The 461,373-nt window shown below is 53.3% G+C and carries 338 protein-coding genes, 5 tRNA genes, 1 other RNA gene and 8 pseudogenes (2 of these 352 running past the window's edge); 163 read left to right on the plus strand and 189 right to left on the minus strand.

From position 1 onward, the window contains the following. The 5 genes from J4864_RS07775 to J4864_RS07795 all read right to left on the minus strand — a co-directional run. A protein-coding gene (locus J4864_RS07775; protein WP_211815202.1) for an RsmE family RNA methyltransferase crosses the window boundary here: on the minus strand, positions 1 to 142 show its start. 638 nt of this gene lie to the left of the window's left edge; the window shows 142 of its 780 coding nt (coding positions 1–142); it begins with the start codon at positions 140 to 142; its stop codon lies beyond the left edge, outside the window. Positions 143 to 188: 46 nt separating this feature from the next. Continuing rightward, complete coding sequence (locus J4864_RS07780) at positions 189 to 737, minus strand: bifunctional nuclease family protein (RefSeq protein ID WP_007366661.1); 549 nt, start codon at positions 735 to 737, stop codon at positions 189 to 191. A gap of 49 nt (positions 738 to 786) precedes the next feature. Next, the gene (locus J4864_RS07785) at positions 787 to 2,049 is read right to left on the minus strand and encodes an MFS transporter (RefSeq protein ID WP_007366662.1); all 1,263 of its coding nucleotides are present in this window, start codon (positions 2,047 to 2,049) and stop codon (positions 787 to 789) included. Positions 2,050 to 2,123: 74 nt separating this feature from the next. Then, positions 2,124 to 2,720, minus strand: coding sequence for a DUF3256 family protein (locus J4864_RS07790; protein ID WP_211815203.1), 597 nt, complete (start codon positions 2,718 to 2,720; stop codon positions 2,124 to 2,126). Between the two features lie 13 nt (positions 2,721 to 2,733). Further along, positions 2,734 to 3,186 carry a hypothetical protein gene (locus J4864_RS07795; RefSeq protein ID WP_007366664.1) on the minus strand — a complete coding sequence of 151 codons (453 nt, stop codon included), beginning with the start codon at positions 3,184 to 3,186 and terminating at the stop codon, positions 2,734 to 2,736. A 221-nt stretch (positions 3,187 to 3,407) separates the two neighbouring features. Between J4864_RS07795 and J4864_RS07800 the strand changes: the two genes are divergently transcribed. Next, the gene (locus J4864_RS07800; protein WP_040554338.1) at positions 3,408 to 3,917 is read left to right on the plus strand and encodes a hypothetical protein; all 510 of its coding nucleotides are present in this window, start codon (positions 3,408 to 3,410) and stop codon (positions 3,915 to 3,917) included. 430 nt (positions 3,918 to 4,347) lie between these two features. On the opposite strand, the gene htpG is transcribed toward J4864_RS07800, so the two are convergent. Further along, positions 4,348 to 6,402 carry a molecular chaperone HtpG gene (htpG, locus tag J4864_RS07805; RefSeq protein ID WP_211815204.1) on the minus strand — a complete coding sequence of 685 codons (2,055 nt, stop codon included), beginning with the start codon at positions 6,400 to 6,402 and terminating at the stop codon, positions 4,348 to 4,350. Positions 6,403 to 7,362: 960 nt separating this feature from the next. On the opposite strand from htpG, the gene J4864_RS07810 reads away from it, so the two are divergent. Beyond that, positions 7,363 to 8,181 (plus strand): hypothetical protein, encoded by an 819-nt coding sequence (locus tag J4864_RS07810; protein WP_211815205.1) that lies wholly within the window; start codon positions 7,363 to 7,365, stop codon positions 8,179 to 8,181. Positions 8,182 to 9,074: 893 nt separating this feature from the next. Here J4864_RS07810 and J4864_RS07815 read toward each other — a convergent pair. Continuing rightward, positions 9,075 to 9,689, minus strand: coding sequence for a DNA alkylation repair protein (locus J4864_RS07815; protein WP_211815206.1), 615 nt, complete (start codon positions 9,687 to 9,689; stop codon positions 9,075 to 9,077). Positions 9,690 to 10,025: 336 nt separating this feature from the next. Beyond that, positions 10,026 to 11,477: an aminoacyl-histidine dipeptidase gene (locus J4864_RS07820; RefSeq protein ID WP_211815207.1), complete on the minus strand. Its 1,452-nt coding sequence runs from the start codon at positions 11,475 to 11,477 to the stop codon at positions 10,026 to 10,028. Between the two features lie 78 nt (positions 11,478 to 11,555). Between J4864_RS07820 and J4864_RS07825 the strand changes: the two genes are divergently transcribed. The 6 genes from J4864_RS07825 (at position 11,556) to J4864_RS07850 (ending at position 15,013) form a co-directional block, all read left to right on the plus strand. Beyond that, positions 11,556 to 11,750, plus strand: a complete 195-nt coding sequence (locus J4864_RS07825; protein WP_007366671.1) for a hypothetical protein — start codon at positions 11,556 to 11,558, stop codon at positions 11,748 to 11,750. A 36-nt stretch (positions 11,751 to 11,786) separates the two neighbouring features. After that, positions 11,787 to 12,389 (plus strand): OmpH/Skp family outer membrane protein, encoded by a 603-nt coding sequence (locus J4864_RS07830; protein ID WP_007366672.1) that lies wholly within the window; start codon positions 11,787 to 11,789, stop codon positions 12,387 to 12,389. Positions 12,390 to 12,750: 361 nt separating this feature from the next. Further along, positions 12,751 to 12,838: transfer RNA gene (locus J4864_RS07835), tRNA-Ser, on the plus strand. A 29-nt stretch (positions 12,839 to 12,867) separates the two neighbouring features. After that, positions 12,868 to 12,939 (plus strand) — tRNA-Glu (locus J4864_RS07840). A gap of 31 nt (positions 12,940 to 12,970) precedes the next feature. Next, positions 12,971 to 13,042 (plus strand) — tRNA-Glu (locus tag J4864_RS07845). Between the two features lie 198 nt (positions 13,043 to 13,240). After that, positions 13,241 to 15,013, plus strand: coding sequence for a M6 family metalloprotease domain-containing protein (locus J4864_RS07850; protein WP_211815208.1), 1,773 nt, complete (start codon positions 13,241 to 13,243; stop codon positions 15,011 to 15,013). Positions 15,014 to 15,504: 491 nt separating this feature from the next. On the opposite strand, the gene J4864_RS07855 is transcribed toward J4864_RS07850, so the two are convergent. The 5 genes from J4864_RS07855 to J4864_RS07875 form a co-directional block, all read right to left on the minus strand. Further along, a complete protein-coding gene (locus J4864_RS07855; RefSeq protein WP_211815209.1) occupies positions 15,505 to 17,652 on the minus strand; it encodes a peptidylprolyl isomerase in 2,148 nt (715 codons plus the stop codon). A 101-nt stretch (positions 17,653 to 17,753) separates the two neighbouring features. Continuing rightward, positions 17,754 to 19,019: a hemolysin family protein gene (locus J4864_RS07860; RefSeq protein WP_211815210.1), complete on the minus strand. Its 1,266-nt coding sequence runs from the start codon at positions 19,017 to 19,019 to the stop codon at positions 17,754 to 17,756. 4 nt (positions 19,020 to 19,023) lie between these two features. Then, complete coding sequence (locus J4864_RS07865) at positions 19,024 to 19,674, minus strand: LPS export ABC transporter periplasmic protein LptC (protein ID WP_211815211.1); 651 nt, start codon at positions 19,672 to 19,674, stop codon at positions 19,024 to 19,026. Position 19,675: 1 nt separating this feature from the next. After that, positions 19,676 to 20,983 carry a BamG family beta-barrel-assembly machinery protein gene (locus J4864_RS07870; RefSeq protein WP_211815212.1) on the minus strand — a complete coding sequence of 436 codons (1,308 nt, stop codon included), beginning with the start codon at positions 20,981 to 20,983 and terminating at the stop codon, positions 19,676 to 19,678. 363 nt (positions 20,984 to 21,346) lie between these two features. Further along, entirely contained in the window at positions 21,347 to 21,505 is a 159-nt protein-coding gene (locus J4864_RS07875) for a hypothetical protein (RefSeq protein ID WP_211815434.1), read from the minus strand. A gap of 1,162 nt (positions 21,506 to 22,667) precedes the next feature. Here J4864_RS07875 and J4864_RS07880 point away from each other — a divergent pair. The 3 genes from J4864_RS07880 to J4864_RS07890 all read left to right on the plus strand — a co-directional run bounded on the left by J4864_RS07880 (position 22,668) and on the right by J4864_RS07890 (position 26,754). After that, entirely contained in the window at positions 22,668 to 23,252 is a 585-nt protein-coding gene (locus J4864_RS07880) for an FG-GAP repeat protein (protein ID WP_246479509.1), read from the plus strand. A gap of 69 nt (positions 23,253 to 23,321) precedes the next feature. Then, positions 23,322 to 25,787: a DUF3160 domain-containing protein gene (locus J4864_RS07885; RefSeq protein ID WP_211815213.1), complete on the plus strand. Its 2,466-nt coding sequence runs from the start codon at positions 23,322 to 23,324 to the stop codon at positions 25,785 to 25,787. Next, the gene (locus tag J4864_RS07890; protein ID WP_211815214.1) at positions 25,753 to 26,754 is read left to right on the plus strand and encodes a CapA family protein; all 1,002 of its coding nucleotides are present in this window, start codon (positions 25,753 to 25,755) and stop codon (positions 26,752 to 26,754) included. Before J4864_RS07885 ends, J4864_RS07890 begins: the two co-directional genes overlap by 35 nt. A gap of 208 nt (positions 26,755 to 26,962) precedes the next feature. Here J4864_RS07890 and J4864_RS07895 read toward each other — a convergent pair whose 3' ends face one another. The 8 genes from J4864_RS07895 to J4864_RS07930 all read right to left on the minus strand — a co-directional run bounded on the left by J4864_RS07895 (position 26,963) and on the right by J4864_RS07930 (position 41,658). After that, positions 26,963 to 27,973: a 4-hydroxy-3-methylbut-2-enyl diphosphate reductase gene (locus tag J4864_RS07895; protein ID WP_211815215.1), complete on the minus strand. Its 1,011-nt coding sequence runs from the start codon at positions 27,971 to 27,973 to the stop codon at positions 26,963 to 26,965. Positions 27,974 to 28,119: 146 nt separating this feature from the next. After that, positions 28,120 to 33,666 (minus strand): alpha-2-macroglobulin family protein, encoded by a 5,547-nt coding sequence (locus J4864_RS07900; protein ID WP_211815216.1) that lies wholly within the window; start codon positions 33,664 to 33,666, stop codon positions 28,120 to 28,122. A gap of 229 nt (positions 33,667 to 33,895) precedes the next feature. After that, complete coding sequence (locus J4864_RS07905; RefSeq protein ID WP_211815217.1) at positions 33,896 to 35,287, minus strand: 5-methylcytosine restriction system specificity protein McrC; 1,392 nt, start codon at positions 35,285 to 35,287, stop codon at positions 33,896 to 33,898. Further along, complete coding sequence (locus J4864_RS07910; protein ID WP_211815218.1) at positions 35,280 to 36,848, minus strand: McrB family protein; 1,569 nt, start codon at positions 36,846 to 36,848, stop codon at positions 35,280 to 35,282. Before J4864_RS07910 ends, J4864_RS07905 begins: the two co-directional genes overlap by 8 nt. A gap of 1,068 nt (positions 36,849 to 37,916) precedes the next feature. After that, positions 37,917 to 38,534, minus strand: a complete 618-nt coding sequence (locus J4864_RS07915; RefSeq protein WP_211815219.1) for a radical SAM protein — start codon at positions 38,532 to 38,534, stop codon at positions 37,917 to 37,919. Beyond that, positions 38,519 to 39,214 (minus strand): membrane receptor RagA, encoded by a 696-nt coding sequence (locus tag J4864_RS07920; RefSeq protein ID WP_246479511.1) that lies wholly within the window; start codon positions 39,212 to 39,214, stop codon positions 38,519 to 38,521. The genes J4864_RS07915 and J4864_RS07920 overlap by 16 nt, the downstream gene beginning before the upstream one ends. 21 nt (positions 39,215 to 39,235) lie before the next feature. After that, positions 39,236 to 39,928, minus strand: coding sequence for a carboxypeptidase-like regulatory domain-containing protein (locus J4864_RS07925; protein WP_211815220.1), 693 nt, complete (start codon positions 39,926 to 39,928; stop codon positions 39,236 to 39,238). Positions 39,929 to 40,191: 263 nt separating this feature from the next. After that, positions 40,192 to 41,658, minus strand: a complete 1,467-nt coding sequence (locus J4864_RS07930; protein ID WP_211815221.1) for an SLC13 family permease — start codon at positions 41,656 to 41,658, stop codon at positions 40,192 to 40,194. A 123-nt stretch (positions 41,659 to 41,781) separates the two neighbouring features. Between J4864_RS07930 and J4864_RS07935 the strand changes: the two genes are divergently transcribed. Beyond that, on the plus strand, positions 41,782 to 42,903 hold the full coding sequence (locus J4864_RS07935; protein WP_211815222.1) for an ABC transporter substrate-binding protein: 1,122 nt from the start codon (positions 41,782 to 41,784) through the stop codon (positions 42,901 to 42,903). Positions 42,904 to 42,938: 35 nt separating this feature from the next. Beyond that, a complete protein-coding gene (locus J4864_RS07940; RefSeq protein ID WP_211815223.1) occupies positions 42,939 to 43,949 on the plus strand; it encodes an iron chelate uptake ABC transporter family permease subunit in 1,011 nt (336 codons plus the stop codon). 147 nt (positions 43,950 to 44,096) lie between these two features. Here the strand turns inward: J4864_RS07940 and J4864_RS07945 are convergent, their stop codons facing one another. Together J4864_RS07945 and J4864_RS07950 are read right to left on the minus strand one after the other, a co-directional pair. Then, the gene (locus tag J4864_RS07945) at positions 44,097 to 44,876 is read right to left on the minus strand and encodes a porin family protein (protein ID WP_211815224.1); all 780 of its coding nucleotides are present in this window, start codon (positions 44,874 to 44,876) and stop codon (positions 44,097 to 44,099) included. 60 nt (positions 44,877 to 44,936) lie between these two features. Continuing rightward, positions 44,937 to 46,055, minus strand: a complete 1,119-nt coding sequence (locus J4864_RS07950) for a PCMD domain-containing protein (RefSeq protein ID WP_211815225.1) — start codon at positions 46,053 to 46,055, stop codon at positions 44,937 to 44,939. A 263-nt stretch (positions 46,056 to 46,318) separates the two neighbouring features. Between J4864_RS07950 and J4864_RS07955 the strand changes: the two genes are divergently transcribed. Further along, the gene (locus tag J4864_RS07955) at positions 46,319 to 47,026 is read left to right on the plus strand and encodes an SDR family NAD(P)-dependent oxidoreductase (protein ID WP_211815226.1); all 708 of its coding nucleotides are present in this window, start codon (positions 46,319 to 46,321) and stop codon (positions 47,024 to 47,026) included. An 806-nt stretch (positions 47,027 to 47,832) separates the two neighbouring features. On the opposite strand, the gene tamL is transcribed toward J4864_RS07955, so the two are convergent. The 7 genes from tamL to J4864_RS07990 all read right to left on the minus strand — a co-directional run bounded on the left by tamL (position 47,833) and on the right by J4864_RS07990 (position 60,830). Further along, a complete protein-coding gene (gene tamL, locus J4864_RS07960) occupies positions 47,833 to 50,259 on the minus strand; it encodes a translocation and assembly module lipoprotein TamL (protein WP_211815227.1) in 2,427 nt (808 codons plus the stop codon). Beyond that, positions 50,243 to 55,387, minus strand: a complete 5,145-nt coding sequence (locus J4864_RS07965) for a translocation/assembly module TamB domain-containing protein (protein ID WP_211815228.1) — start codon at positions 55,385 to 55,387, stop codon at positions 50,243 to 50,245. The genes tamL and J4864_RS07965 overlap by 17 nt, the downstream gene beginning before the upstream one ends. 279 nt (positions 55,388 to 55,666) lie before the next feature. Next, the gene (locus J4864_RS07970; protein ID WP_211815229.1) at positions 55,667 to 56,353 is read right to left on the minus strand and encodes a sigma-70 family RNA polymerase sigma factor; all 687 of its coding nucleotides are present in this window, start codon (positions 56,351 to 56,353) and stop codon (positions 55,667 to 55,669) included. A gap of 38 nt (positions 56,354 to 56,391) precedes the next feature. Further along, positions 56,392 to 57,033, minus strand: coding sequence for a DedA family protein (locus J4864_RS07975; protein ID WP_007366712.1), 642 nt, complete (start codon positions 57,031 to 57,033; stop codon positions 56,392 to 56,394). A gap of 37 nt (positions 57,034 to 57,070) precedes the next feature. After that, entirely contained in the window at positions 57,071 to 58,276 is a 1,206-nt protein-coding gene (locus J4864_RS07980; RefSeq protein WP_007366713.1) for a tetratricopeptide repeat protein, read from the minus strand. Positions 58,277 to 58,288: 12 nt separating this feature from the next. Continuing rightward, the gene (locus J4864_RS07985) at positions 58,289 to 60,007 is read right to left on the minus strand and encodes a glutamine--tRNA ligase/YqeY domain fusion protein (protein ID WP_211815230.1); all 1,719 of its coding nucleotides are present in this window, start codon (positions 60,005 to 60,007) and stop codon (positions 58,289 to 58,291) included. Between the two features lie 571 nt (positions 60,008 to 60,578). Continuing rightward, positions 60,579 to 60,830, minus strand: coding sequence for a hypothetical protein (locus J4864_RS07990; RefSeq protein WP_211815231.1), 252 nt, complete (start codon positions 60,828 to 60,830; stop codon positions 60,579 to 60,581). 130 nt (positions 60,831 to 60,960) lie between these two features. Here J4864_RS07990 and J4864_RS07995 point away from each other — a divergent pair, with 130 nt between their 5' ends. Further along, the gene (locus J4864_RS07995; RefSeq protein WP_007366717.1) at positions 60,961 to 62,223 is read left to right on the plus strand and encodes an Nramp family divalent metal transporter; all 1,263 of its coding nucleotides are present in this window, start codon (positions 60,961 to 60,963) and stop codon (positions 62,221 to 62,223) included. Between the two features lie 327 nt (positions 62,224 to 62,550). On the opposite strand, the gene mltG is transcribed toward J4864_RS07995, so the two are convergent. After that, positions 62,551 to 63,585, minus strand: coding sequence for an endolytic transglycosylase MltG (gene mltG / locus J4864_RS08000; protein WP_211815232.1), 1,035 nt, complete (start codon positions 63,583 to 63,585; stop codon positions 62,551 to 62,553). 160 nt (positions 63,586 to 63,745) lie between these two features. Here mltG and J4864_RS08005 point away from each other — a divergent pair, with 160 nt between their 5' ends. After that, on the plus strand, positions 63,746 to 64,414 hold the full coding sequence (locus J4864_RS08005) for an HAD family hydrolase (RefSeq protein ID WP_211815233.1): 669 nt from the start codon (positions 63,746 to 63,748) through the stop codon (positions 64,412 to 64,414). Positions 64,415 to 64,533: 119 nt separating this feature from the next. Here the strand turns inward: J4864_RS08005 and J4864_RS08010 are convergent, their stop codons facing one another. From J4864_RS08010 to J4864_RS08025, 4 genes are all read right to left on the minus strand, one after another. Further along, positions 64,534 to 65,286, minus strand: a complete 753-nt coding sequence (locus tag J4864_RS08010; RefSeq protein WP_007366720.1) for a shikimate dehydrogenase family protein — start codon at positions 65,284 to 65,286, stop codon at positions 64,534 to 64,536. Between the two features lie 98 nt (positions 65,287 to 65,384). Continuing rightward, positions 65,385 to 66,119 carry a bifunctional demethylmenaquinone methyltransferase/2-methoxy-6-polyprenyl-1,4-benzoquinol methylase UbiE gene (ubiE, locus tag J4864_RS08015; protein ID WP_211815234.1) on the minus strand — a complete coding sequence of 245 codons (735 nt, stop codon included), beginning with the start codon at positions 66,117 to 66,119 and terminating at the stop codon, positions 65,385 to 65,387. A 252-nt stretch (positions 66,120 to 66,371) separates the two neighbouring features. After that, positions 66,372 to 67,322: a phosphoribosylaminoimidazolesuccinocarboxamide synthase gene (locus J4864_RS08020; RefSeq protein ID WP_007366722.1), complete on the minus strand. Its 951-nt coding sequence runs from the start codon at positions 67,320 to 67,322 to the stop codon at positions 66,372 to 66,374. Positions 67,323 to 67,344: 22 nt separating this feature from the next. After that, positions 67,345 to 68,292, minus strand: coding sequence for a PhoH family protein (locus J4864_RS08025; RefSeq protein WP_211815391.1), 948 nt, complete (start codon positions 68,290 to 68,292; stop codon positions 67,345 to 67,347). 789 nt (positions 68,293 to 69,081) lie between these two features. On the opposite strand from J4864_RS08025, the gene queC reads away from it, so the two are divergent. Then, positions 69,082 to 69,738 (plus strand): 7-cyano-7-deazaguanine synthase QueC, encoded by a 657-nt coding sequence (gene queC, locus J4864_RS08030; protein WP_211815235.1) that lies wholly within the window; start codon positions 69,082 to 69,084, stop codon positions 69,736 to 69,738. 505 nt (positions 69,739 to 70,243) lie between these two features. Here queC and J4864_RS08035 read toward each other — a convergent pair. The 6 genes from J4864_RS08035 to J4864_RS08060 all read right to left on the minus strand — a co-directional run bounded on the left by J4864_RS08035 (position 70,244) and on the right by J4864_RS08060 (position 76,563). Continuing rightward, the gene (locus J4864_RS08035; RefSeq protein WP_211815236.1) at positions 70,244 to 72,664 is read right to left on the minus strand and encodes a bifunctional dihydroorotate dehydrogenase B NAD binding subunit/NADPH-dependent glutamate synthase; all 2,421 of its coding nucleotides are present in this window, start codon (positions 72,662 to 72,664) and stop codon (positions 70,244 to 70,246) included. 271 nt (positions 72,665 to 72,935) lie between these two features. Beyond that, a complete protein-coding gene (serS, locus tag J4864_RS08040) occupies positions 72,936 to 74,225 on the minus strand; it encodes a serine--tRNA ligase (protein WP_211815237.1) in 1,290 nt (429 codons plus the stop codon). Positions 74,226 to 74,322: 97 nt separating this feature from the next. Beyond that, on the minus strand, positions 74,323 to 74,973 hold the full coding sequence (locus tag J4864_RS08045; RefSeq protein ID WP_211815238.1) for a tetratricopeptide repeat protein: 651 nt from the start codon (positions 74,971 to 74,973) through the stop codon (positions 74,323 to 74,325). 5 nt (positions 74,974 to 74,978) lie between these two features. Further along, positions 74,979 to 75,539 (minus strand): peptide deformylase, encoded by a 561-nt coding sequence (gene def, locus J4864_RS08050; protein ID WP_211815239.1) that lies wholly within the window; start codon positions 75,537 to 75,539, stop codon positions 74,979 to 74,981. Between the two features lie 106 nt (positions 75,540 to 75,645). Continuing rightward, the gene (gene ruvX, locus J4864_RS08055; protein ID WP_211815240.1) at positions 75,646 to 76,065 is read right to left on the minus strand and encodes a Holliday junction resolvase RuvX; all 420 of its coding nucleotides are present in this window, start codon (positions 76,063 to 76,065) and stop codon (positions 75,646 to 75,648) included. After that, a complete protein-coding gene (locus tag J4864_RS08060) occupies positions 76,066 to 76,563 on the minus strand; it encodes an SPOR domain-containing protein (RefSeq protein WP_211815241.1) in 498 nt (165 codons plus the stop codon). A gap of 229 nt (positions 76,564 to 76,792) precedes the next feature. On the opposite strand from J4864_RS08060, the gene J4864_RS08065 reads away from it, so the two are divergent. Genes J4864_RS08065 through J4864_RS08075 form a run of 3 tightly spaced genes read left to right on the plus strand, consistent with a single transcriptional unit; the run spans position 76,793 to position 77,687 of the window. Then, positions 76,793 to 77,008, plus strand: a complete 216-nt coding sequence (locus J4864_RS08065; RefSeq protein ID WP_007366734.1) for a YtxH domain-containing protein — start codon at positions 76,793 to 76,795, stop codon at positions 77,006 to 77,008. A gap of 9 nt (positions 77,009 to 77,017) precedes the next feature. Beyond that, a complete protein-coding gene (locus tag J4864_RS08070) occupies positions 77,018 to 77,371 on the plus strand; it encodes a phage holin family protein (protein WP_007366735.1) in 354 nt (117 codons plus the stop codon). A 4-nt stretch (positions 77,372 to 77,375) separates the two neighbouring features. Next, positions 77,376 to 77,687: a hypothetical protein gene (locus J4864_RS08075; RefSeq protein ID WP_211815242.1), complete on the plus strand. Its 312-nt coding sequence runs from the start codon at positions 77,376 to 77,378 to the stop codon at positions 77,685 to 77,687. Positions 77,688 to 78,269: 582 nt separating this feature from the next. On the opposite strand, the gene J4864_RS11975 is transcribed toward J4864_RS08075, so the two are convergent. Further along, complete coding sequence (locus J4864_RS11975; protein WP_211815392.1) at positions 78,270 to 78,332, minus strand: hypothetical protein; 63 nt, start codon at positions 78,330 to 78,332, stop codon at positions 78,270 to 78,272. 24 nt (positions 78,333 to 78,356) lie between these two features. Between J4864_RS11975 and J4864_RS08085 the strand changes: the two genes are divergently transcribed. Together J4864_RS08085 and J4864_RS08090 are read left to right on the plus strand one after the other, a co-directional pair. Next, positions 78,357 to 78,509 (plus strand): hypothetical protein, encoded by a 153-nt coding sequence (locus J4864_RS08085; RefSeq protein WP_211815243.1) that lies wholly within the window; start codon positions 78,357 to 78,359, stop codon positions 78,507 to 78,509. Positions 78,510 to 78,948: 439 nt separating this feature from the next. Further along, the gene (locus tag J4864_RS08090) at positions 78,949 to 79,110 is read left to right on the plus strand and encodes a hypothetical protein (RefSeq protein WP_211815244.1); all 162 of its coding nucleotides are present in this window, start codon (positions 78,949 to 78,951) and stop codon (positions 79,108 to 79,110) included. A gap of 766 nt (positions 79,111 to 79,876) precedes the next feature. Here J4864_RS08090 and tsaA read toward each other — a convergent pair. Further along, a complete protein-coding gene (tsaA, locus tag J4864_RS08095) occupies positions 79,877 to 80,539 on the minus strand; it encodes a tRNA (N6-threonylcarbamoyladenosine(37)-N6)-methyltransferase TrmO (RefSeq protein ID WP_211815245.1) in 663 nt (220 codons plus the stop codon). A gap of 86 nt (positions 80,540 to 80,625) precedes the next feature. On the opposite strand from tsaA, the gene J4864_RS08100 reads away from it, so the two are divergent. Then, complete coding sequence (locus J4864_RS08100; protein WP_211815246.1) at positions 80,626 to 82,614, plus strand: OPT family oligopeptide transporter; 1,989 nt, start codon at positions 80,626 to 80,628, stop codon at positions 82,612 to 82,614. Between the two features lie 109 nt (positions 82,615 to 82,723). Here J4864_RS08100 and J4864_RS08105 read toward each other — a convergent pair whose 3' ends face one another. Continuing rightward, positions 82,724 to 84,085, minus strand: coding sequence for a TrpB-like pyridoxal phosphate-dependent enzyme (locus tag J4864_RS08105; protein ID WP_211815247.1), 1,362 nt, complete (start codon positions 84,083 to 84,085; stop codon positions 82,724 to 82,726). Positions 84,086 to 84,271: 186 nt separating this feature from the next. Here J4864_RS08105 and J4864_RS08110 point away from each other — a divergent pair, with 186 nt between their 5' ends. After that, complete coding sequence (locus J4864_RS08110) at positions 84,272 to 85,699, plus strand: sodium:solute symporter (RefSeq protein ID WP_211815248.1); 1,428 nt, start codon at positions 84,272 to 84,274, stop codon at positions 85,697 to 85,699. A 42-nt stretch (positions 85,700 to 85,741) separates the two neighbouring features. Here the strand turns inward: J4864_RS08110 and coaW are convergent, their stop codons facing one another. Continuing rightward, entirely contained in the window at positions 85,742 to 86,572 is an 831-nt protein-coding gene (gene coaW, locus J4864_RS08115; protein ID WP_211815249.1) for a type II pantothenate kinase, read from the minus strand. Between the two features lie 272 nt (positions 86,573 to 86,844). Between coaW and J4864_RS08120 the strand changes: the two genes are divergently transcribed. The 7 genes from J4864_RS08120 to nadC all read left to right on the plus strand — a co-directional run bounded on the left by J4864_RS08120 (position 86,845) and on the right by nadC (position 96,194). Beyond that, positions 86,845 to 87,123 (plus strand): HU family DNA-binding protein, encoded by a 279-nt coding sequence (locus J4864_RS08120; RefSeq protein WP_007366744.1) that lies wholly within the window; start codon positions 86,845 to 86,847, stop codon positions 87,121 to 87,123. Between the two features lie 318 nt (positions 87,124 to 87,441). After that, the gene (locus J4864_RS08125) at positions 87,442 to 89,013 is read left to right on the plus strand and encodes an Rne/Rng family ribonuclease (protein WP_211815250.1); all 1,572 of its coding nucleotides are present in this window, start codon (positions 87,442 to 87,444) and stop codon (positions 89,011 to 89,013) included. 1,083 nt (positions 89,014 to 90,096) lie between these two features. After that, entirely contained in the window at positions 90,097 to 91,653 is a 1,557-nt protein-coding gene (locus J4864_RS08130; RefSeq protein ID WP_211815251.1) for a sensor histidine kinase, read from the plus strand. Positions 91,654 to 91,686: 33 nt separating this feature from the next. Continuing rightward, positions 91,687 to 92,394: a response regulator transcription factor RprY gene (rprY, locus tag J4864_RS08135; RefSeq protein ID WP_211815252.1), complete on the plus strand. Its 708-nt coding sequence runs from the start codon at positions 91,687 to 91,689 to the stop codon at positions 92,392 to 92,394. 191 nt (positions 92,395 to 92,585) lie between these two features. Further along, positions 92,586 to 94,178: an L-aspartate oxidase gene (gene nadB, locus J4864_RS08140; RefSeq protein WP_211815253.1), complete on the plus strand. Its 1,593-nt coding sequence runs from the start codon at positions 92,586 to 92,588 to the stop codon at positions 94,176 to 94,178. A gap of 137 nt (positions 94,179 to 94,315) precedes the next feature. After that, complete coding sequence (gene nadA, locus J4864_RS08145) at positions 94,316 to 95,308, plus strand: quinolinate synthase NadA (RefSeq protein WP_211815254.1); 993 nt, start codon at positions 94,316 to 94,318, stop codon at positions 95,306 to 95,308. 19 nt (positions 95,309 to 95,327) lie between these two features. After that, entirely contained in the window at positions 95,328 to 96,194 is an 867-nt protein-coding gene (gene nadC, locus J4864_RS08150) for a carboxylating nicotinate-nucleotide diphosphorylase (protein ID WP_211815255.1), read from the plus strand. Between the two features lie 344 nt (positions 96,195 to 96,538). On the opposite strand, the gene J4864_RS08155 is transcribed toward nadC, so the two are convergent. Then, the gene (locus J4864_RS08155) at positions 96,539 to 96,778 is read right to left on the minus strand and encodes a hypothetical protein (RefSeq protein WP_211815256.1); all 240 of its coding nucleotides are present in this window, start codon (positions 96,776 to 96,778) and stop codon (positions 96,539 to 96,541) included. A gap of 135 nt (positions 96,779 to 96,913) precedes the next feature. On the opposite strand from J4864_RS08155, the gene rpsF reads away from it, so the two are divergent. The 4 genes from rpsF to J4864_RS08175 all read left to right on the plus strand — a co-directional run bounded on the left by rpsF (position 96,914) and on the right by J4864_RS08175 (position 99,253). Next, positions 96,914 to 97,258: a 30S ribosomal protein S6 gene (rpsF, locus tag J4864_RS08160; protein ID WP_007366757.1), complete on the plus strand. Its 345-nt coding sequence runs from the start codon at positions 96,914 to 96,916 to the stop codon at positions 97,256 to 97,258. Between the two features lie 2 nt (positions 97,259 to 97,260). Further along, positions 97,261 to 97,530: a 30S ribosomal protein S18 gene (gene rpsR, locus J4864_RS08165; protein WP_007366758.1), complete on the plus strand. Its 270-nt coding sequence runs from the start codon at positions 97,261 to 97,263 to the stop codon at positions 97,528 to 97,530. A 15-nt stretch (positions 97,531 to 97,545) separates the two neighbouring features. Continuing rightward, a complete protein-coding gene (gene rplI, locus J4864_RS08170) occupies positions 97,546 to 98,091 on the plus strand; it encodes a 50S ribosomal protein L9 (protein WP_211815257.1) in 546 nt (181 codons plus the stop codon). 88 nt (positions 98,092 to 98,179) lie between these two features. Then, positions 98,180 to 99,253, plus strand: a complete 1,074-nt coding sequence (locus tag J4864_RS08175; protein ID WP_211815258.1) for an AAA family ATPase — start codon at positions 98,180 to 98,182, stop codon at positions 99,251 to 99,253. 114 nt (positions 99,254 to 99,367) lie between these two features. On the opposite strand, the gene J4864_RS08180 is transcribed toward J4864_RS08175, so the two are convergent. Next, positions 99,368 to 100,915 carry a Gfo/Idh/MocA family protein gene (locus tag J4864_RS08180; protein WP_211815259.1) on the minus strand — a complete coding sequence of 516 codons (1,548 nt, stop codon included), beginning with the start codon at positions 100,913 to 100,915 and terminating at the stop codon, positions 99,368 to 99,370. 1,204 nt (positions 100,916 to 102,119) lie between these two features. Between J4864_RS08180 and J4864_RS08185 the strand changes: the two genes are divergently transcribed. The 5 genes from J4864_RS08185 to J4864_RS08205 all read left to right on the plus strand — a co-directional run bounded on the left by J4864_RS08185 (position 102,120) and on the right by J4864_RS08205 (position 111,530). Continuing rightward, the gene (locus J4864_RS08185; RefSeq protein ID WP_211815260.1) at positions 102,120 to 103,397 is read left to right on the plus strand and encodes a DUF3078 domain-containing protein; all 1,278 of its coding nucleotides are present in this window, start codon (positions 102,120 to 102,122) and stop codon (positions 103,395 to 103,397) included. A 177-nt stretch (positions 103,398 to 103,574) separates the two neighbouring features. After that, positions 103,575 to 104,822 (plus strand): GTPase HflX, encoded by a 1,248-nt coding sequence (gene hflX, locus J4864_RS08190; protein ID WP_211815261.1) that lies wholly within the window; start codon positions 103,575 to 103,577, stop codon positions 104,820 to 104,822. A 63-nt stretch (positions 104,823 to 104,885) separates the two neighbouring features. Next, a complete protein-coding gene (locus J4864_RS08195) occupies positions 104,886 to 106,739 on the plus strand; it encodes a DUF4954 family protein (RefSeq protein ID WP_211815262.1) in 1,854 nt (617 codons plus the stop codon). Between the two features lie 37 nt (positions 106,740 to 106,776). Further along, positions 106,777 to 109,707, plus strand: coding sequence for a M16 family metallopeptidase (locus tag J4864_RS08200; protein WP_211815263.1), 2,931 nt, complete (start codon positions 106,777 to 106,779; stop codon positions 109,705 to 109,707). 176 nt (positions 109,708 to 109,883) lie between these two features. Further along, positions 109,884 to 111,530: a fumarate hydratase gene (locus J4864_RS08205; protein ID WP_211815264.1), complete on the plus strand. Its 1,647-nt coding sequence runs from the start codon at positions 109,884 to 109,886 to the stop codon at positions 111,528 to 111,530. Between the two features lie 890 nt (positions 111,531 to 112,420). Here the strand turns inward: J4864_RS08205 and pgeF are convergent. The 4 genes from pgeF to hpt form a co-directional block, all read right to left on the minus strand. Further along, positions 112,421 to 113,230 (minus strand): peptidoglycan editing factor PgeF, encoded by an 810-nt coding sequence (gene pgeF / locus J4864_RS08210; protein WP_211815265.1) that lies wholly within the window; start codon positions 113,228 to 113,230, stop codon positions 112,421 to 112,423. Further along, positions 113,223 to 114,395 (minus strand): GTPase ObgE, encoded by a 1,173-nt coding sequence (obgE, locus tag J4864_RS08215; RefSeq protein ID WP_211815266.1) that lies wholly within the window; start codon positions 114,393 to 114,395, stop codon positions 113,223 to 113,225. Before obgE ends, pgeF begins: the two co-directional genes overlap by 8 nt. A 162-nt stretch (positions 114,396 to 114,557) precedes the next feature. Continuing rightward, positions 114,558 to 115,130, minus strand: coding sequence for an adenylate kinase (locus J4864_RS08220; protein ID WP_211815267.1), 573 nt, complete (start codon positions 115,128 to 115,130; stop codon positions 114,558 to 114,560). Continuing rightward, complete coding sequence (gene hpt / locus J4864_RS08225; protein WP_007366781.1) at positions 115,130 to 115,669, minus strand: hypoxanthine phosphoribosyltransferase; 540 nt, start codon at positions 115,667 to 115,669, stop codon at positions 115,130 to 115,132. Before hpt ends, J4864_RS08220 begins: the two co-directional genes overlap by 1 nt. A 92-nt stretch (positions 115,670 to 115,761) precedes the next feature. On the opposite strand from hpt, the gene J4864_RS08230 reads away from it, so the two are divergent. Next, on the plus strand, positions 115,762 to 117,279 hold the full coding sequence (locus J4864_RS08230) for an NAD(P)H-hydrate dehydratase (RefSeq protein WP_211815268.1): 1,518 nt from the start codon (positions 115,762 to 115,764) through the stop codon (positions 117,277 to 117,279). Positions 117,280 to 117,821: 542 nt separating this feature from the next. Here J4864_RS08230 and J4864_RS08235 read toward each other — a convergent pair. Then, complete coding sequence (locus tag J4864_RS08235; RefSeq protein WP_004351503.1) at positions 117,822 to 118,838, minus strand: class II fructose-bisphosphate aldolase; 1,017 nt, start codon at positions 118,836 to 118,838, stop codon at positions 117,822 to 117,824. Between the two features lie 1,157 nt (positions 118,839 to 119,995). Between J4864_RS08235 and J4864_RS08240 the strand changes: the two genes are divergently transcribed. Further along, a complete protein-coding gene (locus J4864_RS08240; protein WP_211815269.1) occupies positions 119,996 to 120,817 on the plus strand; it encodes a Cof-type HAD-IIB family hydrolase in 822 nt (273 codons plus the stop codon). A 98-nt stretch (positions 120,818 to 120,915) separates the two neighbouring features. On the opposite strand, the gene J4864_RS08245 is transcribed toward J4864_RS08240, so the two are convergent. The 15 genes from J4864_RS08245 to J4864_RS08315 form a co-directional block, all read right to left on the minus strand. Further along, positions 120,916 to 122,721, minus strand: a complete 1,806-nt coding sequence (locus J4864_RS08245; RefSeq protein ID WP_211815270.1) for a MutS-related protein — start codon at positions 122,719 to 122,721, stop codon at positions 120,916 to 120,918. Positions 122,722 to 122,751: 30 nt separating this feature from the next. After that, a complete protein-coding gene (locus tag J4864_RS08250) occupies positions 122,752 to 124,074 on the minus strand; it encodes a thioredoxin domain-containing protein (RefSeq protein WP_211815271.1) in 1,323 nt (440 codons plus the stop codon). Between the two features lie 31 nt (positions 124,075 to 124,105). After that, positions 124,106 to 124,780, minus strand: coding sequence for a T9SS C-terminal target domain-containing protein (locus tag J4864_RS08255; protein ID WP_211815272.1), 675 nt, complete (start codon positions 124,778 to 124,780; stop codon positions 124,106 to 124,108). A gap of 43 nt (positions 124,781 to 124,823) precedes the next feature. Then, the gene (locus tag J4864_RS08260; RefSeq protein WP_211815273.1) at positions 124,824 to 125,612 is read right to left on the minus strand and encodes an Omp28 family outer membrane lipoprotein; all 789 of its coding nucleotides are present in this window, start codon (positions 125,610 to 125,612) and stop codon (positions 124,824 to 124,826) included. A 5-nt stretch (positions 125,613 to 125,617) separates the two neighbouring features. Continuing rightward, entirely contained in the window at positions 125,618 to 127,249 is a 1,632-nt protein-coding gene (locus tag J4864_RS08265; protein WP_211815274.1) for a DUF6029 family protein, read from the minus strand. Beyond that, positions 127,246 to 127,746 (minus strand): TlpA family protein disulfide reductase, encoded by a 501-nt coding sequence (locus J4864_RS08270; RefSeq protein ID WP_211815275.1) that lies wholly within the window; start codon positions 127,744 to 127,746, stop codon positions 127,246 to 127,248. The genes J4864_RS08265 and J4864_RS08270 overlap by 4 nt, the downstream gene beginning before the upstream one ends. Before the next feature lie 561 nt (positions 127,747 to 128,307). Continuing rightward, a complete protein-coding gene (locus J4864_RS08275) occupies positions 128,308 to 128,913 on the minus strand; it encodes a hypothetical protein (RefSeq protein WP_211815276.1) in 606 nt (201 codons plus the stop codon). 3 nt (positions 128,914 to 128,916) lie between these two features. Continuing rightward, positions 128,917 to 129,333 carry a protein-export chaperone SecB gene (locus J4864_RS08280; RefSeq protein ID WP_211815277.1) on the minus strand — a complete coding sequence of 139 codons (417 nt, stop codon included), beginning with the start codon at positions 129,331 to 129,333 and terminating at the stop codon, positions 128,917 to 128,919. Positions 129,334 to 129,336: 3 nt separating this feature from the next. Next, a complete protein-coding gene (locus J4864_RS08285) occupies positions 129,337 to 129,594 on the minus strand; it encodes a hypothetical protein (RefSeq protein ID WP_004353059.1) in 258 nt (85 codons plus the stop codon). Positions 129,595 to 129,863: 269 nt separating this feature from the next. Beyond that, positions 129,864 to 130,736, minus strand: coding sequence for a hypothetical protein (locus J4864_RS08290; protein WP_007366792.1), 873 nt, complete (start codon positions 130,734 to 130,736; stop codon positions 129,864 to 129,866). A 17-nt stretch (positions 130,737 to 130,753) separates the two neighbouring features. Next, positions 130,754 to 132,733 carry a TonB-dependent receptor plug domain-containing protein gene (locus J4864_RS08295; protein WP_211815278.1) on the minus strand — a complete coding sequence of 660 codons (1,980 nt, stop codon included), beginning with the start codon at positions 132,731 to 132,733 and terminating at the stop codon, positions 130,754 to 130,756. A 73-nt stretch (positions 132,734 to 132,806) separates the two neighbouring features. Next, positions 132,807 to 133,598: an HmuY family protein gene (locus J4864_RS08300; RefSeq protein ID WP_211815279.1), complete on the minus strand. Its 792-nt coding sequence runs from the start codon at positions 133,596 to 133,598 to the stop codon at positions 132,807 to 132,809. Between the two features lie 18 nt (positions 133,599 to 133,616). Further along, a complete protein-coding gene (locus tag J4864_RS08305; protein ID WP_211815280.1) occupies positions 133,617 to 134,210 on the minus strand; it encodes a calycin-like domain-containing protein in 594 nt (197 codons plus the stop codon). Beyond that, positions 134,207 to 134,689, minus strand: a complete 483-nt coding sequence (locus J4864_RS08310; protein ID WP_211815281.1) for a T9SS type A sorting domain-containing protein — start codon at positions 134,687 to 134,689, stop codon at positions 134,207 to 134,209. The genes J4864_RS08305 and J4864_RS08310 overlap by 4 nt, the downstream gene beginning before the upstream one ends. 445 nt (positions 134,690 to 135,134) lie before the next feature. Further along, complete coding sequence (locus tag J4864_RS08315) at positions 135,135 to 135,323, minus strand: PG1828 family lipoprotein (RefSeq protein ID WP_211815282.1); 189 nt, start codon at positions 135,321 to 135,323, stop codon at positions 135,135 to 135,137. A gap of 341 nt (positions 135,324 to 135,664) precedes the next feature. Between J4864_RS08315 and mtaB the strand changes: the two genes are divergently transcribed. The 4 genes from mtaB to J4864_RS08335 all read left to right on the plus strand — a co-directional run bounded on the left by mtaB (position 135,665) and on the right by J4864_RS08335 (position 139,501). Further along, positions 135,665 to 137,017: a tRNA (N(6)-L-threonylcarbamoyladenosine(37)-C(2))-methylthiotransferase MtaB gene (gene mtaB, locus J4864_RS08320; RefSeq protein ID WP_211815283.1), complete on the plus strand. Its 1,353-nt coding sequence runs from the start codon at positions 135,665 to 135,667 to the stop codon at positions 137,015 to 137,017. Next, on the plus strand, positions 137,014 to 138,054 hold the full coding sequence (locus J4864_RS08325) for a glycosyltransferase family 2 protein (RefSeq protein WP_211815284.1): 1,041 nt from the start codon (positions 137,014 to 137,016) through the stop codon (positions 138,052 to 138,054). Before mtaB ends, J4864_RS08325 begins: the two co-directional genes overlap by 4 nt. A 108-nt stretch (positions 138,055 to 138,162) precedes the next feature. Further along, on the plus strand, positions 138,163 to 138,975 hold the full coding sequence (locus J4864_RS08330) for a gliding motility protein GldB-related protein (RefSeq protein WP_211815285.1): 813 nt from the start codon (positions 138,163 to 138,165) through the stop codon (positions 138,973 to 138,975). A gap of 199 nt (positions 138,976 to 139,174) precedes the next feature. Further along, entirely contained in the window at positions 139,175 to 139,501 is a 327-nt protein-coding gene (locus J4864_RS08335; RefSeq protein WP_211815286.1) for a hypothetical protein, read from the plus strand. 30 nt (positions 139,502 to 139,531) lie between these two features. Here J4864_RS08335 and J4864_RS08340 read toward each other — a convergent pair whose 3' ends face one another. The 7 genes from J4864_RS08340 to J4864_RS08370 form a co-directional block, all read right to left on the minus strand. Then, positions 139,532 to 140,455, minus strand: coding sequence for a DNA/RNA non-specific endonuclease (locus J4864_RS08340; protein WP_211815287.1), 924 nt, complete (start codon positions 140,453 to 140,455; stop codon positions 139,532 to 139,534). A gap of 66 nt (positions 140,456 to 140,521) precedes the next feature. Next, a complete protein-coding gene (locus tag J4864_RS08345) occupies positions 140,522 to 141,505 on the minus strand; it encodes an ISAon1 family transposase (RefSeq protein ID WP_449579655.1) in 984 nt (327 codons plus the stop codon). Between the two features lies 1 nt (position 141,506). Further along, on the minus strand, positions 141,507 to 141,851 hold the full coding sequence (locus J4864_RS08350; RefSeq protein ID WP_211813866.1) for an ISAon1 family transposase N-terminal region protein: 345 nt from the start codon (positions 141,849 to 141,851) through the stop codon (positions 141,507 to 141,509). A 178-nt stretch (positions 141,852 to 142,029) separates the two neighbouring features. After that, positions 142,030 to 142,281, minus strand: a complete 252-nt coding sequence (locus tag J4864_RS08355; protein ID WP_007366805.1) for a type B 50S ribosomal protein L31 — start codon at positions 142,279 to 142,281, stop codon at positions 142,030 to 142,032. Positions 142,282 to 142,411: 130 nt separating this feature from the next. Beyond that, complete coding sequence (locus J4864_RS08360) at positions 142,412 to 143,755, minus strand: choice-of-anchor J domain-containing protein (protein WP_211815288.1); 1,344 nt, start codon at positions 143,753 to 143,755, stop codon at positions 142,412 to 142,414. 23 nt (positions 143,756 to 143,778) lie between these two features. Then, complete coding sequence (locus tag J4864_RS08365) at positions 143,779 to 145,014, minus strand: DUF5689 domain-containing protein (protein WP_211815289.1); 1,236 nt, start codon at positions 145,012 to 145,014, stop codon at positions 143,779 to 143,781. A gap of 21 nt (positions 145,015 to 145,035) precedes the next feature. Next, positions 145,036 to 147,609, minus strand: coding sequence for a porin family protein (locus J4864_RS08370; RefSeq protein WP_211815290.1), 2,574 nt, complete (start codon positions 147,607 to 147,609; stop codon positions 145,036 to 145,038). 290 nt (positions 147,610 to 147,899) lie between these two features. On the opposite strand from J4864_RS08370, the gene J4864_RS08375 reads away from it, so the two are divergent. The 9 genes from J4864_RS08375 to J4864_RS08415 all read left to right on the plus strand — a co-directional run bounded on the left by J4864_RS08375 (position 147,900) and on the right by J4864_RS08415 (position 158,551). Then, positions 147,900 to 148,943 carry an endonuclease/exonuclease/phosphatase family protein gene (locus tag J4864_RS08375; protein WP_211815291.1) on the plus strand — a complete coding sequence of 348 codons (1,044 nt, stop codon included), beginning with the start codon at positions 147,900 to 147,902 and terminating at the stop codon, positions 148,941 to 148,943. A gap of 282 nt (positions 148,944 to 149,225) precedes the next feature. Then, complete coding sequence (locus J4864_RS08380) at positions 149,226 to 149,810, plus strand: uracil-DNA glycosylase family protein (RefSeq protein ID WP_211815292.1); 585 nt, start codon at positions 149,226 to 149,228, stop codon at positions 149,808 to 149,810. A 35-nt stretch (positions 149,811 to 149,845) separates the two neighbouring features. Beyond that, positions 149,846 to 150,472 carry a uridine kinase gene (gene udk, locus J4864_RS08385; protein ID WP_007366811.1) on the plus strand — a complete coding sequence of 209 codons (627 nt, stop codon included), beginning with the start codon at positions 149,846 to 149,848 and terminating at the stop codon, positions 150,470 to 150,472. A gap of 607 nt (positions 150,473 to 151,079) precedes the next feature. After that, complete coding sequence (gene gcvT / locus J4864_RS08390; protein ID WP_211815293.1) at positions 151,080 to 152,165, plus strand: glycine cleavage system aminomethyltransferase GcvT; 1,086 nt, start codon at positions 151,080 to 151,082, stop codon at positions 152,163 to 152,165. Between the two features lie 112 nt (positions 152,166 to 152,277). Next, the gene (gene gcvH, locus J4864_RS08395; RefSeq protein ID WP_007366813.1) at positions 152,278 to 152,658 is read left to right on the plus strand and encodes a glycine cleavage system protein GcvH; all 381 of its coding nucleotides are present in this window, start codon (positions 152,278 to 152,280) and stop codon (positions 152,656 to 152,658) included. Between the two features lie 229 nt (positions 152,659 to 152,887). Continuing rightward, entirely contained in the window at positions 152,888 to 154,198 is a 1,311-nt protein-coding gene (gcvPA, locus tag J4864_RS08400) for an aminomethyl-transferring glycine dehydrogenase subunit GcvPA (protein ID WP_211815393.1), read from the plus strand. A gap of 25 nt (positions 154,199 to 154,223) precedes the next feature. Next, positions 154,224 to 155,714, plus strand: a complete 1,491-nt coding sequence (gene gcvPB, locus J4864_RS08405) for an aminomethyl-transferring glycine dehydrogenase subunit GcvPB (protein WP_211815294.1) — start codon at positions 154,224 to 154,226, stop codon at positions 155,712 to 155,714. A gap of 60 nt (positions 155,715 to 155,774) precedes the next feature. After that, positions 155,775 to 157,139, plus strand: a complete 1,365-nt coding sequence (lpdA, locus tag J4864_RS08410; RefSeq protein WP_211815295.1) for a dihydrolipoyl dehydrogenase — start codon at positions 155,775 to 155,777, stop codon at positions 157,137 to 157,139. An 806-nt stretch (positions 157,140 to 157,945) separates the two neighbouring features. Beyond that, positions 157,946 to 158,551 (plus strand): riboflavin synthase, encoded by a 606-nt coding sequence (locus J4864_RS08415; RefSeq protein WP_211815296.1) that lies wholly within the window; start codon positions 157,946 to 157,948, stop codon positions 158,549 to 158,551. A 128-nt stretch (positions 158,552 to 158,679) separates the two neighbouring features. Here J4864_RS08415 and J4864_RS08420 read toward each other — a convergent pair whose 3' ends face one another. The 5 genes from J4864_RS08420 to J4864_RS08440 all read right to left on the minus strand — a co-directional run bounded on the left by J4864_RS08420 (position 158,680) and on the right by J4864_RS08440 (position 166,652). Then, positions 158,680 to 159,390: a LytR/AlgR family response regulator transcription factor gene (locus J4864_RS08420; RefSeq protein ID WP_007366818.1), complete on the minus strand. Its 711-nt coding sequence runs from the start codon at positions 159,388 to 159,390 to the stop codon at positions 158,680 to 158,682. Beyond that, a complete protein-coding gene (locus J4864_RS08425) occupies positions 159,365 to 160,438 on the minus strand; it encodes a sensor histidine kinase (protein ID WP_211815297.1) in 1,074 nt (357 codons plus the stop codon). The genes J4864_RS08420 and J4864_RS08425 overlap by 26 nt, the downstream gene beginning before the upstream one ends. A 1,199-nt stretch (positions 160,439 to 161,637) precedes the next feature. Beyond that, positions 161,638 to 164,697, minus strand: a complete 3,060-nt coding sequence (locus tag J4864_RS08430; protein ID WP_211815298.1) for a glycoside hydrolase family 2 TIM barrel-domain containing protein — start codon at positions 164,695 to 164,697, stop codon at positions 161,638 to 161,640. Positions 164,698 to 164,769: 72 nt separating this feature from the next. Then, positions 164,770 to 165,747 carry a FecR family protein gene (locus J4864_RS08435; RefSeq protein ID WP_211815394.1) on the minus strand — a complete coding sequence of 326 codons (978 nt, stop codon included), beginning with the start codon at positions 165,745 to 165,747 and terminating at the stop codon, positions 164,770 to 164,772. A 380-nt stretch (positions 165,748 to 166,127) separates the two neighbouring features. Then, positions 166,128 to 166,652 (minus strand): RNA polymerase sigma-70 factor, encoded by a 525-nt coding sequence (locus J4864_RS08440; protein ID WP_007366825.1) that lies wholly within the window; start codon positions 166,650 to 166,652, stop codon positions 166,128 to 166,130. A 253-nt stretch (positions 166,653 to 166,905) separates the two neighbouring features. On the opposite strand from J4864_RS08440, the gene J4864_RS08445 reads away from it, so the two are divergent. From J4864_RS08445 to J4864_RS08455, 3 genes are all read left to right on the plus strand, one after another. Continuing rightward, positions 166,906 to 170,241, plus strand: a complete 3,336-nt coding sequence (locus J4864_RS08445) for a SusC/RagA family TonB-linked outer membrane protein (RefSeq protein ID WP_211815299.1) — start codon at positions 166,906 to 166,908, stop codon at positions 170,239 to 170,241. 3 nt (positions 170,242 to 170,244) lie between these two features. Continuing rightward, positions 170,245 to 171,777, plus strand: a complete 1,533-nt coding sequence (locus J4864_RS08450; RefSeq protein ID WP_211815300.1) for a RagB/SusD family nutrient uptake outer membrane protein — start codon at positions 170,245 to 170,247, stop codon at positions 171,775 to 171,777. Between the two features lie 1,086 nt (positions 171,778 to 172,863). Beyond that, the gene (locus J4864_RS08455) at positions 172,864 to 175,164 is read left to right on the plus strand and encodes a toll/interleukin-1 receptor domain-containing protein (protein WP_211815301.1); all 2,301 of its coding nucleotides are present in this window, start codon (positions 172,864 to 172,866) and stop codon (positions 175,162 to 175,164) included. Between the two features lie 507 nt (positions 175,165 to 175,671). Here the strand turns inward: J4864_RS08455 and J4864_RS08460 are convergent. Both J4864_RS08460 and rfbC read right to left on the minus strand, forming a co-directional pair. Further along, positions 175,672 to 176,466, minus strand: a complete 795-nt coding sequence (locus J4864_RS08460) for a DUF4738 domain-containing protein (protein WP_211815302.1) — start codon at positions 176,464 to 176,466, stop codon at positions 175,672 to 175,674. Between the two features lie 79 nt (positions 176,467 to 176,545). Next, positions 176,546 to 177,100, minus strand: a complete 555-nt coding sequence (rfbC, locus tag J4864_RS08465) for a dTDP-4-dehydrorhamnose 3,5-epimerase (RefSeq protein ID WP_211815303.1) — start codon at positions 177,098 to 177,100, stop codon at positions 176,546 to 176,548. Positions 177,101 to 177,334: 234 nt separating this feature from the next. On the opposite strand from rfbC, the gene J4864_RS08470 reads away from it, so the two are divergent. Both J4864_RS08470 and J4864_RS08475 read left to right on the plus strand, forming a co-directional pair. Next, entirely contained in the window at positions 177,335 to 178,333 is a 999-nt protein-coding gene (locus J4864_RS08470; RefSeq protein WP_449579662.1) for an HU domain-containing protein, read from the plus strand. A gap of 183 nt (positions 178,334 to 178,516) precedes the next feature. Continuing rightward, positions 178,517 to 179,050 carry an FHA domain-containing protein gene (locus tag J4864_RS08475; protein ID WP_211815305.1) on the plus strand — a complete coding sequence of 178 codons (534 nt, stop codon included), beginning with the start codon at positions 178,517 to 178,519 and terminating at the stop codon, positions 179,048 to 179,050. Positions 179,051 to 179,410: 360 nt separating this feature from the next. Here the strand turns inward: J4864_RS08475 and J4864_RS08480 are convergent. The 3 genes and pseudogenes from J4864_RS08480 to J4864_RS08490 form a co-directional block, all read right to left on the minus strand. Then, positions 179,411 to 180,759 (minus strand): annotated as a pseudogene (locus tag J4864_RS08480) (alanine/glycine:cation symporter family protein). A gap of 822 nt (positions 180,760 to 181,581) precedes the next feature. Beyond that, positions 181,582 to 181,908 (minus strand): hypothetical protein, encoded by a 327-nt coding sequence (locus J4864_RS08485; protein WP_007366837.1) that lies wholly within the window; start codon positions 181,906 to 181,908, stop codon positions 181,582 to 181,584. 105 nt (positions 181,909 to 182,013) lie between these two features. Then, a complete protein-coding gene (locus tag J4864_RS08490; RefSeq protein ID WP_211815306.1) occupies positions 182,014 to 183,303 on the minus strand; it encodes a coproporphyrinogen-III oxidase family protein in 1,290 nt (429 codons plus the stop codon). A gap of 207 nt (positions 183,304 to 183,510) precedes the next feature. On the opposite strand from J4864_RS08490, the gene J4864_RS08495 reads away from it, so the two are divergent. Continuing rightward, positions 183,511 to 185,673 carry an elongation factor G2 gene (locus tag J4864_RS08495; RefSeq protein WP_007366840.1) on the plus strand — a complete coding sequence of 721 codons (2,163 nt, stop codon included), beginning with the start codon at positions 183,511 to 183,513 and terminating at the stop codon, positions 185,671 to 185,673. Positions 185,674 to 186,472: 799 nt separating this feature from the next. On the opposite strand, the gene J4864_RS08500 is transcribed toward J4864_RS08495, so the two are convergent. From J4864_RS08500 to J4864_RS08530, 7 genes are all read right to left on the minus strand, one after another. Then, complete coding sequence (locus tag J4864_RS08500; RefSeq protein WP_007366842.1) at positions 186,473 to 187,021, minus strand: glutathione peroxidase; 549 nt, start codon at positions 187,019 to 187,021, stop codon at positions 186,473 to 186,475. A 201-nt stretch (positions 187,022 to 187,222) separates the two neighbouring features. Further along, positions 187,223 to 187,369 carry a hypothetical protein gene (locus J4864_RS08505; protein ID WP_169309939.1) on the minus strand — a complete coding sequence of 49 codons (147 nt, stop codon included), beginning with the start codon at positions 187,367 to 187,369 and terminating at the stop codon, positions 187,223 to 187,225. A gap of 18 nt (positions 187,370 to 187,387) precedes the next feature. After that, positions 187,388 to 188,278 carry an RluA family pseudouridine synthase gene (locus J4864_RS08510; RefSeq protein ID WP_211815307.1) on the minus strand — a complete coding sequence of 297 codons (891 nt, stop codon included), beginning with the start codon at positions 188,276 to 188,278 and terminating at the stop codon, positions 187,388 to 187,390. A 340-nt stretch (positions 188,279 to 188,618) separates the two neighbouring features. Continuing rightward, entirely contained in the window at positions 188,619 to 189,296 is a 678-nt protein-coding gene (locus J4864_RS08515) for an NUDIX hydrolase (protein WP_007366846.1), read from the minus strand. A 180-nt stretch (positions 189,297 to 189,476) separates the two neighbouring features. After that, positions 189,477 to 190,637, minus strand: coding sequence for a galactokinase (galK, locus tag J4864_RS08520; protein ID WP_211815308.1), 1,161 nt, complete (start codon positions 190,635 to 190,637; stop codon positions 189,477 to 189,479). A gap of 89 nt (positions 190,638 to 190,726) precedes the next feature. Beyond that, positions 190,727 to 192,010: an MFS transporter gene (locus J4864_RS08525; protein WP_007366848.1), complete on the minus strand. Its 1,284-nt coding sequence runs from the start codon at positions 192,008 to 192,010 to the stop codon at positions 190,727 to 190,729. A 35-nt stretch (positions 192,011 to 192,045) separates the two neighbouring features. After that, the gene (locus tag J4864_RS08530; protein WP_211815309.1) at positions 192,046 to 193,137 is read right to left on the minus strand and encodes an aldose epimerase family protein; all 1,092 of its coding nucleotides are present in this window, start codon (positions 193,135 to 193,137) and stop codon (positions 192,046 to 192,048) included. 665 nt (positions 193,138 to 193,802) lie between these two features. Between J4864_RS08530 and J4864_RS08535 the strand changes: the two genes are divergently transcribed. Further along, on the plus strand, positions 193,803 to 194,339 hold the full coding sequence (locus J4864_RS08535; protein WP_211815310.1) for a hypothetical protein: 537 nt from the start codon (positions 193,803 to 193,805) through the stop codon (positions 194,337 to 194,339). Here J4864_RS08535 and J4864_RS08540 read toward each other — a convergent pair. Then, positions 194,336 to 194,695, minus strand: a complete 360-nt coding sequence (locus tag J4864_RS08540; RefSeq protein WP_211815311.1) for a hypothetical protein — start codon at positions 194,693 to 194,695, stop codon at positions 194,336 to 194,338. The two genes, J4864_RS08535 and J4864_RS08540, sit on opposite strands and share 4 nt — an antisense overlap. Positions 194,696 to 195,431: 736 nt before the next feature. On the opposite strand from J4864_RS08540, the gene J4864_RS08545 reads away from it, so the two are divergent. From J4864_RS08545 to J4864_RS08610, 15 genes are all read left to right on the plus strand, one after another. Then, entirely contained in the window at positions 195,432 to 196,154 is a 723-nt protein-coding gene (locus tag J4864_RS08545) for a porin family protein (protein WP_211815395.1), read from the plus strand. 70 nt (positions 196,155 to 196,224) lie between these two features. After that, positions 196,225 to 197,361: a porin family protein gene (locus J4864_RS11980; RefSeq protein WP_211815396.1), complete on the plus strand. Its 1,137-nt coding sequence runs from the start codon at positions 196,225 to 196,227 to the stop codon at positions 197,359 to 197,361. Positions 197,362 to 197,396: 35 nt separating this feature from the next. Beyond that, positions 197,397 to 198,956, plus strand: coding sequence for a T9SS type A sorting domain-containing protein (locus tag J4864_RS08555; RefSeq protein WP_211815312.1), 1,560 nt, complete (start codon positions 197,397 to 197,399; stop codon positions 198,954 to 198,956). Positions 198,957 to 199,040: 84 nt separating this feature from the next. After that, positions 199,041 to 208,277 carry a SpvB/TcaC N-terminal domain-containing protein gene (locus tag J4864_RS08560; protein WP_211815313.1) on the plus strand — a complete coding sequence of 3,079 codons (9,237 nt, stop codon included), beginning with the start codon at positions 199,041 to 199,043 and terminating at the stop codon, positions 208,275 to 208,277. Beyond that, complete coding sequence (locus J4864_RS08565; protein ID WP_211815314.1) at positions 208,274 to 208,876, plus strand: hypothetical protein; 603 nt, start codon at positions 208,274 to 208,276, stop codon at positions 208,874 to 208,876. The genes J4864_RS08560 and J4864_RS08565 overlap by 4 nt, the downstream gene beginning before the upstream one ends. Positions 208,877 to 209,978: 1,102 nt before the next feature. After that, entirely contained in the window at positions 209,979 to 212,363 is a 2,385-nt protein-coding gene (locus J4864_RS08570; protein WP_449579664.1) for an RHS repeat-associated core domain-containing protein, read from the plus strand. Next, entirely contained in the window at positions 212,332 to 213,009 is a 678-nt protein-coding gene (locus tag J4864_RS08575; RefSeq protein WP_021671509.1) for a hypothetical protein, read from the plus strand. Before J4864_RS08570 ends, J4864_RS08575 begins: the two co-directional genes overlap by 32 nt. Positions 213,010 to 213,400: 391 nt before the next feature. Beyond that, on the plus strand, positions 213,401 to 215,266 hold the full coding sequence (locus J4864_RS11985; RefSeq protein WP_394371027.1) for a Tle-like phospholipase domain-containing protein: 1,866 nt from the start codon (positions 213,401 to 213,403) through the stop codon (positions 215,264 to 215,266). Then, positions 215,263 to 215,847: a hypothetical protein gene (locus J4864_RS08585; protein ID WP_246479515.1), complete on the plus strand. Its 585-nt coding sequence runs from the start codon at positions 215,263 to 215,265 to the stop codon at positions 215,845 to 215,847. Before J4864_RS11985 ends, J4864_RS08585 begins: the two co-directional genes overlap by 4 nt. Before the next feature lie 920 nt (positions 215,848 to 216,767). Then, positions 216,768 to 219,131 (plus strand): RHS repeat-associated core domain-containing protein, encoded by a 2,364-nt coding sequence (locus J4864_RS08590; protein ID WP_211815398.1) that lies wholly within the window; start codon positions 216,768 to 216,770, stop codon positions 219,129 to 219,131. Beyond that, complete coding sequence (locus J4864_RS08595) at positions 219,118 to 219,483, plus strand: hypothetical protein (protein ID WP_007367268.1); 366 nt, start codon at positions 219,118 to 219,120, stop codon at positions 219,481 to 219,483. Before J4864_RS08590 ends, J4864_RS08595 begins: the two co-directional genes overlap by 14 nt. An 83-nt stretch (positions 219,484 to 219,566) precedes the next feature. Next, a complete protein-coding gene (locus J4864_RS11815; RefSeq protein WP_246479516.1) occupies positions 219,567 to 220,109 on the plus strand; it encodes an FG-GAP repeat domain-containing protein in 543 nt (180 codons plus the stop codon). 353 nt (positions 220,110 to 220,462) lie between these two features. Beyond that, on the plus strand, positions 220,463 to 223,981 hold the full coding sequence (locus tag J4864_RS08600) for an RHS repeat-associated core domain-containing protein (RefSeq protein ID WP_246479532.1): 3,519 nt from the start codon (positions 220,463 to 220,465) through the stop codon (positions 223,979 to 223,981). 4 nt (positions 223,982 to 223,985) lie between these two features. Beyond that, positions 223,986 to 224,441, plus strand: a complete 456-nt coding sequence (locus J4864_RS08605) for a DKNYY domain-containing protein (RefSeq protein ID WP_211815315.1) — start codon at positions 223,986 to 223,988, stop codon at positions 224,439 to 224,441. Between the two features lie 502 nt (positions 224,442 to 224,943). Next, the gene (locus tag J4864_RS08610; RefSeq protein WP_211815316.1) at positions 224,944 to 225,666 is read left to right on the plus strand and encodes a hypothetical protein; all 723 of its coding nucleotides are present in this window, start codon (positions 224,944 to 224,946) and stop codon (positions 225,664 to 225,666) included. Positions 225,667 to 226,055: 389 nt separating this feature from the next. On the opposite strand, the gene J4864_RS11820 is transcribed toward J4864_RS08610, so the two are convergent. Beyond that, positions 226,056 to 226,343, minus strand: coding sequence for a hypothetical protein (locus J4864_RS11820; RefSeq protein WP_246479517.1), 288 nt, complete (start codon positions 226,341 to 226,343; stop codon positions 226,056 to 226,058). Here J4864_RS11820 and J4864_RS11825 point away from each other — a divergent pair. The 8 genes and pseudogenes from J4864_RS11825 to J4864_RS08650 all read left to right on the plus strand — a co-directional run bounded on the left by J4864_RS11825 (position 226,338) and on the right by J4864_RS08650 (position 237,396). Continuing rightward, positions 226,338 to 228,296 carry an RHS repeat-associated core domain-containing protein gene (locus tag J4864_RS11825; protein WP_246479518.1) on the plus strand — a complete coding sequence of 653 codons (1,959 nt, stop codon included), beginning with the start codon at positions 226,338 to 226,340 and terminating at the stop codon, positions 228,294 to 228,296. The two genes, J4864_RS11820 and J4864_RS11825, sit on opposite strands and share 6 nt — an antisense overlap. After that, complete coding sequence (locus J4864_RS08620) at positions 228,293 to 228,670, plus strand: hypothetical protein (protein ID WP_036876651.1); 378 nt, start codon at positions 228,293 to 228,295, stop codon at positions 228,668 to 228,670. The genes J4864_RS11825 and J4864_RS08620 overlap by 4 nt, the downstream gene beginning before the upstream one ends. 38 nt (positions 228,671 to 228,708) lie before the next feature. Beyond that, positions 228,709 to 231,177 (plus strand): annotated as a pseudogene (locus J4864_RS08625) (RHS repeat-associated core domain-containing protein); the annotation flags it as partial. 655 nt (positions 231,178 to 231,832) lie between these two features. Continuing rightward, positions 231,833 to 232,279 carry a hypothetical protein gene (locus tag J4864_RS08630; RefSeq protein WP_211815317.1) on the plus strand — a complete coding sequence of 149 codons (447 nt, stop codon included), beginning with the start codon at positions 231,833 to 231,835 and terminating at the stop codon, positions 232,277 to 232,279. A 57-nt stretch (positions 232,280 to 232,336) separates the two neighbouring features. Then, complete coding sequence (locus tag J4864_RS08635) at positions 232,337 to 234,313, plus strand: RHS repeat domain-containing protein (protein ID WP_246479519.1); 1,977 nt, start codon at positions 232,337 to 232,339, stop codon at positions 234,311 to 234,313. Beyond that, positions 234,310 to 234,633, plus strand: coding sequence for a hypothetical protein (locus J4864_RS08640; RefSeq protein WP_211815318.1), 324 nt, complete (start codon positions 234,310 to 234,312; stop codon positions 234,631 to 234,633). Before J4864_RS08635 ends, J4864_RS08640 begins: the two co-directional genes overlap by 4 nt. Positions 234,634 to 235,345: 712 nt before the next feature. Further along, entirely contained in the window at positions 235,346 to 236,971 is a 1,626-nt protein-coding gene (locus J4864_RS08645; protein WP_211815400.1) for an RHS repeat domain-containing protein, read from the plus strand. Next, positions 236,968 to 237,396 (plus strand): hypothetical protein, encoded by a 429-nt coding sequence (locus tag J4864_RS08650; protein ID WP_211815319.1) that lies wholly within the window; start codon positions 236,968 to 236,970, stop codon positions 237,394 to 237,396. Before J4864_RS08645 ends, J4864_RS08650 begins: the two co-directional genes overlap by 4 nt. Before the next feature lie 46 nt (positions 237,397 to 237,442). Here the strand turns inward: J4864_RS08650 and J4864_RS08655 are convergent, their stop codons facing one another. Together J4864_RS08655 and J4864_RS08660 are read right to left on the minus strand one after the other, a co-directional pair. After that, entirely contained in the window at positions 237,443 to 238,123 is a 681-nt protein-coding gene (locus J4864_RS08655; RefSeq protein WP_317194577.1) for an IS630 family transposase, read from the minus strand. Next, a complete protein-coding gene (locus J4864_RS08660) occupies positions 238,039 to 238,482 on the minus strand; it encodes a helix-turn-helix domain-containing protein (RefSeq protein WP_246479520.1) in 444 nt (147 codons plus the stop codon). Before J4864_RS08660 ends, J4864_RS08655 begins: the two co-directional genes overlap by 85 nt. A gap of 27 nt (positions 238,483 to 238,509) precedes the next feature. Between J4864_RS08660 and J4864_RS08665 the strand changes: the two genes are divergently transcribed. Continuing rightward, positions 238,510 to 238,902, plus strand: coding sequence for a transposase (locus J4864_RS08665; protein WP_246479521.1), 393 nt, complete (start codon positions 238,510 to 238,512; stop codon positions 238,900 to 238,902). Between the two features lie 20 nt (positions 238,903 to 238,922). On the opposite strand, the gene J4864_RS08670 is transcribed toward J4864_RS08665, so the two are convergent. From J4864_RS08670 to J4864_RS11935, 7 genes and pseudogenes are all read right to left on the minus strand, one after another. Continuing rightward, positions 238,923 to 239,381: a hypothetical protein gene (locus tag J4864_RS08670; protein WP_211815320.1), complete on the minus strand. Its 459-nt coding sequence runs from the start codon at positions 239,379 to 239,381 to the stop codon at positions 238,923 to 238,925. Further along, a pseudogene (locus J4864_RS11830) lies at positions 239,378 to 241,240 on the minus strand (RHS repeat-associated core domain-containing protein); the annotation flags it as partial. The gene J4864_RS08670 and the pseudogene J4864_RS11830, both read right to left, overlap by 4 nt. A 111-nt stretch (positions 241,241 to 241,351) precedes the next feature. Beyond that, positions 241,352 to 241,873 carry a hypothetical protein gene (locus J4864_RS08680; RefSeq protein WP_211815321.1) on the minus strand — a complete coding sequence of 174 codons (522 nt, stop codon included), beginning with the start codon at positions 241,871 to 241,873 and terminating at the stop codon, positions 241,352 to 241,354. Beyond that, positions 241,870 to 243,863: pseudogene (locus J4864_RS11835) on the minus strand (RHS repeat-associated core domain-containing protein). The gene J4864_RS08680 and the pseudogene J4864_RS11835 overlap by 4 nt, the downstream one beginning before the upstream one ends. A gap of 397 nt (positions 243,864 to 244,260) precedes the next feature. Next, positions 244,261 to 244,662 carry a hypothetical protein gene (locus tag J4864_RS08695; RefSeq protein ID WP_021671695.1) on the minus strand — a complete coding sequence of 134 codons (402 nt, stop codon included), beginning with the start codon at positions 244,660 to 244,662 and terminating at the stop codon, positions 244,261 to 244,263. Further along, entirely contained in the window at positions 244,649 to 246,442 is a 1,794-nt protein-coding gene (locus tag J4864_RS11840; RefSeq protein WP_246479535.1) for an RHS repeat domain-containing protein, read from the minus strand. Before J4864_RS11840 ends, J4864_RS08695 begins: the two co-directional genes overlap by 14 nt. Positions 246,443 to 247,540: 1,098 nt before the next feature. Further along, positions 247,541 to 248,085: pseudogene (locus J4864_RS11935) on the minus strand (IS1380 family transposase); the annotation flags it as partial. A 156-nt stretch (positions 248,086 to 248,241) separates the two neighbouring features. Here J4864_RS11935 and J4864_RS08715 point away from each other — a divergent pair. Next, positions 248,242 to 250,176: a DUF262 domain-containing protein gene (locus tag J4864_RS08715; RefSeq protein WP_211815324.1), complete on the plus strand. Its 1,935-nt coding sequence runs from the start codon at positions 248,242 to 248,244 to the stop codon at positions 250,174 to 250,176. Position 250,177: 1 nt separating this feature from the next. Beyond that, the gene (locus tag J4864_RS08720; RefSeq protein ID WP_211815325.1) at positions 250,178 to 252,841 is read left to right on the plus strand and encodes a DUF262 domain-containing protein; all 2,664 of its coding nucleotides are present in this window, start codon (positions 250,178 to 250,180) and stop codon (positions 252,839 to 252,841) included. Positions 252,842 to 253,406: 565 nt separating this feature from the next. On the opposite strand, the gene J4864_RS08725 is transcribed toward J4864_RS08720, so the two are convergent. The 23 genes from J4864_RS08725 to J4864_RS08835 all read right to left on the minus strand — a co-directional run bounded on the left by J4864_RS08725 (position 253,407) and on the right by J4864_RS08835 (position 286,342). Next, positions 253,407 to 253,580: an HU family DNA-binding protein gene (locus J4864_RS08725; RefSeq protein ID WP_211815326.1), complete on the minus strand. Its 174-nt coding sequence runs from the start codon at positions 253,578 to 253,580 to the stop codon at positions 253,407 to 253,409. Positions 253,581 to 253,651: 71 nt separating this feature from the next. After that, positions 253,652 to 253,846 (minus strand): hypothetical protein, encoded by a 195-nt coding sequence (locus tag J4864_RS08730; RefSeq protein WP_211815327.1) that lies wholly within the window; start codon positions 253,844 to 253,846, stop codon positions 253,652 to 253,654. Beyond that, on the minus strand, positions 253,843 to 257,244 hold the full coding sequence (locus J4864_RS08735) for a leucine-rich repeat domain-containing protein (RefSeq protein ID WP_246479523.1): 3,402 nt from the start codon (positions 257,242 to 257,244) through the stop codon (positions 253,843 to 253,845). The genes J4864_RS08730 and J4864_RS08735 overlap by 4 nt, the downstream gene beginning before the upstream one ends. A 1,612-nt stretch (positions 257,245 to 258,856) precedes the next feature. Continuing rightward, complete coding sequence (locus J4864_RS08740; protein WP_211815329.1) at positions 258,857 to 260,233, minus strand: leucine-rich repeat domain-containing protein; 1,377 nt, start codon at positions 260,231 to 260,233, stop codon at positions 258,857 to 258,859. 54 nt (positions 260,234 to 260,287) lie between these two features. Further along, on the minus strand, positions 260,288 to 261,202 hold the full coding sequence (locus J4864_RS08745) for a hypothetical protein (protein WP_211815330.1): 915 nt from the start codon (positions 261,200 to 261,202) through the stop codon (positions 260,288 to 260,290). 6 nt (positions 261,203 to 261,208) lie between these two features. Next, positions 261,209 to 262,369, minus strand: a complete 1,161-nt coding sequence (locus tag J4864_RS08750; protein WP_211815331.1) for a carbohydrate binding domain-containing protein — start codon at positions 262,367 to 262,369, stop codon at positions 261,209 to 261,211. Between the two features lie 11 nt (positions 262,370 to 262,380). Then, positions 262,381 to 263,577, minus strand: a complete 1,197-nt coding sequence (locus tag J4864_RS08755) for a DUF4856 domain-containing protein (RefSeq protein ID WP_211815332.1) — start codon at positions 263,575 to 263,577, stop codon at positions 262,381 to 262,383. Positions 263,578 to 263,587: 10 nt separating this feature from the next. Then, entirely contained in the window at positions 263,588 to 264,214 is a 627-nt protein-coding gene (locus J4864_RS08760; RefSeq protein WP_211815333.1) for a hypothetical protein, read from the minus strand. Positions 264,215 to 264,261: 47 nt separating this feature from the next. Continuing rightward, positions 264,262 to 265,293 carry a DUF4302 domain-containing protein gene (locus J4864_RS08765; RefSeq protein ID WP_211815334.1) on the minus strand — a complete coding sequence of 344 codons (1,032 nt, stop codon included), beginning with the start codon at positions 265,291 to 265,293 and terminating at the stop codon, positions 264,262 to 264,264. Beyond that, positions 265,290 to 266,261, minus strand: a complete 972-nt coding sequence (locus tag J4864_RS08770) for a putative zinc-binding metallopeptidase (RefSeq protein ID WP_211815335.1) — start codon at positions 266,259 to 266,261, stop codon at positions 265,290 to 265,292. Before J4864_RS08770 ends, J4864_RS08765 begins: the two co-directional genes overlap by 4 nt. A gap of 30 nt (positions 266,262 to 266,291) precedes the next feature. Next, complete coding sequence (locus tag J4864_RS08775; protein WP_211815336.1) at positions 266,292 to 267,818, minus strand: RagB/SusD family nutrient uptake outer membrane protein; 1,527 nt, start codon at positions 267,816 to 267,818, stop codon at positions 266,292 to 266,294. A gap of 10 nt (positions 267,819 to 267,828) precedes the next feature. Then, positions 267,829 to 271,215: a SusC/RagA family TonB-linked outer membrane protein gene (locus J4864_RS08780; protein WP_211815337.1), complete on the minus strand. Its 3,387-nt coding sequence runs from the start codon at positions 271,213 to 271,215 to the stop codon at positions 267,829 to 267,831. 43 nt (positions 271,216 to 271,258) lie between these two features. Continuing rightward, positions 271,259 to 273,517, minus strand: a complete 2,259-nt coding sequence (locus tag J4864_RS08785; protein WP_211815338.1) for a TonB-dependent receptor family protein — start codon at positions 273,515 to 273,517, stop codon at positions 271,259 to 271,261. 1,113 nt (positions 273,518 to 274,630) lie between these two features. Beyond that, complete coding sequence (locus J4864_RS08790; RefSeq protein ID WP_211815339.1) at positions 274,631 to 275,329, minus strand: SprT-like domain-containing protein; 699 nt, start codon at positions 275,327 to 275,329, stop codon at positions 274,631 to 274,633. 31 nt (positions 275,330 to 275,360) lie between these two features. Further along, the gene (locus tag J4864_RS08795; protein WP_211815340.1) at positions 275,361 to 276,125 is read right to left on the minus strand and encodes a porin family protein; all 765 of its coding nucleotides are present in this window, start codon (positions 276,123 to 276,125) and stop codon (positions 275,361 to 275,363) included. A gap of 235 nt (positions 276,126 to 276,360) precedes the next feature. Continuing rightward, positions 276,361 to 277,230: a phosphatidate cytidylyltransferase gene (locus J4864_RS08800; RefSeq protein ID WP_211815341.1), complete on the minus strand. Its 870-nt coding sequence runs from the start codon at positions 277,228 to 277,230 to the stop codon at positions 276,361 to 276,363. 15 nt (positions 277,231 to 277,245) lie between these two features. Beyond that, complete coding sequence (gene ftsH / locus J4864_RS08805) at positions 277,246 to 279,276, minus strand: ATP-dependent zinc metalloprotease FtsH (protein ID WP_211815342.1); 2,031 nt, start codon at positions 279,274 to 279,276, stop codon at positions 277,246 to 277,248. Positions 279,277 to 279,328: 52 nt separating this feature from the next. Then, the gene (gene rsfS / locus J4864_RS08810; RefSeq protein WP_007366892.1) at positions 279,329 to 279,688 is read right to left on the minus strand and encodes a ribosome silencing factor; all 360 of its coding nucleotides are present in this window, start codon (positions 279,686 to 279,688) and stop codon (positions 279,329 to 279,331) included. A 413-nt stretch (positions 279,689 to 280,101) separates the two neighbouring features. Continuing rightward, the gene (locus J4864_RS08815; protein ID WP_246479524.1) at positions 280,102 to 281,544 is read right to left on the minus strand and encodes a histidine-type phosphatase; all 1,443 of its coding nucleotides are present in this window, start codon (positions 281,542 to 281,544) and stop codon (positions 280,102 to 280,104) included. A 277-nt stretch (positions 281,545 to 281,821) separates the two neighbouring features. Next, complete coding sequence (locus J4864_RS08820) at positions 281,822 to 283,225, minus strand: C1 family peptidase (protein WP_211815343.1); 1,404 nt, start codon at positions 283,223 to 283,225, stop codon at positions 281,822 to 281,824. A gap of 423 nt (positions 283,226 to 283,648) precedes the next feature. Continuing rightward, the gene (rsgA, locus tag J4864_RS08825; RefSeq protein WP_211815344.1) at positions 283,649 to 284,593 is read right to left on the minus strand and encodes a ribosome small subunit-dependent GTPase A; all 945 of its coding nucleotides are present in this window, start codon (positions 284,591 to 284,593) and stop codon (positions 283,649 to 283,651) included. A 322-nt stretch (positions 284,594 to 284,915) separates the two neighbouring features. Beyond that, positions 284,916 to 285,476 (minus strand): ribosome recycling factor, encoded by a 561-nt coding sequence (frr, locus tag J4864_RS08830; protein WP_040554169.1) that lies wholly within the window; start codon positions 285,474 to 285,476, stop codon positions 284,916 to 284,918. A 512-nt stretch (positions 285,477 to 285,988) separates the two neighbouring features. After that, positions 285,989 to 286,342 (minus strand): outer membrane protein assembly factor BamD, encoded by a 354-nt coding sequence (locus J4864_RS08835; RefSeq protein WP_394371024.1) that lies wholly within the window; start codon positions 286,340 to 286,342, stop codon positions 285,989 to 285,991. A 209-nt stretch (positions 286,343 to 286,551) separates the two neighbouring features. Here J4864_RS08835 and mutY point away from each other — a divergent pair, with 209 nt between their 5' ends. After that, on the plus strand, positions 286,552 to 287,559 hold the full coding sequence (gene mutY, locus J4864_RS08840; protein WP_211815345.1) for an A/G-specific adenine glycosylase: 1,008 nt from the start codon (positions 286,552 to 286,554) through the stop codon (positions 287,557 to 287,559). A 125-nt stretch (positions 287,560 to 287,684) separates the two neighbouring features. Here the strand turns inward: mutY and J4864_RS08845 are convergent, their stop codons facing one another. From J4864_RS08845 to J4864_RS08865, 5 genes are all read right to left on the minus strand, one after another. Next, complete coding sequence (locus J4864_RS08845; RefSeq protein ID WP_211815346.1) at positions 287,685 to 288,953, minus strand: MFS transporter; 1,269 nt, start codon at positions 288,951 to 288,953, stop codon at positions 287,685 to 287,687. 433 nt (positions 288,954 to 289,386) lie between these two features. Further along, entirely contained in the window at positions 289,387 to 290,715 is a 1,329-nt protein-coding gene (locus J4864_RS08850) for a porin family protein (RefSeq protein ID WP_211815347.1), read from the minus strand. Beyond that, entirely contained in the window at positions 290,712 to 291,278 is a 567-nt protein-coding gene (locus J4864_RS08855; protein WP_211815348.1) for an RNA polymerase sigma factor, read from the minus strand. The genes J4864_RS08850 and J4864_RS08855 overlap by 4 nt, the downstream gene beginning before the upstream one ends. Before the next feature lie 40 nt (positions 291,279 to 291,318). Beyond that, a complete protein-coding gene (locus J4864_RS08860) occupies positions 291,319 to 291,996 on the minus strand; it encodes a NigD1/NigD2 family lipoprotein (protein WP_211815349.1) in 678 nt (225 codons plus the stop codon). A 432-nt stretch (positions 291,997 to 292,428) separates the two neighbouring features. Continuing rightward, positions 292,429 to 292,995: an Ig-like domain-containing protein gene (locus J4864_RS08865; protein ID WP_211815350.1), complete on the minus strand. Its 567-nt coding sequence runs from the start codon at positions 292,993 to 292,995 to the stop codon at positions 292,429 to 292,431. A 297-nt stretch (positions 292,996 to 293,292) separates the two neighbouring features. Between J4864_RS08865 and J4864_RS08870 the strand changes: the two genes are divergently transcribed. From J4864_RS08870 to J4864_RS08920, 11 genes are all read left to right on the plus strand, one after another. Further along, the gene (locus J4864_RS08870) at positions 293,293 to 295,092 is read left to right on the plus strand and encodes a M6 family metalloprotease domain-containing protein (RefSeq protein ID WP_211815351.1); all 1,800 of its coding nucleotides are present in this window, start codon (positions 293,293 to 293,295) and stop codon (positions 295,090 to 295,092) included. 440 nt (positions 295,093 to 295,532) lie between these two features. Beyond that, a complete protein-coding gene (locus J4864_RS08875; protein ID WP_211815352.1) occupies positions 295,533 to 297,131 on the plus strand; it encodes a hypothetical protein in 1,599 nt (532 codons plus the stop codon). After that, complete coding sequence (locus J4864_RS08880; protein WP_211815353.1) at positions 297,128 to 299,503, plus strand: S8 family peptidase; 2,376 nt, start codon at positions 297,128 to 297,130, stop codon at positions 299,501 to 299,503. The genes J4864_RS08875 and J4864_RS08880 overlap by 4 nt, the downstream gene beginning before the upstream one ends. 227 nt (positions 299,504 to 299,730) lie before the next feature. After that, positions 299,731 to 303,438: a DUF6383 domain-containing protein gene (locus tag J4864_RS08885; RefSeq protein WP_211815354.1), complete on the plus strand. Its 3,708-nt coding sequence runs from the start codon at positions 299,731 to 299,733 to the stop codon at positions 303,436 to 303,438. A gap of 541 nt (positions 303,439 to 303,979) precedes the next feature. Continuing rightward, complete coding sequence (locus J4864_RS08890) at positions 303,980 to 307,288, plus strand: SusC/RagA family TonB-linked outer membrane protein (RefSeq protein WP_211815355.1); 3,309 nt, start codon at positions 303,980 to 303,982, stop codon at positions 307,286 to 307,288. Positions 307,289 to 307,309: 21 nt separating this feature from the next. Continuing rightward, a complete protein-coding gene (locus J4864_RS08895) occupies positions 307,310 to 308,998 on the plus strand; it encodes a RagB/SusD family nutrient uptake outer membrane protein (RefSeq protein ID WP_007366917.1) in 1,689 nt (562 codons plus the stop codon). 199 nt (positions 308,999 to 309,197) lie between these two features. Further along, positions 309,198 to 310,121, plus strand: a complete 924-nt coding sequence (locus J4864_RS08900; protein ID WP_211815356.1) for a zinc-binding metallopeptidase — start codon at positions 309,198 to 309,200, stop codon at positions 310,119 to 310,121. Between the two features lie 18 nt (positions 310,122 to 310,139). Then, a complete protein-coding gene (locus J4864_RS08905; RefSeq protein WP_211815357.1) occupies positions 310,140 to 311,885 on the plus strand; it encodes a DUF4302 domain-containing protein in 1,746 nt (581 codons plus the stop codon). Positions 311,886 to 311,892: 7 nt separating this feature from the next. Next, on the plus strand, positions 311,893 to 313,248 hold the full coding sequence (locus J4864_RS08910; protein WP_211815358.1) for a BACON domain-containing protein: 1,356 nt from the start codon (positions 311,893 to 311,895) through the stop codon (positions 313,246 to 313,248). Positions 313,249 to 314,000: 752 nt separating this feature from the next. Next, positions 314,001 to 314,213 carry a hypothetical protein gene (locus tag J4864_RS08915; protein ID WP_211815359.1) on the plus strand — a complete coding sequence of 71 codons (213 nt, stop codon included), beginning with the start codon at positions 314,001 to 314,003 and terminating at the stop codon, positions 314,211 to 314,213. A 15-nt stretch (positions 314,214 to 314,228) separates the two neighbouring features. Then, positions 314,229 to 315,767 carry a hypothetical protein gene (locus J4864_RS08920; RefSeq protein WP_211815360.1) on the plus strand — a complete coding sequence of 513 codons (1,539 nt, stop codon included), beginning with the start codon at positions 314,229 to 314,231 and terminating at the stop codon, positions 315,765 to 315,767. A gap of 787 nt (positions 315,768 to 316,554) precedes the next feature. Here J4864_RS08920 and J4864_RS08925 read toward each other — a convergent pair. From J4864_RS08925 to J4864_RS08940, 4 genes are all read right to left on the minus strand, one after another. Then, a complete protein-coding gene (locus J4864_RS08925) occupies positions 316,555 to 318,177 on the minus strand; it encodes an MFS transporter (protein WP_211815361.1) in 1,623 nt (540 codons plus the stop codon). 151 nt (positions 318,178 to 318,328) lie between these two features. Beyond that, on the minus strand, positions 318,329 to 320,485 hold the full coding sequence (locus J4864_RS08930; protein WP_211815362.1) for a dipeptidyl-peptidase Dpp5: 2,157 nt from the start codon (positions 320,483 to 320,485) through the stop codon (positions 318,329 to 318,331). A gap of 2 nt (positions 320,486 to 320,487) precedes the next feature. Further along, entirely contained in the window at positions 320,488 to 322,416 is a 1,929-nt protein-coding gene (gene yidC, locus J4864_RS08935; RefSeq protein ID WP_211815363.1) for a membrane protein insertase YidC, read from the minus strand. Further along, on the minus strand, positions 322,417 to 324,027 hold the full coding sequence (locus tag J4864_RS08940) for a CTP synthase (protein ID WP_211815364.1): 1,611 nt from the start codon (positions 324,025 to 324,027) through the stop codon (positions 322,417 to 322,419). Between the two features lie 1,052 nt (positions 324,028 to 325,079). On the opposite strand from J4864_RS08940, the gene J4864_RS08945 reads away from it, so the two are divergent. From J4864_RS08945 to J4864_RS08965, 5 genes are all read left to right on the plus strand, one after another. After that, entirely contained in the window at positions 325,080 to 326,840 is a 1,761-nt protein-coding gene (locus tag J4864_RS08945; protein WP_211815365.1) for a 1-deoxy-D-xylulose-5-phosphate synthase, read from the plus strand. A gap of 158 nt (positions 326,841 to 326,998) precedes the next feature. Next, on the plus strand, positions 326,999 to 327,823 hold the full coding sequence (locus J4864_RS08950) for an ATP-binding cassette domain-containing protein (protein WP_246479525.1): 825 nt from the start codon (positions 326,999 to 327,001) through the stop codon (positions 327,821 to 327,823). A gap of 6 nt (positions 327,824 to 327,829) precedes the next feature. After that, positions 327,830 to 328,606: an ABC transporter permease gene (locus tag J4864_RS08955; protein ID WP_211815367.1), complete on the plus strand. Its 777-nt coding sequence runs from the start codon at positions 327,830 to 327,832 to the stop codon at positions 328,604 to 328,606. Positions 328,607 to 328,744: 138 nt separating this feature from the next. Next, positions 328,745 to 329,617 (plus strand): beta-carotene 15,15'-monooxygenase, encoded by an 873-nt coding sequence (locus J4864_RS08960; RefSeq protein WP_246479526.1) that lies wholly within the window; start codon positions 328,745 to 328,747, stop codon positions 329,615 to 329,617. Further along, positions 329,614 to 330,282 (plus strand): ATP-binding cassette domain-containing protein, encoded by a 669-nt coding sequence (locus J4864_RS08965; RefSeq protein ID WP_211815369.1) that lies wholly within the window; start codon positions 329,614 to 329,616, stop codon positions 330,280 to 330,282. Before J4864_RS08960 ends, J4864_RS08965 begins: the two co-directional genes overlap by 4 nt. A 90-nt stretch (positions 330,283 to 330,372) precedes the next feature. On the opposite strand, the pseudogene J4864_RS08970 reads toward J4864_RS08965, so the two are convergent. The 5 genes and pseudogenes from J4864_RS08970 to J4864_RS08990 form a co-directional block, all read right to left on the minus strand. Next, positions 330,373 to 332,675, minus strand: a pseudogene (locus tag J4864_RS08970) (RelA/SpoT family protein). Between the two features lie 48 nt (positions 332,676 to 332,723). Further along, positions 332,724 to 333,881 (minus strand): lytic transglycosylase domain-containing protein, encoded by a 1,158-nt coding sequence (locus J4864_RS08975; protein WP_211815370.1) that lies wholly within the window; start codon positions 333,879 to 333,881, stop codon positions 332,724 to 332,726. A 39-nt stretch (positions 333,882 to 333,920) separates the two neighbouring features. Further along, positions 333,921 to 334,700: a DUF5683 domain-containing protein gene (locus tag J4864_RS08980; RefSeq protein WP_211815371.1), complete on the minus strand. Its 780-nt coding sequence runs from the start codon at positions 334,698 to 334,700 to the stop codon at positions 333,921 to 333,923. A 203-nt stretch (positions 334,701 to 334,903) separates the two neighbouring features. After that, on the minus strand, positions 334,904 to 335,809 hold the full coding sequence (locus tag J4864_RS08985) for a ParB/RepB/Spo0J family partition protein (RefSeq protein WP_211815372.1): 906 nt from the start codon (positions 335,807 to 335,809) through the stop codon (positions 334,904 to 334,906). 107 nt (positions 335,810 to 335,916) lie between these two features. Further along, positions 335,917 to 336,690 (minus strand): ParA family protein, encoded by a 774-nt coding sequence (locus tag J4864_RS08990; protein ID WP_007366940.1) that lies wholly within the window; start codon positions 336,688 to 336,690, stop codon positions 335,917 to 335,919. A 115-nt stretch (positions 336,691 to 336,805) separates the two neighbouring features. Between J4864_RS08990 and surE the strand changes: the two genes are divergently transcribed. The 6 genes from surE to J4864_RS09020 all read left to right on the plus strand — a co-directional run bounded on the left by surE (position 336,806) and on the right by J4864_RS09020 (position 342,626). Then, positions 336,806 to 337,579 (plus strand): 5'/3'-nucleotidase SurE, encoded by a 774-nt coding sequence (surE, locus tag J4864_RS08995; protein WP_211815373.1) that lies wholly within the window; start codon positions 336,806 to 336,808, stop codon positions 337,577 to 337,579. A gap of 12 nt (positions 337,580 to 337,591) precedes the next feature. Then, positions 337,592 to 338,752: a lipid-A-disaccharide synthase gene (gene lpxB / locus J4864_RS09000; protein ID WP_211815374.1), complete on the plus strand. Its 1,161-nt coding sequence runs from the start codon at positions 337,592 to 337,594 to the stop codon at positions 338,750 to 338,752. Positions 338,753 to 339,862: 1,110 nt separating this feature from the next. Next, positions 339,863 to 340,684 (plus strand): ABC transporter ATP-binding protein, encoded by an 822-nt coding sequence (locus J4864_RS09005; protein WP_211815375.1) that lies wholly within the window; start codon positions 339,863 to 339,865, stop codon positions 340,682 to 340,684. Between the two features lie 19 nt (positions 340,685 to 340,703). Further along, positions 340,704 to 341,432 (plus strand): GIN domain-containing protein, encoded by a 729-nt coding sequence (locus J4864_RS09010; RefSeq protein ID WP_211815376.1) that lies wholly within the window; start codon positions 340,704 to 340,706, stop codon positions 341,430 to 341,432. 22 nt (positions 341,433 to 341,454) lie between these two features. Continuing rightward, a complete protein-coding gene (locus J4864_RS09015; RefSeq protein ID WP_211815377.1) occupies positions 341,455 to 342,258 on the plus strand; it encodes a hypothetical protein in 804 nt (267 codons plus the stop codon). Positions 342,259 to 342,263: 5 nt separating this feature from the next. Next, a complete protein-coding gene (locus tag J4864_RS09020; protein WP_007366949.1) occupies positions 342,264 to 342,626 on the plus strand; it encodes a GntR family transcriptional regulator in 363 nt (120 codons plus the stop codon). Positions 342,627 to 343,354: 728 nt separating this feature from the next. Here J4864_RS09020 and J4864_RS09025 read toward each other — a convergent pair. Further along, entirely contained in the window at positions 343,355 to 347,335 is a 3,981-nt protein-coding gene (locus tag J4864_RS09025; RefSeq protein WP_317194576.1) for a DEAD/DEAH box helicase, read from the minus strand. 49 nt (positions 347,336 to 347,384) lie between these two features. Between J4864_RS09025 and J4864_RS09030 the strand changes: the two genes are divergently transcribed. Further along, positions 347,385 to 347,621, plus strand: coding sequence for a hypothetical protein (locus J4864_RS09030; RefSeq protein WP_211815379.1), 237 nt, complete (start codon positions 347,385 to 347,387; stop codon positions 347,619 to 347,621). Positions 347,622 to 347,764: 143 nt separating this feature from the next. Here the strand turns inward: J4864_RS09030 and recA are convergent, their stop codons facing one another. The 20 genes from recA to J4864_RS09130 all read right to left on the minus strand — a co-directional run bounded on the left by recA (position 347,765) and on the right by J4864_RS09130 (position 372,045). Then, positions 347,765 to 348,790 carry a recombinase RecA gene (gene recA / locus J4864_RS09035; protein WP_211815380.1) on the minus strand — a complete coding sequence of 342 codons (1,026 nt, stop codon included), beginning with the start codon at positions 348,788 to 348,790 and terminating at the stop codon, positions 347,765 to 347,767. A gap of 33 nt (positions 348,791 to 348,823) precedes the next feature. Beyond that, a complete protein-coding gene (locus tag J4864_RS09040; protein ID WP_211815381.1) occupies positions 348,824 to 349,141 on the minus strand; it encodes a TfoX/Sxy family protein in 318 nt (105 codons plus the stop codon). Between the two features lie 4 nt (positions 349,142 to 349,145). Next, the gene (locus J4864_RS09045; RefSeq protein WP_211815382.1) at positions 349,146 to 350,384 is read right to left on the minus strand and encodes a saccharopine dehydrogenase family protein; all 1,239 of its coding nucleotides are present in this window, start codon (positions 350,382 to 350,384) and stop codon (positions 349,146 to 349,148) included. Between the two features lie 12 nt (positions 350,385 to 350,396). Continuing rightward, a complete protein-coding gene (locus J4864_RS09050) occupies positions 350,397 to 351,017 on the minus strand; it encodes a DUF6621 family protein (RefSeq protein ID WP_007366955.1) in 621 nt (206 codons plus the stop codon). Between the two features lie 955 nt (positions 351,018 to 351,972). Then, the gene (locus tag J4864_RS09055; RefSeq protein ID WP_211814635.1) at positions 351,973 to 353,388 is read right to left on the minus strand and encodes a tetratricopeptide repeat protein; all 1,416 of its coding nucleotides are present in this window, start codon (positions 353,386 to 353,388) and stop codon (positions 351,973 to 351,975) included. Between the two features lie 207 nt (positions 353,389 to 353,595). Beyond that, entirely contained in the window at positions 353,596 to 354,561 is a 966-nt protein-coding gene (locus J4864_RS09060) for a PstS family phosphate ABC transporter substrate-binding protein (RefSeq protein WP_211814636.1), read from the minus strand. A gap of 13 nt (positions 354,562 to 354,574) precedes the next feature. Next, a complete protein-coding gene (locus tag J4864_RS09065) occupies positions 354,575 to 355,459 on the minus strand; it encodes an energy transducer TonB (protein WP_007366959.1) in 885 nt (294 codons plus the stop codon). A 33-nt stretch (positions 355,460 to 355,492) separates the two neighbouring features. Next, a complete protein-coding gene (locus tag J4864_RS09070) occupies positions 355,493 to 356,167 on the minus strand; it encodes an ExbD/TolR family protein (protein ID WP_007366960.1) in 675 nt (224 codons plus the stop codon). Continuing rightward, a complete protein-coding gene (locus tag J4864_RS09075) occupies positions 356,167 to 356,823 on the minus strand; it encodes an ExbD/TolR family protein (protein WP_211814637.1) in 657 nt (218 codons plus the stop codon). The genes J4864_RS09070 and J4864_RS09075 overlap by 1 nt, the downstream gene beginning before the upstream one ends. Positions 356,824 to 356,853: 30 nt before the next feature. Further along, positions 356,854 to 357,693 carry a MotA/TolQ/ExbB proton channel family protein gene (locus tag J4864_RS09080; protein ID WP_004353432.1) on the minus strand — a complete coding sequence of 280 codons (840 nt, stop codon included), beginning with the start codon at positions 357,691 to 357,693 and terminating at the stop codon, positions 356,854 to 356,856. Positions 357,694 to 357,919: 226 nt separating this feature from the next. Next, positions 357,920 to 359,113, minus strand: a complete 1,194-nt coding sequence (locus tag J4864_RS09085; protein WP_211814638.1) for a pyridoxal phosphate-dependent aminotransferase — start codon at positions 359,111 to 359,113, stop codon at positions 357,920 to 357,922. 553 nt (positions 359,114 to 359,666) lie between these two features. After that, complete coding sequence (locus tag J4864_RS09090) at positions 359,667 to 360,557, minus strand: helix-turn-helix domain-containing protein (RefSeq protein ID WP_211814639.1); 891 nt, start codon at positions 360,555 to 360,557, stop codon at positions 359,667 to 359,669. Positions 360,558 to 360,686: 129 nt separating this feature from the next. Then, positions 360,687 to 361,916 carry an AGE family epimerase/isomerase gene (locus J4864_RS09095; protein ID WP_317194572.1) on the minus strand — a complete coding sequence of 410 codons (1,230 nt, stop codon included), beginning with the start codon at positions 361,914 to 361,916 and terminating at the stop codon, positions 360,687 to 360,689. 28 nt (positions 361,917 to 361,944) lie between these two features. Further along, entirely contained in the window at positions 361,945 to 363,363 is a 1,419-nt protein-coding gene (locus J4864_RS09100; RefSeq protein WP_211814640.1) for an MFS transporter, read from the minus strand. After that, positions 363,360 to 364,523, minus strand: coding sequence for a glycoside hydrolase family 130 protein (locus J4864_RS09105; protein ID WP_211814641.1), 1,164 nt, complete (start codon positions 364,521 to 364,523; stop codon positions 363,360 to 363,362). The genes J4864_RS09100 and J4864_RS09105 overlap by 4 nt, the downstream gene beginning before the upstream one ends. 10 nt (positions 364,524 to 364,533) lie before the next feature. Beyond that, positions 364,534 to 365,655, minus strand: coding sequence for a glycoside hydrolase family 26 protein (locus J4864_RS09110; RefSeq protein ID WP_211814642.1), 1,122 nt, complete (start codon positions 365,653 to 365,655; stop codon positions 364,534 to 364,536). A gap of 12 nt (positions 365,656 to 365,667) precedes the next feature. Beyond that, entirely contained in the window at positions 365,668 to 367,980 is a 2,313-nt protein-coding gene (locus tag J4864_RS09115; RefSeq protein WP_211814643.1) for a glycoside hydrolase family 3 N-terminal domain-containing protein, read from the minus strand. Positions 367,981 to 367,992: 12 nt separating this feature from the next. After that, positions 367,993 to 369,273, minus strand: coding sequence for a glycoside hydrolase 5 family protein (locus J4864_RS09120; RefSeq protein WP_211814644.1), 1,281 nt, complete (start codon positions 369,271 to 369,273; stop codon positions 367,993 to 367,995). 135 nt (positions 369,274 to 369,408) lie between these two features. Continuing rightward, positions 369,409 to 370,701: an acetylxylan esterase gene (locus J4864_RS09125; protein WP_211814645.1), complete on the minus strand. Its 1,293-nt coding sequence runs from the start codon at positions 370,699 to 370,701 to the stop codon at positions 369,409 to 369,411. 114 nt (positions 370,702 to 370,815) lie between these two features. After that, the gene (locus J4864_RS09130; protein WP_211814646.1) at positions 370,816 to 372,045 is read right to left on the minus strand and encodes a glycoside hydrolase family 27 protein; all 1,230 of its coding nucleotides are present in this window, start codon (positions 372,043 to 372,045) and stop codon (positions 370,816 to 370,818) included. Positions 372,046 to 372,920: 875 nt separating this feature from the next. Here J4864_RS09130 and J4864_RS09135 point away from each other — a divergent pair. After that, complete coding sequence (locus tag J4864_RS09135) at positions 372,921 to 373,091, plus strand: hypothetical protein (protein ID WP_246479436.1); 171 nt, start codon at positions 372,921 to 372,923, stop codon at positions 373,089 to 373,091. A 193-nt stretch (positions 373,092 to 373,284) separates the two neighbouring features. Here the strand turns inward: J4864_RS09135 and J4864_RS09140 are convergent, their stop codons facing one another. Then, positions 373,285 to 374,652 carry a DDE transposase gene (locus J4864_RS09140; protein ID WP_211814648.1) on the minus strand — a complete coding sequence of 456 codons (1,368 nt, stop codon included), beginning with the start codon at positions 374,650 to 374,652 and terminating at the stop codon, positions 373,285 to 373,287. A 161-nt stretch (positions 374,653 to 374,813) separates the two neighbouring features. On the opposite strand from J4864_RS09140, the gene J4864_RS09145 reads away from it, so the two are divergent. From J4864_RS09145 to J4864_RS09155, 3 genes are all read left to right on the plus strand, one after another. Continuing rightward, positions 374,814 to 376,373, plus strand: coding sequence for a fimbrillin family protein (locus J4864_RS09145; RefSeq protein ID WP_246479438.1), 1,560 nt, complete (start codon positions 374,814 to 374,816; stop codon positions 376,371 to 376,373). 565 nt (positions 376,374 to 376,938) lie between these two features. Then, positions 376,939 to 377,883, plus strand: coding sequence for an HAD-IA family hydrolase (locus tag J4864_RS09150; RefSeq protein ID WP_211814650.1), 945 nt, complete (start codon positions 376,939 to 376,941; stop codon positions 377,881 to 377,883). Between the two features lie 103 nt (positions 377,884 to 377,986). Further along, positions 377,987 to 378,062 (plus strand) — tRNA-Met (locus J4864_RS09155). Between the two features lie 216 nt (positions 378,063 to 378,278). Here the strand turns inward: J4864_RS09155 and J4864_RS09160 are convergent. Together J4864_RS09160 and J4864_RS09165 are read right to left on the minus strand one after the other, a co-directional pair. Continuing rightward, positions 378,279 to 378,668: a hypothetical protein gene (locus J4864_RS09160; RefSeq protein ID WP_211814651.1), complete on the minus strand. Its 390-nt coding sequence runs from the start codon at positions 378,666 to 378,668 to the stop codon at positions 378,279 to 378,281. A gap of 162 nt (positions 378,669 to 378,830) precedes the next feature. Next, positions 378,831 to 379,313, minus strand: coding sequence for a hypothetical protein (locus tag J4864_RS09165; RefSeq protein ID WP_211814652.1), 483 nt, complete (start codon positions 379,311 to 379,313; stop codon positions 378,831 to 378,833). Positions 379,314 to 379,659: 346 nt separating this feature from the next. On the opposite strand from J4864_RS09165, the gene J4864_RS09170 reads away from it, so the two are divergent. Next, positions 379,660 to 380,124, plus strand: coding sequence for a MaoC family dehydratase (locus J4864_RS09170; RefSeq protein WP_040554177.1), 465 nt, complete (start codon positions 379,660 to 379,662; stop codon positions 380,122 to 380,124). Between the two features lie 51 nt (positions 380,125 to 380,175). On the opposite strand, the gene J4864_RS09175 is transcribed toward J4864_RS09170, so the two are convergent. The 5 genes from J4864_RS09175 to J4864_RS09195 all read right to left on the minus strand — a co-directional run bounded on the left by J4864_RS09175 (position 380,176) and on the right by J4864_RS09195 (position 387,277). Beyond that, complete coding sequence (locus J4864_RS09175; RefSeq protein WP_211814653.1) at positions 380,176 to 381,267, minus strand: DUF4876 domain-containing protein; 1,092 nt, start codon at positions 381,265 to 381,267, stop codon at positions 380,176 to 380,178. A 104-nt stretch (positions 381,268 to 381,371) separates the two neighbouring features. Beyond that, positions 381,372 to 382,778: a hypothetical protein gene (locus J4864_RS09180; RefSeq protein ID WP_007366976.1), complete on the minus strand. Its 1,407-nt coding sequence runs from the start codon at positions 382,776 to 382,778 to the stop codon at positions 381,372 to 381,374. 14 nt (positions 382,779 to 382,792) lie between these two features. Beyond that, the gene (locus J4864_RS09185; RefSeq protein WP_211814654.1) at positions 382,793 to 384,250 is read right to left on the minus strand and encodes a hypothetical protein; all 1,458 of its coding nucleotides are present in this window, start codon (positions 384,248 to 384,250) and stop codon (positions 382,793 to 382,795) included. Positions 384,251 to 384,264: 14 nt separating this feature from the next. Further along, positions 384,265 to 386,691 carry a TonB-dependent receptor gene (locus J4864_RS09190; RefSeq protein WP_211814655.1) on the minus strand — a complete coding sequence of 809 codons (2,427 nt, stop codon included), beginning with the start codon at positions 386,689 to 386,691 and terminating at the stop codon, positions 384,265 to 384,267. Between the two features lie 382 nt (positions 386,692 to 387,073). Further along, on the minus strand, positions 387,074 to 387,277 hold the full coding sequence (locus J4864_RS09195) for a hypothetical protein (RefSeq protein ID WP_211814656.1): 204 nt from the start codon (positions 387,275 to 387,277) through the stop codon (positions 387,074 to 387,076). Between the two features lie 100 nt (positions 387,278 to 387,377). On the opposite strand from J4864_RS09195, the gene J4864_RS09200 reads away from it, so the two are divergent. Together J4864_RS09200 and J4864_RS09205 are read left to right on the plus strand one after the other, a co-directional pair. Continuing rightward, complete coding sequence (locus J4864_RS09200) at positions 387,378 to 389,975, plus strand: transglutaminase-like domain-containing protein (RefSeq protein WP_211814657.1); 2,598 nt, start codon at positions 387,378 to 387,380, stop codon at positions 389,973 to 389,975. Positions 389,976 to 390,083: 108 nt separating this feature from the next. Beyond that, positions 390,084 to 390,842, plus strand: coding sequence for a copper homeostasis protein CutC (locus tag J4864_RS09205; protein WP_211814658.1), 759 nt, complete (start codon positions 390,084 to 390,086; stop codon positions 390,840 to 390,842). 682 nt (positions 390,843 to 391,524) lie between these two features. On the opposite strand, the gene cmk is transcribed toward J4864_RS09205, so the two are convergent. The 3 genes from cmk to J4864_RS09220 form a co-directional block, all read right to left on the minus strand. Further along, positions 391,525 to 392,214 (minus strand): (d)CMP kinase, encoded by a 690-nt coding sequence (cmk, locus tag J4864_RS09210; protein WP_211814659.1) that lies wholly within the window; start codon positions 392,212 to 392,214, stop codon positions 391,525 to 391,527. A 121-nt stretch (positions 392,215 to 392,335) separates the two neighbouring features. Beyond that, positions 392,336 to 392,500 (minus strand): hypothetical protein, encoded by a 165-nt coding sequence (locus J4864_RS09215; RefSeq protein ID WP_211814660.1) that lies wholly within the window; start codon positions 392,498 to 392,500, stop codon positions 392,336 to 392,338. Positions 392,501 to 392,545: 45 nt separating this feature from the next. Beyond that, complete coding sequence (locus tag J4864_RS09220; RefSeq protein WP_007366985.1) at positions 392,546 to 392,923, minus strand: hypothetical protein; 378 nt, start codon at positions 392,921 to 392,923, stop codon at positions 392,546 to 392,548. Between the two features lie 332 nt (positions 392,924 to 393,255). On the opposite strand from J4864_RS09220, the gene ssrA reads away from it, so the two are divergent. Beyond that, positions 393,256 to 393,656: a transfer-messenger RNA gene (gene ssrA, locus J4864_RS09225) on the plus strand. Positions 393,657 to 393,823: 167 nt separating this feature from the next. On the opposite strand, the gene J4864_RS09230 is transcribed toward ssrA, so the two are convergent. Together J4864_RS09230 and J4864_RS09235 are read right to left on the minus strand one after the other, a co-directional pair. Beyond that, a complete protein-coding gene (locus J4864_RS09230) occupies positions 393,824 to 395,365 on the minus strand; it encodes a PD-(D/E)XK nuclease domain-containing ATP-binding protein (RefSeq protein WP_211814661.1) in 1,542 nt (513 codons plus the stop codon). Positions 395,366 to 395,531: 166 nt separating this feature from the next. Further along, entirely contained in the window at positions 395,532 to 397,073 is a 1,542-nt protein-coding gene (locus J4864_RS09235) for a PD-(D/E)XK nuclease domain-containing ATP-binding protein (protein WP_211814662.1), read from the minus strand. 480 nt (positions 397,074 to 397,553) lie between these two features. Between J4864_RS09235 and J4864_RS09240 the strand changes: the two genes are divergently transcribed. From J4864_RS09240 to menB, 4 genes are all read left to right on the plus strand, one after another. Then, positions 397,554 to 397,970: a PaaI family thioesterase gene (locus tag J4864_RS09240; RefSeq protein WP_007366989.1), complete on the plus strand. Its 417-nt coding sequence runs from the start codon at positions 397,554 to 397,556 to the stop codon at positions 397,968 to 397,970. Beyond that, positions 397,971 to 399,017: a chorismate-binding protein gene (locus J4864_RS09245; RefSeq protein WP_211814663.1), complete on the plus strand. Its 1,047-nt coding sequence runs from the start codon at positions 397,971 to 397,973 to the stop codon at positions 399,015 to 399,017. Between the two features lie 64 nt (positions 399,018 to 399,081). Further along, positions 399,082 to 400,743, plus strand: coding sequence for a 2-succinyl-5-enolpyruvyl-6-hydroxy-3-cyclohexene-1-carboxylic-acid synthase (menD, locus tag J4864_RS09250; protein ID WP_211815407.1), 1,662 nt, complete (start codon positions 399,082 to 399,084; stop codon positions 400,741 to 400,743). Between the two features lie 106 nt (positions 400,744 to 400,849). Next, a complete protein-coding gene (gene menB / locus J4864_RS09255; RefSeq protein WP_211814664.1) occupies positions 400,850 to 401,677 on the plus strand; it encodes a 1,4-dihydroxy-2-naphthoyl-CoA synthase in 828 nt (275 codons plus the stop codon). Between the two features lie 460 nt (positions 401,678 to 402,137). On the opposite strand, the gene J4864_RS09260 is transcribed toward menB, so the two are convergent. Then, a complete protein-coding gene (locus J4864_RS09260; RefSeq protein WP_007366994.1) occupies positions 402,138 to 402,809 on the minus strand; it encodes a Crp/Fnr family transcriptional regulator in 672 nt (223 codons plus the stop codon). Between the two features lie 126 nt (positions 402,810 to 402,935). On the opposite strand from J4864_RS09260, the gene J4864_RS09265 reads away from it, so the two are divergent. From J4864_RS09265 to J4864_RS09275, 3 genes are all read left to right on the plus strand, one after another. Continuing rightward, on the plus strand, positions 402,936 to 403,460 hold the full coding sequence (locus tag J4864_RS09265) for a hemerythrin domain-containing protein (protein ID WP_211814665.1): 525 nt from the start codon (positions 402,936 to 402,938) through the stop codon (positions 403,458 to 403,460). 95 nt (positions 403,461 to 403,555) lie between these two features. Next, complete coding sequence (locus tag J4864_RS09270; RefSeq protein ID WP_211814666.1) at positions 403,556 to 403,894, plus strand: DUF488 domain-containing protein; 339 nt, start codon at positions 403,556 to 403,558, stop codon at positions 403,892 to 403,894. Positions 403,895 to 404,048: 154 nt separating this feature from the next. Next, positions 404,049 to 404,456, plus strand: coding sequence for an Hsp20/alpha crystallin family protein (locus J4864_RS09275; protein WP_007366997.1), 408 nt, complete (start codon positions 404,049 to 404,051; stop codon positions 404,454 to 404,456). Positions 404,457 to 404,694: 238 nt separating this feature from the next. Here the strand turns inward: J4864_RS09275 and J4864_RS09280 are convergent, their stop codons facing one another. The 5 genes from J4864_RS09280 to nusB all read right to left on the minus strand — a co-directional run bounded on the left by J4864_RS09280 (position 404,695) and on the right by nusB (position 408,426). Next, positions 404,695 to 405,132 carry a DUF5606 family protein gene (locus tag J4864_RS09280; RefSeq protein ID WP_007366998.1) on the minus strand — a complete coding sequence of 146 codons (438 nt, stop codon included), beginning with the start codon at positions 405,130 to 405,132 and terminating at the stop codon, positions 404,695 to 404,697. Between the two features lie 27 nt (positions 405,133 to 405,159). After that, entirely contained in the window at positions 405,160 to 405,723 is a 564-nt protein-coding gene (gene coaE / locus J4864_RS09285) for a dephospho-CoA kinase (RefSeq protein ID WP_211814667.1), read from the minus strand. Next, complete coding sequence (locus J4864_RS09290; protein ID WP_211814668.1) at positions 405,720 to 406,730, minus strand: CdaR family protein; 1,011 nt, start codon at positions 406,728 to 406,730, stop codon at positions 405,720 to 405,722. The genes coaE and J4864_RS09290 overlap by 4 nt, the downstream gene beginning before the upstream one ends. Positions 406,731 to 406,763: 33 nt before the next feature. Continuing rightward, a complete protein-coding gene (gene yajC, locus J4864_RS09295; protein WP_007367001.1) occupies positions 406,764 to 407,093 on the minus strand; it encodes a preprotein translocase subunit YajC in 330 nt (109 codons plus the stop codon). Between the two features lie 175 nt (positions 407,094 to 407,268). After that, positions 407,269 to 408,426 (minus strand): transcription antitermination factor NusB, encoded by a 1,158-nt coding sequence (gene nusB, locus J4864_RS09300; protein WP_211814669.1) that lies wholly within the window; start codon positions 408,424 to 408,426, stop codon positions 407,269 to 407,271. Between the two features lie 263 nt (positions 408,427 to 408,689). On the opposite strand from nusB, the gene J4864_RS09305 reads away from it, so the two are divergent. The 10 genes from J4864_RS09305 (at position 408,690) to J4864_RS09350 (ending at position 417,673) form a co-directional block, all read left to right on the plus strand. After that, positions 408,690 to 409,298 (plus strand): 50S ribosomal protein L25/general stress protein Ctc, encoded by a 609-nt coding sequence (locus tag J4864_RS09305; RefSeq protein ID WP_007367003.1) that lies wholly within the window; start codon positions 408,690 to 408,692, stop codon positions 409,296 to 409,298. Between the two features lie 84 nt (positions 409,299 to 409,382). Beyond that, complete coding sequence (pth, locus tag J4864_RS09310) at positions 409,383 to 409,955, plus strand: aminoacyl-tRNA hydrolase (RefSeq protein ID WP_040554400.1); 573 nt, start codon at positions 409,383 to 409,385, stop codon at positions 409,953 to 409,955. A 33-nt stretch (positions 409,956 to 409,988) separates the two neighbouring features. Further along, positions 409,989 to 410,414 carry an RNA-binding S4 domain-containing protein gene (locus J4864_RS09315; protein ID WP_211814670.1) on the plus strand — a complete coding sequence of 142 codons (426 nt, stop codon included), beginning with the start codon at positions 409,989 to 409,991 and terminating at the stop codon, positions 410,412 to 410,414. A gap of 538 nt (positions 410,415 to 410,952) precedes the next feature. Continuing rightward, positions 410,953 to 411,207, plus strand: coding sequence for a hypothetical protein (locus J4864_RS09320; RefSeq protein ID WP_211814671.1), 255 nt, complete (start codon positions 410,953 to 410,955; stop codon positions 411,205 to 411,207). A gap of 5 nt (positions 411,208 to 411,212) precedes the next feature. Continuing rightward, positions 411,213 to 413,354, plus strand: coding sequence for a M3 family metallopeptidase (locus J4864_RS09325; RefSeq protein WP_211814672.1), 2,142 nt, complete (start codon positions 411,213 to 411,215; stop codon positions 413,352 to 413,354). A gap of 88 nt (positions 413,355 to 413,442) precedes the next feature. Continuing rightward, positions 413,443 to 414,018: a 50S ribosomal protein L19 gene (locus tag J4864_RS09330; protein ID WP_211814673.1), complete on the plus strand. Its 576-nt coding sequence runs from the start codon at positions 413,443 to 413,445 to the stop codon at positions 414,016 to 414,018. Further along, a complete protein-coding gene (locus tag J4864_RS09335; RefSeq protein WP_211814674.1) occupies positions 414,008 to 416,194 on the plus strand; it encodes a Tex family protein in 2,187 nt (728 codons plus the stop codon). Before J4864_RS09330 ends, J4864_RS09335 begins: the two co-directional genes overlap by 11 nt. Before the next feature lie 6 nt (positions 416,195 to 416,200). Then, positions 416,201 to 416,710 (plus strand): STM3941 family protein, encoded by a 510-nt coding sequence (locus J4864_RS09340; protein ID WP_211814675.1) that lies wholly within the window; start codon positions 416,201 to 416,203, stop codon positions 416,708 to 416,710. 33 nt (positions 416,711 to 416,743) lie between these two features. Further along, positions 416,744 to 417,019, plus strand: coding sequence for a conjugal transfer protein (locus J4864_RS09345; RefSeq protein WP_211814676.1), 276 nt, complete (start codon positions 416,744 to 416,746; stop codon positions 417,017 to 417,019). Positions 417,020 to 417,046: 27 nt separating this feature from the next. Next, positions 417,047 to 417,673: a hypothetical protein gene (locus J4864_RS09350; RefSeq protein ID WP_211814677.1), complete on the plus strand. Its 627-nt coding sequence runs from the start codon at positions 417,047 to 417,049 to the stop codon at positions 417,671 to 417,673. 757 nt (positions 417,674 to 418,430) lie between these two features. Here the strand turns inward: J4864_RS09350 and J4864_RS09355 are convergent. The 6 genes from J4864_RS09355 to J4864_RS09380 all read right to left on the minus strand — a co-directional run bounded on the left by J4864_RS09355 (position 418,431) and on the right by J4864_RS09380 (position 425,378). Next, entirely contained in the window at positions 418,431 to 419,180 is a 750-nt protein-coding gene (locus tag J4864_RS09355; protein WP_246479440.1) for a hypothetical protein, read from the minus strand. Between the two features lie 1,295 nt (positions 419,181 to 420,475). Then, positions 420,476 to 421,555, minus strand: a complete 1,080-nt coding sequence (locus tag J4864_RS09360; protein ID WP_211814679.1) for a relaxase/mobilization nuclease domain-containing protein — start codon at positions 421,553 to 421,555, stop codon at positions 420,476 to 420,478. After that, complete coding sequence (locus tag J4864_RS09365; RefSeq protein ID WP_211814680.1) at positions 421,539 to 421,970, minus strand: plasmid mobilization protein; 432 nt, start codon at positions 421,968 to 421,970, stop codon at positions 421,539 to 421,541. The genes J4864_RS09360 and J4864_RS09365 overlap by 17 nt, the downstream gene beginning before the upstream one ends. A gap of 361 nt (positions 421,971 to 422,331) precedes the next feature. Beyond that, entirely contained in the window at positions 422,332 to 422,793 is a 462-nt protein-coding gene (locus J4864_RS09370; RefSeq protein WP_045167643.1) for a DUF3408 domain-containing protein, read from the minus strand. A 4-nt stretch (positions 422,794 to 422,797) separates the two neighbouring features. Then, positions 422,798 to 423,760, minus strand: coding sequence for a DUF8464 domain-containing protein (locus tag J4864_RS09375; RefSeq protein WP_211814681.1), 963 nt, complete (start codon positions 423,758 to 423,760; stop codon positions 422,798 to 422,800). A 181-nt stretch (positions 423,761 to 423,941) separates the two neighbouring features. Further along, the gene (locus J4864_RS09380; protein ID WP_211815408.1) at positions 423,942 to 425,378 is read right to left on the minus strand and encodes a virulence-associated E family protein; all 1,437 of its coding nucleotides are present in this window, start codon (positions 425,376 to 425,378) and stop codon (positions 423,942 to 423,944) included. 471 nt (positions 425,379 to 425,849) lie between these two features. Between J4864_RS09380 and J4864_RS09385 the strand changes: the two genes are divergently transcribed. The 5 genes from J4864_RS09385 to J4864_RS09405 all read left to right on the plus strand — a co-directional run bounded on the left by J4864_RS09385 (position 425,850) and on the right by J4864_RS09405 (position 430,893). Continuing rightward, complete coding sequence (locus tag J4864_RS09385; RefSeq protein ID WP_211814682.1) at positions 425,850 to 426,140, plus strand: helix-turn-helix domain-containing protein; 291 nt, start codon at positions 425,850 to 425,852, stop codon at positions 426,138 to 426,140. After that, on the plus strand, positions 426,137 to 426,439 hold the full coding sequence (locus J4864_RS09390; protein WP_211814683.1) for a helix-turn-helix domain-containing protein: 303 nt from the start codon (positions 426,137 to 426,139) through the stop codon (positions 426,437 to 426,439). The genes J4864_RS09385 and J4864_RS09390 overlap by 4 nt, the downstream gene beginning before the upstream one ends. A gap of 184 nt (positions 426,440 to 426,623) precedes the next feature. Beyond that, entirely contained in the window at positions 426,624 to 427,259 is a 636-nt protein-coding gene (locus tag J4864_RS09395) for a TetR/AcrR family transcriptional regulator (protein ID WP_211814684.1), read from the plus strand. 4 nt (positions 427,260 to 427,263) lie between these two features. Then, positions 427,264 to 429,678 (plus strand): TonB-dependent receptor, encoded by a 2,415-nt coding sequence (locus tag J4864_RS09400; RefSeq protein ID WP_211814685.1) that lies wholly within the window; start codon positions 427,264 to 427,266, stop codon positions 429,676 to 429,678. Positions 429,679 to 429,705: 27 nt separating this feature from the next. Then, a complete protein-coding gene (locus J4864_RS09405; RefSeq protein ID WP_211814686.1) occupies positions 429,706 to 430,893 on the plus strand; it encodes a YncE family protein in 1,188 nt (395 codons plus the stop codon). Between the two features lie 429 nt (positions 430,894 to 431,322). On the opposite strand, the gene J4864_RS09410 is transcribed toward J4864_RS09405, so the two are convergent. From J4864_RS09410 to J4864_RS09420, 3 genes are read right to left on the minus strand one after another with little or no spacing between them, the layout of a single operon-like run. Then, positions 431,323 to 431,667, minus strand: a complete 345-nt coding sequence (locus tag J4864_RS09410) for a hypothetical protein (RefSeq protein ID WP_211814687.1) — start codon at positions 431,665 to 431,667, stop codon at positions 431,323 to 431,325. Then, positions 431,664 to 432,908, minus strand: a complete 1,245-nt coding sequence (locus J4864_RS09415; protein ID WP_211814688.1) for a site-specific integrase — start codon at positions 432,906 to 432,908, stop codon at positions 431,664 to 431,666. The genes J4864_RS09410 and J4864_RS09415 overlap by 4 nt, the downstream gene beginning before the upstream one ends. 11 nt (positions 432,909 to 432,919) lie before the next feature. Beyond that, positions 432,920 to 434,149, minus strand: a complete 1,230-nt coding sequence (locus J4864_RS09420) for a site-specific integrase (protein WP_211814689.1) — start codon at positions 434,147 to 434,149, stop codon at positions 432,920 to 432,922. A gap of 3,538 nt (positions 434,150 to 437,687) precedes the next feature. Here J4864_RS09420 and J4864_RS09425 point away from each other — a divergent pair. The 5 genes from J4864_RS09425 to J4864_RS09440 all read left to right on the plus strand — a co-directional run bounded on the left by J4864_RS09425 (position 437,688) and on the right by J4864_RS09440 (position 441,141). Continuing rightward, entirely contained in the window at positions 437,688 to 438,380 is a 693-nt protein-coding gene (locus J4864_RS09425) for a hypothetical protein (protein WP_211814690.1), read from the plus strand. 234 nt (positions 438,381 to 438,614) lie between these two features. Further along, positions 438,615 to 438,740 carry a hypothetical protein gene (locus J4864_RS11895; protein ID WP_262897213.1) on the plus strand — a complete coding sequence of 42 codons (126 nt, stop codon included), beginning with the start codon at positions 438,615 to 438,617 and terminating at the stop codon, positions 438,738 to 438,740. 616 nt (positions 438,741 to 439,356) lie between these two features. Beyond that, positions 439,357 to 440,019 carry a ParA family protein gene (locus J4864_RS09430; protein WP_007367023.1) on the plus strand — a complete coding sequence of 221 codons (663 nt, stop codon included), beginning with the start codon at positions 439,357 to 439,359 and terminating at the stop codon, positions 440,017 to 440,019. A 108-nt stretch (positions 440,020 to 440,127) separates the two neighbouring features. Continuing rightward, positions 440,128 to 440,352 (plus strand): hypothetical protein, encoded by a 225-nt coding sequence (locus J4864_RS09435; RefSeq protein WP_211814691.1) that lies wholly within the window; start codon positions 440,128 to 440,130, stop codon positions 440,350 to 440,352. A 147-nt stretch (positions 440,353 to 440,499) separates the two neighbouring features. Beyond that, entirely contained in the window at positions 440,500 to 441,141 is a 642-nt protein-coding gene (locus J4864_RS09440) for a hypothetical protein (protein ID WP_211814692.1), read from the plus strand. A 182-nt stretch (positions 441,142 to 441,323) separates the two neighbouring features. On the opposite strand, the gene J4864_RS09445 is transcribed toward J4864_RS09440, so the two are convergent. Next, the gene (locus J4864_RS09445) at positions 441,324 to 441,806 is read right to left on the minus strand and encodes a pyridoxamine 5'-phosphate oxidase family protein (protein ID WP_211814693.1); all 483 of its coding nucleotides are present in this window, start codon (positions 441,804 to 441,806) and stop codon (positions 441,324 to 441,326) included. 3,326 nt (positions 441,807 to 445,132) lie between these two features. Here J4864_RS09445 and J4864_RS09450 point away from each other — a divergent pair. The 16 genes and pseudogenes from J4864_RS09450 to J4864_RS09525 form a co-directional block, all read left to right on the plus strand. Then, positions 445,133 to 446,005: pseudogene (locus tag J4864_RS09450) on the plus strand (phage integrase SAM-like domain-containing protein); the annotation flags it as partial. Positions 446,006 to 446,055: 50 nt separating this feature from the next. Further along, positions 446,056 to 446,499: a tyrosine-type recombinase/integrase gene (locus J4864_RS09455; protein ID WP_246479442.1), complete on the plus strand. Its 444-nt coding sequence runs from the start codon at positions 446,056 to 446,058 to the stop codon at positions 446,497 to 446,499. Beyond that, positions 446,496 to 446,912 carry a hypothetical protein gene (locus J4864_RS09460; RefSeq protein ID WP_211814695.1) on the plus strand — a complete coding sequence of 139 codons (417 nt, stop codon included), beginning with the start codon at positions 446,496 to 446,498 and terminating at the stop codon, positions 446,910 to 446,912. Before J4864_RS09455 ends, J4864_RS09460 begins: the two co-directional genes overlap by 4 nt. A gap of 258 nt (positions 446,913 to 447,170) precedes the next feature. Next, positions 447,171 to 447,608, plus strand: coding sequence for a hypothetical protein (locus J4864_RS11845; protein WP_246479443.1), 438 nt, complete (start codon positions 447,171 to 447,173; stop codon positions 447,606 to 447,608). A 79-nt stretch (positions 447,609 to 447,687) separates the two neighbouring features. Next, complete coding sequence (locus tag J4864_RS09470) at positions 447,688 to 448,395, plus strand: hypothetical protein (protein ID WP_211814696.1); 708 nt, start codon at positions 447,688 to 447,690, stop codon at positions 448,393 to 448,395. Positions 448,396 to 448,857: 462 nt separating this feature from the next. Beyond that, positions 448,858 to 449,247 carry a DUF3408 domain-containing protein gene (locus J4864_RS09475; protein WP_211814697.1) on the plus strand — a complete coding sequence of 130 codons (390 nt, stop codon included), beginning with the start codon at positions 448,858 to 448,860 and terminating at the stop codon, positions 449,245 to 449,247. A 368-nt stretch (positions 449,248 to 449,615) separates the two neighbouring features. Further along, positions 449,616 to 450,104 (plus strand): annotated as a pseudogene (locus J4864_RS09480) (N-6 DNA methylase); the annotation flags it as partial. Between the two features lie 669 nt (positions 450,105 to 450,773). Further along, on the plus strand, positions 450,774 to 452,009 hold the full coding sequence (locus tag J4864_RS09485; RefSeq protein ID WP_211814698.1) for a replication-associated recombination protein A: 1,236 nt from the start codon (positions 450,774 to 450,776) through the stop codon (positions 452,007 to 452,009). Positions 452,010 to 452,134: 125 nt separating this feature from the next. Then, entirely contained in the window at positions 452,135 to 453,085 is a 951-nt protein-coding gene (locus J4864_RS09490; RefSeq protein ID WP_211815409.1) for a D-2-hydroxyacid dehydrogenase, read from the plus strand. 76 nt (positions 453,086 to 453,161) lie between these two features. Then, a complete protein-coding gene (locus J4864_RS09495) occupies positions 453,162 to 453,821 on the plus strand; it encodes a trimeric intracellular cation channel family protein (protein ID WP_044112484.1) in 660 nt (219 codons plus the stop codon). Between the two features lie 94 nt (positions 453,822 to 453,915). Beyond that, positions 453,916 to 453,989: transfer RNA gene (locus J4864_RS09500), tRNA-Arg, on the plus strand. A 106-nt stretch (positions 453,990 to 454,095) separates the two neighbouring features. Next, positions 454,096 to 454,563, plus strand: a complete 468-nt coding sequence (nrdG, locus tag J4864_RS09505; protein WP_211814699.1) for an anaerobic ribonucleoside-triphosphate reductase activating protein — start codon at positions 454,096 to 454,098, stop codon at positions 454,561 to 454,563. A 459-nt stretch (positions 454,564 to 455,022) separates the two neighbouring features. Further along, positions 455,023 to 455,508, plus strand: coding sequence for a D-Ala-D-Ala carboxypeptidase family metallohydrolase (locus J4864_RS09510; protein ID WP_211814700.1), 486 nt, complete (start codon positions 455,023 to 455,025; stop codon positions 455,506 to 455,508). A 775-nt stretch (positions 455,509 to 456,283) separates the two neighbouring features. Next, positions 456,284 to 456,823 carry an HU family DNA-binding protein gene (locus tag J4864_RS09515; protein ID WP_211814701.1) on the plus strand — a complete coding sequence of 180 codons (540 nt, stop codon included), beginning with the start codon at positions 456,284 to 456,286 and terminating at the stop codon, positions 456,821 to 456,823. A 260-nt stretch (positions 456,824 to 457,083) separates the two neighbouring features. Then, the gene (locus J4864_RS09520) at positions 457,084 to 457,176 is read left to right on the plus strand and encodes a smalltalk protein (protein WP_156792412.1); all 93 of its coding nucleotides are present in this window, start codon (positions 457,084 to 457,086) and stop codon (positions 457,174 to 457,176) included. 1,194 nt (positions 457,177 to 458,370) lie between these two features. Further along, positions 458,371 to 461,373, plus strand: the 5' portion of a protein-coding gene (locus tag J4864_RS09525; RefSeq protein WP_211814702.1) for a SusC/RagA family TonB-linked outer membrane protein. 282 nt of this gene lie beyond the right edge of the window; only the first 3,003 of its 3,285 coding nucleotides appear in the window; the start codon lies at positions 458,371 to 458,373; its stop codon lies off the right edge, out of view.

Here is a 461,373-nt window from a genome sequence, read left to right on the forward strand (position 1 = left end):
AGAAGCATCCTTCACCGTCCATCAGGAACAGCTCGTCCCCTTCCTTCAGCCGCAGGACACGCAGCGCATGGACGGCTTCCTCGGCCGGCAGCTCGTTCACCGCAGCCGCATCAGGCACATAAAAATATCTCGCTTCTTTCATTGTTGGTCTCTGACGGGAGCGGCCTCAAGAGGGCATCCCGCACACATTATCCCTCCTTTTTCCTGTGCTTCAACTCATCCCGGAGCATGGAAGCCAGTTCGTAGTTCTCGTCTTCTATCGCCTTGTCCAGCGCCTGACGCAGCATCTCTACGCTCAGCGCGTTGACCGGCAGGGCTATCTTGTTCCTGTCGGCATGGTTGCCCACGCTCTGCCGGTTGAAGAGATGCTCCTCCATGAAGATGTCCAGCTTCGCCACCTGTGCCAGCAGTACGGCATCAGAGGCACGGACCGGTGTAAGACTCAGATCGTCCTTGTCGACCAGGAGCGCCTTGTACTGGCCGTCGATGATCGAATTGAAGAGAATCTCATAATGGACACCGGTCATCCGGGGATTCACACTGCACAGCACTTCCGGCAGCAGCCGTTCCGTGACGGCTGCATCCCCCGTCCGAAGTCCAAGTTCATACTCCATGCGCCCGTCGCATACAATGGCGACCTGCCTTGTATGCGAAAGATCTGACAGGATAAGAAGCCCCAGCTCCGGTCCTCCCACGATCTGGGATATTCCCGTATATACCAACTGGACTTTGCTCATTATGAATTGTTCTCTTACACCTTATACAATACACATCCTCAGCCGCCCCCTACGCTTTCCTGGGACGGAAGATCAAAGCGAAGCTGACACCCACGACAAAGGCATAACCTGCGAAGATGAACCAGCAGGACTGCCAGTCGCCGACCGTCAGCGTGTCCGTTCCCACCTGCTGCGGATGGGTATAGACATTGATGACGGCCTGCGCCGCCAGCGTCCCTATCGTCGCCCCTACTCCATTCGTCATCAGCATGAACAGCCCCTGCGCCGACGAGCGGAGCGCCGGTTCCGTACTGTTGTCCACGAACAGCGAGCCCGATATGTTGAAGAAGTCGAAGGCAACGCCGTAGACTATCATCGACAGCACGAAGAGCAGTACTCCGGGGAAGCCCGGATTGCCCACCCCGAACAGTCCGAAGCGCAGCACCCATGCGAACATGGCTATCAGCATGACATTCTTGATGCCGTAATGCCGCATGAAGAAAGGTATCAGCAGAATACAGCAGGTCTCGCTGATCTGTGAAAGACTGATCAGGATATTGGCATGCTGCACGCCGAAGGCCTGTGCGAACTCCTGCTGTGCGCCGAAGCTGAACAGGAACGGATTGGCAAAGCTGTTGGTAATCTGAAGGCTCACGCCCAGCAGCATGGAGAAGATAAAGAAGATGGCCATCTTCTTCTGCCTGAACAGTGTGAAGGCACGCAGGCCGAAGGCATCGACGAAGCTCTTCTTGTCCGTCCCCTTACTGACTTCGCACTTCGGCAGCGTAAAGGTATAGAGGAACAGAATGATGCTCACCGCCCCGGAAGTGACAAACTGGTTCTGGTTGCTCTGGAAGCCCAGGAGGTCGACCAGCCACATGGTAAGGATGAATCCGATCGTCCCGAACACACGGATCGGCGGAAAGTCCTTCACCGTGTCCATGCCCGCCCGAGTCAGTGCGCTGTATGCCACGGAGTTGGTTAGTGCCAGTGTCGGCATGTAGAATGCTACCGACAGCGAATAAAGCGTGAAGATAATGGAGAACTCCGCATGACCGCCCGCACCCAGACCGTAGCCTGCCGTGGCAAACATGAACAGTCCTGCAAGCAGATGGCAGAAGCCCAACAGCCGCTGGGCAGGCACCCAGCGGTCGGCCACGATGCCCATCAGCGCCGGCATGAAAATAGACACTATTCCCTGCATGGAATAAAACCAGCCGATCTCCGGGCCAATCCCGATATTCCCAAGATAACGACCCATAGAGGTCAGATAAGCTCCCCACACCGCGAACTCCAGGAAGTTCATCAGTGCCAAACGTACCTTCAAATTCATGTTTTCAGTAATTGATTTATGACCGCAAAAGTAGTGATTTTATCAGAACTGACCAAATGTGCGGTCTGTTTTTCCTATCGGAACTCCGTACCGTTCCAGGTAAGCACCCGGGGCTTCAGCAGGACGGACACACGCTCCGCCTCCTTCGCCGAGAGCAAGGGATAGCTCCAGCTTACCGAGAGCGAGTTGCTGTCAGCCGACAGACGGTAGGCTCTCAGGCGGGGTGTCATCAGCGGTTTCAGTTCTGCAAACTCTTCCTCGCTCATCGTCTCCGGCCGTTCCGCCACGTCCTTGCAGACAACGACAACCGGCTTCCGCTGCCAGAGCCGACTGAACAGACCGATCCGGCTTTCTGCCGCCGGCCCCTCCCACGTCTGCACGAGCACCAGTGTCGACGGGTCCAGCAGTCTGATCTCCATCCGGCTGCTCCCGCTGAGTCTCACCGAGAGATAGCTGTCCGTCATGCGTTCTATCCGCACCGTGTCGCCCAGGGCATCCCTGACGGCCGGCTCCGCCTTCATACCCACGTAATCGGCCAGCTCCGTACGCTGGTTTCTGTTCAGATAAGGGACAAGGCTGTCGGGCATCTCTATCCACACATCCCGCAGGCTCTGGGCAGAAACCCCCAGCCAGCCGGCAAGGAAAAGGAGCAGTATCAAAGATTTTCTCATGACTATACAGTAATTAGAACGGTCCGAACGACAGATCACAGCGATTCCGGAAGGTGGCGATGGTGAAGAGACGTACACCGTCCTTGTCGTAGCCGACGACAAACCGTCCGTCTTCCGGATTCATGCCCTCCGTCGTCAGGTAAGTCTCTCCGTACTTCTTCCACAGGACTCCCATCCGCTCTACCGCCTGCGTATGGGTCGCACAGACATTCTTCAGCCGGACAAGCTGCAGCCGTCCGCTGTCGTCAAAGAACACATTGGCCTCGGTGAACTGCTCTCCGTTGAAGACCACGTTGCTGAACACGACCTTCCCGACCGTCTCCGAGACAGGCTGCCCGAAGCGGCGGGTGAACTCTTCCATCGCTCCCCGACGGTCGGTCCGGAACTGAATGCCGTCTATCGGCTGCTGTGCATACGCCGTCAATGCGAACGGGAAAAAGACGAGAGCCAGTAAAAAATGCTTCATTTCTGTTTATGGATTATGTCTGCCTCCTCGTCCGGAGGCCTCTGCAAAAGCAGAACCGGCAGAGACAAAGCAAGGTCTGTCCCCGTCGTGCCGCATGCAGATTCGTTCCTGCAAAGGTACAAAAAAGAAAGAAGAAACGAAGAAAAAGCGAAATCGTTTTGCCATCTCTGCCTTTTCTTTTACCTTTGCCGATAGAAAACAAAGAAAAAAAGAAAGAAGATATGAAATGCCCGGAATGCAACCATGAGGTAAACGAGCAGGAGAAGAACTGCCCCCGCTGCGGCGCACCACTGCATCACGACGACAAGGACGACGACCCCACGCTGAGCCGCGGGCTGGTGGTCTTCATCATCATCGGCACGATCTTCCTGGTCGCCTTCGGCTTCTACTATTACGCCCAGCATAAGAACGACCCGGAATACACCCAGACCGCCATAGAACCTGACTCGAACCTGGCCGAGAACAACAAGGCGAAGTTCGACACGATAGCCAGGGACACGACAGCGAAAGACTCGGCAGACAGCCAGGAGCAGGAACAGGCGGAAAAAGTTTTCAACAGCATCCGCGGCCGCAGTCACGGACGGCACAGGAGCCGGCCGCACGACACGCCCGCCGCCGCTTCCGACGAACCGGCCGGGTCACCTGAGACGCCGTCTGCCTCTTCCAGCGAGCAGCAGACCGTCGCCCCCGCTGCCTCCAAGCCACGGGTGGAAACGATCGAGACAGAATAGGCGACAGACGGCGTTCTGCACCAGACACGGCACGGAAGCCGCCATACCGGATACGGTTCTTTTCTCATCGCGTGCAGGAAAGCCGCCCATACAGCCGGGCCGGAAGCAGCATCTTCACCTTATTATATTGGGACACCAGCCGGAAGACACAACCAGCGCATGCCCTTCCAAAGCACCCTGCAGGGAGGCTTCAGGCTGTGCGCCCTGCTTGCCGGCCGCCACCGGCTCCTCCGGGCGGATGGGGCTTGCAGAGGTCTCATTCCATGAAGCCAGACGGACAGGTTCACCGGACTGCCGGATCCCTTCCGGACGGGTACAGGCCGGTGCGGAAACAAAGAGAGCCGCAGGACTGCCAGATACTGGCTGTCGCTGCGGCTCTCTCCTTTTTATCCTGACTTGCAGAATCGTCCTGCAGGCCGGAAGGGGCCGTTTACTTGATCAGACTTACCGAACGCTTGAGGAACTTGTCCAGTGCTGCCCCCTGCAGCATCCCGTTCTGCAGCAATGCCAGATCGATGAGCTGGTGTACCACCTCGTTGTCCTTGGCGTATGCAGCCACAATGGCCTTCTCCTTGTCTTTGAGGTCGGAGACAGCCTTCTGTGTTTTCTGCATATCGTCTTTCTCCTCCTGCGTCAGCTCTTCGGACTTCTTCTTGTCCTGCGACTGGTGCAGGGCGGCCAGACGTGCCTCCTGTCCTTTCAGTTCGCTTGCGACAGGCTTCAGCTCCTCCGCCGTATTCGCCGTTATCTCGCCGAGCACCTTCTTGACCAGAGGATGGTCGGCATTCAATACGAGGTTATAGGAGTCGGGCATCTGGGCATAGAACCCCATGCCCTGCTGGAAGTGGCTCATTTCCTTCATGCGGCGCATATACTCGTTCTGTGTGATGAGAACCGGCTGGAAGTCTTCTCCGAGCGACTGGACATCCACCATGAACTCCGCCTTGGCAATGGATGGGATCTGCGAGCGGAAAGCCTCTGACAGATTGGCAGTCTCACCGGCTGACAGATGGGTCTCCGGCGCATCCTCTTTCTGTATGATACGGTCAAGGACATCAGCGTCCACGCGCACATAACGTGTCTTGTCCTGCTTCTGCTCGAGCATCGACAGTGTCGGCACATCCAGCTGTCCGCCTGCATCAATGACACTGTAACCCTTCTGTCTGGCAGCCTCGATATAACTGTACTGCTCCTCCTTGTCGGTCGTATACAGATTCACCAGGACTCCCTCCTTGTCGGTCTGGTTGTCCTTGACGAGCGTCCTGTACTCCTCGTAGGTGAAATACTTCCCTTCCGTATCCTTGACGAGTGCGAAATCCTTGGCACGGTCATAGAAGTCGGGCTGCGACAGCATCCCGTAATGGATGAAAAGCTTCAGATCATCCCACTTCGCCTCATATTCCTTACGGTTTTCCTTGAAAATGCTCTGCAGCCGATCGGCAACCTTCTTCGTGATGTAGGTGGCGATCTTCTTCACATTGGCATCACTCTGCAGGTAACTGCGGCTCACGTTCAGCGGAATGTCGGGAGAATCGATGACGCCATGCAGCAGGGTCAGGAACTCGGGCACGATGCCCTCCACCTGATCGGTCACGAACACCTGATTGCAATACAGCTGTATCTTGTTGCGCTGGAGCTCGATGTTGTTCTTCACGCGCGGGAAGTAAAGGATACCCGTGAGGTTGAAGGGATAATCCACGTTCAGATGGATCCAGAACAGCGGCTCGTCGTTCATCGGGAAGAGCGTGTGATAGAAGTTCTTGTAGTCTTCATCCTTCAGGGAGGACGGGGCCTTCACCCACAGCGGCTCCACGCTGTTGATGACGTTGTCCTCCTCTGTCTCGACGTTCTTGCCGTCCTTCCATTCAGTCTTCTTTCCGAAGACCACGGGCACAGCCATGAACTTGCAGTACTTGTTCAGCAGCGCTTCGATCTTGGACTTCTGCAGGAACTCCTTGCAGTCATCATCAATGTAAAGCACGATGTCGCTGCCCCGGCCGGCCTTTTCAACGTCCTCTATGGAATATTCCGGACTGCCGTCACAGCTCCATTTCACGGCCTTGCTGCCCTCCTTATAGCTCTTCGTGATGATTTCGACTTTCTTTGAAACCATGAAGGCAGAATAGAAGCCGAGGCCGAAATGACCGATGATCGCCTCCGCCTTGTCCTGGTACTTCTCCAGGAAGTCATTGACTCCGGAGAAGGCTATCTGGTTGATGTACTTCTCGATCTCTTCCTCGGTCATGCCGATGCCGCGGTCGCTGATGGTCAGCGTACCGGCCTTCTCGTCCAACCGGATACGGACGCTCAGGTCGCCCAGATCACCTTTGAAGTCGCCGGTTGCAGCGAGGGTCTTCAGCTTCTGCGTAGCATCGACGGCATTTGAAACCATCTCGCGCAGGAAGATGTCATGGTCTGAATACAAAAACTTTTTGATGACGGGGAAGATGTTTTCTGTCGTAACCCCGATATTTCCTTTCTGCATAGCAATGTATTTTATAGTTTCTATTTTCTCGTTACCTATAACAAACTTCGTGCCACGATCCATCAGGAGAAAGTCTGCCACCGGCAGGACAGGGCGGACAGGGCATAAGGCCGGCCGTGTCCTCCGAAGGTTCTGTGCCCAAAGGAAACACATCCGCTTCCCTTTCCCATGCACTGGGACGGAAAGGGCTTTTCTGCCTGCCGGCCTAAAACAGGCTGACAGGAGCACACACCTTCAGGCAGACTCCCCGTTTCTCCGGCAAGGACCCGGCAAGACCGCATCAGCAGAAAGAAGGAGACAGGCATGCTGTCCCGAGCCGGAGCCGGCAGCCTGTATAGTCCCGATCTACCCACAGGGATTTTCGGAAGATACTTTACATTCTTTGTCCGGGAACGCCCTTTCTTCCCTGCCCCTGTCCTTACGGAAAGACGGCGGTATGTCCGCCTGCATTGCAGACTGCCACCGACAACATTCCAACCAACGCCCGATTACGTCCCAACCAGTGCTTACTTCCACGTCCGTTAACGCCCGTTTGCAACGCTATCAGGCACCTTTTAGAAATGCGCTTATATACAGCTGACTGACAAAGACTTACAGAACCGGAGAGAAGACCGTCCTGTCTTTCCTGAACCGTCATTCCCGGAAAGAAAAGAAAGACATCCACCGGGATGCCTCCTCTTTGGGGATGAGTAAAATTTCAGGACATGCAACGCACGGTACCGTCCGCCTGCCCCTCTCCGACAGGCGGCTGTCTCCGGCACGCAGCCGGCAGACTCCTGCCGGTTCACGGCCACATTCGACACGGCAGGCACGATTCCGGCAAAGTTTTGTAATGTGCATTAAACTTTTAGACCGAAAAGTTTGGAGATTTACGTTTTAGTATATACTTTTGCAGCAAGTCTGAGTGTACAGCCTTGCACACAGCCATACCCAAAAGCAATTTGAACGAGTAACAGATATATGAAGCGACAAGGACAAGCATTAACGTTAAAGAATCTTACGAAAAGTAACGTCTGGGACATTCAGGAGAACGATGTCTTCCGCCTCTGGGCACAGGCTGAGCGAGACGCAGATCTGAGGGATAACGAGCGACACTACATCGATGTCATCAAGAGTGCCTTCACCATAGAGGAAGTAAAGATCGACCAGCCGGAGGTCATCCGGAAATACGAGGCCCGTGGATGTCAGGTGGGACAGGTCAGGCTTGATGAAAACACGACCGTCAAATGGGCTTTGAAGAAGAAGCCTATCCAGCGTGTCACGGATCTGACCTGGGAGAACATACACCATGTTTCCGCACGGAAGCTGATCGAGGTGCTCGAACGCAACTTCGGCGGAGGATGGGAAAGCCTCCCCCAGAGCATACAGGACATTATCCAGAGCGGATTCGACATCAGTACGACCACCCTCCCGACCGCACGGCTGAAGAAGCCGGGAGGCCTCTACGACAAGAAGCTGGCCGACGGATTCGAGGTGCTTGAGATTTCAAAAGGATCATGGACAGAGGCTATCTTCGCCAAAGAGAAGCCTGTGGAAGAGCACGCACACGCCAGGTTCTCCGCCCTCGAAGAGGCGACGAAGGAAGTGGAAAGGGCTGACGACCCGGAGGACGACGAGGAAGAGCTGCCGGAAGACGACCCCAAAGACAATGAAGAGGACGACGAGGACGGATTCGACGAGGATAAACTCACGGAAGAAAGCTACCGGACGACCTTCGACACCAACCCGGAAGACCTGGAGATGCAGGCTGCCGAGGTAGGGGATGACGACGACTTCTGACCGGCGCGCCTGTTGCAGGCAGCCCCAAGCGGGAGGGACGGCACGGCGGACAGAGACAAGGCGGCGGACACAGCTGCCGCCTCCTTCCGGTGCCGCACCGGTACCGCAGAACGGTCACTCAAAAGAAGACCCAGCCGGATCTGTCCGGCTGGGTCTTCTTTTGGATAATGACAATCCTGTTGTTTTCTGTTTCTGATACGATTTCCCGAGGGTGGCAGGCCGCCCTGTGGAATCGGTGTTCTCTCAGTGCTTCTTGGCTTTGCGGGCCAGAGCCTCACGGCGTGCATTCTGAATCTCGAGGAAGCGAGCATCAACGCTGCTGTCGAACACCTGGTTCATTGCAATCAGTCTTTCCATAATGATGTTGTTGTCTTTAATTCAAAACCGGCTGCAAAGATACTTGCTTCCCATCGGAAAGACCGGCTCCGGCATCACCTTTTTCCCGTAGTAGGACGACTTTTTGATTATCGTCAACAGGTTTGACCTACATCAAATATACAGCCGTATCACGGCAGAAAGGGGCTCGCCGCCTTGGCAGTTCCCCCAGACAGCAGTACCTTTGCAGCGAGTTTTTCAAACAGTTCAAGTAATAACCGCAGGCCAAAGGGGTTCTGCACAGAAGAAGAAAGGATAACATTATGCTGACATTCGGTATCATCACAATCGTCGCAGCCGTATTCGCTGAAGCACTGATCGTCTCAAAGAAGATCAATCTCGGAGAGTAACTGCAAGACAGAAGACCAGAACCACCAACGACACGCTGCCGGGAACAGACGGCAGCCGACAGATAGGAGAAAAGCCGGTACATCGCAGAGATGCACCGGCTTTCCCTTTGCAAGAGCCTCCTGTCCGGAAGCCTGTCCCCCGATGTGCCGGCGGCGGAAAGGGACGGCCTACAAGAGGTCCATCCCGGCGAGCGCCTTCCGGGCGACGGCTTCATAGTCGGCTCCCAGACCGCAGAAGCTCAGCACGCAATTATATGCCGCATGCTTCAAGGGAAGATCCTTGCCTTCCAGCGTCGTACGGGCCTGGTCGAGGAACTCGTTGACGCCCCGTTCGTTCGGTTCCAGCTTGCGGGCGAACAGGCGGGCGAGCAGCTGGTAGCCGCAGAGCTGGCGGATCGCACTTGCCGAGGCGATCCACCGGTAGGCCAGCGAAGGGGCGAAGTCAAGATACTGCAGCAGATTGAATGCCAGCAGCTCGGCCATCTCCTGTGTCCGGAGCCGCTCCATCCATACATCCACAAGTTCGGCATCCATCTTCTCCGCCGGCATGATCAGCGTCGCAAGCACCTGACATTCGCGTATGTCTTCCTTCCACAGTTCCACCGCAAGTCCGTAGTCCTTTCCGTATTCAGCCGCCATCTTCTGCAGTTCCGGAAGGGGGACACCCCAGTTGATCTTGTATGAAACGCCCTTCTGCCGCATGGATTGCGAAGCGACGCCATTCATCAGCAGGCGGAAAGACTGCTTTATCTCCTTCAGTTTCTCGTGTATCTGTTCATCCATCTTTTTTATATAATAAGGTGTACAACCGCAGGCTACCGCGCGCCGTAAGACGCCTCCGCCCCTCATCCGGCTTCGGACAGCCACCGGCACTGCAAAAGTACACTAAAAAAACGAATTCAAGAAACTTCCGCCACACCGTTTGAAGTCTCCGTACCGTCAGGAGGCCGTCCGGTCGCCTTCCCCGTTTACGCATAGAGCCGGAAAGCCGTCCCGTAAGAGGCATCCGTGATGCACGGAAAATCCGCCATCCCCGCTCCTTGACGGATGATGCGGGATATGGCGGAGTATCTGACCGGGTCAGACTTCTGCTGCAACAGGCGGGCAGACGCCTCTCCCTCAATCAATATTCTTCAGGACGGCGAGCAGATGATCCCATACCATCTGCACGGTCGGAATGAGGAGACACTCGTCGGGAGTGTGGACATACCGGAGGGTCGGACCGAAGCTGATCATGTCCAGGTCGGGGTACTTCTCGGAGAAGAGACCGCACTCGAGTCCGGCATGGATGCCCAACACCTGCGGCTCTTTCCCGAAGAGCTTCCGGTACTGCTCGACGGCGACATTGACCAGTTCCGACTTCGGGTTCATCTTCCACGCCGGATAACTGTCGTCGACGACGACCTCCGCTCCGGCCAGCTCGAAGCAGGCACGGACAGTATGGGTCATGTTCGTCAGGTTGCTCATCACGTTCGAACGCTGGGAAGAGACGACCGTCAGCGTGTGCTCTTCCGTCTGTACGCTGGCGACATTGCTCGAGGTCTCCACCATGTAAGCCAAGGCCTCGTCCTGGCAGTTCACCAGCGGTCCGTTGTCGACAGCCTGCAGGGCAAGGATGACGTTGTGAGAGACCTGCTTCGGCAGGACAGGTGCGGCAGCGGCACTCTCAAGATGCCAGACCATCGCCGTGTCGGTCACGTGGAACTCATCCTCAACGGCTGCACTGAAGATGTTCCAGTCGGCCTTGACCTCCTCCTTTCTGTCGGACGGTACGGCGAAGAGCACCTTCCCGTCACGGGGAATCGCATTGTGCATCTTTCCCGAGTTCCAACGGCTCAGCCGCAGGTCCATCTTCGCCTGCTCGGCATAGAGGAAACGGGCCAGGAGCTTGATGGCATTGGCGCGCTTCTTGTTGATGTCGTCGCCGGAGTGTCCGCCTACAAGGCCCTTCAGTCTTGCCTCCATGAAGAAACAGCCTTCCGGAGCCTGTTCGCGGTCGAACCGGAATGTCGCCGTCGTGCTGTTGCCGCCGGCACAGCTGACGAAAATCTGCCCCTCGTCTTCCGAGTCGAGATTGATCAGGTACTTCCCGGTCATGAAGCCTGCCTCCAGACCGAACGCACCGGTCAGCCCCGTCTCCTCGTCACGTGTGAAAAGACACTCGATGGGGCCGTGCTCAATGTCGTCCGAGTCGAGGAGCGCCAGCTCATAGGCCACGCCGATACCGTCGTCAGCACCGAGCGTAGTACCCTTGGCATGAAGCCATTCGCCGTCGACATAGGTCTGGATGGCATCCTTGTGGAAGTCGAAGTCGACATCGACCAGCTTGTCGCAGACCATGTCCATGTGGCTCTGGAGCACGACCGTCGGCACCTTCTCCATGCCCTTCGTCGCCGGTTTCGAGATAAGCACGTTGCCGGTCTTGTCGACCTTCACGGCAAGCCCTCTCTCCTCTGCAAACTTCTGTAAATAAGCGATCATCTGCTCTTCATGCTTGGAGGGACGGGGTATCTGATTGATTTTCGCGAACTGCTCGAAGACACGGGCGGGTTTTAATTCTACGTTTGCCATTTTTAATAATATTTTATTTTGTAATCTTGCTGTTTTATATTACCTTTGCGGTCAATATCAATGCAAAGATAGAGAAAAATGTTTGTAACTTTATTGTACACACTGTTAATAATTGCTATTGCCATGCTGCTCCTTGGTGTACGTGTGCTGTTCAGGAAAGACGGAGAGTTCCAGTCGCAGCACATCTCGGACAGCGCCTATCTGAAATCGAAGGGCATCCACTGTGTCATCGACCAGGACAAGGAGGCACGCAGGGAAAACAGAGCGTATTGAACAGACCGGAAACAATTAATCAAAAAACATACAGAAATGAAGAAATCATGGAGCAATATGGCCGTGCTCGCCCTGGCAGCATTCGCCTTTATTGCATGCAACAACCAGCCGCAGAAGAACGATACGACAGCCGGAAAGAACGAGACGGCGACAAGCGCCCCGGCAGCAGGCGGGCAGAAGATCGCTTATGTCGAGATTGACTCCATCATGAGCCAGTACACCTACTGGAAGGATGTCACGAAGATCATCAAGGCCAAGGAAGCCAACATACAGCGCACTCTCGCCGGCAAGCAGAAGACGATCCAGGCCGCCGCCGCCAACTTCCAGCAGAACGTACAGGCCAACAAATACACACAGGCACAGGCACAGCAGATCCAGGCAAGCATACAGAAACAGGCGCAGGACGCTGACGCACTGCAGCAGCGGTTGGGCGCGGAATACCAGAACGAGGTGGCCAAGTACAACAAGGCTCTGTCTGACAGCGTGCACAACTACCTGAAAGCGTATAACAAGGACAAGAAATATGCCATCATCCTTGCCAAGAGCGGCGACAACATCCTCTATGCCGACCCTGCATACGACATCACTGGAGAAGTCGTCAAAGGCATGAACCAGGCCTACAAGGGGATGAAGAAATAGCGCGACGGACAGAATGAAGGGTTTTCTGCCGTGCAGCAGGAGACCGGCATACTGCGGGGAGACCGTATCGGAAAGGGCATGGAAGAGGCCGGATTCTGATACGGTCTCCTGTCATCTCCTCCCCCTGCCGTCGCCTCCGTCAGCACAGCCGTCTGCACATCCTCAGTACGTCGCGGCATTTCCACAAGGCAACATACCTTCGTACACAGCCGGCGCAGCATTGCCGCACCACCAAAGGAAGAGACCTTTTTTCGGGAGGGTCGAGAAAAAGGCAGTAGAAAATTTTGAGGAATAAAAATAAAATACTACCTTTGCACTCGCATTTGAGATGATGCGTGGTAATTCGGTTGAAACCCTCTTTGGAAGGATGGGTGAGTGGCTGAAACCAGCAGTTTGCTAAACTGCCGTGCGCATTTCGCGTACCGGGGGTTCGAATCCCCCTCCTTCCGCTTTATCTCGTCAGAACTCAAATGTGTATGGTCGATTCATCTAACGGTTAGGATACAAGATTCTCAATCTTGGCATAGGGGTTCGATTCCCCTATCGACTACTCCCATCTTCATAAGAAATATTTTAACCAGGGTCGATTCATCTAACGGTTAGGATACAAGATTCTCAATCTTGGCATAGGGGTTCGATTCCCCTATCGACTACAGACAGAAAGTCCGGCTTTACAGCTGGATTTTCTCTTTTGCGACTCCCCACGGGGTACAAGATGGAGACTTCCCCCGATTCTTCATGATAAATGCGGAAATTCACAGAAAGTTTTTGTAAATTTGCAATCACTATATCCATCCACATCTTATTGAAAGTAAGACTACAATCATAAAAGAACGAAGAAGCGAAAACTGATGATGAAGAAAATTTTAATTTCGTGCTGCCTGGCACTGTGTACACTGACGGCATGGGCAGCCAAAGCCAACCCGATACCTGTCACGGTGACACAGTCGGACGGGACACAGCTCACCGTCTACCAGTACGGCGACGAGCACTTCAGCTGGATTTCCACCGCTGACGGGACACTGCTGACACAGGTCGGCAAGGACTTTTATATCGCAGAGATCGGCAAAGACGGTACGCTGAAAGCAAGCGGACAGCTGGCGCACAACGACAGCCAGCGTTCGGCTGCAGAAAAGGAGCTTGTCAGGAAACAGAGCACCATGCGTGACACGTTCTTCAGCAGCATATCAAGACGACTGGACAAAGAGGCGAAGACTCGAGCTGTCGGCAAGCACACCCCACCCTACTTCCCGCACAGCGGAAGTCCGAAAGTACTGGTCATCCTGGCGCAGTTCAGCGACGTGAAGTTCTCTCTTCCCGACCCGGTGAAGAGCTTCAATGATTATTTCAACCACGATGCCAGCGCAGGATCTCTGCCGGATTACGGCAATAACGAGAAACGCAACTATGGCAGTGTGAGACAGTACTTCAAGGACATGAGCGGCGGACAGTTCACACCGCAGTTCGTCGTTGTCGGGCCTGTCACTCTTCCCAAAGCCGTCAGCTACTACGGACATGATAACGGGAAAGTCGACAAAGACATCCGTATCGGAGAACTGATAAAAGACGCCTGCCAGGCCGTAGCAGGCAGCGTCAATTTCAGCGACTATGACGGGAACAACGACGGATACGTAGACCTTGTCTATGTCCTTCATGCCGGGTACGGACAGAACGCCTCCCCCAAGAACCCGGATTTTATATGGCCTAAATCGGGGACGACAACCGCTTTCCAGATAGGAGGGAAAACGGTCCGCCGCTATGGGGTAAGCAATGAGCTGAACTACAATCCACAATATCAGTTTCCCTCTGCTCCCTTCAAACGCATAAACGGTATCGGACTGTTCTGCCATGAATTTTCGCATACAATGGGACTGCCCGACTTCTATCCCTACAATGATGCTGCACAAATTGATGACCAGACCATGGAACTCTGGGATCTGATGGACGGCGGAGAGTACACCGACAACGGTTACACGCCGACTCCCTACACCCCTTGGGAGAAAGATGTCATGGGATGGAAACCGCTCACAACCATTCAGGATACTCCCCGGAAAATCACCCTGCACAAGGACGATGCGCTGAAAGTGCCGACCACCTATCAGAAAGAATATCTGATTCTTCACAACATTCAGAAAGAAGGGTGGGCTTCCAAACTTCTCGGACACGGAATGCTGGTGTACCGTGTCAACTACGAACCGGATGCGGTCAATCTAACTGACCACGTCAATGATACACCGGGAAAACCGGGTATGACAATCGTCCCGGCCGACGGGAAGCTGATTTCAAGTTACAGCGTGCATTCCAAAGAGGAACAGAAAAAATACTATGCCAGCCATGCGGGAGACCCGTTCCCCGGAACAAGCCATGTGGGCCAGATCGGCAGCATCAGGCTGAACCACAGCACAGTGAACAAACCGCTCTTTCACATCACAGAAAACACGGACGGCACAATCACCTTCGAGTATCTCAAGGATCTGACAGCCGCTGGTATCGACGACATCACGACAGAGCAGCAGGGAACAGACAACCGCATCTATACGCTTGACGGCAGATTTGTCGGTACGGACCGTACCGTACTTCCTCCCGGCATTTACATTCAGAACCGGAAGAAGTTTGTGAAATAACAGGCAGGATTTTCTGTCCATCACAAAGCAGCCGCCTCCTGACAAAGGGAATTGTCAGAAGGCGGCTTTCATCAGACCCATCCCTTTCTCCTGCTGCAAAGACACGGCAAGGAATTGATCAAGCAGGCGATTGCAAGCGCATACAGATTAGTGCCGGTATATTGTCTGGATGTATACCGGGAAATGTATGACAGGCTTGCCCGGTACAGTCTTGTGGATTTCCAGAACTTACTTTATAAACCAGGAAAAACAGGAAATCAATGCAACCGGTAGACAGATTGATTTCCAAACATGACTTTCCCCGAAGCCTTTCCGGTCATCTCAGGTGGAAGTCCGTACGTAAGTCCGTAAGTCGCCGTCACTGCCGCCATACGATGACAGATCGTAAACAGCCTATAACATGAAAGTCGTGTAAAGTATAAAAAGAGACAGCAATTAAAAAAGCGGATGTGCATGAGCACATCCGCCTTATGTACAAGGTGTCATTCCCGTTAGAAGAAGAGATACCGGTTGTCTACGACATTCGCCTTGAGAATGAGGTCCTGCATGAAGTTGCCGACCAACTGCATATTCTGCTGGGCCGTCTGCTGCATTACCATCAGCTCGTTGTACTTGGAACCGGCACGCAGCGCCTTCTTGACAACCTGGAACACATACACGCCGGCATTGCCCTTTATTGGAGCTTTGGAGAACTTGCCGGCTGCTGTTGCTGCCACAGCACCGGAGAGTGCAGGCTCGACAGCACCTGTTGCCTGTACGAAGGCTGGAGAAGCAAAGGTAATCTGATTGACAGCGCTCACCTTGGCGCCCTTGGCCCGGGCAGCGGCAATGCTGCTGACACCCTTGAGTTTCGCCATGAGCAGTTCCGCCTTCTTGTCTTTCATCACCTCGCGCTTCAGGATTTCCTTCACCTGTGCATCGTCCCATGCGCGGAAGCCCTGCGGATGGATGGCATTGAGGACAATTACCAAGAGATGGTCGTTGTCGCCACATTCATACAGTGGAGACACGTCCCCCTGCTTGGCATCGAAGAGCCACTTGAGCGCATCCCGTGTACCATGGATGCCTGCCACATAATGCTCGGCGGTAGAGATGTCGTTGAGCGACTGCACACGATAACCGGACTTGGAAGCATTCTTCTCAATATCGTCGGCCGTCGTGTTCTTGGCTACAAACTCGGAGAACTTGTTGTAAGCGACACTGCGAGTAGCCTTGGAGAAGTCGATGACCTTCTTGATGACGGCAGCGGTGGTCTTGGCGGTCATTGCCTTCTTGTCCAATACCTGAAGGATGACGTTACCCTGTGCAAGAGTTATGTTCTGAGTTGCATTTACATCACCGTTCAGCAGAGCGTTGATATAAGTCCGGTTGTCCTGACTCATGGTCGGAGCAGATTCATACTGCTGTCCGGTAAACCACACTTTCTCTCCGGTCTGCCCATAACGCTTGGCAAGCGCCTCGAAGTCGGCACCGCCTGCCAATGCCTTCTGGATAGAGTCGGCCTTCGCACGTGCTTCGTCCGGTGTGTTGGCGGCAACCTGAATCTGACGGAACTGTACAGAGTCCGGCAGCTGCGCCTTTGAGAGTACACGGATGATGTTCAGCGTGTTGTCCTGCTTGTTCTCTGTCACACCGGTAGTCCCTACGGCAAGCGAGTCAATTCTTGAAGCTATGTCAGGGTACTGCCTGTAAGCCTTGCTGCTTACAGGGACACCGAGATAAGGGATTTCAGAACCGCTCTTGCTGATGACCATGGCCGGGTCGGCTGCTGCGGCGAGCTGTTTCTGAAGGCCGTTCATCTCCTTGACGACAGCATTGCGGTCGGCGGTGCTTGCCTTGATCTGATAGTCGACGAACTTGATGTCACGTGTCTCTACATTCTGCCGGAAAGCCGGTTTCAGCTCGTCATACTTGGCCTTGAGATCCGCATCTGTAATCTTGATGTCCGCGTCTTTTACCGAACTGTAACTCAGAGAGGCAAGCTGGACCTGACTTTCTTCATTGTTGTCCTTGAATGCCATTTTGGCCTCTGCCTTGTTGGAAAGCACGCAGCTGGCAAGCAGCGCCTGATACTTCTGGCCAAGGAGCTGCGTGCGGAGATTCTTCTCGATGAACAGCCAGTAGTCGTAAACCGTCTGCATCTGGTCGAGCTGGGGAGACTTCTCGGACTTCGCCTTGTTGTAGCCGTCCAGGAACTGCTTGAGCGCATTCACATCAAAACGTCCCGTCTGCTGGTTGACAAACGGTGTCTGCGCCAGCATCGGATTGGTACCATCGTTCAGTACATTCTGTATTTCCTGCTCGGTCACCGTCAGTCCTACCTTCTCCGCATCGGCCTGCAGGACACGGTTGCTGACAAGCTGCTGCCATACCTGGTCCTTCACCTGGTTGAGTTCTTCCTCGCTAAGGTTGTCACGTTGCATGGTAAACTTGATCGCTGACTGGTATTCATCAATCAACTTCTGATAATCCTGGACACTGATCTTCTCGCCCAGGATCTCACCGATCTGCTGACGGGCCTCCCCCTTGATACCATTACAAGAACGGAAGCCTTCTTCAGCCAAGAACGCAAACAAGGCCAGACCGATAGCTGTAACCAGCAGACCTCCCTTGCTTCTGATTTTTCCTAATGCTGCCATTTTTAGATTTATTATTTGATTTTGATTTATTCCTTCAGTATGACAAATTGCCTACAAAAATACAAAGAAAAAGGCAAGTGGCATAATTTTTCATGCAGAAATTAGTCTGTTCCATTGACTTTCACCCGCACGAGTTCAATTTTGGTCATGGTATTCTTGACGATCTTGAATTCATATTGCCCTACGGTGATGATTTCGTTGACCTTGGGGAAACTCTGGTAGACGTGCAGCAGCAGCCCCCCGACCGTCATGTAGTCGTCGCTCTCCGGCAGATCAAGATTGAACATCTCGTTGACCTTGTCTATCTCCAGCCGGGCAGAAAGGACATATTCGTTGTCGGCAATCTGCTTGGCAACGTATTTCGTGTTGTCGTGCTCATCCTCGATATCTCCGAAGATCTCCTCGACAATATCCTCCAGAGAAACGATACCGCTGGTACCGCCAAACTCATCCACGACGACGCCGAGGCTTTTCTTCTGCTGCAAGAACACCTGCATGAGTTTCTGTGCCGGCATCGTCTCAGGAACGAACGGCATCTTGCGGATGTGGTCCTTCCAGTGTTCGGGCGACCGGAACATCTCGGAAGAATGGATATACCCTTTGATATGGTCAATATCCTCTTCATAGACGATGATCTTGGAGTTCCCGCTCTCAATGAACATCTGCTGCAGCTCTTCCAACGGACAGTTCTCTTCGACTGCATTGATCTCCGTACGCGGCACCATACAGTCGCGCACCTTCGTGTCCTGGAAATCCAGCGCATTCTGGAAGATCTTCACCTCGTCTTCAATATCATCTTCATTCTCCGCATTCTCGATAGAACTCTGCACAAGATAGTCCAGGTCGACCTTCGTGAACGTGCCGTCATCCTCTTTCTCATCCATCTTCACCCCCATCATGCGCAGGAGGATACGTGCAAGGAATGTGGCAAAGCGACTGATCGGCCACAGAATGATGAAAAAGAAATAAGCCAGAGGAGCGAAGAAGGTCAGCAGCCGGTTGGGATTGCTCTTGAACAGCGTCTTCGGCAGGAACTCACCGGTAAAGAGGATGACCAGTGTGGAGGAGAACGTATCCAACAGCACACGCAGGGCGGAATCAAAACCGCTGAAGAGCGTCGCATCAAAAATCTGTGCGAACAAGATTCCATAGACGACCAGCACGATGTTGTTTCCCACGAGCATCGTCGAGACAAATCCGTTGGGATTGTTGTAAAAGACGCTCAGACATTTCTGTGCAAGTCCGTCCTTCTCCTTGTCCATCTCTACCAGAAGGCGGTTGCTGGACACAAAGGCGATTTCCATTCCCGAGAAGAATGCGGAAAGCACCATCGTAATCAGGATTCCTATGACTAAATTTATATCCAATGTTCTATCGTTGCGTTACTACAGGACCTTTCAGATTGTCCGTATGCGTTGTATCTATAGGAGCAAGCCCCCCGCCGGCACCAGCCATCAGTTCCTTGTCGGAGAAGATACCCCATCCCTTCGTCTGTCTTATCTCATAGTCGGTCATCTCCTCATCGCTCCGGAACCAGTTTCCCTCCAGCTCCTTGTCAGGGGTCCGCAGATGAGAATAGGAATGCGACCACATCTGATGATTGCGTTCATCCCAATACAGCTCGTTACTGTAGAAAGACAGCCCCTGTGCCGTAAGTATCCTCACCCGTCCGCGCAGTTCCCACCGGCGGTCCTGATCGTAATATACGGCCGTATCGCACTGGACATACCCCACCACGTGTTTCTTCAGATCAAACTGTGTGAGCAGAATCCCTTTGTCGAACGTCCAGCGCGAAGGCCTCCTGTTCGTGTTGACTTCCCACTCTTCAGTGACAATCCTGTATTTTATCACGCCCGAATCGGATATGAGGGTATTGACCCCGTACGTCGTCATGACCGGGACGGAGTCGCGGTCGTGGATGGCCGGGGCGGTATGCTCATGCTCTTCCGAACAGGACTGCATCGCATGGCCTGTCACCGACAATGCGACCCAGATGAAGACTGTGTACAGGCCTGGACGCATCTTATTCGACCTTGAACTTTGCAAACCAACGCTCGTTGAAGGTCAGTCCGACATTGATGCGGAACATATTCTCTTTGACGAGACCGGTGACACTCTGGTTGACCCACTCAGCACTGATGTTCAGCAGGCTGCGGTTGTTATAGCCATTGACGATGGGAATACCGACACCGAAGCTGGCCGACAGCTCGCGCGGTCCGTCCTTTCCGTTGACCTTCAGATACGGACTGGCATAGCCTACGCCTGCCCGATAATGCATCCGGCTGAAAAAGCCCCGGTACCGCTCTCCCTTGCAATAGTCGCCGCCGAGCGTGAGCTTCCGGCGGTCGTTGAACAGCCCGTTGACAAGACTGTAACTGGTGGTACCGCCGACGGTATTCAGCTGCGGATAAGCGACCTTCGACCACTTCTGCAGCTGATAATCAACTCCAACCTTCAGGTTGTTCTTGTAATTCCACATCAGACCGACCCCGAAGGTGTGGGGAAGCTCAAGTGCCTTTGAAACGACATAGCGGGTCGTATCAGAGACACTCGTCTGTGAGTTTGTGGAAATGACGTTACACTCCGGATCTGCATCGAGCTTGTGCCCGAGTGAGTAAGCAAGTCCCAAGGTCAGCTCGTTCTTCCTGTCCAGGACATACGTATATTGCAGACCCAGGTCCAGTTTATAGCTTTTCACCTGTGTCGTATAGTTCTTCGACAAGGTGTTGACATAACTGTCGCTGTATGTGTTCTTAAAACTACGGTTCAACGTCCCCCACAGATACGAGATGTTCGCTCCGAAGGCAAAACCCTTGAACGGCTCCCATCCGGCTCCCAAATAGACCTGATGCAGACCGCCGCTGCCACTGTATATATTAGAGTAGGTGGCATTGGGGGATGACGTGCTCGGGAAGGCATTGACATCCTTCGTGTTGCTGAAGTTGTAACCGACATTCGAATAAGGCAGGATGCCGAAGCTGACACCCACGTGCTTGAAAGCGCGGAACGATGCGACGACATACTCTATATCGGCATTGTGCGCATTCACCTTGCGACCGTTTTCTTCAAAGTTAGTCAATTGCAGACTGATTCCCGCATCGAAAAGGAATGAAAGAGAATCGACAGCGGCATAAGAAGCCGGATTCATATAGTTCACCTGGTTATGCTCATGGAAACCGTATGCCACCCCGTTCATGCCACGGTTGAATCCCGTTGCCTGGGAGGACAGCAGACCCAGTCCGTACTGGCTATAAGGAGAATTTGTCCCGCTCTGTGCGGAGACCTGTGCGGCAAGCCCTGCAAGAAGTGCGGCTGCAATTATCTTTTTCATTCGTTGTCTGTTTCTGATTCTGACTGTATATCTGAACAATATAATGGCGCAAAGTTATTAAAAAAAATCAATATAGCAGCAGAACAACAAGGGATTTTGCTATTTATAAGACTTCTTTGTGCCATTTATTAAGTCAGGTGTCTGTAATCGGCAAAGGCCTGCACGGACATTCTCCCACGGCTGCCTCTCCCCATCGTTCTGCCCGGCAGGAAACCCGACAATACATCTGCAGGATGCCTGCCTGGTAGGCAGATTGAAACAAAGAATTGACTGTTATCCTTGTCAGCGGCTGTCTGACATGAGCTTTTCAGAACACGCTTCAAACAGAGTCCGCCTATCAGTACAAGTCAGACCGTAGAACATTCAGAACCTGCCGGCAATCCGCCCGGCATCCTCCTTCATTCTTCCATACGCCACCCAGACTGCAGGCCCGACAGCCGCAATCAGCACGAACGACAGATGACAGCGGATCCATGCGCCGGAAACGTTCCCTTGCGGACAGACCTGTTTGACCTTTCTCAAAACAACGAGACATCATAAAAAACGCACGCAGTGTACAACTTCTGCCCGACACAAGTTTATTAAATGTTAAAATAAAAGTGTTTTGAACAAAAAACTTGCCTGTTTGCATATTGATAATTATCTTTGCAGAATCAAAAGAAGGTGAGATAACAACAACATAACACAGACGAGATACACAAAATACAAGACAGAATTTACAAATACATCGATTACAAAAAACCACCCAAGACAAGTGCAGGTCGTGGGGCTTTTAAACATAAAAAAGAAACGACAGGAGATACTAGAACTTCCAAATAAATATAGACCGGCTGCTGCCATACATTGTCCGAGACAGTCGATGCCGGCCGCAGCCTTCAAGGATGAAAGGATTTAAAGGTTAGTTTTTTAAGGTGAGATAAAGGATAACAGACCAGCTCCCCATGTCCACCGTCCGCAAGGATATGGACATCCGGGGGGCTGACAGCAAATCCCGGTTCCATAATGATTGGAGCCGGGATTTTTATGGTTCTTCCGTAAAATGCGCGGATGCTCTCCGTATGGCTTTAACGGAAGAACCGAGGTGATTCATTCAACAAAAACATGACCAAGACCGTCAGATGTCTATTCTGTCATCATCCTCCGATACAAAGGCCTTTTCATCTTAATACGTAGGAAAGGCAGATAAGGCTCTGAAAAACCATTACATAATTTCAAACAGATCATCTGCAAATATAAAAACACACGTGTAAAAAGAAAGTCTGCAACCAGCAGTAAATCAATTGGTTGTCAAGTCGTTCGTAAAAGGTGCCTGATTGGACTTCAAAAGGGCGTTGGTAACACGCTGAAAGAGCACCTGCTGCAGGCCAATCAGGCATCTTTTAGAAGCCGGAAGGCCATGTGTCAGCTTTGAGCTGCACAAAAATATTTACAGACACCGATGACATGGGAATAAGTTGTCTGCCGAAGGCGGGAAGACACGCCGATGGACAGCATCGTTTCAATTTTCCTTTCCTGCATTTTATCTTTCAGTTTATCCCCCTTTGCAAGACCGTCTGATTCAGGACAGTCATACTATGCAAGCGCATGAGCCTTTATTTCCAATCTATGTATTCAACGGAAAAACCTTTTTTATTCGGAACACTTTGCTTTCTCTGTTTTATTGCTTATATTTGTACCGGAATATATGGGTACAGAACGACACAGACGGATGTTCTGCCTGCTTCTCTCCGCCTTCCTGTGGGGAAACAGCATGGCACAGCCATCTCTGACATTCAGCTTGGAGACTCTCCATGACTCGCTTTCGTGGCTGTGTCTGCGGACGGCAGAAAGGGAAGGGAGCAGACCGGCCGGGAACAGCGGAAGACCGGCCGGTCCGAAGACTGTGGCAAGATGGCGGCTGGATTATCCTGTCTACAGGCTGGCGACAGGCGACCTGGACGGCGACGGAAAGGACGAGGCGCTCGTAGGTGTCATCAGACCGACCCGCTTCTATCCGCAGCCGGAACGGAGACTTTTCATCTTCAAACAGGTGAACGGCAAGATCCGTCCCATGTGGATGGGCTCACGTCTGGGCGGAATCCTCTGCGACTTCCGCTTCGCCAGCCCCTACGTCCGGACACTCCAATCGACGACAGACGGAAAGTATGTCGTCGCCGACTACACATGGGACGACTTCGGCCTGGCCTTCGCACGATTCCTGACCGGAGCCGTGAGCCGAAAGGAAGCCATGGAAAAATTCACTTCCGGCAGCCCGGAAAAAGGCTTTTGACTTTTAAAACATGACGATATGAGACACCCTTCCTCCCTCTGCCGACTGCTGCGGAGAAAAACATTCAGCATGATGGCCGGATCACTGATGCTGTGCGCTCTGCCGGCCGCCCATGCACAGAACCATAATACCGGCGGTTATGCAGACGACGCCTACATCGGCCGGACACAGGAAAAGAAAACTCCGCTTGTCCTTCCCGGGGCAGGAAAAATCAACGTGGAGAAACTGAACGGGAAGATTGACATGCAGATGGACATCTCGAAGCTTAACCTCTGCGAACTGCGGGCACTGCGCAATGCCTTCGCCGCCAGACAAGGCTACGCCTTCAAGGATGCCACACTGCGCGCGCTGTACAGCACGACAACATGGTATGCCGACACGCTCCTGGGGCACTGGGACCGGGAGGAGATCCAAGGGCGCAGTATTCCACCACGTTACACAAAATCCCAGCTCGACTTCGCCACACGCATCCGGGCCAGGGAAGCAGAACTGAGAAGACGGAACTTCCAGCCGGAAGACGGCAGGGGACGGGTCAACATGGACAACCTGGTCAATCCGTTCCAGCTGAAAGAATTTGACCCTAAGCTGCATGAAATGCTGGGGCGGACAGGCTTCGCCATCGTGCCGGCCGAGCACAACCAGCTCTTCCACGTGTACGAAAAAAACGACTATGCCGACTTCCCGAGCTTCGTCACCACCGACCTGTACCTTCAGCTCTTCCATCTCTACTTCGACTGCGTGCTCCGTGACGTGGAGGAAAAACATCTGGACTCGCTCATGACCGTCTTCTCCTCCCGCATGGGAACAGAACTGAAAATGCTTGCCGGCAGCAGCCGGGAAGCCGAAGTGCGGACGGCGGCGGAATTCGGACAGGCGTGGTTCGCTGTGGCATCATGGCTCTTCAGCCACGACGAGGCACCGGGGCAGGAAGCCGTTCCGGATATCCCGGAGAATTACCGGCAGATGGTGGCGGACGAAATACGCAAGGTGTTCGCCGGAAAGAACACCTACTCGGAGATGCTGGAGTATTTCCCTCCGAGGGAGCCGTTCGCCTATGCGCTCTTCCGGCCGCGCGGCCATTACACCCGTTCGCAGCTCTGCCGCCGCTATTTCCGGGGGATGATGTGGCTGCAGACAGCCCACTTCGGGACGGACAAGCCCGAGAAAATGAAGCAGGTAGCACTCATCGCCGACATCTTCAACCAGCGGCCGGAGCTGCAGGAATTATATGGCAAAGTGAGCGATCCGATCACCTACCTCATGGGGACACCCGACAACATAACGCTGGAACAGGTCTCAGGGCTCATCAGGCAGACAGGACTTCCGATAGGAAAACTGCTGCAGTCGGGGAAAGCCATGAAGAAACTGACACAGGAAATAGAGAAGCTGGCACAGGGACAGATGCGGATCGTGATGCCGTCGGCACGTGCCAGCAGATACCTCGTAGACATCATGCCGCAGCGTTACCAGCCCGATGCAGCCGCACTGATAGAAACCGTAGACCACAAGAGCAAGGTTTCACTGCGCCCATGCCCGAAGGGACTTGACTGGATGGCCGTAATGGGACTGCCGGGGGCGGAACGGATCCTCACGGAGGAGCTGAAGGAAGCGCAGAAGTGGCCGGGATTTGCCGGAGCTCTGGACGAGGCACGCAAGAAGACTGCCGACACACAGTGGGACGCCTGCATGGCCAACCGATGGATGCAGGCGCTCCAGACGCTGGGCGACACGGCGCAGGTGCGGCCTTACTTCATGCAGACCCCGCAATGGCAGAAGAAGATTCTGAACACAGCCCTCGCCTCCTGGGCTGAACTCAAACACGATGCCATCCTCTATGCCAAGCAGCCCATGCTGGCGGAATGCGGCGACGGCGGCCCGGAAGCTCCGGTCGTAAAGGGCTACATCGAGCCTAATGTGCGGTTCTGGGAGAAGGCCGTCGATCTGGTCATGCAGATGGACAGGACGCTCACCGCCTACGGATTGCAGACCGAAAAGGCAAAGGCCGTCACGGAACGCATCAGGGAACTGGCCGAGTTCTGCCGGGATGTCAGCAGGAAGGAGCTGGCCGGCAAGCAGCTTACAGACGAGGAATACGAACAGATAGAGATCGTCGGTGCGACCGTCGAGAACATCTCCCTGGAACTTGTCAGCGAGGACAATCAGATGCTGCAGGGGTGGTCGGATGTCGTCAGCACGGACAAGAAGGTAGCCGTCGTCGCAGATGTGTTCACCGCAAACGGCGACAACGTTGCCATAAAAGACAGGTGCGTGCTCTACGAGGGTGTCGGTCCGGCTTACGAAATCTACGTGGTCGTAGAGATAGACGGTTTCCTCTACCTTACCCGGGGTGCCGTTTTCTCCTACCGTGAGTTCACCCGTCTGGTGTCCGACCCGCGCATGACCGACGAGGAATGGCAAAAAGAACTGATGAAGACACCGGCAGGCGGCACGCCTGTATGGATGAAAGAGGTGACTGCACCGGCAAAAGGGATGTCTGCTGATGACGAAGAGACTTTCTACAGTTCAGGCTGTTAGACTCTGCCTGTTCCTTGCGCTTTCCATACCCCTGTTCTCCTCCAACGGAACAGGGACGGAGACTGCCGGGACAGGGAAGACACAGCAGAGCTTCCCTGTCGAGACACTACGCATCGTCGTTGCAGGCGACCTGCTGCTGGACAGAGGGGTCAGGCAGAGAATCGGACAGGTGGGGATAGACGGTCTCTTCTCCCCCTCTGTCGACACGCTGTTCCTTTCCTCCGACTACGTCATCGCCAACCTGGAGTGCCCGGTCACTGCAATCAGAGAGCGGGTGTACAAACGCTTCATCTTCCGGGGCGAACCGGAGTGGCTGCCGGCACTGTACCGACACGGTATCACCCACCTGAACCTCGCCAATAACCACAGCATTGACCAAGGACGGAACGGACTGCTGGACACGCAGGAACAGATAAGGAAGGCGAGGATGGTGCCTCTCGGGGCAGGCAGAAACATGGAGGAAGCAGCTCGCCCCGTACTCATCTCCACACGCCCGAGACCCGTCTGGGTGGTGACGTCGCTGCGGCTGCCGCTGGAAAACTTCCCTTATCTTCCGCAAAAGCCGTCCGTCAGTCAGGAGAGTGCAGACAGCCTTGTGATGCGTGTGGCCCGGCTACGCAGGGCAGACCGTCATTGCGTTATCCTCGTCCTGCTGCACTGGGGCTGGGAACACCACCTACGGGCACTCCCAGGACAACGCGAGGAAGCGCACAGACTGATCGATGCCGGGGCGGATGCCATCGTAGGACACCACAGCCACACGCTCCAGACGGCCGAGACCTACCGGGGGAAACCGGTCTATTACGGCATCGGCAACTTCATCTTCGACCAGCACAGACCCCTCAACACACGGGCCTGCCTCGTCAGGCTGACCATCACGGCAGACAGATGCAAGGCGACACCATTGCCTATCGAAATCAGGAACTGTGTGCCTTTCCTCATCCGAGACTCCGCATCTGCTCCGTAAAACCATCGTCCAGACAGTGTTCTCCCTGACATCCTCCTCCGATTTGAAAGCACGGCCAGGCAGATACGTAACAGCATACTCCATCGACCGGCCTTAAGAGAACCGGATATTGACACAATACTGCATCGGACGGATCATCGCCCATGCAACCATAATACCAGCAATATCGACAGCGTATGTTTCCAAAACAGAGAGTACCTGCAAAAGGCTACCCTCTGTGCCGGAGAATCTCGTCGCGACATTCTTCCATCAGCCACTTGGGAGTACTCGTAGCACCACAGATGCCTACCGTCTGCACTCCCTCAAACCAGCTCATGTCTATTTCATCTGCACTTTCCACCTGGTGTGCATTCGGATTGACGCTCAGGCATTCATGGAAAAGCACCTTGCCGTTCGAACTCTTCCGTCCTGCCACGAAGAGTATCAGATCGTGACGGGCCGCAAAGCTGGATATATTCGGCATGCGGTTCGCCACCTGCCGGCAGATGGTATCGAAACTCTGGAATTTCGCATTCGGAGAAATGTGCTGCTGGATGTAGTCAATGATTCTGTGGAACTCATCCAGACTCTTCGTCGTCTGCGAATAAAGATAGATGTCATGATTGAAATCCAATGTCTTCACATCTTCAAACTTCTCTATCACAATGGCATGGCTGTGCGTCTGGCCCACGAGACCGAGGACTTCTGCATGGCCGTTCTTCCCGAAGATGACGATGGAAGCCTCGTCCCCCGCCTCGCTCTGGATGGAACGAGGTGAAGAGGATCTGTCCTGTCCGCCGTCCATCTGACGGACTTCAGGAGACGGGGCCTCATCCGTCCGGCTGTCCGACGAACCGTCTGCCGTTCCGCTTACCCATGAACCGCCTGAAGACGGCTGCCGTTTCTCATACTGGGTTTTGATGCGTCGCTGGAGCGCAAGGACGACAGGACAGGTGGCATCGATAATCTCAATGTTGTTACGTCTGGCAAGTTCGTAGGTCTCCGGCGGTTCTCCATGCGCACGCAGCAGGACCTTTACGTCATGGAGGTCGCGGAGCTGGTCATGATTGATCGTGATCAGCCCTTTCTTCGTCAGGCGTTCCACCTCCATGCTGTTATGCACGATGTCGCCCAGACAATAAAGTTTCGTACCTTTTGCCAGTTCTTCCTCGGCTTTTTTGATGGCAGTGGTCACACCGAAGCAGAAGCCACTGCCATCATCTATCTCTATTTGAAGCATAGGTTGATTTCAGGAGTTAAAGAAGTTAAAGGAGTTAAAAGAGCTAAGAGCGTCAAAGCCGGATGTGTCGTCGACGGCACATGGTGAGAAAGGGGCAGAAGCTTCATGCCGACTCTTCCGTCCTATCTGCCATAATCCGGCATCTGTCACTTCCCGACCGTCAACTGCAAGGCGCCGGTACGGCCGCCGTACTCAGGGGCATAAGCACACTGCACCGTACACGTCCCTGTCTGATAGACCCCGGCACGGTCGATATAGTATTCCGTCTCCACAACGTGTTTACCTTTTCTCATACAGTCAAAGTAATAATTCGTGGTGTAATCCTTCGGTGCGATGTAATAGCCCCAATGATAACCACTCAACTGACTGACCGGCTCAAGGCAGGCGGCCCGCTTATCGATGACCTGTACGAAGTCGTAATCACGGTCGGCCGTTATCGTCAGCCGGATACGCACCCTGTCGCCTACTTTCAGGACTTCTCCGTTCTCGGTCCGGGCACTGTCTCCCAGCACCTCACGTTTCACTTTCAGCCCGGCTGACGCATCGGCAATCTCCGCCGAAGGCTGGAAGAACTGTGCATAGACGGCTCCCCAGCTTGTCCCGGTGCTACTCTTGTCGACCGTAAGTTCATGACGGGCAGACGCATCGTAAGCGACAGGTTCCGTCGCCCTGACATACCCGAGTCCGGCCGTCGGCTGCGGCATCTGCAGCGATTTCCCATCCAGCATCAGCCGTGCCTTTTCTCCATTCTGCATCAGCCAGTCGCCATTGTCCATGAATGCCCAGATGGCATTCACCGAGTTCAACGGCGTATCCCAGGCCTGTGTACGTTTCTCCTGCAAGAGCCAGCGCTGCATCTCTGCAAGCGTCTTCCCGTCAGCAGGCGTAATCGTCTTTACGGCTTCAATCGCAGCCACCTCCGTCGGAATCCTGTAGTCTCGCCAGCTGTAATAAGCGTGTTTCGTATCAAAGTAACGCCCCATTTCCTCCGTATAGACCGTGTACTCCTTGATGCTCTGCAGATATTCACGTGCTTTTTCCACCTTATTGTATTGCTGAAGAATCACCGCTGTATTCGCCTTGCCGTAGATCGTCAGGTCTGCCGGTTTCTTCGTCAGCCGGTCGAGAAGGTAATTTATGTCGGCTGTCGTCTTATCCCGTGAGACCAATGCGTGTGTGTAAAGATAATCACACAGCTCGTCTGTCGGGAACAGGGTCGTATCATGCTTCTTCTCATCACGTTTCATCTCTGCCACACGCTTTGCCACCTCCCTGTCCATATAGCGGAAGGAGGCATTGATGATTGCGGACACTTCGGCCGAATTGTCCGTAAGATGCTGTAAACGTGCAAGGGTCTTCGTAACCGCCACTGTCATATAAAGACTGCCGTCCATGCCCGGCCACCATGAGAAAGAGCCGTCAGGATTCTGCAGTTTCTTCAGATTGTCCAATATCGTCGAAAGACCATGCTGCAGCTGATTCTCGTCAAAGAAGCGGACAAGCATCTGCTTCTGTTCACGTTCGCTGGAAGCATCCATTATCCATGGTGTTTCGTTCAGGGCCAATGACTTCAGCTCCTGATTCTTCTCCAGCGCCGACATCATAGAGGTCTCCTTCCCCGTCTCTTTCTTCCATTGCTCTATCGTCCGTCTGATATTGGGTGAGGTCTCGACAATCTGCTTGCCCAGCCGGTTGGCATAGTAAGCGGACACCAGACTGACGGCATCCTTGCTGTCCGTCTTTGCAACGTACGGTAAGGCCTGGATCATCAGCCAGTTCGGATTATTGGTGTATTCGACCGTCAGCTTCTGACCCGAGCTGTTCTTCGGAAAGAGCCTGCCTACATCTATCGTCTTCACCCCGGCCTCATGCTGTGTGAACGGACAGGTGTTCGTAACGTATTCCCGGTTCTGGAGCATGGGCAGATAATGCTGTTCTCCATCGGAGAAGCCATCGCCCTCGACCGTGAAGCGGGCGACGAGCAGAGCCTGGTCAGCCCTCAGCCTCCCTGCATCCTTCGCCAGCAGGGAACCCAGGTTATACGTCGCCGAGACACTGCCCTGCGCTTTCAGCACGACCGGCCTGCTGTCTGTCAGGAGCACCTTATCCGTCTCCGGATCAATGATTTCAATCTTCGCATCCGCACTGACCGGCTTCTCCGACTGATTGAACAGGCGTGCCGAGATCATCGCTTCGTCACCGACACGGACAAAACGGGGCATGTTGGGCTGGACCATCAGCGTCTTCTGTGCCACGGCCTCATCCGTGAGCAGACCGCTGTTCATGTCCACATCATGCGCCAGTCCGAGGAAACGCCATGTGGTAAGGCTCTCCGGGAGCGTGAACTTAAAGCTGACATTGCCTTTACCGTCCGTATGCAGCTGCGGATAGAAGAAAGCCGTCTCATTCAGATTCTCACGCAGGGAGACCTTCCCCTTCTTTGTTTCTTCATCTTTTTTGATGACCGGAGCCGTGTACTTGACTGTCGCCCTGCTTTCATTTTTGGCAGGCATCTGCTCGGCACAACAGAACACCTTGCTTTCACAAGCGACGCTATCAGCCATGCCCTTTGACACTGCCGCCCGTGACAGAACCATGTTTTCCCGGGGAGAAAAGGCCATGGCTACCACCTCGTCAAGCTCAAAACAGGAAAAGAAACTGCCGTCAAACTCCGAGAAGGAAAGTTCCGGAACGGTCTTGGTCTTTGCAGAAGCAGCGGCAGAGAGGTATAAAGACCTGCCATAGTCTGATGCCCAGAAGGTACTCAGATAGTCGCGGCCGAATGCCGGAGACAGGCTCAAGGCATGGGAGACGATCTCGTCCAGGCTCTTGTCATAGAGCGTCGCCATCAGCTGTGCGTCCGCCGCCTTTCCGTCAGGCCGGCTGACCGTCACCGTCCATTCTTCCTGCTGTCCCGGGACAAGTCGGTTACGGAACGACCGCCACTTCACGATCAGCCGCTTGTCAGGGAGCGGCCGGAAGATGCTCTCCTCATGACTGTACAGCACACCGTTCTTCACCCAAGCGTAATTGAGGATTATGCCATCGCCATATTCCTCCTTATAGACCAGTTTACGTGTCTGTATATGATTGTCCTGATCGAAAGCTCCCGACTCGATTATCCTGTCGCCTGCATAGATGGAATAAACCACGTGCTGCTTCTCATCACTCGACCCCACCTGCAAGTAGACCGGCCCGCCATTGCGCGGGAAGTTGCGGCTGCTCAGATAGAACCAGTCATGTGTCTCAATGACAGGACGCTTGTCCTCCATCGAGAAGATGCAGAAATCGGTGTCCACCGTGTCCGTCCCGCAGACGGCATGCAGCCTGTAAGCTCCCGATGCCATCCGCCCTATCGGCACCGCCTCGTTGGCCTTGGCGGTTGCATAATGGGCATAGGTGTACCGGCTTTCATCCTTCTGCTGCGGTACGATTGCGTATCTTACGGTACCTTCCACAGCCTGTCCGGCTGCATTGACATAATCGAATCTGATGGTCTTCAGGCTGTCACGCAGGTTCTTTTCAGGAAGGGTACACATCAGCGCGGTTTCCTTTGTCCCCAAAGGCAGTGAGGCTGAACCGTCCCGGGTCTCGCCTGCCGCATCCGTTACCGATGCTTCCACTTCGAAGACATAGAAGCGGGAACGGCCCGTATGTCCCTTCTTCTGCTCCTTCGCCGCTCCCTTGGGCAATGTGAGGGGAACCGTCAGGAAAAAGTCGCCCTGCTCGTCTGTCACGACATCCTCCGTCTTGACCTCCCCGGTGGCATCACCGTCATTCCACCACCAGAGGGGCAGGCGGCGCATAACCGTATAATGTACCTTAGCCCCCGGCACAGGCACACCGGCGAAGCTCCTGGCATGGCCTTTCAGCCTGATGGTATCGCCGAAGGCGTACTTGTCCTTATAGTCGTCGATGCTTACTGCAAAAGACGGCCGCTTGTACTCCTCGACACGGAACCGCTTTGATGCCTGCGAACCACAGTCGGCGACAATATAGTAAGAGCCTGTCAGACCGCCTGACGGGAGTTCAAAGTCTGCCGCGGCAGTGCCGAATCGGTCGGTCGTCACCATCTTGCGGCCGACTTCCTTTCCATTGGCATCACGCACGACAAGGTCAAAGGACCTGCCCTCCTCGGCCTTCGTCTTGAAACCGGACTTGATCATCTGATAGACAATTGCAGAGGCATGCAGCGTCTGACCGGGGCGATAGATGCCTCTGTCCGTATAGACCTCCGCCACGAGTCCGCCTTGCGAAGACTTGTAGAAACGGTATCGGCTATACATACTCGATGAAGGACAGGCCTTGTCTCCGGCCGTGCAGACATATACATCCGGTTCGGAATATTCCGTTGTCAGAAAGGCCTCTCCGTTCTTGTCGGTCGTCAAAGTCTTCGTCACCGGCTGCCGGCCATATCTCCTGTCGAAAGTCAGCCGGAGGGTCGCACCGGCCACCGGCTGCCCCTCCCCGGCATCGACGACAACATAACGTGACCTGTTTCTCGGCTGCCGTTCGGTCATTACAAAGAGGTTGGTAACATAATAGAGTACATACTCCGACTGCAACCGTCTGTCCGTGCTCTCCACCTGTACCAGATAGACACCCAGCGGCAATGCGGGCATCTGAAAAGAGTCTTTAAAGTTCTCGTAGTCTTTGTGCGGCTCGTATGTCCGCCGGATGGTCTGTTTCGTAGAAGGCAGCAGCGCAGCCTTTATCTTTTGCAAGTCAGAGGCGTCGGCAACGGAAAGACCGTGATTCCCATTCAGCGTCGTACGTGTCACTGTCAGCGTTATACCGGTCAGGTTACGGATTTCAAGTGAGACCTCGTTGGCGTGTTCAGACGGTGTCACACAGTGTCTCTGGACTCTGACATCAAACTTCGATGCCGTCAGCTCCCTGCGTGCATTGCGCAATGCCTCGATCCCTTTCCAAGTACCCCAACGGGCGAGTGCCTTGTCTATAAAGGCGATGCGATCTTCGGCGGGCGTGTCCTCGTCCATGGCTTCGTACCGTGCCACGGCCACTTCTCCGCAGATCGGCAGGTCACCATAGACCTGCATGACCGAATCAAGCCGGGCGGAACTCCGCTCTTCATCTTCTTCAGCAGCCAGCATTGCCGTATAGCAGGCAGCCTCTCTGTTGCCGTGTGCCGCATAATACCGGCTCAGCCGGCCATAGTCTCCCGCCTGCATGCCCATGACATGCAGCAGGTCGTTGTTGAAGATGCCGTCATCCTTTCCGCTTACGACCAGCGGCTTAAAATCCTCCGCTTTCCGGCCTGCCAGCAGCGACGGATCGGCAAGAGCCTTCTGGAAATACTGTTCGGCATCAGGCCTGCCCGTCTCTTTTGAGACCGCCCCCAGAATGCAGTTGCAGACCGCCGCCAGCACTTCATCCTTGCCCTCGGCTTCCTTTGCCAGCATCTTCAACCTGTCGAACTCCACCTCCAATGAGTCCGGTGAAATCTGCGTCCGCAATTCCGCCGACTGCAGCGTGGCCGCCAGCAACTGGCCGTAGACCTTCTCACGGCGCGCCTTCCGCTCAATCTTACCCAGCAGGACGATCTGCGTCTTAGGCAGGTCTTTCCGGCGTGCCTGTTCCACCTGCTTCCATAAAGCATCGAAACTCTGTGCTGACATCGTCATAGGAAACAACAATATGATCAACGATAAAACGACAAACGCTTTCTTCATACATTCTTTCTTTTAGTAATTGCAAAGATAATGCTTTTCAAATAGAATAACGAAAGGGAAACTCTATATATTGCTTCCACAGCATAAATTCCTGCAAGAAATCCAAGTGCCTGATAAACAAAGTTCTCAAAACACTTGGATATGTCGGAAACTTCACCTATCTTCGTGCTGCGAACATAAAAGGCAAAATGAACTGGCGACAAGCCAAAAAAGTGCTTGCGCTCTGATGTCATCTGGTGGTTAATGATTCTTTCAACCTGCTCTCTGACAGATTTATACCTTGAAGAAAATCCTTCCAGTTATCAGCCTTTTGAGGTATCTTAAACGGAATGACAGACAGAATACCACCCATATCTCCCTTATATTCAAGTCCTTTACCTGCAAGTTTGAATCTTGTTACTTTTCGATCAGAGTCATCAGGATAGACATAACCACCGTAAGGCTTGTCCATACAATACATATACGACACAACCTGATAAAGGTCCTCACGCCCCACACTCCTATTTAAATGCTTATACTTGGCATCCAGAATATAGTCTTCACTGTAAAAGTCAGGATAGATACGCCTGCCATTGCTATCAAAACTGTCCTCATCTGTTGGATTGGCAAACATCCTTATACCTCCCTTTCCTTCCTTGTTTCTCGGATGTGTGAATCCTATCTTAGAAAGTACGGTGTTCAGATATTCTTCCCATAGCCAAGCTGCATCAAACAGTATTCCGTATACCTTGTCTTCACTTCTGCCATACTTGAGCGACCCATGCTTTAGAATTCTTATACACAACTGCTGAAGCATCTGATAATTTAGGAAATACGGATGAACCTTTGGTTTCCTGTTTTCATTTAAGACACGCTCTCTGTTATGCCTGTCATAGCTTGGTGTTACCATAACGATTTGGGCAACATTGTCTATCGTTTCTTGGTCGTTTCTTAAAATTTCAGCACCGATAGGATTTTGCTTTATATACTCTATTGTATGTCTGATAAGCTGCGTAACAGAGTTGTCATAACTATATTCACGTAGCTTATAGCTAACACGCCCCTTAAAAGGGATGTCATTTCTGATAAAGTGCGAAATGTCAACGGTTCCTTTCACTCTTGCATCATCATAATATCTGTGTTGATACTCCTTATATAGTCCTTGTGACAAAGCCTTTTTCAGCAGAACAGGAAACAGAAAGAGCAGGAAGTCAAGTGCTTTATCTTGCTTATTTGTCGTGTGTTTAAGGTCTAACAAATTGATTGATAACACCTTCTGAAGCATGTAATAAAGGAAGAAGTCTTTTCCTTCATCGTCAGCAACGCCTTGTTTATTCTTATGGGTAAATCTGGAATGAATGCTGACAGAAGTCTCATTCATCCCGATAAAACCCATAAGGTTTCCTGTATGTACCTTTAGTGAAAGGCATTTCCCATCCTTGTCATAGTTATGATGAGACGTGTTCAATATCGGTAAATCACCGATACTATCGTTCGATTCTGCAAGCGAATAAGGGAAAACCAAAAGGTCAGGATTGTCCCGTAGGTTGCCGATATTGGCAATCTTCAGAATATCAAGCACCCCATCATCAATATAGGAACCCTCTGTGTTATTATCTGTAAGATGAATAATCCTACCCATCGTTATCCACCTTTATGATCCTACCACCCGTTTGGCTGTATGTACTCTTCAGTTGAAAAGCCTCATAAAGCTGATGCAGACTTTCTTGTGCATCAGGGAAGCCACGAAGATACTCGAACAACAAACCATAAATATGGTTTTTCCACAGGCTCTCCCAAGATTCGGGGGCAATTGAATTATCATCTTTCAGATAGTTCTTCAGTTTTAAGAAGTAAGCTGCACCAATCTGATAAGCACTTGAAAGCCCTTGGATAGAGAGGATACATAGATTCAGATTTTCCAATCGCTTTATGATTTCATCAGATGCCTTGCCAAGAGTTTTATCATTGCGAATCATATTAAGACGGTCAGAAGCTAACACCTCCTTGAAAGCAAAGCGACGACGCATAGCGAAATCCATACATTCTACACTGCGGTCAATATCATTCATCGTACCAATGATATAGACATTCTCTGGAATATAGAAGAAGTCCGTATCGCCGAACCTCTTTTGAGTTTCGTCCACTGAATTTTTCCACAGGTTATGGTATTGTGTCTTGACCTTTCCTTTTACTCCTCTGTAGCCGGGGTCGATGCTAAAGAAAAGCTCTCCGAAAATCTTTGAAAGCTCACCTCTATTAATCTCGTCAATGACAAAGACATACTTTGGCGTATCTTGTTTATCCTCCACCTCGTTATATGCCTTTAAAGCCTTTCTGCAAAAAGCCATAAAAATGCCGTCCTCACGCCTGAAGGAAATGTTTCCTTTTCCGTCATCTACAGGGCGTAAGCCTTCCACGAAGTCCGTATAGTCATAAGAAGGATGGAACTGTACAAAATCATACTGCTCATCCATTATACTCTTCTGTGCCGGATCTCTTTCATCATAAATATCATTAAGTATAATCTGAGCAGCCAATTCTTTTGTCCAATAGGTCTTACCTGTACCAGGGGCACCTGTAAAAATAACATTTCTATTCGCAAGGATTGTGTTTATAATGTCGTTATTCTCAAGAAGCTTTGTTTTGCTTTCTGTATCACGGTAATACTTAGAAACTGCTTTATAGTATTCGCTTGTCCCTCGGTGAAACTCCTTTATTTCGTTCATAAAATAATCGTAGAATTTAATGAGTTCACTGTTTGGCTGGTCACTATTGTCATACAAACCAAGCTTATCAAGCGATTCTGCCTTAACAACCTTATAGTCTATAGGCTTCTTCCACCAGTATGAAAAACCTATACTAACCCCACTAATCTGATCGTCACTCCATTGAGCAAAAATATTAATACCAGTTCGTATCCAGTTCAAATAACATTTTCTTGACTGGTAAGAACCAAAATTAGGTTGAACATTAATACATAGCTGCTTACCATCTATCATTTCCCAGTCTTTAATCTGGTTTTGGATTGCCCCACCATTATAACCTTGTCCTGTCTGTACAAAGTTTCCCTTATCCTCATAAGGTTTAATATATTGAGCATATCCAGTAATGTCCTGAGATTTACCAGACTGCATATAATTTAAATGTGCAACAAAGTACTCTAAAATCTTTTTAAACTTTAAGATTGATTCTGTATCCATAGGTCTTTATAAAATATATTTCAAAAACTTTTTAAGTTGATTGCAAAAATACAAAAACTTTTTCCTTTTACATTAATTCCGCAGCATGAAATCCTTTAAGTAACCCAAGTGCCTGATAAACATAATTCTCAAAACACTTGGAAATGTCAGAATTTTCACTTGTCGTAGTGCTACGAACATAAAAAGCAAGCAAAAGCCTTACGCACTTGCAGGGTATGACTGTCCAAAAACAGGTGGCCTTAAAAGGAGGATAAACTACAGGATAAAATGCAGAAAAGGCAAATTGATACAATGCCTGTCCATCAGCATGTCTTTCCGCCTTCTACAAACAATTTATTCCCATATCATCGGTGTTTGTAAATTGTTTTCATGAAAGCCAAGCTGACACATGCTCTTCTGGCTTCTAAAAGATGCCTGATTGACTTGCAATGGATACCCTTTTGAAGTCTAACTAACGTCCTTTTGAAGTCCAATCAAGCACCTTTTACGAACGACTTGACAACCAATTGATTAACTGCTGGTTACAAACCTGCTTTTTGCATGCGTTTTTTATATTTACAGATGATTCGTCTGAATTTATGTAATGGTTTTTCAAAATCCTATCTGTATCTCAATGTATTAAAATGAAAAGGTCTTTGTATCGGAGGATGATCATGGAACAGGCAGTTGACAGCCTTGGCCATTTTTTTGTTTCATGGATCACCGCGGTTCTTCCGTTAAAGCTATACGAAAAGCATCCACGCATTGAACGGAAGAATCATCCATTGTTTCCGGGGGCCGTGCCAAAAGTCCACAGGCGGCAGGAACCGGCCTTCTTTCATCCATTCGCCGGCGGCACAAGCCTCTTCTTTCACGGCAAAAACCGGCAATCCAAGCAAAAGACTGTAAGCGTATATGTCCTCAGCACAAATGGCGTCCACCGCCAGCACAACCGGTGTTCACCGCCAGCACGATGCGTGACGGGCATCAACACATTTGCCGAAAAGGCCGGATCACCCCTGTCGCTATACAATCGGACAAGACATCCGATGGAGATCCTGTACGGGAAATGTCGGACGGACGGCAATATCATACCAGATAGGTGAACTGGTCAAAACGTGCAAAGCCCAGGGCTTCCAACCGCCGCCGACCCGACAGACGGGTCGCCTCAGTATTATAACCCGGTATCAAAGGCAAGCGTACAATGACCTTGTCAGCATTTCCATTCGCCGACAGCCACTCGAGATTACGGAGCACCTGTGCATTGTCCTTGCCGGTATAAGCGTTATAGATGGCAGGGGTGAGGTCTTTAATGTCTATATACCACGTCTGGATCAATGCCGCAACCGATTCAATATTTTCAAGCGGGACATTGAGCGACGTCTCTACCGTCAGGCGCCATTCCGGGTTCATGATTCCGGAGAAAGTCCTGATGAACTCCGGATATAAAAGCGGTTCGCCGCCTCCAAAACAGATACCGCCACCTGTCGCCACAAAGTAAAGGTCATCGATCTCCACCTCGCTGTACAGCTCGCCCGGTGTCAGCCTGCGCCACACGCCCCCGGCCTGCAGACATTGAGGGTTCAGGCAGTACCGGCAACGGAGCGGACAACCATGGAAAGCGACCAGGGTCGTCACTCCCACTCCGTCTGTGCCGATCCTGTGCCGGTTGACGGCTATAAAAGGTGCGGTTATTTCCGACTGCATTTCTCTTTGTGCGACCTGGGGGTCTTTTTTTCAGTTTCTTCCGAAAGAAGCGAATCTGGCACAGCCTTCCCTAACTCATACCATTTAGGTAACAGATAGACCATTACTCCATGGGATTCCTTCAAGGTACTGACGGGCAATTCACTGTCCAGATAAGAAGCTGATCCGGAAAAGACAAGCGTGTCATTGCAGCCGACGCGCAAAGAAAAGCGTCCATCCTCCCCCAACACGACAGCTTCTGCATCTCCCAACCTACGGACAACGGCATGGCAGACGGGCTTATCCGCATACTTGTCCCTCACCTGGCCATTGATCACGACCGAATGCTGCATATCTTCCGTAAGTGCTTCCACCACCTCAACTCTCTCTCCTTGGAGCGACACATCCATTCCATTCTGTACGCTGTCGGACTTCGGCAGCCTGCTGCATGCGGCAAAAGGGGCGATTGCGACACAGGCCCCTGCCGCCAGACCGGCTACCTTTATGTTCCAGCCTTTGCTCATCCGCACTTTCAGCTGCGCCTCCAAGTAACGGATTTCCTGTTCACAGGCAGGACAGGTGCCTGTGCAGTCGCCTTCGAAATGGCACTCGCCCGGCTGATAGCTGATGCCGTTTGCATCTGCGATCTTCCGCCGGATACTCTTCAGAATCTTACAGGTAATCTTTCCTTTCTTCATCATACATCCTTAAGACAACGGGATTTACGGTCGGTTCTTCTCTTCATGCGACTTCGGCCGGTGACCCTGCCGGTTATAAACATCATCAAAAACCGGTTCTCCAACGACGACTATGCCCAGCAGGCTTTCATCTTCCTCAAGAGCGATGATGTTGCCGGGGGAATGCAGGAGCTTTCCGGCGAGAATCGTTTTCTTCTTATAGCCGACAAAGGAAACCGTCAAGGAGGCATCGGGCGACATCCTCAAGGAGAACAGGCCTTCCATGTCGGTTACCGTCCCCCGACCTGTACCCTCTATCAAGACAGAAGCACCCGGCAAAGGTTCCTTGTTCGCTTTGTCTATGACCTTTCCACATATCAGTACCGAATCTGTACGGTCATCTGACCGCACTCCTGCGTTTACAGCATCTTTCTCCGCTGTGATGACCCGCCCGTCGGGCATCCCCTGAGGATCTGTATTCTGCGCAGCGGCCATCATAGGCATGACCGCCGCACAGATGCCAGCAGCGACACCGGCTATTTTCGTGCTGATCCCGCTGTCCTTATTCGCTTTCAACTGCCCCTCAATGTAGCGCAGTTCCTCTTCACAGACAGGGCAGGTACCTGTGCAGCCGCTTTCATGATGACACTCGGCAGGCTGATAACTGATGCCGTTTGCCTCCGCTATCTTCTTCCGGATACCTTTGAGTATCTTACAGATTTCTTTCCCTTTTCCCATAATCAGCTCTTTATAAGTCTACTCTGTAACAGCTGTCTGCAAAATTACTGAATTAAAACGAGACGGACACAGGACAGCTGCCTTTTCATCCTGTTCACCATGTCTGAAGAATCTATATGGAAACAGCCATACCCCAGCAGACCGTGCTTTGATATGGTTGTTTCTGTTGACTCCGGAAAGACACGCTCCGGACAAGGCGCAATAACGTCACCGCAGAGAGAGCAGCAGCTCACAAGGAGAAAGCTGTCCTCCTGACGGGACTCCTATCCGAGGAAATGCAGCTGTCCGATGAAAGACAGCAGGATATAACCCAGAATAAGTGAGATAATACCGCAGGTAAGTCCGACCTTGAGCATATCGTTCTGCTTGACCAGCCCCGTAGAGTAAGCGATGGCATTCGGCGGGGTCGAGATCGGAAGACACATCGCCGTAGAAGCCGCAATGGCAATGCCGATGAGGATGGTACTTGTACCGCCGATGCCGCCCAGTTTATTACCCATACCGCGGCATACCACGGCAAGAATCGGCACAAGGAGCGCCGCCGTCGCCGTGTTGGAGATGAAGTTGGACAGGAAGTAACAGATCAGACCGGAGATAGCGAGGATAACGATAGGACTCCATTCTCCGAACGGAATGCTCTCAATGGCCGCATCCGCCAGGCCCGAACCGTTCATGCCCAGTCCGATGGCAAAACCGCCGGCTACCATCCAGATGACACTCCAGTTGATTTCCTGCATATCCTTTGCCGTAATGACACCTGTGATGGCAAAGAGCCCCATCGGAATCATCGAGACGGTGTTGGTATCAATGCCTGTCACGCTCTTCGGAATCACCCACAACAGGATGGTAATGATGAACGTGATGATCACCACCCACATACGCCATCCACGATGCACCTCGCCGTCGATCTTCAGATGGATGGTCTTCTGCGTGAACGGGAAGAAATGCAGGATGATCCTCCATGACAGCAGCAGCAGCAGAATGACGAGCGGGAACATGAAGGCCATCCAGTGCATGAAGTCGATGTTCATGTTCAGTCCTTCCGGGTCATTAAGGTACTTCAGCGCGATAAGATTCGGCGGCGTGCCGATAGGCGTCCCCATACCGCCGAGGTTGGCCGCAACAGGTATGGACATTGTCAGGGCGATGCGTCCTTTTCCGTTGGCAGGGAGTGCGGCGAAGACCGGTGCCAGGAAAGTAAGCATGAGCGCTGCCGTCGCCGTGTTAGAGATGAACATCGAGAAGAGTCCTGTGATGAGCAGGAATCCCAGAAGCACATTCTCACTCTTCTGCCCGAAAGGCCTGATGAGGTTGCGTGCCAGAAGCGTGTCGAGCCCCGACTTGGAGGCTGCTATCGCCAGAACAAATCCGGCAAGGAAGAGCATAATGATCGGATCGGCAAAAGATGCCATGATCTCCTTTGAGTCAAGGAGGTCACCGATACCGTCATGCTTGAAGATGCCAAAAGCGTTCTTTGACACCGTAACACACATGATGGTCATGATACTCAGAGAAGTCGCCCAGGCGGGGATACACTCCGTCAGCCACGACAAGGTGGCGAACACAAAGATTGCGATAATGCGTTGTTGTACTACGGTCAGCCCATCAATACCGAAAATGTCTGTGGGCAGATTCCATACGATGGCCGTCACCACGAGGATTGCCAGAAGTTCCCAGACTTTCTTCATCTCGATGTGGCTGCTAAGGGCGTTAGACTTTTCTTCTGCCATGGTGTTAGTTGTTTAGATTAAAATCAGATCGTTAGTAAATATGGCGGCTAAAGTATAAAAAAGATTTCTAACACGCAAGCAAATCACTCCTTTTTTGTAATTTTGCACCTAAATCCATCATTCATGCATCACTTATCAGCATTTATCCTTGCTTTGCTGCTGTTCGCATCCTGCGGAAGTCCACATGACAAAACAGCCCGGAAGAAAGAGAAAGGAGCGAAGACGGAACTCCGCTATGCCCGGAACATTTCCATCGAACGGACAGGCGGGTACATTGCGGTCCGGCTGTTGAACCCCTGGAAAAAGAACACCCTTCTGCATACCTATTATCTGGTGAACCGCAACTCGAGGGCGGCGGTTCCCGACGACGGCACAAAGATAACCGTCCCGCTCCGGAGAAGCGTGGTCTTCACGACCGCCCATGCCAGTCTGCTGGAGATGCTGCATGCACAGAAAGCCATCGCCGGCGTGGCCGACCTGAAATACATGCTTATTCCCGACATACAGAACCGTACACGGAAGGGGGGGGACATCCGGGACTGTGGGAACGCCATGCAGCCCGACATTGAACGGATCATCGACCTGCATGCCGATGCCCTCCTGCTTTCACCCTTCGAGAACAGCGGAGGCCATGGCCGTCTGGAAGAGACTGGCGTGCCCGTCATCGAGTGTGCCGACTATATGGAGGCTTCCGCCCTGGGACGTGCCGAATGGATGAAGTTCTACGGCCTGCTCTACGGAAAAGAGAAGGAGGCAGACTCGTTGTTCAGCCTCGTAGAACGGAACTACAAGGCTCTGAGCAGAAAGGCGAAAACAAGCAGGACAAAACGCAGCATCCTCCCCGACAGGAAAGTGGGAGCCGTGTGGTATCTTCCAGGCGGGAAGAGCAGCGTAGGGCTATTGTACAAGGATGCGCAGGGCGGCTATGCCTATTCGGACGACACGCACAGCGGCAGCATCTCAATGCCTTTCGAGACTATCCTTGACAAGTTCGGACAGAGCGACTTCTGGGTATTGTGCTACAACGGGGACTTCAGCCGCAGGAAGCTGCTGGCAGAGTACCAGGGCTATGCCGCATTGAAGCCTTACCGGACGGAAGAAATCTACGGCTGCAAAGTGGACAGCGTGCCTTACTTCGAGGAAGTAAGCTGGCGACCCGACCGGCTGCTGGCCGACCTGATACAGCTTTTCCATCCCGACCTGCACATCGCCCCCATGCGCTATTACAGGAAACTGAAAGACTGAGACGGAACGTGAACACACACTGACGGTTTTAGACAATGAGACGTAGCATCTGCATCTTTATCATCCTGACGGCGGGCACCGTCCTGCTGTTCGGGCTGAACCTGACGGTCGGATCCGTCCGGATACCGTTTCCCGATGTGCTGGAGATACTGTCCGGACAATATACGGGAAAAGACAGCTGGCGGTATATCATTTGGGAGAGCCGGCTTCCACAGGCACTGACGGCCATGCTGTGCGGCAGTTCACTGGCAACCTGCGGCCTGCTGCTGCAGACGGCGTTCCGCAACCCGCTGGCAGGACCGGATGTGTTCGGCATCAGCGCCGGAGCCGGACTGGGGGTGGCACTGGTCATGCTGCTGCTGGGCGGTACGCTGTCGACCGCGCTGTTCTCCGTCTCCGGATTCCTTGCCATCCTCACGGCCGCCTTCATCGGGGCGACCGGCGTGACGGCGCTTATCCTGTTCCTGTCTACCCTGATACGCAGCAGCATTCTGCTGCTGATCGTAGGACTGATGGTGGGCTACGTCTCTTCCTCCGCCGTCTCCCTGCTGAATTTCTTTGCTTCGGAAGACGGCATACGGAGCTATACGATATGGGGAATGGGAAACTTCGGAGGTGTCTCAATGTCTCACATGGCACCCTTTTCCGCCCTTTGTCTGTCAGGTGTCTTGCTCTCGTTCTTCCTGACCAAACCGCTGAACATCCTGCTCTTAGGGCCGCAATATGCCGAGAGCCTGGGCGTGAGCGTCCGCCGGGTCCGCAATATCCTATTGCTCATCGTCGGACTTCTTACCGCTGCGACGACGGCCTTCTGCGGTCCTGTATCGTTCATCGGACTGGCCATACCGCACGTGGCCCGTCTGCTGTTCCGTACCGGAAACCATCAGACACTCCTACCCGGGACAGTCCTCTGCGGAGCCGTCATCGCTCTGCTGTGCAACCTTATCTGCTCCCTCCCGGGCGAACAGGGCATCCTCCCGCTCAATGCCGTGACACCGCTCATCGGGGCACCTGTCATAATATATGTGATCCTGAGGCAGCCCTGAGACCGTCTCTGCCGCCTCCTGCCCGCTCCACAGTGCCCGCCCTCCTGCCGGAAAGCAGCGGGCGCACGGGGGAGGCAAGCCCTGCCATGACAGGCTGCACAGCGGTTCTTTCCGATCCTTCTCCCTGCTCAACGGAGAGGAACAGCGTCAGAAGCGATACCCGAAGCCAAGCTTCAGATAGACGGGATAGAGATTGAAACTGACCGTCTTGAAACTGCTTTCAAAGATGTTGCTGAAAGCCCATGTAAGGTCGGCATTCACCGTGAAATGACTGAAGGCGCACCATGTTGCCCCCAGCTGGCCGCCCCACTGGAAATGGCGCAGGTGAGAGGAGAAGTCATAAGGGGCGCTGCTCCCGTCATCAAAAGTCAGCTTCTCACCGACAGGCGTACCCTCACGGAGATAGCCGTCGCTCACATATCCGGAGAAATCGCCGTCCAGCTTGACGGACGAGAACAGTCCCGCACGGAGCTTCCACCGGTCATTGACACGGTAGTCTGCCAGCAGCGGCACAGTGAGCAGCGTCGTGTTATAATCAGTCTTCACATAGCCCGTCCAATATCCGGCTACACGACTGCCCTCGTAGACGATCTCCGTACTGTAATTCTTCACCGTCGCCCCAGTCAGCATGCCTTTCTCTTCAATCCGCAGACCGGCAGACAGTCCCCATCTCCGGTTCCGGCCCAGCCACCTGGTCACAGTCCCCTCGAACGTTCCATTGAACTTCGGACTGTAACTGTTGATCTCCCGTACCTCCACAGGCAAAGGCAACGGCGATGCGCCGCCGATGTTCACACCGGCCTTTACCTCGTATTCCCATCCGTTATGTTCTACCGACTGCAATGCCGGTGTGCGATCCGTCTGCGCCCGACCGGACAGTACACAGCCCCATGCCGCTATGGCGACGATTATGTTCGTATGTCTCATCTGCTTATTTTTCACCTTATTATATTATACGTATTCCGAAAACGGCACACGGCCCTCCATCTACTCTGAGAACAGCTTGAGTTCGTCAACATACAGCGTGCTGCCCACCGCCCCGTTGAAAGCGGCTCCATCCTTGCTGGACGACATGATGATGGCAAGACTGTACTTCCCCTGCCGCAGCTTTTCCGGATCTACCGACCGGCCTCCTACGGCTTTGAAAGGAATGGAGAAGCGTGTCCACTCGTCGGTCTCCCGCCCCTCTTTCAGCTGTGCCAGCAGGACGATCCGGTCGCTCGTCAGCGAGTTCGTTCCATCGAGGTAATCCACCCCGTCTCCCGTTTCAAACAATACGGCATAGACGGCAAGGCTGTCTTTCCGGCCGGCAATCTTATTCAGATGCTTGTCTGTAAACGTCGGTCCGGCCTTGTACTTGTAGTACCCCACAAGTTCCTTCGGCTTCTTGCGGAAAGGAACGCCGAAGCGGGTGGACTTCGCCGGATTCGAGAAGTTTAGCTCGAAGGTGCCGGTAAACAGGTTGCCGGCGGCGATAGGAGTCCCCAGCAAAGCAAAAGCAGCCGTACTCACAGTCTGCAGCTTCGCGCATTTTCCTTTGTATCCGTCTTCCTCCTGGCAGGTCGGATACTTGTCGGCAGTCGCTCCATTGGCAGCAAACAGGAAGCCGGAGTTGCCGCTTCCCCACTCGAACTCATGACCGTCCGACGTCTTGTCTACGAGAATGTGAAACAGCTTCTGGACAGGGGCTGCAGGATTCCAGGTGTCTCTGTACTCGTACCATTTCATGTTGTCGAAGTGGTACTCGGTAGCCACGTCGTCCGACACGAATGATACCTTATAGGTCTTCTTCCACCGCCCATCCTGCGATGTCACCGTATAGCTCTGCGGTCGGGTGAAGTCTCTCTCTGTGCCGCTTGCCGGCTCTATCGTCGCCCCGTCCGTCGTCTTGAACTTCGGGGAAAGACGATCCAGTTCCTGCCACCCATTGACATAAAAAAGCACCTCGTTGTTCGTGACGACTGGTTTGCGGATAAGCGTTACACCCTCCACCGACACGTCGGTGATGTCGGCTTCGGCGTTCAAAGCCTCTTCCCTGATGCAGGACGACAGCATGAGCCCTGCCATCAGGACAAGAAGGGCAAGACGTATGGATTCTTTTTTCATTACATTCAGTTTTATTCATATATACTTCAATCCGTCTGCAAAGGTAAAGAAAAAAACGCTTTATGCAAATTTTCCCCGGACATTTCAGCCCGCGACGTACGGGGAACTGAATGGGAAAAACCGAAAGTACAGAGAACCGCCAGGGAGAATATCCGTGGCGCAGGCGGGTTATTCAAAACAAAACAGTACCTTTGTACCCGGAACATCCCATGCCGACATGGCAACAGGGGTTTCCGAAAAAACTTATAAAGAAACAGACAACTATGGGAAAAGCTTTAGTGACGGGTGCAAACAAGGGAATCGGTTATGGAATCAGTAAATTCCTGGGCAGAAGCGGATGGCAGATCATCATCGGCGCACGCAGCCGTCAGCGTGCGGAGAAAGCCATGAAAACGCTGAGGGAGGAAGGAGCGGAGGTCATCGGCTGGCAGCACGTCGACCTGTCGGACAATGCAAGTCTGGAACAGACCGCCAGGGAGGTAAAGGAGAAACATCCCGATCTGGAACTCCTCGTCAACAATGCCGGGATTCCCGGCGACATGGAGGTTCCCAGCTACCGGACCGAGCTCCGGGATGCAGCAGAGACGATACAGGTGAACTACCTCGGGACATTCGCTCTGACCCAGACCCTCATCCCCCTGCTGGCGGCGAACAGAGGGCGGATTGTAAACATCACAGTACCCTCGGAAGTGAGTCCGTACTGGCATCCGATGGCTTATGTGGCAAGCAAAGCGGCACAGAATGCCATGACCGGCATCATGGCAATGGAATTTGAGAAGAACAACATCCCTGTCGAAATCTTCGACGTCCATCCGGGAGCCACCACGACCGACCTGAACAACCATTATACCGGACCGGGGGCGCACTCCGTGGATGTCGTCGGTGAGAAAATCGCCGCTGTAATCAATGACGGGAAGAAACACCAGGGCGAATTCATCGAACTGTATCCGATCGTGGATGAGGGACGGTAGCCTTGCTGTCCATGAAATGGGGCAAGGCAGACAAGCCATACGGCAATCTGTCTCCTTTTCGGTTCTTCCGCTAAATGCGTAGATTGGAAGAAGAACAAAGGCTTATGCGCCTGCAGGGTATGACTGCCCAGAATCAGACGGCTTTGCAAAGGAGGATAAACTACAAGACAAAATGCAGAAAAGGCGAAATTGATACGAAGCCCGTCCATCAGCATGTCTTTCCGTCTTCCACAGACAGCTTATTCCCACATCATCGGTGTTTGTAAACTGTTTTCATGCAACGCAAAGCAACACATGCCCTTCTGGCTTCTAAAAGATGCCTGATTGACTTGCAACAGGTGCCCTTTCAGCGCATTACCAACGCCCTTTTGAAGTCCAATCAGGCACCTTTTTGAACGGTTTGACAACCAATTGACTGACTGCTGGTTACGGACTTGCTTTTTTGCGCATGTTTGTATATCCGCAGATGATTTGTTTGGAATTATGTAATGGTTTTTCAAAATCCTGTCTGTATTTTCAACATATTAAATAGAAAAGGGCTTTGTATCGGAGGATGATAAAAGGATGGACAGCTGACCGTCTCGCCCATGTTCTTGTTGAATGAATCACTTCGGCCCTTCCGTTAAAGCCATACGAAAAGCGTCCACGCATTGAACGGAAGAACCAGAAAATACCGGCGAAGCCGGATTTCATCCTGCAATGAAATCCGGCTTCGCCGGTATATATAATGTCTGTCTGGCAGCAAGACCAAAGAAAGCCCCTTTCTCCACGAGGCGCTGCAGGAATCTCCCGGGACGGACGGCAGATCAGAAAGGAAGTCCGATCGCCAGATGGAGCGCCTGCGCTTCCTTGAAACTGGAGATATTGTAAAAGCCGTTCTTGCCCGTGTCATACGGCACGTGCAGGCCGATACCCCAGTCGACACGGAGCATGAAGTAACCGAGATCGTAGCGGAGGCCCACACCGGTGCCGAGCGCCATCTCCTTAAACAGGTTCTTCATCTTGAAGTAGCCCCCGGGGCGGCCTTCGTCATAGTGCATCGTCCAGACATTGCCAGCATCGAGGAAGACCGCTCCATAGAGCGAACCCATCAGCCGGGGACGATATTCAAGGTTCATCTGAAACTTGATGTCGCCTGTCTGTTCTACATACGAGCGGCGGCGCTGGGTAGACCGGTAACGTCCCGGACCGATCTGCCGTGCGTTGAAGGCACGGATGCTGTTGGCTCCGCCCACATAGAACTGCTCGGTGTACGGAGCGAAACGGCTGTTCCCATATGCCCAGAGAGCTCCTGCATTGACGTGGGCGGCAACACTGCTCTTCTCCGCCACTGTCCATATCTTGGTAAGATTAGCCTCTACCTTGAGAAACTGTGCGAAAGGATTCTTGAAGAGCTGCTTGTTCTTCTCGCTCCAATGACGGCCCGACAGGGTGTAAGCAGCCGACAGCACATTTGACGCTTCACTCACGGTAGTCCATATCTTCACGGGATTACGATAGCGGGCAGGACTCATGAAGGTGTACTGGAACAGCATTTTCGGGATGAACTGGTCGGCCATCGACACCTCCAGATAGGGTACGCTGTCGACGAGTTCCAGGTAACGGTCGGTCACCTTGTGCATGTATTCATACGTCAGCGAGAGCGGCGAGAACGAGTAGCTGTTGCGTTCATTGGGCTGCCATTGGTAGGTCAGTTCTCCAGACACCACATGCCGCTTGAAGTATTTGGCACGGTTCAGCACGTCGACAGAGGCTTTCAGCGTCGTGGAAGGCGTAGCATAATAGGTACGGGGCGGTTTCGGCCTGTACACCAGCCCCTTTTCCGCAGCCTCTTCCACCTTTCTTTGTATCTTCATCCAGCGTTTACGGGGAGGCGCGACGAAAGGATTGACAAGGCGCGGAATCTGCAGGCTCGCCTCGACACCGTACTCATAGTTATTGATTCCCAGACGGCTGCGTCCGTCGTCATCGTCGTTCGACGACCATTCGTAGGCACCGTGTACACGCAGATTCAGCCTTTCCCCGCCACGGAAGGCATTGCGCTTGGTAAAACCGATAATGCCCTCGGGACCGTATCTGCCGCTTGTCTTTCCTTTTCCATACGCCTCTACATAGAAGTCGTAAGGCTTGTCGAACAGGCAGTCCACCTTCATGTCCAGGATATGGCACGTATCCGTGGTGTCACGCGGGGTGAACGTGAAGTTCGTAGAGGTGTACAGTCCGCTGGATCCCAACTGCCGCTGGCTCTGTTCATGCAGCCTGTAATTATACAAGGTACCGGGCCACATCTTCAGGTCGTTGGCGATGGTACGCATACGGAGCGGCATGTGCGACCCGTTGTAGTTGACGATGACGTCACGGAAACGGCGCTGTTTCTCCAGCTTCTCCATAAACTCACGCTGCAGGTTGACGGTTACCGTACCGATCGTCCACTTCCGCAGGGCACGGGGACTCACCGAGTCGGCCATCTGCAGGCGAACGGCTGCCTCGCCATGGACGAGGGTCGTATCTGCAAGATAGCTGGCGTCGCTGTTCTGATAGTAATAATAACCGTTGCTGCGGAACAGTTCCGTAATCCGTTTACGCTCCTGCTCGAGTGTCGACACATCAAAGGGATCTCCCTTGTGGAGAACCGCCTCGTCGAGGTGAGCCGTTATCAGACTGTCGGCCGACGGCGGGAAATTGGCATACCGTACGCTGTCAAGCGTCCACAGATGTCCCATATCGACCGCATAACGCAGCCTCCCTTTCTTCGGATTGCGCTGTGCAATCCGCTCATAGCTGATTTTTCCGTCAAAATAGCCGCGCTTCTTCAGCAGGTTCTCACCCACGGTGACACGCAGGTCAGGCGTAGTGGAACTCATCAGCACCGGTGCCGAGCCGAAAGCCTTCACCATCCAGCGGCCGAAGCGGGTGGTGTCCGGCGAAAAGGCATTCCATACCCAGAGACCCACAGGGAAAGGCGACCGTATATGCGGGCTGCCCAGCAAGGCAGCATTGGGCAGGGTTGCCAGGATCACGTCAAGCTCTTCCTGCACGGAAATGAAATGCTTGTTACGCTGGTAGCTGCTGTATCTTGTCGACTCCATGCCGGTGTACAGCTGCTCGCCGTCGGGAATGGCGGAGGTAGTGCTGCAGCCGGTCAGGTTCATCAAGACAACCAGCCCTAACAGCCCTATGGGGCTTATGTAGCTTACCACATTGAGCCACCTGTGGTTATTTTTTCTTCTCATTGACAAAATTAATTAAGCTGTCACGGCGCGGAGTCGCTGCCGGCGGCAGGATGACAGGCTCATCCTCCTTGAAGCGGAAGATGTCCCTGAAATGGCGCAGCTTACGTCTCCACATGAAACCGGCGCCGAACTCGCTCAGGCTGCCCTCCAGCCAGTCGTAGGCCTCACGCTCATAGTAGAGCTTGAGGTATTTCGTCTCCTTCTGGTTCAGGCGGTATTCGAGCGAGAGATTATCGAAGTAGGCTCCGTTCTCTTCAGAGAACTGCGATCCGGTTGCGACACGTCCTCCCATCACAATACGCAGACGGTTGTTCCACAACCGCTTGGAGAACTTGAAGGTATAATCCGTGTGCAGGTTGCCGTTGACATCAGCGGCACTTTCCATGTTGGCCGTAAGATCCAGCCCCATGGAGTTGAGCGCACGGCCCGTAATGGCATTCACCTGTGTCTGAAGGAAGCCTGCCAGGGCACCGCTCATCGCCGTGTTGGCACTTGCCGAGTTCTCTCCGTCGAAAAACATACCCGATGCCAGCATCGTAACGGCAAGTTTCGATCGTTCTTCCACACTCTTCGTGTTCAATGTGTTCTGCACCTCCTGATCCTCAGGAGCAGAGATAATGAACTCGACTCCGGGCTTGGGGAACTGCCGGGTAAGGCTCACGCCGCACTTGAAGTCCACTATCCTTCCTTCCCCGGTACCATTGGAGACACTTGTCCTGACGTCTTCCGTCGCCGTAATGTTCAGCGTCGGACGCATCGGATCGCCTGTGAATTCAACGTAGCTTCCGTCCTGAATATTGAACGTACGCAGTGGAATGACCGGCAGGGAGTACTTCATCTTGCCCTCGCTCAGCGTGTACCGTCCGCGGACCTGCACCCCGTTCGTCGGGTCGTAGTTCAGAAGCAGACTGCCTCCGCCTATGAAGTCGATGTAGTTGGACTGGTCGGCATTCAGCGCGCAGAGCACATGTGCCTGCTCATCGATGTCTACGGCAAGTCCCATCGTGAAGCCGGTAATGTCCGGCCGCCTGACGACATCCACCGTAGAGTCGTTGAAATCGGTGAACTGGACGAGGTCGTTCAGTTCCGTGTCGGTAGCCAGTGTGCCGTCGCGTACCACATACGTCATATCCGTGTTGCCCAGCACATCGAGCTTGCCGCCCATCTGCAGGTTGTCCAGCGGCCCGCTGACCTGACCCATGAAGTCGACGAAAGCCTTGCCGTACACTTCCGAACGCGGATCCTTCTTCGCATTGATGATCTGGAAGTTCTTGGCTCTCATGCGGGCGTCGAGCCTCATCCTGTCGAGATTGGAGAAGTCAAGATAGCCCGAGATGTCGAGGGGAGAACCGTTGCTGGCAAAGAGTTCGAAGTTCTCAAACTCTATGTGGCTGTTGCGTATCAGGACCGGGTCGTCGGCAAAACGCATCCTTATCCCATAAGGCACACTTACCAGATAAGAAGAGTCAAGATAGACTTCACCGTTGATGTCCAGTTTCTTCAGCGGTCCTTTCACCGACAGTGTCCCTTCTCCTACGCCCTCAAGGCCGACAAGCTGGTCGGGAACAAATCCGTTCACGTAGTTCAGCGGGAAGCGGTTCATCTCCAGCGTGGCATCCAACGACCCTGCTCCTTCGCTGTGGTAGGTTCCCGAGAGAATACCGACCTCCTTTCCATTCTGCGTTATGATTCCATCGACATAATGTGAACCGCCATCCTTAGGCATATAGACGAACTGTGTACCGACATCTCCCATCGGACAGTTCTCATAGACGAGCTTCTTGACGGTCATATCGGTCGACACGGTGAGGTCGCCGGCCGTCTGTACGATGTGATAGTCGCCGTCGAGCACGCCCGATACATTCGGTGCGAAAGGCAGGACAGCGAACAGCCTGCCCAGTTCAAAGTGGTTCATCGAAACCGTGACATTCTGCAGCGAGGTGCTGTCGGCATCCTCTGTCGAGACGAGCAGGCCCGTCCCGTCCGCCGCCTGAAGACGCAGGTTGGCCGACAGGCGGCGGTCACGTCCGATATAGATATAGTTGGAATCGTTGACGGCAAACGACTTGTAGCCCAAGACCGACTGTGGAGAAGTGATCGACAGCTGTATGCCGCGACCCTTCATCGCAGCCTGCAAAGCCAGATCAAGTCCGGTCTTCCCCTTGTTGTCAAGGATAGTAGCATGGGTCTGCAGGCCATGTTCGTACAGCACGCCACGCAGATAGCCGTGATAAGGATAGGTATTCTCCGGGCTGTTGTCCACCGCCAAAGAATAATTGATCTGACCGTCTACGCTTGTGACGTCGGCCCGGATACTGTCAAGATGCACATCATCATATACGAGCGAATCGATGCTGATCTGCCCGTCGATGCCCCTCTCCGGCGAGGAGTACAGATCGATGTCGGCCTCCTTGAAAGCATAGCCGTCCCGTGCAAGCAGATTGCTGAAGAGATTGTCACGGCCGCTGCGGAGCGTGAAATGTCCTACGGGAAGCTGGCGGAGCAGGGCCGGCTGGTCTATGCGCCGGCTGGAGATCTGGCTGAGGATGCTTTTATAAATCTTCTGCCCCGTCGCTGCCAGCCGGTGTACACTACTGTTGAATGACGTATTGAGGCGAAAGTCGCCCCCGCTGACGGCGGCATGTACCGTATCGCGGCGGCTCATGAGATCGACATTCACATCTCCCGGGACATAAGTGTGTTGCCCGTCGGTCACACGGAGGTCGCCGATCAGTCCCCGGACACTCATTTCATCCTCTCCCGCCATGGTAAACGACGCATTGGCAGCGAAACTGCTGGACAGCGGTCTGTCCACGACTCCCAGCTGATAGAGGTCTATCCTGGGGAATACACCCTTGACCGCACCGTCTATCTTTCCGCCCCGCATTGCAACGTCAACATGGAAGCTGCCTTCTGCCAACGGCACATATCCGCCTTTACGCAGCTCATTCAGCATAACTTTGCCTACGTAACCGTTTACTGCATAGTAATGCTTCATGTCCGAACGCAGGGACAGGTCAGCATCAGCTGACGTCACATAATGTTTCCCGATCAGTCCCAGAGCCTGCAGATCTGCCGTCGTCAGCCTTCCTTTCACATGGGCGTCAAGCCCTGCCGGACGCACATCCGCCCTTACATCAAAGTTCCCGGCAGCCAGAAGACGGTTCTTCTTCCTGCCTTCCTGCAAGAAACGGAACGAACGGAGGAGACCCGTGACATGGTGGGTGGCCGCCATATCCGAACGCACATCAACGTCGGCCCAGGTCGAGACGACATATCTCTCTTTCATCATTCCCAGTGCATGCAGATCCACCCTGTGCAGCCAGCCGCGCACGTGCCCGTCGACCGACTTCGCACTTACCCGGCCTTTGTAGGAGAAGTCGCCGCCCAGCATCCTGTTCGTGCTCTTTATATGTGCCGACAGCTGCTCGCCATGCTTCGAGACGTCACCGTTCAGTCCGTCAAGCACGTATTTCCCATATTTAAACCGGCGGATACGCAGGCTTAGATTCGTCGATGCCCTCGGATCCATCACATCGGTGCCGCGTCCCCGTGTCTTCACAGAGCCGGAGAAAGGCGAAAGTCCCATGTGCGGGAGGAAATGCTGGAGCGGAAATGCCGTCGCATCAGCTGCAAGGCGATAAAGGCCGGTTGCCGTATCGTAGGCACCGTCCACCCGAATCCGGCCGCCGCCCTGGCTCAGCAGCATCTTCCCCGCATAAAGCGTCTTGCGCACATGAACCGTTCCGTCCAGACGGATTCCATGCGGCAGGGCTACCGTCCGGCGTACCGTGTTCGGCAGAAGTCCGGCGATAAAATCAAGGTTCCGGGCAGTTCCCTTCAGCCTCAGGTCGCTGCGGAGATGCCCGGCTCCCTTCGTCATATCGGCCACCCATCCAGTCCCCGTAAGGTCGAAACAGCCAGGCAGGGCAAGATGAAGCTGGCGGAACGAGACCGACCGGAGATTGCCTTCCAGCTGTCCCTGAACCGTCATCCGGTCTTTCGGGAGAGCCCGGTAGACATTCCCAGGTACCGATGTGAGGAAAGGACGGAAGTCGGCAAGACTCAGGTGTCCGTCCAGCTGGGTAGAGATCCGTCCCGGACGGTCATCGGCAAAGGCGTTCATGTCCATTTCAAAACGTCCTGCCAGCTCCGTCCCCGGCATCCGGAGATAGAGACCGGGCAGACTGAGACGTGTGGAATCCATCGCAAACCGTCCGCGGAAGTCTTTCAGCACGAACCCGCTTTGTTCCCGGAGGTTGGCCGTCCGAACACGCAGGGACAGTTTCGGAGCAGCATAGAGGAAAGAGTCTATGCCGATGTTCACGTCACGCATTGCGATGTGAGCCGCATCAAAGCCCTGACGTACACGGCTGACATAATTCTGGTCGTAGCTGAATCCGCCCCCCTGCCAGTCCACATTCGCCACCTTATATATATTGTCATGCAGCAGGAGTTCGGTTCCTTTCGCCGCCGCTTTCGTGAAATGGGCATGGACGCTCATCGTGTCACCCGGCAGATGAAGCGTGAAACCGGTTCTGGCGAGATGGAGGCGGTCTATGTTGATCCGCCACAGCGGCTTCTGTCTGTGTGGGTCTTCGGGTACGGTGTCACCCAGGGCGACATCAATCCATCCGCCCTCGACATCCGCTTTGTTCACACGTACCGAATCGCCGATGAGATTGACGGCATGGCTCACGATGTGCAGCCGCTGCAGGTCGCCGCGGATACGGAGGTCACCGATGAAGTTGACCGTATTCGCCTTCAGCTGCGTGAAGGTCAGTTCGTTCACCTCTACCCTGCTCTCCAGCAGCGGCAGCAGGTCGACGCTGGCCACCAGACGGCGTACATCGGCCACCGTATCCTTCCTGTCCGGGATGGAGTCGTTCTGCCGCAGTATCCGCAGGCCGTCCAGCTGGAGATCCAGAGGATAGGACAGGCTGACCTGATCAAGGCTCACCTCCATCCCCGTGCGTGCCGACACATACGCAGCGACCCGCTTTACCACCCAGTTCTGTACCGGCGGACAGTAAAGCAGTGCGACAAGAACCGAAAACAGTACGACAGGTGTCGCTGCAATGGCAAACAGCCACTTCAAGCTCCTTTTCATATTTCTCACATTGGTCATCGGCGGCCTTTCCAAAAGGAATCATTTAATCTGATAGGGTTAAAACGTTAGTATACTCCAACAACTGCCTGCAAAGTAACACAAAAAAATCGGAATAAAAGGCAGAAGAAAGGGGAAAATGAAAACAGAAAGCAGCCGGCAGACCGTATGCGCATACTGTGCAGAGGAGGTCGCTGCCCGTGCCAGCAACAGCCCTCCCCGACGATGACAGCATACGCGCGTCTTCTCTCCTGACAGCGAAAGGACGGAACAGGCAGAGACAGAAGGTTCCCGTCCCGCCTACTTCAACCGCTTGTGGAGCTTCCGCAGTGCCTTGTCCCGGATCTGACGGACACGTTCCCGCTTCAGTCCCATGTGCTCTGCCGCCTCCGCCATGGTGTAATGGACACCGGAGAGGCCGTAGAGACAGGCGATGACCTGCCGCTCACGCTCATTCAGGACACCCAGTCCCTTTTGGATTTCCGAACTGAGAATCTCCTGATTGAGCTGCTCGTCGGCATGCAGCGCATTGTCGTTTTCCAGCACATTCTGAAGTGTGAAATTATTGCTGCTGCCGACAGGTACAGGCTGGTCGATAGAGATGGCGTGCGACCGTTTCTGCTCAGACCGGTTTTTCTCATTGCGCGGCAGCCTGTAGAGAGCCGCCTGTTCTTTTATGGCTTCCTCCATGGCCTTGCGGATATAGGGTGCGGCGAAAACGACGAAACGTACACCCCTTGACCCGTCGAACCGCTGTGCAGCGTGCATCATGCCGATGTTCCCCTCGCTGATGAGATCGTCCTCTCCCAGCCCGCAGTTGCGGTACTGATGCGCCAGTGAGACGACGTATTTCAGATTGGCCTTGGTCAGCTTCTCCAAGGCCTGTGCGTCGCCCACCTTTATTCTCCCGGCCAGCGTACGCTCCTCTCTGTCGGAAAGGGGCTGCCCGCCTGCTATCTCCTCCATGTACTTCTCGTTTGCAATCATAACAAGGGTTTATTTAAGTTGATCATCTGAGAACCGTCTCATGCCTGCCGGCTGCCGGCCTTTCTCCTCCTGACATACCACCTTACGGCAAAATAGAGACAGACCATGACAACCAGAAGAATCAATCCGACCTTGATGTACTCTCCGTATTCCAGAATCTTTCCATGGAGCTGTTCTTCCGGGACAAAGGCGTGCATGTAATGTCCGAGAAGCGCAAGGATGCTGTGCCATACACCGGCTCCCACGGTGGTGTAGAGCAGGAACTTCCAGTAGCTCATCTTCGCCAGACCGGCAGGAATGGAGATCAGGTGGCGGATGCCGGGCAGAAGCCGCCCCGTGATCGTAGCCACCAGACCATGCCTGTCGAAGTAACGCTCGCTCTTCTCCACTTTCTCCTGGTTCAGCAGACAGGCGTGTCCCCACCTGCTGTTGGCGAACCTATAGATGATAGGCCGGCCGAGATACCATCCGGCAAGATAGTTTATCGTCGCACCGCAGTCGGCTCCCAGCGTAGCGAAGAGAATGACCAGCCACATGTTGAGGTTCCCGCCGGCCGCATGGTAGGCTGCCGGCGTGACGACCAGCTCTGACGGTACGGGAAAGACGGTGCTTTCGAGGAGCATCAGGAGGAATATGGTGCCATAGTTTAGCTGTGAGAGCAGCGCTGTGATAAAGTTCATTGTGATGCTTTTCTATTGATGAATGTTCGTTTGTTTCTTAGCTGTCCTGTGGGCGGAAGTCCGACGTAAGGTAGTCCTGCGGCCTCGTACCCTCCGGATAGAGGTCGGCCAGCACCTCGATACACTCCTCCGGATTTCTTTCAACGGCTTTCTGCAGAAACAGCCTGTATTCCTTTTCCTTCTTCAGTTCGTAGCAGCAGCGTGCGAGATAGGCGAAGCCGATGTCCCACCCGTCCTCCTGTTCCGGCAACAGGCTGATGAAGATGCGGTAAGCATATTCCACATAACCGTTGTCGAATGCTGAAATGCCGATGTGGACAAGGGTCAGTGCCTTGTCCTTCGACTCTGACAGCGCCTGCCGGTAGCACTGCTGCGCCTCGACGGCCTGCCCCTGCATAAGGCGGATATGTCCGATAGTGACATCGATGACACTGATGTCCTGACGGGGGCAGAGCTGTTTGTAACGCTCATAGTACTTCAGCGACTCGGCGTAGTTGCCCAGGGTGAAAAGTCCGTTCGCCTTGTTGAGGACGGCCTCTTCATCTTCCGGGTTGATGGCAATGGAATACTCGCTCGAAGTAATGGAATCCCGGATGTCATTCCTCAGAAACTGGTTCTGTGCCAGCTGGTTCCAGTAAGGACCGGAGTAAGGGTCGGCATCCAGCAGGTCGTTGAGGATCGCCTCGCTCTCCTCATACCGGCCGTGGCTCTTGAGGACACGCGCCTGAAGTTCCTTGTAGTCGTTCTCATCCGTCATCGACGAGCGGGCGAGCCACTTCTCCGTATAGTCCGTCTCCTCGTAATCGGAAAACAAGGCGGCGACGTCAAGGATATAGTCCTCACGGTCGTCCGGGTCCACCGTCTCGTCATAATGGGCCTGGAGGAAGCGGTCGGCAGCATCGGCGGCTCCCTCTGCCACCATGATTTCGGCCTTCAGATAAAGATAGTCCAGGTCGGTCTTGTCGACGATCGTCTCCGCTATTTCACCGGCACGCTGCGGATCGTCATCGGTGAGCAGCGCCATGCGCGACTTGAAAGCGACCGGTGCCGTGGCGGTAGGATACATCCGCACGGCATAGTCGGCCGCCTCCATGGCCTTTCCGTCCTCGCCGACAGTGTGGTAATACTCGGCGACATCCGTCAGCTCCTCGGCATCGGGAAGTTCTCCGGTGTCGCCCTGCTGCAGCGCCTCGTACCTGCGGAGCAGCTGCCTGAACCTGTCACTGTGATAGTATATGTCCAAATCTGCCTGTTGTTATGCTTTGACTTTCTTCGCCCATGTATCCTTCAGGCCGACGGTCTTGTTGAAGACAAGGTGCCCCTCGGTCGTGTCGGGGTCGAGCATGAAGTAGCCGGTGCGCTGGAACTGGAGATAGTCGCCGGGCTTCTTCTCTGCGAGATACCGCTCGACATAGCAGTTCCCCCGGACGGTAAGGCTCTCGGGATTGAGCAGCTCACGGAAGTCACGCTCGTCGGCCGACGGGTTCTCGATGCTGAACAGCCGGTCGTACTCACGCACTTCCGCCTTCAGACAGTGGTCGGCACTTACCCAGTGGAGCGTACCCTTGACCTTGCGGTCGGCTCCGGGCATGCCGCTCTTGCTGTCGGCGTCATATTCCGCCCGGATCTCCGTGATGTTCCCTTCAGCGTCCTTCGTACAGCCGGTACATTTCACGATGTACGCATTCTTCAGCCGCACCTCCTTGCCCGGCGTCATCCGGAAGAACTTCCTGGGAGCCTCCTCCATGAAGTCGGCACGTTCTATCCACAGGTTCTTCGAGAAGGTGATGGTATGCGTACCGTCCGCCTCATTCTCGGGATTGTTGACGGCCTCCATCTCCTCGGTCTGACCGTCAGGGTAGTTGGTGATGACGAGCTTCACCGGGTCGAGGACGGCGCTGACACGGGTCGCCTTCCGGTTCAGGTCCTCGCGTACGGAAGCCTCCAGCAGTGCCACGTCGTTGAGCGCGTCGAACTTGGTATAGCCGATGGAGTCGATGAAGTTGCGGATGGATTCCGGCGAATAGCCCCGGCGGCGCATGCCGCAGAGGGTCGGCATACGAGGATCGTCCCAGCCGTTTACAAGATGTTCGTCGACGAGCGTATGGAGTTTGCGCTTCGACATCACCGTATAGGTGAGGTTCAGGCGGTTGAACTCGATCTGCCGCGGACGGTTGTCGTGCAGGTTGTCTGCCGTACCGTCGCATTCCTTCAGGAAGTCGACGAACTTGTCGTAGAGCGGACGGTGGGGAACGAACTCCAGCGTGCAGATGGAATGCGTGACACCCTCGAAGTAGTCGCTCTGGCCGTGTGCGAAGTCGTACATCGGATAGCAGTGCCACTTTGTCCCCGTGCGGTGATGCGGAATCTGGATGATACGGTACATGATCGGGTCACGGAAGTGCATATTCGGATTGGCCATGTCGAGCTTCGCGCGCAGCACCATGCTTCCCTCTGCCGCCTCGGCAGTGTTCATATTGTTGAAGAGAGCGAGGTTCTCCTCCACCGGACGGTCACGGTAAGGCGATGCCGTGCCGGGAGTTGTCGGCGTGCCCTTCTGTGCCGCAATCTCTTCGGATGTCTGCTCGTCGACATAGGCCAGGCCTTTCTTTATCATCCACACGGCGAAGTCCCACAGCTTCTCGAAGTAGTCGCTGGCATAATAGATGCTGCCCCACCTGAAGCCGAGCCAGCTGATGTCGTTGAGGATGTTCTCTACATACTCCGTATTCTCCTTGCTGGGGTTGGTGTCGTCGAAGCGGAGATTGCAGACACCCTTATAATGTTCAGCCACACCGAAGTCCATGCAGATTGCCTTTGCATGGCCGATATGAAGATAGCCGTTCGGTTCCGGCGGGAAACGCGTCTGGATGCGCCCTCCGTTCTTACCCTCTGCGAGGTCCTCCTCTACCAGCTGCTCCACGAAGCTCAAGCTGCGCTTCTCTTCATTGGTGTTGTTGTCTATCGTCGTCATATTTTCCTGTTTGTTATTATGCTGCAAAGTTACTTATTTTTTCTCGTTTATGACAGACTTTGTTATAATTTAATAGTGGGCAGGACTCTATGAGCAACAGCCTTCACATTAAAAGAAGCACACCACATGCTGCAATGAAACGTTTGCACGGCTTTTCATAACAGAACGCAACACGTCACAGCCATCTGTCAACAAGAATGTTACAAAACACGCTCCGGGCAGAGACCGGCTGCAGAATCTGTAATAAAAAAATGTTTCAATATGAATAAAAAAGTTGCATAAAAGTTTGCTCGTACAAAATAAATCTCTTATCTTTGCAGACGTTATCCTGAATACAATCTTTTTACCTTAAAGAGACTAATACCTATTGAGATTGAATGCCCATCGCTGTGAAGCGTAGGGCATTTTTCGTTTTCTGAAGATTTCCCCATTGACTTTTTAATGACGCATCCGCAGATTTCCCTCAGGAAGATTCTTTAAGAAGACAGGGCATTTCCTTTCAATATAAAATGAAATAACCTGATAGAACGAGCACCGGATGTAACTATTTGTTATTTTCCTTACGGACCGGTCATCGCAGGACTTCAAGCGGCACCGTCACAGCAAGCCAAGAAGAGAGCCCGGGGACGTCCCGGTCCGATTCAAGGGAAGTCCGGAGAAACAGGCCTGCCGGGGCGTCGCCTTTCAGGTGGACGGGCTTCAGCTTCCAGCCGGGAAGAGCGGAAGCGGAGAGAAGACGGCTGAAGATGCGCACGAAAGCAGCAGGAGACAAGGCGTCGACAGCCATCCACAGAACCGGCAGGCCACGACGGAATCCTGCCATGCCGTACCGCCCTCCTGCTTCCCGGGGAATACCCAATTGTGGTGAATTTTAAGGCTGATCTTCGAGAATTGAGAAGCTGTATGGCTCTATCTCACAGAGATGTTGTAACTTTGCGGAAAACTCAATCGGGATGAAGAATATATTAAAAGAACTGAAACGCAAGGACCACCCCCGTGTGCTGGGAGCCTTGGATATCTTCAAGTACATCGGCCCGGGACTGCTCGTGACCGTCGGTTTCATCGATCCGGGCAACTGGGCGAGCAACTTCGCGGCGGGATCGGAATACGGCTATGCGCTGCTGTGGGTCGTGACCCTCTCGACCATCATGCTGATTGCCCTGCAGCACAACGTGGCCCATCTGGGCATCGTGACGGGGCTCTGCCTGAGCGAGGCGGCCGTGAAATTCGCCCCCAAGTGGGTCGGACGGCCGATCATCGTGAGCGCCATCCTTGCCAGCATCTCCACCTCGCTGGCCGAGATCCTCGGCGGCGCCATCGCCCTGCAGATGCTTTTCGGCATGAGCATCCCCACCGGATCCGTACTGACGACGGCGGCCGTACTCATCATGCTGTTCACGAACAGCTACAGGAAGATGGAGCGTGCCATCATCGGTTTCGTCTCCATGATCGGCCTGTCCTTCATCTATGAACTGTTCCTGGTCGACATCCACTGGCCGGCCGCCATCGAGGGGGCCTTCGTCCCGACCGTTCCGCAAGGCTCGCTCCTGATCATCATGAGCGTGCTCGGTGCGGTCGTCATGCCGCACAACCTGTTCCTGCATTCAGAGATCGTCCAGAGTAGGGAGATCCATCTGAAGGGAGACGCGCGCATCCGCTATATGCTGAAGTACGAGTTCATTGACACGCTCTTCTCCATGATTGTGGGCTGGGCCATCAATTCCGCCATGATTCTCCTGGCGGCCAGCACGTTCTTCTCGCACGGCCAGCACGTCGAAGAGCTTTCCCAGGCGCAGGCGATGCTGCAGCCGCTGCTGGGCAACAACGCCGCCAACATCTTTGCGATAGCCCTGCTGCTGGCAGGCATTTCGAGTACGATAACAAGCGGAATGGCGGCCGGGAGCATCTTCTCCGGCCTGTTCGGCGAGTCGTACAATGCCAAGGACACGCACTCCATCGTGGGCATCGTCCTCTCGCTGGGCATCGCGCTCCTGATGATTTTCTTCATCGGCGACCCGTTCAAGGGGCTGATCGTCTCGCAGATGTTCCTTTCCGTACAGCTGCCGTTCACGGTCTTCCTGCAGGTCGGGCTTACCTCCTCGAAGCGGGTCATGGGACAGTATGCCAACAGCAGGCCCAACATGATCTTCCTTTATTCGCTGGCCGGCATCGTCACCTTGCTTAATATATGGCTGCTGATAGAGAGCGTGGCATGAGTTCTCCGCATCGCTGCAAGGGGGACTTCCGCATGCCATGTGTCAAGGAAAAGTCATGACACATTTCAACAGAGGCTTCCCTGCAGGGCTGTCAGGCACCGGTTGGAGTCCAACAGGTGCCTGATTGAAAGCGAAAAGGTGCCTGGTTGGACTCCAACCAGGCACCTTTTCTTGTACACATTGTAATCTTTTGACTGTCTGCCTGTTGCATCCTCCCAGAAAAGAGGCGGGCGGACGGATTCCCGGACAGGGCGAACCGGCTTGCTGTAAACTATTTTCAACGAAGATTTTCCTGCCGACGTATTCCCAGCAGCCGCATCCCACCGGTCAGTTAATCCCGTGCGCATTCAGCGCCCTGGCATATTTATCCGCATTCACCTGATGCTCTTCGTAGGTCCTGGCGAAATTGTGCGTGCCGCTGAAGTCTTCTTTTGCACACATATAGATATAGTCGTGATGCACATAGTCCAGCACGGCATCGATGGCGGCCACCGACGGGATGCGGATCGGCCCGGGAGGAAGTCCGCGGTACTTGTAGGTATTGTAAGGGCTGTCCACCGCAAGCCATTTCTGATAAATACGGTGAGCCGTGAAATTCTTTGTGGCGAACTTTATCGTAGGGTCGGCCTGCAGAGGCATGCGGATGTGCAGGCGGTTGATGTACATGCCTGCTATCTTCGGCATTTCAGCCACGTTGTCGGTCTCTTCGTCCACGATGCTCGCCAGCGTGATGACCTCCGCCTGCGTAAGGCCGGCTCTCTTTGCCTTCTCTTTCCGTTCAAAAGTCCAGAACTTCCTGTTCTCCTCGCTCATCTTGTCGAGGAACTTGTCGGCCGATGTGTTCCAGTAGAAGTCATAGGTATTCGGGATGAACATTGCCGGAATCGTCTCCGGCGTGAATCCGTATTTCCTGCAGGTTTCCCGGGAGGTCAGCCGGGAAAGAAGCTCGGCACGGCTGAACATCATCTTCTCACTGACATCTGCGGCAAGGTCGTCGAGCGTCCGCACGGATCTGATGGTTATCTTGACGGGTGCCTGAAGCCCGTTGATGATGTGGCGGGAGGTCTGGAGCGACCCCGATGAACCCACGGAGTAGCGGCCGGTCCGGATGTTTCCGGCATAGCCCATGACGGCGGCCAGCTGCCTGAACACCCAGTACCCCTGCGGCGTGGAGAGGGGCTGGAGCTTGGCACAGACCGAGTCGATGTTGTCGTCGTCATCGATGAGGACGTACTGTTCCCTGCCGGTACGGGACATCGCCGAGAAGAAAAGGAAGTAGGCGGCACCTGCCAGTACGGCACAGACGGCCGCCGCAACCCATCGGGCTGATCCGCCCTTGCGCTTTTTATTCGTCTTAGTCATCTTCGTTGTTATGGATTTCCAGGGTGCAAAGTTACAACATTACTGGTTGAAACGAGCAGGGCTGGGATGTTTTGATAGCTGCTTTTTTTGAAATTTAAGAGAAAAAATGGTCTGTTGTCTGTATTATTGCGTAATTTTGCTCAGCGAAAACAAACGGATAATGAAAGACTTTGACACATACATTTTCGACCTGGACGGCACGCTGCTGAGCACGCTGGGCGATCTGGCGGCAAGTACGAACTATGCGCTCCGATGGGCAGGGATGCCGGAACGGACCGTGGAAGAGGTGCGTATGTTCGTGGGGAACGGCGTCAAGCTGCTCATGGAACGGGCCATTCCCGGCGGGCTGGACAATCCCCGGTTCGAGGCCACCTACGCCAGATTCCGTGAACACTATATGGTACACAGCCTTGACACGACCCGTCCTTACGACGGTATTCCCGAACTGCTGCACGAACTGAAACGGCGCGGCAAGAAGCTGGCCATCGTCAGCAACAAGTTCTATGCGGCCACCCAAGAACTGGCCCGCCATTTCTTCCCCGACACGATCGAGGTGGCCATCGGCGAGCGGGAGACGATCCGCAAGAAGCCGGCTCCCGACACGGTGCTCGAGGCACTCCGCCAGCTGGGCGCACCGAAAGAGGGGGCTGTGTACATCGGCGACAGCGATGTGGACATCATGACGGCAAAGAACAGCGGGCTTCCCTGTATCAGCGTGCTGTGGGGATTCCGTGACAAGGAGTTCCTGACAGAGCATGGAGCAACCTGCTTTGCAGAGCGGCCGGAAGAGATTCTGGGCAGCACGGCCGGCCGCCGATCCGTCCTGTGAGAGGAAGAATCCGCATCCCGCGGCAGGACGGGAACACCGGATACGGAGGCGGCTCCGGACGGAATGCTGAATGAACCGCATCATCAGGAAACGACAGTCCGGCAACACCGGACACAGGGCTATTTCTGTTCTTTCCCGTTCCAGAACTCCCAGCTTGCGAAGGCCTGGAGCAGAAGCATCTCGAGGCCGTTCTTCACGACAGCCCCCCGCTCGCGGCCTTTCGCCATGAAGAGCGTTTCGTCCGGATTGTAAAGCAGGTCGTAAAGGAGCGTATGGCTGTCCATCGCCTCATAAGGAAGTGCCGGGCAGACATCGGCATTCGGGTACATGCCCAGCGGCGTACAGTTCACTACGACATTGTACTCACGGATGAGTGCCGGTGTCACCTCGTCATACGTCAGGACACCCTCCCGCTTCGTACGCGACACGAACATCGTCTCCAGCCCGAGCGACTTCAGACCGTAGTTGACGGCCTTGGAGGCACCGCCGGTGCCCAGGATCAAGGCTTTCTTATGGTGCCGTTCGAGCAGAGGTTCTATGCTGCGTGTAAAGCCTATCACGTCGCTGTTGAATCCTTTCAGCAGCGTCTTGCTGCCTTTGTGCGTGACGCGGATCACATTCACGGCCCCGATGGCCTCGGCTTCCGGGCTCAGGCTGTCCAGATAATCCATCACCTGTTCCTTGTAGGGGATGGTAACGTTCAGCCCGCACAGCTCCGGGTTGGAGTCGATTACCTCGATGAAACCATCTATCGAAGGAATCTCGAAATTAATGTACACAGCATTGATGTGCTCATTGTGGAACTTCTCGTTGAAATAGCCGATCGAGAAGGAGTGCCCCAAAGGGTAACCAATAAGTCCGTACTTGTCCATGTCTTAACCTTGTTCTATGTTTCTTCTGCAAAATAGGATGACTGTCTCCGGCTCTCCCGCAGACCCTCTTCCCGATGCGGAGCAGCCTTCCGGAAGGGTTATTTCTCAGCGAGATACATCGTACAGATACCGAATGTCAGCCGGCGGAAGGAGCTGCAGGAGAAGCCGGCCTTGCGGAAAATCTCCATCATCCGCTCACCCTGCGGGAAGGCCTCGATCGTCTTGGTGAGGTATTCATACGCGCTCCTGTCTTTGGAAATCAGCCGGGCGTAGTTGACCAGTATCGTATGGGAATAAATGTGGAAAAGCTGTTTCATCGGGAACCTGACAGGTGTCGTCAGTTCCACGATGCTCAGATGTCCGCCTTTCTTCAACACGCGGCAGATTTCGGAGAGCCCTTTGTCGAGGTTCTGGAAGTTGCGGATGCCGAATGCCGCCGTGACCGCATCGAACGTTCCGTCAGGGAAAGAGAGACTGAGACAGTCCTCCCGCTGGAAGGAAATCACCCCGTCCAGTCCCGCAGCCTTCACCTTCCTGCGGCCGATGGCCATCATGCCTTCGGATATATCCGCACCGACCAGCTGTCTGGGCTTCAGCTCCCTGGCGGCGAGAATGGCGAAGTCGCCGGTCCCCGTAGCGATGTCGAGCATCTGTTCAGGACGGAAAGGCAGCAGCTGGCGGATGGCTTTCCTGCGCCATCCCTTGTCGATATCCCATGAGAGCCGGTGATTCAGCGTATCGTAAGTAGGGGCGATTTTGTCGAACATCTCGGCGATGAGCTTGCCTTTTTCGCCTTCACCGTCATAGGGTTTTATCTTCTCCTGATCGTACATATTCTATATTAAGAGAGGTGTTCTGAAGCTGGGGGAGTGAAAGAATCCAGGGGAGGCTGCGGAGGGAAGAGCGTTACAGAAGTAAAGGAGCGGGGCCAGATACCCGCTCGAAAAGGACAGGTCCAGGAACCAGTGGAGTCAAGGCAAACGGACCTTTGAGACAGGCTGTCCATCCGGCACGGGCGGCAACTGCATGCAGCCCCCGGCCCCGGTTCTCCTGCACCGTCCTGACTCCATCAGCCCCTTGAAGACCTACTTTCTTGAAGCGAGGTACCGCTTCACGTTCTTCTCGATACGAGCGGCAATGTCGCCTTCCTCTGCCGCCTTGTCGAACTTCTCGCCGGTGATGTGCTCGTAAAGTTCGATGTAACGGTCGCTGACACTTGCGGCATATTCGTCCGTAATCTCCGGCATGGTCTGCCCCGGCTCGTTCATGAAATCGTGCTCGATGAGCCACTGGCGCACGAACTCCTTTGAGAGCTGCCGCTGCGGCTCGCCCTTGGCGAGCTTCTCTTCATAGCCGTCCGCATAGAAGTAACGGCTTGAATCGGGCGTATGGATTTCATCAATGAGATAGCACTTGCCGTCCCGCTTGCCGAATTCGTACTTCGTATCGACCAGAATCAGTCCCTGCCGGGCCGCGATCTCCTGCCCCCGTGCGAAAAGCCTGCGTGTCCAGTCTTCGATGACAGCATAATCTTCGGCCGAGACGATACCCTGCCGGATGATTTCTTCCTTGGAGATGTTCAGGTCGTGCCCCTCGTCCGCCTTGGTCGTCGGGGTGACTATCGGTTCCGGGAAACGCTCGTTCTCACGCATTCCGTCGGGAAGTCTCACACCGCAGAGTTCGCGGCAGCCTTCCTTGTAAGCACGCCATGCAGAACCCGTGAGGATGGAACGGATGATCATTTCCACACGAAAGCCTTCACACTTCAGGCCGACCGTCACCATGGGATCCGGCGTAGCCAGCTTCCAGTTGGGACAGATGTCGGCCGTCTGGTCGAGGAACTTGGCTGCAATCTGATTCAGCACCTGACCCTTGAACGGTATGCCCTTCGGCAGTACCACATCGAATGCCGAGATCCGGTCGGTAGCTACCATGACGATGAGGTCGTCGTCGATGTCGTACACATCACGTACTTTGCCGTGATACACACTCTTCTGTCCATCAAAATGGAAATCAGTCTTTGTCAATGCTTTCATTTTCTTCTATGTTTATAGAGTCCTATCTCTTGTCCGGCTTATCGTGAGCCTCGTAGGCTTTCACGATACGCGTAACCAATTTGTGCCTCACAATGTCCTTCTTGTCGAGCCGTATCACCGAGATGCCCTCCACGTCTCCCAGAATGGCAAGCGCCTCTTTCAGCCCGCTGTTCTCCGCATGGGGAAGGTCGATCTGGGTCAGGTCGCCCGTGATGATCATCTTCGTGTTCCAGCCCATACGGGTGAGGAACATCCGGATCTGCGCCGGTGTCGTATTCTGCGCTTCATCGAGGATGACGACCGCATCGCTCAGCGTCCGGCCGCGCATGAAAGCCAGGGGAGCGATCTGGATGACGTGCTTGTCCATCATGTCCTGCAGCTTGACGGCGGGGATCATGTCCTCCAGCGCATCGTAGAGCGGCTGCAGGTAAGGGTCGATCTTGTCCTTCATGTCGCCCGGCAGGAAGCCGAGCTTCTCACCGGCCTCTACGGCCGGGCGCGAGAGGATGATCTTCTTGGCGGCCTTCTCCTTGAGCGCCTTCACCGCCAGGGCGATGCTGAGGTAAGTCTTTCCCGTCCCGGCAGGGCCGACGGCGAAAATCATGTCGTTCTTCTCGAAGGCGTCGATGAGCCGCTGCTGGTTCTCCGACCGTCCCTTGATGGGTCTACCCGTCACAGAATAGACAAGGACGTCCTTGACCGCATCGGCCTTGGTCTTCCGACCTTTCACAATATCAAGGATATCCTCTTCCGTCAGGGTGTTATACCGCTCCACATGGCTGCGCATGGTCTCGATGTCCTCCTCTATCTTGGCCATCTCCTCTTCGTCGCCCAAGATCCGGACGACATTGTCGCGCGCGACAATCCGCAGCTTGGGGAAGAGCGACTTGATCATCTGAAGATGGCCGTTGCCGACTCCATAGAAGACGACCGGGTCTATATCCTCAAGAACTATATGCTTTTCTATCAACTTCTTCAGCTTTATATTTGCACGCAAAGTTACTATAAAATCGTGACACTCGCAAATTATTCTCCCAAAGTTTCCAAGCCTTGTCTTTCCTCTGCTCAAAGTACTTGTACAGAGGAGGTTGTATCTCCGGGGATTTTCCGCATGAATTCCAGCAGGCGGATGCCTCCCGGACTGATTGCCGCCAGGGGATGGCCGGCCGATCATCTGCCGCCGGCCGCAAAGAAGAGCCGAAGGAAGGAGTATGCGATGCTCCCTCCCGTGTCCTGTGCCAACGCAATCCATGTCGCATGAAGAAAGAGATGGGCGTCCGTTCTGTCCGTTAAATTTACCTTCATGCAGAACAGCAGAAGGGTGAAACCAACAAACGCCGTCAACAGAAGACAGAACTGAAGAAAACGAAATCCACAGGAATTCGGAGATTTCATAACCAGTTCATAAACAGGAACATAGGAAACACCGAGGAAACAAGGCCTGATAACGTTGCAAGTAAGCGTCAGTTGGACTCCAAACAAGCACTACTTGAACCGTTGAAAGGCGTTACTTGGAAGGCTGGCAGCGGCAGGCTGAAATGGGGGCGGCTTCCCCGACTTCTCCGGTGCATATCGCTGCGATAGAATGCGGATGCTTTTACTGTCAGGAATGTATAGTTTTTTCATGCAGATCAACAAATACTTTTAATCGAGTTACACCCGACTGTCCGGGGGATCCAAATGCACCCTGATTTTTCCGCCGATACATTTGGCGAAAACCTCATGTTTTGGTAATTTTGCAGGAAAAAGCAGATCAAAAATGAAAGATTCGGTTATCATTGTCAGCGGCGGACTGGATTCCGTCACATTGCTGTACGACAAGGCGGAAGAGATCGCACTGGCCATTTCGTTCGACTACGGACAGAATCACGGTGCCAGGGAGCTGCCCTTTGCGGAATATCACTGCACGAAACTGGGCATTCCCCACATCGCCGTTCCGCTGTCGTTCATGCACCGGTATTTCAAAAGCTCACTCCTCGACGGTGCGGAAGCCATTCCGGAGGGACACTATGCGGAAGAAAACATGAAATCGACGGTCGTCCCTTTCCGCAACGGCATCATGCTGGCGATCGCCACAGGCATTGCCGAGAGCCACGGACTGAAACGTGTGTACATTGCCAACCACGGCGGAGACCATACCATCTATCCGGACTGCCGGCCGGAATTCATCCGGGCGATGGATAGCGCGGCGACAGCGGGGACCTTCGTCAACGTGCGCATTGAAGCACCCTACACGAATATCACCAAGGCGGATATCGTGCGCCGTGGAACAGCCCTGGGCATCGATTACTCCAAGACCTGGAGCTGCTATAAGGGGGCTGACCTCCATTGCGGGAAATGCGGGACGTGCGTGGAGCGCAAGGAAGCCTTTCAGGAAGCCGGAGTAAACGACCCTACGAAGTACGAACCGGCCTGACCCGTACACGGAAGGGAAGCGTCATCGCTTAAGTTTCTTGCTGCATACTTAGAGGCTTTCTCCGTCATGTCCGGCGCATCAGAGGCCGGTGCCGACCGCCGGCTTTCACGGACAACCGGCTGCTGTCCGGCAAGTTCTTCCGTACAGGCTCCCCAACCGCCTCTTTTTCTGATATGAGGCCTCTGCAGAACGCCATTTGCATCAAGACCGTACACCTGGTCATCACCGGCTTACGCTTTCCGAGCGTTTCCCGCAAGGGAGTTCGGCAGAGATCCCGATATAGGATAGTGACAGGAAAGAAACCGGCATCCCGTCTCCTGCCGATGTGCGGGTGTCCGTCACGCATCGTACCGGCCGCACACACCAGCTGTGCCGGGCATCCGCACCTTTACAATACGGGCTTCCTCAATGGCAGCCTGCCGCCGTTCTCCCTTGCACTCCATCAAGAAAAAGGCCGGACTGGGAACACCAGTCCGGCCTTTTTTAATTCTGTCCTCGACAACCATCAACTGCCGGCTGTCAGCCTTTCCGCCATGTTCGCAGCAGCCCTTCTGCCGTCGCCCATGGCGAGGATGACCGTGGCCCCGCCACGTACAATGTCGCCGCCGGCATAGATCTCCGGCTGTGAACTCTGCATCTGCTCGTTGACGACGATGGTGTCTTTCCGCCCCAGTTCCAGTCCTTTGATTGATTTCGGAACCAACGGATTGGGCGACACACCGACGGCAACGATCACCTGGTCGCAGTCAACAGTGATGGTCTCGCCCGTCGTCTCCGGACGGCGACGTCCGCTTGCATCCGGTTCTCCGAGCCTCATCACATCCAATACCGCTGCACACACACGCCCTTTCTCGTCGGCCTTGTATTCCTTGGGATTATGCAGCGTGAGGAAATGGATGCCCTCTTCCTTCGCATGCTTCACCTCTTCCAGCCGTGCCGGCATCTCGGCTTCCGAACGTCGGTAGACAAGGGTCACATCAGCCCCCAGCCGCTTGGCCGTGCGGCAGGAGTCCATCGCCGTGTTGCCTCCGCCGATGACAAGCACCTTCCTGCCGATAATGATAGGCGTGTCGGTCTCCGGATTGGCGGCATCCATGAGGTTGATACGTGTCAGATACTCATTGCTTGAGAGGATGTTGATGGCGTTCTCTCCCGGAATCCCCATGAAGTTGGGCAGTCCTGCCCCCGACCCGACGAATATGCCCTTGAATCCCTTTTCTTTCAGATCGGCGACGCTGATGGTCTTGCCCACGATGGTGTCGGTCTGGAAGTGAACCCCCATGCGGCGGAGATTCTCTATCTCCACATCGACAATCCTGTTCGGCAGACGGAACTCGGGGATTCCGTATTTCAACACGCCGCCTATCTCGTGCAATGCCTCGAAGACATAGACTTCAAAGCCCCGCTTCACCATGTCGCCGGCAAAACTCAGTCCGGCAGGACCGGACCCCACGACAGCCACCTTGATTCCGTTAGAGGGCGCGATGTCAGGCAGTGCCACGTGCCCGCTCTCCCGTTCATAGTCGGCAGCGAAGCGTTCCAGATAGCCGATGGCGACCGCCGGCGAGTTCATCTTCAGGTGAATGCAGCGGCTCTCGCACTGCTTCTCCTGCGGACAGACCCGCCCGCATACGGCCGGCAATGCCGATGTCTCCTTGAGGACTCTGGCGGCTTCCAGGAAATGTCCCCGCTCGATGTTCTTGATGAAGTCGGGGATGTGGATATTGACAGGACAGCCTTCCACGCAGGACGGCTTCGGACAGTCGAGACAGCGTTTCGCCTCCTGCATGGCCATCTCAGGGGTCAGACCGATGTTCACCTCTTCCAGACGGGTCGTGGCGCGGTAGGCAGGATCAAGCTCCGGCATCTTCACCCGCTCTATGGCGGTACGCTCCTTGGGCTTAAGTGCCTTGCGCAGTGCCTTGCGCCAATCCCCCTCCGACTCCCCGGAAGGAGAGGAAGAGTGATTTTCAGCAACTCCCTCCCGGGCAGAACCATCGGCCTTTCCTGTCTCTACGGAAGCAGCAGAAGCGGCTTTCCCTGCATCTACTCCGCCTTTCACCGTCTTTCCGTCAGCTCCTGCCTCCGCAGCGTCCCCGACCAGACATTCCTTTCCTTCCGAAGGTTCTGGAGCCGTCTCGATCTCTTTGAACGTTCCCATCCGCTTGAACATCTCGTCCCAATCGACGAGGTCGCCGTCGAACTCCGGTCCGTCAATGCAGACAAAGCGGGTCTTGCCGCCGATGGTCAGCCGGCAGGCACCGCACATCCCGGTACCGTCCACCATGATGGTATTGAGCGAAACGTCGTTGGGAATGCCGTATTTCTTTGCCAGAAGAGACGTGAACTTCATCATGACAGGAGGTCCGATTGCCAGTACCTTGTCGACGTGTTCCCGCTGTATCACTTTCTCGACCCCCACGGTGACGACTCCCTTCTCGCCGTAGGATCCGTCATCGGTCATGATGATGACCTCATCAGAATACTTCTTCACGTCATCCACCATGATGACCAGTTCCCGGGTCCGTCCGGCAAGGACAGAGATGACCTTGTTGCCTGCCTGCTTCAATGCGGTGAGAATGGGAAGGATGGCGGCGATACCGATTCCGCCTCCGGCACAGACGACAGTACCGTAGTTCTCTATGCGGGAAGGAGTTCCGAGCGGTCCGACAATGTCGTGCAGCTCCTCACCGACATTCAGCCGGCAGAGCTTCGTAGAGGATTTCCCCACCTCCTGTATGACCATGGTGAGTGTCCCTTTCACGGGATCAGACTTGGCGATCGTGTAAGGGACACGCTCGCTGCGGTTGTCAACACGCACGATGATGAAATTGCCGGGACGGCAACTCCGTGCGATAAGCGGTGCTTCCACCTCCAGGCAGAACACCTTCTCTGAAAACTGTTGTTTGCGGATAATCTTGTTCATGGGTAACAAAGTATCTCATCTTCCGCCTCTCTCCGCATGACTGTCGGAGGAAAAATCTGTCGGATGAGGTTGTTTTAAAAGGTGATTATAGGTTTTCGTATGTTTCTTTGATCGATTCTGGGAGAGAGGAGAATCCCCTGCCGGGGAAGGTCGTCCGTACGGGGAGGGGAAGAAAGGCCGCCCCCTTCCGCACGCAAGAGAGAGGATAAGAGGAGCGGAAGCCCCCGCCGTCCGCCACCCTCTCCATGCAGAGAGGAAGCGGGAAGGAGGCTCAGTCCATCTTCTCATCCAGCATCTCGAAGCCGCAGTAAGGCACGAGTACCTTCGGCACCCGGACACCCTCCGGAGTCTGGTTGTTCTCGATGATGGCCGCCACGATACGCGGCAGGGCGAGCGCCGAGCCGTTCAGCGTATGGCAGAGTTCTATCTTCTTGTCGTCGGCATGACGGTAGCGGCAGTGCAGGCGGTTGGCCTGATAGCTCTCGAAGTTAGACACGCTGGAGACTTCCAGCCAGCGCTCCTGTGCCGCACTCCATACCTCGAAGTCATAGCAGATGGCAGACGTGAAGCTCATGTCGCCGCCACAGAGACGCAGGATGTGGTAAGGCAGCTCCAGCTTCTTCAGCAGCCCTTCGACGTGCTCCAGCATCTCATCCAGGGAAGTGTAAGAATGCTCCGGCTTGTCGATGCGGACGATCTCCACCTTGTCGAACTGGTGCAGACGGTTCAGTCCGCGTACATCCTTGCCATAGCTCCCTGCCTCCCGACGGAAACAGGCGGAGTAGGCGCAACGCTTGACAGGCAGATCCTGCTCGTCGAGGATCTCATCACGGAAGATATTGGTCACCGGCACCTCAGCCGTCGGGATAAGGTATAGGTCGTCGAGATTGGCATGATACATCTGCCCCTCCTTGTCGGGCAGCTGACCCGTGCCAAGCCCCGAGTCCTGGTTCACCACCAATGGCGGCTGCACCTCCAGATAGCCACTCTTGCGCGCTTCATCGAGGAAGAAGGCCTCCAGGGCACGCTGGAAACGTGCCATCTTGCCGATATAAAGCGGGAATCCCGCACCGGTGATCTTCACGCCGAGGTCGAAGTCTACCAGATTGAACTTCTTCAGCAGATCCCAGTGGCACAGCGCATCCGCAGGCAGGTCGGGCTTCTGCCCGCCCTCTTTCACAACGACATTGTCGCTGGCATCCTTGCCCTCCGGGACGTCGTCGTTGGGAATGTTCGGAATGGTCAGCAGCACGTCCGTCATGTCTTTCTGTGCCTTCTCCATGATTTCCTGAAGCGCCTTGTCGGCCGACTTCAGTTCTGCCACCTCTTCCTTTATGCTGTCAGCTTCGTTCTTCTTCCCCTCTTTCATCAGTCCGCCGATCTGTCTGGAGAGCTGGTTCTGCTTCTGCTTGTTCGTATCGAGCTTCTGCTGAGTCTCACGACGCAGACGGTCATATTCCAACACTTTCTCGACTGCCTCGCGCGCACCGCTGAAGTGTTTCTTCTCCAGTCCTTTGATGACACGTTCGGTCTCTTCGCTGATGAGCTTTAATGTAAGCATAATTTCTTTTCTTTATTAATTCGTTTCTGAGAGCAAAGTTACAAAAAAATCTTCTATAATCCAACAACATTTGTCCTACTTAATTTAAACAGGAGCATCACCGTCGGACCGGCAGCCGGACAAGCGGTCTGTTTTTCATCAGGACGGATCCGCCGTCCCCTTCCGTCCGCAATCCCGGCAATGCCGGCAGCGGCGGTCCGTCCGGACGGACAGGCTGCGGCCTGGGCCTGCGCCCGGCGAGGATGTCTGCACGCAGCAGAGCCGCCGTATCGAAGGAACGCCAGCGGCGGAGAATATAATCCAGCTGGCGGAGAGCGGCCTGCCTGTCACCGGCCTGATAAAGGCTGTAAGCACGGTTAAACCAGTAATCCCGGTTGTCGGAACAGATGTCCAGGGCATGGGTGTAGGCGACAACGGCACTGTCGTAATGCCCCTCGCGGATACTGACCATGCCGTAAAGATCATAGATTTCGGCGATATAAGGCTGCAGCGCCAGCGCACGACGACAATCTCCGCCTGCTCCTTTATAGTCCTCAAGATGATACTTCGCCAGCGCCATCAGGTACCAGGCCTCATAGAGATTGGGCTGCAGGGCGACGATGCGGGAGAAGAGCTGCATGGAAGTAACATAATATCCTTGGTCGAGCGTCCGCCTCCCCTCCTCCATCATCTTCCGGATGTTGTACTGGGCGGCCGACGGCATTGCCAGCAGGCATAGCAAGGCTACTACGATACCACGCACCGTCATCGGATTTACCTGCGTGGGACCTTCACACGATAGCCGCAGCGGACCTTGCCCTGCAGAAGCGCCTTCAGCTTGCCGCTGATCATCTGCCTGCGGAAGGCGGAGAGGCGGTCCGTAAAGACACGTCCTTCAAGATGGTCGAACTCATGCTGGATGACACGCGCAAGGTAGCCGTCCACCCACTCGTCGTGCTCCTTGAGGTGCTCGTCAAGATACTTCACGTGGATGCGTTTTGCCCGGGTCACCGACTCGTGGATGCCGGGCAGCGAGAGACAGCCCTCCTCCATCGTCTCCGTCTCCGAGTCGTCGAACTCGAGGATGTGTCCGTTGATGAAAGCATGGCGGAAGTCCTTGTATTCCGGGAAAGTATCAGAAAGGACATCCAGGTCGATCACGACGACCCGGACAGACTTCCCGATCTGCGGGGCCGCCAGACCGACGCCATCACTGGCGGTGTTGGTCTCAAACATATTCTGAATCAGCTCGGGGAGATCGGGATAGTCGAGGGGAATGTCCTCTGCGACCTTCCGCAGCACCGGCTGACCGTATGTGTAAATGGGTAATACCATATTGATTCTTTTTCTTGTTAAGCGCAATGCGGAAAGGCGGGAGAGCAGGAGACGGCGGCGGCGACAGACCGCCGGTACCCTTCATCAGCCGTCAGCCTGTCATCCGTCAGATCCCCTTGGCCTTCATGTAATCCTGGAGGATGATCGTAGCCGAAATCTCGTCCACGAGGCCTTTGTTTTCCCGCCGCGTCTTCTTCTTCACCCCTCCGGCAATCAGGGCCTGATGGGCGAGGACAGACGTGAAGCGTTCGTCATAATAGTCAATGGGCAACTCTGGGTGCGCCTTGCGCCAGCGGTTGACAAACTGCTCGACGCGGACGAGATTCTCGCTCGGCTCACCGCTGGGCTGCACAGGCCTCCCGATGACAAGCCGGTCCACGGGCTCTTCCGCTATATACCGCGTGAGGAAATCGAAAAGTCCGGACGTAGCAACGGTCGCCAGCCCGTTGGCGATGATGCGCAACGGGTCGGTGACCGCTAATCCTGTACGTTTCTTTCCGTAATCGATTGCTAAGATTCTGCCCATTTACCTGGAGAGCAGCCACGCATCGGCATAAGTGGCACGGAGCTGGTTCCGGCTCTGGACGGCAGAGGCCTTGCTGTCGTACGTGGAAGCTACCACGCGATACATATTGTTGCCGGCATTGTAGGCCACCTGTGCATCGTATCCGGCACTTCTGAGACGCTGCTGCAGACCCTCGGCATTGGCCTTTATGCTGAACGAGCCGACAACAACGCTGTAAGCCTTCAGGCCTGCGCCATTGACAACCGACACATTCTCGCGGCGGACCGGCTCGTTGTCGTAGTTGTCGACAACAGGTGTCTGGGTGACAGGCTGTGTCTCGACCGGCGCTACGACGGGAGCCTCCTGCTGGGCGGCATTGTCGTCATTGTCGGCAGCCGCCTGATGATCCTGCGCCTTTGCCTTCTCGTATGCCTTCTTGTATGCGCTCTCGCTGGATTTGCAGCCCGTGAAGGCCATCGCCACACACATCGCAGCACCCAAAACCATAAATTTCTTCATAATCCTTTAGTTATTTATTGGTTATACTTATTGTTCTGCTTTTATCGTGCGAAGTTACGAAATAAGAAGCAGAAGTGAAAAAATAACGCATCTAAAGTTTGTTAAATAAAGAATTTGCAAGTTTTTTAACACAAAATAGGCCGGTCTGTATTGCCGGTATAAGAAAGTTTGTCTATATTTGCGATTGAATAGGAACAAACATTACTCACAATAAAAACAACAAGAGATTATGAAGACATTAGGTTACATCGGCGCGTTTCTCTGTGGCAGCATCACAGGCGCGGCTTTAGGACTTCTGCTGGCTCCGGAAAAGGGAACCGACACACGTACAAAGATTGCTGACGCAGTAGACGACTTCTGCAAGAAGCACGACATCAAGCTCAGCCGCAAGGAAGCTGACGATTTCGTCGAAGACATCAAGGATGCGGCTGCTGAAGCCCTCTAACACGCAGAGATGTTCTCCAACGACAGAAACGTAGAGACAATAGCACAGCTCATAGAAGTGCTGAAACATTACATCGGGCTTCAGTCGGAGTACGTGAAGCTCGATGTAATAGAGAAAGTGGTCCGGCTGCTGACGGTACTGACCGTAGTGGCGGTCTTCTGCATCATTCTTTTCATCTCGCTCATCTATCTCTCCTTCGCCGCTGCATACGCCCTGCAGCCGCTGGTGGGATCGTTCATCGGGGCCTTTCTCCTTGTCGGCGGCTTTTATCTGCTGATGCTCATTGTCTTTGTCACACTGCGGCACAGACTGGTCGAACGCCCTCTGGTAAGGTTCCTGGGGAGTCTCTTCATGTCAAAATAGGCTTATGACCAACCAGAATACACACCCTGATTCCGAATACCGTACACTGAACGACATCCGGCTGCGCAAGGCACAGCTGCGTACGGACATCATCAAGGACGGCAACAGGATTGCCGGACTCTGGAACGAGCTTGTACACAAGCCGAAAGCCAAGAACACCCCCACGCGACGCTTCTCCGGCGCCGTCACCACGGGTGCCGGCATCCTGGACGGACTGATCTTAGGCTGGAAACTGTACCGGACCTTCGGAGGCAGGCGGTCAGGGAACTTCCTCGGAAAGAACGGATTCAGCCTGTTCAGGAAGAAGAAGGGTTGAGCAGGACGGCTGACAGACCGGCTGACAGAGGAAGACAAGTCCGACAGACGGACGAACAGCATGACCACAAGGAGCAAGGACCGCGAAGCCGACAGAGAGATGAACAGCCGGCGGCTCTGGCAACAAGGTAAAGAACGACGGCATTCCCCAAATGCCCATGACAGATAAACAGCAGGGACAGCTGTCCCCCGCCTGTCCGTAAAACAGACCGTTTGCAGACAGACGGGAGAGGATCGTCCCTGCTCCGGATAGTCCCCTCACGGCTTTCCTCTATGCCAGAGGTCGGGTTCTTCCGTTAAATGCGCGGACGCTTTTCGTATAGCCTGACGAAAGAACCGAAACTATTCATTAAACAGAAACATGAGGGTGTGTCAAAATGCAAATACCATTTCGAGAATCTTACAGTTTGAAACAATTCATTAAAAATGACCATTTCCGTACTCGATTCTGAGTAAAGAAATGGTCTTTTCTTTGCTTTTAGGAAAGCCTGGTTCTTCCGTTTTTCGGGTTGATAAGGTTGGTGATCATCCTACATCGACGGTCTCATCCTTTAATTCCAATAACAGCGGATTGAAGTATTCATTATCCTATTCCATACCCTTTTCTCTTTAGGATCTTTATTCTGTTGTTTGTTCCTTCTAACACTGCATTGGTAACGTGATGCCCAAGATGTCACCAACTACACCAGAGGAGATGTTGGGGAAAGAGCGTGAAATGATGCAAGAGCTGCTTTTGTCTATGCCAGAACAAATGATTGACGGGGTAACAAAACGATTGTATGAACCCCAAACAAAAGAAAGCAAAGCAATGAAAGTAAGATAGAGTAGTACTGATATTCTGGAGATTGGTCACTTATCAACCTGAAAAACGGAAGAACCGAGAAAATGATGCCCCTTGCCAGGTTGCTGTCTCCAGCCCCTATGGAAAATGACTGCGAACCGGCCGTCAACATACATTGATACTATGTGAAATACCCTGCTGATAAAGTGTTTAAATAACTTTGCAAGTGGAAATAGAGCTGAATAGCAAAAGAGGAAAACTTTAGCAATATAAGACATTGACATTTGTTAGTCCCAACATCACCACACAGAACATTCCTTTTACAAGATGGTGACAGGAAACGATAAAAGCCCTCGACAATACTATGGTACCGGAAGTTGTCCTCGAACTGTTCAAGGCAATAGAGGTGGAGATTTTCGAGGATGAACTTGCGTTGTTCCTAATAAACATTTATATTTGCATTAAAATAAACATTAGATTTATGGAACTGATACAAGGCATATCTTTTATTATAGCACTCGTTCTCATGCCGATTTTATGCAGAGGGCATGGTCTCGTCATTAAATTACTTTACCTCGTCTGCATGACGTTGCTGACCCCGATATTCGGCTATCCAGTCTACCGGTACATCATGAGTCACTAAAAGGATGGCCTTTCGTTCATGACCATCTGTTACTAAAGTTTTATTATCATCCGCCGATACAAAGATCTTCCGCAACTTATCAATCCGAAAAGCGGAAGAACCGGAAACCTGCTTATAGTTTGAAAGTTGTCAAATTATTAATTTGCATTTTGACACACCCTCGTCTATTCTATTATCCTCCTCCGATACAAAAGCCTTTTCAACTTAATACGCTGAAATACAGATAAGATTTTGAAAAGTCATTACATAATTTCAAACAGATCATCTGCAGATAAAAAGAATACGTACAAAAAAGCAGGTTTGCAACAAGCAGTCAATCAGTCGGTTATTAAGCCGTTTACAAAAGGTGCTTGATTGGACTTCAAAAGGGCGTTGGTAACACGCTAAGAGAGCACCCCTTGCAGGTCAATCAGGCATCTTTTAGAAGCCAGAAGAGCACGTATCGGCTTTGATTGCATGAAAACAGTTTACAAACACCGATGATATGGGAATAAGTTGTTTGTAGAAGACGGAAAGACAGGCTGATGGACAGGCATCGAATCAATAAACCCGCCGGACCGTCTCCTGCCGATGTGCCGATGCTCCGCACCAGGTGTGTCGAGGCTGAGCACCAGGCGTGCGGAGGGTAAACACCCAATGGGCGGAAGGCAAACACGCTGACAACCTGTCCCCGGGAGCGGAGAGGAAACCTGACAGTACTCTGAAAAGCGAGAGCGGACGGCTGACACACAGAAGGTACGCCTCACATCTCTTCACCCTCCCGGCCTCATCTTACCCCGACAACCTCCAGCACGCCGCCCTCCACCCTGAACCGCACCTCTTTGCCGCCGAACGGCATGCCATAGATACGGCCGGCATCGTGCTGGTACTGCGGCCGCGGGTCCTGGGCAAGCACCTCTTTCAAGGCTGCAAGCTCCTCCGCACCGAACAGCCTTGCCATCTCATCGGGAACAGTCACAGACAGGAGCTGCCATGCCTTCTTGTCCGTAAAACCGCCTTTGGCTTCCGGATGGCTGTCAACGTAAGGGATGTAAGGCTTCACATCGTAGACGGGTGTCCCGTCCATCAGGTCGGCGCCAGCGACCTCTATCTCTCCGTCCATGATCCGCCGGATGCGGACAGACGACAGGCCGAGCCCGTTCGGGCGGAAAGGCGACCGTGTGGCAAACACGCCCAGCCGCACATTGCCGCCCAGACGGGGAGGACGTACCGTGAGTTGCACGCCATCGGAGGATCGGTTGGCCGAGAAGCCCCAGACCAGCCAGAGATAATCGAAGTCTTCCAGTCCGCGCAGTGCCTCTTCACGCCGGTAGGGAGGTTCAAAGACTATCCTGCCGACGAGGCTGCCGGCCAGTCCACTCTGCCGTGGGATGCCGAACTTCGAGGTCAGCGGAGAGCGGAAAAAGGCAATGGGTTTGATTTCTTTCATGCTGACAAAGGTAATATTTTGCTGTGAACTGATACAGGATAAACGAATTTTATTTATCTTTGCAAGCAAATAATACTATTCAGACAATGGAAAATAAAGCGAACCAGAACATTGAACTGCCTGAAAACGCCTTCAGAGAGCTGAAAGACGGCGAGACATACGAACCGGTCATGTCGCCGCAGAAGACCTACCGGGAGGTGAGCCCGTGGTCGGTCACGTGGGGAATCCTCATGGCCGTGCTCTTCTCGGCAGCCGCCGCCTACCTCGGACTGAAGGTGGGGCAGGTGTTTGAGGCGGCCATACCGATCGCCATCATCGCCATCGGCCTGTCGTCCGCCACGAAGCGGAAGAACGCATTGGGCGAGAACGTCATCATCCAGAGCATCGGTGCCTGCTCGGGTGCCGTCGTGGCAGGCGGCATCTTCGTCATGCCGGCCATCTATATGCTCGACCTGCAGGCCGACTTCTTCAAGATTTTCATCGCCGCCGCACTGGGCGGTGTGCTGGGCATTCTCTTTCTGATTCCTTTCCGCAAATACTTCGTCAAGGACCAGCACGGCAGATATCCTTTCCCTGAGGCCACGGCAACGACACAGGTGCTCGTGAGCGGCGAGAGGGGCGGAAGCCAGGCGAAGCCGCTGCTCATGGCGGGCCTGGTGGGCGGTCTCTACGACTTCGCCGTGGCGACCTTCGGCTGGTGGAACGAGAACGTGACCAGCCGCATGATCGGCTTCGGCGAAACGGTTGCCGACAAGGCGAAGCTCGTCTTCAAGGTGAATACAGGTGCCGCCGTCCTCGGACTGGGTTACATCATCGGGCTGAAATACGCCTTCATCATCTGCATGGGTTCGCTTACCGTCTGGTGGCTCATCGTGCCGGGCATGGCCCTCGTCTTCCCCGACACCGTACTGAACCAGTGGGATCCGTCCGTCACGACAACCGTCGGACAGATGGCGCCGGAAGCCATCTTCAAGGCCTATGCACGCTCCATCGGCATCGGCGGCATCGCCATGTCGGGCATCATCGGCATCGTGAAGTCGTGGGGCATCATCAGGAGCGCCGTCGGACTGGCGACCCGTGAGATGAAAGGGAAAGGCAGCGGACAGGACGAAGTCATCCGCACGCAGCGCGACATCTCGTTCAGGATCATCGCCTTCGGGAGCATCGCCACGCTTATCGTGACCTTCCTCTTCTTCTATCTGGGCGTGATGGACTTCAATCTCCTCCATGCCGTCGTGGGCATTCTCCTTGTGGCTGTCATCGCCTTCCTCTTCACTACGGTGGCCGCCAACGCCATTGCCATCGTGGGCAGCAACCCGGTATCGGGCATGACGCTCATGACGCTGATTCTTGCTTCCGTCGTCATGGTGGCCGTAGGACTGAAAGGCAACGCCGGAATGCTGGCGGCACTCCTGATGGGCGGCGTGGTCTGCACGGCACTGTCGATGGCAGGCTCGTTCATCACCGACCTGAAGATCGGCTACTGGCTCGGGACGACACCGAAGAAGCAGGAGACCTGGAAGTTCCTCGGCACGGTCATCTCTGCGGCGACGGTAGCCGGCGTGATGATTGTCCTCGACAAGACCTACGGCTTCAACTCGGGCAAGCTCGCCGCTCCGCAGGCCAATGCGATGGCGGCGGTCATCAAGCCGCTGATGAGCGGACAGGGCGCGCCGTGGGTGCTCTACGGCATCGGCGCTGTCATCGCCCTCGTGCTCGACCGCTGCAAAGTGCCGGCCCTGGCGTTTTCCCTGGGTATGTTCATTCCGCTGGAACTGAACATTCCGCTGCTGGTAGGCGGTGCGGTGAACTGGTACGTGACCACCCGCTCCAAGGACGAGGCCGTCAACAAGGCGCGCGGCGACAAGGGTACGCTGCTGGCCTCGGGCTTCATTGCCGGCGGTGCGCTGATGGGTGTCGTCTCTGCGCTGCTGAAGTTCGGCGGCATCGAGTGTGATTATTCCGCCTGGTGGGAAAACCACCTCTCCGAGCTGCTTTCGCTCGTAGCATACGCCGCATTGATTCTCTTTTTCATCCTGGCCACCCGGCCGGACAAGAGAGAGAAGGCTGCATAAGAAACAGAAGCCCCCGCCTCTCCGCATGGCTGTATGCTGCGGAAAGGCGGGGGCTTCTGTCTCTGGGCTGACTGTCAGGTTCTGCTTGGCGGATTCTGCGCAGTGTGTACTACACTTTCGGCACAGTCCGGAGATTCCGGACGATGTCTTCATCCGACAGGGTATAGTTCTGCAGGTCGCCGTTGATGTACGAATCGTAGGCGGTCATGTCGATCAGTCCGTGACCGGAAAGGCAGAAGAGAAGAACCTCCTCCCGGCCGCTCTCCTTTGCTTTCTTCGCCTCGCGGATGGTGGCGGCGATGGCATGGCAGCTCTCGGGAGCGGGGATGATGCCCTCGGTGCGGGAGAAGAGGATGCCGGCCTCGAAGCTCTCCAGCTGCGGGATGTCCATGCCATGCATATAGCCGTCCTTGATGAGCTGGCTCACAATGACACCGGCACCGTGGTAGCGCAGCCCGCCGGCATGGATGTTCGCCGGTTTGAAGTCGTGCCCGAGGGTGTACATCGGCAGCAGCGGCGTATAACCCGCCTCATCGCCGAAGTCGTATTCGAACCTGCCGCGCGTCAGCTTCGGACAGCTGTCGGGCTCTGCCGCAATGAACTCCGTATGTCTTCCGTCAAGGATGTTGTGCCGCATGAAAGGGAAAGCGATGCCGCCGAAGTTGCTTCCGCCGCCGAAGCAGGCGATCACCTTGTCGGGATATTCGCCGGTCATCGCCATCTGCTTCTCGGCCTCCAGACCGATGATGGTCTGGTGCAGGGCTACGTGGTTCAGGACAGAACCGAGGGTGTATTTGCAGCGGGGAGTCGTCCGGGCCAGCTCGATGGCCTCGGAGATGGCGGTTCCCAGAGAGCCAGGATGCATGGGGTCGCGGGTGACGATGTCCTTGCCGGCGCGGGTCGACATGGAGGGCGACCCCTCCACCATCGCACCGAAGGCACGCATGATCAACGAACGGTAAGGCTTCTGCTGCATGGAAATCTTCACCTGGTAGACAGCCGCCTCCAGCCCGAACACCTTCGCGGCATAGGACAGGGCGGCCCCCCACTGGCCGGCGCCGGTCTCCGTGGTGACGTTCGTAACGCCTTCCTGCTTGCAGTAGTAGCACTGCGGAAGGGCAGAGTTGACCTTGTGCGAACCCAGCGGATTCACGCTTTCGTTCTTGAAGTAGATGTGGGCCGGCGTGTCAAGGGCTTTCTCCAGGGCGTAGGCACGGACGAGCGGTGTCGAACGGTAATACCGGTACATATCCAGCACCTCTTCCGGAATGTCAATCCATGCGTGCTCCGTGTCAAGCTCCTGACGGGAACATTCCATGCTGAAGATCTCGGCAAGATCCTCGGCTTTCATGGACTTGTGGGTGACAGGATGGAGGGGAGGAAGCGGTTTGACCGGCATATCCGCCTGAATGTTGTACCACTGTGTGGGAATGTCCTGCTCGTCGAGCAGGTATCTTTTCTGGTGTGCCATACTGTTCTGTTTTATAGAATGGATAGATCTCCTTTATAGAATGGATAGATCTCCTTTATAGGATGGATAGATCTCCTCTATAGGATAGATAGATTTCCCCGGGACACGGGGATGTACTGCAAAAGTACAAAATAAGATTTTCTAAATGCACGGAATCCTGATATTTTTCGTAATTTTGCCGCCGCTATGATTATCATCGGTACTATTCTTGCATATTTCTGCATCTTACTGTTAATCAGCAGAGCCACCGGCCACAAGGCCGACAACGAAGCCTTCTTCCGTGCAAACGGCAGGTCGCCGTGGTATCTGGTGGCATTCGGCATGATCGGAGCGAGCATCTCGGGGGTCACCTTCGTCAGCGTGCCGGGCATGGTGATGGCGGGCGACATGACCTATATGCAGACCTGCCTGGGCTTCATACTCGGTTATTTCGCCGTGGCGTTTCTGCTGCTGCCCGTCTATTACAGGCTGCGGCTGACCACCATCTACACCTACCTGCGCGGCCGTCTGGGACGGCGGAGCTACCGGACAGGGGCAGGCTTCTTCCTGCTGTCCAAGATGACGGGTGCCGCCGTCCGCTTCTATGTGGTCTGCATGATTCTTCAGCAGTTCGTACTCGATGCGTACGGCATCCCCTTCCCTGTGACGGTCACCGTCCTTGTCGCACTCATCTGGCTCTATACACGCCGCGGGGGAATCCGCACGCTCGTGCTGACAGACACCTTCCAGACCCTCTGCATGCTCCTCGCACTTCTGCTTATAATATATAAAGTGGTTGATACCCTCGGGATGACACTCCCCGAAGCGGCCCGCGCAATAGCCGCAGACAGCCACAGCCGCATCTTCGTCTTCGACGACTGGATGCCGAAGCAGAACTTCTGGAAACAGTTTCTCAGCGGTATTTTCATCGTGATCGTCATGACGGGACTGGACCAGGACATGATGCAGAAGAACCTCACCTGCAAGACCCTGCACGAGGCGCAGAAGGATATGTGCACATACGGATTCGCCTTTGTGCCGGCCAACCTGCTCTTCCTGTCGCTGGGCGTGCTGCTGATGATGTACTTCACCAGGACCGGACAGCCGCTGCCGGCCCTTCCCGACGACCTCATGCTGCAGGCGGTGGCAGGCGGGCAGCTGGGCACATGGGTGGTCATCCTCTTCACCATCGGCATCGTAGCGGCCTGTTTTTCCAGTGCCGATTCGGCGCTGACAGCCCTCACCACGACCTTCTGCGTCGACATCTGCAACCGGGAGAAGGACGAACGGCTGCGCAGGAAGGCGCATCTCGGCGTGTCCGTCGTGTTCGTGCTGTTCATCCTCGTCTTCCGTCTGGTCAATTCGACGAGCCTGATTGATGCCATCTACACCATCGTCTCCTACACCTACGGACCGCTCCTGGGTCTGTTTTCCTTCGGTCTGCTGACGAAACGGAGCGTCAACGACCGGGTCATACCCTACGTCGCCGTTGCCAGTCCGGTCATCTGTTTCGCCCTCGACACCATCGCGTCGAAAACGACAGGCTATCAGTTCGGCTATGAACTGCTGATGCTGAACGGCCTGATCACCTTCTCCGGATGCTGGCTGTCACGGCAGACAGCCCCCGCGCGGTAGTCCTCCGGGCGGCTTTCCGCTGCCGTCCCCGGGACTTCCTCCTTACTCCTTCCCCCTCCTGCTTGCCTGCAAGGCCGCGCCGATGGCCGTACAGTACTCCGAATACTTCGGGATGATGAAACGCACGTCATAGATCTTCTCCATCACCGGGAAAAGCAGTTCGCACTGCGGCAGCAGCGTCAGGTTGCCGATCAGCACGAAGTCGCGGATGTCGCTGTTGAGCGCACTCAGGATCGTGGCCGACCCGATGGACTGCAGCACCAGTCCGACCAGTCCCAGGGCCAGATCCTCCCGGCTGGCATTCGCCTGCGCATTGGCAAAGAGCGAGGCCGTCGCATCCATCGGAAGTCCGGGGAGCGGATTGGTGGATATGTCCTTGATCTGCAGATTGATGCGGGAGATGTCGCCTTTCATGGCCAATGCGATGATCTCCTTGAAGTCGTCCGTCTTCAGGAGCAGACGCGACAGACCGCTCAGCGTGCCGCCGCCGATGCCGATGCCGCCGATGTGACGGATCTTGCTGCCGTCGCAGAGGACAAGTGATGTACCCGTACCCATGGAGACGACGATCATCCGCTGCAGCTTCGACTCGAACTGGGCACCCAGTCCGTCCGCCTGGAACTCATCCGCCTTCTCCGTAGGAAGCCCATACACCGGTTTGTTGATATAGTGGGCGCCCACCCCCGTGAGCATGACCCGCTCCACATCGGACAGGTCGATCTTGTTGTCGTACAGGTACTTCCCGAACGCACCGTACAGAGAAGTCACAGGATCGGTGGCTTTGATCCGCAGCGGCTTCACCACCTTCCCCTCTCTGATCCCGACGATCTTCGTCGTCGAGATGCCCACGTCAATGCCAATGGAAATCTTCATACACCTTATATATATTAATACCGCCACGCCCCGGCCTCACAGCGGCCGGACCGTTCTGCTACCCCCGCTCCTTCCGGCACGCGGCCCGAGGCCAGCCCGAAGCACGGGTTACCACGCCGCAAAGATACAAAAAAGCCGGGAGTTTCGGACAGATACCAAGATATTTTGCAAAAAGACATAAAAAAGTTTCTCTATTAAGCTGAAAATGAGTATCTTTGCACTCCGTTATAACGAACGAACAAAGAAATAACATCAATAAAGCGTAAAACAAAATGACGAAAGCAGACATCATCAATGAGATAGCGACCTCAACGGGTATCGCCAAGAAGGACGTCTCAGCCGTAGTTGAGTCTTTCATGGAGGCTATCAAGGGCAGTTTGTTGGAAAAGAAGGAGAACGTTTACCTGCGTGGTTTCGGCAGTTTCATCGTGAAGCACCGCGCCGAGAAGACCGCACGCAACATATCCAAGAACACCACGATCACGATTCCTGCCCACAATTTCCCGAGCTTCAAGCCTGCCAAGGTATTCATCGAGGATATGAAGAAGTAATCGAACAGAAAATACAATAACAATTTAAAACAATTTAAAGCTATGCCAAACGGAAAGAAGAAAAAGGGACACAAGATGGCTACGCACAAGCGTAAGAAGAGATTAAGAAAGAACAGACACAAGAGCAAGTAAGCCCCACAGGCCGAAAGCCCTTGCAACAGACTTTCTAAACATGACGGGGCGTGTCATCGCAGCAGACTTCTTTTCCCTGGAAGTGCGACGGCAGGTTCCGCTTTTTTATTATCTGGAAGCATCATCCGGCAGCTGTCGACAGCGACCAGCACGACCGCCGGGTGGTAGTGACAACAAACGAAGAAAATGACAAGCGAAGTAATTATTGATGCCCAACCGAAAGAAATATCGATTGCCCTGCTCGAGGACAAGCGGCTGGTCGAATACCAGCGCGAGCCGAGGGAGGCCAGCTTCTCGGTTGGAAACATCTACGTGGCAAAGGTCAAGAAACTGATGCCGGGACTCAACGCCTGCTTTGTAGATGTAGGTTATGAGCGCGATGCCTTTCTTCATTATCTTGACTTAGGGGGTCAGTTCAACTCCTATGCGAAATACCTGAAACAGGTACAGAGCGACCGCAAACGGCTTTATCCCATCCAGAAAGCCAGCCGCCTGCCCGATCTGCAGAAAGACGGCACCGTCCAGAACACGCTGCAGGTAGGACAGGAGGTGATGGTGCAGATTGTCAAAGAACCCATTTCCACCAAAGGCCCGCGCCTCACAGGCGAGATCTCCTTCGCCGGCAGGTTCCTGGTGCTTATTCCTTTCGGGCATAAAGTAAGCGTCTCGTCGAAGATCAGAAGCGGAGAAGAACGTGCAAGGCTCAAGCAGCTCATCCAGAGCATCACGCCCAAGAACTTCGGCGTGATCGTACGCACGGTGGCCGAGGGCAAACGGGTCGCCGAACTGGACGCTGAAATGAAAGTCCTGCTGAACCGGTGGAACGAAGCCATCCAGAGGGTGCAGAAGACACAGGAACGCCCGCAGCTCATCTTCGAAGAGACCGGACGTGCGGTCGCCATGCTGCGCGACCTCTTCAACCCGACGTACGAGAACATCTACGTCAACGACGAGGAAATCTGCACGGCCGTCCGGCACTATGTCTCTCTGATAGCCCCTGAAAAGGCGGGCATCGTGAAGAGATATACCGGAAAAGTGCCGATCTTCGACAACTTCGACGTGACGAAGCAGATCAAGTCCAGCTTCGGGAAGACCGTCAACTACGGACACGGCTGCTACCTCATCATCGAACACACGGAGGCCATGCACGTCGTAGACGTGAACAGCGGGAACAGGACGAAGGAGAAAGCGCAGGAACAGAATGCGCTCGACACCAACCTCGGCGCCGCCGACGAACTGGCTCGCCAGCTCCGGCTGCGTGACATGGGGGGAATCATCGTCGTCGACTTCATCGACATGAATCTGGCCGAGGACCGCCAGATGCTGTACGAACGGATGTGCAAGAACATGCAGAAGGACCGTGCCCGCCACAACATCCTTCCGCTGAGCAAGTTCGGACTGATGCAGATCACCCGCCAGCGTGTACGCCCGGCAATGGACGTGGATGTAGACGAGAACTGTCCTACCTGCTTCGGAACGGGGAAAATACGGTCAAGCATCCTCTTCACCGACCAGCTGGAACGGAAGATCGACCGCCTCGTCAACAAGGTGGGCGTGAGGAAGTTCTATCTGCACGTGCATCCCTACGTTGCGGCCTACATCAACAAGGGCCTGGTCTCGCTGAAACGAAAGTGGCAGATGAAATACGGGACGGGGGTTCACGTCATTCCGTCACAGAAACTCGGTTTCCTGCAGTATGAGTTCTATGATGCAAAACAGCAGTTCATCGACATGAAGGAGCAGAACGACAAATCCTGACATACAGAACTAAGTCGTCGGATAAAAACGAAAGGCTGACAGACAACAGACGGTCCGCTGTTTCCATGAGGAGACAGCGGACCGTTGTGTATGTACGGAGACAGCCCTCCCCCACCGTCTCCCGAACCGGATACAAAGCCCTCGGAGACGCAGGGGGCGGCCGCTCCCATAGACGGACACCACCGTATGACAGGTCAAGAAAGATTGTGGATTATGTCCTGTTTCTTTACCATTCCAGACTCTACGGCAATCCCTCCCGCCGCCCGTTTCCCGCCAGCCCGGGAAAAAGCAGGAGAGAAAAACAGAAAAGTCCAGAGGAGAGTCCGCAGACACCTGACAGACAGCAACATACGAAGCACCTCCGAAAAGATGCCCGACTGCATGGCAGACGGCCGTCAGTCAGCAGGCAAAGAGGCCTTGTTTGAAGGCCAATCGGGCGTTGATTGAAAGCCAATCAGGGGCAGGCTGCAATCAGGGCAGCCACCCCCGCCGCTCAAGTCCCGCATCAGAACAGGAGAAAAGGAGGAACAGACGAGAGAAAATGTAAAGTAGTTTCCAATCTGAAAGGAAGCGGACACGAGGGCAGAACAGAGGGCGATGCCGATCGGAAGCCCCGCCCCAGGCGTAGCCGTCATAAACGATTTGGACAACATCCCCCCAGACCGGGACAGAAACCGTTTCGGGAACGGCCTCCTGTCGTCCCCTGCCGGCAATCACCGTCAGAAGGGGCTGCGGGCCGGACGGCCGCCCAGACAGGATGCGCCCCGGTCCGGCCCGCATCTCGAGACGGGAGGTACTGGACGCACGACTTCCGGACTGTTCGCTATATAATAAGGTGGAAAATAAAGAAAAGAAAGCCGTACCAGTCGGCGGCAGCGGCTGGATAAAAGCTGAAAGACAGGGACTATAATTCATTATTATCAAACAGAATCAACAAGATAAGTTAACAAAATAAAAAACAGGCAGTTTTATTAACTTTTATATGTTAATGATTTAAGAAAATCTTATCTTTGCATCCACGAGAACAGACCACGGTGCCGCACACGGACTTTCTGCGGCACGCAGGCAACGAAACAGCAGATAATGAAGAAAAAGACTATTTGGACCATTGCAGTAATCATGGGACTTTCGTTCCTTGGTTTGCTTCTGCTCCAGCTCAACTACATCGAAGAGATGGCTGAGATGAAGAAGGAACAGTTTGACGAGTCGGTCAACCGCGCCCTCTATCAGGCCTCCCGCAACATGGAGCTGAACGAGACCCTTCGTTATCTGGAAGACGATGTCAACAGGAAGGAACGGATGTCGCACACGGAGACGGCGGCGCCGGGCAACACCCCCACGGCAGCCCACCAGCCGCCCGCCACCGACAACCAGGGAGAGCCCTACACGTCCTTCGAGGCGAAACTGCTCCAGTCGAAGCCTTCCATGACCCCGAAAGCGATGATCCTGCGCAACGACAGCAGTTCGCTCTCGGCGACGAAACGCAACATGCAGGAGATCGTCCGCAACCGCTACGTCTACCAGAAGGCCATGCTGGAGGAGGTCATCTACAACATCCTCTACTCGGCCTCCGACAAGCCGCTGCGCCAGCGCATCAACTTCAAGCTGCTGGACCAGGACCTGAAGGCGGAGATGATGAACAACGGCATCAACATCCCCTATCACTTCACGGTGACGACCCAGGACGGACGCGAGGTCTACCGCTGTCCCGACTATGTGAGCGACGGCGAGGAGAACACCTACTCGCAGGTGCTCTTCCGCAACGACCCGGTCAACAGAATGGGGGTGGTGAAAGTACACTTCCCGGACATGAACAACTACATCTTCTCCAGCGTGCGGTTCATGATCCCCTCCATCATCTTCACGTTCGTGCTGCTGGTGACGTTCATCTTCACGATCGTCATCATCTTCCGGCAGAAACGGTACAGCGAGATAAAGAACGACTTCATCAACAACATGACGCACGAACTGAAGACTCCGATCGCAAGCATCTCCCTGGCGGCCCAGATGATGAACGACAAGAGTCTTGCGAAAAGCCCGAAGATGATGGAACATCTGGGCAGCGTCATCAACGACGAGTCGAAGCGGCTGCGCTTCCTCGTAGAGAAGGTGCTGCAGATGAGCATGTACGACCGCAAGAAGGCAGTGCTGAAGAAGAAGTACATCGACCTCAACGAGATGGTGGAGGCGATCGCCCACTCCTTCACCCTGCGCGTGGAGCATACGGGCGGCAAGGTCTATACGGACATCGAGGCGGTGGATTCGACGATGTACGTCGACGAGATGCACTTCCAGAACGTCATCTTCAACCTCCTGGACAACGCCGTCAAGTATGCCAGGCCCGATGAGCCGCTGAACGTCTACCTGAAGACCTGGAACACAAACGAGCACCTCTACCTCTCGATACGCGACACGGGGCAGGGCATCAAGAAGGAGAATCTGAAAAAGATCTTCGACAAGTTCTACCGCGTACACACCGGCAACCGCCACGACGTGAAGGGCTTCGGGCTCGGGCTGGCCTACGTGAAGAGGATGGTCGACCTGCACGACGGCGAGATCAAGGTGCTGAGCGAATACGGGAAGGGGACGAAGTTCGTCATCAAGCTCCCGGTAATCCGAGATGCGGAAGACGAAGCGTAAACACGAATAAAAACAAATTAATACGAACAGACTATGGACGAGAATTTGAAAATCCTGCTGTGTGAAGACGATGAGAATCTCGGCACACTGTTGAGTGAATATCTGCAGGCGAAGGGCTATCAGGCCGACCTCTGCCCCGACGGCGAGGTGGGTTACAGGGCCTTTCTGAAGAACAAGTACGACATCTGCGTGCTGGATGTCATGATGCCGAAGAAAGACGGTTTCACCCTTGCACAGGAGATCCGCCAGGCGAACACGGACGTCCCCATCATCTTCCTCACGGCCAAGCAGCTGAAAGAGGACATCCTGGAAGGCTTCAAGATCGGCGCTGACGACTACATCACCAAGCCGTTCTCCATGGAGGAGCTCGTGTTCCGTATCGAGGCCATCCTGCGCCGTGTCCGGGGGAAGAAGACCAAGGAGTCTACCATGTACAAGATCGGCCGCTTCACATTCGACACCCAGAAGCAGCTCCTCACGCTCGACGGCGACCCGGCGAAGGCCACCAAGCTCACCACGAAGGAGAACGAGCTGCTGGCGCTGCTCTGCGCCCATGCCAACGAAATCCTCCAGCGTGACTATGCGCTGAAGACCATCTGGATCGACGACAACTACTTCAACGCACGCTCGATGGACGTCTACATCACCAAGCTGCGGAAGCACCTGAAACCGGACGATCAGATTGAAATCATCAACATCCACGGCAAAGGCTACAAGCTCATCGTACCGGACGAGGAGTAAACTGAACCGCCATCATAAGGCCCTGCTGTATGGAAGATGCACACACGGCAACGCCGTCCTTCCCCCATGAGGGGCAGGACGGCGTTGTCTTTTTCCCGTTCCGACGATTTAAAATTCTCTTTTCAAATGGTATTACAGCATTTTTTTATTACTTTTGCACTGATGTTTGATTGATATCAGAACAAAGAATTATGATACACAAATTCGACTTCCTCGTTATCGGCGGCGGTATCGCAGGAATGAGCTATGCGCTGAGCGTGGCGAAAAGCGGCAAGGGAAAGGTCGCACTTGTATGCAAGACCTCCCTGGAAGAAGCCAACACGGCCAAGGCACAGGGAGGCGTGGCAGCCGTAACCAACCTTGCCGTAGACAATTTCGAGAAGCACATCAACGACACGATGGTCGCCGGCGACTACATTTCCGACCTGTCTGCCGTGAAGCACGTCGTATGCAACGCCCCTGACGCCATCAGGTCGCTCGTCGGATGGGGTGTGAACTTCGACAAGAACAAGGACGGCAACTACGACCTCCACCGGGAGGGCGGGCACAGCGACTTCCGCATCCTCCACCATGCCGACGACACCGGTTTCGAGATACAGCGCGGACTGATGGAAGCCGTGAGGAACGACAGCAACATCACCGTGTTCGAGAACCATTACGCCGTGGAAATCATCACACAGCACCACCTCGGCGTACAGGTGACGCGCCGGACACCGGACATAGAATGCTACGGAGCATACATCCTCGACCCCGAGACCGGGAAGGTCGACACGTTCCTGAGCAGAGTCACGCTCATGGCGACAGGCGGTGTGGGAGCCGTCTATGCCATGACCTCCAATCCGGTGATCGCCACAGGAGACGGCATCGCAATGGTCTACCGGGCCAAAGGCACCGTGAAGGACATGGAGTTCGTACAGTTCCACCCCACCGTCCTCTACAATCCGGCGGAGACCCATCCGGCCTTCCTCATCACCGAGGCGATGCGCGGATACGGCGGCGTGCTCCGCCTGCCGGACGGAAAGGAGTTCATGCAGAAGTACGACGAACGCCTCTCCCTCGCCCCGCGCGACATCGTAGCACGGGCCATCGACCACGAAATGAAGATTCACGGACTGAATCATGTCTGCCTCGACGTGACGCACAAGGATGCCGAAGAGACCAGGCGGCACTTCCCGCACATCTACGAGAAATGCCTGAGCATCGGCATCGACATCACCAGAGACTACATACCGGTCTGTCCCAGTGCCCACTATATGTGCGGCGGCATCAAGGTCGACCTGAATGCGGAAAGCTCCATCCACAGGCTCTACGCCGTAGGTGAATGTTCCTGCACGGGGCTGCACGGCGGGAACCGCCTGGCCAGCAATTCACTGATAGAAGCCGTCGTCTACGCCAAGTCGGCAGCCGAACATTCCCTCCGGGTGATAGACGGCTACGACTACAACACGGACATTCCCGAATGGAACGACGAGGGAACGATGACCAATGAAGAGCACGTCCTGATCACGCAGAGCGTCAAGGAAGTCGGCGAAATCATGAGCAACTACGTCGGCATCGTGCGCAGCGACCTGCGCCTGAAGCGTGCGTGGGACCGGCTGGACCTGCTGTATGAGGAGACGGAAGACCTCTTCAAACGGGTGAAGGCGACGAAGGACATCTGCGAACTGCGCAACATGATCAACGTCGGCTACCTGATAACCCGGCAGGCCATAGAGCGGAAGGAAAGCCGCGGACTGCACTATACCGTAGACTATCCGAAGCACGCCTACGACCGGAAACAGTAAAAACGGAAAACGGAAAGACCCTGCGGGAATACGGGTCTCCGACGCTTTCCACCGCCGGGCAAGTGCATTCCACGTGCATGACAACTGTACCTCGCACACATTATAATTGAACTTTGCTTGCTTTATAATTGAATAAAATGACAGACAAGAAATGGCAGGAACAGGGCTTCATAGACGAGCCTATCCCTGAAAACACAGATATCAAAGCGGAAATACGCAGGATGTGCAGGGAAAAGAATGCCCTCATCATGGCACATTACTATACAGAGGGTGTCATCCAGGAACTGGCCGACTTCGTGGGAGACAGCCTGGCACTGGCACAGAAAGCGGCAGCGACCGACGCCGACATCATCGTCATGTGCGGCGTACATTTCATGGGCGAGACGAACAAGATACTCTGTCCGGAGAAGAAAATACTCGTCCCCGACCTGAATGCCTCCTGCTCGCTGGCGGAAAGCTGTCCGGCCGACGAGTTCGAGACGTTCGTCAAAGCGCATCCGGGCCATACGGTGGTAAGCTACGTCAACACGACGGCCGCCACCAAGGCATTGACCGATGTCGTGGTGACGAGCGGCAATGCACGCCAGATAGTGGAGTCCCTGCCGGAAGACACCCCCATCATCTTCGGGCCGGACCAGAACCTCGGCAATTACATCAACGGGCTTACCGGCCGGAAGATGGTCCTGTGGAACGGAGCCTGCCATGTACACGAAAAGTTCTCGGTGGAGAAGATTCTCCAGCTGAAACGTGAGCACCCGGCGGCCAAGATACTGGCGCATCCCGAATGCAAGGGGCCTGTCATCAGCCTGGCCGACAAGGTGGGAAGCACGGCGGCCCTGCTGAAATACAGCATTACGGACGACGCACAGGAATTCATCGTGGCTACGGAAAGCGGCATCCTGACCGAGATGCAGAAGTCGGCTCCGCAGAAAACATTCATCCCCGCACCGCCCGACGACAGCACCTGCGCCTGCAACGAATGCAATTACATGAAGCTCGTCACGCTGGAGAAACTGTACAACTGCCTGAAATACGAGTGGCCCTCCGTCGAGGTAGAGCCCGAGGTGGCAGAGAAGGCGGTCAGACCCATCCAGAGAATGCTGGAGATTTCCAGACGCTTAGGTTTATAATTTCAAAATCGAATACATCATGCTATCTGTAGAAGAACTTAACGACAGACTCATCGAACTCGCTTTCAGCGAAGACATCGGCGACGGCGACCATACGACGCTCTGCTGCATACCTGCGGACGCCATGGGCGAGAGCCGGCTGCTGATCAAGGAGGAAGGCATACTGGCCGGAGTAGAAATTGCAAAAAAGGTGTTCCATCACTTCGACCCGGAACTGCAGGTGGAGGTCTACATGGAAGACGGTTCGCACGTGAAGCCCGGCGATATTGCCCTGAGCGTGAAGGGGCGCGAACGCAGCCTGCTGCAGACGGAACGCCTCATGCTCAACATCATGCAGCGCATGAGCGGCATTGCCACCATGACGCACAGATACCAGCAGGCATTGATCGATGCCGGTACGAAGACGCGCGTCCTCGACACCCGCAAGACGACACCGGGCATGAGGATGCTGGAGAAGGAAGCCGTAAAAATCGGCGGCGGGATGAACCACCGTATCGGGCTCTTTGACATGATTCTCCTGAAAGACAACCACATCGACTTCTGCGGAGGCGTTCACAACGCCATCTCCCGGGCCAAGCAGTACTGCAAGGAACACGGCAAGGAGGGGCTCAAGATCGAGTGTGAGGTGCGGAACTTCAAGGAGCTGGAGGAGGCTCTGGCAGAGGGCTGCGACCGCATAATGTTCGACAACTTCACACCCGAGGACACACGCAAGGCGGTGGAGATGGTCGGCGGACGCTGCGAGACGGAGTCGAGCGGCGGCATCACCTTCGAGACGATGATCCCTTATGCGAAGGCCGGTGTCGACTTCATCTCCTTCGGTGCGCTTACCCACAGCGTCAAAGGACTTGACATGAGCCTGAAAGCCGCTGGCGGAGAACGATGAATCCAGTGTGTCCTGCCAACGGACAGGGACGGTGCGCAGGGCTCTGAACGGACAGGGGGAGTCTGTCGGGACATCGCCGCCCGGCAGACGGCTTCCGCACCTGCCGGTCATCGGTTTCCCGGCACGTCATGACGGCAGGAAGGATTCCGCCATCCCGCCTCCTGCCGATGTGCGGCTGTCCGCCACCTGCCGTGCGGGAAGCCGACACGCAGGGTGTCGTCCGTGAACACCGGACGTGCCGGGGACTCGCACGCTTTCCGTCTATCGACGGGGAAGGGAACAGCCTGCCGCACAAGATGCGCCGCACTGCCCGAGGCCGGCATCAGCCTCCGCGAACGGAAAGGTCAGCCGGCAGCTCCCCCACCCCTGACTTCCGGCCGTGCCTTCGGTGCTTCTCCCTCATCGGAAGGGGAAGCCGCAGAAAGTCCCTCCCCTTTGACGAAAACGACGACTCCCCCCACGACAAGAGCCAGTCCCGTGAGCAGCAGCGTGTTGCCCCGGAAACGGAGGACGACATGAAGGACAAACAGGAGAATCCCTGCGAGGAGAGCCGCAACGCCTAAGTGTTTGATATATTTCTTCATACGAATCTGCAAATATGCCGTTAGCAGACGCAAAAGTACGAAAAAGATTTGGTCAGTTGCACAAAAAGCCGTACTTTTGCACCGCATTTTGCGAAAGCAGGTGCAGTTTAGTCACATTTTATTTTTACAGACAGTATGAATCAATACGAAACCGTTTTCATTTTGACTCCCGTTTTGTCTGACGAACAGATGAAGGAAGCGGTCGCTAAATTCAGGAAACTGCTCACCGACAACGGTGCTGAGATCTTGAACGAGGAGGCCTGGGGTCTGAAGAAGTTGGCTTACAACATCCAGAAGAAGTCATCCGGCTTCTATGCGCTGCTGGAGTTCAACGCAGAACCATCAGTTATCGACACTCTCGAGACCGGCTTCCGCCGCGACGAGAAGGTCATTCGTTACATCACCGTTAAGCAGGACAAGTACTCTGCTGCCTATGCAGAGAAGCGTCGTGCCAAATGGGCAGCTAAAAAGGAGGCTTAACCATGGCAGAGCAGAAATCAGAAATCCGTTATTTGACCGCTCCTTCCATCGACACGAAGAAGAAGAAGTATTGCCGTTTCAAGAAGAGCGGCATCAAGTACATCGACTATAAGGACGGCGAGTTCCTCAAGAAGTTCCTCAACGAGCAGGGCAAGATCCTTCCCCGCCGCATCACCGGCACTTCCCTGAAGTATCAGCGCCGTGTGGCACAGGCCATCAAGCGTGCCCGTCAGATTGCGCTGCTTCCATACGTAACCGATTTGATGAAGTAAAAAGGAGGTCAATAGATGGAAATTATACTGAAAGAAGATATTATCGGTCTTGGATACAAGAACGATATTGTGAACGTAAAGAACGGCTACGGCCGCAACTACCTCATCCCGACAGGCAAAGGCGTCATCGCCTCTCCGTCTGCCAAGAAGCAGCTGGCCGAGAACCTGAAGCAGCAGGCTGCAAAGCTTGCAGCGCTCAAGGCAGAGGCAGAGAAGAAGGCAGCCCAGCTGGACGGCGTAGAGGTCGTCATCGAAGCGAAGGTCTCTGCGACCGGCGTCACCTACGGCTCTGTCAATGCAGCTGCCGTCGTGGAAGAGCTTGCCAAGCGCGGCATCGAGATCGACCGCAAGATCGTGACCATGCACGACATGAAGAAGGTGGGTACTTCCGAGGCTACCGTTCACTTCCACAGGGAAGTTGAAGTCAAGATCCCTGTAACGGTCGTTGCAGAGAACCAGCCGGAACCGGCAGCAGAGGAAGCCCCGGCCGAGCAGCCTGCAGAGGCTCCCGCAGCCGAGGAGGCACCGGCAGCCGAGGAGGAGACTCCGGCGGCCGAGTAATTCAACATGCGCATTTTCGCACTGTAAAGCAGTAATGTTAAATAAGAATCCCTTTCACTTTCGGGTGGAGGGGATTTTTCAGTCAGTTATGAAACGAATAGTACTTACCGGCGGACCCTGTGCCGGGAAAACGACAGCCCTCGTCAAGGTCATCGAGCACTTCTCAAGTCTCGGCTACAAGGTGTTCATCATTCCTGAGGTGCCGACGCTCTTCAGCCAGGCCGGCATGGACTACCTTACGGACAACCGCACCTTCTTCTACGAGGGTGAGAAGGCGACGCTGGAAACACAGCTCGACCTGGAAGACAGGTTCACACGCATGGCGGAGACAATCAAGACACCGACGATCATCGTCTGCGACCGCGGCACGATGGACATTTCGGCCTACATGAAGCCGGAGATGTGGGAGGAGATAACGGCCGCCGCCGGCACGTCGTCCGAACAGCTCCGTGCCCGTTACGATGCGGTCCTCCACCTCGTCAGCGCCGCCGACGGGGCCGAGCAGTTCTATACGACGGCCAACAACGCCGAGCGCACGGAGGGGCTGGAGCTTGCCCGCGAGCTGGACAAGAAGGTCATCCAGGCATGGTCGGAACATCCGCACCTGCGCGTCATCAACAACCACGAGAACTTCGACACGAAGATCAACCGTGTGCTCCAGGAAATCTCCAATGTGCTGGAGATTCCCCAGCAGGTCATCGAGGAACGCAAGTACATCGTACGCCTGACGGGCGAGATTCCGGATGCCATCGAGAGCGACATCATGCAGACCTACCTCACTTCGGAGCCGCGCAGCGAGGTGCGTCTCCGCCGCCGCACGCTGAACGGCGTCTCCATCAACGTCCGCACGACGAAGAAGACCCTCCCGAACAACGAGCAGGTGGTGACGGAACGGCAGATCGACAACAACCTCTACGAGTCGCTGATGCGGCAGGCCGACCCTTACCGCCTGTCCATCCACAAGGTGCGCAAGACCTTCATCTGGCGGGGACAGTTCTTCGAGCTTGACACCTACCTGTCGCCTGCCTCCGGTCTGCAGATTCTCGAGACGAAGGGCATCGTCGACCACGAGGATGTCAACTTCCCGCCGTTCCTCGAAGTGCTTGAGGACATAACGGGAAAGACCGAATATTACAATTACAACCTGGCTCTGAGGAAATAAGACACAAAGCCCCGGAAAGGGAAAGGCGGCTTTCAGCCCCACGGACAACAACGGAAAATGCCGTAACTCTTCGTATTGAGAGTTACGGCATTTGTCGTAGCAGGAAGGCAGGGGCTATTTCTTTCCAGAGGATCTGTCGGCCTTCTCCCAGTACTTCTTCCCCTTCTCCTTCAGTCTGGCCGTAAAAGCCATGGCGTCTGCAGCCGCCTGCGCCTCATCGGCAGGAGATGCGTATGCGTGATGGAAGCCCTTGACACGGTTCCATTCGCCGCGCGTGAAGTCGGGCACCTCGACAGGGATATTGCCGTTGTCCATGGAGATGGCACCCAGCTCGGCCAGGCAGCACCATTCGGCCAGGTCGTAGACATCGATGTCCAGCGGCAGGCCGTTCTGCAGACAGTAGACCAGCCGGGAATCCATGATGAAGTCCATTCCGCCGTGTCCGCCGACTTCCTTCGCCTCCTTCTCATACTTGGCAACCAGCGGACTTTCGTATTTCCGCACCAGTGCCTGTGCATCTGCCTTTGACAGATAGGAGTGTCCGGAGAGGTCGTCGGCCGACGGCGTGATGCCCGACTTCTTCAGCTCGTCGGCCGACAGCGCATAGCCTTCGACAGGATATTTGTTGGCGAAGCCCCGTGTGCCTGTCAGCTGGTACATACGGTTGTACGGCTGCGGGGTCATCACGTTATGATGGATTTCGATGACCTTGCCGTTCTCCGTGCTGATGAGCGTCGTCGTCTGGTCGCCGTTGCGGAATCCGTCACACTTCTCCCCGGTCATCTGCTCCACGTGCATCTTGCCGTTGACCGACTTCGTGTCCATGGCGACGAGCGTCTTCATGCGGTCGCCGCGGTGGATGTCCAGCACCTGTGCGACAGGTCCGAGGCCGTGTGTGGCATAGATGTCGCCGCGGAACTTCCGGTTGTAGTCCAGCCGCCAGCCCAGTCTGTCCTGCGCATCCTTCTTCCAGTAGGCATCCCAGAACGGCGTAAGGTCGTGGCGGTAAGCCCCCTGCACGTAAAGCACTTCGCCGAAGACACCCTTCTGCGCCATGTTCAGCGAGTTCAGCTCGAAGAAGTCGTAACAGCAGTTCTCCAGCATCATGCAGTGCAGGCGGGTCTTCTCGGACAGGTCGATCAGCTGCCAGATTTCCGACAGGTTCATCGCCGCCGGCACCTCGATGGCCACGTGCTTGCCGTGCGTCATCGCCTCCCGGGCGACAAGGAAGTGGTGCTTCCAGTCGGGGGCGATGTAGACGAGGTCGATGTCCTTGCGCCGGCAGAGTTCTTTATATCCGTCCTCACCGGAGTAGATGTCGGCGGCAGGCATGCTTGCCTTGCGGAGAATGTCCTGGCATTTCTCGGCTCTGCCGCGTTCGTGGTCGCAGAGGGCCATCACCTGGATGCCGGGGATGTGCATCCAGCGTTCCACCGCACTGGGCCCGCGCATGCCCAGTCCTACGAATGCGACGCGTACGACCTTCAGCTTCGGAGCGGCAAGATTCAGGGCACTCGCCTGTCCTTCAGGGCGTTCCGGCACCTCCGTGACGGCCTTTCCGTCGGTGATCTTGTACCACCAGTTGAATTGAGCCGATACGTTAGAAGGTAAAAGCAAGCTGCCAATCAGACACAGGGCAGCCCATGATTTTCTGATACTCATTATTGTTTGTTACTGTTTTTAGTTACTTGTTACGGCCGTTCCTGACCATGAAAGCCATGTTCTGAAAACGCCACATCGGACGGCCGCTGACAGGAATCCTTCCAATGTTTTGTGCCTTCTGTGCTCTTGTACGGCATCTTCCGCCTCTCTTTCCGTCGGACAGCCGCCATGCTCTACCAAGAGGAACAGCAGCGCCTGTCCGCCTGAAAGGCAGAAAACCATCAAAGGGAATTTCCAGAGACCGCCTGAAGCCTGTCGGGCCGGAGGCAAAGTTACTAAAATAATCTGAACAGACGGCATTCACCGTTTCCTTTTTCCAAAAAAGTATTTCGTGTACATCCAACCTGTCAAACCCGTCCAAGTCCCTCGGATTCCGCCCCTTTTCCCGGTCCTCCCGTCAAGTGCGTGGATGCTTGTCGCATAGCTTTAACGGAAGAGTCGGAGTTCATTGAAAAAACATAGTCAGGGCCGTCTTGCCTGTCTGTTCTATCATCATCCTCCGATACAAAAGCCTTTTTTATTTTAATATGCTGAAAATACAGATAAGGTTTTGAAAAACCATTACATAATTTCAAACGGATCAGCTGCAAATACAAAGAAACACACGAAAAAGCGAGTTCGTAACCAGTAGCAAATCAACCGGTTACAAAGCCGTTCAAAAGAGGTGCCTGATTGGACTTCAAAAGGGCGTTGGTAAGACGCTGAAAGGGCACCTGCTGCAAGTCAATCAGGCATCTTTCAAGAGCCAGAAGGGCATGTGTTGCTTTGCACTGCATGAAAACAGTTTACAAATACCGATAATGTGGGAATAAGTCGTCTGTAGAAGACGGAAAGACGGACTGATGGACAGGCATCGCATCAATCAGCCTTTTCCGCATCTTATCTTTCCGTCTAACCTCCTTTGCAAGGGCATCTGATTCCGGACGGTCATACCCTGCCTGTGCACAGGCCTTTATTTCCAATCTATACATTGAACGGAAGAACCAAGAAAAGTGTGCTGTGTACGCCCGGCCCGTCAAGCCGCACACAAGACCGCTGCCCCTCCATTTTCCGTCCAGCCGGACGGCAAGCCATACACGACCGGTCGGGATGCCGTCCCGGCCTTTGTCTTCGGCTGTATCGTCATGACTTGCAAAAGAATTTCCGGAAACAGGGGCAGTAATTGAAAAAAATGCCGTAAGTTTGCACCTGTTATATTCACAGCATGATACAGAAACTCTTCATCACGATATTCCTGGGCATGGGACTGACCGCCGCCGCCCAAGTCCACCATCCCGCATCTGCCCATAAGGATGTACAGCCGGCGGCAGCGTGCGAGCAGGCGTACACCGACTCCATCCACGCTCTAAAGGACAGCCTGTTTTCCCGGAAGCCGCAGGGAAGAAGACCGGACAGTACGCTGCAGCGGAATGCCATGCAGCTGTTCATGCCCCTGACCTATTACGGCAGCGTGACGGAAGGGCTGTTTACACGTGACCGGAAAGACAATCCATTCCTCGCAGAACTGATGCACCTCTATCTGTCGCGTCCCGACCTTGTCACCGGAACCGACCGCAAGATACGGATGCAGCAGGGGAGACTCGACGAGATAGAGACCCCGATCCGCCACGACGTGAAACTGGTGGAGAAGGTGACGGGACAGCCTGCCGAACCGCAGACCGCCCCGGTGGAGATCATGGTGCTGCGCCCTAACTTCTGGACGTTCCAGGGCGACTATGCCCTGCAGTTCCTGCAGAACTACGTGACAGGCAACTGGTACAAAGGGGGCGAAAGCAACTATTCGGCTCTGGCGTCGCTGGTCATGCAGGCCAATTACAACAACAAGCAGAAGGTGAAGTGGGAGAACCGGCTCGAACTGAAATACGGCATGCAGAGCAGCCGATCGGACTCGCTGCACAACTTCAAGAGCACGGAAGACCTGATACGCCTCACGTCGAAACTGGGCCTGCAGGCAACGAAACGCTGGTATTACACGGTGCAGTTCATCGGCAACACACAGTTCTCCCGTTCCTACCGCTCGAACGACCCGAAGGTGTATGCCGCCTTCCTCTCGCCGCTGAACCTGAACCTCTCCCTCGGTATGGACTATGCCGTCGACTGGCTGGATCACCGCCTGAAAGGCAACTTCCATCTGGCCCCGTTGGCCTATAACATGAAGTACGCCCGTATGCTCGAGCTTTCTGACCGGCTGGGAATCGATGAAGGACGGCATTTCCTGCACGACTTCGGTTCAGAGTTCACCGTCGACCTGGAATGGCGGCTGCTGGAGCAGCTGTCATGGAAGACACGCCTCTACGGCTATTCCACCTACAAACGTTCGGAACTGGAATGGGAAAACACCTTTACATTCCAGTTCAACCGCTATATCTCGAGCCGCATCTTCATTTATCCACGCTTCGACGACGGTGTGGGACGTGACGACCATCATGCCTACTGGCAGCTGAAAGAATTTGCCTCGATAGGATTCCAGTACAGCTTCTGAACGCCTGCATAAAGGCTTCTGGCATCGCCGCCGTCAACGGAAAGGCAATTTTCAAGGTCGCTCATTAGCTTTTTCCGAATTTTATAACTACCTTTGCCATGTGGCAGTCTGTACAGACCCGGACAGGGGGAAGCACGCTGCCACACATGAAGACAAGCCATAACAGAAGCATACCGAATGAAAGAATTCATCATATCTGATGTCAAGGCAGAGACCGCCGTCCTCGTCGGTCTGATTACCAAGGAGCAGGACGAAGCCAAGACAAAGGAATACCTTGACGAACTGGAGTTCCTGGCCGATACGGCCGGGGCCGTCACCGTGAAACGCTTTACACAGCGTCTGAACGGCCCGAGCGCCGTCACCTATGTCGGCAAGGGAAAACTCGAAGAGATAAAAGAATACATCCAACAGAAAGAAGACGAGGATGATCCGGTCGGCATGGTCATCTTCGACGACGAACTTTCTGCCAAGCAGATGCGCAACATCGAACACGAACTCAGTGTGAAGATACTGGACCGCACCTCGCTCATCCTCGACATCTTTGCCATGCGCGCCCAGACGGCCAACGCCAAAACACAGGTGGAACTGGCGCAGTACCGCTATATGCTCCCCCGCCTGCAGCGTCTGTGGACGCACCTGGAACGACAGGGCGGCGGCTCGGGATCGGGTGGCGGAAAGGGATCGGTAGGACTGCGCGGACCGGGCGAGACCCAGCTGGAGATGGACCGCCGCATCATCCTGCAGCGTATGTCGCTTCTGAAACAGCGGCTGGCCGAAATAGACAGACAGAAGAACACGCAGCGCAAGAACCGCGGACGGCTGATCCGTGTCGCCCTGGTGGGCTATACGAACGTAGGCAAGTCGACGACGATGAACCTGCTGGCGAAGAGCGAGGTCTTTGCCGAAAACAAACTCTTCGCCACACTGGACACGACCGTACGCAAGGTGGTCGTGGAAAACCTCCCTTTCCTGCTGGCAGACACCGTGGGATTTATCCGCAAGCTGCCGACCGATCTGGTCGATTCGTTCAAGTCGACACTCGACGAGGTACGGGAAGCCGACCTGCTGCTGCACATCGTAGACATTTCCCATCCTGACTTTGAAGAACAGATACAGGTCGTCAACAAGACACTGGCCGACCTCGGCTGTGCCGACAAGCCGTCGATGATCGTCTTCAACAAGATTGACAACTATCACTGGGTGGAAAAGGAAGAAGACGACCTCACGCCTGCTACGAAAGAAAACATCACGCTGGACGAACTGAAACGGACGTGGATGGCAAAGGAGCACGACAACTGCCTGTTCATATCCGCCAAGAAAAAGGAGAATATCGACGAGTTCAGGGAGGTGCTCTACAAGAAAGTGCGCGAGCTGCACGTCCAGAAATATCCCTACAACGATTTCCTCTATAACATAGAGGAGTAGAAACGACGGGACAGCTCATTCCCTATGCTCACCCATCTGTCAGGACAATTAAAGAAAAGAAGTATGCAATACCGTTCCCTTACCTTTGAAGAGATAGAGACACTGGAGAAGAACAGCTGCTGGGCTGAAGACTGGAACCGGGTGGAGGTTTCCGAAGACGGATTCCAGGCGAAGTTCTTCCACCGGGTCATGTTCTACGGCGACATCCGGCTGGGCTGCTGCCAGAAGAATGTCGAGATTACCAAGGACTTCTTCAAGCATTCCGGCATCAACGACGCCACCCTGCGCAATGTGACCGTGGGCAATGACTGCCTGATAGAAAAGGTGGGGAACTATATCAACAACTACACCATCGGCGACGACTGCCTCATCTCCAACATCTCCGTCATGGAGACGACGGAAGGAGCGAGCTACGGTGAGGGCAACCTGATCTCGGTACTGAACGAGGTGGGCGACGGCAACGTGATTCTCTTCCACGACCTCAACAGCCAGTTCGCCGCCTTCATGGTGAAACACTTCAACGACAAAGACCTCAAGAACGCCATCCGCCGGCTGGTGTCGGAGGAAATTGCCCGCACCAATCCCGAGCGCGGGACAATCGGCAACAACGTGAAGATCGTCAACACAAAGGAGATCACGAACACCGTCATACAGGACGACTGCGAGATTTCCGGGGCCAGCCGGCTGAGCGACTGCACCATCCTGAGCTCCGAGAACGCCAGCGTCTACATCGGGACGGGCGTCATCTGCGAGAACTCCATCATCTCTGACGGGTCGAGCATCGTGAACAGCGTGAAGATGCAGGACTGCTTCGTGGGCGAAGCCTGTCAGATAGCCAACGGCTTCACGGCATCACAGAGCGTGTTCTTCGCCAATTCGTTCATGGCGAACGGGGAAGCCTGCGCGGCCTTCTGCGGTCCGTTCTGCGCCTCCCATCACAAGAGTTCGCTGCTTATCGGCGGTATGTTCTCTTTCTACAATGCAGGATCGGGGACCAATTTCTCCAACCACGCTTACAAGATGGGGCCGATGCACTGGGGCATACTGGAGCGCGGCACGAAGACGGCAAGCGGAAGCTATCTGCTCATGCCGGCGACCATCGGTACGTTCTCCGTGTGCTTCGGCAAGCTGATGCACCATCCCAACACCACCGCGCTGCCCTTCTCCTACCTCATCGCCGAGGCCGACAAGATGTTCCTCGTGCCGGGCAGGAACATCACCACCGTCGGTCTTTACCGTGACATACGGAAGTGGCCGAAGAGGGATATGCGCCCGCAGCAGTCGCAGAAGAGCATCGTCAACTTCGACTGGCTGTCGCCTTTCTCCGTCGGCGAGATTCTCCGGGGAAAGAAGATACTTGAGAATCTGCGGCAGGCAAGCGGCGACAACGTCTCGTCGTACAACTACCACGAGTACGTCATCAACGCCAGCAGCCTGCGCAAGGGCATCAAATACTACGACATCGCACTGCGCATCTACATGGGAGCCGTGCTCAAGCGGGCACACAAGTGGGGCTTCTTCGGCAAGCCGGAGACCGAAACAGGCACCGGAAGATGGGACGACCTGTCAGGGCTTCTGCTCCCCGTATCGGAGGAGCAGCGGCTGATCGACGACATCAAGAACGGCAGCCTGGAGACGATTCAGGAGGTGATCGACCGCTTCTGCGAGATCAACGACAACTACCGGGTTTACCAGTGGGCGTGGACCTACCGCCTGATTCTGGAGTACTACGGCATCACGGAGATCACCGATGAAGATGATGCACGCATCAAAAACGACTACATCGAGGCACGAAGAGCCTGGATCGCGGAGATCAGGAAGGATGCAGAGAAGGAATACGAGATGGGCGACGTGGACCGGGAAGTCTTCGAGTCGTTCGTCAACAGCCTCGACCACGAGATCGACTTTGAGAACTGACAAATCACCTTTATATATTGTATAAAACAACTGACTTATGAAAAAACATTACATTCACCCCACCCTCCTGAAGGGACTTCTCCTGGGAGCCGTGCTCCTGCTGGCCGCCCTGACCGCACAGGCACAGCGTTACAGCTATGAAAGCGTACCGGGCGACCCGATGCAGACACGTATCTATACCCTAAAGAACGGCCTGAAGATCTATCTGTCTGTCAACAAAGAGAAACCACGCATACAGACGTACATCGCCGTACGGACCGGTTCACGCAACGACCCGAAGGAGACTACGGGTCTGGCACACTACCTCGAGCATCTTATGTTCAAGGGCACGACACACTTCGGCACGTCGGATGCCGAGGCGGAGCGTCCCTACCTTGATTCCATCGAGGCACGCTTCGAGCAGTACCGGCGCATCACCGACCCCAAGGCGCGCAAGCAGTGGTATCACCAGATCGACTCCATCTCCCAGCTGGCAGCCCGCTACAACATCCCCAACGAATACGACAAGATGATGACGGCCATCGGAAGCGAGGGCACGAACGCCTATACCAGCAACGATGTCACCTGTTATGTGGAGAACATCCCGTCCAACGAAATAGACACATGGGCGAAGGTACAGGGCGACCGCTTCCAGAACATGGTCATCCGCGGCTTCCACACCGAACTGGAGGCCGTGTACGAGGAGTACAACATCAGCCTCTCCAGCGACTGGCGCAAGATGTATGCGGCTCTGTTTGCCAAGCTCTTCCCCATGCACCCCTACGGAACACAGACGACCCTCGGGCGGGGAGAACACCTGAAGAACCCTTCCATCGTCAACATCAAGAACTATTTCCACAAGTACTACGTCCCCAACAACATTGCCATCTGCATGTCGGGCGACCTCGATCCCGACGAGACAGTAGCCGTCATCGACAAGTATTTCGGCAACTGGAAACCCAGCGCACACATCGATGTGCCGCAGTATGCCGCCCAGCCGGCCATCACCGCACCCATCGACACGACGGTCATCGGAAAGGAAGCCCCGATGTTCTTCATGGGATGGCGCGCCGAGGCTGCAAACTCCCAGCAGATCGACACGCTCGAGGTAATCGCACAGCTGCTGTCCAACGGACGGGCGGGTCTCTTCGACCTGGACCTCAGCCAGAAGATGAAAGTACAGAACATCGGAGCGGGCGTGACCGACATGACCGACTATTCCGTCTTCTACCTCTACGGACAGTCAAAGGCGGGGCAGACCCTGCCGGAGGTACGCAGCCTCGCACTGGCCGAGATAGAGAAACTGAAGAAAGGACAGTTCTCAGACGACCTGCTGCCCTCCATCATCAACAACTACAAACGCTACTATTACACACAGCTCGACAACAACCAGTTCCGCGCCAACCAGTTCGTGGACGCTTTCATCAACCACAAGGACTGGAAGCGGGAAGTGGAGAAGATCGGACGTATCTCGAAGCTGACCAAGGCGGACGTGGTAAGCTATGCCAGGAAATTCTTCGGCAACGGATTTGCCTGCGTCTACAAGGAACAGGGCAACGACACGACAATCAAAAAGGTGGAAAAGCCTTCCATCACACCTATCCCTACCAACAACGACAAGCACAGTGCGTTCCTGGAAGAAATCGTGAACACGAAGACAACACCTATCCAGCCGCAGTTCGTCGACTACAAGCATGATCTGACCAAGGCCGTGACGAAAAAGGGACTGCCCGTGCTCTACAAGCAGGACACGACGAACGACCTCTTCACGCTGTGTTTCGTCCTTCCATTCGGTGACGAGCATGATCCGAAACTCAACTATGCCGCCGGCTATCTCGACTATTTAGGGACGGACAAGCTGACCAACGAACAGATCAAGCAGCAGTTCTACAAGCTGGCATGCGACTACAGCATCAGCGAAAGGAACGAACGTACGTACATCACGCTGAACGGTCTGAACTCCAACCTGCCGCAGGCACTCGCCCTGCTGAACGACCTGATCGGCAATGCCAAGGCGGACAGGCAGGCATACGACCTCTATGTAGAACAGATACTGAAATCCCGCAGCGACAACAAGGCCAACCAGCAGGCCAACTTCTCCGCACTCAGGAATTATGCGACCTACGGAACCTACAACCCGACACGCAACATCCTCAGCGAACAGGCCTTGAAGGCGATGAACCCACAGGAGCTGCTTACGATGCTGAACAGTCTGAAGAACTACAAAATGACAGTTCTCTACTACGGGCCGTCAAGCCTGAAAGACATCGACCAGCTTGTCACGAAGACCGTCCGGTCGCCGAAGACATTCGCTACAGTCCCTGCACAGAAACGCTACGTGGAACAGACGACACCAAAGAACGAGGTCGTCATCGCACCTTACGATGCCAAGAACATCTACATGGTACAGCTCCACAACGAGAATCAGGAATGGTCGGCCGACCGCGCCCCCGTCATCGCACTCTTCAACGAGTACTTCGGCGGCAGCATGAACGCCATCGTCTTCCAGGAGCTGCGCGAAGCACGCGGACTGGCCTATTCGGCCTTTGCACGGTATGACGAGCCTTACCGGCTGGGCGACAAGGAGAGCTTCTACACCTACATCATCACGCAGAACGACAAGATGATGGACTGTGTACACGAGTTCGACAAGCTACTCAACGATATGCCGGTGCGGCAGGCCGGTTTCGACCTTGCCAAGCAGAGTCTGATGAAGAGCCTGGCCTCCGCACGTACAACGAAATACAGCATCCTTACGTCTTATCTCGCAGCACAGCGGCTGGGTCTCGACTGCTCGCTGAACGAGAAGATCTACAAGGCTCTGCCGGCTCTGCAGCTGAAGGACATCATCGACTTCGAGAAGACGTACATTGCCGACAAACCTTACAAGTACATCATCCTCGGCGACGAGAAGGAGCTGGACATGAAGGCGTTGGAAAAAATTGCTCCGATCAAGCGGGTAACGACAGAGGAAATCTTCGGATATTGAGGAATCCCACCCTCTTGACCGCTCAGAAGACACACATCTATCCCCTCCCGGCAGGGAGGGGGTATCTGGCGAAAACATACAAAAACATCATATAACAAACAGATAACCCCGAGCGGAGCTGTATCAGAGAAGCCGACGGTACTTTGACACATCCTCTGACGGGCAAACAAAACATTATGGCTGAATTCAAATACGCCCCAATGTTCCAATTGGGCAAGGATGACACCGAATACCGGCTGGTATCAAAGGAAGGTATCAGCACCGGTGAGTTTGAAGGTAAAGAGATTCTCAAGGTCAGCAAAGAGGCACTCACCCTGCTGGCACAGGAGGCTTTCCACGACTGCGAGTTCATGCTCCGCCGTGCGCACAACGAGCAGGTCGCAAAAATCCTGAACGACCCGGAGGCATCAGAGAACGACAAGTACGTCGCCCTGCAGTTCCTCCGCAATGCCGAGACGGCCGTGAAGGGCATACTGCCTTTCTGCCAGGACACGGGTACCGCCATCATCCACGGTGAGAAAGGGCAGCAGGTATGGACCGGATTCGAGGATGAGGAGGCACTCTCAAGGGGCGTGTTCAACACCTTCACCGAGGAGAACCTCCGCTACTCGCAGAATGCTCCGCTCAATATGTACGACGAAGTGAACACCAAGTGCAACCTTCCGGCACAGATCGACATCGAGGCTGTCGAGGGTGAGGAGTACCGCTTCGTCATGGTTGCCAAGGGCGGCGGTTCCGCCAACAAGACCTACTTCTACCCCATGACCAAAGCCACCATCCAGAACGAGGGCACGCTCATTCCGTTCCTCGTAGAGAAGATGAAGAGCCTCGGAACGGCAGCCTGTCCTCCTTACCACATCTGCTTCGTCATCGGCGGTACTTCCGCAGAGAAGAACCTCCTCACCGTAAAGCTCGGCAGCATCAAGTATTACGACAGCCTTCCCACTACGGGCGACGAGACAGGCCGCGCCTTCCGCGACACCGCCCTGGAAGCCAAGCTGCTCGTTGAGGCGCATAAGATCGGGCTCGGCGCACAGTTCGGCGGCAAGTATCTTGCCCACGACATCCGTGTCATCCGCCTGCCCCGCCACGGTGCCAGCTGTCCTATCGGCATGGGTGTCAGCTGCTCTGCCGACCGCAACATCAAGGCGAAGATCAACAAAGAGGGTATCTGGCTCGAGAAGATGGACACCAACCCGGGCGAACTGATTCCGGAGGAATACCGCAAGCCGGGCGAAGGAAGCAAGGGGATCGAGATCGACCTCGACAAAGGCATCGATGCCGTCCGGACTGAACTGACGAAATACCCTGTCTCGACACGTGTCAATCTTAAGGGGACGATCATCGTCGCCCGCGACATTGCCCACGCCAAGCTCAAGGCACGGCTGGATGCCGGCGAGGACCTGCCACAGTACTTCAAGGATCATCCCATTCTCTATGCCGGACCGGCCAAGACGCCGAAAGGCTACCCATGCGGTTCTATGGGGCCGACCACGGCCAACCGCATGGATCCGTATGTCGACGAGTTCCAGGACCACGGCGGCTCGCTCGTCATGATTGCCAAGGGCAACCGCACGCAGACTGTTACAGATGCCTGCAAGAAACACGGCGGCTTCTATCTCGGCACCATCGGCGGTGTCGCAGCCGTACTGTCACAGAGCAGCATCAAGAGCATTGAGTGCGTGGAATACCCCGAACTGGGCATGGAAGCCATCTGGAAGATTACCGTGGAGGACTTCCCGGCATTCATCCTCGTAGACGACAAGGGGCACGACTTCTTCAAGGAACTGAAGCCGTGGACGGCCTGCAGCTGCGGAAAATAGACCGCTCTCTCTGCTGACGGCAGGGTACAGGAAAGCGGCATGAAGACATCGCCCGAGGCGTGTCTCATGCCGCTTTTCCATTTCCGTCCCTCCACTGAACAAGGATCTCTTTCCGCTTGAAAAGCAGAGAAAAAGGTTCTCCCGTTAAATGCTTGAATGCTTTTGTATAGCTTTCACAGAAAAACCGAAGCAATCCATTCAACAAAAACATGGCCAGGACCGCCGACTGCTTATCCTGTTATCCTCCTCCAATACAAAAGCCTTTTCATTCTAATATGTTGAAAAAACAGATAGGATTTTGAAAAGTCATTACATAATTTCAGATACATCATCTGCAAATATTAAAAATACGCGTAAAAAGCCGATTTGTAACCGGCAGTCTATCAAATGGTTATCAAGTCGTTCTTAAAAGGTGCTTGATTGGACTTCAAAAGGGCGTTGGTAACACGCTAAGAAAGCACCAGTTGCAAGTCAATCAGGCATCTTTTAGAATCTAAAAGAGCATGTGTCAGCTTTGAACTGCGTAAAAATATTTACAAACACCGATGATAGGAAAATAAGTTGTTTGTAGAAAACGGAAAGACAGGCTGATGGGCAGGCATCGTATCAATTCCCCTTTTTTGCATTTTATCCTGTAGTTTATCCTCCTTTGTAAGACCATCCGTTTTTGGAGAGTCATACCAAGCAAGTGCACAAGCCCTTTATTCTATTCCCATCTATCCATTTAACGGAAGAACCTCCAAATAAAAAGTAGTTCTTAGAGTCTGCCGGTAAAAGAGAAGACCTGGATATCTCGTTGACAACCGGAACCAAGATACACACAGCGATCCGTCCTTGCCCGAGAGGACAGCCCCCCTGTCGTGGCAAAGGAAAAGAGCCCGCAACGCCTTTCACCCTGCCGTCTTTGCAGAAGTAGGCAGAGCAGGCAGCAGAATCCCTGTATAGATCGTGCCGAATCCTTCCTTGAGAATACGGGCGGAGAAGAAATCGTCGGACTTGTCGTAGGTACAGATGCCCGACTGGAAGATGTGGGAGGCAGGTACGCCCAGTTCCTCCAGCTGGAGCTGATTGCACAGCGGCAGGTCAATATGCCATTTTCCGTGCCTCTTCGCGATTCGGCTCATGGGAAAGCCGGCAGCAGAGAAGGCATCGTAAACTTCCTGCCCCACCTCGAAGTTCCGTTCGGAAATACAGGGGCCGATGACGGCTTTCAGGTCGGAAGGCTTCGTTCCATAGTGCTCCTCCATCCGACGCACTGTACACTGCACGATGCGTTTCACCGTGCCGCGCCAGCCGGCATGAGCCGCCCCGACAGCCTGACGGACAGGGTCGTAGAAGAGGACCGGAACACAGTCCGCCGTATGGACACCGATACAGACCTCCCGGCAATCGGTCACGACGGCATCCTTCCCCTCTTCCTGTTCTGTCTGCTCTGCGGCAGGAAGATGGAGAAAACCGTCCGTCACGACCAGACAAGCGGTCTCGTGTATCTGATGCAGACGGATCATCCGGTCTGGCTCGACACCGATTTCCGCCGCGACCGACTGCAGATTCCGGGCGACGGCCGCCGGATCGTCACCGCGGTACGGATTGATGTTCAGCGTGGCAAGCCGTCCGCTGCTGACCCCGCCGTGTCGTGTCGTGCTGAATGCCACGACCCCATCGGCCACATCGTAATAATGCAGGACAGGCTTAGTCATCCGTATATTCAAAGTCGTCAAGGTCATCTACCTCGTCCAGTTCGTCCACACCCACTTCCTCTACTTCATCCACATCGGCATCCTCAGCCTCCAGCTCAGCGGCAAACCTCGTCATGTCCTTGTCACGGTGGACAAGCGTATCTTCTGATGTGATCTCCTGCAGCTTGTTGCTTTCCGCATTCAGTTCCTTCCAGAGCCTGTCCTTCAGCTCGTCTATACCCTGTCCGGTGACCGCCGAGATGAAGACGACGGGAAGATCCGTAGGCAAGGTCTCGTGCAGCAGTTCAATGAGTTCCTCGTCCAGCAGGTCGCATTTCGTGACGGCCAGGACACGGTGCTTGTCGAGCATCTCAGGGTTGAACTGCTTCAATTCATTGAGCAGGATCTCATACTCCTTCCTGATGTCGTCCGTATCGCCCGGCACCATGAAGAGCAGAAGGGAGTTGCGCTCGATATGGCGGAGGAACCGCAATCCGAGCCCCTTCCCCTCGCTTGCCCCCTCGATGATTCCCGGAATATCCGCCATCACGAAACTCTGGCTGTCACGATAGCTGACGATGCCCAGCGACGGTTCCATGGTGGTAAACGGATAGTTGGCGATCTTCGGCCGGGCACTTGAGAGCGAGGACAGCAGCGTGGACTTCCCTGCATTCGGGAAGCCGACGAGGCCGACATCGGCCAGCAGCTTCAGCTCAAGGATAATGGTCATCTCCTGCATCGGCTCACCCGGCTGTGCATAGCGCGGCGCCTGGTTGGTCGCCGTACGGAACTGGAAGTTGCCCAGTCCGCCGCGCCCGCCTTTCAGCAGCAGCACCGTCTGTCCGTCGTGCATGACATCGCAGACATACTTGCCCGTCTCGGCATCGTAGACCACCGTCCCGCAGGGAACATCGATATAGACATCCTTGCCGTCCGTCCCGTGGCACTTGTCCCGGCCGCCGTTGCCGCCATGCTCGGCATAGACATGACGCTGGTACTTCAGATGGAGCAGTGTCCAGTAGTTGTGGTTGCCGCGCAGGTAGACGCTTCCGCCCTTGCCGCCGTCGCCGCCGTCAGGTCCGCCGTTGGGGTTATACTTCACATGGCGGAGGTGCATCGAGCCTCGTCCGCCCTTGCCGGAGCGGCAGTAAATCTTCACATAGTCTACAAAATTAGAATCAGCCATAGCAAGTGCTGCGTATTTAGGGAATGGAATGAATAATCGTTTATATCAATATGGAGGACTTCTGTCTACGTGGGCTTATATTACACAAAAGCTGATAGATCTCAGGAGGAAGACGATACCGTCAGGTATTCGTCCATTCCCGACACCTATCAGCTGAAGCCATTACAGTGAGTCAATAACAGACTCTATTCTGCTGAAGATCTCGTCAATCGTACCTAAGCCCTCTACATGATGATGAATACCCTCACTTTTATACCAATCTATCAATGGAGAAGTCTGTGTGTGGTAAACATTGAGCCGCTTCTTGATGGTCTCCTCGTTATCATCAGAACGGCCGCTCTGCTGCCCGCGGAGGATCAGACGGTTCATCAGCTCGTCCTCGGGAACGAAGAGTTCGATCATGGCAGCCACGTTATGACCGCGATCAGCCAGCATCCTCTTCAGTGCTTCAGCCTGCGGGATGGTACGCGGGAACCCGTCGAAGATGACCCCCTTGTGCTCCCTGCCGAAGCTGTCGTAAACGCCGGCAAGAATATCGACCATCAGCTCATCCGGAATGAGCTGGCCATTGTCGATGTATCCCTTGGCGGTCTTTCCCAGTTCCGTCCCGTTCTTGATCTCGTTGCGGAGCACATCCCCGGTGGAGATATGTCCCAGCCCGTACTTCTCAATCAGCTTGTCGCTCTGGGTACCTTTTCCTGCACCCGGCGCACCGAAAATTACAATATTCTTCATTATTCTTTCACTAAAGTATAAATGTCTCTCAGATTGCGGCCTTCCTGATCATAGTCGAGCCCATAGCCCACGATAAAGTCGTTCGGAATCTCAAACGCCGCATACTCGATGTCTAGAGGGACGGTCAGCTTGCCCGGCTTCAGCAGCAGGGTGCAGATGTGCAGCCCCGCCGGTTCCCGTGTACCGAGCGTCTCGAGCATCCGTTTCATCGTGGCGCCCGTGTCAACGATGTCCTCAACGATGATGACTTCCCTGCCCCGGATGTCCTCATTCAGGCCTATCACTTCCTTGATCGCACCGGTGGAGGTTGTCCCCTGGTAAGAAGCCAGCTTGACAAACGAGATTTCACACGGAATGGTTATGTTCTTCATCAGGTCGGCAGCATACATGAACGAGCCGTTCAGCACCGCAAGAAAGAGCGGGGTCTTCCCCTCGAAATCCTTGTTTATGCGGTCTGCTATCCGCTTTACTCTCTCCAGTATCTCGGCTTCAGGAAGGGAAGTCTCAAACGTTTTGTCCTTGATTGTTACTCGACTCATGTCTCTTAAATCTATAATTTAGCGCAAAATTACGAAAATAATACCAAACTATCCCATACGATTAGCATTAATTTTGTAAATTTGCCATCGTTATGAAGATATTCACAAGTGCCCAGATTCACGAACTGGACAGATACACCATAGAGCACGAACCCATCAAATCCATCGATCTGATGGAACGTGCGGCAAAGGCCATCACCCGGGCCATCACCGAGGAATGGGCGATGCATACGCCTGTCGTGGTTTTCGCCGGTCCCGGCAACAACGGTGGTGACGCCCTCGCCGTGGCACGCCTGCTGATCAACGAAGGCTACAGGGTCAGGACTTTCCTCTTCAATATCACCAACCACCTGTCCGACGACTGCGTGACGAACCGCCAGCGGCTGCGTGACGGCAGACACGCCAAGGACTTCACGGAAGTCACTTCCAAATTCGACCCGCCCGAACTGACCGCCGACACGCTCGTCATCGACGGGCTCTTCGGCTCGGGGCTCAACAAGCCGCTGGCAGGGGGCTTCGCCTCTCTGGTGAAATACATCAACCAGAGCCCGGCCAAGGTCGTCAGCATTGATGTCCCGTCCGGCCTGATGACCGAGGACAACACCTATAACGTACGGGCCAACATCATCCATGCCTCGCTCACACTGACCCTCCACGAGAAGAAACTGGCCTTCTTCTTCAACGATGCCCAGCAGTTCATAGGCCGGCTGAAGGTCCTGGACATCCGGCTGAGCCAGGAGTATGTACAGAAAGCGGAGGCACAGTATTACGTACTGGAAGAGAACGACATCCGCTCGCGGCTGCTCCACCGTGACGACTTCTCGCACAAAGGCAGCATGGGGAATGCACTCATCGTAGCCGGCAGCTATGGCATGGCCGGAGCCGCCATCCTCGCCACCCGTGCCTGCCTGCGGAGCGGTGTGGGAAAGGTGACGGCACTTACGCCGAAGAAGAACTATGACATCATGCAGATCTCGGTCCCTGAAGCGGTCCTGCACATGGACCACGAAGAAACGGCCTTTACAGAGGCTGTCGACACCGACGACTTCGATGCACTGGGCATCGGGCCGGGGCTGGGCAGGCAGGAGCCGACGGCGATTGCGATGATTGCACAGATCCGCCGGGCACAGTGTCCCATCGTGGCTGATGCGGATGCCCTGAACATCCTTGCCAGCCACCGGGCATGGATGCAGCAGCTGCCCAAGGGAATCATCATGACACCCCATCCGAAGGAGCTCGACCGGCTGACGGGTTCGCCGGCCAACGCCGATTTCGAGCGGCTTCACCGTACCCGTGAGCTTGCGAAGTCGCTGCAGGCTTATATCCTGCTGAAAGGGCACAACAGCGCACTCTGCCTGCCCAACGGAGACGTCGTCTTCAATCCGACAGGCAACAGCGGCATGGCGACAGCCGGCAGCGGAGACGTGCTGACAGGAATCATCACCGCCCTGCTCGCACGTGGCTATAACCAGCAGAATGCCTGCATCGTGGGCATGTACCTCCACGGACTGGCCGGCGACCTGGCAGTGAAGACCCTCGGCAAAGAGAGCCTTACGGCGGGCGACATCATCGACTACCTTCCACAGGCGTTCAGGCTCGTCGATGACTGACCCGTCCGGGCAGGACGGCCGGAGGAGCACATACCCGATACCGTTCCCGCACCTCCAGACGGATGCAGACAGGGAGCAGAACGGAACAGCAGGGCAATGTCCATGTCCGGTTCCGACGGATCATGACAAGACACCGCACACAGGCAGGGAATTTTCCTGAAAGCATACAGATCTGTTCAAGATACAACAGACACTCAAAGCACACAGGCAGGGAGAATCCCTGAAAGCGTACAGATCTGTTCAATGACAGAAGACATTCGGCCGCAGAGCAATGTTTCCGACCAGCGGTGTTCCATGACGATACTGCACGACGGGGAAAGAACCGATTTGTTCTCCGGACAAAGTCCGGTTCCGACGGTCATGACGGACGAATGGAAAGAAACTGAAAAGCGATGGCTTCCCTTGGCGGAAGCCATCGCTTTTTTATTTCAGATAAGCTCTAAAAGAACCGCACCGGAACGCCGGTACAAGATGCCCGGCCGGTCCAAGATGTCTTTTCGAACCTGACATTATCGAGACCCGGCCGGCCTCAAATGCCGTGATCAGTCACAGTTGACGAGCTTGCCGTCAGAACCAAGCACATCGGTGATCTTGTGCTTGTACAGATCCACCATGTACTCACGAGCCTTGCCGCAGTACTGACGCGGGTCGAAGTATTCTGGGTGCTCATCGAATGTCTGACGAACACCAGCGGTGAAGGCGAGACGGGAGTCTGAGTCGATGTTGATCTTGCAGACAGCACTCTTGGCAGCCCTGCGGAGCTGATCCTCCGGAATACCTACTGCATTAGGCAGCTTGCCGCCGTGTTCGTTGATGATGTCAACATACTCCTGTGGTACAGAAGAAGAGCCGTGGAGAACGATCGGGAAGCCCGGAAGCTGCTTCTCGATGGCTGCGAGAACATCGAATGCCAATGGAGGAGGAACGAGACGGCCGGTCTTCGGGTCACGTGTACACTGCTCCGGAGTGAATTTGTAGGCACCGTGAGAAGTACCGATGGAGATGGCCAGAGAGTCGCAGCCCGTGCGGGTAGAGAAGTCCACAACCTCTTCAGGCTTGGTGTAGTGAGATACCTCTGAAGCGACCTCGTCCTCGACACCGGCGAGGACACCCAGCTCAGCCTCGACAGTCACGTCGTACTGGTGTGCATACTCAACGACCTTCTTGGTCAGGGCGATGTTCTCCTCGTATGGAAGAGCCGAACCGTCGATCATTACAGAAGAGAAGCCGAAGTCTACGCAGCTCTTGCAGGTCTCGAAGCTGTCGCCGTGATCCAGATGAAGAACAATCTCCGGATGATGGCAGCCCAACTCCTTCGCATACTGTACAGCGCCTTCTGCAAGGTAGCGGAGCAGTGTCTGGTTGGCATACTTGCGGGCACCCTTGGAAACCTGGAGGATTACCGGTGACTTCAGCTCGGAAGAAGCCGTGATGATAGCCTGGAGCTGCTCGAGGTTGTTAAAGTTGAATGCCGGGATAGCATAACCGCCGCCAATTGCTCTCTTGAACATATCACGTGTGTTCACGAGCCCTAATTTCTTGTAATCTACTACTGCCATAATTTCTTATGTTTTAAATAATGAATAACTCGATACCTATTTACATCTGCAAAAGTACGATTTTATTTTCTGATTACCAAGACATGACACCCAATTAAATAGGCACGAAATGTTAAATTGCGTAATCATCCATGGCGGTCGGACGGGATGGTCTGACACAGACACCGACAGGTCGGGAAAAAGCACACATCCGTAAGCTGTCATGGGCAAGGCCGGTTCCTCCATCCCGGAAGCGGCCGCGTTCACTCCCTGCCTCTGTGTGACGGTTCATCAAAGTGATAGTCTCACGAGACAAACCTTATCACTCCAAATCCCTGAAGACCCGCAAAAAACGGTTCTTCCGTTCAATGCGCGGATGCGTTCCGCATAGCCTTGACGGAAGAACCGGAGTGATTCATTCAACAAAAACATAGCCAGGACCGTCCTGGCTGCCTATTCTATCATCATCCGACACAAAAACCTTTTCATTTTAACACGTAGGAAAGACAGACAAGATTTTGAAAAACCATTACATAATTTCAAACAGATCATCTGCAAATATAAAAACACACGTGCAAAAATCAAGTCTGCAACCGGCAGTAAACCAATTGGTTATTGAGTCGTTCGTAAAAGGTGCTTGATTGGACTTCAAAAGGGCGTTGGCAACACGCTGAAAGAGCACCTGTTGCAAGTCAATCAGGCATCTGTTAGAAGCCAGAAGAGCATGTGTCAGCTTCGGGCTGTACAAAAATGTTTACAGACACCGATGACATGGGAACAAGTGGTCTGTCGAAGACGGAATCTATTTTTGGATAAACGCCATTCATCATTCTCACAGACAAATGCTCTGATAAAACTCTCGGATACCTTAGAGCTGCTCCACACACCGGAGGTGCCCCCATCATGGGGTTTTAACCTCCTCCCCCCAGCCTCCGTGTGATATTTCATCAAAGTCATCAACGCACGAGGCAAACCTTATCACTCCAGATCCCTGAAGACCAAAAAAAACCGTATCTTTGCATCCTCGTAGGGCAGATTCCACCGGGAGAGGAACCGTCTACGTTCCTCGAACGACTGTACGGGCAGCCGTCAGGCACGGCACCGGGTCTTTCCGGCGACCTCTGCCTCTTCATTCCCCGTCCTTGGAAAAGGAACCGCATACGCATAAACAAACGAACATGGAATACAAGATGATCGTGCTGGACCTGGACGGCACACTGACCAACAGCAGGAAAGAAATCACCCCCCGCACGAAGCAGGCGCTCATGCAAGCACAGGCAGGCGGCCTACACGTCGTACTGGCTTCGGGCAGACCGACTTACGGCATCATGCCGCTGGCAGAGGAACTGGAACTGAAGCGGCACGGCGGCTTCATCCTTGCCTTCAACGGCGGGAAAATCATCGACTGCACGGACAACAAGGTGCTCTTCGAACAGAAACTGGACGAACGGTTCGTCCCGCTGCTCTACCATGCCGCGAAGGAAGCCGGCATGGCCATCCTGACCTACCAGGGCGAGGGCATCGCCGCCACCGACAAGGCGAACCGGTATGTACAGGAGGAGGCATTCATCAACAAGATGCCTGTCGTGCAATACGACGACTTCCTGAACCAACTGGTCTATCCTGTCGACAAATGCCTGATCGTAGGCGACCCTGCCCCACTCCACGAACTGGAACTGCGCCTGGGCAAGGAGCTGGAGGGGAAGATGGAAGTGTACCGCTCGGCCGATTACTTCATAGAGTGTGTACCGCTCGGCATCGACAAGGCCCGCTCTCTGAGCCGCCTCATTGCCGTCCTCGGCATCCGGAAAGAGGAGGTGATCGCCTGCGGAGACGGCTACAACGACCTCAGCATGATACGCTTTGCGGGGCTGGGTGTCGCCATGGCGAATGCCGCCAAGGAAATCCAGGCAGAGGCCGACTTCGTCACGCTCTCCAACGAGGAGGACGGCATCGCACACGTAATCGACCGATTCATCCTCCCCAAGGGTCAGGGCTGATCCTGCTGAAGGCCGCCTCAGACGGACTGCCTGTCTTCCCTGCAGGCGGCTTCTTCCCGAAAAGGGCCATTCAGCCCTGTCGCCTGCTGACCGCCGGACTATCCCAGTATTCCTTTCAGCAGGAACGTGGCATTCTGGTTGCGTGCCACCCCTTTTGTAATTTTATAGGAATAAGTGATGTCCTCGCCCAGTCCGATTTCAAAGCAGTGGTTGTGGAAGCGGGCGGGCTGTTCGTCTTCCAGCTTCGACAGTTCGAGGTCGTGCGTGGCGATGACACCTGTGACGTTCCGACCGGCGATGTGTTGCAGGAAGAGACGTGATCCGTTCAGCTTGTCGAGCGAGTTCGTACCCTTCAGTATTTCGTCAAGGATGATCAGGCTCGGCACACGCTCGTCCAGTGAGGAGAGCAGCTGTTTCAGACGGAGCAGTTCGGCATTGAAGTAGGAGATGCCGTGGGTGAGGTCGTCGGTGGTACGCATACTCGTGAAAAGATGGAACACCGAGACCCTCAACTGGCGGGCAAAGATAGGCAGACCGTTCATCGCCAGCAGATAATTGATGCCTATGGAGCGCAGGAAGGTACTCTTGCCTGCCATGTTCGCCCCCGTGATGATATAATACTCATGGTCGAGGATATTGAAGTCATTTGCCACAGCCTGCTCGCCGAGGAAAGGATGATAAAGCCCTTTCGCTTCATAAACCACCCTGTCGTCCCCGCTGATTTCAGCCTGCACCGCCCTGTCTTCATTCAACCGATAGTTGCCCATTGACACCAGTGCATCAAAGAGATTCAAGGTGCCGATCCACTCGTCTGTGCGCTGTTCATACGCATGCTGCCAGCGCAGGAAGAGCCGTATGATGGTGATGTCTATCAAGGCACAGCTGTTGAAGATGAATACACCGACCTCGTTGCTTCTGTTGTCAATCTTCTGCAGGATAAGTTCCAACTGTTCAAAAGATTCTTCCGCACCCGAAAGTTTCTTCTTCAACGCCTGGAGTTCAGCCGATCTGAACCCGGCCTTGTCGATCAACTTCAACACTTGCAAGTAGCCATCCACCTGTGTATGTACCTTTGCTATCAGCCCGGAGATAACACGCATATACTTATGTCCGCAAAGGAAGGAGAACATAAAGTTGAACATTCCCCACCACACGGGCAGCAAGGATGGGACCCATCCCATGATGGAAAGGACGATGCTCACGTAGAAACCGAGCAGGTCGGCATAACAGAAATAACGGAACAGCGTACCGTGGAAAATCTTTGGGAAGGTCTGATGATGGACAGCCGTCAGTGCTTTCAGCACCTCTTCCGTACAGATACGCTCCTTTACGCCCAAGGATTTGAAGGCTGACAGGAAGGTTTCCTCGTGTCCCAGTTCGTCGACAGCCTCCGTTCTCCGTCGGATCTGACCGACAAGTTCTTCTCTCTTTGCACTCCCCCATTCCGTAGACAGACAGGCTGCCAGCTGGTCGCTGCCGCCGGTTGAGATGCTGCGGTTCATCCTCTGGAACAGCGAACCTGCACCGAAGACATCCATATCGAATGTATAGGGATGCTGCGGACAGACATACTGTTCACCGGCATCAAAGCCCGAGAAATCGCCATGCTGATAGTCTATCTCGTTCTGATAAACCTGCAGCAACGCTTCTCCGGCCTTTATCCTGCGGTCGTTCCGTACATCAAGTCGCCGGATATAGAGATAAAAAAACAATGCAGCCAAGGCACAGAGAAGTGCCCAGGCTGCATTATCTAATAAGGTGTAGAGAACTGTAAATCCTATTGCAAGTAAAAAAGAACCGATTTCCGTCAGGATAAAAGCCCGGCTGTGACTGCGGAGAGAGGCGAGCCTTCTGCCCGTCTCCGCTGCCTTCTGCTGATACAAATCAGTCAAATCCTTATTCATAGCGCAAACAAATAATCAGCTGAAGCGACATCAACGCGTCACCACCTCTTTGCATACACGCCCGTCGCTGTACTTCACAATGTTGATACCCTTCTGTGGAGTCGTAATACGACGACCGTCAAGGGTGTAGCGTGCAGTCTCGACAACGGAGTTCTGTCCTTCTGAAACAGAAGAGATTTCAGTGGTATTGGCAGGGGAGATACTGCACTTGGCAGCATTTTCAATTTGTGCTGTCTTGATGTTGATCAGCAATACACAGACTTTCAGTTTTGCCTTGTCCTGTATGACTTTTTTACTGGAAATATTCTTGAAGACGTATGTATGGGTCTGCGGTTCGTCTGCCTTAATCGGAGTTTGGATGTAGCCTGTCAAAGGAGCTTTGACACCTTCTGCCGCAATGGCGACAAAGTTGTTCTCAAGACCTTCAACAGCATGATCAGCCTTGATAAAGTAATCAAGTTCATCCGACTTGCCGAGGTCTTCCGTTCTTCCCGAATAATAGTTGTTCTGATACCAGTTTGGATTTGACATTCCGTCTTCCGTCAGCACGTAGGCAAAACCGTACGTCGCATCTTTCTTGTCTATGCGGAACGTGACACGAGGAGTAACCGTGATGTTCTCCTGCCGGTCATCCCACGTAGCTGTGACATCTATGTCCATATCAGCTCCTCTTGATCGTTCCTCTTCAAACTCGGTTATAGCCTTGAAATTAGTCAGAAAGAGATTCCTGTTCATGTGAAGTGTGGGGCGGCTTCTGTAGTCTGTAGCTTTCCAGGCATAGTCCGTACAACTTAATGGTTCTGCTCTGCCTCCTGTATGAACTGCAATACCAATGAAATCATCGGGATAGGTCTTTGCAAGATTTTCCATAAGCGCAATGCCGCGTGGACAGTAGCCACACCACATTGCCGTATATTCCTCTACCACGATTTTCCGATGGGGCACTTTCGTAACCGTAACTCTCGGAAGCGTAGCCTGGTTAACTGAAGTACCGTTAGCCTCACCGTTCACTTTGGTAATCGTAAACAGAAGGTCTGTTTCCGAAACCTGTGTGTGAGGCGGTACATCCACCTCTATCGTCGCTCCCTCCATGTGGTTCAATGGTTCTGGAAGGACATAGTTCTCCGATGCCAACACCTCTCCATTGAAGGACAGCGTGTAGTCGAAGTTACGGATAACTGTGCTGCCGTAATTGGTAATCAGCAGCTTCCCTTTTGCACTCTTTGCCGCGATGGGTACATATACTTTCTGCCCTGTAGAAGGTATCAGGTTATGATCCTCGGCACTGACATTACCTGCATGACTGATGACAGCGACGAGGAAAAGGAATTGTAGATAAAGTTTTTTTGACATATCAGATAGCGGATTATATAGAGGTGAAAACTTAACGGACAATGTACTTGCGGGTAGAAACAAGCCCCTTTGCATCTTTCTGCTTTACGATATAGACACCCTTAGGGAGTTCTGACAAAGACGTGAGTTGCTTGTGCAGCAATATGCCCCGGACGTTGAAGACATCGTAAGTGCCGCCGTTCTGTGAAGATGCGGACGCAATGCCTGTTGCCTTAGTGTCGAACTTAACGGTAATCGTCGGACCTTCCTTCTCTTCCTCTGAACCAGATTCTTTTGTAGTAAGCTTCAGGGTAACTGTACATACTTCGCTTTCTCCATAAGAATGATTTAATTCAACAAATTCCTTATCGAGACCGACGGGGAAAAGCTTACTGCCTAACTTATAAGTACCAGCCTCCGAATGAAAAGTACAGTTTCCATACGCACAAACCTGTACATCCCCCTCATCTATATCATTAACAGTATAGGAAAGAGATACATTCAGGGGCTTATCCGCCCTGTTCTGAATATACACCTTTCCTGTAATTTTATTTCCCCCAGAAGTGAGGGGATCCTTTTCTACCTTATTCAGGACAACCGTTGTGTTGCTGGGGATAACTCTGCCTTGCTCATCTAAGAAGGCTACTTCGTTGGAACTTGTCTGTGCCTGTACACTGACAAAAAGACTGGTCAGCAGACCAAAGAACATCAGTAATCGCAATTTCATATTAAGTCTTTTAAATTTTATGTTTTAATTAATTGTAATCTGTTTATAAAAGGGAAACCTTTTGGCGGACAACCTGCAATACACCGCTGTCGTTATAGAAGAATGCTACCACCCATGCTTTGCCCGGCACGATGCTGTCGGGAAGTGGGTAAGTGGTCTTTTCCTTCTGTACTTTCTTGGGAGTGAGCGTCAACTCCGCACCCCATTCCCCGTTGATAGCAGCACGGAACACATGATTATGCGTGTACTCCTTGTCCAACTTATCCCCAGGGAATAGCTGTGGCGCAACGACTCCGTCCTCCACCAGCCAGAGCTGCAGCCTTCCCTGCACATCTTCCGCCAGTGTCTTCAGGTCTGTTTCTATCTCCACACGGCGTTTGTCAGCGTCATACTGACATTTAAGGTCTATACCGACCGTTGTCGTCCGAGCGAACTCATCATACACACGACCAGCCCAAGCATCCTTGGAGAGCACTCCTCCCCGACGATTGACAATGGCTTTCGGCACGTTCGGCACGGTCCAATGCTTATAATAGGCATCGCCCGCATCTGTGCGCAAGCCTGTAAAGCCGGACAGGGTCTTGAATGAAAGCGGACCTGCATGGATGGCGACGGCTATCAGTTTGTCATCACCATAGCGGGCCTGTAGCTGTGTAATAGCCTCAGTAGCTGCAGGACAGAAGATGCAACGCTGCCCCGTGAAGTCTTCAATCAGCACATTACGCTGAACAGTAGCTGCCGGAACTTCAATAAGACGATCGTCAGATGCGACAGAATCGCAGCCGGTCAGAAGGGCAACGGCAGCCAGAAGAAAGATATATAAACTTTTCATTTCTATCAGAAGTTGTAGTTATAAGAGAGTGTAAGTCCTTTGGTTGCAGGAATATAACGACATACTCCACCCGAACAGTTAAACCCAGCGCGAGTACGGCCATAACCCAGTTGTAGCCGATGTGCCCCACCACTGTAGGTTACATAACCCTGATAATAATGCACATGAGTATTGCCTGCATTATAGAGGTCGCTCACTGTGAACATCCAATGCGGTGCAAGCGACAATTCCGCAAGCCCGAACGCCCAGTCTTTGTCACCGTCTTTCGAGGAAAGGTACTGCCCCTCCACACGCAAGGTTGTCTTGGGAGCCTGCTTCTGCTTCACATCCGCCACAAAGATATGCGAACGCAACATGCCGCCATGTCCTTCGAGGAGGGGCTGGTTGTAACGCTGGTTCATGTACATCAGGTTGAGCTTCGTATCTTTACAGAGTCGTTTTTCCAGCTGTACATCCATATCCTGATAATAGGTGGATGCTCCCCACGCCCAGAACGGACTTCCGTAGCCGTCGGTACCACTGCCGCCTGTGTCATTCCTGCGCACAGAATGGACATGGGAGAAGTTCACTTTTGCCGTCGTACCATACTTGCCGCCCATCATAGAACCTTTCGGAAAGGTATAGGCTGCCATCGCCTGGTAAGCCCACTCGCCCTCGGGACGTGTGGCATAGGGATAGAGTGCTGCCAGGGCATAGGTGTGTTCCATCGTGAATGGCGGCAGATGATTGATGAAGGAGGAGCTTCCCTCCATGCTTCTGCTACTGCGAAAAGCCATATCCGTACTGCGTTTGGCTTGCAGGAGCAGGCTCATTCCACGCTTCGAATAAGAACCCGAAAGCATTGCCACATAGCCATTGCGATAGATGTAACCATTATCATGGGAAGGATCTTGCGACTTCATTGCCATCTCTGCCAATACATTAAACGAACGATGCTGCACCCGCAAGCGCACATCGAAGGCATTGACATAGAGAGGAAGGTGCAGACGGTGAGTCGGATCGGTCATTATCACCTCATCTTTCTCATACTTATTGACATAGGAGGCACCCAGCGTAACATAGGTGTTATGCTGTCGGAGGAACTTACACTGCTCATCAATGCTCCATTCCACATCAGCTCCTGTCATCCAACTTTTGTTGTGATTCCAATATCTACGCTGACGACCGGTGAGTGCCTTGATTGCAACACCAGACCAAGGACGGTAACTTAAGCGCACGCCCTGTAGGGAATTGTCAACGCCGAGACTGCGCTCTTCATAGGAACGGAGAATGAACCCCGACCCGAACTGTTCGTAAAAACTGCCCAGGGTCAGCTCCGCATTCTTATAACGACCTTTCAGATAAGCGTAGGGAATGCCCCAACCTTTAAAATCGTTCTCGTATCCGGGAAGCGGATGCTTCAGATACTCCAGCCTTGCCCCGGCCTCTACATAACGGCTTGTGGCTTTCAGATCGAGATAAGTATTCGTCAGGAAACGTCCGTCAGGAGTCTCAGCTCCCGTTTTATCATCCTTTTCAGGCAGGAGAATATCGCTCTGAATACTCCCGGAAAGCCGCAGTTTATCCGACTGTTCTTGTGCACAGAGCGAGACGTTGCCTATGCCTGCAAGAAGTCCTATCAGTATATATCTTTTCATAGCGACTGTCTGCCGGCGACTTCTTTCACCTTTTCATAAAGCTCTGCTTCTGCACCGTCGGTATAGCCGTTGTGCCTATAGACGATATTCCCCTGTCCGTCAAGCAGTAAAGTGTAGGGTACTGACTGGATGCCCAACGCACGACGCAGCTCGCCGTTAGGGTCGAGCAGTACATCATATCGCCATCCGTTCTGGTCGACCAGTGGCTTCACCTTGTTGACATTCTGTGCCTGGTCGATGGATACGGCTACGATTCGCACGCCTGTTTCGCGCTGCCAGTCATCGTAAAGCTCGTCAATACTCTTGAGTTCACGATTACAAGGCTTGCACCAAGTAGCAAAAAAAGCAATAACAAGGGGCTTCCCGTTATTAGAAATAGTGTCGGTTTGTACAGTTCTCCCTTCTATGTCTTTGAGGATTACTTCAGGCAGGCGTTCCTGTGCGCCGGCCGCAAAGCTGACCATCAATAAACAAAGGGATAAAAAAAACTTTTTCATCTCGTTTAGTTAAAATGCGGCTGCAAATTTACGAAAAAAAAACGATACCACAAAGGCGGCTTACCCTTCCTTAAGGGGCGTTTTGCCGGATACCGATCTTCTCCCTCAGGTTCTCCTCTTCTTCTCTCCACCTCCTGTCTGTCCGCAGACGACTGAAACGCTTTGTCTTCTCCTTCATGTCGTCCCGGCAAAATGGGTCCAGGTCGCCAGACAGTGGATGCTGAATATCTACACGAAGGAAAGATGGCTGCATTACTGGTCAATATTCAATACAACTACCCAATGAGGCGAATGTTTTTGAGGGCTGGTCATTATCCCCCTATGGGGAAAGGGGGATAATGTGGTCAGGGCAGACTGCATGCAGCAAAAGGCTGTCAATATAGGAGAAGTAACACATCTAATGAACATAGAAAGCAATGTGATGAACGGATTAGCACGGTTGCGGAATTAAGGCTCATCTATAGTTAGAAAGAGTTTCGAGACCCGATTGCCTCTGATGCATCTCGGGTCTTGCGTTTTTTATAGAGGTGTGGAAAGTGCTTTCTTCCGTTTCTTGTGATTTTAAGGATAAAAGGAGAAAGAACTATATTGTAAATTCGTTACACAGTTTTGTGTTTCTATAACTTTAATTGGGTCTTGCAGTAAAGTTTTATCGAAGAAACAAATCTGAACTTGTCTAATTTGTGCTAAATAGAGACCAGCTTTAGGGAAGCATATATCCGTGTTTTTAAAAGAAGATTGTACAGGCATAGCTCTTATAGCCTTATAATTAAATTCGGTATGTTCTTTCAAATATTTAAGAACAAAATCAAAGCGAATATTCTTTTTATTGAACTGTTTCTTGACTACTTGTGCAATTTTGATAAATTCGTCAAAAGCCTCTAAATCGCCTAATAGGTCATAAAGTAAGGGAGAATGGGCATCGTATAAAGTTTTACAAACGACATACCCTTTTCCTTTACTTTTATATGCAGTTTCTCCCCACCATTCAGCATCTTCTATACGTGTGTCCCAAAAGTAATAACCTTCCCCAAGCCAAGGAGTCTTTACGCCTGTTTTAATATTCCCTTGAGCGTCACGTAAAGAACAGAAATAGGGACCATTGGCCTCTATTTCCTTATTGTTATTACGATATTCAAGGGTCTGATAGATTGTTGTAGATTTCATGGATTACTCAACAACAGAAGTGTTGTCACGGAGTTCCTCTGTAAGTCCCATCAGATTCACTGTAGGTAATATCATAGGGGAAGAATTTGCTTGGAGTGAAAGAGTACTGACAAAAGCCCTTATGTAAGGGAAAAGAATGGCAAGGCTATTTGGATAAAAGAAATCAGGAATCTCCTCAAACTTAATTCTATCCATGAAACTAAACTGTGCTATACAAGAAACTTCCACTATGATAGTATCAGTCTCTTCACACTTCACAATTGTATCAAAAGAAAGGTCATAAGTCCCTTCTATCTCTTTTAACTTGCCAGATGGTTTGAAATCGATTACAAACTCTGCATCCTTTGGTATATCAAAATTCAAGGTTGCCTTAGTGAATTTGTAATTAACTAACCGAAATGCTACTTCCTTATTATTCATATATTATGCAGCCATACCGTATTGCGCATTAGAAGATATATCCTCTGTTAAAACGGTAAAATCATATTTTCTATCATCACAAAAAATGTCAGAATTGCTATAAGCCATTTCTGTATCAATATAGCCTCTTACCAATTTAGCATACTCTAATACGTCAGGACCTATCTCATTAAGGTAGTCCCACTCTGCACACTCTTTTTCAAGAACCTCCGCTGGAGTATTCTCGAAATAGCTCTTAAGTTGCTCAAGAAGTTTTCCCATTGTCCTAATTATATTTTTTATTATTTCTACTGCAAAGATATGACTTTCTTTTTTAATATCCTAAATAATTTACGTAATTTTGTTACTATACCATATACTATATCAAGTACCTTTGCAAAGAAGTATGTCTTATAATCATAACCGGGAGCTTATAAGTTCAACTTTTAGTATATAAAATCCTATGATGTTTGCCGGAACAGAAACATATTAATGTCTTTCCTGCCATTTCCTTCCAGGGCAGCTCCCCGCCCCCCTGTTCTGTATAGGAGTCAGCTGCCGGCGCGTTTCCGCTTGGAAGCCTTCAGCCAAAAATAAGCCAGCAGGAGGATGAAAGCCGCAAGGATGCAGAGCAGCAGCGTGCTGTACTTCTCCGGTTCTACCCAGAACTCGTGGAAGAAGTTGATGCGTCCGAGAATCTCGACAGGTGTCCAGAAGACGATCACCGTCGCCACGGCCATGCGGATGTTGGCCCCCCATGCGGCGATGCGGAGCTGGCGGCGGAGCATGAAGAGCGACCCGATGAAGCAGCCGATGCCCACGAGATAGGTCACCGGATGGTGGTCGCCGAGGAAGTTCTTGTCGTAGCAGAACATCAGCAGGAGGTAGAACGCCCAGAGGATCATGTTCAGCTCCATGAAGGTGATGATGGAGGTGTGGTGCGTCATGGGCTGCATGACGATTTTGTTCTTGCGCGCGCCGAAGAGCTTTTCCTGAATCCACGTGATGAAGTCGCAGCCGTTGCGCGTGCTGAAGATGTACATCGTCATCACCATCATCCACAGCCCGAAGGAGGCCGGCATGATGAGGTATTCAGGTTTCGTGACGACGACGCCGTTCTCTATCTCGGGCTGCACGCCGTAGCGGCGGGCATAATAAAGAAAGAGGAACTCCACCCAGCCGGTCCAGAAGAGCAGGCCGCCGAGGAGTCCCCAGAGCGTCTGGCGGGTGTCGCCTTTGACGAACACGCCGATGATGACCATCACCAGTCCTGCGAAACCCATCATGAAGCCGGCATAATGTACGGCCTCGGGCTGCATGAACTTCTCCATCAGGATCATGAGGGCATGGCCCAGCGGCATCGTGAACAGTACGAGAATGAACGAGGCGAGCGTGCGCCACCAGTATATCTTTTTCTTTTCCATTGTCTGTAGGATGTGTTTCAGAACTTGAAGAACTTGTCCACATCAACCGACAGGCCTACCATCAGGTTCGTGCCGTCTGTCAGCGGACAGTTCAGATAATAATACTCCGGCTTGTAGTTGAAGAGGTTGTCGAGGATGACACTTGCCTTCACCGCCTTGCCGATGCGCTGTACCAGCGAGAGCTTGAAGAGGGCGTAGGCGGGATAGTGGATGGTGCGTATGCCCTTGGAGATGTCGTAGTAGTCCACGAACTCCTGGTTGTCCACCGCCGACAGGAAGCGGCCGTCGAGACCGATGTTCAGTCCGTATGCCGTCGAGAACTGTCGGTCCCAGTCGATGTGCCCCGTCATGGAGTGCTTGCGGGCCGGGATGTACTGGTTGTTCACCGCATTGCTGTTCTTGTCCTTGGGCAGCCGCTCGTGCGTATAGGCGTAGGACAGGCGTGCCGTCAGTCCGTTCGGCCATCGTGCCTGTGCGGTGGCCTCTCCGCCGCTGACGGAGTAGTCGTCGAGGTTGAGATAGGGCAGATGGGGAATGCGGTCGGAGGGGTTCTTGTAGAACGGTGCGCCCGTGGCGATCTTGTCCCTGATCCGGTTGTAATAAGCAGCGAGGGTGAAGTTGTAGTGCCTGTGCGTATAGTCGGCCGAGAGGTTGAAGTTATGGCTCACTTCCGGCTTCAAGGCAGGATTGCCCTCAACAATCCATATCCCGGCCATGTCGAAGTTGTAATACTTCTCCTTCAGTGTCGGCGCACGGAAGCCCATGCCGTAGCTGGCACGGAAATTCAGGTTGCGTACGGGCTGGTAACGCACGCTCACCTTGGGTGTCAGGCGCGAGATGCGCCCGTCCGAGAAGTAGTCGTACCGCAGCGCGCCCACGGCTTCCCACTGCCGGCTGACGTTCCAGTCGTACTGTGCGAAGGCATCGAACGAATCCTGCCTGCGTGTCCGGTCCTCCAGATTCGTGTTGAAGAGATAGTCGTGCATGTAATCCGCTCCCAGCGAGAGGACATCGTCGCTTCCGAAAGTGTGGTTGTAAAGCAGGCGGAGACTGTTCTGCACATTCGAGTAATCGCGGATGTCGAGCCGTGTGATGCGCTGGTAGTCCGACTTGTCGTACTGGTCGAAGGCGTAGGAGAGGTCGAGACTGTTGTGCGTGTCCGGTTTCCAGATGCCGCGCAGTCCGCCCGAGAAGTCACGGTAACGCTCCGGCGTCTCCGAGGTGCGGACAAGCTGGCGGTAGAAGTAGCCGGCACGCCCTGTCAGCGAGAGCTTCTCGCTGGGCCGGTAGGACAGCTGCTCCTTGAAGTTCCACGTCGCATCGCCGTAGATGGTGGCCACGACGCGGGTCACGGGGTTGTCTCCGTTGTGTACGTCGTAGTTGTCCGATTTGTTCCGGTTGACGGTCAGCAGGTTGCTCCATCTGCCCGCTCCCTGCTGCCATGACAGTCCGTAACGCTGCTCATGGTGACGGCCCAGGCGGGCGTTGAGGTTGAGGGCGAACGGACGGATGCCGTTCTTGGTGATGATGTTGATGACACCGCCGGCCGCATTCGAGCCGTAGAGTGCCGATGCCGCTCCCTTCACGATTTCGATGTGGTCGACATTGTCCATACAGAGCCGTGAGAAGTCGACGTCGTCCATCGTCTCGCCGGCAAGCCGTTCGCCGTCCACGAGGATCAGCATGCTCTGTCCTCCGAATCCCGAGAAGTTCATGTGTACCTGCTGGTTCATGGCGTAGGAGAACTCCACACCCGGCAGGACCTGTTGCAGGAGGTCGTGCAGATTGGTGGCATCGGCCTTGGCGATGTCGGATGCCGTGATGAGCTTCGTCAGCACGGGGGTGTTGGCGAGCAGCTTCGGCGTGCGTGTACCCGTCACGACGACCTGCTCCATTTCGACGCATTTGTAGATGGAGTCGCCCGGCAGGTCTGCCCGCAGCGCAGCGGGGAACAGGCACGACAGCGCCGGCAGGATAAAGACTGTTCGTTTCATCATATATCAGGAAGCCCACTGCCGTCTCCGCTTCTTCCGCTGGGGAGTGACTGGAAGGGAGGCGGTCATGGGTAATTTAATACGGATACTTGTAATTGATCGTCAGCCAGCACTTGGTGCCTTCGGCGTTCATATAGTTCTCCAGCTGCACGGCGGCATAGTTGCCGTTCTTCATCCGGATGATGAACACATGGCTGTTCATGGTGAAGGCCGGCGGCATGGGCGGTATGTCGAGCCGGAGCCAGGTGGAGAGCACCTTGTTGATCTTGATGCCCTGACAGCCGATCAGGCTCTGGAGCATCTGCGACTGGTCGGTCCACACCTCGTTCTCGCTCCATTCGTCGGGCTGGAAGGTCGCACCCAGGAAGTCGATGCTGCTCTTCGGCAGTTCGCTCATCGATTTGTAGTTGGTTTCCAGCACGGCTCCGCCGTTCGTCCGCACGTTGTTGCGGTGGAAGGCGATGCTCCACGACGGCGGCTCTTCCTGTGCATCGGCAGGCGTGAAGGAACGCTTCTCGTTGACCGAGATGCCCTTCCCGAAGACATCGAACCAGTAGGTATAGATACCGGTCTGGCCGTCGCCTGCACCGCCCGACAGCGTCGTCGGGATGGGGAAATGGGCGAAACGGGTCTGCGCCTTCAGCAGTCCTGCGGTATCCTTCTGCTCTATGTACGTGCGCAGCGAGTCGAAGTCGACGTAGTACCAGTCTTTCCAGCTGGTGGCATCGACGAGCAGCTGTCCCTCCGTGACGGTCGGAGTGGCCGGCACTTCATCGTAGATACCGTCGAAAACGCCGCTGCAGGCTGTCGCCGTCAGTAGGACGGCAACGCCTGCAAGCGTGTCTAAGATATGTTTTCTGAGGTTCATGTCTCCCTCTTTATGCGGTTACTGCTTTGTGCCGGTGAATGTGCCTGAGATCGGGAAAGGCATTTTCCCCATCTGGTAGGTGTTGCTTACTGTCAGTTTCCCGTCAGCACCTTTGGTGATAATGACCTTGCAGATTCTGCTGTCAAATGTATATTCCTTGTCGCTGATCACCGTTCCATTGTCATTCTTGATGATAAAGTGGAATTTGATGTTGTCGTCCTTGTAGGCCTTGATGAAAGCTTTCTTGCTCTCGTCATAAGGAATCTTGCTGATGGTGTAAGAACTCAAAGTGAGGTTGCCCATCACGGTTTTCTTGAAGGTTTCCTCCGGGACAGTCAGATTGACGGTACCGTCTTCGTTGGAAGTTACCTTGTAGGTGACGGCTTCAGAAGAAGTATATGTGGCTATTCCACCCACACTTATTTTGTCTTCCCCCTTGTAGCTCCCGGCGAAATTGTCTGTCAGGGATGCCGGTGCGAACTGTACGTTTGTGATTTCGCTTGCCTGGAATGTCACCTGTGTGCCGTCAGCCTTGTTGATGACAACCTTCTGTGCCTGTACGGCTGCGGTACTCAAAAGCGATACGATTGCTAAAGTAAAGAACTTCTTCATTTATTGATAAATTTAAATGTCTTGTTTGATGATTTTACGATGAACACACCGGTCTGTCCGTTGAGAGGAGCCTCTACGGAGCCGCTCTGGCTCACACGGGCGCTGCTTACGAGCTGTCCGTTGACGGTGTAGACTTCCACACGGCTGCCCGGCTTCAGGCCTTCTCCTCTTACGGAAGAACTGCTGAACGAAAAGACGGCATGGGTCTCTTCACCGCCGGCGGTGCTGATGCCGGTGGGCTGTTCGGCGAACTCGAAGGTTACCATGTCTGCCAAAGGATATTCCACCGTCTGGCTGCCGGCTTTCAGGACGAGCTTGTCGGCCGTAAAGGTGACGGTCGGTTTCTCGGAGAGGGCAAAGGTCGTGGCCGCACCCGCTTTGTCAGTCACCTTCACATAGTCGGCCGCAGCGGCAGAGACTGTCCCCGCCGATAGCAGCAGCGTGACGGCGAATGTCCGGAATAAAGTTTTAAATCTCATGTTGCTGATTCTGTTTATTAAATTTAAACTCAGCTGCAAAGTTATCAGAATTCAGTCAACGGCACAATACCCATTTGTTATGATTTTATTCCGTGTGGGCATTCCGGTCTATACCCATCATGACCATCCTCTCCGTCTGTCAGCATGGCTTTTGATGCTGTTTGAATCCCGCTGACAGACAAAGGATTACGATACTGCCTTGAAAAGGTGCTTAGTTGCATTGCAGAAGGGCGTTACTTGCCGTGCAAGTAACGCCCTTCTGGCCCTCAATTAAGCCTTGTCTGAAAATCATCCGGGGCTTGTCTGTTTTCCGGCTCTGGTCTGCCTGTCTCCCGGGTGGCTGATCTGTGCGGACAAGGGAGCGGACCCCAGCCCCCTTAAAACGAGAAAACCGCAGGACGGAAGTCCTGCGGCCAATTTCTCTCTTTTTCTGTTCGTTCTGTGCTTACTTGGCAACAGAGTCTGCAGCAGCGCTATCCATAGGAGCGGCAGCTGAGTCCTGAGACATGCTGTCAGAATCCTGCTGAACTGAATCTGCAGTAGAGTCAGCGTTCTGAGCCGGCTTGGAGTTGTTACCACAAGATGCGAAAGAGATAGCTGCTACAGCTACGAATGCTAAAACTAATTTCTTCATTTTCTTTGCTTTTTAAATCTGTAAAACAATCATTTGTTTGTTAAAACGATGCAAAGGTAAGTATTTTTTTTATTCGGCAATCATTTTTTAAGTACTTTTTTTATCTGCTTTTGTAACAAAAGTATAATATGCTGATAATCAAGATGATATAGACTTTAAACAAATGTTAAAGTTCTTGGTGTGTGCCTGCACAACTCCGCAATCACCCGTTTTATACCATATATACCGATTCCCCGGACAGGCCAGAAACCCGCCGCCTACACCCGCCCCTCCCTCCTGAAGGCGCAAACGGAGGCTTTTCTTTGGTTTTGTCTTCATTTTACCGTAACTTTGCACACAATATGATCGATACAGCAGCATTCCAGGGCAAGACGGCCCGTTTCTATACATTAGGGTGCAAACTCAACTTCTCGGAGACGAGCACCTTCGCGCGTACCTTATATAATATGGGCGTGCGGGAGGCGAAGAAAGGCGAACAGGCAGACATCTGTCTGATCAACACCTGTTCGGTTACGGAGGTCGCCGACCACAAATGCCGGCAGGTCATCCACAGGATGGTACGCCAGAATCCCGGCGCGTTCGTCATCGTAACAGGCTGCTACGCCCAGCTGGAGAGTGCCGCCGTAGCCGGGATAGAGGGCGTCGACCTGGTGCTGGGGAGCAACGAGAAGGCCGACCTCATACAGTACCTCAGCGATGCCTGGAACAAGGTGGAGGCGGGGAAAGAGACGACGGAAGGACAGGCAGAGTACCACTCGGTCAGGACGAAGGACATCAGGAGTTTCCAGGCGAGCTGCTCCCGGGGCAACCGCACCCGCTACTTCCTGAAGGTGCAGGACGGCTGCAACTACTTCTGCACCTACTGCACGATCCCCTATGCCAGGGGCTTCTCGCGCAACCCGACGATCGCCTCGCTTGTCAGCCAGGCGGAAGAGGCGGCACGTGAGGGCGGCAAGGAAATCGTCCTGACAGGCGTGAACATCGGCGACTTCGGCGAGACAACCGGGGAAAGTTTCCTCGACCTCGTCAAGGCACTGGACAGAGTAGAGGGCATCCGGCGGTTCCGCATCAGTTCGCTGGAACCCGACCTGATCGATGACGACCTGATCGCCTACTGCGCACGGTCGCGTGCCTTCATGCCCCATTTCCACATTCCGCTCCAGAGCGGTTCTGACGAGGTGCTGAAACTGATGCACCGCCGTTACGACACCGCACTCTTCGCCCACAAGATACGGCTCATCAAGGAAATGATGCCCGATGCCTTCATCGGCGTGGATGTCATGGTGGGCTCACGGGGCGAGCGTCCGGAGTATTTCGAGGACTGCTACCGCTTCCTCGACTCCCTGCCGGTCACCCAGCTCCATGTATTCCCTTATTCCGAGCGTCCCGGTACGTCGGCGCTTTCCATTCCCTACGTGGTGGACGACCGTGAGAAGAAGCGCCGTGCCCACAGACTCCTGAAGCTCTCCGACGAGAAGACACGGGCCTTCTATGCCGCCCGCATCGGACAGGAGGCGGACGTGCTCTTCGAGAAGGCGGCGCGCGGGAAGGCCATGCACGGCTTCACGGACAACTACATACGGGTGGAGCTGCCGCCCGGCCAGGCCCGGGAGGAATACGACAACCAGATTGTCCGTGTGCGGCTGGGCGGCTTCAACTTCGACCAAAGCTCACTAAAAGCAGAACTCTTATGAAAACTGCAATCGTCATACTGAACTGGAACGGCCGCGCCATGATGGAGCGGTACCTTCCTTCCGTGGTGGAGTTCTCACGCGGAGAAGCGGAAGTCATCATCGCCGACAACGCCTCGACAGACGATTCCGTGGCGTGGCTGCATAGGCTGTACCCTCATCTGCGGGTCATTCCGTTAGACCGTAATTATGGTTTCGCCGAGGGGTACAACCGTGCGCTCAGACAGGTGGAGAGCGAGTATTATGTGCTGCTGAACAGTGACGTGGAGGTGACGCATCACTGGCTGACACCGCTGATCGAGGAGATGGACGCCCATGAGGACATCGCCGCCTGCCAGCCGAAACTGCTCTCCATGGCAGACCGGGATGCCTTTGAGTATGCCGGCGCGTCGGGCGGATTCCTCGACCGCTACGGCTATCCGTTCTGCCGCGGGCGCATCTTCGATACGGTGGAGGATGACAACGGACAGTATGACAACAACGAGGAAATCCTCTGGGCGACAGGTGCCTGCATGATGATACGTGCCCGGGACTACTGGGAAGCGGGCGGACTGGACAGCCGCTTCTTTGCCCACAATGAAGAGATAGACCTCTGCTGGCGGCTGCACCGGATGGGAAAACGTATCTTCTGCTTCCCGGAGAGCTTTGTCTATCATGTGGGAGGGGGGACGCTGCCGAAGTCGAATCCGCGCAAGACTTTCCTCAACTTCCGCAACAACCTGACGATGCTGTGGAAGAACCTGCCCGAGGACGAGCTGCGCCATGTGATGCGGGTGCGCTGGTTCCTCGACTATCTGGCGGCTTTCCAGACACTCGTCATGAACGGAAACTGGGGCGACTGCAAGGCAATCTTCTCTGCACGCCGTGCCTTCAGACGGTGGCGGCATGAGTTTGAGCGGATGCCGGAAACGGCTGTCCCGGCGGCTCCGGAGAACACGGGACGCATGGCGGACTGCACGCAGGACGGCCGAAAGAAGTATGCTGTCCTCTGGCAGTATTATGCGAAAGGGCGGCGGCACTTCAGTACACTGTCCGACTGAAGGAGGGGCATTCTTCGGCTGAATTTTAACTTTTTTAGCAAAACGCTTGCATCTGAAAATACTTTTTATTAATTTTGCAAACAACACTCAAATATTGTAAAACGATCCGTGAGGCATCTCTATTACATATTGCCACTTGTCCTGCTCATCTGTTTCGGCTGCCAGTTCAAGTTCCCTTCCGACAACGAGAATGGCAATTCTCTGCTGCTGGAGGTAGACCGCTACGACCGGCTGGAGTACCGTTACCTCACGACAGGCGACTTCTCGGCTCTGCAGCAGATGAACACGGAATATCCGATAGAGACCCGTACACTGATAGAGGATGTGGTGAAGATCGGCGAGATCACGGATCCCGACATCAACTCGAAGTTCCTGAAGTTCTACCAGGATACCACGCTCCAGTCGATGATCGCCGCAGTGGAATCGGAATATGCCAACACGGGCGACCTCGACCACCAGCTGAGCACCGCCTTCAACCGGCTGAAACAGCTGCTGCCTGACATTGAAGTGCCGAAGGTCTATACACAGATCTCCGCCCTGGACCAGAGCATCGTAGTGGGAAACGGGACGATCGGCATCTCGCTCGACAAGTACCTCGGCCCCGATTATCCGCTGTATGCCAGATACTATTCCCCCTCGCAGCGCAAGCAGATGTCACGCGAATACATCCTCCCGGACTGCCTGACCTTCTACCTCATGAGCATTTACCCTCTGCAGCGCTTCGAGACGCGGCCGCAGCTGGAACGCGACCTGCACATCGGGAAGATACAGTGGATCGTCAACCAGGTGATGACGAGACGCATCTACCACAGCCGGTACGAAGAGGCGGTGGAGACATTCATGAAACAGAACCCGAAGACGACGTATGAGGATCTGCTCCGCATGACGGACTTCTCCCGTTTCAAGGTGCAGGAGAACTGAATCCTTCCACCCGGCATGAACCGACGGCTTCCTCCGCACTGCCGGAAGACGGCCGACACCGGGGCGGCATAAGAAAAGAAAGGGGATAACAGAAAAAAAACAGCAACAGAAGATGCGGCCGCACATTCTGTTACTGCCTGACACACAAGACGCTTTCACCTCACAGAAAAAACCGGGTGAAAGCGCATGAAAAACAATTATGGCCGGCAAGATCCCAACAGCAGGAACCGCCATGTGCGATTTTCCCTCCGCCAGGCTGTTTCCTATGGTTTCAGGGAAAACAAGCTATCCGATTCATCCGACAGGCCGCGCCGGCTTCCGGCAGCACGGCACTTTCACGGCAGGCGAACAGCCTTCCGGCATCCCGTCGCATCCGTGCCGGCCGTCAACACGCCCGGTGTTCTCCGTCCGCACAGCCGGTGCCAGGCACCGGCACACTGCTGACGACAGGAGAGACGGCTCTCCACCGTCGCAGGGCTGCCGGCCGGCCGATACGGACAACGTTTCCCGGACAGCCGACCCATAGCCCCCAACGCCCCGAGGACGGAAGAAGGGGCTACCGTATGCTCCAGCTGCGGATCATCTGTTCCGCCGTCTTGTTCTCCACGTTACGCTCGATGTCGTCGGGCAGATTGCAGAAGAAGTCGATGCCGGTCCGCCCCTCGAGTTCTTTGATGCTGACGACGTAGGGGCTGAGAGCAGTGCCGGGATTCCCCTCATTCCTGAACCAGAAACCGATGGCCTTGTACTGCCAGTCGTCCTGTCCTCTGACCTTGTATTTCATCAGGGCGGCAGAGAAGAAATAAGCAGGGACTATGAACCGGTTTCTGATGTAGCTGAACTGCCCCTCCCGGTCTATCGTTCCGCCACGGCAGATAAACAGGGTGTCTTTCAAACCGACGGAGAAGGTGATATAGGTTCTCATCTTTCTTTCCATGACCTCCCAGATACCTGCATTGAAGTCGTGGACCTGCGGCTGCATATTGCTCAGATAGAAGGTCTGGTCGTTGGACTCCCGGCTGTTCACCCTGTCCTGTGAGGGGCAGAGGTGTCCGTGGTCGTAGCCCGATCTCCGGTAAGGGTCGTAAGTGAAGAAGGCATTGGCCGGCCAGAGCGGATCCATGGGATAGAGGTCGCGGCTCTTCTGGTCCTTTCTCCTGACGGCTTTCTTTGCGTTGCCGGCATAGATCTGGTAGCAGGTCCAGCGGTTCGACATCTTCTCCACATCCCATTCCACACTGTAGTTCACCTCCCCGTCGCTGAGCCTGTGGGTGAGGATGACGCTCCTGCCGCCTTTCAGCTTCGGAAATTCCAGCCGGTGGGTCGCCGGCTGCGGGTCAAGGAAGTTGGCGTTGGCATTGGCAGCCAGTCCCTCTTTCCGCCCTATGCCGGCAGAACCATCATCCTCCTTGCTGCATGAGGTAAAGGCGGTGAAGGCAAGGAGTGGAAAGAGGACGGTGATGATTCTTGTTCTGTTCATTGTTCTGTCTTTGTCGGATGAGGTTATGAAGGGTCAGTCCTAAAACCCAGTTGCAAGCCTACCCGCTTAAACACACAATTTCATAAGCCTATATAAAAAGAAAGGAATATCTGTAACTCCTCTGAACTGTGCCCTGAATGCCTTAACCTTAGCATTGAATGACTCGGCATTTGCATTCGTAGCTCTGTTTACAAAGAAATTGAGTATGGTTTGATAATGATTTTCAAACGTGTCAATCACTGTGTAGAAATTGTCCACTCCCAGCTCTTCAACCTCATTAAACCATTTTGCCAGCTTCAGCCTTGCAGCATCCTTGATGCTCTTGATGTTATAAATGTCGGTAAGTTTCATAGCCAAATCATATGCCTTTTTCAGTGTCGGATAATGTTCAAAGATGATCTGTGCCCTACCTTTCTGTGTTTCAGTCCACTTGGTCTTGTGCTTGGTCAATATGAACTTTGCTCTGGCGAGCAACTGCTTGCGCGTGTCACCATTGCTGTATCTAAATGGTATATATTCCTTACCCTTACTTTTAGCTTCTTTTATCTCCTCATTCTCTTTATCTCTTGCCATCCATCGGTAAGCGATACGCATGTCATCCAGAGCATCATAATATAGTTTCTGCACATGAAATCTGTCATTGGTAATAAGTGCTTTGGGAAAAACAGAGCGGGCTATGCGCATCATCGAAGATGACAAATCGAGTGTTATCTCCTTGACAGTCTTCCGTTTAGAAAGGTTTATCTTCTTGAGAACCTGGATGACGTCCTCAGCCTTGGTCCCTTTAACCACAGCCACTAAAGTCCCTTTTCTGCCCTTTCCCGCCTTGTTGGTCAGAAAAGTATAAACCTCGCCACTGCTTAGACAGGTCTCATCGATACTTAGACTCTCTCCTATGTTATCTTCAAACAATAGCCAGTCTTGAGCATGATCCAACTGATTCCAGCTACGATAATCACTGAAATGTTCCTTGTACTGTGTGGATAACAGCTTGCCATTTACGCCATAGTGCGCACCAATGCTTGCGATGCTCTCTGCAGTGGACTCAATTCTATTCTTTTAAAAAAGAAACGAACTCGGGGGATAGTTTACTGCCCTCGGCCGTCAAATCATCATATGAATAAGTAAATATCTCTCCGTTGGAACTGTCACGCCACTTGCGACGGCGAACATGGAGGTAAACTGCTTTGCCACGAAGGGGAAAGTCCTGAATAACACGCTCGCTGGTAAAACCATAACTGCTTACAGTGCCTAACTTATGGTCTGACTTTTCCATGAAGTTACGCTCGTCAAGCCAAAAGTCAAACTGGGAAACACTCTCTTGAATATCGACAACATCAAAGTAGTCGGCAAGTACATCTGGAAAGATGCAACGTAATAATTGGTGACTCTTCATGATGCAAAGGTAATAAATACTTATGAGATTGTGTGCTTAAGCGGATAGACTTGCAACTGGGTTTTAGGACTGACCCGTTATGAAGCGCATCTCGTTGAAAGCAGAAGTGCGGACAGACGCATATGCAACTACGTCTGTCCGCACTCCATGTAAACTTTATCGAAGGGGTATTGCCCGATTACTTCTTCAACTTACCGTAACGGCTCATGAAGCGGTCGACACGACCGGCTGTATCGACAAGTTTGCTCTTACCAGTGTAGAACGGGTGAGAGGTACTTGAGATTTCGACTTTTACCACCGGGTAAGTTTCGCCTTCAAACTCTACTGTCTCTGAAGTCTTGCATGTAGACTTTGTAAGGAACATATCGCCGTTGGACATATCCTTGAATACGACGGGGCGATAGTTTTCTGGATGAATACCTTTTTTCATTTTTTTATTTATCTGTTTGTTAATAATTCACATTTCGTTCCCTGCCCTCCCAAGCAGTAAAGGACAGATACTTAACAGGGTGCAAAATTACGAATAATTCTGCACCCTGCCAAATATTTCAAGTTGTTTTTTACTTCACTTCCACGTCCTTGATTTCCCATGTACCTGCGGCATTGGCACCATCGCAGGCGTAAAGGAAGCCGATGCGGACGGTAGACTGGCCGGCATATGCCGAGAGGTCACAGGAGGTGGCAACAAACTTCCAGTCCTTGGCAGGATAGGTCGACAGGGGAACATCATTCCAGGTCGTTCCGTCGGTAGAGACCTGTACCTTAAAGTTGCTGGCGGCATTTGAGAAGTAGTTGCCAGCGACCATGAATGTGAGCGTTGCGGAGGTCCTGCCGGCAAGACTGAAGACAGGCGACTCCAGACGACTCTGTGCAGCATAGTCGGAAGTGCCTTTATGCGAAGTGGCCTTCATGTATTTCCTGGAGGCATCGTGTTTCCAGATGTAGGTGAGCTGGGACGGCAGGCTGATGTCGTTGACGGTGAAGTTGTCCATGCCGGCATCGAACTTCGCCGTAAGCGCCGCGACAGATGGCTGCGGAGAAGGTGTCCCGCTGATGGAGACGATCTTGCTGCCCTTGTCGACTTCCATGACGACCTGTCCCTGCTTGTTGGTAAAGGACTTGAGGTTTCCTTTGACAACGACGGTCTGACCAGCTTTCAGGTCTTCCTTCGAAGCAAAGTCGGCACCGTTCAGCCCCTTCCCCGAGTAGACTTTGAGTGTCTTGTCCGTTCCGTTGTCAGAGAGGTAGTAGGTAAGGCTCTTGTGGGTTGCATCGTAGAAGTTGACATCAGAGATGATTCCTTTGACGTATGCCTCGCCGCCGGCAGTCTGTCCTGCCTGTATTTTCTGCACGGCTTCAGCCACAGTCCATGCCGTCGCCTCCGTGTTCAGGTCGGCAGCAGGCGTATCCTCAGCTTTCTTGCCGTTGAGGGAGTAAATATAGTTGCCCTGCGTGAACTCCTTGGTACCATTGAAGTTGACGAGCTTCCCGTATACGACGACCTTGTCGCCGGCCTTGAGCCTGTCGGCCGCCGTAAACTTCTTGTTCCCCAGGTCGTAGCCGCGGTAAACCGTCAGCTGACCGCTCGCCGTACCGTCATCTGAGATATAATAGGTGGCATTGCCGTAGTTCGTCGCATCGATTTCCTTGACGCTCACGATGGTTCCGGAGACATACACCTGCTTGTCGAGGTTCTGTCCCGCCTCGATGTATTTCAGTGCAGCTGCCACGTTGAAGGGGTCAGCCTCCGTGCCGGAGCCCTTCGGATCGGCAGCGGGCTTGGGGGTCGGGGTGACATTGCTGTCGTCAAAGTTCATGCTGTAAGGTGCCGGAACATCCTCGCAGCCTGTGAAGGCGGTGGCGGTCAATGCCAGTGCCATCATGGAAAAAACAATCTTTTTCATATTCGGTTTTATTATTTGTCTTGTTAGTTAATGGAGATGATCTTGCTGCCCTTGCCGACCTGTGGCGTAGAGGTAGCCTCATAATAATCCAAAGTGCCGAGGATAACGACCTTTTTCCCCACACTGATCTGCGATGCCGACGTGAACTTGTCACCATTCAGATAGAAGCCGCGGAACACCTGCAGCTGGTTGGCCGTCGTGCCATCGTCAGACAAGCAGTAGCGTGCGTTGCCATACTTGAGTGACACCTCGTCGATCTGCGAGATGATACCCTTGATATAGTAGGGCGTGGCATCCTTCTTGTTCAGCTTCGCATAAGCCAGCGCCCGTGTGATGTCCAGAGGCCTGGCCTGCGTGCCGTTGCCCTTGCCGGGGAGTCCTTTGAACGGGTCTGTCTTCTCTACGGATTTGATATCGTCAAGCGAGCGGATGAGGATTTCCCACTGGTTGTTGAAGCGTTTGAAGATACCGGTGATGTCCACCTTGCCTGCCGGTATCCTGCTGTTGGCGAATTTGGCGAAGTTGCTGTTATAGACAATCACCTTCTTTCCGTCCTGCTCGTTCAGCGTCCAGCTCACGCTGCCCGCGCCGCCATTCGCATCGGCGAAAGTGCTGTCCACCTTCGGATTGTTGCTGCTCTTGAAACTTACATTGCGGAGAATCCCGATCCTGCCGCCGTCCGCATCGAGGCTCCATGTGGTGACATTGCTGCCGACGGCGAACTCTGCCGGTTCCACCTTGTTGCCCGTCGAGAGAATCTTGCAGTGCCGGTCCCATGTGAAACGGCTCATGCGGCCGACAAAGGTCGCACCGTTCTTGTTGGTTGTCGGCACACCGATTTCAGCCTGCTTGCCATAGTTGCCGACATAGAGATCCTTCAGACTGACAAGAACTTCCGTACCGACCGGCAGCGAGCCATGCAGTCCGCCTTGTGCGACAGCCACGATGACGGCTCCCGTTGCGTCCTGCAGAGCCAGTTCCTGATAGATGTTCCCATCAGCGTCAGAACTGGTGACAATACCTTTTATCTTGATGTCGTCAGCGACTTTCGCATAGCTGTCGCCGTCCCGGTAGTCGGTGGCGAGATAGGTCGCATACCTGCTTTTCAGCTGTGCGATGGTGATGACATTCGTTTCGGGCAGTTCGTTGTTTCCGAAAGGCGCCGGTGCGTTTGCATCCGGCTCGGCGTAACTGTCGCCCATGCAGGATGCAAAGAGGGCGCAGACAGCGGCCATCGTAATGAATTTCAGTTTCTTCATAACTGTTCTTGTCAATTAGTTTTAGAATTTATAAGCAATGTTCAACATGCCGTTGATGCCGTTCACATAGTACTTCTTCGGATTGCGGTAGAAGTCGTAGGCACGGGTCGTCGCCTCGCCGGTCGTCCTGTTGACGGTGTAGTTGCTGCGGCTCTGCTCGTAACCTCCGCTGACGATCTTCCGGTTGTTCAGCAGGTTGGTGACCATCAGGTTGACGGACAGACTGCCATGGCGCAGGTAGATGCTCTTGCCGACAGAGGCGTCGAGCATGAAGCCGCCCTTGCCCTCACTCTGTGCATACGGTGTGTAGTTGCCGTCGGCATCCATGCCCCCGAGAGCCGTGCCCATCGTGCGGAGCGTGCTGCCGTAACGGAGACTCGGCGCATAGGAGAGATAGATCCGGTCGTAGTAATTGCCGCTCAGGTCGATGTACCATCCCGCCTTGTGGAAGCTCAGAATGCCGCTGTAAATGCTCAACGGGGTGCTTACCTCGTGCATTCCCTTGTTGTAGACGACATCCCTGTTGTAGGTGCTCTTCGTAGAGTTCAGGTAGACCACATCCGCATTGTTGGCATTCTCTGCTTCGCTCCATGTGCCGAGCGCCTTGAAGTTGAGGAAGCTGGTGAGCTTGAAGTCAAGACCCAGCTCAATGCCGTAGTAGTTCTTCCTCATGTTCGTCATGCTGACATACGTGAAGGAATTAACATCATCGAAGTAGAAGTTCTGCCACTCGGTCACGTGGGTCATGTGGTTGTAATAACCGCTGACATTGGCATGCAGCCAGCTGCCGGAATACTGGTAGCTGAGCTCGCTGGAGAAGATGCGCTCGTTGCGGAGGTCGAGCACGAAGTCGTTGTTCATCTCCGGGGAGGCGAAGGCCGTGCTCGCATTCGGCGCACGGTGCTCATAGCCCAGGCCGAGGGAGAATGCGTTGCCGCCGCCGAGTGTCAGCGTGGCATTCGTCTTCAGTCCTCCCGACACGAATTCCGCATGGCGGCTCTTGCCGTCGGAATTGTCAGCGAACATACCGTTCCGCATGTGACCGACACGGTACATGTTGTCGTACCCGATCCTGCCAGCCACCATGTAGTGCAGTTTCCCGAGAGTCTCGGTGTAGCTGGTCCACAGCTGGCCGCGGCGTACATTGATGTTGTAGTCATAGCCGAACCGGTCGCCTTCATAGACGAGCTTGCCCAGTCCCAGCGTACCCGCCGTGTTGAGGTCGTACTGGATGCGCGGGTCATTGGCGGCATAGCTGCCGATGGCGTAGGTATTCACGTTATGGAAGCTCCGGGCACCCAGCAGGTCCTCCATCGTCTGATAGTGCCGGGCAAGGTTCTGTCCGAGGAGGAAGCCGACGTTGACCACCCTGTTCTTCCCGACATGGCCGGTGAGCGTAGACGAGAGGGACACCGTCATGTTGTCATTGTGCTTTGCCTGTACATAGTAGAGGGCATCCTCTCCGTTGGCGGCTGCCTGACGGTTGGCATAGTAGAGACGGTCCCACTGGATCTGCCGGTTCTCCTTGCTGCCCCACCACTCTACGGCCGTCTTCCAATCGGCATACGCCTGTGCGGTACGGTAACGCGCATTGCCCTCGCCCCACACGTCGTAATAGCTGCTCGGGAGATTCTTCCAGTAGTCAGGCTGCGGGTTGTCGCTGTTGTTATAATTCAGCTTCGTGCTCTTGTACATGGAGTATTTGGCGAAGAGGCTTGTCGTCAGCTTCGTCTTCTTGCTGATGTCCCAGTCCCAGGTGAGGACGGCGGAAGGTGCGAAGTCGTTTACCACACGGCTGTTGCGCCTGTGACCGTTCTGATAGCCCCAGTAAGGATTGTACTGGTAGTCGTTGGCGAGCCAGTAGGCCTCATCCGTACTCGCACCCTGTGAGGCACGCTCGGTCGGATTGCCCCAGGTGGACAAAGACAGGGAATGGCCGTTGTTCCACTTCTTCTGCACGCCGAAGTAGTAGGACAGGGAGTTGTAGAAGGTTCCCTCGACGTAGCCGCGGTTCGCCCAGCGGTAAGCCACGCTGGCCGCCACCGCCCAGCCTCTGGCATTGAAGCCGCTGCCGTAGTTGTACATGCCGCGGAGGGTATAGTTGCGGTTGGCAGCGGAAAGGGTGACACGGTGTCCGGCTGCCATCGACCCGGCACGGAAGTCGTAGTTGTTGCTTCCCGCCAGCCCCGTCATGGAGAAGCTGTTGTCCTCGAAGGGAAGCGCGAAATCAACGTTGCGTGTCTGCTGGTTGATGCCTCCCACCATGGAATAGCGGAACTGCCCGCTTTCCAGGTCGTTCACGGGGGCGCCGTTGATATAGATGTCGTTATACTTCTGGTTCAGCGCACGGTAACGGAAGCGCATGGGAGAATACAGGAACCCCACCTGTGAAGCATAGACGTTACTGTTCGAGTTGAGGATCGTGACGTTGTCGTTCATGTCGTTGTCCTCGCCCAACTGCGCCTCGGTAAAGGTAAACGCTTCCTCGTCCATGGCATGGGCCGTCTGCTCCTGCTTGCCCGCGTGGGTGTTCTGTGCGACCACCAACGACGAACTGCACAGTGCCAGCACGGCGAGTTTCAGCTTTTTCTGCATAGTAGATTACATTAATATATGTTATACTTTGCGTGCAAAGTAACAAAATAAATTTTAAAAAGGAAAGACTTTTTGATTAAATTTTCAGGAATCATGCCTAAATCTCGGATTAATTACCGATATTTGCAGATCCAATAAGAAGATAAACGAAACACGGCACGTGTCGTCCGGCACGCCTGCCACCGGGACAGACGAAGGCGGACCGGCAGCACGGATGCCGCCGCGAACGTCACCGGACACAGCCCCCCATGTCTGAAACCTCTAATTACGAACTACAACATTTAACAAGAATGAGAAAGTTACTATTTGTTCTTTTCTGTACCGTCCTCCTCGGTACGTCCGCCTCGGCGCAGAAGAAGTTTTCCGTTTACGCCGTCGGCTTCTACAACCAGGAAAATCTGTTCGACTGCACACACGACGAGGGGAAGAACGACTATGATTTCACACCGGACGGAAGTTACCATTGGAATGAGATGAAGTACACACACAAGCTGCACAACATGGCGACCGTACTGTCCGAGATGGGGACGGACGTCCTGCCGAAGGTGGGATGTGCGCTCATCGGGCTGGCGGAGGTGGAAAACGACCATGTCATGCGCGACCTCGTCGCCCAGCCCGAACTGGCGGCCCGCGGCTATCACTTCGTACACATCGAGGGACCCGACCACCGCGGCATCGACTGCGCCCTGCTATTCAATCCGAAGCTCTTCACGATCCGTAACACGAAACTGGTGCCCTACGTGTACGACCTGCCGAAGGACAGCACCCGTGCCACCCGCGGATTCCTTACGGTCAGCGGCACGATGGCCGGCGAACACGTGACGGTCGTCGTATGCCACCTGCCGAGCCGCGGCGCCGATTCCTACTACCGGGAACTGGGCGGCAGACAGGTCAAGGCGCTGAAAGACTCCCTCTTCCGTGACGACAAGGACGTGAAGGTGATCGTGATGGGCGACATGAACGACGACCCGACGGACAAGAGCATACACGACTGCCTGTCGGCAAAGGCTGAAATCAGCGAGGTAGGACCGGGCGATATGTACAACCCCTGGTACAACGTCCTTGTGAAAGAGGGGACAGGCACCTTGCAGTATCAGGGCAAGTGGAACCTCTTCGACCAGATCATCATGACGCCTAACCTGCTCGACAAGGAAGGCAAGAAGGACTTCAGGGAACTGAAATTCTGGAAGAACCAGATCTTCCGCCGCGACTATCTCTTCCAGGAGACAGGCAAATACAAGGGGAACACCAAACGTACCACGGCCGGCGGCGTATGGCTGGACGGCTACTCAGACCACCTTCCGGTTGTCACTTATTTTGTCAAGGAGCAGTAAAGAGCCCCCTTCCCAACAGTGGGAGTCCCGGCCGCCGTCCGCAAGCCCGCTTATGACGCACGCCGCCCGGGAGGCTTTGCAGGACCGTGAGGATTCCCGGCCGGCGGCCGGGAATCCCCGTCCTCCTTTAGAGAGAAGAAACCGGACGGACGGTGTAACGGAAACAGGGGCCGGACAGCCGCCGCGGCAACTGCCCCCGTATCTCTCCGCACCCGACAGATACATCAGGGCTGCCCCCTTTGACTCCCCATCACTCCTCTAATCCTATTCTCAAAAGAAACAATGGAAACAGAAACCCATCCCTTCGAACCATGGCTGCCCGCCAATGCCCGCCTCCTGCTGTTAGGGACTTTCCCGCCCGCACCGAAGCGGTGGTGCATGGAATGGTACTACCCCAATTACACGAACGACATGTGGCGCATCTTCGGCCATGTGTTCTTCGATGACAAACAGCATTTCGTGGACGAAGAGAACAAGACCTACCGGCTGGACCTGCTCAAGCCGTTCCTGAAGGAGAAAGGCATTGCCATCTTCGACACGGCACTGCGCATCCGACGCACCACCGGCACCGCCTCCGACAAAGACCTGGAGATCGTAGAGCCGGCTGACCTCGACGGCATGCTCCAGGCCCTCCCAGAGTGCAAGGCGGTACTGGCCGCCGGACAGCTGGCGACAAAGGTTCTTACGGATCATTACGGGATTGATGCACGCAAGATGAAGATGGGAGACCACAAGGAGTTCCGCTTCGGACAGCGCGTCATCCGCCTGTACCGTGAGCCGAGCAGCAGCCGCGCCTACCCCATGAAGGTGGAGAAGAAGGCGGAATACTACAGGCAGATGCTGGCAGAAGTGGGAATCCTGAAGTAAGCCGACTGACGACAGAAGAACAAAAAACAGAGAAAATGAAAGACAAGACAACCATCATCGGAATAGCCGGCGGAACCGGTTCGGGGAAGACCACCGTCGTGAAGAAAATCGTCAAAAGCCTTCCGCCCCATTATGTGGCCGTCGTCCCGCTGGACTCTTATTACAATGACACCACGGGGCTTACTGACGAGGAGCGAAAGGCCATCAACTTCGACCATCCCGACGCCTTCGACTGGAAACTGCTGATCAAGCAGGTCAACGAACTGCGTGAGGGGAAGGCCATCGAGCAGCCCACGTACAGCTACATCCTCTGCAACCGACTGCCGGAGACCATCCATGTAGAGCCGAAACCCGTCATCATCGTCGAGGGAATCATGGCACTCAGCAACAAACGCCTGCGCGACATGATGGACCTCAAGATCTTCGTCGACTGCGATCCTGACGAACGCCTCATCCGCAACATCCAGCGTGATACGATAGACCGCGGACGTACCGTCTCGATGGTGGTAGAACGCTACCTGGAAGTGCTGAAGCCCATGCACGAACAGTTCATTGAACCGACAAAGCGGTATGCCAACCTGATTATCCCGCAGGGAGGCGAGAACGTGAAAGGCATCAATATCCTCTGTAAATATATCGAGGGACTGATGCCGAAGAAATAGGCGAGGGGGGGCGAAGGATTCTCCCGCCCCCCCGTGCCGGCAGTGGACACCAGCCGTGTTGCCGGTGAACACCCGCCGTGCCGAGGCTTCGCACGATCCGACAAGCATTACCGGTTCTTCTGAGCCGGCAGGACTCTGCAGAGTTCTCAATACCGCCTGCGCATTTAACGGAGAAAGACAAACGACACCTGTCCGCCGGACAGCATCTGCCTGCGTTTCAGGCGGCATTCCCCTGCCCTTCAAATGACTCCCGACCGGACTTCAAACGATGCCTGTCCGGACTCCAAGTACAGTATTCTCCATTTCGGATGACATTTTGCCACCTAAGCCGACACAGGCCTGACTTTACGCCCGTCACACCCTGCAAAATCCTTACATCTTATTATATTACAGCCCCGTAACATACGAATCAATAACGAAAAAGGCTTAAATTCAGGGATATATAACCAAAGCGTCCTCCGCTTTTATTTTATTAACATCATTTTATCTGATTTTCTTTTGTGTCTTCATTTCTTTTATCTATATTTGCACGCAAACATAAACCTAAGCCAGTTTAAACATAACCGTTACTGCCAGGAGAAGAACAAAATTTAAAACCTAAACAAATATGACAAACAAAAGAACTTGCCTGTACGACAAACACGTTGCATTGGGCGCACAGATGACCCCATTCGCCGGTTTTGACATGCCTATTCAGTACACCGGGATTATCGACGAGCACAATGCGGTGCGGGAGCACTGCGGTGTCTTCGACGTCTCCCATATGGGAGAGGTGATGGTTTCGGGGCCGGAAGCGGACAAATACATCAACCACATCTTCACGAACGACGTGACAGGACTGCCGGCCGGGAAGGTGCTCTATGGGATGCTCTGCTATCCCGACGGAGGCGTGGTGGATGACACCTGCATCTGCAAACTCGACGAACAGCTCTTTCTCATGACCATCAATGCCGCCAATATCGACAAGGACATGGCATGGATCGAGCAGAATGGAAAGGGGTTCAATGTTGTCATCGAAAACAAGAGCGATGCCTATGGCCAGCTGGCGGTACAGGGGCCGGAAGCCGAAGAGAAGATAGAGAAAGTGCTCGGTCTTGCCTGCAAGGACCTGAAATTCTACGAAGTGAAACGACTGGAGAAAGACGGTGAAAAAGTCATTGTCTCCCGCACCGGATATACCGGTGAGGACGGATTTGAGGTCTATGGAACACCGGGATATATCGTCAAGGCATGGGACAAGCTCATGGATGCCGGCGTGAAGCCGTGCGGACTGGGCTGTCGTGACACGCTGCGTTTTGAGGTCGGACTGCCGCTCTACGGCGACGAACTTTCCGACAAGATCTCACCGGTCATGGCAGGCCTTTCAATGTTCGTGAAGTTCGACAAAGAGGAATTCATCGGCAAGGAGGCGCTCCTGCGTCAGAAGACGGAGGGTGTCACCCGGCGTCTGCGCGGCATCGAGCTGGAAGGCAATGCCATCCCACGCCATGGCTACAAGGTACTCAAGGACGGCAAGGAAGTAGGAGAAGTCACCACAGGCTACCGCCTCATCTCGACCGAAAAGAGCTGTGCTGTCGCTCTGGTAGATGCCGCCATCAAGATGGGAGACAGCGTCGAAGTGCAGATCCGCAAGAAGACTTTCCCCGGCACTATCGTCAAAAAGAAATTCTACGAGAAGCACTATAAGAAGTGAAATGAAGTGAGGTGAGGCATAGCCCCGATAGCCGCGTACCATTCCCCATCACCGCCTATCACGCTTATCACCGCCTGTAAAAAATAAAACCCATCTTAAAAGAAAACATATTATGGCAAAAGTTATTGAAGGACTCTACTACTCTGAGTCACACGAATTTGTGAAAGTCGCTGGAAACACCGGCTACATCGGAATCACCGACTATGCCCAGCATGCTCTGGGCAACATCGTCTACGTAGATATGCCCGAGGTAGATGACGAGGTAGAAGTCAACGAAGACTTCGGCGCTATCGAGAGCGTCAAGGCTGCTTCCGACCTCAAGTCTCCCGTTTCAGGAAAAGTCATCGAAGTCAATGAGGCACTGGAAGATGAGCCGGGCTTACTCAACAAGGACGCTTTCGGCAACTGGATCATCAAGGTCGAGCTTTCTGATACTTCCGAGCTGAAAGACCTCATGGATGCCAAGGCCTACGAGGAGTTCTGCGCAAAATAGTCTCCTCACGAGAAACCATGGGACGGGGTAGACGGTGACGCATGAAGGGGACAAGCCTGCCATCACGCATCACCCCCTATCACTGCTTATCACCGCCTACCCCGCCTACCCTCTCCTATCACTACCTATCACCGCCTACCCCGCCTATCACCGCCTATCACCGCCTACCCTCTCCTATCACCACTTATCCCCGCCTACCCACAACCAACCTAACCAATCCCTAAGAACAATGAACCACAAGTTTTTACCTCACACCAACGAGGATATCCAACAGATGCTCGACCGGATCGGCATCAAAGACCTCAACGGCCTCTATGCAGAAGTTCCAGAAAGCATCCGTTTCAAGGGAGACTACGACCTCCCGGAAGCAATGAGCGAGTTGGAAATACGCGCTTTCTTCGAGAAACTCGGACAGAAAAACAGTCTCTTGACCTGCTTTGCAGGCGGCGGCGTGTACGACCACTATGCGCCGAGCGTCATCCCAAACCTCCTGAGCCGGTCAGAGTTCCTCACCTCCTACACTCCCTACCAGGCTGAAATCTCACAGGGAACACTTCATTACATCTTCGAGTTCCAGAGCATGATCGCAGAACTCACAGGCATGGACATTGCCAATGCCTCCATGTATGAAGGGACGACAGCCACGGCGGAAGCCATGATGGCAGCATTCCACAATTCCAAGAAAGCCGATACCGTACTGTATTCCGAGACCTTATCCGAGAACATCATCGGTGTTCTCAAGACGTATGCTCATTTCCACGGAGTGACGCTCAGACCGGTCAAGGCCGAAGAGGGGGTGACTTCCCACGAAGAACTGAAGAAACAGGTAGAGGCCGGAGGAGTAGCCGGAGTCATCGTACAGCAGCCGAACCGCTACGGTATCATCGAAGACTTCACCGGCTTCGCCGATACGTGTCATGACAAGAAAGCGCTGTTCATCGTCAACAGTGTGGCTTCCGACCTGGCCCTCCTGAAGACACCTGGGGAATGGGGAGCAGACCTGGCCGTAGGCGACATCCAGAGCCTCGGACTGCCGATGGCCTTCGGCGGCCCTTATGCCGGCTATATGTGCTCGACGGAAAAACTCATGCGCAAGCTCCCCGGACGCATCGTCGGAAAGACCTGCGACAGCCGTGGCCAGCGCGTATTCGTACTTACACTGCAGGCACGCGAGCAGCATATCCGCCGCCAGAAAGCCACCTCCAACATCTGTTCCAACCAGAGCCTGATGGCACTTTATGCAACCATCTACATGAGCATCATGGGGAAAGAAGGCATGAAAGAGGTCGCCCAGACCAGCTACGACGCTGCACATTACCTCTGTGAACAGCTCACCGCCACAGAAAAGGCAAAGCTCGTCTACGACAAGCCGTTCTTCAATGAGTTCCTCGTACAGATGAAGGAGCGCGACGCCTTCTTTGACAAAGCGGTCAGGAACGGAATCCTACCGGGCGTCAAGGTCGATGACGACAGACTGCTCATCGCCGTGACAGAGAAACGGACGAAAGAAGAGATCGACACGCTTGTCGGATTATTATAGTCAACCATCCTAAACCTAAGCAACAATGAACAACAAACTATATGGCAATCTGATATTCGAATTGTCGCATCCAGGCAGACGCGCCTACAGCCTTCCGGAAAACCGATTCGGGCATCATCCCTTGCCCGACGCCTGCAGAAGGGCCAAAGATGCCGAACTGCCCGAATGTGACGAGATGACGGTCGTACGGCACTATACCAACCACAGTGAAAACAACTTCGGCGTTGACAACGGATTCTACCCTCTCGGTTCCTGTACGATGAAGTACAATCCTGTCATCAACGAGGAAATCTCATCGTTGAAGGCCTTTACCGACCTTCATCCACAGCAGCCCATCGAAACGGTGCAGGGAGCGTTGGAGGTGGAATACAACATCCAGCGCGCACTGGCCTCCATCACCGGCATGGCGGATGTCACACTCAATCCTTACGCCGGCGCACACGGCGAGCTGACAGGGCTGATGATCATCACGTCCTACCACCAGCAGCGGGGGGACACGAAGCGTACAAAAGTCATCGTGCCCGACTCTGCCCATGGCACCAACCCGGCTTCCGCAGCAGTATGCGGACTGGAAGTCGTAGAGGTGAAGAGCACACCGGAAGGACTGGTAGATGTCAACGACCTCAGACCGCTCTTAGGGGACGACATCGCCGGAATGATGATGACCAATCCCAATACGCTGGGACTCTTCGAGAAGGACATCCCGGAAATAGCAAAGCTCGTGCACGACTGCGGCGGTCTGCTGTATTATGACGGGGCGAATCTCAACCCGCTGCTGGGAGCCGCACGCCCTGGCGACATGGGATTTGACGTCATCCACCTCAACCTCCACAAGACCTTCTCTACACCGCATGGCGGCGGCGGCCCGGGGTCAGGGCCTGTCGGGGTCTGCGAGAAACTGATCCCCTTCCTGCCCAAACCTCATGTCATCAAGACAAAGGAGGGCTTTGCCATCGAGGACTGCAGACTGACCGAAGAATATTCTACGGCAGACAACCGGATAGGCGGCTATCTGGGCAACTTCCTCATCATCCTGCGTGCATACACCTATATCCTCTCCCTTGGCAGAAACCATATCAAGGAAGTCGGGCCACTCGCCACGCTGAATGCCAACTATATCAAGGAGTGCCTGAAAGACGACTACGAACTTCCCATCGACACGCTCTGCAAGCATGAGTTTGTGTTTGACGGACTGAAGGACAAGAGCACCGGCGTGACGACCATGGACGTAGCCAAGCGTCTGCTCGACTACGGCTACCATGCTCCGACCATCTACTTCCCGCTGCTTTTCCACGAGGCCATGATGATCGAGCCGACCGAGAGCGAAAGCAAGGATACCATCGACGGCTTCATCAAGACGATGCACGTCATCGCCAAGGAAGCCCGCGAGACACCGGAACTTGTCAAGGAGGCGCCTCACAGCACGCCTATCGGACGGGTAGACGATGTCCTGGCAGCCAAACACCCTATCCTCACTTACCGCCAGCTCATCCATGACATGGAGTCGGAAGAATAAGGACGGGACGACAGGAATCCTACACAATGAATACCATCACGCTATCAGAAGAGGTATAATATGGAGAAAACAGATCTATTGATAATCGGTTCGGGACCCGGCGGTTACCGGACCGCCTCCTATGCCGTGCAGAACGGCCTGCAGGTAACCATCGTCGAAAAAGGCCAGCCCGGCGGAACCTGCCTCAATGCAGGCTGCATCCCCACCAAGTGTCTCGCTCATGATGCAGAGATGCGGCTTGCCGCCTCCACGCTCTATGCGACAGCTCCCCCACTCGACTTCACAAAGGTCATGGAGCGGAAGGAAGCAGTCGTCGGCCAGCTCCGGGAGGGCGTAAGGGCATTGCTCAGCCAGCCCGGCATCACCTTCCTGAAAGGCGAGGCGCACTTCGTCTCTGCCCATGTGGTCGAGGTGAACGGCGAACAGATCGAGGCGACGAACATCATCATCGCCACCGGATCACGTTCCAAGATGCCGCCATTCCTAAAGGAAGCGGAAATCCAAGAGCAGCCGGCAGATGCACGGCATATCGTCACTTCCACCGGCCTGCTGTCCATCAAGGAAGTGCCACAGCGTCTTACCATCATTGGGGCAGGGGTCATCGGAATGGAGTTCGCCTCCGCATTCGCCGCATTCGGGAGCGAGGTGACCGTGATCGAGTTCATGAAAGAATGCCTGCCGCCTGTTGACAGTGACATCGCCAAGCGGCTGAGGAAGACGCTGGAGAAGCGCGGGGTCACCTTCTTCATGCAGAGTGCCGTCAAGCAGATCGTTCCGCCTGCCGGCAAGGAACAGCCTGCGGCGACCGTCGTCTTCGACAGGAAAGGCAAGGAGCAGACGGTAGAGACCGACCTTGTACTCATCGCCACCGGACGGCAGCCCAATGTGGAGCAGACCGGTCTGGAGACGGCTGGCATCGGGTTCAGCCCCAAGGGAATCGCTGTCGACGACAACATGGAGACAAATGTGAAAGGCGTCTACGCCATCGGCGATGTCAACGCACGGCAGATGCTGGCGCACGCCGCCACGTTCCAAGGCTTCCGCGCCGTCAACCACATCCTCGGCAAAAAGGACTTCATCCGCCTTGACATCATGCCGGCCGCCATCTTCACCTATCCGGAAGCTGCCTGCGTAGGAAAGACGGAAGACCAGTGCAAAGCCCAGGAAATCAAGTACACCACCCGGAAAGGCTTCTACCGGTCGAACGGCAAAGCACTGAGCATGGGAGAGACCGAGGGAATGGTAAAAATCCTCGTCGGCGAAGGCGGCGAGATCCTGGGCGGACATGCCTACGGGGCACACGCCGCCGACCTCATCCAGGAACTGGCGGCACTGATGAACCGCAATGCGACGCTGGAAGAGATACGCGACATCATCCACATCCATCCGACACTGGGCGAAATCCTGCAGGATGCCCTCATCTGAAAAGGAAGAACGCCCGCCCCTGCAACAGAAACAGCGTCAGGCCGCTTCCCGGCAAGAAAAGACAGTCAAGGACGGACCGTAAACATGACGGAACCGTTCCTTTCCGGAGCAGAAACACGAAGACGATCCTCCGAAAACAGAACATTTAAACATGAAATGTTTGGAGGATAAAAATCTTTATACTAACTTTGCACATAGAAAGGATACGGATCCAGTCGTATCGATTCGATCGGGATAGTCATCAAATAAATCAGAAAACCCGAGATGACTTCTTCTGTCAATGGCGGGCCACATAAACCGCATTCCTGCGACTAAGCCGCAAGGCCAGTGGATTACAAAGACGAAGAGCTCTCCTATCATTGATACTCGGACTTTTCATCACATCGTCGGTACGACTTTTCTATTTCCCCTTCCGGAAAGAAAGTGGGATTGAGGTGGGGTTCCCAAAAGGAACTCCACCTTTTTTTGCCCGGCAGACCACAGGCGGTACAGGCTATCGGATGGATTGACAGATCCAATTGAAAGCACCGGCAGGTCACATCAGAAAAGAACCGGAAGATCCAGACGGGAATCCGGGCAGGTCACATCAGAAGAAAAGACAGCCCCAGACAGGAGTTCCGGCAGGCCGCAATGTGATGACAGACACCGGCGGGGAAACCCTGCGACAGGCTTCATAAATAAAAACAATAACAACATGCCCTCCTCTTACAGCATCTGCCTGTGCCGGCGGGAAGAAAGACCGACGCCCTCCAACCCAGACAGGCCGGAGGCCGGGGAGGACAAAAAAAGAAAGGAAACCTACAACCATGTTCTCAGGAATCGTAGAAGAAATGGCGACACTCACCGGAATCGAGCACGAAAAGGAAAACATCCACTTCACCTTCCGCTGCTCATTCGCAGAGGCGCTGAAGATCGACCAGAGCATTGCCCACAACGGCGTCTGCCTTACCGTCGTACGCATCAAGGACGGCTGCTATACGGTGACGGCCATGAAAGAGACCCTCGAACGTTCCAATCTGGGACTGCTCAAGATCGGCGACCGTGTCAATATCGAGCGTTCCATGCTCATGAACGGACGGCTGGACGGGCACATCGTACAGGGGCATGTCGACAGGACCGCCCGATGCGTCCATGTGGAAGATGCGGACGGAAGCACCTATTTCACCTTTGAATACCCTTACAGCCGGGAGATGGCACAACGCGGCTATTTCACCGTCGACAAAGGTTCCGTGACCGTCAACGGTGTCTCGCTCACCGTCTGCGAACCGACCGACAACCGTTTCAAGGTCGCGATCATCCCCTATACCAGAGCGCATACGAACTTTGCCGACATAACCGTCGGAACGGTCGTGAATCTCGAATTCGACATCCTGGGGAAATACATCGCCCGCCTGAACAGCCTGTCGAAGTAGCCCGGACGGACTCTACGACAGGACATGAAAAAAAATGAAAGGACACCTGCTTCCGCACAGCGTTCTCAACGAGAGGCTGTCCGGCGGGCAGGTGTCCTTCATGTGTTATGGCTGGTATGGATTGTTTCTTACAGCGTATGCCCGTCCAGATAGTCCTGAATGGTCGTCTTGTAACTGTCGGAGATCGGCAGGACGGCATCGCCGATGACCACGCGGAAACGGTCGATCCCTTCTATTTTCTTCATGTGGACGATATAGGAGCGGTGAATGCGCATGAACTCCGGCCGGGGCAGCGACTCCTCGATCTTCTTCATGTTCATCAGGCTCATGACCGGCTCACGGCCGTCGGTAAGATAAATCTTGACATAATCTTTCAGCCCCTCGATATAGAGGATGTCGTCGAACATGATCTTCACCAGTTTGTATTCGCTCTTGACAAAGATGAAACGGTCGTCCGAGGCGTTCTCCGACTGCCGTATGCTTCTGAACCATTCCAGTGCCCGGTTGGCACCCGCCAGAAAATCATCATAGCTGACAGGCTTCATGAGATAGTCGATCGCATTGGCCTTGTACCCGTCGACGGCATACTGGCTGAATGCCGTCGTGAAGATGATCTTCGTCTCCTTAGGAAGAATCCTGGCAAATTCAAGCCCGCTGAGTTCAGGCATCTGAATATCTAAAAATATGAGATCGACCCTGTTTTCACGGATGACTTTAATCCCCTCTACCGCACTGTTGAAGACGCCTATCAGGTTCAGGAAGAGCGTCTTCTTGGCATAGCTTGCGAGCAGGTCGGCCGCAAGGGGTTCGTCGTCAATGATTATGCAGTTTAGTGTCATAAATAATTATTTTGGATGAATAGATATTTCGTTTACTGTCAAATCCTTTCTCCCATTTGTACTTGCCCGGATAAGCAAGTTCGAGTCTGCGCTCCACCTGCTTGAGCCCGATTCCGTGTCCGTTTCTTTCAGCCTCCCCCCGGGGATAGCTGCTGTTCTGGATAGAGAAGACAATGCAGCTGCTGTCCGCATCCAGATGGATATGGATGAAGTTCTTGCGTCCCGGACATATCCCGTGCTTGAAGGCGTTTTCCAGAAGCGAGATGAAGATCATCGGAGCGACAAGCACCTGACAGGAGTCCGGAACATGGCAATCACGGGAGATCTCGACATTCTCGGGTATGCGGATCATCATCAGGTCCACGTAATTATGCAGGAACTCCACTTCCTCCTTCAGGTTCACGTAAGGCTGCTGGTAATCGTAGAGGATATGGCGGAGCATCTTCGAAAGGTCGATAATGGCCTTCTGCGCCTTCTCCGTGTCGAATGCCGTCAGCGCATAGATATTGTTCATCGTGTTGAGAAGGAAATGCGGATTCACCTGCTGCCGCAGGTTGACCAGCTCCGCCTTCGTCATGGCCGTCTCCGCCTCCCGCTTCTCCGCTTCCGCCTTCGACAGCCGCTGTGCCATCAGGACAGACGTAGCCGCCCCTGCACAGATACTGAGGTTGAAGAAGTTGCGGATAATGAAGAAAACGTGGGGATTCAAATCCTTCTCCGTGGGCAGCATCTGGTAAGGAAAAGCCACGATCAACCGTTCGTTCCCTATGTGGTAAAGCCACTCATGCTGCGCAATAGACAGCAACAAGATAAGGAGAGCGTTGAGCATCCAGAACTCTTTCTTGTTTCCTTTCAGCAACATCGGCGAAAGCACGAAATAATTGAGATAGGCCACAATCACCATGGACAACGGAACAAGATACTGTGAAAAGCTGTTCCTCAGCGGGCTGATCCCATGAAGGGCGTACATCATAGGAATGAGGAGGAGCGGGAGCCAGATAATGACCTGGTTCCATAAATTCCTGGAAGTATAAATCTGTTTCCTCATTTCTCGCCCTTGTTTGCTTATATCTAATACAAATCTGCAAACAAAGGTAATAAAAGTTTCTGTAAAATAAAATGTATTCTTAAATTATGTGAGTTTTTTTTACATTTACCTGTGTTAAATTATATACAGAAGCCGCATAATTAACTTCTTTTTATACAACAAAGAACGGCAAAGCTTCATGTCAGACCTCCCCGGCACGTCTCTTCCCGTCCGGCAGGCTGTCCGCCGGCCGTATTCCTGTCCGCCGCCCTCCTGCCGCAAAACACGGCCGGAGACAGGCAAGAACACGCAACAAAGGAAGATACCCTTCTCTTTTTCCCACCTGCACCATCCACGTACGCTCCTGCAAAAACCGCTCCGAGACGGCAACGGCAGGCCTCCGCATCCTCGGGTATCCACCGTCACAGCCCCCGCACGGGAAGACTGCCCATGCCTGTACGACAGCATCCGGAAGTCTGGCGGAACGTGACCGGAGGGCGACAGGACGCTATGGGAAAGTATTTGACAATTCACCGCCGTCAGGACTCCCTGCAGACGCACGTCCCCGACAGCCGGGAGCCATGTTCCCAACGGTCGGGAACCGCAGTACCAGCGGTCGGGAATCATGTTCCCAGCGGTCGGGAACTACGGTACCTCGCCCCCTTGCAGGCGGCGGATCCGCACCGCATCGGAAATCTCCCAGCAGTCTTTCAAACGTCCTTACCGGTAGAAAGCAGTGTCCGCTCGCCTGAAAGGCAGAAATCCCCCAAGGGGTTTTCAGCACCTGCCGGCAATGACAGGAATCCCCGTGCGCAACCTCCTTCCAGCTGTCAGCCCCTCATAGAGGCTTTGGAAAAGCAAGCCGTCCCATCCGGCCAAGTACGTCCAGCCTCGGACTTCCACAACAGCCTGTCTCCCTCCGGGCAGCCGATTGCAAGCGTGCGGATCCCCGCCACGGCTGGTATTTACCATCGGCACGGCCGGTGTCGGGCATCGGCAAGCCTGCAGAAGAACAGATGCGTTTCCGGCTCACTGTCATACACCGAGCAAGGAAGCAGGGGTGCCTTATGCGGAGCATGTTTATGGGACAGCAATACCACCGAGGCTGCCTGCGCAGTCCCTGACAGCCCGGAGGACAACGAAAGAAGCCCCGCCCCTCTCCGTCTGCCGGGTCTGGAGACGAAGAGGAACAGGGCTTGTAGTGTCCTGCCATCCGCTGTCTACCTGGAGACAGCAGGATAGAGGACAAACTCAAAGGTTGTAGATTGTATGGGTACTCTGTACTGCGCTGCTACGCCGGGACCGCAGGTTGCGGTGCCGACACCGCTCTGGTCGGCATCCAGATGGATGGTGAGCAGGCCGTCGCGCGAGAGCTGGTTGATATGGGTGGCACGGTCGATGACAGGGTCGGAGAACGGCACTGCGGAGAACTGGAACGGACTGCGTGCGGCCACCATGAGGCGGTTCTTCGTATCGGAGAACGACGCCCAGCGCACATCGGTACGGTTGCCGGTGGCCTGCGGCTTCACATAATAGTGGAACATCGCCTCCGCCGTCGTCCGGTAACGCCCTATCCGTCCCGCCTGCTTGCGGTCGTTGTAGGTCTCCACGTCGCCCCGGCCATAGTATTCCACCTTGCCGAACGAATCGTTCATACGGAAGGCAAGACCGATGCGGGCCACCGACTTGATTACCGCCGTGTCCGGGGTGAAGGTCGTCCTGACCGCCAATGCGCCGTTCTTCTGCGGCCGGTAGGTAAAGACGGCTCTGCCGATGACATTGCCCTTCCTGCCCAGTATCTCCGTTTCCGCACGTGTCACGTCTTTGCTGCGGACGATTTTCGTCACCCTCTGGCTGATGGAGTCGATCCCCTCCTCACGCCACAGCCTCAGCCCGAACCGGTCGCGACCGTCGTTGTCGGTGGCCGGGCGGTAGAGGCTCAGTGCCATCGGCGTGGCCAGGAACTCCCGGCCCCCACTCTTCAGGGAGAGGAGCGCGCCGGTCTCCGGATCCACCTTGTAGCTGACATGCTGCTTCTCCCGCGGGAGGAAGACGGTGCAGTCAGGTGCGCTCTTCAGGCAGAACTGGTCGTAAGCCACGGTGTTCTCCCGGGTGAGGATCAGTCCGTCACGGATCGGATGCCACTCCAGGTCCAGGTACAGCTCCCCGGCGGCAGGAGAACAGACGGCAGGAAGAATCACCGTCGTCGTCTCGTGCGGGGCACAGTCCACGTGCTGCGTGCCGTGGGAGAGCGACTTCCCGTTCTCATCCACAATCCGCCAGTCGAGCTGGTATTCGTTGAGATTGGTGAAGTCGAACCAGTTCCTGACCTTTACGGTGATTTCCTTCCCATGTGCGACCAGTTCGGTCTTGATGTTCTGGTAGACCTTCTTCACCTCCTGCAGATGCGGGTGCGGCGTACGGTCGGCCGCCACCAGACCGTTGCAGCAGAAGTTGCCGAAGCTGGGGACATCCTTCGGGCCGTAGTCGCCGCCGTAGCTCCAGTACCAGTTTCCGTCCTTGTCAATCTCACGGAACGACTGGTCCACCCAGTCCCAGATGCTTCCTCCCTGCAGGACGGGCTCTCTCTCTATCAGGTCCCAGTAGTCCTTCATGCCGCCGCAGCTGTTCCCCATGGCATGGAGATACTCGCACAGGATGTAAGGGCGTGTCGTGTCCGTCCGCTTCGCATAGGCTTCCATGTGGTCCAGCGAGGTGTACATCGGGCAGTATATGTCGGTATTGAAATTCTCCCCGGAGCGTTCGTATTGCAGGGGACGTGTCGCATCCTTCTGTTTCAGCCAGCGGTAGGTATGCTCGAAGTTCGTACCGTTTCCGGCCTCGTTGCCCAGCGACCAGATGATGATGCTCGGGTGGTTCTTGGAACGCTCGTACATCCGCCGTGTCCTGTCCATGTGGGCAGTGAGCCATGTGCTGTCCTTTGCCAGCGACTCCTTCCCATAGCCCATTCCGTGCGACTCGATGTTCGCCTCGTCGATGACGTACAGCCCGTACTTGTCGCAGAGCTGGTACCAGTAAGGGTCATTGACATAATGAGAGCAGCGCACGAGGTTGATGTTGTTCTGTTTCATCAGGCGGATGTCCTGCTCCATGAGTTCCTTGCTCACGGTGCGTCCGCGCTCTGAATGTTCATGCCTGTTCACGCCCTTGACGAGGATGGGCACCCCGTTCACGCAGAGCTGCCTGTCCTTTATTTCGACGCTCCTGAATCCCACCTTGCTTCCGGTCTGTTCGGTCACCTTGCCGTTCTTGTCCTTCAATGTGACGAGCAGCGTATAGAGATTCGGATGCTCTGCACTCCACGCCGCGACACCCGGTACCGTCTGCGGGGTGAACTCCGCCGTCCCGCCGCTGTCCTTCGCATGGACCGTCTTCTCCTCCGTCAGGACCTCAGCCCCTCCGGCATCGGTCAGCGCATAGCTTACCGTGGCGTCTCCGCCGCCCTTCACACGTACCGAAAGGCCGAAGCGGCCGTTGTAAGTGCCGTTCTCCTGCCTGTCTACCCCTGCCGAGACATTGTAGTCGGCGATGTACTGCACAGGCGTGGCATAGAGATAGACATCCTGCTCGATGCCGCTCATGCGCCAGAAGTCCTGACACTCGAGGTAAGAACCGGCGCTCCAGCGGTAGACTTCCATCGCAATGACGTTCTCGCCGTCGCGCAGGTAGGGGGTGACCTCCCACTCGGAAGGCATCTTCGACCCCATGTTGCAGCCCACGTACTTCCCGTTGACCCACAGATAGAAGAACGACCTCACACCCTCGCAGCAAAGGACGATGCGCCGTCCTTTCCACGCCGCAGGAACGGTGAATGTACGGCGGTAAGAGCCGACCTCGTTCTCCGCATACGGCACAAGCGGCGGATTCTTCTTGAAGTGGAAGAGCTTGTCATCGAACTCGTAGGTATCATTGACATAGATCGGCAGCCCGTACCCCTGCCGTTCCCAGTTGCCGGGCACATTGATGTCCGCCCATCCCTGCACCGCATAGTCGGTCTGGTAGAAGTCCTTGGGCCGGCGGTCGGGATTCTTCGTCCAATGGAATTTCCATTTGCCGTCGAGCGTCATGTAATACGCCGAATGTTCGTAGCCGCCGGGCTGCTGCAGGTCGTCCACCGAACTGTATGGCTGTACATAGGCGTGCGGCTCGAGTTTGTTCATGCCCGTGCAGTACTGGCTCTGCCAATCCGGGGCGGCGTTCTGTGCCATTGAGCACAAGGGGATAAGTGCTCCCAGGAGGAGCGCGGAAAGTCTTTTCATGTTGATGTCAGGTAATGAAATTTCAGAACAGATTTAGTGAATGAGGGCGGAAAGGGCCGTCTCTCCCGGAGTTCATTCCGAGAGGGCGATTTCCTTTCCGTCAACGGTATAATGGAAAGAAACGGTATAAGAGAGTCCGTCCAGCACGTTGCTGATGTCTTTGCTCTTCTTGATCACGCCGGTATAGGTCTTCCCGTTGTCCAGCCCGGGGGCTACCGTAATCCTGCAGCCGTAGAGCTGTTCCAGGATACGGGCGATTTCCCTGATGCGCATATTGCTGAAAGGAATCATATTGTCGCGCCATACGGCATCGACAGGGGCATAGGTGTTTTCGGTCTTGATGACCTTCACGTCTCTGCTGACAGTGGCTTTCTGGTTGGGATGCAGGACGACCTTCCCCTGTCCGTCCAGTCCCGTCACCTCCAGACGGCCTTCTATCAGACTGATGACACTGGCCTTTCCCCTGCCTTTCGCATTGAAGTTGAAGGTAGTCCCCAGCACTTTCGCCGCCGCCCCTTCGCTGCTTACTATGAAAGGTTTTTCGGGATTCTTCGTGACATGGAACAGGGCCTCTCCTTCCAGTTCCACCTTCCGTTCGTCGCCGTCGAAATGGTCGGCATAACGGATGGCGGCTCCTTTGTTGAGCCATACGGTGGAACGGTCGGGCAGCGTGACTTTCTTCACACCGTCCAGGGCGGCGACCGTAAGGATCTCCACCGACTGGCGGAGATAGGCGAACAGCCCCCCTCCTACCAGCAGGACGGCCGCCAGCACGGCTGCCGCATAGCGCAGGAGGCGGAAAGAACGCCGACGGTCTTTCTGCGACTCGTAGTCCGCTATCCGGGCGAAGAGCCTGTCCTCTGCCGCAGCGGTCTTCTCCCGTGTGGCGAGCGGGTTAGGTTTTCCCAGATGGCAAGCCATCTCCAGTCTGAAGAGTTCCTTGCGGTTCTCCTCCGAGCGTGCCAGCCATTCGGTCAGCCGCACCATCTCCTCGTCTGTCGCCTTGCCGGCGAGATAGTCCTTAAGGGTCTTATCGTTTATATCGTCCATGTTGTTCTTTTTCAACTGAGGTATCTGCTTTTTCTTTCTTCCCGCAGCTATTTCCCTGCTGCTTACTCTTATAACAATCCGATACGCCTATTTACGTAAAGGGAAATAATAAAAAATGTTATAGCACCTGCATAGGGACGGAATCCCTGACAGGCGCACGCCACGCTTCTCCGCCCGCCCTGCTTCCGGCCGGCATCCGCCGCCGGTGCCCGTCCTCCGTCCGGACACTCCCTGCACGGAGAAGGACAGGGGCGCAAGGGACGGCCGGTCCGTCCCAGACAGTCGCCGCTTCCCTACCGGCAAGCCAGGGAGCCGGTCTCCGAGGGCTCCACTTCCGGCAGACGGAGGGGACAAAGGGGCATTCTGCCCTGTACAGGGGATCATTCTCCGTGCTTCAGTTTCTTCCGCAAGGACTTCAGCGCCTTGTACAGGTGTACCTCCACCGTACGTATCGAAATGCCCAGCTGCTCGGCGATCTCCTTGTTTTTCCTGTCATGTTGATAGCTTAGGATAAAGACTTCACGGCATTTGGCCGGGAGCTCGCCGATGGCATCGTTGATACGTTTCCGCATCTCCAGTCCCTCGATATACCCCATCACATCGTTGTTTTCAGGGTTATAGTACTCCAGCCTGAACTGCGTGAACTTCTTCACGCTGTCGGCATGACTGCTGACAACCGTACGGTGCTTGAGGAGGTTGAGCGCCCGGGTATAGACCGTCCGATAGAGGAACGCCTTGACATGGCTCTCGTCCTCGATGTCCTCCCTGCGCTTCCACAGTTCCATGAAGGCTTCCTGTACGACATCCTCCGCCTCATCGTCACGGACAAGACGTGCGGCATAGAAGGAAAGAGCGGGGTACGACTCCCGGAATATCTGTCTGAACCTTTGTTCTGATAGTGTCATTATTGATACTTTTTCCTGCCGGCTACGGATGTTGTCAGCATCTGCAGGAGAGCTTCATTGAAGGAATGATGACCTTTTTATGTGACAAAGTTACACTTTTTATACTTGTCAACGGATACGGGGTGGTTAATTTATGTGAAATAAGGAAGCGGCACACCTCATATTAATATAATTGACTATCTTTGTAAAAGTAATCTCATTATTTTAACAGCATGGGGAGAGGGCGATGTGCTGCCCGTTACCCTTGAACAGGATGAAAAGTGACCGTCTGAAAATCAATTCCGGCCTCAGGCTATGCGTGTGCGCCCTTCTGCTGATGCTGGGCGTACAGCGGGCTGCCGCACAGGTGTCGCTGACGACGAACCGCACGGCGTTGAAGACGGTCATCCAGCGCATAAAATCGAAGACCCACTACCGTTTCTTTTACAGCGACGAGCTGGGCAGGGAGCAGGTGAATGCCGTCTCCATCCGTGACCTGCCGATAGACTTCGTGCTGGACCGCCTCTTCGCCAACACGGGAATCACGTACAGAATCATTGACAACATCATCTATCTGAAAAAAGGGAAGCCGGAAACAGCCGCCCCGGAACGTGCGGCGGCCGCCCGAAAAACGCCGCAGCAACAGGAAGAAAGCCGCAGGAAACCTGCCGTCTACACCTTCCGGGGGCAGATACAGGACGTGGCAGGCAACCCGCTTATCGGTGCGACCGTCACCGTGAAGGGTTCGCCCAGGGTGCACGCCGTCGCCGACCTGGACGGCAGATTCACGCTGGACACCGAGACCCCCTCCCCGCTGCTGACGGTATCCTGCGTAGGCTTCACGTCTGTGGAGAGACGGGGAGAAAGCCGGCACAACCAGCTGTTCGTGCTGAAAGAGAACCCTTACGAACTGGGCAACGTCGTCGTGACGGCAATGGGCATCAGCCGTTCGGGCGCCGCCCTGAGCTACAATGTGAAGCACGTGGAGCAGGAGGAAGTGAACACGGTGCGGACCACCAACCTCGCCAACATCCTGGGCGGGAGGGTGGCAGGAGTCGCCGTCAACGAGTCGGCAGCCGGCATGGGCGGCGCGGCACGCGTGGTGATGCGCGGCCCGAAGTCGCTGGCACAGAGCAACCAGCCGCTTTATGTCATTGACGGGATTCCCGTGAACAACCGCAGCAACGACGACATCAAGAGCGGCATCTACTCCCAGCAGCCCGGCGCAGAGAGCATGGCCGACATCAACCCCGACGACGTGGAGAGCATCTCGGTGCTGACGGGGGCTGCCGCTGCCGCCCTGTACGGCTCTGCCGCCGCACAGGGCGCCGTGATGATCAGGACGAAGTCGGGCAGAACAGGGAAACTCTCCGTAGAGCTGTCGTCGGGAACGCAGTTCCTCTCGCCCTTCATCCTGCCCGAGTTCCAGAACGAATACGGGAACCGCCCCAACGAAATGAAGTCGTGGGGAGCAAAGAATCCGGACGGTTTCGCACGCTATACGCCGGACGACTTCTTCCGCACAGGCGTGAACTTCACCAACAACGCCACCCTGACAACAGGAACGGAACGCAACCAGGTCTACCTCTCCCTGGGCTCGTCAACGGTGAGCGGCATCATCCCCAACAATGACTTCCAGCGGTACAACCTGTCGTTCAAGAATGTCTTTTCGACGCTGAAGGACAGGCTGCGCTTCACCTTTTCCTTCAAGTTCATCAGGGAGAACGACCGCAACATGCTGGCGCAGGGACAGTATTTCAATCCGCTGACCTCCGTCTACCTCTTCCCCCGAGGCGAGCGGTTCGACGCCATCAGGGACTACGAACACTTTGACGCGGCACGGAACGTCAGCCTGCAGAACTGGAACTATGGCGACGACCTGAAGATGCAGAACCCTTACTGGGTGACCCACCGCATGGTGAAGACGACGAAGCGCAACAGGTACCTCACCGACCTGGGCGTGAAGTACCGGCTGACCGACTGGCTGGCATTCGAGGGCCGCTTCCGCCGGGACGAAGCGGCGAACAGGATCGAAGACAAGCGCTACGCCTCCACACTGGACATCTTCGCCCATTCGCCTTACGGATATTACGGCTACTGCAAGGTGAACGACCGGACACGCTATGCGGATTTCATGGCGGATGCCGCCCGCCACTGGGAGGACTTCTCGGTCAAGGCGAATTTCGGAGCCGCCTTCTCCTACACGTCGTATGACGTGGCGGGATTCCAGGGAGGACTGAAGGCACCGTCCAACCTCTTCACGCCGAACGCCATCGACTACAGCAAGGTGACGGGAGACAACCGTGCCATCTTCGAACTGACCCGCCACACGGTCAATTCCGTCTTCGGGAGCATGGAGACGGGCTGGAGGGAACGGCTCTTCCTGACACTGACAGGACGCTCCGACTGGGACTCCGCACTCAGCAATACCGCACGGCAGTCGTTCTTCTATCCTTCCGCAGGCCTCTCCGCCATCCTCTCCAGACTGTTCAGGCTGCCACGCTTCGTCAATTACCTGAAGGTCCGCGCCTCATGGGCTTCCGTCGGATCGGCCATCCCGCCCAACATCTCCTCCGCCTGGCGGTATGAGTATGTGCCCTCGACTGGCACTTACCGCACCGTCACCTACAAGTTCCCCGACACCTTCTACCCTGAAAGGACCAACTCGTGGGAGGCCGGCTTCACCGCCCATCTCTTCAAGGAGGCGGTATCGGTGAAGCTGACCGTCTACCAGTCGGATACGAAGAACCAGACCTTCCTCCGTCAGATCACGCTCGGCGGCGCCTACGACCGGGAGTACATCCAGGCCGGAGACGTGCGGAACAGAGGACTGGAAGTGGGACTGGGCTACCAGAAGGCATGGGACAGGCTGCGCTGGACCATGGACATGACGTACAGCATGAACCGCAACCGGATCGTCAGCCTGCTCGACAATCCCAACGAGACCCTGCGGCAAGGCGGGCTGAACGGCTGCGAAGTGATCCTGACACAGGGAGGGACGATGGGCGACCTCTACACCTTCACGGATTACAAACGTGATGCGAAAGGGAACATCCAGCTCAATGCCGACGGACAGGTGATGCAGATGGAACTGCCGTCGCCGAAACTGGCAGGCTCGGTATTGCCCAAGGGACAGCTCGGCCTGAACAACAGGGTCTCATGGCGGGGACTGGAAGCCGGACTGCTGGTGACCGCCCGGCTGGGCGGCATCTGCGTGTCGCAGACGCAGGCCTTCATGGATTCCTACGGTGTCTCCCGGAAGACGGCAGACCTGCGGAACGCCGGCGGAGTCGCCGTCGGCAGCCGGATGATTCCGGTCGAGAAATATTATACCGTGGTGGGAGGCGAGACCCCCATCTGGGATGAATATATCTACAAGGCCACCAACGCACGGATCAAGGAGCTCTACCTGAATTACACGTTCGACAGGCTGATCCGCGGCGCAAAGGTGACGCTGGGCATCACGGCAAGAAACCTGTGGATGCTTTACTGCAAGGCTCCCTTCGACCCGGAGTCGACCCCTTCGACGGATGTGTACTACCAGGGATTCGATTATTTCATGCAGCCCAGCCAGCGTTCGCTGGGCTTTTATGTCAATGTAAAACTGTAGGCTATGACCATCCATAGAAAAATCCTGCTGCCCCTGGCCGTCCTTCTGGCGGCTCTGTCTTCCTGCACAGGCAACTTCACAGACGTGAACCGGCCGGGCAGCAGACTGTCGCCCGAGGAGCTGCAGCGCGACAACTATGCCGTCGGCTCCTTCCTTATCCAGATGCAGGGCGTGGCCTTTCCCGAACAGGAGAATGCCTACCAGACGATGATCGACTTCGTGGGCAACTACCTGGGACGCTACACGACCTACACCAAGGTACTGCCGAAGAACCACACCCTGTTCAATGCCGCCAACAACTGGTGCGCCTGGCCGGCATCGTATGCACCGGGGCTGGTATCGGCCTTCAATGCGGTGGTGAAACTGAACGGAAAGGAAAAGGTGTCGTACGCCTGGGCGCTGATACTCCGCACACAGGCCTTCCTCCGCTTCACGGACATCTACGGACCGTTCCCGCTCAGCAGGGATGCCCATCATGCAGAGGTGTATTCCTCACAGCGGGACATCTATCTGCACCTGATCGACGACCTGAATGAGGCCACGGCCTTCCTTGCCTCAGACCGCAGCCTCGCCGAAGAGAAGGTCGTCTTCGCCCCTTACGACCTCGTCTACAAAGGCGACTTCGACAAGTGGCGGAAGTTCGCCAGCTCGCTCAAGCTGCGCATCGCCATCCGCATCAGCAACGCAGAACCGGCCATGGCACGCGCACTGGCCGAGAAAGCCGTAAGGGAAGGGGTCATCGAACGGAATGCCGACAACTGCACGGTCGCCTGCAACAAGTCGGGGCTGTGGACGACGGCCGTGTCATGGGGCGACAGCCGCATCTGCGCCGACCTCGAGAGCTACCTGACGGGATACAAGGACCCGCGGCTGGACAAGTATTTCCTGCCGGCAGGACAGCCGGGACCGCGCAGGTTCATCGGCTGCCGGGCCGGCGCACTGACAGGGAGCAACTTCCTCGCCAAGCGGCTCTACTCCACCGCCAACGTGTCGGAGACGACACCGGGGGTATGGCTGACGGCCTCGGAGATGGCTTTCTGTAAAGCGGAAGGCGTGCTCCGGGGATGGGACATGGGCGGCGGAACGGCAAAGGCATACTATGAACAAGGAGTGACCCTCTCCTTCGAGCAGTGGGGAGCGAACGGAGCAGCCGACTACCTGCTGGACTCCACATCCACGGAGGCCGACTATACAGACGCCCCCGGCGGATTCGGAGGCGACTGCCCCCGGCAGTCGGACATCACAATCCGGTGGGATGACAGCGCACCGCCGGCCGAGAAGATGGAGCGGCTGATCGTACAGAAATGGATCGCCCTCTATCCCGACGGACAGGAGGCATGGAACGAGATACGGCGGACAGGATACCCGCGTATCTTCCCCGTTCCGCAGCCGACGAACGGATACAGCCTGCTGACTCCCAACAGAATCCCCTTCGACAAGAACGAACAGATCAACAACCCCCGAAATTACTACAAGGCGGTGGAATATCTGGGAGGAGCAGACGACTATGCGACACCGATGTGGTGGCAAAGGTAAAAAAGGCTCTTCAGGATTTCGGAGTGATGGGGGTGTCTCGTGAGTCGATGACTTTGATGAAATATCACACAGAGGCAGGGAGCTGTTGAAAAGGTAAAAAGGTGAAAGAGTAAAAAGGTAAACATGATTCTGTCATGCCGCCGCCCTGCCCTCCTGTTACTCCTGTCCTACTCCATCCTATCTTTATCAGGGTTTCTTGTCCGCTTGCCTTACCCTCCAGCCCCTCTCTCTCCCCTGACCTTCAGGGTTCTCTGTTCCCTGCTTCCCCTCAAGGCTCTGTGAGTCCCGTGGCTCCGTGAGAACACACACCCCGGAAGATGGCGTTTCCGCACGAAATCAGGCTCTTCCGTTAAATGCGTAGATGCTTTTCATATAGCTTTAACGGAAGAACCGAAGTGAATCATGAAACAAAAACATGGCCAAAACTGTCAACTGTCTATCCTAATCATCAGCCTCCGAGTCAAAGACCTTTTCATTTTAATACGTTGAAAAGACAGATAGGATTTTGAAAAACCATTACATAATTTCAAACAGATCATCTGTAAATGTAAAGAACACGTGCAAAAAACGAGTTTGTAACCAGCAGTCAATCAATCGGTTGTTAAGTCGTTTGTAAAAGGTGCTTAATTGGACTTCAAAAGGGCGTTGGTAACACGCTAAAGGAGCACCCATTGCAGGTCAATCAGGCATCTTTCAGGAGCCAGAAGAGCATGTGTCAGCTTTGAACTGCATAAAAATGTTTACAAACACCGATCATCTGAGAATAAGTTGTTTGTAGAAGACGGAAAGACAGGCTGACGGGCAGGCATCGTATCAATTTGTCTTTTCTGCATTTTATCCTGTAGTTTACCCTCCTTTGCAAGACCATCCGTTTTTGGAGAGTCATACTATGCAAGTACACAAGCCCTTTATTCTATTCCTGTCCATCCATTTAACGGAAGAACCCATTTTACGACATTTTGCTTTTATAAAAAAAATGAGTATCTTTGCAAATATATGAAAAAATAAGCTATGCTAATAGCTAACAACAATGATACAATTTAAAGAACTACCTACTTGTTAAACATAATTTTAATTCTAAACAATATGATTAAAGTATTTATTTCTCATAGTAGTGCGCAGAAAGATTTCGCACAACAATTAGTAGAATTACTAGGACGTGACCGTTGCATTATTGATTGCTATGACTTTGAATCTGCTTACAAAACTCTTGATGAAATTTATAGTGCAATAGAGGAGTCTACAGTTGTAGCTTTTTTAGCAACCAAGGATTCATTATCTTCAGAATGGTGTATGAAAGAAATTGATTACGCTTATTCACATCTTAAAGCAGATCAAAAACAAAGATTATGGCCCTTTGTTATAGATGAAAAGGTTACATTAGATGATATGCCTAATTGGATGGTAAAGGATGAAGCTTATAATATAAAATATTTCAAATCTCCCAAACTGCTTGCAAGAGATATTGAACAAAAAAACAGGAAGATTATATGGGATAAAAAACCATTAATAAAAGATAAAGAAACAGCTTTAGTAGGAAGAAATGAAGAGATTAACATCTTTGAGGAAAAGATTCTATCCTCTAATTATCAAAATATCAGAGCTCTTTTTATTTCTGGAAGAGAAGGAGTTGGTAAGGCTTCTTTTGCAAAAAAATGCATGAGAAAAAACGGCTACCCTGATGAGTTAGAACCGTTTAAGTTAAGTTTGGGAATAAAGGAAAGCATAGAGGATTTTATCATAGGGTTAAATCTTATAACTGAAAATTACAATAGTCAAGAATTAGAGGAAATCTTTCAAAAAGAACCAAAAGAAAAATCTAAGGCTGCCGTGAAGATTTTAAATACTCTGTACGATAACCGTTCTGTATTATTAGTAGATGATAACATGGCTATGATATTGCCTAATCGTAATATACCAGACTGGGTGTCTGATATTTTAACTAATGAAGACTTAAATCCACAGTTAGGGCTCTATGTTCTGTCCAAAATTACCCCCACAGCATATATTGAAACACGGATTCCTCAAATTGTACACATATCGTTAAAACCTTTAAATAGGGCAGATCGCAAAAAGCTGTTCTATAAATTTGCAATAATAAACAATTTGAAAATTTCTGATAAAGATGCAGATTTCTTTGTAGATCGTTTATTGCAATCGCCTGAACAAATTATAAATTCCATAATGGCTATTAAAAAGAATGGCTTGACCTTGGCAAAAAATGACATCGAAGAACTGATTAAAATAGGTGATTCAAAAATCAGACCAATTATAGAGCTGTTCAGTGAAGAAGAAGAGAGACATCTATTAATCGTTTTGTCAAGGTTTGATTTTTTAAGTTTTGAAGTGCTTGAAGGTATCTATGAAGAAAGATACCATGAAATCTTACAAGTAATTCAAAAGATGTTATTTCATGGTGTAGCAAATACATTCGGACCTTCTGATATTTTTATTAGACTTGATTACTCTCTAAGTGATTATATAAGAAGAAATAAATTTATTATTCCGGAGGATTTAGAAAATCATGTTACTGGTGTCTTGGAAGATAAAATTGCATCTTCCAATGATATAACCCAAGATGCATCTGTGTATATGTATAATATTAAAAGAAGAATAATCGAGGGGAAAAGCAATAATGACAATAGTTTATTCTTGATACCATCAATAGTTATCAAATCTATTATGGATTTATATAATAAAATGGAATATAACGATGTTGTCGAAATATGTGAGAACATCCTGAAAAATAGTACAAGGTTTTATAGGGATGTAGAACGAGAAATAATTTATTGGTTGTGCTTAGCACTATGCAGGCTTAAAGATATTGATAAATTTAAGAACTATGTTAATGACATAGAAGGTGCTGACAAAGACTTCTTACGTGGCTTTTCTTACAGGAATACAGATAATTATGAAGAAGCAGAACATTTCTACAAACAAGCACTTAAAAAACAACCTAGCATGCAACGTGCAAAACGAGAACTTGTAACAGTTATGCTAGCCCAGCGTAAATATGAAGAGGCACTTGAAATGGCTGCATATAACTTTAATCATAATCCAGAAAACACTTATCATGCCTATGCTTATTTTCGCTGTTTAGTAAAAAAGAAAAAAATAAAAAATGAGGATTTGCAGATATTAGAAGCAATAATGGAAATAGTTCAAAATAGCTTTTCTGATAAAAAAGAAGAATTATATGCTGCTATGGAAATAGAATTCCATGCATATGCTTTACGAGATTCTCCTTCTAAAATATTACAGCTTATAAATAAAGCACAAAAAGATTTTCCAAAATCCTTAAATATAAAACGTGCCGCTCATGAATATAAATTTAAACAGGAAATGATAGTTAAAGATCAATCTTTTAGTGAAGATTTTACATTTTAACACTATTAATCATATTACGAGACCTCTGCAAAACCTCATATAGATAGCGAAAGCATAAATATAACTCATTGATTATCAATAGTAGCTTTTGGGGGAAAAAAGACCTTTGCAGAGGTCTCAATACCTTAATTCCGCAGCGTAAAATCATGTTAGTAATCCAAGTGTCTGAGAAACAAATTCCTCTAAACACTTGGATATGTCAGAATTTTCACCTATCTTAGTGATGTAAACATAAAAGCTCTAAGTGCCAAAACCCAGAATCGGGGAAAGCTTCCTTTCCCCTTGACAATTCCCAATCCTCTTAAACAGCAACAACCGCTACCTTTGAGCTATTCGCTCTTGGGTAGCGGTTGTTCTTTATAAATGACAGCTGTACTGGGTGGAAGCGAGTTCTGAAACACCTTCCTTTCCGGAGGCGACAAGACAGCAGATATGTGATGCTTATTTATGACAACCCCTCCTTACAGGGTATGCAGACAGAGAACCTCCCCGAAAGGCAGCCGCTTCTCAACGCAGTTTCTTGCTCATCCTGCCGTCCGGTGTCACGCGCAGTTCTATCACGTAAGTCGTGTCGGCATCGGGAATCCCGATGATGACATAATAGTACAGTGCCTTCGCATCGGCACGGGTGAAGTACATCTTGCGGAGAATACTGCGTGAGAGAAAATCCCTCGGGACAAGCGACTGGAACTCCTGCTTGCGGAAGTCATGGGCGAAGACCGGAGTGCCATGGTTGAAGAGACGCAGGGAAGCCACATTGTCAAGATACATATTGTCAACCTCTACGCCATTGTCATTGTAGGTAGACTTGATGACCTTGTCGGAGGTGGTCTCCACATGGACCCTGCTTTCAAAATATCCCAAGTCCGTGCGGATTACCGTGTCCTGCGACTCCTCCCGGAAAGTATTTACCGCATAGACATGATAGCTGAAGGCCGAACGGAGGGTCTTGTCTCCGCTCTTCACCAGCCTTACCTCGTCGCCGTTCTGGTTGGCGAATTTCAGCAGATGGGGCGCCTGCTTTTCTATCTTATAGCCGTGCAGCGTCTTTCCCTGCAGGTAGAGCGTGTCCTGATAGACCCAGAAGCGCACAGGCATGCTGGCCGAATCGGGATAGAAGATGCTGTCGCCCTTCACCAGCATGGCAGGGTCGCTGCTCTCGCCGTTCGTCCACAGCCCCTGCAGCATCTCCTTCGCCTGCTTGTCTTCATGCGACTGCTGATAGCCGGCACCGCGGTTGCGACAGGCTGCCAGCAGCAGTGCCAGCAGTACCAGTACACTGACGATTGTCTTCTCTTTCATAAGCAAGGATCAATAGATTTCAACATACTCTCCGCGGCCGGAATGCCTGACGGACATCCACGGCTGCCCTTCGCAAGTCTCAGTCAAACAGCCAGGCATCCTTCAGAGCCACCCCCTTGTTGAGGTCTTTGTCTGAAAGCACGACATCCTTGGCATCCACAGGCCATTCAATGCCTATCGTCCCGTCGTTCCAGCGGATGCTCGCCTCGGCCTGCGGCGCATAGACATTGTCTACCTTGTACGTGAAGATCGCTTCATCGGAAAGGACGAGGAAGCCATGGGCGAAGCCCCGGGGAATGAAGAACTGACGTTTGTTGTCTTCAGACAGCTCCACCATAACGTACCTGCCGAAGGTCGGTGAGCTCTTGCGGATGTCGACAGCCACGTCCACGACCCTGCCCTTGATGACACGCACCAGCTTGGCCTGCGAGAAGTCGCCTTTCTGATAATGCAGTCCACGGAGAACCCCATAGCCCGACTTCGACTCGTTGTCCTGGATGAACTCGACGTGATGTCCGATATGTCCATCGAACTCGGCCTGTTTGAACGACTCAAAGAAGTAACCTCTTGCGTCATTGAAAACCTTGGGTTCAATGACCCATACCCCGTCAATGTCAGTCTTTCTATACTCCATCGTATTTGTTTTTAGATTACAGCAAGGCAGCAGCACAGGCAGCCTGCCTTATGCAAAGGCAGTGCCAGCGAGCGCAATGAGAGCTCGCTCGCAGATTGCCGAGCGCAGCCTGCCTTATGCAAAGGTAATAAGAATTGTTGATTATAAAAAGCTTTATCGACTTTTTCAACCCCCGCAGGAGATTTTAAGATACGGCTCTTGGAACTTCCGAATAAAATAAGTAATTTTGCAAGCGTGATAAAACTCGACCGACATATTGAGATACTCCTGCTGGAGAACGACTGTGTCATTGTCCCGGGGCTGGGAGGCTTCGTCGCCCATCATGTCTCTGCAAGATATGATGCAAACGACGGCCTGTTCCTTCCGCCTTACCGTACCCTCGGGTTCAATGTGCAGCTGAGGATGAACGACTCGCTGCTGGTGCAGTCGTATGTGGATGCGTACGACATGAGCTACCCCGAGGCGCTCCGTCAGATCGAGCATGAAGTCGATGAGATTTACCACACGCTCGGCGAGGAAGGCTCCGTCGAGCTGTCCGACCTCGGCTGCCTCTCCAGAAACCCTGAGGGGAAACTGGTGTTTGAGCCTTTCGAAAGCGGCATCCTCACGCCGTCTTTCTACGGTCTGAGCAGCTTCGACTTCGGGAAGATCGCCGCCGGCAACGCCGATGCGGACCAGCCGGAGACGGCCGGGCGCAAAAACTCCAGGCACAGGATCGTGTACATCGACCATTCGGACGGACAGGACAAGCGGATCAGCATCAGCATGCGTGCCGTCCGGAATGTCACGGCAGCTGCCGTCTTCCTCACCGCCGTCTTCCTCGTGGCTTTCCCCGGGACGACACGCAGGGGAATGCCCGAACAGCAGATGAAGAGCGGTGTCCTCTACAACATCTTCGACTCCAGCGACACCCCGAATGCGTCCGAACAGTTCAGGCCCATGAGGGCGGAAAGCCGCTTTGCCGCAACCGCCGGTACGCAGACTGCCCCGGCCTCCACGTCCCATTACTGGACCATTGTCATGGCGAGCCACGTCACGGAAAAGAACGCACGTGCCTTTGTCGCCCGGCTGAAGAAGCAGGGGCTCGAAGATGCCCGTGTCTACGAGGGGCCGGAAAGCACGAAAGTACTTTACGGCCGCTTCCCGAGCCGGAAAGCAGCATACGACAAGATGAAAGTCCTCACCTCGACTACCGAGTTCAAGCAGGCGTGGGTGTTAGAAATCGGAAAGTAAAAATCTTCCCGCCATCCTTTCAGGAGAGAAGCGACCGCGGAGAACCCGCCGGGACAGCCTCCCTGCCACCCCCACTCCGTTTTTTCACGTCCGCCCCCTCTGCCGCCTCCCCTCTCCTCTTCCCTCTTTTCAGAGGAGAGCGCCGCCGAAAGGGCTTTGTCATTCCACCATTATCCATTCTATATGAAACGCGTCAGATGTCCTAAATGTGACAACTTCATCACCTTCGACGAAACGAAATACAAGTCCGGACAGCGGCTTGTCTTCCAGTGTCCGCAATGCGGAAAAGAGTTCGGCATCCGCATCGGCGTCTCCAGACTGCGCAAGACACAGAAGGAAGAGAACCGCACCCCTGCAGCAGCCGAACAGGAAAACGAGTTCGGTTCACTGCACGTCATCGAGAATGTATTTCATTTCCGGCAGGTCATCCCGTTGCAGATGGGAGAGAATGTCATCGGCCGCTACATGAAAGGAAACCCCATCAACTGCCCGATAGAGACGGTCGACCCCAGCGTGGACATGACGCACTGCACCGTCACCGTCAGCCGCGACAAGCACGGGAGGCTGCAGTATGTGCTGCGCGACGGACCGTCTAACACCGGCACTTTCGTCGACAATGAAATCCTCGGCGACCGTGAACGGAGGGTGATCGAAGGGGGAACGCTCTTCACCATCGGCGCGACAAGCATCATCCTCCATACACCGGAAGAGGATTGACGAGGAAAGGCTTTCCGCAAGTGCGGACCTTGCAGGGCAGAGGGCGCCGCATAGGAACGTGATGCCTGCCGGACGGCTACGGCCGGACAGAGGGCGGAAACGGCGCCGTCCCGGTAGGATCCGGACCGTTTCATCTTCCCCTTCCCGCTGATTCCGGACCGGCCGGGAGGACTTCATAAGCAGGCAAAACCGCAGGAGGTGTGCCGGACATTGCCGAGTTCAGGCGATGTCCGGCACACCTCTTTTTTGTCGGAAGCTCCCTCCTTGCAGGAGAAGCCGGCTCCACGTCACAAGAAGCCGGCATACAGAGACCGCCCCCTCCGACCGAGGCCCGGCCTCTGCCACAGGCACTGCCGTCCGTCAGGCCTTTGCCTTGCGCCGGGCAAGGAAGTTCCTGTAGATCTTCTTCACCTGCGGTGCCAGAAGCACGATACCGACCAGGTTGGGGATGACCATCAGACCGTTGAATGTATCGGCAAGCTCCCATACGATGTCAGCCGCAAAGAGACAGCCGACGAAGATGCAGCCGACGACGACCCCGCGGAAAGGCTTCACCCCCTTCTTGCCGAACATGAACTTGATGTTCATCTCGGCGAACATATACCAGCCGATGATGGTCGTGAAGGCGAAGAACAGCAGACTGACGGCCAGGAATATGATGCCGCTCTCTCCGAACGCCGTCTCGAAGCCGGCCTGCGTAATGGCGACCGACTTCAAAGCCGTATTCTCGAAAGAACCGGTCAGCATGATGACAAAGGCGGTCGACGAACAGATGAGCACCGTGTCGACGAACACACCCGCCATGGCCACGAAGCCCTGCTCCGACGGATCCTTCACATCGGCAAGCGCATGGGCATGAGGAGTAGAGCCCATACCGGCCTCATTGGAGAACAGGCCGCGGGCCACGCCATACCGGATGGCATACTTCATCACCGTTCCGGCCGCACCGCCGCCGGCCGCCTCCATCGAGAAGGCATCGTGGAAAATCGTGCGGAAGACGTAAGGCAGATGGTCGGCGAACATGAAGATGATGACCAGTGAACCAATGATGTAAACGACCGCCATGAACGGTACGAGCAGCTCGGCGAGGGAGGTGATGCGCCGCTGTCCGCCGATAATGACGACGGCGACCACCGCCGCCAGCACGAAGCCTACGATGTAGGGAGAAATGTGGAAGGCGTTTGTCAGGGCAATGGAGATGGAATTGGCCTGTACCATATTGCCTACACAGCCCAGGGCGAAGACAATGGCAATCGAGAAGAACACGGCCAGTTACTTGCTGCCCAGACCGTAATAGAGGTAGTAGGCGGAACCGCCCACCGTCTCGCCGTGGTACTCTTTCTTGTACTTCTGCGCCAGCACGGCCTCGGAGAAGATCGTACTCATGCCCAGCAGGGCGGACAGCCACATCCAGAAGATGGCTCCCATGCCGCCGGTGGCGATGGCGGTCGCCACGCCGCCGATGTTTCCCGTACCGACCTGTGCCGCCACGGCCGTGGCAAGTGCCTGGAAGGAACTGACCTTGTTCTCGCCGGGATTCTTCTTCTTGAAGACAGACCCGAAGGCATACTTGAACGCCAGGTTCAAATGCCTGATCTGCGGGAATCCAAGATAAACCGTGTAGAAAATGCCTACACCCAGCAAGCATACATGAGAAAATGATTCCATAGCAACTCGTTAAACGCTTTCACGATGTCTAAAGCAGTCATAGTTTTGTTTAGATTTTGATATTAGTAACAGAAAGCGGCGTATCCGCTGCCCGATTGTCTGTGACTTCCAAAGAATAAATTTCGGCGCAAATATAATATTAATTCTGACACAATGCAAGTATATCAGATGGAAAAACAAAAGATTATAGAAATTCATGCCTCGCTTGCAGACGGATGATAGTTTTTGATATATGGACAATGACAAGCAGTGCCTGAAAAAACAAGGGATTGCCAAGACTTAGCGGGCATGGCCTCCGATGCGAAGCTCCCTTTCAACAGGCTTCGCCATATCGTCCGATGCAAGCAGCCCCCTTTCCTTCCAAGGAATGAGGCGATGCCGAAAGCAGACTCCGTCTTGACAGGCTGGACTCCTCCAACAGAAACAGACTGTTTCAACACGCATTCCCAAGTGAGGAAACGGCCTTCCTCCGTTAAATGCGTGGATGCTTTCCGTATGGCTTTAACAGGAAAACCGGAGTGATTCATTTCGGATAGTCATACCCTGCAAGCGTATAAGCCTTTATCCTTTCCAATCTACGCATTTAACGGAAGAACCGGAAACGGCCTTCTATGTCTTCCGTGAACCCTGCCGCCAGACAGGAAGCCGCCAAGCCGTTCATCTGCATTCCGCCACGCCCTCCTCCTTTCATGGCAAGCCGTCCGCTCTACGGCGGCAGACCGCAAGGGTGTGAACGCCCGACACGGATGGCATTCACCGCCCGCCCGACCGGTGGCGGACACCGGCACACCGGCGGAAGGGGGAAAGCCGGTCCGTCCCGGCCGCCGTCCTCCACCGTCCGTACTGTGATGCCGAAGGCACGGTCATCCGTCAACCGACTTCCGATACTGCCTTTTGATTTCCTCCTCGACCTCCTCCAGTGTCTCTTTGCCGCCCAGCAGGCTCCTGACGAACCGGTAGCCGAGCCAGATCAGCACCATGCCGACGAGCGCAAGGAGATATTGCAGGAGAATATTCTTTACGAGCGTCTTCATAAAGTTCTCGCAGATGACGAAGCCGGCGATGAAGACGACATAGTCTGTCCAGCCCCAGCTGCTGTAACTGCGTGCAATGCGTTGATACGTTTCGTTGTTGGCGAGAACCTTGTCACGGTTCTCCGCCCATTTCACTTCAAATTCTTCGTTGGTCATGATGATGAATGGTGATTGGCAATGGCAGGACTGTCAGCGGCGGCAGGCGATGCAGGACGAGAAGGAAAGGGGACGGCAAGCAATGGCGGGAGGGAGAGCGTCGCCCTACACTTTCATCAACTCGCTCATCACCGAGTCGCTGACATAGATGCCTTTGCGGGTAAGGTGCAGCCATCCGCCTTTTTCTTCCAGCAGCCCCTGCCGCTGCAGCGGCAGGGCAAGGTGCATGAGGTAGGTGCGGTATGCGGCGGAGAGCGAGGCGAGTTCTATACCCTCGCAGGTGCGGAGAGCCGTCAGTACCGTGTCGTTGTAATGAGTGTCAGCATCGATCCGCTCCTCCTCGCACGGCAGCCGGTCTTCCCGGATGGCGTCCATGTAGGCCCTGATGTCCGATACGTTCCAGCTCCGTTTTCCGTTGCCGTATGAGTGGGCGGCGGCACCGATGCCGATGTAAGGGACATCATGCCAGTACGCACTGTTGTGCCGGGAACGGAAAGGACTGGGGAATTTGAGGTTTGAGGTTTGAGGTTTGAGATTTGAGGTTTGAGGTTTGAGGTTTGAGGTTTGGGCTTTGAGGGCCGGGCTTTCATCGTCGGGAGCAGGCGTGAGCCGGGCGAAGTTGCTGATTTCATAATGCTCGTAGCCGGCATCCCCCAGCCGGTCGACGAGCGTGTCGTACATCTGCCGGTAAAGTTCGTCATCAATCTCCCGGATCTTCCCGGCCCGGAGAAGGCGGTGGAGCGGCGTCCCCTCCTCGTACATGAGGCTGTAGGCGGAGACATGCTCGACATCCAGTTCGAGCAGGCGGTCAATGTCTTCGTTCCACTCTTCGAGCGTCTCGTCCGGAAAGCCGAACATCAGGTCCACGGAGATGTTTCCGATGCCGGCCTCCCGCAGGCGGCTGACCGCCGTTCCCACCTCCTCTGCCGTATGCCGGCGATGGAGGAACCGCAGGCGGCGGTCAGAGAAAGTCTGCGCCCCCATGGAGATGCGGTTGACAGGCAGCGAGTGCAGGCTGCGGGCGAAGGGCACGGTCACATCGTCGGGATTGCACTCCATGGTGATCTCCATGGGAGCGGCGGATCCGCTGCGGCCGCCCCCCCCGCCCCACCGGTTCTCCGTGCGGTACACCCTCCCGATTGTCCGGAACAGCTTCTGAAGGCTCGGGAACGAAAGCTGCGAGGGCGTGCCCCCGCCCAGATAGATGCTGGACAGCTCCGCCGGTGCTCCGCCGTCCCTGCCGCCTTCCTTCAGTTCCATTTCATGGCAGAGGGCATCCACATACCGCTCTTCGACCGGGTGTGCCCCGACCCTTTCGGACGGGACGGTAGAATAAAAGCCGCAGTAGATGCAGCGGCTGGCACAGAAAGGGATGTGTATGTAAAGTCCTGCCATGATGCCGGGGATACGTATATATATAATATGTGAAACACGATAAGCACTGCAAATGTACTAATAAGTTTTAAAAGATAGTACTTTTCCAGCAGGAACTTTTGGCACTCTCGCAGGAAATGCCTAACTTAGACGGCTGAAAAGACGAGTTCCGGCTTGTCCCATGAGACGAATAAGCAAATTATTACTAACAGCTTAAATCTATCAGATATGAGAGTATATCAGACAAACGAGATCAAGAACATTGCCTTGGTCGGCAGTGCGGGTAGCGGCAAGACGACGCTTGCCGAAAGTATGTTGTTCGAAGCTGGTGTAATCAAACGCCGCGGAACGGTTGAGGCAAAGAACACGGTCAGCGACTATTTCCCTGTCGAGCAGGAATACGGCTACTCGGTGTTCCCGACGGTGTTCCATGTAGAGTGGAACAACAAGAAGCTGAACATCATCGACTGCCCGGGCAGCGACGACTTCATCGGCGGCGCCATCACGGCACTGAACGTGACCGACGAGGCCGTCATCCTCATCAACGGACAGTACGGTCCGGAGGTAGGCACACAGAACAACTTCCGTTATACCGAGAAGCTCAAGAAACCTGTCATCTTCCTGATCAACCAGCTGGATTCCGACAAGTGCGACTTCGACAACCTCATCTCCAACATGAAGGAGATCTACGGATCGAAGTGCGTGCCGGTGCAATACCCTATCGAGACCGGACCGGGATTCAACAGTCTGATAGATGTCCTGCTGATGAAGAAATACAGCTGGAAGCCGGAAGGCGGCGAGCCGACCGTCGAGGACATTCCGGCCGACCAGATGGACAAGGCGATGGAACTGCACAAGGCGCTCGTCGAGGCGGCTGCCGAGAACGACGAAGGGCTGATGGAGAAGTTCTTTGAAGAGGAGACCCTCACGGAAGACGAACTGCGCGAGGGCATCCGCAAGGGGCTTGTCACCCGCTCCATCTTCCCGGTCTTCTGCGTATGCGCCGGCAAGAGCATGGGTGTGCGCCGCCTGATGGAGTTCCTGGGCAACGTCGTTCCGTTCGTCGACGAGATGCCGAAGATACACAACACGCGCGGCGAGGAGGTCGCTCCGGACAGCAAGGGTCCGGAGTCGCTTTACTTCTTCAAGACGGGCATGGAACCGCACATCGGTGAAGTGAGCTACTTCAAGGTGATGAGCGGATGCGTGAAACCGGGCGACGACCTGACCAATGCCGACCGCGGATCGAAAGAACGCATGGGGCAGATCTATGCCTGCGCCGGTGCCAACCGCATCCCGGTAGAGCAGCTGAATGCCGGCGACCTGGGCTGCACGGTGAAGCTGAAGGACGTGAAGACGGGCAATACCCTGAACGGAAAAGGCGCTGACCAGCGTTTCGACTTCATCAAGTACCCCAACTCCAAGTACTCACGTGCCATCGAAGCGAAGAACTCCCAGGACACGGAGAAGCTCATGGCCGCCCTGCTGAAGATGCGGCAGGAAGACCCGACATGGGTGGTGGAGCAGAGCAAGGAACTCCGGCAGACCATCGTCCACGGACAGGGAGAGTTCCATCTCCGTACCCTGAAATGGCGGCTGGAGAACAACGAGAAGCTGCAGGTTGTCTTCAAAGAGCCCAAGATTCCTTACCGGGAGACGATTACCAAACAGGCAAAGGCCGAATACCGCCACAAGAAGCAGAGCGGCGGTGCCGGCCAGTTCGGCGAAGTCCACCTGATCGTCGAACCCTACGCAGAAGGAATGCCGGACCCGACAACCTACAAGTTCAACGGACAGGAGTTCAAGATGAACATCAAGGGGCGCGAGGAGCGCGACCTGCCCTGGGGCGGCAAGCTCGTCTTCATCAATTCCGTTGTCGGCGGTGCCATCGACGCCCGCTTCATGCCGGCTATCCTGAAAGGTGTGATGGACTGCATGGAACGCGGGCCGCTGACGGGCAGCTATGCACGTGATGTCCGTGTGATCGTCCACGACGGCAAGATGCACCCGGTCGACTCCAACGAGCTTTCCTTCACCCTGGCAGCCCGCCATGCCTTCTCGGACGCCTTCAAGGCGGCAGGCCCGAAGATTCTCGAGCCTATCTACGACCTGGAGGTATTCGTGCCCGGCGACTACATGGGCGACGTGATGAGCGACCTGCAGGGCCGGCGTGCCATGATCATGGGCATGGACTCTGAAGCCGGTTACCAGAAGCTGCAGGCGAAGATTCCACTGAAGGAACTTTCCAATTACAGCATCTCGCTGAGCTCGCTTACGGGCGGCCGTGCGAGCTTCACGACCAAGTTCGCAAGCTATGAGCTGGTTCCGAACGACCTCCAGCAGAAGCTGATTGCCGAGCATGAGGCGGAAGTGAAGGAAGAGGAAGAATAAGACGGAAGAGGGGGAGAATTCCCTCCGTCCGGCAGACAAGCATGAGAGAGGGTGTGTCAGGACGACTGTCAGCAGCAGTCATCCCGGCACACCCTCTTCCGTTGCCACCGGGCAGGCGGCACGTCCGTTTCCTCTGTACGGCCGGCCCCGCCCGCATCGTCCGCCCGGCCCCGGACAGGCACGCCAATGGGAAACGGATATATCAGATTTATTCCCATATCATCGGTGTTTGTAAACTGTTTTCATGCAATGCAAAGCAACACATGCCCTTCTGGCTTCTAAAAGGTGCCTGATTGACTTGCAGCAGGTGCTCGCTTAGCGTGTTGCCAACGCCCTTTTGAAGTCCAATCAGGCACCTTTTCGGGGCGGCTTGGCAAGCAATTGATTTACTGCTGTTTGCAGACTTGCTTTTGGCACGTGTCTTTTATATTTGCAGCTGATTTATCCGAAGTTATGTAATGGTTTTTCAAAACCTTGTCTGTATTTTCAACGCATGAAAATGAAAAGGCTTTTGTATCAGAGGATGACAATAGAATAGACAGACAAGACCGTCCTGGCTATGTTTTTGTTGAATGAATCACTTCGGTCTTTCCGCTAAAGCCAAACGGAAAGCATCCACGCATTTAACGGAAGAACCTCAAATAAGGCATACGCTGAAAGTCCACCGGATGGACTTTCAGCGTATGCCCTTATCGTCTGCCGCATCTCTTCCCTGCGGCAGGGTTTCCTGTCCGTTACGGTCTCGGCCGGCTACCGTTCCCTTCTCCCTCCACAAGCTGGAGAAGCCGGAACCGTCTTCTTACAGCAGCGCCTCAATCTCACGGGCGATATGTTCGATCTTCTCCGTCGGTTCGAAGCGGGCAACGACCTGCCCCTTCTTGTTGATCAGGAACTTGGTGAAGTTCCATTTGATGTCCGCCTTCTCCTTGTAGTCAGGGTCGGCTTCGGAGAGCATCTTGTCGAGAACAGGATAAAGCTCGTGCGTCTCGTCCCAGCCGGCAAACCCCTTCTGCTCCTTGAGGAACTTGAAAAGCGGATCGGCATCGTCGCCGTTCACCTTCACCTTCTTGAAGCGCGGGAACTCCGTACCGTAAGTGAGCTTGCAGAACTGATGGATACTCTCGTCAGTACCCGGAGCCTGCTGCCCGAACTGGTTGCAGGGGAAATCGAGAACCTCAAAGCCCTGTGCATGGTACTTCTCGTAGAGTGCTTCCAGCTGGTCGTAGGTCGGGGTGAAGCCGCACTTGGTGGCTGTGTTGACAATAAGCAGCACCTCGTTCGCATACTCTTTCAATGATACTTCCTTACCTTTTCTGTCCTTGACAGAGAATTCATAAACTGTTCTCATTTCTGTTTTTATCGTCTCTTTATGTAAAATGCCTGTTTGGTTACACGTTGCAAATGTACGAATTTTATTTTGTTTTCAACTTCATTGTCCGAAAGATTTTATCGGAACGGACGCAGGGCAGAACCAGCCGGCGCGGACCCGGACGGCCGCCGGACGTTCCGTAAAGCGCCAGGCCGCCGGCTCATCCGACGCAGAGAGGACTTACAGGAGTGCCAGCACACAGCCGATGACGGCAAGCACGACAAGGGTGATGAAGATACGGACAAGGCAGCCGGTCACTTTCCTGACGAGAAAGAGGCCGAGCACAAGTGCCGCAAGCAGGGCGATGTAAAGCTGTAGATGTTCCATGGGGAAAGCCGTTCTCTGTTATTTGAACAGATGCCGGAATGCGGTCGGAACCGGCGTCTCGAACTCCATACGCTGATGGTTCACCGGATGATAGAAGCAGAGCACATAGGCGTGCAGGCAGAGCCGGTGCAGCGGGTCATCGCCGTTGCCGTACTTCACATCGCCGCAGACAGGATGCCCCATGTCGGCCGAATGGACACGGATCTGGTTCTTCCGTCCCGTCTCCAGCCGGTATTCCACGAGACTGTGCGCCACCGTGCGGTCGAGGACACGGAAATGGGTGACGGCGTACTTGCCGCCATTGTCTACCGGAGAGCTGTAAGTGACATACGCCTTGTTGTCCTTCAGCCAGTTGGCGACCGTCCCCTCCTCCTGTTCCATCTCACCGCTCACGACAGCGATATAACGGCGGTCGTAGACGATGTTGTGCCAGTCGCGCTCCAGAAGCTGTTCGGTCTGCATGTCCTTGGCGTAGATCATCAGGCCGGACGTGTCACGGTCGAGACGATGCACCACGTGCGCCGTACACTTCTGCCGGGTCATGCGGAAATAATCGTCAAGGACGGTCTTCACGTTCAGCGAGGCGTGCCCGGCGGCCATCGAGAGGATTCCGGTGTTCTTCTCTACGACCACGAGAAAACGGTCTTCGTAGACGATCTTCACATACCGGCTGCGGAACTGGTCGTTCTTCTTGCTCTTGCTGACCGATACCTTGTCGCCCGCCTGCAGCGGATGGTCGAACTGCGTGACGCACTTGCCGTTCACTTTGATGCCGCGGTTCTGCAGCGTCGCCTTCACCTTGCTCCTGCTCTCCTTCAGATTCGCCAGCAGCCATTCGAGCAGCGGTGCCGACTCCGCCACCCGGTAATGTGCATATTTCTCCTGCGTGTAGGGATTCTTTCTTATCATGCTGCAAATGTACAAAGAATAAATAGAACAGCAATCCATTTTACGGCACAATCTGCCGGACCGCAGCCAGCCGCCGCCTGCAATGCAGGAGAATCCATGCGATACGGCTTATTGAAGAGAAAGAGACCGGGCGGCTGCAGGGAACGGACAGGGAACGACCGGAGGAGAGCCCCCATCCGCCCGCTGTCCCCCCGGATGAACAGAGGATGCGCCATCGGGGGTACCCTGTCCGCAGGAAAATCCCTGCAGGGCGGACGGCATCCGGGAAGATGAGGCAGAGCGTTCCCCGCCGGACAGAGCCGTCCGGTCTGTCCGGCAGCCTTCCGTCCCGTCCGCACGTCTACAACTTGTAGACAGAGGTGTCCTTGAAAGCCTGCCGGTTGAACCGGTACAGGGCGGCACCCCGCTTGCTTGTGACCTTGTCGATGAGGTCGGTCTTCTCGATGAAGTCGGTCTGCTTGATGCGTTTCCGGAAATTCCGCTTGTCGACCTCCGTCCCGAGAATCGCCTCGTGGACGTGCTGCAGCTGTGTGAGGGTGAACAGTTCCGGCAGCAGGCTGAGGCTGACCGGGGTTCTGTTGAGCAGCTTGCGGAGCTGGCTCAATGCCATCTGCACCATGGCGATGTGGTCGCCGTAAAGCTCGGGGATCTTGTCGATGTCCACCCACTGCAGGTCGTTCTTCTCCAGCAGCTGCCGGTCGTAATCCGGTGCGTTGATGAGTGCGCAGTAGGCGATCGATATGACGCGGTCGCCGGGATCTCGGTCAGTCTCCCCGAAGGCGCCCACCTGCAGCATATAGATGTCCTTGATGCCCGTACACTGGCAGAGCACCCGGTTGGCGGCCTGCTTGAGGCTCTCGTCTTCCCTGACGAAGCCGCCGTACAGGGACAGCTTCCCGCTTCCCGGTTCTACCTTCCGTTTGCCGACAAGCAGTCTGAGCTTCTTGTTCTCGAAACCTAATACGATGCAGTCCACCGATACCAGAATCTTAGGTTCTCCCTTGTAGTATTCGTTCATGTTGTAGATTTTTTGATTAGCGATGTAATGTTGTTTCCTTTACATGGTACAGATCCACATCCGGCAGACGGCTCCAGACATGAAGAGCTGAATCCCTCGCGAGGAATCCAGCTCTTCCGTGTTTCCGTCCTGTGTGTCGTCCCTGCGAGAGGGACCTCATGTCCAGATGTAGAAGGCGTTTCAGCACACTTTGTGCGAACCCTCACTGATGACCACGGGATATACCTCGGGGGCGTGGCCATACTTCGCATTGAACTTCTCGGTCGCATCGGCGACGAACCTGTCGTACAGCTCGTCCTTGACGAGGTTGATGGTGCAGCCGCCGAAGCCGCCGCCCATGATGCGCGAGCCGGTCACGCCGTTCTCACGGGCGAGGTCGTTGAGGAAATCGAGTTCCTCGCAGCTTACCTCGTACTCCTTGCTGAGGCCGTGGTGGGTCTCGTACATCTTCTTTCCGACGGTCTCGTAGTCGCCTGCCACGAGGGCGTCGCAGACAGCGAGGACACGGTCCTTCTCGCCCAGCACGAAGTGGGCACGTCTGTAGTCTTCGGCGCTGACTTCCGCCTTCACGGCCTCCAGCTCGTCCCAGTCGGCATCCCGCAGCGTCTCGAACTTCTTGCCGGGGAAGTGCCTGCCCAGTGCGGCGACGACGTTCTCGCAGCTTCTGCGGCGGTCGTTGTAGGGGCTTCCTGCCAGTTCGTGCTTCACCTTCGAGTTGACGAGCACCAGCCTGTACCCCTTTGGACTGAACGGGAAGTACTCGAACTCACGACTGCGGCAGTCCAGGCGCATCAACTTCCCTTCCTGTCCGAAGACGCTTGCGAACTGGTCCATGATCCCGCAGTTCACGCCGATGTACTTGTGCTCCGTAGCCTGTCCGGCGAGGGCGATGTCCCATTTCGACACCTTGTTGTCGGCAAACAGGTCGTTCAGCGCACAGCCGAAGCAGCTCTCCATGGCTGCCGATGAGCTCATGCCGGCACCGAGAGGGACGTCGCCGGCAAAGGCGATGTTGAAGCCTTTCACGTCGACGCCGAGTGCCTTGAACTCCTGTACCATGCCGTAGATGAAGCGGGCCCATGTGGCGCGCGGCCCCTTCGGGTCGTCTACTTTGAACTCCACCCGGTCCTTGAGGTCGATGGAGTAGCACATCACGGTGTCCGTACCGTTGGGGCGCACTTCCGCCATGATGCCCTTGTCTACGGCACCGGGGAAGACGAAACCGCCGTTGTAGTCGGTGTGCTCGCCGATGAGGTTGATACGTCCCGGCGAGAAGTAGATGCTGCCGGTCTTGCCGTCGAAATGTTTGATGAAACGGCTTCTTACAAATTCTATATCCATGTCAGTAAGGTTTTTAATTGTTTGTCAGCGTTATGTGATAAGGCAGGTGCCGGGAATCCTCTTCGATGGGGATTTGCCGCCGTTTTCTTTCAATCCTTTTTCACCGGCCGTGAACCTGCCAGCGCATAGAAGAGCATGTAGCCCAGCATGGCGACAATCAGCCAGTAGCTCTGGATGTCGCCGACTTTGGTCGCCGTCAGGTTCTGGATCAGCGGCATGACGCCGCCGCCGACAACCATCGTCATGAAGAGGCCGGAAGCAGTCGCGGTGTACTTGCCAAGTCCTTCCGTCGCAAGGTTGAAGATGACACCCCACATGACGGACGTGCAGATACCGCAGAGAATGATGAGCAGCACCTTTGTCGGCACCTCCGCCCGGATCAGCGTGCTCTCGGCCAGATCGGGTACGGTCAGGCTCATCTTGCTTGTCTCCGGCATGAAGATGGCGACAAGGAGGAGGACGATGGCCACGGAGGAAGTCACAGTGAGCTGCATACGGGAGGACACCTTGCCGCTGATGAAGGCACTCACGAAGCGGCCGACGAGCATCAGCAGCCAGTATACACCGGCTATCAGACCGGCGATGACGGCACTGCCGAGCACACCGCCCTCTGCCACCGGCTCGCTGAGGTAGAACAGGAGCTGGCCGGGGATGCCGACCTCGATGCCTACGTAGAAGAAGATGGCTACGATGCCGAGTACCAGCTGGCGGTAGCCCAGTGCGCCCTTGATGCCGGCCAGCACGTCCGACTTCTCCGTCTCAGGCTCTGTCAGCTGTGTGAACCATACGATGACGAACGATGCGGCGAAGATGGCGAGGGCGATGAGCAGCAGCGGCGTGACCGCCTTGAGGGAGGTGTCCTTCGTGATCTCGCTGATCATGGAGCCGGCCAGCATCGGGGTCAGCGTGGCAGCGAGCGAGTTCAGCGAACCGCCGGTCTGGATGAGCTGGTTGCCGCGGTTGCCGCCGCCGCCGAGCAGGTTCAGCATCGGGTTGACGACCGTGTTCAGGATGCAGACGCAGAAGCCGCATACGAAGGCGCCGAGCAGGTAGACGACATACGTGCCGAGGGCATCTCCGTCCATCGTACTGGAAACATACTGGATGGCGATGCCGACGAAGCCGAGGGCCAGGGCGACGAGGGCGGTCTTCTTGTAACCGTATCTGGTAATCATCATGCCTGCGGGAATGCCCATGAACAGGTAGGCGGCAAAGTTCATCATGTTGCCCATCATGCCGGCCCATTCATAGTGCTGCTTCCAGATGGTGCCGAACGGTGCGGCCATGTTGGTGACGAATGCGATCATCGCAAACAGGAACATCATGGTGATGATGGCCACCAGCGTCCCTCTTTTCTTTGTTTGATTTTCCATTTTTATGTTTATTGATTTGATTCTATGCGGGTTGCCTATTTCTCCACCCCGAACTTATAGATGGTCTTCTGCGTGTATTCCCGGCCCGGCTCCAGTACGACCGACGGGAAGTAAGGATGATTGGGACTGTCAGGGAAGTGCTGTGCCTCGAAGCAGATGGCACTCCGGCGCGGGAAGGTCGCCCCGTGCTGCCCCTTGAAGCCGTCGGCCCAGTTGTGGGTATAGACCTGTACACCCGGCTCGGTGGTATAGACCTCCATCGTCCTGCCGCTCTCCGGCTCTCTGATGCGGGCCGCGAACGACAGCTCGCCCTCCTCCTTCTTGTTCAGGACGAAGCAGTGGTCGTAGCCGGCACCGATTCTTATCTGTTCGTTGTCGGCGTCAATGTCCTGCCCGACCGGTTTCGGCGTGCGGAAGTCGAACGGCGTGCCGGCCACCTTCAGGATCTCGCCCGTCGGGATGGAAGTCTCGTCGATGGGGAGGTAGAAGTCGGCGTTGACCTGACACTCCAGGTTGTCCACAGTCGGCGTGGGATCGGCGATGCCGGCCAGCGAGAAGAAGCCGTGGCTGGTAAGGTTGAGGACCGTTCTTTTGTTGGTTTTGGCAGAATACTTGATGACAAGCTCGTCATCGTCAGTGAAGGAGTAGGCCACCCAGACTTCCAACTCGCCGCTGAACCCTTCTTCTCCATAAGGAGAGGTGTACTTCAGCACGACAGCGTGCCCGTTTACCTGCGTGGCATCCCATACCTTCGCATTGAATCCTTTCCGCCCGCCGTGCAATGCGTTGGGGCCGTTGTTGACGGCGATGTGGTATTCCTTTCCGTTCAGCTGGAAGCAGCCTCTGGCAATGCGGTTGCCGTAGCGGCCGATGAGGGTGGAGAGATAAGGCTCCGGGGAGTTGATGACGTCCTGGATGTTGTCATGCCCCTGTATGACGTTCGCCAGCCTGCCGTCTCTGTCGGGAACCATGATGGCGACGATGGCTCCGCCGTAGTTGGTGACGGCAACCTCGTTGCCCTTGGCATTCCGGAGTACGTAGAGGTCAGTCTTCTTGCCGTCGATCGTGGCCTGGAAGTCCTCTCTCTTCATGCCACAAGCATATCGCGTCTCTTCGCTGTTTACCATGATGTTTTGTTTTTAGTTACTGTCCAATGACCTGCAAAGTAAATAAAAATAAACGGAAACAGCAAACGAAATGCAGGAAATAAGCCTTTTGGGGTGTGTTAAAAACAATTAACCCTCCACCCGGGGGTGTCTGCGTGCTCTGCTGCTGCCGGTATGCGTTCGTGCAGGAGGTCCGCCTCCTCTGGCCTGTCTGCACAAATCTGCCCGATTTCCGCCGGCTGCTCCCTGCATCCGTCGGACGCTGTCCGGGCAACAGAACAGACCGGGGGCAGACCGGACAGAATCTTCCGGATCCTCACGATGGGAAAAGGTCGAAATGATTTCCGTTCCTCAAAAGAAAAGAAAAAGGTATTTCCTTTATCCGGGATGCAAAAAACAACAGTATCTTATGGGCGGTTTACTGACTATTCAAGGAGCAATGCGACCGGCCGTCGGCTATTGCCGACGCACCGGATATCATCCTCGGTTTCGTAGCCGCTTTCACGGCATCGCAAGTCCGAAACAAAACAAAACACTTGCTCTCTTCATTCTTTCGAGTGAAGAGAACCGGTGTTTTATGGCTTGATAATCAGCCGAAACACATTGCCGTATGAGAAACTTTTATTATCTTTGACACAGCTAACAGAATCCATTTGAAGACAAGACGAACTGATAATTAAAAATGTATGAAAGCTGAATTACTCTTCTTTTCCTACTTCTTTCTGCTCAGTTGCACAACAGGAAAGAGAAAGGCGGCAACCTTCCGCTCTCAATACGACACCGTATATATTTATGCGAAGGACGAGAAAGGACAGAAGATTTTCAATGTCATTTCCGAGAAGGCGGTAACAGACAACGGCGACCTGCTGTTTGACAAGGTAAGGACAGAGCGTCCGAGACAACTGAATCACAAAGAGTTTGAACTTGCCAGAACGGTTGTCAGGAAACATATCAAGGCGCATCAAGATGAGTACCTGCCCTTTGATTCTTATTTCCAGCAATATCTGGGCTACGAAAAGGGGGGTGCTTTGATGGCTGATGTCATCTTGTTTTCAGATTACAGAATCATCTATCAGAAAGGGGGCGCAGGCATTGCCCGCGAAGATTACAGAATCAAATTCAGATTTCTCAAGGAACTCGGGAAAGAGCGTAAGACGCTGACCGTAAACATAGACAAAGGAATTGTAGTCAAGAAGCAGGAGGTTCCCGAAGGACCGGCTTAATCCTTTGTCCGCACGAACGCAACAGCTTTCTCCCCATGCCACAACAGTCCTCTGACAACCAGCACACTGTCGTGCAGCTCTACAACCTCACAGCGGATGGCGTTCTTTCCGTCATACATCAGAAAAAGCGAGTCGTCCGAAAAACAGTAACTCCTGAACCACCTGCAGGTATCCCCTATCCCCGGGTCGTATGCCACAGCAGAATCCGTCACCTCAAGTGTCGGATACATGCCGACAGCTGTCTTTTCCACACCTCTCCAGTTCCCTGCAAACTCTTTGGGACAGACCGGCCCGTGCTTTCTGCCGCAACCGCAGAGCAGAACCGATAAAAGAACAGAATATAACAGGTATCTCATACTGCACGATTTTACAGGAAACAGCAGACAAGACAAATCCAAGTCCCATCAACAGCCGCCCAGAACACGCCAATACCATAACTCATCGGAGTATGAAACGAGTTCCTCAGCATAAAATTGTGCGGAACAACACTTTTCTTTTAATAAGAACATAACCGGCTGCCCAGCTGAACACACGCCCTTGCAATCTGAATTTTATTTACAAAGTAATTACGCATTAACTTCTGAAAACAGAAAAAGCAACCTGAGCCTCCTACCCCACAACAAACAAGCAATCAGACATTTACATTCCTCAAAAGAACAGGTGCTTAATTGGACGCTTACAGGGCGTTGGTAAGCCTCCAGTTAACGCCCTTTCGCACCGCAAGTAAGGCCTAATTCAATCGCAATTAACCGTATATCCACTCTCCTGACTTGAATTTTTATTACATCATAAGGGATGAGACGGATTAACAGGTTGCTTGCCATGGGGGAAGAAAGAGGAACCTTAATTCCGCAATAAAATACGCAATTTATTGTTAATGTGTTTAATAGCTCTCTGAGAAATAATTAATTAATTCTTATGACCTACTTACCATGTAAGTGCGTAAGCCTTTATTCCCAATCTATGTATTTAACGGAAAAACCGTATTGTTTTACCGCAGGAAGTGTTAATTCCGCGCATTTCCGGTTCTGTTATGTTTCTTTTTTGTATTTTTGCCCTATCCTAACAATATAACCACAGTGTATGAGCATGATGAAGACAGTCTTGAAAGCAGCGATATTCTCAGTATTATTCCTTTCCGGGGGAAACCTGGCAGCGCAGGTTTCACCTGTCCGGCTGGGTGTCCGTCTGGGTGGCGGAATGTCTGTCAATAAGGGAATAAACAAGATTCTCGTTCCGGAGGATTATTATTCCAATTACAATTTCAAAGACAAGTGGCAGCTTACTCCGACTGTCGGAGTGTTCGCACAGTATCATGTCACCGGTTCCATTATAGGTGTTGAAGGCGGATTCAACTATTGGCAGAAGGCATCACGGCTTGTCTATAATGATAATAAGGGGCTGGACTACAAGGTTACACCCCGTTATAATTACATCGGCGTATCTGCTCTGCTGAAGATCTATCCCTGGCGCAAAGGCTTCAACATCTCAATCGGCGGACGTGCGGGTGCCAACCTTAATGGCAAGGGCATATCTTACGGGAGTAATCAAGAAGACAGTAAGTTTGCAAACTATCATTTTGCCACTGTCGCAGAGACGGAACGGCTGATGAAGGAGAAACTGACAGGGCAGCCGGATATAGCCCTCGGCGGTGGCTTCGGGTATGAAATGGGCGCGCACTGGGCTGTGGACTTTCGTTATTTCTATGGTGTCAACCCAACGATAAAGACCGAGACGAATGACTATAACTGGGCAGAGCACTCTACTCATAGCCAGAATATAGAACTCTGCGTGAGTTATCTTTTCAATCTGTAAATCATTGTAATGCCCTATGAATAGCAGATTAAACAGACGGAACTGCCGTCTTTTCAGTATTACATTCGTTGTGTCTGCAATCGTCTTCGCTGCAATGGGTTGCAAAAATGACAAACCGGAACAGGTACAGGAAGTTCAGCAACCCATTAAAAGCAACCATTCTACGCCCTTGCCTCCACCTGTCATCAAAGATGAGCAGCCTCCTTTGCCTGAACAGAACGTCCCCAGGCATATATATAACAAGGTGAAGAGCCGGACACATTATACAGCAAAGAAAAAAACGAAAGGAAGTCATAAACATCATTCACTGCAAAAGACAAAGCATGCCAAAAAGACATCACGTATCAAGGGACAAGGCGTTTTCGCTTCGGTCCCTGTATCAGACGGGACTGATAATATAAACAATCCGCAAAATAAAAACACGGAATCGCCCCAGCAGACTGTGATCAAGGGAGAGGATAATATTTCCGGAGACAAAACGGAAAGCAACATCTCAACGAATCCTTCCAACACGGAACGTAATTCTTCAGACGTCCAAAGGCATTCTTTCCCTCACAGGCACCTGTTCCGTGTAGGACTTCGCACGGGCATCGGTTACTCAAAGATAACGGGATTAAGCAGTATTGTTGAAAACCATGACGTACGCCCTGCTTTCACAATGAGTGAACGTGGTGGTATAAATCCTCGTATCGGCATCTTTGGCACATGGCAATATCGTAGATTAGGTGCTGAGCTTGGCATTGACTACATCCGTGTTCTCAGCAAGCTGACGGAGCGCAAGATACCTGAAAATGTAACCGAGACCACACGGTTTCATTATGATTTCATTGCCCCGCAAGTCCTGTTCCGATTCTACGCTTTCCCGAAGTTCTATATGGGGGCAGGAATTAGTGCTGCTATTCCGTTCGGCAGCCGTAACATCGACTTCACCAATGACCGCGTTGGAGAGGTGTACCGGCAGCAGGCGGAACGCACGCAGGACCACCTGAGGGAATCCGTCAAGGCACGGGCGGCGTTCGTTCCTGCCATAAAGATCGGCTATGTTGATGCAAAGAACGGTCTGGAGGCCGGACTGGAATACGGTTTCGGATTCAATGACATGCTCCGCACCTGCGCCAATGACTACGGGTATCAGGAACGTACGAACAATCTGCAGACTGTCAGCCTTACCATCGGGTACAGTCTTCCTCTCGGAAAAGCCAAATAAACAGCATCCTCGAATCATATTAAAACAGTCTCTATATGAAACATAAATACCTCACGGCAGTTTCCTTCTTTCTATCCGCTCTTTCTGCCGCGGCCCAGACCCCCGGTGGCGTAGACGGGCCGACGGTATGGTCACGTGATTCCGCCTCTGTCCGGGTCGCTGCCGGAACCGGACTTACCTATATAGGCGTAAGTAAGGTATACGGCGAAAAAGAACAGGCAATATGGTCTCTCGGCAGCGGAAAAGCGGTCACCCGTATGCAGACAACCGCGCGTGCCGCCAATCTTGGTGACGGTACCTTCATGAACTATGCCAAGGACACGCTGTCCGAAATGCGGCTTTACAGCTATACGACCTCCTCCAGTGTGGGCGGCGGCCAGACGCTGCACATCGGGCGGAACGGGGACACCAGGCTGCCTGTAAGGAACCTTGACGGCAGGACCGTCGAGTATGCCGTCTTCGACCGCCGCCTTTCCGATGCAGAACGCTGCCGTGTGGAAAGCTGCCTCGCATTGAAATACGGCGTGAGCCTTCGCAGCAGTTACCTCAACTCAAGAAGCGAGGTTATTTGGAATGGATATGCCGACAGAGGCTACAGCCACCGTATAGCTGGTCTTATCTCAGACAAAGCCTCTGCCCTGCATAAGACAAGAGCCAGGAGCTGTGAGGAAGACGGTTTTCTTACTGTCAGCATGAACAGGCCGCTTCAAGACGGGGAGAGCATTCTCTGGGGTGACGACAACGGCAGACTTTCTTTCCGTCAGAGCAGGGCTTACGGCAAGTGGCTCGGCAGACGGTGGATGGATGCAGCGACACGGGTTCCCAATCCAGGCGTCGACATTGCAGCCGACAGCCGTCAGCTGCGCCAGATACGGCCGCTATCTGAAGGCGAGAGCTATTATCTTGCCGTTGACCCCACGGGCACGGGCAGTTTCCCTGTCAAGGATCTGAGGTATCACAAGGCCGACAGGGTCACGGCCGACAGCATCGTCTTCAGGGACGTGCCGTTGGGCAGCCATTCCGTCTTCACGCTACGGGCTGCCAGAGACATGTTCACGACGATAGAAGTAGTGCAGCCCACGGAGAAGAGCGGCAGTACAGGAACACTTTCTGTCAGAGTAACAGGCGGTATCGCTCCTTACAAGATGACCCTGCAGAGAGAGCACATGTCCGTTTTCAATCGTACCACAAGCGACAGCATACAGTCTGCTGACGGACTCATAGAAGGGAAATACCTTCTTACGACGACAGACCATGTGGGCAACAAGGCTGAGAACGAGTTTCAGATATCGAAGACGGGTATCACAGAGATTCCTTCCATGAATCCTTCCGACGGAAACAGTGACTTCTTTGCGAATGTAAGTGTAAGCCCTAATCCAACGGTGAATGGATATGTCAGCGTACAGGTGGAACTGGGCGAAGCGGCTCCGTTGGACATGGCGCTCTATACGTCTGGCGGCGCTCTCGTCAGCCGCCAGACGAATCTGCCTGATACGTATTTCTCAACCAAAGTCCATCTGCCACAGACAGGTGTTTACTTATTGACACTGCAGAGCGGTACCAAAGAAAAGACATTCAAACTGATGAGGAAGTAAATACCTCTGTCATCCTTTATAGAGCCTGCCAACGCAAGTATATATATTGAAGACCTCCAGGCCTGAAACAAAACAGACAGAATAATGACGCATTCTGCACATTCACTCCTCCTTCCGTTCCTGTTGCTTTCAGGAATCATACTAAACTCCTGTAATGGTGGGAGTAGTCGTTCTGCTAAAGAAACTGTAATCAGTGATTCTACATCCAGTGATACAGTCTCTTCTGTACAAAAAGACAGCACTTCCCCAAAAACTACTTCCTTACGAACACAAGTTAAGGACAGTATACAGAACTCTTCTGTGAAGAGATTCTCCAAAGAAGTTGTAAGAAATCAAAAGTTGAATCGTGTAGACACTCACAAGCCGGACAGGAAATCTGCAGGACTTTTTGCTGACTTAGGCAGACGTACCGTCAGTAAGTTCTTTACCAACTCCGACGGCGACACGCTCAATGTCGGGCGTGCCCGGCTTGCCGTACCGCGTGAGGCTATGGCGAAGGGCAAGGTTCTCAGTATCACTCCACTTAGAAGGGGAGAATTACCGACCTTGCCTACAGGCATGGTGAATGTTACAGGCGGCTGTGACACCTTAATGGCAAGAACCGATACGGTGTCAGGTTATCGTTTCTTACCTCATGGTAATCATTTCGTCCATCATCCGGCAAGTATCGCAGTACCTTACGACAGCACGCTGATACCGAAAGGTTATACCGTAGATGATATCCACACCTATTACTATGATGAACTGCACCGACGCTGGACAATGCTCCGGTCGAAAGGTATTGATACCAGACGTGAGGTGGCGATGGCGGAGACCTCCCACTTCACGGATGTCATCAACGGCATCATCAAAGTTCCGGAGAGTCCCGAAACACAGAACTATGTTCCCACAGGTATCAGTGAGCTGAAGGCTGCTGACCCAGCAGCAGGTATTCAGCAGATTGAAGCTCCATCAGCTAATCAGAATGGTACGGCAACACTGTCCTATCCTTTTGAAGTTCCTGCAGGACGTAATGATATTGGTGTAAGTGCCGGCTTACAGTACAGCAGCGAGGGCGGCAGCAGCTTTGCAGGCTATGGATGGAGCCTTCCCGTGCAGAGCATTGACATAGAGACCCGATGGGGTGTACCACGTTTCGATGATCAGTATGAAAGTGAGAGCTATCTCCTCATGGGACAGCAGCTCAGTGACCGACTCTATCGTAGGACCGACTCTTTGTCACGTCAGACTGATAAGCAGTTCTATCCAATGACTGAAGGCGGGTTCAGTAGGATTATCCGAAAGGGTAACAGCCCGAAGAACTATTACTGGGAAGTGACTGGCAAGGATGGTACAGTCTACAGTTACGGCGGACACGATGGTCATGTCAGTGATGCTACTTCTCTTACTGACACCAGGGGTAACCGTATCAGATGGGCGCTTGACCGCATCACCGATGTCCACGGGAACTTTGCCGCTTTCCATTACATGAAGTCTGGCAATAACCTTTATCCGGAACGCTATACATGGACAGGATTCGGGGAGACGGAAGGGCTGTACAGCATTGAGTTTGATATTGACTCTACAGCCGCAGAACGAAAAGATGTGACGAGTAGCGGAAGGTTGGGCATAATGCAAAAGGACAAAGGGCTACTCCGTAAGGTCACGGTGAAGAATAATGGTCAGCAGCTCCGCAGCTATACCTTAAACTATGAAGAAGGACCGTTTGGCAAAATGCTGCTAAAGAGCATTGATCAGAACGATAGTAGGGATGGTAAGGTTGCTACACAATCCTTTGACTATTACAATGACCTCAAAAATGGGCTTTTCTCTTCTAAGGCAGAATTATGGAAAGCTCAATCTGACGACTATGAATCACTGCTGAAACACACTGTCCGCGGATGTAATGACAACCTCAGCATGCTGGGTGCCGGTTACTCCTCAAGTAAATCTGCAGGTACAGGCATGCTCTTCGGCTTCGGTCTTGCCGTCGGGACACTGAATGTCGGAACGACAGGTACGCACAGTTCGAGCCGGAATCTTGGCAAGGTCGCTTTTGTCGACATAGACGGTGACGGACTCCCTGACAAGCTTTTCCAGCAGTACGGCAAATTGTTCTATCGTAAGAACCTGAATTCCGATGCCGTAAAGACCTCCTTTAGTAACCCTATCGCAATACAAGGGGTCAATTCCTTTTCAGAAGGAAAGAGTAAAAGTTTCTCCATCAGCGCTGAAGTTGCAGCTGAGATAGGTAAGGTCGGTAAAACTAAGGGGTCTGCCGGCATCAGTTATACCCGTACGACAGGTAAGGACAGGACAAGTACCTTTCTCTATGACTTTAACAGTGACGGCCTTACGGATATAGCCGTAAATGGACGTGTCTATTTTAACCATATAATAAATGGGAAGCCTGTCTTTACTACAAAAAGTGGTGTTACAGCTAATCCTGTTATAGAGAAAGGTTCTGCCATAGACAGCCATTTTGTACCAGACTACAGGCTCATCCGCGACTCTTTGGAAAAGGAATATCCTCTGAATGATGCTGTCCGTATGTGGCGTGCACCATTTGACGGAACAGTCAATATTAAGAGTACGATTGAGAAAATAAGCAGCCAAGGTGATGGTATCATCTATAGTATACAGCATGAGAATGAGGGATTCATGATTCGAGACTCCTTGTTGCAGGTTGGAAGTAAAACACATAATCTTCATTGTAGTGTAAAGGCCGGTGACAGGCTTTTCTTCCGCCTTCAGTCCAGATATGACGGAGATGACGACAGGGTACTCTGGAATCCGATCATTACCTATACCTCCTTACCGGTCGGCAAGGACAGGTATCTTTCATCTGATTTGAAAGCATACGACAGCAAGGCCGATTACATCGAGGGTGAAAGTGATGTCGCCGTCTTCAACCGTACGGGCAAGGTAAAGCTTCATGCTCCTTATACGAAGGAAAGGACCTCTGATGATGTCACGCTCACCGTCACACGGCGGGACGTCCGTGGCGAAACGGTCATAAAGCGCATTGTCCTTCCGGCCGACAGCGTTGTCAAAGACGCCTATGACTACACGGCTGATGTGAGCGAGGAGGATTCAACATCCCTTGTCTTTGTGATTGCGACGACTTCGCCCATAGACTGGACCAAAGTCCGATGGGAGTGCAGTTACCGTTATGACGGTGATACGGACGCCGTCCGCCTCGTCGCTTCCCGCAGGATGTTCAACAAGCCTGTCAGCATTGCGGAGGGCAGAAGCCTGAAGCCGGGGGCGACCGCCCTGGACAGGAGATACCGACCCGTGCTGTCCATTGTCCCGGTGCTTTCCGTCCAGCGCGAGAACAGGGACGATGACAGGGACACGGCGGCCGTCTGTCTTACTTTACATGACAAAGACGGGCTGCCGGTACTGCACCATACCTGCCGGCTGGGAACCTCCGATACGCTCAGACCCGATACCGTCACGGTCAAGGACACCGCGCTTATCAGGCGGCTGGCTTCAGGAAAGGTAACGGCAACCTTTGCCATATCAAATGAACTGTCAGCATCAATTCAAGCTAAGGTACGGTTCCTGCGTGACAGCCTCTCTTACCGGAGTGCTGCTTCTGCTGTTGTTACTTCTGAGCAGCGCGTGCTTGTCGACACGCTGGAGGCCTGTGTGTTCTCCGGATACAACTCCGTCGACTTCGGCAGCCTCTATCGCGGCTGGGGACAGTTCGCCTATAACGGCAACAAGGCGTACGCCTCCCGCCCCATCGACGTGTCCGCCTTGAGGATCGACAGGGAGAAATACAGGGACATCGCCGAGCATTACCATGCCACACACGACGGGAACAGACTTGCGGAGAGTCTCACCCCCGTCAACGAGCAGCGTTTCCTGGTGATGGGCTATAATACGAACAGAAGGATGTTCGTCGGAGGTTCAGAACATGTTTTCATTACTGTAGACACTATATGCAGTTCCCGTATCGGTGAGGATGTAATCCGGATAGACAGCGTTGACTATGCGGAGAATGCCGGGGAACTGCCTGCCCCGGTGCTTGTCAGCAGCTCGAAGAGCAATGGCTACAGTGTCAGCGGCAGTTTCTTATTTGCAGGGCTAAGCGGAAGTAAGACTACACAGACCTCTTACAGCAAGATTGCTTTAATGGATATCAACGGCAATGGTTACCCAGACTGGCTGGATGACAATGATGGTGCTATTATTGCACAATATACGAAATCTACAGGAGTTCTTGGTAATGAAAGGATGAAAATAGATGTAGGACAGCCAGAATTCAAATCTGAAGCATGGACAATTGGAGCAAGTCTTACCGCAGAGAAAGCTGTTAAAGAAGCAAAGAAAAAAGGTAATAATTCTAATGATGCGACGGCCGTCCCCGTAAGTCCGCAGCCCGCACAGGGCCAGACACAGAACGGGAACAGCGCCGATGCCAGCGGACATGCCGCTTCAGAGGGGAACGGCGTCTCGAAGGCGTCGGTGAGCGCCAGCGGTGATTTCACTTCAGGAAAAGCCCATACGGAAAGGGACTGGACGGACCTTAACGGTGACGGGCTCCCTGATATGCTCTATAATGGCAAGGTCAGATATGGACTCGGTTATAATTTCACTGATGAACAGGCCAGCGGGGTGTCTGCCATAGAATCTTCCGAGAACAGCACCTGGGGCGCCGGTCTGGGAACCAGGATCCCCGTTCTCGGAACTGCGGACATCTCCTTCGGGTTCAACGGCACCCGTACTACCACAAAGAACAGCAGCTCTTTTGTCGACGTCAACGGTGACGGCCTGCCTGACATGGTCACCCGTGACGGTGAAAAAATCAACATAGCCTTCAATACCGGCGCCGGCTTCATGCCGAATGCACATGAGGCAAATGGACAAATTAACCAGTCTCTGGCAACTTCTGTTTCCAAGTATGGTAATTTCTCTGTCTCTATTCCCATTCATGTCTGGATATTGAAATTCAGACTTACATTCAAGGGAGTAGGTTCTTTGTCTGACGGTGTCAGCTGTACCGAGGCCGCGATGAGGGACATCGACGGTGACGGACATCCAGATATTATTGTCGCTGACGGAGGAAAGCAGCTTGTTGTCTACCGCAACCTCACGGGCAGAACGAACCTGCTGCGCTCCGTGACGCTTCCTTTCGGCGGACATATCCATATCGGGTATGAGCAGACGGCTCCGAGTTACGACCTGCCGGGGCGCCGCTGGGTGATGTCATCGGTTGAGACGACAGGCGGATACAGGGAGAACGGAGCGGTACGGAGCAGGAACACCTTTGAATACAGCGGCGGCTACCGTGACCGCCGTGAGCGTGACTTCTACGGTTTCAGGCAGGTGCGTACCAATCAGATAGATACCGAGAACGGTGACAGGCTCTACCGTTACTCCGTACAGACCTACGGCAGGAACAGGGATTACCATGCGCATGGGCTTGTTACGAGTGAATATCTCTATACCGCTGACGGAAAGAAGCTGCAGGGATCTGTCTATGACTACGACCTGAAGACGCTTGCCGCAGGCAGCAACACGGCAGACGCTGTTGTCTTCCCTGCCCTGAAGACGCTCGTCCAGAGTAACTTTGATGTAGATAGTGGGGACAGTCTGGCGGTTGCTGTCAGCAATACTTACGATGACTATGGTAACCTGCAGGGATATAAGGAGACGGCAGCGGGTTATAGCTTAGAGGCAGACATCAGCTATCATAAGATAGCGGATAAGTATATCGTCGGTGTCCCGAGCCATATCACTGTCAGCAGCGGCGGCAGGACTTACCGTGAACGCTCAACGAAAGTGGACGGAAACGGTGAGATAACGGAGATCATGCTCCATAACGGTGACAGGCCGTCTATCTATAACATGACATACGACGGCTATGGTAACATCACACGCATGACGAAGCCGGAGAACTACAGTCATCAGCGTATGTTCTATGCTTATACGTATGACGACCGCTATCATAGTCTTTTGACAAGTGTCAAGGATGCGTACGGCTACAGCTCCAGCACGGCTTATGACGGTCTTTGGAATGCGCCTTCTGTAACCACCGATCTCAACGGGCAGAAGGTGGAATACACCTATGACGCACTGGGCAGACAGCAGACGATCCGTGCTCCGTATGAGATAGAAAGCGGTCAGCCGTTTACTATCCGTTTTGAATACTTCCCTGCAGAGCGTAAGGCGCATACCGTCCATTATTCCAAGGAGGGGAACATTGACACTTATACCTTCGCCGACTCGCTGATGCGTGCTGTCCAGACAAAGCAGACGGGTGTGGTGTGGTCTGGTGGCAGCAATCAGAAAGTCTCTATCGTCAGTGGAAGGGCTGTCATCGATGCCTTCGGACGTAACATTACAGCTTATTACCCAATGACGGAGAGCTATGGTAACATCGGCACTTACAACCATGCTACGGGTGATCTGCAGGCAAAGACGGAGTATGATGCACACGACCGTACCACGAGTGTTACGCTTGCTGACGGCAGTGTGACACGTACGGCTTATGCTGTCGGCAGCCATGAGGGTGAACCGATGCTCCGGACAACGGTCACGGATGCGCTGGGACGACATGCGGAGAGCTATACCGATGCCAGGGGGCGCAACCGGGAGACGGTACAGCATGCAGGAGGCGAAGACATCAGGGTGAAGTACGGCTATGACCCTGTCGGTCAGGTGATGACGGTGCAGCATCCCAACGGCAGGGAGACGAAGTATGCCTATGACCTGTTAGGGAGAAAGCTCATGGTGAATCATCCTGATGCGGGTGAGACGGACATGACCTACGATGCGGCGGGCAACCTCCTGACGAAGCTCACGGCAGAGCTTAGGAAGTCGATATCCGACAAGGGCTGCATCTCTTACACCTACGACTTCGAACGGCTGCACGAGGTGCTCTATCCTGAAAACCTGTTTAACCGTGTCACTTATACCTACGGCAAGGCCGGCGACAAGTACAACCGTGCCGGTCGTCTTGCCCTCGTTGAGGATGCGAGTGGCGGTGAAGCCTATTACTATGGTAGACAGGGTGAGGTGACGAAGACTGTCCGTACAGTCATGGCGAGCGTGGCGGATATCAGGACTTATGTCTATGGTGCTACGTATGACAGCTGGAACCGTGTGCAGACGATGACTTATCCTGACGGTGAGGTGGTAACCTATCACTACAATGCTGCTGGACAGGTAGAGAGCCTGACGAGTAATAAACAGGGACGTGAGAGCGTTATTGTTGACAGGATAGGTTACGACAAGGAGGGTCATACGGTCTATACGAAGCTCGGTAATGGCACGGAGACAACCTATACATACGACAAGCAGCGTGAACGTCTGCAGGTGATGAACCTTACAGCGGACGGTCAGACTGTGATGGAGAACAGGTACCAGTATGATGCTGTGGATAATATCCTCGGTATTACAAATGCTGCCAACCCAACGTCGCTGACGAAACTCAACAAGGCGAAGTTAGGAGGAAGGAGTATGCATGTGTATGAGTATGACGAGCTGAACCGCCTTGTCCATGCAAGTGGCAGAGCGAAGCGTGCATCGTATGATATGGTGATGTCGTTCGGACGGATGAGCGAGCCGCTGACGAAGGTACAGAAGGTGGACTCAACGACGACAGCCGGGTCTTATGACTTTGCTTATAGGTATGAGGACAGTAACCATCCGACGGCTCCAACACAGATAGGTCACGACCATTACACCTACGATGCAAATGGTAATCCAACATTAGTAACGAACGACTCTACGAATACTACTCGTGAGATGTATTGGGATGAAGACAACCGACTCATGGTCTTAAGCGATAACGGTAAGACGAGTCGTTACACTTACAACGCTGCCGGCGAACGTATTATGAAGAGTTACGGTACGATGGAGGGCGTATATATCAACGGTGCACCACAGGGAATAACCTTCCATGAAACAGATAATTTTACGCTTTATCCTGCAAGTATCCTCTCTGTAAACAAGAATCGCTTTACAAAGCATTACTTCATCGGGGACAAGCGAATCGCCAGCCGTATCGGTACAGGCCTGTTCAACAACGTTTACGGGCGCAACGGCTCATACGTAACCGCCGGTCAGCAGGACTATGCAGAGCGCATGAACCAGATCCAGCGTCAGAAGGAAGCGTATTACAGGCAGCAGGGCATCGCCCCCGGCGTGCCGACGATGAAGGGTGCGTACGGTGATCCGGAGAACACGCACATCGGCTACAACTCCATCATCAGGGAGCTGGGCAACCACGACGTACCGCAGGGCTGGGTACAGACTCCACATCCTAACACGACACCAGGCACTAACCCCGGCCCTCCTGTCTCCTGGAACGACCCGAGCAACCCCGATGACCCGCAGGCTGGTTATGGTTACATCCCTACTGACACTACAAAGGAAGAGGCCTTCTTCTATCACAGTGACCATTTAGGCAGTACGTCCTACATCACAGACGATAAAGCCAATATCACTCAATATGATGCCTACCTGCCGTACGGTGAGTTGTTGGTTGACGAGCATAGTAGCAGTGAAGACCTGCCGTATAAGTTCAACGGCAAGCAGTTCGATGAAGAGACAGGTTTGTACTATTACGGTGCAAGGTACATGAACCCTGTGGCTAGTATTTGGTATGGGGTGGATCCGTTGGTGGAGAAGAATCCAAATATATCAAGCTATATATATTGTGATAATAATCCTATAAGATTCATTGATCTTATTGGTAAAGAAGGAGAGAATGCTAATAATTCAAAAGGAGGAAATAAAACTGTCCGTGTATATATATTTGAGAAGAAATGGAAGTATATATACATGAATCATAAAAGAGGTATTGCGAAAGGTAATCCAACGCTGTTAACTTATGATTCAAGTAATATAAATGCTGCTAGAAGAAGAACTGCAGCATTGAAAGCCAGCGGAATATCTTCTTCCCCACAAGTAGATCGGGATGAATACCCATATGCACATACAGAAGAAGGTGGATCTAATGCTTCTGTTATGCAAGTTCCAAGATCAGAGAATCGATCTCATGGACAGTATTTGAGTACTTTGGTGAAAAGTAATAATATGAAGACAGGAGACCATTTCCTAATTATTTTAGTTCCTGACAATAGTAAAAAAGAAAAGCAGCATATTCCTATTGGTTCTACAGTTCCTGTCACTGAAAAAATACATCCCAACCGAGATGTTGTTAAGAATATTGCAATAGGAGCAACTGTAGTAGCCATTCTTAAAAGTATAGGCACAATTGCTGAAAAGATAGTTTCAAGGACTGTAACTCCAATAATAGTTCCGCCAACAACATCAATGAGTATAGAAATGCAGTATCAACAATATAATGATAATTTACGATGAACTTAAAGGAGAAATTAAATTTACTGGAAGGTGAATTAACTCGAATAGAGAGCCCCATTCTTAGATTGTTAAGAGATAGTAATGATGGTTTTGACAGAGATCAAACCGCTCATGTGCTTACAAATCTTGGAATGTGCCCTCTTCAAATGCTACTTGATTTTTATGATTGGGCTACAGGGGCAGATGAGAATATTCTTTTTAATATAAATAATCAGGTAAAACTTTCCACAATAGGGAATCCCGCAAAAGTTTCAATTACTACGAGTTTGTACATGTTAGATGCAACAACAGATGATTTTTTTGCACATAGAAAGATGCTTCCTTTTATTTATAATGGTATCATGGAAGATCCCATACTGATTGATTTGTCGCCGAAAAGTAAAACCATTGGAGCACTATATTATTATAGTCCACAAGTGACATTATCTGTAGATCCTATTATGATTTATGATTCATTAGAGTTATGGATTGATACAATGTTATTATGTTATTCAAATGGCATCTATAAAATAAAACCTAATGGAATGTTAGTTGCCGATGTAGATAAGGAGATTAAAATAACAAGGGAACTCAATCCACACTCTATCTATTGGGATTAATACACAACACTGTATGGTCTTTTCCATAAAGACGCTTTCAGTTGTACATCTCCCATCCCTATGGTTACGGATGAACAATGCTCCCTCTGTAACCACCGACCTCAACGGGCAGAAGATGGAATACACCTACGATGCACTGGGACGTCAGCAGACAATCCGTGCTCCGTATGAGATAGAGAGCGGTCAGCCATTTACTATCCGCTTTGAGTACTTCCCTGCAGAACGCAAGGCACATACCATTCATTATTCTAAGGAAGGCAACATAGATACCTATACCTTTGCCGACTCGCTGATGCGTGCCGTCCAGACGAAGCAGACAGGTGTGGTTTGGTCTGGTGGCAGCAATCAAAAGGTCTCCATCATCAGTGGAAGAGCTGTTATCGATGCCTTTGGACGTAATATTACAGCTTATTACCCAATGACGGAGAGCTATGGTAATATTGATACTTACAACCATGCTACAGGTGATCTGCAGGCAAAGACAGAGTATGATGCACACGACCGTACCATGAGTGTTACGCTTGCTGACGGCAGTGTGACACGCACAGCCTACAGTATCGGTAGCCATGACGGTGAACCAATGCTCCAGACAACGGTCACGGATGCACTGGGACGACATGCGGAGAGCTATACGGATGCCAAGGGGCGCAACCGTGAAACGGTGCAGCATGCTCGTGGTGAGGATATCATGGTGAAGTACAGCTATGACCCTGTCGGACAGGTGATGACGGTTCAGCATCCTAACGGCAGGGAGACGAAGTATGCCTACGACCTACTTGGTCGGAAACTGATGGTGAACCATCCTGATGCTGGTGAAACGAATATGACCTATGATGCGGCGGGCAACCTCCTGACGAAGCTTACGGCAGAGCTTAGGAAGTCGATATCTGACAAGGGTTACATCTCTTACACCTACGACTTCGAACGACTCCATGAGGTGCTTTATCCTGAAAATCTCTTTAATCGTGTTACTTATACCTATGGTAAGGCTGGCGATAAGTATAACCGTGCCGGTCGTCTTGCCCTCGTTGAGGATGCTTCGGGTGGTGAAGCCTATTACTATGGTCGTCAGGGTGAGGTGACGAAGACCGTCCGTACAGTCATGGCGAGCGTGGCGGATATCAGGACTTATGTCTATGGTGCTACGTATGACAGCTGGAACCGTGTGCAGACGATGACTTATCCTGATGGTGAGGTGGTTACCTATCACTACAATGCTGCTGGACAGGTTGAGAGTCTTACGAGCAATAAACAGGGACGTCAGAGCGTTATTGTTGACAGGATAGGTTACGACAAGGAGGGTCATACGGTCTATACGAAGCTCGGTAATGGCACGGAGACTACCTATACATACGACAAGCAGCGTGAACGTCTGCAGGTGATGAACCTTACAGCGGACGGTCAGACTGTGATGGAGAACAGGTATCGTTATGATGCTGTGGATAATATCCTCGGTATTACGAATGCCGCCAACCCAACGTCGCTTACGAAACTCAACAAGGCGAAGCTGGGAGGAAGGAGTTCGCATACGTATGAGTATGACGAGCTGAACCGCCTTGTCCACGCAAGCGGCAGGGCGAAGCGTGCATCGTATGACATGGTGATGTCGTTCGGACGGATGAGTGAGCCGCTGACCAAGGTACAGAAGGTGGACTCAACAACAACTGCTAAGTCTTATGACTTTGCTTATAAGTATGAGGACAGCAACCACCCGACAGCTCCGACACAGATCGGCCACGACCATTACACATACGATGCAAACGGTAATCCAACGCTGGTAACGAACGATTCAACCAACACTACCCGCGAGATGTACTGGGATGAAGACAACCGTCTGATGGTACTCTCTGACAATGGCAAAACGAGTCGATATACTTACAATGCTGCTGGTGAACGCATCATGAAGAGTTACGGTACGATGGAAGGTGTGTATATCAATGGTGCACCGCAGGGTATTACATTCCATGAGACGGACAACTTCACGCTTTATCCTGCAAGTATCCTCTCTGTAAACAAGAATCGCTTTACGAAACATTACTTTATCGGTGATAAGCGCATAGCTTCAAGGATAGGAACGGGTCTGTTCAATAATGTCTATGGACGCAACGGTTCATACGTAACGGCTGGTCAGCAGGACTATGCAGAACGTATGAATCAGATTCAGACACAGAAAGAGGCGTATTATAAGAAGGTGGGTGTAGCCCCTGGTGTACCAACAGAGAAGGGTGCGTATGGTGATCCGGAGAACACGGGTGTAGGGTATAATGCCGTCCTCACTGAACTCGGCAACCATGATGTGCCACAGGGTTGGGTACAGACTCCGAAGCCGAACACCACACCAAATACCAACCCCGGTCCACCTGTAAGCTGGAACGACCCGAGCAACCCTGATGACCCGCAGGCTGGTTATGGTTACATTGCTAACGACACAACGAAAGAGGAGACCTTCTTCTATCATAGTGACCACCTCGGCTCAACGTCTTACATCACAGATGATAAAGCCAACATCACACAGTATGATGCCTACCTGCCGTACGGCGAACTGTTGGTTGATGAACATAGTAGCAGTGAAGACCTACCGTATAAGTTCAATGGCAAGGAATTGGATGAAGAAACTGGACTGTATTACTATGGTGCCAGATATATGGACCCAAAAATCTCATTATGGTATGGAAGTGATCCTCTAAGTGAAGAATATGAAAATGTATCTACTTTTGTATATTGTCATGGGAATCCAATATGTTTATTCGACCCGGATGGACAAGGTGATTATTACACAAATGGAGGTGTATGGTTAGGCTCTGATCAAAAGAAAGATAATTTTGTTTATACAGCCAGTGGCGTCCATCAGAGTAAGGACAAAAATGGAAGTATGGTAAATGTTTTCGAAAATCCCCAGAAATTATCAATATCTCATTCCAAATTTATAAGCCAATCTTCAACAGTATATGGCGAGAGTAGTGCTTATAGAGTCCGAGATAAAAAAAGTGAACCATCGGAAGATTTGAAAAAGGAGATGTATGCAATTGCAAGTGTTCATCAGCGGAATTCAAAGGCTTATGGAATAAGTTCTGAGCCTGCAAAAGATTTTAGAAGTAAAAGTGCTAAAGAAAGAAATGATTTACCTCTTATGCGGACAGCTATTGCTGCTGAAATTAATGCACTTAAAAATGGTATAGATTATAGTTATGGTGCAACAATGTGGGATGGGGCCGAGCAAGCCCAATTCTCAGAAAATGAACAGCGTAAAAGTAATGGTCATTTTGAAATACATATGAATACTATGGGTTGGAATATTTCTCCAAAACATTATGCTCAGTGGAAAAATAATATTGGTAAATCATTCAAAGCACCTATGATTCGTGCTGCACGGGATTCTTTTTATAACTCAGTAACAAAGAAGTCAAATCCTAACCCTAATGCGGGAAAAATGCGGTTACAATCCACTGCTGTATATGGTAGAACAATATTTTGGAAAACAAATTAATAAAAATCTGTCATTATACAAGATATTAATTATGAAAGTGTTTTTACTTCTTTTTTTATTATATTTTCCTCTTAACAGTAAAGTAGCGGAAGATCATCAGGTGGATGTTACCTTATCGTATGAATCTGGGTATATTTCCAAGAGTCTATATATAAATGGAAAGAAAGAAGCTGTCTATAAAAGCAAGAAAAAGAAACCTATAAGGCTCACAAAAGTCGAGAAAGATATGCAAAATATCTTTTTCGAACAATTAAAATACTTGGAATCGTGGGGGGTGAATATAAAATATCCGGAGGTTATTTTCGAAGACCTTTGTATTATCTCTGATATATTATCCAATTATGATAAGTCGGAAATTCAATCTTTTATTCAAACAAAAGGCGATTGTAAAACAATTAATATATTAAAAATCAACAAATATTACACATATATTAATGCAAGAGTCGATTATGTTTTAACGCTCACAATAGTTATAGAAAAAGGCTTACTTAAAGAGTTCCGATATGAATACAAGCCAGATTTTTCTGACGAGACCGTTATTTACAGATGTCAGTACAAATATGATAATTATGGTAGAATTATATATATAACAACTTTAGGGAAAGAAAAAAATGAGATTAGAATAACATATGCGAGTTTAAGATAATAAGAAAGACTGTCTCATGAGCAATAAATTCGGGTAAGAATGGACTATTATCGAGAAGTTAGGTTATGAACATACCGTTTCTACTAATTTCGGTAATGGGATGGAAAGCAATTACACTTACAACACGTAGCACGAATGTTTGCAAGAGGTGATGTTCATCTCGTCGGGTAATACCGTCATGCAGAACAAGTACAAGTACAACTTAAACTTGGTGGATAATATCCTCGGTATCACCAACAGTGCCAATTCGCAGAATATCACTGAGAAGAACAAGGCGAAGCTCGGCGTTGCATACAGCCACAGCTACACTTACGATGGCATCAACCGATTGGTCTCTGCAAACGGCAAGGCCAAGACGGCATCGTACTGGCTCGATATGACCTACGGCATCATGGGCGAGCCGCTCACCAAAAAGCAAAAGGTGGATTCGAGCAAGGTGGCACAGTCGTATGCGTTTGCTTATCTGTACGAGGCCGGCGACCACCCTACGGCGCCCTCGCAAATCGGGCATAACCATAACACTTACGATGCCAACGGGAATCCGCTCACGGTAACCAACGATGGCACGAGCGAGACACGCGAGATGTACTGGGACGAGGACAACTGGCTGATGGTGCTTTCGGACAACGGCAAGACGAGCCGCTATACCTACAATGCCAGTGGCGAATGGATTATCAAGAGCCATGGAACGATGGAGGGCGTATATATCAACGGTGCTCCGCAGGGGATTACGTTCCACGAGACCGACAACTTCACGCTCTATCCGGCCTCAATTCTGACGGTGAACAAGAACCGCTTCACGAAGCACTACTTCATCGGCAGCCAGCGTATAGCTTCAAGAATCGGCACGGGTCTGTTCAATAATGTCTATGGGCGTAACGGCTCATACGTAACGGCTGGTCAGCAGGACTATGCAGAACGTATGAATCAGATACAGAAGCAGAAAGAAACATACTATAAACAGCAGGGCATTGCCCCTGGTGTACCTACAGAGAAGGGTGCGTATGGTGATCCAGAGAACACTGGTGTAGGGTATAATGCCGTCCTCACCGAACTCGGCAACCATGATGTGCCACAGGGTTGGGTACAGACTCCACGCCCTAACACCACACCGAATACCAACCCCGGTCCACTTGTAAGCTGGAACGACCCAAGCAACCCTGACGACCCACAGGCTGGTTACGGTTTTATCCCTACTGACACTACAAAGGAAGAAACCTTCTTCTATCACAGTGACCATCTCGGCAGTACGTCTTACATCACAGACGATAAAGCCAACATCACTCAATATGATGCCTACTTGCCGTATGGAGAGTTATTAGTCGACGAGCATAGTAGCAGTGAAGACCTGCCGTATAAGTTCAACGGCAAACAGTTCGATGAAGAGACTGGTTTGTACTATTATGGTGCAAGGTACATGAATCCTATGACAAGTCTATGGTATGGAGTGGATCCTTTGGCAGAGAAGTTTACAGCAATGGGGGGATATGTGTATACATTATGTAATCCAGTCAAGTTTATAGACTTAAAGGGTAAGAAACCAACGACAAAAGAAGCAGCACTTATTTCAAAACATGTTTATGGGGGGAGTGATGCTGCGGATACTCAAAGAGATTTAAGAAAATCTGGATGGAAAGTGTCCCATATGTTTGATGATTTAGATTTATCTAGTGAGTCAGGCTTAAAATCTCAATTCTATGAGCGGACAAAAAATGGGAAAAAAGAATTCTGTTATGCGTTTGCTGGTACAGACTTTACATCCATTGGAGATGATGTAACGGACGTTCAGCAATTTTTTGGAGGAGTTCCCAGACAATATTCAGAAGCCGTTTCAAATGCAGAAGTTATATCAAATATATTAGAAGAGAAGTATGGTAAAAACGTTGATCTTACTTTTGTTGGACATTCTTTAGGAGGTGGGTTAGCCGCAGTAGCTAGTATGGCAACTGGATTTGAGGCAATGACTTTTAATCCAGCAGCTGTAGTAAGCCCTCTTTTGTTGGGTAATGCAAGCAGAATAACAAACTATATTTCAAAATCCAACCCTTTTTCAATTGGATTCACTGTTAAACAAGAAGCCTATGGGTATACATTAGATGGGATGTATGAATATTCGATAGGAGGCGATATCGTAACAATGGGACAATCTGTATTTGGAATAAAGGCTCCAGGCAAATCGGTAAATGTATATACGGGATGGTTTGCAGGTCATGGTATAGACAATTTTTATGATTATTATTATGGTGAAAAGAAATGAAGAAAATAGTATACTTAATAATTATCTTCTCGTTAGTTAGTTGTATAATACCTTATGTCCATAAAGTAAAGCTAACAGATGAAGATTTGTGTTGGATAACTCATTACAAGATAAATGATAGTATCTATTATGTTTCAAATACTAACGATACAGATACATTGATAGTAAAAGATATTCAAATATGGAATCCTAAAAATACGTTTCCATTTGATCCTGAGGGACATAATTGGATAGAGGTGGGGCATGAATATGATGGTATTGCAAGTGTTGATATGAGTTTGTTGCATTCTACCGACACATTCCTAATAAGTTTTGAGATAAAAAGAAATGAAGAAAATGGTCCTCTAACAACCAGTTGCAACTTTTGCGAATGGAGTTGGATAGCTATCCCTATGAATCCTAAAACTCTGGAAATAAGGAAGCGAAAATACAAGGATTGTATTTCTGTAGATATTAAGCAAATGGATAGAAATGAAGGAGATCAACCAGTTATAGGTCTTAAACAAGTAATATGGAGTAAAGACAAAGGACTCTTACAATATTCTTTGAAGAATGGAAATTCCTATACACTTAAAAAATAAATAGATAGATTGGAGCTATGAAGGTATATCTATTGACTATATATTAGTTTACAATCTCTAAAAGACTAAGTAGATGAGACTTTACATTATAATTATCATATTATGTGCTTTCTTAGTTTCTTGCGTGCAAGAAAAGGTGCTTAATTGGACTTCAAAAGGGCGTTAGCAACACTTCAAAAGGGCATCTTTTGCAAGTCAATTAGGCGTCTTTTAGAAGCCAAAAGAGCATGTATTGGTTTTGAGTTGAATGAAAATAGTTTACAAATATCAATTGGTAAGGGAATAAGTTGCTTGTAGAAGACAGAAAGGTTATGGTAGTAAGTAGATATATTATTTATTTGGTTTTTCTGCATTATATCTTGTAGTTTATCCCTCTTTGTTAGACCATCTAATTTGGAATAGTCATACCATGCAAGTGTAGAAGCCTTTATTCTATTTCCAATCTATGCATTTAACGGAAGAACCGTTTTTATGGTTTTCTCTTGATTACATTTATACGCACAACGCCCTTCTGCCTTCTCTGTTTTCCCATATTCTGAAGACCCATTTACAAAATAAAGTTGTATATTTGCAGTTGGTATGCCTATGACTTGCTTGGTCGCAAACTGATGGTGAACCATCCCGATGCAGGTGAGACGGACATGACTTATGATGCGGCGGGCAACCTCCTGACGAAGCTCACGGCAGAGCTTAAAAAGACGATTTCGGATAAGGCACCCGTCACTTACACCTACGACTTCGAGCGGCTGCATGAGGTGCTCTATCCGGAGAATCTCTTCAACCGTGTCACCTATACCTACGGCAAGGCCGGCGATAAGTATAACCGTGCCGGTCGTCTTGCCCTCGTTGAGGATGCGAGTGGCGGTGAAGCCTATTACTACGGTAGACAGGGGGAGGTGACGAAGATCGTCCGTACGGTCATGGCGAGCGTGGCGGATATCAGGACTTATGTCTATGGTGCTACGTATGACAGTTGGAACCGTGTGCAGACGATGACTTATCCTGATGGTGAAGTGGTGACTTATCACTACAATGCGGCTGGACAGGTAGAGAGCATGACGAGCAATAAACAGGGACGTCAGAGCGTTATTGTTGATAGGATAGGTTACGATAAGGAGGGTCATACGGTCTATACGAAACTCGGTAATGGCACGGAGACAACCTATACATATGACAAGCAGCGTGAACGTCTGCAGGTGATGCGCCTTGCAGCGGGCGGTCAGGCTGTGATGGAAAACAGGTACAGCTACGATGCCGTGGATAACATCCTCGGTATTACGAATGCCGCCGACCCGACGTCGCTGACGAAACTCAACAGGGCGAAGCTGGGAGGAAAGAGTATGCATACGTATGAGTATGACGAGCTGAACCGCCTTGTCCATGCAAGCGGCAAGGCGAAGCGTGCATCGTATGACATGGTGATGAGCTTCGGACGGATGAGCGAGCCGCTGACAAAGGTGCAGAAGGTGGACTCAACGACGACAGCCGGGTCTTATGACTTCGCTTATAAGTATGAGGACAGCAACCACCCGACGGCTCCGACGCAGATTGGCCATGACCATTATACCTATGATGCCAACGGTAACCCAACGCTGGTGACGAATGACAGCACCAACACCACGAGGGAGATGTATTGGGATGAGGACAACCGCCTGATGGTTTTAAGTGATAACGGTAAGACAAGCCGTTATACTTACAATGCTGCCGGTGAGCGTGTCATGAAGAGTTACGGCACGATGGAGGGTGTGTACATCAACGGTGCTCCGCAGGGAATCACCTTCCACGAGACGGATAACTTCACGCTTTATCCTGCTTCGATAATCAGCATCAACAAGAACCGCTTTACGAAGCATTACTTCATCGGGGACAAGCGCATAGCCAGCCGTATCGGTACAGGCCTGTTCAACAACGTTTACGGAAGAAACGGCTCATATGTAACTGCCGGTCAGCAGGACTATGCTGAACGTATGAATCAGATACAGAAGCAGAAAGAGGCATACTATAAGCAGCAGGGCATTGCCCCTGGTGTTCCTACAATGAAGGGTGCGTACGGTGACCCGGAGAACACGCACATCGGCTACAACTCCATCATCAGGGAGCTGGGCAACCATGATGTGCCACAGGGTTGGATTCAGACTCCACATCCTAACACGACACCAGGCACTAACCCCGGTCCACCTGTAAGCTGGAACGACCCGAGCAACCCTGATGCCCCGCAGGCTGGATATGGTTACATCCCTAATGATACGACAAAAGAAGAAACCTTCTTCTATCACAGTGACCATCTCGGCAGTACGTCTTACATCACAGACGATAAAGCCAACATCACGCAGTATGATGCTTACCTGCCGTACGGCGAACTGTTGGTTGATGAACATAGCAGCTCTGAAGACCTGCCGTACAAGTTCAATGGCAAGCAGTTTGATGATGAGACAGGCTTGTACTATTATGGTGCAAGGTACATGAATCCTGTGGCAAGTCTGTGGTATGGGGTGGATCCGTTAGCGGAGAAATTTGTTAATTGTAGTGGATATGAATATTGTATGGGGAATCCAATTAAATTGATAGATGAAAACGGACTCTATCCAACTTCCGTGCTAAAATTACATAAAACAGGTTGGTGGATCTTTTCTCGCAGTTATTACACTTTTACGCCTCCTGCAGCCCACCTGCTTTCTCTAGTTTCTGGTATTAATGAAAAGCATATTAAAGGAATGGGTATTTATGAAAGGAGTCTGTCACATCCTTGGCCGTATTACGACTTTCTTGATAAAACTGATTTTGGAGGTGTAACATTGCCACATGGCAACTCATTTGAGACTACTTATACTAGTAATCTGTTTGATGATGACAAATTTGGACAAAGTGTTATGGATTGGTTAGCCATAGCAAGCCATGAAGTTGGTCACATTAAACATATCATACAAAGTAATAAGTTGGCAGATCAAATCTATTTAACTTTATTGAAAGCAAGAGAAAATTCAAATGGGAGGGCTATCGTTCCGAGTAAAGATGAATATCGCCTCCAGTATTATATAGGAATGTTTGCAGATTCATATATTAAGGCCGGTTCTCATGATGGCTCTACTTTAGAACATGAAGCGGAAAGAGGACGTGCTATCTTTTATGACTTCAGTAAATTCTTAAGTAAAAATAAAAAGTATGGATCTGGTTTTTTAAGAAATCTTTTCCATTCAAAAAGATCAGACTCATATAAAATAGGAATAATTGATAAAATATGGAAAGAATATGTTGAGTATCTTAAAGCAAATGATAAGAAATAACACATCGTTTTATATATTCCTAATAGGCGCTTTATTGATGCTAAGCTGTACTCATTCTAATAGATTTAGGTATGACTTTATTTCCCAAAAATTAATACCTGAAGGTACCTTCAAGCGCATTAGGATAATAAGTATAGACGGAAAAGACGACATTATAAAGAATAAATGCTATGATTCTTTGTATATCTATGTAAGGGGGTTAAGGCCTAATATGGTATATATTATTTCGAATAATGGAGGAGACAGGAAAGGTTACACATCATGTTTTGAGACTAATTCAGAAGGGAAAATATATAAGGAATTGGATGTAAGCATTATTCCCGATTCCTTAAAGGAATGGGCAATATACTAATAAAGTTACAGAGTATGCACGACTTTTACAAAAAACGGTCATTGCTTATTATGAATTAAAAAAATATTCGTGTGGTTTCTGGAATGCAAGATTACATTCAAGGAGGATTTGCTTCTGACGGCGTCAGCTATACCGAGGCCGCGATGAGGGACATCGACGGTGACGGACATCCAGATATTATTGTCGCTGACGGAGGAAAGCAGCTTGTTGTCTACCGTAACCTTACGGGAAGAACGAACCTGCTGCGCTCTGTGACGCTTCCTTTCGGCGGACATATTCATATCGGGTATGAGCAGACGGCTCCGAGTTACGACCTGCCGGGGCGCCGCTGGGTGATGTCATCCGTCGAGACGACAGGCGGATACAAAGAGAACGGAGCGGTACGGAGCAGGAACACCTTGAATACAGCGGAGGCTACCGTGACCGCCGTGAGCGTGACTTCTACGGCTTCAGGCAGGTGCGTACCAATCAGATGGACACTGAGAACGGTGACAGGCTCTACCGTTACTCCGTACAGACCTACGGCAGGAACAGGGATTACCATGCCCACGGGCTGGTCACGAGCGAGTATCTCTATACGGCTGACGGAAAGAAACTGCAGGGATCTGTCTATGACTACGACCTGAAGACGCTTGCCGCAGGCAGCAACACGGCAGACGCTGTTGTCTTCCCTGCCCTGAAGACGCTCGTCCAGAGTAACTTTGATGTAGATAGTGGGGACAGTCTGGCGGTTGCTGTCAGCAATACTTACGACGACTATGGTAACCTGCAGGGATATAAGGAGACGGCAGCGGGTTATAGCTTAGAGGCAGACATCAGCTATCATAAGATAGCGGATAAGTATATCGTCGGTGTCCCGAGCCATATCACTGTCAGCAGCGGCGGCAGGACTTACCGTGAACGCTCAACGAAAGTGGACGGAAACGGTGAGATAACGGAGATCATGCTCCATAACGGTGACAGGCCGTCTATCTATAACATGACATACGACGGCTATGGTAACATCACACGCATGACGAAGCCGGAGAACTACAGTCATCAGCGTATGTTCTATGCTTATACGTATGACGACCGCTATCATAGTCTTTTGACAAGTGTCAAGGATGCGTACGGCTACAGCTCCAGCACGGCTTATGACGGTCTTTGGAATGCGCCTTCTGTAACCACCGATCTCAACGGGCAGAAGGTGGAATACACCTATGACGCACTGGGCAGACAGCAGACGATCCGTGCTCCGTATGAGATAGAAAGCGGTCAGCCGTTTACTATCCGTTTTGAATACTTCCCTGCAGAGCGTAAGGCGCATACCGTCCATTATTCCAAGGAGGGGAACATTGACACTTATACCTTCGCCGACTCGCTGATGCGTGCTGTCCAGACAAAGCAGACGGGTGTGGTGTGGTCTGGTGGCAGCAATCAGAAAGTCTCTATCGTCAGTGGAAGGGCTGTCATCGATGCCTTCGGACGTAACATTACAGCTTATTACCCAATGACGGAGAGCTATGGTAACATCGGCACTTACAACCATGCTACGGGTGATCTGCAGGCAAAGACGGAGTATGATGCACACGACCGTACCACGAGTGTTACGCTTGCTGACGGCAGTGTGACACGTACGGCTTATGCTGTCGGCAGCCATGAGGGTGAACCGATGCTCCGGACAACGGTCACGGATGCGCTGGGACGACATGCGGAGAGCTATACCGATGCCAGGGGGCGCAACCGGGAGACGGTACAGCATGCAGGAGGCGAAGACATCAGGGTGAAGTACGGCTATGACCCTGTCGGTCAGGTGATGACGGTGCAGCATCCCAACGGCAGGGAGACGAAGTATGCCTATGACCTGTTAGGGAGAAAGCTCATGGTGAATCATCCTGATGCGGGTGAGACGGACATGACCTACGATGCGGCGGGCAACCTCCTGACGAAGCTCACGGCAGAGCTTAGGAAGTCGATATCCGACAAGGGCTGCATCTCTTACACCTACGACTTCGAACGGCTGCACGAGGTGCTCTATCCTGAAAACCTGTTTAACCGTGTCACTTATACCTACGGCAAGGCCGGCGACAAGTACAACCGTGCCGGTCGTCTTGCCCTCGTTGAGGATGCGAGTGGCGGTGAAGCCTATTACTATGGTAGACAGGGTGAGGTGACGAAGACTGTCCGTACAGTCATGGCGAGCGTGGCGGATATCAGGACTTATGTCTATGGTGCTACGTATGACAGCTGGAACCGTGTGCAGACGATGACTTATCCTGACGGTGAGGTGGTAACCTATCACTACAATGCTGCTGGACAGGTAGAGAGCCTGACGAGTAATAAACAGGGACGTGAGAGCGTTATTGTTGACAGGATAGGTTACGACAAGGAGGGTCATACGGTCTATACGAAGCTCGGTAATGGCACGGAGACAACCTATACATACGACAAGCAGCGTGAACGTCTGCAGGTGATGAACCTTACAGCGGACGGTCAGACTGTGATGGAGAACAGGTACCAGTATGATGCTGTGGATAATATCCTCGGTATTACAAATGCTGCCAACCCAACGTCGCTGACGAAACTCAACAAGGCGAAGTTAGGAGGAAGGAGTATGCATGTGTATGAGTATGACGAGCTGAACCGCCTTGTCCATGCAAGTGGCAGAGCGAAGCGTGCATCGTATGATATGGTGATGTCGTTCGGACGGATGAGCGAGCCGCTGACGAAGGTACAGAAGGTGGACTCAACGACGACAGCCGGGTCTTATGACTTTGCTTATAGGTATGAGGACAGTAACCATCCGACGGCTCCAACACAGATAGGTCACGACCATTACACCTACGATGCAAATGGTAATCCAACATTAGTAACGAACGACTCTACGAATACTACTCGTGAGATGTATTGGGATGAAGACAACCGACTCATGGTCTTAAGCGATAACGGTAAGACGAGTCGTTACACTTACAACGCTGCCGGTGAACGTATCATGAAGAGCTACGGTACGATGGAGGGTGTGTACATCAACGGTGCGCCACAGGGTATTACCTTCCACGAGACGGATAACTTCACGCTCTATCCTGCTTCGATAATCAGCATCAACAAGAATCGCTTCACGAAGCATTACTTCATTGGTGACAAACGAGTTGCTTCAAGGATAGGAACGGGTCTGTTTAACAACGTTTACGGACGCAACGGCTCATACATCACCGCTGGTCAGCAGGACTATGCTGAACGCATGAATCAGATTCAGAAGCAGAAGGAAGCATACTATAAGCAGCAGGGCATCGCCCCCGGCGTTCCGACGATGAAGGGTGCGTACGGTGACCCGGAGAACACGCACATCGGCTACAACTCCATCATCAGGGAGCTGGGCAACCATGACGTGCCGCAGGGATGGGTACAGACACCACGCCCTAACACGACCACAGGCACCAACCCCGGTCCTCCTGTCTCCTGGAATGACCCGAGCAACCCTGATGACCCTCAGGCTGGTTACGGCTACATCCCTAATGACACTACGAAAGAAGAAACCTTCTTCTATCACGGTGACCACCTCGGCAGCACGTCCTACATCACAGACGATAAAGCCAATATCACTCAATATGATGCTTACCTGCCATACGGTGAACTGTTGATTGATGAGCATTCTTCATCCGAAGACCTGCCCTATAAGTTCAACGGCAAACAGTTCGATGAAGAGACAGGTCTGTACTATTATGGTGCAAGGTACATGAACCCTATGGCAAGTATTTGGTATGGTGTGGACCCATTGACGGAGAATTATGTTGAGAGTGGAGGAACTGTTTTTTGTGCAAATAACCCGATTAAGCTAATTGACTCAGATGGTAATAAATGGGATATTCATACTTCAAAGAATAAAGATGGTAAAACAAATGTATCTATTAATGTCACAGGAGTAGTTTATAATAACTCCAGTGATAGGAAGCTAAATATTAATAAGGTAAGAGACCTGATAAAAGGACAAATTGAATCAAGATATACTTTCTCTTCAAAAAAATATAATGTTAAAACTAATGTGAATCTACGGGTCGTTAATTCTGTTGATGCTATCCATAAAGATGACCATGTTTTTGAACTAGTAGATCAGAACCGATTTGAGTCAAATTCCATATTGGCGACTTCTGATGTAGAAGGATTACATATAAGGATAGGGCCGAGAGCTGTGAAGGGATTGCTAAATGGGTCAAATACTAGAACAATTCCTCACGAATTGGGACATTCTGGAGGCTTGCTTGATGCAAATATAAACAATGTTGGGAATGTTAATCTGTTAAGCAATCTTATGACACAGACAGGCTATCTACGACGAAATCACGTACATGATTATTCTAATATTGGTAAAATTGAAGAGACTCAAATACAAAAGATAGTTCATAACTATAATATTGGTAAACTAAATCGTTATTCTCCAATTAGTAATCATGTTGGAATTAAGATAGGAACAATGACATGGACAAGTTCTAATAGAAAGTTTATACATATAAAAAATTAAGCAGATGAGATTTTACGTTATAATAAGTGTATTATGTGTTTTTGTTGTTTCTTGCAAAAGCAGGAAGTACGATTACATTGACAAGGGGAAATGGGTATCTTTAGAAAAAGGAATGTCAATAGATGGTTATACAAGAGTGGGTGACAGCATCTATGGAGGTTATGGTGATTCGGTATATTTGCACACATCTGTGCGAGCATTAAAAGACGTTGATATTAATAGCTTTAAGGTGTGTAAGAATACTGGCTATGCAAAGGATGCGAACCATGTATATTATCCTCTAAGGATTATTTGTGAAGATGCTTTGGAGTTTGGCGGATGTTATTTTAAGGATTATATTATGGAAAATGTCTCTCCTGAAGAGTTTAAGTATATAGGGAAAGGATATGCTACAGATGGGTATAACTTATTTAAAGATGGTAAGGAGATAAATTTAAGGTTCATCCGACATTTGGAGTGATAAGGGGCGTAAAAAAGCCCCGGGGGAATGGTGTATCATGTCTTTTTCTCACAGGAAACAGGAGGAACATGGAAGGGCATGCGCATGCGGATTGAACCGGCAGACGAGGCGGCAAAGGCAAACAGACGAAAGGCTCTGTCATGCAACATGCACGGATTGTAAAGAAAAATACAATACCAGGAAACCTTCCGGTGCTTACATGCACTTGAATCAAGGCTTGATTGGCTTTCAAAAGGTGCTTAGTTGAAGTCCAAGTAGTGGTTGATAGAAGTCTTCTTAAGCACCCTTTGCAAAGCGGCCGTCTATCCTATTGATTACAAGGAGGTTGCAAACGTGCGCTGCGCAGCCTTCCTGAACGGCGGAACAGCTTTCAGAATCTGTCTTGGTGTAATAAAAATTCCTTATCTTTACGGGTCGCTCCGAATTCCGTCAGCACCATAAAATATTGCAGTCTGCTGAACGTTCTTGAGTATCATTCATAAATCATCACTCCAAATGTCGGATGAACCAAAAGATTTTATTTGTAAATGGTTATTGGAATGGTATCATAGGTGGAATTATAGGTAGTAGTTCTGCTGGAGAAAAATATTGGGGAAGTGGATTTGCAGATGCAGCTAGATCTTTCTTTAAAGATTATTCGCAGATTAACTCTTCTAATTATATAGATGGTTCTTCATTGTGGGGCGGAGATATGAGTGGAGGGGATCGGTATGCTGCAGGGTATAAGTTTGCAAAAGACAATATTCAAAAGCTTACTTCTGGGATGAGAAAAGGTGAAAGTTTTAATATGGTAACTCATTCAGAAGGTTCTGCATATGGGGCTGGTGTTGCTCAATATTTACTAGATGCAGGTTATGAAGTTAATACACTTTTACATTTATCATCGGATGAAGGCGATGAGTTCTCTACACCTAAGGCTCCTTACACTCTTCAATTATCCTATGAAGGCGATTGGGTAACTGGGAATAAAACCATAAAGAACGTAGATAAAGTAGGTGAAATAAAAAAAGGAAATCTATCTTGGGACACAGTGCATGGAACGACAAAGGATAAAGGCATATTTAGTGCTGCTGAAGATTTAAAAAATGTTACGATTCAAACAAATATAGGAATGGTGGGGAGAAAATTTAAGTCCTGGTCTGTTCAAAAAAACACAAAGAGGACAAATTTCCACAGTGTCAATGGAATCATATTAAGTAATCAGAATGGAACGAAAAAGGAATAAATGGATTAATGTCATAGTACTTGCAGTTGAGTTACCACTTGCATTTTTTCTATCACTGTTTACTTTGGATGGTTATTCAAGTTTTCTCTCATATAAAGAGCATCCTTGGAAAACCTTTTTGGAAAGGTATTTGTTTACTTTACTTCCCACATTAATTACAGCTTTTCTTCTATTGCTTGTGATAAATGTCATTTTTATGATTTTTCGTAAAGACAAAAACAGCAAAAAGGGATTCAGCCTTCAGTTCCTTATAAGGCATCTGTTATGTGTCATGGTGATGCTTTTAATTTTGCTTTTATTGAAATTGGCAGTACTTGGTTATTGCTAGATAAATTAGTATATGGGATGTTGCCTATCACTACAATGCGGCAGGACAAATAGATGGTCTTTCAAGCAATAAGGGAGGACGTGAGAGCGTTATAGTAGACAGGATTGGTTACGACAAGGAGGGTCATACGGTCTATACGAAGCTCGGCAACGGTACGGAGACGACCTATGCCTACGACAAGCAGCGTGAACGTCTGCAGGCGATGCGCCTTACGGCGGACGGTCAGGCTGTGATGGAGAACAGGTACCGTTATGATGCTGTGGACAATATCCTCGGCATCACGAACGCAGCCGACCCGACGTCGCTGACGAAGCTCAACAGGGCGAAGCTGGGAGGAAGGAGTATGCATACGTATGAGTATGAAGAGTTGAACCGCCTTGTCCACGCAAGCGGCAGGGCTAAGCGTGCATCGTATGATATGGTGATGTCGTTCGGACGGATGAGTGAACCGCTGACCAAGGTTCAGAAGGTGGACTCAACGACAACTGCCAAGTCTTATGACTTTGCTTATAAGTATGAGGACAGCAGTCATCCGACAGCTCCGACGCAGATTGGGCATGACCATTACACATACGATGCAAACGGCAATCCTGTGCTGGTAACAAATGACAGCACCAACACCACGAGGGAGATGTACTGGGACGAGGACAATCGCCTGATGGTACTCTCTGATAATGGCAAAACCTCACGCTATACGTATAACGCTGCCGGCGAACGCATCATGAAAAGCTACGGTACGATGGAGGGTGTGTACATCAACGGTGCGCCACAGGGTATTACCTTCCACGAGACGGATAACTTCACGCTCTATCCTGCTTCGATAATCAGCATCAACAAGAACCGCTTTACGAAGCATTACTTTATCGGGGACAAACGAATCGCCAGCCGTATCGGTACAGGTCTGTTCAACAACGTTTACGGAAGAAACGGTTCATACGTAACAGCCGGTCAGCAGGACTATGCTGAACGTATGAATCAGATCCAGAAGCAGAAAGAGGCATACTATAAGCAGCAGGGCATCGCCCCCGGCGTGCCCACGATGAAGGGTGCGTACGGTGACCCGGAGAATACAAAACGAGGATATAACTCTATCATTGACACACTCGGCAACCACGATGTTCCACAGGGCTGGATTCAGACTCCACATCCTAACACGACACCAGGTACCAACCCTGGTCCACCTGTAAGCTGGAATGACCCGAGCAACCCTGATGACCCTCAGGCTGGTTATGGTTATATTCCAAATGACACTACAAAGGAAGAAACCTTCTTCTATCATAGTGACCACTTGGGTTCAACATCTTACATAACAGATGACCACGCCAACATCACCCAGTATGATGCTTGCCTGCCGTACGGAGAGTTATTAGTCGACGAGCATAGCAGCAGTGAAGACCTGCCATATAAGTTCAACGGCAAGCAGTTCGATGACGAGACAGGCTTGTACTATTATGGTGCAAGGTACTTGAATCCTGTTACAAGTCTGTGGATGAGTGTGGATCCAGCAGCAGATAGATATCCCAATATTTCACCGTACACTTATTGTGCAAATAATCCGATGATTTATATTGACCCAACCGGGATGTATATCGAGAAAGGAAGTCAAAAAGAATGGAAAAGACGAAAAAGCGATGTCACAAGTCAAAGAGACTATTTGCAAAAACAAGTTGATAAGTTAACCGCAAAAGCAGAAGCCAAAGGTTGGAGTGCTGAAAAATTAGCAAATAAAATTGGTGATAAAACGGAAAGAATAGCAAGTTTAAATACCAGCCTAGGCACTATGGGTACTTTAGAAAGTAGTAGTCAAGGTTATGGCTTATCCCATACTGCAGAAGGTGAGAATGGAGGTGTCACATTAAATACAAAAACGAATATTATAGATATTAAATTCGGAAGTGGAAATACAGCTAATTTTGTTCATGAAATGACTCATGCGGGACAATTTGAGGCAGGGGATATGGCTTTTGATTCAAAAACAGGAATGACTTTAGCGCAAGATGTATATGACGAAGTAGCTGCGTATAAATCACAATATGCTTACGCCCCTTCATCTATATCGGGTCTTCCATCGACATCTGTTGTAAATTCTTTTAGTTCTATTACTCCAACATGGGTACAGGGTTTAGCAGGAGGAACTCTGTATGCTCCTGGAGGTACAGCAAATACAGGTACCGTCCCTTTAAATATAAATTCTACAAGAGCAGATTTTATAAATGCCTATCCTAACAATCCGGCTATGAAAGCATTGCCTGCTAACTTTGTGTTGAAAACTTCATATCCTAATATTTATCATAAGAAATGATGAAAGCAATAATTTACATGAGTGTTATGTTGATGTCGCTTTTGTCATGTAGAGCACAAAAGTTAGAACATGAAGCAATTTGCGGTACTTTCTATAAGCTAAATAAAGATAAATACTTTAGTACATCATATACATTGAAGCTGAACCCTGACAATACTTTTACTTTTGTTATAAAAATTCAAGATGCTCAACCGCAATGTAAGGGAATTTGGGAAATGGTAGATAATGAATTTATTTTACTTAAATGTTGCGAAGCTGCTAATCCTTATGAAATGCTTTCAAGTGGTTATATGAGTGAGAAGGAACACAAATTGCAGATAATCAATAAGAATAAAATAAAATATAAAGACGTTGTTTTAAAACGGAAGAAATAACAGACTAACTAGAGATCATAACTTTCGTGTCTGCCTTTGAAAGAGCCGTTCAGGTGAAGAAGACGTTGTAGAAACGAAAGCAGCCAAGGGCAGTGCTCCCAAAGACGAGACCGTGATAATAGTCAGCGGACGCAGCATCGCAGCTTATTACCCGGTGACGGAGAGCCATGGCAGCATCGGCACTTACAACCACGCTACAGGTGATCTGCAGGCGAAGACGGAGTATGATGCGCACGACCGTACCACGAGTGTTACGCTTGCCGACGGTAGTGTGACACGCACGGCCTACAGTATCGGCAGCCATGACGGTGAACCAATGCTTCAGACAACGGTCACGGATGCACTGGGACGGCATGCAGAGAGCTATACGGATGCCAAGGGACGCAACCGGGAAACGGTGCAGCATGCCCGTGGTGAGGATATCACGGTGAAGTACAGCTATGACCCTGTCGGTCAGGTGATGACGGTTCAGCATCCCAACGGCAGGGAGACTGCTTATCAATACGACCTGCTCGGTCGCAAGCTCATGATAAAGCATCCTGATGCAGGTGAGACGGATATGACTTATGATGCGGCGGGTAACCTCCTGACGAAGCTCACGGCAGAGCTTAGGAAGTCGATATCTGACAAGGGTTACATCTCTTATACCTACGACTTCGAGCGACTCCATGAGGTACTTTATCCTGAAAACCTCTTCAATCGTGTTACCTACACCTATGGTAAGGCCGGCGATAAGTATAACCGTGCCGGTCGTCTTGCCCTCGTAGAGGATGCGAGTGGCGGTGAAGCGTATTACTACGGCAGACAGGGTGAGGTGACAAAGACTGTCCGTACGGTGATGGCAAGTGTAGCGGATATCAGGACTTATGTCTATGGTGCTACCTATGACAGCTGGAACCGCGTGCGGACGATGACTTATCCCGACGGCGAGGTGGTGACCTATCACTACAATGCGGCCGGACAGGTGGAGAGTCTGACGAGCAATAAACAGGGACGTCAGAGCGTTATTGTCGATAGGATAGGTTACGATAAGGAAGGTCATACGGTCTATACGAAGCTCGGCAATGGCACGGAGACTACCTATACATATGATAAGCAGCGTGAACGTCTGCAGGTGATGAACCTTACAGCGGACGGTCAGACTGTGATGGAGAACAGGTATCGTTACGATGCTGTGGATAATATCCTCGGTATCACGAATGCTGCCGACCCGACGTCGCTGACGAAACTCAACAGGGCGAAGCTGGGAGGAAGGAGTTCGCATACGTATGAGTATGACGAGCTGAACCGCCTTGTCCATGCAAATGGTAAGGCGAAGCGTGCATCGTATGATATGGTGATGTCGTTCGGAAGGATGAGTGAACCGCTGACCAAGGTGCAGAAGGTGGACTCAACGACGACTGCCGGGTCTTATGACTTTGCTTATAAGTATGAGGACATTAACCACCCGACGGCTCCAACACAGATAGGCCATGACCATTACACATACGATGCAAACGGCAATCCTGTGCTGGTGACAAATGACAGCACCAACACCACGAGGGAGATGTACTGGGACGAGGACAACCGTCTCATGGTCTTAAGCGATAATGGCAAAACCTCACGCTATACATATAACGCTGCCGGTGAGCGCATCATGAAGAGCTACGGCACGATGGAGGGTGTGTACATCAACGGTGCTCCGCAGGGCATCACCTTCCACGAGATGGACAACTTCACGCTTTATCCTGCTTCGATAATCAGCATCAACAAGAACCGCTTTACGAAGCATTACTTCATCGGGGACAAGCGTATCGCTTCGAGAATAGGAACGGGTCTGTTCAACAACGTTTACGGGTGCAACGGCTCATACATCACCGCTGGTCAGCAGGACTATGCAGAGCGTATGAATCAGATACAGAAGCAGAAGGAAGCGTACTATAAGAAGGTGGGTGTAGCTCCTGGTGTGCCAACAGAAAAAGGTGCGTATGGTGATCCGGAGAACACGCACATCGGCTACAACTCCATCATCAGGGAGCTGGGCAACCACGATGTACCGCAGGGATGGGTACAGACTCCGAAGCCCAACACCACACCGAATACTAACCCCGGTCCACCTGTAAGCTGGAATGACCCGAGCAACCCCGATGACCCGCAGGCTGGTTACGGCTATATAGCCAACGACACTACCAAGGAAGAAACTTTCTTCTATCACAGTGACCACCTCGGCAGTACGTCCTATATTACAGATGATAAAGCTAACATCACGCAGTATGACGCTTACCTGCCGTACGGCGAACTGTTGGTTGATGAACATAGCAGCAGTGAAGACCTGCCGTATAAGTTCAACGGCAAACAATTCGATGAGGAAACTGGCCTATACTATTACGGTGCAAGGTACTTGAATCCTATGGCAAGTATTTGGTATGGAGTGGATCCGTTGGCAAATGGAAAGCCTAGAGTAAGCGGATATGTTATGTGTTTAAATAATCCATTAAAATATATAGACCCTAATGGATTATGGGAATGGAATGCAAAAGGTAATTTAGTTGCACAAAAAGGTGATGATGCACATACTCTTGCAAAATTCTTTAGTACTAGTGACAAAAATGCGATGGAGATCCTTAGGAGATGTGGTATAAAACCAAATAAGGATGGTGTGTTAGATTTAAAAATAGGACAAATCCTAGATAAAAAGAATTTATGGGTAGGTACAAAATCTGCATCGGGACCAGTTGTTCATAATACTAAAGAGGCGATATATCACTATTATAATGGTAAAGGTCAAGCTGCTGATGTCGGAGATGAATCAACGAGAGAGCTATTGTCTTCTGCTAAATTCCAAAAGAAACATAATAAGATTACGACAGAAGATGTTCTAAAACAAGGAAGATTCTCTGTGGATTTAACGGCAGAGACTTTCCATATAGGGCGTACAAATGTAAATTATGTTGTACGCTCAAATGGGAATGCTAGTTCTGTAACATATACTCTTTTCTCTAATGATGGTTTTTGGGACCCAGACTTTCTCATGGAAAATGGAAAGCTTACAGGTATTCACGGACAAGGTAATATGGGAAAAGAATTACTCATACCAGATGGTGTAGGGCCTAATCTAGAATTTGGAGGGACTCCTTACTATTATAAGACAAGAACAAGAACTTATTTCTTTAAACCAATAAAATGATGAAGATGAGAAATATATCTTTTATTATTATAGGTGTTTTAATTATATTGGTTAGTATTGTTTACAATATGAAGGAGATAATTCCTTTGTACTCAAAGAATCTCCCATTCGGTATAGTTGCTAATTATACAAATGAATATCCAATACATTTTGAGATAGACGATGCAGAGGGAGACCCAATAATAGAGCAAGGATTTATTTTTTCCCGTAGTTCAGGATTTGAAGTAAATGAGATTATAAAGTATGGTTATAACCATAATAGTATTATGGTGATATGTACCGACAAGTACAACAGAAAACATTATTTAGTCTCATTTAAAACAGGTCATAAAACTAAATCCGGCTATTCTGAGGTAAGTTTCAAAGAAATTAATGAAAGAAACTACATTTCTGAGAAAAAGAATTATAAATGGATTTTTGTTCGTAATTTAAGGAGTCATTAATTTTTAGTTCATACGGAGACTACCTATACATATGACAAGCAGCGTGAACGTCTGCAGGTGATGAACCTTGCAGCGGACGGTCAGACTGTGATGGAGAACAGGTATCGTTACGATGCCGTGGATAATATCCTCGGTATTACGAATGCCGCCGACCCGGTCTCGCTGACGAAACTCAACAGGGCGAAGCTGGGAGGAAGGAGTACGCATGTGTATGAGTATGACGAGCTGAACCGCCTTGTCCATGCAAACGGCAAGGCGAAGCGTGCATCGTATGACATGGTGATGAGCTTCGGACGTATGAGCGAGCCGCTGACTAAGGTGCAGAAGGTGGACTCAACGACGACAGCCGGGTCTTATGCCTTCACTTACAGGTATGAGGACAGCAACCACCCGACGGCTCCGACACAGATAGGCCACGACCATTACACGTATGATGCCAACGGCAATCCTGTACTTGTAACGAACGACAGTACGAACGCCACAAGGGAAATGTACTGGGACGAGGACAACCGCCTCATGGTCTTAAGCGATAACGGCAAGACCTCACGCTATACGTATAATGCAGCCGGTGAACGCATCATGAAGAGTTACGGCACGATGGAGGGTGTGTACATCAACGGTGCGCCGCAGGGCATCACGTTCCACGAGACGGACAACTTCACGCTCTACCCTGCTTCGATAATCAGCATCAACAAGAATCGCTTTACGAAGCATTACTTTATCGGTGATAAGCGCATAGCATCAAGGATAGGAACGGGTCTGTTCAATAACGTCTATGGGCGCAACGGCTCATACGTAACTGCCGGTCAGCAGGACTATGCGGAGCGTATGAATCAGATACAGAAGCAGAAGGAGGCATACTATAAGCAGCAGGGCATCGCCCCCGGCGTGCCGACGATGAAGGGTGCGTACGGTGATCCGGAGAACACGCACATCGGCTACAACTCCATCATCAGGGAGCTGGGTAACCATGACGTGCCGCAGGGCTGGATTCAGACACCACATCCTAACACGACACCAGGCACTAACCCCGGCCCTCCTGTCTCCTGGAATGACCCGAGCAACCCTGATGCCCCTCAGGCTGGTTATGGTTATATTCCAAATGACACTACAAAGGAGGAAACCTTCTTCTATCACAGTGACCACCTCGGCAGCACGTCTTACATCACAGACGATAAAGCCAACATCACGCAGTATGACGCTTACCTGCCGTACGGTGAACTCCTTGTAGACGAGCACTCATCGAATGAAGACTTACCTTATAAGTTCAACGGCAAGCAATTCGATGACGAGACCGGCTTGTACTATTACGGTGCAAGGTACATGAACCCTGTGGCAAGTATTTGGTATGGGGTGGATCCGTTAGCGGAGAATTTACCATTAGCAAGTGCATATTCTTATTGCATAGCTAATCCCATAAAACTAGTTGAAAATGATGGTAGATTTCCGCATAAATGGCAAGCTCAGGTTTCTAGATGGTTCTATAATATCTTTCACAAGACGAAGGCGAGCCAGATATACGAAAATAAAGAAGTAAAGAATCCCAAATTCCGTTATACTTATAACACGTTTAGCTCACCAAATGATAAAGAATTTGTAATTACAAGTAATTATAAATTTGGTACTAATTGGACACAAGATATGCAAGATGTTGGAGATATTATAGCATTAACGGGATATGCGACTACTTTAAGTGTCGTAGGTGCAGAAGTTGGTGTTCCAATGTCAGTAGCTGGAAATGCTGTATCTTCTTTTGGAAGTGGAATGGAAATGGTATTAGATTTTGCGAATGGAGACTATGGAGATGGACTGAAGAGCATTGCTTTTAAACTTTTAGAAAAGGGGACAGAGAAGGTTCTAAATAAGTTTTTACCAGGATTCGGTAAGAAGATTGGTGAAGAAGGCTTTAATCTTGGTACAGAAATTCTTGATCAAGGGCGTAAACTAAAACAAACTGGGGTTGAAAGACTCACAGATAAGATAATCGAAAGAAAGCAAGAAGAAAATAATGAAGTAAAGAGCATTGAAAAATGATACATTTAGTATGGGGATTTTCACTACTTTTTAGTAGTATCTTTGTTTTTCTTTTATTTCAAAAAAAAGATAATAGAATAACCGTTAAATATTTGTGCTTATTCGGAGCTTTAATAGGTGCAATATTAGGTATACTTAATATTTTTGTGCAAAAATACGATAGCTATTGTTCTATTTGTATTGGAGTATTATGTATATTCTTTACCTATTATGATAATAAAAAACATCCAGTTTCGAAGATAACAAATGCTTATATATCATCTCTTCAAGGGTATGTAGCTGGTATTGGATTGCTTTTGTATGGTATTTTTCATTTATAGATAAAACACTGCTGTAATTTGTTACAAATGTATATAATTTAGTACAACGTGTGACTGCTGGAACCGCATGCGGACAATGACCTATCCTGACGGTGAAGTGGTTACTTATCACTACAATGCTGCAGGACAGGTTGAGAGTCTTACGAGCAATAAACAGGGACGTCAGAGCGTTATTGTTGACAGGATAGGTTATGACAAGGAGGGTCATACGGTCTACACGAAACTCGGTAATGGCACGGAGACAACCTATACCTACGACAAGCAGCGTGAACGTCTGCAGGTGATGAACCTTACAACGGATGGTCAGACAGTGATGGGGAACAGGTACCAGTATGATGCTGTGGATAATATTCTCGGTATCACGAATGCTGCCAACCCAACGTCGCTTACAAAACTCAATAGAGCGAAGCTGGGAGGAAAGAGTATGCATACGTATGAGTATGATGAGCTGAACCGCCTTATTCATGCAAGTGGTAAGGCTAAGCGTGCATCGTATGATATGGTGATGTCGCTCGGAAGGATGAGCGAGCCGCTCACTAAGGTACAGAAGGTGGATTCAACGACAACTGCCAAGTCTTATGACTTCGCTTATAAGTATGAGGACAGCAACCACCCGACGGCCCCGACACAGATTGGTCATGATTATTACGCCTACGATGCCAACGGCAATCCCGTGCTGGTGACAAATGACGGTACCAACACCACGAGGGAGATGTACTGGGATGAGGACAACCGGTTGATGGTCTTAAGCGATAACGGTAAGACAAGCCGATACACTTACAATGCTGCCGGTGAGCGTATCATGAAGAGTTACGGTACGATGGAGGGTGTGTACATCAACGGTGCGCCGCAGGGCATCACCTTCCACGAGACGGACAACTTCACGCTTTATCCTGCAAGTATCCTCTCTGTCAATAAGAATCGCTTTACAAAGCATTATTTTATTGGTGACAAACGAGTTGCTTCAAGGATAGGAACAGGTCTGTTTAATAACGTCTATGGGCGCAACGGCTCATACGTAACAGCCGGTCAGCAGGACTATGCGGAGCGCATGAATCAGATTCAGAAGCAGAAGGAAGCGTATTATAAGCAGCAGGGCATCGCCCCCGGCGTGCCGACGATGAAGGGTGCGTACGGTGACCCGGAGAACACGCACATCGGCTACAACTCCATCATCAGGGAGCTGGGCAACCACGATGTCCCGCAGGGTTGGATTCAGACACCACATCCTAACACGACACCAGGCACCAACCCTGGTCCACCCGTAAGCTGGAATGACCCGAGCAACCCTGATGACCCTCAAGCTGGATATGGTTACATTCCTAATGACACTACAAAGGAAGAAACCTTCTTCTATCACAGTGACCACTTAGGTTCAACGTCCTACATCACAGATGATAAAGCCAACATCACGCAGTATGACGCTTACTTGCCATACGGTGAGTTGTTGGTTGATGAGCACAGTAGTTCCGAAGACCTGCCGTATAAGTTCAACGGCAAGCAGTTCGATGAGGAGACCGGCCTGTACTATTATGGTGCAAGGTACATGAACCCGATAGCAAGTATTTGGTATGGGGTGGATCCGCTAATGAAAAAATACAAAGAAGTGTCAGCCTATATTTACACACTTGGAAATCCAATTAAGTTGACTGATTATAATGGATTATATCCAACCGCCTTATTACAGATCCATAAAACTGTTTGGTACAAATCCAATTACTATACTTTTACAAAACCTGCAGCACATTTATTGTCACTTGTCTCTGGTGTGAAAGAAGAAAGTATACAGAATATGTATGTCTATGAAAGAGGAATGTCACACCCTTATCCCTGGTATTCGAATGACTCTTATGGAGGGATAACTCTTCCTCATGGAAATACGTATCAAACAATTTATACCAACAATTTATTTGATGATGACGATCTTGGAAAAAACATTTATGCTTGGCTCGCTATTGCAAGTCATGAGGTCGGGCATATTAATCATATTAATGCAAGTAACAAAACTGCTGATGCGTCTTATCAGAATCAGATAAAGGCTTCAAAATTGGCACATGGGAGATTTAGCCCACAACCCAAGGCCCAACTTCGGTTACAAACGTATATATCAACTTTTATTGGGTCATACATCAAGTCTGGAGGACACGATGCTTCTCCTCTAGAGCGTCAAGCTGAACAAGGAGCCGTGACCTTTGAAAAATTCTATAAATTTATGAATTTGAAGTATGGAAAGAATGCATTAGAAAAGTTATTTAATTCTAAAGCTACAGACAAAGAAAAAGTAGCAAAGATAGATTCTTACTGGAAAGAATATATTAATAATAAGAAAAGCAAATGAAAGTACAGTTTATGATTAAATTTATACTGATAGCCATATCTATCCTACTTTATGGGTGTAAGAATAATGAGATAAGGTTTGATTTTAAGACTAATAGTATTAAGACAATAAACAATAATGGGCTATATTCATTAATTATATCTAGCAAAGATAGTCTTGAAGATTATTATTATATATATTTAGAGAAAGGACAAAAAGCACAAGACAGCATCTCTTTGGTTCATACAGGGAATAAGTATATTATTGAAGATTGGAGGGGAAAGCATATTTATAAGATAATTCTCCATCCTTACAGAACATATGAAATATCTAATATATCTAATGGCGACTGTGAATATGGTCGAATTTCTTTCAGAACAGATTCTTTAGGACGACCTATTATGTCTTCATATGGAGAAAAATCAGGGAATAGTTATATCAAGTAAGTTAACAAAATTAATCAACTAAGTAGCTCGTAAGAATTAATTTATACTAAGCTGCATGGGTAAAACTGATTTTGAGTCCAGATCCGATTGCCGCCAAGGCCCTGTTTGTGGCATAGAGCAGGGTGTCTGTGTAGAGATAATCCACAGGTCTGAGCCACTTCCCCTTGAGGATGCGCCAAAGAGTCTCGGCAATATTGAGATGCGGGCTATAAGGAGGAAGAAAGAAAAGGAACAGCCCCCGCTTCTCCCATACGGGGCGAAGTTCCCGCATAAGCCTGCACCTGTGTACACCTGCGTTGTCAAGGACCACGAAGGTCCTTCTGCTGATACGGAGCGACATACGGTCAAGAAAGTCAGCGACCTTGTCTGCGGTCATGTTCTCTTTCGTAGTGAATCCCTCATATCTGTTCCTGCGGTCTATCATACCGAATATATTGAGCCGGAAACCTCTTTCACAGGGGATGTAGACATCTTCACCGCGGAACTGCCATCCGTATGGCACATATCCACCCGTGCAGACATGACTCTCATCACCATAGTAAAGGTCTATGAGACCGTCCTTCTCCTGTTGTACGAGTTTCTGCAGCTTCTCGCTCTTGTAGGCATAGAGCTGCGGCGAGGGACTTCCCTTGGGACGTTTCCTTATACGTCTGTATCTCGCGCCAATGCGGATAAAAAAGTCCGGAAGGTACTTTCGCTCGCTTTCTTGCCGGAAGCCTGCTGCCAGGCTTCCTTCGCTTTCTTCACGCTCTGCCTGTCGTTCTCGATGGCTCTGCGTACCGCATCCTCGTCAGAACTGTCCATTATCGGCTTCCGACCCCGCCCGGGACGTGTAGCCAGACCCTTGACACCTTCACACTCGAACCGTCTCACCCATGAGTTTACCGATATGTGTGTCATTTCTGTCTGAATCCCGACTTCTTTTGATGTCAGACCGTTGGATTTCAACAGTATGGCACGGCAACGCATACGGAATGAATGGCTTTTGCCACGACGGAAGGCCTCCTCCAACTGAAGACGCTCTTTGTCTGTCAGTTCTATAATCTTGATCTTTCCGATAGTTGTACCTCTTTTATATGTTCGCACAAAGGTACGCAAAAAATATGATATAAAGTGTTTTTCAACATCTACTTAGACCGCAGGAACAGATATGAGGGATTTACTACGACAGAGAACATGACCGCAGACAAGGTCGCTGACTTTCTTGACCGTATGTCGCTCCGTATCAGCAGAAGGACCTTCGTGGTCCTTGACAACGCAAGTGTACACAGGTGCAGGCTTATGCGGGAACTTCGCCCCGTATGGGAGAAGCGGGGGCTGTTCCTTTTCTTTCTTCCTCCTTATAGCCCGCATCTCAATATTGCCGAGACTCTTTGGCGCATCCTCAAGGGGGAGTGGCTCAGACCTGCGGATTATCTCTACACAGACACCCTGCTCTATGCCACAAACAGAGCCTTGGCAGCAATCGGATCTGGACTCAAAATCAGTTTTACCCATGTAGCTTAGTATAAATTAATTCTTACGACCTACTTATGATACTTTATAAAAGTATTATCCATACAATGAATTTCAACATTCCCACAATTAATTTCAATTTTATTGTATGTATCAGATAATGATATTGTATGTACAACTTTATATTGCTGTATATCTATAACAAAAACTTCTAATTCTGTAGCTACAAATATCTTTTTGTTATACATAACCATTTCACAAAAAAGAAACATTAAGTCCAAACACATGATTCTATGTTTCTTTTTAAAATCATAAATAGCTAAATTTTGGTCAATTCCTATAGCATATACCTTAGGAAAAATTTTTAGGAATTGAGGTTGTAATAAGTCACTTGACCAAGCTATTTTTGCATAAGAATCGCCTTCCACTAATTTCCCATATATTCGATAAGAATTATTATGGGAATCATCGAAAACTGAATCATAATTTATTTTTTTATATGTAAAATAATCTATAATCTCAAATTTCATTTCTTTTTAAATATTTTAAGAATGATAGTTATTACTTTTGGTGCTTTTGTCATATCTCCATCAGCGTAGAAGAAACTAGTTTGAATCTGCCCTCTCTTACCAATCTTTAAAACTTTATTTATTGTGGTACCATATTTATTAGTGCTTCTAGAAACTTCAGTTCCTTTGATTAATGTTGTAGCAAATATTTGTGCTAATTGCTTTTTAGACCTAATACCTAAGGTAGTTAAATCCCTCAGGTTTTGGGCAGATCTTTGGACACTATGCACATTGCCTTCAACTACTCTGCCGAGGAAATAATCAAATTTACTCTCTGCAACTGTGAATTCTGCAACTTTAGTTCCTTTGTTAAGTACTTTAAATAAGCCTGCTCCACTACCAACGAGCCCTAAACCGATATCTGAAAAAGTTGCTATACTATTTGCAGTATTGGCACTAGCTCCAGCAAGTTGTGCGCCAGCTTTAATTCCTTGAAAAGTAAATGATTCAACCTTTTTACCTGTCCAAAGTTGTCTTACACCAGCTTGAACATCATCTATCCCGTGGACTACAGCTACTCCCCCTACAACAGCACCTACTCCTGACCAAGATGTAGCAATACCTCCTGTAATACCAGCTATTATTTGTAGACTACCTCCAATTACACGTAACCCTCCCGTAAATCTATTCCAACCAGGTCCTCGCCCATCAGGATCAATCAACTTAATTGGGTTGTCAAAAGTATAGACATATCCACCAGTGGTTGTATATTTCTCAGCCAACGGATCCACCCCATACCAAATACTTGCCACAGAATTCATATACCTTGCACCGTAATAGTATAGACCTGTTTCGTCATCAAATTGTTTGCCGTTAAACTTGTAAGGTAAGTCTTCAGATGATGAGTGCTCGTCAACGAGGAGTTCGCCATAGGGCAGGTAGGCATCGTATTGGGTGATATTGGCTTTATCGTCTGTGATGTAAGACGTGCTGCCCAAATGGTCAGAATGATAGAAGAAAGTCTCTTCCTTGGTGGTGTCGTTGGCAATGTAGCCGTAACCTGCCTGTGGATCATCAGGATTGCTCGGGTCATTCCAGCTTACAGGTGAACCGGGGTTGGTATTCGGGGTCGTGTTAGGATGTGGTGTCTGAATCCAGCCTTGTGGCACATCGTGGTTGCCGAGTGTGTCAATGATAGAGTTATATCCTCGTTTTGTATTCTCCGGATCACCGTACGCACCCTTCATTGTAGGTACACCTGGTGCAATGCCCTGCTGCTTATAGTATGCTTCCTTCTGACGTTGGATTTGGTTCATACGTTCAGCGTAGTCCTGCTGACCAGCCGTTACGTATGAGCCGTTACGCCCATAGACGTTGTTGAACAGACCCGTTCCTATCCTTGAAGCTACTCGTTTGTCACCAATAAAGTAATGCTTCGTGAAGCGATTCTTGTTGACAGAGAGGATACTTGCAGGATAAAGCGTGAAGTTATCCGTCTCATGGAACGTTATTCCCTGTGGTGCACCATTGATATATACGCCCTCCATCGTACCGTAACTCTTCATAATACGTTCACCGGCAGCGTTGTAAGTATAACGACTCGTCTTGCCGTTGTCAGAGAGTACCATGAGTCGGTTGTCCTCATCCCAGTACATCTCACGGGTAGTGTTCGTTGAGTCATTTGTTACCAGCGTAGGATTGCCGTTGGCATCATAGGTATAATGGTCGTGACCAATCTGTGTTGGAGCTGTCGGATGGTTACTGTCCTCATACTTATAAGCGAAGTTATAAGACTTAGCAGTTGTTGTTGAGTCCACTTTCTGAACCTTCGTCAGCGGTTCACTCATCCGTCCGAACGACATCACCATATCATACGATGAAGTATAGAAGAATCATCCCTTATGAGTAATTCTATTCTTTATATCTTAAATACTTCCTATAAGTAAAATGAAAAAGCTTTAAATCCATATGTAATTTTTGAAAGGACTAACTTATTTATAAGTTATACCTACGCTATCTACATAATATACATCAGGAAAAGGTTCCTTTATCAAGCATCGTACTACGATATGATTGATAACGGAGTCTCCATAAATCTGATATAGGCTATCTGATTCATGAGTTGTTGGGATTTTTTTCTTACTTCCTTTACACTCTATTTCTATCCCACTACTGGACCACCTTCCTTCAGTACCCGTTGGATTATAATACAATACTGGGAGTTGTTTGGTGAGATAACCTTTCAAACTTCTGCTTCTCAAATCGCATATACTATAAAAGATTAACCAAACTGCAAAAAACGCACAGCCTACAACATAAGAGTAGTAATGCATTTTTTTCTTTATCCTAAGTATTATATAAGAAAATAGAAAAATCAAAATGTTTAATGATATCATATAGAAATATGTATCTATAATGATGTTCCCACCCATATAGAGTAGTATCCACAGCCCCGCTAAAGCCAAGAAATACCAAGTTGCTTCTTCCTTTAATATTTTTTTTAGATTCATCATCTCTTAAATTTTTTATAAATAAAACTTCCTACCGTTGATCCTGCATTCGTCCCTATACTATTAAAGAACCTTCTGGTATAGACTCTTCTCCTCATAGAACTTGCATGGGTTGTAGCTTTTTTCAAATTAGCTTCGTATTTTTGACGCATAAAATTACTACCACGATGAGCCTTATGTCTATTCAACGTAACCTTGGCATCCTCAACAACCTTTTTAGCATTTGAAAAAGAATCTTCCAGTTTTTTTGATAATTTACCCAATCCCGCTTCTGCTAGAGAACCACCAAGTGCTGAGAAAAAAGCGTCTTTAAAATTAACTTCGCTTAGAGATTTTTCCTTCCATGCTTCAGCAGTGATGTTCGACACCATATTAACAGCTGTATTTACCAAAATCTTGGCAAGATTAGAATTTCCAATTTTAATAGATGAAAGTTTCTTTATTAATTTTGTTGTAGAAGCACCAGAGACAACGAGAGACATAACTCCAGCAACAACTGCATCTTTTCCTGCACCTTCCCAATCAATCTGGCTATAGGCCCGTTGTACGTTTCCACCATTATTTAATAAGTTCTGAACAAAACTTGCACCTACAGAAAAGACAAAAGTACCTACACCTTCAGTTATTGCGGACACAAAGTCTTGTCCATCAGTATCCACCAATTTTATTGGGTTATCCAACGTATGTATATATCCGCTCGTTGTGACATATTTCTCAGCTAACGGATCCACCCCATACCAAATACTTGCCATAGGATTCAAGTACCTTGCACCATAGTAGTACAACCCTGTTTCTTCATCCAGCTCCTTGCCGTTGAACTTATACGGTATTTCCTCACTTGATGAGTGTTCATCCACAAGCAGTTCACCATACGGTAGGTATGCATCATACTGCGTGATGTTGGCTTTATCATCTGTGATGTAAGACGTACTACCTAAGTGGTCACTATGATAGAAGAAAGTTTCTTCCTTTGTAGTGTCATTAGGGATAAAACCGTAACCGGCCTGCGGGTCGTCAGGGTTACTCGGGTCATTCCAGCTTACAGGTGGACAGGGGTTAGTATTCGGTGTGGTGTTGGGGCGTGGTGTCTGTACCCATCCCTGTGGTACATCATGGTTACCCAGCTCCCTGATGATGGAGTTATAGCCGATGTGGGTGTTCTCCGGATCACCATACGCACCCTTCATGGTGGGCACGCCGGGAGCAATGCCCTGCTGCTTATAGTAAGTCTCCTTCTGCTTCTGAATCTGATTCATACGTTCCGCATAGTCCTGCTGACCGGCAGTTACGTATGAGCCGTTGCGCCCGTAAACGTTGTTGAACAGACCTGTACCGATACGGCTGGCGATGCGCTTGTCCCCGATGAAGTAATGCTTTGTAAAGCGGTTCTTGTTGATGCTGATTATCGAAGCAGGGTAGAGCGTGAAGTTATCCGTCTCGTGGAAGGTTATTCCCTGCGGTGCACCGTTGATATACACACCCCCATCGTACCGTAACTCTTCATGATGCGCTCACCGGCTGCATTATACGTATAGCGTGAGGTTTTGCCATTATCGCTTAAAACCATGAGACGGTTGTCCTCATCCCAGTACATCTCACGGGTAGTGTTCGTGGAATCATTCGTTACCAGTGTCGGGTTGCCGTTGGCATCATACGTATAATGGTCGTGGTCTATCTGCGTCGGAGCTGTCGGGTGAGCTTCGTCCTCGTACTTGTAGGCGAAATTGTACGATTTCGCCGTGGCCGTGGAGTCTACACGCTGCACCTTTGTCAGCGGCTCGCTCATCCGTCCGAAGCTCATCACCATATCATACGATGCACGCTTGCCCCTGCCGCTTGCATGAACAAGGCGGTTCAGCTCGTCATACTCATACGTATGCGAACTCCTTCCTCCCAGCTTCGCCCTGTTGAGTTTTGTCAGCGACGTCGGGTCGGCGGCATTCGTGATGCCGAGGATGTTGTCCACGGCATCGTAACGATACCTGTTTTCCATCACAGTCTGACCGTCCGCTGTAAGGTTCATCACCTGCAGACGTTCACGCTGCTTATCGTAGGTATAGGTAGTCTCCGTGCCGTTACCGAGTTTCGTATAGACCGTATGACCCTCCTTGTCGTAACCTATCCTGTCAACAATAACGCTCTGACGTCCTCCCTTATTGCTTGAAAGACCATCTATTTGTCCTGCCGCATTGTAGTGATAGGTCACCACCTCACCGTCAGGATAAGTCATCGTCCGCACACGGTTCCAACTGTCGTAGGTAGCACCGTAGACATAAGTCCTAATATCTGCCACACTCGCTATTGTTGAATTTCGCTTGAATGAGAATAACTAAGACTATGAAGGGAATCTCTATATCATTGTGACGAACTTTTAATAATAGCTTTGTCCCTTAGTCTCCATATTTTTTTAAATATAATAACAACAAGATAACCATTATACCTAAGCCTACAATTGCAAATCTCCAAAAACCATTCCCATCTCCTTCATAAAAAATATAGTTAAAGCATTTATTATAAAAAAACTTTTTATGCAGCTTATGATGATTTAAATCTTCTTCAGTTACTGGTACTGTATAATTCTGCCCAGCATAATTTATGGTAATTGTTGCAGATACATCAACATTACCAGGATTCACTTCTAAAATTTTGTAAGAATTATCTGGGATTCTTACTGAGTAATGCTTGTTAGTTAATAATGCAGCACAACTATACGAAAACCATGCGATACAGAAAAAGGATACTATCCAAACATACCTAATTAAGATTCTACTTTTGTATTTATTTATCGCCATATTCTTTGGGTAATAGCTCTACGGCTTTACGAGTTATTTGTTTATGCGTTGTCTTTAATCCTGTTAGAAATCCAGAAAGGAGACCATAGTTTAGCTTGGCTTCTTTTAGGCCAGCTAAAGCTTTACTTACTAGTTTTGCATTAGGAGATCTTCTACTCTGATAATCTTTAAGAGCCTTCAAGGCTCTCTGATAGTTCTGTCTTGCCCCTATAGTAGCTTTTTTTATATAAGCAATAGGAAGAATGTGTCCAAATCCCTTACTTATTAGTGTTTGTGCTACTATTGCTTTTACATCAATACTCTTACCTGTAATCATTTTTGAAATAGCACTTTCTACTCCTTCAAGTATAATTCCTATACCTTCCTTGAGAATCCACTTAGCAATAGGATTTCTCACAATCTTTACCATGGTTGAAATTCCATTATCCAATGCTCCGCTTATAGCACCTGTTCCTACATTATATGCAATGCTTACACCGTCTTTCCATGTTAAACTCTTGTTAGCTTTAACAAATGAACTTATAGAAAGGTTATCCATTTTCTGGAACATTATAGAAAGGTATTCTGATGCACCACCAGCAACCCCTCCGATAATAACGCCATCAATCCCTATTTTTCCATTTTTGTCATAGTATCTAATAGGATTATCAGAGCAATAGACATAACTAAGTAACGTTGGCTTTGTGAGGCTCATTGGATCCACCCCATACCAAATACTTGCCATAGGGTTCATATACCTTGCACCATAATAGTACAAGCCAGTTTCTTCATCGAACTGCTTGCCGTTGAACTTATATGGCAGGTCTTCGGATGAAGAATGTTCATCAACTAACAGTTCGCCGTACGGCAAGTAGGCATCATACTGCGTGATGTTGGCGTGTTCATCTGTGATGTAAGACGTTGAGCCGAGGTGGTCACTGTGATAGAAGAAGGTTTCCTCTTTTGTAGTGTCATTTGGAATATAGCCGTAACCAGCCTGCGGGTCATCGGGGTTGCTCGGGTCGTTCCAGGAGACAGGAGGGCCGGGGTTAGTGCCTGGTGTCGTGTTAGGATGTGGTGTCTGAATCCAACCCTGCGGCACGTCGTGGTTACCCAGCTCCCTGATGATGGAGTTGTAGCCGATGTGCGTGTTCTCCGGATCACCGTACGCACCCTTCATCGTCGGCACGCCGGGGGCGATGCCCTGCTGCCTGTAATACGCTTCCTTCTGACGCTGGATCTGGTTCATGCGCTCTGCATAGTCCTGCTGACCGGCGGTTACGTATGAGCCGTTGCGCCCGTAAACGTTGTTAAACAGACCCGTTCCTATCCTTGAAGCAACTCGTTTGTCACCAAGGAAGTAATGTTTTGTAAAGCGATTCTTGTTAATGCTGATTATTGAGGCAGGATAGAGCGTGAAGTTGTCCGTCTCATGGAAGGTAATACCCTGCGGTGCACCATTGATATACACGCCCTCCATCGTACCGTAACTCTTCATAATACGTTCGCCAGCAGCGTTGTAAGTGTAACGGCTTGTCTTGCCGTTATCGCTTAAGACCATCAGCCGGTTGTCCTCGTCCCAGTACATTTCTCGAGTAGTATTCGTAGAGTCGTTCGTTACCAGCGTTGGATTACCATTGGCATCGTATGTGTAATGGTCGTGTCCGATCTGCGTCGGAGCCGTCGGGTGGTTGCTGTCCTCATACCTGTAAGCGAAGTCATAAGATCCGGCAGTTGTCGTTGAATCCACTTTCTGAACCTTGGTCAGCGGCTCGCTCATCCTTCCGAACGACATCACCATATCATACGATGCACGCTTGGCCCTGCCGCTTGCATGGACAAGGCGGTTCAGCTCGTCATACTCATACGTATGCATACTCTTTCCTCCCAGCTTCGCCCTGTTGAGCTTCGTCAGCGACGTCGGGTCGGCGGCATTCGTGATGCCGAGGATGTTGTCCACGGCATCGTAACGATACCTGTTCTCCATCACAGTCTGACCGTCCGCTGCAAGGCGCATCGCCTGCAGACGTTCACGCTGCCTGTCGTAGGCATAGGTGGTCTCCGTGCCGTTGCCGAGTTTCGTATAGACCGTATGACCCTCCTTGTCGTAACCTATCCTGTCAACAATAACGGTCTGACGTCCCTGTTTATTGCTCGTAAGACTCTCAACCTGTCCAGCAGCATTGTAGTGATAAGTCACTACTTCACCGTCAGGATAAGTCATCGTCTGCACCCGGTTCCAGCTGTCATACGTAGCACCATAGACATAAGTCCTGATATCTGCCACACTCGCCATCACCGTACGGACGGTCTTCGTCACCTCACCCTGTCTGCCGTAGTAATACGCCTCGCCGCCCGAAGCGTCCTCAACGAGAGCAAGACGACCGGCGCGGTTGTACTTGTCGCCGGCCTTGCCGTAGGTATAGGTGACACGGTTGAAGAGATTCTCCGGATAGAGCACTTCGTGCATATTCAGGCATATACTGACGAAAGTCTGTGTACTTCACTACTATTATTTTCTTATATACGGAGAACCTTCATTACTTATTATGTCGTAATATATGTTTTCCTGTCATATCATCAAAGTAATACGTAAATCCATACACAGATAGAAAATAAGCTATATTGTATGCTTCTTCTTCCGTTTTTACATTCATCCCCAATTCCGCAGCATTTTTCCTTGTGAGATAATTTTAAGCAGGTCGTAAGTAGATGTTGAGATGTCTTTTTGGGGCTTTATACAAAGACGTGAGGATTTTCGGGGGGCTGGGGCTTGTCTACGCATGAAGTCCCCCACCCAAACCAATAGGGAGTATGGAAACCACAAAGAAATGCTGTTCATTCAAGGAATATCTCAGCGTAGTATGCTTTGTTCGTATATAGGGTCAGAACGGTTCTACCCCCCGGCAATGATGTCCCCGATGGAAGCCCAGCCCGGGAAATAGCCATGGTCCTGCCTGTAGGAATACTTTGCATCGAACTTGTGGGCTGGAACAAACTGGTGGTCAAAGTCCAGGTCAACATGGCTGCCCACCTTTATAAGTCCCATTCTCCGTATCATCCGTAAAAGTAAGGTGTTCAGCTTCTCTACCACATTGAGACTATACGACTTGCCGGAGGTTTCGCTCTCATAGACAACATTCTCTTCGGCAAGCTCCTTCAGTCCGCACCCCACTGTGTCGGCACCGGGCAACAGCATGCCAGGTCTCTGTCTGAACTGTCCTATGAGCGAATTGATGTCCTCAAGACATCTCCACCACAAAGGTAGCTGAAGAAGAGAGAGCCCAGGATGCTTCCATGGCTGAATGCCTTGCCGCTGCATCCGCGTCTGCCCAATACAGATCCGGTGAGTTTCTCAAGATCCAACTCTGATAAAACATCCATGATGTGATAAATCCCTCTAAAAGAAGTGATATTCCCGTTTTTAATTGCTACCTTTGTCATGTCAGATATTTTGCTTGCTTTTTATGTTTACAGCACTAAGATCGGTGAAAATTCTGACATAACCAAGTGTTTTGAGAACTTTGTTTATCAGGCACTTGGATTACCTGCAAGATTTCACGCTGCGGAATTAAGGGATAATTTAAAAACCTATTAAATATGGATTTAACGAATATAAACAACATCATAGGATACTCTGATCCTATTGAGATGCCCGTAAGTGAGCTATTGACAGGCAGCTTCAGCTTCTCCATTCCGTCGTATCAACGGGGATATAGATGGGAATCGTCAGAAGCAGGAGTCACAGATAATGCCGTTAAGCAAGTTGACGACCTACTTAATGATCTTACTTCCTTTGTGAAAACGAATATAAATCAGAAAGCCAATTATTATCTTCAGCCGCTTATGGTAAAGCCCAAAGCCGTCCAGGGCGGTGGCTATGAATGGGATGTATTAGACGGGCAACAGCGTTTAACAACAATGCTTCTTATTTTGAGATGTGTCAAGGAGAAGTTATATGCAAATACCACCCTCCCTCTTTACACCTTGAAATATGAAAACAGAAAGCAACTCGATTTCTCAAAAATATCCTATACCCAAACATCACCAGACTACGACTACCCTTCCCCGACACATAACTTAGACAGCTACTTTGTTAGAAAAGCCAAGGACAGGATTGAACGATGGTATAATGATGAATTATCAAACAACCAAGCTCTTCAAGACAAGATAAAGGAACTACTCGTCTACGAAGACGCATCTCGCGGTTCGTCTACTCCCCCTAATCTACGAGCCATCTTCATTTGGTATAATGTAGAACCTATCACCACGTCAGTTCCACCATTGCCTGGAAGTCACATACATGATATTGAGGTCTTTAACCGACTAAATCGAGGAAAGATCAGTCTGACAGATTCCGAACTCGTCAAAGCCCTTTTCCTACTCTGCATCAAGTTGTCGCCATCGTCAGGAAGCTCGCTCATGACTTCAGAGACACTCGTGAGGAAATGGGACGAAATGGGGAAGAAATTTCAAAATGATGGGTTCTGGAAGATGATCTCGCCTAAAGACAAAGATTACAGCAACCGCATGGACCTTCTCTTTGATTTCATAAAGGACTGTAGAGGCGGCAAGACCAGCAATTCATATCGCTACTATTACGACAAGATGCACAACCTTCTTACCGCCCCTAACCCCGCACAGGTAGAGTCACTATGGAATGAAATCAAGATGTTTTTCGATATACTCTGCAAGTGGCATGAAGATGTTCATAAGCACAACTATATAGGCTATCTTGTTGACTGTGGGGAGAAAATGTCTGAAATCTACAATAATTTGAGTCATCATCAAAAGTTGAAAGATCTTGTCAAGGCCGATCTGAAACTTTCCAGTATAGAGGATTTGGAAGAGCTAAGCTATCAAGATCGTGAATCCTTCAATAAGATTAGAAAGATATTACTCCTCTTTAATGTCCTGACCTGCGATAAGTTTGGGCAAAAGTTCCCTTTTGATCTCTACCGTGACAATTCTTATGACGTAGAGCATGTGAACTCGCAGACGGATAATCCTATCGAGAAGATTGAAGAAAAGAAAGGATGGATCATCGAACATGCCATCCCATGCTTGTGGGTTGACCGCAGAGAGACGGATGCCCAAGGTCATTTCACCCAATCGGCAGTTGCAGCAAGGGAACTCATCCTCAAGGGTATCCTGCTGCTAAAGGACTTCAAGAAAAATGGGAACAAGGATGTAGGGAACAAATTCAAGCCTTACAGAACAGAAGTGGAGAATTACTATGCTTGTGGTGATAGTTCAAAATCAATGGCCAACAAGGATTCTATAGGAAACCTTACGCTTCTTAACTCATCAATCAACAGAGAATACAAGAATGCACTCTTCCCAAAGAAACTGCGCACAATAAAAAGAAGTGATCAAGAAGGGGCATACATTCCTCTGTGTACAAAGTATATGTTCTTGAAGTATTACTCAAATCCCCAGAAAAATGTATCAGCCTTCAGTATGATGCGATGGCAGGCTGAAGACCAGAGAGAATATACCAACGCAATAAAAGAATCAATTAAAACAATCTTCTGATATGGCTTATTATAATTTACAAACACTCCTTCACCGTCCTTTTTCTTGGACGATGACATTACCAAATGGCCAGACACAATCAGGAAACAGTGTACGCAATATTCCTGTGCGAATACCTAAGATTCAACGAGACTATGCTGAAGGACGTGAAACGGAATCTATTGAACGAAAAAGGCATAGCCTTCTCAATGACATTTTAGATGTCGTATATGGTATCCGCCCGAACCTGTCTTTTGATTTCATCTATGGTTACATGCGTTCTAATGGCAAGAATTTATCTGGAGATGAGTGGCAGAATATTCAACTACATCCCAATGTAGCATTCGAACCGCTTGATGGACAACAACGTCTGACCACATTATTCCTGCTATACTGGCTGTTTGGCAGGAGCGCTGACTTGTACGACAATCATCACTCACTCTTTATTTATGAAACACGTGACACCAGTGAGGAATTTTGCCATTGGTTAGTAAACCAGCAAGCAGGTACTTTGATTTCAGGATGGGAAGCTAAGCGTGAAGAAACAAAAAACATTAACACCCAGCATAAAGAGAAGTGGTATTCTGCAAAAGATGCCAATGGACTTGTGGATCCAATCACAAACAGATTACGTTTCCCATTATTACCGATACCGTCCCTATTCGTGTATATGCAAGCCCTCAGCACATTCAAATGGGATTGGCATGATGATCCTAACATCCGTTCTATGATTAAAGTCCTGGAGACAACCGTCCATTATCTCCATGAACGCGGATTAGACTATGCTTCGGGCATCACGGCCAATGCAAGACTTGACGACATAACCTTTTTACTTCTTGACAATCTCGATTGTGACGGCGACCAGCTTTTTGAGAAGATGAATGCACGTGGCAAAGCACTTACCAGTTTTGAAATCCTCAAGTCAACACTTGAAGAAGAGATGGAGCAGCAAGGCTTGCCAGCTTCAAACGCTAATTTATCAAATAATTGGAGGAACGCTATTGACGGAGATTGGATAGACTACTGTTGGGATAACTCAAAGATTGGTCCTTCTCCCAAGCTCGAGAATGTAAGAGAAGTTGAGAAGAAACTTGAGAAACTCCTCATCCGAATTGCTGGAAAGTCTTTTTTCGCAACGAACATAGAAGGAACACAGGCCAATAACACTACTGTAAAAGATTACACATCATTGTTTGAAAATTCTATTTCAGGACGAGGAAGCGTTAACAAAGTCATTGACAGATATGTTGAATATGCGCGATACGAACGCTCCTTAGGGAATAAGAATTTTTCTAAGATGGACTTTCAAAGCATTTTTGACGATATGCAGAACCTGCTCTATGAGGATTCAGAAGGATGGCATGACGCTTCTTCCCTTCTTCCACAGCTAAACAGAGCAAACACCTCAACATTAATGGATATGTACATGATTGACAGTCCTACGCATAATACACGTGTCATGATTTATGCTATGTCAGCTTATCTACGTATTGTGCCATCTAAAGATATAGCCAAGGACATCACAGAGAAAGCTAATTTCATAGACTGGATGCGTTTTATTCGTAATGTATATAATTCTGACAACAAGAACTCTGGATTAGATAACTTCAACGATGTTAGAACCTCAATCGCTGCTATCGACAAATGGCTGACAGAGTATGAAACACATTACCGGACCAATGACAAACAAGATATCCTGTTATTAATCAAAGACCATATAAAGAACAATGCCTATAGCCAAGAACAAGCACGACTTGAGGAGGAAGCTATCAAGGCAGAATTAAGAGTTGATGGCACAAACGGAGTGCCTGCAAGTGATTGGGAGGAAAGTATCCTAAAGGCCGAAAACAATTTTTATTTATGGGGACAAATAATAGCTCCTCTCTCATGGTCATTCAAGAACCAATCTTATGACAAGACTGCGTTTGATGAATATGTCGACCGCCTTCATCAGATTTTCTTCAATCCTTTACCCGAAGAGGGTCCTGTTGATGCACTACTTATTCAAGCTATGCTTTGCCTACAGGACTATCGTCACAACTCAAGAAACGGCTTAGGCAGTCTGGGCAGATTGAACAATAATAGAGATTTCAGCTGGAAACAATATCTACGAAGACTTGACCCTTCTACAAAGTATTACGGTAGATTGTTTAAAGAGATGATTGATTTATGGCTACAGCCTACAAACACGCATCGCTCATTTGAGGATTTGTTAAGAGAAATAATTAAAACAAACAAGACAAAATACAGTGTATCTGATTGGCAATATTATATCGTTAATATTGACAATCCAAAGACGTTAATAAACATTTTCAGTTTTGTTGGTACCTATGGCAGATATGTGTACACGGCACCAGGAGGCCATGCCTATTATTTCCGGTCAAATACATTCCGGACAGTTTATCGCTACGAATTATTAACAACGTATCTCGCTTATGAGAAAAGATTACTGGTGAGCGGAGTTACTGCCACTTGCCTAACCTCTACAGCCGATGAGCTTGGGGCACACGCTGATTTCACCATGCCTAATGGCGACCTCATTCGATTAACTGCAAGTGATGGAGATTTATATAATATCGAACAGCAAAACAATGGAACACAAACACCGACAATGCTACATAGTAATATAAATATCAATAATGTTGAAACCGAACTCAAGAACCTTGGAGTAATATCTTCCTTCTAACTGTCTTCCCCTTCTCAACAAGTTGAAAACAAGATATCCGTCTTATAAGGATTGACAGCCAAAAAGAAAGCCCACTGGTATTTAGCAAAATGCTAAACATCAGCGGGCTTCTCGCTATATTCCCCCCAACGATTGTAGCGGTTCAACGCCCAACTCCACCAACACCAGATCCATACACAAGCAAAAAAGAGCCGGCATTACCCCACTCCTCTTCTATTCCCATCAATTGATTTCGGCGACTGATAAGCTCCGCTTTTTGGTGGCGAGGCCATTCATAGTGCACATACAAGGCAGTCTCACCATTTGCCCTTAACATCACCCCCATGTGTATTCGACATTAGATACAAGTAGGGATATTCAGAAGATTTATTACTAACTGTTTGCCAGTGTGATATATTATTAGCACCTTTTAAAAAGCCGAACGGCCCATCACGGGCAGAACCGGGGGAAACTTAAAAAATCGTCGTGAAGATACAAAAAACAGAGAGTGATAAAACAATTCATTTACGGCATGGGAGTCTCATCACCACCCAGCGCAGAGCAGAAAACGTCCGAGGGTATGCCGTCAAGCCCCATCGAGCGTTCCCCGCGCCATGTAGTCGTCCATCACGCCACCGAGGCTGGTTAATATGGTATGCACATCGGCAGGACTTACGGTCGATTCGGTTGCCATGCGCTTTGCCGCCTGCCCTGTGGTGACGGCAGATCCTGCGAAAGCGGACTTGGATTGCTGCTTCAAAGAGGCGTATTGCTCGAAACAGAAAAGCCATGCCCCACCATCAGCGAGGTGGAACATGGCATCCTATCGTATTAGTCTCCCCAAGGATCATAGCTCGGCCAAGCCTCGTTCTCCTCGGAGAAAGGCCCTTGCTTGGCATCAGCCCCGCCGCCTTCTTCATCTTCTCCCGCCTGTGGAATAGAAGTCTGATACATCACCGGGGACATGTCTGCCGATATTATTTCCGTTACAGGTGCTTCGTATGATTTCTTATATTTTATTTTCATTTTACTATTACTTTTTTGCCGTTGTGAATATATAGACCCTTGACGGGCTTTGTAACTCTCTGACCGTTGAGGTTGTAGTAAGTGACATCACCTGTAGCAGTCGCAGCATCCACTGCATCGAGACTTTCTATACCTGTTGTCTCGCCGTCATCGAACAGGAGGGAGAGTTTCGCTCCGGCAGGCACGTCAATGTTGATATATGCCTTGTGTACGCCGATGGTGAGCTTTCCCCCGCTCTTGAACTGCTGCGCCTGGGATACGCGGAACGCCTTGCCTCCCGAAATGTAGAAGTTGGTGTTGCCGTTTTCTGTGGCTACGATGTCCTTGGCATTCACGGTTACGGGTTTCAGGATATTGTCTCCGCTGTAACTCCACTTGTCGTCCTCGCCGATGCGATAGTAGAAGTCGCTTGGCAACGAACCGTTAACAGCCTTGAGCACCACGCCCGTGTTGGCCGGAACATAGAGTCCGTCCTTGCTGATGTCTTCACCGAGGTTGATGCTCTGCATACGGATAATGCTGTTGCCGATCTTCTCACCGGATGTAAACGCGATGACTTCCGGGCAGTTCCTGGCCGCATCCCAGAAGAGCCGGTGCCCACTGTCGTTAACATCACCGAAATCAACGTCGAACTCACGCGCGAAAGTAGAATAGAGCTTGTTGGTCAGTGCGGGCGTACCTTTGATCCTGTAGTCTATCTGCGAGGTGAAGTCGAAGTCGCTCCTCCTATTCAGACTGGCAGCCACATCATAGACGGTCTTGCTCCATGCTGCCTGATAAGCGCCAAGGGCCGATTTCTTCACGTAGATCTTCGTTGTCGGGGCAAACTCGTTGTAGTTGGTTCCGGTCTCGTCGAGTTCGAAGCGTGTAGTGCTCAACATCTCCTTGGTGGGAGTGCTTTCGATGAAGAAAACGTTCTCCACGGTGCTCTTGTTGTGGGCAATGTCGGTCACGAAAGCTTGTGCGCCGATATATTTCACATTGTTCTTCACCACCACTTCCTTCACGCTGTTTCCTGCGTTTTGGAAAGCGTAGTCGCCTATCAGGCTCACGTTATAGTCTTTGCCGCCGCGGGTTACCTTTGCGGGCAATACAAACGTGTGGTCGGTGCGGCTGGTGCTGAGCAGGTCCACATCGTTGTCCGACACGGCGATGTACTCTTCCGTTCCCTCAGTGAAAGAAGGGCTGATGGACTTAAATTTCTGATAGAAAGCATTTGTCTGATAGTCGCCAAGACGGTCTTGCCGAACATTGACGTTGATTTTACCGAACATGTCGGCAGCCTGGCTACCATTGTCAAACGACATGTCGTTGGCAGCCTGATTGATGTTGTCCGGATCGATCATCTGATCGCAGAGGAACGTAACCGTATTGAGGTTCGGACAAAGGCCGAAAGCGCGCTTTCCGATGGAAATCACCTTGTTGGGGATGATTACATTCTTCAGTTTCTGACAGTCATAGAAAGCATAGTCCCCTATCTTTTTGATGGATGGAGGAAGCAACGTAAATTTATCATTTGCCTTTCCTTCGGGGAAAATCATCAGCGTCTCTTTGTCTTTCGACAACAGATAGCCGTCCACACTCGAGTAGACGGTGTTCTTCTTGCTCACATTGATGGCGGTGAGATTTTTGCACCGTTTGAAAGCTTCAGGACTGATACTGGTTGTGGTCTCGGTGACATTGACGGTGGTCAGCACGTCGCAGTTGCGGAAAGCCTCTCTGCCGATGCTCTGGACCTTCTTAGGCACATCGAAACTTGTCAGTCCGCAGTCGGCAAAGGCACCGCTGCCAATAGACAGAATGTCGGCGTCGGGATCAAACTCCACCGTAGCCATGCTGCTGCATCCGCTGAAGGCATTGGTCTTGATGGAAGTTACAGATTTGGGGAACTTGAAGGTCTGAAGGTCTTTCAAGTTGGCAAAGGCGTTTTCGCCAATTTCCTTCAGGGCGCAAGTTCCCTGAAAATTGAAAGCTTTCAGGCTGGTAGTGGTAGAGAAAGCATTTTTCCCGATGGTCTCCAGTTTAGAATCAGCCGGGATGTTGACCGTTTCCAATTTTGAGCACTGATAGAAGATGTCGCCAATCGAAGTGAGGGCCGCCGGCAAGGTTACCTCTGTCAGCTTTTCACAGCTCCAAAAAGCCTGGGGTCCTATTTGCTGAACTTTTGAGGGCTCTTCGAAAGTAACGGCTGTTAGTTTGGAAACACCACGGAAAGCTTCTTGATTGATATTTTCAACTCCCGCAGGGATGGTCATTGTGGTGATGTTCTGTGCTGACTGGAAACCTCTTCTTGCGATCGTTTTGACGCTTGCGGGAATGACATAAGTGTCACCGGCCCTGCTGGGCGGATAGAGGAAGAGAATATCCTCATCTGGTTTGGAGAAGATGACTCCGTCTTTGGCCACGAAGTCTGTATTTTCAGCCGGGACCTTGTATTCTGCCACCTTCAGGCATGACTCGAAGCAACCTTCAACCATGCCTTCCTTTGTCGTTTCATCATACTTCTTGATATCTTTAGGCAGTACGATGGTACTGAGCAGACTTGCCGCATAAATCGATGAAACTGCCAGCTTGGTCACGCCGTTCAAGTCTATGCTTTTCATCTTCCAACTGTTTGAAATGGCATACGAAGCGATGGACTTGACACCGTCTGGCACCTTGTAGTTCTCGGTGTCCTTGGCACGGGGGTACAGCATGAGTTCCGTATCCTTGAAAAGCACGCCGTCAACGGTTGTGAAGGGAGTAGATCCTCCTGGAGCCATTTCAAATGCTTCGAGCGTATTGGTAGGAGCGATGGTAGGAAAGCCGGTAGAAATACTTTGCAAGTTGGGGGGAAGGATAATCTTGGTCAGGTCGTTTACCAGACGGAAACAGGTATTAGTAATGCGGGTCACCTTGTCGCTGACCGTGTAGACTCCTCCTGTCAACGGAACATTGGAGGGTACGGAACGGAGCACCGTCTTGTCCTTTGAGTAGAGTGCCCCGTCGTCATCCGAACTGAAATATGGATTGTCCGGATCCACGGTCTGTTTAGGCACACTGCGCAGTCCTGCCCATACATTCTCACTGATACTCTTCACATTCTTCGGGATATTAATGCTTGCTAAGTCTGCACCTCCGAAGATGTCATAACCCAAATATACGATACTTTCTGGCAACTTTATGGAAGTGATATTCGTACATTTATAACGTGAATTATACTCTACGCCCGTGACAGTAAACGTTATGTCGATGCCGTCATAGACTTTTTCCGGTATGACTAATTCGCCCGAGTTCAAATCGTCTGTGCCCAGGAAGTACAATGTATGATCTGCTATGGAAGCCACCTTGTAGGTGTTTCCATTGAACGTGACTATCTGTCCGTCTGTATAGGCGAATAGCCCCGTTGGTATTACCATGAACAGTAATGCCAACAATAAAAGTTTAGTTTGTCTCATGATTAAAAATTAGAATTCTGATTTCCTTGATTTATAACTCTTCTGTCCTCGATGGATCAAGCAACCGCCGGGGGGCTTAATCCGCCTTCCATGAGTTGGCCAACGGATACGACAAAACAAGAAAAGGAATTCCCCGGAGTTCCTTTTCCCATCGGAATTGCACGTGACACCACGCGCGCGTATACGAGAAAGTTTTAGGTTGAAGTTACGCCAGTAGCGCCTATGAGAGAGAGAGAGAGAGAGAGAGAAGCAAATTATTTGGAACCACCAAATAATTCGACGACAAATTTACAAGAAAATTTCGATTTCCCTGCTCCGTACCCATGCCTTTATTATACAAAGACAATGGTCGTAGAAAAAAACTCCTCTCCAACTTGCTCACTTGTCAATAGTTATACCGGCTGCAAAGATAACTAAAGTTTCCGAAACCCGCAAGAAAAAACAGAAATAGATGTGGAAATGGCGTGCAAACGAACGCACGTTCCCACATCACACGCTTATTCCTTTTCTGTCATAGACGTATTATGTCATCATTCCGCAGTGATAAGGCTTTTTGATTCTCAACTAAAGTTTCCCACTTAACAGGGACAAGTGCCATAAGTCATTGAAAAAAAGGAAAGAAGAAGAAATACCAATTGTTTTTCTTTGTATATTTGCACGTGTGATCAATTGTTATGCAGAACATTGACATTTCTTCTGTGAATACAGACATACAGCAGATTTCAGACCTATCCAAGGTTCTGAGTGATAAAAGTGCCACGAACGACAGGATATTGGTCCCTTTTGGGAAAGTTTGTTCTTGGAAGGACTCTTTCAAAGGTTTACCTGCAGAGTATGACCGTCCAAAAACGGATGGTCTTGCAACGGAGGATAACCTGAAAGATAAGATGCAGAAAAGACAAATAGATACGATGTCTGTCCGTCAGCCTGTCTTTCCGTCTTTTACACACAATTTATTTCCATATCATCGGTGTTTGTAAACATTTTTATGCAGCTCAAAGCTGACACATGCTCTTCTGGCTCCTGAAAGATGCCTGATTGACCTGCAATGGGTGCTCTTTCAGCGTGTTACCAACGCCCTTTTGAAGTCCAATCAGGCATCTCTTACAAACGACTTAACAACCGACTGATTGACTGCTGGTTACAAACTCGCTTTTTGCACGTGTTCTTTACATTTACAGATGATCTGTTTGAAATTATGTAATGACTTTTCAAAATATTGTCTGTCTTTTCAACGTATTGAAATTGAAAAGGTCTTTGCCTCGGAGGCTGATGATAGGATAGACAGTTGACGGTCTTGACCATGTTTGTTTAAAGAATCACTTCGGTTCTTCCGTTAAAGCTATACGGAAAGCATCCATGCGTTTAACGGAAGAACCATTCGGGGGTCTTCAGAAATCTGGCGTGATGAGGTCTGTCCCGTGCGTTGACGACTTTGATGAAATATCACACAGAGGCAGGGAGCGGAGGTAAGACCCTATGACGGAGGCAACGTCGGTGCATGGAGGAGCCCAAAAAAAGAGAGGGTGTGTCTGTTCCGACACACCCTCTCGGGAATTGAGGCATTCTCCGCCTATCGCTCTATTGCCTTGATGGTCTTTCCGTTCGACAGTCTGATGACGTTGACGCCCTTTGCCGGTGCAGAGAGGCGGTTGCCATTCAAGTCATAACGTGCTGACTCGGAGACGTTGTAAAGCTGATCTGCGGTCTTGATATCCGATGTAGTAATATCGAGGACATCGTATCGGCTGCCCAAGACAACTTTCTTCTTCGTGATGGTCTCCTTGATTTTCGCAATCATCTCAGCAGGTACATAGATGGAGAGCTGTGTGCGAAAAGCTGTAAAGACAGACTCTCCGAACTCCGGGATACCCGTACCTGCGAAATGAACAACGGCCAGCTTCTTCGCACCGAAGAAAGCTTTCTTCTCGATACCGGAGACGGCTCCCTTGAAGTTGACGCTTACCAGGTCCGCACAACCCGCAAAGGCCTGCTCCTTAACGGACAACCCAGAGGCAAGAGACGTTATATGCGTCAGGCCAGCGTAGGCAAACGCGCCCTCGCCTATGTTGGTAAGCCCTTCAGGCAGGACAAGCGTCTTCAGGTTCCCGGCATAGGCGCAGGCGTTCGCTTCGATATCGGCGATCTCGTCCGGGAACTGTATTGTCGTCGCCGTGCTGCCGGTAGGGTAAGCAACGAGAGAAGTCCGGTCCTTGTTATAGAGCACCCCCTCAACAGCAGCATAATCATCGCTTTCCTCCGATACAGAGAATGCCGTCACGGCCGTCTTGTAAAAGGCGTTCTCCCCTATATCCGTCAATGTCCGGGGGAACTCGGAAAGTGTGGAAAGGGCGGAGCAGCCCTCGAATGCGTGCGCCCCGATCTCTTCCAAAGCAGACGGGAACACTGCCGACGCGAGCTTTTCGCACTGTGCGAAGGCGTAATCCCCAATGACTGTTACCGCCTCAGGGATGGCACATTCTGCCAGAGCCGTACAGCCCGTCAGAGCGGACTTGTCTATCTTCTTTGCCGAAGCAGGGAGCTGGATCTTCGTGAGCCGGGCGAGCTTATAGAACATATAAGGGGGTATGACATCCTCTTCCACAGGCTTATAATACTTGGTTGACAGGCCTTGCTTTATCGCACAATAGTTCTCTCCGTCTTCAACGATACGTACCTCCGAGAGGTCCAAAGAGGTCAGTCTGCCCTCCGTCTGATCGTCCTCCTTGAGTCCTTTGCCTGCCATCTGGCGCAGGAGAAGGATGTCGGTCCCGTTGATTTCGCCCGATACCTTCAAGTCGGTTATCTGATACTTCCTGGCAGCAGGAATATGCTCTGCGAGCTTCCCAGCCGCTGTTGTCACTGTCAATGACTCCTGGGCATGGACGGTGAAACACGCACATGCCAGTGCAATTACGGTCAATACTTTCTTCGATGTAAAGATCTTCATTTGTTTCCGATTGTTTATTATGTTTTTAAAACAGATGCCTCAGGATTCCAAGGATCACCTTTTCTCATAAGGAATAACGAATTTATAGCCACGGCCACGCAGTACGACGTCCTTCTCCCGGACCTCTTCGACGTACAAACGATGCGTCCCCTCTTTCAGTCCACTACTGCTGAACTCGTCTGGATAAAGCATTGAGAGCGAGACAGAGACGTACGTTCCGGCAACAGGGTTGACGACAGCCGGGGTAATCTTGACGACCTTCCGTGAAGAATAAGGGCGCGCCCCGTTACAGAGCCAGACACCCACGCCGGGGCGGCGGACCGCCATCACCGTGTTCATCTGCGCATAGAGGCTGTGCGAAGTGGTGCCATACACTCCCACGCGAGCGGCTGTCCCCTCGCAACGCACCGTCACTTTCAACGTCTTCTCCTGCCTGTCCTGCGAGATGACCCGTATCTTCGCCTCCCCTTCATAGTGTGCCTGGATCTCCAGGATATTGGTCTTCGCATTCCATTTGACGCTTATCACTTTATCAGGGTCGTCCACTTTCAGGTCGGCAATATCGCCCCCGCCATTCAGACTGACGAATCTGCTTTCATCCCGCGGGAAGAGTCTTACCTCCGACTGGCTGATGCTGATTTCCGGAGCAACCACATGGATGTCTATCCGCCGGCGCACATCGCCGGAGATGATGGTCGCATAGGTGTTTCCCTCCAAGATGCCGTTCACGCGCAGGGTGTCCTTGCTGACACTCACCCCCGCTACTTTTGAATCGGCGACATAAGAGACATATTTCCCGGTACCGCCCGTCAGCAGGAACATACGTGTGGACAGTTTCGTGAGCGAGACTTCGTCCGGATTCTCTCCGCTAAGCTGTATGTCCTTCGCTTCCTGCTGATTGTCTTTGTCGCAGGCAGCAGGCAGGATGCTGCAAGCAAAGAGTAAGAAAAGATATAGCTTCTGTTTCATGACGTCTTAATCTACCGTTAGTTTATATTCAATCTCCCACTTCCGTCCGGGCGTTTCCACGATCTCAATCTGCAGAATATGCTGTCCCTTCGTTGCGAAGACAATCTTTCCGTCAACCGGCGTAACCGGCGTGCCGTCTACCTGATAAGCAATGGCCGCATTCGGATCAGCCAGGTCGTGATAATAAAGCGGCAGGCTTCGAGGACAGGTCCCAGCCTCTTTCACCCAATACAAATAAGGTATGCGTCCTTCTTCCTCAACACCCATGTTCATGCTTTGCGTCTGCTGCGTGACAGCGTCAGAAGGTTTCGACTGCTCCGCCCCTTTGACACTCTTCACGCTGAACCTGTGAGAACTGCCGGGTTCGAGCCCCTCGACGATGAATGACACAGCCTTGGTTGTGGCAACAGGCTGCCCGTCCACCAGCACCTGATACTGCACATCCGTATCGGCAACAGGCCTCCATGAGAGTTCCATCTCACGTTGCTGCGGATGCGCCGTGAGGTTAGAAGGAGCCTCCAGAGTGGCCGTCCCCGTCCCCTCCTTTGTCATTTTGAAGGAGATGTCATCGATGAGGACGAACCCGCCCGACTCTGCCGACTCATAGTCATTCTCAATATACAAGCCCACACCGGCACGGTTCACTCCCGCCGGCGCTTTGAATGTCATGGTCTTCTTCTGCCACTGATCCGCAGACGTCCGGACCTTGTCTTTCTCGCGCGAATCCCTCTTTATAGATGTCAGGTCACGATACCAGTCCACCGTCACGGTGATGTTCGGACGTTTCAAAGAGCCTTTGTACCAGTAAGTAAGCTGGTATTCAGCACCCGGCTCCACCACGATGTGATAAGGATTGAAGTCCTTGTCGCGTGAGAAGAAAGAGCCCCCATTGGGATAGAGTTTTATGGCGTAAGTTCCGTCATGGGCATCTTTTGTCCTCGAGTAAGCCAATGAGGAATTGAAGTACCAATACTTCGGTTTGAGATAAGGGTCATAATAGTCAGGGGCTTGCTCCCCGCCTTCTTCATCATCATCGCCCGGCTGCTTCGTCTCAGGAGGATATTCTTCAAATCCTCCATTGGGTATCAGTTCGTGTCCTATCTGCCCTTCCGCCGTATAAGAGAAGGACAACAGGCAGAACAGAAAGAGATAGATTTTATTTGTCATAGGATACGTGTTTATTGATTAAACGGATTGATGTCTGCAAGCGTCAGACCATAGTGCCTGCCGATAGCGGAAGCTATATTGCGCAGCGAGCCCCCGGTCGTCTCCGGTGCCAGAAGCCGCTGCTTATCCCAGAGCCCGTCCCCCGCCGTGAGCTGACTGATATATTGTCTCACCTCTTCATAACCAAGGTGGGGCTTGCCGGAAGACTGTACGGTGAACTGCAGACCATATACCGCTCCGCAGCCACGGGACAGGAACACAAGGGCGTTCCGGGCGTCTTCATCGAGATTGACACGGGTGATTTCACCCACAAGGAACGTCATGGCCTGTACGGCGGCGACCTTTGACAACTCGCTTCTAATCAGCCGTAACTGCTCATGTACATCGTCATAACGATACTCCGTGAGCGCCTGCCGCCCTCGTGCAAAGGCGTTATAGATCCTGATGCGGCTCTCGCGCAGCACAGGCAGGCCGCTTGTCTGGATCACAGGCAGCCAATACTGATAGTAGCCGTAAGCCAGGTCCCAATGGTGTTCAAGCTCCGTGTAATTGCGGCCGGGCAGCAGTTTCGTCTGCTCATGGTCGTGCCGCAGACGGCCGTCATTATACAAGCTGTCATTGAGATGCACGTTCAGCACCTTGTCAAGATACACGCCTCCCCATACGATACCATTAAACAGTTCTGCCACGACAAGCCCTTTCTCGTTGACAAAGGCGATGTTGACATCACCGATGTTCGTACCCACATAGCCTGCCACTCCCCGTTCCGCACGATGGTTGCGGGCCGTCCCGGGACTGGGCTGGGACAGACCGCTCAACCGGCCCGTAGTGGTGAAGATGTCATCAATATCGGCCAGGATGTGTCTGCGGTCGGCCCTGTGCAAAGGGGAAGCCGCAATCTCCTCTATGGGTTTCAAGCCGAACTCGCCATTGCGGAAATAGTCCTGTACCTTCGCCATGTTGGCCGGATACATGATGGCGGCAATCTTCAGGTAGCTGTTATAGATATAGTCCATGGGGTCGCGCAACAAGCTGCACTCCAGGTAATCGACGCTGCTTGCCCCATTGCGTTTAAACTGATAGACAGGGTCAGGGACGGTCGGTTCACGATAAGCCGACTCCACCGTCTCTCCCTCCCATTGGCTGCATGCGGAGAATGCCAGCGGCAGTAAGAACACTAAAAGATATTGGATTGACTTCTTTCTCATCTTTTCTCTATTATGGAAGGATAATATAACCACAGAAAGGAGACTTTATCTTGTCGATTCCCTCTTCGTTCTGATGCTGGTTGACTGTGAGCGGCTTCACGATCGTGAGCCCGTCTTCTGATACGGCAGAGATGGCCGCCCTGATGGAAGAGCCACGGGGACCGACGCCGTTCACGCAGATATACATGGGATAACCGGAGCGTGCGGTAAAGGAGAGCTTATGCTCTTTTCCATTCGCCAGGAAGGTCGTCGCCGTATCATCCCGGCGGCTGCTTGCAATGACCTGCAGCTTTTTATCGGGCGAAATGTACCTCACCGTGTACCGGGAAGAGATGTCGTTATCCGGCACGAGCTGTCCCAAGAGGTCCACCTCCGTATAGGAACACGTGAGCGTAACGGTGTATTCCCGCACGTTATCGGTGATCTCCACACCCGGATACACATAATCCGTAACAGGCGCGTCAGGGTTTCCGAGCTGTATGACCTGGTCTTCGTATGAGAGCTTCGGCTTGTCTATTCCCTTGAAAGGAAACAGTTTGCCGTAGTCTTCCTCGGCGTAGTCTTCACTGCCTCTTGTGCAACTCGTCGCAAGAAGCAGTATGCCTATCAGCATATAATCAATTATTTTCTTCACCATGTTTGATACTTTTTATCAGCTGTCATTATCTATGTTCCGTCATCGGACTAATCAGTCGGTTCGTCCCAGATCTCGGCTTCCAGACCTGTAAACTCACCTTCGGGATGCAGGTGCCTGCTGACAAGCCGGGTGGTGCGTGACATCGGGTCGTAAACCGACACCAGTTCGGCTGTGAAGCGGTCGCCCTGCCGCTGGAAGTCGAAGAACATCGTTTTACTGTCGTAACGCAGCCCTGACCGGAAGGTGATGCCCTGCTCCGTGCCTGCATAACCGGAGCCTAATCCGGTCATCTCCTTGGCCGGATAGCCCGGAACAGGGTTCTTCTTCTGTGTGAAAAGGAAGAGGTAATACCGCTTCGCGACGATCTCCTTCAACAGGGCCTGGTTGGTCTCCACATTGCGTTTGATGTATATGTCGCTTTGAAAGAAGGTGCGCCCGCCACGATGGATACGCAGTTGCGGGTTCTTCATACGCTCGAAGAACGCCCGGTTCTCATACGCTTTCTGCACGAAGGAGGTCGTCTCCTCCGGTGCTTTCAACTTCGAGAAGACAATGTATTCACGTGCGGGTTGAAGATAGGAGGCCGTGCGAAAGACAAGGTCGCCGTCCTCGTTCCGCCCCATATAAAGGAAGTCTGAAGACCCTTCAAAGCGGTCGTTGACCAGTTGATGGATATAGTTATAGGTGGAGAAGGTCAGCTGCGTGAAACTGTTCCGGCCCACGACATACTCGCTCGTCATCGGCTGTGAGGCGGTCTGCTCGGTATAATCGGCACGCATTACGACCGTGTTGTCGTCCCTGAACTGCATTGTATAGCAGTCGCCCCCATAGCCATAACGCCCCCTGAAAGCCTGTTGCGAGATCAGTTCCGACGGGTTGGAAAAAAGCAGGGAGTCGGTCTTCGGGAAGTAAAGGACACGCCATCCGTAAGGTGCCTGGACGAGTTCCTTTTTCAAATCAGCGATGCTCTCCTTGTTACGCTGTGACGGACTCTTGTCGAACACATCGTCATTGGCGGTGCAAGCCGTCAGCAGGCAGACCAGCGCAAAGAGGCAGTATTTCATTCTTCTGTTATTCATCTCTGGTGTTGTTTAACGTAAGCATTGATTCTCCTGATGCTGATTACCTGCATTTGCTTCAGGTCTATATGCCAGTTCTTCAGCACATATTCGTCCACAAATGACTGCTTCGCAGTAAACTCCTTGTAGGCCTGCTTTGCCTCTTCTGCATAGCGGGCGTTGACCTCGGGATCGATGTCCGTGTCGGGAGTCCGGGCTGAAACAGCAGCATCGTACAGCTCTTTAGGGGTACTGGTGAGCGTGGCGCTGATGATTTCGGCAAAATCATCTTCGGGCGAGAGGAAGCCTAACATGGTGTAAAGACCGCGTTTGTTGGCATAGGAGTCAAGCCCGAACCGCTCCTTCCCGGTGCGTGCATAGCTCAAAGGGGCGGCCAGAGGCTCTGTCGAACCCGTGTACCGCTGTCCGCTGATCATCGAGAACCTGTCGCGGTCATAGGCGATGTGCAGCATCAGGCACCTGGCCAACTGATGGTGGACGCTGCGCATCAGGACAAACACCTTGTCGTTGTCAGCAGGATTGAAATCGTCTACGTGATAGACACACATCTCCTTCGCGGTGAGCTGGGGATTGTCCAGCCGTTCCACACCATGCGTATCCGGGTTGCCGCCTCCATACAGGTACAACCTGACGGGAAGCCTTCCGGGCAGCAGTTTCTCCCCGCCCGTCTCTTTCAACCGATAGGTCTCCAGGCCCATCGTCCGTACAGCCTCAAGCACCCTGCGGACGTTCTCCAGCTTCGGAGGATAGATGAAGGTGCCTGTCGAACCGGCGTTCTTTTCCCATCGATAGACCACTTCTATTCCATAAGGAACCGTGATATTCTCAATGATCCACTTGTCCAGTCCGGTGGCTGTAATCTGTTTCTTTCCTTCGTCGATGACGCTTGTCTCACTCAGTTTCTCGCTGTCGCAGGCAGCAAGAACGACGGTTGCGGACAGGAGAAGGATTGTCTTTATCTTTATCATCTTACTAATCTGTTTACTTGTTCATCCTACTTATCTCGGCAATTGCTGACGATCACGGGGGTTGGGGGCAAGCCCCCGCTGGATGGCTTCCGTCGGTATCTGAAGCACTTTCCGGGGGTCGTCTTTTTCCAAGGGGAAGTAATAGGCACTCTTCGACGAACGCTTCACAGCGATGTGGAAGCGGCGTATGTCGAACCAGCGCAGACCCTCCTGATAGAACTCCTTCTGGCGGAAGTCGAGTATCAGCTGCACCATTGCAAGCTGCTTCAAGGTCATCCCGTAGAAGGGGGAATACCGGTTGTACCGATTGCTGTTAGTCGATGTGTACACTGCCCGTTCGACGGACGGCATGAAGCCGAACTTGCCTTGCATGTACTGCAGGTAATCGTCAATGGCATGGTCGTAGTTCCTCAGCATGGCGTAAGCCTCCATCCTGTTGAGGAGCACCTCATCGACGGTGAAGAGCGCATTGGTCACATAGATGCCGCGCGGCTTGGTGCCAGTCTGCTCCGAACCGGCCAGTTCGTCGAACTTAGCCATATACCGTCCCGTGGTGGTGGGAGCCGGTGAGGAGGTGAAGAGGTAAGTACCGACAAAATTCATCTTTGCGTAGTCCCCGCCCCCTTCGATGCCTCTTTTGGCAAAGATGTCATCGACCGTGTTGAACGTAGAGCCATATTTCTCATTCACCACCGAACGGGCCCAGCGCGATTCCGTCGCCGTCAGCAAGAGGTTGGCAGGTTCATCCACGGCCATGTACCGATGGTATAGGTTCTGTGGAGAAAACTCCATCTCATCAGCGTAACGACGCCATGACCGGAGCTGGCGCTTCGGGTCGCTCCCCAAGACATAATCGGCATATTCGATCACATTCCGCCATTCCCCTTTCATGAGATAGAAGCGGGTCGCGAAGGCGTAAGCGGCTTTCTTGTTGAAATGGAACTTAGGGTGTGCATAATAGTCATCCGTCACCAGGGACACACCCAGGCGCAGGTCTTTCTCTATCTTATCGTACACCTCATTCACTGTCCCGCGGCCGTAATCCACCAAGGCATGCTTCTCCGGCTTCGTGATATAGGGTATTCCGGGATTATCCGAAGCCCCGCCATAAGGCTCCGCCCATATATTCACCAGCATGAAATGCAGGTAGGCACGCAACAGGAAAGCCTCTCCGTACAATGCCTTCACACGCTCCGTCTTAGGGTAGCGGCTTAACAGTTCCAATGCCTTGTTGGCCTGCGCAATGCCCTTGTAACACGCATTCCAATAATTGAGAGGCGTATCCAAGTCCTCCTGATCATAGTCTTCCCAGAAGAACATGGCCTCATTCAGTCGTGTATGAACGCCGTTCGCGCGTTCCTCCACATCATCCGTCCTCGGTTCAAGAAAGGGTATGTAGCTTGCTTCGGGATAGGCTCCCATGAGCAGTTCGGCTATCTTCTTTTCCGAGTCGATATCGACATCCAATTCCGAATCGGGACTCTTGTCGAGGAAGTCGTTACAGCCGGCAAACAGAAAGCCGGCGGCCAAAAGCAGCAGTGATATGTATTTCTTCATCTTCGATCAATTAGAAACCAATGTTCAACGTCAGGGTATATTGCTTTGGAGTAGGCAGTGACACACCGCCCGACTTGTAGTACTCCGGATCCTGTCCCTTGAGCTTCTTGTCCGAATAGAGGAGGAAGGGATTGGTCACGTTAAGGCGCAGATCCATCGTCTGCAGCCTCATCTTCTTCAGGAAGTCACCGGGCACATGATAGGCTAAAGAGACATTCTTCATGCGCACGAAACTGCCGTCTGCGACCATCATCTGCGAGTAGTTATAGGTATTGTACGCCCTCTCGATGTTCTCCCTGCCCACTTTTCCGATCAGCTCTTGCGACGGAAGCACCGGGACATCCGTCCTTCTCTCGTCTCCGGGGTTGAGCCAGCGGTTGTAGTAGGACTTTGAAAAGACATTCAGATCACCGAACTCGGGATCGAAAGTGGGGTTCAGCCGGATCTTGTTGCCCGCCTGCATGGTCAGAAAGAACGACAGTTCCCAGTCTTTATACTTGAAGGTATTCGACAGACCCCCTATCACCTGCGGTTCAATAGGGCCATAATACAAGAGGTAAGACTTGGCATACTGCGTGTCGAGGAAGTCTGCCCCGGCATTCTTCGCATACTCCCCCTGATTGGAAGGATAGAGTCCGAAGTCGAAAGTCGGCAGACCGTTCTGGTCCAGCCCCTGGAAGTTAAAGGCGAAGAGAGAGCCCCGCGGATAGCCTACAATGTTCCCCCTGCCTCGTCCGGCGACCATGTCGAAGGCATTCGGGGTGTTCAGCAGGCGTGTGATCTTCTGGTTCATGGCACTCAGGGTGAGGCTCGTCGACCACTGAAAGTCCTTGCTGACAATGTTCTTCGTATGCACTCCGAGTTCCACGCCCTGTGTACGCATATCACCGAAGTTGGCGTACTTGTAGTATTCACCTCCTACTCCCGATGTACGGACGAGGTCGATGAGATCGAATGTATTGCGCTGGTAGACATCCAAGGTCGTGCTGATCCGGTTGTCGAACAAGCCCAGTTCCATGCCGATGTTCAGTTCGTACATCTTCTCCCAGGTCAGGTCTCTGTTCTCCAAGTGGAGGATGCTGAGCTTGTTCTCTCTGTCGCCGAAATGGAACCGATTCGCTATCCCGCTCTTATAGACGGCATTGGCATTGACGGCCTCTTCGTTCATCTTCGCAGTCAGACCGTAACTGGCTCTCAGGGCCAGGCGGGAGACGGTCCGATGATCCTTCAGCCATTCCTCCCGGTCCAAGTTCCACTTTCCTCCGACGTTCCAGGTGGGCAGCCACAGTGCACGCGCGCCTTTTCCCGACGTGTTCGATCCTTCGGTATTGACCACGACATTGAATATGTACTTGCCGGCATACCCATAAGTGCCATTGAAAGAGAAGGTGATCCCGCGGTCATTCCGCTTGTGGTAGCTGAAGTAACTGTTCCCTTCATCAATGAGCTTATTGAATATCAAAGGATTGGTATATACCTGACTGCCACGGTCATATTGTATTCCGTAACCCTGGAAAGGATTGGTTGTGCGGACAGCCGAACGCAGCTCCGTGAAGGCGAAAGCCTTCAGGTCGTGTTCTCCCAGCCGCTTGTCAAAGTCGACGGCGATACGTCCCAGAAAACTCTTCAAGGAGGCTTCTGTCTTGTTGAGGATGCCTCCGTGGGTCAGGCCGATCTTCGGTTGCAGCTGCGGATTGTCCTTGTCGTGTATCAAGTAGATGTTCTCTTTGGCCACAAAGGGGTTCTCGTTCGCACGGAAGGCCTGTATGATGTTCGAGCCTTCACGCACCTCGTGCGTCGTGCTCGTATAGGCCTGCCGCAAGGCCACCAAGCCTTTCAGGGCAAGGTCAGGATTGATTCGACAGGTGGCTTCCGACTGTATCTTGAAGTCCAGGACATTGATGTCCATCTTGTTGTTGGCATACTCGTTGAAGATGTTGAAAGGCGCCCAGTTATTGCGATAATACGCCAGATCGCCTTTTTCATCATAAGGGCTCAAAGTCCTGCTCGTACCCAGAGCATACGAAAACGGGTTGATATCGAAGTCGCGTTCAAACACTCCCAAGGTGTTGTTCTTGCGCTGCGGCATCGTTCCCGGTGCTTTCTGCGACCGGATGTTGCCCTGTGCCGTGATCGTGGCCGTCAGCCGGTCGCTGATATAAAAGGTGTTCTTTACGTTCGCCGTGAAGCGGCTCACCTTGTCGGCTATCGTCCAGCCGGCATCATGATAGAAGCCGAGCGAGGCGTAAGTAGCCGTGCTCTTGCCGCCGCCTGACAGGGTTATCATGTGGTTGGTGGTAGGATTCATCGTGAAGAGGAGGCCGAACCAGTCGGTATTGGCATACTCTCTCTTACGCAGGAAGTCCATCTTCGCCTCGGGCGTATTGGGCAGATAGTAGGTACCTGTCGCCGGATTGACGGTGCTGACAGCCTTGTATAACTGGTAATAGATACCGCTCCGCCGTCCATACAGCGACTGGGTCACGCCGAAATAGCCCTTGTCATTCATCTCCTGATAGAGCGACATGGTCTCCTGTGAGTTCAGCAGGTCGAAGTCCCCGTACCTCGGTTTCAGACGGATGGAGTTCTCCGTGGAATAAGTCACACGCAGGGGCGACTCCCGTCTGCCAGCTTTCGTGGTGATGACGATCACGCCGTTCAGGGCGCGGGCACCGTAGACGGAGGTGGCGGAAGCATCCTTCAGCACCTGGATGTCCTGTATATCGGCGGGATTCAGACCTGATATTGCCGAGGAGATGAGCGTCACGGCATCACCGGAGGCGAGCTGGTCGAGACTGAGGTGCACCAGGTCTTCATACACAGCACCGTCTATCACGTACAGAGGCTGCACGTTTCCGATGATCGAGGCGCCGCCACGGATATTGATGCGAGGGGCCGAACCGAATGTTCCCGATATGCTCTGGATGGACAGACCGGGGACCCGTCCTTCCAGCATCCGCGATACGTCGGCAACGCCTTCCAGCTTGATGTCATCCATCCTGACCGATGTCGCCGCACCGGTATATACCCGGTTGCGGATGTTCTGATAGCCTGTTACGACCACTTCATCGATCTCCCGCGCATCGGCTTTCAGCGTGACGGCCATGTCCTGGCCGTTCACCTTCACCTTCCGGGTCGTCATGCCGATGTAACTCACCTGCAAGGTCTGTCCCTGCGAAGCGTTGATGGCGAAGCGGCCGTCCATGTCGCTCACTGCCTTCTGTTTCGTTTCCATTACCTGTACAAAGGCGCCGATGAGCGTTTCTCCCTGTTCGTTCCTGACCGTTCCAGTGACGGTTCCCGTCGTCTGAGCCGTCAGGGCAACGGCAATGAACAGCAGCAAAAGGGTGAGCAGGGACTTTCGTTTGTTGACAAGTCTGTCTGTTTCTATTATCATGATAGGTCTTTTGATTTTTATATAATACAGGGCTGCATACGAGTCAGAGCTTCAGCAGCAAGCCGCCGTACACGCCTAAGGGATGACCGGCACGCAGTCCTGACGGATGACGGGATACGAGGTATCGTCTGTTCGTCAGATTGATCGCATTCAGCGTAAGCGTGAGATACTTGTTTACACGCCCCTTCAATGACGCATCCAGAATAAGATGATGCGGAATCTTCTCGCTTTCGGCAATGCGCCCCTGTCCTGCCGTTGTGCGCATGTCACCGTTGTACCGTGCCCCGAAATTGGCTTCCAGCCATTCATACTCAAGTCCGATCTGCAAGTTCAAAGCGTGCTTATATATATAAGGTATCTCGTCTCCATAGACGACATGCCCCCAGGCCGAACTGACGAAATCGTTTTTCATCTCCGTATGGGTGTAGGTGTAAGACAGCTGCAAGGGCAGACGGAGGGCGAGATGCTGCGGGACAGGCTGATAATGGAGCATGAACTCCAGTCCATTGACCAGTGCCCTGCCCACGTTGAACTGCTCCAGTGTCCCCTGACCGCCCTGTGCGGCGAGGTCGCTCCCCAACATGTTGGAGTAGTTGTTGTTAAACACGATTGCCTCGGCCTTCATCTTCGCGGTGGTGTACCGCAGTCCGGCCTCGACGTTGACGCTGCTCTCCGCTTTCTGATTCAGCGTGGCACTTGGAGGCGCGAAGCCCTTATGAAGACCGCCGAAAGCCGACAGTGCCGGCAGGAGCCTGACGTTCACTCCAATGCCGGGCAACAGCGCCCTTGCACGGTTGGAAGTCTCGACGCGCACCATTCCCGTCCGGCGGGGATCGGCCTTGGTGTAGTCTCTCTTCAACAGATCGACGTCTTCGTAGCGCATGCCGGCAGTAAGGGTGACGATCCCTTTCGACCACTTCCCCAGCCAGTAACCGGACCAGGCGTGCGCCGTGGTAATGCGGTTGGCATTGCTTCCGGGAAGCCCCGCCCGAAAGAGCCGCATGCGCCCTCCCTGCATGGAATAGCCATCATCCTGCTGAAAACGGTCTTCGCTGTCAGCGTGATAACGCAGTCCGAGCTCGGCAGTGAGGTATCCGTTCCACAGCATCGTGCGGTATTCTCCCTTCGACTGGATGCCTCGCGAGCGGTAGACACGGTGGTTGGCACGCAGCATCAGAGCCTCGCCCATGTAGTCGGCCTGACCGGTCACAATATCAAAATAGGATTTGTTTGTCTCGGGATCGGCCAATACCGCATCAATGGAACGGCGCTCGCCTTTGGTGTTCCCCACCCTTACCTCGTTGAGTTTATACCAGTTACGAAAGAAGTAATTATAGTATAGGTTGGTTGTGATCTTGAGTTTCCTCGGCGACTCTATGACGTAGGTCGCCACCCACTGGGTATGTCTCGTCTTGAGGTTGTCCTTCTGTGCTCCGGCGTAACGAAAATACGGGCGGAGTGCGAAATCGTGTTCGGTCAGACCGAGATAAGTCTCGTCTGAGGTCTCATTGGCGAAGCCGAACTTCAGTTCAAACAGGTGGTTGATTCCTTCCTCATGACGGGTCTGGGCTGCAAACTTGGCTATGATGTCATTGCGTCTGAATCCGGTCCGCTCGTTCGGAACGTCCTTCCGGAATCCATCGGACTGGTAACGCAGATACTCGATAAGGAATCCGGTGTACTTGAAGCGGTTGCCTACGCCGAGGTAGGACTTCAAGGTGTTGTAGCTGCCATAGGATGCGTTCGCCTTCAGGCTGAACTTGGAAGGGATGGGGGTAGACACCATATTGATGGCGCCGCCCGTCGTAAAAGGACCGTATTGCACCTGACTGCTGCCCTTCAGGACCTCAATGGCATACATACGGCCCGCATTCGGGAAGTAATAAGCGGCAGGGGCGGCATAGGGAGCAGGGGCGGCCAGCACGCCGTCCTCCATCAGGGTGATACGCTCACTGCGCTCGGCTTTGGTTCCCCGAAGGCTGATGTTCGGGCGAAGACCATATCCGTCCTCTTCGTAGACATTCACCCCCGGCACGCTCTTGAGCATGCGGTTAATATCGGTGTAACCGAACTTCACAATCTCGGCAGGAGAGATATAATAAGCCGAACCTGTACGGTTACGGGCTTCAAACTTGCTCCCCAGCATCTGGTTGGAGCGTACAATCACTTCGGTCATCCTATGCACCGAGTCCGTCAAGGCACTCTTCCCTGCTGTCTGCAAGCTGTCTTGCGCCTGGGCACACATGCCCATCGGTGTCAGAGCAAACAGCAGCGACAACATCGGTCTTGTATTATAAAACATAATAAAGGTTATCAACCATATAGCAACCCACGCATCGGGTTGAGAATCCGGAGATTCATCTTTTATGACAGCCAAGCATCAGCATGTCACGGCCTGTAGATAAGTTGCTTATATCTTGTTTGTAAATTCTCTGCAAAGGTAATACGTCTTGCCCATTTCCACAATACCTATTTCTAAGTATTTTAAATGGCGCCTTCATTCAAAATGAAGCCGTCATCGTAACTTCCCGCCCTTCCCAAACGCCTCGGAAAAGAGGGGGGGATGTCTCCCCGAATGCAGCCTTTGTTCAATTCAAAATCCACAATTCAGAATCACGATCGCCCTCCCTCTAACGCTCTGCTTGCGGGCAGACGAGGGGATGCGGTCCTGAAAGCGTGTAAGCTCCATGCTGCCTTTATCGGTTCTTCCGTTAAATGTGCAGATGGGAAATGGAATAAAGGCTTATACGCTTGCAGGGCATGGCCGTCCAGAATCAGAGGGTCTTACAAAGGAGGATAGACTACAAGGTAAGATGCAGGAAAGGCAGATTGATACGATGCCTGTCCATCGGCAGGTCTTTCCATCTTCTACAAACGACCCGTTCCCGTATTATCGGCATTTGTAAACTGTTTTCATGCAGTGCAAAGCAGCACATGCCCTTCTGGCTTCTAAAAGAGGCCTGACTGACCTGCAGCAGGTGCTCTTTCGGCGTGTTACCAACGCCCTTTTGAAGCCCAATCAGGCACCTTTTACGAACAGCTTAATAACCGATTGATTCACTGCCGGTTGCAGACCTGCTTTTTGCACGTGTTTTTCATATTTGCAGATGAATTGTTTGAAATTATGTAATGGTTTTTCAAAACCTTTTCTGTATTCGCAACGTATTAAAATGAAAAGGTTTTGTATCGGAGGAGGATAACGGAATGGACAGCTGAAGGTCCCGGCTATGTTTTTATTTAGTGATTAACTTCGGATCTTCCGTTAAAGCCATACGGAAAGCATCCGCGCATTGAACGGAAGAACCCTTTTATTTTCGGCTCTTCAGGAATCTGGAGTGATGAGGTCTGCTCCGTGCGTTGACGACCTTGATGAACCGTCACACAGAGGCAGGGAGTGAACTCCGCCGATGTCAGGTCACTTCAGCAGAGTCATCTTGTGCAGCATGGAATTGTAGAAGTCGGCTGTGACGCACCTGCCCCGCAGGGAACGCACACGCGGCATATTGCGGAAGAAGTCATCCTCCGACCTGTACCAGCCGTAACGGGCTATCTCATGCGCCTGTGCGAGCGTGGCTGCCAGTCTGCCGGCAGCGGACGGGTTGACGGAAGAAAGGTAGCATTTGCCGTCCTTCATCTCCAGTGCCAGTACCAGACAGTCTGCGGGCTGCTGCGCCTCCCGTGCGTGCAGGTCACGGGTGTTGACGGAGACGGTGACGTGTCTTCCAAAACGCCGGTTGATCTTTTCCATCATGCTGCGGAAGATGACACCATGCGGAGAGGTGTCTTTCAGTCCCGTGTAGGCAATGGAATAGTGAATCATCTCATGGATGAGCACATCGTCTGTCTGCTCTTCCGTGAGTTCATAATAAGTTGAGACGGAAAGGGTGTAGTCGTAGTATTTTGTGCGCCCGAGGCTTGTCTTCCGTCTGCATGCCATCTGTCCCAGACGGGTTCTGGCACGCGACCATCTCAGCCGGGGGACAGGAAGCCGTCCGTCGAAGATGAGGGCATTGTATCTGTTGAAGCGTTCAAGCAGGCTTCCTCTCTCCGGCGTTCCGCTTGCATCGGGTCGGGAAGAGGAGTCCTGACGGCATATCTTTGAGAAAGAGAACATCGAGACGGTTCTGTATTTGGGAAGGGTGGTGCTATAGGTGGAACCTGTAGCCCAAGGTTATGGCGAAGGTACTGTTCATCACTTCTTTGTCATCGGGATCGTTCGTGTCGGCAATCTTCGTGACTCCCCACAGATAACGGGCATCCAGCTCTATGTTCTTGTAGTTATAGGAAACTCCTATGGGAATGGCAACGGCATCTTTGTGGAACTCTTTTCTTATGTTCCGGTCATAATCGCCGAACCTGACAGTCCCATTGATTTTCGTTTCCTGTTTCGCTTTCATGTGAGCACTTGCCAGGTGATCCCATTGTACTCCGAGCCTTAAGGCCAGTCCTTTCCACACATGAGCCTGTACGGTTACAGGTACGCTGATGTAACTAAGATGGATTCTGGGACTGGTGAGATAGAAGTAGCCCGGGCTGGTGTCCCGGTCGAAATCAATGTGTGCATTCTTGCCCGTGACGATACGCAGGGTGCTTCCGGCAGGACTGGTATAAATTGTTTCTTGGTCTGGAGTCTGGGTGAAGGTCGTCAGCATGACTGCGTTCTCCCTGGCTCCCTGCATGCTGTAGAAGAGTCCTGCAGAGAGGGAAAAGGTCCGGCTGAGGCTGTATTCGAGATCTGCACCGGCGATGAAGCCGGCTTTGGGACCGTACTGGTCGTGGATGGGACAACAGGCGAAGTCGGAGACCGTCATGCCGATACGTGGTGTCAGGGTCAGTCTGCCCTGACTGTTCTGTGCTGCTGCAGTCCAAGGCATGACAAGTGCCGCTGCAAGATAGACGAGCTTCTTCATTGTTTTGGATGTTGGATAATATCAGTGTATGGACTTCTTGAGAATTTATACAGTCTTTGCTGATGATGCTGCAAAGTTAGAAAATAAAATTGTAAAAGCAAAGGCCGGTATGTGTTTCCCATGGGCAAGGACGTGTTATAAACAACAAAGGCAGGCTTTCCAGCCTGCCTTGATGGGGACTTCTGTCCTTGCCTGATGGAACATCGGGTATGCCTTTTGGCTGATGGAGCAGAGGTCAGCCCTGTATAAGTGTCAATGTATAGAGGTACACCACGGCTGCCGGTATCGCCATGAGCGACGAGTCGAAACGGTCGAGCATGCCGCCGTGTCCCGGCAGGATCTTCCCGCTGTCCTTGATTCCGAGTGTCCGCTTGAAGAGGCTTTCGACGAGGTCGCCCCATGTGCCGAATACCGCCACGACCAGCCCCAGCCCCATCCAGGCGGGGATGCCCAGCAGATGAGGGACAGCCCCCGTATTGGCGAGACAGCCGATGACGGCTGCCACGATGAGTACGAGGATGCCGCCTCCGATGCTTCCCTCCCAGCTCTTCCCAGGGCTGATGCGCGGGAAGAGCTTGTGCCTGCCGAAGAGCGATCCGCTGAGGTAAGCCCCGGTATCATTCGTCCACAGGAAGACGAAGACGCTCAGAGGCAGCAGGAAGTCGAAGGTCGTCTGTCCCAGTCCGTTCTGCTGGAAGGCCAGGACGTTGATCAGTGAGAAGGGCAGGGCGATGTACAGCTGTCCCAGCATGGTGTATGCCCAGCTGTTGACAGGATTCTCGTTCTTCAGGTACAGCTCCGCCACGAACAGGTAGATCAGGGTCAGCACGTAAGGGACGAATACGACGAACCCCTCTGCGGGTGTCAGCCGCAGGACGGCAGTCGACAGGAAGAAGCAGATTCCTGCAATGGTGGAGATGAAACGGTTGACCTTCACCCCTTTGATGCTGTTTGCCAGCCCTGTGTATTCCCACAGGGTCGCTCCCGTGATGAGTGCGAAGAGGGCTATCAGACCGTAAGGGTGCAGGATGCCCAGCACCATGACGACGACGAAGACGATGCCTGTGGCGGCTCTGACCATCAAGTTTTTCTGTTTATCGCTCATAACTGTACGCTAATTTTATAGATCACTGGCTTTGTCGCTTCCTTCCCGTGCCACACGCGCTTCGTGCTCGGCCTGGGCTTTCTTCACCTCCTCCGGCATATCCTCGAGCCGGGGCTGCGCCTTCTCCTGCTGTTCAAGCAGCTCCTGCGTGCGGCTGACCCAGGGCCGTCTGCCGAAGATCCTCTCCACATCCTCCGCCATGATGACCTCCCGGTCGACGAGGAGCTGTGCCAGCTGGTTGTGTCCTTCCCGGTGCTCGGTCAGGATCTGCTTGGCACGCGCATACTGTCCGTTGATCATCTTCAGGACTTCTTCGTCGATGGTCTTGGCCGTCGTGTCAGAGTAAGGCTTCTGGAAGCTGTACTCATCGTTGTTGTAATAGCAGATGTTCGGCAGCCTGTCGCCCATGCCGGCATAGGCGATCATGCCATAGGCGCTCTTCGTCGCCCGCTCGAGGTCGTTCATGGCACCTGTTGAGATATGGCCCGTGAAGAGCTCTTCCGCCGCACGGCCTCCGAGCAGCGAGCACATCTCGTCGAGCATCTGTTCCTTGGTGGTGATGGGGCGTTCTTCCGGCAGATACCATGCCGCACCGAGCGCCTGGCCGCGCGGGACGATACTCACCTTGACCAACGGATCGGCATGCTCGCAGAACCAGCTGATGGTGGCATGGCCGGCTTCGTGGATGGCGATGGTGCGCTTCTCCTCGGCTGTCATCACCTTCGTCTTCTTCTCCAGCCCGCCTACGATACGGTCGACGGCATCGAGGAAGTCCTGCTTCGACACGTCCTTGCTGTCGTGGCGGGCCGCGATGAGGGCCGCCTCATTGCAGACGTTGGCAATGTCGGCGCCCGAGAAGCCCGGCGTCTGGCGTGCGAGGAGATCGATGTCGAGGTTCCTTTCCAGTTTCAGAGGACGCATGTGGACCTGGAAGATCGCCTTGCGCTCGGTGAGGTCGGGCAGATCCACGTGTATTTGCCGGTCGAAGCGTCCGGCACGGAGAAGCGCCTTGTCGAGCATGTCGACACGGTTGGTCGCCGCAAGGACGATGACGCCGGAATTGGTCCCGAAGCCGTCCATCTCGGTCAGGAGGGCGTTGAGGGTATTCTCCCGTTCGTCGTTTCCGCCCATGGCGGGATTCTTGGAGCGGGCACGTCCCACGGCATCGATCTCGTCGATGAAGATAATGCAGGGGGCTTTCTCTTTGGCCTGCCGGAACACGTCGCGCACACGGCTCGCACCGACACCGACGAACATCTCCACGAAGTCGGAGCCGCTCATGGAGAAGAACGGCACCCCCGCCTCGCCGGCGACAGCCTTTGCCAGGAGGGTCTTGCCCGTTCCCGGAGGGCCGATGAGCAGCGCCCCCTTGGGGATCTTGCCGCCCAGGTCGGTATATTTCTTCGGGTTCTTCAGGAACTCGACAATCTCCTGCACCTCCTGCTTGGCCCCCGTCTGTCCGGCTACGTCCTTGAAGGTGATGCCCATCTCATTGGCTTTCTCGTAGAGCTTGGCCTTCGACTTTCCTACATTGAAGACCCCGCCGGCACCGCCGGCACCGCCGCCCATGCGCCGCATGAGGAAGTACCAGATGCCGAAGAACAACAGCCACGGAGCAATGGAGCCGAGGATGTCGAGGAGGGTGTTGCCCGACTTGTTCTCGTAGCTGTAGCTGGCGATCTTCTTCTGTTGCACGGCCTGGTCGAGGAAGCTCTCCACCTTGTCTACCGAACCGATTTCTACGGTCACGTACGGAGCTGTCCCCACCTCCTGCGTCCCCTGCTTGAAGATGTCGCGGATGTGGTCGGGGCTGACGTACATGCGGAGGGTGTTGGTGCTCTTGTTGACAACCACCTTCGTACCATACCCTTTGGCAATGTATTGCTTGAAGGTGGTGTAGTCTCTTTCTACGCCGGCGCTTGCGGACATCAGTCCGTTCCCTCCGGCAAAGAACACCACTCCGAGGGTAATGATGACGAATATGTAGAGCCAGTTCATGTTGAACTTCGGCATATTCGGCTTGTTGTTGGGAGTTGATTTGTCCATTTCTGAGGTCTGAATTTTTGGATATGAAAAGGTCGATTACCGGGTATCAGCATCAGTCTACGTCGGCCAGCCGGGTCAGCCGGGCATCTTCCCAGAGGTGCTCTATGTCGTAGAACGCACGTGTCTCCGGGAGGAAGATGTGGACGATGACATCCACATAGTCGATTGCCACCCACTGGTTGTTGCCAAGTCCCGCGCAGTTGACCGGTTTCTCGCCGGTGGTCTCGCGGACGTAATCGCTCACCGATTCGGCAATGGCTTCTACCTGTTGCGGGGAGTTGCCCTGGCAGATGACGAAACAGCGGCAGATGGTACCGTCGATCGCAGACAGGTCTGCAATAACTATGCCATGTCCTTTTTTGTCCTGGATGCCTTTCGTGATCAGTGCTATCAAATTCTTTGTTTCTTCCATTCAGCTACATTATTACATAGGAACTGCAAAGGTAGCGTAAAACGGATGAAGCACAAAATAAATTTGTTTTATTTTGCAAATCGCAGGAGACTGACATATCGTGGAGTTTCCTGTCAGCATACCGGCACGACGAGGCCTGCCCGCTCTCCGTGTCTTCCATGCGACCTCTTCCGCTTTCTCCTTCAGCACATCCCGCTCTGTCCTTCCGCGGAGAAGACCGTCCCCGTTCCGTCTAAAGCGGGAAAACCGACGGCGGTGATGTCCCCGCCTGCCGTATAAGACTTCAGCCCGCAGGGCTCTTCCGCCCTGTCCGTGCTGCACACGGAGACGAGACGGCAGAACGGTGCGGGCTTTCCGGTCTATGGAGGCCATACGGCGGAGCGCCGTCTGACGGCAGGCGGCATGCCGTGCCGTTACGGCTCACGGTAGCTGTCGAGCTTTGCCAGATAGAGCCTTTTGAAGTCGGACCACCTGTAATAGAACGGCGTGGCGGTGGCCGGCAGCGGCATTGTCGCCTCCTCTTCGTTGAGCAGTGCCTTGACAAGAACGTCGGCATGGGGCCGTCTGGGGTTCCTGTAGAAGACGAGCTGGATATTGGCGGCCATCGGGAAAATGCGCGAGCCTATCCAGCCTTTTGCCTCAAGGCTGTCGACACAGAACACCTGTATGCCGCTGCTGTTGAGGTCGAGCAGGCAGGTCAGCGGCATGACCATTGTCTCGTGCCCGAAGCGGAGCGTGGCGCCGGGACGGGACAGGGCAAGGCACGAATCGGCCGTGGTGATGATGTTGCGCAGCAGGTTCCGCTGCGAGAAAGGCTGTGTGCCGCCGTTCTGGGGCGCACCGCCATAGTGCAGATACCACCAGATGTTGGCACGCTGCCAGAGCCGGTACCGTTCGTCGGGGGTAAAGAGGCTGTACAGCGACAGCGAGTGGCGTATCTCGGAGTTCTGGACGATGCCTGCCAGACTGAAGAGGTCGTGTGCCAGCTGCGGCGCGTCGATGTTCCGGCCGGCATAGGCCGTGTCTGTAAAGAGCCGTGACAGCAGGGGGCGGCAGTCCAGATGCTGCCCGTCCCATTCCTTCATGGTCGTCTTCACCTCGTCATTCTCTTTCTGCCGGGCGAGTTTCTCGTCGGAGAGGTTCATGTAGTACATGTCATGTTCGCTGGCATCGTGGCGGATCTGCAGCCGGGGATTGCAGCGGAGCAGCTCCTGCAGTTCGTTCTCCATGGAGAGGATACAGCGGATGACGACCGTCGAGCGGGCGTCTACCCACACCGGGCCGCTGAAGACGGAGGGGAAACGCTCGTACATCCGCCGTGCGATCCGGCGGTGCTGCTCGGCTCCCAGGGGTGTCAGCTCGCCCCACCTGTCGTACGATTCTGCCAGCATCCGGCGTATCTTCGCAGCCGCATCCCTGCCGGCATCAGTGAGGACACCTGCCGAGTCGGCACGTTCGAGCACCCGCAGGGGGCGGATGTACTGCTCCTTGCGGATGAGGTAGCGGGATCCGTGCCGTCCGTAGTGGGAGATGTAAACCGGGACATAACCTGCCGGAGGCGGCGTGAGCCTGCCGGACGGTGCCGGATAGGCAAGGTAGTTGCTGGCCGAAAGTTCCGGCTGTGCGTCAATCTCCTTTCTGAACGACTGTGCCGAAAGGTACAGCGACGGCAGAAAAGACAGCAGGAACAGTAAAAGCCTCACCCCCAGCCCCTCTCCGAATGGAGAGGGGAGTGGAATGTACTGTCTACTGAGGAAGGACTGGAAGGGGAGTAGAAGCCTCACCCCCGACCCCTCTCCGAATGGAGAGGGGAGTGAAATGTACTGTCTACTGAGGAAGGATATGAAATGGGACATATAGTTTACTGAGGAAGGATTGGAAAGGGAGTAGAAGCCTCACCCCCGACCCCTCTCCGAATGGAGAGGGGAGTGGAATGTACTGTCTACTGTGGAAGGATATGGGATGGGACATACCGTTTATTGGAGAGGGATTTGGAATGAAATGGAATGTTTTCCGAGGAGCGGCAAGAAATGTACCGTTTACCGTGGAAAGGAGCAGCAGGCACGGTGGGGATCGCCGGTGTCCACTCCCCTCTCCATTCGGAGAGGGGCTGGGGGTGAGGCTGTATGCCGTTTATTCATCCTCCTGGAACAGCGGATCCTCGGGCACGACCATCACCGGCTTCTGCTGTGCGGCTTTCAGGATGTCGGCCGGGACATACTTGTTGTCGACCACCAGCCGGAAGGTGTATTCGTTGAACCAGCGGTCGGTCATGATCAGGCAGCCCTGCTGTCCGTAGGCAGCCCCCCAGGAGTTCTCCACCTTCCACTTCTTCGGCTGCCCGTTCTCGTCGAGGTCTACCGCCGTGAGTGTCATGGCATGGGTGGATCCGCTGTCGAAGGTGGCGATGCGGTCGGCCTTGTCCATGGGGAACGTCGTTCCGTAGAGCATGCCGTAGTCATAGTTGTCCACGTCCAGGAAGCCCCGTTTGCGGTCGAGCTGCTTGCCCACGTCATAACTGGTGTACATCTTCGTCGAATCCTTCAGCGAGGCGATTGCCATCCGGGCGATTGCCTCCATCGGGAGGTTGACGTATCTCCAGTTGTGCCCGTCGTAGGTATGCCGGTCGTATTCAATCTCGTAGGTCTTGTAGTAAGGACGGCGCGGGTCGTTCATTGCCATGATGAAAGTCCCGTTGATCGGCCCGCCCACGGTCTCCTTGTAAAACTCCTGCGGCGTATAGGTCTTTGCCTGTCCGATCTGCTTTCCGTTCTTGTCCTTGAAAGCGTAAGTGAAGCTCTTCACCGGCTCGCCTAACGAGAGAGTCAGGATATGGTAGATGCCGGCGAGCATCTCCGTCTTGCGAGCCTTGACGGCGGCCTTCGGCTTCTTCTCTGCCACCATCTTACGCAGTTCCAGACCGTATTCGCGCAATTTCGACGATACGATTTTCGCCATGCGGGAGGTGTTCTCGGCCGAGTAGGTCTCCGGCATCGCCTCCATCGGCACGACACCGTATTTCTCGGCAAGGTCGGACAGACCGCAGAACGTGCCGCCGTCGCTGATGGGATTCTTGAAGAAGAACTGCACACGCGGGTCGTCCAGGGGCTTACCGGCATTGTCGATCACGTTCTGCAGCATCAGGTTCGCCTTCTCCAGCTGGTCGTAGAACGAGAGATACACGTGCGAGTACACCACCTTCAGCGTGTCCTTGTGCTGCCGGGCGAATTTGGAGCGCAGCACGTTCAGGCCGGTGAAGAGCCAGCAGCGTCCCGAGCTCTTCTGGTCCTGTATGCTCTGCTTCGGCGTCTCTACGCTGAAGTAGGTGTCCACCGGCCCGGCATTGCGGAAATTGCGCGCCAGATCGTCAATGGAATTTGTCGCAATGGCGTTTGCCAATGCACGGTCGGCCGCGGTCAGTCCGTTCTTCCGGATCTGCTGCAGCATCTGCCGGTCGATACCGCCCTCCCCCGTCTGTGCCTGGAGCGTGAGTGCAAGTCCCAACAGACCGCCGGCAATCAAGATGTTTCTTTTCATTGTTTTCGTTTTATATTTATAAGGTAAAGGATTGTCATTTTCCATGATGCAGCAGCATACGGCTGGTTTCATGTCCCCAGTGCAAATTTAGATAAAATTCCCGAACTACGGCCCGGCCGGGTGAAGAAAATGCTTTTTCTTTAGAAGAAAGACAGGAGAAAGACGGTGCTGTTTTTCCGACACTTCCGCAGGAACGGCGGAGCGGACAGAAGGTCTCTCCGCTGAACACATGGACCGGGAATGAAGACCGCCCGGCATTCCCTTCCCCGGACGTTCTTTCCCTCCCTGCACCGGATGCGTTTCGGCCGCCGTGTCCGCTGCCGCGCTGTGCGGGGCAGGCTCTCCGCTCTCAGCCTGCCCGGAAGTGTCCTGCCGACAGGTAAAATCCCGCAGAGGCACGGTCCGGCGACCGACGCCGCGAAGCTAAAAGGCCTCACGGTATTTGTTTTCGTCTTTGTCTTCCAGCATGGAAAGATAGCTGTTGTACCGGCTTTCGGCGATATAGTGCTCCTCCACCGCCTTCCGCACGGCACAGCCCGGCTCGTGCGTGTGCGTGCAGTCGGAGAAACGGCAGTCCTTTGAGAACCTGAAGATCTCGCGGAAGTAGCTTGTCAGTTCTTCCCGCTCTACGTCGAATGTCCCGAAGCCTTTTATGCCCGGCGTGTCAATCAGATAGCCGCCTCCCGGCAGTTCCAGCATCTCGCTGAACGTCGTGGTGTGCATCCCCGTATTGTGTGCATCGGAGATGTCTGCCGTGCGGAGGTTCGCATGGGGCAGGAGGGCATTGATGAGCGTCGACTTCCCCACACCGCTGTTGCCGCTCAGCAGCGTGACCTTGCCGTTCAGCAGCGGCTTCAGCTTCTCCACGCTGAAGGCATCGGCAGGGGCAGCGCTCGCCTGCACCTCCACACACGGATAGCCGATGGTCTCGTAGAGGTTCATCACGGCATGCTGATAACGCAGTTCGTCACCCGAAAGCAGGTCATGCTTGTTGAACACCAGCGTCACAGGAATGCGGTAGGCCTCTGCCCCGGCGAGGAAACGGTCGACGAAGACGGTGGAGGTCTCCGGATAGTTCACCGTGACGACTAAAAACGCCTGGTCGATGTTGGCAGCGATGATGTGGCTCTGCTTCGACAGGTTGGGCGACTTGCGGATGATGTAGTTCCGCCGGTCTTCTATCTCCGTGATGAAAGCCGTCCCCTCCCGGTTGGGCGTGATGACGACGTAATCGCCGACCGCCACCGGGTTGGTAGAGCGAATCCCCTTCAGCCGGAAGTTGCCCTTTATCTTGCTGTCTATCGTCTGGCCGTCCTCGGTCTTTACCGTGTACCAGCTTCCTGTGTTCTTGATTACTAAACCGCGCACTGTTTTAAAAGTAAAAGAGTAAAAAGTAAAAAAATAAAAGGGGGAGAGGATAAAAAGGAAAAAGGTAAAAAAGTAAAAAGATAAAAAGGTAAAACGATAAAAGGATAAAGCGGTAAGAAAGTAAGATGGCAAACGGTAAAAGGCAAGAGAAAGGTGGGATAAAAGAGTATGGGGCGTGATTTGATGGATAAACCTTGACAAGGGCAGTCCTCTTTTTCGGACGCTTGCGCCCGCCTCCTTCTTTCTTTTCGACTTTTTACTGTTTACTTTTTTACTTTCTTACTGTTTACCATTTTACGTTCTTACCTTTTTGCTTTTTCATTCAGACGGTCATGATTTCCTTCTGCTTCTCGTCCAGCAGCGCATCCACCTGTTTGATATACTTGTCGTGGATCTTCTGCAGATCGTTTTCAGCATCCTTCTCATTGTCTTCCGAAAGGCCGTCCTTGATGGCCTTCTTCAGCTTGTCCTTGATGTCAGAGCGGACGTTGCGGATCTCCACCTTGGTGCGTTCGCCGATTTTGTTGCACTGCTTCACCAGTTCCCGGCGGCGTTCCTCGGTCGGCTGCGGCAGGTTCAGGCGGATCATCTCACCGTTGTTCTCCGGCGTGATGCCCACATCCGAATCCATGATGGCCTTCTCAATGTCTTTGATGGCCTTCCTGTCCCAAGGCTTGATGGCAATGGTACGCGCATCGGGCACCATGACAGTAGCAACCTGGTTCAAAGGTACTTTTGAACCGTAAGAATCAACCCGCACACCATCGAGGATGGCTACGTTTGCCCTGCCGGCACGGATGCGCTGCAACTCATCACCGAGATACATCGCCGCCATTTCCATGCGCTCGCCGGCATCTTTTAATGTCTGCTTTACGTCTAACATATCAATCGTACTGTTAATTTTATCTGCTACAAAAATAATTATAATTTTGTTTTCATACAACATTTTGCGCTTATTTCTTTGCAAATACCGTTCCGCCGGCCTTTCTTTCCCGCATCCGGCCCGTCCGTCTTTCCAGGAAGCTGCCGGGAAAGAAGAGGCTGCCGGCAGGATCTGCAGCCGTCGTCAGCAACGATTGAAAACAAGTACCTGACCCGTCAACCAAGTCAAAAACAAGACGGAAAGCGGTCGGGCCAAAACATGAAACGGCACGCCCCCGGACATGAGCCGGCAGGGAATCCTGCTCCCGACCGGTCGGGAACAGGATTCCCAATCGGTCGGGAGCAGGATTCCCGACCGGCTGGGAGCAGGATTCCCGGCGGCCGGGAACAAAATACGCTGTCGGATGGCTTTAGCCGGAACCGGATGGCTCAGCTCCTGCCGGCAGGATGCGGCATGCACCTGACCGGTGAGGCGCATCCGCACGCGCTGCGGGAAAGAGCCGTCCGACAGGTTCATTGCTTGATGCCGATGGCATCCAGGATGCCCTGTATCTCGCTGCCGATGCCCAGCACGTGGTCCATCACACCGTCCTTTGCTCCCCGCACCATGTAGCGGGCGCAGTCGCCTTCGAGTTTCCCGATGCGCTGCCGTTCGGCCACGGTGTAATCGTGCCGGGCTATTTCACGACGTATCCTGCCGAACTTCGTCACGGCCTTCTTCCACTTCTTCGCAGTGTAATACTGACTGTTGTCACGCAGCTCATACGAGAAATTCTGGAGGTCGTTGATTGCCGACTCACGTGTAGCACAGGAACTTACGGAGAGGGTAGCCACGAAAAGGGCAAGTCCCGCAAATACTTTCTTCATCTGGTTTCTCATTTTCATAACTTCTAATTCAACTTCTGTCAGCTCCCGGTCCGCCACGGGAAACGGCCTGTTCTGAGAGGACGGCCGTGCCGGACCACCGGAATCCCGCAGGGGAGAGACAGGACAAAAGTAGGAAATAATAATGGATCCCACCACAAATCGCCGCCCTTCTTTTCATTCTTTTTCTACTTTTTAACTACCTTTGTGCCATGATTTTTTCAGCGGTTCTTCTCCAATGGTTCAAGGAAAACGGACGCCCGCTGCCCTGGCGGCAGACGGACGACGCCTACGCAATATGGCTCAGCGAGGTCATCCTGCAGCAGACGCGCATCGCGCAGGGGACAGCCTACTGGGAACGGTTCATGGCGCAGTGGCCCTCCGTCGACGACCTGGCCGCCGCAACGGAAGACGAGGTGCTGAAGGCATGGCAGGGACTGGGCTATTACTCCCGGGCGAGGAACCTCCATGCCGCCGCACGGCAGGTGGTCGGGATGGGGGGCTTTCCCCGCACCTTCAAGGAACTGAAGACCCTGAAGGGCGTAGGCGACTATACGGCCGCCGCCATCGCCTCCTTCGCCTTCGGCGAACCCGTCGCGGTGGTGGACGGAAATGTCTACCGTGTCCTCTCCCGTTACTTCGGCATCGATACGCCGATAGACTCCACACAGGGGAAGAAGGAGTTCCAGGCCATGGCGCAGTCTCTCATTCCACACGGCGAACCGGCCGACTACAACCAGGCCATCATGGACTTCGGAGCCATCCAGTGTACACCGGCATCCCCGAGGTGTGCCGCCTGCCCGCTGTGCGAGACGTGCATTGCTTTCCGTGAGCACCGTACCGAGGGGCTGCCCGTGAAAAGCAAAAAGGTGAAACAGCGGGAACGCCGTTTCACCTATTTATATATAGAACATCAGGGACATATCGCCATTCACCAGCGGGGGGCCGGAGACATCTGGCAGGGACTGTGGGAACTGCCGCAGGACACGCACCTCACGTCGCCCGATGCCGCCGGATGGGAGGGGGAGGCAAGGCTGCTGAAGAAAGGGGTGAAGCACGTGCTGACCCATCAGGTCATACTTGCCGACCTCTATCTGTGGGAGCCGCACACACGTCCCACGCTGCCCGAAGACTTCATCTGGGTGACACGGGACGAACTGCAGGCCCATGCCCTGCCCCGGCTGACAGAAATCCTGCTTGCAGACATACCGGCCGACTGACTCCGAAGACGGCAGCGTGCCGTCATGCAGCAGCCGGCGCTGGGAAATGTATCAAAGAGGCTGATGACGTGCTCAGGCCGGAAGAGAACCGGTTTTGACTTTCGCCACCGAGGGAGGCGACGATGCTATTTCTTCCCGAAGTCGCCTTCGATGCGCAGCCGGTGGGCGACAAGGAACGGAAAGACGCAGACCGCCATCACGATGACGAAGAACCATCGGTAACCCACCGCCTCGGCCAAAGCGCCGGCAAACAGCCCGGGAATCATCATCGAAAGAGCCATGAAGCCCGTGCAGAGAGCATAATGGCTCGTCTTGTGTTCACCCCGGCTGAAATAGATCATGAAAAGCATATAGGCACTGAAGCCGAAACCATAACCGAAGTTCTCGATGAACACCGCCGCCCCGACGGCGAAGACACTCGACGGAAGCCGGTAGGCCAGATAGACATAGGCGATGTTGGGCAGCGTGATGGCAGCCGTCATCGGCCACAGCCAGCGGCGCAGACCGTCGCGGCTGACCATCATGCCGCCGATGATGCCGCCTGACAGCAGGCCCGCGACACCCACGATGCCGTTCACCGTACCGAACGCTATCTCCGTAAGAGCCAGTCCGCCCTTCGCCTGCGGAGTCTGGAGGAAGAGCTGGGAAATCGGCATGATCAGTGCTTCGGGCAGCCGGAAGAGAAGCAGGAAACAGATGGTCGTCAGCGCCTGTTCCTTCTGGAAGAACGATACGAAGGTCTGGCCGAAATCGTGCAGCAGCCGGCGGGCAGACAACCGTTCCCGGTCTGCATCCTCCTGCGGACGGGGGAGGATGAAGCGGTGATAGAGTGCCAGACCGATGAAAAGCGCCGTCAGGCCGTAGAACACCAGCGACCACGTCCACTGCACGTCAAACTCCCGATGCAGGAAACCGGCAAGCGCAATCAGGCCGCCCTTGCCCACGACCATCGAGATGCGGTAGAATGTAGAACGTATGCCCACGAAGAAGGCCTGGTCGTGCGGACTGAGCCCCATCATATAAAAACCGTCGGCCGCCACGTCGTGCGTCGCGCTGCTGAAAGCCAGCAGCCAGAAGAAGCAGATGGTCCCCTGAAGCCACAGCGACGTGTTGACCGTGAAGGCCACACCGGCGAAAGCTGCGCCGACAAGCAGCTGCATGACGACAATCCACCAGCGCTTCGTCTTCACGAGGTCGAGGAACGGACTCCACAGCGGTTTGATGACCCACGGCAGATAGAGCCACGAGGCGTAGAAGGTGATCTCGCTGTCGGAGAGTCCCAGCTGCATATACACCTGGATGGACAACACGGTTACAGCGATATAGGGCAGCCCCTCGGCGAAATAGAGCGAGGGAATCCATGCCCATGGGCTTGTCTTTCTTCCTGTCTTCAATGTTTGTTGCGTATTTGATTTCCGTACTCCAGACCGCCGGAAGGATGACGGACACCGTGCAGGCAGCCTGCCTTCCTGTCGGAAAGGGCCTCAGCCCCTGATTCGTGAATATCCTCCGGCGATTTTTCAAGCAACGGCAAAGATACGCAAAATTAATGAGACAGGACAGAGATAGGTGTTATATTTGAGGATTGAGGTTTGAGGTTTGAGGTTTGAGGTTTAAACTTTGCACTTTAAGGATTGAAGATTGGACTTTGAGGATTGAGATTTGAGGATTGAGGTTTGAGATTTGAGGACTGAGGTTTGAGGTTTGAGATTTGAGATTTGAGATTTGAAGCTTATGATATGCCTTCATCTGCTCCCCGGGCAGGGGAAACCCGGTGTCTACTCCCCCTCTCCATTCGGAGAGGGGCCGGGGGTGAGGCTTTGTTTTTCACCTCACCTGCACCCTCACTCCGACGCTGAGGTTAAATCCCGTGGGCTTGTCCTTGTATATATCCTCGACGGCACTCCCATTGTTGAAATGCCGGCTCACGCCCGGTTCGACATAGACACTGACCTCCCTGCCGAACCTGTACTCCGCACCGAGGGCGGCATTGACGGAGAAGACCGGACGGCTTTCCTTCACGGGCGTGCGCTCCCCGCCGGCGGACAAGTCCTCCGCCGTCTGCCGGCTCTCTCCTTTCACGAGTTTCTCTATCTCGCCGCCCGCCGTCGCATAGACATGGACTTTCCCTTTCCTGACGAGGCTGTAACTCGCCCCTACCGGAAGGCCGACATAATGCAGATGCTGCTCCACGGTATGGCTGCTGCCGTTCCTGTTATAAGTGAACTCTGAAGAATGCCGGCTGTAGCTGACACCGGCCAGCAGGCTCCACCGGTCGCTGAGGGCGTATTTTGCCGACAGGCCGAACTTGACCGGCTGCCGGTGCTTCGTATGTGTCCGTGTCTCATCCGCCCTTATCGTCTGGTTCCGCACGTTCACTCCGGAGAACTCCGGTCCGTAGCTGCCGTAAGGGTCGGCCGTCGCCAGCATCATCCCTCCCCCGTCGGTACTTGTCCCCGCAGTACCACTGTAGGAAGTCCCGATGCTGAACCGGGACGGACGCATGCCGTCACGGACATACGCCCCACCTCCTGTACGGAAGCCTGCGCCGGCAGGGTTCTTCTCTCCTGTCGAAGGCCGCTTCCCGGGCTGCCGGACTGCCGGCAGCCCGCTGTCCGTCCCTCCGGGCTGCTCCGTTCCGCTGTCCGGCTGCGGCGGCCGGACTGCCGTGGCGGCGGTGGCTTCTCCCTGCTCCCGGTCTTCCCGGAGACGAGACGACCCGCAGGAAGCCGCCCCTTTCTCCCCACTATAAGACAGACTGGCAAGAAGTCCGTACGCTGATGCCTGCTCCGGCATTCCCCCACTCATGGCGGTGCGTGCCCCGGCTGGATGCCGTACGGCAGGATCCGTCTGCCCCGGACGTGCCGGAACAGCCGCCGTCCTGCCGTCCGCCCGCCCCGCCGTCTGCGGCAATACGGGAGACTGTCCGCCGAACCTGCTGCCTATGTACAGGACCATTGCGGCAACGGCGGCGGCAGAGGCTGTGCGGCGGATCCACATCGGAACCGTCATCGCCTTCTGCCGCACCGGACGCACGGGAGCTGTTCCCCGGCGTTCCATCTCTTTCCGGATGTCGTCGAGAAGTCCTCTGGGTGCTTCCTCGCCGCATTCTCCGTGCAGGCGCGTCCGCAGTCTGTCAAGCCACTCTTCCTTCATACTTCATGTCCTTGTCTGTTCAGGTCCTTCAGCATTCCCGCAAGCAGATTCCTCGCTTTATGGAACTGCGATGCGGATGTATCGGGTCTGATATTGAGCATTTCTGCTATTTCCTTATGACTCTTCCCTTCTATCGCAAACAGGTTGAAGACAGCCCTGTAGCCCGGCGGCAGCCTGCGGATGGCGTCGGTGATCTGCGTGATGGTCAGGCCGTCCGTCTCCGGCCCGTCGTCCGTGCTGTCAGGCAGGTCGATGTCCTTGTCCACGAAGAGTTCCGTATTATGGTCCCGGAGAAAGCGGAGCGATTCGTTGACGACGGTCCGGGTGAGCCATGCCTTCAGAGAGCCTTTCCCTCTGTACTCAAAGGAATGTATGCCGGTGAAGATTCTGATGAAAGCCTCCTGCAGCACGTCGTGCAGGTCCTCCCGGTTGCCGATGTAGCGCAGGCACACCTGTGCCAGATAATCGGCATACGTGCCATAGAGCTTGTCCATGGCACGGTCATCCCCCCTGGCGAAAAGGCTCAAGATATGCTGCTCTTTATTATTCCCAAACAGTCTCATTGGTCATCAGGAGATCACGCTCCCCGAAGGCTCGTTCTGTCTATTTACGGCTTTTGTATTTGAAGGTGACGCTTTTCATGCCCGAGAACGACTGCCACTTCAGCGTGAGGTCGACGGTCTTCCCCTGCGTGTCGGGCAGGTCGTTCAGCCTGAATGCCACGAGTCCGTCGCGGATGAAGCCCCTCGTGTCGCCTGCGGCATTGTGGTGAAGCACCACCTCATAGGGCTTGTCCCCCCTGACGAGGTTCACGACATGCTTCTTCCCGTTGCCGTAATAAGTGCGGAAGCGCAGGGTGAGATAGCCGTCCTCGACGACCGTCGTCCAGTCCTTGACGATTTCCACCGGATCCTTTCCGTACTTCTCGTCGTTCTTCTTCCCGAAGCTCTGCGCCATGTTCTTCGTGAGGAGGGTGTCAATCCTGTTCACGTACACGCTCTTGGAGTAGTGTCCGCTCTGTCCGTCCTGCACCCGGATGTTCGTGAGCGCACGCACCTCCCTGTTTCCGTAGGGCGAAGTCTTCATGTTCGTCGGAAGGAGGGTCGTCTCGTCGTCCAGCTGGAAATACACCTGTCCGGTGGAGCTGTTGGTCTTGATGGTGACAAGTGCGTTCGGATAATTGACGGAGTTGTCCGTGTCGTCATCGTTCAGGCACGACTGCACGGACAGCGTCCCCAGCAGTACACCCAGCACAATAAGATAATTGAAAAAACGCTTCATTTTCTTTCCTCCATGATTTTATGCTGCAAATTTACAAAATATTTCTGACCTATGTACCGTTCCCGCCTTCCGTCATCATCCGCCTCCGCACCGGACGGCCTGCGAGCCTCTGGAGATGCGGCCGCGGCAGCACGCCGGACCGGACGGAATCCTGTCGGGTATTGCCAGCATTGCAACCAAGGCCTGATTGAGGTGCAACCAAGGCCTGATTGAGGTGCAACCAAGGCCTGATTGAGGTGCAATCAAGGCTTACTTGGGACGCAACTAAGCACCTTTCCGAAAGGTTTTCATAATGCATTGATAATCAAATGCCTGACAAGTCCGTTTCCCCAGTACCTGCGCCCGGTGTCCCGGCAAGGCGTCCGGCGGCGGCGGACAGGGAAGGGTGGATGAACCCGTTCCCCGTCCGGCAGCGGCAGGCGGCCGCTCCGGTCAATTCACGGTGACGGTGACCGTCCCGGCCAGCTTGTCCTTGTCAAGCACGCTGACGGTGGTCGTTCCCTTCTTGACACCCTTTACTGTGACGGCGGCATCCTTTACCGTCGCCGTGGCGATCCGCTTGTCCCTGACCGTCACCGTATAAGGTGCTTTCCCCGACTTGACGGTGAACATCCCCTCCTTCCCGGCGTCAATCTTCAGTTCGGTCTTGTCGAAAGCGAGGGGCTTCGCCACGGTGACGGCGACAGTCGCCGTCTGCCGGTTCTTGTCGGTGACGATGACGGAGGCCTTGCCCTCCTTGACACCCGTGACGGTGACGGTGTTCTTGTCGGCCTTCGCCGTAGCAGTCTTTTCGTCGGTCGATTTTACCGTGAGGGGCTGTGCGGCGTTGGCGACGGCCACGCTGGCCGTGGCACCGGGTGCGACCGTGATTCTGTCGGCACTGAGCCGCAGCCCATTGCTCCTGTTGTTGTCATTGTCCTTGTCGCAGGACGCGAACACTGCAGCTCCCAGGCAGCATGCCGCCACCGTCATTGTCTTGAAGATTGTTTTCTTTTCCATTTCGTTTTTAAATGCTTGTTTTCAGTTTTGTTTGCTTATTCAAGATGTGATCATGATTCATTGTCTTGTCACTCATTAAAACCGGAAAACGCAGAAACTTGCCTGACAGGACGGTTAAATCATGTTAAACAGAAAGACGGCCCCAGCCTCGGACAAGCGGGATTATTCCGGGCCGGCTGTTCAATAAAAAAAATAAACTTGCCGTACTTGAAAAAATTTACTTACCTTTGCACCATCTTTCAGAACACGACATTTCAACGAGAGAAAATAACAGAAACATCGCAAAACAGCATCTATATGAAGAAAATCATTACACTGCTTGCCGGTATACTGCTGGCGACACCCGCTTTCGCCATCCCTGCCATGCGCGTCTGGCGCACCTGCCGGCAGGCAGACGGAACCGTGCTGAAGGTCATGACCGTGGGCGACGAGCACTTCAACTATGCCCTCACGGAAGACGGTATCCCCGTCCTGCCCTGCAAGGGAAGCTACTACTATGCCCGCATCGACGGCGGCCGGCTGGTGGCCTCGGACGTACTGGCACACGCAAAAGGCATGAGGAAAGGCCGGGAGGAGCAGGCGGCAGCGGCCCTCGGACAGATAAGACAGCTGGAAACACTGACACAGCAGCGGATGCAGGCGGCCGCCAAACCGTTCGGACAGGGCTTCGGCGACACGTGGGAAGGCCGGAAGAAAGGGCTTGTCATCCTGGTCGAGTTCCAGAACATGAAGTTCAAGGACCCCCGGAACGTGCTGACGCTCAAGCCGCGCGAGAACGATGTCAGGACCCTCTACGACAAGATGCTGAACATGGCGGGATATACCAACAACAACGGGACCATCGGCAGCGTACACGACTACTTCCTCGACCAGAGCGGCGGCCGGTTCGACCTCACGTTCGATGTCGTCGGGCCGGTGAAGCTCGGACATCCTTACAGCTACTACGGTGAACGCACTGCCGCCGGAAACGACGAGCGGGCACCGCAGATGATCGCCGACGCCTGCCGGGCCGTCAAGGACAAGGTGAACTTCGCCGACTACGACTGGGACGGCGACGGCGAGGTGGAGCAGGTCTACGTCGTCTACGCCGGCGAGGGAGAGGCCACCGGAGGCGAAGCGGACACGGTATGGCCGCACAAGTACTCGCTCGAGGATGCAGGACTGCACAGGCTGTCGTTCAACGGCGTGAAGGTCAACACCTACGCCTGCAGCAACGAGATCATCCGTGCCCGTCTGGACGGGAAGGAGCGCGTCTTCTACTCGGGCATCGGCACCATCTGCCACGAGTTCTCCCACTGTCTCAGCCTGCCCGACTTCTACGACACGCGCGGCGGGAGCAACGTAGGGTCCGGACGGTTCGACCTCATGTGCTCCGGCAGCTACAACGGCGGGCCGCAGAGCCTCAGGAACGTCTACGGCGGGACAGGCATCGGGACGGTGCCGGCAGGATACGACGCCTACGAGAAAGCGTACATGGGATGGCTCAAGCCGGTCGCTCTCGGCGATGCCGCCGTGGAAGTGAAGAACCTGAAAGGGCTCTCCGAAGGCGGCGAGGCCTACTTCCTGTACAACCCGGGCAACAGGAACGAGTACTACATCTTCGAGAACCGCACGCCGCACCGGTGGGACAGCGAACTGCCCGGGCACGGCCTGCTGGTGTTCCACGTCGACTACGACGACCGTTCGTGGCAGACGAACATCGTCAACGCCGCCGCCTATCAGGACCACCCGCGCTTCACGATCGTCCCGGCAGACGGACAGCTCGACAATGACACGCAGGACGGCGACCTCTTCCCGACCGAGCTCAACAACAGTCTGACCACGGACTCCGACCCCCGCCTGTTCTTCTACACCGGCGACCGCATCGGCGACAGGGCCGGCATCCGTCAGGTGACACGCGGCCATGACAACACCGTCTCCTTCAGCTATCTGCCGCTGAACACCACCGCAGGCATCCGCTCCCTGCCGCACGCCCTGCCATCCGCTGCCGCCGTCTACACGCTCTCGGGCGTAAAGACCGGCAGAGACGGACAGGGAACAAGACAGGTCGTAATCGTCAAGGATGACGACGGCAGGACGCACAAGGAGGCAAGATGACGCCCGCACCTCCACGTCCCGGAAAGAAGGGACGGACAGCGGAGAGGGAGGCAGGGACAGAACGGCAGCCTCTCCCTCCCCCTGCTCCGGCCGTCCGGCCTCTTCCCCTTCCGGGAAACACAGGATAAGGCTGCAAATCTTACAAATTTACAACACAAACGATAAAAAAGGATTTAAAAAAGAGGAAAAACGGTTTCTTCTTTTATAATTTATACCTACCTTTGCACACGGATGTCTGAAGACAGCCGGCCTCTCTGCCCGACCGGCATCTACAAGAAGCTGCCTGCAACAGACTCTTACCAGAAAGGACACTGTGAACAAAAAAACATCGTTTTCCAATAAATAAACCCTACTTGCGGATTCCGACCGATCCCATCCTGCGGATTCCGGCCGACAAGCCCACCGGCTCCCGGCATGCAATCACAATCAAAACGTAATATATGAAACAGGTTTACTATTTCCTTCTGCTGGCGGTACTGGCTCTGTCGTCAGCAACGGCAAAGGCTGACACGTCCGTGAAAATCAAGGTGGACGATGCCGCCCGGGTGACCGTGAAAGTCAACTACGCACCTGTCGCCGTCGTCACCGGTACGAATACGGTGAATGTACCCCAGTACGGTTCGGTGCAGATCGAGGCCAGGCAGGGCTTTTACCTGAAGAGCGTCACGAAGAAAGGCACGCAAGGCGATGCCACCCAGCAGACCATCTCCGGACTGACAAGCTGCAGCCTCTACATCTCCGAATCAGACCGGAATGCAATGTTCACCGTCAAGAGCGGCGACCTGGAGGCCGCCCGCACAGGTTCGTGTACGGTGACGGTCGACCATGCCGCAAAGGTGAAGATGATGCGCTACGAGTCGCAGACCGCCGTCGACCTGACGGACGGCGACAATACCGTGAAATGGATTCCCGGCACGGAAAAGACCCTTGTCATCAGCAACAGGAACTACGGGGAAGCCCCTATATATAAGGTGGCGGTCGACGGACAGGACGTAGTGACCTCTGACGGTCAGTACTTCGTCGTGCCCAGGCAGGGCAGCACCATCGTCATCACAGCCGGTTATCCCGATACAGACTGTCCGGTGACCTTCCAGTTCAACGACGCTTCGGCAAAGGGTGTCCTGTCAGGAGTGACGGTCGACGGAACGGCGGTCAGCAACTTCCTGGAGGCCGGCTTCACAGTGAAGGCCGGCTCGAAGCTGTCGCTGAAATTCGACAAGACGAACTATTCCCTCGATGCCTTCAAGGTGAACGGCACCCCCGTGACGGTCTACGGCACCTATGAGTGCTACGTCAGAGAAGCCACCGCCTTCGACATCCAGGCGCACAGATACGCCACCGTGAAGGCCACGCTGACCGTAGACAAGGCGGCCAACATCACCGCCTACGAGGGCCAGAGCTATGACAACAAGGTGATAACCCTCCACGACGGAGAGAACACACTCGAGCTGAGCGAGAAGAACAACCTCGTCCAGCTGAAGCCCAACAGCGGCTGCAGGATCGAGTCGGTGAAGGCAGACGGCACGGCGCAGTCGGCCGATTATGACGGAGCCTACAACATAAGACTGACGGAGGGTATGAAGATCGACATCACCACTTCGGCCGTCGTGCGCGACCAGAAGGCAACCGTCGTCATCGACGACATCAGCCTCGCCGGCTACGGCTTCAACTTCTACCGTTCCGACCACAGCACCGTACCGATGCAGACCGGCGAGAACACCGTGATGTTCTCGGCCGACGACCATCACTTCCTGCTCGCAGCCTACGGCAACGACCTGGGCAAGATGGAAGTGAAACTGAACGGCACGAAGCTCGCCCCCTCCTACCCCGGCGGCACCAGCTTCGAATTCGACCTGAAGAACAACGACCGCCTGGAGGTGTTCCTCAAGGGTGCCCCCACAGGCATCGGAACCATCGGACAGGCACGCGGCGGAGAGGCAGCAGTCTACCGCCTCGACGGCACACGTGTGCAGGGAACAGGCCTGTCCAAGGGAATATATATTATCAACGGTAAAAAAACAGCAATCAACAAGCGATGAGAAAGATTCTACTCACAGCATTCTGTGCCGCTCTCGCAGCCGCAGCCTTCGGACAGTCGAAGCTCGACCTGCAGAGCCAGATGGAGCTGTACAGGCTCCGCAACACGTCCATCCCCACCTACAACAGCCGCACCCGCACTTTCGAGCGGCGGCAGAGTGTCCCGCAGAACACGATGGTCATGGTCGAACTCAAGAACGGCAACGGCCGTGCAGAGCTCGAAGCGGAGGGCGTGGAGGTGCTGCGCATGCGCGGCGGCATCGCCATCGCCGTCGTTCCCCTGGCCGATGTCGAGCGCATCGCAGCCCTGAAATGCGTCCACCGCATGGAGCTGCCGCGCCGCATGTACCAGAAGATGGACGTCGTCCGCAAGGAAATCGGCGTCGACAAGATCCACCAGGGCATCGACCTTCCGCAGGCCTATACCGGCAAGGGAGTCGTGACGGGCATCGTCGACGGCGGCATCGACCCGAACCACATCAACTTCCTCAAGCCCGACGGCACGACCCGCTTCGGCTACATCAGCAAGATCACCGCAAGCCAGCAGGATCCCAAAGGCTACCACTACGACAACTACTACCCCCGCGCCGTGCTCGACACGATGAAGAACCGGGATGACACCTACGCCATCGAAGACTTCACGACCGACAACAACAACAACTTCCACGGCACGCACACAACGGGCATCATGGCCGGCGGCTACAAGGGCGACATCACCTACGCCGTGACCGAGGACAACGACGTCTCCCACAACGTGCAGAAGCCCAACCCCTTCTACGGCTGCGCCACGGAGTCGGAGCTCGTAGCTTCCTGCGGCGACCTGCGCGACCAGTACATCGCATTCGGCGTCGACGACGCCGTGCAGTACGCGCTCCTGTCAGGCAAGGAGCCCAAGCCCTGCGTCATCAACCTGTCGCTGGGCAGCAACCTCGGCGCACACGACTCCACCAGCGTGATGAACAGGTTCCTGGCCGAAGAAGGCAAGCACGCCATCATCTGCGTGGCGGCCGGAAACGAGGCCGACCGTGCCGTGGCTCTGAAGAAGACCTTCGACAAGGCCGGCGAGACCGTCAAGACCTTCCTCACGCCGATGCAGACAGGGGAGCTTCCGTCGGGCAAGAAGACCTACTACAACCTCCGCAACGGACAGATCGCCGCCTACAGCAACGACAGCACCGAATTCGAATTCCAGATCGTCGTGACCAATAGGAGGCGCGACAACCGCGCCGTCGTACGCATCCCCGTGCTGACGAACTCGAACGGACAGGCGACGACCTACGCCTCCGGCGGCGACTACTCCATGACGGGGGCCGTCATCAACCAGGCCTTCGCCAAGGCCTTCGACGGCTACGTCAGCGTGGCATCGATGAAAGATCCCGAGACAGGACGCTACTATGCCATGGCGGAAATCATGACCAGCGACAACCAGACGACCAACAAGGACGGCAACTACAAGCTGTCGCTGGAAATCAAGAGCAAGGAAGCCGGGCAGCGCGTCGAGGTCTACGGCGACGCACAGCACATCTACTTCGACGACGACAAGCAGGAGGGATTCGTCAGCGGAACACGCAACGGATCGATCAGCGACATGGCCTGTGCGGCGAACATCATCACCGTAGGCAGCTACAACGTGCGCAACCACTGGCCTTCCATCGACGGATTCGTCTACGGATACAACAAGAAAGGGCAGGAAGACGACTTCCCCGCAGGCGAGGCATCCCGCTTCTCGTCGTTCGGCACGCTGGCCGACGGCCGGAATCTGCCGCTCGTCTGCGCGCCGGGCGCGTCCGTCATCTCTTCGGTGAACACCTACGCCGTGGAGAACCCCGACCTGGGCTACACGCAGGCGGCTCTGCAGGGCAAGCTGACGAAAGGCAAGAAAACCTATTACTGGCACCAGTCGCTCGGCACGTCGATGGCCACGCCGGTCGTCGCCGGAGCCATCGCCCTGTGGCTGGAGGCGAACCCGAAGCTGACCTGCAGGGACGTCGAGCGCATCATCAGGGAGACCGCCCGCAAGGACGACTTCGTGAAGAACACCGGCGACCCGGTACAGTGGGGAGCCGGCAAGTTCGACGCCTACGCCGGACTGAAGCAGGTGCTGCGTGAGAAACAGTCTGCCGGCATCAGCGGCGTGAAGGCATCCGAAGGCACGGGAAAGGCCGTCATCACGATGACGGGGGAGCGTTCGTTCGATGTCTTCCTCGCCGGTGCGGCACCGCTCACGGTGCGTGTCTACTCGCCCGGCGGCCAGCTTGTCCACGTGCAGTCGGCACAGGGCGACGAGACCAGCGTCAACGCCTCCGCCTGGCAGAAGGGTGTCTATCTCATCCAGGTGAACGGAGGCAAGGCACAGCGCATCGTCATCTACTGACCGGTGCGGGCATGCCGCCGGACGGGCGGCGGAACAGGGTACACCCTCCGCCCGCATACCTGGAGCCGGCGTACCGGCCGCCGGGAACAGGAGTACCAGCCGTTGGGAACAGGAGTACCGGTCGCCGGGTACGGCTCGAAGCCTGCCGGCAGCCCGTCAGCGGCATCCGTGGCAAGACGGACAACCGACAAAAAACAAACTCAGAACATAACATTTTTCCTAATCGTATGAAGAAAAAGTTTACTTTCCTGCCGTCAGTCTTTCTGCTGCTGATGGCAATGCTGTGGAGCTCCGCTGCCGTGCATGCACAGGAAGAGCAGCTCATCAGATTCCACACCAACGTGCCCGCCAAGGCGAAAAGCAGCGGCATAGCGGCACAGGTCTCCTTCGTGCTCGGTGCGACGGACCAGGACATGACCGTCAGCATCGACTGCGGAGCCGGCGACCAGGAGTTCGACGTGAAGAAGGCCAAGGTAGAGTCGGACAACGGCGACATCTCCATCAAGGGTTCGCTCTTCACCGGCACGGTCTCTGACGAAGGATGGGTGACCATCACCGGCGACCCCGACAACCTCTACTTCTTCAATGCCTCGGGCAACGAAATCGACCAGATCGAGTTCAGCAGCAAACTCAAGCTCCATGTGCTCAACCTGGAACACAACGCGCTGAACGCACTCAACATCGACCGCCTGCAGACGCTGAACGTCATCTACCTGCAGGACAACCCCTTCACGAAGTCCACACCGCTGATGATCGGCAGCATGCCGGAACTCGTCGTGCTGGAGATTCCGCAGATCGGACACCTCTCCCCGGACTTCACGCTCCGCAACTTCCCCAAGCTCCGCTCCTTCGATGCCTACCACACGCTGGGACTGAAAGCCGTCGACCCGACCGCCTGCCCCAGGCTGCAGCGGCTGAGCCTCGACATGACGAGCGTGGAATCGGTCGACCTCTCGCAGAACCCCGAGCTGCAGATCCTGAACGTCGGCGACTCGCGGGTGAAGACGCTCGACCTCAGCCACAACCCGAAGATCACACAGCTTTACATCTCCCACTCCTCCGGTACGGTGAACACGGACGTGAAGTTCGACAACATCGACGTGACGCACTGTCCGGAGCTATACTACTTCTACTGCGGCGGCAACAACCTCAGGACGCTCGACCTCAGCCAGAACACCAAGCTCTTCACCCTCTCGTGCGACCGCAACCTGCTGCACAGCCTCGACGTGAGCCACAACCCCGACCTCTACAGCGTCAACGTGCGCTACAATTACATGGACTTCGCCACGCTTCCCTGGCCGGGCAACTGGTTCGAGTACTACCATGAGCAGAACCCGATGGAGCTGAACGACACCTACAAGGTGGGCGACGTCATCGACCTCAGCAGCCGTGTGCTCCGCGCGAAGACGACCACGCAGGGCAGGCTCTTCCGTGTCCCGAAGAAGGACCCGACGAAGCCCGTCGAGCTTGACGACACCTATTATGACTACAAGGACGGCAAGGTGACGCTGAAGAAGGCACTCGACGACGAGGTCTTCGTACAGTACACCAACAGCGTCCTCAAGGACTACCCCATCCGCACGGAGAACTTCCGGGTGAAGACCGCCGAAGACTTCGGAAAGGACGTGAAGGCCATTGAGCTGTCAAGCCTCGGCTCGGAAGGCTCGCCGGTGAAGATGTCCGTCGGCATCCTCGGCGCGACAGAAGACAAGCCGGTCACGGTGAAGGTCGACCTGGGCAGCGGCGAGACGAAGCCGCTCAAGGTGACTTCCGAGCATCCCGCAACGCCCAACATCAATGACGTGCGCACGGGATCGGGCAACATCATCGTCTACGTGCCGCAGGACCATTACGTGACGACGCTCGAGTCCGACGGACAGTACATCGACAACATCGACCTCTCCGCACTGACCGAACTCCGCACGCTCTCGCTCCGGAACGCCGGCCTGACCGCCATCGACATGGGCTACAACAACAAGCTCGAGAAGCTCGACCTCTCCGGCAACAGCCTCCGGTTCGTCGACCTCCGCGGACCGTCGTCCTACTTCTACAAGAGCAAGCTCGCCGACATCGACCTGAGCCACAACCAGCTGGACTCCATCCGCTTCAACGACCTCTATGCCGTGCGCCGGCTCAACGTCAGCCACAACAACCTGGAGAAGCTGGATGTGTCTGATGCCGACAACCTGCGTACGCTCGACCTGTCGTACAACAAGTTCACACGTGTCCTGCTGAACCACAGCGAGCTCATCGAGGACGTCAACGTGTCGAACAATGAACTCGACGAGGTGAAGATTCCGCCGGTCGCACCGGTCGCAAAGCTCAACGTCAGCGGCAACCGCTTCACGCTGGGCAATATGCCTTCCGACTTCGGACTGCCGCAGGGCAGGTTCATCTATGCACCGCAGCATATCCTGCAGATTTCCACCTCCTCGCCGGGTATCGACCTCTCCGAACAGAACATCACACGGAACGGCGCCAAGACGCAGTTCGTATGGAAGAAGAAGGGCGGAGAGACGCTGAAGCCGGGCACCGACTACACCCTCACGGACGGGTCGGCGAAGTTCCTCAACCTCGCACTCGACTCCATCTACTGCGAGATGACCCATCCGGGCTATCCCGACTTCAAGGGTGCCGACGTCTTCAAGACGACCTGCGTGCATCCGATCGCCATGCCGCAGCACGAACTGGCCTCGTTCACGACGGTCAGCAAGACGGACAGCGTGCAGCTCTCTCTGGCCAGCTACGTGCCGGGCAAGTCGGTCTACTTCGAGTGGAACGGCGACGGCAACGTGACCCAGTACACGCTCGGGACGACTTACAAACTCTTCCGCGCCAAGTCGAAGGAGAACACGAAAGTGCGTGTCCTCGTGGCCGAGACCGACGACAAGCTCAAGGTATTCAGCGTGTCGAACGTCAAGATGAGCCAGGCCGACCTCTCCGGGCTGAAAGATGCCAAGCTCATCACGCTGGCGAATACAGGGCTGGAGCAGATCACACTCCCGGCTTCCTCCACGCTGACCGACCTGAACCTCGACGGAAACGAGCTGAGCGAAATCGACCTGACGAAGTTCCCGAAGATCCACTCTCTCTCGCTGATCGGCAACAAGCTCAGGACATTCGACCTCTCACAGGCGAAAAGCCTTGAACTGGCCTACCTCTCCAGCAACAAGATGAACAGCATCACACTCGACAATCCGAACCTCTGGAACCTCGATCTGAGCAACAACGAACTGGAAAGCGTGTCGCTCGACAGGCTCCCGGCACTGGAACAGCTCTGGCTGAACGCCAACAAGCTGACGAAAGTGGACGTGTCGCAATGCCCGAATCTGTCGGTATTGAACGTCGTCGGCAACCGGCTGAAGTTCTCTACCATGCCGCTGCCGAGCAACAACGGCAGACCGTTCAACCGGTATTCCTACAACCTCCAGGCACCGCTCGACGTCAAGTGTGCCGGCGGAAAGGTCGACCTCAGCTCCGAGGCCGTCGTAGGCGGTGAACCGACTACCTACCGATGGTTCGTCGGCAAAGTACAGTATGTGGACGGCGAACTGCAGGGCGAGGAACTCGTCAAGGACGAAGAATACACCATCGAGAACGGTGTCACCACGCTGAAACTCAAAAAGCCGTTCACGAACCTCGTCTGCGTGCTGGCAAACGACAACTTCCCCAATGCCCTCCTGCACACGAACTACATCGAGTTCACGCCGACCGGCATCGATGATGTCCGTGCCGGCGAGGACGTGAAGGTACAGCTCACCGACGGCGGCATCACCGTCCTCGGCGCAGGGAAGCACACTGTCGCCGTCTACACCATCGACGGCAAGGTGGCCTACCAGGGCAAGGCTGCCGGCGATGCTGTCCGCATCAGCCTGTCCCGCGGCACCTACATCGTACGTGTGGGCAACAAGGCTGCCAAGGTCGGCGTAAGATAAGCCACCGACAAACTCACTGATAAGCCACCCATCACCGCTTATCACCGCCTATCACCGCCTACCCATCCCCTCTTTCGGAGGGGCCTGGGGAAGGCTTCTCTCCCCTTCATCCCCTCCCCAATCCCTCTCCGAGCGGCTTGGGGAGGGCTTTTTATAGTGTACCGGAAGCCCTCCATTGATTAAAATTAATAACAAATCAACCGATTTTAAGAAAGAAATGTAATTTATTCTGTCAAAAACTTGCATCTTCTCTAAATATTCATTAATTTTGCAAGCAAAGGAGACAGAACCTTTAAAGTTTCCTAAGTAAACCGCAGCGACCCTTACCCCCATCCGGATCTCACATAAACTATATGCGCTCCATCACCCCCAACCCCCATCATCCCATCCCCCGTCATCACCCATCATCACCCATCATCACTTATCATCGCTTATCACCGCCCATCACCGCCTACCCCACCTCCCCCGCAGCCGGGAAAGGGCGCAGATTGAGAGAAACTGTTACACAACAATAATTCATTAACATTCAAGAAAGAGTTCTATGGAGAAAAGATTCGCTTTATTTTTGTTTGGACTTGTCCTGTCTATCGGCACGGCATTCGGCCAGGCAAAAATCAATGGTACCGTAGTTTCTCAGGAAGACGGAGAAGCCGTCGTCGGTGCTTCGGTCATGGTACAGGGTACCACGACTGGAACGGTCACCGACATCGACGGAAAGTTCTCGCTCAATGTTCCTGCAGGAAAGAAACTCGTAGTCAGTTACATCGGCATGACCACCCAGACCCTCACCGCCAGAGACGGCATGAAGGTGGTGCTTGTCAATGACAACCACCAGCTCACCGAGATCGTCGTGACGGGTATGACTCAGCAGGACAAACGTCTCTTCTCGGGTGCCGCCACGAAGATCGACGCCTCCAAGGCGAAGATCGACGGTATGGCGGACGTCAGCCGGTCGCTCGAAGGCCGCGCCGCCGGCGTGAGCGTCCAGAACGTCTCGGGTACGTTCGGTACGGCACCGAAGATCCGGGTGCGCGGCGCCACGTCCATCTTCGGCTCGTCAAAGCCGCTGTGGGTGGTCGACGGCGTCATCATGGAAGACATCGCCAATGTCGATGCAAGCTCCCTGTCGTCAGGTGACGCGAAGACCCTGATTTCCTCCGCCATCGCCGGACTGAACGCCGACGACATCGAGAGCTTCCAGATCCTCAAGGACGGTTCCGCCACCTCTATCTATGGTGCGCGCGCCATGGCGGGCGTGATCGTCGTCACGACGAAGAAGGGTAAAGCCGGCCAGAGCCACCTCAGCTATACCGGCGAATACACGCTGCGCCTGAAGCCGAGCTACCGCAACTTCAACATCATGAACTCGCAGGACCAGATGGAGGTCTACCGGGAACTGGAGAAGAAGGGCTACCTGAACTATGCCGAGATCGCCAACGCTTCGACGAGCGGCGTCTACGGGTATATGTACCAGCTGCTCTCCGAGTACAACGCCACCAAGGGACAGTTCGGACTGGAGAACACGCAGGACGCACGGGATGCCTACCTGCAGGCTGCCGAGTACCGCAACACCGACTGGTTCGACCAGCTCTTCTCAAGTTCCATCATGCACAACCACTCCGTCAGCGCATCGGGCGGTACGGACAAGGGACAGTACTATGCCTCCCTCTCCGCCATGTACGACCCCGGATGGTACAAGGCGAGCCGTGTACAGCGTTACACCGGCAACCTCAACACCACCTACAACATCAGCAAGCAGGTGGGCCTGAACCTCATCGCCAACGCCTCTTACCGCAAGCAGCGCGCACCGGGTTCGCTGACCCGGACCGTCGACCCGGCATCGGGAACCGTGAGCCGCGCGTTCGACATCAACCCCTACTCCTACTCGCTCAACACGTCGCGCACACTCGACCCCAATGTGTTCTACACCCGCAACTACGCGCCGTTCAACATCTTCAACGAGCTGGACAACAACTACATGGACCTCAATATTCACGACTTCCGCATCCAGGCGAGCGTCGACTACAAGCCCATCTCGAAGGTGAAGCTCACCGCCCTGGTGGCCGTCAAGAGCGCCGCCTCGACGATGGAACACATCGTGCGCGAGAACTCCAACCAGGCGCTGGCTTACCGGGCCATGGGAACGACGACCATCCGCGACGCCAACCCCTACCTCTATACCGACCCTGACAATCCGTTCGCCCTGCCGGAGTCTGTCCTGCCGGAAGGCGGTATCCTCGACCGCACCGGCAACCACTTCTTCGGCTGGGACTCGCGTTTCTCGGCATCCTACAACGATGTCTTCAACGACACGCACATCGTGAACCTCTATGCCGGTATGGAGACCAACAGCGTAGACCGCAAGCAGACCTTCGACCGGGAATGGGGCATGATGTTCGACTCCGGCGAGATTGCCAAGCTGAACTACCGTGCCTTCAAGATGTTCCAGGAGGAAGGAACAGACTATTATTCGCTTGCGAACACCCACATCCGCAGCCTGGCTTACTTCGGAACGGGCACCTATTCCTATAAAGGCCGCTACCAGGTGACGGGTACTTTCCGCTACGAGGGCACGAACTACCTGGGCAAGGCGACCTCCGCCCGCTGGCTGCCTACCTACAACGTCTCCGGCGCATGGAACGCACACGAGGAGGGATGGTTCGCCGATGTCTTCAAGAAAGCGCTCACCCACGCCACGCTCCGTCTGAGCTACTCGCTCACCGGCGACCGCCCGCCGGTCACCAACTCCCTGCCGATCTTCACGGCGGTAGTGCCCTGGCGACCGTTCACGACCGTCCAGGAAACCGGCTACGACGAGCAGTTCGGCAACAAGAACCTCACCTACGAGAAGAAACGCGAGTTCAACCTCGGGTTCGACTTCGGCTTCCTCGACAACCGCATCAACCTCACCGCCGACTTCTACTGGCGGCGCAACAAGGACCTGATCGGCTACGTGAACCATCCGAACCTCGGATCCTACAACCTCGCCAACGTCGCCGCCATGAAGTCGAACGGCGTCGAAGTCTCATTGAACACGCAGAACATCAGGAGCAGGGACTTCAGCTGGGAGACCAACTTCATCTTCTCCTGGACACACAACGAAATCACGAGCCTCTTCACCCATGCACGGGTCATCGACCTCGTACAGGGCACGGGCTACAGCCTCGTAGGCTATCCCGTGAACTCCATCTTCAGCATTCCGTTCGCAGGACTCAGCAGCGACGGTCTGCCGACCTTCCGAGACGCCGACGGCAACCGGACGACTTCCGGCATCTACCTCCAGGAACGCGACAAGGAAAAGATCGGATTCCTCAAGTATGAAGGACCGGCCGACCCGACGACGACCGGCTCGTTCGGCAACGTCTTCCGCTACAGGAACTGGGACCTCAACGTCTTCATCACCTACAGCTTCGGCAACAAGGTGCGCCTCAACCCGGTCTTCAGCAACCGTTACGACGACATGGACGCACTGCCCAAGGAGTTCCGCAACCGCTGGGCACATGGCGGCGACGAGGCGACTACCGACATCCCGGCCATCGCCACACGCCGGCAGAACCGCAACGACTCGCAGCTCAACGTGGCCTACAACAGCTACAACTACTCCGACGCACGCATCGCCAAGGGCGACTTCATCCGCATGAAGGAGATCTCGCTGGGCTATACCTTCCCGGCATCCCTCATCAGCCCCATCGGCATCAGCAGCCTGGCACTGAAGCTGCAGGCCACCAACCTCTTCCTGTTCTATGCCGACAAGAAGCTGAACGGACAGGATCCGGAGTTCTTCAACACAGGCGGTGTAGCGGCTCCGGTGCCGAAACAGTTCACACTGACACTGAGATTAGGTCTTTAAACTCTTAATACAGACGGAATTATGAAAATAAAGAATATCATATACAAGAGCGGCCTGATGTTCGCATCGATGGCACTGCTCGCCTCCTGCTCCGACGAGCTGGACACGCTGCCGGACAACCGTACCACCCTGGACACCCCGGAGAAAGTGGCCGGCCTGCTCGTGACGGCCTACCCCGACCGCACCCCGACACTCATCAACGAGTGGATGTCGGACAACACCGACTACATGGGTCCCCGCAACAGCATGGGCGACCGTGAAGGCGACCAGATGTTCTTCTGGGAGGAGGACACCGAAGGCGGCAACGACTCTCCGGAACACATCTGGATGATCTACTATGAAGGCATCTACAAGGCCAACGAAGCCCTGAACGCCATCCAGGAACTCGGCGGAGCCGCCTCCAACGCGTCGCTCCGCAACTCCGAGGGCGAGGCACTGCTGCTGCGCGCCTACAACCACTTCGTGCTCGTCAACGAGTTCGGACGCGCCTACAACTCCAAGACCAGCCAGACCGACCCCGGCATCTTCTATGCGACCACCGTGGCCGACTTCTCCGAGACGACCGCACAGGCCAACCGCGGCACCGTGGCAGAGGACTATGCGAAGATGGCCGCCGACATCGAGGCCGGCATCCCGCTGATCAACGACAGCTACAAGGTGCCGAAGTACCACTTCAACAAGAAGGCCGCCTACGCCTTCGCCACCCGCTTCTACCTCTATTACGAGAAGTGGGACAAGGCCAAGGAATACGCCGACAAGCTCCTGGGCAGCAGTCCCGGCGCCTCGCTGCGCGACTACCGCACCCTGCAGGCCATGCCGCTGAGCAACTCCTCGCAGGCCGTGAAGATCGCCGAGGCCTACTGCAACGTGGAGGCGGAATGCAACCTGCTCATCCAGACGAGCGTCAGCTATGCCGGCATGGCACTCGCCCCATGGGGGCTATACAAGCGGTACGCCCTGACCAACTACCTGTCGCAGACGGAGCTGACGGAGAGCGAGAACATCTGGGGATCGGCGTCAGGCCTCATCTGGAAGCCGTTCACCATCAACCAGGGCGAGGTAGACTGCGCCATGACGATGAAGCTGCCGCGTGAAGTGGAGATTCTCAACAAGACGACCGGCTCGGGCTATCTGCGCACGCTGAACGTCGACTTCACCATCGACGAGGCACTCCTCAACCGCGCCGAGGCCGAGATCATGCTCGGACAGGACGATGCGGCCTGCGCCGACATGACGACGTGGATGCAGAACTACTTCAACACGTCCGTCACGCTCACCCCGGCAGGCGTAAAGGCCTTCTTCGATGCCCTGCCCTACGCCTACGACGACGCCGAAAAGCTCGTGCCGAGCATCAAGAAGCACCTCAGCCCCCGCTTCACCATCGGCGCTGAAGGATCCGTACAGGAGTCGCTGCTCCAATGCGTGCTCGACCTGCGCCGCATCGAGACCGTACTCCAGGGGCTGCGATGGTTCGACATCAAACGCTACAACATCGAGATCCCGCGCCGCCTGATCGGTGCCGACGGGAAACCGCTGCGCAACCTCGACTGGCTCAAGAAAGACGACCCCCGGCAGGTGGTGCAGATCCCGCAGAGCATCCGCGAGGCCGGCGTAATGGGCAATCCGAAAGCCGTCGCACCCAGCCAGTACACGAAGCCGGACTATACGTACACCCCACGGCCGAAGTACGCAGGACAGGCCCGGCTCTAACCGAACAGAATGCTTCCGGCATCCGGCCCGGCCGTTACCGAACGTCGGGAACATGATTCCCGGCCGTCGGGAATACGATTCCCAGGCACCGGGAACACAACTCCCAAGTACCGGGAACAGCAGGACCGGCCGGCAGGCGGCATCCCGCAGGACCGGATTCCGGAAACCGAATGACGAATCAATAATCAAGGAATAAGAAATGAAAAAGAACATATTGGCTTTATCGCTTTTGGCGGCCGTTGCGGCAGGCTTCACCTCCTGTTCCGAAGACGACCTTTCGAGTGAGAGCGTCATCAAACGTTCCACGACAGAAAAAACGGCCTTCGACAAGTGGCTGTACAAGAACTTCGTGTCGCCCTACAACATCCAGGTGCAGTGGCGGTACGAGGACAACGAGTCGGACATGGCCTACTACGACGTGCCGGCCGACTCGGCACAGTCCGTCGAACTGGCACACATCATCAAGTACACCTGCGTCGAAGCCTACACGCAGGCCGCCGGCATCGACTTCACACGCCGCTACTTCCCGAAGCTCTTCAGCTTCCTCGGCGAGTTCGAGTACGAGAACAACGGCAACATCAAGCTCGGTACGGCGGAGGGCGGAAAGAAAATCCGCCTGCTCGGCGTCAACCACCTGGACAAGTTCAAGAACAACCGCGCCTATCTGGACGAGTACTACCTGAAGACCATCCACCACGAGTTCGTACACATCGTCAACCAGACGAAGGACTATCCGCGCGAGTTCGGAAAGGTGACTCCCAACGGCTATGTCAACGACTCCTGGAGCTCGAGCAAGTACGGAACGGGCTTCGAACAGCGCGGCTTCGTGACCGCCTACTCGCAGAAGGAGGAGCGCGAGGACATCGCCGAGGTCGTCAGCACCTACATCATCTCGACACCCGCACAGTGGGAGGCCATTCTGGCAAAAGCCGTCATCAAGGATGACAAAGGGAACGACGCCAAAGAGCAGCCCGGCGTGACAGCCATCAACAAGAAGCTCGAAATCTGCAAGCGATACTACAAGGAGTCGTTCGGAATCGACCTCGACAAGGTGCGCGACGCGGTCATCGAACGGGAGAACGATGTCGTCAGCGGGAATTACAATCTGACGAATCTCAACTAATTGAAGAAAGGATCACTTATGAAAGCAAATAGAATATTTATCGCGCTTCTGCTTGCCCTGCCGGCACTCTTCCTGCAGTCGTGCCTGAAGGACCAGGAGGATGTCTTCGACAGTCCTTACTCGAAACGTGTGTCGGATTTCCTCCAGCAGGCGCAGGACACGCTCGTGAAGGCTCCCTACGGATGGGCACTCGACTACTATCCGGAGAGCAACCAGAGTTACGGCGGCGTGGCCTATACCATCCGCTTCACACGCGACAACGCCATCGTACGCTACGAGAACAATCCCGACGACGGCGAGGTGAAGTCGCGTTACAGCATGAAGGACGACAGCGGCCCCGTGCTGTCGTTCGACACCTACAACGACTTCCTCCACGTCTATGCGACGCCGAAGGACGGCGAGTACCGCGGCAAGGAGGGCGACTTCGAGTTCGTCATCGACAGCATCGGATCCGACCGTATCAAGCTGAGAGGCAAGAAGTCGGAGAACACGATGTACCTCCGCAAGCTCACGGCTGATGCGGCGGAATACATGGAGAAAGTGACGGAGGTGTCCGCCGACTTCATCTTCTCTGAGATGAAAGTGACCGTCGGCGGGAAGCCTTACAGCATCGTCATCACCGATCTCGACAACCGACAGCTGGCCCTCTACGACGGCAACACACTGGTAGGCACCTCGGCCTACGCCTTCACCGACCACGGCATCCGCCTCTACCTGCCGGTCACGGTGAACGGCGTGCGGATACAGGACTTCACCTATGATTCCGCGACGGCGAAGCTGTCGGCCGGCGGCGTCGAAACGACCGAGAGCTTCGTCGACGTCAACGCCATCGCCAGGCTCATCGGTTCCGTCAGCGTGTCGAACGGAGCGAAGACCATCACGAAGACCGTCCCGCACCTCGACAAGCTCCAGCTCGCCTGCGATGCCTCATGGGTACACCTCTCCAAAGACGGGAACACACTGACCATCGCGGTGGATGCCAACCCCATGGCCACCAAGGCCCGCGGCTCGAAGATCAAGGTGTCGAACGGCACCGACGAGGCGCAGGTACAGGTGCTGCAGTACGACCTGCCGGCGCTCCTGGGCTCCTACAAGCTCACGATGACCGCATACGATCCGGACGCCGAGGCATTCAGGCAGACGACCCGCAATGCGAAAATCCGCTACACGGGCAGCGGCAAGAACCGGAAGTACTTCCTCAACGTGGAGAGCGGCTACGGCGCAGACTACATCTTCCCGCTGACCTACGTGCAGTCGGCCAACGCCTTCCTGATGCAGTCGGGACAGAAGGTGATCACGCTCCACGGACAGAGCAAGACCTATTACATCGGCAATGCCTTCAACATCAACAAGAGCCAGGGTACGGGTGTCGGCACGAATGCCTACAACCTGATTTCCTTCGAGATCTCCGACAACGGCGACATCAGGGCCTCGCTGTGCGGCCCGCTGTTCGTCATCAGCGGCGGACAGCTCCAGTACACCGGACTGACCACGCAGATCATCGTCCTCTACGCATTCACCGGCGAGCCGTTCTCCGAGAGCAACCTCGCCGGCTGGTGGGACAAGTGGCAGAACGCCGTAATCGAGAAGACATCGACGTCTTCGCCGGCCAAGCCCGCCCCGCTGTTCGATGACGACGCTGCCGGCAGCGGACACGATACCGCCCTGCCCCAGTACAAAGCGAACCGTGTCGCACGCTTCGACATGGACTGGAGTGCCCTCCTGCCGTCATGGAATGTAAAACAAGTGAAACCAAACAAGTAAACGTCTTATGAAAAAGATATTCAATATTTGTCTTCTCTCCGTTGCCGCCGCAGGCTTCATCGCCTGCAGCGACAACGACGACGCAGGCAGCGGATACCTGCGCGAGAACTCCGTGCAGGTCGTCAGCTCCAAGCTCTTCTTCAATGCCGACGCGCAGAAGGGCGGCGTGAAGTTCAACGCACCGGCCGGGTCGACGGCCTCCGTCAGCGAGGCATGGGCCAAGGCCGAGGTGAAGGACGACTCCGTCATCGTCAGCGTGACCAACAACGCCGCACCCGACAGCCGCGCCGCCGTGCTGACCATCAAGAACGGCAGCGACTCCACCAACCTCTCTATCCTCCAGTCGGGGGCCGAGTTCAAGTACACGGGCCAGGAGAACATCGCCGTCAATGACAACGACACCGCCCTGGCACTGCCTTACACGAAGGTGGGGGCAGAGCCGGTCATCGGCGTGGCGGAAGGCACCCCTGCCGGCATCGTCGCATCGACCGAGGACAAGGGCGACGCGTTCGTGGCGCACATCAATGCCAACAAGACCGGCGAGCCGCGCACCTTCAACCTCGTGATCACCAACCGGCAGAAGACCGACACCGTCACGGTGACACAGGGCTGCCTGGACGATTTCGTCGGCAAGGCGTATTTCCTCCAGGGCTATGACCTTCTGAAGCTCACCCCGCAGACCAAGGATCTCAGCGAACTGCTGACCCGGATGAGCGGTACGATCAAGAAGAACACCGACGGCAGCATCGTCTTCGCCGTCAGCGGATCGCCGATGGTCGTCCACCTCGGCTTCGACCCCAAGACCCTCGCCTTCTCGCTCACGGGCGCCGACCTCCTCTCGTCGACTCCCCGAGGCAGCGGCTCTCTGCTCCGCGTGACCTCCGTCTGGGACAGGAACTTCTACTTCGCCCTGCAGAATGCCATCAGCCAGATCGAGAACCAGCACCAGGCCGGAAAGATAAGCGATGCCGACTACAACACATTCAAGCAGTCTACGCTGCCCGGCATCTACAGCATCTTCGCATCCAAAAAGCTGTCGATGAAAGCCACGATGATGGCCTCCGAGGAAGACGGGGTCGTCATGGGACTCTTCGAGGACAGCGGAGCGAACGCCGACTACATGAGCCAGCAGAGCGGTCTGGCACAGATGGGATTTGCCGTCAACAGCTTCAACGCCAATACGCTGGGGATCTACGAGTACCTGCTGTCCGGCAAGAAACTGACATTCAGAAAGCCGATGCTCATCCTGACGCTGCCGGTGTTCTACCACCCCCTGCCCTCTTCAGGCAGCGCAAAGCCTGCACTGCCTATGCCGCAGAAGGCTGGCGCCAGTCTGTCTGCGCTGAAGGCGCTCATCAGATAAGATCGATCATCGGATAAGATCGATCAGCGGAGGCGCTCATCAGAGGAGATGAAGAAAGGGAGACAGCACTCCTTTCCTGAAGACCTCCCTGTTTTGATGAAGCAGAAAAGAACAGCCCTGTCCAAGCACGAGATGCGAGGACAGGGCTTTTTTTCGGCAGCAAGGAAAAGGGCTTCCTGCAGGGCAAGCTCCCGCAAGCCCCGTTTACAGAACATTACCATTGAGAAACAACGGATAACAGGCATGATTCTGCCATCGGGACAGGATATTGCAGAGGAATCAGAACAAGACTTCGCAAAGCCCCGTTCAAAAAAAGAAAAGACCTGAGTTCAGCTGAAACAGATTAGAGAGAGGACAAGCTGCATTTTACTTTATTATATATATTTAACGCTTTAGGGGGGGGGTAATTGAAGATATGTCACTAACTTTGCAGCAAAATCAGCCATTTAGAGTTATACAAACAGGAAAAGGCTTTCGCAGACTCCAGTTGTACGCACTGCAAGGCAGAGCAAATGACTTCATCTTGCAGAAACCAGACAGCACATGCGGAAGCATCGTCTGCAAGACCGGGTACAAGGAAGCGGACAGGACTGGTTTTAAGGATAACGGCAGAGACGACAGAAAGCCGGCACCAGCCTCGCAAAGAACAGTTCACCACGGATAACCCCTTCTCAACGCTGACTACGGACAGCCGTCATACAACAGGATATACAGACGAAACCATCCACTAACAAAATTAAAACAAAATTGAAATGAGCAGAATGCAAATCAAGACCACGTATCAGAAACCTGAGGTCGAAGTCGTGTACATCCGTACAGGCAGCCAGCTGCTGGATGCTTCGTTCCCGGGAGACCACCACAAGGGAGAGCACAAGTCAGGACCGGCCGAAGAGTCGAGCGAAGGAGCCAAGGGCGCTTTCTTCAGAAGCGGCGGCGAGAATGTACCGGCATCATGGGAAGACTAAAACAAAAACATGAAGATGAAGATCAAATTATCCTATCAATGGGCTGTGACAGCCCTGCTGCTTGCAGCCGCCGGCTGTTCAAGCGATGACATAACGACCGAGAACCCGGCAAAACCAGTAGCCGAGGAAAACGAAACGGAACAGACGGGCTTTGTCGCCGGTACGGAAGGTACGCGCACGTCACTGGATTATGACACAAGAGACTTCTTCTGGGAAGAGGGCGACAGAATCTATGCGAAAGACGACGGCAACGTCTTCCAGCACAGCAGCAATGCCGTAACGGGGACAAGACAGGCTGCCTTCAAGTTCCTGATGCCCGGCACCTACGCCCACAGCAGCTACTTTGTCTACTACCCCGGCAAGAACGGCACCGAAAACAACGTGACAATCGCTTCCGCCCAGACCCAGAACGGACCGGACAACACCCTCCACTTCGGCATATCCGGCGACTGCGGTACAGGCACGGCCACCCGCCAGCCCAACGGACAGTACAAGTTCCAGCTCAATCATGCCGCCGCCTATCTCTGTTTCAAGCCCACGTACAGCCATCCGCTTACAAGCACCTATGTCACGAAGATTGAAGTGACCGCCAATAAGAACATCGCCGGCGCCTACGCACTGGGCACGGACGGACGGCTCACCGGAACAGGCAGCAGCCGGACAATCACGCTGACACCCAAGACGGCAGGCAGCAGTGACGGATTCGCCATGCAGAACAATGCAGCCGGGACAAGTTGCGAGGCCGGCCGGATGTTCATGGTCATCATGCCCGGAAAATACAAACTCACCATAAAGTACTACGTCAGGGACAAAGAGACAGCCGTTTCGGGTGTCATCACAAAGACGTTCGGCGAGTTCCAGTATGATGCCAACGGCTACTATGACATGCCGGCAGCATTGTCCATAAGGTACTATGATGACAAATATTATACATGGGATGCCAAGCAGGAATACTGGTTCGGACACAAGAACGACCAGCCGAAGAAAATGGGAGTACCAGGCAGCAATTATCCTACCAGTGCGGATGGCGACCGCTGGTACAACACTTCCAAAGACCCGAATGCCACTGCCAACACCGCCAAGACCTGTCCGAATGCCAATGAACTCGTATGGTACTGCCTGAAGGGCGACCCGCACTGGGATGACAAGACGCTCTGGACCGTATGGGGACATCTGTACACGGGCGGTATGTGGTTCAAGAAAGCAAGCGTTATCGCCTCGGATAACGGCAAGAGCAGTGCTGATAAACTAAAAGAAAAAGCACCAAGTGGAACAGACTATGTTCACAATCAGCCCTTTATAACTCCTCCGAACAACACCAGCATCAAGAAGAAAGCACCGGACAACCGCAGTAACTATTTCTTCCTGCCTGCCATGGGACGCTATGAGAACGGCAAACTCATAGAATTCGGTTCGTATGGACGTTACTGGACGAGTACACCATATAAATGGAATAAGGATGTTTCCTACAGCCTTTATTTCGAATCGGGTAATGTCGTTGTAAGCAACTTCATCGAAAAGAAGAACGGCTTCCGCCTGTGGAAGACCGAATAGGCCGCCCTTACATACAATATAGACAACAGGTGTGCGGAAACGGGGACTTTCCCCGTCCGTACACCTGTTGCCGTTTTCCGGTCCTCCCGCCTAAATGCGTGGATGCTTTCCGTATGGCTTTAACGGAAGTACCGGAGTGATTCATCCAACGAAAACATAGCCAAGGCTGTCAACTGCCTGTTCTGTCATCATCCTTTGATACAAAAACCTTCTCAGTTTCATCTGCCGGGAATACAGACAAGGTTTTGAAAAACCATTACATAATTCCAGACAGATCATCTGCAAATATAAAAAAACACGTGCAAAAAGCAGGTTGGTAACCGACAGTCAATCAACCGGTTATTAAGTCATTTCTGACAGGTGCCTGATTGGACTCCAAAAGGGCGTTGGTAACACGCCGAAAGAGCACCTGCTGCAGGCCAGTCAGGCCTCTTTTAGAAGTCAGAAGGGCATGTGCTGCTTTGCATTGCATGAAAACTGTTTACAAATACCGGCGGTATGGGAATCGGCTGTCTGTAGAAGACGGAAAGGCCTGCCGATGGACCGGCATCGTATCAATCTGTCTTTCCGGCATCTTACCTTACAGATCATCCCCCTTTGCAAGCCCCCATCTGATTCTGGACGGTCACGCCCTGCAAGTGCAGAAGCCTTTATTCCCATCTGCGCATTAAACGGAAGAACCGAAAAAAGGCAGGGAAAGACGCGGAAGTCTGTCCCTGCCAGATGGCTGCGATGCTGACACCGGAGGGGATTCCCTGCCGGTGCAGACGGTATGGTGAAAGCCGGTTTATTCCTTGATGTTCGGCTCTTCCAGTCCGAGGTGGCGCTTCTTGTCGACCACCTTCAGGATGAGACCGATGACGAGGGCGACGACACCCAGTCCGGCAAGCATGATCAGCGGTGCCGTGTAATTGAGCTGTGTCGGGTCGGTCACACCGACGTTCGTCTTGTCGAGCACCTTGCCGATGAGCAGCGGGAACAGCCACAGGCCGATGTTCTGAATCCAGAAGATCAGCGCATAGGCGGACCCGATGATCTTCGCATCCACCAGCTTCGGCACACTCGGCCACAACGAGGCAGGCACAAGCGAGAAGGAAGCACCGAGGACAAGAATCGTGACATAGGCCACGATGACGCCGCCCACCTGGCTGGTCTTGAACAGCGGGAGGACGAAGGCGAAGGTGAGGTGGCAGAGAATCAGCAGCAGCGAACCCAGCACGAGCATGGAGGCCGCCTTGCCCTTATGGTCGACATAGCTGCCGAGGATCGGGGTGATGCCTACTGCCAGCAGCGGGAACACGGCGAAGATCGACTCTGCCGACTGGCGCATATAGCCCATGTAGCAATAGAGCACAAGGCTGAATATGGAGAGCAGGAGCATCGTGTTCTTCAGCGCCTTCCGCTTCATGAAGTTGTACATGAAGGCGGTGGCAGCGACAACGAGCATGATGACATACTGGACCATCGTCACACTGGAAGACGCCCAGAACGAACCGGCCGGAAGCTCATGGAACGTAAGGTTGCACTGGAGCATGTTCACGGCATACTTCTGGAAGGGGAAGATGGCCGAATAGTACAATACGCAGAGCAGGGCGACGAGCCAGAAGCCCATGCTGGTGAGGATCTTCCCGAGGTCGCTGATCTTGAACGGATCTTCCTTCTCCTCTGCCTCGCCGGTCTGCGCGTCGAGTTTCCTGTCCATGAAGAAGTAGACGACGAACATCATCAGGGCGATGCAGATCAGTACGACACCGAAGGCTACGGAACGTGACACATCGACATGACCGCCCAACTTGGCAAAGAACGGCGAGAAGATCATGCAGGTGGCGACACCGAGCCGGGCCAGGGCCATCTCGGAACCCATTGCCAATGCCATCTCACGTCCCTTGAACCATTTCACGATACCGCGTGAGACGGTGATGCCGGCCATCTCCGTTCCACAGCCGAAGATCATGAAGCCGCAGGCCGCCACCTTCGCCGATGCCGGCATGCCCTCGTAGAAAGGAGAGACGCCCAGCTGTTCGAAGACAGGGATATGGTTGAGGTTGTTGGTGAACCACGCGTCTACCGCACTGCCGGCAAAGCTCTCGCTGATGGCATAGTACTTGATCAGCGCACCGGCCAGCATCACCGCACCGGAGAGTACGGCGGTGAAGCGGACACCCATCTTGTCGAGGATGATCCCGGCAAAGATGAGGAAGAAGACAAATACGTTCAGGAAGGTTTCCGACCCCTGCATCGTTCCGAATGCGGTAGAGTCCCATCCCCTCTGTTCCTGCATCAGTTCCTTGATCGGGGAGAGGATGTCCACGAAGATGTAGGCACAGAACATCGCCAGTGCCAGCAGGAGGAGAGCCGTCCAGCGCATAGCCGCTGAATCTCTCAATGTTGTTTGAATTTTTTCAGTCATGATGAATTATTAAAAGTCTACGAGTAAACGGGTAGACGAGTTGTCTGTCAGATTATCAGTTAAAAGAGGTTGACGGGCTGGCAGGTCGACGGGCTGGCAGGTCAATGCCATCAGGCAACTTGACTACCCGCAAACCCGTCGACCTGTAAACTTACTTCTTCAGCCAGCGGTCGAGCCAGCTGAAGAATGTGCGCTGCCAGAGAATACCGTTCTGCGGCTTCAAGACCCAGTGGTTCTCATCGGGGAAGAGGAGCAGCTCTGCCGGTATGCCGCGCATACGGGCTGCATTGAAGGCACCCATGCCCTGGTTGGCATTGATGCGGTAGTCCTTCTCGCCGTGGATGCAGAGTATCGGCGTGTCCCACTTGCCGACGTTCAGGTGCGGACTGTTGGCGTAGGTGCGCCGGGCAGCTTCCGTCTTGTCCTTGTTCCAGTAGGCGTCGTCATACTCCCAGTTGCTGAACCACGCCTCCTCGGTATCGGTGTACATGCTCTCGAGGTTGAAGGCACCGTCGTGTGCAATGAAGCACTTGAAACGTCTGTCGTGGATGCCTGCCAGATAATAGACGGAGAATCCGCCGAAAGACGCACCGACGGCACCGAGCCGGTCCTTGTCCACAAAGGGCAGATTGCGGGCCGCATCGTCGATGGCGGAGAGGTAGTCGTTCATGCACTGGCCGGTCCAGTCGGTACTTACCTCCTCGTTCCATGCACTGCCGTAACCGGGCAGGCCGCGGCGGTTGGGTGCGATGACGACATAGCCGTTGGCGGCCATGATCTGGAGATTCCAGCGGTAGCTCCAGAACTGGGAAACAGGACTCTGCGGTCCGCCTTCGCAGAAGAGCAGCGTCGGGTACTTCCGGTTCGGATCGAAGTGAGGCGGTGTCACCACCCACTCCTGCATCTCCTTTCCGTCGGTCGTCTTCACCCATCGGTCGTGTACTTCGCCCAGTGCGAGCTGGTCGTAGATGTGCTTGTTCTCGAAGGAGAGCTGTGTCTGAAGGCTTGTCTTCTCCTTTCTGGCCGGCGTAACGGCGAAGATTTCGTTGGCCTGGGAGAGGCTCTGACGGATGGCCAGCAGCTTCCTGTCGCCCAGCAAGGCAATGCTGACATAGTTGTGGTCGCCCTCCGTGAGCTGTTTCACCTCGCCCTTGAGGCTGGTCTGATAGATGTTCTCCGTCGCATGCCATACGCCAATGAAGTAGAGGATCTTGGAATCGGCCCCCCATGTGTATTCGTCGACGTTCGAGTCGAAGCTCTCGGTGACGTAGGTCTTCCTGCCCGTGGCCAGCTCGTAGACGCAGAGGCGGTTGCGGTCGCTCTCATAACCGTTGTTCTTCATGCTCTGCCAGGCGATGTACCTGCCGTCGGGCGAGAATTTGGGATTCACGTCGTAGCCCACGTTCATGTCGCCGGCCTGATGGTTGACGGCCTGGTCGCGCATGCTCTTCGTCGCATCGATTGCCGGTTCCACATACCCCTCGGGCTTGCAGAGGTTCTTCGTCCGGCGGGTTTCCACATTATATATATAGATGTCGGCATCGGTCGAAATGGCATACTGCGTGCCTTCTTTCTTGCGACAGGTATAGGCGACAGACTTGGAGTCCCTGCTCCAGTCGATCTGTTCGATGCCGCCGAACGGTGCCAGCGGACTTTCGTAAGGCTCGCCTTCGAGCACGTCGACACCGTCGCCGATGCCCCCGGCCGTGACGTCAGCCACGAACGGATGGGCGTTCGCCGTCACGTAATGGTCCCAGTGGCGGTAGTTCATATCCGTGATGACCATGCCTGTAGCCTTCGGCAGATCACTCGGGTTCTGCCTGATCGTGCCGTAGTAAGGGATGCTCTTGATGAGCACGACGCGACGGCGGTCGGGCGAGAAGCGGAAGCCCTCGATGTCGATGTCCGAGCGGGTGAGCTGCCGGCGGTCCGTGCCGTCGGCCTTCATCGTCCACAGCTGTCCTCCGGTGAGGAAAGCCAGGGTGTTGTCGTCGAGCCATGCCGCATCGCTCTCGTTCGCTGCGGAGGTGGTGAGCAGGCGGTCGTTCCTGCCGTCGGCATCCATGATGCGCAGCACCTGGTGACCCTTGTTCTCCTTCACGCTGTAGTACCCCACCTGGTAGACGATCCGTCTGCCGTCAGGTGATGCCTGTGCGGCACCGATGCGCCCCATGGCCCAGAGAGCCTCGGGTGTCATGAGGTCGCTCTTCAGCGTGATGCTGCTGCGCCCGATGTTCACATCCTGTGCCTGTGCGCCGCCGCTCATGACGAGTGCGGCAGCCATTGCGACTGTCAAGTTTCTGTTCATAGTTATAGACCTTTCTTTTTGTTGTTGAGTTCTTCCTTTCTGTGCCTCAATTCTTCCTGCTGCTTCTGCTGCATTTCCTGCAGGGCCTGCATCCGGGCGAAGAGTCCGCCGGCCTTCTGGTTCGGATTGTTCTTCTTCTCTTTGCGCTTCGCCTCCAGTATCTGGAGGAGCTTCTCGTCGTCGGTGGTCTTGCGCAAGGTCCACATGATGGCGGCCGAGAAGAAGAGCGAAACGAAGTAATAGAAGTTCAGACCCGACGAGTAGTCATTGAACATGAAGAAGAAGAAGAGCGGCATGGCGAACATCATCCACTGCATCATCTTCATCTGGTCGGCCTGCTGTCCCACCATCTGGTCCTTCTGCTGCTGCATGGTGAACCATGAGTAGAGCAGGTTGGCACCGCAGAAGAGGATGCAGGTGAGCGACAGGTGGTCGCCGATGAGCCACAGGTTATGCCCCCACGAGATGATCGGGTCGTAGGTGCTGAGGTCGTCCATCCAGAGGAAGCTCTGCCCGCGGAGCTGGATGGCGTTCGGCACGAAGTTGAACATCGCAATCCAGATAGGCATCTGTATCAGCATCGGCAGGCAGCCGGAGAGCGGACTGACACCGTACTCGGCATACTTCTGCATCATCGCCTGCTGCTTCTGCATCTGGTCCTCGGGCTTGTTGAACTGCCTGGTCGCCTCGTCGAGTTTCGGCTTCAGCACGCGCATCTTCGCCGAGCTCATGTAGCTCTTCTTCACCATCGGATAGGTGATGAGCTTCAGCAGCAGGGTGATGAGAATCAGCACGACACCCATCGGGAACACCTTGCTCAGCCAGTCGAAGACGTAGAGCGTGAACCACCGGTTGATGATGCGGAACAGCGGCCAGCCGAGGTAGACGAGCCTCTGCATATCCAGGTCCTTGCCGAAACGGCTCTCCTTCTCTACCGCCTGGAGCAGCCGGAAGTCGTTGGGGCCGAAGTAGAACTCGAACTCTGACGGACGCCGGCCCGTAGGGTCGAAGCCGGTCTTCATGCTGGCTTCGTAGTGTTTCAGGTAGTGCGACTCCTTGTCGAGCGGCGTGCTCTTGAGCTTTGCGCCTGCTGCGAAATTGTCCCTGGCGATCATCACGGCAGAGAAGAACTGGTTTTTGAAGGCCACCCAGTCCATGGCATCCTCGGTCGTCTCCTCCTTTTCAGCCGTCTCGCTCAGGTAATCCGTACTGCCGCCGTGCTTCCTGTAGGTGAGCGTGGCATAGCGGTTCTCGAACGTGAAGCCGCGCTCCTGCTGGCGGCAACGCTCCTGCCAGCTGACATCCATCTGGCTGCAGTCCGGTGCGAACAGCCCGCTCATGCCTTCTGCCTGCAGGGATGCGTGGAGCAGGTAGTCCTTTCCGAGGACGTAGTTCAGCGTGAGCGTCCTGCCCGGTCCGGCCACGGCGGTGAGGGTGACGGTTGTGTCGGTCACGTTCGACGGGGTGAAGACAAGGTCCTTCGTCTCGATGTTGGTGTTCTTGCCGGCCAGCATGAAGTTCAGGCTCTGGTCGTTTCCGCTGAACAGGGTGACGTCCTTCCGGTCCTTCGACCCGTCCTTGACGGCGATGTCATGCCCCACGTAGTTCTTGATGACAGCCTTGCTGACAACGCCGCCCTTGGTGTTCAGGGTCAGTTCCACCTTGCTGTTCTTCAGCGTGATGTCCTGCCCCTTGCCGTTCAGGGCCGAGTGGAACAGGGCCGTCGTGTCGGCTGCTGCGGCAGCCTTCTGCTGTGCCTGCTTCGCAGCGGCGAGCTTTGCGTTCTGCGCTTTCCGGGCTGCAGCGACGGAGTCCTTCACGAACTCGGCCCGCTGCTGTGCCACCTGTTCGGCCGACGGCTGCTGCCACCAGGCGAACCCGAAGAGTACCAGGGCGATGAGAACAAACCCTGCAATCGTATTCTTATCCATTTATTTCTTTTTCTGGTTTTCTATTGATGTCTTTACGAAGTCGAGGAACAGGGGATGCGGATGGAGCACGGTCGACTGGTACTCCGGATGGAACTGCGTGCCGATGTACCACTTCAGACCCGGTATCTCGACGATTTCCACGAGGTCGCTCTCGGGGTTGCGGCCGACGCACATCATGCCGTTCTTCTCGAATTCCTTCTCATAGTCGTTGTTGAACTCGTAGCGGTGGCGGTGGCGTTCCTGGATGTGTTCCCGGCGGTAGATGTCGAAGACGCGCGACCCCTGGCGCAGCACGCACTCGTAGGCGCCGAGCCGCATCGTGCCGCCCATGTTGGTGATGTTCTTCTGCTCTTCCATGATGTCGATGACGTTGTGCGCCGTCTTCCCGTCCATCTCACGCGAATTGGCGTCCTTGTAGCCCAGCACGTTGCGGGCGAACTCAATCACCATCATCTGCATGCCGAGACAGATGCCGAAGGTCGGGATGTTGTGGGTACGGGTGTAGCGGGCGGCGACAATCTTCCCCTCGATGCCCCGCTGGCCGAAGCCCGGACAGATGACGATGCCGTCCTGCCCCTGGATCTTCTCCCCGACGTTCGCCTCGGTCAGGTCCTCGGAGTTGATGAAGGTGATGACGGTCTTGTGGTCGTTGTAAACGCCGGCCTGCAGCAGTCCCTCCCGGATGCTCTTGTAGGCATCCTGCAGGTCGTACTTGCCGACGAGTCCGATGTGTACCTCTTTCGTCGCCTTGCGCTGCCGGTCGAGGAATTCCTTCCACGGACCGAGAGCCGGTTTGGGTCCCACCTTCTCGCCGCATTTGCGCAGGATGGCGGCGTCGAGCCCCTGGTTCAGCATATTGACCGGCACGTCGTAGATGCTCGGCAGGTCCTCGCTCTGCACGACGCAGTCGAAATCGACGTTGCAGAAGGCCGCCACCTTCTTGCGGATGTCGTCCTCGAGATGCTTCTCCGTGCGCAGCACGAGGATGTCGGGCTGGATGCCGACGCTCTGCAGTTCCTTCACACTGTGCTGCGTGGGCTTCGTCTTCAGTTCGCCCGCCGCCTTGAGATAGGGGATATAGGTCAGGTGGAGGTTGATGGCACGGCGGCCCAGCTCCCACTTCATCTGCCGGATCGCCTCGAGGAACGGCGCCGACTCTATGTCGCCGATCGTACCGCCGATCTCCGTGATGACGAAGTCGTAGTGGTATTTCTGTCCGAGCAGCTTGATGTTGCGTTTGATTTCGTCCGTGATATGAGGCACCACCTGGATGGTCTTGCCCAGATAGTCGCCGCGGCGTTCCTTGTCGATGACGCTCTTGTAGATGCGTCCGGTGGTCATGGAGTTGGCCTTCGTGGTCTTGATGCCCGTGAAGCGTTCGTAGTGCCCGAGGTCGAGGTCGGTCTCCATGCCGTCCACCGTCACGTAGCACTCCCCGTGCTCGTAGGGGTTCAGCGTCCCCGGGTCGATGTTGATGTACGGGTCGAATTTCTGGATGGTGATGTTGTAGCCCCTTGCCTGGAGGAGCTTACCGATTGACGACGAGATGATTCCTTTGCCAAGCGAGGAAACCACGCCGCCCGTAACGAAGATGTACTTTGTTTCAGCCACGATTTTATGTATGTTTTAATTTATTGTCTTCTGAAAAACGAATATCGCTGGTTATGAACTAAAGTGCAAAGATACTAATTTTCCGTGAATCAGGCCGGTTGCAGGGAATAAATTTAACAGGTATCTTTCCCCGACTTTCCCATCAGGGGGAGAGCGGGAGAGAAGCCGGACTGTTTCTGTCCTGGTATTCCGAATGACAGGCGGCCGACAGCCTGGCCGGAGAGGCGGGAATCCGTCAAAGGTAATTTTTAAGGTTCTTCCGTTAAATGCACGGATGCTTTTCGTATAGCTTTAATGGAAAAACCGAGGTGATTCATTCAACAAAAACATAGCCAAGAATATCAACTCTCTATTCTATTATCCGCCTCCGACACAAAAGGACTTTTTCATCTTGATACGTTGAAAATACAGATAAGAATTTGAAAAGCCATTACATAATTTCAAACAAATCATCTGTAAACATAAAAGACACGTGCAAAAAAGCAGGTTTGTAACCAGCAGTCAATCAACTGGTTATTTAGTCGTTCGTAAAAGGTGCTTAATTGGACTTCAAAAGGGCGTTGGTAACACGCTGAAAGAGCATCGATTGCAAGTCAATCAGGCACCTTTTAGAAGCCAGAAGAGCATGAGTCAGCTTTGAACTATGCAAAAATATTTACAAACACCGATAATATGAGAAGAAGTTGTTTGCAGGAGACTGAAAGACAGGCTGATGGACAGGCATCATATCAATTTGTCTTTTCTGCATTTTATCTTGCAGTTTATCCTCCTTTGTAAGCCCCATCCAATTGGGGATAGTCATATCATGCAGGTACATAAGGGGCTTCCGCAATAGGAAGTGACGGCGGTGCCTCCGTTATTGGGGGTTCTTACCTCCGTCCACTCTCTGTCTCTGTATGATATTTCATCAAAGTCATCAACGCACAAGACAAACCTCATTACATAAGCCTTTATTCTATTTCCTATCTACGCATTTAACGGAAGAACCATTTAAAAAACCTGCCGATAATAAAAAAAACGAGTAACTTTGCATCAGAAGACAGACAAGAACCATGTACATCGAGAAGATACAGTCGCCAGCCGACTTGAAACAGCTGGACATCGAGGCCTTGAAGACCGTGGCCGACGAGACACGCCAGGCCGTACTGAACCGTGTAAGCAGACGCGGCGGGCACGTGGGGCCGAACCTCGGTTTCGTAGAGGCGACCGTCGCCCTGCATTACGTGTTCAACGCACCGGAGGACAAGCTCGTGTTCGACGTAAGCCACCAGAGCTATCCGCACAAGATACTGACGGGGCGTGTGTCGGGATTCCTCGGCAGTGCGGAAGAGATGGATGCCGTCAGCGGCTATTCGTCCCCCACGGAATGCCCGGAGTACGACAACTTCGAGGTGGGGCACACCTCCACTTCCGTAAGCCTTGCCACCGGGCTGCAGAAAGCCCGCGACATCAAGGGTACGAAGGAGAACATCATCGCCGTCATCGGCGACGGTTCGCTCTCCGGCGGCGAGGCTTTCGAGGGACTGGACGAGGCGTCGGAACTCGGCACCGGCATCATCATCGTCGTGAACGACAACGAAATGTCCATCGCCGAGAACCACGGCGGCATCTACAAGAACCTGCGTGCCCTGCGCGAAAGCCGCGGCACCTGCGGGCACAACTGGTTCAAGGCATGGGGATTTGAATACAGATACCTGGAAGAGGGAAACGACGTGGAGAAGCTCATCGAGGTGTTCAGCAGTGTGAAAGACACGGACAGGCCGACGGTCGTCCACATCCACACCGAGAAGGGACACGGCTTCGCCCCCGCCGTAGAGAACAAGGAGGCATGGCATTACGGCATGCCGTTCAACGTGGCAGACGGCAGCCGTCCGGAGCAGCCTGCACGCGAGTCCTACGGGCAGCTGATCAGCGACTGGATGCTGCGGGAGATGAAACGGGACAGCCGGCTCGTCGCCGTCACGGCGGGAACGCCGGCGGCGGCAGGCTTCACGCCGCAGAAACGCCGGGAGGCCGGCCGGCAGCACGTCGATGTGGGGATTGCGGAGGAGCAGGCCGTGGCGATGATCTCCGGCATGGCGAAAGGCGGACTGCATCCTGTATGGACGGTGTTCAGCACCTTCCTCCAGCGCACCTACGACCAGATAGCGCAGGATCTCTGCATCAACTCCAACCCGGCGGTCATCAACGTGGCAGGGGGCGGTACGGCATCGATGAACGACATCACGCACATCTGCCTCTTCGACATCCCGATGCTGTGCAGCATCCCCGGGCTCATCTATCTCGCCCCCGCTACCTGCGAGGAGTACTTTGCCATGCTTCGCTGGGCCGTCTGCCAGGACAGGAAACCCATCGCGATCCGCATACCGGGCAACGGGGTGAACCATACGGCAGAACCTGTCGACACGGAGTACGGCTATGAACCGCGATACAAAACAACGCACAAGGGGGAGAAGGTGGCCGTCATTGCTGCCGGCTCTTTCTATCAGAAAGGAGAGAATGTGGTCCGTCTGCTTGCCGGAAAGGGCATTGATGCGACGCTCATCAACCCCCGCTACCTGAATGCCGTGGATGCAGAGACGCTCGACGCATTGAAGGAGAGCCACGAACTGGTCGTGACGCTGGAAGACGGCTGCAAGGACGGCGGCTTCGGCGAGCGCATCGCTTCCTATTACGGCACGTCCGGCATGAAAGTGCTTGTAGGCGGCGTGAAGAAAGACCTCTACGACCGCTTCGACCTCCACCAGCTGCTGTCTGACAACCGCCTGCTCGACGAGCAGATCGTCGAGGACGTGATGGCACTCATCCCGTAGGGAGCCAGAAAAACCGTCTGGACAGTTTTCCTATCCACCACAACACTAAATTCAGCAAGAAATACTCGGGATATATGGATAATGCAACTACACTTTCCGTGCATCATTTGAAAAAGACTTTCAGGACCTCATCCAATGGGAATGAGGTCCTGAAAGACGTGAATATCGTTTTGGAGAAAGGCGTTGTCGCCATCCTGGGATCGAATGGAGCAGGCAAGACGACTTTCATCAGATCCTGCACAGACCTGCTGGACTATGAAGAGGGGAAGATAGAATATTTCGGGAAAGACCTCCAGACAATGAGCAAGGAAGAAAAGAACAGGACCTTTGCGCTGCTGTCTGAAGGCAGCCGGAACATCTACTACAAGCTGACGCCATGGGAGAACATAAAGTATTTCGCCGCCGTGCGTGGCGTCCCGTTCAATGCCGTAAGAAGTCAGAGCAAGGAACTCCTCAACGAATTAGGATTATACGACAAAAGGAATCAGCTGGTAGAGAATCTGTCTCGCGGGATGCAGCAGAAGGTCGCCATCATCTGTGCGCTGAGCATGAACACCCCCGTCGTATTCCTTGATGAGCCGACCCTTGGGCTGGACATTGAGAGTGCATTCGGGCTGAGCAGTTTCCTGTCATCCCCGGAAATCACTTCAAACAGATTGATCATCATGACTTCTCATGACTTTAACTTCATAGAACGCACCGCCCGGCAGATATTCAAGCTGCAAGACGGAGTCATGAAAAGGAAAGAAGACACAGCGAGCTTCGACAACGCTTTCATCCTTAAAATCCTGCATCCTGATATTGACAAGTTACAGGCCGCCAGATATGAAATCCTGGAACGGCACGACCTCTATTGTACAATCAGGCTTCTCACCACTGCACTCCTATTGGGCAAGGAAATCGACAGACTGAACCAAGAAGGACACGAGGTGACAAGCGTGGAGATAGAAGGAGAGAACCTAAAAGATTTTTATTTAAACTGATTCATCATGATGTATTTCCGGGGACTTTTGAAGGCAGAGTTTGTCAAATCCATCAAATTGGCTTTCAGGTATAAATTCAACACGCTGTTCAACATTCTCTTCTGGGCTGTGCTCATGGTATTGCTCTCCCATGTCCTCCTCCGGGGGAAACCGGAGGTCAAGACATGGGCGTTTATCTGCTCGTTCATGATCTGGCTCATCGCCAACAACTCTTTCATCTCCGTGGTGGATTCCATCGTGTCGGAGACTGTCCAGGGAACAATAGAACAGCTGTATCTCAATTCAAGATCTTTCTTCACATTACTTCTGGTCAAGGGGCTTGTGTCAAGTGTGATTACCATCATCCAGTCCGTTCTCACACTGTTTATCTGCGTTCTTCTGGTCCCTTCCGTGCAAGCGGGTCTTTTTATTCAATGGCTCTCTGTACTTCCGCTGTTTCTCATATCCATCTTCTCGCTTATAGGTCTGGGAATCATGTGCGCCTCACTGGCATTAAAATACAAGAGCATATCGTCATTCTACAGCATGGTATCCTCCATCGTCTTTGGTATCCTGACCTACGGGGCAGTCTTTATCTCTTCCAAGACAGCACTCATGCTGCTGTTTCCCTTTGCAGAGGCGAATGCGGCCATACAGCAATTGTTGCTCCGTGGATCATCTTTGACACCGAATACCCTGATGATCATTCTCTGCAATGATGGATTATACTTGCTCTTAGGGTATCTCTGCCTGAAATTCTTAATCATCAAGAGTAAAGAAAGCGGTTCACTGTCAAAATTCTGAAGACAGCCTGCAACGGCTTCACTCCTTGGTCTCATCAATGCAATGGTTCATAAAGGACAAGGTAGAATCCGACTCCTTGCTATCCGGTCAAAGCACATGAATTTCCTGAAATTACAGCTTCTAATCGTTTACCGTCTGATGAAGAGACTTGGAACAATCGTCTCTGCCCTTCTGCTGTGTGTCGCAGGCTTATTGCTCTATATACTGTCATTGGCTCCGCAGACGAACATCATACTGGCTGATGCCGCTCTCGTGGCCGGATTCCATTACAGCAGAGGCGACAGGGAACTCCTGCAGACATTGTACGGAAGTGAGAAGAGGCTGCTGATGGCAGAGTATGTCCTTCTTTCCACTCCGTTCATGGCCGTCTGTGCGCTCCGCCTCTATTGGCTGCCACTTCTCATGTGTCTGGCAACAGCGATTGCCCTGCCTATGCTGCCCAGACCCCGGCTGCAGTTCACAATGCTCACTTATCCTTTCCTACTGAAAGGCTCTTATCAGTATGCCGGCAGTATGAGGACGCTGCTTATCCCTTACCTGCTGGGGATATTCGCATCCTGCATGGGGCTGCTGTACCATAATATCAACATCACCTATGCCACACTCCTGCTCTTCGTATATCTGCTTGGATTCCTCATCTGTCAGCCTGTCAGGAAGAGCCATCTGATGTTCTACTCTTCCCCTTTGAGAATGATTCATTTACAGTCAATATATGCCATCGGGAATACATTCGCACTGCTATGTCCCTTCTTCGCTATCCTCCTGATGCACAAAGCCGACGCCCTTGTCATCGGAGAAGTCGTCATGATATATATCCTTGCCACGCTCTTTCTTTTCCAGTCGGAGCTTATCAGGTATTTCAAAATAGACAATCCGATTGTAATCATGATTGTGCTATCAGCTTTGTACATGGTCGATGCCGCAGGATATATGAAGACCGTGATGATTCCCTTGGCTGCGTTCACCACCCTTCTGTTGTCTTTTATGGTCTACAGCAAATATTCAGCATGATTCAGATAAACAATATCAGGAAGAAATACGGCTCGTCCGTCATCCTTCATGGCATGACCCTCCGGTTAGAGAAAGGTAAAGCGTATGGCATCGTAGGAGAGAACGGTGCCGGCAAAAGCACATTGTCCAGGTGTCTTGCGGGCCTGGAACATTATCAGGGCGACGTCATCATGGAAGAACATTGCAGGATTGGCTACCTGCCCGATACGCCTTACTTTTACCCGCTGGTCACCGGCAAGGAGTTTCTGGAATTCTGCCTGAAGGCTGCCCATCTGCCGTGTACCGGAGAGGAGATCAATCAGTACAACAAGCTGTTTCATCTTCCGTTGAACAGCTATCCGTCGAAATACTCTTTGGGAATGAGGAAGCGTCTGATGCTCATGGCACTGATGATGCAGAAGTGCGACTTCTATATCATGGACGAGCCTTTCAACGGACTGGATGTCGCAGGTGTCATCCTACTGAAAGACTGGATAGTCAAAAGAAAGAGCGAGGGAAGCACATTCCTGATATCCTCTCACATCATCTCTGCCTTGACCGGTATCTGCGAGACTCTGGCATACATCCACCAGGGCAAGCTGATGAAGACCTATGAGGGCAGAGAAGCCGTTCCAAAAGTCATTGAGGATGATTTAAAGCAGTATCTGCTCAAAGAGGACATCTGAATTTGCCCGTGAAACGTCCTGCGGCTTGCAGGCAGACAGCACTCTTCCCCCTCCTCCCATCCGGAAAAGAGATGGAATGAGGCCGCCATGTCACAGCACCTCCTGCACCTCCTGCATATCCTTGATGTTCTTCATGCTCTCCACGATGAACTTGACGTCCCTGCGGTCGTAGACCTGCATCTCGATTGTCCCTTCGAAGATGCCGTTGTCACTGGAGATGGTTATCTTGCGGATGTTGATGCCCAGCTGGTCGGAAAGCACGTCGGAAATGTCGTGCAGCATTCCGCTGCGGTCGATACCCCGTATCTCTACTGTCGCATCGAAGAAGAGCCGGCGGTGCATATCCCACTTGGCATCCAGGATGCGCGTACCGTAGCTCGCCTTCAGCTTTGAAGCCACAGGACAGGACCGCTTGTGGATTTCGATGTGGTTCTTGTTGTCTATATATCCGAGGATATCATCGCCGGGAATGGCATGGCAGCAGTGCGGGAAAAGGTAGCGATGGATATTCTCCTCGCTGATGAAGACCGGTTTCTTCCGGTTGAAGTCCCTGGTCACGACAATCAGTCCCTCTGCCGAAGCCGTATCGTCAGCATCCGCCGGCCCGGTCACTTTCTTCCCATTCGGCTTCAGGAACGGCACGTAACGCCGCCACTTGCTCACAGAGATGGCCTTCTCCCCTTTCTTCTTTCCCCGGAGTTCGTCCAGATCCGTGTCGCCGAGGATGACCGTCCTGTCGCCGACAGCAAGGAAAAGACTCTCATGCTTCTGAAGATCGTGCAGGTCACAGAGCTTGTCCAGTACGGAGGTGGTCATCTCAAGGTCGTTCGCCTTCAGCCACTTCGCCAGCTGCTCCTCCCCCGTCTTCTGTATCTCACGGTTCTCGCGGCGGAGGATGGCCTGTATCTTCGCCTTGGCCTTCGCCGTAGAGACGAAGTTGATCCATGACGGATTGACGTGCTGCGACATGGAAGTCAGGATCTCGACCTGGTCGCCGCTGCTGAGCCTGTGGCTCAACGGAACGAGTTTGTGGTTGACCTTCGCACCGATGCAATGGCTGCCGAGGAACGTGTGTATCTGGAAGGCAAAGTCGAGCGCCGTACATCCTGCCGGCATCGTCTTGATTTCGCCTTTCGGCGTGAAGACGAAGATCTCGGAGGCGAAGAGGTTGAGCTTGATGGCATCGAGGAAGTCCATGGCATCGGGCTGCGGGTCGTCGAGGATTTCCTTGATCGTGCTTGAGCCACTCGTTCAGTTCGCCTTCATCCTCGGTTATTTCACCGCCGTCCTTGTACTTCCAGTGGGCGGCGAAGCCCTGTTCGGCCAGTTCGTCCATGTGCTCGGAACGGATCTGCACCTCTATCCACCGTCCCTTGGCCGACATGAGGGTCACGTGCAGAGCCTGGTAGCCGTTCGCTTTGGGATGGTTCACCCAGTCGCGCAGACGGTCGGGATGGCTCTTGTAAATCTGGCTGATTGCCACGTAAATCTGGAAACAGTTGTTGATTTCCTCTTCCGGCGACTTCGGCCTGTAGATGATCCGTACGGCAAGAATATCATAGATCTCCTCGAAGGTGACGTGCTTGTTCTGCATCTTGTTCCAGATGGAATAAGGGCTCTTCACACGCGCCTTGATTTCATACCGGAATCCCATCTTGTCAAGTTCGGCACGGATAGGAGCCGTGAACTCTGCGAAAAGCGCGTCACGCTGCGCCTGCGTGGAAGCCAGTTTCTTCTCGATGGAGGCGTATGCGTCCGGATGCTCATAGCGGAAACTGAGGTCTTCCAGTTCGGTCTTGATCTTGTTCAGTCCCAGCCGGTTGGCAAGCGGCGCATAGATATAGAGCGTCTCACCCGCTATCTTGTACTGCTTGTTGGCAGGCTGGGAAGCAAGTGTACGCATATTGTGCAGCCGGTCGCATATCTTGATGAGGATGACACGGATGTCGTCGCTCATCGTCAGCAGCAGCTTCTTGAAGTTCTCGGCCTGCGCCGAGGCCTGCTCGCCGAAGATGCCGCCGGAGATCTTCGTCAGTCCGTCGACGATCTGCGCGATCTTCGATCCGAAGATGTTCTCGATGTCCTCGACGGTATAGTCGGTGTCTTCCACCACGTCATGCAGCAGGGCGGAGCAGATGCTCGTCGCGCCCAGCCCCATCTCCCCGCAGGCGATCTGTGCGACGGCGATGGGGTGCATGATGTAAGGCTCTCCCGACAGTCGCCGCACGCCCTTGTGCGCCTGCCGTGCGAAGTTGAAGGCCTTGGTGATGATGTCTACTTTCTTCCGGTGTCTCGATGCGAGATACGTGTCTAAAAGGTGTCTGAAGGCATCGTCTACCATTTTCTCATAGTCCCACTCCCTTCACGTCTGTCTTCTCCTTGTTCTTGTCCATTGTGCATCCTCCCGTTACATATATAATAAGGTGATCAGTAGCCTGTCGTCAATGCAGCAAGACACCCTGCCGGTGGGGTGCGGCCTGCCGTTCCGTGCCGGTGGCTGCGACGGTCCTTTCCGGTCCGTCGCAGGGTGTGCCGTCTTCGTAAATCTCTTCTTTGCAGTATCTGAACTTCTCCGCCATTTCCGCCGGCAGGTGCAGCCGCGCCGTTCCTCCGCCGGGACACGTCCTGACGATCCCCTGCCGGTACTGCGGGTTGAGCGTCTTCAGTTCGTCCACCGCCATTCCCAGCACGCCGGCGATCCGTGCGAGGGAGACGTCCTTCTCCACGAGCACCGTATCGCACCGGGCGGGCAGTCCTGCCGGCTGCGGGATGATGCCGTAGTCGCCGTAGAAGTTCATCACGTAGCCGGCGGCGATGAATGCGGGCACATAGCCCCGTGTCTCCTTCGGCAGATACCGGTAGACCGCCCAGAAGTCGGCAGCTCCGCCGGCCTTGCTGATGGCGTTGCTGACACGTGTGGGGCCGCAGTTGTAGGCCGCCAGTGCCAGCGTCCAGTCGCCGAAGCGGTTGTAAAGGTCGTTCAGCATACGCGCCGCGGCGTAGGACGACTTCTCCGGGTCGCGCCGCTCATCGACGTAACAGTCTATCCGGAGGTCGTACTGCCGGCCGGTCGCCGCCATGAACTGCCACAGGCCGGCCGCCCCCACCCGCGACGTGGCATTGGGATCCAGTCCGGACTCGATCACGGGGAGGTATTTCAGCTCCAGCGGCAGCCCGTAGGAGCGCAGAGCCTTCTCGAAGAAGGGGTCGTAGTACCGGGCACGGCCAAGCAGGCAGCAGGTGGACTGCCGTCCGGCCTTCGTGTACCGGTCGATGTATCTTTTCACCTCCTCGTTGCATCCGAGCGCCATCACGTCCGAGAGGCTCCGTATCTTGCGGTCGATGCCCTCCATGCCGGCCTCCGTCTCCCCGGCGGCGGGCACCGGTGTCTCCCCTCCTCCCGCCTGCCTGCCGCCGCTGTAAAACCTGTCGTCCGAGTACTCCACGTCCACGTATCCCGCCATCGCCCCGTCGGCCGACGGGATGCACACCTCCACCGTCCGGCCGTGGTCGTCGACGACGGTCTGGCGCTGTGCCGGCAGGGTGCAGGCCGCCCCGGCGGCCATCAGGAAGGAGAGTATGTATCGTCTGCTATTCATTGTTTCTTGTCGTTCCGGCACGGATTCCGTGCGCTCTGTTCAGAATGTCAGGCTGCATCCCACGCCGATGGCCGGCGAGCGGAAAGCGCCGCCGGGCGTGACGATGCCCCTGTCGGGGATGACCGCCGGGGCGATGTGCAGCGACAGGTCGTCCGAGATGTCGAAGTCGGACAGCGAGGCGTCCACATACGCATCGATGACGGACAGCGCATAGACGGCGATGGTGGTGAAGACACTCAGGTCGCGCCAGCGGCGGTAGCGGTCCTTGCGCTGCTTGAAGATGCTCTTGTACCGCTCTTCGTTGGCCGGGGTGATGGTCGTCCCGAGATGCAGGAAGCTGTTGTAGCTCTGTGTCGCCGGGTCGTTGTCCATGATGTCGATGTAGGCCTGGGCATAGTCGTGGTACATCTGGTTGTTCCACGTCATGGCATAGATGCAGCCCACGAAGCCCCCGTAGAAGATGGGCAGCTTCCAGTACTTGCGGTTGTAGACCTGTCCCGCCCCCGGCAGGACGAGCGCCAGCCAGAGCGCCCGCTTGGGGCTGGGGCGCCACTTTGCCCAGTCGCGTCCCGTCTTCCCCGCCGCACCGAGGCCGTCCTTCCGAAGCACGGCGGTGAGCTTCCCCTCATCGCCGGGGGGGAGGACGGACTTCTCTTCCATGTACCGGTCCTGCGAACCGGGTACCTCGACGACTGCCGAGTCGCCGGGATAGACCACCTTCACCGTGTCCCGCGTCAGCACCTGCGCCTGTGCAGCCGCCGCGCCGGCAAGCATGCAGGCGGCCATCAGCCCTCTGCGGATCCTATCATTCAATTTCATCACTACCCTGTTGTCTTCGTGCAAGTCACCGCTCTTTCCGTCCCCGGCGGCCGGGAATGCCGTTCCCGACGGCCGGTACTCCTGTTCCCGACGGCTGGTACTCCTGTTCCCAACGCCTGGTACTCCTGTTCCCGGCGGCCGGAGCCGGCTGCCTGCGTGACTTTCCGTCTGTTCATCTGTATTCATGCCACGTACCGGGGCGGCTACTTCATCTTGTCCATCACCTCCATGATGTGGAGCAGTTCCTCCTCGGAGGCGAACGGAATGCTGATCTTGCCCTTCCCGCTGGCGCTGCAGCTCATCTGCACCTTCGTGTCGAAGAAAGCGGAGAGCCGCTGCTTGAGGAGATTGAACTCCTCGGGCAGGCGGGTGCGCGCGGCGATCTTCTTCTTGGCTGTCTGGATGTCTTCGCCGCTGTTGAGCTGCTGGCACAGCTCCTCTACCCTCCGGACGCTGTAACCGTTTTTGAGGATTTCTCGGTAGAGCTTCAGCTGGAGCGACGGACTGGGCAGCGAGAGCAGGGCACGGGCGTGCCCCATGTCGATCTCCTTCTTCTGCAGTCCCATCTGCACCTGTGCCGGGAGCTTCAGCAGGCGCAGGTAGTTGGCGATGGCGGCGCGGCTCTTTCCGACACGCTCCGCCACACGCTCCTGCGTCATGCCGCTCTTCTCGAGCAGATGCTCGTAGGCAAGGGCGATCTCGATGGCGTTCAGATCCTCGCGCTGGATGTTCTCCACCAGCGCCAGTTCCATCACGCTCTCGTCCTTGATGGTGCGGATGTAGGCGGGGATGGCGGTCAGGCCTGCCAGCTGGCTGGCCCGCCACCGCCGTTCTCCGGCGATGATCTGAAACCGGTTCTCGTCGGTCTGCCGGAGCGTGATGGGCTGGACGAGTCCCAGTTCTCGGATGCTGTTTGCCAGTTCCTCCAGGGCGACGGGATCGAACTCCCGCCGCGGCTGGTTGGGATTGGCTTCTATCTGATCCAGGGCTACCTCGTTGATGGTAGAGCTGCCCTGTGTGCTGACTGATTCTGTCGAGATCAATGCGTCCAGGCCGCGCCCGAGGGCGTTGGTCTTCGCATTGCGGTTGTATTTCTTGTGTACGGCCATGTGTTCTTTTGATTGGGGGTAGGCGGGGATAGGCGAGGATAAGCGATGATAAAAGGACCGGGGGGCTTGGATTCTGCTGCCTGCCCGTGTGCTGCCTGCCCTTGGCTTTACCTTGATTCCTTGTTCTTTTCGATGATTTCCTTTGCCAGGCAGAGGTGGTTCTTGGCCCCGGTGGAGTCGGCATCGTAGAGGATGACCGGCAGGCCGTGGCTCGGGCTCTCCGAGAGCTTCACGTTGCGCTGGATGACCGCCTTGAACACCAGTTCCTGGAAATGGCGTTTCACCTCGTCGTAGATCTGGCGGGCAAGGCGCAGACGGCTGTCGTACATCGTCAGCAGGAAGCCCTCGATCTCCAGCTTCGGATTCAGCTTGCTCTTGATGATCTTGATGGTGTTCAGCAGCTTGCTGATGCCCTCGAGCGCGAAGTACTCGCACTGCACGGGGATGATCACGGAGTCGGCGGCCGTCAGCGCGTTGACGGTGATCAGTCCGAGCGACGGACTGCAGTCTATCAGGATGTAATCGTAGTCATCCCGGACAGAGGCGAGCAGGTCGCTCATCACCTTCTCACGGCCGTTGATCTTCAGCATCTCGATCTCGGCGCCGACGAGGTCGATGTGGCTCGGCACGATGTCCAGCCCCTCGATGTCGGTGGTGTAGATGGCATCTTTTATGTCGGCATGGTCAATGATACATTCGTAAAGCGAACAGTCCACCTCCTTGATGTCCACCCCCAGGCCGCTGGATGCGTTGGCCTGCGGATCGGCGTCAATCACCAGCACGGTCTTCTCGAGCGTCGCCAGCGAAGCCGCCAGGTTGATGGTGGTGGTCGTCTTTCCGACGCCGCCCTTCTGGTTGGCGAGTGCGATAATCTTTCCCATTTTTCTATTTAATCCAAATACGTTTATTAGGGTACAAAGATACATATTTTATACGAGACAGACAGGCTTTGTGAACCTTTTTTCGTACTTTTGCACGAGAATCAAAACAAAAATTATGAATTCCAAGAAACCGCTCATACTTATCTCCAACGACGACGGATACCACTCCAACGGCATCCGCACCCTCGTCTCCTTCCTCTCCGACTTCGCCGACATCGTCGTCTGCGCCCCGGAGGCCGCCCGCTCCGGCTTCTCGTGCGCCTTCTCCGTCGTCGACTATCTGCTGCTGAAGAGACGGCACAACATCCCGGACTGCGAGGTGTGGTCGTGTACGGGGACTCCTGTCGACTGCGTGAAGCTGGCACTGGACCGGATCTTTACCGGACGGAAGCCCGACCTCATCCTAGGCGGCATCAACCACGGCGACAACTCCTCAGTGAACAACCATTACAGCGGGACGATGGGCATCGCATACGAGGGCTGCATGAAGTACATCCCCTCCATCGCCTTCTCGAGCTGCGACTACGACCCCGGCGCCGACCTCTCCTACCTGCGCGGCTACGTGCGGCGGATCGTCAGCAAGGTGCTTGCCGAAGGACTGCCGAAAGGGGTCTGCCTGAACGTGAACTTCCCCAAGGCGGAACCGTTCGCCGGACTGAAGGTCTGCCGCATGGGGTTCGGCAGCTGGACCAACGAGGTGGTGCCGTGCAGGCATCCCCGCGGGTTCAACTATTACTGGATGACGGGACACTACCGGAACGACGAGCCGGAAGCGGCCGACACCGACCGCTGGGCGCTGGAGCACGGCTATGTCGCCGTCACGCCGACGAAGATCGACGTGACCGACTTCGAGGCGCTCGACAGGATGAAAACATGGGAAACCCTTTAACCCACTGATGCGATGAAGTATTACCTGATAGCCGGCGAAGCCTCCGGCGACCTGCACGCCTCACGGCTCATGCAGTCGCTCCGGCTGTACGACCCGGAGGCGGAGTTCCGCTTCTTCGGGGGCGACCTGATGACGAAAGCCGGGGGGATCCGGGTGAAGCATTACCGTGAACTGGCCTACATGGGATTCGTCCCGGTGCTGCTGCACCTGCCCGCCATCTTCAGGAACATGAAGATGTGCAAGGAGGACATCGTGCGGTGGAAGCCGGACGTCGTCATCCTCGTCGACTACCCGGGCTTCAACCTCAGCATCGCCAAATTCGTCAGGAAGCACACGGCGATACCCGTCTATTACTACATCTCGCCGAAGATATGGGCCTGGAAGGAGTGGCGCATCAAGGCCATCCGGCGCGACGTGAAGGAGCTGTTCTCCATCCTGCCGTTTGAAGTGCCTTTCTATGAGCAGAAACACCACTGCAAGATACACTACGTCGGCAACCCGACAGCCGAGGAGGTAGACAACTTCCGCCACGTCTATACGGAGACGAAGGATGAGTTCTGCCGGCGCAACGGCCTGTCCGCCAAGCCCGTCATCGCCCTCCTGGCAGGAAGCAGGAAGCAGGAGATAAAGGACAACCTGCCCGCGATGCTCGAGGCGGCCCGCCACTTCGCCGACTACCAGATGGTGGTGGCGGCGGCACCGTCCATCGGCGAAGCCTACTACCGGAAGTTCATGGGACAGACCGAGGCGAAGATGGTGCAGATGCAGACCTACGAGCTTCTCGCCCACGCCACCGCCGCCCTCGTCACCAGCGGTACGGCGACGCTGGAGACCGCCCTGCTGGACGTCCCGCAGGTGGTGTGCTACGAGACACCGGTGCCGAAGCTCATCCGCTTCGCCTTCCGGCACATCATCAAGGTGCGGTTCATCTCGCTCGTCAACCTCATTGCCGACAGGGAGATCGTGCAGGAACTTCTTGCCGACCGCTTCTCCATCCGCAACATCGCCAACGAACTTTACCGCATCCTTCCCGGACAACCCGGACGGGACCGCATGCTTGCCGGATACCGGCTCGTACGCGAGCGGCTGGGCGACGAGGTGGCACCGGACAATGCGGCGAGGATCATGGTGGAACTGCTGTCGGGCAGACAGGCGGAAGAACGGAGGGAATGAGCCGGCGGAAAGCGGTCTGACGGGGGCGTCCCGCCTTCCCCGGCCGTTCCAGACAAGGACACACCGGTGCGGCGCCGTCCCCCGATCCGGCCGGAACAAGAAACGGATCTGCTGCCACTCCCGGCATGCACCGCCAGCCCGCAGTGCGCTGTATGTCAGCCGACTGCCGGGAATGTCAGGAATGACGGCAGACCGTTTCAGAACTTATTGCCGTTCCTAAGCGGATGCCAGGAGGATTCTTTACGGCACCTTCCAGGCAGGCTGTGCCGTGCTTTCCCTCATACGCATGACAGGAGATCCTGCCGGAAGACGGCCTCACCCGTAGAGGATATGCCATCACTCAGGATCCAGAAAAGCCTCCCTTCCTGCTGGCAGCTTCCCCCATAAACATCAAAACAACCGCTATCATCGAGCTGTCAGCTCTATGATAGCGGTTTTTCTTTTCACATGACAGCCGCTCTCGGTCGGAATCGGGTGCAGACCCCTCCCGCCTTTTCCATCGGACTTTGCTTCACACGGAGACACGGAGAGGAGAGAACGTGGAGGGACTTGGAGAGCATGGAGAGCGGAGAGAGAACTTGAAGAGAACGGGGAGTATGAGAAGTTCTCGGCAATGCGCCAGACGGCTCTTGAGGAGAACTGGAGGGGGAACTCGGGGAGGATTTGGGGGAACTTGGAGAGGACTTGGAGGAAGACTAAGAGAACTAAGAAGACAGAAAGGGAACGCATAAGACACCTCAGGAGAAGGAGAGAAAGGGGGGGAGAGAAAGAAAAGGGGAAAGATCCGGCATCCTGTCTCCGAACGGGAACAGCCTGTGCAGGGGGCTTCCCCGGCAGTCTGAAGAGATAGGCAGGTGTCTGTAATGAAAGCTGTTATCCCTTCATGGAGGACTGTTTCGATACCTCCGGAGAGGATCCGGACACAAAGAAGCAGGAAAAGAAAAATGAAGGAAAATAGCCTTTCATCCTGTTTTTTCCGCCGAAAAACTTGCAGGTATCAAATAATCGTCCTACATTTGCAGTGTAATATCGAAACAGTACACATATACTGACTGTCCGAAAGAGAACAGACAAGCAACAGAAACAAGACCCCTTAAAAGAAAAAGCCAAATGATTCAAGCAAACAACCTCACCTTCGGCTACCGGGGAAGCAAGCACAACGTGTTTGACGGCCTCAGCCTCCGGCTCGACGAAAGCCGCATCTACGGCCTGCTGGGCAAGAACGGAATGGGCAAGAGCACACTGCTCTACCTGACAGCAGGACTTCTGAAACCGCAGAAAGGCAGCATCACCGTAAACGGATTCGACGCCGGCCGCCGCCATCCGGAAATGCTCCAGGAGCTGTATCTCGTGCCCGAGGAATACGACCTCCCCGACATGAGCCTCGAAAGCTACACGAAAATCCACGAGGATTTCTATCCCCGCTTCAGCCGGGAGACCCTCAGGAAATGCCTGTCCGACTTCGAGATGCCGGGGGAAGTAGACATGAAACAGCTCTCCATGGGACAGAAGAAGAAGGTCTACATGAGCTTCGCCCTCGCCACAGGCTGCCGGCTGCTCCTGATGGACGAACCGACCAACGGCCTGGACATCCCCTCCAAGGCGGGCTTCCGGAAGGTCGTCGCCGGCAACATGGCCGACGGCTCGTCGCTCATCATCTCCACCCACCAGGTACACGACATCGATCAGCTGCTGGACCATATCCTCATCCTCGACAACTCCCGGCTGCTGCTCGACGCATCGACGGAGGAGGTCATGGACACTTACAGCTTCGGCATCCGTCAGCCCGCCGAGATGGACGACACCGTGCTCTATGCCGAGCCGTCCGTACAAGGCAATCATGTCATCACGCGCCGCAGAGAGGGCGACGGCGAGACCGTCATCAACCTGGAACTGCTGTTCAACGCCGTCACATCGGGAAAACTAAAATAAAAACAAGGAGGACACACCTATGAAAAGACCATCCATCCACATCCTCACAGCCCTGCTGTCCATGGCAGCCTGCACGCTGCCGCTCAGTTCCTGTCTCATGAAAAAGGCCGACTACGGCCCGACCGTCAGGAAGACCATGCCCGCCGCCGACTTCGACCGCGTGCAACTGGACGGGAACATGGCCGTCTACTTCCTGCAGGGCAAGAAGCCCGGCGTAAGACTTGAAGGGAAGGAAAAGCTGCTCCGGGGCATGAAGGTGAGCGTGAAGAACCACGTCCTGAACGTTTACAGCACAGACGAGGCCCGTGCGAAAGGCATCATCTACTTCGGCAGTTCCCATCAGGGAGACAACACCGTCAAGGTGTACATCACCTCCCCCACCCTCACGCAGATCAGCCAGGACGGCAACGGCCTGCTGGTCTTCCCCGATTCCGTCACGCTCGACAGGCTCAGCCTCGACATCGAAGGCAACTCCGCCGTCAAGGCACACCGGATGACGGTGGGACAGTTCGACATGGAGCTGTCGGGCAATGCCGGGGTGAAATTCCAGAACCTCACCGCCCGCCGTGCCGCCTTCGACATCAGCGGGAACGCCGGCATGGAAGTGAACTTCGACAGGACAGACACCGCATCCTTCGACGTGTCGGGCAATGCCGGCATCAAGCTCACGGGGACGACCCGCCGGCCCGTACTGCAGAACGTGACAGGGAACGGCGGGATCACCGACCACACAACAAGAACGAAATAAAGAACAAGGAGGAAAAGAAGATATGAAAAAATTTGATCTGAACCGCTTCGGAAAAGTAACAGGCCGCCTCATCCTCGTGCGCCGCCGCTCACTGTCCAACACCTTCCTGGGCTTCGCCATCACCTTCTTCATCATCGTCATGCTGAACAGCCAGCCTTTCAACTGGACGGCCCTGTCGCATGATGACATGGCATGGCGGATCGCCGGCGCACAGGGGCTCATCAACGCCATCTGCCTCGTGGCGTTCTTCGTCATCGCCACCATGGTCATCAAAGACCTGTCGACCCGTCAGGCCCGCATCAGCGAGATGATGCTCCCCGCCACGAACCTCGAGAAATTCCTCGCACGGATACTGCTCGTCACGCTCGTCTTCCCCGCCACCATCCTGGCGGCGCTCCTGGCGGCAGACTGCGCGCAGCAGCTGCTCAACATGCTCATCCACCACGGCGGAAGAGCCTCCCTCATCGGCATGATGCCCGGGTTCTTTCTGGCGGGCATGGGGCCGTCGCCGCTATGGGTGAAGCTGGAAGGCATGCTGCTGTTCAACGCCTTTGCCGTCCTGGGCGGCACGCTCTTCCGCAAGAGCGCATGGCTGAAGACCCTGGCGGCAATGACCCTCATCGGGATTTTCGCCGTGGCAGGCATCACGCTCACCGCCTACCTGATTCAAGCCAACACGGATTACGTCGTCTATCTGCCGGACTCCCCGCGGTACATCCTCCTCAACAACATCATCTGCTGGGCGATCATCCTGCTGGCGTACTGGGGAGCGTACAGACTCTATACACGCATGCAAGTAATCAACAACCGCTGGATAAACATCTGAGCAGTATGAAATTCGAGGATAACAAGGCCATCTATGAACAGATGGCAGACCGTCTGTGCGACGAGATCATTGCCGGGACCTACAAGACCGACGACCGCATACCGTCCGTCCGGGAGTATGCCGTCATGCTGCAGGTGAACACCAACACCGCCGTGAAGTCCTACGAGCTGCTTGCCCGTGAGGGAATCATCTACATCCGGCGCGGACTGGGCTACTACGTCTCGGACGGTGCAAGGGAACAGATCATGACGGCGCGCCGCAAGGCCTTCCTCTCCCAGACGCTTCCCTCCCTCTTCCGCGAGATGGAACTCTTGGGAATCACCCTGGAAGAGATCGGGAAGGAATGGGCGAAGCCCCGGCGGCAGTGACCCTCTCCCGAAAGAAACAGACCTGGAAGCCAAAGGAGCACGGCCGGAACGCAGTCGCCCGGCCACCGGCCCGCTCCTCCGGCTTCTTTCCGGTTCTTCCGTTAAATACATGGACTGGAAACAGAATAAAGGCTGATGCACTTGCAGGGGATGACTGTCCGAAATCAGAGGATCCTGCAAAGGAGAACAGACTGCAAGATAAAATGCAGAAAAGACGGACAGATACGATGCCTGTCCATCAGTCTGTCTTTCCGTCTTCCACAAACGACTTATTCCCATATCACCGGCGTTTGTAAACATTTTTATGCGGCTCAAAGCTGACACATGCTCCTTTAGCTTCTAAAAGATGCCTGATTGACTTGCAACCGGTGCTCTATTGCCGTGTTACCAACGCCCTTTTGAAGCCCAATCAGGCACCTTTTACAAACGTCTTAATAACCAGTTGATTGACTGCCGGTTACAAACCTGCTTTCTACACGTTTCTTTTTAATCTGCAGATGATTTGTTTGAAATTATGTAATGGTTTTTCAAAACCTTATCCGTATTTCCAACATATCAAATTGAAAAGGTTTTTGTATCGGGAGATGATGACAGAACAGACCGCTGACCGTCCTGGCCATGTTTTTGTTCAACAGATCACTTCGGTTCTTCCGTTAAAGCGATGCGAAAAAACATCCGCACATTCAACGGAAGGACCTTTTTCCTGCTGCTTCCCTCACGGCGGACGGCTATCTGTTGTCCTGCAGCAGTTCGAGCAGCTCCTCCTGCGTCATGGCGTGCGAGAGGTCGGTTCCTTCGAGGAGCGAATCGGAAAGATTGCGCTTCGTCCGGTGCAGCCGGAGGATCTTCTCCTCGATGGTGTGCTGGCTGATCAGATGGTAGACCGTCACCTCCTGCTTCTGCCCGATGCGGTAGGCGCGGTCGGTGGCCTGCTGCTCGATGGCGGGATTCCACCAGGGGTCAAGATGGATGACGTAGTTCGCCCCCGTGAGGTTCAGCCCCAGCCCTCCGGCCTTCAGACTGATCAGGAAGAAAGGACACCTGCCCGTCTGGAAGTCCTGCACCAGCTTCTCACGCTGCGCCATCGGCGTACTGCCGTCAAGGTAGAGATAAGGCAGCCGCGCCTTGTCCATGGCCCGTCTCACCTCGTCGAGGAAACTCGTGAACTGGCTGAAGACAAGGGCGCGGTTGCCGCTGTCGTTCAGGCTCTCGGCCAGGTCGATGAAGGCGAGCACCTTGCTGCTGGGGAGTTTCCACTTCCTGTCGACCAGCGAACAGCTGCACGCCATCTGCCGCAGGCGGGTGATCTCCGCCAGCGTACTCACCTTGTCGGCGGCGTTGGCACGCACCTTTTCCTCCGTCTCCCGCCTGCGGACTTCATACATCGCCATCTCGTCGGAGGACAGTTCGACCGGCAGCCTGATCTCGTTCTTCGCAGGCAGTTCGTCGATGACCTCGCTCTTCGTCCGCCGCAGCAGGAAAGGCGAGATCAGCTTGCGGAGCTGGCTCTGGCGGCTCTTGTCGTTGTCGCCCTCGATGGGCAGGATAAACTTCTTCTTGAACTGTTCGGCACTCCCCAGAAGACCGGGATTGATGAACTGGAAGAGGTTCCACAGTTCCGCCAGGTGGTTCTGGATGGGCGTACCCGTCAGGATGACCTTGCGCTGCGCCTGCAGCTTCATGGCCGCCTTCGACATCTTCGTATTGGCATTCTTGATGGTATGCGCCTCGTCCAGGCAGACGACGTTCCACTCCCTGTCCGTGAGGTCGTCCTGCTGGATGTTCAGCAGGGCATAGGTGATGATGATGACTTCGCCCGCCTTCGCCGCCTTGATGTCGCCCGGGCGGTCTCCGCTCTGGTTGAGCACCGTCACCTGCAAGGTCGGGGCAAACCGCCGGAGTTCGTTGCGCCAGTTGGGCACGACCGATGCCGGGGCGACGACCAGCGAGGCCCCTTTCTCCTGCTGTTCGAGCAGCAGGGTGATGGTCTGGAGGGTCTTGCCCAGTCCCATGTCGTCAGCCAGGCAGACCCCTGCCCCCCATGCCGTCAGCTTCGACATCCATTCGAATCCCTCCTCCTGATAGTCGCGCAGCTGTGCCTGCAGGGTCCTGGGGACGGCGGGGACGTGCCTGCTGCTCTCCTCGATGCGCCGGCGCAAGGCATCGACCGCCCCGTCACGCCGGATGTGCAGGGAGGCGTCGTCCAGCACGTCGCCCAGCAGGGACACCGCCGCCGGCGCCATCTGCAGATGCGAACGGTTCTCGTTCGTCACCGTGTCGAGCCGCTTCAGAAGATGCGAGAGCCGGTTGCTGATCGTGATGAACTCGCTGTCGCCGATGCGGATGTACTTCTGCCGGGCATTCCGGTGCATCAGGTCGAGCAGCTTCTGCAGCGAGAGAACCTGTCCGTCGCTGATTTCGACATCGCCCTCCACCTCGAACCAGTTGTTCTTCGACTTGAAGGCTATGTGCGCCGCACTGCTGCTGATGCCCGGATGGAAGGTCACCTTGCAGCCTTCCGCCCACTCCAGCACACAGACCTCCCCGTGCTCCTTGCACCACTGGATGAAAGGGAGCATCGTCTGGACAGGAAGCGTCACCGACTCCGTGATGCTCTCGGGCATCCAGTCCTCGTCCTCTTCAAGGAAGTCCAGCGCGGCCAGTTCCCGGCTGATCTCCTTCATGCTCTTCCGCTCCTGCTTCAGGTTGCGTACCAGCTGCACCTTCCTGCCGTCCTGTTCGACGATCGAGGTGATGTTCCCCTTTCCCGGAACGAAGAGGAGACTGTCCGAAGCGCGCACCACCGCCGCAAGCTGGAAGCTGTTGTCTGCCGCAGAGCCGACACGCAGCGTGACGCAGGGCGGGACAGGCATCTGCTGCAGGTCGTCCAGCTCCGCCACCATGTTGGAGTGGATTTCCGTCTTTCCGCCGATCGCCGTGATCAGCCTGACGAGCAGCGGCTCGGCCTCGGCCGGATAGACCCGCTGTGCGAGGATGTTCTTGTAGGTCTTGTATTCAAAGGCGGAAGGCGTGAACACGGAATAGTCCGTTTCCGTGTTCTTCCTGTAGAAAAACGAACTCTTCTCTCCTTTCTCCAGTTCTTCGACATTCGTCGAGACCCCGAAAGAGCCGTCCTTCCGCTTGTCGATGATAAGGTAAGGTTTCTCGCTGTGTACCTTCACCGGCTGGAGTTCATAGGCAGAACCCGTGTAGACATGGTCGCAGCCGACGAGGAGATGGATGTACTTGTCTACATAAATGCTGTATTCCCACGAGAAGATGCCTTCCCTGACACGCTGGTCCGCGGCATCCAGACAGGGGTCGTCGAGATTGAGCAGGTCGCGCACGGACAGCTCCTTCCCCACAGACCAGCTGCCGTTCTTCAGCCGCCGCTTGAGGATGGGGACGATCGTACCATAGCGGATGAGGTAGACAAGCATCGTCTCCCGTCCGTCCCGCTCGTCCTTGCCGCTTCCGGCCTGGTTCTCGGCAATGAGCGTCTCCAGCCGGAGCTGCCAGACCGACTTTATCTCCAGCCGGTCGAGCACGGAGGAGCCGCCGAACTTCCGCTGCAGCTCTCCGGCATGCCCCTCGTCTTCCGGGAAACCGGCTTCATGCCGCAGGTAAGCCCAGTTCGGCTTTTCGAGCGGCCTGGACACCTTGCCGGAGAGGATGCCGAGACGGCTGTACAGCTTCCCGGTAAGCCAGCGTACCATCTTTCCATAGGAGCTGTCGAGCAGTGACCGATAAGCCGACGGGGGGACTGTCGGCTCGGTTTTCCCGCAGAAATAATCCTTCAGGGGCGATACCAGGAAGTAGGTCGGCGTGTAAGCGCCTTCCCCGTTCCGCTTCACGATCGTCTCGATTTTCTTCAGGGAAGTCTCCGTGTTGGTCAGGATAGCGGCGAGCGCAAAATAATAATTGGAAACGGGATTCAAAAAGATCCCTTTCTGAGGAGCGACCTTGTTGTTCGCCGCCATCGCCTTGGCGTAGAGCTTGTAGGCCAAAGCGTTGTCGCCCTTGTACAGGGCGTCGGCCGCTGCAATCTGAAGGCTGAAGGCATTGGCGATAGACTTCTTGAGGTCGACACAGATCTCGCCCGTACCGAAATAACAGTAAAATGCGAAGACCGATTCCAGTTCACGCTTCTGAATCAGATTCTCCTCTGCCCGCCTGCCGGCAAAGACAAGCTCCTTCAGATAGTCCCAGTCTACCTTCCTGTCAAGCACCATCGCCTCACGGAGGGAGCGCTTCAGCAAGATCGAAAGGACATCACAGGACATCGGACGGAAGAAGGAGGCATACTCCTTGTCGTAGAGCAGCTGGGAAAAACAGCTGAAGAGGTCGTCGTCCGTCAGCCCGACGAGAGACCCGACCGCCTCAGGGGCGTCCGGCGCCGAGAAATGCACCGTCAGGCGTACCAGCGGGTCTACCCTCTCCCGTCCTGTCTCTTTCTTGCAGATGGAACGGACGGCGGCCAGCCTTTCCCGGTTTTCTTCCTTGAAGAGGGCGATGACGGCCGGCGCGAGCATTTCCTTTCTCACCATATAGACGCGGGAGCCGCTATAATAGTACTTGTGTCCTTCCTGCAGCATCCCTCCCTGCTGCAGCTTTGAGAAAGTCTTTTCGAAGAGGGCTGGCGAGAAAAACCTGGACGCCACCCTGGCAAACCAGCTTTTCTCATACTTGTTTCCATAAAAATAAGCCATCAGCATAAGCAGATCACACTCATTGGAAGAAAGGGAGAAGAACGGTGACATGGAGAATAAAAAAACAAATTATGATGGTACTTTAAGCAAAGAAAGGCAAGGCCGGATGCACGAAAGGAGCACCGCCCCTGCCGTCACTCCTGCGGCAGAGGCCATTCCGACAGCTGGGAACACGGTTCCCGGCACACTGGGAACGGAAGTCCCGGCGGCCGGGATCAGGATTCCCAACCGGCTGGGAACGAGTGCCCCACTGCCCGGCAGGACAGGTCATGTGCAGACTGAATGAAAGACGACACCCACGGCTTCCATGGATGCCTGGCCGCTATCCCACAGAAGGAGAGCGCATTCAAATCCCGGCAAGACGTGAAACGGCAGGACAGACGGGCCGTCTGCCCTGCCGAATTGACATCCCCGACACGCTCCGTGCGCTTATTTCGTCTGTGCCGAGATGGCCTCCTTGATCAGTCCCTCCAGCTCCTCGGCCAGTTCGGGATTGTCCTTGATCATCGTCTTGGTGGCATCACGGCCCTGGGCGAGCTTCGTGTCCTTATAGCTGAACCAGCTGCCGCTCTTCTTGATGATGCCGTACTGCACGCCCAGATCGACGATCTCGCCGATCTTCGAGATGCCCTCGCCGAAGGTGATCTCGAACTCCGCCTTGCGGAAAGGCGGCGCCACCTTGTTCTTCACGATCTTTACACGCACCTGGTTGCCGATCACCTGATCGCCGTCCTTGATGGACGTGACACGACGGATGTCAAGGCGGACGGAGCTGTAAAACTTCAGGGCGTTGCCACCGGTGGTGGTCTCCGGATTGCCGAACATCACACCGATCTTCTCGCGCAGCTGGTTGATGAAGATGCAGCAGGTGTTGGTCTTCGAGATGGTGGAGGTGAGCTTGCGCAGGGCCTGGCTCATCAGCCGTGCCTGCAGGCCGACGGCAGAGTCGCCCATGTCGCCTTCGATCTCCTTCTTCGGCGTGAGGGCCGCCACGGAGTCGATTACAAGAATGTCGATGGCGGAGGAGCGGATCAGCTGGTCGGCAATCTCCAGAGCCTGTTCGCCGTTGTCAGGCTGCGAGATCCAGAGGTTGTCCACATCCACGCCGAGCTTCTCCGCATAGAAACGGTCGAAGGCATGCTCGGCATCGATGAAGGCAGCGATGCCGCCCTGCTTCTGCGCCTCGGCGATGGCATGGATGGCGAGGGTGGTCTTACCGGAGCTCTCCGGGCCGAAGATCTCGATGATGCGGCCACGCGGATAGCCGCCCACGCCGAGTGCGGTATCAAGGGCCACACTGCCCGTAGGGATGACCTCTACCTGCTCTATCTGTTCATCGCCCATCCGCATGATGGACCCTTTCCCAAAGTCTTTCTCTATCTTGGACATTGCCGCCTGCAAGGCTTTCAGTTTTCCCTCAGCAGCTGATGCAGCGCCTGTATCTTCTTTTGCCATATACTGTATATCTCGTTTTTGATTGATAAAACATTATTTCTTCTTTCTGCTTTTTGGATAGGGCAAAACCTCTGCCAAGGTCTTGACAACCCTGACTGCAAAATCAGACCTTGAAACATCTAAGACGTAGTGTTCCTTGGCACCTTCGTAGGGGAATCCACGTTCGGCAGACAGCATCATCGGCTTGACAGCCTCGTGTTCTTTCACGTAAGGTATATTGTCGCAGGCTGTGATGACGGGCTTTTCGTCAACATAAATGATGTAACCGCCAAACATCTTCCTGTATCGCACAGTCCCTGCCGCAGCTATCTGACTGCAGACAAATTCGATAAAATCCAAAGAGCAAGCCATCTTCTTATAGTTCTAAATCACCGCCGAACACTTCATGCCAAGGCAAGCCCTGCTTATTGAGCACCTCCAGGAACGGATCCGGATCGAAGTCCTCCACGTTCCAAACACCCGGCTTGCGCCACAGTCCCTTGAAGAACATCATTGCACCAGCCATTGCCGGCACGCCTGTCGTATAGCTCACGCCCTGCATTCCCGTCTCGTTGTAGGCATCCTGATGCCTGCAGTTGTTATAGATGTAATAGGTCTGCTCCTTGCCGTCCTTGATACCGCGGATACGGCAGCCGATGGAGGTCTCGCCGTCGTAGTTCTCGCCGAGGTCCTGCGGGTTAGGCAACACCGCCTTCAAGAACTGCAGAGGCACGATCTTCACCTTCGCCGTCTTGCCGGAGCCGTCAGCCAACGGTGCTTCGTATTCAATCTCGTCGATACGGCTCATGCCGAGGTTCTGGATGCAGTCGAGGTAAGTGAGGTACTGCTGGCCGAATGTCATCCAGAAGCGGGCACGCCGGATGGTCGGATAGTTCTTCACCAGCGACTCCAGCTCCTCATGGTGCATGAGGTAAGAGTCACGGGGGCCGATGTTCGGATAGGTCAGGTCCTGATGCACAGCCAGCGGCTCTGTCTCAATCCATTTGCCGTCCTCATAGTAAAGTCCCTTCTGGGTGATTTCACGGATGTTGATCTCCGGATTGAAATTCGTGGCGAACGCCTTGTGGTGATTGCCGGCGTTGCAGTCAACAATATCGAGATAGTGAATCTCATCAAAGTGATGCTTTGCTGCGTATGCAGTATAAGCCTGCGAAACACCCGGATCGAAACCGCAGCCGAGGATAGCCGTCAGACCCGCCTCCTCGAACCGGTCCTTGTAAGCCCACTGCCAGCTGTATTCGAAGTGCGCTTCGTCCTTCGGCTCGTAGTTGGCGGTGTCGAGATAGTTGCAGCCGCAGGCCAGGCAGGCGTCCATGATCGTCAGGTCCTGGTAAGGCAGAGCGAGATTGATCACCAGCTCGGGCTTGAAGTCGTTGAACAATGCCTTCAGCTGCTCCACGTCGTCCGCATCCACCTGTGCGGTCTTGATGTCGGCCTTGTAGCCCTTGTCATGGATGGCCCTGACCAGTGCGTCGCACTTTTCCTTGCGGCGGCTGGCAATCATGAACTCCGTAAACACGTCCCGGTTCTGGACGATCTTGAAAGCGGCTACGGTGGCCACGCCACCTGCACCGATCATTAAAACTTTTCCCATTTATCTTACTTGTTATTTTATCTTACCGTCTATTTCCGAAGAAGAGATGCCCATTGAATTCAGAAGCGAATACCCCAGAATCTGCTGTCTGAAGTTGCCGCCCTCGACAGGCTGCATGGCAAAGAGCGTGACATGCTTCAGCTCATCATCGACCTCCTCAAAGATTCTCTTAATGGAATGCAGCAGGGAGCTGTCCTCTGCATCCGGCACGACCATGATGCGTTTCACCTCCTCATGACTGCAAAGGACATTCAGCAGATCGAGCAGGACAGCCTCCTTCCCGCTCTCTTCATGGCCCGTGGCAATGGCGTTGATGATGAACTCGCCGAGACGGGCGTCCCTGAAAGCCTGTCCGTTCAGCTCCTTCTCATAGTCGGACGGGGCGAAGTTCTCCAGCTTCAGGTGCTTCCTGTCGTGCAGCAGAACCACCTGCGTCTCGTGGTCGCCGGGCTTCAGCCGTCCGTCAAGAGCGATGTCAACAGCCCACTGGCTAAAGTCGGCGGCAGGAATCCGACGGTCCAGCATCCGCTCAAAGTTCACGATGAGGTCGAAAGCGACATGGTCTATATAATCACCGTCTGCGATGATGATGTTTTCACTCCAACGTATATTCTGTGCCTGCTGTGCATTCATAGCCACAAAGATACACTAAATCAAGCGAACTGCAAAATAAATGCAGCCGTTTTTGATTCCATGCAGGAGGAGAAAAACGGAGTCTGAGGCCGGCGGACCGGAGAGACGGGGTGCAAGGCCGGCGATTCAAGGCCAACAGGCGGGAAGGCAGGAACGGTCGGCAGGCAGAGGGACAGGGGCAGCAGACAGAGATATTGGAAGAATCCATACGGCCGCGCGTTTCACCGGGCAGCCGTCCTTACGCAGAGCCTCATCCGCAGGCGGATCCACCCACAGGGCGGCAGAAAAAAGGGTCTTCCGTTCAATGCGTGGATGCTTTCCATATAGCTTTAACGGAAGCGCCGAAGTGGTTCATTCAACAAAAACATGGCCAAGACCGACAACTGCCTGTTCTGTCATCATCCCCTGATACAAAGACCTTTTCATTCTGATACGTTGAAAAGACAGATAAGGCTTTGAAAAACCATTACATAATTTCAAACGAATCATCTGCAAATATAAAGAACACGTGCAAAGAGCAGATTTGTAACCAGCAGTCAATCAAGTGGTTATTAAGCCATTCGTAAAAGGTGCCTGATTGGACTTCAAAAGGGCGTTGGTAACACGCTGAAAGGGCATCTTTTGCAAGTCAATCAGGCATCTTTCAGGAGCCAGAAGAGCATGTGTCAGCTTTGAACCGCATAAAAATGTTTACAAACACCGATGATATGAGAATAAGTTGTTTGTAGAAGTCGGAAAGACATGCTGACGGACAGACATCGTATCTGTTTGTCTTTTTCCGGCATTTTATCTTGCAGTTTATCCTGTTTTTCAAGACTGTCTGATTCTGGACAGTCATACCCTGCAAAGGCATAACCCTTTATCCTGTTTCCAATCTACGCATTTAACGGAAGAACCGAAAAAAGGCGACGGTCATTGCGACCATCGCCCTCCTATCAATGATTGTTTCAGATAATTACATTCCCAGTGCCTTCTTGGCATCCTCGTTGTCAGGGTTCACTTTCAGCACCTTGTTGAAATACTGGTCAGCAAGCTCTTTGTTGCCCTTCTTCGAGTAGTAGTAGCCGAGGCCGTAGTACACGCTCTCCAGATAGCTCTTGCTGTCCTCATCGAGCTTGGGTTTCTTCTCCTCATAGGCAGCCACCTTCTGATAGATCTCAGCCACCTTGTCCGGGTCGTTCATGAGCTGTGCCACATTCGCCTGGTTCAGCCATACCCAGTCGGAGATAGACGGGAACTTCTCGACCATCTGCTCGTAGACATCCAGCGCCTTCGCCAGGACGGCATTCTTCTCGGCACGGTCCGTCAGAGCCTCCGCCTTCGTCACGTACGTGTTGGCAAGCGTCGCCCAGTCGTTGTTGGTAGCCTTCCTGCTCTTGGAGAGATACTCCTGCTGCACCTCGAGCGACTTGTCCTCATTGCCCTGTGCGGCATAGATGGCAGCCAGCGTCTTCAGAGGCTCCACGTTCTTCGCATCGACCTCGAGCGCCTTGTTGACCGTGCTGACGGCCTCGTCATACTGCTGCGCGCCGCAGAGCGCCTTGGCATAGACGTCATAGTCGTTGGCGACCTTCTTGCCCGTACCGGCGAAGACCACCTTTCCGTAGCTGATGGCAGAAGGATAATCCTTCAGTTCGACCGACGCCATCATCGCGATACGGCTGAGGTATTCGCTGTTCGGGAACTTCTGCAGACCCTTCTTCATGACATCCAATGCCTTCTGGTAGTTCTTCGTGATGTAGGCGGCGAAACCGTAGTTGTAGAAGTTGTCCTCGGACATATAGGCAGGATTCCCCTTGTCGTACCATGCGAGCGCCTCCTTGTACTTGCCGTCGCTGAGCATGATCTCCGCCGCCGTCGCCTCAACCGGGTAATCCGGCTTCACCTTGCGGAGCTCTTCGAGCTTGGCGACAGCCACCTTGGAGTTTACATGGCGGTAGACCTTCGCATAACGCTCGTAGGCCGCGACGTTCTGCGGGTCGAGGCTGATGGCGGTCTGGTACTGCTGTGCGGCGGCACCGGCGTTGCCGATGGAGTCCTGGAGAGCCGCGATGTCGCCCAGGAGGACATACCCCAGACTTCCGTTGAACTTCTTGTTGTTCACCACGCTGTTGGCAATATCGGTCGCAGCGGTGAAATTGTGCTGCAGCAGATAGACGTTGCCCAGTGCGACGATCGCCTCTTCACTCTTCTTGAAGGTCTTCTGATACTCCTTGATGAGATCCTTGGCCGCCTTCGGGTCGTTCGGTGCGGCCTGGATGGCAGCGGTGATGGGTTTCAGTGCCTCGGCATAGTTGACTTCCTGTGCCGTTGCCGGCGCAGACATTGCCAACATCAATGCTCCGGCGATAAGATATTTCTTTGTATTCATAATTCTCGTTCTTTAAAGGGTTGCTTTCTGTGAGGGGATGAGTGATAATAGGTGATGATAAGCGATAATAAGCTGGGATGGGCGGAGAAAAGCGATGATAAGCGGAAATGGCAGGGAGAGAAGAGACTCCGGAGCTGTGACCGCTCCTTTGTGACCGCCGCTTTCATGGCTGCCACTTTGATGCCGGCCGGATGCCGGCCGTCAGCGCTATTCCGTCTTCACCTCCACTTCCCGGATGTTGATCTCTCCCCGGTAAGGCAGCAGACCCGCCTTGAAGATGATCTTCTGTCCGATCGGATTGGTGACGAAATTGGCAAAAGCCCACGGCAGCGCCTTGTGGGGATCGGCAACGATGGCATAGATCGTCCTGACGAACGGGTATCTGCCGTCGAGCAGGTAAGCCTGATAGGGCTGCCAGCTGTTGCCGGGCTGTGCGACGGTGGTCTTCGAGATGCCTACCACCGTGATGTTCTTCTTGAATGTGGTGTTCGTGGAGTCGCGGTGGTCGTTCAACCAGTTGGACCCGATGACACCTATCGCATTGGGAGTCTTGTGAACATAGTCGATGACCGCCTTGCTGCTGCTGGCCGCGACGATGTTCGCGCTCTTGATGTTCTTTCCGCCTAAGATGGAATCGACGACATAATGCAGCGTCGCCGAAGCCCTGTTGTCGAAGACGACTTCGATGTCGCCCCGGCCGCTCTTCGGATCCAGCTGTTTCCATCGTGCAATCTGTCCGCTGAGAATCTTCTTCACGTCGCCGACCGTGATGCAGGAATCGCTGTTGGCACGGTTCACGATGAAGGCGATCCCGTCATATCCTATCGGGAATACCTCCGGAATAGGACCTTTCCCCCGTAACATGGCATCCTCTCCCTTCGTCAGCTTGTGCGAAGTGAAGAAGAGGTTGACCTTCTGGTCGAGGATCAGTTTCATCCCCTTGTTGTCGTCCGTATAGATCGGCAGCAGGTGGGTCTGTGGATAACGGAACTGATACGTCTGCAGCAGTTCCTCGATAATAGGACTAAAACTTTCGTCAGAGGCGAACTTAATCGTCCCTGACGTCGGTGTATCTGTTCTGCCGTCCCTGGCCTTCTTCTGTCCGCAGGCGGACAGAAGGAAGCCGAGGGTCAGCATCCATCCTACTGTAATGTAGAATCTCGGTCTTTTCATATCAGTCGTGCTTTTACTGCAGCTTGAAGGTGATGGGCAGGGTGAACCAGACGTTGGCGGCCTGGCCGTTGTTCATGCCCGGATTCCACTTCGGCATGCTGTTGACAACACGCAGCGCCTCACGGTCGAGCGACGGGTCGACGCCGCGGAGAACCTGTGCCTGGCTGACGCTTCCGTCGCGTCCGACAACGAACTTGACGATGACGCGTCCCTGGATGCCGTTTTCGGCAGCCACAGCCGGGTACTGCAGGTGCGAGCTCAGCCATGCGTTCACATTGCCCTTGAACGAAGGCATCTGCTCCGCCACGGTGAAGATCTTGTTCTCCACCTCTTCCTTGGGTTCCGGCTTCGGAGCCTCAACGACCGGCTTCTCGATCTTCGGCACAACCTGTTCGGGAGTTGCGACGGTCGTGCGTGCAGCGACTTCGGTACGGTCCTCCGTACCTTCCTTGTTCTCCACGCCGACGGCTTTCGTCTCCTTGTTCATCTTGACCATAGGCGGCATTTCCTCCTTCACGTCCTTGTCGTCCTTGATGACAGGGGCCGTGAACTTGACAGTGGCACGCGTTTCAGGCACCACCTTCTCCGGTTCGATTTTCTTCTGTTCCGGTTTCGGCTGGTTCTTCTTGCGTTCCGCCTGATCCTTCTTTGCCTGTTCGAGAGCCGCCAGCTCCATCTTGGCTGCGTAAGCGGCCTGGGCTGCCAGTTCGTCGTTGTGCTTCTTGATCTGGTAAGCCAAGTAACCACCACCGAGGAATGCAGCACAAAGCAGAATAGCCAATGCTTTGATGTTGCGCTGGGAGACGGTCTTACGGAGCCTGTACGCACCGTATTCCTTGTTCTTTCCGGCGAACACCATGTCGACCCATTTCGGATCGTATAGATCTATTTTTGCCATTGTTTCTTTCTTTAATTGTTTACGAATCAGTGATTAAGCCTTCACACCTTTCTTGGCCAGAAGCGCCTTGTCCTGGTCTGTCAGCTTGTCAATGACGTAAGTTCCAATATATGAAATCTGCATTTCATCGAGAATGTCTACCAAGTGACGATAAGAAGCCTGATCGGTCGGCTTGATGATAACGGTCATTGTCGATACCTTCTTGCCGTTGATCATACCGCTCTTGATGGCAGCGATCTCCGACTGGTAGATGCTGTCCGGATAAGCCTTCGGATCGGCCTGCTTCTTCTGGTTCAGCTCCTTGACGGCGATTTCCATGTCCTGATAAGGGACCGTGATTGCCTCGCCGGTAGAGGGGTCGCCCACCTGCTTGTGCTGGAGAACGTACCGGATGCCTTTCGGAGTGTTGCTCCAGTCGGCGGGTTTCAGCCAGTTCGCATTGTCGTACTCGGGTTTACCGTTGCCGTAGAACATCTTGTCTCCGTCGGCGATGTAGATCGTGATGGAGTGCGACTCCTTGGCTTCGTTCTTCTTCGTATCGTCCTGCGTCTTGTCATTGCTCGGCATGGTCAGCTCCATCGTCGAAGGCTTGCTAAGCGAGGTACAGAGCATGAAGAAGGTGATGAGCAGCATCAGCATATCCACCATCGGCGTGAAGTCCACGCGCACGGTCATCTTCTTCTGCTTACTTTTCTTTTCCTTTGCCATTACTTAGCCCCTCCGTTAGCTGCCTGGGCAGCCTTTTTAGCGTCCAACTGCGTGATCATGTAGTAATGGCTCTCGTCCATGTCCTGGAGCTCGCTCATTACTTTCTTAACTGTTCCATAAGGAGAATCGGCGTCGGACTTGATGGCAAGTCTGACCTTCGGGTTCACCTGGCGGGCTGCGTTGACCCACTGCTGGAACTCCGTCATCTCCTGTCCCTGGATACTGTCGAGAGGAATACCCATCTTAGGGAGTTCTTTGCTCCGCTCTGCGGCCGGCTTTGACAGGTAGGCTGCCAGCTTGTCGAGAGGAGTACCAAATGTGGACTCTGCCACGAAAGTCTTCTTCTGTGCGGGTGTCAGGGTGGTCATCTGGTCTACGATCTGCGCCAGTTCGTTGGTGTTGTCGTAACTCAGGAACACCTGTCCTTCGCCGGTCGGCTTGCCGTCAGGTCCCTTTTCAGGACTGACGAGAATCGTCAGGACGCCGTTCTCCGGCACCTTGGTCTCGGACACGGACCCCGGGGTGTTCACCTTCACCGGCTCGTTCTTTACGAACGTTGAAGTCAGCATGAAGAAGGTAAGCAGCAGGGTCATCACGTCGGACATAGGTGTCATGTCGATCCAGACGTCACTCTTCTTAATTTTTACTTTACCCATAGCGATAAATATTTAAAGGGTCAGCAAAAATTAAGCCTCTTCCGTGTGGTTTACTTCGTATGTCTGAGCGATAGAATAACCAACCTCGTCGAGTGCGTAAGTCAACTTGTCGACCTTGTTTGAGTAGTAGTTGTAGGAAACCACTGCGCACCAGGATGTAGCGATACCGAATGCGGTGTTGATCAGGGCCTCGGAAATACCGGCAGACAGTGCGGCAGAGTCGGCGCCGCCGCCTGCGGACAGAGCGGAGAACGACTTGATCATACCGGTTACCGTACCGAGAAGACCGGTCAGCGTACCGAGGGTGACGATGGTGGCGATGATCGGGAGGTTCATCGTCAGGGTCGGCATCTCGAGCTGCGTAGCCTCTTCGTGAGCCTGCTGGATCTTGGCCACCTTCTGTGCTTTCTTCAGGTTAGCGTTGGCACCTGTCTCCATGTCCTTGTAAGCGTTCAGGGAAGCCTTCACCACGTTTGCCACAGAACCCTTCTGCTGGTCGCAGAGCTGGTTGGCCTTGGCGAGGTCGTTGGCGTTGAGAGCTGCCTTGATGTTTGCAACGAACTTGGGAAGCGCACCCTTGCCGAAAGCGGTCTTCAGCGCCAGCCAGCGCTCGATGGACATAGCCAGCACGGTGAGCAGGAGGGTGTGGATGACCGGAACGACAACGCCGCCCTTGAAGATGGTACCCCATACGTCAGCCGGTGTCTCGTTGGTACCCGGATCCTGGAAGTGCATGTCGTTGCCGAACCATGTGAAGAACAGTACGAACGCAACGATGGCGCAAACGACGATGATCCAGAATGCACCTCTAACTCCTGTGAAGCCCTCGGACTTTTTCTTCGGGGCTGCTTTTTGTTGTGTAGTTGCCATAATTTGATGAAATTTTTAATTTTAGGTTATTAATGAATTAAATTGTTAATATCTTTCTGATTCTTAAGTGTTTGTAAACAGACACGCTACGGCACACCGCCGGAAAGGGGGTCTTATCTCCGCAAAGATAGCAATTAAAAGAAAATTATAGGTACGATTAATAACATTTAACAATCGTGGTTGTATAGTTTTTGCCTGTACTTCCTTACAATTTGCTTTTCCGTTCTCATTCCAGCCTTGAGAGTACGTCCTTGATTCGGCGAAGTGCTTCCTTTATGCTGGCGTCGTCCGTCGCGTAGCTCATCCGGAAACAGCCGGGTGCGCCGAAGGCGTCGCCGCCCACCGTCGCCACGTGTCCCTCCTCGAGAAGGTAGAGGGCGAGGTCGGTGGAATTGCGGATGACCCGCTTCCCGTCGCTCCTGCCGAAGAAGGCGGAGCAGTCCGGGAAGAGATAGAACGCTCCCTGCGGCACGTTCACTTCCAGTCCCGGGATGTCCTTCGCCAGGGAGACGATCAGGTCGCGGCGGCGGCGGAAGGTCTCGCGGAACGCTGCCACGCAGCTCTGGTCGCCTTCGTAGGCCGCCAGGGCCGCCATCTGGCTGACGCTGCTCGTGCCGGAGGTGTACTGTCCCTGCAGCTTGCCGAGCCCCTTGACGATCCACTCCGGCGCGGCGACCCATCCGAGCCGCCAGCCCGTCATGGCGTAGGCCTTGCTGACGCCGTTGCAGACCACCGTCCGTTCCTTCATGCCCGGACAGGCGGCGATGCTGCTGTGCCCCCCTATATAATTAATGTGTTCGTAGATCTCGTCCGAGAGGACGAACAGGCCGTCGTGGGCGAGCGCCACCTCGGCCAGTTCCCCGAGTTCCTCTTCCGAATAGACGCTTCCCGTAGGATTGCTCGGCGAGCAGAGGATGACCAGCTTCGTCTTCGGCGTGACGGCCGCTTCGAACTGCGCGGCGGTGATCTTGAAGTCCTGCCCGATGCCGGCCGGCACGATGACCGGCACACCGCCCGCCAGCTTCACCATCTGCGGATAGCTCACCCAGTAAGGAGCCGGGATAATCACCTCGTCGCCGGGATTGACCAGTGCCAGGATGGTGTTGCACACCCCCTGTTTGCCGCCTGTCCCGACGATGATCTCGGAAGCGGCGTAGTCCAGGCCGTTCTCCCGCTTCAGCTTCTCTGCGATGGCTTTCCGGAGGGCGGGATAGCCGGGGACGGGCGAATACTTCGAGTAGTTGTCGTCGATCGCCTGCTTGCCCGCCTCCTTGACGAAGTCGGGGGTCATGAAGTCCGGTTCGCCCACGCTCATGTTGATGACGTCGATGCCCTGCGCTTTCATTTCGCTGCTCTTCTGCGACATCGCCAGCGTTGCGGAAGATGCCAGCCTGTTCAGCCGGTCTGATAGTTGTGCCATTGGACTTTCCTTTCTTTGTAAATGATTTCAAGTACAAAAGTACGTAAATTCATTCTCATAACGTAAGATTTCTTTCTTTATTTTATCTTGCCGGCATTTTTCCTGCCTAATTGACAGCCGGAACCGCCCTCCGGGTGTCACGGGGGCAGTCTGCGGACGGAAAAAGAGGGAAAACGGCGATGCACACGGACCCGGCGGGGCCGCGGCGGGGAAAGAAACCGGCGGAAAGCGGACGGACAGTGCGGCGGAGGCCGAAAGAACCTGCGGGATTCCCCGGACACGGTCCGCCCGGCAGGGAACGCCCTGCGGACAGGAACGGCCCGGACCGTTCCAGCGCTTGCAATTCCATTCAGGAAGGACAGACGGCGGACCGTCCCCGTGCCGTCCCTGTCGTCCCGACCTTCGGGAACAGGACTCCCGGCCGTCGGGAATCCCGTTCCCAGCCGCCGGGACTCGGATTCCCAACCGGTCGGGAACAGGAATCCCAGCCGGCAGGGAAGCTTTCATCCTGCCGGCAGGGAGGAGCCCCCGCTGGTGGCGGGGGCGGAAGCCATCAGACGATCACCTTGATTTTGTGGTGGCTGTTGCGGAACTCGGTGGGCGAGCAGCCTTTCTTCCGCCGGAAGATGCGGTTGAAGTTGCTCATGTTGTTGTATCCGCATTTGAAGCTGATCTCGGAAACGGTGTCGGTGGTGTCGATCAGCATCCGCGTGGCGTAGCCCAGGCGTATGTCTATGATGTAGTCGCTCAGCCGCCGTCCGGTGTGCAGCTTGAAGAAGCGGCAGAAGGCGCTCTCGCTCATATTGGCCAGGTCGGCCAGCGTCTTGAGTCGCAGTTCGTACTTGTAGTTGTCGGAGATGTACTTCTTCACGCGGAGGATGCGGCGGCTGTCGTCTTCGATGTCCACCTTGGCGTAGCTGGTGGTGGCGAGGGTGCGTGCATCCGTGCTCAGCGACAGCGTGTGGAGGATGTCGAGGAACTCCATCAGCGCCGTGAAGCGGTCGGTGATCTGGCTCAGTCCGATCAGCTTGCCGTAGACCTTCATGATGGCCGGCATGGGGAACGCCAGTCCTTTCTGTGCTTCTTTCATCATGCGCCGTATGCTCTCGAAAGGTGTCTTGCTGAAGAACTGGTCGTTGTCCGTCGTTCCGTCGCCGAAGTTGAACTGGATGGTGATCTCACGGATGTCTTCGCTCTTGCACTCGTGCTGTTCCCAAGCGTGTTCGAGCGAGGGGTTGGCGATGAGGACGAGATCGTAGTCGCCGATCACCTCGTTGCTGTCGCCGACGATCCGTTTTACGCCGGCGGCGTTCTCGACGAAGTTCAGCTCGAAGACGTCGTGGTTGTGTACGGGATAGGAGAATTCGCCCTTGCGCCGGTCGGCGATGTAGAGGGCATCGGTCTCCATCAGGGGAGTAATCTCATGTAAGACGTAGGTTTCCATAACGGGGGAGTTTTGTCGGGGGGAGTTGGTCAGGGTTATGAGGGGGAGAGACTTCTCTGGCATCACCGGCATTTATAGTTCTGCCAGAGCTGCTGGGAACGCCAGAGCTGCCGGATTTGCCGGCAGCCGTCAGCTTCTCCGGCTTTTCAAGGAGAGGCTTCTCTCCATTACCTCCAGGCACATCCTTGTGTTGTGGTAGGGGCATTTCCAGAAGCCGGCTTTGTCGTCAGCGAGGTTCGGGCGGCCGTTCCCGTCGCATCCCCAGAACCATTCGCCCTGTTCTCGGTCAACGATGTGTGCGGCGGTGTACTGCCAGCAGCGGCGGGCGATGCCGAGGGCTTCCGTGTCGCCGAAGTGCTGGTAGAGGTCGATGTGGCCGATGACGCACTCGCACAGCACCCACCACTGCCGCTGCGTGTCCGTGCGTCCCGTGTCGGTCCAGCGTTCGTACACCATCGAGCCGTCCGGCCGCAGTCCCTCGTCGGCGGCCCTTGCGATGGCCTTTATCGCCGTTTCCACCCGCCCGAGCAGGGCGGGGTCTCCCAGCTCCAGTGCGGCCTCGTGCAGCAGCCATACGGCCTCGATGTCGTGCCCGAAGCTCTGGATGTTGCGCCGTCCCTGCCAGCTGTCATTGAAGAAGAGGTCGAGGTGGCCGGTCTCCGGATTGAGCAGCCGTGTGAGGAAGATGTCGATCAGATTGGCGATTCGCTCCGCCAGCTGCGGTGTCCGCCACACCCGGTAGAGGTTGGTGTAAGGCTCGAGGATGTGCAGGTGCGTGTTCATGGTGCGCGACCCGTTCTCGTCCTTGTCGCTCAGCCGCATATCGGCGATGGGCTGCCAGTCGCGGGTCAGCGCCTCGACGTAGCCGTCGTGCCGGCTGTCGAAGGCGTGGTGTTCGATGTCGCCGTACAGCTTCTTCGCATAGTCCAGTGCCTCGCTGTCGCCGGTGGCACGTGCGTATTCGCTCAGTCCGTAGACGGCGAATCCGATGGCGTAGGTCTGCTTCCGGCCGTCGAGCACGTGTCCCTGTGCATCCAGACTCCAGAAGACACCGCCCTGCTCGGCATCGATGAAACGGTCGATGAAATAGTCTCTGGCCCGTGTGGCTGCCTCCAGGTATTCCGGCCGGTGCAGAACCCTGTAGGCGGCGGAGAAAGCCCAGAGGATGCGGGCGTTGAGGACGGCTCCCTTTTCGGCATCAGGCACGGGGTTGCCGCCGCCGTCTATCCGTCCGAGGAATCCGCCGTAGCGGCGGTCGGTCATTCTGTGGAGCCAGAAAGGCAGGATGTTCTGTTCCAGCTCCCGGCGCAGTTCTTCCGATAAATTGTCCACAGCGTGCAGTTCCGATGAATTGTCCATAGCGTGAAATATTGAAAGGTTTTGCATTCTATTGTCTGTCGGCTGCGGCCGTCCGTTTTTCCTCCAGCTCGTGTGTTATCCGTCTCATCTTCTGTTCGCTGAGCGGATAGAAGTAGATGAACACCAGCGAGAGGAACGCTCCGGCCGCCGGCAGCAGCGAGAGGAACATCCGGATGCCCTGGAGGGTCTCGGCAGACTGTACGGCATTGGCCTGGAAACCGAACTGTGCGAGCATCCATCCGGTGATGGCGGTGCCGAACGCCCATCCGAACTTCTGGCTCATCGACGACGACGAGAAGATCAGGCCTGTGGCCCGGTTGCCGGTCTGCAGCTCGCTGTAGTCGGCACAGTCGGCATACATGCTCCACAGCAGCGGGAAGATGCTTCCGGCGCAGACGCTGATGAACGCCTGCAGGATGAAGATGGGCACGATCTGGTCCTTGCCGAGCCAGAAGAAGGCGACACTGAGCACGGAGGCCACGGCCATGGCCGCCATGAACGTGCGCCGCTTTCCGATGCGGTTGCTGACAGGTGCGGCGAGGATGACGCCCAGGATATTGGCGGCCTGTCCCACGGCGAGGTACAGTCCACTCAGCACGAAGGGCAGTCCGAGGAAGCTGATGCTCCCCACGGCCGTCTCGTCGACGTAGTATTTGAAGTAGTAGACCGTTGCGCCGTCGCGGATGGAGTTGAACACCAGCGAGGCGACGCCTGCCCCCAGCAGGATCCACCACGGCCGGTTGTGGAGCAGGTCGCGGAGATCGGTCTTCAGCGAGGTCTTTCCCTGCCTGACGGGTCTCACACGCTCTTTCGTAAGGGCGAAGCAGCCCAGGAACAGCAGCACGCATACCACGGCGATGACCCCTGCCGCCATCAGCCATCCGGCCTGCGGGGCGGTGAGCCAGCCCAGCATCGGTCCGCCGCCGTTCCCTCCGCCGAAGGCGTTGACCAGCGGCATGAAGAGCAGCAGGGCCAGGAACGAGCCCAGGTAGGCGAAGGTCATGCGGTAAGTGGCCAGCGTGTTGCGGTCGGCCGGGTCGGGGCTCATCACGCCCAGCAGCGAGGCATAGGGCACGTTGATGGCCGAGTAGACCATCATCATCAGTGCGTAGGTGATGAAGGCGTAGACGATCTTCCCGGTCTGGCCGAACGGCGGCGTGAGGAACGTCAGGATGCCGATGCCGCCGAAGGGCACCGCCAGGAAAAGCAGGTAGGGGCGGAAACGTCCCCAGCGTGACGAGGTACGGTCGGCCACGGCTCCGACGACGGGATCGAAGAACGAGTCCCAGACCCGTGTGACGGCGAACATCGTACCGACGACGGCGGCCGAGATGCCGAAGACATCGGTATAGAATATCATGAGATAGGCACCGAAGAGCTTCCAGAACATGGACGACGACATATCGCCCAGTCCGTAGCCTATCTTTTCGCTGAGTCTGATTTTCATAATGCGCGGTTTTTTTCGATGAGCTTCCTGACGGTTTCAACGCTGGCCGCCGTGGACAGTCCGTCCTCGGGCGTGTGCAGGCAGTAGTCCACCAGCCGTTCCACCGTCGATGTGGCCACGTGCAGGCGTGTGTCCGACGAGGCATAGTAGATGAACACGCGTCCGTCCTCGTCGGCGATCCATCCGTTCGAGAAGACGACGTTCATCACGTCGCCCACGTATTCGCTCCCCTCGGGTGCGAGGAAGTAGCCGCCGGGCTGTGCCGTCACCCGTGTGGGGTCGTCGAGGGCGGTCATGTACAGATAGAGCACGTAGCGCAGGCCGCTGGCGCAGGCCCGCACGCCGTGTGCCAGGTGCAGCCATCCCCGGGGAGTCTTGATGGGATGGGGGCCTTCGCCGTTCTTCAGTTCCATGATGGTGTGGTAATGGCGGGGGTTGATGATGGTTTCCCCGTGCAGTTCGGCGTGGGTGATGTCGTCGACGAGTGCCCAGCCGATGCCGCCGCCGGAGCCGGTGTCGATGAATCCGTCCTGCGGGCGGGTATAGAAGGCGTACTTCCCGTCGACGAACTCCGGGTGTAGGACGACGTTGCGCTGCTGGCTCTCCGACCTGAGGTCGGGCAGCCGTTCCCAGGTCTTCAGGTCCCGGGTGCGTGCGATGGCGGCCGTCGCCGTGGCGGCCGAGAGGTCGGCGGGCCTGCTGTCGTCATGGCGTTCGGCGCAGAAGACGCCGTAGATGTAACCGTCCTCATGGCGGGTCAGGCGCATATCGTAGATGTTGGTCGCCGGGTCGTCCGTGTCAGGCATGGTGACCGGTTCGTCCCAGAAGCGGAAGTTGTCGATGCCGTTGGGACTTTCCGCCACGGCGAAGAAGCTCTTGCGGTCGGCTCCCTCGACACGCACCACGAGCAGGTACTTTCCGTTCCACTTCATTGCGCCGGCATTGAGGGTGGCGTTCATCATGATGCGCTGCATGAGGTGCGGATTGGTGTGTTCGTCCAGGTCGTACCGCCACTCCAGCGGCGTGTGCTCGGCGGTCAGTATGGGATGGGCGTAGCGTTCGTAAATGCCGTTTCCGCCTTCCTGTACGTGGTTGGGTGCGGAGAGGAGTGCCTCGTGGCGGAGACGGAGCGTGTCGAGTTTGGAATTGAAGGTTGTCATGTCTGTATTTCTATCGTTTTCTGTTATGTTTCTTTGCTGTTGCGGCCTGTGCAGGGCCTGTCTGGCTGCGGAAGAGGAAAGCCCTCTCCCTGTAAATCTTCCTGAAGTCGGCGGCGCAGGCTTTCTCCGGTGCAGGGCCGAAGTTCTCCTCGGGTCTGTCCCATGCGTTCCGCCAGAGCAGGACATAGCAGGGCTTGAATCCCTGCAGGCCGGACAGCAGGGTGGAGGAATACCAGGCGGCATCGGGCGTGTTGCGGTAGCCGGCTTCGGTGAGCGCATACAGCTTGCGGTGCTTTCCGGCATACGCGGCCATGATGTGCAGTTCGTTCTGGCACTGGTCGATGAAGTCCTGCCGGCCGTTGTTCTGGTAGAGATCCACGCCCAGCAGGTCTACGCATCCGTCGCCGGGATAGAAGCGGAAGAAGTGTTCAGGCGTGTCGCCGGCCTCGGCATTGGGCGAGTAGCTCCAGACGATGTTGCACAGTCCCCGGCGGCGCATCGCCTCGTGGGTGAGACGGTACAGCGCGATGTACTGTTCAGGCGTACACTGCCGGCTTCCCCACCAGAACCAGCCGCCGCTCATTTCGTGCCAGGGCCGGAAGATGACGGGTATGGCGTTCCCCCTGTCGTCCTTGAGCGAGGCGAGGAAACCGGCTATCCGTCCGAGCCAGTGCTGCATCTTTCCGGACTCCTTTCCGCCGGGCAGCACCTGTGCGACGGCATCGCCTTCCGTGTGCCAGGCATCCTCTTCCGTGACGGGATTGCAGGCATGCCAGCTGACGGTCACGATGCCGCCCCTGCGCCAGTGGCCGATGATCTGCCGGCGCATCTCGGCGAAGGGGACGCCGTCCAGGTTGCGGTCTCTCCCGAGTTCCAGTCCGCCCAGCTCGCAGCCCAGGACGGCGGGGTAGTCGCCGCAGACATCGTTCACGTCGCTCCGTCCGTATTCCCATTTCCACGTCGTACCGTAGAAGAGGGCGTCCTGGTGACCGAACATCACACCTTTCTTCTGCAACTTCTGCAGCCGTCCGATGAGCTGCTGTGCCGGTGTCTTCTGCATTTTCTTTCCGGCTGCCGCGTTCGCTGCGAGCAAGGCGGCAGCCATGGCAAGGAGTATTCTTTTCATATTCATTCTACTTCGTATTCATTCTACTGTAAAGACCGCTTTCTGCAGGTCCTCGTCCCGGCTGCTGCCGCCTACCAGCACCTCGAAGTCCCCCGGTTCTACGACCGGCTTCATGTCGGGGCCGCAGAAGGCCAGCCTGTCGGGCGTGACGGTGAAGCGGACGGTCTGCCGTTCCCCTGCCCTGAGGGCGATGCGGCGGAAGTCCTTCAGTTCCTTCACGGGGCGCGCCACGGACGAAACGAGGTCGTTGATGTACAGCTGGCAGATCTCCACGCCGTCGCGGCCGCCTGTGTTCTCAACGGTCACGCTGACCGTCACCGCCGTCCTGCCGTCGTTGGGAATGCGCTGCCTGTCGAGCTTCAGGTCCGTATAACGGAAGCTCGTGTAACTCAGTCCGTAGCCGAAGGGATACAGCGGCGTACTGTCCGTGCAGACGGCCGGATGGAAGTAGGCCGAACGCTTGTGGTTGTACCAGGTGGAGACCTGTCCTACGCTCCTCGGCATCGTCATGGCCAGCTTGGCGGAGGGGTTCACTTTTCCGTACAGGATTTCGGCGATGGCCTGCCCGCCGTACTGTCCCGGTTCCCAGGCGTTGAGGAGAGCGGGGACGTGGGCGGCGGCGTACCGGACACTGAGCGGCCGTCCGCTGATGATGACGACGACGGTGGGCTTTCCGCTCTCGTTCAGCCGGCGGATCAGCTGGTCCTGCAGCCCGACGAGGTCGAGGTTGTCGCGGTCGGTGTCTTCACCCGATGTGCGCTCGTTCCAGCGGAAGCGCATCATGTACTCGCCGCAGCACACGATGTTGAGGTCGCAGCCGCGGGCCGCCTCTACAGCAGCGTCCACCTTGTCCTGAGACATATTCCGGGGATCCCATCCCTGGTCGACGAACCGGAACTCGGTGTCGGGCGAGACGTTCCGCAGGCCCCGCAGCACGGTCCACACCTGTTCCTCGGGCTGGGGTTCGCTCCAGTCGCCCATGATGTTCTGGTCGTCGGCGTTGATGCCCGTCACCAGCACCTTCCTGTATTTCCGTGCGTCGAGCGGCAGCAGTCCGTCCGCATTCTTCAGCAGGACGATGCTGCTGCGTGCTGCCTCCAGTGCCGTGCGTTTGTGTTCGGGGTCGTTGATGACGCGGTCCCGTGTGGCGGCGTCGCTGTAAGGGTGTTCGAACAGCCCCAGCCTGAACTTCACCGTCAGGATGCGGCGCACGCTCTCGTCGATGCGGCTCTCGGGGATCCTGCCCTCACGGACGAGTTCCGTCACGGCCGTCTGCCATTCCGGGCCGTGCATGTGCATATCCATTCCGGCCATGATGCTCTGGCAGAAGGCCTCTTTGTTGCTGGCGGCCGTCCGGTGCTGGTCGACGCAGTGCTCGATGTCCATCCAGTCGCTCACGATGAAGCCTCTGAATCCCCACTCTTTCCGCAGGATGCCGTCCATCAGCCAGCGGCTGGTATGGCAGGGGATGCCGTTCAGCTCGTTGTGCGACATCATCACGTTCCAGTCGCCGCCCTGCTGGATGGCGGCCTTGAAAGGCGGGAAGAACACCTCGCGCAGGGTGCGTTCGGAGACGTCGCAGGGTGCGCCGTTCGTGCCGTTGACGGAATAGGATCCTCCCACGAAGTGCTTGACGCAGCCCAGCACGTCCTGTCCGCTGTCCAGGTTGCGCTGGTAGCCCCGGTTGGTCGCCGTACCCATCGCCGCCACGAGATACGGATCCTCGCCGAAGGTCTCGCCGCAGCGTCCCCAGCGTCCGTCGCGCGCCACTTCGACATTGGGGTTGAAGGTCCAGTGCATGTTCATGGCGCGCAGCTCCTCGGCCGTCTGACGGGCAATCCGGTAAGCCATGTCGACGTCGAACGACGAAGCCAGTCCGATGTTCGTAGGATAGACGGTGTTGCCCTTGCACTTGGCGTTTCCGTGGATGGCGTCGATGCCGATGAGCAGCGGAATCTGCAGGCGGCTCTGCATATTGAGCCGCTGCAGGCGGTTGGCCTCTTCGAGGGTGAGCACGTGCAGGAACGACGACACCAGTCCGCGGCGCGTCCAGTCTTCCATGTCCTTCACCGTGACGCCGGGGTAGAAGGCGCTCGCCGTATTCGTCGCCAGTTCCTCGGCCGACATCGAGGCGGAGTTCGCCTTGAAGTGTTCGATGCCGACGAGCTGGTTCATCTGCCCCACCTTCTCTTCGAGCGTCATCCGGTGCAGCAGGTCTTCGACGCGCTGCTCGATGCTTGCCTTGGGGTTCTTGTACAGGGGTTGTTCTTTCTTTGCTGCCATTGCATGAAGGGTTGCTGCCACGAGGGCTATGGTGAGTATCCGTTTCATCTTGTCTGCGGGTCAGTGTATGGGTAATCTTGAAATGGCTTCCCTGATGGTTCTGAGCGTGCTCCGGTCTGTGGAGAACACCGAGTTGAGTCCCTGCGCTTCCTGGGCGGGGTCGCCGCTGTATTCGTCGCCGGGTTCCCACTGTTCGTGCCGGGGCTTCGCCTGTCCGCCCCATCCCCAGAAGTTGCAGCCGGCGAAGTGTCCGCCCCCGGCCGCATCCGCCTCCAGGAGCGAGAAGACGTAGCGGTAATAGGCGTCGCGGGCGGTCGTGGCGGATGTTCTTGAAAAGGAAAAGCCATCCCTCGGATAGCCGAATTCCTCCATCACCAGCGGTTTGCCCAGCTTTTCGCAGATGGCCAGATGGCGGCCGACGTACTCGCCGGTTCTGTCTTCCGCACGCTGCAGATTCTCCGACAGGGAGTCTTTCTTCGCCCAGCCCCAGTTGTAGGGCCAGACGTGTATGTTGCAGTAGTCGACGTTCGGGTCGGCGCAGATTCTCTGCCACACGCCGTAGTCGCCTTCGCAGCCGGCCGCACCCTCCGAACCGATGCTCACCAGGTGGCGGCGGTCGATGCCCTTGACCAGGGCGGCGGCCTTGGCGATCCACTGTTCGAATGCCGGCAGGACAGCGGGGTCGAAAGCCCGCGGCTCATTGCCGATCTGCCACGACATGACGGCGGGGTCGTCAACGTACCGCCGTCCCGTATAGCGGTTGGTGCGCCCGAGGATGAACTTCACGTGGTCGTAGAACAGCTGCTGTGCCTGCCTGTTGACGGCGAACTGCGAAGCATACCTGACGTAGGCGGCGTAACCGGCCTCGTTGGGCTGGACGGCCTTGCCGGCTCCGGCGTTCTCGAGGTAGAAGCCGTAACCGCCGCTCCACTCCCAGGCGTTGTTCAGGTAGAGCACGGCTACCATGCCGCGCCGCCCGAGCTGCTGCATCAGGTAGTCGAGACCGTCGAGGATGGAGTCGTTGTAGACGCCCGGTGAGGTCTGGAGCACAGGCTTCACCTTCCACTTCGGACGCTCATCGCCGTCGCTCCCCACGAGGATGCGGAGATTGTCGATGCCCAGCCGCTTCAGCTCGTCCAGTTCACGGTTCAGCCGCCGCCGGTCGCCGCCCCTGCCTTTCGAGCCGAGGATGGCGCCGTACCAGTAGTTGGCGCCGATGAAGGTGTAGGGCTTTCCGTTGCGGGACAGCCTGCCGTTCTCTACGGTGACGAACGGCTGCGCCTGGACGGAAACGGCGCAGGCGAGCAGCAGTCCTGAAAGACAGTTTCGTATTCTGTTCATGATTCTCCGTTTTTCTTTCTCTGGAAGTTTCTTTTTCAGCAGGTTCTTGTTTCTTTCCCTGCAGGTTTTTATTTTCTTTTCAGCAGGTTCTTGCTTTTCCTGCAGGTCTGTATTTCCCTTTCTTCAAATTCTCATTTACTTTTCCGCAAGTCCCAGCTTCCCGGCGATCCATGCCTGCCATTCGTCCCATTGTTCTTGGAACCAGAAGTGGCCGGTGGCGGGATAGACGTGCAGCTCGCGCGGTCCTGCGGTCACGTTGTAGGTGGCGTAGGCACTGTTGGGCGGCACGACCTCGTCGTTGTAGCCGAACGAGAACCAGCTCGGGACGTGCAGCCGGCGTGCGAAGTTGACCCCGTCGAAATAGCCGCTGACGGCCACCTTCCCTGCATCGGGATGCTGCTGGCCGTAGAAGAAGTGCGGCCATCCGCAGGCCCTGCCGTGCAGCGAGGCGGTGTGGTCGCACATGGCGGCGTGGACGGCGGCTATGAACGTCACCCTGGGATGGAGCGCGCCGCACACCAGCGACAGCATTCCGCCCTGGCTCGAACCGGTCACGCCCAGCTCCCTGCCGTTCCATTCGGGCAGCTGTGCGAGATAGTCCACGGCGCGCAGCGCACCAATGAAGATGCGCTTGTAGGGCATCCGGTCGCGGCTGTCGAGGTCGGCTTCCCAGTAGCCGTTCAATGCGCCCTGCAGCAGGTCGTCGTACACCTGCTGCTGCATCGTCACGGGAATGCCGTGTACGCCGATTTCGAGCGTGATCGCCCCTCGGTCGGCCATCTGGAGGTCGCCCTGGTAGGGACGCACGCCGGCTCCCGGGACACGCAGCAGTGCCGGGCGAGGTCCTTTGAAGGCGGTCGGGATGCAGAGGATGCCGTAGATGCGGCTGCCGGGACGCAGCCCGTTGAAGCTCACCTCGTAGACCGTCACACGTTCCGTGCAGCGTTCGGGCAGCAGGCGGCGATGCGCATCCAGCGGACAGCGGGCGGCTTCCTGCCGGGCTTCCTGCCAGAAGCGGTCGAAGTCCGCCGGACAGTTGTCCGAGGGCTGCAGCGTCTCGGGGGCGAAGCCGGCGGTACACAGTCCCTCGTAGGTTCTGCCTCCTACGTGCGCCCGCACTTTCAGCCGGTAGAACCCGGCCGTCTTCATCGTGGCTTTCCACGTGGCCGTGCCGTCCTTCAGGACGATGCCTTTCCGCTTCACGTCAGGATACATCACCGGGCCGGCCTCGATGTCCACCTGCGCCTGCGGCAGCGGACAGCCGTCCTTCAGCACGGCGATCCTGAACAGGGCTTCTTCGCCCGGACGGTAGTTCCAGTCGGCGTGGCCGGGCTGTACCTGCACGGTGATTTCATTCCCGCGTATCTGCGCCCTGACGGCAAGACCTGCCAGCAGGAGAAGACTGAAAATGAGTGTTATGCGTTTCATTGCAGTGTCTGTTATGAGGATGCGGGACGGACGTGCAGTCGGCAGACTGCATCCTTGCCGGGCGCATCAGATGTTTTTATGAGAACAGGGCATGGGCCTGCGCCCGTGCCTTTTTCATTTCTGCCTTATCAGCCGGTAGGCCACCACGTCCTGTGCGGGGACGGTGAGGCGGCGGCCTGCTTTCGGCCTGACGGAGGTCTTCCCTTCCATGCGGCCCGTCCACAGGTTCTTCACCTTATATATATGCTTGTCGAAAGCGGTGCTGCGCCCGCTCACCTCCCCGTCGGTGAAGTTGAAGTCCTGCCAGTCGAGGGTGCAGGAGACAGGCCTGCGGGTGGGATTGAGGACCGCCATCGCCCAGTCGCCGCCGGCCAGCGGCTTGAACCAGTAGTCCAGTCCGTCGCGGCTGAAGAGGCGGAGTCCCTGTACGCCGAGCGTGTCCTGGTCGACGGCGATGAGGTCGCGGTTGGTGAGGACGGCCAGTGTCCCTGCGCTCATGCTGCGCACGTCATTGCCCAGGATGAGCGGACTTGCCATCATGCACCACATCGTGAAGTGCGCCCGGTCCTGGCCCGCGGTCAGCCCGTTCCCCACTTCCAGCATGTCGGGGTCGTTCCAGTGCCCCGGCCCGGCATAGCGGCGGAGGCTGTCGTTCCGGTGGATGCAGTCCATCACGCTGCACTGCACGTAGGTGGGAAACACCCGGGTGGAGTCGAACGAGCACCAGATGTCGGGGCCGATGCGCCACGAGTGCCCGATGTCCCTCGCCCACCGCCAGGGCTGGTTGTCGCCCCACTCGCACATCGAGAAGAAAATCGGGCGGCCGGCCTGGCGGAGGGCGTCGCACATGAGCCGGTAGGCCCCGCGCGCATTGACGTCGGCGGTGTTGCACCAGTCGTATTTCAGGTAGTCGACGCCCCAGCGGGCATACTGCAGGGCATCCTGGAACTCATGTCCCATCGACCCCGGCCTCCCGGCGCACGTCTCCGTGCCGGCGTCGCTGTAGATGCCGAGCTTCAGCCCCCGGGCGTGTACATAGTCGGCCAGGGCCTTCATGCCGTGGGGGAAACGCTCCGGGTCGGCCTGGATGAAGCCGTCGGAATCGCGTCGGCCGTGCCAGCAGTCGTCCAGGTTGACGTACGTGTAGCCCGCATCGCGCAGGCCGCTCGACACCATGGCGTCGGCGATGCCCTTGATGACGTCTTCGTCGATGTCGCCCTGGAACCTGTTCCACGAGTTCCAGCCCATCTGCGGTGTCCGTGCCAGGCCCTCCCACTTCTGGGCCTTTCCGTCCAGGTGCAGCAGCAGGAGTAATAACAAGGTGAAAACACTTCTTCTGTTCATGCCGTGATCTTTGATTTTTGGTTTTTAGGAATCACGCTGCAAAGATAAGGGTTAAAAGTGTAAACTGCAAATACTATTTTAGCCAAAGTCGATACTTTATGGACAGGGTGGACATTGCCGGTACTGCTGTTCCCAACCGGTTGGGAACAGCAGTACCGGACGCTGGGAATCACATTCCCAAGCGCCGGGAATCCCCGTCCCGGCCTTCGGCGGGATTTTCTTCCGGGCAGTTTAATTATGTCGGGTCTGTGGTTTGACGTTCCGGGCCGACTGCTTTTCCGCTTACTTCCAAACTTGGCTGACGGGTTGAGGACTTATTTCTGATTGCTGCTGACGGCATATGCCTTTCCATGCAGGCACATTCCTGCTGAAGGCCTGTTCTGAAAAAAACACGCCGGTCTGTCGTCGACAGGGATGTCTGCCCGCTCTTTCCGGCTTCAATTTCATGCGGCGTCTTCGGCTTTTCCTTTCGGCCATATAGACGGAACCCGCTGGAGCCAAGCGTGTTATTTATAGTTAAATTATTTTGTCATTCAAAAAAACGACACTACCTTTGCACACAAATTACCAGAATCCGGAAGGATTGACCGTATGGATAACGGCATCCTTATATCGTATTATAAGGTGTAAAACATCCCGCAAAGAAATTCTTGTCGTCCCGGCGTATGCTCCGGACGTGCGCATGATATTCATCAGACATACACGGGAACGTGCCATGCCGAAGCCTGACGGACAGGGATTCCGCAAAGCCTCCGGACGGCAGCCAGTCCGGTTCCGGCTGATGCACGCATCAGCCGATTATAAAGAGAGATGCCGGCAGACGGCAGTTTTCAAAATCGTAATCACTAACGAAAGTTGACAATATGGAAAGAAAAATGTATGTTAAAGCTGAGACAGCTGTAATATCCATCGGCGAGAAGGAATATCTTCTCCAGACTTCTCCGGTAAGCGGAGGACATCACAGCGCAGAAGATGACGGCGAGCCTTTAAGCGCAAAGCCGTCAGGCTTTTTCTTTGAGGAAGAATCTGCCGAAGACAAGAACTAAAGTAGGGAATTTCAGTTAATTCCCTCTTGGAATTCCCCAAGGGCAGCCAAATACTGCATTCTTTTCCTTGGAAAAGTTCCCAGAAAAAGAATATGCTGTGTTTTTTGCTCGAAAACCTCAAATAATGATTCGTATGGGCACACCTGTCCCTTCCATACTGCCTATGGACCTGTGGAAACACCTTCGATTTTTATCAGACTGCTTTCTTCATACTCCGGGCCATCTCCCTTGCGGCAAGAACGGCAGCATTTGCCGTATGGATTCCGAAGAAGAGCAGCAGCCTCTCGCTGAACATATTGCGTGCCTTGATGCGTCCGACGCTATAGTGTTGCTTCTGGTTTCCAAAGCTACCCTCCATTACCGTGGCTCTGAGGTTTCCGATGATCTTTCTCGCCGTCCTGAGACACTCAGCTTCTTCTTTGGGCCCTGGGCCTTTTCTGGTGAAACAGGTCGTTATGCCTTTCTCTGTACACATAGTGCGGTTGGCATTGTTGGCGTATATGGAATCGGCACCGACACGCCTGACTTTGACTCCCGTCAGAGATTCCTGATATTCAATGCATTGCTTAAGACGGACGCCCTCGTTGAATGCCTCAAAGCTGTGGTGCTCTATGAATGATATGCCGTCTATCTGTATGTTGTTGACCTTTGCCCCGAACTCTACACGCCTGTTTTCTTTGCCTCTGACAATAGGACGGAGGTAGGGGCGGTCGATGCTGACGATACGGTGTTTGACTTCCTTGCCGGAGAACAGCTCTGACTGTTGGAGACATACCTCACACACAGCGGACAGCCGCTTTTCTTGTTCTGCCGACAGACAGATGCAGGGACTGTACTGTTTACGCAGACGGTTCCATTGGGACAGGAGCTTGGAGAGGAGCCTCAGGAGTCTTCTCCTGAGCTTGCGCGTGGACGAGGCTGTGTGCCTGCGCTGCCTGGCGTATGCAAGCCTGGCCTTGTCAACATTATCATACTTGCTTCTCGGGACACGCTCTGACAGGTGTTTACACTCGGAGACGAGCAGACTGTGAAGCCAATGGCAACACTCCCAGAGCAGCTTGATGTCCGTAGGAAAACGCAGGCAGCTCTCGTAACAGGTCGCATCCGTCAGGCACAGGTCCTTGTCTTTGAGACTGTCTTTCCATTTGGCGTACAGTATGCTCTGGAGACTGTCTATGTCAAGAATACGGGCAAGACGGTTGCGTATGGCACTTACGATCTTCCCGTCCTTGATGGGACAGGAAGGATCTATCAGAACGCCACAGAACATCTGCATGTGGATGCTTCCGTTAAGCAGCTCTATCAGGCCGTCGTCAGACAGACCTGTGTACGATTTGAGGAACATTAAAGCAATTTCTCCTTCGCCCGAGAAAAGAGGCTTGTTGCCCCGCTTGCTCTTATGGCTACGATTCGTGTACTCTGCAGCCAACTCCTTAAGTGGGAGCTGGAACTGGATGCGTCCAAGTTCGCTTCTTTCAAAGCTTTCACGATAGCTCTGTAAGAAATCGAACTCTGTAAAGGGCAAAGTTGGTGTTATATCAGAAATTTTTTGTATCTTCACGACGAATTTTTTTTAAGTTCCCCCGATTCTGCCCGTGATGGGGCGTTCGGGGGATTTTGTGTAAAGGTACAAATAATATATCACACTGGCAAACAGTTAGTTGTATATTTTCTGAATATCCCTAAAGTAGAATGGAACACAAGTTAAGAAAAGGTAGAAAAATGAAGTATTCTTATTTTTGGGCTTTACCGGTCGCATCCTTGCTTTCACTGGCAGGCTGCTCCAATGACGACACTTTGCAGGCGGACAACGGGAAGCAGCAGAACACGGCACCCGCAGGGATGACAGAGTTCGCAGACGGGGGACTGACCCGCACAGCAGGCACTTACGACGGTTCGGCGATAAAGTTTTATTGGACTTCAGGAGACAAGCTGTGGATCAACGACGCCGGCACTTTAACAACAAGCACAAAAGACAATATCACGGCCAAGGCCCCTACGGCCAAGTTCTATTTCCCCGGGATACTCACCGCACCGAAATACAACGTACGTTATACGGGCAACGGCAACACCAACGGCGACAAGGTGACCATACGTACGGCCCAGTCGCAGAGCGCTCCCGACGATGCCTCGCACATCGGTACAGACGGAGACTGCGGCACGGCGGAAGCCAGCAGGCAGGGTGACGGGAGCTACACCTTCACGCTCGCTCACAAAGCATCCTACCTCGTCTTTACGCCTTATTACAGCCCTGAATTTGCAGAGGACGTGAAAGTGACGCAGATCAAGGTAACGGCAGACGAGGCAATTGCCGGAGAGTTCAAATTCGATGACAACGGGATAAACACGACACCCCGCCCCGCCGCAACTGCTGCCAACAGGAGCATAACGCTCACACTGAACGGCGGTTCGAATAACGGATTCGTCATCCCCAAGGCGGCAGACCATGAAAAGAACGCGGCCATAATGGTCCTTGCACCGGGAGAATATCATCATGTCACCGTGGAATACACCCTCTACGACCAGAAGACGAAGGTCCGCGGGACAGTATCCAAGACTTATAATAACATTACCTGCAAGGCAGGAAAGAACAAGAAAGTAAGCACCGATCTGGCAATCACACACTATTCGAGCGACAGATACTATATGTGGGACGCTGCCGTGGGACAGAACGCATGGAAAGGCCATGAGAACGACCAGCCGATACTGAACGGAGGATCGAACGCCAGCTATCCAAAAACATCCAGTGACTCGAGATGGTATAACCCTGCCCCGTTCCCGACTCCTGCAAAACGTTCGGCAGCCGCCTGCCCTAACGCCAACGAAATGCTGTGGTATGTCATGTATGGAGATCCTCATTGGGATCCTTCTCTCTGGTCCATCATGAAACATCTGTATGCCGGAGGCATGTGGCTGAAGAAACTCAGCGGTATCGCTGCAGACAAACATACGAATGTAACAGAGATGAAGAAGGCGGCTCCCGGTGGAACGGATTACACGAAGGTAGATTCATATAAAATATATGATCAGTTTATTAAAGACAATAAAACCATTAAAGATGGCAGACCCGACAACCCGAATGATTATGTCTACTTGCCAGCTATCGGCACTTATATACTAAATAATGGGGAGTTGCGAAATGTCGGGGTCAGAGGATATTATTGGTCAAGCACACCACGCCCCGATCAAGCATTAAATGCCTATAATCTGTCAGTCGAGAAAGGCAAGGTACATACCGGATATGGGCCTCGCAACAATGCGCACTGGCTGTGGCCGAAATAAGACATACGCACCATCAGGCAGTCAACAGCAACCGTTGACTGGACCAAAGAAAACTCCTTATAAGCCCGGCGGGCTTATAAGGAGTTTTCTTTGGTCAAAATCGGTATGTGCCGGAAGCCGCCGGCCGGCCTGTGTTCAGCCGGTCCATCAGGAAAGGGACGGAGGTGTCCCTATGCCTGTCCCGGCACCGGAGGCTCTCCGTTCCTGTGCGGATATGCCGGGCCGTACCTTGCAGGAGACCGTGGCGAAGGCGGGGGGAATACGCTCCGGAGCGGCCAGAGAGGACGTTCCGGACGGATGCCCGGGAAAGAGAGACCGCCCCTTTATCCGATTCTTGGGAAGGGAGTCCGGCCACTATGCCCTGCCCTTCCGGAAGGGAATACGCTTCTTTATCCGACCTTTTAGAACTTTCAGGACAGAGAGGAGATTGTATTTTTTCCATTCCAGAGACCTGTAATAGAAAGTTTTTTCCTATTTTTGCAGGCCGTAAGCCGCATCCGGCAGGCAGCTTCCCGCTTCCCATCTGCCTCGTCTCCGCCGGCTGAAACGAAATACAGAACAGAACATGTCCATCCGAAAAAGACTCCAGACGCTCTCTTTCCGCACAGGCGTCATCATCCTGCTCATGTGCGTACCTTTCTATGTCCTGTCCTTCTCGCAGATGCTCCTTCCCCTTCCGGTCGCCACGAAAGGAATACTGTGGGCGGTGCTGTTCGGGCTGGCAAAGGCTTTCCAATACAGCGGCATCGCCATCCTCGGCGTGGAAGGCTACAAGCGTGTCAAGGGCTGGTTCCGACGGAGAGAATCCGCTCCCGGCGGCACAGACGCAGCGGCGGTACGGCAGACCCCGGCACGCTGCCGCCCCGACCTTTTCTCAGATCCGTCTCTCCTCGAGGGCATCCGTCTTGTCATCTTCGACTTCGACGGAACGCTCGGCGACTCCCGCCGGCTCATCACCGACACGATGCTCGCCACCATCGGGCGGCTGGGACTGCCCCGGCGGAGCCGTGAGGAGTGCGCCCGCACCATAGGACTTCCCTTGAAGGAATGCTTCTCTTCGATGATTCCGATGGACGATGCGCAGGCGGAACAATGCGCCGCCACCTATACGGAGATCTTCAACGTGAAGAATGTGCCGGGTGCGGTGACGGCTTTCCCCGGTGTCGAGGAGACGCTCGGACGGCTGTCAGAAAGGGGGATCGCGATGTCCATCGCCAGCAGCCGCAGCCACCGGTCGCTTGCGGGACTGGTACACGACCTGCATCTGTCGGACTACATCAGCTACCTCATCGGGGCCGACGACACAGCGCATCAGAAACCGGCAGCCGACCCTGTCATCCTTACGCTGCACCATTTCGATGTCCGGGCGGACGAGGCGCTTGTCGTAGGCGACACCGAATTCGACATCCTCATGGGACGGAATGCAGGGACGCATACCTGCGGCGTGACATACGGAAACGGCAGCCGGGAAAGTCTGGAAGCGGCCGGCGCAGAGCGGATCATCTGTTAAATAATGTATATTTCCTTGGCGGTTCCATGAGAAAGCCGTACCTTTGCATCCGCAATTCGGAAATACGGCTGTGAGGCCGTGAAGGATTGTCAACATATCACATCGCGGGTTGGAGCAGTTGGTAGCTCGCCAGGCTCATAACCTGGAGGTCGCACGTTCGAGTCCTGCACCCGCAACCATATCGTCTGGAGTTCTTAGCAATAAGAACCCCAGACTTTTTTGTGGATTCCCCAGAAAGCCCCCCCCCAAGCCCCTCCGAGGGAGGGGATGCAGCGCGATGACAAGCGATGATAAGGGGGAATAAGAGAGGATAAAAGGGGATAAAAGGGGATGAGAGAGAATAAAAGGGAATAAAAGAGGATAAGAGAATAAGGGAACAGGGGGCGGGGATTCCGTCAATTGTCGACCTTGTCAATCACAGGCTTCTTGATTTCCGGGGCAGGAGTCCGGACGACAGGAGCGGGGTCGGTCTGTCCTTCCGGGACATCAGGGACGATGACCGGCTCTTCGGCAGCGGCCTGTTCCTCCTCCTCAGGAGCAGCAGGGACAGGCTTCTCCGGCTTCTTCTCTTCTTTCTTTTCCTCTTCTTTCGTTTCCTCTTCCGTCAGGACAGGAGTCTTCGGACCGTTGTCGATGCCGATGACCTCTCCGGACATATCCACCTCGTATTTGCGGGGCGGAGCCATCTGGCGTGTCTCCATGAGCACGGCAAGGACGACCGCCCCTGCCGCCAGGACGATGGCACAGATGGACACGGGGAGCTTGTAGGTGGGTTTCTTCTTCATTCTGTTCTTTGTTTTCTGGAGCCTCCGCAAGCCCTTCAGCAGGAGGGAATGTGGCAGGCGGGGACGATAAGCGATGACAGGCGAGGATGACGGGGGCAGGAAGGGGCGGCAAGCGAGGATAAGCGGTAATAGGCAGGGATGGCAGGGGGGGGCGGGGTGCGGCTACTCGGTAATCTGCATGCAGTAGGGCAAGGGCTGCTGGAGGGTGAGGAAGGTAATGGTGGGCTGGTTGTCCTTCGTGCAGATCAGCGTCCCCTTGTCAGCTTTCACGGCCCTGCCCATGTCGTAGCCCATCGCCTTCACCTGTGCCTGCAGTCCGGCGAAGGCGGTGCGGTTGAAGACATAGACGTAGACGGTCTTTCCGTCCTGTGCCAGCAGTACCATGCTGGAGTTTCCACGCCCCATGGCCGTGGGGACGAAATCCCTGGTCAGGTCCATGTTCTTCACCCAGTTGTGGTCTTTCCCGAACTCGTCGGACGACAGCCCCTTGTATCTGTAGCCCTGCTTCTCCAGCACCTGCCGGCCGGTGTAGAGCGTCTTCGTCTGGAAAATCCGGATGGCGTCGGCCACCGTGACGACATCACTTTGCGCCTGCATCCCCACGGTGATGAGGAGTGCAGCGATCAGGGAGAGTATCTTTTTCATTCCGTCTCATTAGGTTGTCCTGTGCCGAGCGCCGCGGGCATGAACCCGGACACGGCATGCCTTGCAAATTTATGAAAATTAATCAGGATGCGGCGGTGTCGGTTGTTTTTTTTAGTTTTTTTAATTCGAGGAGCGATTTCACCGCTTTCCGGGAGGCTGCCGGGGGATTTGGATGTTCCGGAAGTTTTTCGTAATTTTGCAGGGAAGTGCAGGGGGGGATAACAGGCGGTGATAAGCGATGATTGGCGATGACAGTCGACCATAGGCGGAGAAGGAAAAATCAATGACAGAAGCCCGCCATGGTCTTTCTCAACTGCATTTTCAAGAAACCAAAAAGAAAATAACAATGGCAAAATTAACGGTAAACAACTACGATGAGCTTGCTGCCCGACTGGGCGAGAAGCTCGGAGAGAGCGAATGGCTCCTCGTCGACCAGGAACGGATCAACCTCTTTGCTGACGCGACGCTCGACCACCAGTGGATCCACGTCGACCCGGAACGCGCGAAGGCGGAGAGCCCCTACAAGAGCACGATAGCCCACGGCTACCTGACCCTCTCGCTGCTTCCGCACATGTGGCAGGAGATCATCGAGGTGAAGAACCTCAAGATGATGGTCAACTACGGCATGGACAAGATGCGCTTCGGCCGCCCAGTCCTCGCCGGCTCACGTGTGCGCCTCGTCGCCACCCTCGCCGGCATCGAGAACCTGCGGGGCATCTGCAAGGCCGGCATCAGCTTCCGGATCGAGATAGAAGGCGAACGCAAGCCGGCGCTCGAGGGGATCGCCACCTTCCTTTACTATTTCGAGTAGACGGGATGGCGAGCACAGGCAACCACGGGCGGATAAAGTAGGGAAAGCACCCTACTTTACCGCATTCCCCTTGCTGTCCTTCCTCGACAGCGAGGCGACTTTCACTTCAAAGTCGGCAGTGGTATTGTTGTCGTCCACGAACTTCTTTCCGTCCCATTTCCTCATCAGCGCAAGTCCGGAGAAAATGGGGTAATCGCTCTGTTTCATGCTGGCGGACGACACGTCCGTGACGGCATTGTATCCACGGTCCAGCTTGCTCGGGCGCATCTGGAACATACGGCGCGGGCAGATGGTGATGCAGTCGATGACGTTCTCAAAGGGAATCTCTATCGCATAGAAATCGCCGAAAGCACTGCTCGTGACGGTAATGTAGTGCAGATAGCCTTTCCCGTCTTTGGTGTCGGCGTAGTTCTTCCGGAAGTCCTCGGGTGTCCAGGGCAGTTTTATCAAGGCGATGCCGTTGCTCTCCGATATGTTGGAGAACTCGTAGGAAGGACCGATGTTGCCCTTGCTGTCCGTCGATGTGAGAATGGCGTTCAGGTCCGGCACATCCGGATTGTTCTTGTGTCCGGGGTCGTAGTTGATGTTCGTCCATTCAAAGTCGGCCTTGCTCAGGTCCAGGAAAGCCCCCAGTCCGCCATACATCTTCAGGTCTTCCCCCTCCAGTTCCGACTCGAAGCGCGCCTTGTGGTCGATGGCATACTTCGCCACGATGACGGTCTGCCCCGGCTTTACGGGATAGTCATTGCCCTTTCCGGGGAAATAGGAGATGCCCGCCGCTCCGTAATAGCGGTTGACGAAGTCGTCCTTCGGGGCGAACTGTATCGCCTTGCTCGGGTCGATGGCATTGTCGCACAGAGCCAGTCCGTCCAGGTATTTCACCTCGCCGGTAGGATTGTAAATGGCGATGTACTGGTCGTCGTTGTACATCTGGTTCATGTTCTTCATGCCCCATGCCTTCACGTCACGGTACCAGTAATGTCCTACGTAGAACACTTCCTTGATGATAAGGTGGTCCAGCTTCGTCTTTGAGGTGGACTGCTTCACGGGCATTTCGTTGCGCGTACAGCTGCCCAGGCCGAATAACATCAGGCCGAGGAGCAGGTATGCGGTCAGTCTCTTTTGTATCATTTGCTTTGTCATATTCTTTGATGATTATACGTTTTATTCTGTTCCCGACCGTCAGGGAAGGCTGTTCCCAGTGCCCGGGAATGCCGTTCCCGGCCGGTCGGGAACCTGCATCCTGTCTACAGGAACCAGTTGCCGAAGCCTGATCCGCCGCCGATTCCGTGCGTCTGGACATTCTGTGCGGCCTCCAGCGCGTCGAGCGGCGACAGACCGATTTCGTGTCCTAAGTAGAAGTAGAGCGGGTCGTTGGGGTCGATGGTCGTAGGATCCGTGTCGAAACTGCTGCAGAACACCTTGATGGGGATGTTGAACCGGAACAGCTCCTTCCATTCCGAGTCGGCCCCGTACTCCTTCGGCTCGTCCGGGTTGTAGAATTCCGAACAGATGAACGGACTGCGGAAGACGTAGGTGGAGTGACGGTTCAGATACTCCTCTTTCGGTATCAGCGCCTTCTTCCCTTTCGGGCATTTCATCACCCGCACGGAGAGATAGAACTTAGGCAGGAGATAGGACGGACGTGTGTAACGGCCCGCCTCGCCCGTAGCAGGATCCGTACGACGCGTGATTTCCAACGGCCATTCCTGATGGAGGGCGTCGTTCTCGTCGGCCTCGATGTCGAAGTTGAAGTGCCCCTTCAGCCCGACACGGTCCTGGTCGTAAGGTGCGACGGCCCAGTCGGCATCCTCGCGTGTCAGCGGCGGGAGCAGCCGCTGGTTGAACAGTTCGCGTGCGCCGTCGGCCATGGCATCCTGGATCCATGTGTCACGATAGGTGTACTCGAAGATCTTGGGAGTCAGGCCGGCCCTTTCCTTCCACGTCTTCGAGTTGGCGAAGTACGGTGACGGGACAGGGGTCGTGTCGACCGTTCCGCCTTTCTTCCAGTCGCCGAACTTGTCCCTGTTCGGCTTCCACGTCCCGCGGCAGTCCATCACCTCGTAGGGATTCCCCTTGTCGTCCACCTCGCTCACGGTGAAGAATATCTGGTATTCGTCCGAACGGTTCAGGATGTCATCGTTCATCAGCCTTCCCTCCTTGTTGAAGAAGTACAGGCAGAGTCCCCATCGTTTCAGCTTGCCGCCGATGATGCGGATGTAGTCAGGCCCCGTCTTCCCGTCGGCCTGTTCCAGATAGGTCACCGTGCTCTGCCGCTGCACGTCCACCGTCGGCCATTTGCCGGTGTTGTTGTGTACGATGACGAACTCTTCCTGTTTCCAGGGAGCGTTCTGATAGACAAAGTTGCCGTGCATCAGGGCATCGCCGTGCGAATGTCCCTCCTTGAACATCGCCAGGCAGGTTGCCCATCCGTTGAAGGCGCCGTCGGGGTCGGGGTTCGCCATGTCGCCGGACACCTTCACTTTCGACAGGCTGTCCACGTAGCGGTCGGCTCCGCTGCGGGCGACGCCCTTTGCGCCCAGCGGGTTCTCATTGTAATCGACGTGTACGTTGCCGAAAACGAAGTCGTCGCACGCCGTGAAGAGCAGGGCGGCAGCCGACAGCAAAAGAATATTCTTGAATAGCTTGTTCATCTTCCCAATCTTTTTTACATCAATACTACGTTCTGTCTGTACTGTATGAAGAAGTCGCGGGGCTGCGTAAGCATACGCCACAGCTGCGCCTTGTCGGCTGCCGGATAGAACCGCTTTACGTCTTCAAAGCACTTGTCTTCTCCGTCCTTCGTGTTCGCTATCACACGGACAGAGAGCGGATAGTCAATGTCGAAGCTGTCCCAGCCCGGCTGCAGCTGGTTGAAGTCCCACAGGAATCCGTGCTCGCTGTTGTTCGTATTGCAGTATTTCGCCGGCTTCTCCGACTCTCCTGCGTGCTGCTGCCCCTTGTTCATGATATGGCAGATGCGCACCTGCAGCTGGAAAGCGATGTCGGCCCGGTGGAACTGCATCACGCCCTTGAAGCCGAGGCGGTCCATGTCCGAGCCTACATCGAGGCTGCGCTTCTGGCGGAGGAAGCCTACCGTGTGGCCGTACCGCTGGCGCGGCGCTTCGGTATCAGGGTCGGTGAAGTCGTCGTTGTAGGCCTCGGTAAAGAGCTTGCCCAGTTCCTCTTCCACAGGGTCGGTGTCCCGGTATTCGTAGGTGAAAATCTCCGGGGTGATCCTGTTCAGCTCCATCGGGTCGATTGTCTTGAAGAGGCGGTAGGTCTTTCCGCCGACTGTGTAAGGCTGCAGAGCTTCCGGTTTCCCAGACACCTCGATGGCTTTCCAGGCCAGGTCGACATCAAACGGCACCTGGTTTTTCCCCAGTACGAATCCGTCAGGGGCATAGATGTTCGAGGTGGAGAACTTGGTTGCCGGTTCCGGATTGCCGTCTTTCGCACGGAAGGTATAGCGGTCGTAATAGGTAGGCTGTGCCGCCAGAGAGCGTGGGTAGGCCATCTGCAGGCCGCGCACCTGCTGTCCGTGTCCGGCGGAAGTGCTGTCTGCCACCTCCTTGTCCAGCGATGCGTTGCCGATGCCGAAGAAATGCTGGTGGACCAGGAGCGTCGCATTGTCTTCGTCGGGGATGTTGACGCCCTCCTTGTCCTTTGTGAAAGGATAACCGGAGAACTGGTGGTTGATCAGCATGCCGTTCTGGTCGTAATACTTCAGTTCCAGTCCGTAATAGATGTCGTCCGAAGCAATCACGTCGAAGCAGTCGCGCTCGGTCGTGATGGTCATCTGTCCGTCGTCATCCTTGGCTATGTCAATCTCCTGCATGACAGGGATGGACGTGGCACTGCTGACAAGATGATAGGTGTTGTAGGCCTGTACCGAGTCGTTGCCGTCAGGTCCTACGCCGATCATGCCGCCTTTGTAACCCATTCTCAGGATGGCATGCACGGCATAGATCTGTTCGTGTCCCTTCACGTCACGTTCGATGGACGAAGGAGGTGCCTGTACGATCTTCTTGAAGAAGTCGTCCACGCGGTCGTTGGAGCAGCCTGCGAAGAGCAGTCCTGCGGCCATGACGGCCGACAGAAGCCGTATGTTTTTATGCTGTTTCATATTTTTCCTGTTATTTAGAACTTAAACAATGTTCGCAAGGAGAAGTTCGCCCCACGCTCGTGGGCGTAGTACCTGAAGCGGTCGGTGTACTCCTTGTAGAGTGCGTTGAGGATGTTCTCTCCGACGACCATGAACTTCAGCTCCCGCTTCTGCGGCAGTCCGATGCGGAACTCCGCCGTGCCGTTCAGCAGGAAGTAAGCCGGCGGCGAGTCGGGGACGAGGTCTTTGTCCGGGTCGAAGCGTGTCTGCTTCGTGACGTAGATGCCCGACAGTGAGAGCGACGAACGGTACTTGTGGTCCTTCGTCAGCGGCAGATCGTAGGTGGCGGAGAGGCCGTAGCGGTCGGAGGGCATGAAAGGCAGCCAGTCGTCGTGGGTGATGTTGCGTGCGAACATCCATTCGCCCTTGCCCACGAAGGTGAGTCCCTGAACGGGCTTTACCGTCGCCTCGATGTCACCGCCATAGAGTTTCACGTCGTCCTGGTCGTAGATGAACTTCGGATATTTGCCGCTGGGGTGGTTGTGGAAGCGGTCCTTGCCGGTCCCGATGTGGTCGTAAATGTAGCTGTTGATGCGCTGGAAGAAGAAGCTCGGTTCTATGGAGAACCATGTGTTGCGGTATTTCGTACCCAGCACGAGTTTGTAGCCGCGTTCACTGGCAAGGTTCTTGTTGCCTACCACCCAGTAGGAACCGTCCTGCAGGCCGATGGCGTAAAGTTCGTTGATGTCGGGCGGCCGCCATGACCAGCCGATATTGGCACGTGCGTCCCACTTGTCGCTGAACTGGTAATGCGTGGCGAAACTCATCGTGAAGTTGCTGTAGAGCTTGAAGTCATCATAGTAAGTGTAGTTGCTCAGGCTGCTGTAGCCGTTCACGGACAGCACCCGGAAGTCGTAGCGCATGCCCAGCGCACACTGCAGCCTGCCGAATTCCGCCTTGTGCAGGAAGTATCCGCCCATGGAAAGGGCAGCGAAGTTGGGCACGAAAGCCGGCTGCTTGGTGCCGGGATAGTTGAAGTTGGTCTGGTAGGTGTTGGAGAGCCCGGCATCCGTCGTCATCTTCCACAGTTTCCACTTCGCGTGCCAGAGCACATCGAACTTGTAGGTCTTCAGCATCAGGTCCTGCACCGGAATCCAGCTCCACTGCGCCTTCTTCCTGTTCTCGAACTCCTGGCGCAGGTTCTCCTGGAACGACAGCGTGAAGTCGAGCTGATGGTTCTGGCTGATGTTCCATTTCAGCTCCCCCTTCAACGTCACGTGCTGCGACTGCTGGAAAGGAGGCTTGATCTCGTAGGAGAAGGGCTTGACCGTCTCCGGGTCAGGCCGGCCGTATTCAAAGCGTTTGATCAGCTGTGACAGGTCGGAAATCTTGCTGGCATAATAGATGCCGCTGCGCTGGTAATAGATACTCGTGAAGAGGGTCGCCGTCAGTTTCCTGCCCTGCCAGCCGGCAAGAGCCGACAGGCTGACGGTGTTGTAGCCGGTGTTGTTCAGCACGTAGTCGGCCGTATGGTAGTCGCCGCCCTTGGTGTACATTCCGTGCAGTCGCAGACCGAACTTCCTGTAGCCGGTCTCTACGCTGCCCGACCCGCTGAAGCCGCGTGCGTTGGTGTCGTAGCCCATGTTGACGTTTCCGCTGACCTTTATCTTCTTGTTGTCGTAAGGCAGGGGGGCGTCGTTCAGCAGAACGACACCGCCCATGGCGCCGAAACCGTAACGGATGCACTCTGCTCCCTTCACCACTTCCACCATGCTCGACCCCGTATAGTCCAGCTCGGGCGCATGGTCGGCGCCCCAGCTCTGGCTCTCCAGACGCACGCCATTGTTCATCAAGAGAATACGGCTGCTGTGCATTCCCTGTATGACCGGCTTTGCAATCGTGTTTCCCGTACTGATGGAACTCACGCCGGGGACGGTCTCAAGCAGCTTCGCCAGGGAGGTGGCCCCGCCTTTCTCCAGTGCTTCCTGACTGATGGCCGACGACTGCTGCAACACGCTTGTATGGCGTTTCTGTGCCGTGACCGTCACGTTGTCCAGCAGCTTGGAGTCGTCTTTCAGCTGCAATGTCACGGTGCGGTCGGCCGGTATGACAACGACTTTCGTCATCGTCTTGTAACCGATATAGGAGACCGTGACTTTCACCCGCTCTGTGGCGCGCCGGAAATCGACGACGCAGCGGCCGTCGATGTCGGTGACAGAAGGATTCGCGACACCCTCACAATGTACGACGGCACCGATGAGCGGATCCTGCGACTGTTCGGCGACGACCCGGAAGGTAACGGATGATCCGGCATCCTTGTCCTCTCCGCCGGCAAGTTCCTTCCCATGTGCCGACAGCGATGGGGCAAAGGGTGGCGAGAAGAGGAACAGGGAACAGAAGAGGAGGGCGGAGAAGACGTGTCTGCCACGCCGCCTTTCATAGTTCAAATTCGATTTGTTCATATACTCAGATGATACTTTTATTTATGTGCCCAGATGACATCCTTCACGTATTCAGACAGCTTCTTCTACGTACCCGGATTGCATCTGTTTCTCAGTTGATATTTTTGTCCATGTGCTCAGACCGCATCTTCCGTCTGCTTATCCAGCCTGCATTGCTTTGCTTTCGGACAAGCCCGCTTCCTCTCCTGCTGCTGCAGAGGAGGGAAGGCAAATCCGTATGTTTTACCCAGGTTCAAGACTAAGTCCACAAAGGTTGTAGATGGAGTCCGTCTTGTCTTTTCAATCTTTTACGATTTCACGGCTGCAAAGATAAAAGAATAAATCGTATTGCACAATACTTACTTTTAGTGAAATTGAGTTTCCTCTGGTGATTCTCGGCGGTTCACCTGCCCTGGGGAACTCCTCCGCCCTTTCCCCAGGAGGAAGGGAAGAGGCGGTGTGCGACCACCTGACCGCCCCCGGCAGTAATCATTGTGCGGTATCCGCCATGTGCGTGATACGGGTACGGTTCTGCGTACTGCTTCTTGTAAATACCGACCATAAGGTTCTTTCCGCTGCGTACATCTCTCTGCTCGGTCCATCGCATAATTTTCTACGGAAAACATTTGCATATCTTGTTTTTTTTTACGAATATTGCAGACGAATATTGTTGACTGTTGAAAGTCTTAAAAACTAAAAACAAATCTATGAAGAGAATCCTGCTGAGCCTGCTGCTTGCGACTGCCAGCTTCACCGCCTATGCACAGCACTTCATCACAGACACCGCCTTCAGGCAGAAAGTTGAAAATGCGTTCCATGCCAAGATGAAACTGATCGGCATGAAGTTCTATGACACACACGGCCTACGCGTCTCTCCCGAAGAGGAAGAGGCACTGCATTTCCTGTATGCCTATATGCCCATAGCCGATGCCACGGACTATCCTACGGCTTATCACCTGAACAATGTGCGCACAGCCCTGCGTACAAGGACGACGATGGCTTGGGGCAGGACCGTACCCGAACTGCTCTTCAGGCACTTCGTCTTGCCCATGCGTGTGAACAACGAACCGCTCGACAGCTCGCGGGCCGTCTTCTGTCGCGAACTGAGCGGACGGGTGAAGGGCCTGTCCATGAAGGATGCCATACTCGAAGTGAACCACTGGTGCCACGAACGTGTCACCTATGAGCCTTCCGATGCGCGCACATCCTCGCCCCTGCAGTCTATACGGACCGGCCGAGGACGCTGCGGAGAGGAGAGCACGTTCACCGTGGCAGCCCTCCGTTCCATCGGCATTCCTGCCCGGCAGGTCTATACCCCCCGCTGGGCACATACCGATGACAACCATGCCTGGGTGGAAGCCTGGGCGGACGGGAAATGGTACTTCATCGGTGCCTGCGAACCCGAGGCGGTCCTCAATCTTGCCTGGTTCAACGAGCCGGCCTCCCGTGCCATGCTCATGCACACCCGTGCGTTCGGCGACTATGAAGGCCCGGAGGAGGTGATGCTGCGCACCAGCAACTTCACGGAAATCAATCTTATCGACAACTACGGCAGTACGGCAAGGATTGATTTCAAGATAGTGGACAGGGAAGGAAAGCCCGTCGATGATGCCCGGGTCGACTTCAAGATCTACAATTACGCCGAGTTCTACACGGCCGCATCGAAATACACGGACAGAAAGGGGGAGACCTTCCTCTCCGCCGGCAAGGGCGACATGATAGTCTGGGCCTCCAAGGACAACCAGTTCGGATATGCCAAGGCCTCCTTCGGGAAAGACAAGTCCGTCACCATCAGGCTTCTCTATAACGAGAAGAACATCCCCGGGGAGACGGACATGGACATCGTCCCGCCTGCCCAGAACGCTGCTCTCCCTTCCGTGACCAAGGCACAGCGCGAAGAGAATGCACGCCGGCTGGCTTATGAGGACTCCGTCCGCCATGCTTATATCGCCACGTTCCCGACCGAAGAGACGATGAAGAACTACCGTTACCCGGCAGCCACACCTTATATAATAAAGGCACGCGGGAACTGGAAGACCATCAAGGCTTTCGTGGAGAAGTATGCCGGCAGACAGGAACGCGCCCTCCGGCTGCTCTCCACACTGAGCGACAAGGACCTGCGGGATATGCCGATGGACATTCTGGAGGACAACATGAATGCCCGGAGCAGCCAGCTGTGTCCGCGCGTAGAGAGTGAGATGATTCTTGCCCCCTACAAAAGGTTCTTTGAGAAGGTCTTTGCCAAAGATTCGGCACGCTTCAGAAAGAACCCTGCCCTGCTGGTGGAATGGATCAGGAAGAACATCCGCATGAATCCCGACGGGCAGGCGATGCGGATTCCGCAGACACCGACAAGCGTATGGAAAAGCCGTATCACCGACTGGCGCAGCCGTGACATCTTCTTCGTGGACGTGGCACGCAGCCTCGACATAGAGGCACGCATGGATGCCGTGACAGCGAAGATACAGTACCGTCAGGGAGGGAAATGGGTGGACGTGGACTTTGAGTCCGAGGCGCAGCAGACAGCCAAGACAGGCAGGCTGGTGCTCAGCTTCAGGCCTGACGGCTTCCTCGACGACCCGAAGTATTACAGCCACTTCACCATCAGCAAGATCGTCAACGGGCGCACCTGGCTGATGACCTTCGACGAAGGACAGCTGGATATGGGAGGCGGCGCGACATGGTCGAATACGTTCAGGAACGGCTCAACGCTTGATGAAGGAACTTACCTCCTCGTCACCGGACAGCGCATGGCAGACGGCAGCGTCCTTGCACACAGCCGTTTCTTCCGCATCGAACCGGGAAAGACGACGACACTGCCGCTCGACATCCGGCAGGAAAGCGAAGGGGTGAAGGTCATCGGCAGCTTCAACAGCGAGGACCTGTTCGAGAAAGACGGCGGAAACGTGTCGATACTGAGCCAGACCGGACGCGGCTACTATGTCCTGGGCATCCTGGGCGTGGGACAGGAGCCGACCAACCATGCCCTGCACGACATCGAGAAGATGAAGGACAAACTGGACAAGTGGGGCCGCCCGTTCGTGCTGCTCTTCAAGGACGAAGCGGAGGCACGGAAGTTCCAGGCGCAGAAGGGCGAGTTCCCGAACCTGCCGGCGAAGACGGTCTTCGGCATCGACAAGGACGGCAGCATCCAAAAGGAGATCGCCAGGGAGATGAAACTGCACAATGCCGGCCAGCTGCCGGTATTCATCATCGCCGACACCTTCAACCGGATCGTCTTCCTGTCGCAGGGCTATACGATAGGACTGGGCGAGCAGCTCGTGAAGACAAGCAGCAGACTGTGAGATGAATCACGGATGAAAGGGTGAAGCCGATACCCCACTGCCTCCGCATGCCACGAGGCAACCGGCGCCGGCTTCATTCCCTGGACTTCCTCTCTGACTTCTTGAAAAATGAAACGAACAGACTTTGAGATAGAAATCTGTGCCAACAGCGTGGAGAGCTGTCTGGCGGCACAGCAAGGCGGAGCAGACCGCGTGGAGCTCTGCATGGGCATCCCCGAGGGCGGCACCACCCCTTCGTACGGCGAGATAAAGATGGCAAGAGACGTGCTGACGGAGACACGGCTGCACGTCATCATCCGGAACCGGGGGGGCGATTTCCTCTATACGGAGCAGGAGCTGCGGCGAATGGCAACGGACATCGACCTTTGCCGCAGGCTGGGCGTGGACGGTGTCGTCTTCGGCTGCCTGACGGCTGAAGGCGACATCGACAGGGCCGCCAATGCGTTCCTGATGGCGCACGCAAAAGGGATGAGCACCACTTTCCACCGCGCCTTCGACCGGTGCCGCGACGCCGGGAAAGCCCTGGAGGAGATCATCGGATCGGGCTTTGACCGGATCCTCACGTCGGGACAGCAGCCCACAGCAGAACAGGGAATCCGACTGCTCCGGCAGCTCCACGAACAGGCGGGCGGACGTGTGAAGATCATGGCAGGCTGCGGGGTGAACGAACAGAACATCGCACGGATCTGCCGGGAGACGTCGCTCCGGGCTTTCCATTTCTCGGCACGCGAGCCGCAGCACAGCAGGATGGACTATGTCAATCCCTCCGTCTACATGGGGGCGGAAGGGGCTGACGAAGACACGGTCATGCTGACGACAGAGCGGAGGGTGAGGAACACCATCGAGGCGCTGACAGCCCTGCCGTGAGGAGGAATCATGCCGCCGGAAAGAGCTTCGCAGCAGCCGGAAGCGGAAGAATCTGACTGAAACCGCAGCCGGAAGAGTTTCACAGAGGCTGCAACCGGGCAGGCTTCGCAGCGGTTGCAGTCTGTCTGCCCGAGGCTCTCGAAAACAAAAAAGGTTCTTCCGTTAAATGTGTGGATGCTTTTCGTATGGCTTTAACGGAAGAACCGGAGTGATTCATTCAACAAAAACATAGCCAAGAGCGTCAACTGGCTATCCTGTTATCATCCTCCGATACAAAGACCTTTTCATTTTAATCCGTTGAAAATGCAGATAAGATTTTGAAAAAGAATTACACAATTTCAGACAAATCATCTGCGAATATAAAAGACACGTGCAAAAAACAGGTTTGCAACCAGCAGTCAATCAACTGGTTATTAAACCGTTTGTAAAAGGTGCCTGATTGGACTTCAAAAGGGCGTTAGTAACACGCTAAAGGGGCACCTGCTGCAAGTCAATCAGGCATCTTTCAGAAGCTAAAAGGGCATGTGTCAGCTTTGAACCGCATAAAAATATTTACAGACACCGATGAGATGAAAATAAGTTGTCTGCGGAAGACGTCAGAGGGCAGTCCCCGGACCGCGCACTTGAAAACAAAGCTGGCTGACCCGTATGAGGCGATACGGATCAGCCAGCCTGCAATTCCTTATTCAGCAGCCCTGCGGTACTGGGCGAGCAGCCACTGCTTCTGCTGGGCGATCGTCAGATGGCTGTTGTCGAGTTCGACGGCATCGTCCGCCTTGCGGAGGGGGGACGTCGCCCGGTGCGAGTCGATATAGTCGCGTTCCTGTACGTTCCTGAGAATCTCGTTGAAATCGGCTTCCATTCCCTTTGCCTTCAGTTCGTCGTAACGGCGGCGGGCACGCACCTCGGCGGAAGCCGTCACAAAGACCTTCAGTTCGGCATGGGGGAACACCACCGTGCCGATGTCGCGTCCATCCATGACGATCCCTTTCTCCGCCCCCATGCGCTGCTGCTGTCCGACAAGCGCCTCGCGGACGAAAGCGAGAGCGGCGACAGGGCTCACGTGCGAGGACACCTCCATGGTGCGGATGGCACTCTCTACATTCTCTCCATTGAGATAGGTGTCCGGCCGTCCCGTCTCCCTGTTCATGCAGAAACTGATGCGGATATGCTCCATCTGCCTGCGGAGCTCCTGCTCGCGGACCGTTCCGTCGGCATTGAAGAGGTGGTGGCGCAGCGCATAGAGCGTGACCGAACGGTACATGGCGCCTGTATCAACATAGATGTAGCCGATTTCCCTGGCAAGGTCTTTTGCCATCGTGCTCTTCCCACAGGAGGAGAAGCCGTCGATGGCGATGGTTATTTTCTTCATTGTTCGTTGTTTTCTTTAGATGTTGAGGGTGCTCCGGCCTCTTCCGGGAGGGGACGGCCCTGGTCTTCCAGAGGGGAAGCGGGACAGAAGCCGGGAAGCAATGACAAAATCCGGCGGGCTGTCAAATGGCGGCTATCTCGTCAAGGGAGAGGCCTGTCGCCCGGGCAATGACTTCGGAGGAGGTCCCCAAGGGACGCATCCGACCGGCCGCCCAGTCGAACCTTACGTATTTGTCGTGTTCCTCCATCTTGCTGTCCTCCTGCATTCTCCGGCCATCAAAAGACATGGCCTTCTGCAGGCCGCCCACATCGGTTACCGGCTTCCTGCGGCCTCAGTCTCCGTTCTGCTGCGACTTTTCCCATTCCTCCCATGCCCTGGCACTGGCCTTCCAGTCGGTCATCTCGCCCGCCTCGATGGCGTGCCGCTCCCGTTCGGCCTGGTCGTGCGCCTTGTCGCGTGCCCGCTTCGCCTTCATGTCGGCAATGGTGGCATCGTCGAGCACCTGGATGACACCCCTTCGGATAGCCTCCTGCAGGTCGGCCTCGCCGAAAGCCCTGCCCGGCTCGTTGAAGTCGGAGATGTTGAACTCGTAGACCGTGCGGAGGTCGTGGCGCACCAGCTTCTGCCTGGCCCGGTTGCCGGCGTTCTTCAGCCGGAGCAGCCTTGCGATCTCCTCGATTTCGTCCTGTGCGAACTTGTTTCTTCCCATTGTTTATTTTCCTGTTCTGTCAGCCGTTCCCGGACTTCCTGTCTGCGAAGATACCAACAAATTTGCAATGCTGCAAGTTTTTCAGGCTGAATATGCAGCACGGCGGCAGGTTCCAGACCGTTTTCGGATTGTCGGAAAGACAGGGACCTCCTGCCGGGACTTCCCAGCAGGGACTTTCAGGGAGAGAGATCCGCAGAAAATCATCTGGAAATTTGGCGGTTTGAAAAAGTATGGTTACATTTGCAGTCCGATTCAGCGGAATCTGTCAGAGGACAGGAGGAATACGGGATCCATCTTCCGGGATATGCCTCCTCGGACATCCTCATCACCATGGGCTTGTTTGGATTTGACGGCAAGACGAAATGGTACGTAAGCACGCGGAGCATCGTTGACTGGCTCCTAAATCTCAGTGATCGAAAAATTAATTGGCGAAAACAATTACGCTCTCGCTGCCTGACCGAAGTACAGTAGGTTACCGGCTTTATCCGGCTATCAGATAGCCGGACGGGACATCGCTCCGAGGATGTGTTTCCGAATCCGGAGATCAAGCGATGCAGATTCAATCGGAAATAGTCTGTACAGGCCTCGCTGCACAGATGAAACTTTAGAGGATAAGATGCCGGTTGGTGGTCCAGGTCTTGCCGGCATACGAAAACCGAAGGCTGGAATAAACGTGTAGAAAGCGTATGGTTTCCTTGTGCGGACGTGGGTTCGACTCCCACCAGGTCCACCAGATGTACACTGAACAAGGGGTTTCAGGGTATGGTTTCAATCAGATAATCGCCTCAGCTTGTAGAAGCTGAGGCGATTATCTGTTTCAAAGCGGGTGGTGTTCCGTGATAACGCTTCCGGCAATCGTCTGCAACGAATCACCAAGGCGAGGCGGAGGACGGTCTCCGTCTATTCCCCGATCTTCCACTCCTCGATGCACCGCCGGTCCAGGGAGAAGTTGACGCCGATCCTGTAGAGCTTCCGGCCGTCCACGGCGAAGGGGGCGGCATAGTCCTTCCCGTCGATCTGGCGGAGGGCGGCATCGGCGGAGCCGTCCAGCTTGAACTCGATGATGTAGAGGTAGCCGTGCGTGCCGATGACCATGTCCATGCGCCCGTCGCTGGTCACCCGCTCCACCTGCGTGTAGAACCCGAGCATCTTCGACACGAGGTAGAAGGCGTTCTGGAAATACAGTTCCGAATCGCCCACGATCCTGTAGTCGGTGTCGGAGAGCATCGCCGCCATGAGCCGCATGAAGTCGTCGGGGCGGCCCGCCCGCAGGGAGCGGACGAAGTTGGCGACGGAGAAGGGCGTGCTGCGCTCCGCCCCCATGTAGAAAGGAAGCAGGAAGCGGGTGAACCCCTCCTCCACCTCCTTGTTGGGGAAGCCGAGGCGGTACTCCCCGAATTCCGGGTCGTAGCCCTTGATGGTGAGGTAGCCGCTCTGGTAGATGACGGGGATGGGGTTGCTGGAGAAGGAGTCGATGCTGTTCAGCACGTCGGCCGTCGCCACCTCCTCGGTGAGGTTGGGCAGGACGTAGTCGTCGCGCTGGAGCAGTTCCACGAGGTAGGTGGGCGTGCCGGTCTCGAACCAGTAGCTGCCGAATTCCAGCTTGCTGAAGGTGTTGAGCAGGCTGAAGGGGTTGTAGACGCCGATTCCGTTCTGGCGGAAGTGGTAGCCGTCGTACTGCTCCCTGAGCCGGGCGAGCGCCTCCTCCACGGTCAGGCCCAGCCGGCCGGCGAGCTCACGGACGGACTCCCCGAAATAAGCGTGTATCTCCTCCTCCGTGATGCCGCAGAGCGACTGGTAGCGTTCGTCCATCGAGAGGTCGAAGAGGTTGTTGAGGTCGGAGAACACGCTGACCTTCCCGAACTTCGTCACGCCGGTGAGCAGGGCGAAGCGGATGTACTGGTCCTGCGACTTCAATGCACCGTAGAAGGACTTGAGGAGATTCCGGTGGGCGGCCTGAAGCGCATCGTCCCCAAGGGTCTGCAGCAGAGGTTTGTCGTATTCGTCCACGAGGATGACCACCCGCCGGCCCGTCTTCTCGGCGGCACGGCGGATGACCCCCTCGAACCGCTGGGAGAAGGTCGCCTCGCCCGCTTCCTTGCCGTAGAGCTTCTCCCACTGGGAGAGGACGAGGTTCAGACGCTGCCCGAGGACGTTTCCATGCTGGTAGTCGTCCGTGTTCAGGTCGAGGTGCAGGATGGGGAAGGCCGTCCAGTCCTTTTCCAGTTTCTCCACCGCCAGCCCCCTGAACAGCCCGCGCTTCCCCGCGAAATAGGCCTCGAGGGTGGAGAGGAGCAGGCTCTTGCCGAAACGGCGGGGACGGCTGAGGAAGTAGTATCTTCCCTGGGAGGCCAGCTGATGGATCATGGCCGTCTTGTCCACATACGTGTAGCCGTCTTTCCGCAGACTTTCAAAGTTCTGTATTCCGATAGGGTATTTCATCGCTCGTTCCTTCTTTTTATGTGGGTGTTGCAAATTGTATATGCGCCCGGAGCCGGCGGGCGACATCACCGGTCGGGCCGCACCGTTCTGATGTCACAGGCGGTATATGCTTCCGGACTGTCGGGCCGTGCAGGGATGCCATCCCTCCCCGGCGGCAAGTCTCCGTCTATTCCCCGATCTTCCACTCCTCGATGCACCGCCGGTCCAGGGAGAAGTTGACGCCGATCCTGTAGAGCTTCCGGCCGTCCACAGCGAAGGGGGCGGCATAGTCCTTCCCGTCGATCTGGCGGAGGGCGGCATCGGCGGAGCCGTCCAGCTTGAACTCGATGATGTAGAGGTAGCCGTGCGTGCCGATGACCATGTCCATGCGCCCGTCGCTGGTCACCCGCTCCACCTGCGTGTAGAACCCGAGCATCTTCGACACGAGGTAGAAGGCGTTCTGGAAGTACAGTTCCGAATCGCCCACGATCCTGTAGTCGGTGTCGGAGAGCATCGCCGCCATGAGCCGCATGAAGTCGTCGGGGCGGCCCGCCCGCAGGGAGCGGACGAAGTTGGCGACGGAGAAGGGCGTGCTGCGCTCCGCCCCCATGTAGAAAGGAAGCAGGAAGCGGGTGAACCCCTCCTCCACCTCCTTGTTGGGGAAGCCGAGGCGGTACTCCCCGAACTCCGGGTCGTAGCCCTTGATGGTGAGGTAGCCGCTCTGGTAGATGACGGGGATGGGGTTGCTGGAGAAGGAGTCGATGCTGTTCAGCACGTCGGCCGTCGCCACCTCCTCGGTGAGGTTGGGCAGGACGTAGTCGTCGCGCTGGAGCAGTTCCACGAGGTAGGTGGGCGTGCCGGTCTCGAACCAGTAGCTGCCGAAGCGCAGCCGCTGGAAGGTGTTGAGCAGGCTGAAGGGGTTGTAGATACCGACGCCGTTCTCCACGAAGTGGTAGCCGTCGTACTGCTCCCTGAGCCGGGCGAGCGTCTCCTCCACGGTCAGGCCCAGCCGGCCGGCGAGCTCACGGACGGACTCCCCGAAATAAGCGTGTATCTCCTCCTCCGTGATGCCGCAGAGCGACTGGTAGCGTTCGTCCATCGAGAGGTCGAAGAGGTTGTTGAGGTCGGAGAAAACGCTGACCTTCCCGAACTTCGTCACGCCGGTGAGCAGGGCGAAGCGGATGTACTGGTCCTGCGACTTGAGGACGGAGTAGAACGCCTTGAGGGTGGAACGGTATTCGGCCTGCAGGGCCTTGTTGTCGAGCGTCTGCAGCAGGGGTTTGTCGTATTCGTCCACGAGGATGACCACTCTCCGGCCGCTCTGCTCCACCGCCCGCCGCACAATGCCTTTGAAGCGCAGGGCGAGTGTCGTCTCCGCCGGCTCTCTCCCATAAGCCTTCTCCCATGTCGTCAGCGTGTCGTTGAGAATCTCGTCAAGACTCTCCCTGCTGCTGTACCTTGCCGTGTTCAGGTCGAGGTGCAGGATGGGGAAGGCCGTCCAGTCCTTTTCCAGCTTCTCCATCGCCAGCCCCCTGAACAGCCCGCGCTTCCCCGCGAAGTAGGCCTCGAGGGTGGAGATGAGCAGGCTCTTTCCGAAACGGCGGGGACGGCTGAGGAAGTAGTATCTTCCCTGGGAGGCCAGCTGATGGATCATGGCCGTCTTGTCCACATACGTGTAGCCGTCTTTCCGCAGACTTTCAAAGTTCTGTATTCCGATAGGATATTTCATTGTTCGTTCCTCCTTGTTGGATGGGTGCTACAAAGATAAGCATAATTTTTGTATCTATCCCCGAAAGGAAAAACATTTTCTTTGTTCCACCGGCTTCATAAAGCGACGTCTTTATGTAAAATTCCCCGAAATGGAAAAAAGCTTCTTCTTTGTTCCACCGGCTTCATCAAGCGCAGCCTTTCTATCAATTCAGTCAAATCAGGCGGATTTTGGAAGCCCCTTTCACCGCCTCCCGCCTCTCTGCCCGCATCTGATACAGACACCCTCCTGCACAGTCCCCGGCAACGGACACCGACGTTCGGGACTGTCCGGAAACCCGCAGACCCGCAGGAACAGAAAGCCCCGGCGGACAGGCGCACCCGGTCTCCCGCACCGGCGGATGCGGACTCCGCACGCCGCACCCTGCCCAGAGAAACGCCCGTGGATTTTGTTATCTATCCGACTTTTACTACCTTTGCATAGTATTAAGCTGATCAGATTATGAACATAGACAATCTCTGGAACAGTATCCACCAGGAAGACGGACTGAGCCGCACGCTCGGCATGGAGTTCATTTCCACGCCCGAAGACGATACGCTGAAGGCACGGATGGCCGTCGACGACCGCAACAAACAGCCTTTCGGCTTCCTCTCCGGCGGCGCCTCGCTGGCACTTGCCGAGAACCTCGCCGGTGTCGGCTCCATGGCGCTGTGCCCGGGAAAGATGGCGCTGGGCATCAACGTCCACGGCAACCACGTGAAGGCCATGCCCTACGGCGGCACCGTGACGGCCTACGGCCGACTCATCCATAAAGGGCATACGCTGCACGTGTGGAGCATCGACATCAAGAACAGTGCGGGCGAACTCATCTCCAGCGTCCAGGTCACCAACTACGTCATAACCCCGCAGGAGAAGTAAATGGAACCGTTCTTTGTCTATCGTGAACCGTTCGAGAAGGTCTGCCACTGCTATACGCAGCCGGAACCGCCGGCGGTGATCCGTCAGCTGCCGGAACTCGACGGACGGGAGGGATTCGTCATCGCACCTTTCAGCTGCAACACGGACTGTCCCGCCTGTCTCCTGGACGGACAGGGGGGAGGCCTCCGTCATCTGCCGCTGGACGGCAGCAACGGCTTCGAGGCCATCCCCGACTGGCAGCCGGACGACCTCACGGCAGAGCCGGCCGACTGTACCCGGGCGCATTATCATGCCGACTTCATCCGCTTCCACAGCGAGCTGGAAGCCGGAATATACCGCAAGCTCGTGCTGGCGAGGTCGGCCGTGGAGCGCAAAGCCGGAACGCTGACCCCCCGCACCGTCTTCCTCAAGGCGTGCGAGCGCTATCCACGGTCGTATATCGCCCTCTTCTATACGGCGCAGACCGGTATGTGGCTCATCGCAAGTCCGGAGATCCTGCTCCGGGGCGGTGCGGAGGGTTACCAGACAATGGCACTGGCAGGCACCATGCGGTACGAGGGGGCAGACAGGGCCTGGTCCGCCAAGGACCGGGAGGAGCAGCGGCTCGTAGCCGACTACATCCGTGCCGGTCTGCAGCCGTTCGCCGACGGAATCGCTGAAAACGGTCCTTATACGGCCCGTGCAGCGCATCTGGCGCATCTCCGCACCGACTTCCATTTCCGTTTCAGGGACGCCCTCCGGCTGGGAAGTTTCCTCTCGGCGTTCCACCCCACACCAGCCGTCTGCGGCATGCCCAAGGAGGCGGCCTGCCGGTTCATCCTCCGCAGCGAGCATCTGTCACGCAGTTATTACAGCGGCTTCAGCGGCCGGATCGGCGGCGACGGCCGTGCCATGCTCTATGTCACCCTCCGCTGCATGCAGCTCTCCCGCAACGTCTGCCGCCTGTATGCCGGCGGCGGGCTGCTGAAAGAGAGCATTGAAGAGAACGAATGGCAGGAGACGGAAGCCAAGCTCGACACCATGCGCCAGCTGCTCCGTTCCGATTAGCCTCATCGCCCATCATCATCTCCTATCATCGCCTATCACCGCCTATCATCCCCTATCCCCGCCTATGTACAGCTCCAAAGAAAACGTAAACATCCTCACCTCCCTGCTCCTGAAGGGAGGCATCACGAAGGCAGTAGTCTGTCCCGGATCCCGCAACTCGCCCATCGTCCACAACCTCTGTGCCTGCCCCGGCATTGCGTGCTACCCCGTGACCGACGAGCGGTCGGCGGCATTCGTGGCACTGGGCATGACGCTGGCCGAGAACGAACCGGTCGCCGTCTGCGTCACGTCCGGATCGGCATTGCTCAATACGGCACCGGCCGTCGCCGAAGCCTGCTACCAGAACCGGCCGCTGATCATCCTCTCGGCCGACAGACCGGCACAGTGGATCGACCAGCAGGACGGACAGACCATCCACCAGCAGGGAGCGCTGGCACCCCATGTCCGCAAGAGCGTCACACTGCCCGAACCGCACGACGACGAAGAGCGGTGGTACTGCAACCGGCTTGTCAACGAGGCGCTGGACGCCTGCATGCTGGAGGGCGGCGGACCGGTACACATCAATGTCCCCGTCAGCGAACCGCTGTCCGGCTACGGAACCCTGCAGCTCCCCGACGAGCGGCGCATCCTCCTGCACCGTGCCGTGGCCGATGCCGCACGGGTTTCGGACATGGCGGCCGACTTCTTCTGCGGAGAGAAGCCGATGATCGTGCTCGGACAGATGATACCCGAAGTCGTGGGCGAATCGCTGGAGGACATCGAGGCACTGAGGAGGGTCGCGGTCGTCCTGCAGGAGAAGCTGGCAGACGACGACCTCCGCCCGGCACAGCCCATCGACGAGGTGCTGGAGAGCATCGGCGACGACACGTCCTACCGCCCCGACCACCTTATCTATATAGGGGGCACGGTGGTGAGCAAGCGGCTCCGACACTTCCTGCGCAAGTGCGCGTGCAGGATGTCGGTCACGGTGAACGAACGCGGCGACTGCTGCGACACCTTCATGCACGCGACCGACATCCTGCAGGGGGCACCGGAGGAAGTGCTCGCCCTTCTGGCCCGCGAGGCCGAGGGGGTGGAAAGGAAAGCCTTCACCGACCGGTGGGAAAGGGCGTTCGACAGGGCCGCGGCCATCCGGCGGAATTTCCGTCCGGACTACTCCCAGCTGGCTGCCGTCAAGGCCTTCCACGAGAAGATGCAGGCGGAGGGCATCGACGGCGAACTGTTCTATGCCAACAGCTCGGCCGTGCGCCTGGGCAACATCTTCTCCAACCAGTACCTCTATGTCAACCGGGGGGTGAACGGCATCGAGGGAACACTGTCGACGGCTGTCGGCTATGCCCTTGCCCGGCAGGACGAGGAGGATGTCTACTGCGTCATCGGCGACCTGAGCTTCTTCTACGACCAGAATGCACTGTGGAACGAGCAGCTGCCGCCCAACCTCTCCATCCTGCTGCTCAACAACGGCGGCGGCGGCATCTTCCGCCAGCTGCCGGGACTGGAGCGATCGCCTTACCGGGACAGCGCCATCGCGGCCGGGCACACGGCTTCCGCCGAGGGCATCTGCCAGGCGTACGGCCTCGTCTATCTCTCCGCCCGCAACGGACAGGAGCTGTCCCGGGCACTCGACAGCTTCTTCCATGCGGAGGAGGGACCCGTCCTGCTGGAAGTCTTCACCCGCCCCGAAGCCGATGCCCGGACCCTGAAGGATTATTATCAGTCCTTTTAACCGCCCATCATCGCCCATCATCATCGCCTACCCCCGCCTATCATCGCCCATCCCCGCCTATCCCCGCCTATCATCGCCTATCATCGCCTAAAAAAATAAAATTCCTATGGAGAAAAGAGACTGGAAGCCCATAGCAGGCTTCGACTTTGAGGAAATCCTCTTTGAAGAGTATCACCACATCGCAAAAGTGACCATCAACCGGCCCCGTTACCGCAACGCCTTCACCCCCCGCACCGTGTGGGAGATGTCGCAGGCGTTCAATTACTGCCGGGAGGCGCTCGACATACGGGTCGTCATCCTCACCGGGGCGGGCGACAAGGCGTTCTGCTCCGGCGGCGACATGCACGTGAAGGGGCGGGGCGGATACGTCGGCGGCGACGGGGTACCGCGCCTCAACGTACTCGACCTGCAGATGCAGATCCGCCGGCTGCCGAAGCCTGTCATCGCCATGGTGAACGGCTATGCCATCGGCGGCGGACACGTGCTGCACGTGGTGTGCGACCTCACCGTCGCTTCAGACAACGCCGTCTTCGGACAGACAGGCCCCAAGGTAGGCTCCTTCGATGCCGGCTTCGGCGCCTCTTACCTTGCCCGCATCGTGGGACAGAAGAAGGCACGCGAAATCTGGTTCCTGTGCCGCCAGTACTCCGCCGTCGAGGCAGAACGCATGGGACTCGTCAACAAGGTCGTTCCCTTCGACCGCCTCGAGGACGAATGTGTAGAATGGGCGGAGACGATGATGGAGCGTTCGCCGCTGGCTCTCCGCATGATGAAGGCGGGATTCAACGCCGAACTGGACGGACAGGCGGGCATCCAGGAACTCGCCGGAGACGCCACCATGCTCTATTACACGCTCGACGAGGCACAGGAGGGCGGCAGGGCCTTCCTCGAGAAACGCAAGCCTGACTTCGGCAAATACCCGCAGTTCCCATAAACGGCCGACACCGGCAGAAACCGCAGGACCCGCCTGACGGAGACCTGCCTGCCAGGTGCGCAGAAGCCTGCCTTCTTCCTGGAAGGAGGCGGACGGGTCCTGCACGTGGAAAAGCGGAAAAAGACCGCAGGGAGGCAGCCCTGAAAAAGGACGGACGGTCGTTCATGGCATGGACAGGACAATGCGGGATTTCCGGAACGCCCCCTGTCAGGACCTGTCCGGAAGACCGGCGGCGGAAGAGCCGGCACGAGGGCGGCAGCCCCCTTTCACATCCCGACGCCTGGGAATCCTGTTCCCGGCCGTCGGGATTTCTGTTCCCGGCCGCCGGTACTCCTGTTCCCGACCGGTCGGGAACAGGAGTACCGCCCCGCCGGGATTTTTCCGTTTCCGACCTGACCGCCGTTCCGGCGGCCGGGCAGACAAGCCGGGGCAGCGCTCGTGCCGTGGATGCGGCACCGCCCTACAACGACAGGCGGCGGCGGTTCAGAATCCGGATGTTCTTCCCGTGGATCTCGATCGTGCCCTCCTTCTCCAGACCGGACAGGACACGGAGAAGCGAGAACTTCTGTATGCCGAACGAGTCGGCGATCTCCTGGCGGGAGCGTTCGAGGTGGATCTCGTCGCTGCCCTGCTCCCCGGCCCGTTCGAGGAGGAGGTACGCCACCTTCTCACGGACGGTGAAGAGGCTGAGGATCTTCATCTTCTTCGTCAGGAACACGTCGATGTTCGAGAGGATCCGGATGAAGTTCATGCGGAGGGTCTCGTCCGTGTCCATCAGGGCTTTCAGCGTCTCGGGCTTCATACGGAACAGCTCCACCGCCCCCTCCGTCTCCACGCTCACCGGCAGGCAGCGGTCCTTCGAGAAGAAGAAGGCGGGGGCCACCAGGTTGCCGCTGCGCAGCCGGCTCACCTCGACCTGCTTCCCCGACAGGGCGGCCATGCGGCAGATCAGCTTGCCGCTCACCACGATATCGACATGGCGGCAGGGCATGCCGGCCAGGGCATACACCTCATGGGGAGGAAGGGAAACGCACTGGTGGGGGACGTTGTCGAGCGTAAGCTCTATCTCCATCTCACGCATTCCCGCAAAAAGCGGACAGGCGCGGAGGGCTTTCATCACATTGTCATTCATAGGATGCAAAGTTAGTGGTTTTCTCGTGAAAACCGCTGCTTTAACGAGCTTTAACTTTACAGGGACACAATTGTTACCCTTCATCACAAATCTTGTTTATACTTTTGCCCTGTAAAAACATTGATAATGTCACAGAAAGAATTTAAACCTGCGATCCCCTTCGAGACCTGGGATCTTGACCTGCTTGTAGACTACGTACTCAAGTTCCATCACCGCAACACACGCAAATACGGCGGGGAGCTGCTCGGCAGACTGACCACGCTCGCTGCCGGACACCCCGAGCTGGAGCGTGCGGCGGACCACTTCCGCAACAGCATGGCCGACCTTGACGTACACTGCCAGAAGGAGGAGAACGTGCTCTTCCCGTTCATCCTCGAACTGTACCGCGCCGCGAAGCTGGGACAGGAGCACGCCCCCTTCCACTGCGGGACCATCCAGTACCCCGTCAATGCGATGATGGCGGACCACAGCGACGAAATAGAACGGCACGAGCGCATCGCCGTCCTGACCAACGACTACACCGCACCCGAGGGCGCCGGACCGGAATACGTCAGGGTGCTCGCCGACCTCCGCCGCTTCCGTGACTATCTGCTCGAACACGTCTACGTGGAGAACATGGTCATCTTCCCGCGGGCGCTGGCACTGGAATAGACCGGCAGGACCACGGCGACGGCACACGCCACGGAGCCGCCCCCCCGGAGCCGCCCGGCACGCATCATCCATCATTCATCATAAAACATCCCACAATGAAAATCAAACGTGCATACGCCCCGGCCGAAGCCGCCGACGGCTATCGCATCCTCGTCGACCGCCTGTGGCCGAGGGGCATCAGTAAGGAAAAGGCCAAGATCGACCTCTGGCTGAAGTCGGTCGCACCGAGTAATGAACTGCGCAAGTGGTTCGGACACGACCCGGAACGGTTCGCCGAGTTCGACCGCAGATACCGTGCGGAACTGGCGGAAAGCGGTGCGCTGGACGAGCTGCGGGCCGTGCTCCGGGAGCATCCCGATGCCACCCTGCTCTTCTCCGCACACGACGAGGCGCACAACAATGCGGCCGTGCTGAAGGAACTGCTGGGCGATTAGCCTCCGGACACTCCTCCGCAGCCATGGGACGGCATGAAGAAGACAGAATGTCAGCACAGACAGACAGATTGTCAGCGACGGCCGGCTGGTACGCTCCTTGCATGAGAGTCGGTACAGAACATCAGTAAACAACTAAAGTATAGGAGATTAAGATATGTACAGAAATTCATGGTTACCAGAAGTTTTCAATGACTTTTTGAACACAGCCAACATGCCCAAGGCAAATGCGACGGCACCGGCCATCAACGTACAGGAGTCTGACAAGGATTACACCGTAGAGCTTGCAGCACCGGGCCTGAGCAAGGAGGACTTCAATGTGAACATCAACAGCGACGGCGACCTGACCATCAAGATGGAAAAGAAGTCGGAAGAGAAGGAGGAGAAAGGGCACTACCTGCGCCGGGAATTTGCTTACAGCAAGTACGAGCAGACCCTGATCCTGCCGGATGATGTCCAGAAGGACGGCATTGAGGCCCGTGTCGCAAATGGTGTGCTGACCGTTGTCCTGCCTAAGATCAAGGTCCAGGAACAGAAAGTCGCACGTCAGATCACCGTCGGCTAAGCCGCGGCTCGCCGTGACAGGTATGCCTGTCTTGCAGGACGGAGGCACGCCGATGTCACGGCACCGGTTATGGAATTAAGGTGTTAACAGCCCCCGGACGCAATGCGTCCGGGGGTTTTCTGTGCCGGTACCGCACGACCGGACAGGAGGAAAAGAAAAAGAGGATGCACCCGGCAGGGCCGATAGCCGGCCTTTCGGGTGCATCCTCTCCGTCGTCTCCCCGGGGCGGGAGGCAGGGTCATGCCCTGTCTTCTACGTTGTCGCCCTCGGTGGGTTTCATCTCTTCCTCAAAGTCGGTGATGCCTGCCTTGACGAGGATCTCGTACCACTGGAGGAGTTTCTTGATGTCACTGGAATGCACGCGGTCGCGGTCGAAACCGGGCAGCACCTCGGCAAAATAGTCCTGCAGCTCCTTGGCAGAAGCCTTGCGCCAGTTGAGCGAAGCGACCTTGCCCTCTTCCTTGTCACGTACCTTTGCCAGCACATCGCCCAGAGGAATGTCCTCGCTATCGGTGAACATGGCAATATCTGCCAGGCTCGTCACACGGTCGGTGGCGAAGGCAGGCTGGCGCTTGTGGGTTTCATCAAGCGCCTCAACGATAAGATTCATTTTGCCGCGGCTTACCAGCTTGTAAAGACCCGGTCTGCCTGCAATGGAAAGAATTGTCTGTAACATTTTGATATGATCTTGTTTGTGGTTTACTTATTCTGAAATGAAAGACAGCAGCCGGTCCACCTGCGGGGCAAGCGGACACACGCCGTCGTTGACGATCTCGTAATCGCTGCGCCTCAGCACCTCCTCCTGCGGAAGCTGCCGTGCCATCCACCCGAGCGTCTTCTCGCGGCTGATGCCGTCGCGCTCCATGACCCTCCGGATGCGTGTCTCGGCAGGAGCCGTCACGCATACCACCTTGTCTATATGCGTACGGCGGTCGAAACCGCTGTCGAAGAGGATGGCGCTCTCAAGCCATGACAGTCCGGACCGCTCGAAGTCGCAGGCCACGGCCGGATGTATCACGGCGTTGACGGCCTGCACATGGCGGTCGCTGCGGAGGAGAAACTCGGCGAGGACCGCTTTCTGCAGAATGCCGCCGCGGAACACGCCGTCGCCGACAAGCTCTTTCAGCTGCCGCCGGAGCGGAAGAGACGTGCGCATCAGCTCCTTGGCATGGGCATCGCAGTCGTAGACCATAATGCCACGTTCGGCCAGCAGCCGGCAGACATAGGATTTCCCGCTGCCTATTCCTCCTGTCAACGCAACAATCATCGCTGTTCTATGAGATAATCAACCGTAGTGAGCGCCGGACGTACATTGCGCACACCGTTGGGGGAAACAAGGACATAGACATGGCACTTGTCGGCAGGATGTTCCTCGACCTCCTTATAGTTGACGACGACCCGGAAGCCCGCCGGCAGCAGTTCCCTTGTCTCGGCATTCTTCGGCATTGTACGCAGCCGGTAGGCGCCGACGACGAAATTCACGCGGACCTTTCCCGGAAAGGTCCGCAGGACCTTGTCCTCCGGCATATTGATCGCCTCAATAGGCACTTCTACGCTCTCTTCCGTGAGCACATCGGGATAGAGCCTCATCTTCACCCTGGCGGGAATGCACTTGGCATCGGCGAACCTGCGGAGGTTCACCGTCAGTTCCTTGACGTCAGTGAAATTGCTGACATGCTGCCGCTCCGTATAAACCGTCTGGATACTGTCCAGCACACCACGCGCGGCATATACTTGGACACTGTCGGGAACAAACTCGACGTGGGCAAGATAATAGTTGTTTCCCGGCGTGACGGTCCCCAACAGCCGGACAGGCACTTTCTTGTGCCGCCCGAAATTGAAAGAGAAAGAGAACTTGCCGTTCTTGACCGAAGTGATCTTCGAACTTTTAGACAGCTGGAGATAAATCTGCCGCTGTATGTCGGCCGGGGAAATTTCCCCTCTTCCCCGCCCGTCAGTATAGAGCCGGTAATCAGCGAAGACAGGCCGGAAAGCATCTTCAAGCCCATAAGCGGCAATCAGATACCCTTTGTCACGGACGGTAAAGCGGACAACAGAGTCCGGGCTGCTGGTAATGACCACATTACGGGGCACGTCGGCCATACGGAGCGGGATGCTGAATTCCCGCTCATACGTCTCGTTCAGCGTCATCACCAGCCAGAACCCGCCGCTCAGCACCAGGAAGAACAAAAAAATCAGAAACTCCTTGTTGAAGATCCTCGACAGGAAGTTTCTGAAGATACCGAACGTAAAATGCGGTCTGCTAATTTTCATCAAAAGCCCTGCTCCTTTCCCTGCCGATAAGGCTTATTTTCCCTGGTTCTGCTGCGAAGCCTGCACACTTCCGAAGACGTAACTCTTGTCGACCGTTATGACGACCCCGCGGGCGATTTCCACGTCAACCTTGCCGGTCGTCAGGTCGATGTGCTTTACGGTGCCGTAGATGCCGCCGCCGGTCACGACGCTGTCGCCGGCGGAGAGTGCGTTCTGGAAGGCGCGGATCGCCTTCTGCTTCTTCTGCTGCGGGCGGATCATGAAAAACCACATGATGGCGAAAATGGCAACCATCATGATAATCATAGGCATCGGACTGCCTTGACTGGCAGCCTGGGCTGCGAGGATAAGCGCTGTATTCATTCTATTTCTGTTGTTATGTTTTCTTTTTTCGGGGGGATAGGCGGAGATAGGAGATCATAGGCGATGATGGGCGGGGACAGGCGTTGATGGAGATTGCCACAGGGCGATGACCGCTTATCATCGCCTGTCATCGCTCATCCGCGCCGGCAGCCGGCCTGCGACTGGCCATGGCCGCCTATGCCTGTCCTTCGCCTGCCGGCTGTTCGCCGGCGGCCTGTGTGCTCTCGGCCTGGGCATTCCCGGCCTGCACATTCTCACCCTGCACATTCTCGGCCTGGGCGTTTTCGGCCTGGGCGCGCCGGGCGGCGCGCTGGGCGGAAGTCTGGGCGATGGTGGGGCGGCGTCCCTCACGGCGGGGTGCCCTGTCGTCCGGCCGGACATTGTGCGGACGGCGCTGACGGGGCTCCGGCATGGGTTTCAGCATCTTGCCGGTCTGGACAAGATGGCGCGCGATGGTATCGAGCATGCCGTTGATGTACCCGCCGCTGCGCGGCGTGCTGTACAGCTTGGCGAGGTCGACGTATTCGTTGATGGTCACCGACACCGGGATGTTAGGGAATGTGAGCATCTCGGCGATGGCGATCTGCATGATGACGACATCCATGTAGGCCAGCCGGGAGAAATCCCAGTTGCGGCTCGACTCGCTCATGTAATGCTGGTAGTCGTCGGCATTGAGGATCGTAGCCCGGAAGAGCTTGACGGCAAAGTCACGGTCCTCCTCGTCCCGGTACTCCGGCAGCAGCTCCTGGTCCTCCCCGTTGGCGGGGTCGAAGCGTTTGATGGTCTTGATGACGAAGGTGTCCACCACCTCCTTGTCGTCGTTCCAGTAGAGGCTCTTCTCCTCCAGCACGGCATCCAGGTCGGCATTCTCCTGGATGAGCGTGCGGTAGATCCTGCGCCACACCTCCCGGTCGGCCTCGTACGAGTTCTCCTCGTCCTGCATGTATTCCTGGTAGATGGTGCTCTGCTCTATCTGGTCGCAGAGCTTGCGCACCGCCTCCATGTCGTCTTCCCAGCGGCGTTTCTGGTTTTCCATGAAGAGGTTGAGCTGCTTGTTCGCCTCCAGCTGGACGGCGAACCTGTTGTCTGCGAAACGGCGCGAGGGAGCCTCCGTCCCCTCGCGGGCGGCACGGGCGGCGGCGATTTCCACACGGTGCCGCTCCTCCTGCGTGACAGATACAATCAAAGCCAGGAGGTAATTATAGAGGTCGTACGCCTTCGCCAGGCTGAAAAGCAGTTCCTTCTCAGCGTTGTCCATATTCCTGTTGCCGTTCTGATAGTATGCGTAGGTTAACTGGACAATCTTGATTCTTATTAATTCCCTATTGATCATTGTCTGTTCTAAAGATTGTGTTTCGTATTGAATTCTTTATTTTGCAAATGTAGGGATTTTCCGCCGTACGTGCAAACAATACCGTCTTTTTCTGTGTTTTTTAAGACAATACTTGGCCAATCCGGGGAAAAGAAGTACCTTTGCAGCGCTTTTTGCAAATTGAGGACTGAAAATTGCGGACACCCGTCGGATTCCCGGTTTCCCGGTCTCTCAGTGTGTGATGGCGAATTAACGTTCATATTAATTTAGAGTAACACAGAATTATGAAAGAAATCAAAGTATCAGGTCAGAAGCGTACGGACCTTGGAAAGAAAGCTTCAAAACTGCTCCGCAAGGAGGGTCTCGTTCCCTGCAACCTCTATGGCGAGGCGCACAAGGACGGCAAGCCGGTAGCAGTCTCCTTCGCCGCTCCGATGGCGGAACTGCGCAAGGTGGTCTACACACCGCACATCTACGTCATCGAGCTGGTCATCGACGGCGAATCGCACACGGCGGTCCTCAAGGAACTGCAGTTCCACCCGGTAACGGACGCGCTGCTCCACATTGACTTCTACGAGGTCAACGACCAGAAGCCCATCACCATCGGCGTTCCCGTGAAGCTCTCCGGCCTGGCACAGGGTGTACGCGACGGCGGACGCATGAACATGTCGATCCGCAAGATCAACGTCAAGGCGCCGTACCAGCAGATTCCGGAGCACCTCGACATCGACGTGACGGGTCTCCAGCTGGGCAAGAGCATCAAGGTGGGCGAACTGAGCTTCGAAGGGCTCGAGCTGGTCACGCCGAAAGAGGTGGTCGTATGCTCCATCAAGGCGACACGTAACTCCATCCAGGCCGCAGCTGCCGCCGAGGCGGAAGAGGCTGCCGAATAACACACAGGCCCTGTCCTGAAGATTCCCGCGCGGAAGACGCCGGAGGGAATCTTCGGCAGCTGCCATGACGAAAAAGACAGAACTTTGGACAAGTATTTGATCTGCGGACTGGGCAACCCCGGACAGGAGTACGAGGGGACCCGGCACAACACAGGATTCATGGTATTGGACGCTTTCGCAAAAGCGTCCAATATTGTTTTTGAGGACAGGCGCTACGGATTCATCGCCGAGACAGCCGTCAAGGGGCGGAAGGTCATCCTCCTGAAACCCACCACCTTCATGAACCTCTCGGGGAACGCCGTGCGCTACTGGCTCAACAAGGAACACATCGACCAGCGCCGCCTGCTCGTCGTCTCGGACGACGTGGCCCTGCCGGCGGGCGCCTTCCGCCTGAAAGGGAGCGGATCGGACGGCGGCCACAACGGACTGGGGCACATCCAGCAACTCATCGGCAGCGACTACGCCCGCCTGCGCATGGGCATCGGCAACGACTACCCGCGCGGCGGACAGATAGACTGGGTGCTGGGACATTACACCGACGAGGACCTGGAAGCGCTCCGGCCGGCCGTCGACACGGCCGTGGAAATCATCAGGAGCTTCGTCCTCGCCGGCATCGACATCACGATGAACCAGTTCAACAAACTCGGAAAGAAATAACCTACCCACCGATTGCAAACACAGGAAGAGCAGATGAACGACATCGCAAGAATAGACAAATGGCTCTGGGCTGCACGCATCTTCAAGACCCGCTCGACAGCCGCGGACGCCTGCAAGAACGGACGCGTCACCATCAAAGGCGTGAACGTAAAGCCCTCCCACACCATCAAGGCGGGCGAGGTGGTGTGCGTCAGGAAACCTCCCGTCACCTACTCCTTCAAGGTGCTGAAGACGATCGAGCAGCGGGTCGGTGCGAAATTCATCCCCGAAGTCTATGAGAACGTGACCGAGGCCAAGCAGTACGAGCTGCTGGAGATGAGCCGCATCAGCGGATTCGTCGACAGGGCGCGCGGCACGGGACGGCCTACGAAGAAGGACCGCCGGCAGATGGAGGCCTTTGTCGACCCTGCCCTCTTCGGATTTGAAGACGACGGGGACGACGAGGACTTCTCCTTCTGACCGGGGAATCTTTCGGTTCTTCCGTTAAATGCGTAGATGGGAGAATAAAGGCTTATGCACTTGCAGGGTATGACAGTCCAGAACCGGACGGTCTTGCAAAGGAGGATGAACTGAAAGATAAAATGCAGGAAAGGCAGACAGATACGATGCCTGACCATCAGCCCGTCTTTCCGTCTTCCACAGACAACTTGTTCCCATGTCATCGGTATTTGTAAACTGTTTTCATGCGGCCCGAGCTGACACATGCCCTTCCGGCTTCTGGAAGATGCCTGACTGACTTGCAACAGGTGCTCTCTTAGCGTGTTATTAACGCCCTTTTGAAGTCCAATCAGGCACCTTTTACGAACGGCTTGACAACCAATTGACTGACTGCCGGTTACAAACCCGATCCTGGCACGGATTCTTCTTATTTGCAGATGATCTGTTTGAAATTATGTAATGACTTTTCAAAAATTCCGTCTGTATTTCCGACGTATTAGAATGAAAAGGTCTTTGTACCGGAGGAGGACAATAAAATAGACAGTTGACGGTCCTGGCTATGTTTCTGCTGAATGAATCACTTCGGTTTTTCCGTGAAAGCTATGCGGAAAGCATCCGCGCATTTAACGGAAGAACCAATCTTTTTCTCTTTATTTGGCCATTTCGTTTTTTTTGTATAAGTTTGCAGAGAAAAGGAGAAGAAGCGGGAGAAAAGGCCATCCGGACGGACCGGACGACGGCCATTTACCGTCCGGCGGCGGCACGGCGGCGCATCCCGATGCCGCTCACCTCATTACAGCTAACCTCATCATGACAGATATGAAACAGAACCTCAAGAATGTCGTGCTTGCCGCAGGGCTTGCCTGCACGGCACTGACGGGTCAGGCGCAGAACGCAGGATCCAAGACCACACAGACGGTCACGAATTCGCTTATGAAACAGAGTACACTACCTTTCAATGCTCCCGACTTCAGCCGTATCAAGGATGAGGACTATCTCCCTGCCATCAAGGCAGCCATCGATGAGCAGAGAGCGGAGATAAAGAAGATTGCCGACAACAAGCAGAAGCCTACCTTCGCAAATACCATCCTGGCTTACGAGCGGAGCGGGAAGGACCTGGAGCGTATTTCAAATATTTTCTATGCGCTGGTATCAGCTGACAAGACGCCTGAGATTGAAAAGGCGCAGGAAAGTATCGGTCCGCTGATGTCGGAGTTTGAGAACGAGACAAAGTTCAACCAGAAGTTCTTCCGGCGCATCAAGTATGTCTACGACCACGAATACAAGACGCTCAAGGGCGAGGACAAGAAGCTGCTGGAAGTCATCTACAAGGACTTCACCCACGCCGGTGCCCTGCTCCCGAAGGAGAAGATGGCACGCATGCAGGAAATCAACAAGGAACTGGCGAAACTTCAGCAGGAGTTCGGCAATATGCTTCCAAAGGCTGCCAACGAGGCCACCGTGTGGGTCAGCGATGTGAAGGAGCTGGCAGGACTCAGCGGGACCGGAATCGCCCAGTGCAGGAAGGACGCCGAAAGCCGCGGCGGCAAGGCGCCTTACTGCATCGTGATTACAAACACTACGCAGCAGCCTGTCCTCGCAAGCCTTGAGAACCGCGCCCTGCGCGAGCGTGTCTATAACGCTTCCATCCACCGTACGGACGGCACGGGGGCTTACAACGCCTTCCCCGTCATCGTGAAGATTGCCCGTCTGCGTGCGGAGAAGGCACAGCTGATGGGATACAAGAACTATGCTTCCTACTCGCTCGAGAGGGCTATGGCGAAGAACACAGACAACGTCTATGCCTTCCTGCGCCAGATGATCGAGGCATACAGGCCAAAGTCGGAAGCGCAGACAAAGGCCATCGAGGAGTATGCACAGAAGACAGAGGGCGCAGACTTCCGTCTCCAGCCCTACGACCGCTTCTATTATTCGGCAAAGATGAAGAGGGACCAGTGCAGCTTCTCTGATGATGACGTGAAGCCTTACTTCAACCTTGACTCCGTGCTCGTGAACGGCATCTTCTATGCTGCTCACCGTGTCTACGGCCTCAGCTTCCGCGAGCGCAAGGATATTCCTACCTATCACAAGGACATGAAGGTGTTTGACGTGATGGATGCCGACGGCAGGCAGCTGGCGCTGTTCTACTGTGATTACTTCCGCCGCCCGACAAAGCGCGGAGGGGCGTGGATGAGCGCCTTCCTCAAGCAGAGCGGCGACCGCCAGCAGAAGCCGCTGGTCTACAACGTATGCAACTTCGCCAAGGCACCGGAAGGTCAGCCGACACTCCTTACATGGGACGAGACACAGACGATGTTCCACGAGTTCGGACACGCCCTGCATGGGATGCTTTCTAACTGTAAGTACAACACGCTCAGCGGTACGTCCGTATCACGTGACTTCGTGGAGATGCCGTCACAGTTCAATGAGTCGTTCGCAAGCATACCGGAGGTGTTCAACCACTATGCACGCCATTACAAGACCAACGAACCGATGCCGGACGCCCTGCGTGAGAAGATGCTCGGCTCGCTCAACTTCCTTTCGGCTTACGCACTGGGCGAGAACCTTGCTGCCACCTGTGTGGATATGGCATGGCATTGCCTCACACCTTCCGAGGCTCCGACAGCCGAAGAGGCGCCGGCCTTCGAGAAGAAGGCGCTGGCTGAAATCGGCCTGCTGAACAATCAGATTCCTCCACGCTACTCTGCCTCTTACTTCAACCACATCTGGGGCGGAGGATATGCAGCTGGTTATTACAGCTATCTGTGGAGCGAGGTGCTGGCCGTGAACATCGCCGACTACTTCGAGGCTCACGGTGCCCTGACACGCAAGGTGGGTGATGACTTCCGCCGGAAGATTCTCTCACGCGGCAACACCTGCGACCTGATGACGATTTTCTCCGACTTCACTGGGCTGAAGGCGCCTGATACAAAGGGATTGCTCAAGGCGAGGGGGATGTAATGCCTCACCCCCCTGCAGCCCCTCCCCCGTACCCCTCCCCCGAAGGGAGGGGAGTGATTACTCTCACTTGCCAAAAATAAAAACTGCAATGAAAAGCAAACCGCAATCAACAGGACATATCACTCCCCTCCCTTCGGGGGAGGGGCAAGGGGGAGGGGTTCTTCTTCTTTTTTTCATCTTCTTCTTGGCCCTCGCCACACGTGCCCAGAGCCTATGCGTCATTGACGGCATACCCTTACCCGACTCCCTCCTGCATGTCACCGTCACCGAGATGCGCTCGGATTCTGCCAGACAGATCGTTTCACATAGACTGGGACTTATTCCGCCCCAAGCCATCGAATCCATACAGACATTCCCGGCAGAAGAGCAGATAAAGAAAGGTAAAAACACCACATTCTGCAAGCCGCCCGAAGACATCATCATCATAAGAACCAACTCCCTTGCAGAGCTGCAGTGGGTAATAAACGGAAAACCGAGGAAACCCCGGAAAAAGTTGACCATCATTGATTATAAGCTCTCACCCCAACGTATGACGGAGGCATTGCCAAGGGGCATCAAGTCCACGGACATAGTCTCTGCCGACATCCTTACTTACGCAAACGATCCGCGGCTGGAAAAACACCCGGCAATCGTCATCAAGACAAAGAACAGAAATGAAAGATAACAGCGTTCTCAAAAACACAAAAGAGAAGCCGCAGGGGGCTTCCTTCATCTCCCGCTCGCTTTCCCTCCCTCTCCAAAGCGTATCGGCCGTTCTCACCTTACTCGATGAGGGCTGTACGATTCCCTTCATTTCCCGCTATCGTAAGGAGCGGACGGGGAATCTTGACGAGGTCCAGATAACCAATATAAGCGAACTCAATGAACGGCTGGAGGAACTTGGCAGACGGAAAGAGACGGTCGTCAAGACCATCCGTGAGCAAGGGAAGCTGACAACGGCGCTCGAGAAGCAGGTCCGGGCGTGCATGGACGCCGCGGAACTGGAGGACATCTACCTCCCCTACAAGCCGAAACGGCGCACACGGGCACAGATCGCACGCGGGCAGGGACTGGAACCCCTGGCTACCCTGCTCCTCCTCCAGCGTGAACAGCATCCCGGGGAATGTGCCGGACGATTCGTCAAGGGCGACATCAAGGATGCCGGCACAGCCCTCGCGGGGGCTTCGGACATCATCGCAGAGATCGTTTCCGAGAACCAGCAGGCACGCAACACCGTCCGGGCCGCTTACCGGCGGGAGGCCGTCATCACATCGAAGGTCGTCAAGAAGATGCAGGACACCGACGAGGCGCAGAAGTTCGCTGATTACTTCGACTTCTCCGAACCGCTCCGCCGATGCAACAGCCACCGCCTGCTTGCCATGCGGCGAGGCGAGGCACAGGGCATCCTGCGTGTAAGCATCACGATTGACGGCGAGGAATGTATCCGCAAGCTCACCCGACAGTTTGTACGTGGACACGGAGCCTGTCAGACCCTCGTCAGCCAAGCCGTTGAAGACTCCTTCAGACGTCTTATCAATCCGAGCATTGAAAACGAATTTGCCGCCTTGAGCAAGGAGCGTGCCGACGAAGAGGCCATCAAGGTGTTCGCCGAGAACCTCCGCCAGCTGCTCCTCTCCCCGCCGCTCGGCCAGAAGCGCGTCCTCGCCCTCGACCCGGGATTTGCCAACGGATGCAAGATCGCCTGCCTGGACGGACAGGGCAACCTCCTCCATCACGAGGTCATCTATCCCCATCCTCCCCGCAATCAGGCCAGACAAGCCGCGGAAGCCCTGCAGAGGATGATAAGCACGTACAGGATTGAGGCGATTGCCATTGGTAATGGTACGGCAAGCAGGGAGTCTGAAACATTCATTAGTAATATTCTCCAAAATTCGGCAAATAACTTTGGAAACATCTTAAAATATGTGGTAAGTGAGGACGGCGCCTCCATCTATTCCGCCTCTCCCGCGGCCCGTGAGGAGTTCCCGGACGAGGATGTGACCACACGTGGAGCCATATCTATCGGTAGACGGCTGATGGACCCACTCGCTGAACTCGTGAAGATTGACCCGAAGAGTATCGGTGTAGGACAATATCAGCACGATGTCGACCAATCAAAGCTTAAGCGTTCACTCGACCAGACGGTGATGAGTTGTGTCAACCAGGTGGGGGTCAACCTCAACACGGCCTCCCGGCACCTGCTTGCCTACGTCAGCGGACTGGGACCCGCACTGGCCGGGAACATCGTAGACTACCGGCGGGAGCACGGCCCCTTCACCTCCCGGACACAGCTCAGGAAGGTGAAGCGCCTCGGCGAAACGGCCTACCAGCAGTGTGCCGGCTTCCTGCGCATCGACAATGCCGAGAACCCACTCGACAATTCCGCCGTACATCCGGAGAGCTATCCCATCGTCGGGCAGATGGCCAGGGACCAAGGCTGTACGATAAAAGAACTCATCGCCTCTCCCGGACTCCGCAGGAACATCCGGCTCGACAGATACGTCACAGACCGCATCGGGCTGCCCAGCCTGAAAGACATCCTCGGTGAACTGGAAAAGCCCGGACGTGACCCGCGCGGAGCGGTCGAGGCCTTCGAGTTCGACAAGAACATCCACACCCCCGGCGACCTCACCGTGGGGATGGAACTCCCGGGCATCGTGACGAACATCACCGATTTCGGGGCTTTCGTCGACATCGGAGTCCACCAGGACGGACTGGTCCACATCTCCCGGCTCGCCGACCGCTTCGTCGCCGACCCCACGCAGGTCGTCCGCCTCCATCAGCACGTCCGCGTCCGTGTCGTAGAAGTCGATATGCGGCGCAAAAGGATCGGACTGAGCATGAAGAATATCAAACAATAAAAATATATGAATCAGACAAAGAAAATCCTTGTTTACTCAGGCTGCATCGCATTTACCGTCCTGGGCGTATGGCTCCTTACCGCAGAAGCGCCCACCGCAATGTATCCGCTCTGGAAGACAAGACTTGCCGGCATCCTGTCCATCATCTTCTTCGGCGGGGGCGGTTTGTTCATGGCTTGTAAAAAGGTAAAGCTCCGCATAAACCATAAGAAAGAAATAGAATTTACCGACAGAGGCATCTCCATCTGCGGAGCCAGGGAAATACCATGGAACGAGATTGCCGGCTTCGCCCTCATACGTTTTAAAGGCAACAGGTTGATAACCATCCAGATGAAAGATCCTGAAAAGGTTATCGCAAACGAACCTTCGTGGATAAAACGCAAGACCATGGAGTATAACCTGAAGACCATCAACGCCATCTACTCCTTCCCGGCCTGTATGATGGATGGACGGGCAGAGGAAGCACTTGCACTGTGCAGACTGAACCTGGCGGAACATCAATGCCATAACCGATAACAACTCCCGACAGTCAGCATTAACCTCTATAATATGGATGAAGACAGATTACTCTACATCAGTTCCATCATCTGCGCACTCCTCACCCTCTATCAGATATTCAGCCGTCAGAAAGGAACAGGTGTCTTGTCTGCTATCGTACTGTCAGGTTACTCTCTCCCGCTCTACTATCTCTTCTTCTTTCGTTCAGAAAACGGGGCAGGACTCACATGGTGGTTTTGCCTCCTTGTGCTCAACCTGATGTACATCCTCTCAACCGTGGCACACATCATTTTCAAGTACATCAAGGGGAAACGGACGGCAATGTAACCCCCCTTGAAATCAACAGACCGACCTATGGGAATGATGCTTGTTCTTGCTTTCTGGATCGTCGCCATCCTGCTGCTGTCCCTGGCATCAGGCCTGCTGACGCTTCCGTTTTCCTGTCTCCTCTGCAAAAGACAGAGGAAAAGAAAGATGCTCCTCTGTTTCCTCACGCCGGGAACAGCCCTCTGCACCTATGCCGCAGGCAGCTTCGTATGTATGGTTGTCATAGCGGTCATCCTCGGGACGGATATAGGTATTGGCGACAGCTGGAGCGCAGCGCTGAAGAATCATTACGAACTTGCCAGCACGGACGCGCCCGAAAACGGAGGCATCTGCAGGAAAGACGATCCCTGCGGCGAAGTGCTGGTATCGGAAGTCACACACCTGCAAGTTCTTGGCGATTCCGTCATCGGAAAGGCAGACGGAAGCTACTTCATCTTCAACCTGAAGAACGGAGCCCATACTGACAGCCTTACCTATCAGGAACTTACAAGACATATCAGCCCTTCCACCATCCACCTTGTTGACAACAGCACCTATTACTGGGAACAGAGAAAAACCGCCTATGCCATCGCCGGCGTCCTATGCCTCCTGCTGACCGCTCTCTCCGTATGGCTTCTCTGGCGGATAGGTCTGCACGGCTTCCAGAAAAAGTGACAGGAATTATGAATCGAATCTCCAGGGATCTGGCGTGATGAGGTCTGTCCCGTGCGCAGATGACTTTGATGGAATATCACACAGAGGCAGAGAGCGGACGGAGGTAAAAACCATAGAGCGGAGGCAACGCCGGCGCATGGGCAACGGAGGTCATCGGAGAGTTTTATCAGGGCATTTGCCGGTGAGAATGATGAATGGCGTTTATCCAAAAACAAAAGAAACCCTTACGTTACTTCTCTGTCGCTCTTTTGTGCCGCCGGCACTTCCGTGACAGCCTTTTCCCTCCGCTTCTCCGTGTACCTTATTATGTAGCAGGCCTGCTTTGTCACTCCCTATTCCGGAAGAACCAGAACGACAAGCCGCACCCTTTCCCATCCGAACGAATCCGAGCGGACGCCGGTATCCATCAAACACAGAACCGGCCGACCGCCATCCAGCGCCCGGACCCGAAGCCGGACTGTCTGCCAGTGACCCTCCCATAACTCCCTGCACTGACCGGATGAATCATGAGCGCGCCACCTCCCGGGCTGACTGCCGGTTTCTACCGGCAAGATTCAGCAAAGGCGCAGAGGGGAGACAGGCCTCTCTTGAGACATTATCTTAAAAGAACATCTGAAGCCTGTGATGAGACCGAAGCAGGACTCCCTTATAGGGATCCTCGGAAAGCGTAACCTGTTGATGATCAAATATGCGGTTCCGGGACAAACAGAGTTTTGCAGCGGTTTCGTAATATACGCAAGATCGTACAGGAATACCCCTACCTCCTGAAGAAGGCGCCGGAGGAGACTTTCCGCCTCACGGCCTCAATCAGAGAAGCCGTGTATCTGCCCTTGGGAATCCTGTCGATGACGGCCTCTTTGAATCCCGTCGGCAGGAAACCTCCGGGAATCCATAACGCATTCGCCCCGGCTTCATTCCCCGACGGCATCCTCAACCTCAGTTTCCTGGGCGCAGGGATGTCGATCCGCACCAGGACCCTGCCGTCCCAGGCGCCGGGAGGAATCCCCAGTTCGCGTTCTATCAGAGACAAATCACCATGACTTATCAACAAGACGCTGTCCATCTCGGCCTTTGTCATGACGAACTGGCTGTTGTCCGACTTCCCGATAGAGTCCCCGCCATGACGGTCTAACAGTTCCTTGGAAACGATACAGGAGGCTCCACGCCTGAAAGATTTCAGATGCCGCCTTATATACCTTCTTTTCAGATAGGTTCCGGGGGCAGGCCTTTTCCCTTTCGGCAGCCTCAGTATGATGTCTTTCGACCAGCCCTTGAGGAAACATTCGGCGGGAGCACCGCCGTGCCCGATAGACACACGGCACGCAGTCTGCCCCTCTGTCGCCCGGACGACGGCCTCCGATAATGCGGAATCCTGTGCGGACAGGCAGCAGACAGAGTCCCGGACAGAGTCCCGGACAGGAGGATATTGGGCGCAGACGGTCTGCCCCGCCCCCATATAGAAGAAGAGGAGCGATACGAAATAGCTGAACCATCTGCCTGCACTCATGCCCATACTGTCTTTTAAATACCGCAGGGTCTCCCTCGTACCTGCCTTCCCGACACGCAGAGACTCCGGCCTCACGCATTGACGGACAAACCGTAGACGAAAGGCCGCCCTGCAGATGCAAATTTAATGGATATTCTGATAATACAGCCATCTTATTGAAAGAAAGTTCTTGTTTCCCTCCTCCTTTCCGTTCCCTGCTCCTTTCCGTTCCCTACTCCTGTCCGTTCCCTACTCCTGTCCGATCCCTGCTCCTGTCCGTTCCCTACTCCTTTCCGTTTTCGACTCCTGTCCGTTCCCTGCTCCTGTCCCATCTTTCCGTTCTCCCTCTTCTTTTCCTTCTTCCTTTTCTTTTTCTTCTTCCTCTTCTCCCTTTCGAGTCTCCCCTGCCTCCCCGGTCAGCTTTGTAGAAAAACCGTAACGGCGCAGGAGGAAAAGCACGGGCAGCAACAGCGGCAGATCCTAAAGATACCGCTGATGAATTTTTCCTTTCAGGCGGCAGATTCTGCTTTCTTCTTAAAAGCACAGAGACCCGAACGACCGGAAGAGAAAGCTGAAGATGCCGTATAAAAGCGAAAATCACAATGTCTGCAAGAGCGGACAGCGGATAATCCGCATTCGCACGAAAGACACATGGCGGCGACGATGCCCTCGCATCAACGCACCCTCGCCGACCGCTATCCGGTGTGGAATCTTAGAACACACCTCAACTGATTTTCCTATCACCGTCCGGCAACACTTAAAGTTCGCGGATTTCCATACGTCAGAACATTCAACCGACAAGCCCGAAGGGTCTTTGGAGAAACTGCCTGCACCAGAGAAAGTACATCGGCCTTCGCCGTTCATCGCAAGTCGCCGCAAGTCGTCCCCATCCAGACTGCGAATCGCAAACGTGTGCGCCATCCATGCGTCCGGTGCTTACCGACAGCACGATCACTGCCTGGAATCAGAACGGGCGGTGTCAGGAATCAGCATGGTCGGTGTCAGGAATCAGCACTGCAGTGTACTGGATTTAGTTGACAGTTTTGGTTCTTAAATTAAATACACTGCAAGATGATTTCTAAAATGTATCTAATTGAAAATAAAGAAGTTACCTCGTTAGCATAACTAAACAGGTAACGATTTGGAAACGAGCGAAGTACTATTAATCGCATATTTCTACATCAACAAAGAACGCTTGTTATTCTATTTGCAAAGATAATCATTTACTTTGAATAACAAGCGTTTTTGATAAGACTTTCGTTCATTTGTGTCATCATTGAGTTTTTTGGTGATTGGAAATAGAGAAGAGCTAGCTTTTATATACCTCTTCCTCTTTTCTTCTTTTTCTTGGCTTGGCTTCTGAGTTTTCGTTGCCAAGCCATCTCTGCATAATCATCACCGTGTGTCTGTGGATTAATAAGTCCACCTGCCCCCGAAATCATTTCTTCGGCTGCATTCAAGGCAGTGCTTGCTACATTTCCTACGGCTTGTGCAATGGCTGAACTTTCGTTTGTTTTTGTAGGCGGTATGTATGAACGACTGGGAGGAACAAGTTGATAGCCTGTGTCTGATTGAACTTTATTCTTTGTAGTCTTGTCTGCTATTGTGTGAGCTTTTGTTATCGTCTCCTTTGTCTCGGCTTTATTGGCTACTTCAAAGTTCTTTTGCAAAGAGTGGTATCCGAACTCTCTGCCGATTTCGGAAGCCTTGAATGTCTGGCCACAGTAGGAGAACTTCAAACCATAGATTTTTCCCTGTTTGTTCTTCATGCGCTCTATGATAATGTTGTTCTTGTTCAATTCGAAGAGAAACATGGAGTGCCCTGATATGCCACCGCCTTTATTTTTGTCCAACAAGGCATAATAGATTTGCTGTAATTCTTTCTTTGTTTGCTCTCTCGTCGGATTGGATTTTGCTTTTTGATACATCCTTTCAGCCTTTACTTCCTTTGCAATGGTCAAACCTTTCGAGCGGCTTATTTCCTCCGCCACTCTTGCTGCCCTGTTGCTCACAAAGGTAGTATCATAGACGTCTCCATACAGGCTGATGCGGTTGACAATGATATGGATGTGTCTGTTATCGGTATCCTTGTGTGTTACCGCTACCCATTGGTGGTTGTCAAGTCCCATTTGTTTGGCAAACAGATGGGCTATCCTCATAAGTTCAGATACGGGCAGTTCCTTCTCGTCTTGTGGTGCGATACCGATTTCAATGCGGAGGAACTTGTTTCTGCAACGACTGTTATAATCGCTGACCACTTTCATTTCCTCATAGATTGCTTTCGGTTCTCTGCTGCAAAGATTGTGGAAGGCAAGCCGATTACCGAGCTTTCCCTCTCTGAAAATATAATCCAAAGCCGTGCTGCCATGCGCTATCGCCTTACATTTTCCTATCATCTCTCGACATATTTAAGACCTTATATATTTCGTCGTCCACACGAAAATGCGGGTCGTAAAATCGCTTAAATGCTTCTTTGGCACATAGCGAAAGGTTCTGTGTGATATGTACCCATCTCTCATCCTTGACTTTAATAAGGTTGGAAATCTGCCCATAGAACTTTCCCGTATGCTGGAGTATGGCAATGGCTTCCCTCTCATAGTCTGTCATCTTAGAAACAGCTACCACTTCGCCATTAAGGATCATTTCACGGCAGTATTCCGAGAACTTCCGTCCCGTGCTTTCCGCCTTTGACCTAATACGCTGCTTCTCCTCTCTTGTACATCTTATCTTGATGAACTCCGTCTTGTTCATCTTCTGCTTTTCCTTATTCTGTTGCTGCCATTTGGCAGTCTTTCTATTATATCTGTTCATATAAGTTTCTTTGAAAGTTAATCATCGTAGATGATTTGTTATTGCTTAATTTCTGAACACTGACCGATGAGAACGGAGTGATTACGGTCTAATCTCCCCGACAATTAAACGAGGGGAGCAAGCGCAGTTTGTGGGTACAAACTGACGTCTTGCAATGTCAGCTAACGAAACGTTTATGCATAAAGCGTTTTGCCGTCCAAAAACGAATGCCGTGCATTCAGTATCTAACTGCGTTCGTGGTATTCCCTCCGTTCAATGTATTCAGCAAAAAACTGTTATCGGTACTACCCTAAAACGGTCGAGGATTTTGAGTGAAAGGAACGTCCCTTTTTCTGAAAACCGTCAACCTTTTTCTTGAGGTTCACAGTTTTCTCCATTTCTCTACATCCTCACCGTATTCCTCCAAATGGATGCGCACAAGGTTTTCGATAAAGCTCGACACGTTGGAACCCTTGTCACCCAACCTACGGACAATGAAGTCCGCACGTTCCTGTGTCTCCCTGCTCAGGTAAACCGCCTTTCTCTCACTTAGCTTTGTTGGAACAAGGAACGCCTGCTTGTATGCGTCGAGTGTCTCTTTCCTCATCTTGGCACTGATGCGTTTTTGAACGGTTGCATGCTCAGTATGCTGTGCAGGTTCGGATGGCGTGGGCTGTTCTATGGCATGTTCTGTTTCTTGTTGTTTTTGCTCTTGAATATTTTTCATTCCCTTTGCCCGAAATTCAGCTACAGTTTGTTCACTTGAACTTTCAGCTTGGCTCATACTGAAAGATTTCCTGATGGTATTTTCCATTTCCTCTTTGCTGACTGTTTTCTTTTCCATACCTCTATCTTATTTTAAGTTTGACTTGTTTTCTTTTGTTACTTGTATTGGGAGTTTTCTCCAACTTTTTCTGTTGCTCACGGACACGACTGACATGAAACTCGTTGAGGTCTTTGAAGTCTCTATAATACACTGCCATATCTTCTACCTTAAAACCTGTGTTTACAAATTCCTGCACAGCTTTTCGACCTGCATCGTCATTATCAAAAAAAGCACGAACAGAGGTTATATTTCTTTTGTTCAGGTAGTGAATACTTCTTACAACATTACTCACGGAATTCATCACAAGGCATTGGTTGGTTACTTCCCCTTTCATTGAAAGAAAAGAGAGAAAGTCCATAAATCCCTCGAATAGGTAGACAGGTTGCGCCTTGTTCTCAAATATCGGGGTGATGTCTTTCGGGGCGACTGTTCCCTTAAACAAATGATTGTCCCGTAGTTCATAACCACCCGAAGAATTGGCAAAGCCTATAGCTTCATATCTTCTTCCTCTTACCTCGTAACTGATACATTTGAGAAATGGTGTTGCCTTTTCTAAATTAATACAGCGTTCCTTTTTGAGATACTCCTGCAGGTGCGGCGGCAAGGTGTCTGATATGCTTATCAGTCTCCTTGTTCCGCTTGCTTGTCTTGTAGTTGTCTGGTTGAGACCAATACGGGGTTCAGTCTTTGAATAGCTGTGCGCTGTATTATCGGAAGCGTTCTGCCCCAAACGGCAGATGGCTTCAGATAGCGTGCAGTCCTCCAAGCGCATACAAAGGTCTATGATACTTCCACCTCTGCTTTCGGCATAGTCTATCCAAAGGTTCTTTTCCGTGTCCACCTTGAAACTCGGATGCGTTTCCTCTCTGAGCGGTGAACGGTACATGGCATAGGTCGGTGTTTTGCGGACAGGCCTGATACCTTTCCTTTCGAGATACTCCACAATGGAATATCGCTTGATAAGTGATAAATCTTCTTCTTTCATTGTTTTGATACTTTAATGGGTTAAATGATAATTATTTATGTTTGTCTGTTTTTATGGTTTTACCGTTTCCAAAGTTTTCCCCTCCAAAGTTTTTCATCTTTCTTCTTACTACATACTATTTTGTGCTAAGTGATTGATAATCAGTATTACTTTGTAGTATAAGACGATACTACACATACTACTACATTTGGCTACTACAAGTTTGAAGGAGCGGGCAGGGTAGGATTTTCCTAATCTTGTAGACATAGATGGGGCTACCTCCGTTTCTTCGTTTGCTCACCTTTATGTATCCTGCTTTCTTCAAGGCTTCGCCCATACGCTTGGCAACAAGTGGCTGGTGGGTATAAATACCCAAATAGGTGAGTATCTCCGTAGTGGTCATTAACGAACAGTTTTCGTCCTCCGCTGGCTTTTCAAAACAACGCAACAAGAGTTCCATCTCAGCGGTCTGTACCTGAAAGTCTTCACTCTCCCTGTATAGTTCGGCTATCTCTTCATCGTCAAACCAATAGCGAAAGCCTGACTTTAACAGGGCTTTGGCCTCTGCATAGACATTATCCATTGAAATACGCTTGGCTTTCTCTACGTCTATGGATAGAATTTCAAAGGGCAGAAACCTTCTGCTGCCTGTCGGGTCTGTAAGAAAGTCATTGCCGTTCACTGATGCCACAAAGCTTGCCAAGTGGGGATGCTCCTCCACGTACTTGTCATACGGCATACGGTACTTGACCATCGGACAGGTGATGAGGTTTTTCAGCTCATTCTCGTCCCGCTTATTGAGGGCTTTTAGCTGGTCGTCTATGTTTACGATAAGGTTCTGACCGATATAGGTGAGTGTATCCTTCTCCTGTGGATATATCTTGCCCGTGTAGCTGTAACCATGCAGTGCTGGCGGACAGAGCAGGTCAAGGAACGTGGTCTTGAACTTGCCCTGCTCACCTGTCAGCACAAGGCAGGTGTGGTTGCGGCACTCGCGGTCGTCAATTGCGTTGGCGACCGCCGCCACAAGCCATTTGGTAAGATACGGCAACCATTTGTTAGAATTACGGACAACCACGCAGCTTGCCAAATTGGGAATCGCTTTCGGTGAAAAAGAAGACACATTACTATCCCTGCAACCGGCATCATCACAGCTACTGCTATCGCCTATATCTATCAATGGCAACCCTTTTAAATACTCCTGCACAGGATTGATGCGCGGAGAAAAACTGCTCTCGATGATAGAGTAGAGATTATCGGAAGAAGTTACGATGCCTTCATCGCAATCAAGTTCCCTGCGGAGCGTATTGATTTCATAACGACCGACTTTTGTAAATATGCCGCTGTTCCTACTTCGGTATTCGGTTCTACCCAATACTGTATTGTATCTGAACTCATAGTGTGTGGAGAGGTAGGTTTCTATCTCTGCGTTCTTGGATGAACTACCCCTGCGATGAGGATTTCTTCTGTTGTCTATATTGCCTGCATCTGCGTTCTTTTTCATTATTCCATTGAATTGGTTTCCAAGAGTGAAGTTAGGGTGAGAATGCGCAACTTCCAAGCATTCAGAGCCTTCTTGCATAATGTTGCGTCTGTATGCTGCAAAATTCTTAGGTAAACGGGCAGGCAAGAAGAGTATTTATCGCCTCATTAAGCAAAAAATGGATGACAGGAAAGATAGGTTAGTAGAAATACGGATGTCGTTGTTTACCCTCAGATGCACTCTTTTGCTTTGATTACCTTATTAACCTCAGTTGTGCAGTGGCAAGAACATCCATCTGTCTCTTTTGTCCTTGTTATAGCGTCACAAGCTGCCACTTGAATGAAAAGTGATGGAATAAGAAATGCCCGATATTAATTTTGCATAAGACAAGCTGCGCTCGGCAAAGGATAAGTGAACTTTCCTCTGCACTCGCTTGCATTGTCTTTGCAATGAAAGAAAAAAGACGGGGCAGGAAAACGCAAATGCGAACCGATGAAACGGATTGCTCTTTTCCCGATTGTTCCCGATACTTCCCTGCTGTTCCCCACGGCTTTGAGAGGTGTACGCACGCCATTATCTTTGCCGATGGAAACTGGAAAGACCTGAGACAACAAACAATATAAAATTATGAACTATTACATCATTACAGAAACCAATTGGGCAAAGCTTCGAGATGAAATCTTGAGCCTTGCCGAGAGTTGCCACAAGGCATTTGGAGAAAAAAGCAAGTACACGGACTGGCTGCACAACGGAGATGTGTGCCGGCTGCTGAACATCAGCAAGCGCACCTTGCAGCATTATCGTGATACGGGTGTGCTGCCGTTTACGCAAATCGGGCACAAGTGCTATTACAAGCGCGAGGATGTGGAAGTATTGCTCCTTACGAAATCGAACAAACCTAAAAACAAAATGATATGATGGAAACAGCAAAAGATTTGAACATGGAAACGGACGAGATGCAGCTGGTTGTCTCGGCATTGAGAGGTGTGGGAAAACGGATTGTGGAAGTGGCACAGACACACAAGCCACTCTTTGCAGGCGAACTTTTCCTCACGGGTAAGGAAGTGTGCGAGCGGCTGTATATCAGTCCCCGTACCTTGCAGGACTACCGAGACAGGAAGATTATTCCCTACACGCAGTTTGCAGGGAAGATACTCTACAAAGCTTCGGACTTGGAAAGGATGTTGGAGGAGAATTACTATTTTAAGTCCATTTGAGTTTAGTATTATAATTCGATTAAAAATACTTATTAATAAGTATTGCCAGTATAGAATTCTTCCCATACCTTTGTATCCAAAATTGAATTAATGATAAAAAATATCACACAGCCGCATAAAGGCAACAATAAAAGGAGCGTACTGTTTTTAAACAGTACGCTTTTTTTATGAACAAAATTGAACGATGTCCGTTAATAAAATAGTAATGAAAATATTAAAAGAAGATATAAGAAACAGAATTGTCACAGCTGCCCGCAATGAATTTATTAAAAATGGTTTTAGAAAAACTTCGATGCGAACAATTTCTGCAAAATCAGGAGTTGTCTTAGGTAATATATACAATTATTTTAAGACAAAAGATGATATTTTTTATGCTGTCCTTAGGCCTTTACTTGCTGTCTTGGATGGAAGGCTGTCCTCCTATCGCATAGAACCCAACAAAATAGACAAACTTCGTTTCTCTATACAAAGTCAAAAAGATTTGCTAAGAGAAACGCTTAAAATAATTTTCTTGTATAAAGAAGAATTAAAGTTATTGCTCTTTGAATCAAAAGGTACTTCTGTAGAATTTTTCCGTGAAAATTTTATCAAAGAACAAGTTGCAATAAGTAAAGAATATATTGACCAAATGCAAAAAGTCTATCCACAAATACAAACAAAAGTTTCGTCACTATTCTTTCGGATTTCCTCTTCTACATGGGTAACAATCGTCGGAGAGATTGTCTCAAATCCAGAAATCCGTAAAGAAGAGGCAAAACAGGTTTTGTCTGAATATATACGCTATAATACAGCAGGATGGCGAGAACTCATTAATCCATAAAATTATGAACAGATTATTCATCGTAACGATACTGTGTTTGTGTACAACAGTTTTGTCTGCCCAAAATATATTACGTGGGAAAATCATAGATAAAGAAACAGGACTTCCCATATCTGGGGCATACATATCAATCAAAAATACAAAACAGAAAACAGTTTCTGACAAGACAGGCAATTATCAAATTGACATTCCCTCAAATGGAACATGTATTGTTGAGGTTTCATTTGTTGGATATAAACGAGTAAGACAAGTCATTGTGTTAAACGGCAATATCACAAAAGACTTTTTCTTAGAATCATCAGCGAACGTCCTTAACGAAGTTGTGGTGAGGGGATCTTCCCAGCAGGCGGAAATAAACCGCATTCGGCAAAGTCCTATGGCTGTAACCGTAGTGGACGGATCCAAGCTGCGGGGACGTTCAAGCGGTATAGAAGAAATTCTTACACGCACGTCTGGCATCAAAGTAAGAAAGACAGGCGGATTGGGAAGTGCGTCGCGCATATCTGTACATGGTTTAGAAGGTAAGCGTGTCGCCGTATATATTAATGGTTTTCCACTCAACAGTCCTGATGGTTCTTTCGACATCAACGATATTCCAATAGATGTGATCAAATATATAGAGGTGTACAAGGGTATTGTGCCTGCAGAATATGGAGGCGACGGATTAGGAGGAGCCATCAATATTGTGACACGGGAGGATGAATGCGACTTAGTAGGATTCACGCAGGAATTGGCATCATTCGGAACATCCAAGACACTTGCAAGTGCTCAAAAGCTTTTTGCAAAGTCAGGCATATTATTTAATGTTGCTTTCTTTAAGAATAAATCCAAGAACAACTACACGATGTCATGGCCAGTATTCGAAACAAACCTGCCAGTCTCAGAATACAGAAAGGTAAGACGAAATAATGACTATTATGACGCAGACTTCTATCATGTCGGCATTGGTTTTAGAAAGCTATACTTCGATAAACTGGATTTGGAATGCGCCTTCTACAGAAATAAAAAAGGTATACAGTCTCTTAACTTTGATTCGCAGCATGCCTATATGAAAGGCTTTAATATAATGCCCACTTTGCATATAGAAAAAGACGACTTCATCTTTAAAGGTTTGGAAATGAAATCATCCCTTGTTATTCCTATTATACAAACGAGTCTGATAGACACAACAACAACAAGAAGACAATGGGATGGAACCATCACTCAGGCAATGGGGGAAACAGAAGACAATCTTCTTAATGAATCCCATAACCGGCAATTTGAATTACGAAACAAATTTAATTTAAAATATACATTTGGACAACATACATTCAACATAAATGATCAACTTGCTCTTTCGGACTACCGTCCTAAAGATGAACGCATGAATGACTATCTCGGGTTCGATCCTAGCTCGTTTCCCAGCAAAATGATTTCAAACAATATCGGACTCTGTCATTTGTATGCCTCTTCCAATCATCGTTTTCAGAATTCCTTGACGATAAGCATTTACTATCTGAAGTCAAAAATCTTTAGAACAAGCGATGCCTTGTCGAAAGCCCAAATGAAAGATGCATCAGCTCCCAAACAGACAAGTGTGAACAAAACGTACTACGGATTTAGTGAGGGAGTGAGCTATGAGTTTTGGAAAGGCGTGAGGGGAAAGTTCTCGTTTTCACACAATGTGAGACTCCCGGACACAGGAGAACTTTTCGGTAACGGAATGAGCATCAAGCCATCAGTGAACTTACTGCCTGAAATTGGAGACAACCTGAACGTTGGAACCATCATAGATACAAGAAATGTGATGGGACTTACCCGCATGCAGTGGGAAACAAACTTCTATTACATGTATATCCAAAATATGATAAGGCTTTTCCCCGCTGATATCCGTTCCATCTACACAAACTTGGGAAAGACGAGCACGATGGGATTTGATACCGATTTGAAAGTAGACGTGACACCAAACATCTATACATATTTCAATCTTACACTACAGGACATTCGAGACCGGCAGAAATGGTTAAACGATGCAAAAGGGACGGATAATCCCACATATAATAAACATGTACCCAACATACCGTCTTTCTATTTCAACTATGGTTTGGAGTATCATGCAGAAAATTTGTTGGGGCGAAATGAACTATCTAGAATTTATATGGATGTGTCCCATGTCGGAGAATTCGATTGGGGATGGCAAATGAGCACACTGTCCGACCAGCGTAAAAAATGGATTATCCCCTCCAACGATGTGTTTACCATAGGCCTTCAACAATCCTTTTGGCACAACAACATTTCATTGAGTTTCGAAGTTGAGAACATCTTTGACAAGGAGAACTATATGGAATTCAAGATGCCACTGCAAGGACGCACTTTTAAAACAAAATTGCGTTTTAATCTGTTCCGCGACAAAACATCGGGCGGAGCAATGAGTTTGTAATATATTACCAATTTAAAAACAAATAAAATGAAACATTATTTTTTAATTGCAACCCTTGTGTTGCTATCTCTTGTAGGTCTCACCTCATGCGGAAAGGACTCTCCGGACTTTCCTCCCTCTACAAAATCTGAAGTAGGATTTGTACACAGCGTAAACATCGGAGAAAACACATATATTAGCCTGTTCAAGGATTTGAGTGTTGGTTCACTCAATACAGACAACGCATTAGTGCTTCCGAAGGGGGCATTCACATTCGTGTATAAAAATAAGATATATGTGACAGACACAGAACACCTCTACAAGTACATCCCTAAGGGTGGAATCCTTGTTCAAGAAGGAAACACCATGCTATTTCCAAGTGGTGCAAAGGCCACATACATCACATTCTTATCCGAGAAGAAAGCCTACGTTTCTTGTCTTGGATTAGGAAAGGTGTGGATTATAGATCCGTCCTCCATGACAAAAACAGGAGAAATAGATTTATCTGGCTATTCCTTGGGGAAGTTGGCTGGCGACAATAATCCTGAACCATGTGCTTCCATCATCAGAGACGGCATCTTATACGTGACGCTCTGCCAGTTAAAGTCTGCCTACTCATGCGAGAAGGGAGCACATATAGCCTTAATAGATACCAAAACCGATAAGCCCATCAAAATGATTAGTGACCCTCGTGCTACAATGGCCTCCTCTATGACCCCCGCTGGGGACCCATTCGTGGACGAGAAGGGTGACATCTATTTCTATTGCGTTGCAATGTTTGGATACCAGCCTGGGGTCAAAGAAGGATTCTTGCGCATTAAGAAAGGGGAGCAAGACTTTGACAACTCATATTGCTTCACCCTTGCAGACGTAAACTTAGAAGGAGTAAAGGGGAACAGAACATCGTATGCTTATAATAAAGTGTATGGTGGAAACGGAAAGGTTTATGGATACCTTAACATTCCCGGAGCGGCAAGCAATCCACCTGACTACGTTCATGACAAATCATTTCAAGCCTTTGAAATTAATCTATACAATAAGACTTGCAAGAAGATGGATTTTTCTGGAACTGTAGGCTGGGCCACATCCATCTGCAAGTCTGGCAATAATATCATCTTCGGCATGTCAACAGACCAAGGCATGGGCTACTCTGTCTATCACATGGATGATGGAAGCTATGAAAAATTGAAGGTAAAGGTTTCCGGAGCACCCTATATGTTGCATGAGCTTAAATAGTTGTAATAGAATATTACTTATGATATTTATTGGGACATAACCCAACATCTAAAAGAATGTGAACTTCTTGATTAGAAACTTTAACCTCCTCAAAACAAGGAAAAGAGCTGTATCGTTACTCATTATAGGGTTTGATACGGCTCTTTTAGTTTATGTGTTATAAACTATAAATTCTCATGGTTGTGCTTTTAGTTTTTATACACTGTCAATTCTGTTTTAATAAAAATCTTTCTTTTGTAGTAGCGTAGTAAATAATTGAAAGAATATTCGTATATCAATAAAAATTTTTAATCCTTTTTCTTTCAACGTATTATACCTTATTGTAGTTATGTAGTAAGATATAATCAATGAAAGAAAAAGAAAATATAATCATCAGGTATCCGTCTTTCCTATTAAGAATATCGGTGTTATTATGGATGTAGGTTTCTGCTATCTCTGACATACATGTTTCCTGAAGAAGTGTGCTTCCATGCTGTCCAATTGATAAGACAAAGCGATGATGATTGTGAGCGGATAAAGCGGAGCATATCCTTTTAACAGTCCGTTCACGTAGACTTCCACCTCCCCTGCGGCCCTTTCTTCGGATTGTAGGGGATATGTTTTCAGAAGCAGTTGCAATCGATAATTGAGTTTCCTCCATGTTACACCGAAGAAACCAACGAGCTCACTCTCGGTCATGGCTATATCACCTTTGCCTTTGCGAATGATTTGCATATTATCGCCCCACTCGAAATAGCTGCGGTCTCCTTTTGTTTGATGATGATTGACATTCATACGGCTTCCTCCTTTGTTTCTTCTTTTTGATGTTTCCTTATCAACCTATCCATATCCTCCGAAATCTTATTGTCTGTCACCTGTGCATAGATTTGAGTACTGGATATAGAGGCGTGCCCCATCATCTTGGCAATGCTTTCGATAGGTATTCCTGCACTTAAACTCAGCGTGCCGAACGTGTGCCTTGCCATGTGGTAGGACAACCGCTCTCTGATACCGCAAGCCTTGCCCACGATGCTCAGCTTTGCACTCATCACGCTACGGCTACAAGCACAGTGAAAGATAAAGTCGTCGCCTTTTCCTTTCACCGTCTGCATTTCTTTCATACTCGGTTGTTCTTTCTTGCATTGATTGATGATGGCTTCCGCTATCGGGTGCAGGGGCACAATAAACTCCACCTTTGTCTTCTGCCGTTCCTTTCGGATATATTTCTGTCCGTCGGCTGCCGTTTGAATGTGTCCCGATTGCAAATGTTCCATATCAGCAATAGCCAAACCTGTAAAACAAGAAAAGATAAACATTCGTCTTGCCCGTTCTGCTTCCTTATCAATTACTCTCAATGCCATGAGTTTGGCAACATCGCTCTTTTGCAGAAAGCGTATCTTCTGTTCCGCTTTCTCATACTTGGCATTCTCAAAAGGATTACAGCGGATGAGCCTTTGACTGACCGCACGATACATCAGCCTACTCAGCCAACAAAGATAGCGATTCATGGTTGCTGTTGCCAAACCTCGCCTTTTCAGATAGAAACGGTATTCTTCAAACAAGTCTTCCGTTATAGTGGCTATGACTATATCCGTCATTCCCTTATCCTTTACAAACTCCGTAAGTAACTTATCTGAATAGAGAAGATTCTGATAGGTTCCCTCAACTCTCGATTTGCCCACGCACTCTTTAACGGATTGCAGTTCTGCTTTGCTCATGGCAAGAAGTGTTGTCGGCATGGTGGCTATCCCCTGCAAACGGTTCTTGAGCAGTTCCACGCTTACCACTCCGTCCTTTATCAATATCTCCTGATAGGTCTTTTCTACAAGCTCTCTGAACTCTGTAAGCTTTTTGTTTATTCTTTTGTCGGTAGTCTGTCCTTGTTTGGCGTTCCACTCTGTCGGCAGGCATTCCTCGCCTGTGGTTATGGCGGAACTCTTCCCATCTATGGTGATACGGCAGAGAATGGCTGTCTTGCCGTCTGCCTTTGTTTTCTGCCTGTTGATATAGAACAGCATCTTGAATGTACTTCTCATAATGGCTATCTTTATATGGTTAAACGTAAATCTTCGGTGAAAGAGAGGAAACGGTTAAACTCCTCAAAGAGTTTCTGCGGCGTAACCTTCGCATAACGTTCGGTCATACTTACATTCGTATGTCCCAGCATCTTGCTGACCGTTTCAATAGGAACGCCCTGTTCCAAGGTGATAAGCGTGGCAAAGGTATGTCTTGCGGTATGCGAGGTAAAGGGAAAAGAAATACCTGCCCGTAATCGCAAGGCTTTGAGACAGGACTGATAAGTGGGATATTTTATGAAAGGCAGTAGTACTTCCCTTTCATCGCTGTGCATTTTCTCAATTAACCGAACTGCTTCCGGCAATAGTTTGATACGACAAAGTACACCCGTCTTTTGTCTGTTGAACTTCAACCACAAACTGCCTGCATCATCACGGACAAGATGCTTCTTGCTTAGTTCCATCAAATCACAATAGGCTGCACCGGTATAACAGGCGAAGAGAAACACATCACGAACTGTTTCCATTTCCTCTTCCAATTCATCAAAGCGGAGTGCTTTGAGTTTATCCAATGCTTTTTTGTCAAGTGCCTTGGGTGCTTTCTTGTCTCCCCGTTCTATATGTACTTTATCAAACAGAAGCGTATCAGCCAGCCCCTCACGATAAGCCAGCCTGCAGACAGTCTTCAAATCGGCTGCTACTCTGAAAAATGTGCTTTGCTGATGCCCGAGTTCGCCAAGACAAAATGCTTGCAATTCGTAAATGAAGTTTTCTGTCAACTGTGAGAAAGCCAAGTCCGAAACATGGTATTTCTTCTGAATGAACTCCTGTAATCGTTTCCGAGTGGAATGATAGGCGGACATAGACTCTTCCTTGATGTCTATACCGATATGGCTTTCTTTCTCCTTGATGAGCATATCCAACCTTTCGATGAGCATACATCTTGCCTGTACGCTGCCTTGAAACTGTTCTTTCACATTAGCTGCATCAAATGGCTGTCCTTTGGCAATTAACGACTGATAGGCAGATTGAATGGAAAGCAACAAATTCTCCAATCTCCCATTAATCTCCACCGCCTCACGGCTCTTGCCATCTATCCTGCTCTCACGTAAATTCCACAAGTCGGGATTGCAGGAGAGTTTACAACTGAACTGGGCAATGGAACGCCCAATGGTAATACGTCCCATAATCGGAACTTTCCCCGACTTGTCCAAACTGCTCTTTTTAAGGTAGAGCAACACCTTCATTTTCTCTTGTTTCATACGCTTTAATTTTTATGGGCAAAGTTACCCAAATTAAAGCGTTCCTCACTTATGCAGAAAACTGCCGACCACAGCAACAGCCACACGAGCGAAAATAATTCAGTTACCGAACATTACTTCATCGTTACCTATCTCAAAATCAGGTAATGCTTTGGTAACTGAACTTCTGCCTAAATCTGCATATTTCTGCCCTTTACAAATAGAGCAGTATTATGCCAATTCGTGTATTTCCTCCTCATTATCAGTTAGTTTACATCAATTTCGATATTTCTTCTTTTTCATTGATTAGTTACAGTTTGAAAATAAATTTGCTTAACTCCAATGTTGGTTGACACACGATTCTCTTAAGTCAGAGTGTTGTTGTCATTAGCTCGGTCGGTGTCAGAATCAGCTCGGTCGGTGTCGGGAATCAGCATCGCAGTAAGTCAGGTTCATTCCTGTCACCGTCCCACAGATAGCAAGATAAAATGACCGACCTGCACGAAAAAGAATTGCTGCACAGCAACAAACCCCAGATTGACTTTTTATGCCCCTTGAAACATCCCTCCAAACATCTCTCCCTCCTCACCTCTGACATTCCACCATATTTCTCTCTGACACCTCTCCATATTCTCTTTTGGCATCCATCTATATTTTACGCTGACATCCCATCATATTTTCCTTTGGCATCCCTCCGTGTTTTTTTCGGCATCCATCAATATTTTACGCTGGCTTCCCGCCATATTTTCCTTTGGCATCCATCTATATTTTACGCTGACATCCCATAAAACCCCTCTGGCATCCATCCACCTCCGCTTCTGATGCCCATCCGAATTTCACCCGAACCGCCCACCGGTTCCCACCCGGACACCCATTCAAGTTCCTTCTCAACAGCCTTCCGATCTTCACCCTAACATCTTAAAAAATGCCTCTGACCTGCCTCCCGTTTTCATCCTGACATCCCACCAAAATCTCATTCTGTCCTTAGCCTTGTCTTCAAAGAAAAATATTTACTAAAAACACACCGTATTCTCACCGTCCCCAACTCGACCGCAATCAAATCTCCCGGCTGGTAAGCCGCACACCCTCCGGTCGTCCAACGAACTTCACCCGACCTCTCTTGCCGGCTACTATATGCTTACCTTGTCTGTTATAATGCCATTTTTCACTTTTTTGTCGCCGTTGTCCACCTTCCTCACAAGGCGCATTAAGACCTGTCTTGTCTACCCTGTCCGGCACCTTCCTGTCCGTACTTGGGAGCAAAAACAGATGGTCGTCACGGACAAAAACATATATATGTAAAAAACATTTATAAATCTGTCCCCCTATCTAAATGCCGACTCGATTCAATATTTCAATACTTTAAAAAATATTCAAAGATTCACATAAATATATATAGATATAATTTTATTTGAGCATTTTCATATAAACATATTTTTAACAGACAACATAAAGCATTTATATATTTATATTTTCTTACACATAAGCAAATAAATAATTTTTTATATCTTTATATACTATTGCGAGAAAACAAATAAAATTCAAAAATCAATGTTTATATAAAGATATACTATTGAGAAAAAGAAGGAGTAGATAAAGTTGGAATAGAGAAAACAAGAAAAAAATCTGAAAGAAAGAGAGGAACCATCCAAGCATATTGACAAAACAAGAAGACAGGAAAAACAGTGAAAAGAAAAGAAAAAAGGGGATAAACAAGGGAAACGGAGAAATACAGATATAAAATATTTTCATACAAAAAAAGAAAAAAAACCAGGATAGCTGAGACCGAGGATAAGAATACCCAGCCCGAGAGAGAACTCCACCTTTCTGCAGGACACACACATCTGCAAACAAAACACAACACCACATGATGTCCAAAACAAACAACAAAGCAAAGGAAACAGACATCAGAGGAGCAGTGGGGAAACAAGACGGCAAAATATGTAGTTCTCTCCCATTCCATCGAATCCAAAATAAAAAATGTGAGAAAAGAGACAACACATCAACCGCCGGTTTGGGACTACTTCCTCTACCGACAACTGAAACCGCCTGAAAAAAAGGACACTTACATCTTGCTCTATCAAAGAAAAGCAACATCCTGTCATACAAAAAAGGAACGGTGAGAGCCACAATCATCTGTAATACAAATTTTTAAATATTTATATGAAAAAATAAAGGTTTATTTAAATGAAATTATTTTTATGTAAAAAGAAGTCAAACGATGTCCGGCACAAACCAACCGCCCACCCAAGCGAAGGAGCCACAAATTGAAAAAGAACAAACACAAGAGAAACATATTTTCCGCTTCAAAGCATCGGAAAATAAAAACGTCAAAGTGGATTTGCACCAAAGATGATCTGAAAGATTGACTGATTCCATCGGGAACACAAACGCACAACAAACAAAGAAAGCATAAAGAAAATCCGTAAAGAAACACTGAAGAACCTTCCAGATTGAAGATAGAGAAAACGAAACAAAAAGATTCACCCGGCATCCAGAAAGAACAAGAGGAAAGAAGGTAAACGTCTGCTAATAAATAATATCCATTTTTATATATTAATATATCAAAATAAAAAAATCAAAAGGAAACAGAACATGAACGGTGAAGGGAAATACCAAAAAGGGACCGATGCGAGACGGCACCCTTACATTTGCCAGATCCAAAAGCAGAGCTTGCAACCAGACCATAGCACCCCACTCCACCGGCAGACACCAGACACACCGACTCAAGGATGCAGCAGGGATACGGCAGAACAAGGGATCGACGGTAAAACACCAGACCAAATAAACCACAGCTGTCTGAATACAAGACAGATACAGAAAAGCACGGAATACTCGCAAAAGAAAAGGCTGCACGAAAGTGCCCAGACAGGGAAAGGGAACCGAAGGCACAGGCAGAAGTCAAAGAGCTATCCCTGACAGCATCGATCCGCTTCTCCCGACTTCCCAAAACAGAAAAGAAAGCTACGGAAGAAAGAGACGGAAGGGAACAGGCAGCACGGTCCAAAACCGATCTGCAGAAGACCGACAAACCGAACGAAACACCAAAATAAGTACCTAATAAATGTAAAATAAAGTGACAACAAATAGATGAATAGAAAAATAAAAGAATAAATATATATAAATACAATTACACGGGGAGCAAGTAGTTGGAAAGAAATAGAAAAAAGACAATCATATAAAAGAATAAAGACATAAAACAATAAATAAACAAATAAATAAAAACATTAGATCAAGCAAAATTAAAGTATAAAGCATATTTATATATTTATATTAAATAAAATATTCATCAAAAAAGAAGAGCAAAAATCAAAAAGTGAAAGAATAAGGAAACACATTACTATATAAAATATAATCATATTTTTATATATATACATTAAAGGATAAAACGACAATTATTTTAAAACACTTTTACTTTCTTATCTTTTTATTTTTCGCAATAAAAATGTTTAGACGTATTTGCGTGTTTCAATAAATAAGCGTATATTTGCAAGCATAAAAATATAACCACGCTTTTATGTGTGCATTTAGCTGAATTCATTTAAACATATTTATATAAATGAAGTTGAAGACATTTCCCGTTTCAGGGATCCAGAACGAGGTGCTGAACTGGAGCATGGGGCTGTTCCTTGCCTTCAGTGCAGTAGATCTCATCGACCACTGGACGGCAGCACCCAATGAAGGACAGAGCCTCTTCATCGAAGCATTCGCCTCCATGCAGAGCCATACCGGAATACAGATTGCGGAGGCAGTCCTGCTGCTGGCGACGAAACTGGCAATGTGGGAGGCACTGCGAAGAGGACTGAAGAAAACAAATCATTTTTTCTTACAATTAGGAGTCATCCTCCTGATGCTGCTCGACACATTCATGACCGTTGCTTCCTGCCTGCCCTCGACCGTCATGGGAACGGATGGAAACACGGTACATGCGGTCTGCCAGAGCACCGCTCATCTGCTTACGCAGTTCTATCTGTCCTGCTACACCGTCTCCTTCCTCATACAGGCGACATTGGGCATCGGACTCGCCACAGTCTTCGCAGGAAGGATACGCTGGTATGGCGCATCGCTCCTTCTCTGTCCGCTGCTGACATCAATCCTCAACATGGTCTACCTTTATATATACAACAATGTGGGGGGCGTATCCATGCCCGACATCATAAAATATGGAACAATCGTCTCATTGGCAGGCTTTTCACTCGACCTGATTCCTTTCATACTCCTGCGACGGAGCATGTATGCAGAGGAGGGATAGCCCACTCCGGACGGTTAAATCCCTGCCGTCACTCCCCGGCATCCACGAAAATCCAGAGGAGCAAAGCGGAGAAAAACATCCTCTACCTCCTTCAAAAAAACAGAGAAAGAGAGAACCAACAGCCCTGCTCTCCTCACCGAAAGGGGGAGATAAAAGAGGAGCGTTCAACCTTCAGGCGCTCCGGAAGGCAACGACGGAAAGAGCCGAATCCCCTACCCTACCCCTAAAAAGGGCATGGGGAACGAAGAAAAAAAGTCCATCAACCTGATCTCAAAAAAGCAAGGGGACGAAGGAAAGATGAACCGCCCCAGCTTTTCAAGGCAAGAAAAAAAATTACAAGCTGCCCTACTCCACCGATGAAGCGGTCAGGAAAAACAGTCCGCATCCTGCGCGGGAAGTCAGGGAAGGGGGGATAAAAAAGGAAAGAAACCCCTCCTAATCCATCCCGAGGCAGCACCAGAAAATACAGCCTGTATTTTGCATATTTACAGGCAGACGGCCGAAAAGGACAGAATATCGGAGAAATCACAGGCGAAAAAGCTGTCAGAATCTGACAAAAAGACAAATAGAATCGCAGAAGAAAGGCAAAAAGGAAAAAACAAACAGCTTAAAGGACGCAAAGTAAACAAAACGGATGTCAAATTGACAGCTTCCCACATTGTCGCCAACAGGAGCAAACAGGCGTAAAGAGAGAGATCTCAAGACCAATTCGGCCTGTTCAAGGAAAAGATAGAAGAGGACACGACAGTCGGACGCCAATCAGAACAAACAGTTCTAAGGAAGGAGACGCAAGGCTGCTCCGGGCTGTACAAGACAAAGATGGAAGAAGACGGGACTGTCGGACGCCGATCAGAGCAGACAGGCACGGAGAGAGAAATCTCAAGGCCGATTCAACCAGCCTGAGAGAAGAAGAGGCCGTACATAAACAAAAAGAATTATAACAATATAGAAACGTAAAGACATAAATATATAAATAATGAAGAACAGGAAAGTTGTTTTCGCAAACCAGAAAGGTGGGGTAGGGAAGAGCACACTATGCATTCTCTTCGCCAACTATCTCGCAGCAAAGGGGAAGTCGGTCTGCATCATCGATACCGACCTGCAGAAGACGATCCTCATGCAGCGCCGCAAGGACAAGCAGATCTATGAAGGCGAAGAAGAGCCCTACAACATACAGGACTTCGACGTGTCGGATGTTGAGACAATGCAGAAACTCGTCGATTCGGCATCCGAGGTCGACGGCTTCGTACTGTTCGACTCGCCGGGCAACATCAGCGAGGACGGTCTGGCACCGCTGTTCGTGGGTGCCGACTACATCGTCTGCCCCTACGAGTACGAGGACAAGGCACTCGATTCGACTGGCGTCTTCGTGCAGGTGCTCAACGTGCTCCGCGAGCACAACCCGCAGATGACGGCGCAGCTCTTCTTCGTGCCCAACCGCATCGACCCGCGCATCGGCACGGCCGACGAACAGGAAATGTGGCGCAGAACCGATGAAGTGTTCGGAAACTTCGGGAAAGTAACGCCAGTCGTCAACAGCCGTGCCACGCTCAAGCGGACGAACACCTACGAACTGCTCGGAACACAGCGGGATGCAGTCAAGAAGGCATTTGAATACATGCTGAGAAGGATGAAATAAAAAGAAGCCTCACCCCCGGCCCCTCTCCGAATGGAGAGGGGAGTGAACAGCGGGATGCCCCTGTATGCACCGACGAAAAAACGGCAGCCAAACGCTGAACGGATTCGGATGACCGAAAAATCAACATCCCAAGCTGAAGATGGTAATCCCGGCTGGCAGGCTTTAAGGAAAAAACCGGACTTCAAAGCTCCAAGCTCAAACTCCAAAGGTAAAGCCCAAAAGGATAAGCCCATACCTCAAAGGTCGAACAACAGAGAGGAAAAAAGGGAAAGGGAAAACCTCAAACCTCAAATCTCAAATCAAAGGGGGAGGGAAACCTCAAAGGTCGAATAACAGAGAGGAAAAGAGGGAAAGGGAAAACCTCAAACCTCAAATCTCAAATCAAAGGGGGGAGATAAACCTCAAAGGTCGAACAACAGAGAGGAAAAAGGGGGAAAGGGAAAACCTCAAACCTCAAACCTCAAATCTCAAATCAAAGATATGGTGAAGAAAAAGAAAACGAAGGTTGTCATGCCGGCAGGGCTGACCAACCTGACGCACAGTGTGCAGAGAGGAAATGTAAATGCACCTGCGGCAGAGATAGAACCGCAAGATACGGACGAACAGGACGAACAGGACGAACTGTCCGTGCAGGAAGACGTCGCACTACCGGAAACAGAAGACGACGGCCGGCACTCATCCGCCCCGGCAGAGCCGGAACGGCAGCAGACGGACTACGAGTACGAACGCAGTACCGCCCGGCAGACACCACAGACCAGCCGGTTCGGACACGTCAGCCCCAAGCAGGAGGCTTCCGACAGAAAGAACCGCACGGCACCCGCCGCAAAGAAGCTCCCCAAGGCAGAGGGCAGGCAGCTCGCCCGCGAATATTCCCTGGCGAAGGACAGCGGTGAAGACAGCTGGCAGATCTTCCTCGACCTGGCACGCGACTACAAGGCACGCGACTCCCGACTGGCAACCGTCTACATCGATTCCGACCTCAAGGGTGTCCTCGACCGCCTCAAGTCGGCCACAAGCGTCAAGCTGCCCTCCACGGCACTGCTCAGTGCCATCGTCGCCCGCTTCGTCTTCGAACACGAGAAAGACATCAAGAACGCCATCTTCGGAGAAAGCCTGCTGTAAGGGAAGGCCTCCCGAAAAGAAAGCCTCCCCAAGCCGTCTGAGAAGCGACAGCCTTCCCAGCCCCCTCCAGCGGAGGGGATTCGCCGCACGGAAGTAGCGGGGCGGTAACGCCTGTTACCGCCTATCCACGCTTATCCGCACCTGCCCATCCCCCGCTGAGGGGGGTTGTGGAGTCCCCTCCCTCAATGCACCTTCTTCCGCTTCCCGCTGAACTCCGTGAAGTCCACCCGGATGATCTCCACCCGGTGGAAGCTCTTGTGTGCATATTTGTCGCCGATTTCCTTGAAGTCGGCCGACAGCTTGTCGATAAGCAGGTGCAGGGCTCGCATCTTCTCTTCGTCGCTGAGGTGGATGTGCGCCTCGCCGAAGAAAATCGCACTCTCATACTCCGTCGTGAAATTTCGGGGCAGCAGATGCACGTTGCCGATGATGCAGAGCGACACCTTCGGGTTCTGCTCGATGGCCTCCAGCTTGCGGCCCGCCGGCGCACAGTGGATGTAGACACTGTGGGCGCCGTCCCACACGAAATTCACGGGAATGCCATAGCCGCCCCCTTCCGATACCATGCTCAGCACGCCATACTCGCCCTCGCGCAGCAGCTCCAGGGCACGTGCCTCGTCCAGCAGACGATCCTGTCTGCGGACGCGTTCATTCACATATTTCATTTTGTTCATCATTTTATGGAAAACACAAATCACCGATGGGCAGGCGCGCTCGTGTGCGATTGCGAAAAAAGACGACAAACAGACAGCCGTACCTTTCCGTCTTCAGTCTTCCCATCAACACAAAAAAAGAACCTTGACTGATTCACATCACCCAAGGTTTAAATACTAAAACTAAATTAACCACTAAAAAAACTTGATGCAAAGATAAAGGGTTTTCCTGAAAAAAGCGAATATTGAACAGGACTTTTTTTGTATCCAACGATTTCTTTAACTTTTATTAGGTTACAGACTGTCAATTTTATCGACAAAGACGTTAATTTAATAGAATCCAAGTCTCTGGACCAACAGGGAAATGTCAGTAGAAACCGAAAATCCATGTTATGCAGAACGAAAAGAAATGACATTTCCCATACAGAATGTATCCGATTATCCAACAGAATTTCCCGAAATACACACGCTTCCCAGCAGACGGGTCAGCCGCCCATCACATTTCCGCAGCCCATCCGCCCACAACCGCCCCCGCTTCCTGCCTCTCCGATTTTCATACAACAGCACCGAGGCGTTGGCAGATTTTAATGAGTCTGCCAACGTCCCGCTTCCTGCCTCTCCGATTTTCATACAACAGCACAGGAAAGCCGCCCGCTGCAACGACCCGACACCATCCCCCGGTATTCCTACGGACAGGTGTCCCGCCACACACACAGCAGAAACAAGACGGGGCATCACGGATTTGGAGTGATGGGGGCTGTCTCGTGAGCTGATGACCTTGATGAAACATCACACAGAGGCAGGGAGTGAATGAAGGCAAAATCCTATTACGGAGGCACCGGCGGCGCTTGCAGCAGAGGCCATCTGAGAGCTTTACCGGAGCATTCGCCGGTGAGAATCATGAATGGCGTTTGCCACGAAAATAAAAGAACCCCGTACCCCCTCTGTCACTCTTTTTTTACCGCCGGTACCTCCGGGATAGTTTTCTTCCTTTCTTTTCTCCACTTCTCAGTGTCCCGCATTATGTAACAGGCTTGCTTGACCACTCCCTGTCCCAGAAGAAGCGCAAGATGTACCTACCGCTCTACATCCCCCAGACACCGTCCGACCGGCGCAGGCCGCCTCCGTCCCCGCCTCCCGGCAAACGCAGCCTGTAACAGCACAGGAACGGGCAGACCGGCACAGAACCGCCATGAGACACCCGCAAGGCATTCCCGTCCTGCCCCCGGATACCCCAAAGGAAACTCCGGGAGACGAACCCTGCAGCAACGACAAGAAGGGAACTTATATAGTAGTCGGCTATATATAAGGTATACAAGGAGCGGAGAAACACGCACGCAAAAAGGGGCAGGTCTCCTGCCGCCAGACGGCCGACAAAAAGGGAACATATCAGAAGAAAGGTTTGTAGTCGTGTAAACCGTTGATAATCAGCACCCATGTCGGAGCGCATAGCAGCTAACTGCGACAAAAAAGTGACAAGTTTAGCGTTTGGCTCAATCAAAAATCAAGCATAAAGCAGACAAATCATTGTGAATAAGCGGATTATGCGGAAGAAACATCAGGATGACCCATCCGTATGTTCCTGATTTGTCGCCCTGCGTTCGGGCAGAAAAGGAAGGCAAACGGACGAGGAAAAAACAGAGGGAATACGGGCCGTGCGACAGATAGGGAAGTAAAAACTCAACGCCCTTTCCCGTCTCTGGAAAGACAGACCGGGAACAGCCGGAAGCCGTCTCCGGACAGACAGCCGGGTGCATCCGCCATCATACGTCCTATGGACGACCCGCATCCGCCGCCGCTCCCGGCCTCGGACCGGATCCTGTCGGATAAAACCTAAACCGCTGTATCCGTGCAGGATACGGATGTCCTAAGCCGGCTCTTCCCTGTACTTTTCTCCGGTTCACGATGCCTTGCCGGACAGGAGGAAGACAACCGCAGAATCCCTGTCCGCAAACAAGGAAGACACCCCCGGAAGCGAAGTGCGACAAAAAGGGAGGTTCGCCCCAAAACTTTTGTTTAAAATCATCTTCCCCCGAAGGAAAATCCTGTTTTCTTTCCGAACACAAAACTTCTTCTCAAGTTAGAATATCGTTATATAATCTTTATTAGATATTAGTAGGGGATCCGCAACCTGCTGTCAACCAATCTGCTGCAACCCTGTCAGACGACAGGAAGGGAACATGGCGGCGACAGACAGGGAAGAGGCGTGCGACAGATAGGGAAGGGGGCAGCGACAGATGAGGAACAGTTCCGTCTGCCTGTCCGACAAGTTGGGAGGATGGGTGCGACAGATGGGGAGGAACTCTGTCGTTTTGTTGAAATATCATGACAAAAAAGCTTGTTTCCTCCCATTTCCCCTTTGTCTATGCTGTGTGGACGGGGGAGGGTAGGGGAGAATCCGGCCGGATTCTCCGACTTCTTCAAGGTGTGATTTCTGTGGATAAACACCATATTGTCAGTAGCTTGTATTCCATTCCGGGGAAGACTGTCCGACGAAAAGGGAAGTTCTGCAGTGTCGGAAGCAGCCTCCTTTAACGACAAATAGGGAAAATATTGAAAATAAATTACATGAATCCTTTCCCGTAGCCCCCCTATTCCCTCACCGGATCTCCCTCTTCCCCTCCTGAAAGTCCCCCTTATTCCTTCACTGGATCTCCCTCTTCCCCTCCTGAAAGTCCCCCTTATTCCTTCACCGGATCCCCTCTTCTCTCCCTGAAAGTCCCCCTTCTTCCCTCACCGGATCCCCTCTTCCCTTCCTGAAAGTCCCCCCTTATTCCTTCACTGGAGATTCCCTCTTTCCTTCCCGAAAGCCTCCTTCTCTCTCACCAGAATCCGCCTCTCTTCCCCCTGGAGTCCCCTGAGCCTCTTTCCCGTCCTCGCCTTTTCCGTTCCCTTTCTTCCTTCCGGCTTCCCTCTGTCTCCTCTGCTTTCTGTCCTCCGGAAAGGCCGCCCTTTTTCCAGCCGATGCTTGTCCGTATTCCAGCCAACGCCCTCTTGCCGTCCAACCAAGCACCTTTTGCCGCCCAATCAACGCCCTTTTACCGCCCAACTAATCAAAGAAAATGAAGAAAAATCGAAGTTGGCGTAAACTTACTGATAATGAGTAGGAAACGTAGTCATTTGCATAAAACTGCTCTGTTCATATAGGGCAGTAATATGCAGATTTAGGCAGAAGTTCAGTTACCAAAGCGTTACCCGATTTCGTCATAGGTAACGATGAAGTAATGTTCGGTAACTGAATTATTTTCGCTCGTGTGGCTGTTGCTATGGTCGGCAGTTTTCTGCATAAGTGAGGAACGCTTTGAAATTGGTAATTTTGCCACAAAACATCAAAGCGTATGAAACAAGAGAAAATGAAGGTGTTGCTTTACCTCAAAAAGAGCGGTCTTGACAAGTCGGGCAAGGCTCCCATCATGGGACGTATCACACTTGGAAGGAGTATTGCACAGTTCAGTTGTAAATTCTCCTGCAACCCCGACTTGTGGAATTCACGAGAGAGCAGAATGGACGGTAAGAGTCGTGAGGCGGTGGAGATAAACGGTAAATTGGAAAATCTGCTGTTGTCTGTTCAGTCAGCTTATCAATCTCTGCTATCCAAAGGTTGCCCATTTGATGCAGCCGATGTGAAAGAGCTGTTCCAAGGGAGCGTACAGACACGATGCATGCTCATTGAAAGGCTGGACATGCTCATTAAGGAGAAGGAAAGCCATATTGGTATAGACATCAAGGAAGGAGCCATACACGGCTATCACTCTACCCGAATTCATTTGCAGAAGTTTATTCAACGGAAATACAAGGTAACAGACTTGGCTTTCTCACAGCTCACAGAGAACTTTATCTATGAGTTTGGGCAGTATTTCTTAGGTGAGTGCGGTTTTCAAGAAAGCACATTCTATAATGCAGCCACGCATTTGAAGACGGTATGCAGGTTGGCTTACCGTGAGGGATTGGCTGATGTACTTCTATTTGACAAAGCCAAAATCTGCAAGGGCGGCAAGAGACTGCCCAAAGCATTGGACAAGGAAGCATTAGACAAATTGAAGGCTCTCAACTTTGAGGACTTGGAGGAGGATATGGAAACGGCAAGGGATATTTTCCTCTTTGCCTGTTATACAGGTGCTGCTTATTGTGATTTGATGGGACTTGGCAAGAAGCATCTTTTCCGTGATGACGAGGGAAGTTTATGGTTGAAGTTCAACCGCCACAAGACGGACAGAGATATATACGCAAGGAGCGTCAGAAGACAAAGGCTGAGTTTGTCGTGCCGTTACATCCCATAGCGGAAGCTATCATCAACTATTATAGGAAAGAGCTGGCAAGAAACGAAGAACAGCAGACGGTGAAAGAAAAAGGCGACAGCCTTGTCTTCCCCCATGAATGCAGCCGGAGCGTGATAAACGACAGACTTAGCATTGTGGGCAAGGCTTGCGGCATTAAGGAACGGTTGTCGTTCCACATGGGAAGGCATACTTTCGGCACCATGACACTCAATGCAGGAATCCCCATTGAGAGTATAGCCAAGATGATGGGACACGCTTCCATATCAAGCACGCAGATCCATGCGCAGATAACGGACAACAAGATTTCCGAGGATATGGACAGGCTTATTGCCAAGCAATCAGCAAAGGAGAAAGAAACTGCCAAGAGAGAGGCTGGTGAACTTTCGGAAAATGTAATAACTCATAAAATGGAGGAAACAGCATGAAGGCTATCAATAATCCCAAAAGAAAAATAAGCGTAAACAATCAGCGTAGTTATTTCGATTGGACTGATGAAATACAGGTCGTTCGCAAGGGGAATGGCGAAATCGCTATGGCGGAAGGAGAACTTGCAAGGTTCTTCGGCGTAACGTGGAGTAAACTCAACCACAGACTGCAAACGGTAATGAAATCCCCTAACCTGCATCCCGATGAGAGGGTTGCAGGTGAGGAGGAAGTCATAATCAACGAACAACTAAAAGGTTATGCTCCGCTCTATCCGCTTCCTGTCATCATCGCCCTGTCTTTTCAGTTGGACAGCGCGGAAGCCCATTTATTTAGAGAGTATATCTGTCAGAGATTGAAGAAACCTGCATCCGTGATAACACCGATATTTCTGTCCGGTAACACGAATAACTAATTGATTATTTCTTATCTTTCCTTTTTCTTTCACCGATTATATCTTACTACATAACTACATTAAGGGATAATGTATTGAAAAAGAAAGGTTTACATTGTAGTTAGTTGGAAGTCCTTACTATTACTACCATAGAACTACAGGCTACAATATAGTTGTCCTTTAAACATATTATTTTAATCTGGAATTTGTGGGGGTTGGAATAAATTATGTATTTTTGCAGTCATATAGTACACAATTACGTTATGCAATAAAACACCTATGAAATATAGATACAAAATAATACTCATATTTTTAGCTGCCGTGTTTAAACTAAGCTCTATTTGTGGGCAAACAGACACGGCTACGCTAAAAATTAGTTATAAAGCAGCATTTAAGTCTTGTGTAGAACGTCCGCAGCTGTTCGATGATATTATATTATTGGTTGGAAAGCAAATGAATATATTTTCTGTTTCGGGCAAATGCTTGGTGCCACCAGGAAAGCATAAAATTAACTTTGTGGTTTGGGAGCGAACATCGGTGCCTCGAGGGTATAGCTCGCAGAAAATGTTCGACTATGATGTAGAGATAGAACTAAAATCGGGTGGTTTATACGTCGTACAAGAACACCCTTCGTTGCCTTCTTTGAACATATCTTTAAGCTGTTTTGCTCCTAATATGCGTAAAATGGAGAATGAAAACCATAAACAGAGAGTTTGAATGTTACCATTCGGGGTGTTCTACTCGTTGTTTTGGCAAAATAATATCGTAAAGAATAAAGTAATATTACCTTATAAATATGGACGCAAGTACACTCTATTTCTGTTTATTTTTGTGGTGGGTAATTAGCTATTTAGCTGTTTCTTACCTGGTAAACCCGTCTCATGTGCGTTGGAACAACCCTATAAAGCAAAGTCGTATTGTAGTTCTTTCGGCTCTTGAAGTATCTTTTTTAAGCTTTATAGCACATTCTTATGTATATATAGAGGAATATCAAGCGAAGAATAACATAGAATTCAAATCAATATCCCACTTCTTCTCCTGTCTTACCGACCCACAGTCGAAGCCCATTTTCGAGGCAGATTACTTCTTGATGTTAGTTTTAATAGTTGTTATTTCTATAATTCCGCTTATCCGACACCTACGTTTAATATGGTGGATAAGTAGACACCCACACTATTCAATACTTATTTTCAAGGTGATACCCGAGATGCCGCCTCGCCAAATATTTATACTCAGCATAGATAATAAGGAATCTTGTGGCGGAAGATACATCTTGTCTTATTATAAATACTTGGTGTTGCCAGGCAAACATAAGTACCGATTCTGGTTGGGAGAACTTCATGGAAAAGGCAGTTATTGGCGTTTGTTCGCCCAAGAAATGGACCTTGATTTGTTGGCAGGGCATCAATACATTGTAGAAGAAGATGCTATGGAAGACAAGTTTAACATTCATGATACTTCGTCAGTTACCGATAGAGATAACGAAAGTAAAGAAACAAGTTAAAAAAATAGGTTATGATCATTGATTTTTTTTGGATTTTAAGTTTGTGGTTACTATCCTTTTTGGTGGCTATTTTGCTATATTTTAAATGGACCGCCCCCATTCTCGATCGATGGAACAACCTATTATGACGGAGCGTTAAATTTGTAACACTTAGCGGTACCCTTCTTTTTATCAGTATCTGTGTGTTCTGTTACAAAACTATTGAGTGGGAAGTGTCTTCTAACAATACCGAAATTCGGAACTCTAACAGTCCTTCTTCCGATGATTCAAAGCCCAGAGTTATCTTCTCTCAGAAGGGCGATTTCATCTACATATTAGTCGTTCTATCTCTGGCATTTGCCTATTTTCTTATTCAATACCAGCGTTTAAAGCGATGGATAAGCGAACACCCAGACTACGCCATACTGGTTTTCGACCTTCAAGATATGGGGTATGTTAAGCAAAAAGGGAGAATAATAAACGATGGTTTTCTCCCTATTAGCAGAGGACGAATCTACTTCACAAGAAGCGACTGCGGTTCCTGAAAGAGAAAGACGAACAAACAAGCAGGACACAGAGAATACCATGCACTCCGAGCCTGCACGGAACACTGAGAGTGCAACTATTCAAAGATGTATCAGTGCCAAGATGAGAATGAAAACACTTGAAGCCTACAAGCAAGCCTATCTTGTGCCGACCAAGTTAAACAATCGTAAGGCTGTCTATCTGAGTAGGGAGACACAGGAGCGTGCCGACTTTATTGTGCGTAGATTAGGCGACAGGGGTAGCAACCTTTCAAGCTTTGTTGAGAACATCGTGCGTCAGCATCTGGAGGATTATGGTGAGGACATAGAGAAATGGAGAAGACTGTAAGCCGTAAGAAAAGGTAGACGGTTTTCTGGAAAAAGGTCTACCCTTTCCTCAAAATAGGTCTACCTTTTCGAGCAAATAGGTCTACCTTTTTTGCTAAAAGGGTCTACCTTTTCTTCTTCGGTTTAGTTCTCTGTGAGAATACCACGAATGCAGTTAGTCATAGAATGCACGGCATTCGTTTTTAGGCTATAAAACGTTTTAAGCGTAGATGGTTTGTTCGGTAGCATTGCAAGACGTCAGTTTGTACCCACAAACTGCGCCCAGCTCCCCTCGTTCGATTGTCGGGGAGATAAGACCGTAATCACTCCGTTCTCATCGGTCAGCATTCAAGAATTAAGAGACAATGAATCATCTATAATGATAAACTTTCAAAGAAACTTATTGAGAAAAAGATCCTCAAACGCATTGTCGACGAGCATTGGGTGTATGGCTGCGTGTCAATGCCAAGCAATGTGTTTGCCAATACGGGTACGAATGTTTCTGTGTTATTCTTTGATAAGTCTGCATCTGCTGGAAAGGTGGTACTTATCGATGCCGGCAAGTTAGGTGAAGAATATGAAGAAGGTAACAACCAAAAGAAGCGGTTGCGTGATTTTGAGGTGGAAAAAATTGTTTCCACTTTCCGTGAATGTAAAGCTGTTGATGATTTCTCTGTTTGTGTGCCGTACGACGATATTAAGGAGAAAAACTATTCCCTTTCTGCTGGTCAGTATTTCGACATTAAAATTGAATATGTGGATATCACAGAGGAGGAATTCAATATTCGCATGGCTTCATTTCGCCAGACACTTGCCGAACAGTTTGCTGAAAGCCATAGACTTGAAGAAGAAATCATGCGTCAGCTTGATAGCTTATGATTTATCAGTTCAATCCTCTTTTTCCTTTCCGAGATCAACCGTGAGGTTGATAGCCTGTTCCTGCATGTATTTTTTCATGGATGAGTTTTATGGTTCTTCCGGAATAGGGAGTGATAAAGTAAGCCTGCTACATAATAAGGCGGAGAAAAGAGAGGGGGAATATTATCCCGAAGGCACAAAAGAGCGACAGAGAGGTAATGTGCGGGGTTCTTTTATTTTTGAGATCAACGCATTCTCATTCTTACAAACCGATGGAGCCGGGCGGTAAGTCCAGTGCGCCTGCGGCGGCATTCCACGGCGGAACTTGTCCACGGTGATCACCTTGTACCGCTCCCGGATAATCCTGCACATACGAAATCGGACCGGAGACATTGCGCCTGCCCGTGGATGGAGGTCTGTCACGGGAAGCAGGGCCTTCGGGTCGGGCAGGCGGATGTGCCGGACGTCCCGTCCATCGGTCAGGTCACCGCACCTCTTCGATGCCCTTTCCCTTGATCTGCCGCTTGCCATGCGCTCCGCTTTCGGGGCCGGCGCCGTCCGCACGTCCTGCTGTTTTTCCCTTCTCGCTCTTCCGCCTTCCGCTCCTGTAGTCTGCAAATATGCCGCCCCGTCTACACGGATATAGAAAAAATTGCTTACTTTTGCCTTTGAATAAAAACAGGAAGCGACATGGAACCACTGGCAGAACGGATGCGGCCGCGCACCCTCGACGACTATATCGGACAGCAGCACCTCGTGGGCGAGGGGGCTGTGCTCCGGCGGATGATCGACTCGGGGCGCATCGCGTCGTTCATCCTCTGGGGACCGCCGGGCGTGGGCAAGACGACGCTGGCGCAGATCATCGCCCACCGGCTGGAGACGCCGTTCTACACCCTCTCGGCGGTGACGAGCGGCGTGAAGGACGTGCGCGACGTCATCGAGCGGGCACAGAACGGCCGCTTCTTCAATTCCGCATCGCCGATCCTCTTCATCGACGAGATACACCGCTTCTCCAAGTCGCAGCAGGACTCGCTGCTCGGTGCCGTGGAGAAGGGGACGGTGACGCTCATCGGGGCGACGACGGAGAACCCGTCGTTCGAGGTGATACGGCCGCTGCTCTCCCGCTGCCAGCTCTATGTGCTCAAGCCGCTGGAGAAGGACGACCTGCTGACGCTGCTCCACCGGGCGGTGGCGGAGGACACGGAGCTGAAGAAACGGCATATCGACCTGCACGAGACGGATGCCCTGCTGCGTTACAGCGGCGGCGACGCCCGCAAGCTGCTGAACATCCTCGAGCTGATCGTCGATGCCGCGCCGGACGGCACGGTCACCGTCACCGACCGCATCGTGGAGGAGCGGCTGCAGCAGAATCCCCTTGCCTACGACAAGGACGGCGAGATGCACTACGACATCATCTCGGCGTTCATCAAGTCGATCCGGGGCTCCGACCCCGAGGCGGCTCTCTACTGGATGGCGCGCATGATAGAGGGGGGCGAGGACCCGAAGTTCATCGCCCGGAGGGTCGTCATCAGTGCGGCGGAGGACATCGGACTGGCGAACCCCAACGCCCTCCTGCTGGCGAACGCCGCCTTCGATGCCGTGACGAAGATCGGATGGCCCGAGGGACGCATCCCGCTGGCCGAGGCGGTGGTCTACCTGGCACGGTCGAAGAAGGACAACTCCGCCTACAAAGCCATCAATGAAGCCCTGGAGCTGGTGCGCCGCACCGGCAACCTCCCCGTCCCGCTCCACCTGCGCAATGCGCCGACGAAGCTGATGAAGGACCTCGGCTACAGCGACGGTTACAAGTACCCGCACGATTACCCCGGCCATTACGTCGAGCAGCAGTACATGCCCGATGCGCTAAGCCTCACCCCCGAAAGCCTCACCCCCGGCCCCTCTCCGAATGGAGAGGGGAGTGATTAGCGATGAGGATTGAGGTCAGCGGCTATCCATCCCGCTTATCCTCGCTTATCCTCGCTTCCTGCCATTCTCGCCTATCCCCGCCCATCCCCGCTTATAAAATCGCCCATCATCGCTTATCATCGCTTATGAAAATCTCCATCCTCGACTGCCATGCAGTCAACCCCGGCGACCTCTCCTGGGAGCCGGTGAAGTCGCTCGCCGACTGTACCATCTACGACCACACCTGCCAGGAGCAGGTGGTGGAACGTGCCAGGGAGGCCGACGGCATCCTGATCAACAAAGTGCGCGTCACGCGCGAAGTGCTCGACGAGCTGCCCCGCCTGAAGTATATCGGAGAGCTGGCGACCGGCTACAACAACATCGACCTCGAGGCCGCCCGTGAGCGGGGCATCGTCGTCTGCAACATTCCGGCTTACAGCACCGACAGCGTCGCACAGCACGTCTTCGCACTCCTGCTGAACGTCGCCACCCGGGCCGACCACTATGCACGGGCCGTACGGCAGGGCGAGTGGAGCCGCCAGCGCGACTTCTGCTACTGGGACACGCCGCTCATCGAGCTGGCCGGCAAGACCATCGGCATCGTCGGGCTCGGCAACATCGGACAGCGCGTGGCGCACATCGCCCACGCCATGGGCATGGACATCTCCGCCTGCACCAGCCGGAACAGCAGCGACCTGCCCGAGTGGATCCGCAAGACGACGCTCGAAGGGCTGCTCAGCACCTCCGACGTCATCACGCTGCACTGTCCGCTGACGGCCGGCAACACCCGCATGATCAACGCCGGTACGCTGGCAATGGTTCATCCCGGTGCCATCCTCATCAACACCGGACGCGGCGGCCTCGTCGACGAACAGGCCGTGGCCGCCGCCCTGGAGAGCGGACAGCTCGCCGCCTACTGCGCCGACGTGCTGACCGACGAGCCGCCCCGCCCCGACAACCCGCTCTTCCGCCAGCCCAACGCCTACATCACGCCCCACATCGCCTGGGCGACCCGTGAGGCGCGCCAGCGGCTCATGGAGGTCTGCGTCGAGAACATCAGGCGGTTCATCGCAGGGAATCCGCAGAATGTGGTGTAAGGGCATCACTCTCATCCCCGCTTATCATCGCCTATCCCCGCTTATCATCGCCCATTATCGCTTATCTCTGCCCATCATGCCCTACGCTGACCCCCAGCTCGTCCACACGCTCCAGGTGATCCTGGAGTTCCTCGGGACATTCGCCTTTGCCATCTCCGGCATCCGCCACGCCGCACAGAAGCATTTCGACTGGTTCGGAGGCTACGTATGCGGGTTCGCCGTCGCCATCGGCGGCGGTACCATCCGTGACACCATGCTCGGCGTGCGTCCGTTCTGGATGACGGACATCATGTACGTCCTCTGTACGGCGCTCGCCCTGCTGCTCGTCATCCTCTCGCGCAAGTGGATCAGGCGGCTGCGCAATGCCTGGTTCGTCTTCGACACGCTCGGACTGGCACTCTTCACCATCGCCGGCATCCAGAAGACCATCGCCCTCGGACATCCTTTCTGGGTGGCCGTCATCATGGGCTGCATCACCGGTGTGGCGGGCGGCGTCATCCGCGACGTGCTGCTGAACAACGTGCCGGTCATCTTCCACAAGGAGATCTATGCCATGGCCAGCGTGGCAGGCGGACTGCTCTACTGGGTGCTCCTCGCCCTCGGACTGCCGCTGCCCCTGACAGTCGTCGTCACCTTCCTCACCATCTGCATAATCCGCTTCATAGCAGTGGGTTATCACATCTCCCTGCCGACACTCCACGGTGAGAATGAAAAAAAACGGGAAAAAAGACACTGAAACATTTGGCAGAACCGATTAAAAGTCCTACCTTTGCACTCGCAATTAAGGATTGGGGCTTCGGCTTCTCCGTCCGTTGCGACCATAGTCTTATGGTTCCGTAGCTCAACTGAATAGAGCACTTGACTACGGATCAAGAGGTTACAGGTTTGAATCCTGTCGGAATCACACAAGGGAATACTCGAAAGAGCATTCCCTTTTTTCATCTCTCCCTCTCCTCATTCCAAACTTTCTTCCTACCTTTGCAGGTATCATCCATCACACGTCAACCGCTATGTTACGTTATATCAATACAGATATTGTCTTTCAGGAGTTTCCCGACGAGGTGACGCTCGCCATCAACATCTCCGGCTGTCCCTGCCACTGTCCGGGCTGTCACAGCAGGTTCCTGTGGGCAGACACCGGCACAGCACTGACGGAGGATGCGCTCTCGGGCCTGATCAGTGCGGCGGCCGATACGATCACCTGTGTCGGTTTCATGGGCGGTGACGGGGATCCGGCGGCGGTCGACAGGCTTGCCTGCCACGTCCTGCACTGCCACCCGGGACTGAAGACGGGATGGTATACGGGGCGCACGGCCGTCTCGCCGCTCGTCTCGCCGAAGCATTTCCATTATATAAAGGTGGGACCCTATCTCCGCCATCTCGGCGGGCTGGACTCTCCGCGCACCAACCAGCGTATGCTCCGTCGCCGCCCTGACGGCTCCTTCGAGGACATTACCGCACGCTTCTGGAAGAAGTGAGGAGGGCGTTCCCCGGCCCTTTGGAAGGATGGGAAGCCTCCCCCGCCCCTCTCAGAGGGAGGGGCGTGCAGGATGGGGCGGGGTCGGAAAAGACAGGGACAGACCCTGATAAGCGGTGGCAAGACGCTTCCTGACCGACTTCCGTCAGGCACTTGTCTTCTTCTAAGGGTTTGAGGGAGGTTGTCTTCGGAGAGGGAGGAGACGCTCTTCGGATGGTCTGGGCGGGTCTTTTATCCGCCCTTTCCGTTTTCTATTGACACAACTACACAGCTCTTGTTTGGAAACGGCTTATTTCTGCCGTACCTTTGCATCGTCATCAGGAATAAAGATGACGGCACAATCTCTATTACACTGACTGAAGGGTCTTTGATAAGAATTTATACTGACTGAATAGTCTGCAAAAATTTACACGGCCTGAAAGGTCTATAATAAAACTGGAAGTTCTATAATAATATGTATATGGCAAACGAAACGAAATCTACAGACCTCGATTACGAAGAGCGGCTCTCTCCCCACTTCACCGTGGGAGAGATGCTCCGCTCGGGGACAGCGCTCACACTGGGCATTCCGAATCTGCCGCCGGCGCAGTCCGCCGGCGACGAAACCGGCAGGGAGGAAGTCATGGCGAATCTCCATGCGCTCTGCGAGCAGGTTCTCGAACCGCTGCGGCGACAGGTAGGGAGGGTGATCATCACGAGCGGTTACCGCTGCGAGGCACTCAACGAGGCGGTAGAGGGCGCACGGCATTCACAGCATCAGAGAGGTGAGGCGGCTGACATTCACGTCACCGGGACGGAAATGTGCCGCAAATACGCCGCCATCCTCCGGCGCACCCCCTTCGACCAGCTGATCCTCGAACCGCGTCTTTCGGCGAAGAAACGGTGGATTCACGTGAGTTACAGACGTACAGGACACAACCGGCACCAGGTGCTCGGGATGGGGTAGGGGCGACATAAAGGGAAGATGTGGGATGTTCCCTTTTTGTCGGAGGAAGATGGGAATCAATTGCGTGGAAGCTGGACTGCCCCACGGAAAACGTACGGAATCGGCGCAGGAGCGGATGCCCGAAGTCCCCGGAACCGGCACAGTCGGCATGGTGCCGGAAGCTGAAAGGGGAGGCGGGAGGCGGCTGAACGGCATGCTGCCGGAAGTCGGAAACAGAGCAGGGAGATGCCGAAGAAAGCAGACACGGATGCAGGCTGTGGTACGAAGCGGCCCCGTGAGGAGGGACTGGAAATGCCGGATAGTAAACGGAAACAGCTGTTTTCCTGTTCCCGGTAATCTCTCTGCGGGATCTTTTCCGCTGCCGTGAGATTCTGTCAGTGCGGGGCGGGGCAGCCTGTTCAGTCCTCTTTTCTGAAAGGCAGAGGAGACCTGATTGTTCTATAAGTCACTTATCTGCAAATTTTTAATTAATTGTATTTTTAATTTTATACATCTTTATATTTATGATGAATTATGTCTATACGTTTTTGTGCTTTCCGCTTTTTACCTTTATATTTTTATATGTTTTTGCATTATTGACTATTTAGGTTTTCATTTATTTATCTTTCCATCTTTTTACTTTTTTACCTTTTTACTTTTTTGTCTTTTCATCTTTTTACTCTTTTATTTTTTTATTTTTTCATTTTTTTGTCGCATTATCTTTTTATGCCTTTATAGGTTCAGTCATTTTATTCTTTAATTTTTATTATTTATTCACCTTTTAAATTCTCAAGTTATGTCCATCAAGTATTGTATGTATCAAGACAACCGTAAGAACAGCAAGCGTAAGGGTTTCTGGTATGCCCGCGCCATTTCTCCCGACGTGGTCGGTGTGAAGGAGCTTGCGCAGCGCATCGGCAACCGGTGTACCGTCACCGAGCCGGACATCCTGGCAGTGATCAGCGCCCTGGTGTTCGAGATGAACCAGGTGCTCAAGGCCGGCAGCCGTGTGAAGATCGACGGATTGGGAACATTCCGTGTCGGTTTCCATTCGCAGGGTGTCGAGCACGCCAAGGACTTCAATGTCCAGAAGAACATCTACGGTGCGCACGTGCTCTTTGCGCCGACCGTGACGGTCGATGCCACACGCCGCCGCATCAAGACGCTCATCAGCGGTCTCCGCATCCAGGAGGCTGTCAAGTACGACGCCCCTGTGGGGAAGGGAAAGGCCAAGGACGACGGCAAGGTCAAAGAGCCCGAGCACAGCACGCCGTCCGGTCCGCAGGCCGGTGAAAACAACGGCGGTCACGAGAAGGACACCCAGCCGCAGGCGTAAGCAGTTAGGGCGGAGGAGGCCGGTCGGGTGAGTAGGGGAGGGGAGAGGCCGAAAAGGGATGTGGGAAAAGCTGCGGGCCTGCTTTTCCGCTGGTCTTCAGAGGAGACGGCGATCTCTTCCGGACTTCAGGCCGGCAGGTTCCGGGAGCGGCTCCCGCTGTTTTCCAGCAGTCTCTCCCACCTCTTCCGCTTCCGTCCTCCTCCTGCCTTTTCCGGGTGCTTGAAGATTCTATTCATTCATTTTTTAAATTCTTTCATCTTATGAACAAACCAGTCTGGAAAAACATTCTGAACATTCTGATCTCCGTCCTCACCGCTTTGGCGACGACCCTCGGTGTGAGTTCCTGTCTTTAAGCCCTCACACACACAACCGTCTCGGCCTTAGACTTTCTTTAGGAAGTCAGGGTTTATAGACTTATTTGACAGGTTGTACCTCTTTGTACGGCAGATACTTACACTGGCTGTGAACGACGCATGGGTAGCTTTCGTGCGACACTTTGGGAAGTTCTCTCCGACAGACCGGTAAGTTCTGGCCGACAAAAAGGGAGCCTGTTTCCTGTCTGGCCGACAGAAAGGGAGGTTGTGGGCGACAGAAAGGGAGCTTTCCGTCCTCCGGTTTCTTTATTCTTTACAAAGACGGCCTTTCTGTCTTCTTTTCTTTGCGATTCTGTCGTTACTAATTTGTCCTCTGTCTTATGACCTTTGATTTGTCTGTTTTCTAATATCCTATCAATCAACGGTATATAGATATGTGCGACAAATTAGTAACATTCTTCAAATGGATCGCCCCTGTATCTGCGACAAATCAGGAAGTTGCTGAAAATATTTGAAAACGATTCCGTGGACTCCCCCAGCGGTTCTGTGGCTTCCCCTTTGCGTTCCATGGACTCCCCCGGCGGTTCTGCGGCTCTCCCCTTTGTGATTTCGTGGTTTCTTCAAAAGGTTCTTTAGAAGTCCTCAACGGCGGTCTGTATAGTCTGTCTGGAATGATTTTTTACACTTTTTTGTCGCCGTATTATATAAATATATATTCCTTTGTTTATGCTTCCTGATAAAAATAGGGTTTCATCCGGTTTTCTCCCTTATGGGGCTTCGGGAATTTGGAGTGATGAGGTTTGTCTCGTGCGTTGATAGCTTTGATGAAATGTCACACAGAGGGGCTAAAGGAGGTAAAGACCCCATGGCGGAGGCGCCGCCGTCATTCTATATTTCGGAAGAACCTCCCTGATTCCTGCCCGTCTTGTTCCTTCTCATAATAGTCTACGGAGCAAGATGGGCAACATAGTGTTAGCAACCGACAAGAAAACATCATCTTTATTCGACATTTAAGATTATCTTTGCACCGAGATTCATTCCCGGAGCAGGATGCCCGGAGAATGCAACCTAAATCGGACCAACGGAAGGTTGCACCGCCCGTACCGGGACGGCAGCCGGAGAGACAGGCAGACCACCGGAAGCTGTACATTCCGGTTCTTCATATTGCTGAACAGGACAGACAGGAAGGTACCGGCAGGCGAAGACGAAGAGACAATCTAAACCCTATCATATATGGAATTTAACAACAGTAAAACCACATTACTGGCAGGATGCCTGGCACTGACGCTGCTCGGGTATTCTCCGGAAGTACAGGCGGCCGGCGGAGGTGTCGTGCAGGCCGTCGCCCAGCAGGTCCGGAAGGTCACCGGACAGGTCACCGACGGCAAGGAGGCCATCATCGGCGCCACTGTCAAGCAGAAAGGTACGAACAACGCCACCGTCACCGACCTCGACGGCAACTTCACGCTGTCCGTCCCTGCGGGCAGCGTGATCGAGGTGTCGTACGTCGGCTATGTCACCCAGGAGGTGAAGGTCACCTCCCAGACCGCCTATACCATCAGACTTGCGGAAGACAACGTCGCCCTCAATGAAGTCGTCGTCGTGGGCTACGGTTCGATGAAGAAGAGCGATGTCTCCGGCGCGTCCGTCACCATGGACGAGAAGAAGCTGCGCGGCTCCATCGTCACCTCGCTCGACCAGACGCTGCAGGGACGTGCGGCAGGTGTCACGGCGACCAGCACGTCGGGTGCTCCCGGCACGTCGTCGAGCATCCGCGTCCGCGGCCAGGCCACCATCAACGCCAACGCCGAGCCGCTCTACGTCATCGACGGCGTCATCGTGCAGAGCAGCGGCGCAAGCGGCTCGTCGTACGGACTGGGCGACGCGCTGGGCAACGGAAAGGTGTCTACCATCTCTCCGCTGTCGACCATCAACCCCAGCGACATCGTTTCGATGGAAATCCTGAAGGACGCCTCCGCCACCGCCATCTACGGCGCGCAGGGTGCGAACGGCGTCGTCCTCATCACCACCCGCCGGGGAAAGGCCGGCGAGGCGAAGTTCACCTACGACGGCATGATGGCCTGGAGCCGGCAGACACGCCGCCTGGACATCATGGACCTGCGGGAGTTCGCCGACTACTACAACGACTTCGTGGCCACGGGACAGATCAATCCCGCCACGGCCGACAAGCACTATGCCGACCCGTCGCTGCTGGGGAAGGGCACGAACTGGCAGGATGCCATCTTCCAGACCGCCTTCCAGCACTCGCACCAGATTTCCGCACAGGGCGGTTCGGAGAAAGTGCAGTACTACGTCTCGGCCAACTACATGGACCAGGAGGGAACGATCATCGGCAGCGAGTTCGACCGTCTGGGAATGCGCGTGAACCTGGATGCGAAGCTGAAGCCCTGGCTGAAGATGGGGCTGAGCACCAACTTCTCCACCACCCACGACAACCTGAAGCTCGCCGACAGCGACCAGGGCATCATCAACTACTCGCTGACCACACCGCCCGACATCCCCATCTATGACATGGCCGGCGGCTATTCGTCGGTATCGAAGGAGGGCTTCACCAACCCCAATCCCATCGCCATGGCGATGCTGAACCAGATCAGGCTCGACCGCCGCAAGCTCAACGGCAACCTCTTCTTCGAGGTCACGCCCGTCAAGAACCTGGTATGGCACGCCGAACTGGGCTATGACCTCAGCGCCGACCGCGGCCGCCGCTTCCTCCCCACCGTCGACCTGGGCAGCTGGAAGCGCAGCATCAATTCCGCCTCCGTGCAGAAGGGGACGGGCACGTTCTGGCAGCTGAAGAACTACGTCACCTATTCCAACACCCTGGGCAAGCACAGCTTCTCGGCCATGCTCGGCCAGGAGATGTGGGAAAGCAAGTACGACAACAACCGGACGGGGAACACCAACCTTCCCGCCAACACCGTCAACAACCCGGCGCTGGGCACCGGCACGCCGTCCATCGGCGTAGGCTTCGGAAGTTCGGCGATGGCCTCGTTCTTCACCCGTCTGACCTATTCGTTCAACGACCGTTACAACGCCACCTACACCTACCGTTACGACGGCAGTTCCAACTTCGGGCCGAACAAGCGGTGGGCCGGCTTCCATTCGTTCGCCGCTTCATGGCGGTTCACCAACGAGAAGTTCTTCCAGAAGAGCTTCCTCGGGCCGTATGTGTCGAACGGAAAGCTGCGGGCAGGCTGGGGACAGACCGGCAACTCGGCCATCGGCTCCTACAAGTGGGGCACGCTGATGAAGGCCATGCCCACCCTGCTGGGGAAATCGTACCGGCCTGACAACATCCCGAACCTCGACGTGCAGTGGGAAAGCCAGGAGCAGTGGAACGTGGGCCTCGACCTGGGACTGTTCAACAACCGCGTCAACGTGACCCTCGACTGGTACCGCAAGGAGTCGAAGGACATGCTCATGCCGCTCCAGCTCCCGTCGTACATGGGCACCTCCGGCAACGTGTCGTCCGTCCTCGCGCCTCCCTACGGCAACTACGGGACGATCCGCAACACCGGTGTCGAACTGACTGTGAACACGCATCCGCTGACCGGACGCTTCCAGTGGGACTCAGAGTTCCAGATCTCGTGGAACAAGAACCGCCTGGTGGCACTCTCCGGGACGAAGAACGCAGCCATCGTGGGCTACGGACAGTGGAACGACGTGGTCAGCCTGTCCAGCGTGGGCGAATCGCTCTACAGCTTCTACGGATTCGTCACCGACGGCGTCTACAAGGACCTGGCCGACCTCGAGACCTCGCCGAAGACCTCGAAGTATCCTGCCGACGGCAAGAGCTTCGACCGCAACACCACGCCCTGGATCGGCGACCTGAAGTTCAAGGACATCAGCGGACCCGACGGAAAGCCTGACGGCAAGATCGACGACTACGACAAGACCAACATCGGATCGCCGATGCCGAAGTTCACCTTCGGATGGACCAACACCTTCCGTTACAGGGACTTCGACCTCAGCATCTTCGTCAACGGTTCCTACGGAAACAAGGTGTACAACTACATGAAGATGAAGCTCACCCACATGAATTCCCTGTGGAGCAACCAGCTGAAGGATGTCAAGGGACGTGCGCGCCTGGAGCCCATCGACCCCGCGAAGACCTATCCGGCAGGCAGCTACTGGTACACCGACGCCGGCAACATCCGCGTGGCGAACCCCGAGACAAGCATCCCCCGCGCCACCATCACCGACCCGAACGACAAC

It is taken from the genome of Prevotella multiformis (assembly GCF_018127985.1).
GTDB lineage: Bacteria > Bacteroidota > Bacteroidia > Bacteroidales > Bacteroidaceae > Prevotella > Prevotella multiformis.

What these genes read in the sequence shown, in the direction of transcription:
- J4864_RS07780 (WP_007366661.1), bottom strand. Translation starts at nt 737, where the DNA reads ATGAGCAAAGTCCAGTTGGTATATACGGGAATATCCCAGATCGTGGGA.
- J4864_RS07785 (WP_007366662.1), bottom strand. Translation starts at nt 2,049, where the DNA reads ATGAATTTGAAGGTACGTTTGGCACTGATGAACTTCCTGGAGTTCGCG.
- J4864_RS07790 (WP_211815203.1), bottom strand. Translation starts at nt 2,720, where the DNA reads ATGAGAAAATCTTTGATACTGCTCCTTTTCCTTGCCGGCTGGCTGGGG.
- J4864_RS07795 (WP_007366664.1), bottom strand. Translation starts at nt 3,186, where the DNA reads ATGAAGCATTTTTTACTGGCTCTCGTCTTTTTCCCGTTCGCATTGACG.
- J4864_RS07800 (WP_040554338.1), top strand. Translation starts at nt 3,408, where the DNA reads ATGAAATGCCCGGAATGCAACCATGAGGTAAACGAGCAGGAGAAGAAC.
- htpG (WP_211815204.1), bottom strand. Translation starts at nt 6,402, where the DNA reads ATGCAGAAAGGAAATATCGGGGTTACGACAGAAAACATCTTCCCCGTC.
- J4864_RS07810 (WP_211815205.1), top strand. Translation starts at nt 7,363, where the DNA reads ATGAAGCGACAAGGACAAGCATTAACGTTAAAGAATCTTACGAAAAGT.
- J4864_RS07815 (WP_211815206.1), bottom strand. Translation starts at nt 9,689, where the DNA reads ATGGATGAACAGATACACGAGAAACTGAAGGAGATAAAGCAGTCTTTC.
- J4864_RS07820 (WP_211815207.1), bottom strand. Translation starts at nt 11,477, where the DNA reads ATGGCAAACGTAGAATTAAAACCCGCCCGTGTCTTCGAGCAGTTCGCG.
- J4864_RS07825 (WP_007366671.1), top strand. Translation starts at nt 11,556, where the DNA reads ATGTTTGTAACTTTATTGTACACACTGTTAATAATTGCTATTGCCATG.
- J4864_RS07830 (WP_007366672.1), top strand. Translation starts at nt 11,787, where the DNA reads ATGAAGAAATCATGGAGCAATATGGCCGTGCTCGCCCTGGCAGCATTC.
- J4864_RS07850 (WP_211815208.1), top strand. Translation starts at nt 13,241, where the DNA reads ATGATGAAGAAAATTTTAATTTCGTGCTGCCTGGCACTGTGTACACTG.
- J4864_RS07855 (WP_211815209.1), bottom strand. Translation starts at nt 17,652, where the DNA reads ATGGCAGCATTAGGAAAAATCAGAAGCAAGGGAGGTCTGCTGGTTACA.
- J4864_RS07865 (WP_211815211.1), bottom strand. Translation starts at nt 19,674, where the DNA reads ATGCGTCCAGGCCTGTACACAGTCTTCATCTGGGTCGCATTGTCGGTG.
- J4864_RS07870 (WP_211815212.1), bottom strand. Translation starts at nt 20,983, where the DNA reads ATGAAAAAGATAATTGCAGCCGCACTTCTTGCAGGGCTTGCCGCACAG.
- J4864_RS07880 (WP_246479509.1), top strand. Translation starts at nt 22,668, where the DNA reads ATGGGTACAGAACGACACAGACGGATGTTCTGCCTGCTTCTCTCCGCC.
- J4864_RS07885 (WP_211815213.1), top strand. Translation starts at nt 23,322, where the DNA reads ATGATGGCCGGATCACTGATGCTGTGCGCTCTGCCGGCCGCCCATGCA.
- J4864_RS07890 (WP_211815214.1), top strand. Translation starts at nt 25,753, where the DNA reads ATGACGAAGAGACTTTCTACAGTTCAGGCTGTTAGACTCTGCCTGTTC.
- J4864_RS07895 (WP_211815215.1), bottom strand. Translation starts at nt 27,973, where the DNA reads ATGCTTCAAATAGAGATAGATGATGGCAGTGGCTTCTGCTTCGGTGTG.
- J4864_RS07900 (WP_211815216.1), bottom strand. Translation starts at nt 33,666, where the DNA reads ATGAAGAAAGCGTTTGTCGTTTTATCGTTGATCATATTGTTGTTTCCT.
- J4864_RS07905 (WP_211815217.1), bottom strand. Translation starts at nt 35,287, where the DNA reads ATGGGTAGGATTATTCATCTTACAGATAATAACACAGAGGGTTCCTAT.
- J4864_RS07910 (WP_211815218.1), bottom strand. Translation starts at nt 36,848, where the DNA reads ATGGATACAGAATCAATCTTAAAGTTTAAAAAGATTTTAGAGTACTTT.
- J4864_RS07915 (WP_211815219.1), bottom strand. Translation starts at nt 38,534, where the DNA reads ATGCAGTCGGAAATAACCGCACCTTTTATAGCCGTCAACCGGCACAGG.
- J4864_RS07920 (WP_246479511.1), bottom strand. Translation starts at nt 39,214, where the DNA reads ATGATGAAGAAAGGAAAGATTACCTGTAAGATTCTGAAGAGTATCCGG.
- J4864_RS07925 (WP_211815220.1), bottom strand. Translation starts at nt 39,928, where the DNA reads ATGGGAAAAGGGAAAGAAATCTGTAAGATACTCAAAGGTATCCGGAAG.
- J4864_RS07930 (WP_211815221.1), bottom strand. Translation starts at nt 41,658, where the DNA reads ATGGCAGAAGAAAAGTCTAACGCCCTTAGCAGCCACATCGAGATGAAG.
- J4864_RS07935 (WP_211815222.1), top strand. Translation starts at nt 41,782, where the DNA reads ATGCATCACTTATCAGCATTTATCCTTGCTTTGCTGCTGTTCGCATCC.
- J4864_RS07940 (WP_211815223.1), top strand. Translation starts at nt 42,939, where the DNA reads ATGAGACGTAGCATCTGCATCTTTATCATCCTGACGGCGGGCACCGTC.
- J4864_RS07945 (WP_211815224.1), bottom strand. Translation starts at nt 44,876, where the DNA reads ATGAGACATACGAACATAATCGTCGCCATAGCGGCATGGGGCTGTGTA.
- J4864_RS07950 (WP_211815225.1), bottom strand. Translation starts at nt 46,055, where the DNA reads ATGAAAAAAGAATCCATACGTCTTGCCCTTCTTGTCCTGATGGCAGGG.
- J4864_RS07955 (WP_211815226.1), top strand. Translation starts at nt 46,319, where the DNA reads ATGGGAAAAGCTTTAGTGACGGGTGCAAACAAGGGAATCGGTTATGGA.
- tamL (WP_211815227.1), bottom strand. Translation starts at nt 50,259, where the DNA reads ATGAGAAGAAAAAATAACCACAGGTGGCTCAATGTGGTAAGCTACATA.
- J4864_RS07965 (WP_211815228.1), bottom strand. Translation starts at nt 55,387, where the DNA reads ATGACCAATGTGAGAAATATGAAAAGGAGCTTGAAGTGGCTGTTTGCC.
- J4864_RS07970 (WP_211815229.1), bottom strand. Translation starts at nt 56,353, where the DNA reads ATGATTGCAAACGAGAAGTACATGGAGGAGATAGCAGGCGGGCAGCCC.
- J4864_RS07975 (WP_007366712.1), bottom strand. Translation starts at nt 57,033, where the DNA reads ATGAACTTTATCACAGCGCTGCTCTCACAGCTAAACTATGGCACCATA.
- J4864_RS07985 (WP_211815230.1), bottom strand. Translation starts at nt 60,007, where the DNA reads ATGACGACGATAGACAACAACACCAATGAAGAGAAGCGCAGCTTGAGC.
- J4864_RS07990 (WP_211815231.1), bottom strand. Translation starts at nt 60,830, where the DNA reads ATGGCAGGATTCCGTCGTGGCCTGCCGGTTCTGTGGATGGCTGTCGAC.
- J4864_RS07995 (WP_007366717.1), top strand. Translation starts at nt 60,961, where the DNA reads ATGAAGAATATATTAAAAGAACTGAAACGCAAGGACCACCCCCGTGTG.
- mltG (WP_211815232.1), bottom strand. Translation starts at nt 63,585, where the DNA reads ATGACTAAGACGAATAAAAAGCGCAAGGGCGGATCAGCCCGATGGGTT.
- J4864_RS08005 (WP_211815233.1), top strand. Translation starts at nt 63,746, where the DNA reads ATGAAAGACTTTGACACATACATTTTCGACCTGGACGGCACGCTGCTG.
- J4864_RS08010 (WP_007366720.1), bottom strand. Translation starts at nt 65,286, where the DNA reads ATGGACAAGTACGGACTTATTGGTTACCCTTTGGGGCACTCCTTCTCG.
- ubiE (WP_211815234.1), bottom strand. Translation starts at nt 66,119, where the DNA reads ATGTACGATCAGGAGAAGATAAAACCCTATGACGGTGAAGGCGAAAAA.
- J4864_RS08020 (WP_007366722.1), bottom strand. Translation starts at nt 67,322, where the DNA reads ATGAAAGCATTGACAAAGACTGATTTCCATTTTGATGGACAGAAGAGT.
- queC (WP_211815235.1), top strand. Translation starts at nt 69,082, where the DNA reads ATGAAAGATTCGGTTATCATTGTCAGCGGCGGACTGGATTCCGTCACA.
- J4864_RS08035 (WP_211815236.1), bottom strand. Translation starts at nt 72,664, where the DNA reads ATGAACAAGATTATCCGCAAACAACAGTTTTCAGAGAAGGTGTTCTGC.
- serS (WP_211815237.1), bottom strand. Translation starts at nt 74,225, where the DNA reads ATGCTTACATTAAAGCTCATCAGCGAAGAGACCGAACGTGTCATCAAA.
- J4864_RS08045 (WP_211815238.1), bottom strand. Translation starts at nt 74,973, where the DNA reads ATGACGGTGCGTGGTATCGTAGTAGCCTTGCTATGCCTGCTGGCAATG.
- def (WP_211815239.1), bottom strand. Translation starts at nt 75,539, where the DNA reads ATGGTATTACCCATTTACACATACGGTCAGCCGGTGCTGCGGAAGGTC.
- ruvX (WP_211815240.1), bottom strand. Translation starts at nt 76,065, where the DNA reads ATGGGCAGAATCTTAGCAATCGATTACGGAAAGAAACGTACAGGATTA.
- J4864_RS08060 (WP_211815241.1), bottom strand. Translation starts at nt 76,563, where the DNA reads ATGAAGAAATTTATGGTTTTGGGTGCTGCGATGTGTGTGGCGATGGCC.
- J4864_RS08065 (WP_007366734.1), top strand. Translation starts at nt 76,793, where the DNA reads ATGAAGACATTAGGTTACATCGGCGCGTTTCTCTGTGGCAGCATCACA.
- J4864_RS08070 (WP_007366735.1), top strand. Translation starts at nt 77,018, where the DNA reads ATGTTCTCCAACGACAGAAACGTAGAGACAATAGCACAGCTCATAGAA.
- J4864_RS08075 (WP_211815242.1), top strand. Translation starts at nt 77,376, where the DNA reads ATGACCAACCAGAATACACACCCTGATTCCGAATACCGTACACTGAAC.
- J4864_RS08085 (WP_211815243.1), top strand. Translation starts at nt 78,357, where the DNA reads ATGTCACCAACTACACCAGAGGAGATGTTGGGGAAAGAGCGTGAAATG.
- J4864_RS08090 (WP_211815244.1), top strand. Translation starts at nt 78,949, where the DNA reads ATGGAACTGATACAAGGCATATCTTTTATTATAGCACTCGTTCTCATG.
- tsaA (WP_211815245.1), bottom strand. Translation starts at nt 80,539, where the DNA reads ATGAAAGAAATCAAACCCATTGCCTTTTTCCGCTCTCCGCTGACCTCG.
- J4864_RS08100 (WP_211815246.1), top strand. Translation starts at nt 80,626, where the DNA reads ATGGAAAATAAAGCGAACCAGAACATTGAACTGCCTGAAAACGCCTTC.
- J4864_RS08105 (WP_211815247.1), bottom strand. Translation starts at nt 84,085, where the DNA reads ATGGCACACCAGAAAAGATACCTGCTCGACGAGCAGGACATTCCCACA.
- J4864_RS08110 (WP_211815248.1), top strand. Translation starts at nt 84,272, where the DNA reads ATGATTATCATCGGTACTATTCTTGCATATTTCTGCATCTTACTGTTA.
- coaW (WP_211815249.1), bottom strand. Translation starts at nt 86,572, where the DNA reads ATGAAGATTTCCATTGGCATTGACGTGGGCATCTCGACGACGAAGATC.
- J4864_RS08120 (WP_007366744.1), top strand. Translation starts at nt 86,845, where the DNA reads ATGACGAAAGCAGACATCATCAATGAGATAGCGACCTCAACGGGTATC.
- J4864_RS08125 (WP_211815250.1), top strand. Translation starts at nt 87,442, where the DNA reads ATGACAAGCGAAGTAATTATTGATGCCCAACCGAAAGAAATATCGATT.
- J4864_RS08130 (WP_211815251.1), top strand. Translation starts at nt 90,097, where the DNA reads ATGAAGAAAAAGACTATTTGGACCATTGCAGTAATCATGGGACTTTCG.
- rprY (WP_211815252.1), top strand. Translation starts at nt 91,687, where the DNA reads ATGGACGAGAATTTGAAAATCCTGCTGTGTGAAGACGATGAGAATCTC.
- nadB (WP_211815253.1), top strand. Translation starts at nt 92,586, where the DNA reads ATGATACACAAATTCGACTTCCTCGTTATCGGCGGCGGTATCGCAGGA.
- nadA (WP_211815254.1), top strand. Translation starts at nt 94,316, where the DNA reads ATGACAGACAAGAAATGGCAGGAACAGGGCTTCATAGACGAGCCTATC.
- nadC (WP_211815255.1), top strand. Translation starts at nt 95,328, where the DNA reads ATGCTATCTGTAGAAGAACTTAACGACAGACTCATCGAACTCGCTTTC.
- J4864_RS08155 (WP_211815256.1), bottom strand. Translation starts at nt 96,778, where the DNA reads ATGAAGAAATATATCAAACACTTAGGCGTTGCGGCTCTCCTCGCAGGG.
- rpsF (WP_007366757.1), top strand. Translation starts at nt 96,914, where the DNA reads ATGAATCAATACGAAACCGTTTTCATTTTGACTCCCGTTTTGTCTGAC.
- rpsR (WP_007366758.1), top strand. Translation starts at nt 97,261, where the DNA reads ATGGCAGAGCAGAAATCAGAAATCCGTTATTTGACCGCTCCTTCCATC.
- rplI (WP_211815257.1), top strand. Translation starts at nt 97,546, where the DNA reads ATGGAAATTATACTGAAAGAAGATATTATCGGTCTTGGATACAAGAAC.
- J4864_RS08175 (WP_211815258.1), top strand. Translation starts at nt 98,180, where the DNA reads ATGAAACGAATAGTACTTACCGGCGGACCCTGTGCCGGGAAAACGACA.
- J4864_RS08180 (WP_211815259.1), bottom strand. Translation starts at nt 100,915, where the DNA reads ATGAGTATCAGAAAATCATGGGCTGCCCTGTGTCTGATTGGCAGCTTG.
- J4864_RS08185 (WP_211815260.1), top strand. Translation starts at nt 102,120, where the DNA reads ATGATACAGAAACTCTTCATCACGATATTCCTGGGCATGGGACTGACC.
- hflX (WP_211815261.1), top strand. Translation starts at nt 103,575, where the DNA reads ATGAAAGAATTCATCATATCTGATGTCAAGGCAGAGACCGCCGTCCTC.
- J4864_RS08195 (WP_211815262.1), top strand. Translation starts at nt 104,886, where the DNA reads ATGCAATACCGTTCCCTTACCTTTGAAGAGATAGAGACACTGGAGAAG.
- J4864_RS08200 (WP_211815263.1), top strand. Translation starts at nt 106,777, where the DNA reads ATGAAAAAACATTACATTCACCCCACCCTCCTGAAGGGACTTCTCCTG.
- J4864_RS08205 (WP_211815264.1), top strand. Translation starts at nt 109,884, where the DNA reads ATGGCTGAATTCAAATACGCCCCAATGTTCCAATTGGGCAAGGATGAC.
- pgeF (WP_211815265.1), bottom strand. Translation starts at nt 113,230, where the DNA reads ATGACTAAGCCTGTCCTGCATTATTACGATGTGGCCGATGGGGTCGTG.
- obgE (WP_211815266.1), bottom strand. Translation starts at nt 114,395, where the DNA reads ATGGCTGATTCTAATTTTGTAGACTATGTGAAGATTTACTGCCGCTCC.
- J4864_RS08220 (WP_211815267.1), bottom strand. Translation starts at nt 115,130, where the DNA reads ATGAAGAATATTGTAATTTTCGGTGCGCCGGGTGCAGGAAAAGGTACC.
- hpt (WP_007366781.1), bottom strand. Translation starts at nt 115,669, where the DNA reads ATGAGTCGAGTAACAATCAAGGACAAAACGTTTGAGACTTCCCTTCCT.
- J4864_RS08230 (WP_211815268.1), top strand. Translation starts at nt 115,762, where the DNA reads ATGAAGATATTCACAAGTGCCCAGATTCACGAACTGGACAGATACACC.
- J4864_RS08235 (WP_004351503.1), bottom strand. Translation starts at nt 118,838, where the DNA reads ATGGCAGTAGTAGATTACAAGAAATTAGGGCTCGTGAACACACGTGAT.
- J4864_RS08240 (WP_211815269.1), top strand. Translation starts at nt 119,996, where the DNA reads ATGGAATACAAGATGATCGTGCTGGACCTGGACGGCACACTGACCAAC.
- J4864_RS08245 (WP_211815270.1), bottom strand. Translation starts at nt 122,721, where the DNA reads ATGAATAAGGATTTGACTGATTTGTATCAGCAGAAGGCAGCGGAGACG.
- J4864_RS08250 (WP_211815271.1), bottom strand. Translation starts at nt 124,074, where the DNA reads ATGTCAAAAAAACTTTATCTACAATTCCTTTTCCTCGTCGCTGTCATC.
- J4864_RS08255 (WP_211815272.1), bottom strand. Translation starts at nt 124,780, where the DNA reads ATGAAATTGCGATTACTGATGTTCTTTGGTCTGCTGACCAGTCTTTTT.
- J4864_RS08260 (WP_211815273.1), bottom strand. Translation starts at nt 125,612, where the DNA reads ATGAAAAGTTTATATATCTTTCTTCTGGCTGCCGTTGCCCTTCTGACC.
- J4864_RS08265 (WP_211815274.1), bottom strand. Translation starts at nt 127,249, where the DNA reads ATGAAAAGATATATACTGATAGGACTTCTTGCAGGCATAGGCAACGTC.
- J4864_RS08270 (WP_211815275.1), bottom strand. Translation starts at nt 127,746, where the DNA reads ATGAAAAAGTTTTTTTTATCCCTTTGTTTATTGATGGTCAGCTTTGCG.
- J4864_RS08275 (WP_211815276.1), bottom strand. Translation starts at nt 128,913, where the DNA reads ATGAAATCTACAACAATCTATCAGACCCTTGAATATCGTAATAACAAT.
- J4864_RS08280 (WP_211815277.1), bottom strand. Translation starts at nt 129,333, where the DNA reads ATGAATAATAAGGAAGTAGCATTTCGGTTAGTTAATTACAAATTCACT.
- J4864_RS08285 (WP_004353059.1), bottom strand. Translation starts at nt 129,594, where the DNA reads ATGGGAAAACTTCTTGAGCAACTTAAGAGCTATTTCGAGAATACTCCA.
- J4864_RS08290 (WP_007366792.1), bottom strand. Translation starts at nt 130,736, where the DNA reads ATGGAAAAGAAAAAGATATACTGGTGGCGCACGCTCGCCTCGTTCATT.
- J4864_RS08295 (WP_211815278.1), bottom strand. Translation starts at nt 132,733, where the DNA reads ATGATGAAACGAACAGTCTTTATCCTGCCGGCGCTGTCGTGCCTGTTC.
- J4864_RS08300 (WP_211815279.1), bottom strand. Translation starts at nt 133,598, where the DNA reads ATGAACCTCAGAAAACATATCTTAGACACGCTTGCAGGCGTTGCCGTC.
- J4864_RS08305 (WP_211815280.1), bottom strand. Translation starts at nt 134,210, where the DNA reads ATGAAGAAGTTCTTTACTTTAGCAATCGTATCGCTTTTGAGTACCGCA.
- J4864_RS08310 (WP_211815281.1), bottom strand. Translation starts at nt 134,689, where the DNA reads ATGAGATTTAAAACTTTATTCCGGACATTCGCCGTCACGCTGCTGCTA.
- J4864_RS08315 (WP_211815282.1), bottom strand. Translation starts at nt 135,323, where the DNA reads ATGAAGAAATTAGTTTTAGCATTCGTAGCTGTAGCAGCTATCTCTTTC.
- mtaB (WP_211815283.1), top strand. Translation starts at nt 135,665, where the DNA reads ATGATCGATACAGCAGCATTCCAGGGCAAGACGGCCCGTTTCTATACA.
- J4864_RS08325 (WP_211815284.1), top strand. Translation starts at nt 137,014, where the DNA reads ATGAAAACTGCAATCGTCATACTGAACTGGAACGGCCGCGCCATGATG.
- J4864_RS08335 (WP_211815286.1), top strand. Translation starts at nt 139,175, where the DNA reads ATGGCCGGCAAGATCCCAACAGCAGGAACCGCCATGTGCGATTTTCCC.
- J4864_RS08340 (WP_211815287.1), bottom strand. Translation starts at nt 140,455, where the DNA reads ATGAACAGAACAAGAATCATCACCGTCCTCTTTCCACTCCTTGCCTTC.
- J4864_RS08350 (WP_211813866.1), bottom strand. Translation starts at nt 141,851, where the DNA reads ATGAAGAGTCACCAATTATTACGTTGCATCTTTCCAGATGTACTTGCC.
- J4864_RS08355 (WP_007366805.1), bottom strand. Translation starts at nt 142,281, where the DNA reads ATGAAAAAAGGTATTCATCCAGAAAACTATCGCCCCGTCGTATTCAAG.
- J4864_RS08360 (WP_211815288.1), bottom strand. Translation starts at nt 143,755, where the DNA reads ATGAAAAAGATTGTTTTTTCCATGATGGCACTGGCATTGACCGCCACC.
- J4864_RS08365 (WP_211815289.1), bottom strand. Translation starts at nt 145,014, where the DNA reads ATGAAGAAACTGAAATTCATTACGATGGCCGCTGTCTGCGCCCTCTTT.
- J4864_RS08370 (WP_211815290.1), bottom strand. Translation starts at nt 147,609, where the DNA reads ATGCAGAAAAAGCTGAAACTCGCCGTGCTGGCACTGTGCAGTTCGTCG.
- J4864_RS08375 (WP_211815291.1), top strand. Translation starts at nt 147,900, where the DNA reads ATGAGAAAGTTACTATTTGTTCTTTTCTGTACCGTCCTCCTCGGTACG.
- J4864_RS08380 (WP_211815292.1), top strand. Translation starts at nt 149,226, where the DNA reads ATGGAAACAGAAACCCATCCCTTCGAACCATGGCTGCCCGCCAATGCC.
- udk (WP_007366811.1), top strand. Translation starts at nt 149,846, where the DNA reads ATGAAAGACAAGACAACCATCATCGGAATAGCCGGCGGAACCGGTTCG.
- gcvT (WP_211815293.1), top strand. Translation starts at nt 151,080, where the DNA reads ATGACAAACAAAAGAACTTGCCTGTACGACAAACACGTTGCATTGGGC.
- gcvH (WP_007366813.1), top strand. Translation starts at nt 152,278, where the DNA reads ATGGCAAAAGTTATTGAAGGACTCTACTACTCTGAGTCACACGAATTT.
- gcvPA (WP_211815393.1), top strand. Translation starts at nt 152,888, where the DNA reads ATGAACCACAAGTTTTTACCTCACACCAACGAGGATATCCAACAGATG.
- gcvPB (WP_211815294.1), top strand. Translation starts at nt 154,224, where the DNA reads ATGAACAACAAACTATATGGCAATCTGATATTCGAATTGTCGCATCCA.
- lpdA (WP_211815295.1), top strand. Translation starts at nt 155,775, where the DNA reads ATGGAGAAAACAGATCTATTGATAATCGGTTCGGGACCCGGCGGTTAC.
- J4864_RS08415 (WP_211815296.1), top strand. Translation starts at nt 157,946, where the DNA reads ATGTTCTCAGGAATCGTAGAAGAAATGGCGACACTCACCGGAATCGAG.
- J4864_RS08420 (WP_007366818.1), bottom strand. Translation starts at nt 159,390, where the DNA reads ATGACACTAAACTGCATAATCATTGACGACGAACCCCTTGCGGCCGAC.
- J4864_RS08425 (WP_211815297.1), bottom strand. Translation starts at nt 160,438, where the DNA reads ATGAGGAAACAGATTTATACTTCCAGGAATTTATGGAACCAGGTCATT.
- J4864_RS08430 (WP_211815298.1), bottom strand. Translation starts at nt 164,697, where the DNA reads ATGAAAAGACTTTCCGCGCTCCTCCTGGGAGCACTTATCCCCTTGTGC.
- J4864_RS08435 (WP_211815394.1), bottom strand. Translation starts at nt 165,747, where the DNA reads ATGGACGATATAAACGATAAGACCCTTAAGGACTATCTCGCCGGCAAG.
- J4864_RS08440 (WP_007366825.1), bottom strand. Translation starts at nt 166,652, where the DNA reads ATGACACTATCAGAACAAAGGTTCAGACAGATATTCCGGGAGTCGTAC.
- J4864_RS08445 (WP_211815299.1), top strand. Translation starts at nt 166,906, where the DNA reads ATGAAAAGTGACCGTCTGAAAATCAATTCCGGCCTCAGGCTATGCGTG.
- J4864_RS08450 (WP_211815300.1), top strand. Translation starts at nt 170,245, where the DNA reads ATGACCATCCATAGAAAAATCCTGCTGCCCCTGGCCGTCCTTCTGGCG.
- J4864_RS08455 (WP_211815301.1), top strand. Translation starts at nt 172,864, where the DNA reads ATGATTAAAGTATTTATTTCTCATAGTAGTGCGCAGAAAGATTTCGCA.
- J4864_RS08460 (WP_211815302.1), bottom strand. Translation starts at nt 176,466, where the DNA reads ATGAAAGAGAAGACAATCGTCAGTGTACTGGTACTGCTGGCACTGCTG.
- rfbC (WP_211815303.1), bottom strand. Translation starts at nt 177,100, where the DNA reads ATGGAGTATAGAAAGACTGACATTGACGGGGTATGGGTCATTGAACCC.
- J4864_RS08475 (WP_211815305.1), top strand. Translation starts at nt 178,517, where the DNA reads ATGAAACGCGTCAGATGTCCTAAATGTGACAACTTCATCACCTTCGAC.
- J4864_RS08485 (WP_007366837.1), bottom strand. Translation starts at nt 181,908, where the DNA reads ATGACCAACGAAGAATTTGAAGTGAAATGGGCGGAGAACCGTGACAAG.
- J4864_RS08490 (WP_211815306.1), bottom strand. Translation starts at nt 183,303, where the DNA reads ATGGCAGGACTTTACATACACATCCCTTTCTGTGCCAGCCGCTGCATC.
- J4864_RS08495 (WP_007366840.1), top strand. Translation starts at nt 183,511, where the DNA reads ATGAGAGTATATCAGACAAACGAGATCAAGAACATTGCCTTGGTCGGC.
- J4864_RS08500 (WP_007366842.1), bottom strand. Translation starts at nt 187,021, where the DNA reads ATGAGAACAGTTTATGAATTCTCTGTCAAGGACAGAAAAGGTAAGGAA.
- J4864_RS08505 (WP_169309939.1), bottom strand. Translation starts at nt 187,369, where the DNA reads ATGGAACATCTACAGCTTTACATCGCCCTGCTTGCGGCACTTGTGCTC.
- J4864_RS08510 (WP_211815307.1), bottom strand. Translation starts at nt 188,278, where the DNA reads ATGATAAGAAAGAATCCCTACACGCAGGAGAAATATGCACATTACCGG.
- J4864_RS08515 (WP_007366846.1), bottom strand. Translation starts at nt 189,296, where the DNA reads ATGAACGAATACTACAAGGGAGAACCTAAGATTCTGGTATCGGTGGAC.
- galK (WP_211815308.1), bottom strand. Translation starts at nt 190,637, where the DNA reads ATGGATATAGAATTTGTAAGAAGCCGTTTCATCAAACATTTCGACGGC.
- J4864_RS08525 (WP_007366848.1), bottom strand. Translation starts at nt 192,010, where the DNA reads ATGGAAAATCAAACAAAGAAAAGAGGGACGCTGGTGGCCATCATCACC.
- J4864_RS08530 (WP_211815309.1), bottom strand. Translation starts at nt 193,137, where the DNA reads ATGGTAAACAGCGAAGAGACGCGATATGCTTGTGGCATGAAGAGAGAG.
- J4864_RS08535 (WP_211815310.1), top strand. Translation starts at nt 193,803, where the DNA reads ATGAAAGCTGAATTACTCTTCTTTTCCTACTTCTTTCTGCTCAGTTGC.
- J4864_RS08540 (WP_211815311.1), bottom strand. Translation starts at nt 194,695, where the DNA reads ATGAGATACCTGTTATATTCTGTTCTTTTATCGGTTCTGCTCTGCGGT.
- J4864_RS08545 (WP_211815395.1), top strand. Translation starts at nt 195,432, where the DNA reads ATGAAGACAGTCTTGAAAGCAGCGATATTCTCAGTATTATTCCTTTCC.
- J4864_RS08555 (WP_211815312.1), top strand. Translation starts at nt 197,397, where the DNA reads ATGAAACATAAATACCTCACGGCAGTTTCCTTCTTTCTATCCGCTCTT.
- J4864_RS08560 (WP_211815313.1), top strand. Translation starts at nt 199,041, where the DNA reads ATGACGCATTCTGCACATTCACTCCTCCTTCCGTTCCTGTTGCTTTCA.
- J4864_RS08565 (WP_211815314.1), top strand. Translation starts at nt 208,274, where the DNA reads ATGAACTTAAAGGAGAAATTAAATTTACTGGAAGGTGAATTAACTCGA.
- J4864_RS08570 (WP_449579664.1), top strand. Translation starts at nt 209,979, where the DNA reads ATGGCGAGCGTGGCGGATATCAGGACTTATGTCTATGGTGCTACGTAT.
- J4864_RS08575 (WP_021671509.1), top strand. Translation starts at nt 212,332, where the DNA reads ATGGTAGAACAATATTTTGGAAAACAAATTAATAAAAATCTGTCATTA.
- J4864_RS11985 (WP_394371027.1), top strand. Translation starts at nt 213,401, where the DNA reads ATGGGCGAGCCGCTCACCAAAAAGCAAAAGGTGGATTCGAGCAAGGTG.
- J4864_RS08585 (WP_246479515.1), top strand. Translation starts at nt 215,263, where the DNA reads ATGAAGAAAATAGTATACTTAATAATTATCTTCTCGTTAGTTAGTTGT.
- J4864_RS08590 (WP_211815398.1), top strand. Translation starts at nt 216,768, where the DNA reads ATGGCGAGCGTGGCGGATATCAGGACTTATGTCTATGGTGCTACGTAT.
- J4864_RS08595 (WP_007367268.1), top strand. Translation starts at nt 219,118, where the DNA reads ATGATAAGAAATAACACATCGTTTTATATATTCCTAATAGGCGCTTTA.
- J4864_RS11815 (WP_246479516.1), top strand. Translation starts at nt 219,567, where the DNA reads ATGCAAGATTACATTCAAGGAGGATTTGCTTCTGACGGCGTCAGCTAT.
- J4864_RS08600 (WP_246479532.1), top strand. Translation starts at nt 220,463, where the DNA reads ATGACATACGACGGCTATGGTAACATCACACGCATGACGAAGCCGGAG.
- J4864_RS08605 (WP_211815315.1), top strand. Translation starts at nt 223,986, where the DNA reads ATGAGATTTTACGTTATAATAAGTGTATTATGTGTTTTTGTTGTTTCT.
- J4864_RS08610 (WP_211815316.1), top strand. Translation starts at nt 224,944, where the DNA reads ATGAACCAAAAGATTTTATTTGTAAATGGTTATTGGAATGGTATCATA.
- J4864_RS11825 (WP_246479518.1), top strand. Translation starts at nt 226,338, where the DNA reads ATGCATACGTATGAGTATGAAGAGTTGAACCGCCTTGTCCACGCAAGC.
- J4864_RS11820 (WP_246479517.1), bottom strand. Translation starts at nt 226,343, where the DNA reads ATGCATACTCCTTCCTCCCAGCTTCGCCCTGTTGAGCTTCGTCAGCGA.
- J4864_RS08620 (WP_036876651.1), top strand. Translation starts at nt 228,293, where the DNA reads ATGATGAAAGCAATAATTTACATGAGTGTTATGTTGATGTCGCTTTTG.
- J4864_RS08630 (WP_211815317.1), top strand. Translation starts at nt 231,833, where the DNA reads ATGATGAAGATGAGAAATATATCTTTTATTATTATAGGTGTTTTAATT.
- J4864_RS08640 (WP_211815318.1), top strand. Translation starts at nt 234,310, where the DNA reads ATGATACATTTAGTATGGGGATTTTCACTACTTTTTAGTAGTATCTTT.
- J4864_RS08645 (WP_211815400.1), top strand. Translation starts at nt 235,346, where the DNA reads ATGTACTGGGATGAGGACAACCGGTTGATGGTCTTAAGCGATAACGGT.
- J4864_RS08650 (WP_211815319.1), top strand. Translation starts at nt 236,968, where the DNA reads ATGAAAGTACAGTTTATGATTAAATTTATACTGATAGCCATATCTATC.
- J4864_RS08670 (WP_211815320.1), bottom strand. Translation starts at nt 239,381, where the DNA reads ATGAAATTTGAGATTATAGATTATTTTACATATAAAAAAATAAATTAT.
- J4864_RS08680 (WP_211815321.1), bottom strand. Translation starts at nt 241,873, where the DNA reads ATGATGAATCTAAAAAAAATATTAAAGGAAGAAGCAACTTGGTATTTC.
- J4864_RS08695 (WP_021671695.1), bottom strand. Translation starts at nt 244,662, where the DNA reads ATGGCGATAAATAAATACAAAAGTAGAATCTTAATTAGGTATGTTTGG.
- J4864_RS11840 (WP_246479535.1), bottom strand. Translation starts at nt 246,442, where the DNA reads ATGGTGATGTCGTTCGGAAGGATGAGCGAGCCGCTGACCAAGGTTCAG.
- J4864_RS08715 (WP_211815324.1), top strand. Translation starts at nt 248,242, where the DNA reads ATGGATTTAACGAATATAAACAACATCATAGGATACTCTGATCCTATT.
- J4864_RS08720 (WP_211815325.1), top strand. Translation starts at nt 250,178, where the DNA reads ATGGCTTATTATAATTTACAAACACTCCTTCACCGTCCTTTTTCTTGG.
- J4864_RS08730 (WP_211815327.1), bottom strand. Translation starts at nt 253,846, where the DNA reads ATGAAAATAAAATATAAGAAATCATACGAAGCACCTGTAACGGAAATA.
- J4864_RS08735 (WP_246479523.1), bottom strand. Translation starts at nt 257,244, where the DNA reads ATGGTAATACCAACGGGGCTATTCGCCTATACAGACGGACAGATAGTC.
- J4864_RS08740 (WP_211815329.1), bottom strand. Translation starts at nt 260,233, where the DNA reads ATGAAGATCTTTACATCGAAGAAAGTATTGACCGTAATTGCACTGGCA.
- J4864_RS08745 (WP_211815330.1), bottom strand. Translation starts at nt 261,202, where the DNA reads ATGAAACAGAAGCTATATCTTTTCTTACTCTTTGCTTGCAGCATCCTG.
- J4864_RS08750 (WP_211815331.1), bottom strand. Translation starts at nt 262,369, where the DNA reads ATGACAAATAAAATCTATCTCTTTCTGTTCTGCCTGTTGTCCTTCTCT.
- J4864_RS08755 (WP_211815332.1), bottom strand. Translation starts at nt 263,577, where the DNA reads ATGAGAAAGAAGTCAATCCAATATCTTTTAGTGTTCTTACTGCCGCTG.
- J4864_RS08760 (WP_211815333.1), bottom strand. Translation starts at nt 264,214, where the DNA reads ATGGTGAAGAAAATAATTGATTATATGCTGATAGGCATACTGCTTCTT.
- J4864_RS08765 (WP_211815334.1), bottom strand. Translation starts at nt 265,293, where the DNA reads ATGAATAACAGAAGAATGAAATACTGCCTCTTTGCGCTGGTCTGCCTG.
- J4864_RS08770 (WP_211815335.1), bottom strand. Translation starts at nt 266,261, where the DNA reads ATGATAAAGATAAAGACAATCCTTCTCCTGTCCGCAACCGTCGTTCTT.
- J4864_RS08775 (WP_211815336.1), bottom strand. Translation starts at nt 267,818, where the DNA reads ATGAAGAAATACATATCACTGCTGCTTTTGGCCGCCGGCTTTCTGTTT.
- J4864_RS08780 (WP_211815337.1), bottom strand. Translation starts at nt 271,215, where the DNA reads ATGATAATAGAAACAGACAGACTTGTCAACAAACGAAAGTCCCTGCTC.
- J4864_RS08785 (WP_211815338.1), bottom strand. Translation starts at nt 273,517, where the DNA reads ATGTTTTATAATACAAGACCGATGTTGTCGCTGCTGTTTGCTCTGACA.
- J4864_RS08790 (WP_211815339.1), bottom strand. Translation starts at nt 275,329, where the DNA reads ATGTTCTCTTTCTCAAAGATATGCCGTCAGGACTCCTCTTCCCGACCC.
- J4864_RS08795 (WP_211815340.1), bottom strand. Translation starts at nt 276,125, where the DNA reads ATGAAGAAGCTCGTCTATCTTGCAGCGGCACTTGTCATGCCTTGGACT.
- J4864_RS08800 (WP_211815341.1), bottom strand. Translation starts at nt 277,230, where the DNA reads ATGAGCGATAAACAGAAAAACTTGATGGTCAGAGCCGCCACAGGCATC.
- ftsH (WP_211815342.1), bottom strand. Translation starts at nt 279,276, where the DNA reads ATGGACAAATCAACTCCCAACAACAAGCCGAATATGCCGAAGTTCAAC.
- rsfS (WP_007366892.1), bottom strand. Translation starts at nt 279,688, where the DNA reads ATGGAAGAAACAAAGAATTTGATAGCACTGATCACGAAAGGCATCCAG.
- J4864_RS08815 (WP_246479524.1), bottom strand. Translation starts at nt 281,544, where the DNA reads ATGTCCCATTTCATATCCTTCCTCAGTAGACAGTACATTTCACTCCCC.
- J4864_RS08820 (WP_211815343.1), bottom strand. Translation starts at nt 283,225, where the DNA reads ATGAAAAGAAACATCTTGATTGCCGGCGGTCTGTTGGGACTTGCACTC.
- frr (WP_040554169.1), bottom strand. Translation starts at nt 285,476, where the DNA reads ATGTTAGACGTAAAGCAGACATTAAAAGATGCCGGCGAGCGCATGGAA.
- J4864_RS08835 (WP_394371024.1), bottom strand. Translation starts at nt 286,342, where the DNA reads ATGAAGAAAGTATTTGCGGGACTTGCCCTTTTCGTGGCTACCCTCTCC.
- mutY (WP_211815345.1), top strand. Translation starts at nt 286,552, where the DNA reads ATGATTTTTTCAGCGGTTCTTCTCCAATGGTTCAAGGAAAACGGACGC.
- J4864_RS08850 (WP_211815347.1), bottom strand. Translation starts at nt 290,715, where the DNA reads ATGAAGGAAGAGTGGCTTGACAGACTGCGGACGCGCCTGCACGGAGAA.
- J4864_RS08855 (WP_211815348.1), bottom strand. Translation starts at nt 291,278, where the DNA reads ATGAGACTGTTTGGGAATAATAAAGAGCAGCATATCTTGAGCCTTTTC.
- J4864_RS08860 (WP_211815349.1), bottom strand. Translation starts at nt 291,996, where the DNA reads ATGAAGCGTTTTTTCAATTATCTTATTGTGCTGGGTGTACTGCTGGGG.
- J4864_RS08865 (WP_211815350.1), bottom strand. Translation starts at nt 292,995, where the DNA reads ATGGAAAAGAAAACAATCTTCAAGACAATGACGGTGGCGGCATGCTGC.
- J4864_RS08870 (WP_211815351.1), top strand. Translation starts at nt 293,293, where the DNA reads ATGAAGAAAATCATTACACTGCTTGCCGGTATACTGCTGGCGACACCC.
- J4864_RS08875 (WP_211815352.1), top strand. Translation starts at nt 295,533, where the DNA reads ATGAAACAGGTTTACTATTTCCTTCTGCTGGCGGTACTGGCTCTGTCG.
- J4864_RS08880 (WP_211815353.1), top strand. Translation starts at nt 297,128, where the DNA reads ATGAGAAAGATTCTACTCACAGCATTCTGTGCCGCTCTCGCAGCCGCA.
- J4864_RS08885 (WP_211815354.1), top strand. Translation starts at nt 299,731, where the DNA reads ATGAAGAAAAAGTTTACTTTCCTGCCGTCAGTCTTTCTGCTGCTGATG.
- J4864_RS08890 (WP_211815355.1), top strand. Translation starts at nt 303,980, where the DNA reads ATGGAGAAAAGATTCGCTTTATTTTTGTTTGGACTTGTCCTGTCTATC.
- J4864_RS08895 (WP_007366917.1), top strand. Translation starts at nt 307,310, where the DNA reads ATGAAAATAAAGAATATCATATACAAGAGCGGCCTGATGTTCGCATCG.
- J4864_RS08900 (WP_211815356.1), top strand. Translation starts at nt 309,198, where the DNA reads ATGAAAAAGAACATATTGGCTTTATCGCTTTTGGCGGCCGTTGCGGCA.
- J4864_RS08905 (WP_211815357.1), top strand. Translation starts at nt 310,140, where the DNA reads ATGAAAGCAAATAGAATATTTATCGCGCTTCTGCTTGCCCTGCCGGCA.
- J4864_RS08910 (WP_211815358.1), top strand. Translation starts at nt 311,893, where the DNA reads ATGAAAAAGATATTCAATATTTGTCTTCTCTCCGTTGCCGCCGCAGGC.
- J4864_RS08915 (WP_211815359.1), top strand. Translation starts at nt 314,001, where the DNA reads ATGAGCAGAATGCAAATCAAGACCACGTATCAGAAACCTGAGGTCGAA.
- J4864_RS08920 (WP_211815360.1), top strand. Translation starts at nt 314,229, where the DNA reads ATGAAGATCAAATTATCCTATCAATGGGCTGTGACAGCCCTGCTGCTT.
- J4864_RS08925 (WP_211815361.1), bottom strand. Translation starts at nt 318,177, where the DNA reads ATGACTGAAAAAATTCAAACAACATTGAGAGATTCAGCGGCTATGCGC.
- J4864_RS08930 (WP_211815362.1), bottom strand. Translation starts at nt 320,485, where the DNA reads ATGAACAGAAACTTGACAGTCGCAATGGCTGCCGCACTCGTCATGAGC.
- yidC (WP_211815363.1), bottom strand. Translation starts at nt 322,416, where the DNA reads ATGGATAAGAATACGATTGCAGGGTTTGTTCTCATCGCCCTGGTACTC.
- J4864_RS08945 (WP_211815365.1), top strand. Translation starts at nt 325,080, where the DNA reads ATGTACATCGAGAAGATACAGTCGCCAGCCGACTTGAAACAGCTGGAC.
- J4864_RS08955 (WP_211815367.1), top strand. Translation starts at nt 327,830, where the DNA reads ATGATGTATTTCCGGGGACTTTTGAAGGCAGAGTTTGTCAAATCCATC.
- J4864_RS08960 (WP_246479526.1), top strand. Translation starts at nt 328,745, where the DNA reads ATGAAGAGACTTGGAACAATCGTCTCTGCCCTTCTGCTGTGTGTCGCA.
- J4864_RS08965 (WP_211815369.1), top strand. Translation starts at nt 329,614, where the DNA reads ATGATTCAGATAAACAATATCAGGAAGAAATACGGCTCGTCCGTCATC.
- J4864_RS08975 (WP_211815370.1), bottom strand. Translation starts at nt 333,881, where the DNA reads ATGAATAGCAGACGATACATACTCTCCTTCCTGATGGCCGCCGGGGCG.
- J4864_RS08980 (WP_211815371.1), bottom strand. Translation starts at nt 334,700, where the DNA reads ATGAAATTGAATGATAGGATCCGCAGAGGGCTGATGGCCGCCTGCATG.
- J4864_RS08985 (WP_211815372.1), bottom strand. Translation starts at nt 335,809, where the DNA reads ATGGCCGTACACAAGAAATACAACCGCAATGCGAAGACCAACGCCCTC.
- J4864_RS08990 (WP_007366940.1), bottom strand. Translation starts at nt 336,690, where the DNA reads ATGGGAAAGATTATCGCACTCGCCAACCAGAAGGGCGGCGTCGGAAAG.
- surE (WP_211815373.1), top strand. Translation starts at nt 336,806, where the DNA reads ATGAATTCCAAGAAACCGCTCATACTTATCTCCAACGACGACGGATAC.
- lpxB (WP_211815374.1), top strand. Translation starts at nt 337,592, where the DNA reads ATGAAGTATTACCTGATAGCCGGCGAAGCCTCCGGCGACCTGCACGCC.
- J4864_RS09005 (WP_211815375.1), top strand. Translation starts at nt 339,863, where the DNA reads ATGATTCAAGCAAACAACCTCACCTTCGGCTACCGGGGAAGCAAGCAC.
- J4864_RS09010 (WP_211815376.1), top strand. Translation starts at nt 340,704, where the DNA reads ATGAAAAGACCATCCATCCACATCCTCACAGCCCTGCTGTCCATGGCA.
- J4864_RS09015 (WP_211815377.1), top strand. Translation starts at nt 341,455, where the DNA reads ATGAAAAAATTTGATCTGAACCGCTTCGGAAAAGTAACAGGCCGCCTC.
- J4864_RS09020 (WP_007366949.1), top strand. Translation starts at nt 342,264, where the DNA reads ATGAAATTCGAGGATAACAAGGCCATCTATGAACAGATGGCAGACCGT.
- J4864_RS09025 (WP_317194576.1), bottom strand. Translation starts at nt 347,335, where the DNA reads ATGGCTTATTTTTATGGAAACAAGTATGAGAAAAGCTGGTTTGCCAGG.
- J4864_RS09030 (WP_211815379.1), top strand. Translation starts at nt 347,385, where the DNA reads ATGGAGAATAAAAAAACAAATTATGATGGTACTTTAAGCAAAGAAAGG.
- recA (WP_211815380.1), bottom strand. Translation starts at nt 348,790, where the DNA reads ATGGCAAAAGAAGATACAGGCGCTGCATCAGCTGCTGAGGGAAAACTG.
- J4864_RS09040 (WP_211815381.1), bottom strand. Translation starts at nt 349,141, where the DNA reads ATGGCTTGCTCTTTGGATTTTATCGAATTTGTCTGCAGTCAGATAGCT.
- J4864_RS09045 (WP_211815382.1), bottom strand. Translation starts at nt 350,384, where the DNA reads ATGGGAAAAGTTTTAATGATCGGTGCAGGTGGCGTGGCCACCGTAGCC.
- J4864_RS09050 (WP_007366955.1), bottom strand. Translation starts at nt 351,017, where the DNA reads ATGAATGCACAGCAGGCACAGAATATACGTTGGAGTGAAAACATCATC.
- J4864_RS09055 (WP_211814635.1), bottom strand. Translation starts at nt 353,388, where the DNA reads ATGAATACAAAGAAATATCTTATCGCCGGAGCATTGATGTTGGCAATG.
- J4864_RS09060 (WP_211814636.1), bottom strand. Translation starts at nt 354,561, where the DNA reads ATGAAAAGACCGAGATTCTACATTACAGTAGGATGGATGCTGACCCTC.
- J4864_RS09065 (WP_007366959.1), bottom strand. Translation starts at nt 355,459, where the DNA reads ATGGCAAAAATAGATCTATACGATCCGAAATGGGTCGACATGGTGTTC.
- J4864_RS09070 (WP_007366960.1), bottom strand. Translation starts at nt 356,167, where the DNA reads ATGGCAAAGGAAAAGAAAAGTAAGCAGAAGAAGATGACCGTGCGCGTG.
- J4864_RS09075 (WP_211814637.1), bottom strand. Translation starts at nt 356,823, where the DNA reads ATGGGTAAAGTAAAAATTAAGAAGAGTGACGTCTGGATCGACATGACA.
- J4864_RS09080 (WP_004353432.1), bottom strand. Translation starts at nt 357,693, where the DNA reads ATGGCAACTACACAACAAAAAGCAGCCCCGAAGAAAAAGTCCGAGGGC.
- J4864_RS09085 (WP_211814638.1), bottom strand. Translation starts at nt 359,113, where the DNA reads ATGGCACAACTATCAGACCGGCTGAACAGGCTGGCATCTTCCGCAACG.
- J4864_RS09090 (WP_211814639.1), bottom strand. Translation starts at nt 360,557, where the DNA reads ATGGAAACCTACGTCTTACATGAGATTACTCCCCTGATGGAGACCGAT.
- J4864_RS09095 (WP_317194572.1), bottom strand. Translation starts at nt 361,916, where the DNA reads ATGGACAATTCATCGGAACTGCACGCTGTGGACAATTTATCGGAAGAA.
- J4864_RS09100 (WP_211814640.1), bottom strand. Translation starts at nt 363,363, where the DNA reads ATGAAAATCAGACTCAGCGAAAAGATAGGCTACGGACTGGGCGATATG.
- J4864_RS09105 (WP_211814641.1), bottom strand. Translation starts at nt 364,523, where the DNA reads ATGACAACCTTCAATTCCAAACTCGACACGCTCCGTCTCCGCCACGAG.
- J4864_RS09110 (WP_211814642.1), bottom strand. Translation starts at nt 365,655, where the DNA reads ATGAATATGAAAAGAATACTCCTTGCCATGGCTGCCGCCTTGCTCGCA.
- J4864_RS09115 (WP_211814643.1), bottom strand. Translation starts at nt 367,980, where the DNA reads ATGAAACGGATACTCACCATAGCCCTCGTGGCAGCAACCCTTCATGCA.
- J4864_RS09120 (WP_211814644.1), bottom strand. Translation starts at nt 369,273, where the DNA reads ATGAACAGAATACGAAACTGTCTTTCAGGACTGCTGCTCGCCTGCGCC.
- J4864_RS09125 (WP_211814645.1), bottom strand. Translation starts at nt 370,701, where the DNA reads ATGAAACGCATAACACTCATTTTCAGTCTTCTCCTGCTGGCAGGTCTT.
- J4864_RS09130 (WP_211814646.1), bottom strand. Translation starts at nt 372,045, where the DNA reads ATGAACAGAAGAAGTGTTTTCACCTTGTTATTACTCCTGCTGCTGCAC.
- J4864_RS09135 (WP_246479436.1), top strand. Translation starts at nt 372,921, where the DNA reads ATGTATGTTAAAGCTGAGACAGCTGTAATATCCATCGGCGAGAAGGAA.
- J4864_RS09145 (WP_246479438.1), top strand. Translation starts at nt 374,814, where the DNA reads ATGAAGTATTCTTATTTTTGGGCTTTACCGGTCGCATCCTTGCTTTCA.
- J4864_RS09150 (WP_211814650.1), top strand. Translation starts at nt 376,939, where the DNA reads ATGTCCATCCGAAAAAGACTCCAGACGCTCTCTTTCCGCACAGGCGTC.
- J4864_RS09160 (WP_211814651.1), bottom strand. Translation starts at nt 378,668, where the DNA reads ATGAAGAAGAAACCCACCTACAAGCTCCCCGTGTCCATCTGTGCCATC.
- J4864_RS09165 (WP_211814652.1), bottom strand. Translation starts at nt 379,313, where the DNA reads ATGAAAAAGATACTCTCCCTGATCGCTGCACTCCTCATCACCGTGGGG.
- J4864_RS09170 (WP_040554177.1), top strand. Translation starts at nt 379,660, where the DNA reads ATGGCAAAATTAACGGTAAACAACTACGATGAGCTTGCTGCCCGACTG.
- J4864_RS09175 (WP_211814653.1), bottom strand. Translation starts at nt 381,267, where the DNA reads ATGACAAAGCAAATGATACAAAAGAGACTGACCGCATACCTGCTCCTC.
- J4864_RS09180 (WP_007366976.1), bottom strand. Translation starts at nt 382,778, where the DNA reads ATGAACAAGCTATTCAAGAATATTCTTTTGCTGTCGGCTGCCGCCCTG.
- J4864_RS09185 (WP_211814654.1), bottom strand. Translation starts at nt 384,250, where the DNA reads ATGAAACAGCATAAAAACATACGGCTTCTGTCGGCCGTCATGGCCGCA.
- J4864_RS09190 (WP_211814655.1), bottom strand. Translation starts at nt 386,691, where the DNA reads ATGAACAAATCGAATTTGAACTATGAAAGGCGGCGTGGCAGACACGTC.
- J4864_RS09195 (WP_211814656.1), bottom strand. Translation starts at nt 387,277, where the DNA reads ATGCGATGGACCGAGCAGAGAGATGTACGCAGCGGAAAGAACCTTATG.
- J4864_RS09200 (WP_211814657.1), top strand. Translation starts at nt 387,378, where the DNA reads ATGAAGAGAATCCTGCTGAGCCTGCTGCTTGCGACTGCCAGCTTCACC.
- J4864_RS09205 (WP_211814658.1), top strand. Translation starts at nt 390,084, where the DNA reads ATGAAACGAACAGACTTTGAGATAGAAATCTGTGCCAACAGCGTGGAG.
- cmk (WP_211814659.1), bottom strand. Translation starts at nt 392,214, where the DNA reads ATGAAGAAAATAACCATCGCCATCGACGGCTTCTCCTCCTGTGGGAAG.
- J4864_RS09215 (WP_211814660.1), bottom strand. Translation starts at nt 392,500, where the DNA reads ATGTCTTTTGATGGCCGGAGAATGCAGGAGGACAGCAAGATGGAGGAA.
- J4864_RS09220 (WP_007366985.1), bottom strand. Translation starts at nt 392,923, where the DNA reads ATGGGAAGAAACAAGTTCGCACAGGACGAAATCGAGGAGATCGCAAGG.
- J4864_RS09230 (WP_211814661.1), bottom strand. Translation starts at nt 395,365, where the DNA reads ATGAAATACCCTATCGGAATACAGAACTTTGAAAGTCTGCGGAAAGAC.
- J4864_RS09235 (WP_211814662.1), bottom strand. Translation starts at nt 397,073, where the DNA reads ATGAAATATCCTATCGGAATACAGAACTTTGAAAGTCTGCGGAAAGAC.
- J4864_RS09240 (WP_007366989.1), top strand. Translation starts at nt 397,554, where the DNA reads ATGAACATAGACAATCTCTGGAACAGTATCCACCAGGAAGACGGACTG.
- J4864_RS09245 (WP_211814663.1), top strand. Translation starts at nt 397,971, where the DNA reads ATGGAACCGTTCTTTGTCTATCGTGAACCGTTCGAGAAGGTCTGCCAC.
- menD (WP_211815407.1), top strand. Translation starts at nt 399,082, where the DNA reads ATGTACAGCTCCAAAGAAAACGTAAACATCCTCACCTCCCTGCTCCTG.
- menB (WP_211814664.1), top strand. Translation starts at nt 400,850, where the DNA reads ATGGAGAAAAGAGACTGGAAGCCCATAGCAGGCTTCGACTTTGAGGAA.
- J4864_RS09260 (WP_007366994.1), bottom strand. Translation starts at nt 402,809, where the DNA reads ATGAATGACAATGTGATGAAAGCCCTCCGCGCCTGTCCGCTTTTTGCG.
- J4864_RS09265 (WP_211814665.1), top strand. Translation starts at nt 402,936, where the DNA reads ATGTCACAGAAAGAATTTAAACCTGCGATCCCCTTCGAGACCTGGGAT.
- J4864_RS09270 (WP_211814666.1), top strand. Translation starts at nt 403,556, where the DNA reads ATGAAAATCAAACGTGCATACGCCCCGGCCGAAGCCGCCGACGGCTAT.
- J4864_RS09275 (WP_007366997.1), top strand. Translation starts at nt 404,049, where the DNA reads ATGTACAGAAATTCATGGTTACCAGAAGTTTTCAATGACTTTTTGAAC.
- J4864_RS09280 (WP_007366998.1), bottom strand. Translation starts at nt 405,132, where the DNA reads ATGTTACAGACAATTCTTTCCATTGCAGGCAGACCGGGTCTTTACAAG.
- coaE (WP_211814667.1), bottom strand. Translation starts at nt 405,723, where the DNA reads ATGATTGTTGCGTTGACAGGAGGAATAGGCAGCGGGAAATCCTATGTC.
- J4864_RS09290 (WP_211814668.1), bottom strand. Translation starts at nt 406,730, where the DNA reads ATGAAAATTAGCAGACCGCATTTTACGTTCGGTATCTTCAGAAACTTC.
- yajC (WP_007367001.1), bottom strand. Translation starts at nt 407,093, where the DNA reads ATGAATACAGCGCTTATCCTCGCAGCCCAGGCTGCCAGTCAAGGCAGT.
- nusB (WP_211814669.1), bottom strand. Translation starts at nt 408,426, where the DNA reads ATGATCAATAGGGAATTAATAAGAATCAAGATTGTCCAGTTAACCTAC.
- J4864_RS09305 (WP_007367003.1), top strand. Translation starts at nt 408,690, where the DNA reads ATGAAAGAAATCAAAGTATCAGGTCAGAAGCGTACGGACCTTGGAAAG.
- J4864_RS09315 (WP_211814670.1), top strand. Translation starts at nt 409,989, where the DNA reads ATGAACGACATCGCAAGAATAGACAAATGGCTCTGGGCTGCACGCATC.
- J4864_RS09320 (WP_211814671.1), top strand. Translation starts at nt 410,953, where the DNA reads ATGTTTCTGCTGAATGAATCACTTCGGTTTTTCCGTGAAAGCTATGCG.
- J4864_RS09325 (WP_211814672.1), top strand. Translation starts at nt 411,213, where the DNA reads ATGAAACAGAACCTCAAGAATGTCGTGCTTGCCGCAGGGCTTGCCTGC.
- J4864_RS09330 (WP_211814673.1), top strand. Translation starts at nt 413,443, where the DNA reads ATGAAAAGCAAACCGCAATCAACAGGACATATCACTCCCCTCCCTTCG.
- J4864_RS09335 (WP_211814674.1), top strand. Translation starts at nt 414,008, where the DNA reads ATGAAAGATAACAGCGTTCTCAAAAACACAAAAGAGAAGCCGCAGGGG.
- J4864_RS09340 (WP_211814675.1), top strand. Translation starts at nt 416,201, where the DNA reads ATGAATCAGACAAAGAAAATCCTTGTTTACTCAGGCTGCATCGCATTT.
- J4864_RS09345 (WP_211814676.1), top strand. Translation starts at nt 416,744, where the DNA reads ATGGATGAAGACAGATTACTCTACATCAGTTCCATCATCTGCGCACTC.
- J4864_RS09350 (WP_211814677.1), top strand. Translation starts at nt 417,047, where the DNA reads ATGGGAATGATGCTTGTTCTTGCTTTCTGGATCGTCGCCATCCTGCTG.
- J4864_RS09355 (WP_246479440.1), bottom strand. Translation starts at nt 419,180, where the DNA reads ATGAGTGCAGGCAGATGGTTCAGCTATTTCGTATCGCTCCTCTTCTTC.
- J4864_RS09360 (WP_211814679.1), bottom strand. Translation starts at nt 421,555, where the DNA reads ATGATAGGAAAATGTAAGGCGATAGCGCATGGCAGCACGGCTTTGGAT.
- J4864_RS09365 (WP_211814680.1), bottom strand. Translation starts at nt 421,970, where the DNA reads ATGAACAGATATAATAGAAAGACTGCCAAATGGCAGCAACAGAATAAG.
- J4864_RS09370 (WP_045167643.1), bottom strand. Translation starts at nt 422,793, where the DNA reads ATGGAAAAGAAAACAGTCAGCAAAGAGGAAATGGAAAATACCATCAGG.
- J4864_RS09375 (WP_211814681.1), bottom strand. Translation starts at nt 423,760, where the DNA reads ATGAAAGAAGAAGATTTATCACTTATCAAGCGATATTCCATTGTGGAG.
- J4864_RS09385 (WP_211814682.1), top strand. Translation starts at nt 425,850, where the DNA reads ATGAACTATTACATCATTACAGAAACCAATTGGGCAAAGCTTCGAGAT.
- J4864_RS09390 (WP_211814683.1), top strand. Translation starts at nt 426,137, where the DNA reads ATGATGGAAACAGCAAAAGATTTGAACATGGAAACGGACGAGATGCAG.
- J4864_RS09395 (WP_211814684.1), top strand. Translation starts at nt 426,624, where the DNA reads ATGTCCGTTAATAAAATAGTAATGAAAATATTAAAAGAAGATATAAGA.
- J4864_RS09400 (WP_211814685.1), top strand. Translation starts at nt 427,264, where the DNA reads ATGAACAGATTATTCATCGTAACGATACTGTGTTTGTGTACAACAGTT.
- J4864_RS09405 (WP_211814686.1), top strand. Translation starts at nt 429,706, where the DNA reads ATGAAACATTATTTTTTAATTGCAACCCTTGTGTTGCTATCTCTTGTA.
- J4864_RS09410 (WP_211814687.1), bottom strand. Translation starts at nt 431,667, where the DNA reads ATGAATGTCAATCATCATCAAACAAAAGGAGACCGCAGCTATTTCGAG.
- J4864_RS09415 (WP_211814688.1), bottom strand. Translation starts at nt 432,908, where the DNA reads ATGAGAAGTACATTCAAGATGCTGTTCTATATCAACAGGCAGAAAACA.
- J4864_RS09420 (WP_211814689.1), bottom strand. Translation starts at nt 434,149, where the DNA reads ATGAAACAAGAGAAAATGAAGGTGTTGCTCTACCTTAAAAAGAGCAGT.
- J4864_RS09425 (WP_211814690.1), top strand. Translation starts at nt 437,688, where the DNA reads ATGAAGTTGAAGACATTTCCCGTTTCAGGGATCCAGAACGAGGTGCTG.
- J4864_RS11895 (WP_262897213.1), top strand. Translation starts at nt 438,615, where the DNA reads ATGGGGAACGAAGAAAAAAAGTCCATCAACCTGATCTCAAAAAAGCAA.
- J4864_RS09430 (WP_007367023.1), top strand. Translation starts at nt 439,357, where the DNA reads ATGAAGAACAGGAAAGTTGTTTTCGCAAACCAGAAAGGTGGGGTAGGG.
- J4864_RS09435 (WP_211814691.1), top strand. Translation starts at nt 440,128, where the DNA reads ATGACCGAAAAATCAACATCCCAAGCTGAAGATGGTAATCCCGGCTGG.
- J4864_RS09440 (WP_211814692.1), top strand. Translation starts at nt 440,500, where the DNA reads ATGGTGAAGAAAAAGAAAACGAAGGTTGTCATGCCGGCAGGGCTGACC.
- J4864_RS09445 (WP_211814693.1), bottom strand. Translation starts at nt 441,806, where the DNA reads ATGAAATATGTGAATGAACGCGTCCGCAGACAGGATCGTCTGCTGGAC.
- J4864_RS09460 (WP_211814695.1), top strand. Translation starts at nt 446,496, where the DNA reads ATGAAGGCTATCAATAATCCCAAAAGAAAAATAAGCGTAAACAATCAG.
- J4864_RS11845 (WP_246479443.1), top strand. Translation starts at nt 447,171, where the DNA reads ATGAAATATAGATACAAAATAATACTCATATTTTTAGCTGCCGTGTTT.
- J4864_RS09470 (WP_211814696.1), top strand. Translation starts at nt 447,688, where the DNA reads ATGGACGCAAGTACACTCTATTTCTGTTTATTTTTGTGGTGGGTAATT.
- J4864_RS09475 (WP_211814697.1), top strand. Translation starts at nt 448,858, where the DNA reads ATGGTTTTCTCCCTATTAGCAGAGGACGAATCTACTTCACAAGAAGCG.
- J4864_RS09485 (WP_211814698.1), top strand. Translation starts at nt 450,774, where the DNA reads ATGGAACCACTGGCAGAACGGATGCGGCCGCGCACCCTCGACGACTAT.
- J4864_RS09490 (WP_211815409.1), top strand. Translation starts at nt 452,135, where the DNA reads ATGAAAATCTCCATCCTCGACTGCCATGCAGTCAACCCCGGCGACCTC.
- J4864_RS09495 (WP_044112484.1), top strand. Translation starts at nt 453,162, where the DNA reads ATGCCCTACGCTGACCCCCAGCTCGTCCACACGCTCCAGGTGATCCTG.
- nrdG (WP_211814699.1), top strand. Translation starts at nt 454,096, where the DNA reads ATGTTACGTTATATCAATACAGATATTGTCTTTCAGGAGTTTCCCGAC.
- J4864_RS09510 (WP_211814700.1), top strand. Translation starts at nt 455,023, where the DNA reads ATGGCAAACGAAACGAAATCTACAGACCTCGATTACGAAGAGCGGCTC.
- J4864_RS09515 (WP_211814701.1), top strand. Translation starts at nt 456,284, where the DNA reads ATGTCCATCAAGTATTGTATGTATCAAGACAACCGTAAGAACAGCAAG.
- J4864_RS09520 (WP_156792412.1), top strand. Translation starts at nt 457,084, where the DNA reads ATGAACAAACCAGTCTGGAAAAACATTCTGAACATTCTGATCTCCGTC.